Annotated in this window: 406 protein-coding genes, 3 tRNA genes and 8 pseudogenes (2 of these 417 running past the window's edge); 210 read left to right on the top strand and 207 right to left on the bottom strand. The window is 40.1% G+C overall.

The features are described from left to right. Positions 1–722 carry the 5' portion of a TIGR01777 family oxidoreductase gene (locus PSM_RS08435; RefSeq protein ID WP_013465096.1) on the bottom strand. 169 nt of this gene lie to the left of the window's left edge, so only the first 722 of its 891 coding nucleotides appear in the window; it begins with the start codon at positions 720–722; the stop codon falls past the left edge of the window. A gap of 168 nt (positions 723–890) precedes the next feature. Here PSM_RS08435 and PSM_RS08430 point away from each other — a divergent pair, with 168 nt between their 5' ends. After that, positions 891–1934, top strand: coding sequence for an AI-2E family transporter (locus PSM_RS08430; RefSeq protein ID WP_013465095.1), 1044 nt, complete (start codon positions 891–893; stop codon positions 1932–1934). A 39-nt stretch (positions 1935–1973) separates the two neighbouring features. Here PSM_RS08430 and PSM_RS08425 read toward each other — a convergent pair whose 3' ends face one another. Then, positions 1974–3056: a flavin monoamine oxidase family protein gene (locus PSM_RS08425; RefSeq protein WP_013465094.1), complete on the bottom strand. Its 1083-nt coding sequence runs from the start codon at positions 3054–3056 to the stop codon at positions 1974–1976. Between the two features lie 297 nt (positions 3057–3353). Here PSM_RS08425 and PSM_RS08420 point away from each other — a divergent pair, with 297 nt between their 5' ends. Both PSM_RS08420 and PSM_RS08410 read left to right on the top strand, forming a co-directional pair. Beyond that, positions 3354–3698 carry a lactoylglutathione lyase gene (locus PSM_RS08420; RefSeq protein ID WP_036954510.1) on the top strand — a complete coding sequence of 115 codons (345 nt, stop codon included), beginning with the start codon at positions 3354–3356 and terminating at the stop codon, positions 3696–3698. Between the two features lie 1447 nt (positions 3699–5145). Continuing rightward, a complete protein-coding gene (locus PSM_RS08410) occupies positions 5146–5496 on the top strand; it encodes a VOC family protein (protein ID WP_013465093.1) in 351 nt (116 codons plus the stop codon). 121 nt (positions 5497–5617) lie between these two features. Here PSM_RS08410 and PSM_RS08405 read toward each other — a convergent pair whose 3' ends face one another. The 5 genes from PSM_RS08405 to PSM_RS08385 form a co-directional block, all read right to left on the bottom strand. Beyond that, positions 5618–6031, bottom strand: coding sequence for a hypothetical protein (locus PSM_RS08405; protein ID WP_013465092.1), 414 nt, complete (start codon positions 6029–6031; stop codon positions 5618–5620). Next, positions 6018–7355: an ATP-binding protein gene (locus PSM_RS08400; protein WP_013465091.1), complete on the bottom strand. Its 1338-nt coding sequence runs from the start codon at positions 7353–7355 to the stop codon at positions 6018–6020. Before PSM_RS08400 ends, PSM_RS08405 begins: the two co-directional genes overlap by 14 nt. Then, positions 7349–8023, bottom strand: coding sequence for a response regulator transcription factor (locus PSM_RS08395; RefSeq protein ID WP_008109187.1), 675 nt, complete (start codon positions 8021–8023; stop codon positions 7349–7351). The genes PSM_RS08400 and PSM_RS08395 overlap by 7 nt, the downstream gene beginning before the upstream one ends. Before the next feature lie 3 nt (positions 8024–8026). Beyond that, entirely contained in the window at positions 8027–8287 is a 261-nt protein-coding gene (locus PSM_RS08390) for a PepSY domain-containing protein (protein WP_013465090.1), read from the bottom strand. A gap of 163 nt (positions 8288–8450) precedes the next feature. Then, positions 8451–8753, bottom strand: coding sequence for a YciI family protein (locus tag PSM_RS08385; RefSeq protein WP_036954522.1), 303 nt, complete (start codon positions 8751–8753; stop codon positions 8451–8453). Positions 8754–8941: 188 nt separating this feature from the next. On the opposite strand from PSM_RS08385, the gene PSM_RS08380 reads away from it, so the two are divergent. After that, entirely contained in the window at positions 8942–10366 is a 1425-nt protein-coding gene (locus PSM_RS08380; RefSeq protein WP_013465088.1) for a sodium-dependent transporter, read from the top strand. Positions 10367–10420: 54 nt separating this feature from the next. On the opposite strand, the gene PSM_RS08375 is transcribed toward PSM_RS08380, so the two are convergent. Further along, positions 10421–11062, bottom strand: coding sequence for a CPBP family intramembrane glutamic endopeptidase (locus PSM_RS08375; RefSeq protein ID WP_013465087.1), 642 nt, complete (start codon positions 11060–11062; stop codon positions 10421–10423). A gap of 231 nt (positions 11063–11293) precedes the next feature. Between PSM_RS08375 and PSM_RS08370 the strand changes: the two genes are divergently transcribed. After that, positions 11294–11563: an HU family DNA-binding protein gene (locus PSM_RS08370; RefSeq protein ID WP_013465086.1), complete on the top strand. Its 270-nt coding sequence runs from the start codon at positions 11294–11296 to the stop codon at positions 11561–11563. Between the two features lie 222 nt (positions 11564–11785). Then, positions 11786–12364, top strand: a complete 579-nt coding sequence (locus PSM_RS08365; protein ID WP_013465085.1) for a type 1 glutamine amidotransferase domain-containing protein — start codon at positions 11786–11788, stop codon at positions 12362–12364. A gap of 73 nt (positions 12365–12437) precedes the next feature. Here the strand turns inward: PSM_RS08365 and trpA are convergent, their stop codons facing one another. From trpA to PSM_RS08335, 6 genes are read right to left on the bottom strand one after another with little or no spacing between them, the layout of a single operon-like run. Next, positions 12438–13259, bottom strand: a complete 822-nt coding sequence (trpA, locus tag PSM_RS08360; RefSeq protein WP_013465084.1) for a tryptophan synthase subunit alpha — start codon at positions 13257–13259, stop codon at positions 12438–12440. Next, the gene (trpB, locus tag PSM_RS08355; protein ID WP_010390233.1) at positions 13256–14440 is read right to left on the bottom strand and encodes a tryptophan synthase subunit beta; all 1185 of its coding nucleotides are present in this window, start codon (positions 14438–14440) and stop codon (positions 13256–13258) included. Before trpB ends, trpA begins: the two co-directional genes overlap by 4 nt. A gap of 7 nt (positions 14441–14447) precedes the next feature. Beyond that, on the bottom strand, positions 14448–15812 hold the full coding sequence (gene trpCF, locus PSM_RS08350) for a bifunctional indole-3-glycerol-phosphate synthase TrpC/phosphoribosylanthranilate isomerase TrpF (RefSeq protein ID WP_013465083.1): 1365 nt from the start codon (positions 15810–15812) through the stop codon (positions 14448–14450). Beyond that, positions 15805–16842, bottom strand: a complete 1038-nt coding sequence (gene trpD, locus PSM_RS08345) for an anthranilate phosphoribosyltransferase (RefSeq protein WP_013465082.1) — start codon at positions 16840–16842, stop codon at positions 15805–15807. Before trpD ends, trpCF begins: the two co-directional genes overlap by 8 nt. 10 nt (positions 16843–16852) lie before the next feature. Then, positions 16853–17455 carry an aminodeoxychorismate/anthranilate synthase component II gene (locus tag PSM_RS08340; protein WP_013465081.1) on the bottom strand — a complete coding sequence of 201 codons (603 nt, stop codon included), beginning with the start codon at positions 17453–17455 and terminating at the stop codon, positions 16853–16855. A gap of 1 nt (position 17456) precedes the next feature. After that, complete coding sequence (locus PSM_RS08335; protein ID WP_013465080.1) at positions 17457–19025, bottom strand: anthranilate synthase component 1; 1569 nt, start codon at positions 19023–19025, stop codon at positions 17457–17459. 445 nt (positions 19026–19470) lie between these two features. Between PSM_RS08335 and rnm the strand changes: the two genes are divergently transcribed. The 5 genes from rnm (at position 19471) to PSM_RS08310 (ending at position 23069) form a co-directional block, all read left to right on the top strand. Beyond that, positions 19471–20325 carry an RNase RNM gene (rnm, locus tag PSM_RS08330; RefSeq protein WP_013465079.1) on the top strand — a complete coding sequence of 285 codons (855 nt, stop codon included), beginning with the start codon at positions 19471–19473 and terminating at the stop codon, positions 20323–20325. Continuing rightward, on the top strand, positions 20322–20942 hold the full coding sequence (locus PSM_RS08325; RefSeq protein WP_013465078.1) for an L-threonylcarbamoyladenylate synthase: 621 nt from the start codon (positions 20322–20324) through the stop codon (positions 20940–20942). The genes rnm and PSM_RS08325 overlap by 4 nt, the downstream gene beginning before the upstream one ends. Positions 20943–20944: 2 nt before the next feature. Beyond that, positions 20945–21787 carry a segregation and condensation protein A gene (locus PSM_RS08320; protein ID WP_013465077.1) on the top strand — a complete coding sequence of 281 codons (843 nt, stop codon included), beginning with the start codon at positions 20945–20947 and terminating at the stop codon, positions 21785–21787. A gap of 147 nt (positions 21788–21934) precedes the next feature. Continuing rightward, the gene (locus PSM_RS08315) at positions 21935–22486 is read left to right on the top strand and encodes a cytochrome b (protein WP_013465076.1); all 552 of its coding nucleotides are present in this window, start codon (positions 21935–21937) and stop codon (positions 22484–22486) included. A 1-nt stretch (position 22487) separates the two neighbouring features. Beyond that, a complete protein-coding gene (locus tag PSM_RS08310) occupies positions 22488–23069 on the top strand; it encodes a YceI family protein (RefSeq protein WP_013465075.1) in 582 nt (193 codons plus the stop codon). A gap of 50 nt (positions 23070–23119) precedes the next feature. Here the strand turns inward: PSM_RS08310 and PSM_RS08305 are convergent, their stop codons facing one another. Both PSM_RS08305 and PSM_RS18605 read right to left on the bottom strand, forming a co-directional pair. Further along, positions 23120–23953 (bottom strand): transporter substrate-binding domain-containing protein, encoded by an 834-nt coding sequence (locus tag PSM_RS08305; RefSeq protein ID WP_013465074.1) that lies wholly within the window; start codon positions 23951–23953, stop codon positions 23120–23122. A 122-nt stretch (positions 23954–24075) separates the two neighbouring features. Continuing rightward, the gene (locus PSM_RS18605; protein WP_007375427.1) at positions 24076–24243 is read right to left on the bottom strand and encodes a hypothetical protein; all 168 of its coding nucleotides are present in this window, start codon (positions 24241–24243) and stop codon (positions 24076–24078) included. A 413-nt stretch (positions 24244–24656) separates the two neighbouring features. Between PSM_RS18605 and PSM_RS08300 the strand changes: the two genes are divergently transcribed. The 6 genes from PSM_RS08300 (at position 24657) to icd (ending at position 35271) form a co-directional block, all read left to right on the top strand. Next, on the top strand, positions 24657–25592 hold the full coding sequence (locus PSM_RS08300) for an acetoacetate decarboxylase (RefSeq protein ID WP_029610008.1): 936 nt from the start codon (positions 24657–24659) through the stop codon (positions 25590–25592). Positions 25593–25612: 20 nt separating this feature from the next. Next, positions 25613–27862: an NAD(P)-binding protein gene (locus PSM_RS08295; RefSeq protein WP_029610007.1), complete on the top strand. Its 2250-nt coding sequence runs from the start codon at positions 25613–25615 to the stop codon at positions 27860–27862. 87 nt (positions 27863–27949) lie between these two features. Then, positions 27950–30220 carry a TonB-dependent receptor gene (locus PSM_RS08290; RefSeq protein WP_013465072.1) on the top strand — a complete coding sequence of 757 codons (2271 nt, stop codon included), beginning with the start codon at positions 27950–27952 and terminating at the stop codon, positions 30218–30220. A 15-nt stretch (positions 30221–30235) separates the two neighbouring features. Further along, positions 30236–32920, top strand: a complete 2685-nt coding sequence (locus PSM_RS08285) for a 7TM diverse intracellular signaling domain-containing protein (RefSeq protein WP_013465071.1) — start codon at positions 30236–30238, stop codon at positions 32918–32920. A 97-nt stretch (positions 32921–33017) separates the two neighbouring features. Further along, entirely contained in the window at positions 33018–33758 is a 741-nt protein-coding gene (locus PSM_RS08280; protein WP_013465070.1) for a glycosyltransferase family 2 protein, read from the top strand. A 262-nt stretch (positions 33759–34020) separates the two neighbouring features. Further along, positions 34021–35271: an NADP-dependent isocitrate dehydrogenase gene (icd, locus tag PSM_RS08275; protein ID WP_029610006.1), complete on the top strand. Its 1251-nt coding sequence runs from the start codon at positions 34021–34023 to the stop codon at positions 35269–35271. 11 nt (positions 35272–35282) lie between these two features. Here icd and PSM_RS08270 read toward each other — a convergent pair whose 3' ends face one another. Next, positions 35283–35729 (bottom strand): hypothetical protein, encoded by a 447-nt coding sequence (locus tag PSM_RS08270; RefSeq protein ID WP_013465068.1) that lies wholly within the window; start codon positions 35727–35729, stop codon positions 35283–35285. 109 nt (positions 35730–35838) lie between these two features. Next, positions 35839–36786, bottom strand: a complete 948-nt coding sequence (locus tag PSM_RS08265; RefSeq protein WP_013465067.1) for a LysR family transcriptional regulator — start codon at positions 36784–36786, stop codon at positions 35839–35841. Positions 36787–36903: 117 nt separating this feature from the next. On the opposite strand from PSM_RS08265, the gene aceK reads away from it, so the two are divergent. The 4 genes from aceK to lepB all read left to right on the top strand — a co-directional run bounded on the left by aceK (position 36904) and on the right by lepB (position 41425). Continuing rightward, positions 36904–38685, top strand: a complete 1782-nt coding sequence (gene aceK, locus PSM_RS08260) for a bifunctional isocitrate dehydrogenase kinase/phosphatase (RefSeq protein WP_013465066.1) — start codon at positions 36904–36906, stop codon at positions 38683–38685. Positions 38686–39082: 397 nt separating this feature from the next. Then, entirely contained in the window at positions 39083–40045 is a 963-nt protein-coding gene (locus PSM_RS08255) for a zinc-binding dehydrogenase (protein ID WP_013465064.1), read from the top strand. Between the two features lie 86 nt (positions 40046–40131). Continuing rightward, a complete protein-coding gene (locus PSM_RS08250) occupies positions 40132–40386 on the top strand; it encodes a DUF2999 family protein (protein WP_008113615.1) in 255 nt (84 codons plus the stop codon). Between the two features lie 448 nt (positions 40387–40834). Beyond that, the gene (lepB, locus tag PSM_RS08245) at positions 40835–41425 is read left to right on the top strand and encodes a signal peptidase I (RefSeq protein WP_013465063.1); all 591 of its coding nucleotides are present in this window, start codon (positions 40835–40837) and stop codon (positions 41423–41425) included. A 74-nt stretch (positions 41426–41499) separates the two neighbouring features. Here lepB and PSM_RS08240 read toward each other — a convergent pair whose 3' ends face one another. Beyond that, positions 41500–42213 (bottom strand): flagellar brake domain-containing protein, encoded by a 714-nt coding sequence (locus tag PSM_RS08240; RefSeq protein ID WP_013465062.1) that lies wholly within the window; start codon positions 42211–42213, stop codon positions 41500–41502. A 155-nt stretch (positions 42214–42368) separates the two neighbouring features. Next, positions 42369–42869 carry a fasciclin domain-containing protein gene (locus tag PSM_RS08235; RefSeq protein WP_013465061.1) on the bottom strand — a complete coding sequence of 167 codons (501 nt, stop codon included), beginning with the start codon at positions 42867–42869 and terminating at the stop codon, positions 42369–42371. Between the two features lie 240 nt (positions 42870–43109). On the opposite strand from PSM_RS08235, the gene PSM_RS08230 reads away from it, so the two are divergent. The 3 genes from PSM_RS08230 to PSM_RS08220 all read left to right on the top strand — a co-directional run bounded on the left by PSM_RS08230 (position 43110) and on the right by PSM_RS08220 (position 44788). Beyond that, the gene (locus PSM_RS08230) at positions 43110–43640 is read left to right on the top strand and encodes a GlcG/HbpS family heme-binding protein (protein ID WP_013465060.1); all 531 of its coding nucleotides are present in this window, start codon (positions 43110–43112) and stop codon (positions 43638–43640) included. Positions 43641–43698: 58 nt separating this feature from the next. Continuing rightward, positions 43699–44175 carry a nucleoside deaminase gene (locus tag PSM_RS08225; RefSeq protein WP_013465059.1) on the top strand — a complete coding sequence of 159 codons (477 nt, stop codon included), beginning with the start codon at positions 43699–43701 and terminating at the stop codon, positions 44173–44175. A 91-nt stretch (positions 44176–44266) separates the two neighbouring features. Further along, positions 44267–44788, top strand: coding sequence for a DUF2937 family protein (locus PSM_RS08220; protein ID WP_013465058.1), 522 nt, complete (start codon positions 44267–44269; stop codon positions 44786–44788). Positions 44789–44802: 14 nt separating this feature from the next. Here the strand turns inward: PSM_RS08220 and PSM_RS08215 are convergent, their stop codons facing one another. Next, positions 44803–45345 (bottom strand): Tll0287-like domain-containing protein, encoded by a 543-nt coding sequence (locus PSM_RS08215; RefSeq protein ID WP_013465057.1) that lies wholly within the window; start codon positions 45343–45345, stop codon positions 44803–44805. 135 nt (positions 45346–45480) lie between these two features. Here PSM_RS08215 and PSM_RS18600 point away from each other — a divergent pair, with 135 nt between their 5' ends. Beyond that, positions 45481–45654, top strand: coding sequence for a hypothetical protein (locus PSM_RS18600; RefSeq protein WP_013465056.1), 174 nt, complete (start codon positions 45481–45483; stop codon positions 45652–45654). A gap of 224 nt (positions 45655–45878) precedes the next feature. Further along, on the top strand, positions 45879–46520 hold the full coding sequence (locus PSM_RS08210; protein WP_236613508.1) for a hypothetical protein: 642 nt from the start codon (positions 45879–45881) through the stop codon (positions 46518–46520). A 113-nt stretch (positions 46521–46633) separates the two neighbouring features. On the opposite strand, the gene metG is transcribed toward PSM_RS08210, so the two are convergent. Next, a complete protein-coding gene (metG, locus tag PSM_RS08205) occupies positions 46634–48658 on the bottom strand; it encodes a methionine--tRNA ligase (protein WP_013465054.1) in 2025 nt (674 codons plus the stop codon). A 177-nt stretch (positions 48659–48835) separates the two neighbouring features. Here metG and apbC point away from each other — a divergent pair, with 177 nt between their 5' ends. Both apbC and dcd read left to right on the top strand, forming a co-directional pair. Next, positions 48836–49912 carry an iron-sulfur cluster carrier protein ApbC gene (gene apbC / locus PSM_RS08200; protein WP_013465053.1) on the top strand — a complete coding sequence of 359 codons (1077 nt, stop codon included), beginning with the start codon at positions 48836–48838 and terminating at the stop codon, positions 49910–49912. Between the two features lie 2 nt (positions 49913–49914). Continuing rightward, positions 49915–50499, top strand: a complete 585-nt coding sequence (gene dcd, locus PSM_RS08195; protein WP_013465052.1) for a dCTP deaminase — start codon at positions 49915–49917, stop codon at positions 50497–50499. 17 nt (positions 50500–50516) lie between these two features. On the opposite strand, the gene PSM_RS08190 is transcribed toward dcd, so the two are convergent. Continuing rightward, positions 50517–51302, bottom strand: coding sequence for a CLCA_X family protein (locus PSM_RS08190; RefSeq protein WP_013465051.1), 786 nt, complete (start codon positions 51300–51302; stop codon positions 50517–50519). A gap of 25 nt (positions 51303–51327) precedes the next feature. Next, positions 51328–51921 carry a tRNA-uridine aminocarboxypropyltransferase gene (locus tag PSM_RS08185; RefSeq protein ID WP_041695864.1) on the bottom strand — a complete coding sequence of 198 codons (594 nt, stop codon included), beginning with the start codon at positions 51919–51921 and terminating at the stop codon, positions 51328–51330. A gap of 132 nt (positions 51922–52053) precedes the next feature. On the opposite strand from PSM_RS08185, the gene PSM_RS08180 reads away from it, so the two are divergent. Continuing rightward, positions 52054–52398 carry an Hpt domain-containing protein gene (locus PSM_RS08180; RefSeq protein ID WP_013465049.1) on the top strand — a complete coding sequence of 115 codons (345 nt, stop codon included), beginning with the start codon at positions 52054–52056 and terminating at the stop codon, positions 52396–52398. A gap of 128 nt (positions 52399–52526) precedes the next feature. After that, positions 52527–53744 (top strand): pyridoxal phosphate-dependent aminotransferase, encoded by a 1218-nt coding sequence (locus PSM_RS08175; RefSeq protein WP_041695718.1) that lies wholly within the window; start codon positions 52527–52529, stop codon positions 53742–53744. Between the two features lie 33 nt (positions 53745–53777). On the opposite strand, the gene PSM_RS08170 is transcribed toward PSM_RS08175, so the two are convergent. From PSM_RS08170 to mnmA, 5 genes are all read right to left on the bottom strand, one after another. Then, positions 53778–54236: a GNAT family N-acetyltransferase gene (locus PSM_RS08170; RefSeq protein ID WP_013465047.1), complete on the bottom strand. Its 459-nt coding sequence runs from the start codon at positions 54234–54236 to the stop codon at positions 53778–53780. 9 nt (positions 54237–54245) lie between these two features. Next, on the bottom strand, positions 54246–55388 hold the full coding sequence (locus tag PSM_RS08165) for a ribosomal protein uL16 3-hydroxylase (RefSeq protein WP_013465046.1): 1143 nt from the start codon (positions 55386–55388) through the stop codon (positions 54246–54248). Positions 55389–55468: 80 nt separating this feature from the next. Continuing rightward, positions 55469–56839: an adenylosuccinate lyase gene (purB, locus tag PSM_RS08160; RefSeq protein ID WP_013465045.1), complete on the bottom strand. Its 1371-nt coding sequence runs from the start codon at positions 56837–56839 to the stop codon at positions 55469–55471. Positions 56840–56870: 31 nt separating this feature from the next. Further along, complete coding sequence (gene hflD / locus PSM_RS08155) at positions 56871–57473, bottom strand: high frequency lysogenization protein HflD (RefSeq protein WP_008113587.1); 603 nt, start codon at positions 57471–57473, stop codon at positions 56871–56873. Then, positions 57473–58573, bottom strand: a complete 1101-nt coding sequence (gene mnmA, locus PSM_RS08150) for a tRNA 2-thiouridine(34) synthase MnmA (RefSeq protein ID WP_013465044.1) — start codon at positions 58571–58573, stop codon at positions 57473–57475. The genes hflD and mnmA overlap by 1 nt, the downstream gene beginning before the upstream one ends. Positions 58574–59040: 467 nt before the next feature. Between mnmA and PSM_RS08145 the strand changes: the two genes are divergently transcribed. Beyond that, entirely contained in the window at positions 59041–60315 is a 1275-nt protein-coding gene (locus PSM_RS08145) for a sensor domain-containing diguanylate cyclase (protein WP_013465043.1), read from the top strand. A gap of 57 nt (positions 60316–60372) precedes the next feature. Here the strand turns inward: PSM_RS08145 and PSM_RS08140 are convergent, their stop codons facing one another. The 6 genes from PSM_RS08140 to PSM_RS08115 are packed head-to-tail and all read right to left on the bottom strand — an operon-like array spanning position 60373 to position 63073. Next, positions 60373–61050 carry an rRNA large subunit pseudouridine synthase E gene (locus tag PSM_RS08140; protein WP_013465042.1) on the bottom strand — a complete coding sequence of 226 codons (678 nt, stop codon included), beginning with the start codon at positions 61048–61050 and terminating at the stop codon, positions 60373–60375. Further along, entirely contained in the window at positions 61050–61379 is a 330-nt protein-coding gene (locus PSM_RS08135) for a TusE/DsrC/DsvC family sulfur relay protein (RefSeq protein WP_008112024.1), read from the bottom strand. Before PSM_RS08135 ends, PSM_RS08140 begins: the two co-directional genes overlap by 1 nt. Before the next feature lie 3 nt (positions 61380–61382). Continuing rightward, positions 61383–61649 carry a DsrH/TusB family sulfur metabolism protein gene (locus PSM_RS08130; protein ID WP_016900381.1) on the bottom strand — a complete coding sequence of 89 codons (267 nt, stop codon included), beginning with the start codon at positions 61647–61649 and terminating at the stop codon, positions 61383–61385. Further along, positions 61646–62002 (bottom strand): sulfurtransferase complex subunit TusC, encoded by a 357-nt coding sequence (gene tusC, locus PSM_RS08125; RefSeq protein ID WP_008112028.1) that lies wholly within the window; start codon positions 62000–62002, stop codon positions 61646–61648. Before tusC ends, PSM_RS08130 begins: the two co-directional genes overlap by 4 nt. After that, on the bottom strand, positions 61999–62352 hold the full coding sequence (gene tusD / locus PSM_RS08120; RefSeq protein WP_013465040.1) for a sulfurtransferase complex subunit TusD: 354 nt from the start codon (positions 62350–62352) through the stop codon (positions 61999–62001). The genes tusC and tusD overlap by 4 nt, the downstream gene beginning before the upstream one ends. Before the next feature lie 55 nt (positions 62353–62407). After that, positions 62408–63073: a Bax inhibitor-1/YccA family protein gene (locus tag PSM_RS08115; protein WP_008112034.1), complete on the bottom strand. Its 666-nt coding sequence runs from the start codon at positions 63071–63073 to the stop codon at positions 62408–62410. Positions 63074–63325: 252 nt separating this feature from the next. Here PSM_RS08115 and PSM_RS08110 point away from each other — a divergent pair. The 20 genes from PSM_RS08110 (at position 63326) to PSM_RS08020 (ending at position 92174) form a co-directional block, all read left to right on the top strand. Next, a tRNA-Ser gene (locus tag PSM_RS08110) sits at positions 63326–63416 on the top strand. Positions 63417–63590: 174 nt separating this feature from the next. Further along, entirely contained in the window at positions 63591–63971 is a 381-nt protein-coding gene (locus PSM_RS08105) for a hypothetical protein (protein ID WP_008112036.1), read from the top strand. 127 nt (positions 63972–64098) lie between these two features. Then, a complete protein-coding gene (locus tag PSM_RS08100; protein WP_013465039.1) occupies positions 64099–64557 on the top strand; it encodes a GAF domain-containing protein in 459 nt (152 codons plus the stop codon). Then, the gene (locus PSM_RS08095; RefSeq protein WP_008112039.1) at positions 64557–64835 is read left to right on the top strand and encodes a hypothetical protein; all 279 of its coding nucleotides are present in this window, start codon (positions 64557–64559) and stop codon (positions 64833–64835) included. Before PSM_RS08100 ends, PSM_RS08095 begins: the two co-directional genes overlap by 1 nt. Positions 64836–64851: 16 nt before the next feature. Continuing rightward, complete coding sequence (proQ, locus tag PSM_RS08090; RefSeq protein ID WP_008112041.1) at positions 64852–65490, top strand: RNA chaperone ProQ; 639 nt, start codon at positions 64852–64854, stop codon at positions 65488–65490. Between the two features lie 27 nt (positions 65491–65517). After that, positions 65518–67542, top strand: a complete 2025-nt coding sequence (gene prc, locus PSM_RS08085; protein ID WP_013465038.1) for a carboxy terminal-processing peptidase — start codon at positions 65518–65520, stop codon at positions 67540–67542. Positions 67543–67699: 157 nt separating this feature from the next. After that, positions 67700–69184 carry a Na+/H+ antiporter NhaC gene (nhaC, locus tag PSM_RS08080; RefSeq protein ID WP_013465037.1) on the top strand — a complete coding sequence of 495 codons (1485 nt, stop codon included), beginning with the start codon at positions 67700–67702 and terminating at the stop codon, positions 69182–69184. Between the two features lie 50 nt (positions 69185–69234). Beyond that, entirely contained in the window at positions 69235–71829 is a 2595-nt protein-coding gene (gene pepN / locus PSM_RS08075) for an aminopeptidase N (protein ID WP_013465036.1), read from the top strand. A gap of 3 nt (positions 71830–71832) precedes the next feature. Continuing rightward, positions 71833–72054, top strand: a complete 222-nt coding sequence (locus PSM_RS18385) for a DUF2835 family protein (RefSeq protein WP_016900377.1) — start codon at positions 71833–71835, stop codon at positions 72052–72054. A 253-nt stretch (positions 72055–72307) separates the two neighbouring features. Further along, entirely contained in the window at positions 72308–74404 is a 2097-nt protein-coding gene (locus PSM_RS08070; RefSeq protein WP_013465034.1) for a DUF1302 domain-containing protein, read from the top strand. A gap of 13 nt (positions 74405–74417) precedes the next feature. Continuing rightward, positions 74418–75782, top strand: coding sequence for a DUF1329 domain-containing protein (locus tag PSM_RS08065; protein ID WP_013465033.1), 1365 nt, complete (start codon positions 74418–74420; stop codon positions 75780–75782). A 124-nt stretch (positions 75783–75906) separates the two neighbouring features. Continuing rightward, positions 75907–76902: a WD40/YVTN/BNR-like repeat-containing protein gene (locus PSM_RS08060; RefSeq protein ID WP_013465032.1), complete on the top strand. Its 996-nt coding sequence runs from the start codon at positions 75907–75909 to the stop codon at positions 76900–76902. Next, positions 76902–79223, top strand: coding sequence for an efflux RND transporter permease subunit (locus tag PSM_RS08055; RefSeq protein WP_013465031.1), 2322 nt, complete (start codon positions 76902–76904; stop codon positions 79221–79223). The genes PSM_RS08060 and PSM_RS08055 overlap by 1 nt, the downstream gene beginning before the upstream one ends. A gap of 210 nt (positions 79224–79433) precedes the next feature. Beyond that, entirely contained in the window at positions 79434–84275 is a 4842-nt protein-coding gene (locus PSM_RS08050) for an NAD-glutamate dehydrogenase (protein ID WP_013465030.1), read from the top strand. Positions 84276–84381: 106 nt separating this feature from the next. Further along, positions 84382–85392: a quinone-dependent dihydroorotate dehydrogenase gene (pyrD, locus tag PSM_RS08045; RefSeq protein ID WP_013465029.1), complete on the top strand. Its 1011-nt coding sequence runs from the start codon at positions 84382–84384 to the stop codon at positions 85390–85392. 131 nt (positions 85393–85523) lie between these two features. Beyond that, a complete protein-coding gene (locus tag PSM_RS08040) occupies positions 85524–86054 on the top strand; it encodes a cell division protein ZapC (RefSeq protein ID WP_013465028.1) in 531 nt (176 codons plus the stop codon). A 90-nt stretch (positions 86055–86144) separates the two neighbouring features. Further along, entirely contained in the window at positions 86145–88262 is a 2118-nt protein-coding gene (gene rlmKL, locus PSM_RS08035; RefSeq protein WP_013465027.1) for a bifunctional 23S rRNA (guanine(2069)-N(7))-methyltransferase RlmK/23S rRNA (guanine(2445)-N(2))-methyltransferase RlmL, read from the top strand. Further along, positions 88255–88494 carry a glutaredoxin family protein gene (locus PSM_RS08030; protein WP_016900376.1) on the top strand — a complete coding sequence of 80 codons (240 nt, stop codon included), beginning with the start codon at positions 88255–88257 and terminating at the stop codon, positions 88492–88494. The genes rlmKL and PSM_RS08030 overlap by 8 nt, the downstream gene beginning before the upstream one ends. Before the next feature lie 15 nt (positions 88495–88509). Then, the gene (uup, locus tag PSM_RS08025; protein ID WP_013465025.1) at positions 88510–90423 is read left to right on the top strand and encodes an ATP-binding cassette ATPase Uup; all 1914 of its coding nucleotides are present in this window, start codon (positions 88510–88512) and stop codon (positions 90421–90423) included. Positions 90424–90434: 11 nt separating this feature from the next. Continuing rightward, positions 90435–92174: a DUF3466 family protein gene (locus PSM_RS08020; RefSeq protein ID WP_013465024.1), complete on the top strand. Its 1740-nt coding sequence runs from the start codon at positions 90435–90437 to the stop codon at positions 92172–92174. A gap of 97 nt (positions 92175–92271) precedes the next feature. Here the strand turns inward: PSM_RS08020 and PSM_RS08015 are convergent, their stop codons facing one another. Then, the gene (locus PSM_RS08015; protein WP_013465022.1) at positions 92272–92778 is read right to left on the bottom strand and encodes a DUF2062 domain-containing protein; all 507 of its coding nucleotides are present in this window, start codon (positions 92776–92778) and stop codon (positions 92272–92274) included. Here PSM_RS08015 and PSM_RS08010 point away from each other — a divergent pair. The 7 genes from PSM_RS08010 to tcdA are packed head-to-tail and all read left to right on the top strand — an operon-like array spanning position 92758 to position 100218. Then, on the top strand, positions 92758–95025 hold the full coding sequence (locus PSM_RS08010; RefSeq protein ID WP_013465023.1) for a DNA internalization-related competence protein ComEC/Rec2: 2268 nt from the start codon (positions 92758–92760) through the stop codon (positions 95023–95025). The genes PSM_RS08015 and PSM_RS08010 overlap by 21 nt on opposite strands. A gap of 60 nt (positions 95026–95085) precedes the next feature. Then, positions 95086–96831, top strand: a complete 1746-nt coding sequence (gene msbA / locus PSM_RS08005) for a lipid A export permease/ATP-binding protein MsbA (RefSeq protein WP_013465021.1) — start codon at positions 95086–95088, stop codon at positions 96829–96831. Further along, positions 96828–97808 (top strand): tetraacyldisaccharide 4'-kinase, encoded by a 981-nt coding sequence (gene lpxK, locus PSM_RS08000; RefSeq protein WP_013465020.1) that lies wholly within the window; start codon positions 96828–96830, stop codon positions 97806–97808. Before msbA ends, lpxK begins: the two co-directional genes overlap by 4 nt. Then, complete coding sequence (locus PSM_RS07995; RefSeq protein ID WP_008112074.1) at positions 97798–97995, top strand: Trm112 family protein; 198 nt, start codon at positions 97798–97800, stop codon at positions 97993–97995. The genes lpxK and PSM_RS07995 overlap by 11 nt, the downstream gene beginning before the upstream one ends. After that, the gene (gene kdsB, locus PSM_RS07990; RefSeq protein ID WP_013465019.1) at positions 97983–98747 is read left to right on the top strand and encodes a 3-deoxy-manno-octulosonate cytidylyltransferase; all 765 of its coding nucleotides are present in this window, start codon (positions 97983–97985) and stop codon (positions 98745–98747) included. The genes PSM_RS07995 and kdsB overlap by 13 nt, the downstream gene beginning before the upstream one ends. Then, entirely contained in the window at positions 98740–99420 is a 681-nt protein-coding gene (locus tag PSM_RS07985; RefSeq protein WP_016900375.1) for a TIGR01621 family pseudouridine synthase, read from the top strand. The genes kdsB and PSM_RS07985 overlap by 8 nt, the downstream gene beginning before the upstream one ends. After that, positions 99421–100218, top strand: coding sequence for a tRNA cyclic N6-threonylcarbamoyladenosine(37) synthase TcdA (gene tcdA / locus PSM_RS07980; RefSeq protein WP_013465017.1), 798 nt, complete (start codon positions 99421–99423; stop codon positions 100216–100218). 36 nt (positions 100219–100254) lie between these two features. Here the strand turns inward: tcdA and PSM_RS07975 are convergent, their stop codons facing one another. The 3 genes from PSM_RS07975 to PSM_RS07965 all read right to left on the bottom strand — a co-directional run bounded on the left by PSM_RS07975 (position 100255) and on the right by PSM_RS07965 (position 103308). Beyond that, a complete protein-coding gene (locus tag PSM_RS07975; RefSeq protein WP_013465016.1) occupies positions 100255–100671 on the bottom strand; it encodes a SufE family protein in 417 nt (138 codons plus the stop codon). Between the two features lie 12 nt (positions 100672–100683). Beyond that, positions 100684–101910, bottom strand: coding sequence for an aminotransferase class V-fold PLP-dependent enzyme (locus tag PSM_RS07970; protein WP_013465015.1), 1227 nt, complete (start codon positions 101908–101910; stop codon positions 100684–100686). Positions 101911–102021: 111 nt separating this feature from the next. After that, positions 102022–103308 (bottom strand): citrate synthase, encoded by a 1287-nt coding sequence (locus PSM_RS07965; RefSeq protein ID WP_013465014.1) that lies wholly within the window; start codon positions 103306–103308, stop codon positions 102022–102024. A 406-nt stretch (positions 103309–103714) separates the two neighbouring features. On the opposite strand from PSM_RS07965, the gene sdhC reads away from it, so the two are divergent. From sdhC to sucD, 8 genes are all read left to right on the top strand, one after another. After that, on the top strand, positions 103715–104092 hold the full coding sequence (gene sdhC, locus PSM_RS07960) for a succinate dehydrogenase, cytochrome b556 subunit (protein WP_076916082.1): 378 nt from the start codon (positions 103715–103717) through the stop codon (positions 104090–104092). After that, positions 104083–104430: a succinate dehydrogenase, hydrophobic membrane anchor protein gene (gene sdhD / locus PSM_RS07955; RefSeq protein ID WP_013465012.1), complete on the top strand. Its 348-nt coding sequence runs from the start codon at positions 104083–104085 to the stop codon at positions 104428–104430. The genes sdhC and sdhD overlap by 10 nt, the downstream gene beginning before the upstream one ends. Further along, complete coding sequence (gene sdhA, locus PSM_RS07950; protein WP_013465011.1) at positions 104431–106203, top strand: succinate dehydrogenase flavoprotein subunit; 1773 nt, start codon at positions 104431–104433, stop codon at positions 106201–106203. It abuts the gene before it with no gap. A gap of 10 nt (positions 106204–106213) precedes the next feature. Beyond that, positions 106214–106930: a succinate dehydrogenase iron-sulfur subunit gene (locus PSM_RS07945; protein WP_008112091.1), complete on the top strand. Its 717-nt coding sequence runs from the start codon at positions 106214–106216 to the stop codon at positions 106928–106930. 88 nt (positions 106931–107018) lie between these two features. Then, positions 107019–109838 carry a 2-oxoglutarate dehydrogenase E1 component gene (gene sucA / locus PSM_RS07940; RefSeq protein WP_013465010.1) on the top strand — a complete coding sequence of 940 codons (2820 nt, stop codon included), beginning with the start codon at positions 107019–107021 and terminating at the stop codon, positions 109836–109838. Positions 109839–109841: 3 nt separating this feature from the next. Then, the gene (odhB, locus tag PSM_RS07935; protein ID WP_013465009.1) at positions 109842–111359 is read left to right on the top strand and encodes a 2-oxoglutarate dehydrogenase complex dihydrolipoyllysine-residue succinyltransferase; all 1518 of its coding nucleotides are present in this window, start codon (positions 109842–109844) and stop codon (positions 111357–111359) included. Between the two features lie 177 nt (positions 111360–111536). Then, positions 111537–112703 (top strand): ADP-forming succinate--CoA ligase subunit beta, encoded by a 1167-nt coding sequence (sucC, locus tag PSM_RS07930; RefSeq protein WP_013465008.1) that lies wholly within the window; start codon positions 111537–111539, stop codon positions 112701–112703. After that, positions 112703–113575 (top strand): succinate--CoA ligase subunit alpha, encoded by an 873-nt coding sequence (sucD, locus tag PSM_RS07925; RefSeq protein WP_013465007.1) that lies wholly within the window; start codon positions 112703–112705, stop codon positions 113573–113575. Before sucC ends, sucD begins: the two co-directional genes overlap by 1 nt. A 78-nt stretch (positions 113576–113653) precedes the next feature. On the opposite strand, the gene PSM_RS07920 is transcribed toward sucD, so the two are convergent. Continuing rightward, positions 113654–114724 carry a DUF3083 family protein gene (locus PSM_RS07920; protein WP_013465006.1) on the bottom strand — a complete coding sequence of 357 codons (1071 nt, stop codon included), beginning with the start codon at positions 114722–114724 and terminating at the stop codon, positions 113654–113656. A gap of 214 nt (positions 114725–114938) precedes the next feature. On the opposite strand from PSM_RS07920, the gene glnS reads away from it, so the two are divergent. After that, a complete protein-coding gene (glnS, locus tag PSM_RS07915) occupies positions 114939–116603 on the top strand; it encodes a glutamine--tRNA ligase (protein ID WP_013465005.1) in 1665 nt (554 codons plus the stop codon). Between the two features lie 71 nt (positions 116604–116674). On the opposite strand, the gene fur is transcribed toward glnS, so the two are convergent. The 5 genes from fur to PSM_RS07890 all read right to left on the bottom strand — a co-directional run bounded on the left by fur (position 116675) and on the right by PSM_RS07890 (position 119208). Beyond that, positions 116675–117118 carry a ferric iron uptake transcriptional regulator gene (gene fur / locus PSM_RS07910; protein ID WP_013465004.1) on the bottom strand — a complete coding sequence of 148 codons (444 nt, stop codon included), beginning with the start codon at positions 117116–117118 and terminating at the stop codon, positions 116675–116677. A 183-nt stretch (positions 117119–117301) separates the two neighbouring features. Then, the gene (gene fldA, locus PSM_RS07905) at positions 117302–117829 is read right to left on the bottom strand and encodes a flavodoxin FldA (RefSeq protein ID WP_008113772.1); all 528 of its coding nucleotides are present in this window, start codon (positions 117827–117829) and stop codon (positions 117302–117304) included. Between the two features lie 13 nt (positions 117830–117842). After that, positions 117843–118121: a LexA regulated protein gene (ybfE, locus tag PSM_RS07900; RefSeq protein WP_008113775.1), complete on the bottom strand. Its 279-nt coding sequence runs from the start codon at positions 118119–118121 to the stop codon at positions 117843–117845. A 2-nt stretch (positions 118122–118123) separates the two neighbouring features. Then, positions 118124–118345: a DUF2788 domain-containing protein gene (locus tag PSM_RS07895; RefSeq protein WP_008113777.1), complete on the bottom strand. Its 222-nt coding sequence runs from the start codon at positions 118343–118345 to the stop codon at positions 118124–118126. 95 nt (positions 118346–118440) lie between these two features. Further along, positions 118441–119208 carry an alpha/beta fold hydrolase gene (locus PSM_RS07890; protein ID WP_013465003.1) on the bottom strand — a complete coding sequence of 256 codons (768 nt, stop codon included), beginning with the start codon at positions 119206–119208 and terminating at the stop codon, positions 118441–118443. 489 nt (positions 119209–119697) lie between these two features. On the opposite strand from PSM_RS07890, the gene seqA reads away from it, so the two are divergent. The 6 genes from seqA (at position 119698) to PSM_RS07860 (ending at position 127094) form a co-directional block, all read left to right on the top strand. Continuing rightward, on the top strand, positions 119698–120282 hold the full coding sequence (gene seqA, locus PSM_RS07885) for a replication initiation negative regulator SeqA (RefSeq protein ID WP_008113782.1): 585 nt from the start codon (positions 119698–119700) through the stop codon (positions 120280–120282). 9 nt (positions 120283–120291) lie between these two features. After that, positions 120292–121929 (top strand): phosphoglucomutase (alpha-D-glucose-1,6-bisphosphate-dependent), encoded by a 1638-nt coding sequence (gene pgm / locus PSM_RS07880; RefSeq protein ID WP_013465002.1) that lies wholly within the window; start codon positions 120292–120294, stop codon positions 121927–121929. Between the two features lie 78 nt (positions 121930–122007). Beyond that, positions 122008–123060 (top strand): succinylglutamate desuccinylase, encoded by a 1053-nt coding sequence (astE, locus tag PSM_RS07875; RefSeq protein ID WP_013465001.1) that lies wholly within the window; start codon positions 122008–122010, stop codon positions 123058–123060. 265 nt (positions 123061–123325) lie between these two features. Then, complete coding sequence (locus PSM_RS07870; protein WP_013465000.1) at positions 123326–124540, top strand: thiamine pyrophosphate-dependent dehydrogenase E1 component subunit alpha; 1215 nt, start codon at positions 123326–123328, stop codon at positions 124538–124540. Then, positions 124540–125517, top strand: coding sequence for an alpha-ketoacid dehydrogenase subunit beta (locus PSM_RS07865; protein WP_013464999.1), 978 nt, complete (start codon positions 124540–124542; stop codon positions 125515–125517). The genes PSM_RS07870 and PSM_RS07865 overlap by 1 nt, the downstream gene beginning before the upstream one ends. Positions 125518–125525: 8 nt before the next feature. Next, entirely contained in the window at positions 125526–127094 is a 1569-nt protein-coding gene (locus tag PSM_RS07860) for a dihydrolipoyllysine-residue acetyltransferase (protein ID WP_013464998.1), read from the top strand. A gap of 80 nt (positions 127095–127174) precedes the next feature. On the opposite strand, the gene PSM_RS07855 is transcribed toward PSM_RS07860, so the two are convergent. Together PSM_RS07855 and PSM_RS07850 are read right to left on the bottom strand one after the other, a co-directional pair. Then, positions 127175–128344 (bottom strand): putative manganese transporter, encoded by a 1170-nt coding sequence (locus PSM_RS07855; RefSeq protein WP_013464997.1) that lies wholly within the window; start codon positions 128342–128344, stop codon positions 127175–127177. Between the two features lie 85 nt (positions 128345–128429). After that, entirely contained in the window at positions 128430–130058 is a 1629-nt protein-coding gene (locus tag PSM_RS07850; RefSeq protein ID WP_013464996.1) for a M28 family metallopeptidase, read from the bottom strand. Positions 130059–130165: 107 nt separating this feature from the next. Between PSM_RS07850 and PSM_RS07845 the strand changes: the two genes are divergently transcribed. From PSM_RS07845 to PSM_RS07835, 3 genes are read left to right on the top strand one after another with little or no spacing between them, the layout of a single operon-like run. After that, on the top strand, positions 130166–130978 hold the full coding sequence (locus PSM_RS07845) for a DUF3025 domain-containing protein (RefSeq protein ID WP_013464995.1): 813 nt from the start codon (positions 130166–130168) through the stop codon (positions 130976–130978). Then, positions 130975–131763, top strand: coding sequence for an ABC transporter ATP-binding protein (locus PSM_RS07840; protein WP_013464994.1), 789 nt, complete (start codon positions 130975–130977; stop codon positions 131761–131763). Before PSM_RS07845 ends, PSM_RS07840 begins: the two co-directional genes overlap by 4 nt. After that, positions 131756–132964: an ABC transporter permease gene (locus PSM_RS07835; RefSeq protein WP_013464993.1), complete on the top strand. Its 1209-nt coding sequence runs from the start codon at positions 131756–131758 to the stop codon at positions 132962–132964. Before PSM_RS07840 ends, PSM_RS07835 begins: the two co-directional genes overlap by 8 nt. Positions 132965–133126: 162 nt before the next feature. Here PSM_RS07835 and PSM_RS07830 read toward each other — a convergent pair whose 3' ends face one another. The 5 genes from PSM_RS07830 to PSM_RS07810 all read right to left on the bottom strand — a co-directional run bounded on the left by PSM_RS07830 (position 133127) and on the right by PSM_RS07810 (position 138890). Then, positions 133127–134851 carry a proline--tRNA ligase gene (locus PSM_RS07830; RefSeq protein ID WP_013464992.1) on the bottom strand — a complete coding sequence of 575 codons (1725 nt, stop codon included), beginning with the start codon at positions 134849–134851 and terminating at the stop codon, positions 133127–133129. 129 nt (positions 134852–134980) lie between these two features. Continuing rightward, entirely contained in the window at positions 134981–135685 is a 705-nt protein-coding gene (gene tsaA, locus PSM_RS07825) for a tRNA (N6-threonylcarbamoyladenosine(37)-N6)-methyltransferase TrmO (RefSeq protein ID WP_013464991.1), read from the bottom strand. A gap of 172 nt (positions 135686–135857) precedes the next feature. Continuing rightward, on the bottom strand, positions 135858–136427 hold the full coding sequence (locus tag PSM_RS07820) for an outer membrane beta-barrel protein (RefSeq protein WP_013464990.1): 570 nt from the start codon (positions 136425–136427) through the stop codon (positions 135858–135860). A 250-nt stretch (positions 136428–136677) separates the two neighbouring features. Next, positions 136678–137142, bottom strand: coding sequence for an acyl-CoA thioesterase (locus PSM_RS07815; protein ID WP_013464988.1), 465 nt, complete (start codon positions 137140–137142; stop codon positions 136678–136680). A 101-nt stretch (positions 137143–137243) separates the two neighbouring features. Further along, entirely contained in the window at positions 137244–138890 is a 1647-nt protein-coding gene (locus tag PSM_RS07810) for an electron transfer flavoprotein-ubiquinone oxidoreductase (RefSeq protein WP_013464987.1), read from the bottom strand. Between the two features lie 219 nt (positions 138891–139109). On the opposite strand from PSM_RS07810, the gene PSM_RS07805 reads away from it, so the two are divergent. The 3 genes from PSM_RS07805 to PSM_RS07795 all read left to right on the top strand — a co-directional run bounded on the left by PSM_RS07805 (position 139110) and on the right by PSM_RS07795 (position 142052). Next, positions 139110–139859, top strand: a complete 750-nt coding sequence (locus PSM_RS07805) for an electron transfer flavoprotein subunit beta/FixA family protein (RefSeq protein ID WP_013464986.1) — start codon at positions 139110–139112, stop codon at positions 139857–139859. Continuing rightward, complete coding sequence (locus PSM_RS07800; RefSeq protein WP_013464985.1) at positions 139860–140786, top strand: electron transfer flavoprotein subunit alpha/FixB family protein; 927 nt, start codon at positions 139860–139862, stop codon at positions 140784–140786. It abuts the gene before it with no gap. A gap of 342 nt (positions 140787–141128) precedes the next feature. Continuing rightward, positions 141129–142052 carry an acyltransferase family protein gene (locus tag PSM_RS07795; RefSeq protein WP_013464984.1) on the top strand — a complete coding sequence of 308 codons (924 nt, stop codon included), beginning with the start codon at positions 141129–141131 and terminating at the stop codon, positions 142050–142052. A 55-nt stretch (positions 142053–142107) separates the two neighbouring features. Here the strand turns inward: PSM_RS07795 and asnS are convergent, their stop codons facing one another. Then, the gene (asnS, locus tag PSM_RS07790) at positions 142108–143505 is read right to left on the bottom strand and encodes an asparagine--tRNA ligase (protein WP_013464983.1); all 1398 of its coding nucleotides are present in this window, start codon (positions 143503–143505) and stop codon (positions 142108–142110) included. Positions 143506–143796: 291 nt separating this feature from the next. Here asnS and PSM_RS07785 point away from each other — a divergent pair, with 291 nt between their 5' ends. After that, a complete protein-coding gene (locus tag PSM_RS07785; protein WP_013464982.1) occupies positions 143797–144231 on the top strand; it encodes an AAA family ATPase in 435 nt (144 codons plus the stop codon). A 3-nt stretch (positions 144232–144234) separates the two neighbouring features. Here PSM_RS07785 and PSM_RS07780 read toward each other — a convergent pair whose 3' ends face one another. From PSM_RS07780 to bioA, 6 genes are all read right to left on the bottom strand, one after another. Then, on the bottom strand, positions 144235–144864 hold the full coding sequence (locus tag PSM_RS07780) for a Vat family streptogramin A O-acetyltransferase (protein ID WP_013464981.1): 630 nt from the start codon (positions 144862–144864) through the stop codon (positions 144235–144237). 30 nt (positions 144865–144894) lie between these two features. Next, complete coding sequence (locus PSM_RS07775; protein WP_013464980.1) at positions 144895–145905, bottom strand: ABC transporter ATP-binding protein; 1011 nt, start codon at positions 145903–145905, stop codon at positions 144895–144897. Between the two features lie 13 nt (positions 145906–145918). Then, complete coding sequence (locus PSM_RS07770; protein WP_013464979.1) at positions 145919–147418, bottom strand: ABC transporter permease; 1500 nt, start codon at positions 147416–147418, stop codon at positions 145919–145921. Then, entirely contained in the window at positions 147418–148464 is a 1047-nt protein-coding gene (locus PSM_RS07765) for an extracellular solute-binding protein (protein ID WP_013464978.1), read from the bottom strand. Before PSM_RS07765 ends, PSM_RS07770 begins: the two co-directional genes overlap by 1 nt. Next, positions 148465–149277 (bottom strand): hypothetical protein, encoded by an 813-nt coding sequence (locus tag PSM_RS07760; RefSeq protein ID WP_013464977.1) that lies wholly within the window; start codon positions 149275–149277, stop codon positions 148465–148467. Positions 149278–149457: 180 nt separating this feature from the next. Continuing rightward, positions 149458–150759 (bottom strand): adenosylmethionine--8-amino-7-oxononanoate transaminase, encoded by a 1302-nt coding sequence (gene bioA, locus PSM_RS07755; protein ID WP_013464976.1) that lies wholly within the window; start codon positions 150757–150759, stop codon positions 149458–149460. 95 nt (positions 150760–150854) lie between these two features. Here bioA and bioB point away from each other — a divergent pair, with 95 nt between their 5' ends. The 5 genes from bioB (at position 150855) to htpX (ending at position 155625) form a co-directional block, all read left to right on the top strand. Then, entirely contained in the window at positions 150855–151895 is a 1041-nt protein-coding gene (gene bioB / locus PSM_RS07750) for a biotin synthase BioB (RefSeq protein ID WP_013464975.1), read from the top strand. 55 nt (positions 151896–151950) lie between these two features. Then, on the top strand, positions 151951–153105 hold the full coding sequence (locus PSM_RS07745) for an aminotransferase class I/II-fold pyridoxal phosphate-dependent enzyme (protein WP_013464974.1): 1155 nt from the start codon (positions 151951–151953) through the stop codon (positions 153103–153105). Further along, entirely contained in the window at positions 153102–153920 is an 819-nt protein-coding gene (locus tag PSM_RS07740; protein ID WP_013464973.1) for a methyltransferase domain-containing protein, read from the top strand. The genes PSM_RS07745 and PSM_RS07740 overlap by 4 nt, the downstream gene beginning before the upstream one ends. A gap of 18 nt (positions 153921–153938) precedes the next feature. Beyond that, on the top strand, positions 153939–154622 hold the full coding sequence (bioD, locus tag PSM_RS07735) for a dethiobiotin synthase (RefSeq protein ID WP_013464972.1): 684 nt from the start codon (positions 153939–153941) through the stop codon (positions 154620–154622). Positions 154623–154761: 139 nt separating this feature from the next. Further along, the gene (gene htpX, locus PSM_RS07730; RefSeq protein ID WP_013464971.1) at positions 154762–155625 is read left to right on the top strand and encodes a protease HtpX; all 864 of its coding nucleotides are present in this window, start codon (positions 154762–154764) and stop codon (positions 155623–155625) included. Positions 155626–155697: 72 nt separating this feature from the next. On the opposite strand, the gene gloA is transcribed toward htpX, so the two are convergent. Then, positions 155698–156225 carry a lactoylglutathione lyase gene (gene gloA, locus PSM_RS07725; RefSeq protein WP_013464970.1) on the bottom strand — a complete coding sequence of 176 codons (528 nt, stop codon included), beginning with the start codon at positions 156223–156225 and terminating at the stop codon, positions 155698–155700. 368 nt (positions 156226–156593) lie between these two features. On the opposite strand from gloA, the gene PSM_RS07720 reads away from it, so the two are divergent. The 6 genes from PSM_RS07720 (at position 156594) to PSM_RS07690 (ending at position 160415) form a co-directional block, all read left to right on the top strand. After that, positions 156594–157328 carry a hypothetical protein gene (locus tag PSM_RS07720; protein ID WP_016900358.1) on the top strand — a complete coding sequence of 245 codons (735 nt, stop codon included), beginning with the start codon at positions 156594–156596 and terminating at the stop codon, positions 157326–157328. Positions 157329–157441: 113 nt separating this feature from the next. Then, positions 157442–157792: a hypothetical protein gene (locus PSM_RS07715; RefSeq protein WP_013464968.1), complete on the top strand. Its 351-nt coding sequence runs from the start codon at positions 157442–157444 to the stop codon at positions 157790–157792. Positions 157793–158364: 572 nt separating this feature from the next. Continuing rightward, complete coding sequence (locus PSM_RS07705; protein WP_020476990.1) at positions 158365–158817, top strand: GNAT family N-acetyltransferase; 453 nt, start codon at positions 158365–158367, stop codon at positions 158815–158817. A 199-nt stretch (positions 158818–159016) separates the two neighbouring features. Next, positions 159017–159250: a hypothetical protein gene (locus PSM_RS07700; protein WP_008113861.1), complete on the top strand. Its 234-nt coding sequence runs from the start codon at positions 159017–159019 to the stop codon at positions 159248–159250. A 113-nt stretch (positions 159251–159363) separates the two neighbouring features. After that, positions 159364–159942: a cold shock domain-containing protein gene (locus PSM_RS07695; protein ID WP_013464965.1), complete on the top strand. Its 579-nt coding sequence runs from the start codon at positions 159364–159366 to the stop codon at positions 159940–159942. Between the two features lie 164 nt (positions 159943–160106). Further along, positions 160107–160415, top strand: a complete 309-nt coding sequence (locus PSM_RS07690; RefSeq protein WP_016900355.1) for a DUF6419 family natural product biosynthesis protein — start codon at positions 160107–160109, stop codon at positions 160413–160415. Between the two features lie 239 nt (positions 160416–160654). Here PSM_RS07690 and bktB read toward each other — a convergent pair whose 3' ends face one another. The 3 genes from bktB to PSM_RS07675 all read right to left on the bottom strand — a co-directional run bounded on the left by bktB (position 160655) and on the right by PSM_RS07675 (position 164603). After that, positions 160655–161848, bottom strand: a complete 1194-nt coding sequence (gene bktB, locus PSM_RS07685) for a beta-ketothiolase BktB (protein WP_013464962.1) — start codon at positions 161846–161848, stop codon at positions 160655–160657. A gap of 232 nt (positions 161849–162080) precedes the next feature. Beyond that, complete coding sequence (locus PSM_RS07680) at positions 162081–163538, bottom strand: aerolysin family beta-barrel pore-forming toxin (RefSeq protein WP_013464961.1); 1458 nt, start codon at positions 163536–163538, stop codon at positions 162081–162083. 159 nt (positions 163539–163697) lie between these two features. Beyond that, on the bottom strand, positions 163698–164603 hold the full coding sequence (locus PSM_RS07675) for a LysR family transcriptional regulator (protein WP_013464960.1): 906 nt from the start codon (positions 164601–164603) through the stop codon (positions 163698–163700). Between the two features lie 394 nt (positions 164604–164997). Here PSM_RS07675 and PSM_RS07670 point away from each other — a divergent pair, with 394 nt between their 5' ends. Continuing rightward, positions 164998–165180: a hypothetical protein gene (locus PSM_RS07670; RefSeq protein ID WP_013464959.1), complete on the top strand. Its 183-nt coding sequence runs from the start codon at positions 164998–165000 to the stop codon at positions 165178–165180. Positions 165181–165306: 126 nt separating this feature from the next. Here PSM_RS07670 and msrA (PSM_RS07665) read toward each other — a convergent pair whose 3' ends face one another. After that, on the bottom strand, positions 165307–165903 hold the full coding sequence (gene msrA / locus PSM_RS07665; protein ID WP_013464958.1) for a peptide-methionine (S)-S-oxide reductase MsrA: 597 nt from the start codon (positions 165901–165903) through the stop codon (positions 165307–165309). A gap of 123 nt (positions 165904–166026) precedes the next feature. Between msrA (PSM_RS07665) and PSM_RS07660 the strand changes: the two genes are divergently transcribed. From PSM_RS07660 to PSM_RS07650, 3 genes and pseudogenes are all read left to right on the top strand, one after another. Then, positions 166027–166626 (top strand): MepB family protein, encoded by a 600-nt coding sequence (locus PSM_RS07660; RefSeq protein ID WP_013464957.1) that lies wholly within the window; start codon positions 166027–166029, stop codon positions 166624–166626. Between the two features lie 95 nt (positions 166627–166721). Beyond that, positions 166722–166916 (top strand): CPXCG motif-containing cysteine-rich protein, encoded by a 195-nt coding sequence (locus PSM_RS07655; RefSeq protein ID WP_013464956.1) that lies wholly within the window; start codon positions 166722–166724, stop codon positions 166914–166916. A 116-nt stretch (positions 166917–167032) separates the two neighbouring features. After that, positions 167033–167404: pseudogene (locus PSM_RS07650) on the top strand (GNAT family N-acetyltransferase); the annotation flags it as partial. 15 nt (positions 167405–167419) lie between these two features. Here PSM_RS07650 and PSM_RS07645 read toward each other — a convergent pair. After that, the gene (locus PSM_RS07645) at positions 167420–167623 is read right to left on the bottom strand and encodes a hypothetical protein (RefSeq protein ID WP_013464954.1); all 204 of its coding nucleotides are present in this window, start codon (positions 167621–167623) and stop codon (positions 167420–167422) included. Between the two features lie 99 nt (positions 167624–167722). Between PSM_RS07645 and PSM_RS07640 the strand changes: the two genes are divergently transcribed. Together PSM_RS07640 and PSM_RS07635 are read left to right on the top strand one after the other, a co-directional pair. Beyond that, the gene (locus PSM_RS07640) at positions 167723–168232 is read left to right on the top strand and encodes a GNAT family N-acetyltransferase (protein ID WP_013464953.1); all 510 of its coding nucleotides are present in this window, start codon (positions 167723–167725) and stop codon (positions 168230–168232) included. Then, positions 168229–169101: an alpha/beta hydrolase gene (locus PSM_RS07635; RefSeq protein WP_013464952.1), complete on the top strand. Its 873-nt coding sequence runs from the start codon at positions 168229–168231 to the stop codon at positions 169099–169101. The genes PSM_RS07640 and PSM_RS07635 overlap by 4 nt, the downstream gene beginning before the upstream one ends. A 333-nt stretch (positions 169102–169434) precedes the next feature. Here the strand turns inward: PSM_RS07635 and PSM_RS07630 are convergent, their stop codons facing one another. Further along, positions 169435–169956: a TetR/AcrR family transcriptional regulator gene (locus PSM_RS07630; protein WP_013464951.1), complete on the bottom strand. Its 522-nt coding sequence runs from the start codon at positions 169954–169956 to the stop codon at positions 169435–169437. Positions 169957–170067: 111 nt separating this feature from the next. Here PSM_RS07630 and PSM_RS07625 point away from each other — a divergent pair, with 111 nt between their 5' ends. Next, positions 170068–170250: a hypothetical protein gene (locus tag PSM_RS07625; protein ID WP_013464950.1), complete on the top strand. Its 183-nt coding sequence runs from the start codon at positions 170068–170070 to the stop codon at positions 170248–170250. Positions 170251–170345: 95 nt separating this feature from the next. On the opposite strand, the gene PSM_RS07620 is transcribed toward PSM_RS07625, so the two are convergent. Then, positions 170346–171554 (bottom strand): porin, encoded by a 1209-nt coding sequence (locus tag PSM_RS07620; RefSeq protein ID WP_013464949.1) that lies wholly within the window; start codon positions 171552–171554, stop codon positions 170346–170348. Positions 171555–172170: 616 nt separating this feature from the next. On the opposite strand from PSM_RS07620, the gene PSM_RS07615 reads away from it, so the two are divergent. The 7 genes from PSM_RS07615 to PSM_RS07585 all read left to right on the top strand — a co-directional run bounded on the left by PSM_RS07615 (position 172171) and on the right by PSM_RS07585 (position 180545). Further along, positions 172171–173757, top strand: a complete 1587-nt coding sequence (locus PSM_RS07615; protein ID WP_081485471.1) for an ABC-F family ATPase — start codon at positions 172171–172173, stop codon at positions 173755–173757. A 153-nt stretch (positions 173758–173910) separates the two neighbouring features. Further along, positions 173911–174393 carry a 5-(carboxyamino)imidazole ribonucleotide mutase gene (purE, locus tag PSM_RS07610; protein WP_013464946.1) on the top strand — a complete coding sequence of 161 codons (483 nt, stop codon included), beginning with the start codon at positions 173911–173913 and terminating at the stop codon, positions 174391–174393. 2 nt (positions 174394–174395) lie between these two features. Next, positions 174396–175541, top strand: coding sequence for a 5-(carboxyamino)imidazole ribonucleotide synthase (locus PSM_RS07605; RefSeq protein WP_013464945.1), 1146 nt, complete (start codon positions 174396–174398; stop codon positions 175539–175541). 69 nt (positions 175542–175610) lie between these two features. After that, the gene (locus tag PSM_RS07600) at positions 175611–175835 is read left to right on the top strand and encodes a DUF2798 domain-containing protein (protein ID WP_013464944.1); all 225 of its coding nucleotides are present in this window, start codon (positions 175611–175613) and stop codon (positions 175833–175835) included. A gap of 4 nt (positions 175836–175839) precedes the next feature. Beyond that, a complete protein-coding gene (locus tag PSM_RS07595) occupies positions 175840–176769 on the top strand; it encodes a YeiH family protein (protein WP_013464943.1) in 930 nt (309 codons plus the stop codon). Beyond that, positions 176769–177938 carry an endonuclease/exonuclease/phosphatase family protein gene (locus tag PSM_RS07590; RefSeq protein WP_013464942.1) on the top strand — a complete coding sequence of 390 codons (1170 nt, stop codon included), beginning with the start codon at positions 176769–176771 and terminating at the stop codon, positions 177936–177938. Before PSM_RS07595 ends, PSM_RS07590 begins: the two co-directional genes overlap by 1 nt. Positions 177939–178043: 105 nt before the next feature. Continuing rightward, a complete protein-coding gene (locus tag PSM_RS07585; RefSeq protein ID WP_013464941.1) occupies positions 178044–180545 on the top strand; it encodes a S9 family peptidase in 2502 nt (833 codons plus the stop codon). Positions 180546–180583: 38 nt separating this feature from the next. Here PSM_RS07585 and rrtA read toward each other — a convergent pair whose 3' ends face one another. Next, complete coding sequence (gene rrtA, locus PSM_RS07580) at positions 180584–181177, bottom strand: rhombosortase (protein ID WP_013464940.1); 594 nt, start codon at positions 181175–181177, stop codon at positions 180584–180586. A 96-nt stretch (positions 181178–181273) separates the two neighbouring features. Here rrtA and ggt point away from each other — a divergent pair, with 96 nt between their 5' ends. The 3 genes from ggt (at position 181274) to PSM_RS07560 (ending at position 185937) form a co-directional block, all read left to right on the top strand. After that, the gene (gene ggt, locus PSM_RS07575) at positions 181274–183052 is read left to right on the top strand and encodes a gamma-glutamyltransferase (RefSeq protein ID WP_013464939.1); all 1779 of its coding nucleotides are present in this window, start codon (positions 181274–181276) and stop codon (positions 183050–183052) included. A gap of 368 nt (positions 183053–183420) precedes the next feature. Further along, positions 183421–185115 (top strand): NAD-dependent malic enzyme, encoded by a 1695-nt coding sequence (locus tag PSM_RS07565; protein ID WP_013464938.1) that lies wholly within the window; start codon positions 183421–183423, stop codon positions 185113–185115. 111 nt (positions 185116–185226) lie between these two features. Beyond that, complete coding sequence (locus PSM_RS07560) at positions 185227–185937, top strand: SIMPL domain-containing protein (RefSeq protein WP_013464937.1); 711 nt, start codon at positions 185227–185229, stop codon at positions 185935–185937. 85 nt (positions 185938–186022) lie between these two features. Here PSM_RS07560 and PSM_RS07555 read toward each other — a convergent pair whose 3' ends face one another. Beyond that, positions 186023–187384, bottom strand: coding sequence for a DUF2254 domain-containing protein (locus PSM_RS07555; protein WP_013464936.1), 1362 nt, complete (start codon positions 187382–187384; stop codon positions 186023–186025). Positions 187385–187504: 120 nt separating this feature from the next. On the opposite strand from PSM_RS07555, the gene PSM_RS07550 reads away from it, so the two are divergent. The 11 genes from PSM_RS07550 to PSM_RS07500 all read left to right on the top strand — a co-directional run bounded on the left by PSM_RS07550 (position 187505) and on the right by PSM_RS07500 (position 197612). After that, positions 187505–187873 (top strand): MAPEG family protein, encoded by a 369-nt coding sequence (locus PSM_RS07550; RefSeq protein ID WP_020476989.1) that lies wholly within the window; start codon positions 187505–187507, stop codon positions 187871–187873. Positions 187874–187879: 6 nt separating this feature from the next. Then, positions 187880–188731, top strand: a complete 852-nt coding sequence (locus PSM_RS07545; RefSeq protein ID WP_013464934.1) for a transporter substrate-binding domain-containing protein — start codon at positions 187880–187882, stop codon at positions 188729–188731. A 53-nt stretch (positions 188732–188784) separates the two neighbouring features. Then, positions 188785–189417 carry a sulfotransferase gene (locus tag PSM_RS07540; RefSeq protein ID WP_013464933.1) on the top strand — a complete coding sequence of 211 codons (633 nt, stop codon included), beginning with the start codon at positions 188785–188787 and terminating at the stop codon, positions 189415–189417. A gap of 74 nt (positions 189418–189491) precedes the next feature. Continuing rightward, a complete protein-coding gene (locus PSM_RS07535) occupies positions 189492–190064 on the top strand; it encodes a tRNA-(ms[2]io[6]A)-hydroxylase (protein WP_013464932.1) in 573 nt (190 codons plus the stop codon). A gap of 191 nt (positions 190065–190255) precedes the next feature. Continuing rightward, positions 190256–191224 carry an ATP-dependent 6-phosphofructokinase gene (locus PSM_RS07530; protein ID WP_013464931.1) on the top strand — a complete coding sequence of 323 codons (969 nt, stop codon included), beginning with the start codon at positions 190256–190258 and terminating at the stop codon, positions 191222–191224. A 27-nt stretch (positions 191225–191251) separates the two neighbouring features. Further along, positions 191252–191656: a DUF1090 domain-containing protein gene (locus PSM_RS07525; RefSeq protein WP_013464930.1), complete on the top strand. Its 405-nt coding sequence runs from the start codon at positions 191252–191254 to the stop codon at positions 191654–191656. A 379-nt stretch (positions 191657–192035) separates the two neighbouring features. Next, positions 192036–192419, top strand: a complete 384-nt coding sequence (locus tag PSM_RS07520; protein ID WP_013464929.1) for a response regulator — start codon at positions 192036–192038, stop codon at positions 192417–192419. A gap of 8 nt (positions 192420–192427) precedes the next feature. Next, positions 192428–193333 (top strand): AAA family ATPase, encoded by a 906-nt coding sequence (locus PSM_RS07515; protein WP_013464928.1) that lies wholly within the window; start codon positions 192428–192430, stop codon positions 193331–193333. Positions 193334–193337: 4 nt separating this feature from the next. Then, positions 193338–194327, top strand: a complete 990-nt coding sequence (locus tag PSM_RS07510) for a DUF58 domain-containing protein (RefSeq protein ID WP_029610002.1) — start codon at positions 193338–193340, stop codon at positions 194325–194327. After that, positions 194320–196293, top strand: coding sequence for a transglutaminase TgpA family protein (locus PSM_RS07505; protein WP_013464926.1), 1974 nt, complete (start codon positions 194320–194322; stop codon positions 196291–196293). Before PSM_RS07510 ends, PSM_RS07505 begins: the two co-directional genes overlap by 8 nt. Further along, positions 196290–197612 carry a Na+/H+ antiporter family protein gene (locus PSM_RS07500; RefSeq protein ID WP_041695709.1) on the top strand — a complete coding sequence of 441 codons (1323 nt, stop codon included), beginning with the start codon at positions 196290–196292 and terminating at the stop codon, positions 197610–197612. The genes PSM_RS07505 and PSM_RS07500 overlap by 4 nt, the downstream gene beginning before the upstream one ends. A gap of 198 nt (positions 197613–197810) precedes the next feature. On the opposite strand, the gene PSM_RS07495 is transcribed toward PSM_RS07500, so the two are convergent. The 3 genes from PSM_RS07495 to PSM_RS07485 are packed head-to-tail and all read right to left on the bottom strand — an operon-like array spanning position 197811 to position 199919. Further along, positions 197811–198245, bottom strand: a complete 435-nt coding sequence (locus tag PSM_RS07495) for an acyl-CoA thioesterase (RefSeq protein WP_013464923.1) — start codon at positions 198243–198245, stop codon at positions 197811–197813. A 5-nt stretch (positions 198246–198250) separates the two neighbouring features. Beyond that, positions 198251–199069: a M23 family metallopeptidase gene (locus tag PSM_RS07490; RefSeq protein WP_013464922.1), complete on the bottom strand. Its 819-nt coding sequence runs from the start codon at positions 199067–199069 to the stop codon at positions 198251–198253. Then, positions 199062–199919, bottom strand: coding sequence for a 6-carboxytetrahydropterin synthase (locus PSM_RS07485; protein ID WP_013464921.1), 858 nt, complete (start codon positions 199917–199919; stop codon positions 199062–199064). Before PSM_RS07485 ends, PSM_RS07490 begins: the two co-directional genes overlap by 8 nt. Positions 199920–200114: 195 nt before the next feature. Here PSM_RS07485 and fabA point away from each other — a divergent pair, with 195 nt between their 5' ends. Further along, positions 200115–200630: a bifunctional 3-hydroxydecanoyl-ACP dehydratase/trans-2-decenoyl-ACP isomerase gene (gene fabA / locus PSM_RS07480; protein WP_008114654.1), complete on the top strand. Its 516-nt coding sequence runs from the start codon at positions 200115–200117 to the stop codon at positions 200628–200630. Positions 200631–200694: 64 nt separating this feature from the next. Here the strand turns inward: fabA and rmf are convergent, their stop codons facing one another. After that, the gene (gene rmf / locus PSM_RS07475; RefSeq protein ID WP_008114656.1) at positions 200695–200865 is read right to left on the bottom strand and encodes a ribosome modulation factor; all 171 of its coding nucleotides are present in this window, start codon (positions 200863–200865) and stop codon (positions 200695–200697) included. Between the two features lie 363 nt (positions 200866–201228). On the opposite strand from rmf, the gene acuR reads away from it, so the two are divergent. The 3 genes from acuR to PSM_RS07460 all read left to right on the top strand — a co-directional run bounded on the left by acuR (position 201229) and on the right by PSM_RS07460 (position 203395). Then, complete coding sequence (gene acuR, locus PSM_RS07470; protein ID WP_013464920.1) at positions 201229–201864, top strand: acrylate utilization transcriptional regulator AcuR; 636 nt, start codon at positions 201229–201231, stop codon at positions 201862–201864. A gap of 49 nt (positions 201865–201913) precedes the next feature. Beyond that, positions 201914–202906, top strand: coding sequence for an acrylyl-CoA reductase (NADPH) (acuI, locus tag PSM_RS07465; protein WP_013464919.1), 993 nt, complete (start codon positions 201914–201916; stop codon positions 202904–202906). 72 nt (positions 202907–202978) lie between these two features. Then, positions 202979–203395 (top strand): VF530 family DNA-binding protein, encoded by a 417-nt coding sequence (locus PSM_RS07460; protein WP_008114664.1) that lies wholly within the window; start codon positions 202979–202981, stop codon positions 203393–203395. Positions 203396–203458: 63 nt separating this feature from the next. Here the strand turns inward: PSM_RS07460 and PSM_RS07455 are convergent, their stop codons facing one another. Both PSM_RS07455 and PSM_RS07450 read right to left on the bottom strand, forming a co-directional pair. Beyond that, positions 203459–203890, bottom strand: a complete 432-nt coding sequence (locus tag PSM_RS07455) for a DUF3859 domain-containing protein (protein ID WP_013464918.1) — start codon at positions 203888–203890, stop codon at positions 203459–203461. 58 nt (positions 203891–203948) lie between these two features. Further along, positions 203949–205766: a protein kinase domain-containing protein gene (locus tag PSM_RS07450; protein ID WP_013464917.1), complete on the bottom strand. Its 1818-nt coding sequence runs from the start codon at positions 205764–205766 to the stop codon at positions 203949–203951. 240 nt (positions 205767–206006) lie between these two features. Here PSM_RS07450 and PSM_RS07445 point away from each other — a divergent pair, with 240 nt between their 5' ends. Both PSM_RS07445 and PSM_RS07440 read left to right on the top strand, forming a co-directional pair. After that, complete coding sequence (locus PSM_RS07445) at positions 206007–207524, top strand: leucyl aminopeptidase (protein ID WP_013464916.1); 1518 nt, start codon at positions 206007–206009, stop codon at positions 207522–207524. A gap of 183 nt (positions 207525–207707) precedes the next feature. Then, a complete protein-coding gene (locus tag PSM_RS07440) occupies positions 207708–209255 on the top strand; it encodes a methyl-accepting chemotaxis protein (RefSeq protein ID WP_013464915.1) in 1548 nt (515 codons plus the stop codon). A 49-nt stretch (positions 209256–209304) separates the two neighbouring features. Here PSM_RS07440 and PSM_RS07435 read toward each other — a convergent pair whose 3' ends face one another. From PSM_RS07435 to PSM_RS07410, 5 genes and pseudogenes are all read right to left on the bottom strand, one after another. Next, positions 209305–209856: a cytochrome b gene (locus tag PSM_RS07435; protein WP_013464914.1), complete on the bottom strand. Its 552-nt coding sequence runs from the start codon at positions 209854–209856 to the stop codon at positions 209305–209307. Positions 209857–210308: 452 nt separating this feature from the next. Beyond that, positions 210309–210824, bottom strand: a complete 516-nt coding sequence (locus PSM_RS07430) for a hypothetical protein (RefSeq protein ID WP_013464913.1) — start codon at positions 210822–210824, stop codon at positions 210309–210311. A gap of 252 nt (positions 210825–211076) precedes the next feature. Then, positions 211077–211300: pseudogene (locus tag PSM_RS18380) on the bottom strand (IS3 family transposase); the annotation flags it as partial. A 211-nt stretch (positions 211301–211511) separates the two neighbouring features. Then, positions 211512–212627, bottom strand: a pseudogene (locus tag PSM_RS18595) (transposase). A 190-nt stretch (positions 212628–212817) separates the two neighbouring features. Next, positions 212818–213093, bottom strand: a complete 276-nt coding sequence (locus PSM_RS07410; protein WP_013464909.1) for a hypothetical protein — start codon at positions 213091–213093, stop codon at positions 212818–212820. 252 nt (positions 213094–213345) lie between these two features. Between PSM_RS07410 and PSM_RS18845 the strand changes: the two are divergent. Continuing rightward, positions 213346–213782 (top strand): annotated as a pseudogene (locus PSM_RS18845) (phage integrase N-terminal SAM-like domain-containing protein); the annotation flags it as partial. Between the two features lie 102 nt (positions 213783–213884). On the opposite strand, the gene PSM_RS07405 reads toward PSM_RS18845, so the two are convergent. The 7 genes from PSM_RS07405 to PSM_RS07375 form a co-directional block, all read right to left on the bottom strand. After that, positions 213885–214655 (bottom strand): SDR family oxidoreductase, encoded by a 771-nt coding sequence (locus tag PSM_RS07405; protein WP_013464908.1) that lies wholly within the window; start codon positions 214653–214655, stop codon positions 213885–213887. Between the two features lie 9 nt (positions 214656–214664). After that, a complete protein-coding gene (gene mmsB / locus PSM_RS07400; protein ID WP_013464907.1) occupies positions 214665–215564 on the bottom strand; it encodes a 3-hydroxyisobutyrate dehydrogenase in 900 nt (299 codons plus the stop codon). Positions 215565–215568: 4 nt separating this feature from the next. After that, a complete protein-coding gene (locus PSM_RS07395) occupies positions 215569–216726 on the bottom strand; it encodes an enoyl-CoA hydratase/isomerase family protein (RefSeq protein WP_013464906.1) in 1158 nt (385 codons plus the stop codon). Next, positions 216726–217505 (bottom strand): enoyl-CoA hydratase, encoded by a 780-nt coding sequence (locus PSM_RS07390; protein WP_013464905.1) that lies wholly within the window; start codon positions 217503–217505, stop codon positions 216726–216728. Before PSM_RS07390 ends, PSM_RS07395 begins: the two co-directional genes overlap by 1 nt. Positions 217506–217515: 10 nt before the next feature. Then, entirely contained in the window at positions 217516–218673 is a 1158-nt protein-coding gene (locus PSM_RS07385) for an acyl-CoA dehydrogenase family protein (protein WP_013464904.1), read from the bottom strand. A gap of 120 nt (positions 218674–218793) precedes the next feature. Then, on the bottom strand, positions 218794–220284 hold the full coding sequence (locus tag PSM_RS07380; protein WP_013464903.1) for a CoA-acylating methylmalonate-semialdehyde dehydrogenase: 1491 nt from the start codon (positions 220282–220284) through the stop codon (positions 218794–218796). 70 nt (positions 220285–220354) lie between these two features. Beyond that, entirely contained in the window at positions 220355–221536 is a 1182-nt protein-coding gene (locus PSM_RS07375; protein ID WP_013464902.1) for a thiolase family protein, read from the bottom strand. 329 nt (positions 221537–221865) lie between these two features. On the opposite strand from PSM_RS07375, the gene PSM_RS07370 reads away from it, so the two are divergent. The 9 genes from PSM_RS07370 (at position 221866) to PSM_RS07325 (ending at position 231336) form a co-directional block, all read left to right on the top strand. After that, complete coding sequence (locus tag PSM_RS07370; RefSeq protein ID WP_008114692.1) at positions 221866–222300, top strand: MerR family transcriptional regulator; 435 nt, start codon at positions 221866–221868, stop codon at positions 222298–222300. Positions 222301–222337: 37 nt separating this feature from the next. Continuing rightward, the gene (locus PSM_RS07365; protein WP_013464901.1) at positions 222338–223513 is read left to right on the top strand and encodes an isovaleryl-CoA dehydrogenase; all 1176 of its coding nucleotides are present in this window, start codon (positions 222338–222340) and stop codon (positions 223511–223513) included. 10 nt (positions 223514–223523) lie between these two features. Beyond that, entirely contained in the window at positions 223524–225131 is a 1608-nt protein-coding gene (locus PSM_RS07360) for a carboxyl transferase domain-containing protein (RefSeq protein WP_013464900.1), read from the top strand. Positions 225132–225143: 12 nt separating this feature from the next. Further along, the gene (locus tag PSM_RS07355; RefSeq protein WP_013464899.1) at positions 225144–225914 is read left to right on the top strand and encodes an enoyl-CoA hydratase/isomerase family protein; all 771 of its coding nucleotides are present in this window, start codon (positions 225144–225146) and stop codon (positions 225912–225914) included. An 8-nt stretch (positions 225915–225922) separates the two neighbouring features. Then, positions 225923–227914, top strand: a complete 1992-nt coding sequence (locus PSM_RS07350; RefSeq protein ID WP_013464898.1) for an acetyl/propionyl/methylcrotonyl-CoA carboxylase subunit alpha — start codon at positions 225923–225925, stop codon at positions 227912–227914. Further along, positions 227914–228810 carry a hydroxymethylglutaryl-CoA lyase gene (locus PSM_RS07345; protein WP_013464897.1) on the top strand — a complete coding sequence of 299 codons (897 nt, stop codon included), beginning with the start codon at positions 227914–227916 and terminating at the stop codon, positions 228808–228810. The genes PSM_RS07350 and PSM_RS07345 overlap by 1 nt, the downstream gene beginning before the upstream one ends. 29 nt (positions 228811–228839) lie before the next feature. Beyond that, positions 228840–229538 carry a CoA transferase subunit A gene (locus PSM_RS07340; protein WP_013464896.1) on the top strand — a complete coding sequence of 233 codons (699 nt, stop codon included), beginning with the start codon at positions 228840–228842 and terminating at the stop codon, positions 229536–229538. Between the two features lie 15 nt (positions 229539–229553). After that, positions 229554–230210: a 3-oxoacid CoA-transferase subunit B gene (locus tag PSM_RS07335; RefSeq protein WP_013464895.1), complete on the top strand. Its 657-nt coding sequence runs from the start codon at positions 229554–229556 to the stop codon at positions 230208–230210. Between the two features lie 247 nt (positions 230211–230457). Continuing rightward, complete coding sequence (locus tag PSM_RS07325; RefSeq protein ID WP_013464894.1) at positions 230458–231336, top strand: LysR family transcriptional regulator; 879 nt, start codon at positions 230458–230460, stop codon at positions 231334–231336. A 643-nt stretch (positions 231337–231979) separates the two neighbouring features. Here PSM_RS07325 and msrA (PSM_RS07320) read toward each other — a convergent pair. Further along, a complete protein-coding gene (msrA, locus tag PSM_RS07320) occupies positions 231980–233266 on the bottom strand; it encodes a peptide-methionine (S)-S-oxide reductase MsrA (protein WP_013464892.1) in 1287 nt (428 codons plus the stop codon). 360 nt (positions 233267–233626) lie between these two features. Between msrA (PSM_RS07320) and pxpB the strand changes: the two genes are divergently transcribed. The 4 genes from pxpB to PSM_RS07300 all read left to right on the top strand — a co-directional run bounded on the left by pxpB (position 233627) and on the right by PSM_RS07300 (position 239562). After that, positions 233627–234283, top strand: a complete 657-nt coding sequence (pxpB, locus tag PSM_RS07315; protein ID WP_013464891.1) for a 5-oxoprolinase subunit PxpB — start codon at positions 233627–233629, stop codon at positions 234281–234283. Continuing rightward, entirely contained in the window at positions 234280–235221 is a 942-nt protein-coding gene (locus tag PSM_RS07310) for a biotin-dependent carboxyltransferase family protein (protein WP_013464890.1), read from the top strand. Before pxpB ends, PSM_RS07310 begins: the two co-directional genes overlap by 4 nt. Positions 235222–235516: 295 nt before the next feature. Next, a complete protein-coding gene (gene asnB / locus PSM_RS07305) occupies positions 235517–237181 on the top strand; it encodes an asparagine synthase B (protein WP_013464888.1) in 1665 nt (554 codons plus the stop codon). 800 nt (positions 237182–237981) lie between these two features. Beyond that, entirely contained in the window at positions 237982–239562 is a 1581-nt protein-coding gene (locus PSM_RS07300) for a BCCT family transporter (protein WP_013464887.1), read from the top strand. 73 nt (positions 239563–239635) lie between these two features. Here PSM_RS07300 and PSM_RS07295 read toward each other — a convergent pair whose 3' ends face one another. From PSM_RS07295 to PSM_RS07280, 4 genes are all read right to left on the bottom strand, one after another. Continuing rightward, positions 239636–240337: a 3'-5' exonuclease gene (locus tag PSM_RS07295; RefSeq protein WP_013464886.1), complete on the bottom strand. Its 702-nt coding sequence runs from the start codon at positions 240335–240337 to the stop codon at positions 239636–239638. A 3-nt stretch (positions 240338–240340) separates the two neighbouring features. Beyond that, positions 240341–242236, bottom strand: a complete 1896-nt coding sequence (locus PSM_RS07290; RefSeq protein ID WP_013464885.1) for a DUF294 nucleotidyltransferase-like domain-containing protein — start codon at positions 242234–242236, stop codon at positions 240341–240343. Positions 242237–242322: 86 nt separating this feature from the next. After that, positions 242323–245403 (bottom strand): efflux RND transporter permease subunit, encoded by a 3081-nt coding sequence (locus PSM_RS07285; protein ID WP_013464884.1) that lies wholly within the window; start codon positions 245401–245403, stop codon positions 242323–242325. Positions 245404–245405: 2 nt separating this feature from the next. Further along, positions 245406–246422 carry an efflux RND transporter periplasmic adaptor subunit gene (locus PSM_RS07280; RefSeq protein ID WP_013464883.1) on the bottom strand — a complete coding sequence of 339 codons (1017 nt, stop codon included), beginning with the start codon at positions 246420–246422 and terminating at the stop codon, positions 245406–245408. Positions 246423–246643: 221 nt separating this feature from the next. Between PSM_RS07280 and PSM_RS07275 the strand changes: the two genes are divergently transcribed. After that, positions 246644–247081: a hypothetical protein gene (locus PSM_RS07275; RefSeq protein ID WP_013464882.1), complete on the top strand. Its 438-nt coding sequence runs from the start codon at positions 246644–246646 to the stop codon at positions 247079–247081. 58 nt (positions 247082–247139) lie between these two features. On the opposite strand, the gene trhO is transcribed toward PSM_RS07275, so the two are convergent. Then, positions 247140–248147 (bottom strand): oxygen-dependent tRNA uridine(34) hydroxylase TrhO, encoded by a 1008-nt coding sequence (trhO, locus tag PSM_RS07270; RefSeq protein WP_013464881.1) that lies wholly within the window; start codon positions 248145–248147, stop codon positions 247140–247142. A gap of 206 nt (positions 248148–248353) precedes the next feature. Here trhO and PSM_RS07265 point away from each other — a divergent pair, with 206 nt between their 5' ends. Both PSM_RS07265 and PSM_RS07260 read left to right on the top strand, forming a co-directional pair. Further along, entirely contained in the window at positions 248354–249676 is a 1323-nt protein-coding gene (locus tag PSM_RS07265; protein ID WP_013464880.1) for a DEAD/DEAH box helicase, read from the top strand. A 2-nt stretch (positions 249677–249678) separates the two neighbouring features. Further along, the gene (locus tag PSM_RS07260; protein WP_008114734.1) at positions 249679–250509 is read left to right on the top strand and encodes a CvfB family protein; all 831 of its coding nucleotides are present in this window, start codon (positions 249679–249681) and stop codon (positions 250507–250509) included. 55 nt (positions 250510–250564) lie between these two features. On the opposite strand, the gene PSM_RS07255 is transcribed toward PSM_RS07260, so the two are convergent. The 10 genes from PSM_RS07255 to gyrA form a co-directional block, all read right to left on the bottom strand. Next, on the bottom strand, positions 250565–250909 hold the full coding sequence (locus PSM_RS07255) for a hypothetical protein (protein ID WP_008114737.1): 345 nt from the start codon (positions 250907–250909) through the stop codon (positions 250565–250567). A 120-nt stretch (positions 250910–251029) separates the two neighbouring features. Beyond that, positions 251030–251734: an orotidine-5'-phosphate decarboxylase gene (gene pyrF, locus PSM_RS07250; protein ID WP_008114739.1), complete on the bottom strand. Its 705-nt coding sequence runs from the start codon at positions 251732–251734 to the stop codon at positions 251030–251032. A gap of 33 nt (positions 251735–251767) precedes the next feature. After that, the gene (gene lapB, locus PSM_RS07245; protein ID WP_013464879.1) at positions 251768–252904 is read right to left on the bottom strand and encodes a lipopolysaccharide assembly protein LapB; all 1137 of its coding nucleotides are present in this window, start codon (positions 252902–252904) and stop codon (positions 251768–251770) included. Positions 252905–252906: 2 nt separating this feature from the next. Continuing rightward, on the bottom strand, positions 252907–253188 hold the full coding sequence (locus PSM_RS07240) for a lipopolysaccharide assembly protein LapA domain-containing protein (protein ID WP_008114742.1): 282 nt from the start codon (positions 253186–253188) through the stop codon (positions 252907–252909). A 21-nt stretch (positions 253189–253209) separates the two neighbouring features. Next, a complete protein-coding gene (ihfB, locus tag PSM_RS07235) occupies positions 253210–253497 on the bottom strand; it encodes an integration host factor subunit beta (RefSeq protein WP_008114744.1) in 288 nt (95 codons plus the stop codon). A 67-nt stretch (positions 253498–253564) separates the two neighbouring features. Beyond that, positions 253565–255232: a 30S ribosomal protein S1 gene (rpsA, locus tag PSM_RS07230; RefSeq protein WP_002961176.1), complete on the bottom strand. Its 1668-nt coding sequence runs from the start codon at positions 255230–255232 to the stop codon at positions 253565–253567. Between the two features lie 95 nt (positions 255233–255327). Further along, complete coding sequence (gene cmk / locus PSM_RS07225) at positions 255328–256038, bottom strand: (d)CMP kinase (RefSeq protein ID WP_008465692.1); 711 nt, start codon at positions 256036–256038, stop codon at positions 255328–255330. A 107-nt stretch (positions 256039–256145) separates the two neighbouring features. After that, the gene (gene aroA / locus PSM_RS07220) at positions 256146–257423 is read right to left on the bottom strand and encodes a 3-phosphoshikimate 1-carboxyvinyltransferase (protein WP_013464878.1); all 1278 of its coding nucleotides are present in this window, start codon (positions 257421–257423) and stop codon (positions 256146–256148) included. Beyond that, positions 257423–258505 (bottom strand): 3-phosphoserine/phosphohydroxythreonine transaminase, encoded by a 1083-nt coding sequence (gene serC, locus PSM_RS07215; RefSeq protein WP_013464877.1) that lies wholly within the window; start codon positions 258503–258505, stop codon positions 257423–257425. Before serC ends, aroA begins: the two co-directional genes overlap by 1 nt. A gap of 98 nt (positions 258506–258603) precedes the next feature. Then, positions 258604–261303, bottom strand: a complete 2700-nt coding sequence (gyrA, locus tag PSM_RS07210; RefSeq protein ID WP_008465686.1) for a DNA topoisomerase (ATP-hydrolyzing) subunit A — start codon at positions 261301–261303, stop codon at positions 258604–258606. A gap of 178 nt (positions 261304–261481) precedes the next feature. Here gyrA and ubiG point away from each other — a divergent pair, with 178 nt between their 5' ends. The 5 genes from ubiG (at position 261482) to yfaE (ending at position 267042) form a co-directional block, all read left to right on the top strand. Next, on the top strand, positions 261482–262192 hold the full coding sequence (ubiG, locus tag PSM_RS07205; RefSeq protein ID WP_013464876.1) for a bifunctional 2-polyprenyl-6-hydroxyphenol methylase/3-demethylubiquinol 3-O-methyltransferase UbiG: 711 nt from the start codon (positions 261482–261484) through the stop codon (positions 262190–262192). Continuing rightward, positions 262192–262872: an HAD family hydrolase gene (locus PSM_RS07200; protein WP_013464875.1), complete on the top strand. Its 681-nt coding sequence runs from the start codon at positions 262192–262194 to the stop codon at positions 262870–262872. Before ubiG ends, PSM_RS07200 begins: the two co-directional genes overlap by 1 nt. A 411-nt stretch (positions 262873–263283) precedes the next feature. Next, positions 263284–265566: a class 1a ribonucleoside-diphosphate reductase subunit alpha gene (gene nrdA / locus PSM_RS07195; protein ID WP_013464874.1), complete on the top strand. Its 2283-nt coding sequence runs from the start codon at positions 263284–263286 to the stop codon at positions 265564–265566. A 73-nt stretch (positions 265567–265639) separates the two neighbouring features. Continuing rightward, positions 265640–266770 carry a class Ia ribonucleoside-diphosphate reductase subunit beta gene (gene nrdB / locus PSM_RS07190; RefSeq protein WP_013464873.1) on the top strand — a complete coding sequence of 377 codons (1131 nt, stop codon included), beginning with the start codon at positions 265640–265642 and terminating at the stop codon, positions 266768–266770. Next, entirely contained in the window at positions 266770–267042 is a 273-nt protein-coding gene (gene yfaE, locus PSM_RS07185) for a class I ribonucleotide reductase maintenance protein YfaE (RefSeq protein WP_013464872.1), read from the top strand. The genes nrdB and yfaE overlap by 1 nt, the downstream gene beginning before the upstream one ends. Positions 267043–267139: 97 nt before the next feature. Here yfaE and PSM_RS07180 read toward each other — a convergent pair whose 3' ends face one another. From PSM_RS07180 to PSM_RS07170, 3 genes are all read right to left on the bottom strand, one after another. Next, a complete protein-coding gene (locus tag PSM_RS07180) occupies positions 267140–267736 on the bottom strand; it encodes a DUF1287 domain-containing protein (RefSeq protein WP_013464871.1) in 597 nt (198 codons plus the stop codon). Between the two features lie 27 nt (positions 267737–267763). Further along, complete coding sequence (locus PSM_RS07175; RefSeq protein ID WP_013464870.1) at positions 267764–268237, bottom strand: hypothetical protein; 474 nt, start codon at positions 268235–268237, stop codon at positions 267764–267766. A gap of 142 nt (positions 268238–268379) precedes the next feature. Continuing rightward, positions 268380–268805, bottom strand: coding sequence for a tetratricopeptide repeat protein (locus PSM_RS07170; protein ID WP_008112472.1), 426 nt, complete (start codon positions 268803–268805; stop codon positions 268380–268382). 208 nt (positions 268806–269013) lie between these two features. On the opposite strand from PSM_RS07170, the gene PSM_RS07165 reads away from it, so the two are divergent. Next, on the top strand, positions 269014–269403 hold the full coding sequence (locus PSM_RS07165; RefSeq protein ID WP_008465669.1) for a YkgJ family cysteine cluster protein: 390 nt from the start codon (positions 269014–269016) through the stop codon (positions 269401–269403). Between the two features lie 173 nt (positions 269404–269576). Then, complete coding sequence (locus PSM_RS07160; protein ID WP_013464869.1) at positions 269577–271967, top strand: TonB-dependent receptor; 2391 nt, start codon at positions 269577–269579, stop codon at positions 271965–271967. Positions 271968–272045: 78 nt separating this feature from the next. On the opposite strand, the gene PSM_RS07155 is transcribed toward PSM_RS07160, so the two are convergent. The 6 genes from PSM_RS07155 to PSM_RS07130 all read right to left on the bottom strand — a co-directional run bounded on the left by PSM_RS07155 (position 272046) and on the right by PSM_RS07130 (position 276845). Beyond that, complete coding sequence (locus PSM_RS07155) at positions 272046–272663, bottom strand: FKBP-type peptidyl-prolyl cis-trans isomerase (RefSeq protein WP_008112467.1); 618 nt, start codon at positions 272661–272663, stop codon at positions 272046–272048. Positions 272664–272732: 69 nt separating this feature from the next. Continuing rightward, positions 272733–273056: a hypothetical protein gene (locus PSM_RS07150; protein WP_013464868.1), complete on the bottom strand. Its 324-nt coding sequence runs from the start codon at positions 273054–273056 to the stop codon at positions 272733–272735. Between the two features lie 114 nt (positions 273057–273170). After that, positions 273171–273261, bottom strand: a tRNA-Ser gene (locus tag PSM_RS07145). Positions 273262–273359: 98 nt separating this feature from the next. Continuing rightward, positions 273360–273737: a hypothetical protein gene (locus PSM_RS07140; protein ID WP_029609974.1), complete on the bottom strand. Its 378-nt coding sequence runs from the start codon at positions 273735–273737 to the stop codon at positions 273360–273362. A gap of 203 nt (positions 273738–273940) precedes the next feature. Further along, positions 273941–274489, bottom strand: coding sequence for an NAD(P)H nitroreductase (locus PSM_RS07135; protein ID WP_013464866.1), 549 nt, complete (start codon positions 274487–274489; stop codon positions 273941–273943). Positions 274490–274883: 394 nt separating this feature from the next. Then, on the bottom strand, positions 274884–276845 hold the full coding sequence (locus PSM_RS07130) for an oxidoreductase (protein ID WP_029609975.1): 1962 nt from the start codon (positions 276843–276845) through the stop codon (positions 274884–274886). A 322-nt stretch (positions 276846–277167) separates the two neighbouring features. Here PSM_RS07130 and sppA point away from each other — a divergent pair, with 322 nt between their 5' ends. Both sppA and ansA read left to right on the top strand, forming a co-directional pair. Then, positions 277168–279033 (top strand): signal peptide peptidase SppA, encoded by a 1866-nt coding sequence (gene sppA / locus PSM_RS07125; protein ID WP_008112457.1) that lies wholly within the window; start codon positions 277168–277170, stop codon positions 279031–279033. Between the two features lie 70 nt (positions 279034–279103). Beyond that, positions 279104–280114, top strand: coding sequence for an asparaginase (gene ansA / locus PSM_RS07120; protein ID WP_008112456.1), 1011 nt, complete (start codon positions 279104–279106; stop codon positions 280112–280114). Between the two features lie 66 nt (positions 280115–280180). On the opposite strand, the gene gndA is transcribed toward ansA, so the two are convergent. After that, positions 280181–281554, bottom strand: coding sequence for an NADP-dependent phosphogluconate dehydrogenase (gene gndA, locus PSM_RS07115; RefSeq protein WP_013464864.1), 1374 nt, complete (start codon positions 281552–281554; stop codon positions 280181–280183). Positions 281555–281905: 351 nt separating this feature from the next. On the opposite strand from gndA, the gene pyk reads away from it, so the two are divergent. Continuing rightward, positions 281906–283342 carry a pyruvate kinase gene (pyk, locus tag PSM_RS07110; protein WP_008112452.1) on the top strand — a complete coding sequence of 479 codons (1437 nt, stop codon included), beginning with the start codon at positions 281906–281908 and terminating at the stop codon, positions 283340–283342. A 60-nt stretch (positions 283343–283402) separates the two neighbouring features. Here pyk and PSM_RS07105 read toward each other — a convergent pair whose 3' ends face one another. The 10 genes from PSM_RS07105 to thrS form a co-directional block, all read right to left on the bottom strand. Next, entirely contained in the window at positions 283403–284227 is an 825-nt protein-coding gene (locus tag PSM_RS07105; protein WP_008110464.1) for a LytR/AlgR family response regulator transcription factor, read from the bottom strand. After that, complete coding sequence (locus PSM_RS07100; RefSeq protein ID WP_008110465.1) at positions 284224–285297, bottom strand: sensor histidine kinase; 1074 nt, start codon at positions 285295–285297, stop codon at positions 284224–284226. The genes PSM_RS07105 and PSM_RS07100 overlap by 4 nt, the downstream gene beginning before the upstream one ends. Positions 285298–285555: 258 nt before the next feature. Beyond that, positions 285556–287112 (bottom strand): SulP family inorganic anion transporter, encoded by a 1557-nt coding sequence (locus PSM_RS07095; RefSeq protein ID WP_008110467.1) that lies wholly within the window; start codon positions 287110–287112, stop codon positions 285556–285558. A 114-nt stretch (positions 287113–287226) separates the two neighbouring features. Further along, positions 287227–287685 carry an Lrp/AsnC family transcriptional regulator gene (locus PSM_RS07090; RefSeq protein ID WP_008110469.1) on the bottom strand — a complete coding sequence of 153 codons (459 nt, stop codon included), beginning with the start codon at positions 287683–287685 and terminating at the stop codon, positions 287227–287229. Between the two features lie 84 nt (positions 287686–287769). Further along, positions 287770–288411, bottom strand: a complete 642-nt coding sequence (locus tag PSM_RS07085) for an MBL fold metallo-hydrolase (protein WP_013464862.1) — start codon at positions 288409–288411, stop codon at positions 287770–287772. 1 nt (position 288412) lies between these two features. Then, positions 288413–290230 carry a M14 family metallopeptidase gene (locus PSM_RS07080; RefSeq protein ID WP_013464861.1) on the bottom strand — a complete coding sequence of 606 codons (1818 nt, stop codon included), beginning with the start codon at positions 290228–290230 and terminating at the stop codon, positions 288413–288415. 286 nt (positions 290231–290516) lie between these two features. Then, positions 290517–290879, bottom strand: coding sequence for a 50S ribosomal protein L20 (gene rplT / locus PSM_RS07075; RefSeq protein ID WP_008110477.1), 363 nt, complete (start codon positions 290877–290879; stop codon positions 290517–290519). A 15-nt stretch (positions 290880–290894) separates the two neighbouring features. After that, positions 290895–291095 (bottom strand): 50S ribosomal protein L35, encoded by a 201-nt coding sequence (gene rpmI / locus PSM_RS07070; protein ID WP_004587840.1) that lies wholly within the window; start codon positions 291093–291095, stop codon positions 290895–290897. Between the two features lie 212 nt (positions 291096–291307). Then, positions 291308–291868, bottom strand: a complete 561-nt coding sequence (gene infC / locus PSM_RS07065) for a translation initiation factor IF-3 (RefSeq protein ID WP_008110479.1) — start codon at positions 291866–291868, stop codon at positions 291308–291310. 59 nt (positions 291869–291927) lie between these two features. Further along, positions 291928–293838: a threonine--tRNA ligase gene (gene thrS / locus PSM_RS07060; protein ID WP_013464859.1), complete on the bottom strand. Its 1911-nt coding sequence runs from the start codon at positions 293836–293838 to the stop codon at positions 291928–291930. 374 nt (positions 293839–294212) lie between these two features. On the opposite strand from thrS, the gene PSM_RS07055 reads away from it, so the two are divergent. Continuing rightward, positions 294213–294659 carry a DUF3010 family protein gene (locus PSM_RS07055; protein ID WP_010389888.1) on the top strand — a complete coding sequence of 149 codons (447 nt, stop codon included), beginning with the start codon at positions 294213–294215 and terminating at the stop codon, positions 294657–294659. A gap of 332 nt (positions 294660–294991) precedes the next feature. Further along, the gene (locus PSM_RS07050) at positions 294992–296725 is read left to right on the top strand and encodes an AMP-binding protein (RefSeq protein WP_013464858.1); all 1734 of its coding nucleotides are present in this window, start codon (positions 294992–294994) and stop codon (positions 296723–296725) included. A gap of 45 nt (positions 296726–296770) precedes the next feature. On the opposite strand, the gene PSM_RS07045 is transcribed toward PSM_RS07050, so the two are convergent. The 7 genes from PSM_RS07045 to PSM_RS07015 all read right to left on the bottom strand — a co-directional run bounded on the left by PSM_RS07045 (position 296771) and on the right by PSM_RS07015 (position 304521). Next, complete coding sequence (locus tag PSM_RS07045; protein ID WP_013464857.1) at positions 296771–297877, bottom strand: GGDEF domain-containing protein; 1107 nt, start codon at positions 297875–297877, stop codon at positions 296771–296773. 180 nt (positions 297878–298057) lie between these two features. Next, the gene (gdhA, locus tag PSM_RS07040; RefSeq protein WP_013464856.1) at positions 298058–299410 is read right to left on the bottom strand and encodes an NADP-specific glutamate dehydrogenase; all 1353 of its coding nucleotides are present in this window, start codon (positions 299408–299410) and stop codon (positions 298058–298060) included. A gap of 387 nt (positions 299411–299797) precedes the next feature. Continuing rightward, the gene (locus PSM_RS07035; protein WP_024601041.1) at positions 299798–300271 is read right to left on the bottom strand and encodes a DUF1456 family protein; all 474 of its coding nucleotides are present in this window, start codon (positions 300269–300271) and stop codon (positions 299798–299800) included. A 98-nt stretch (positions 300272–300369) separates the two neighbouring features. Further along, positions 300370–301614 carry a lipoprotein-releasing ABC transporter permease subunit gene (locus PSM_RS07030; RefSeq protein ID WP_013464854.1) on the bottom strand — a complete coding sequence of 415 codons (1245 nt, stop codon included), beginning with the start codon at positions 301612–301614 and terminating at the stop codon, positions 300370–300372. Further along, positions 301604–302302 carry a lipoprotein-releasing ABC transporter ATP-binding protein LolD gene (gene lolD, locus PSM_RS07025; protein WP_013464853.1) on the bottom strand — a complete coding sequence of 233 codons (699 nt, stop codon included), beginning with the start codon at positions 302300–302302 and terminating at the stop codon, positions 301604–301606. The genes PSM_RS07030 and lolD overlap by 11 nt, the downstream gene beginning before the upstream one ends. Next, on the bottom strand, positions 302295–303512 hold the full coding sequence (locus tag PSM_RS07020; protein WP_013464852.1) for a lipoprotein-releasing ABC transporter permease subunit: 1218 nt from the start codon (positions 303510–303512) through the stop codon (positions 302295–302297). The genes lolD and PSM_RS07020 overlap by 8 nt, the downstream gene beginning before the upstream one ends. 136 nt (positions 303513–303648) lie before the next feature. Then, the gene (locus tag PSM_RS07015) at positions 303649–304521 is read right to left on the bottom strand and encodes a LysR family transcriptional regulator (protein WP_029609976.1); all 873 of its coding nucleotides are present in this window, start codon (positions 304519–304521) and stop codon (positions 303649–303651) included. A 130-nt stretch (positions 304522–304651) separates the two neighbouring features. Between PSM_RS07015 and PSM_RS07010 the strand changes: the two genes are divergently transcribed. Together PSM_RS07010 and fghA are read left to right on the top strand one after the other, a co-directional pair. Next, a complete protein-coding gene (locus PSM_RS07010) occupies positions 304652–305773 on the top strand; it encodes an S-(hydroxymethyl)glutathione dehydrogenase/class III alcohol dehydrogenase (protein WP_013464850.1) in 1122 nt (373 codons plus the stop codon). A gap of 66 nt (positions 305774–305839) precedes the next feature. Continuing rightward, positions 305840–306682, top strand: a complete 843-nt coding sequence (fghA, locus tag PSM_RS07005) for an S-formylglutathione hydrolase (RefSeq protein ID WP_013464849.1) — start codon at positions 305840–305842, stop codon at positions 306680–306682. On the opposite strand, the gene PSM_RS07000 is transcribed toward fghA, so the two are convergent. Then, the gene (locus tag PSM_RS07000) at positions 306636–306968 is read right to left on the bottom strand and encodes a hypothetical protein (protein ID WP_013464848.1); all 333 of its coding nucleotides are present in this window, start codon (positions 306966–306968) and stop codon (positions 306636–306638) included. The genes fghA and PSM_RS07000 overlap by 47 nt on opposite strands. Before the next feature lie 271 nt (positions 306969–307239). Between PSM_RS07000 and PSM_RS06995 the strand changes: the two genes are divergently transcribed. Both PSM_RS06995 and PSM_RS06990 read left to right on the top strand, forming a co-directional pair. Further along, the gene (locus tag PSM_RS06995; RefSeq protein WP_013464847.1) at positions 307240–307656 is read left to right on the top strand and encodes an MgtC/SapB family protein; all 417 of its coding nucleotides are present in this window, start codon (positions 307240–307242) and stop codon (positions 307654–307656) included. Between the two features lie 126 nt (positions 307657–307782). Next, positions 307783–308967, top strand: a complete 1185-nt coding sequence (locus PSM_RS06990) for a DUF1624 domain-containing protein (protein ID WP_020476964.1) — start codon at positions 307783–307785, stop codon at positions 308965–308967. Between the two features lie 148 nt (positions 308968–309115). Here the strand turns inward: PSM_RS06990 and PSM_RS06985 are convergent, their stop codons facing one another. Next, positions 309116–310930, bottom strand: a complete 1815-nt coding sequence (locus tag PSM_RS06985; protein ID WP_013464845.1) for a CBM96 family carbohydrate-binding protein — start codon at positions 310928–310930, stop codon at positions 309116–309118. 353 nt (positions 310931–311283) lie between these two features. Then, a complete protein-coding gene (locus PSM_RS06980; protein WP_013464844.1) occupies positions 311284–313191 on the bottom strand; it encodes a beta-ketoacyl synthase in 1908 nt (635 codons plus the stop codon). A 127-nt stretch (positions 313192–313318) separates the two neighbouring features. On the opposite strand from PSM_RS06980, the gene PSM_RS06975 reads away from it, so the two are divergent. Beyond that, positions 313319–314329 (top strand): GlxA family transcriptional regulator, encoded by a 1011-nt coding sequence (locus tag PSM_RS06975; protein WP_013464843.1) that lies wholly within the window; start codon positions 313319–313321, stop codon positions 314327–314329. Here the strand turns inward: PSM_RS06975 and PSM_RS18360 are convergent. Both PSM_RS18360 and PSM_RS06965 read right to left on the bottom strand, forming a co-directional pair. Then, positions 314318–314869 carry a GGDEF domain-containing protein gene (locus PSM_RS18360; protein WP_081485450.1) on the bottom strand — a complete coding sequence of 184 codons (552 nt, stop codon included), beginning with the start codon at positions 314867–314869 and terminating at the stop codon, positions 314318–314320. The two genes, PSM_RS06975 and PSM_RS18360, sit on opposite strands and share 12 nt — an antisense overlap. A 39-nt stretch (positions 314870–314908) precedes the next feature. Next, a pseudogene (locus PSM_RS06965) lies at positions 314909–315363 on the bottom strand (GGDEF domain-containing protein); the annotation flags it as partial. Positions 315364–315595: 232 nt separating this feature from the next. Between PSM_RS06965 and PSM_RS06960 the strand changes: the two are divergent. Further along, positions 315596–316825, top strand: a complete 1230-nt coding sequence (locus tag PSM_RS06960; RefSeq protein ID WP_013464840.1) for a sensor domain-containing phosphodiesterase — start codon at positions 315596–315598, stop codon at positions 316823–316825. A gap of 12 nt (positions 316826–316837) precedes the next feature. Here the strand turns inward: PSM_RS06960 and PSM_RS06955 are convergent, their stop codons facing one another. The 3 genes from PSM_RS06955 to PSM_RS06945 are packed head-to-tail and all read right to left on the bottom strand — an operon-like array spanning position 316838 to position 319905. Next, positions 316838–317350, bottom strand: coding sequence for an MgtC/SapB family protein (locus PSM_RS06955; RefSeq protein ID WP_013464839.1), 513 nt, complete (start codon positions 317348–317350; stop codon positions 316838–316840). Beyond that, entirely contained in the window at positions 317351–318511 is a 1161-nt protein-coding gene (locus PSM_RS06950) for a GNAT family N-acetyltransferase/peptidase C39 family protein (protein ID WP_013464838.1), read from the bottom strand. Further along, positions 318511–319905, bottom strand: a complete 1395-nt coding sequence (locus tag PSM_RS06945) for a RimK family protein (protein ID WP_013464837.1) — start codon at positions 319903–319905, stop codon at positions 318511–318513. Before PSM_RS06945 ends, PSM_RS06950 begins: the two co-directional genes overlap by 1 nt. 315 nt (positions 319906–320220) lie before the next feature. Here PSM_RS06945 and PSM_RS06940 point away from each other — a divergent pair, with 315 nt between their 5' ends. Then, entirely contained in the window at positions 320221–320556 is a 336-nt protein-coding gene (locus tag PSM_RS06940; RefSeq protein ID WP_013464836.1) for a zinc ribbon domain-containing protein YjdM, read from the top strand. A gap of 149 nt (positions 320557–320705) precedes the next feature. Here the strand turns inward: PSM_RS06940 and PSM_RS18740 are convergent, their stop codons facing one another. The 6 genes from PSM_RS18740 to PSM_RS06910 all read right to left on the bottom strand — a co-directional run bounded on the left by PSM_RS18740 (position 320706) and on the right by PSM_RS06910 (position 325763). Then, positions 320706–321047 carry a hypothetical protein gene (locus PSM_RS18740; protein ID WP_231485830.1) on the bottom strand — a complete coding sequence of 114 codons (342 nt, stop codon included), beginning with the start codon at positions 321045–321047 and terminating at the stop codon, positions 320706–320708. A 154-nt stretch (positions 321048–321201) separates the two neighbouring features. Continuing rightward, positions 321202–321750 (bottom strand): hypothetical protein, encoded by a 549-nt coding sequence (locus PSM_RS06930; RefSeq protein ID WP_013464834.1) that lies wholly within the window; start codon positions 321748–321750, stop codon positions 321202–321204. A gap of 104 nt (positions 321751–321854) precedes the next feature. Then, entirely contained in the window at positions 321855–322331 is a 477-nt protein-coding gene (locus tag PSM_RS06925; RefSeq protein WP_013464833.1) for a GreA/GreB family elongation factor, read from the bottom strand. A gap of 101 nt (positions 322332–322432) precedes the next feature. Next, complete coding sequence (secF, locus tag PSM_RS06920; protein ID WP_013464832.1) at positions 322433–323362, bottom strand: protein translocase subunit SecF; 930 nt, start codon at positions 323360–323362, stop codon at positions 322433–322435. Beyond that, complete coding sequence (gene secD, locus PSM_RS06915) at positions 323355–325193, bottom strand: protein translocase subunit SecD (RefSeq protein ID WP_013464831.1); 1839 nt, start codon at positions 325191–325193, stop codon at positions 323355–323357. The genes secF and secD overlap by 8 nt, the downstream gene beginning before the upstream one ends. A 108-nt stretch (positions 325194–325301) precedes the next feature. After that, a complete protein-coding gene (locus PSM_RS06910; protein ID WP_013464830.1) occupies positions 325302–325763 on the bottom strand; it encodes a hypothetical protein in 462 nt (153 codons plus the stop codon). Positions 325764–325875: 112 nt separating this feature from the next. Between PSM_RS06910 and PSM_RS06905 the strand changes: the two genes are divergently transcribed. The 4 genes from PSM_RS06905 to PSM_RS06890 all read left to right on the top strand — a co-directional run bounded on the left by PSM_RS06905 (position 325876) and on the right by PSM_RS06890 (position 332203). Beyond that, positions 325876–327666, top strand: a complete 1791-nt coding sequence (locus PSM_RS06905) for an ABCB family ABC transporter ATP-binding protein/permease (protein WP_024601058.1) — start codon at positions 325876–325878, stop codon at positions 327664–327666. A 195-nt stretch (positions 327667–327861) separates the two neighbouring features. Then, positions 327862–329940, top strand: a complete 2079-nt coding sequence (locus PSM_RS06900) for a M13 family metallopeptidase (protein ID WP_013464828.1) — start codon at positions 327862–327864, stop codon at positions 329938–329940. A gap of 198 nt (positions 329941–330138) precedes the next feature. Then, positions 330139–330852, top strand: a complete 714-nt coding sequence (locus PSM_RS06895) for a YebC/PmpR family DNA-binding transcriptional regulator (protein WP_013464827.1) — start codon at positions 330139–330141, stop codon at positions 330850–330852. 73 nt (positions 330853–330925) lie between these two features. After that, the gene (locus tag PSM_RS06890) at positions 330926–332203 is read left to right on the top strand and encodes a protein kinase (RefSeq protein ID WP_013464826.1); all 1278 of its coding nucleotides are present in this window, start codon (positions 330926–330928) and stop codon (positions 332201–332203) included. Positions 332204–332249: 46 nt separating this feature from the next. Here PSM_RS06890 and PSM_RS06885 read toward each other — a convergent pair whose 3' ends face one another. The 6 genes from PSM_RS06885 to glk form a co-directional block, all read right to left on the bottom strand. Beyond that, positions 332250–333374, bottom strand: coding sequence for a sterol desaturase family protein (locus tag PSM_RS06885; protein WP_013464825.1), 1125 nt, complete (start codon positions 333372–333374; stop codon positions 332250–332252). Positions 333375–333508: 134 nt separating this feature from the next. Then, a complete protein-coding gene (gene gap, locus PSM_RS06880) occupies positions 333509–334513 on the bottom strand; it encodes a type I glyceraldehyde-3-phosphate dehydrogenase (RefSeq protein WP_013464824.1) in 1005 nt (334 codons plus the stop codon). Continuing rightward, entirely contained in the window at positions 334510–335142 is a 633-nt protein-coding gene (gene eda, locus PSM_RS06875) for a bifunctional 4-hydroxy-2-oxoglutarate aldolase/2-dehydro-3-deoxy-phosphogluconate aldolase (RefSeq protein ID WP_013464823.1), read from the bottom strand. Before eda ends, gap begins: the two co-directional genes overlap by 4 nt. A 33-nt stretch (positions 335143–335175) precedes the next feature. Next, positions 335176–337026 (bottom strand): phosphogluconate dehydratase, encoded by a 1851-nt coding sequence (gene edd, locus PSM_RS06870; protein WP_013464822.1) that lies wholly within the window; start codon positions 337024–337026, stop codon positions 335176–335178. A 340-nt stretch (positions 337027–337366) separates the two neighbouring features. Beyond that, positions 337367–338380, bottom strand: coding sequence for a LacI family DNA-binding transcriptional regulator (locus PSM_RS06865; protein WP_008110549.1), 1014 nt, complete (start codon positions 338378–338380; stop codon positions 337367–337369). 29 nt (positions 338381–338409) lie between these two features. Then, positions 338410–339408, bottom strand: coding sequence for a glucokinase (gene glk, locus PSM_RS06860; protein WP_013464821.1), 999 nt, complete (start codon positions 339406–339408; stop codon positions 338410–338412). 291 nt (positions 339409–339699) lie between these two features. On the opposite strand from glk, the gene PSM_RS06855 reads away from it, so the two are divergent. Then, entirely contained in the window at positions 339700–340716 is a 1017-nt protein-coding gene (locus PSM_RS06855; RefSeq protein ID WP_013464820.1) for a LacI family DNA-binding transcriptional regulator, read from the top strand. A 291-nt stretch (positions 340717–341007) separates the two neighbouring features. Continuing rightward, on the top strand, positions 341008–341637 hold the full coding sequence (locus PSM_RS06850; RefSeq protein WP_013464819.1) for a trimeric intracellular cation channel family protein: 630 nt from the start codon (positions 341008–341010) through the stop codon (positions 341635–341637). A gap of 12 nt (positions 341638–341649) precedes the next feature. On the opposite strand, the gene PSM_RS06845 is transcribed toward PSM_RS06850, so the two are convergent. The 3 genes from PSM_RS06845 to PSM_RS06835 form a co-directional block, all read right to left on the bottom strand. Next, the gene (locus tag PSM_RS06845) at positions 341650–341889 is read right to left on the bottom strand and encodes a DUF3955 domain-containing protein (RefSeq protein WP_013464818.1); all 240 of its coding nucleotides are present in this window, start codon (positions 341887–341889) and stop codon (positions 341650–341652) included. Between the two features lie 109 nt (positions 341890–341998). Next, positions 341999–342424, bottom strand: a complete 426-nt coding sequence (locus tag PSM_RS06840; RefSeq protein WP_013464817.1) for a GNAT family N-acetyltransferase — start codon at positions 342422–342424, stop codon at positions 341999–342001. Positions 342425–342451: 27 nt separating this feature from the next. Beyond that, the gene (locus PSM_RS06835) at positions 342452–343102 is read right to left on the bottom strand and encodes a YidC/Oxa1 family membrane protein insertase (protein WP_013464816.1); all 651 of its coding nucleotides are present in this window, start codon (positions 343100–343102) and stop codon (positions 342452–342454) included. 405 nt (positions 343103–343507) lie between these two features. Here PSM_RS06835 and PSM_RS06830 point away from each other — a divergent pair. Next, a pseudogene (locus PSM_RS06830) lies at positions 343508–344461 on the top strand (IS110 family transposase). A gap of 37 nt (positions 344462–344498) precedes the next feature. Here the strand turns inward: PSM_RS06830 and PSM_RS06825 are convergent. The 8 genes from PSM_RS06825 to PSM_RS06790 form a co-directional block, all read right to left on the bottom strand. Further along, positions 344499–344765 carry a DUF4177 domain-containing protein gene (locus PSM_RS06825; RefSeq protein ID WP_013464815.1) on the bottom strand — a complete coding sequence of 89 codons (267 nt, stop codon included), beginning with the start codon at positions 344763–344765 and terminating at the stop codon, positions 344499–344501. Positions 344766–344878: 113 nt separating this feature from the next. Next, positions 344879–345115, bottom strand: a complete 237-nt coding sequence (locus PSM_RS06820; RefSeq protein ID WP_013464814.1) for a hypothetical protein — start codon at positions 345113–345115, stop codon at positions 344879–344881. A 495-nt stretch (positions 345116–345610) separates the two neighbouring features. After that, on the bottom strand, positions 345611–347323 hold the full coding sequence (locus tag PSM_RS06815) for an alpha-amylase family glycosyl hydrolase (RefSeq protein ID WP_013464813.1): 1713 nt from the start codon (positions 347321–347323) through the stop codon (positions 345611–345613). An 86-nt stretch (positions 347324–347409) separates the two neighbouring features. Further along, complete coding sequence (locus tag PSM_RS06810; protein ID WP_013464812.1) at positions 347410–349815, bottom strand: glycoside hydrolase family 15 protein; 2406 nt, start codon at positions 349813–349815, stop codon at positions 347410–347412. Positions 349816–349829: 14 nt separating this feature from the next. Next, positions 349830–351320, bottom strand: a complete 1491-nt coding sequence (locus PSM_RS06805; RefSeq protein WP_013464811.1) for an MFS transporter — start codon at positions 351318–351320, stop codon at positions 349830–349832. Beyond that, positions 351317–353173, bottom strand: a complete 1857-nt coding sequence (locus PSM_RS06800; RefSeq protein ID WP_041695696.1) for an alpha-amylase family protein — start codon at positions 353171–353173, stop codon at positions 351317–351319. Before PSM_RS06800 ends, PSM_RS06805 begins: the two co-directional genes overlap by 4 nt. A 148-nt stretch (positions 353174–353321) precedes the next feature. Further along, complete coding sequence (locus tag PSM_RS06795) at positions 353322–354815, bottom strand: tryptophan halogenase family protein (RefSeq protein ID WP_013464809.1); 1494 nt, start codon at positions 354813–354815, stop codon at positions 353322–353324. Positions 354816–354933: 118 nt separating this feature from the next. Beyond that, positions 354934–357735 (bottom strand): TonB-dependent receptor, encoded by a 2802-nt coding sequence (locus PSM_RS06790; protein ID WP_013464808.1) that lies wholly within the window; start codon positions 357733–357735, stop codon positions 354934–354936. A 658-nt stretch (positions 357736–358393) separates the two neighbouring features. Between PSM_RS06790 and PSM_RS06785 the strand changes: the two genes are divergently transcribed. Further along, positions 358394–360034, top strand: a complete 1641-nt coding sequence (locus tag PSM_RS06785) for an alpha-glucosidase family protein (protein ID WP_013464806.1) — start codon at positions 358394–358396, stop codon at positions 360032–360034. Between the two features lie 60 nt (positions 360035–360094). Here the strand turns inward: PSM_RS06785 and PSM_RS06780 are convergent, their stop codons facing one another. After that, positions 360095–360649, bottom strand: coding sequence for a TIGR00645 family protein (locus PSM_RS06780; protein ID WP_013464805.1), 555 nt, complete (start codon positions 360647–360649; stop codon positions 360095–360097). Between the two features lie 243 nt (positions 360650–360892). Between PSM_RS06780 and PSM_RS06775 the strand changes: the two genes are divergently transcribed. Next, the gene (locus PSM_RS06775) at positions 360893–361135 is read left to right on the top strand and encodes a hypothetical protein (RefSeq protein ID WP_010389786.1); all 243 of its coding nucleotides are present in this window, start codon (positions 360893–360895) and stop codon (positions 361133–361135) included. A 162-nt stretch (positions 361136–361297) separates the two neighbouring features. Here PSM_RS06775 and topA read toward each other — a convergent pair whose 3' ends face one another. Together topA and PSM_RS06765 are read right to left on the bottom strand one after the other, a co-directional pair. Continuing rightward, positions 361298–364006: a type I DNA topoisomerase gene (topA, locus tag PSM_RS06770; RefSeq protein WP_013464804.1), complete on the bottom strand. Its 2709-nt coding sequence runs from the start codon at positions 364004–364006 to the stop codon at positions 361298–361300. Positions 364007–364259: 253 nt separating this feature from the next. After that, the gene (locus PSM_RS06765; protein ID WP_013464803.1) at positions 364260–366962 is read right to left on the bottom strand and encodes an Ig-like domain-containing protein; all 2703 of its coding nucleotides are present in this window, start codon (positions 366960–366962) and stop codon (positions 364260–364262) included. Positions 366963–367147: 185 nt separating this feature from the next. Here PSM_RS06765 and PSM_RS06760 point away from each other — a divergent pair, with 185 nt between their 5' ends. Next, positions 367148–368479, top strand: coding sequence for a dicarboxylate/amino acid:cation symporter (locus PSM_RS06760; protein ID WP_013464802.1), 1332 nt, complete (start codon positions 367148–367150; stop codon positions 368477–368479). Positions 368480–368551: 72 nt separating this feature from the next. On the opposite strand, the gene sohB is transcribed toward PSM_RS06760, so the two are convergent. Both sohB and PSM_RS06750 read right to left on the bottom strand, forming a co-directional pair. Beyond that, positions 368552–369568 (bottom strand): protease SohB, encoded by a 1017-nt coding sequence (gene sohB / locus PSM_RS06755; protein ID WP_013464801.1) that lies wholly within the window; start codon positions 369566–369568, stop codon positions 368552–368554. A 100-nt stretch (positions 369569–369668) separates the two neighbouring features. Further along, positions 369669–372104 carry a VolA/Pla-1 family phospholipase gene (locus PSM_RS06750; protein WP_013464800.1) on the bottom strand — a complete coding sequence of 812 codons (2436 nt, stop codon included), beginning with the start codon at positions 372102–372104 and terminating at the stop codon, positions 369669–369671. Between the two features lie 207 nt (positions 372105–372311). Between PSM_RS06750 and PSM_RS06745 the strand changes: the two genes are divergently transcribed. Then, the gene (locus PSM_RS06745; protein ID WP_013464799.1) at positions 372312–373058 is read left to right on the top strand and encodes a YciK family oxidoreductase; all 747 of its coding nucleotides are present in this window, start codon (positions 372312–372314) and stop codon (positions 373056–373058) included. Between the two features lie 61 nt (positions 373059–373119). Here the strand turns inward: PSM_RS06745 and rluB are convergent, their stop codons facing one another. The 4 genes from rluB to PSM_RS06725 all read right to left on the bottom strand — a co-directional run bounded on the left by rluB (position 373120) and on the right by PSM_RS06725 (position 375881). Continuing rightward, a complete protein-coding gene (rluB, locus tag PSM_RS06740; protein ID WP_008110001.1) occupies positions 373120–373989 on the bottom strand; it encodes a 23S rRNA pseudouridine(2605) synthase RluB in 870 nt (289 codons plus the stop codon). Beyond that, positions 373986–374576 (bottom strand): SMC-Scp complex subunit ScpB, encoded by a 591-nt coding sequence (gene scpB / locus PSM_RS06735; protein WP_013464798.1) that lies wholly within the window; start codon positions 374574–374576, stop codon positions 373986–373988. Before scpB ends, rluB begins: the two co-directional genes overlap by 4 nt. 151 nt (positions 374577–374727) lie before the next feature. Then, the gene (locus tag PSM_RS06730; RefSeq protein WP_013464797.1) at positions 374728–375249 is read right to left on the bottom strand and encodes an EF-hand domain-containing protein; all 522 of its coding nucleotides are present in this window, start codon (positions 375247–375249) and stop codon (positions 374728–374730) included. Positions 375250–375449: 200 nt separating this feature from the next. Continuing rightward, positions 375450–375881 carry a hypothetical protein gene (locus tag PSM_RS06725; protein WP_013464796.1) on the bottom strand — a complete coding sequence of 144 codons (432 nt, stop codon included), beginning with the start codon at positions 375879–375881 and terminating at the stop codon, positions 375450–375452. Between the two features lie 240 nt (positions 375882–376121). Between PSM_RS06725 and xthA the strand changes: the two genes are divergently transcribed. From xthA to rlmA, 3 genes are read left to right on the top strand one after another with little or no spacing between them, the layout of a single operon-like run. Next, entirely contained in the window at positions 376122–376928 is an 807-nt protein-coding gene (gene xthA, locus PSM_RS06720) for an exodeoxyribonuclease III (RefSeq protein ID WP_013464795.1), read from the top strand. A gap of 5 nt (positions 376929–376933) precedes the next feature. After that, positions 376934–377581, top strand: coding sequence for an energy-coupling factor ABC transporter permease (locus PSM_RS06715; RefSeq protein ID WP_013464794.1), 648 nt, complete (start codon positions 376934–376936; stop codon positions 377579–377581). Beyond that, positions 377578–378381 (top strand): 23S rRNA (guanine(745)-N(1))-methyltransferase, encoded by an 804-nt coding sequence (gene rlmA / locus PSM_RS06710; RefSeq protein ID WP_013464793.1) that lies wholly within the window; start codon positions 377578–377580, stop codon positions 378379–378381. The genes PSM_RS06715 and rlmA overlap by 4 nt, the downstream gene beginning before the upstream one ends. On the opposite strand, the gene yfbV is transcribed toward rlmA, so the two are convergent. After that, complete coding sequence (gene yfbV / locus PSM_RS06705; protein ID WP_013464792.1) at positions 378365–378811, bottom strand: terminus macrodomain insulation protein YfbV; 447 nt, start codon at positions 378809–378811, stop codon at positions 378365–378367. The two genes, rlmA and yfbV, sit on opposite strands and share 17 nt — an antisense overlap. A 253-nt stretch (positions 378812–379064) precedes the next feature. On the opposite strand from yfbV, the gene PSM_RS06700 reads away from it, so the two are divergent. The 7 genes and pseudogenes from PSM_RS06700 (at position 379065) to PSM_RS06670 (ending at position 385716) form a co-directional block, all read left to right on the top strand. Next, positions 379065–380279 (top strand): acetate kinase, encoded by a 1215-nt coding sequence (locus PSM_RS06700; protein WP_013464791.1) that lies wholly within the window; start codon positions 379065–379067, stop codon positions 380277–380279. Between the two features lies 1 nt (position 380280). After that, positions 380281–382434, top strand: a complete 2154-nt coding sequence (gene pta, locus PSM_RS06695; RefSeq protein WP_013464790.1) for a phosphate acetyltransferase — start codon at positions 380281–380283, stop codon at positions 382432–382434. A 221-nt stretch (positions 382435–382655) separates the two neighbouring features. Next, positions 382656–383041, top strand: a pseudogene (locus tag PSM_RS06690) (ACT domain-containing protein). A 3-nt stretch (positions 383042–383044) separates the two neighbouring features. Next, entirely contained in the window at positions 383045–383542 is a 498-nt protein-coding gene (locus PSM_RS06685) for a PTS glucose transporter subunit IIA (protein WP_013464788.1), read from the top strand. A 4-nt stretch (positions 383543–383546) separates the two neighbouring features. Then, positions 383547–383891: an ArsC family reductase gene (locus PSM_RS06680; RefSeq protein ID WP_013464787.1), complete on the top strand. Its 345-nt coding sequence runs from the start codon at positions 383547–383549 to the stop codon at positions 383889–383891. Beyond that, on the top strand, positions 383891–385021 hold the full coding sequence (dapE, locus tag PSM_RS06675; RefSeq protein WP_013464786.1) for a succinyl-diaminopimelate desuccinylase: 1131 nt from the start codon (positions 383891–383893) through the stop codon (positions 385019–385021). Before PSM_RS06680 ends, dapE begins: the two co-directional genes overlap by 1 nt. Then, the gene (locus PSM_RS06670; RefSeq protein WP_013464785.1) at positions 385021–385716 is read left to right on the top strand and encodes a M15 family metallopeptidase; all 696 of its coding nucleotides are present in this window, start codon (positions 385021–385023) and stop codon (positions 385714–385716) included. Before dapE ends, PSM_RS06670 begins: the two co-directional genes overlap by 1 nt. On the opposite strand, the gene PSM_RS06665 is transcribed toward PSM_RS06670, so the two are convergent. After that, the gene (locus tag PSM_RS06665) at positions 385703–386578 is read right to left on the bottom strand and encodes a DMT family transporter (RefSeq protein ID WP_013464784.1); all 876 of its coding nucleotides are present in this window, start codon (positions 386576–386578) and stop codon (positions 385703–385705) included. The two genes, PSM_RS06670 and PSM_RS06665, sit on opposite strands and share 14 nt — an antisense overlap. A gap of 216 nt (positions 386579–386794) precedes the next feature. On the opposite strand from PSM_RS06665, the gene PSM_RS06660 reads away from it, so the two are divergent. Genes PSM_RS06660 through PSM_RS06645 form a run of 4 tightly spaced genes read left to right on the top strand, consistent with a single transcriptional unit; the run spans position 386795 to position 389705 of the window. Next, positions 386795–388159 (top strand): COG3014 family protein, encoded by a 1365-nt coding sequence (locus PSM_RS06660; protein ID WP_013464783.1) that lies wholly within the window; start codon positions 386795–386797, stop codon positions 388157–388159. 8 nt (positions 388160–388167) lie between these two features. After that, complete coding sequence (locus PSM_RS06655) at positions 388168–388593, top strand: YcfL family protein (protein ID WP_013464782.1); 426 nt, start codon at positions 388168–388170, stop codon at positions 388591–388593. Positions 388594–388603: 10 nt separating this feature from the next. After that, positions 388604–389221: a penicillin-binding protein activator LpoB gene (lpoB, locus tag PSM_RS06650; protein ID WP_051894383.1), complete on the top strand. Its 618-nt coding sequence runs from the start codon at positions 388604–388606 to the stop codon at positions 389219–389221. Positions 389222–389237: 16 nt separating this feature from the next. Continuing rightward, positions 389238–389705, top strand: coding sequence for a glycine zipper 2TM domain-containing protein (locus PSM_RS06645; protein ID WP_013464780.1), 468 nt, complete (start codon positions 389238–389240; stop codon positions 389703–389705). Between the two features lie 98 nt (positions 389706–389803). On the opposite strand, the gene PSM_RS06640 is transcribed toward PSM_RS06645, so the two are convergent. Both PSM_RS06640 and PSM_RS06635 read right to left on the bottom strand, forming a co-directional pair. Then, entirely contained in the window at positions 389804–390250 is a 447-nt protein-coding gene (locus PSM_RS06640; RefSeq protein ID WP_008110031.1) for a DUF4826 family protein, read from the bottom strand. A 119-nt stretch (positions 390251–390369) separates the two neighbouring features. After that, positions 390370–391764 (bottom strand): M28 family peptidase, encoded by a 1395-nt coding sequence (locus PSM_RS06635; RefSeq protein WP_013464779.1) that lies wholly within the window; start codon positions 391762–391764, stop codon positions 390370–390372. A gap of 280 nt (positions 391765–392044) precedes the next feature. Here PSM_RS06635 and PSM_RS06630 point away from each other — a divergent pair, with 280 nt between their 5' ends. From PSM_RS06630 to yddG, 3 genes and pseudogenes are all read left to right on the top strand, one after another. Further along, a complete protein-coding gene (locus tag PSM_RS06630) occupies positions 392045–392500 on the top strand; it encodes a phosphate-starvation-inducible PsiE family protein (RefSeq protein ID WP_013464778.1) in 456 nt (151 codons plus the stop codon). 110 nt (positions 392501–392610) lie between these two features. Further along, positions 392611–394457 (top strand): annotated as a pseudogene (locus PSM_RS06625) (ABC transporter ATP-binding protein). Positions 394458–394638: 181 nt separating this feature from the next. Further along, positions 394639–395541, top strand: a complete 903-nt coding sequence (gene yddG, locus PSM_RS06620; RefSeq protein ID WP_013464777.1) for an aromatic amino acid DMT transporter YddG — start codon at positions 394639–394641, stop codon at positions 395539–395541. Positions 395542–395593: 52 nt separating this feature from the next. Here the strand turns inward: yddG and PSM_RS06615 are convergent, their stop codons facing one another. Further along, on the bottom strand, positions 395594–396013 hold the full coding sequence (locus tag PSM_RS06615; protein ID WP_013464776.1) for an MAPEG family protein: 420 nt from the start codon (positions 396011–396013) through the stop codon (positions 395594–395596). 279 nt (positions 396014–396292) lie between these two features. Between PSM_RS06615 and PSM_RS06610 the strand changes: the two genes are divergently transcribed. Further along, a complete protein-coding gene (locus PSM_RS06610) occupies positions 396293–397459 on the top strand; it encodes a DUF3103 family protein (RefSeq protein ID WP_041695860.1) in 1167 nt (388 codons plus the stop codon). A 142-nt stretch (positions 397460–397601) separates the two neighbouring features. Here PSM_RS06610 and PSM_RS06605 read toward each other — a convergent pair whose 3' ends face one another. The 4 genes from PSM_RS06605 to PSM_RS06590 form a co-directional block, all read right to left on the bottom strand. Beyond that, positions 397602–398723, bottom strand: coding sequence for an ABC transporter permease (locus tag PSM_RS06605; RefSeq protein ID WP_013464774.1), 1122 nt, complete (start codon positions 398721–398723; stop codon positions 397602–397604). A gap of 2 nt (positions 398724–398725) precedes the next feature. After that, positions 398726–401515, bottom strand: a complete 2790-nt coding sequence (rbbA, locus tag PSM_RS06600; RefSeq protein WP_013464773.1) for a ribosome-associated ATPase/putative transporter RbbA — start codon at positions 401513–401515, stop codon at positions 398726–398728. Then, a complete protein-coding gene (locus PSM_RS06595; protein WP_013464772.1) occupies positions 401515–402519 on the bottom strand; it encodes an HlyD family secretion protein in 1005 nt (334 codons plus the stop codon). The genes rbbA and PSM_RS06595 overlap by 1 nt, the downstream gene beginning before the upstream one ends. A gap of 355 nt (positions 402520–402874) precedes the next feature. Next, positions 402875–403888, bottom strand: coding sequence for an endonuclease/exonuclease/phosphatase family protein (locus PSM_RS06590; RefSeq protein ID WP_013464771.1), 1014 nt, complete (start codon positions 403886–403888; stop codon positions 402875–402877). Between the two features lie 234 nt (positions 403889–404122). Here PSM_RS06590 and PSM_RS06585 point away from each other — a divergent pair, with 234 nt between their 5' ends. Then, positions 404123–405385, top strand: coding sequence for a valine--pyruvate transaminase (locus tag PSM_RS06585; RefSeq protein WP_013464770.1), 1263 nt, complete (start codon positions 404123–404125; stop codon positions 405383–405385). Positions 405386–405789: 404 nt separating this feature from the next. Continuing rightward, complete coding sequence (locus tag PSM_RS06580) at positions 405790–406989, top strand: Nramp family divalent metal transporter (protein ID WP_013464769.1); 1200 nt, start codon at positions 405790–405792, stop codon at positions 406987–406989. Between the two features lie 74 nt (positions 406990–407063). Here PSM_RS06580 and PSM_RS06575 read toward each other — a convergent pair whose 3' ends face one another. Beyond that, the gene (locus tag PSM_RS06575; RefSeq protein WP_013464767.1) at positions 407064–407525 is read right to left on the bottom strand and encodes a hypothetical protein; all 462 of its coding nucleotides are present in this window, start codon (positions 407523–407525) and stop codon (positions 407064–407066) included. Here PSM_RS06575 and PSM_RS06570 point away from each other — a divergent pair. Then, positions 407510–408691, top strand: coding sequence for a PQQ-dependent sugar dehydrogenase (locus PSM_RS06570; protein ID WP_013464768.1), 1182 nt, complete (start codon positions 407510–407512; stop codon positions 408689–408691). The genes PSM_RS06575 and PSM_RS06570 overlap by 16 nt on opposite strands. Positions 408692–409007: 316 nt before the next feature. On the opposite strand, the gene PSM_RS06565 is transcribed toward PSM_RS06570, so the two are convergent. The 8 genes from PSM_RS06565 to lrp all read right to left on the bottom strand — a co-directional run bounded on the left by PSM_RS06565 (position 409008) and on the right by lrp (position 417819). Further along, entirely contained in the window at positions 409008–409334 is a 327-nt protein-coding gene (locus tag PSM_RS06565; RefSeq protein ID WP_036956359.1) for a YggL family protein, read from the bottom strand. Positions 409335–410088: 754 nt separating this feature from the next. Beyond that, positions 410089–410673 carry a hypothetical protein gene (locus PSM_RS06555; RefSeq protein ID WP_013464765.1) on the bottom strand — a complete coding sequence of 195 codons (585 nt, stop codon included), beginning with the start codon at positions 410671–410673 and terminating at the stop codon, positions 410089–410091. A gap of 331 nt (positions 410674–411004) precedes the next feature. Continuing rightward, complete coding sequence (gene serS, locus PSM_RS06550; protein WP_013464764.1) at positions 411005–412309, bottom strand: serine--tRNA ligase; 1305 nt, start codon at positions 412307–412309, stop codon at positions 411005–411007. A gap of 9 nt (positions 412310–412318) precedes the next feature. Then, the gene (gene crcB / locus PSM_RS06545) at positions 412319–412699 is read right to left on the bottom strand and encodes a fluoride efflux transporter CrcB (RefSeq protein WP_010389726.1); all 381 of its coding nucleotides are present in this window, start codon (positions 412697–412699) and stop codon (positions 412319–412321) included. Continuing rightward, entirely contained in the window at positions 412692–414035 is a 1344-nt protein-coding gene (locus PSM_RS06540; protein WP_013464762.1) for a replication-associated recombination protein A, read from the bottom strand. The genes crcB and PSM_RS06540 overlap by 8 nt, the downstream gene beginning before the upstream one ends. Continuing rightward, a complete protein-coding gene (gene lolA / locus PSM_RS06535) occupies positions 414028–414654 on the bottom strand; it encodes an outer membrane lipoprotein chaperone LolA (protein WP_013464761.1) in 627 nt (208 codons plus the stop codon). Before lolA ends, PSM_RS06540 begins: the two co-directional genes overlap by 8 nt. Further along, positions 414654–417143 carry a DNA translocase FtsK gene (locus PSM_RS06530; RefSeq protein ID WP_013464760.1) on the bottom strand — a complete coding sequence of 830 codons (2490 nt, stop codon included), beginning with the start codon at positions 417141–417143 and terminating at the stop codon, positions 414654–414656. Before PSM_RS06530 ends, lolA begins: the two co-directional genes overlap by 1 nt. A 196-nt stretch (positions 417144–417339) precedes the next feature. After that, positions 417340–417819, bottom strand: a complete 480-nt coding sequence (gene lrp, locus PSM_RS06525) for a leucine-responsive transcriptional regulator Lrp (protein ID WP_008110073.1) — start codon at positions 417817–417819, stop codon at positions 417340–417342. A 139-nt stretch (positions 417820–417958) separates the two neighbouring features. On the opposite strand from lrp, the gene ald reads away from it, so the two are divergent. Next, on the top strand, positions 417959–419080 hold the full coding sequence (ald, locus tag PSM_RS06520) for an alanine dehydrogenase (protein ID WP_013464758.1): 1122 nt from the start codon (positions 417959–417961) through the stop codon (positions 419078–419080). A gap of 118 nt (positions 419081–419198) precedes the next feature. Here ald and pssA read toward each other — a convergent pair whose 3' ends face one another. Then, positions 419199–420524, bottom strand: coding sequence for a CDP-diacylglycerol--serine O-phosphatidyltransferase (gene pssA, locus PSM_RS06515; protein ID WP_013464757.1), 1326 nt, complete (start codon positions 420522–420524; stop codon positions 419199–419201). Between the two features lie 276 nt (positions 420525–420800). Here pssA and trxB point away from each other — a divergent pair, with 276 nt between their 5' ends. From trxB to infA, 5 genes are all read left to right on the top strand, one after another. Continuing rightward, complete coding sequence (gene trxB / locus PSM_RS06510) at positions 420801–421751, top strand: thioredoxin-disulfide reductase (protein ID WP_008110078.1); 951 nt, start codon at positions 420801–420803, stop codon at positions 421749–421751. Between the two features lie 326 nt (positions 421752–422077). After that, positions 422078–424891, top strand: coding sequence for a bifunctional aconitate hydratase 2/2-methylisocitrate dehydratase (locus tag PSM_RS06505; protein ID WP_024601691.1), 2814 nt, complete (start codon positions 422078–422080; stop codon positions 424889–424891). 180 nt (positions 424892–425071) lie between these two features. Next, positions 425072–425788 carry a leucyl/phenylalanyl-tRNA--protein transferase gene (gene aat, locus PSM_RS06500; RefSeq protein WP_013464755.1) on the top strand — a complete coding sequence of 239 codons (717 nt, stop codon included), beginning with the start codon at positions 425072–425074 and terminating at the stop codon, positions 425786–425788. Beyond that, entirely contained in the window at positions 425781–426485 is a 705-nt protein-coding gene (locus PSM_RS06495; protein WP_013464754.1) for an arginyltransferase, read from the top strand. Before aat ends, PSM_RS06495 begins: the two co-directional genes overlap by 8 nt. 90 nt (positions 426486–426575) lie before the next feature. After that, the gene (infA, locus tag PSM_RS06490; RefSeq protein ID WP_002962494.1) at positions 426576–426794 is read left to right on the top strand and encodes a translation initiation factor IF-1; all 219 of its coding nucleotides are present in this window, start codon (positions 426576–426578) and stop codon (positions 426792–426794) included. A 204-nt stretch (positions 426795–426998) separates the two neighbouring features. Here infA and clpA read toward each other — a convergent pair whose 3' ends face one another. After that, positions 426999–429260, bottom strand: a complete 2262-nt coding sequence (gene clpA, locus PSM_RS06485) for an ATP-dependent Clp protease ATP-binding subunit ClpA (protein WP_013464752.1) — start codon at positions 429258–429260, stop codon at positions 426999–427001. A 68-nt stretch (positions 429261–429328) separates the two neighbouring features. After that, entirely contained in the window at positions 429329–429637 is a 309-nt protein-coding gene (gene clpS / locus PSM_RS06480) for an ATP-dependent Clp protease adapter ClpS (protein ID WP_008110102.1), read from the bottom strand. Positions 429638–429846: 209 nt separating this feature from the next. Here clpS and cspD point away from each other — a divergent pair, with 209 nt between their 5' ends. After that, the gene (gene cspD / locus PSM_RS06475) at positions 429847–430065 is read left to right on the top strand and encodes a cold shock domain-containing protein CspD (protein ID WP_013464751.1); all 219 of its coding nucleotides are present in this window, start codon (positions 429847–429849) and stop codon (positions 430063–430065) included. Between the two features lie 453 nt (positions 430066–430518). After that, positions 430519–432741: an NADP-dependent isocitrate dehydrogenase gene (locus tag PSM_RS06470; RefSeq protein ID WP_013464750.1), complete on the top strand. Its 2223-nt coding sequence runs from the start codon at positions 430519–430521 to the stop codon at positions 432739–432741. A 158-nt stretch (positions 432742–432899) separates the two neighbouring features. On the opposite strand, the gene PSM_RS06465 is transcribed toward PSM_RS06470, so the two are convergent. The 3 genes from PSM_RS06465 to PSM_RS06455 all read right to left on the bottom strand — a co-directional run bounded on the left by PSM_RS06465 (position 432900) and on the right by PSM_RS06455 (position 436422). Further along, positions 432900–434141 (bottom strand): amidohydrolase family protein, encoded by a 1242-nt coding sequence (locus tag PSM_RS06465; RefSeq protein WP_013464749.1) that lies wholly within the window; start codon positions 434139–434141, stop codon positions 432900–432902. Positions 434142–434153: 12 nt separating this feature from the next. Beyond that, positions 434154–435536 (bottom strand): amidohydrolase, encoded by a 1383-nt coding sequence (locus PSM_RS06460; protein WP_013464748.1) that lies wholly within the window; start codon positions 435534–435536, stop codon positions 434154–434156. Between the two features lie 100 nt (positions 435537–435636). Continuing rightward, complete coding sequence (locus tag PSM_RS06455) at positions 435637–436422, bottom strand: hypothetical protein (RefSeq protein WP_013464747.1); 786 nt, start codon at positions 436420–436422, stop codon at positions 435637–435639. 443 nt (positions 436423–436865) lie between these two features. On the opposite strand from PSM_RS06455, the gene PSM_RS06450 reads away from it, so the two are divergent. Beyond that, entirely contained in the window at positions 436866–437228 is a 363-nt protein-coding gene (locus PSM_RS06450; protein WP_008465151.1) for a DUF3718 domain-containing protein, read from the top strand. Positions 437229–437325: 97 nt separating this feature from the next. On the opposite strand, the gene PSM_RS06445 is transcribed toward PSM_RS06450, so the two are convergent. Beyond that, the gene (locus PSM_RS06445; RefSeq protein WP_013464744.1) at positions 437326–438018 is read right to left on the bottom strand and encodes a hypothetical protein; all 693 of its coding nucleotides are present in this window, start codon (positions 438016–438018) and stop codon (positions 437326–437328) included. 122 nt (positions 438019–438140) lie between these two features. Between PSM_RS06445 and PSM_RS06440 the strand changes: the two genes are divergently transcribed. Next, entirely contained in the window at positions 438141–439010 is an 870-nt protein-coding gene (locus tag PSM_RS06440) for a fructosamine kinase family protein (RefSeq protein ID WP_013464743.1), read from the top strand. Between the two features lie 213 nt (positions 439011–439223). After that, a complete protein-coding gene (locus PSM_RS06435) occupies positions 439224–439427 on the top strand; it encodes a CPXCG motif-containing cysteine-rich protein (RefSeq protein ID WP_008464077.1) in 204 nt (67 codons plus the stop codon). Here PSM_RS06435 and PSM_RS06430 read toward each other — a convergent pair. After that, positions 439424–440050 (bottom strand): riboflavin synthase, encoded by a 627-nt coding sequence (locus tag PSM_RS06430; RefSeq protein ID WP_013464742.1) that lies wholly within the window; start codon positions 440048–440050, stop codon positions 439424–439426. The genes PSM_RS06435 and PSM_RS06430 overlap by 4 nt on opposite strands. A gap of 192 nt (positions 440051–440242) precedes the next feature. On the opposite strand from PSM_RS06430, the gene PSM_RS06425 reads away from it, so the two are divergent. The 3 genes from PSM_RS06425 (at position 440243) to PSM_RS06415 (ending at position 442937) form a co-directional block, all read left to right on the top strand. Continuing rightward, entirely contained in the window at positions 440243–441598 is a 1356-nt protein-coding gene (locus tag PSM_RS06425; protein WP_013464741.1) for an MATE family efflux transporter, read from the top strand. Beyond that, on the top strand, positions 441576–442625 hold the full coding sequence (locus tag PSM_RS06420) for a DUF3080 family protein (protein WP_013464740.1): 1050 nt from the start codon (positions 441576–441578) through the stop codon (positions 442623–442625). The genes PSM_RS06425 and PSM_RS06420 overlap by 23 nt, the downstream gene beginning before the upstream one ends. Positions 442626–442860: 235 nt before the next feature. After that, a tRNA-Val gene (locus PSM_RS06415) sits at positions 442861–442937 on the top strand. A gap of 436 nt (positions 442938–443373) precedes the next feature. On the opposite strand, the gene PSM_RS06410 is transcribed toward PSM_RS06415, so the two are convergent. Then, positions 443374–443871, bottom strand: a complete 498-nt coding sequence (locus PSM_RS06410) for an REP-associated tyrosine transposase (protein WP_013464739.1) — start codon at positions 443869–443871, stop codon at positions 443374–443376. Positions 443872–444282: 411 nt separating this feature from the next. Here PSM_RS06410 and PSM_RS06405 point away from each other — a divergent pair, with 411 nt between their 5' ends. Then, complete coding sequence (locus PSM_RS06405; RefSeq protein ID WP_013464738.1) at positions 444283–445056, top strand: transporter substrate-binding domain-containing protein; 774 nt, start codon at positions 444283–444285, stop codon at positions 445054–445056. 37 nt (positions 445057–445093) lie between these two features. On the opposite strand, the gene PSM_RS06400 is transcribed toward PSM_RS06405, so the two are convergent. Beyond that, positions 445094–446017 (bottom strand): hypothetical protein, encoded by a 924-nt coding sequence (locus PSM_RS06400; protein ID WP_013464737.1) that lies wholly within the window; start codon positions 446015–446017, stop codon positions 445094–445096. A gap of 196 nt (positions 446018–446213) precedes the next feature. Here PSM_RS06400 and PSM_RS06395 point away from each other — a divergent pair, with 196 nt between their 5' ends. Further along, positions 446214–447113: a substrate-binding periplasmic protein gene (locus tag PSM_RS06395; protein WP_041695689.1), complete on the top strand. Its 900-nt coding sequence runs from the start codon at positions 446214–446216 to the stop codon at positions 447111–447113. A 43-nt stretch (positions 447114–447156) separates the two neighbouring features. On the opposite strand, the gene PSM_RS06390 is transcribed toward PSM_RS06395, so the two are convergent. From PSM_RS06390 to PSM_RS06365, 6 genes are all read right to left on the bottom strand, one after another. Next, positions 447157–448455, bottom strand: a complete 1299-nt coding sequence (locus PSM_RS06390; RefSeq protein WP_013464735.1) for a sensor domain-containing diguanylate cyclase — start codon at positions 448453–448455, stop codon at positions 447157–447159. Positions 448456–448675: 220 nt separating this feature from the next. After that, a complete protein-coding gene (gene prpF / locus PSM_RS06385; protein ID WP_013464734.1) occupies positions 448676–449851 on the bottom strand; it encodes a 2-methylaconitate cis-trans isomerase PrpF in 1176 nt (391 codons plus the stop codon). A 12-nt stretch (positions 449852–449863) separates the two neighbouring features. Further along, positions 449864–452473, bottom strand: a complete 2610-nt coding sequence (acnD, locus tag PSM_RS06380) for a Fe/S-dependent 2-methylisocitrate dehydratase AcnD (RefSeq protein ID WP_013464733.1) — start codon at positions 452471–452473, stop codon at positions 449864–449866. A 113-nt stretch (positions 452474–452586) separates the two neighbouring features. Beyond that, a complete protein-coding gene (prpC, locus tag PSM_RS06375; protein WP_013464732.1) occupies positions 452587–453714 on the bottom strand; it encodes a bifunctional 2-methylcitrate synthase/citrate synthase in 1128 nt (375 codons plus the stop codon). 25 nt (positions 453715–453739) lie between these two features. After that, complete coding sequence (prpB, locus tag PSM_RS06370; protein WP_013464731.1) at positions 453740–454618, bottom strand: methylisocitrate lyase; 879 nt, start codon at positions 454616–454618, stop codon at positions 453740–453742. A gap of 336 nt (positions 454619–454954) precedes the next feature. Then, entirely contained in the window at positions 454955–455671 is a 717-nt protein-coding gene (locus PSM_RS06365; RefSeq protein WP_013464730.1) for a GntR family transcriptional regulator, read from the bottom strand. 263 nt (positions 455672–455934) lie between these two features. Here PSM_RS06365 and rsmF point away from each other — a divergent pair, with 263 nt between their 5' ends. Further along, positions 455935–457374, top strand: a complete 1440-nt coding sequence (gene rsmF, locus PSM_RS06360; protein WP_036956313.1) for a 16S rRNA (cytosine(1407)-C(5))-methyltransferase RsmF — start codon at positions 455935–455937, stop codon at positions 457372–457374. Positions 457375–457877: 503 nt separating this feature from the next. Here rsmF and PSM_RS06355 read toward each other — a convergent pair. The 3 genes in view from PSM_RS06355 to PSM_RS06345 are tightly spaced (at most 12 nt apart) and all read right to left on the bottom strand, a layout consistent with a single transcriptional unit that may run on beyond the window. Next, positions 457878–458591 carry a VpsP family polysaccharide biosynthesis protein gene (locus PSM_RS06355; protein WP_013464728.1) on the bottom strand — a complete coding sequence of 238 codons (714 nt, stop codon included), beginning with the start codon at positions 458589–458591 and terminating at the stop codon, positions 457878–457880. Then, on the bottom strand, positions 458584–459312 hold the full coding sequence (locus tag PSM_RS06350; RefSeq protein ID WP_013464727.1) for a tyrosine-protein phosphatase: 729 nt from the start codon (positions 459310–459312) through the stop codon (positions 458584–458586). The genes PSM_RS06355 and PSM_RS06350 overlap by 8 nt, the downstream gene beginning before the upstream one ends. Positions 459313–459324: 12 nt before the next feature. Next, positions 459325–461373: the 3' portion of a GumC family protein gene (locus PSM_RS06345; protein WP_013464726.1), read on the bottom strand. 159 nt of this gene lie beyond the right edge of the window; 2049 of the gene's 2208 nt are visible here — the last part of the coding sequence; its start codon lies off the right edge, out of view — the gene reads right to left on this strand; the stop codon is at positions 459325–459327.

The raw sequence follows: 461373 nt of genomic DNA, 5'->3' as shown, positions 1-461373 counted from the left end.
AATGCTTTGCCCAATGATTGGCTAAATTGTTTATTGCTCACCGGATGCGGGGCAGTGGCATTTACAGCACCAGAGATATCTTGATTACGAATCAAAAATAAAATGAGCTGCACCATGTCATCAATGTGGATCCACGACATACCTTGCTCGCCATTGCCAATTGGCCCGCCTAAACAAAACTTAAATGCAGGCAACATTTTTCCAAGTGCGCCGCCTTTTTTAGCCAGTACAATACCTGTGCGAAGTAAGCAAACACGGGTATCGTCAGACTCAGCTTTTAATGCAGCGAGTTCCCAATCCTTACAAAGTTGGTGACTAAATTCATCGTGCGGTTCTGTGTTGTTTTCATCAACTTGGGTTTTACCTTGGCGACCATAATAGCCTATTGCACTGCCTGAAATAAACGTATGTGGTGGTGTATGACACTGATTAATTGCATCACTTATGGCTTGGGTAGTAATAATTCGGCTATCACGTATTTTTGCTTTTTGTTTATCACTCCAGCGTTTATTAACGATAGGTTCGCCGGCTAAATTAATGACAATATCGACCGTATTTAAATCGACATCGTCTAAGCTGCTAACAGCATTTACTCTGTGGCCTAACAACACTTTAGCTTTGGTTGGATTTCTACTTAGTACCGTAATGTCGTGGTGGTGCAACAAGAAAGGGCAAAGGTGCCTACCAATTAAGCCCGTGGCGCCTGTAAAAAATATATGCATTGCAACTCCAAAATTATAAATAAAGCGGGATGTTTAAAATTTATACTCCCCAGCTCAACGATTTGCAAATTTATACGTACTAATCATTATTATGATCACCCATAAATATTTCATTCTATTGGGTTTTGCCTTACACTGAAGCCAAATAACAGCAATAGGATAAGAGTATTGGCAAGTTTAACTGGGGTAAATAAAAGCTTAATTATTTTTGCAGCGTTGGTCATTGTATTGGCGGGCATTAAAGCCGCAAGTGCTATTGTTATTCCGTTTATTTTGGCAGCATTCATCGCCATTATTTGTAGCCCACTCATTAATTTTTTTGCTCGCTACCGTATTCCAAAAGGCATAGCGGTGGTGCTTGTGGTGCTTATTATTATGGGCTTAGGTGTTAGCTTAGGCGGTTTAGTGGGGCAGTCGGTTAATGACTTTTCAAAGCAGTTACCTGAATACAAAGCACAGTTAAAAGAAGAATTTGTATGGCTGGTTGATATGGCGTCGCAATACAATATATTAATTAATAAAGAACAAATTTTGTCTATGTTCGACCCCGGTAAAATGGTTGATGTTGCCACCAATATGTTAACCGGCTTAGGTAGCGTAATGGCCAATATGTTTTTAATTATTTTAACGGTTGTTTTTATGCTGTTTGAAGGGCCCATACTTGGTAAAAAAATACATTTAGCACTAGACGACCCCGACAGCAAAATTAAGCAAATTGACCGCTTTTTAGACTCTATCAACTCTTATTTGGCTATTAAAACCCTAGTAAGTTTAGCCACCGGTGTAATTGCTGGTTTTTACTTATGGATACTCGATGTTGATTACTTTGTACTTTGGGGCGTACTGGCATTTATGCTTAATTACATTCCTAACATTGGTTCAATCATAGCGGCTGTGCCAGCACTGTTACTGGCGCTTATTACTCAAGGTCCTTTAGTGGCAGGCCTCGTTGGTGCGGGTTATTTAACTATAAATACCGTAATGGGTAATATTGTAGAGCCTAAATACATGGGTAAAGGGTTAGGGCTCTCTACGTTAGTGGTATTTTTATCGTTAATATTTTGGGGTTGGCTATTAGGCTCTGTGGGAATGTTGTTATCGGTGCCGTTAACTATGATTGTAAAAATAGCGCTAGAAGCCAGTGACGAAGGGCGTTGGTTAGCCACTATGCTTGGCACAGGTGAAGAAACCGTCATTAAATCAGAAGACTAATACCTTACAAAGGCGTGCCTAAGCACGCCTTTAACATTATTAAGTATTTATTAAATTAGCTAAGGCGCTATCTACGGCGTTTATAGCCCCCTCTAAATAGCCTGCTTCTTGCTTAGCAAACTCACTGCCCACAAAATGCACTTTTAACTGTTTGAGCTGCTCGCTAAGCCCTGAAAAATTAAATTCAGGATGCTGCGATACACCTAGTTGGTCATCCTTGTTGGCCACAAATTCATCCTCAGCCCAATCTTTTATCGTGCAATCAGTGGCAGTATAAGCCTGCTCACCATAAAAATAGCCAAGCTGATCAAGGCAGGCTTGGGTTAATTGCTCGCGAGTTACTTGACTTCGCTGTAAGTAAGGCACGCCAATAAAGCCAAATAGAGCAGGGTGAGCATGATCACTTGCTGACGCATCATGTATTTCTACTAACGGGCCAACACGGCTAAAACATTGCCCAGATAAGTTTTTATCTCGCCAAAAAGCGTGCTCAAAGGTGGCAACAAATTTTGCTTGGCCAGCCATCCACGTCGGCACCGACGTTAAACGCTGAGTTAAAACATTATCAGCCCATAAATGCGGGGTTAAATGCTGGCCGATCATTCTAGGGGGTAACGCAAACAGTAACTGATCGCAAGTAAAGTGCTGCGTACTCCCTTGGTAATTAGCGCTTATATGCCAGCCATCGGAGAGCTTTTTTACTTCGCTAACAGCGTGCTCTAATTTAACGGTGTTTGGGTCAAGCTGCTGATAAAGCGCATTAATAAGCTCGTTCATACCGTTTTGAATTCTAAATAGCTGCATTTCACCCGCCCCTGCAATTTGCTGAGCAGGGGCAGTATGCGATGCTTGATACAACACATCACCTTGGGTGTATTGCTCAAACACAGGGATGTTTAAAGCAGCAACTAACTGTTGAATATTAGGCTGGTGCGGAAATATCCAGGTAGGGCCCAAATCGTGGCCAATGCTGTTGTTAGTCGCTAAAAAGTGAGAGGCAATCCTGCCACCCAAATTGGCTTTGGCCTCTAATAATAAAAACGGAATATTTCGTTTTTTTAGGCTGTAAGCGGCATATAAGCCCGCTAAGCCACCACCAATAATAACCACAGGTTTATGCATTTTAAAATCACTTTAGCTAAGTCAATCTACTAGTAGGTAGTTTGTGGTTTTTATGCAGATTTGTCAAAACGTTTTATGGGCTAAGTGAGTAAGCTTTAGTGTGCACTCATACTCAGGAAAATGAGCGACGCGCGTATAGTATGCTAATTAGCACTGCTTAAAAGAATAAAACTTAATGATAGCAATGTGTTAGCTAATTTGTTAAAACTATATGTAGTAGAAAAAATAAGCGCAGCGCTGGTAGAGATATACGCGAGTCGCGCAATATAAAATTGTTAGCTGCTTTTGGAAAGAATCATGGATGTAATAGATATAAAAACATTTATCCCAAGTAAGGACTTCGAAATTTCAAAGTCTTTCTACTTGGAAATTGGATTTAAATCAGAGTACGTAACCGACGATCTCACACTTTTTGAAAACGGTGATTGTCTTTTCTTTTTGCAGCGCTTTTACAATGAAGATTTTGCCAAAAATTTTATGTTGCAAATCTGCGTTTCAGACATCTACGAAGCATATGAGTTATGCTCTAAATCCGAACACAAAACAAAGATTACCCCAATCCAACAAGAAGCTTGGGGTAAGATCTTTTATTTATGGGGGCCAGTGGGTGAACTGTTGCATATCACGCAGCTGAGCAGCTAACAAAACGCTGTTGTGGCTCCATTTGGTCGCTGGGACGCTAACACGTGGGTTGACTCGCTTCGCTCGGATTTTAGCCCATGAGCTTATTATTCAATAAAAATAATGTAGACACCCAATTTAAAACAAAAAATAGAAAACACCCATTAAAAGTGTTGATATTTTATAGACTTAAACAATCTTTGTTAATCTTTCTATGCAGTGCGGCAAGACATTACAAACAGCAACCGTCCCCATGATCGTTTATGATGCAAATCAAATTTAAGTACAAGTAGTTCTGTTTCAATGGAGATGAAGAGTGATATTAGTTTTGTTTTTTATGTTTATATCTTTTTTTAGATGTTGTTATCTTTACTTCATCTTAGTTAAGTTAAAAAGAAATAGAGCAACGGCTATCAGGATCGATATTGTAATATTATTGGTGCAAGTATACGTGGCAGTCTGTATTGAAAACTCGACTTATTTTTTATCGGATTCTGGGTTTGTTTTTGTTCTCATCGCAATGGTTGAAAGTATGGTGCTCAGGAAGAAATCATTAGATTAGTAGCAAGATCGTTCCTAATTTTTCAGAAGCTGAAGTAATTTCACTTAAGTCTCAGACGACTAAGGCAATATTTAAACATAGTGTGGTTGGCAGTAATTAAATTTCCGCACTTGTTCTGTTAACTTAAAACGACATTGATGCCACTAAAGTTAACCAAGAAAATTAAACTATAAAACTTTTTAAAAGATAAAAATGACAGGACTAATTTATCAGTGAGAATGATTGATAGAGTTTATGTCTGAAAATAATCCTTTTATGAAGAACAATTAACAACAGAGTAAAGTTGATGCATGTTTCGCTAAAGCCAGTATTCGTTAATAGGATAAGATGAGTGAGGGAATATACATTCAGTTAGTTGCTATTCTGGCAGCTTTAGGCTGGACCTTTTTACAGGTTTGTTGCCTGTTTATCGCTACACAATGTGTTTTTGGAATTGTGAATTTGGGATCTAATAGCTCAAGTATTCGTGAGAAAATATTACTGCATGCTGTTACGGGAGCTTTTTACTCTTTGTTTATTCTGCCATTTATTTCGTTAGGGATGTTTTACTTTGCCACGATTAATATTCAAGGCTGGTATGAGCTCAAACCGTCAATTTGGGTTTTTGTAACTTGGTGCGTCGGGTTGTTTATGTTCTTTTTTTTCATATCCTTAACGGAATGGTTGTGCGATCTAGTGAAAATAAACAAAAGAAACGTATGAATAACGATAATTAATATTAAATCAGCCCTTAATTTTGTACTTTCAAATGCTTTCTAAGTGGGTTTTATTCAGTATAAATTATAAATAGTGTCTAAGCGCATTCTTATTAAACTTTATCAGCTGTTTATGCTTTTGCTGCTATCTTTATTTATTACTAGTTCAAGTCGCAAATAATACAAACTAGAATAAGGGTAAAAAACTAAAATGACTCAAAATAATAAAATTAACTATATTGAAATTCCTGCACAAAATATTGCAGCTACAAAGGCTTTCTTCAGTACGGTGTTTGGCTGGTCATTTGTAGATTATGGCCCAGAATATTGTAGTTTTACCGCGCAAGGGGTTGATGGTGGTTTCTTTAAATCTGATTTAGTTGTTTCTACTAAAAACGGAAGCCCGTTAATTGTGTTATACAGTAATGACCTTGAAGCGACTCAAAATAAAATTGAAAAAGCTGGAGGCAAAATAATTAAGCCTACATTTTCATTTCCCGGTGGTAGACGATTTCACTTTAGCGACCCTAATGGAAATGAATTTGCGGTATGGTCAGAGTAATCACATAACAAAGTATAAAAACTAACAAAAATGCAGCCTTTGAGGCTGCACTTTTTAAAACACTAATAAACTGAACTCTAAATTACCAAGCCACAGCACACATCGCTTACCTATGAGCTAATTAAAGAGCCGTTTTAAGCTGCTGAATAAATTGCTCGGTCATGGCTATTTCACATTCTTTGTAGGTAACAACGGCTTGTTGTGCATTAGGTTGTTTTAGCATGTAGCGCCATTGGCAACTTCTTTGAATGTAATTGTCTTTAGCGTTAATGCTTAGCTTAAATAATGACAAAATTTGGGTGTTGCCGGTTTCGCTTTCTAATGCAGATAGTTCAAAGGTACGCTTTTGGATCCAGCTATCTTGTTCTTGCTGTACTCTATTTAATTTGGCATCTAAACATTGTGTATATGCTTTGATTTGTTCGGGTAGGGCGTTCTTTTCAAGTGTGCATTCAAGCGGCGCTGCAACGCTTGGAACAGCCCAAGCAAATAATAGGGCTAGAGTAAAACAAAGGATATACTTACTTTTTTTCATGGTAATTAAACTCGAGAATAAATTTTGCGCCGCCCAAACGTTGCGACTGAGAAATAGTTAACAACCCGTGATACGACTTCACCAAGTCAGACACAATCGCCATGCCAACACCATGACCACTCTCGTAAGTATCAAGGCGCGTACCGCGTTGAAGCAATGACTCGCGTTTATCGGGTTGAATACCCGGGCCGTCATCACAAATACTAATGCTGAGTTTTTTAGCTTGTGAAACGTCAATACTGACTTGGGAGCGACAGGCTTTGCAGGCATTATCTATTAAGTTACCTAATAACTCCATTAAATCGGTTTTATCGCCTAAAAAGTAATCTTTATCACTCACTTTGCAATTAAATATGATGTCTTTATCGCGATAAACTTTACCCATCGCACTTAAAATAGAGTCGATAACCGGTTTGATGGGGGTTTGCTTTTTCCATGTATCGGAAGCCCCAGTAGCAGCACGTTTTAATTGGTGCTCGATCATCACATTAATTCGGTCGAGTTGTTCTTGTGCGTCGGCATCGTTGGCCAGTGGGCTTGATTTTAATACAGCTAACGGCGTTTTAAGTGCATGTGCTAAATCACTGAGTGAGGCTCTGTAGCGTTCTTTTTGGCGCTGCTGCGACTCTAACAATAGGTTGAGGTCGGCTTTTATTGTTTGTAGTTCAACGGGGTATAAGCCTTTAATTTCTTGAATATCGCCTGATTCAATAGCTTTTATTTCTTTATCTAGGCGCTGCAGCGGCCTTGCACTCCAAATAAAACCAATAGCCATTAACCCTGCTATAGCAATCCCCATTATAAACATCCAATCGACTAAGGTTTGTTTAAACCCGTCCATTAAACGCAGTAGGGCATCGTTGCGTTTTAATAAAATAAATCGTGCTTGCTCTGATTGGTCAATATTATTAAGAATGACCGTTAAGCTTAACTGCCAATAGGCGGTGTTGTTATAAACCACGCGTCTAAAGTCTGCAGCACCGGCTTTGGGCTCTATATATTGGGGAACAAAGTTAACGTTAACCGCCGACTCAGAATGCCAAATAGGCACATCGTCACGGTAAATCATGGCGTAGGTGTCTGAGTTTAGGTTATTGAGTTCGGGCGTTAAGATAGAGCTGGGCATGATAATACCGCGCTCTGTAAAATCAACCTCGGAGATGAGTGAATACAGGTGCGCTTCGAGGTTTTTTTCGGTGGCATCAACAAGTGACGCGTAATACGCCTTACCTATGGAGTAAAACAAAATAGGTAAGGCGACTAATAAAACAAAGACAAGGATAAATCCTTGCCTTATTTTTAACGAAATTTGCGGTGCTACCACTGGCTTTTAAGCCTGTAACCACGCCCACGTAGTGTTTCGACTGGGTTAAGCACACCGTCAGGGTCGAGCTTTTTACGTAAACGCAATACAAACACTTCAATGACGTTTGAATCAAGATCGAAATCTTGGTCATAAATATGTTCTGTTAACTCAGACTTTGAAATTACTTTTTGCGGGTTAACCATTAAGTATTCAAGTACTTTATATTCGTATGCGGTTAAGCTTAGCTCTTTGTCGTTTACCCACACTTGTTGTGAACGCGTATGAATTTTGATAGGGCCGGCTGTCATTTCTGGGTTTGCTTTACCTGCACTTCGACGAATAAGCGCATTACAGCGAGCAATGAGTTCTTCAACATGAAATGGCTTAGTTAGGTAGTCGTCAGCGCCCGCATCGAGGCCTTCAACTTTGTCTTGCCAGCGATCGCGCGCCGTTAAAATTAAAATAGGGATAGTGATCCCTTGGGCGCGGGCTTTGTTTATAAGCTCTATGCCATCTATTTTAGGCAGGCCTAAATCAACCACTGCCATGTCTAAAGGGTATTCTGTTATATGAAAAAGGCCCGCTTCGCCATCGTGACATAAATCAACACTGTAACGCTCTTTTTCTAATGCATTGCGCAGATTATCTGCCAAATGTAAATCATCTTCTATTACTAAAATTCGCATTGGTTAATCCTTTTTCACTTCGCCAGTTTTTTTGTTTATCTTCAAATCGACGACGTGGCCGTCAGCTTTTAAAATTCGTACTGTATAAAATTGTGTTTCTTCTGAAATTTTTAATGTTGTACCGTCTGTAGTTTGTTTTGCAAGTATTACTGCTTTCTTTTTGCTTATCTCAACTTTATCGGGTGTGCTGTTAGTATTATTTGCATGGGCAACATTAGCCAAACAAAAAACAGCAATTAAATTGAGTGTTAATAATACACGCATTACGAAACTCCTAGAACATACCTGCTTAGCCTAAAAAACTAAGCCACTAAAATTTAAGTACTCTATTGGGTATTTAAATTTTTATAAGACAAAGTCTAATTAAAAATGAGTGAACAAACCCTGAATTACTGGTTGCAGTTAAACAGGGGAACTCACGTTAATGTTAAGCAGGGAACACTTTTTTGAATGGTTTAACGATTGAGTTTTCATATACGCCACCCGCAACATAAGGATCATCTGCGGCCCATTCTCTGGCATCTTCTAAAGAGTTAAATTCAGCAATTACTAAAGAGCCAGTAAAGCCAGCATCTTGAGAGTCTTCACTATCAACCGCTGGAAGGGGGCCGGCTGTTAATAGTCGACCTTCGTTTTCTAGCGTTTGTAAACGTGCTAAATGAGCAGGGCGAGCGGCTTTTCTGTGCTCTAAGCTGTTCTGGACGTCCGTTGAATAAATCATATACAACATAAAAATACTCTCAAAACTTGTTAAATTTAATTAACTGCATACTAGCATAGCGTTGATAAATGGTGAATTAAAAGTGTTTATGGCGATGTTTACAGCAAGAATGTTTTTTTACGCGGTAATTGCTTGAAAAGCGCTGCGTAACACTGGTAGAGTCCCTTGGATAAGATAAATAATAACAAGGTTATTACATGAGTGAAAATAGAGAGCACTTTAGCTCCCGCTTAGGATTTATATTAGCAGCGGCGGGTTCTGCTGTGGGCATTGGTAACTTAGTAGGCTTTCCAGTTTCTGCGACTAAGAATGGCGGTGGTGCATTTTTGCTCGTCTATGCTTTGTTCGTCGCATTCATTTGTTTACCCGTCATGATGGCCGAAATGGCTATGGGTCGCCACGCACAAAAAGATCCTCTTGGTGCATACAAGGCGTTAGCCAATAACGATAAGAAATGGAAGTTTGCTGGCTTTTTAGCCGTGTTAACGCCATTTATGATTGCCGTTTTTTACATGGTGATCACGGTGTGGATTTTTGGTTACTTAAGCCAAACCGCATTTGGTAATTTGGATAAGTTGGCAAACCCTGGGCACTTTGATGAGTTTATTAACAGCTACACGGTGTTCGGCTACATGGCACTGGTTGTGGTGATTGTTAACTTAATATTGGTCGGTGGCGTAAAAGATGGCATAGAAAAAGCGGCTAAATTTTTGATGCCGGCGTTATTTGTCATGCTTATTATATTAGTGGGTTACGTACTCACCCTTGATAACGCAATGGCGGGTGTGAAGTACTATATTATTCCTGATTTTAGTAAAATGAATGCCAGTGTTCTTAATGGCGCATTGAGCCAAGCGTTTTTCTCATTGTCGTTAGGTATGGGTATTTTAATTACGTATGCCTCTTACATTTCTAAAAAAGATGACATTGTGGGCAGTGCGAAAATGGTTGCCATTACCGACTCATTAGTTGCCTTTGTTGCAGGCTTGATGGTGTTACCGGCTATTTTTAGCTTTGACCCAAATACCGATCCGACAAAGTTATCTGACTCGTCAGTTTCAATGATTTTTGTGTACTTACCAAAAATCTTATTAGCGTTACAACACGATATTGGCTACTTTGGCGCATCAGCCGTGGCATTTATTTTCTTCTTATTGGTATTTTTTGCTGCGATCACATCATTGGTATCTATTGTTGAAGTTCCAACTGCCACACTCAGCGACCGTAAAGGCATTAGCCGTAAAAAAGCGCTAGGCATACTTACCTTATCAACCGGTGTGTTAACCATTATGTGTATTATGTCGTTTGGTATGATTGACAGCCTAACTACCTTTACTAGCTACGGCAGTGGTAACAAGAGCTTTTTTGATATTGTATATGACGTATTCTACGACACTATTTTACCACTCAATGGTTTAATGGTATGTTTGTTTGTAATGTATAAATGGAAGAAAGTTCGTTTAAGTGAAGAGCTAAGACAAGGTTCGCCTAATTATGCGAATAGCTTTATGGAAAAGTACGTTAACTTTTCATTACAAACATTTATCCCAGCGATTTTACTGCTTATTTTTGTAAACACCGTTGCGACCAAGTTTTTTAATATCAGTATTTTTGGTTTTTAATTAAAACTTAATTTAATAAAGCCGCGCTTATCGCGGCTTTTTTGTTGCGGTTAGTTAATTCAGTGCACCCGAATCTAAGTAGTCACCAATCCCTAGGGTAAACATCCAAATGCCCCATAAGCTGTGCTCAATAACACAGGCAAAAGTTGAGCGGCTTTGCGCGTAGGTATAGGCAAACAGTAAGCCACCGACAAACGCTAAACTAACAGCTATCCAATTGGCGTAAATAATATGTGCCAATGCAAATACACTGGCGCTAATAATAATGCGCAACCATTTACTGGGCATAATGCGCTTATAGCGATGAAAAAAATACGTTCTAAATATTAACTCTTGCGGGATCACCGACAATAAAGGATAAAGCAGCAATAGCATCAGCCAATCGGAGAGGTTTTCACGCGGTAAAGTAAACCAGTGTCCTTGGTAGAGTAGGTTATAAAACACCCCTGAAAATAATGCGCCAATAAAGAAAAAGCTAAACATACGGCGCTTCACAGCAGAAAACTGCCCCATACTGGTTAATCTAAAGCGCTTAAAGTGAATGTCGTTTAGCAGCAGCATACAGCACACACTCATTAAAATGATCAGTGCTGGAATAAGCCAGTTAGATAAATACTGGCGAATATTAAAGCCAATTAAAGGCAGGATGATAAAAATAAAGGTAAATTCAAACCAGCGGTATTGATTAGCGTTCACGTTTGCTCACGGTGATTTTTATTTCACCTTAGCAAGCGATTAAGTCATCTTTATGACTATAAAACAGCCAAGCTGATTATATTTAAACCCAATGACTCTCACTAAGGCCCTTAGCCCTTGGTTAAGGTTGACTTACCCCCTTGCAACCCTTAGCCTGCCTGCTTTTATTTTTACATCATTGTATTGCCACGCTAGTTGGCTAAAGCCAGCGCGTGTATTTAGGAGCAAAAAATGAATAAGGCAGAACTTGTTACAGCCATGGCACACACGAGCGAGTTAACAAAAAAAGAGGCGCAATTAGCGTTAACCAGCTTACAAAAGGTGATTACCAAATCATTGTCTGAAGGCGATCAGGTACAAATATATGGTTTTGGCACTTTTGCATTAAGTTATTACCCAGCCCGTACGGGTCGTAATCCACAAACAGGCGAAGCAATAGAAATAGAAGGGGCTAATAAAGCCGTATTTAAGCCAGCCAAAGCGTTAAAAGACAGTCTTTAATTGTCAGTGCTTGTAAGGGAGTTTTGTTATTCAAACAAAGCATGTACCTTGCAGGCTATTTTTATTTTTAAAAAATGGCTGTGTAGTATCTGCAACCACTGTAAATAATTTACATAGCACTCTCATCTCTTTAAATAAAACGCCAATATTATCAATATGTTATTTTTGGTATGTGATATGCAAACCTCTCTGTGTATCAAAAAATAAGATAAGGAGTATTTAATGAGTAATTTACATAGCAGCACCCGTTTACAAGGTAAAAAAATTGCCATTTTAGCCACCGATGGATTTGAACAAAGCGAGCTACTTTCGCCGCAAAGCGCATTACTAGAGGCGGGCGCAGATATAGAGGTGGTGTCTATTAAAGAAGGGCAGATCACTGGTTGGAATAAAGATAATTGGGGTGAAAAAGTAACCGTTGATAAATTAGCTGCCGATGCCAATGCCGCTGACTACGATGCACTTTTACTGCCGGGTGGTTTGTTTAATCCCGATAGCTTACGTCAAAATACAGATGCCAAAGCGTTTGTTGATGGCTTTTTTGGAGCTAAGAAAAACAAACCTGTGGCCGCTATATGTCATGCACCGTGGTTATTAGCTGAAATTAATAAGCTCAGAGATAAAAAAGTGACTTCTTTCCCTAGTATTAAAAGCGATTTAATTAACGCCGGAGCTCATTGGGTAGATCAAGAAGTGTGTGTTGATAACGGCTTAGTCACTAGCCGCAGCCCTGCAGATTTAGATGCATTTAATGCAAAATTTATTGAAGAAATACTCGAAGGTAAGCACCAAGCGCACTAGTTCTGGGCTTTTAAATAGAAAAGGGCATATTACATGCCCTTTTTTATTGATAATGATAAAACACAGCTCGCTATTAAAGCGCAGTAGCGGCTTTCATATCGCTTACAAATGTTTTTAGCTGCGAGGTCATCGCATCTAAATCATCTAAGTTTGCTTCAATAATTTTTACCACAGCAGAGCCCGAAATAGCACCCGCAGCACCGGCTTTAAGTGCCGCTTTTACATCTTCAGGCGTTGAAATACCAAAGCCTAATAATGCAGGTGCACTGTGGTACTCTTGTAAGCGCGTAACCACATGGGTTGCTGGCATTTGTGCTTTGGTGTCTGTACCTGTTACCCCAGCACGAGAAAGCAAGTAGGTGTAGCCACGGCCGTATGATGCACATTCACGCAGGGTATCGTCACTGGCGTTCGGTGTAGCGATAAAAATCGGGTCTATACCATTGGCCATGGCGGCTTTTCTAAACATTTTAGACTCATGTAATGGCACATCAGCCACTAAAATAGAGTCAACACCCACTGCTTTTGCATCGGTGTAAAACTTTTCTAAGCCACGTTTAAATATTAAGTTTGAATACAATAACAAACCAATTGGAATGTCGGCGTTATATTCACGGATCTCTTTAATAATATCAAAGCAGTCTTGCGTATTAATATGCACGTTTAAGGCACGAATATTGGCTTTTTGAATGACAGGGCCATCGGCAATCGGGTCGGAAAACGGAATACCTAATTCAAGCCCGTCAGCGCCGCCATCAATTAAGCTTTTAATAATTTCGATGCTTTGCGCTTTACCTGGATCGCCAATGGTTACAAACGGTACAAAAGCACCCTGGTTTTGCTCTTTAAGCGCGGCAAACATTTGTCCATAACGGTCAGTTTTTACGTGGCTCATAGTTGACCTTCCTCTGATAATACCTTGTGTACGTGGGCTAAGTCTTTGTCTCCACGACCACTTAAATTAATAACAATGATACTGTCTTGCGTTTGCTCTTCTGCATATTCGAGGGCATAGGCTAGCGCATGACTTGATTCAAGCGCAGGAATAATCCCTTCGTGTTTAGCTAATGCTTGAAAGGCATCAAGTGCTTTGGTGTCGGTAATACCGACATATTGAGCACGGCCAGTTTCGTGCAAAAAGGCATGTTGAGGGCCAACTGCGGGGTAATCTAGTCCCGCCGATACAGAGTAAGACTCTTCAATTTGGCCATCTGTATTTTGCATAATATAAGTGTAAGTACCGTGCAAAATACCTTTTGTTCCTTTACAGATAGTTGCGCCATGTTCGTGCGTGTCTAACCCTTTACCTGCAGGTTCAACGCCAATGAGTTTAACGCTTGGCTCATCAATAAAATCGGTAAACATACCAATTGCGTTAGACCCACCGCCTACACACGCAATAACCGCATCAGGCAAACGGCCTTCGGCTTTAAGTACTTGTTGTTTTGCTTCTTCACCAATAATTTTTTGATATTCACGTACAATAGTCGGGAATGGGTGAGGACCTGCTGCAGTACCTAAAAGGTAATGAGCCTCTTGATAATTGGCAGACCAATCACGCAATGCCTCGTTAACCGCATCTTTTAATGTACCCGAGCCTGCGGTTACCGGAATAACTTCAGCGCCCATGAGTTTCATTCTAAATACATTTGGTTGTTGGCGTTCAACATCTTTTGCACCCATATAAATGCGGCATTTTAGTCCAAGTAACGCACAGGCAAGTGCCGTTGCAACGCCGTGCTGGCCGGCGCCTGTTTCAGCTATGACTTCTTTTTTACCCATACGTTTGGTAAGCAGAGCTTGGCCTAAAACTTGGTTTGTTTTGTGCGCACCACCGTGGAGTAAATCTTCACGCTTTAAGTACAGTTTTACTTTTGGGTTTTTAACTAAGTTACGCGTTAAAGTAAGCGGGGTAGGACGACCTGCATACTCGTTAAGTAATTTACTTAGTTCTGCCTGAAATTCAGGATCTTTTTGTGCTTTATTAAATTCGTTTTCTAACTGCTTAAGCGCAGGGACAAGCAGTTCGGGTACAAACATACCGCCAAACTCGCCAAAATAAGCTGGATTTTGCATTTTAACCTCAATAATTTCTGATACTTGTAAAAGCATGATGTAGTTTGTTTGCACACTTTTTACCTGGAGACTCTTCAACACCTGAATTTAAATCAAGCCCAAGAGCACCTTGAAAAAGTGCATCGCTAATATTGTCTGGGTTTAAGCCGCCAGCAAGCATAAATGGGGTCGTGGTATCGCGAAGTACCGACCAATCAAATGTTTTGCCTGTGCCGCCAGCCTGTGAATCACTGTGAGTGTCGTATAAATGGCGATCGGCTCCTATAATCGGTTGAGGCAAAGCATCTTTGATGGCCTGTGCTTTCCATATTTCACAATGACGTGGTAGTTCATTACGTAACGATGCAATGTAATGTTCATCTTCTTGTCCATGTAATTGAACAGCAGACAGTTTTAGTTGTTTAGCGTGCTCAGTAACCTCTGCTATGGCGGCATTAACAAACACCCCAACAAATTTTAAAGGGGCACTTTGGCTGATTTCTTTGGCGCAATCTAAATCGACAAAGCGCGGTGATTTTGGATAAAAAATTAATCCGCCATAAAGGGCACCGTTGTTGTAAGCCGCAATGGCATCTTGATTACGGGTTAATCCACAGACTTTGTTTTCGCCTAGGATTACGTGGCGACACGCTTGTAATAAATCAGCCTCAGCCATTAATGAGCTGCCAATTAAGAATCCATTACATAAAGGCGCTAAACGCTTTACATCTTGATGGGTATAAATACCTGACTCTGAAATAACCACTTTATCGTTAGGAATAAGCTTACGTAGTCGCTCGGTTGTGGCTAAGTCAGTGCTTAAATCGCGCAAGTCACGATTATTAATCCCAATTATTTGTGCATTGAGTGCTAGTGCACGATGCACTTCTTCTTCGTTACTCACCTCAGTTAGTACCGACATATTTAACGAGTCGGCGACGGCATGCAGCGCTTTATACTGCTCATCGTCAAGCACTGATAGCATCAGTAAAATAGCGTCACCACCATAAATACGTGCCATGTAAACTTGGTATTCATCAATAAAAAAGTCTTTACAAATAAGTGGCTGCTCTACTTGGCTGCGCACAAACGCAAGGTAATCAAAGCTACCCTGAAAGTACTTTTCGTCAGTTAATACACTCATACAAGTGGCATACTGCTTATACGCTTGGGTGATTTCTGTTAAATCAAACGGCTGACGAATTAACCCTTTAGAAGGCGATGCCTTTTTGCACTCTAAAATAAACTGCGTGCCAGGTGCCGCTAACGCTTGATAAAAGCTACGTGTGGTGGGTTTAGCTTGATGCTTAAAGCTCTCAAGTGGGCGCGCTGCTTTGCGTTCAATGAGTTCTATTTTTTTATCGGCAATAATTTTATCTAATACATTAGCCATGACTTACCTCAATAATTGCATTTAGTGTGTCCATGGCCTTGCCTGAACGTAATAATGAGTGTGTTATTTGTGCACCTTGTTTTAACGATTGTGCTTGGCCAGTTAAGTACAGCAATGCAGCAACGTTAACAATAATAGCGGCGTTATGTGCCTCGCTACCTTTGCCCTGTAAAATGGCAAGGCTGGCGTTAGCATTGTATTGTGGGCCTTCACCGGCTAATTGTTCAAGTGAATAGTTTGCAAAGTCAAAATCACTAGGGTTGAGCGTGTATTGGGTGATTTTGCCGTTATTCAGCTCAACAACCTGTGTTGGGCCATGCAAGGCAATTTCGTCGGTGCCAGACCCGTGAACTATCATAGCGCGTTTAGTGCCCAGAGTATGAAGAGTTTGCGCCATAGGTAGGCACAAAGATTCATCGTATACCCCCAGTAATTGAACATCTGGAGCAGCGGGATTAGCTAGCGGCCCAAGAATATTAAAAATAGTACGGGTTTTTAAAGTGGTTCGTACGTTCATCGCATGGCGCACGCCGCTGTGATAGTGCGGTGCAAATAAAAAGGTAAAATTTGTATGTTCAAGGCATTTAGCCGCTTGTGTGGGAGTCATATCAATATTGATCCCCAAGGCTTTGAGTAAATCAGCAGACCCTGAGTTACTCGATACACTGCGATTGCCATGTTTTACCATATTAACACCGGCAGCGGCTGCCACAATTGCCGCGGTTGTACTGATATTGATAGTGTTTGAACCATCGCCACCGGTACCACAGCTATCGGCAAGTTGAGTTTTAATGGTTGTAAATGCCACGGCGTTTTCACGCATTGAGGCCGCAGCACCAGCGATTTCATCGCTTATTTCACCTTTCATTTTAAGGCTAATTAACAGTGCAGAGAGCTCAATATCGCTCATATTCCCTTGCATTATTTGATCAAAAAGTGTTTTTGCTTGTGCATAGCTCAATGATTGCTTGGCAATAACGTGCTCAATAGCCTGTTGAACATTAAGCGAGTTTTGTAATTGTGTAGTCATAATGTTCCCTTTATTTGGCACGCGTTAAATAGGCAACGCTTTGCTGCAGCAGCATAGCGCCATTGGGCGTTAAAATAGATTCTGGGTGGAATTGATAACCCAGCGCAGTATCTTGATGATGATAAATAGCCATTGGAATATCTTGATACTTTGCAATAACCGCTAAGTTATCAGGTACTTTTGTGGCCATTAATGAGTGATAACGCGCCACTGGCATAGTGCTACCCATCCCATTAAACACCGGATGATCGTCTAACTCAATAATTGATGATTTACCATGTACGGTTTCACCAGCATGACCGATTACTCCGCCGTAACTTTGTGTCAGTGCTTGTTGGCCTAAACAAATGCCTAGCATTGGAAATTTACCTTTGCACAAGCTAATTAATTCCATTAGGCAGCCCGCATCACTCGGTGCCCCTGGGCCTGGAGATAAAACCAGTAATACCTGCTTGTGCTCTGCCTGCATTTTATTGAATATTACTTCAGCGCTAATGTTATTTCTGTAAACAACTAACTCAGCACCTAGCATTGTTAGTTCATCAACAAGGTTGTAGCTAAATGAGTCAAAGTTATCTAAAAAGTAAATTTTAATAGGGTGTGCTTCACTCATTTTATACAGCCTCATATGTCGATTTAATCGCGGTGATCACCGCCTGTGCTTTAGCGCGGGTTTCGTTAGCCTCTGACATTGGGTCTGAATCAAATACAACCCCAGCGCCAGCTTGCACATAAGCAATATTATTTTTAACAAAGGCTGCACGAATAACAATACAGCTGTCCATTGCACCATCACCAGTTAAATAGCCAACTGCACCGCCATAACTGCCGCGGCGTTTTCCTTCGGTTTGGCGCACAAGCTCTGCAGCTCTTACCTTTGGCGCGCCCACTAATGTGCCCATGTTCATGCAGGCTTGATAAGCATGTAGGGCATCTAGTTCGGGTTTTAATTTCCCCACCACGCGCGACACTAAGTGCATTACTTGTGAGTAACGGTCTACTTTTAATAGCTCTTTGGCATGGCGCGTACCCGGCACGCTAATGCGGGCCACATCATTACGCGCTAAATCAACCAGCATTAAATGCTCTGCACGTTCTTTTTGATCGTTTCTAAGCTCAAGCTCAATACGGCTATCTAAATCAGGGTTGATTTGTCCATTAGCAAATTTGCCGCGAGGGCGTGTGCCGGCAATCGGATAAACCTCGACCTGTTGAGATTGAACTTCGTATTTAAGCGCGGACTCAGGAGATGCGCCAAATAATGAGAAATCTTCATCGCGCATATAAAACATGTACGGACTAGGGTTTTGTTTTTTTAGCTGGCTGTAGGCATGTAAAGAGTCAGGACAGGGTAGTGAGAAGGTACGAGAAGGCACCACTTGAAAAATATCGCCATCGACTATGTGTTGCTTGAGCTTAATTACTTGCTGGCAGTATTGCTCATCACTAATATCAACACTCACTGGGCAGTCGCCAGTTTGGCTTGGTGCGTTAAAGTCAGCAGCATGGTCGCATAATGTATTCAAACGCTCTAATTGTTTGCCTACTTCAAAGCAGTTTGCATGTACATCAGGGCCATTAAATACGTTACCAATTAATTCCGTTGTTTGTTTTTGATGATCAATAACAACCAGTGTTTCTGCTAAATAAAAAACATAGTCTGGACAGGTGTTTTCCCCGTCGGGTACATCGGTGAGTTGTTCAAAATTAGCCACCATGTCGTAGGCAAATACGCCGCCTAAAAACACCGAGAATGGATTGTTGGTGGTACTTTTAATGCTATTTAAACAGCTGCGTAATGCACTAAAAGCGTTATCTGCAATCAGCTTACTGGCTTGGTCAATGGTGTCATCTACTGGGTGATACTCCAGTGTTAATGTGGTATCGGATAACTGTGATGCGCAGTTTTTTACATTAGCTTGTAAATAACTGAGTAACTGCTGACCATTATTTGATTGTGCTGTTACGCTCACTTGATTGCCTTGGCAGACAATACGCAGTGCACAATCAACGAGTATTAAGCTTTTTACGCTATCTTTAGAATCTATCTCTGCAGATTCAAGTAATAGTGAGTTAGGTTTATCAAGTGCGGCATACAATGCAAGTGGGCTACTTATGTAGTCTCGTACTTGCGTTATGCTGGTCACTTCACCTGGTGTTGTTGTTATATGACTAAAAATCAAACCTCATCCCCTAAAAAAAGTAAAACCCCGCAATGCTAAGCAGTGCGGGGTTTGAATAACGATGTCTAAATTATAGATAGACCATTACCGTCCCGCTATGCCAGGCGCCACCACCAATGATGTGTAAGAGTATTTACGTTATTCATGTTTTTAATTCCTGTTAATCTTGTATTGCAAAATTTAGTGATAAAAAAACCCGCATGGTAGCGGGTTAGAATTTTTTGTTTAGACACGACAATTCATCACCCTTGATTTTAAGAGTGCCACCACCAAATGATGTTGTGAATTGTATTTTTCATTGTTGTTAATTCTTTAATGTCTAAAAGTGGCTACAGTAAAACGTATCAACTGCTTTTGTGTCAAGTGTTTATTTAAAACAATTTAGTTAAAAAACTTGTTATACTGGGTGAAACACCGTTAAACCCTAAATTTAAGTAGTTTTCATTTGATAAAATACGACCTACATAGTCACACCACGCACTCAGACGGCCACTTAACCGTTGAGGAATTATTAGCGCGAGCAGTCGATAAAAATATTGATGTATTTGCTATTACCGATCACGATACGGTGGCTGCTATTGAACCTGCACAGGCTTTTATCAAACGTGAAAACTTGCCGCTTAGACTTATTAATGGGGTTGAAATATCAACCAAGTGGGAAAGTTTTGAAATTCATATTGTTGGACTAAATATTGATACCAACGATAGTACCTTGCATACATTACTGAGCGAGCAGCAGCAAAAACGTGAAACTCGCGCAATAGAGATTGGCCATCGACTAAATAAAAACGGATTCGATGGTATTTACCAACAAGCTCGCGAGCTGGCCGAAAATGCACAAATTACTCGCGCTCACTTTGCCAGAGCATTGATTGAGCGTGGTGTAGCTAAAAACTTTCCTGGGGTATTTAAAAAGTATTTAGGGCGAGGTAAAACCGGTTACGTGCCAAGTAATTGGTGTGATATGCAAACAGCTATTGCGGCGATTCATGCCGCAGGTGGGGTGGCCGTTTTAGCGCACCCAAGTAGCTATAAAATGTCGAACAAGTGGCTACGTAAATTGTTAGTGGAATTTAAATCAGTAGGCGGAGATGCAATGGAAGTTGCTCAGCCGCAGCAGGCGCCAAGTGAACGTCAGTTTTTAGGGCTATTGAGCCAAGAATACGAGCTACTTTGCTCACAAGGCTCTGATTTTCATTTTCCGACTAGCTATTTAGAACTTGGAAAAAATTTATACTTACCTAAAGATTGCCAAGGGGTTTGGCAAACATGGGAAAAGCACGAAGGAGTTGCATTATGAGTCAATTATTTCATATACATCCAGATAATCCACAGCCTAGATTAATTTCTCAAGCTGTTGATATTATTAAACAAGGCGGCGTAGTTGTGTATCCTACAGATTCAGGATACGCGATAGGCTGTAATTTAGGTAATAAGCAAGCTAAAGAGCGCATTGAACGTATTCGTGGTATTGAAAAACATCACAATTTTACTTTGGTATGCCGTGATTTATCTGAGCTGTCTACTTATGCGCGTGTTGATAACCAAATGTTTAGGCTTATTAAAAATAATACCCCAGGGCCTTACACGTTTATTTTTAAAGGTACAAAAGAAGTGCCTAAGCGGTTATTAAACGACAAGAAAAAAACCATAGGCATACGTGTTATAGAGCACCCAATAGCGTGTGCTTTATTAGCTGAGCTGGGTGAGCCCTTAATGTCGTGCTCACTTATTTTACCGGGCGAAGAGTTTACTCAAGCTGATCCCGATGACATTTTAGAGCGCCTTGATAAACATGTGGATTTAATTATTCATGGTGGGTATTTACCTGAGCAGGCGACCACAGTGATTGATTTATCAGAAGATGATATTCAAATTCTTCGTGTTGGTTGCGGTGATACAACGCCATTTGAATAACAATGAAACAGTCTGAGACGCTATCATCAACGCCAACACCTGATATGCCAGTGCAGCAAAAGCTGCCTCTGGCTTTTTTACATGGTAAAGCCGTTGTTGATAAACCCGAAGATTTATATATCCCGCCTGATGCGCTTGAAGTTATTTTAGAGACCTTTGAAGGGCCTTTGGATCTGCTGCTTTATTTAATTAAAAAGCATAAGCTAGATGTTCTTGAGTTGTCTATTTTTAGCATTACTGAGCAGTATGTAAAATATGTAGAAATGATGAGCGAGTTTCAGCTAGAACTCGCGGGTGAATATTTAGTAATGGCGGCATTGCTGGCACAAATTAAATCTAGGCTGTTACTGCCTGTTCATGAAGAGTTAGAAGAAGAAGATGATCCCCGCGCCGAGCTTATAAAACGTCTACAAGAGTACGAACAATTTAAAAAAGCGGCCGAAAATATAGACAGCCTACCTCGTGTTGGCCGCGATATCTTTATAGCGCAGGCAAGCGTGCCAGAACTAGCAGAAAAAAACCAGCTATTACCTGAACTGGCAATCAAAGATTTATTGTTAGCGCTAAGCGATGTCATGGCGCGTGCAAAAACATTCGAGCATCATTTAATTAGCGCTGAAACCCTTTCAACGCGTGAGCGCATGAGCTTGATTTTAAATACCTTATCCCAATCAAAAGCGCCTGTTGCGTTTACTCAATTATTTACCTTTGAAGAGGGACGCAGTGGGGTTGTTGTTAGTTTTATCGCTATGTTAGAACTAATAAAAGAGGGCCTGATTGCCTGCTTACAGGTTGAACCTGATAGCCAAATATACGTGTCTCTTAACGAGTCAGCTGCTAGCTAATCCCTTCTCAACGTCATTTGCAATTATATTAACCTTATACATTTTACTGTGCGTATACGCACGATGAGTGTTTGCATATGCTATTTTAATCACCACTTAATCATTATATCGTAGTGTTATTACTAAATAAGAGATTGGCAGTAGGGAATGTTTAAAAACTCAAAAACCAGCTATGGCGTGGTGGCTATATTTTTACACTGGCTAATGGCGCTGACCGTGTTTGGTCTGTTTGGTTTAGGTTTATATATGGTTGAGCTGACTTATTATGATAGTTGGTATAAAGGATCATTAGACCTACACAAAAGCATTGGCCTTAGCTTAGCAGCGGTTTTTGTTTTTAGGCTGTTATGGCGACACTTTAGTGTTAAACCCAGTCCGATTGGCAGTAACAAGCAGTTAAATCAATTAGCCCAAACAGCACATATTTTAATGTATCTGTTTTTACTGATCATTATGGTGTCAGGGTATTTAATTTCGACGGCTGATGGACGACCCATAGAAGTATTTGGCTTTTTTTATGTAAAAGCTATCGACTTTGCGTTTGATTCTCAGGCTGATATAGCCGGGCAAATCCATTTCTATAGCGCATGCTTATTAATTGGATTTGCAGTATTGCACGTGTTAGGTGCGCTAAAACATCACTTTATCGATAAAGATAAAACATTAATTAGAATGATCACATTACAAAAGGATGATTAAAATGAAAAAATTATTTTTAACTTCAGCGTTATCAGCAGCGATGTTTATGACAGCGACCACTGCGAATGCCGCAGATTATGTTATTGACACAAAAGGTGCGCATGCTTTTGTAAACTTTAAGATTAAACATTTAGGCTACAGCTGGCTGCACGGTCGTTTTAATACCTTTGATGGCAAATTTAACTACGATGCTAAAAATCCAAATGCGTCTCAAATTAGTGTAAATATTGATACGGCAAGCCTAGATTCAAATCACGCAGAACGTGATAAACACTTACGTGGTAGTGACTTTTTAAACGTAAGCAAATACCCACAGGCAAGCTTTAAGAGTACAGCGATTAAGTTTGACGAAGACGGTGAAGAAGCCACTGTAACCGGTGACTTTACTCTACACGGTGTTACGAAGACAATTACCTTTGAAATAGATAAAATTGGTGAAGGTAAAGATCCATGGGGTGGTTACCGTGTTGGTTTTGAAGGAGAAACTAGCTTAAAACTGGCCGACTACGGTATTGACTATAACTTAGGCCCAGCGTCTACCCATGTTGATATTGGTTTATTTATTGAAGGTATTCGCCAGTAAGACTATTTTAAAAAAGCTAAGCGCTAATTAGTAACACGCTTAGCTTTTTATTATTGTAAATGTGCTCCTAATTTGGGTTTTAAATGACTTGGTAACCACCGAGTTAATATCTGTTTATAGTCTTCAGTCTGCTTAATCAGTTTGAGTTGTTGATTAAGCGTAGCAATATCCTCTGCACCTTGCTCGTTTTTAGTACAGCCAATGTAACCGTAACTTATTTCTGGTGCTTCGGTGAGCATCCGCTGGGTTAAATTATCAGTAAAGCCCATTGTTTTTGCTAAATAATAATGTTCACTTGGGTAACCTAATAAAATATCAATTCTTTTAAGGTTAAGCATATATGTTAACGTACTGAGGGTATCGCGAGTTGGTCGAATGACCAGATTTATACCGGGTGTGGTGTTGATTATTTTATCAATTTCACTGCCATAGGAGCGATTCATAGATACACCTAAGGTAAGCTTTTTATTAACTAATAAATTGGTTAATGACACCGGTTTAGCGTCTTCAATCTCTAGCGCACTACTTAGCTTGGTATGCATGGCAATTGATGGCGAAAGCCCTGCTGTAGAGCTTTGATGTGTGAAATAAACACGCTCTTCGCGGTATTTATTCCTATAGAGCGACAAAGCACAGGCATTAGACTGCAGGTTTGCGAGTTCCTGAATCACTTTACCTGAGGGGATGATCACTCTTTCAAAGGTAATATGCGGCAGCTGCTGTTCTAAAAGCGAAATAATACTTTCGTCACGACCTTGGGATTTGTTCGGCCCGCTTATAATGTAGTAGGGCGCAAAATCATGTGTTAACCATTTTATTGTTCTGGCATTACACTTTGTGCTTAAAAATACACAGACTAACAGTATTAACCACGAAAACCGCATTTGCACTACAACGAATAAATAAACAAGGATTTAAGTGTAGTCAATAATACACCAAAAAGTAAAATGCCAGCTTCACGCTGGCATTTAGATTTATTTATAAGTGTTTAACTTATCAATGATAATTAGCTGGCTTTGAGCCACTTTACAAATTGACGTGCATCACTTGCTTTTTGAAACAATGCATTTTTCAAACCTTGTGTATCGCTAAAGATTACACGATGTTTGTTAACCGAAATTGATTGCACTGGATGTGCTATTTGGATCATAGATCCGTTATATTTGTATGACATAATAAAACTCACTTTATTTTTGTTATTTATTCTGGGCTTTTTCTTAAAGCACATTACAGATGATAAATAATCTAATTGTGTTTAGCTTCATTACAGTGTTGACGATCTTTATGACACTTTTACGATGATATTAAAAATAAATCATCAAGGTATTAATAGGGGTTCTCGCCGTACAATAACTTAGCTTTTGAATATACGTTTTGCGGGACTTACTGGATCAGGGTAAAGAGGTTAACCGCGAGGGCTTTTTATAGCCAAGAAGCGATACTACTTCACAACATTTTACTTTGCAAGCAATTTATTAAAATACTTTGAATCGAGTGGAATTCACATATAGCCATAAATATTAATTCGCAAAGGTCAACAGACCCGAATATATCTGACTATACTCAGTTTTTAACTGAGGGGGTCAAATGAGCTCACTATCTACGCCATACCAACATTTTTTATCTAATCCAATAGCAAAGCCGCCTTGTCGTATGCACAATGCGAATATGTATGGCTTTTTTGCTGAGATAGAATTAGCTAAATCACAAAGATATATTGATTCAACGCTAAACGTAGGCGTTAAAGGGAATATTCGTTTTAAAATACTTGGCGAGTTTGCGCTTATTACATTTACAGATATTGAAAAAATAGCCTCAATGACACCGCCTTTCGATCAGCATGGTTGGATGCAAGAAACAGATATTATCATCTGGTTGCCTGTCGCTAAAGTTGAAAATGAGGATATAAGCTACTTATATTGGTATCCAGCATTTATCTGCGTTAATAACATTTATGCACTCATAAATGGTCGCGAAACGTGGGGCTATAATAAATATTTATGTGATTACATTATGCCCGAGTGTGTAACTGAGCTTTCGAATTTTTCACTATCTTTAGAATGCTTTGATCATTTTTCGCCTGAATCAAAGCTGCAAATGCATGAGTTATTTACAATTACAATAAACTCTCAGGGGCACGAAAATGACTTTTTCTCTGTCCTAGATGATTTTGGCGAGCAAGTAGCAAATTTGTTTTCTCGTAAACATTTAGGCATTGATTTGTCATTATTAAAGCAGCTATTGAGTGGGTTTGTTAATCCACAAATGGATCAAATATTGTTTAAGCAATTTCCCGATGGCAGTAGTGATTCAGCGGTATACCAAAGCGTAATGCACTCACCCTCTATGATTAAAAAAATACATCGCTTTAAATTTCTGAAACCTGAGTTTACGTTACATCTTAATAAATTAGATAGTTTCCCCCTTGCCGATATGTTTGGTCTGAAGTTAGGTAGTCAAGCGCTGCACTTACCATTTTATGTTCAAATGGATTTTGACCAGTTAGCCGCAACTAAAATTTAAATTACTTAGAAGGATTTATCATGGGCCAAGAAAAAATTGTGATAATTGGTGGCGGTGTATCGGCTATGACTGCTGCACTGTATTTAACCGAGCAGCGTGATTGGCAACAGCATCGAACTATTACTGTATACCAACAAGGTTGGCGTTTAGGTGGTAAAGGCGCAAGTGGCCGCAATGCGGCTCGTGGGCAGCGTATTGAAGAGCATGGCTTGCATGTATGGTTTGGTGCTTATGTAAATAGCTTTAAAACAATAGAAACGGTTTACACTCAGTTACAACGCCCAGTCGATTCACCTTTATCTACATGGCAGCAAGCTTTAAAGCCGCATAGTTTTATAGCACTAGAAGAATATATTAATGATCAATGGCAAACATGGCCAATAGATTTCCCCTTATTACCTGGAAATCCTGCGGAGGGTAGTTTGGATATTACGCCATGGGACTTTATTAAAATGACCCTAGCTTGGCTAAAAAAGTGGATACTGGATTTACAATTAGCCGCAAAAAAAGCCAATAAAAATATAAAACTGAGCACAAAAAAATCTCGTGATCAGTCTTTATTACGCCATTTACATCAACAAATAGCGGACTTGGTTGATGATACAGAGGAAACTTGGCAACACTTTGCTGATGATATAAAACAATACTCGAGTGAAATAGCCTCTACTCCCAGCTTATTAATAAGTAAATTAAATCAGTTTGCTCACGCTGACAATACATTAAAACCCCAAGTACAAGAGAAAAAAGATGGCCTTGTCATTTGGTATATAGTTAGAAAACTAAAGCGTTGGCTAAATAGCGAAATGATTGAGTTATTAGACAATAATGCGCAGCTTAGACGATTATATATTTGTGCAGACCTTGCTATTGCAATGTTGGTTGGCCTGGTCAAAGACAAAGTATATCGAGATGGGTTTGGGGTCATAAACAAATTTGATTTTAGACAGTGGCTGATAAGAAATGGGGCAAATGAGCAGTACAGTGCTAACTCTGCGCCAATACGGGGATTTTATGATTTAGTATTTGCTTACGCTGATGGAGACATCAGTAAGCCTAATGTTGAAGCCGGTGTTGCATCACTTGCTATGTTACGTATTGCGCTGTGTTATCGCGGTGGCGTCATGTGGAAAATGCAAGCGGGGATGGGCGATGTCATTTTTGCTCCACTGTATGAGCTACTAAAAAAAAGAGGGGTTAAGTTTGAATATTTCCATCAATTGCAAAACCTGGAACCCAGCCTAAATGAGCAGGGTGAACGTTTTGTTGAGGTAATTAAGTTACAGCAACAAGTTACTTTGCTCTCAGATGCTGAATATCAACCACTTGTTGATGTGAAAAAACTACCTTGTTGGCCAAGTGAGCCGCTTTATGCGCAAATTAATAGTGAACAAGCCGCACTATTAAAACAGCATAATATTAATTTAGAATCTTTTTGGTCTGACTGGCCAGCTCAATATGAAAACCATTTTGGGCAGCCCCTGCCAATAAAAGAATTACGCTACAAAGATGACTTTGACAGGATGATTCTTGGCGTATCTGTTGCCTCACTTGAGCATGTATGCCCTTCGTTATTAGTATGGGATACAAATTTTGCAGCTCAAGCAAAACAAGTCAAAACGGTGACAACGCAGGCAGCCCAATTATGGCTTAGTAAGACTGACGAGCAATTAGGTTGGCAATATAGGCCACCTAGCAAAGAAGGCCCCATTCTCAGTGGCTTTAGCGAACCATTTGATACATGGGCTGCGATGATGAATTTAATCGACAAAGAGCAATGGCCTATCGATTGTCCTCCTAAAAACATTGCTTACTTTTGCAGTGTTTTTCCTTGTGACTATTACCCGTCACAAAGTGAACATCAATTTGTTATTCAAGCAAAATCGCAAGTAAAAGCTAATCTTAAAGGTATGCTAGAAAATAATATGCAGTCTTTATGGCCGCTTGCGTTTCAAAATAATCAATTTGACTGGTCTGTTTTGCATGGCTCTCAGTTATCAGGGGATGAACGATTAAATGCTCAATACTGGCGAGTAAATGTGGATCCCAGTGAGCGCTATGTTTTGTCAGTTGCGGGCTCAAGTCAATATCGTCTGGCAACTGATGAAACACAATTTACCAATCTTTTTATTACCGGTGACTGGATAAAAACAGGCGTTAATGCCGGTTGTGTTGAAGCGGCTGTCATGGCTGGTATGCAAACAGCAAGAGCAATGGTGGGTTACCCACAACACATTAGTGGCGAAGATGCATTTGCAGCCCTCAAACATTAAAATATTATTCATATAACCGTATTATCGATTGATTAGTATATAATTAAACATGCTGTTTACATTTGTCTAGCGTAAAGGTCACAAGAAATGAAAAATAAAGGCAAGCTTCTCAATAAGAAAATAGGGTTGATATGCTTACCAGGCTTTTTACTGCCACTGCAGGCGAAAGTACTTGTAGATGATGAAAGTGCGAATGCGCGTAATATGGAAATCATAGAAGTTTATGCGCAAAAAAGAGCGCAAAAAATTGAAGAAGTTGGCATTTCTGTAAGCACCATTAAAGGTAATGATCTTCAAGTGCAACACGTTAAAGATTCGACAGAGTTGTCTGTATTTGCGCCTAATCTAAAAATTAGTCAAAACGCAGCGGAAGGCACACCGCCAGCGGTTAACATTCGTGGTGTAGGGCTAGTTGATTACAATACGGCGAATACATCCCCTGTGGCGATGTATGTTGATGACATTGCTGTTGGCTCTGCAAGTAACCAAATTGTTAATTTATTTGATATTGAACAAATTGATATTTTGCGTGGTCCTCAAGGCACTTTATTTGGTCGCAACTCTACTGGGGGCGCTATTTTAATCCGCTCTAAACGCCCTGAGTTTGAACAAAGTGGTTATTTAAGCACTGGCATTGCTAATAACAATGCGACCAGTGTTGATGCTATGTTTAATTCAGGACTTAGTGAAAACACTGCCGTTCGTATAGCGCTTAATCATCAAGATTATGATTATTCCACTAACAATATTTTTGCCGACTCACCGAAAGCTGGCATGCGACAAACGAATGGCCGAGTTTCCTTTTTAGCTGATTTTGACACGGTACAGCTATTGATAAAAGGGCATATTGCCGATTGGGATGGCATAGTACAGCCGGTTGGCAGTATTGGAATTGTTGCTAATCCACTAACAGGAGAGCGATGCTCGCCAGCACAAGCGGGTTCAACCAGCTGTTTTGATAATTTTGGCTTTAATGATGCCAGTGATGATTTTTATACAGTCAGCGTAAATAATAATTCGCCTCATAAAACAGATGGTAAGGGCATTAGCGCCCATGCTAATTGGCAATTAGACACACACAATGAGCTTGTTTTTTTAAGCAGTTATAACAAATTAAAACGGGACCATGCTTTTAATTGTGATGGCTCTCCCGCACAGTTATGTGAGGGCAACTTAGGGTTAAATACTGATTTGGTGACGCAAGAATTGCGATTGCAATCTCAGTTGGGTGAGCATTTTTTAACGACGGGAATATATTATGCTGATGAGTCTATTGTTCAAGATAATGTAAATGATATTTTACGCGACTATCGGGGAGTTTTATCGACAGATTTAACCGCTACTTTTTTTTATAATAATAAAATAAACACAAAGAGTATGGCTGCGTTTACGCAACTCGATTATCAATTAAACCAAGATTGGTTGATCACTGCAGGGCTTCGTTACTCTTATGAATCGTTAGACTACGACTCAGTATCTCAGCTTAACGTTTTAATAGATGCTGACGATTTAACAGGGGTTAAGGTTCCATTTTATCGTGTTCAAGGAGAGCAGTCAGATAATGGCATTTCAGGGCAGTTAGGAGTGAACTTTAAAGTCGATGATTCAACTTACGCCTATTATCGTTTTGCTAATGGCGCCAAAAGCGGAGGCTATAACGGTGGATTTTTATCATCGGTTGAACAGGCCCAACTCGCTGACTATCAAAAAGAGCGGTTAAACTCACATGAAATCGGATCAAAGTCCTGGTGGCCACAGCAGGGTATTCGATTTAACTGGGCTGCATTTTATTATGATTATAATGATCAACAAGTCTTTATGAATCAGCCTTCAACATCTGAGCAGAGCCCGCCAATTCAATTATTAGAAAATGTGGCTGACTCCATTATTTACGGCTTAGAAGCTGATCTTGAGTATTGGCTGACCGATAATTTGAATGTTAAGTTTGCTATGGGTTATATACCTCATGCAGAGTTTGAAGAATATGTTGATCCACTAGGGAATGCGTTAACTAATAATCGTTTGCCGTTTACCTCAAAATGGAATCTCAGTGCGGGTATTGAATACACTTTTGAGGTGGCTAATCACCCACTAACTACTCAATTATTAGTTGATTATCAATCCGATTACTATTTTGATCAGAATCAAAACCCCTATGCGATGCAAGACAGCTATAGTATTTTTAACGCCAATATACACTATCAACACGATAACTGGGGGGTTGCCATTTGGGGTAAAAACCTGTTTGGTACTCAATACAGTCACTTAAAATTTGATTTAAGTTCTTTTCTTGGCATGCTTGAAGATTTTAAGGGTGAAGGCCGGCGTTTTGGCTTGGATATTAGTTATCAGTTTTAATTTAAGGTGCAAAGTATGCCAATAAAGGCAGCTCTAAAGCTATTTATATATTGTGTATTTATATGCTTTAGCAATTTAGCAGTGGCAAATGCACTTGAGCCTTTTGCTTATACTTTGAAACAACAAGATACTGATTTGCTTAATCAAGGCAGTGTATTTCAAGTCACTGATGGCGCTTTTCCCCGAGACCATAGCGATATAGAAACGTGGCTTGAAAAAAAGCAACCACAATCGAGAACATCGTTTTTTGGTGGTAGTTTTTGGTTTGTGATTAAGCTGGAAAACAAAACTGATTTAAATGAACTTGTGTTATATCCCTATAACACGCTGCTTTCAAAAATTGAGACGCGTATTTATGATATGTCGAATTTTGATGAGCCAATAAATCGTTATACAACGGGTGGCATTTACCCTAATGAGTTTGCATTTCATTATGGTAATAGAATTGAGCTGACGCCTAATCGTCCCTATATGTTAATTGCAAAATTTCAAAGTGAATACTTTTACACCCCACCTAAATTAGTGCTTTCACCTTATGATGATTTTTTTGTGAAAAAAACATCATATAACATGATTATGCTGCTGTGCTTTGGGGTTGGTATTGCATTAGGTTTATACAATTTTCTTATTTACTTGGGTGATAGAGATAAAACCCATTTGCATTACGCCCTGTTTACCGCGTGCTGGGTATTAGCTTGGAGTCAGTTTTTTCATATACCAGATCAAATTTTTGGTTTTTACAACGCCCATTTTCATTGGCTAGGTTTTACCTTAATTCCCATCACAAATATCCTATTTTTTAACAGCTTACTTAAATTAAAGGAAACGTCTCCTCAATTATCACGGTTTTCAATTTACTTGGGCATTATTGCTACCGCAGGTACTCCATTTGCAATCATTTGGCCAGGTTTTGGCTTTATATGGGCTACTTTAGTAACGGGGGCTACTTTGTGCCTGGGTATGATTGTTGGTATACGAAGTTGGTTAAGTGGCTTTAAGCCCGCTCGCTATTTTGTTTTAGCGTATTTGGCGATGGCCATTCCTAATATGGTCGGCAATTTAACTAATTTAGGGCTAATTGAACCTATAAAGATAGATCTCTATTTACTTGGGCTCATTGGTACCGCACTCGATGCAGTGCTACTTGCTTTTGCCGTGGCAAATAAATTTAGCATTTTACACCATGAGAATGTTGAATTGACTAAAAATTTAGAACACAAAGTACAGTTGCGTACTCAAGAGTTACAACAATTAGCTGAAGAACTTCGTGATGCAAGTGAAGCTAAAAGTCGATTTTTAGCCAATATGAGCCACGAAATTCGCACCCCAATGACATCAATCATTGGTTATGCTGATGGTATTATTTTAGGTGATATACAGCCTCATGAGAGAAACCATGGCATTCGGGTGATTTTGCAAAATAGTCGTCATGTTCTTGGCTTAATTAATGACATTTTGGATATGTCAAAAATTGAGGCTAATCGTCTAGAGATAGAGCTAGTTGAAACGGACTTGTTTGCCACTATTGCTGAAATCGAATCGTTATTAGGAAAACAAATTCGTGATAAAGGCTTAAAATTTAAAGTTGATTATCAATTTCCGCTACCTGATTGGATAGTCTCAGATCCAACTCGATTGCGACAAATATTATTAAATTTAGCAACCAATGCGCTTAAATTTACCAGCCAAGGTTATATAAAGCTAACGGTTAGCTGTAATAAAAAACAACTAATTATTAAAGTGAAAGATACGGGAATTGGTATGACCGACAGTGAGCAAAAAGATCTATTTACTCCCTTTCATCAAGCTGACTCGTCGATTTCTCGTAAATACGGTGGCACTGGACTTGGATTAAACATATCAAAAAGCTTAGCAACTAAACTAGATGGGGATATTACGGTTTATTCTGTACTCGGTAGCGGCAGTGAGTTTTGTTTTACTATGGCACTGCATACAACGGAACATACAAAATGGGTTTACGCATTTGACGATATCTGTAAGTCACAAAACAAAGAGCTCCCTTTAAATAGTAACCAGCGAAATTTGATTGGTAGGGTACTCGTGGCTGAAGATCACCCAGAAAACCGACAGCTGATTAAGCGGATTTTAGAGCGAATGGGTTTAACTGTGGTGGCAGTAGAAAATGGCCGAGATGCTGCACAAGCGACACTTGATGAACAATTTGATTTAATTTTATTAGATATTCAAATGCCAATTATGGATGGTGAACAAGCAATTAATATTATGCAAGCCACGGGTGTAACAACACCGATTGTGGCGCTTACTGCGAACACGATGAAGCATGAAGTCGATCGTTATTTAAAACAAGGTTTTACCGATCATATTGCCAAACCCATCGATAGACGGTGTTTTAGTAGTAAAATCGCAAGTTATCTTGATATTGATATATGCGAAAATATTAAGCTGCCTGATGATGAGTTTGCACTGCTCAAGCAAGAATACATTAAAGGATTAAAAAAACAAAAACACACATTACAGTCGCAATTTAAGCAGGGTGATATAACCGGTTTTGCACGCAGCGTACATATGATTAAGGGAACGGCAGGGATGTTTGAATGCCAAGCACTGTATCAACAAGCTGTTGAGTTTGAAAAACGATTAAAATCCGCTAACGCCGTGCTTGATAGACATCAAGTAGAGGCTTTACTCAATACAATTGACGTTATTTTAGAAGCTTAAAACCATACTTTTTAAAGCCTTGTTTCCTGTGTTGTTATGATCTGTTTATAATAGTAAGATAATTTTTAAAATACAGTGTTATTAAAAAGGAAATTTTGTGAAGCTATCTGTTTGTATTATATGTAAAAATGAAAAGGATAAAATTGAGCGTTGTTTAGAGTCAGTAAAGTGGGCAGATGAAATTATTGTACTTGATTCAGGCAGCACTGATGAAACACGTGCTATTGCAAATAAATACACAGATAAAGTATTTGTGCGTGATGACTGGCAAGGGTTTGGTGAGCAAAGACGTAGAGCAGAAGCATTAGCAACTAACGATTGGATTTTTGCAATTGACTGTGATGAAGTTGTCAGTGAGCGTTTAAAGGAAGAAATAATAACGACATTGGCAAAATGCAATGAGAAAAATATTTTAAAGCTTAACCGTTTAACGTATTTTTGTGGCCAATTTATTCGACACAGCGGCTGGTATCCTGATCGTATTGCGCGTATTTACAATAAAAAAATAACAGGTTATAACCAAAACTTAGTGCATGAGTCTGTTGTAATGCTTGATTGTAAACCAATTGAGCTGAAAGAAAATATATTACATTTTCAGCATGAAGATATTTTTGGCTATATGAATAAAAGAAACCATTATGCGCACATAGGTGCAGAGCAAATGGAAAAAAAGGGTAAAAAACCATCACTCTTGAAGGCAAGTAGTTCCGCTTTTTTTGCTTTTATCCGCCATTATTTTTTAAGACGTGGCTTTTTAGATGGTAAGGCAGGATTTGTTATTGCGGTCATACAAAGTCAATATAGCTTTAATAAATACTTATTTGCCTATTATAAATAATCTCACTTAGCAGGTTAATTTTATAATCATCCGGTGGTTAAAATTAATCTGCAGTTATGCTCTACTCAGTAATGTTCTATTTGGTCGGGCGTTAAATAAAATGCCTGATGCCACCTTTATTAAAAAACCGTTCCCTCATTTTTACTAATAGTGAATACCGTGCAGTTATTCGCTGCGGTGATATCAATTATAAAAATGCAATTACAGACACCTATTAACGAACATGCTTTAATGGAAAGAGGATGTTTTTTAGGTGTTAACAATGCAATATCAACATATTACTGTGCCAGAAAATGGTGAACATATACTTATTGATGAACAAGGACAGTGGCATATACCCGAACACCCTATTATTGCTTATATTGATGGTGATGGCGTCGGCCTCGATGTGATGCCAGTGATGCGAAAAGTAGTGGATGCCGCCATAGAGCATAGTTATGGCCCAAGACGCAAAATTCATTGGATGCAAGTTTATAATGGTGAGCAAGCTGCCAAACTTTATGACGGTGATTGGTTCCCTCAAGAAACGATTAATGCAGTACGAGATTGTAAAATCGCGATTAAAGGCCCTTTAACAACACCGCTTGGAGGCGGATTTCGCTCGCTAAATGTCGCGCTTCGCCATGAAATGGATTTGTATGTAAATATGCGAACCATTAAAGGATTTAGTGCATTACCGTCACCATTAAAAAACCCATTTACCACGCATATTACCGTGCTGCGTGATAGCAGTGAAGATGTGTACTCAGGAATTGAGTGGCAAGCGGGCAGTGTTGAAAGTGAAAAAATGCTCGATTTTTTATGTGAAGAAATGGGCGTAACTCGGCTTCGTTTTACCCAAGAGTGTGGTTTAGGTATTAAAAATATCTCTAAAGAGGGATCAGAGCGATTAATACGCTATGCAATTAATTATGCCCTAAAAAATAATAGTGAATCACTCACTTTAGTTCACAAAGGCAATGTACTTAAGTTTACCGATGGCGCATTTAAGCGCTGGGGATTTGCGCTGGCCAAACGTGAATATGCTGCCATTGAGCATCAAAACGGGCGCTGGCTTGAAATACAACGTGCTGATTTACCGCCGCTGGTTATTAAAGAAGTGATTGCCGATAATATGCTTCAGCAGTGTTTAATGGATCCTGCTCAATTTGATGTGGTGGCCACCACTAATCAAAACGGAGACTTTTTAGCCGATATGCTCAGTGCACAAGTCGGTGGAGTAGGGATTATGCCGGCGGCAAACTTAAATACCGAAGTTGCGTTTTTTGAACCCACACATGGTACATTTGAGCGCATAGCAGGACAAGATAAGGCAAATCCGAGCAGTAGCTTATTGAGTGCGGTGTTAATGCTTAAGTTTATGGGATGGAGTGAGGCTGCTTGTTTAATTGAAAACGCGCTTGAAAGCACATTTGCCAGTGGACAGGTTACATTTGATTTAGCTCAATCAAATCATAACTCGACAACCTTAAGTTGCAAACAATTTGCCAACAAGGTTATCGAGCACTTTTAAAGGGCAGCATTTTACGCTGCAGAGGCGTTAGCTGTTTGCTCGCGATGAACGCATGGACGCTCTGTCAGCTCTGCAGCTCTGTGGTAAAGTTTATGGGCGCTTGGCTCATCACAGAGTGTGCCACTAAGCGTATCCATTAAAGCAACCACAATAATTGCAGGCACTTGGCAACAGTATTCATCTAGAACGGCTGCGGTTGTTTGTGCATCTACATGACAATGTGGATGACTTTTACGTTGATATGCATTTAATAAAGTATTCACGTCGAGAATGTCGTTTTCTTGGTGTTTTGTTTTACGACATGCACACCCAAACTCATCAACTAGCGTGGCTAACGCTTGGTAAACGTGTTGCGTTTGAAGTGTTGTTTTACGACACAATTGTTGTTCAATGAATTGATGTAAATTTGCATCAATGAATAATCCGTCTTGTTGTGTGAAGCTTGCTGATGTTTGCATAATTATTACTCTTAGTTTGTTGGCTTAACTTCACTGTAGCGCTAAGTGTAATATTAATGAAATTATTGTTTTCAATAACTGATATTGATTTGATCAATATTTTAAATCTTTACCTATCAATCACTGTATTTGCAAACGCCAACAACTCGCGCCTAAGCCATTGGTGCGCTGGTGTATGGTGTAATAACGGGCTCCATATCATTTTTACTTCTATGGGGACGATTTGAAATGGCACAGGGCTAATCACTAAATTAGTATGGCTAGTTAAAAGCTTTGCTTGACGACGCGGAAGGGTTGCAATGAGTTGCTCAGATTGACACAGTAAACTGGCAATCATGTAATGACGAGTAAATACGCGTATTTTACGTGTTTGTTCTAATTGCCATAATGCCTCGTCGACCCAGCCTAATTTTTGTTTACCTGATTTATTTGTTACAGCGGGTTCGGGGCCCCAGCCGGCTCGATTAACCCAAATATGTTCACTTTTTAAGTATTGGTCTAAGTTTGCATCGTTTAAAAATGGATTATGTGGATGGGTTAAACAACAGTAGTTATCTCGCCATACAGTAGCTTGATGAAAAGAGCGCGGCAGACCATTAAAACGGTTTATTGCCAAATCGATAGTGCCTTTTTCCATATCCTGTAGGTTCACGTCGCTGGGGCTAAGTACATCGAAGTCAATGCCCGGATTTTTAGCTAGCTGCTCGCAAATAAAGGGGGCAATTAGCGTCGATTCTAAATAATCGTTTGCCATAATACGAAACGTAACCTGTGCAGTAGCGGGATTAAATTGCTCACTGGGCTGCGTGATCTCTTCTGCCATTTTTAACAGCGCTTCAATCTCGGGCTTAAGGGCAAGTGCTTTAGCCGTGGGAGTCATAGAGCCCGCAGCTCGTACCAGCAAAGGATCGTCAAATAAGTCTCTTAGGCGTTTTAACGCATTGCTCATAGCAGGTTGTGTTAATGCGAGTTTATTGGCCGCTTTAGACACACTTTTTTCATCTATTAATACATTTAAATAGACGAGTAGGTTGAGATCGACATTTCTTATATTCATATGATCAATTTTATTTATTTGCTGTATTAATTATCTAAATTAAAGCGTGCTTGCTAAGGTGTAAACCTCTAATAAAAAATAATCAGCATAATTGCTAAAAATAGAAGCGCCTATACTATGCCTAGCACGTCGTTAACGTCTACCCACAATCCTATACAAGAACTCATAGCCACTAAGTTAGCACGCGCTGTATTTGCAGGCTTTGAAGCTATGTTTGCACAGTTCTTAAATATTACCTTAGGGGCACAAAGTCGCTTTGAACAACGCCAATATCATGAGGTGCAAGCGGCAATGCGAGCGCGCTTGCAAGTGTATGAGCGTCAAGTAAAGCAGGTGAGTGAGGCCGTTAAAGTGATTGCCTATGATGAACTAAACTGTCCACAAACATGGCAACGTGCAAAAAATATTTATGGCGAAATGGTTAAAGAGCATGAAAACCAGCCAATTGCACATACGTTTTTTAATTCTACTTTTGGCGCTATTTGGGATGATAAAAAAATTCGTACGGTGCATTTATTTGTCTTAAAAGCAAAGTACCGTGGGCAACCACGTTCTTATGAAGGATTAGTGAGTCGTATTTCCTTAAAAGAAGGGTTTGATAGCGCAGTTAAAACTTTAGTCAATGAACAAGTGTTTAGAGTGCCATTTAAAAATTTAAACGAGGACTTAGCTAAACTACAAGCAACGTTAACCCAAGGGGCGCAGCAACAATGTAGACAAGTGTATGAGCTAATAAGTTTAAATGACGGCTATATTGAGTACGCCAATTCACACTTTTACCGAAATAAAGCGTGTTATGTAATAGGACGTTGTATTGCTAAAAATGGCGATAATATGCCCTTTGCAATAGCCATTTTAAATACCCCTGACGGGCTTACAATTGATGCTGTGATGATGGGCGCTGATCAGCTGAGCTTGTTATTTGGCTTTGCGCGCACGTACTTTATGGTAGATACCGACCAACCTGCAAGGTATGTAGATTACTTAAGTGTGTTAATGCCTCACAAACAACGGTTTGAATTGTTTAATGCGATAGGTTTTATTAAACATGCGAAAACAGAATTCTATCGCTATAAGGTGGACACGACTAAAAGTAGCCCCGAGCAATATAAATATCATTTAGCGCCAGGTACACCAGGTATGGTGATGCTTGTTTTTACAATTGATGGCCTAGACTATGTGTACAAAGTAATAAAAGATAAATTTAGTGCACCAAAAACGGCGACAAAACAGCAGGTAAAAGATAAATATAACTTTGTAAAACAGGCTGATAGAGTAGGGCGATTAGTTGATACTCATGAATTTAGATACCTAGCCTTTGATTTAAGTCGTTTTAGTGATGAACTGCTTACACAAATGAAAAAACACATTGGTGATAGCTTAATTATTTCGGGCAAAGCGTTAATACTCAAACATGTCTATGTTGAGCGAAAAATGACACCGCTTAATTTATATATCGGTCAATGTAGCAGTAAATCACTGCAGCAGGTGATGGTTGATTATGGTAAAGCGATTAAAGAGCTTGCCAGTGCAAATATTTTTGCCGGTGACATGCTAATGAAAAACTTTGGCGTGACACGTTGGGGGCGAGTGGTATTTTATGATTACGATGAAATTTGCCCTCTTACTGATTGTAATTTTAGAGAAGTGCCAAATACTGACAACGCGTTAGAGGAAATAAGCTCACATTCTTATTTTGATATAGACCAAAATGATATATTCCCGAGTCAATTTAAGGTGTTTTTTAGTGCCAGTAGCAGTGCCTTTAGCCATTTTAATCATTATCATAGTGATTTATTTACGGCAAAGTACTGGCAAATGACCCAGCAAGGTATTGAGCAAGGTCAGCTTCCTGATGTATATCCTTATAAACAAAGCTGGCGTTTTAATAATTTATAGTTTTGTTTATCTTTCAAGGTTAAATTTGAAGTCGTGTTTTTAGGCAATGCTTCCCCAGCAATTGCTGATAACGCAGCATAAATGCAGAACATGCACTGCCCAACGAGTTCGGCCTAAATTGAACAAAGGTTAGTCGACAAAGGCCAATAAACTGATTAAATCAGCACTGAATTTTTGTGCTTAAGGCGCTGTTAACTCCAAAAGGAGTATTATGAGGTTTATATTAGTTGGCTTCGCTTTTTTTGTCAGGCTTTGTGTTTGCCAGTGCTAAAACCCCGAGGTTACATCAATAAAATTACTAACCACTACACACTTTAAATATATTACACAGAAAATAACGAGTTAGTTGAAGCCGAAGTATGGCGAAAATCAAATAGAATAAAATACGAGGAGATTTATGCAGTACATTTCACATCAAGATCAGCAATTAACGTTTGAACAAACCGACAAGCCGAAGATTAGCAGTAATGAAGTATTGGTAAAAGTAGCAGCGATTGGCGTTAACCGCGCCGATTGTATGCAGCGCCAAGGTAAGTATCCTGCTCCTGAAGGGGATAGCCCTATTCTAGGACTCGAATGTGCAGGTACCGTGTGTGAGCTTGGCAGTGAGGTAGACCTTAAATGGCAAGATAAGCGTATTTTTACTCTATGTGCCGGTGGTGCGTACAGTGAATATGTCGCGGTAGATGCGCAGCAATTAATGGAATTGCCAGATAATATTTCTATGGCACAAGGTGCTGCTATTAGTGAAGTGTATTTAACTGCCTTTGGCGCACTCTTTGAGTTAGGAAAACTACAATCAGGGCAAACGGCGCTTATTCATGCCGGTGCCAGTGGCGTAGGCGGAGCGGCTATTCAAATGGCAAAAAGTGCCGGTGCACAGGTGGTAATAACAGCAGGGTCTGATGAAAAATGTGAACACGCTAAAAGCTTGGGTGCTGACCATGTGATTAATTATAAAACCACTGATTTTGTTGAATATATGAAGGCACATAACTTAAGTGCAAACGCCATAGTCGATCCGGTTTCTGGCCGCTATTTGAATAAAAATGCCAAAGTGGCCGCAATGGATTGTCAGATTGTGATGCTCGCATTTTTAGATAGTCGCTTTGCCGAAGTCGATTTTGCACGCTTATTACAAAAACGTATTTCGTTTCATGCCTCCACATTACGTAATCGCAGTATTGCGTTTAAACGTGCGTTAAGAGATGCATTTGTAGCGCGCTTTTATGATGATATTGCCAATCAGAAATATGACTTTAATATTTATAAAACCATGCCATGGCAACAAGCTAGTGAGGCACATGCCATTTTAGAGGGTAATGAAAACTCAGGTAAAGTTGTATTGTTGGTAGAGTGAAACAAGTAATGCCACAGGGGTTAATATTGTTAATCCCTGTATGAGGCCATATACTTTAAAAAACTATTTCGATTTTAAGGTTAATAATGAATCCAATTATTGCAATATTAAAAGAGCACAATGTCAGCGATGAAAAAGTAGCGGCATTATTTGAAGCATTTACCCAAAACCCAATGATGGCTATGGCATTAGTACAAGAGCTGGGCATACCACCTGAAAAACTTCAGCAATTGATGGCGGTAGTAATGACCCAACCTCATTTAATTAAAGAAGCAACGGATGAGTTAGGTTTAGATTTTGCAAAAGTACAAGAAGCGAAAGACAAGTTAAACCAGCAGTAAACTATCTTTAGAGACATGTTTTATGCATGTCTCTATCTCTAAACATGTTTTGTTACACACTCATTTGAACGGCTCTGCATTTATACAGTCAAATAAATACTTAACCTATAGCAGAGACAAAACATGAAGCGACTTTATAAATTTTGGAAAAATAACCGTTCTTAAGGGCCTGTTAACCTTTCAAGGTTGAATTTGCAGTAGTCTGTTTGGTATTTAAGCAAGGCAGAGCCTATGTGGTGTGGTTATTCCCCATAAATAGGCGATAACGTAGCATCAATGCCAAACAGGTATTGCCCAAAGGGTTCTTCCAAGGGGCGATTAACTCTTTGTTACTCGGTTTTTACTTAGCCCACTAGGTTACAAACCTCGCGCCGCGATTAAATCGCCCCTTGTTTGAACAAATTCCAATCCGCAAAGGTCAACAGGCCCTATTGTTTTTATTATTTTAATGAGTGTGTTTCGTAGTGCCGTCGCCGATTGGTACGAAGTACCAACAGGTTCAATGAAACCGACTATTGAAGAAGGCGACCGAATCCTTACCGATAAAATGGCGTATGATTTACGTATACCATTTACGCATGTATCCCTGTTAAGACTGGCAGAACCACAAACCGGCGATATTATTGTATTTGATTCTAAAGTGGCGGATAACCGTTTAATAAAACGCGTTATTGGCACACCAGGTGATATAGTTTCATTGCAAAATAACGAATTGACCATTAATGGCGAGAAAGTAAGTTATAGCACTTTAAACGAGAGTATTCGGTGGCTAGATAAAACTGAGCACTTAAAGGGGCATGCTCATACCATACGGCTTACCAAATCGGCAGCAAGCTTAGTGCAGTTTCCGGCAACACCAATAGCAGCAGATCATTATCTGGTTATGGGTGATAACCGCGATAACAGTGCGGACTCACGGGTTATTGGATTAATTCCACGTGATGAGTTGCTTGGTCGGGCAAAGCGAGTGATTGTCTCGCTTGATTATGATGATTACTACTTGCCAAGAAGTGACCGATTTTTGAAGCGTTTAGAATAAAAAACTAACTATTATAATGGCTAAGCAAGATTGGTTAGCCATTGCTGTTTTTGCAGGTAGGATTATTTAAGGCATTAATCAATATCAATCGAGTAAGCTTCTAATAGCTTGTTAAGCTTAACTTGCTCTGAAGCATCAAACTCTATACCAACGCTAAGGCGGTTGCCTTTCATTTGGTTATTCCTAATGTAAGACGTAATAATAACAGGCTCGTTGTCTAATGGAGAAAGTATATGCACAAAAACTTGACGTTTTTTTAGTGCAACAAATCCAGAGCTTACGTGAATAGCAAAGCGACAACCACTCGGAGAAATATCAATAATTAAACCGTGCAATAAGCTTTTATTATCAGCATCAATATCGCCTTTATGTAAACTAATTTTAGCCGGAATGTGTGTAGGCAACCTGCTAGTTTCACGTAATTGGCGGCTTTCAATTTTTTTAGGGTAAGCTAAATAAATTAATCGTTCAGGGCGAAATGAAATCGCTAATATGCTGGTTGAAAAAGCAACACATTCGCCCCGTTCGTCTTCAATGATATACCGTACAATAGCCCCATTACCTTCAACTAAAATGTCGCTGTAATCATTTTTACCTGCTTGAGCAGGGTATTTTAATATTAAATATTTACCGGTGTCGTAGCCGATTAAAGTGAGTTTAAAGCGAACCTGAATGGGATTGTTAAATTGTATATCAATTAGCTTTCCCGGGAGTAAATCGAGGAAAAACTTCTTTTGATCTTCAGTTGGTTTATCTTCAACAGTAGTATTATTTTTATTTGTTTCCACAAACACTTTCTCAATATTAACAGACGCTTAATTATCTTTTAATATAGTGTAAAAATCACTAGTATAAAAGAGGGCATTTAGTAAAAGAAAATAATACTTTGTGCTTGTAATAGTGAGCGGAGTTAGTATTTTACTCCGCTGTGGAGATTAGATTGTTACTCTTTTGGCAACAAAACAGTATCAATGACATGAATCACGCCGTTGCTGGCTTTTACATCTGCCATTACTACGTTTGCATTGTTGATCATGACAGAGCCATCATTGGTGGTTACATTCACAGACTGGCCTTGCACGGTCGTTGCACTGTCTAATTTTACAACGTCTGCAGCCATTACTTTACCTGATACCACATGGTAGGTAAGAATTGCAGTTAACTTGTCTTTATTTTCGCTCTTAAGAAGGTTTTCAACGGTACCTGCTGGTAGTTTAGCAAATGCCTCATCAGTTGGCGCAAATACAGTAAAAGGACCATCTCCTTTTAACGTATCAACAAGGCCTGCTGCTTTGACGGCAGCAACGAGTGTTGAAAACGATCCATTGGCAGCAGCTACATCAACGATATCTTTTTTCATACCATGGTGATCGGCATGAGCTGCTGTAGATAGGGTTAAACTTGCTAATACAAAAGTCAGAACAGACGCTATTTTCTTAAACATGTTACTTTCCTTTAAATTGATTAGATATCGGTTAAATATTACGCAGGCTTGCTAACTTACGATCATTTTAAAAAAGGGTGAGTCATTGCCTTATCACAATAAAGGTATTTAATAAAAAGCAAAGCCAGCGATTAACCCTCCTAGTGAAAGCTTTTATGAGTAAACACGGTCTGTTTATTTTCAATTTTTTATATCCAGTTCAGCGATATAACGACATTAATTAACAATAGGAAATAAACCATGAAAAAACGGGCTATTTTTACAGCGCTCATTGCATCACTTTCTTCATTAGCGTCTGTTGCTGGACAAACTGAAATGCAGATAAATACTTATAATCAACAGCTTGAAAATGTGGCTATGGTGGCACAATTAACGGGTGAAATGGCACAGCGTATAGTCAATGCAGCGTCTGTAGCGGCACTCAAGGACAATTTAGCTGTATCAATAACCGTTGTGGATGCATCTGGACAAACGCTGGCGGTACTTCGCGATCATCGTGCCGGTGTTCATACTATTCGTGCCAGTTATAAAAAAGCATATACCGCCAATTCGCAAAAGCGAGAAACCGCAGTTATAGCAAAAGGCATAAAAGAGGGCACTATTCCAGCAGACCTTCGTTATTTAGATGAAAACATTTTAATATTGGATGGCGGGGTGCCTATTTATATAAACGATACTGTGGTGGGGGCTGTGGGAGTTGGCGGTGCTCATGGCAGTGAGGATGTACGTGTTGCAAAAGCAGGGATCAAAGCGTTATGGTTAGCGCAGTAGAAAAACAGATCACGTTACTAAATATCCCCAAAAGTGATAGTAAAGGAGTTTACAGATTATGAACGAGACTGATTTAGCGCACTTAAAACGCACCGTAGTACTAGCTAAAGAGGCGTTAGAAGCAGGAGATGAACCGTTTGGCTCTGTGCTTGTTGATGCTGAAGGAAATGTATGTATGGAAGATCGTAACCGTGTTGCCGGTGGCGATCATACACGTCATCCTGAGTTTGAAATTGCTCGTTGGGCAGCCAACAATATGACCCCTGAGCAACGCGCTGGGGCTACTGTGTATACCTCCGGGGAACATTGCCCTATGTGCGCCGCAGCACACGCATGGGTAGGTTTAGGTCGAATTATGTATGTCAGTTCATCTGCGCAATTAACTAGCTGGCATAGCGAGCTCAAAATGACTAAGTCGCCCGTTAACCCGTTACCTATTGAAGCGGTTGCTCCTAATGTCGCTGTTTATGGGCCCGTACCAGCACTTGTTGAGCAAGTTCACGCCCTACATCGTCAATTCCACCAAGCAGATTAACAGCGCAGCAGCGCATGGTATTTAGACTAAAGCGACTACCTGTTATAGTTAACGGTAGTCACTTTTATTAAACGCAGCACAAGGGATTATTATGATCGTTAACCTGTTCGATAAGTTAATATTTGCTTGCGCTTTTATTGTTTCATTGCAACTACCGCAGCTGAGTGATCATTACCAACAACATTTAGCGGGCTTATACCATGCAACAAAATGGCAAGTCGACGGCTATGCAAAAACGGCCAAGCAATATAACTTTTCTAGCACGCAAGCGATGATAAACCGCCACTTAGCTAACGCTGAACCTAGCGTTAGAGCCGATGCAAATCAAAAACAGCAAACATTACTGCAATTTGCCGATTTAAAAAAAGGGATGGCTATTTTTGAACAAGGTAATTTAGTGCAAAAAATGCTGTATATGTTCTCCCCTGAGCGCGTTGACAGATTACAAAGTACACTTGATAACTTTAAGTTAGGTATTCCTTTAACCACGAGTGCAGTGTTGTTTGCATTGGTATTAGCTATTTTATTAAATCAATTACTTATGCTGCCACATACTTTATATGTTAGGCGTAAAAAGCGTATTGCATCCGATGCGGTAAAATTTAATAGCTGATCGTCAATGTATTATCATTGGTGATTTTCACTGGCCTTTTTAACAACAAATGCGCCACGAATGTCACCCAGTTTAAAATCAGTTGCCTGATCATTAGGGTATAAAGTCGCTATTTTTTTAGAAACTGTGGGGTCAATCTGACTGCCATGACACGCTAAACACGCTTTTTGAGTAGGAATCGCTTTTACAAAATACCAGCCATCGGGTCTTTGCTCTTGATATTCTATGCTTGCTAACGGCTCGCCATTGAGCTTACGTTGTTCAAAGTTTAATAAAACATTTTTGAGCCATGCATCGGGTTGATTATCTGAGTTACGAGTTTTCAAAGCACTGCGACTAATTTGCCAAGGACTATTGCTGTGTTGTGAAGCGATAGCGGGTGCAGCTGTATTACATACACTTATTGCCGCTAGTGGGCCGCTTTGTTTCATAGTACTAACCAGTACCTGTTTTAAATCACTTGAAAATGCCTTAATGGTTTGTCGTGCCTCGTCGGTATTGCTAGCAAAAGCAGCGGATGAAATAAATAAACTGGAAAAAAGTAAAATAATGCGCATAATACACCTCCAAACATTAGAAGGTTCTAATATACAGGGTGTCAGGTGTTTTTCAAGTAAATCGTTTAGCGTTTAAGCAGTTTTTTACTTAAGGTACCGCGCCTAAAATCGATAAACAGTTTCAAGAGAAAAGATATGCACAATAAGCACGATGAGAATAAAATAATAAACCAACAAAATAACCATGATGCTGGTGGACTTAATGTACAAGATCCATTAGCCGCTATTAAAGCAATTCGACTCGAACAGTTAGCGCAATGTCTGCTTAAAACACAAAAAGAAATACAGCACATGCAAAACAAAAAATAGCCTTGGGCGATAAAAACTTGCTAAGTTAACGTTATTGATTTTAAAGGCTGGATAGTGCAATTAATCCGTTATCTATAAAACATCCGCATCAAATTATTACTTTTATAGCTTGGCTGTGCGCTTTAGCTGTGATGTTAATAGGGCTACTTGCGCCTGAAAATAAACGTGTTTTAATGCTATTGACACTGAGTTCGCTCTGCTTACTTGTGTTTAATAGTGTAACGATGTCAGCTTGGGTATTTAAACGTTTTAAAGACCAACAATTACGCTTTATTGCTCTTTTAGGCAGTGGCGCTTTTATGTTGTGTATCGCGGGTGATGTGGTTAATTTTAATTTACCCCAACACTATTATCGCTATAGTACCTTGATAAAACATGATTACTTAGTGGATTCAATCTTATTTTTTGCACCTGGTTACAGCCTTTTATTTATAGCCTGTGTGTTAGCTTTTAATATAAAACGCCGGGTGTCGCTTATAAAAAGTGCACTTTTTTTTGTTGTTGTGTTGGTGCTAAGTAGTGCGTCGTTCTCTTCTATGTATCTTGAGGGGGCAGGAGATACTATTTTAGCTATGACAGGGGTTTATAGCTTAGTGATAACGGCTGTTGGACTTATGGGTCTGGTATTAGTTGTTGGCTATGGTGGGATTAACGCACCCAAATCAATAGTGTGGGTGAGCTTAGGGCTTTTCCTTGCTGCATTGGCTGATGCCATTATTGGTGCTTTTTGGATTTATGGTAATCAGGGGCAAGGCTTTTACCCTCAAGTGCGCTATATAAACTGGTTTGTGTATATTAGCTCGCAAAGCTTGGTGATTCACTTAGCAAAAGTTGTTGCAGTAATACCAAATCGCAATAATGCTTAATTATTTTTCAGGGAGCAAACCAGAGAATAGCGGCGTTAAAAATCCTCATTAGAATAGCTAAATAACAGGTGAAAAAAAAGCCGCTAAATATTAGCGGCTTTAAGCGATAATAATTACATTACGCGCATACCCGGCTCAGAGCCGTCGTCTGGGTTAAGAATGTAAATTTCTTTACCACCAGGGCCTGCCGCAAGTACCATGCCTTCAGACATTCCAAAACGCATTTTACGTGGTTTAAGGTTAGCAACCATTACCGTTAATTTACCTTCAATGTCTTCTGGTGCGTAAGCCGATTTAATTCCAGCAAACACTTGGCGAGTTTCACCGCCTAAATCAAGGGTTAATTTAAGCAGCTTGTCAGCGCCTTCTACGTGCTCTGCTTTGGCAATTTTAGCAACACGCAGGTCTACCTTTGCAAAGTCATCAAACTCAATCTCTTCGCTAATAGGCTCTTTTGCAAGTGGGCTATTAGGATCGATTTTATCTTTTTCAGCAACTAAGCTTTCTTTTGATTCTTCAACCATTTTATTCACTTTATCCATTTCTACACGTTGCATTAACGGCTTAAATTTATTGATAGGGTGGTTTACTAACGCTGTTTGCGCACCCTGCCAAGATAATTCATCATTTAAAAAGGCTTCAACATTACTTGCCATGCCAGGTAGCACTGGTTTTAAGTAAGTGATCAACACGCGAAATAGGTTAAGTCCTAGTGAACAAACCTGATGCGCTTCTTCTTGCTTTGACTCATCTTTAATAAGCACCCAAGGCGCGGCATTATCAATAAACTGGTTTGCTTTATCAGCAAGTGCCATGATTTCACGAATTGCACGGCTGTATTCACGATTCTCGTAATATTCGGTGATTGTCGCTGATGCGTTCTGGAATTCTGCAAGCAATTGAGGTTGCATAACTGTATTGCTCAGCTTACCGTCGAACTTTTTAGTAATAAAACCAGCACAACGACTGGCAATATTCACTACTTTACCCACTAAGTCTGAGTTTACACGTTGTGCAAAATCTTCAAGGTTTAAATCTAAATCGGTAATGCCACTATTAAGTTTAGCTGCGTAGTAGTAACGTAAAAATTCTGGGTCTAGGTTATCTAAATAAGTACGCGCTTTAATAAACGTGCCTTTTGATTTAGACATTTTTGCGCCATTGACCGTAACAAAACCATGGGCGAATACATTAGTTGGCTTTCTAAATTGAGCGCCTTCTAACATAGCAGGCCAAAATAGGCTGTGGAAATAGATGATGTCTTTACCAATAAAGTGATAAAGCTCAGCGTCTGAACCTTCTTGCCAAAATGCATCAAAGTCGATGCCCTGTTTATCACATAAGTTTTTAAAGCTCGCCATATAACCAATAGGCGCATCTAGCCATACGTAAAAGTATTTACCCGGTGCGTTTGGAATTTCAAAACCAAAATAAGGTGCATCACGGCTGATGTCCCATTGCTGGAGACCATCGGCAAACCACTCATCTAACTTGTTGGCCATTTCTTGTTGAATTGTGCCTGAATGTAGCCACTCTTTAAGCATGTCTTCAAAGGCGGGTAAATCAAAAAAGTAATGCTCAGAATCTTTTAAGATAGGCTCAGCACCCGACATAACAGAGCGTGGGTTGATTAGCTCGGTTGGGCTGTAGGTTGCGCCACAGGCATCACAGCTATCCCCGTTCTGATCTTCTGATTTACATGTAGGACACGTGCCAGTAACAAAGCGATCTGGCAGAAAAATGCCTTTTTCTGGATCGAATAACTGTGAAATAGTGTGCTTTTTGATATGACCGGCATCGTTAAGGCGGTTATAAATAAGCTCACTAAATTCTTTATTCTCTTGGCTATGGGTACTGTGGTAATTATCAAATTTGATATTAAAATCAGCAAAGTCGCGTTGGCGCTCGATACTAACGTTTTTTACCATTTCCTCAGGCGTGATCCCTTGCTTTTGCGCATTAAGCATAATAGGTGTGCCATGAGCATCATCGGCGCATACATAGTATGCTTCGTGGCCTTGTAGTTTTTGAAAACGCGACCAAATATCAGTTTGAATATACTCTAATAAATGCCCTAAATGGGTAGGGCCATTGGCATAAGGTAATGCGCTAGTAATCAGGATCTTTCGCTGTGCCATAATCATTCCGAATTAAGCGTTCCTAGTCAGGAACAGATGAAAATTATTACATTATCGATAAGCAAAGTGATAACAGAGCACACTGCTTATCGATATTTACTAATTGACTGGTGTTAATGCCCTGAATGTTACATAATTCCGTGGCACTTTTCATCAAAGAAACGCTATTTTATTGCTATGTTTGGACTGTCGAAACTATTCTCTGCAAAATCGGTGCAAAAACAACCGATTATTTCTGCTCTAGCGGCCTATCGCAGTGCCGCTTTCGCTGTGGGTATTGAGCAAGATTTCATTGCTGATATCACTCAAAACACCGATAAATCAATTACGGTTAAACTCATTCTCCCTTTTGCGGCGCAATCTGAAATGCCGCACGTGGCTCAATTTTTGACTGAGCGTTTAAAGGTTGATGTAAACGTAACGGCTAATGTTCACCTCAAAGAAGCTGCGAAGTTTAAAGCCATTAAACATATTGTTTTAGTCGCCTCAGGCAAAGGCGGGGTAGGCAAATCTACTACGGCTGTAAATCTTGCGGGCTCGCTTAAAAATGAAGGCGCAAAAGTAGGCATATTGGATGCCGACATTTATGGTCCGTCAATTCCTATGTTGTTAGGATTAGTTGGCAGTGAGCCGGTTACAAAAGACAATAAACAATTACAACCGTTTGATGCCAATGGTATTAAAGCGCAATCTATCGGTTTTTTAGTCCCCAGCGATGATGCCACCGTATGGCGCGGCCCAATGGCCTCAGGCGCGCTTAGTCAGCTTTTAAATGAAACCGATTGGGGTGAACTTGATTATTTAATTGTAGATATGCCGCCAGGTACCGGTGATATTCAATTAACCATGAGCCAAAAAGTGCCAGCCAGTGGCACCGTGATTGTCACGACGCCACAAGACTTAGCGCTTGCTGATGCGCAAAAGGGTATTGCTATGTTTAATAAAGTAAATGTGCCAGTGCTCGGTTTGATTGAAAATATGAGCCATTACATTTGTGGGCATTGCGGCGAGGCCAACCATGTATTTGGTAAAGACGGTGCACAAAAATTAGCCCTTAAGCATGGTGTGCCTGTGCTTTCGCATATTCCGCTTGCGATTGATATCAGAGAATCCTCTGAGCAAGGTAAGTTGATTGCCGATGATACAGATGCGGTTATTAGCAAAACTTACAGCGCGGCCGCACGATTGATTGCCAGCACGCTTTACTATCAACAACATCACAACGCGATTGACGTTGTGATTACGGAAGATTAAAAATGAGACTTTCAGATACACATATTAAAGAATACTTAAACGATGGGCGCATTGTTATCGAGCCCGCGCCAACGAGTGAAATGATTTCAGGGGTTACCGCTGATCTTCGCTTAGGTAATAAGTTTAGAACATTTCATGCCCATAATGCCGCTTATGTTGATTTAAGTGGTCCAAAAGATCAGCTTAATAAAGCGTTAGAATCAATCATGAGCGACGAAATTGTATTAGCTGAAGGCGAAGCGTTTTTTCTACATCCTGGCGAGCTTGCGTTGGCAATAACCTATGAAAAAGTAACCCTACCTGCAGACATTGTTGGTTGGTTAGACGGGCGTTCATCGCTGGCACGTTTAGGTTTAATGGTGCATGTTACAGCACACAGAATCGATCCTGGTTGGAGTGGTAATATTGTTTTAGAGTTTTATAACTCGGGTAAGCTGCCGCTTGCGCTCAGACCTATGATGAAAATTGGCGCAATGAGTTTTGAAACACTTACCGGTCCGTGTGAAAGCCCTTATAACACCCGCATTGATGCAAAATATAAAGATCAGAATAGTGCGGTAGCAAGCCGTATCAGTGACGATAAATAACTAAGCTAAACAATAGCTTATTTTTCTAGTTGATGAAGCGCATAACCTAATAGTTGAAAATAATGGTTAAGCGCTTCATTGGCGTGTAACGTGTGATTTAGCTCAGGATAAATTAAGTTATTATTACTCAAACCGCCGACTAAAAAACTGTTTTTGATTGTTTGATGCTCGTTGATACAGGCTTCAAAACACCGAGCAGCAAGCTCCTCTGGCATACTCATATACTGCTGATTATGCGCTTTATCAAACGCAATGCATTTATTTACAAATTCATTGGCATGTTCACCGCTTTGCTCTAAAAACACCTGTTTATAAAATTGATTAAGTGCATCATTAAGTGGATGGCTTAAGTCGGGAGAGTGTGATAACCATAACTTAGAAGCGAAACCAAAGCGGGTTTTTGATTTAAACAAATGCTCACTAATATGATGATCAAAAGCATGAAACCATTCATGGGCTAAAGCGCCACCGCCTGCATTTTTAGCCAGTGCTAAGGTTTGGTCATACGCATTATAATGTGCTTGCACGCCTTTTTGTCCACCGTGACCAAAAGCGAAATTAAGTTTGCCACGCAGGCCAATGGCTGTGGGTGGTAAATGCAAAATCTGCGCTAAATCAGCCAGCGCATCATAAATTAAGTTGGCACTAATAAAGCGCTCTTCTTTAGTAACCCATTTACCAACCACCATAGAACGAAAACCAAAAGTGGTTCTTATATCATTAAAATCGACTTGATCGTCAAAACGATAGTCGGGGCCTTGGCGAGAAAATCCGCGTTTTAATCGAGATGTGGTATTACGCATCGGTTATTTTATTTCAGCTCATACATTACAAGTAACGTGCTTTTACGTGAGCGGGCATGTGTTGGGTTTGTTTTTTTATTAATTCCTCTAATAAACCATACAAGGGCGCAGGGTTTAGTGCTTCTATGAGCCATAAACTATGTGCTACTGCTTCTAGTGTCGATAAACTATCTGCTCTAGGGGCTTTACGAATAGCATAACGGTTGGTGGGAATATGGTTAAAGCTTACCGTTTTAAACTGTTGTAATAACGGGGTTAATTGCAAAATTTTAAAGGCTTTATTCCATGTACCATCAATCACAATTAAATGCGTAATCTCTTGTAGATTTTCTTTACTATTCGGTCGGTCTAATTTTACGGCGCTCTCGCTTGGGTAGAGTAATACGCTCGATTCTATAGGCAGGTTTTGTAAACAGGCGAAGTCCTGATTATTTTCGCCTCTAATCATTTTACAGTGGGTTAAACCCAAAGCTAATAGCTGCGCCGTATTTTTGCTAACTTTTGCTTCACTGGGGTGCTGCAAAATAATAACCTGTGTTTGGTTATTAACACGGGTAATTGCGCTGCAAATACAAGTGCTTAGCGAAAAGTTACACTGTTTACAAAGAGGACGTGCCATTGAATACACTATTTCGTTGGTACATTTGCCGTAATTATACATTTTTGCACTAATAAAGTTGGTTTTTTTTGTGCTTAGATATAGAGTAAGAGATAAGAAGAAAATCGATGGACCGTATTGAAGGGCATGAATATGACAGAGATCAATATTGACGAATCCGCTTTAGAAAGTATGGAATCGCTATTAGGTGAACAATTTCCAGATACGTTGGAATTTTGTTGTGCGGAATTTGAGCGATTGGGGAACGAAGCAATTGCTGCGCTTGGGCAAGATAAAGAGGCTGCTATTCGCCACTCTCATAGCCTTAAATCAAACGCCGCTCAATTTGGTGCGGCAAGTTTAGCCGAAGTTGCTCGTTTAATTGAATATAATTTAAATAACGGGAATGACGAGCAGGCTGTTAATGCAGCCGATGGATTAATGGCGCAAGTTACTGGTTCACAAGCAAAACTAAATGCATGGTTAGCTGGGCGCTAAACGCGTTTCAATAGTAATAAAAAAGAGTGTTAACGTGAATTTTTTTCAGTTTTAAGCGCTTAATTTTCCTAGTAATTCACGGCTTTACTGCGTTAGTCTAATGGCTAACTTGCTCTTTAGAGGTAACAATGTCAGAAATAAAAAAGAGTCATAAATTAGACGGCGTCTGTTATGACATCCGAGGTCCCGTTTTAGTGCAAGCTAAAAAAATGGAGGATGAGGGCCAAAAGGTATTAAAGCTTAATATAGGCAACCCCGCCGCATTTGGCTTTGATATGCCAGAAGATATGCATCGCGATATCATTCGTAATTTATATTCAGCTCAAGGATACTGTGACTCTAAAGGTCTTTATTCTGCGCGTGTTGCTATTTATCAGCACTACCAACAGCGTGGCTTACACAATTTAGACGTTGATAATATTTACATTGGCAACGGCGTGAGTGAGCTTATCCAAATGGTTACTCAAGCACTGTTGAATAATGATGATGAAGTGTTAATTCCCGCTCCAGATTATCCGCTTTGGACTGCCTCGGTAAAATTAGCAGGTGGTAATCCGGTTCACTACTTGTGTGATGAAGAGCAAGATTGGTTTCCTGACATTGATGATATTAAAAGTAAAATCACCTCTAAAACCAAAGCATTGGTGCTGATTAATCCCAACAACCCAACCGGGGCTGTGTACAGTGACGCTTTACTTGAAGAATTGATCAATATTGCTCGAGAGCACAAGCTTTTGCTGTTAAGCGATGAAATATACGAGAAAATTCTATACGACGGCGTTACCCATACTTCTATTGGTTCATTATGCGATGATCTCCCTATCATCACCTTTAATGGCTTAGCTAAAACATACCGTGCTGCTGGGCTGAGAATGGGCTGGATGGTGCTAAGTGGTCGCACCGCATTAATGACAGATTTAATTAAAGGCTTAGATATTCTTGCCTCAATGCGTCTTTGTGCCAATGTGCCCGCACAATATGCAATTCAGCAAGCATTGGGTGGCGTTCAGTCGATTGATAGCTTAATTGACCCCGGTGGGCGTTTATATGTGCAACGTGATATTGCTTGGCGCGGCTTAAATGCGATTGATGGAATTAGTTGTAAAAAGCCTAAAGGGGCGCTTTATGCTTTCCCTAAAGTGGATACCGCTAAATTCAATATTAAAAGCGATGAACAAATGATGTTTGATTTGTTAAAAACAGAAAAAATATTGTTAGTACATGGGCGCGCCTTTAACTGGCCAGAGCCTGATCATTTTAGATTGGTGTTCTTACCTAATAAAGATGATTTATCGAGTGCAATGATGAAAATGCAGCGTTTTTTCAAAGATTACCGACAAGAATAAAGAAAAAAACGAGCCAAGTGGCTCGTTTTTTCGTTAATGCACTAAAGTAAATGGTCGTGTTTCAAAGCATGCAATAGGGCACTGCATACGTTGCCTTGGGATACCTGCTTCCATAAAGACGTGGCCTTGCACAGTAAACCCATTATTTTTGAATCGCTCTACTTCGTTTAAAATACAATTAATACTGATTGCTTCAATACCTTGCTCCGCTGCTAATTTAACAATGAAATTAAGCAGTGACTTATAAACATTGCGGTTGCGATGCTGCGGCAATACGGCGATTCTACCAATTAAACCATCATTACATAATCGACCTGTGGCAACAGGTGAGTGCATATTATCGGTGACCAGAATATGTTGAGCGAGTGCATCTAAGTTATCAAACTCAATACGTTTAGGAATATGTAACTCATATACAAACACTCGCTCCCTTATATGTTGCAGTTGACTTTTTTCACTTTGCCAATCAACTTTGTCAACGGTATAAACCATGACCTCCTCCTAGCTAAACCAAATACCCTCATTAACCAGTGTAGTAAAAGTTTCGATAAAATCTAGGCTAGGTGTGGTTGCATTAAGCACGCTGCTATCAAATTCAATAAAATCAGTAAGCTGTTTTACCGCTTCTAAATCTGATAAGGGTAAATCGTAGTTTTCGCCATTGATACTTAGAAGTAACTCTGCATCCATACATTGATAAATAGCACGTGTGCCCCCTAAACGCTCAAATGTTACTTGGTTTTCAAGCAGTTGTTGTATTTGTTCGACACTAAATGGGTCTTCTTCAGGGGCTAAGTCCATATCATGCTTAGGTTGGCTAAGGGTATTACCTAGCCAGTGTTTAAATAAACTCTCGTCTTCTAGCAATGCTTGCATTAACGTTTTTACTTTATCGACTTCGCTTTGGGTTAGCTCACCTTTGGAATCACGTAGGGCGAGGGTATGGTCGGTATACCTTTTTTGGCCGCTTTCTGTGTCGATAATATGATCAGCAAAACTTGAAAGTAAATCTTGTTGATTAGGTGCTCTAAAACCGACTGAATAGTTGAGTGCATTTTCAACCGCATAGCCTTCATGAGGACAACCGGGTGGTATATATAAAATATCACCGGGCTCCAAAATACAATCAATTACTGCACTAAAAGCTTCAACTTGCAGTAATGTTTTATTTTGAGCAAATTGTTTTAGTGTTGGGTCGGGTAATCCTACCCGCCAATGGCGCTTACCTTCACCTTGAATAATAAATACATCGTATTGGTCTAGGTGTGGGCCAACACCGCCACCTGGGGTTGAGTAGCTGATCATCAAATCATCTATTCGCCAATTAGGTATAAAGCGAAAAGGTTCAAGTAACTGAGCAGCTTCTGGGTGCCAATGATCCACTGCTTGCACGAGTAGTGTCGAGTGCTGATCAGTGAGTATTTCAAAATCGTCAAATGGTCCCTGATGCGATTGCCATTGTTGATTGTGGTTAGTAATAATGCGCGATTCTATGCTGTCTTCCATAGCAAGGCCTGCGAGTTCATTCGCATCAAGTGGGTCTTGAAAATCTTTAAAACCAGCTTTGATCAACAGTGGTTTTTTTTGCCAATATTGACTTAAAAACGCTTGCTCTGATAATTCATTTATTTTTAATTGATACATAGAATGCCTATAACGTTAAGACCTAAATGAAAAAAGCGAAAGGCAGGTACCTTTCGCTTTTTATTAGTAGATTTGAGTGATTAAACTAAATCATCAATAAACTCAACAGCGCGACCAATGTAGTTAGCCGGCGTTAGTTTTTTCATTTCAATTTTTGCAGCTTCTGGTAGGTCTAAACCATCGATGAAATCAGCCATAATTTCTTGATTTACACGTTTACCACGGGTTAAATCTTTTAGCTTTTCATATGGTTTTTCAATACCGTATTTACGCATAACGGTTTGAATTGGCTCAGCGAGCAGCTCCCAGTTTTGGTCAAGCTCATCTGCCAAACGTTGCTCGTTTACTTCAAGTTTGCTTACACCTTTAAGGGTTGATTGGTATGCAATTACCGCATAACCCATACCTACACCTAAGTTACGTAATACGGTTGAGTCAGTTAAATCACGTTGCCAGCGAGACACAGGTAGTTTTTGTGCTAAATGACCAAAGATAGCATTGGCTAAGCCTAAATTACCTTCTGAGTTTTCAAAATCAATCGGGTTCACTTTGTGTGGCATAGTTGATGAGCCAATTTCACCGGCAATGGTTTTTTGCTTAAAGTGATTAAGTGCAATGTAGCCCCACATGTCGCGGTCAAAATCGAGCAAAATGGTATTAAAGCGTGCAATTGCATCAAAAAGCTCTGCTATGTAATCATGCGGTTCAATTTGCGTGGTAAACGGGTTGAGTGTTAAACCTAGGCTAGTTACAAACTTATCGGCGTGGGTATGCCAATCGTAGTCAGGGTACGCACTTAGATGTGCATTGTAGTTACCCACAGCACCGTTTACTTTACCTAGCATTTCTACTTGTGCAATTTGGTCACGTTGACGCTTTAAACGCATGTAAACATTTGCAAACTCTTTACCCATAGTCGAAGGCGTTGCAGGCTGTCCATGTGTACGAGTCATCATTGGAATGGCTTTGTACTCAATTGCTTTTTCTTTAATGGCGCTTAATAACTCATCACAATAAGGTAAAACGACGTGGTTACGCGCTTCAGTTAACATTAAACCATGAGATAGGTTATTAATATCTTCAGAAGTACAGGCAAAGTGAATAAATTCGTTAATTGCGTGTAGCTCAGCATTATCAGCAACTTTTTCTTTTAGTAAATACTCTACGGCTTTAACATCATGGTTTGTCGTGCGTTCGATGTCTTTAACCCGCTGAGCATCAGCTTCACAGAAGTTATCTACAATTGCATTCAACAGCGCATTTGCTTCGTCGCTAAAAGCGGGGACTTCTTTAATCTCGCTTGCTGCAGCTAACGCTTGCAACCAACGCACTTCAACGGTTACGCGGTATTTGATTAATCCAAATTCGCTAAAAATACTGCGTAGTTCAGTGGTTTTGCTGCCGTAGCGACCATCAACCGGAGAGATAGCCGTTAACGCTGAAAGCTCCATAATAACTCCTAAATTTTAGTTTGAACGATAATTAAATTTTTGTTTTAGCTATGGCGAGAATTTTTCTTTTCGCAAAAAAGAAATGACGACGTTTGCCGCCCATTTGTCGCCATAATACTGCACTGCGAATTCCGGCTAAAAGTAATGCGCGGATTTTATTTTGCGTGAGCTGCTGTTTTAATAACTCGGGTTTACCATAAACCTGAATTCGGTGCCCAAGGGGGCTTAGCACCGACGAGTATATATCTGCTAAACCGGCGACAACACTGTCATCGGTAATAGCAAAATGATCTAAACGACGATGAATATCATCAATACGTTTACCTAATTCATTGAGGCTTTTACTGTTAGCACTAAGCGCACGCTCTAACTGCATTAAACCACCTACATATTTGACTATTTCTACATCTTTTTGAGCACCGGCACTCAGTTGTGCCATCAATGTTTTATAGCCGTCACGTAAGTTATGTTCACCTTGATATACATCTTCTGGGGAAGCTGGCGAGGTTTGCACAATACTTGATAATAAAATCGATAAATCTTGTTCATCAGCGCGACCATATTGGGCAACCTTCTGAACTTGCTTAGCCACTTGACACATGGCTGCAAGCGCCATGACTTGATGTTGATTCATTATTTGATCACCGAGTCAATAATACCACCACCTAAACACACTTCATTAGCGTAAAATACGGCAGATTGTCCTGGGGTTACCGCTTTTTGTGGCTCATCAAATAATACGCGTGCCATACCATCTTCACCAACTAACAAGGTACAGCTTAGGTCTTCTTGACGGTAGCGTGTTTTTACGGTGCAACGAGTAGTACCTTGAGGACCGACACGATCTACCCAGTGTAATTGGTTGGCATTTAGGCCATTACTGTAAAGGCGAGGGTGATTTTTACCTTGGCCCACAATCAATACATTGCGTTCAACATCTTTGTCTACAACATACCAAGGTTCGCCTGAGCCTTCTTTCATACCACCAATTAACAAGCCTTTGCGCTGACCTAAGGTGTGGTACATTAAACCTTCATGTTCACCAACGTTGTTACCATCTGTGTCTTCAATAACACCAGGTTGAGCAGGTAAGAATTTTTGTAAGAAATCTTTAAATTTACGCTCACCGATAAAACAAATACCAGTACTGTCTTTTTTATCGTGGGTAATTAAATCTTGCTCTTCAGCAATACGGCGCACTTCTGGCTTGGCAATATCTCCGACAGGGAACAGCGTTTGCGCGATGTGTTCATGACCCAATGTGTACAAAAAGTAGCTTTGATCTTTATTATCATCTAGGCCACGGCACATAACATATTTATCATCTCTGAGCTCACGACGCACGTAGTGGCCCGTTGCTATAAAGTCAGCACCAAGTGCTTGAGCCGCAAATTCTAAAAAGGCTTTAAATTTAATTTCTTTGTTACACATGATGTCTGGGTTAGGTGTGCGACCAGCTTTGTACTCAGCTAAAAAGTATTCGAATACGTTGTCCCAGTATTCTGCTGCAAAGTTAACGGTATGAAGTTCAATACCTAATTTGTCACAGACAGCTTGGGCATCTTTTAAATCTTCAGCGGCAGCGCAATATTCATCATTGTCATCTTCTTCCCAGTTCTTCATAAACAAGCCTTCTACTTGGTAGCCTTGTTGTTTTAATAAATATGCAGATACAGAAGAATCAACACCGCCGGACATACCAACGATGACTTTAATGTGACTATTTTCGCTCATGAATAATTTCGCTTATACAGATTACTGTTAACTTGGAAAGGCCGCGATTATAGCATGTATTTTGTAAGTGCTTAAAGAGAGGAAGGGCTATTGAATAGATTTTGTTGCTTTTTTTTATGTTGGTTAGGGATGATTTACTCCTTGTTAGTCGATTTTTACTTAGTCGATTAGATTACACATTTTGCGGTGCTATTATAGCCCCTTTGTTTGAACACATTTTAATTTGCAAAGAACAACAGGTCCAAGATGTCAGGCCATTAAATTATAAACACTCATTTAAGTTATAAATGATGAGTAAATGTTGTTTATTTAAGGTGTTAGTACTGTTTATATAATATCAAAGAATATATTTATTATTGTTCATTAACAAACCTTTACAACCAAATGATTATGCAATACCTTTAGATGAGTTTAAATTGAATAAACACTCAAATAAGTATTTATAATATAGTCAATGGAATGAATATATGAATTATGCTTCTCAAGCACAAAAGGTAAAATCTTACGTTGTTGAGTTATCAACAAAGTTACAACGCGATGATTGCTTAGTAGCAGAACAATTACCACATAACGTTAAAGAATCAGCTTACCAACTGTTTTATCAAACCATTAGGGTTCCTCGTCCTTACCGCTTTGAAGAACCCAACCCTATTTCAGCGCTATTTAGACTCATTGAACATTCTTTAGACTTTATTAATCCCTTTCAACAAGTCATTTTAAAGCAGCTAGAAAAGTGGTGGTTAGAATGGCATTTTGTTGCCACTATGAATGCTTCTCTTGAAATGAAACACGTTGAACAGCAGCGTTTTGTTAGTAGTGCAACTGAACATCCAATGCGAAAACATGAGCTGAGCCATTATGCAAAATTATTTACTATTTTGCCTTTGCCCGTGTGTAATGTTTGTATGGTAACCGGCGATATTTTAAAGCTTAATCAACGCTTTGTAGATGTATTTGGCTATACAATTGATGATATCCCTAATTTAAAACAGTGGTGGAAGGTCGCGTATCCTGAGCCTAGTTATAGAGAGTCTGCTCAAACGATGTGGGGTGAGTCTTTAGCGCAGGCAAATAAAAATAATGACGATATTCCTGCTAATGACTATCAAATTGTATGTAAAGATGGCTCAAAAGTGATAATGCAAGTGTCAGGTATTAGTGTAGAAAGTGAATTTATTGCTGTATTTAACGATGCGACGGAGCGTTTGAAAACTCAAGAGATACTCAGCGATATGGCCTTTTTAGACTCATTGACTAAAATTGCCAACAGACGCCGTTTTGACGAAAAATTACATGCTGAATTTAAAAAACTGATAAAAGTAAATACTCAACTTTCTATGATCATTATTGATATAGATAATTTCAAAAAATTTAATGATAGGTATGGTCATATTGCCGGGGATAAGTGTTTACATAGCGTAGCGCAAAAGCTAGCAGAAACAGTCAGTCGTCCTGAGGACTTTGTAGCGCGCTATGGCGGAGAAGAGTTTGTTGTTTTACTCCCACAAACAGATAATCAAGGTGCACTCTTTATTGCAGAACAAATACAAAAATCTATTGAAGATTTAGCGATAGCTCATGAAGATAGTTTTACTGGCTTTCTCTCTGTGAGTATGGGAGTTCATACGGTAAAACATGGCGAAAAAACTAACCATGTCGATTTCTTTAAAGCAACGGATAGTGCGCTGTATTATGCAAAAAGGCAGGGCAGAAATTGTATTGCCTTAGGAAGGCATGAATAACACAGCATGTTTAACCTTTGCTTTTAATACCAGATAAGCAAAGGCTAACGTAAAGTATTAACTGTTGGTTGGTGGCCCACTGATTTTATATTGACCTGTTTCAATTCCATCGAGTGTGTATTTACCAATACTATAGCGAATTAACCGTAACGTTGGGTGGCCAATGTGTGCGGTCATTCGTCGAACTTGACGGTTCTTCCCCTCGTTTATAGTGATACTCAACCAAGATGTTGGAATTGATTTACGTTCTCTCACTGGGGGAGTGCGTGGCCAAAGCGCTGGTTCATCGATTAACTTTACCTGTGCAGGTAAGGTTAATCCATCTTTGAGTTCGACCCCTTGACTGAGCGCATCAATAGATGCTTCTGTAGGCACCCCCTCAACTTGTACCCAGTACGTTTTGTTGGTTTTTTTACCAGGAGCGGTTAAGGTATTTTGTAATTTCCCGCAATTGGTCAATAATAACAAGCCTTCACTGTCTCTGTCTAAGCGACCCGCAGCATAAACATCTTTAATAGGAATAAAATTAGCCAGTGTTTGTCTATTTTGCTCGTCTGTGAATTGGCAAAGGACATCATAAGGTTTGTTAAATAAAATAACTTTTTTATCGCTTTGGGCTATCTGCGGCTTAATTGCTCTTTTTATCGGGCTCTTTTTTACAGCACTGCGCGAATATGTACGACCTGTATTGCGTTTACTTGTTGAAGATGACGTGTTTGTAGCTTTGTGTTTCATTAAATACACCGTGCAGGTTTAGGTAAGCCCGCAATTTTAGTGGCTTGTTTGGCCGGTCCCTTCGGAAAAAGCTTATACAGGTACATGCTATTACCTTTATCCTCACCGAGCGCTTTAGCCATCGCTTTGACTAACATTCTAATAGCTGGACTGGTGTTGTATTCTAGATAAAATGCGCGCACAAAGTTAACAACTTCCCAATGCTGTTCGGTTAATATAATGCTTTCATGTTGTGCAATAACATCGGCCAATTCTTTAGACCAATCAGTATGATCTAGCAGGTAACCTTGCTTATCTGTGTCTATTGTTTGATTATTAAATTCCAGCATGGATCACCAAGTAATTGATTGTTTAGTTGATAAGCTAAGCGTAACGAACTCATCATAGCTAATCGCTTTATCATTCAAATTTAAAGAGATACCACGCGCCGCTGCATCGTCCTTTAAAATATAAAGCGAATCGGCAAATTGTCTGTATTGCCCTTTAGCAAAACAGGCATCACCCACTAATAAAACCGAGTCTGTTAGCATAATCAGATTATCGAGACTGTTTGCACTGTAGTAATTCAGCGGTTTTGAAAATATATGTAAAGTGCTCATAGCGTTACCACGTGCTGCTGATTTTGAATTAACTGTTTTTGGGCATTAAAGTTAACGGTTTTTACTTCAATAAGTAGCTCATTTTTACTTAAACCGTAGTCAATGAGTGACTTCTCACACACGTAGATATTGTCAACATCATATATTTCTAGGGTTTTAATATTTTTAAAAAAATCTTTAAGCCCCAAACTATTCGGGCTTTGATTTTTTTTAAGAGCTAGCACCGCAGGACCGCTAAACAACCAACTTATATTTTGATCAACTGCGGCAAAAATAAGCGTCATATCGAGTGCATCGCGAATATGCATGTCATCAAATGGGCTTGATTGACTAATAACGAGTACATTAATCATTTAAATTGTATCCATTTATCTGCTTCACTGGCTAACATAGCAAATTCAGCGAGGCCTGCGACAGCAAATACACCAGTATTTTGCATATCTAAGCCACGCTTTTCAGCTGCGGTAACGCACAGCATTAAACTAATATTTTTGTCGGCTAGCTGTTGCCAAAGAGAGGATAAATTTAACTCATCAGAGGCAAGCTCAAAATGAGTAGAAGCATGATAGATACCATCTTGGTATAAAAATATTGCATCAATAGTATGCCCTTGTGCTAAACAGGCGTGAGCAAATTTAACAATACGCTGTGTGGTATCGTGATCCGATGGTGGAGTATGTAAAGAAAGTACAAAGCGTGCCAAAACTATTCCAATAAAAAAGCCCCAATAAAGGGGCTATTTTAACAGAACTATTTAATTAGTCATTATTTGCGCCAAGTAACGCAAGTAAAGACGTAAATAAGTTATAAACGCTCAGGTATAAAGAAACCGTTGCGCGGATATAATTCGTTTCGCCGCCATTAATGATTCTGCTCGTATCGAACAAAATTAGGCCAGACATGATTAGTACCACAGCTGCGTTTAGTACCATAAACATTAAAGAGCTACCTAGGAAAATATTTACAATACTTGCCACGATAACCACAATTAAGCCCACAGTTAAAAAACCACCCATAAACGAGAAATCTTTTTTAGTGTTAAGTGCATAAGCAGATAAACCAAAGAAGATTAACGCCGTAGAACCTAGCGCTTGCATAATTAGCATAGGGCCATTAGGTAATTGTGCATAGTGATTAAGGAGTGGGCCTAAACCAGCGCCCATTAATCCTGTAAACGCAAACACCCAAAATACACCAGATGCTGTGTCGGCTTTTTTGTTTACAACAAAAAGAAGGCCAAACGAAACCAGAGTGAACACTAGTCCCATGAAATAAGGTAATTGCAGTGCCATTGAAATGCCGGCGGTGACGGCACTAAATGCAAGTGTCATTGCAAGTAGAAAATAAGTGTTTTTAAGCACTTTGTTTGTTTCAATGGTCGACATTACCGGCTTTGCAGTATTGTACGATTGATTAAATGCCATTGTAGAGCTCCTGTAAGTGAAACTAAGTAGTTCCTGTAATTTAACTAAAATTAGATTACCAACTCTTATATGTTTGGGCAAACCTTTGTAGATCAATAGACAATTAAATTTAAATAAAAGTTCACTCGGCGTATAGGAATCGATCTTTTTGCTTTATGTTTAAACAAATTAGTTGTTTTTTAATCACTTGAACAAATAATTGAAAAAAAAGCTTCACAAAGCCCATGGGTTTCCCTATTATTCAGGCCGTGCGGAGAGATGGCAGAGTGGTCGAATGCACCGGTCTTGAAAACCGGCAGGGGTTTATAGCCCCTCTAGGGTTCAAATCCCTATCTCTCCACCATTATATTAAAGCCCGCTTATTAGCGGGCTTTTTTGTGTCTAATTTTCGCTATACCTAACCTCAAAACCAAGTATATTTAGTTAAAAAATACGACCATAGTCTCTATTTATAAGCTACAGCTCTTAGGGCATGCTAAGAAATAAGATTTATGCTTGTGTATTTAAGGTTCTTACTATGAAACATCAACTTGCTAAAAGCGTCGCACTTTCATTATTATCTCCTGTTATTATCGGCAGTATGCTAGGAATATATTACGCATTGACTATGCGTGGTGACGCGGTGTCTATCTTTTTAGGACTATTGATGACGGCCATTGCTAATGCCCACATAGTAGGGTTAACAATGGCTGCGTTTGTGGTGCCAGGCTACTTACTTATGTTTAAGTATTCTAAGGTGAATTATTCTGGGGTATTAACTCTTGGCTTACTGGGTGGCGCTATTTTTAGCTATCTGCTTAGTGCGACTACTGGCGAGATATTTTTAATCAATAGTGTGATGTCGGGATTTGCTGCAGGACTGTTTTTATTTGGCTTGCGTAAATCGGTACAAAGCTAATTGCAGAATATTTAATCAAGTGTGTCGTAAAACCATGTAATTTCCTTTTTTTACCCGCAAAAGGTTTCAATTTTTAGTGACAAAGAGTACCTTTAGCTACTGTATGTTTAATAAGAAGTAGTTTGGTATGCAAAAGCACGATTTTTACCAGTCATTAGTTAAGCAAACTGAATCGCTGATAGGCGGTGAATCAAACATAATTGCCAATATGGCAAATATTAGCGCGCTGTTATTTACTTCTTTAGAAGATGTGAATTGGGCGGGCTTTTATTTTATGGATTCACCGACAGAATTGGTACTTGGTCCATTTCAAGGCAATCCAGCTTGTATTCGTATTCCGGTAGGGAAAGGGGTATGTGGCACTGCTGCGGCAACCGAGCAAACCCAGTTAATTTCAGATGTGCATGCGTTTGACGGTCATATAGCCTGTGATGCGGCGTCAAATTCTGAGATAGTTGTACCTATCATGAAAAACGGCCATGTATTTGCGGTACTTGATATAGATAGCCCAAGTATTGGCCGATTTGATACTGATGACCAAGCAGGGCTTGAAGCACTTGTAAAATGCTTAGAGGCTAGCCTGTAATGAAAGATTTGCTAAATGTTCAAGATTACCTATTCGCCGTTCAAGATGTAGGTGATTGGGAAGGTGAAGAAGAACATGTAGCGGAAACGCTCAATGATTTGATTCACATGGCCTGGGATCGTCTACCTGATGATTTAGACTGTGATTCAATTGATGAAATTATAAATGGTATTTGGGAACATTTACGTGGTGATATGGCTGTGATTGAAACTGACTTTGAAGAGTTAGTTGATTGGAGCATCCACTATGTTGATTCTGCCCTTGATGAAAAGATGTGATTAAATAGGTTCTAAAATGGAAACCACAAACAAGCTAAAAGATATTAATGAAGTATTGGAGTTCTTATACCAAGAATTTCCACAATGTTTTAAACAAAAAGAAGGCATTCAGCCGCTTAAAGTAGGTATCTTTAAAGATATCGCTGAGCGTATTGAAGGGTCTGAAAAAGTTAGTAAAACACAAGTACGCCAAGCACTTAGAAAATACACATCTAACTGGCGCTATCTTGAAGCGGTTACTAAATCTGAGTTCCGTATTGATCTTGACGGAAATCAAGGCGAGAAAGTTGAGCAAGAGCATATCGACCACGCACAAAAAGCGTTGGAAGAAAGCCGTGCTAAAATGGCAAAGCGCAAAAAGCAGCAACGCCCACGTCAAGACTCAGATGCAAAATCTTTTAAGAAGAAGCCAGCGCATTCAGCTAAAAATCCATCAGCTGCAGCAAAACCTGCCAAAGCCGCTGCGCCTAAGCGTTCAGGAAAAGTTGAACCTTTACCTGCAGGCGAGGTCAAGGTTAATAACAAGGTTAAAGTTAAACTTGGCCAAGCACTTGTTAATGCAGTAATCACTGAAGTAAACAAAGACGATGTTCACGTTGAACTAGTGACAGGTATGCAAGTAAAAACCAAAGCCGACAGCTTATACATTATTTAAGTTGCGAAAAAAATTAAGGAGTTGTGTATGAGTAAAAAGTTTACGCTCATTCCGTTAGTTGCTGCGCTGTTTTCAGGTTCGTTATTTGCTGCAGTAGAGCCGGTAACATTAGAAGACTTACCCTTGTTAAAACAAGAAAGTCAGCACGGTACAGCCAGCAAACGAGTGGCTAATCTATTTACTCGTTCACATTACACACCCGTTCGATTTAACGATGAGCTTTCGAGTAAAGTATTTGATCGTTACATCGAATCCCTTGATTTTAATAAAAGCGTGTTTTTAAAAAGCGATGTAGACTCATTTGAGCAATATCGTAACCGTTTTGATAACGCGCTGCTTAGCGGTCAGTTAGGGTTTACGTTTGATATTTTCAACTTAAGCCTTAAACGCCGTTTTGAACGTTATGAATTTTCACTGTCGCTACTTGAAAACGAAATGACGTTTGACGAAGAAGATGAATATTTTTATGACCGCGAAGATGCACCGTGGGCAACTACCCAAGCTGAGCTTGATGAAATTTGGCGCGAACGGGTAAAATATGATGCACTGCGTTTAAAAATGACTGGCAAAGATTGGCCAGGCATTAAAGAGGTGTTGACTAAGCGCTATAAAAACGCAGAAAAACGCCTTGTTCAGTCAAAATCTGAAGACGCATTTCAAATTGTAATGAACTCGCTAGCACGCAGTATTGAAGCGCATACTTCATACTTGTCACCTCGTCGTGCTGAACAATTTAAAATGGACATGGACTTAGAGCTTGAGGGGATTGGCGCAGTATTAACGCCTGATGAAGACTACACGGTTATTCGTAGTCTAGTTCCAGGAGGCCCTGCAGACAAATCTGAGCAAATTAAAGCCGATGATCGCATTATTGGTGTGGCTCAAGAGGGCGAAGAGTTTGTTGATGTTATTGGTTGGCGTTTAGATGACGTGGTTGATCTTATAAAAGGTCCTAAAGGCACGAAAGTACGTTTACAATATTTAAAGGGTGCAGATGCTCACGGTACGCCAAAGGTAGTTGAGATAACCCGTGATAAAATTCGTCTGGAAGACCGAGCAGCAAAATCAGAAGTATTTGAAGCCAGCTATTCAGATCTGACTAGTAAAATAGGGGTAATCGAAATCCCTGGCTTTTACAACAACCTTTCTAAAGATGTAAAAGTAGAACTTGCTAAATTAAAAGAGCAAAAAGTTGACGGTATTATTATAGACCTACGTCAAAATGGCGGTGGTTCGCTATATGAAGCGACGCAATTGTCAGGCTTGTTTTTTGATCAAGGCCCAGTGGTACAAATTCATACATTAAATAATCGCATTGAAGAGCAAAAAGATCGTGATGGCATTACCTACTATGATGGTCCACTGACGGTACTTGTTGATAGATACAGCGCGTCTGCATCTGAAATATTTGCAGCGGCAATGCAAGACTATGGCCGCGCAGTTATCATAGGTGAACAAACCTTTGGTAAAGGCACTGTGCAGCAGCATAAAGGTTTAGCGCGTGCTTATGACTTATACGATAATCCATTAGGTAGTGTGCAATATACAATTGCAAAGTTTTACCGCATTAATGGTGGTAGTACACAGCATAAAGGGGTGATCCCAGATATTACGTTCCCATCGGCTATTGACCCTGCTGAGTGGGGGGAAAGTAAGCAAGATAATGCACTACCATGGGATAGCATAGTACAAGCGAAGTATAAGCAAATAGGGCGTTTAAATCCTGTTATAAATGTGCTTGAAAAACAGCACAATGAGCGAATTAAAACTGAACCTGAATTTAATTATGTGTTTGAGGATATCGCTCGTTACAACGAAGAAAAAGATCGTAAAACAATTTCTTTAGTCGAGAAAAAGCGCATTAAAGAAAAAGAAGAAAATGAAGCGCGAGCACTAGCACGCACTAACGAGCGTTTAAAGCGTTTAGGCAAACAACCTGTAGAAAACTTGGATGATGTGCCTGAGGTAATTGAAGAGCTTGACCCATTTCTTGAAGAAGCTGCTCTTATTACGCAAGATTATATCAAATATGGTCGCGTAGCTAAGCGCTAAATTCAGCTTCACTTTGTAAAAAAAGGCGCCTAGGCGCCTTTTTTACTATCGATAATTTGCTAAATTGTTATAATCGCGGATTACCAAAAGTTGAGCTAGAGCAATAGTGCTCAATAAATGCGCGTACGTGCTAATAAAAATAATCAACATGCATCGAATGTGTGTAGGAGTCTATATTTTGAAGCCCATTGAAGAAAAACCACTAAAAAGTGCCTCGTTTTTTGATGCACTCATTCCAATTGCTGTATTAATTTGTTTATTAGGTGCCGCTGTGTACTTATTTGGTGATGACTCATCGTCAGGTCCCAATCAAATTGCCTTGTTGTTTGCAACATTCGCTGCAGCACTAATTGGTTTAAAAAATGGCTACACATGGAAAAAATTAGAAGATGCAATGATTGAGGGAATTACCTTATCTCTTAGCGCTATTTTAATTCTACTCATGGTGGGGGCACTTATCGGAACTTGGTTATTATCAGGAACGGTTCCGACCTTAATTTATTACGGCTTACAAATTATCAACCCTAGCTGGTTTTACGCCGCGAGTTGTTTAATTTGTGGCATTGTAGCAATGAGTATTGGTAGTTCGTGGACCACGGCAGCGACCATAGGTGTCGCATTACTTGGCGTTGCTTCTGGACTTGGCCTAGAGCCGACAGTTACCGCCGGTGCAGTTATATCAGGCGCTTACTTTGGCGACAAGCTTAGCCCATTGTCAGAAACAACCAATTTAGCACCGGCTGTTGCTGGTGCTGATTTATTTGAACACATTCACCATATGTTATGGACAACTGTTCCAAGCTTTGTGATTGCATTAATCATTTTTGTATTTATGGGGTTCAATGCCACCGCGGCAGGCGAGTCGGGTCAAATTGATGAAATAACATCAATTCTTCAACAAAACTTTAATATTGGTTTAGAAATGTTGGTGCCTTTAATCGTGTTACTAGTTTTAGCAATAAGAAAAATGCCAGCGTTTCCGGCTATTTCTATTGGTGCTGTAATAGGGGCTGTATGGGCATTGTTATTTCAATCTGATTTGATTGCTAACCAAATAGATATGACTCAAGGTGAGTTTGTTGGTTACTTTAAACTGGTTTGGACCACCTTTTTTGACGGTTTTACTATTAGTACCGGTGATGAAAAAATGGACTCTTTGCTCAGTGGCGGTGGCATGTCAGGCATGCTAACAACCACATGGTTGATCATGACGGCACTTATGTTTGGTGCGATTATGGAAAAAACGGGTCTACTTGATATATTTGTTAAAAGTATTCTTAAAATCGCAAAAAGTACCGGTTCATTAATTGCTTCAACTATTGCTACCTGTATTGGTACCAATATTATCGCAGCCGATCAGTATATTGCTATTGTTGTACCCGGGCGTATGTTTAAAGAAGAATATAAAAAGCGCGGGTTAAAGCCGGTTAATTTGTCACGCACACTAGAAGATGGTGGCACAATTACCAGCCCGCTCATACCATGGAATACCTGTGGTGCGTATATGCAAAGTGTCCTATTAATCAATCCGTTTGATTATGCACTTTATGCATTTTTCAACCTTATAAATCCTTTCTTAGCCGTTATTTATGCTTACTTAGGTATTAAGATACTGCGTATCAAGCCTAAGCAAACGGCTTAATTTAAGTAGCTCCTTTTATCACTAAAAGGGGCTATTTTTTTGGAGTGATCATGACTGAACTACAAAAACCTCAAGCAGAATATTTAAAAGACTATAAAGCCCCCGATTTTTCAATCGAGCATACTGAGCTTACTTTCGACTTACAGCCATTAACGACTCAAGTAAATGCTTTATTAACGCTTAAACGCGTGGGTGATTCAAATGCCCCCCTGGTATTAGATGGCATTGACTTAACTTTGATCTCTTTATCGATTGACGGTGCAGAGCTCACAGATTATAAAATTATAAATCAGCAATTAATCATTAATAATCTGCCTGATGAATGTCAGTTAAGCATAGTGACGCAAACTTCACCGCAAACAAACACATCACTTGAGGGATTGTACTTATCGGGAGGCGCTTATTGTACTCAATGTGAAGCGCAAGGGTTTAGAAAAATAACCTACTACATGGATCGTCCTGATGTACTTTCAACTTTTGATGTCACTATTATTGCCGATACGGCATTTCCGCATTTGCTCTCTAATGGTAACCAAGTGGACAGTGGTGAAACGCAAGATGGACGCCATTTTGTAAAATGGCAAGATCCGTTCAAAAAGCCGAGTTATTTGTTTGCTCTAGTGGCAGGGGACTTTGATGTTTTACACGATAAATACACTACCCGCAGTGGTAAGGATGTCACCCTAGCGTTATTTGTCGATAAAGGAAACTTACCTAAAACAGAGCATGCTATGACGTCGCTTAAAAAAGCGATGGCTTGGGATGAGTCACGTTTTAATTTAGAGTATGACCTTGATATTTATATGATTGTTGCCGTTGATTTCTTCAATATGGGAGCAATGGAAAATAAAGGGTTAAACATTTTCAACAGCAAATGTGTGCTGGCAAATCAAGAAACGGCAACCGATAAAGATTACCACACCATTGAGTCTATAGTTGGCCACGAGTACTTTCATAACTGGACCGGAAATCGTGTAACTTGTCGTGATTGGTTTCAGCTGTCTTTAAAAGAAGGTTTAACGGTATTTAGAGATCAAGAGTTTAGCAGTGATTTAGGCTCTCGTGCGCTAAATAGAATTGACGCGGTAAAAGTGATGCGCACTCATCAATTTAGCGAAGATGCCGGCCCAATGGCACACCCAATACGCCCAGAAAAAGTCATCGAAATGAATAACTTTTACACCGTTACAGTGTATGACAAAGGGGCTGAAGTTATTCGTATGATGCATACATTGTTGGGTGAGGAAAATTTTCAAAAAGGCATGACACTGTATTTTCAGCGTCATGATGGCCAAGCGGTTACCTGCGATGATTTTGTTACGGCAATGAGTGATGCATCATCAATTGATTTATCACAATTTAAGCGTTGGTATAATCAGTGTGGGACACCACGTTTAAACGTTACCAAAGCGTATGATGAAAGTGCACAAATCTTCACGCTCACTATAGAGCAACTTGCGCCCCTGAATCAGCCTGATAATGCGATGTTACATATTCCTTTTGCGATTGAACTTTTAGATCAGCAAGGCCAAAGTATTGCATTGCAATACCAAGGTAAAAAGGTTGATAGCGTATTAAATGTTACTCAAGCTAAACAAACATTTCATTTTGATAATATTGAACACAGTCCAACCGCCGTATTGCTAGAAGATTTTTCAGCACCGTGTATTTTGAATCAACAGATCACTGAAGCTGATTTATTACATATTATGCGTTTTGCACGCAGTGACTTTTCACGCTGGGATGCACAACAACAATTGTTTATTAATGCACTCAAGGCAAACGTTATTTCAGCTAGTAATACACCACTAAGCGATGCCGTTATTGATGCACTTAGGGTGCTAATATCGCAACGAGAGGGTGATTTAGCGCTGATTGCTGAACTCTTAAAACTGCCTAGTTTTGATACTTTAGCTGCGGAGTTTGACGTTATTCCGGTTGATGACATTATTGCCAATATTGAGCTATTCGAACAACAAATTGCCAAACAACTACATACTGAGTTTTTAAGTTGTTATCAGGCAATCACCGATGATGGTAGTGTGAGTGCCAAAGCGGTGGCTATTCGCGCTTTAAAACAACTTTGCTTGCACTATTTAGCAAAAACAGACAGTGCTAAGGCGGCAAGCTTAATTGAGCAGGCAGCAGCATCAACAAATATGACTAATGTGCTTGGTGCTTTGAGCAGTGTAGTTAAAGCTGCGCACCCATTATCAAATCAATTACTTGCGCATTTTGACAGCCAATGGCGCCATGATGTGCTAGTAATGGATAAATGGTTTGCTTTACAAGCAATGAACAGCGCTGATGATGCCATTGAGAAAATTAAGGCCTTGTATACACATCCATGTTTTGATTTTTCAAATCCGAATCGAGTTCGTGCATTAGTGGGAAGTTTTTCGCACTTTAATACCGCACAATTTCATCGCTTAGATGGTCAAGGTTATACATTACTTGGCGATTTATTAATTAAGCTTAATGCGATTAACCCGCAAAATGCATCACGTATGTTAACGCCGTTTATGTCATGGCGCCGCTATGATGAAACCCGTGCAATTGCAATGAAAGCGCAATTAGAGCGCCTTTCGAATTTAGAAGGTTTAAGCGATGATTTATTTGAAAAGGTTGAAAAAGCTTTACAATAAATCATGATAGAACATTATTTTTATATAAATTTGAGCTATAACGAGTGCATGGATTATTACCATGGCCGGTATAGCTCAATTCAAGTAACAGCTGATAGCGGCAAAACAATTCGTTTTGCTGCGCATTATCTTCGGCCCTTCATGTCTAGTTTAGGTATTCGTGGTCGGTTTAGACTTATTTTAAGTAATGAAAACAAGTTCATCCGTCTCGAACGAGTAGCCTAGCTGTTGTTTTTTGTGATATAGATATACACAAATATTGCCTTTTTGTTAATTTCGATTTGTTCTATTGTTAATTTACGTGTATAAATTATCTGGTATGACGTCTTACCAATACGTAAACGTTAAACAAATAAAAAACTTATAACTGATTGAAGGCGACCATTTGTAATTTGTTTAATTCGCTTCTATCGTTACGATTACACTAAAAACAATAACTTGATCACACAAAAAATACCCGCGACAGGGGGGAACCAAAATGATAAGAAGATCGCTTTTTGTTAAAAATAAAATAGTACTCGGCTTAACAGCTGCGGCTATCGGTTTATCAGCAGCACAGACACAGGCTGCAACATTTGAGGTAGGCGGTTTTGATATCGCTTTCGACTCTACTTTTTCTTATGGGCAAAGTATTCGCGTAGAAGACCGTGACTTTAACCTCATTGGTAAAAGTAATAACCCATCATTTGATTGGACAGGTTATAACCCAGCAATCAATACAATTTATTCATCTCAAGATGTCTGGGCTCAACCGGGCTCTTACTCAAATAATGGTGATGCAGGCGATTTAAACTTTGATAGCGGCGAAACTTTTTCAAAGCTATTAAAAGGCACGCATGATCTATCAATAAGTAAAGATAACTACGGCTTATTTACTCGTTTTATGTACTTTTATGATTTTGAATTAATGGACGGCGATCGTGCCTACGTTAATCCAACATCAGGTCAGGGTGTAGATCCGTGTGATGATGATGATACTAAAGAGCAAAGCTGTGCTGACATTCGTTTACTTGATGCGTATGTGTGGGCAAACTTTGATTTAAATGAAGGCAAAAACCCGCTTTCTATTCGAGTTGGTCAACAAGTGGTTAACTGGGGGGAAAGTACATTAATCTCTCATGGTATTAACGTAAACCCGGTTGATATTGACCGATTAAAAGCACCAGGTGCTGAACTAAAAGAAGCGTTTATTCCGGTTGGTATGTTGTGGGCCTCATTAGGGCTTACAGAAAACATGACCTTAGAGGGCTTTTATCAATACCAATGGCATGAAACACGTTTACCAGCAGCAGGGACTTATTTTTCTACCAATGATTTTGCGGCTGAAAACGGTTATCAACAAAATGTACAGCTTGGTTTTACCTCAAATCCTGATATTGACTTAGCGTTTTTAACAGATAACTTGAATAACCTGATGGCAACTTATGGCCAAGTGGCTGCAAGCCAAGGTATTGACCCATCAAGCTCAGCTGGCCAAGAGCTATTGGCAAATATGTACTTAGCGTACCCGACCAAGGTCGCGCTAAAAGGCAAAGGCTACGATGGCAAAACAGAGCCAGATGATGGCGGCCAATATGGTTTACGCTTAGGCATGTTCTTACCCGAGTGGAACGATACAGAAGTGGCACTTTACCATGTAAATTACCATAGCCGTCGTCCACTTATTTCAGGTCGCGTATCTAATTTCACGCAAGCATCAATACAACAAGATTTAGCGATGATTGCCACCACAGAAATTACCTCTGATAACGTATCTGATTTAAAAGCATTTGCTAAAGCGACAAACGAATACCCTGAAGATATTAAACTTTACGGTTTAAGCTTTAACACTTCACTTGGTGAAACAGCGTTTGCTGGTGAGTTTACTTTTCGTGAAGACGAACCATTACAAATCGATGACGTAGAATTACTTTATGCAGCTATGCCTGAGCAATTAGCGATTGCCGGCTTACGCCCTGAATTTGCGGGTATTTCGCAAATGAGTAAAGGTGATGCTGCAAGTGTTGTAGGTCCAGGCGAGCTGGCTAAAGGTTACATTGAACGTAATACTTCACAGCTACAGTTTACGGCAACGCATTTATTCGGCCCTTCATTAGGTGCTGATAGCTGGGCAGTTGTCGGTGAAATTGGTGGTGTTCGCATCAACAATATGCCTGAATACGATGAAATGCGCTTGAATGTGTCTGGTACTGGTCGAAGCGGTATCATGCAAGGCCCTGGTAGTTCAGATTACTCTTCACTACATATGGCATTATCTAATGGACCTGAGCAAAAATCGTTTGCTACGGCGTCGTCTTGGGGTTATCGCTTAATTGCCAAAGGTGATTACTTTAATATTTACAATGGTATTAACTTCTCACCTCGTTTTGTGTTCTCGCATGATGTAAATGGTAACACGCCAGATCCAATGTTCTTATTCATTGAAGATCGTAAGTCATTAGGTGCAACTATGAGCTTTAATTACCAAAATGCATGGTCTTTGGATGTAAGTTACAACTCATTTTGGGGTGGTGGCGACACCAACACTTTCTCTGACCGAGATTACATTTCTTTTAACTTAAAATATTCTATCTAGGGGTAACATTATTATGATTAAAAAACCTACCCTCCTTGCTACAGCGTTTTGTAGTTTGTTTGCAAGCCACGCAGCGCTGGCTAAAATTAGCCCAGAAGAGGCTGCGCGCCTTGGTAAAGACTTAAGCCCAATTGGTGCGGAAAAAGCAGCGAATGCTGATGGCTCAATCCCAGCATGGAATGGCGGTATTACTGCTGCTCCAGCAGGTTATGAACCGGGTATGCACCACTTAGACCCTTATGCAACCGATAAAGTATTGTTTACTATAGATAAAAGCAATATTGATAAGTACAAAGAAAATTTAAGCCCTGGGCAAATAGCATTATTTGAAGCGTACCCAGATACGTTTAAAATGCCTATTTACAAAACACGTCGTTCAGCATCATACCCACAGTTTGTATACGATGCGACAAAGAAATTTGCTACTACAGCTGAATTAGTTGAAGGCGGTAACGGCATTAAGAACACAGCAATTGGTATTCCATTTCCAATTCCTAAAACGGGTTTAGAAGCAATTTGGAACCATTTACTTCGCTATCGTGGTCAATCAATTGAGCGCTTTGGTGGTCAAGCAGCGCCAACGGCATCGGGGTCGTACAACTATGTTGGCTTTGATGAGCAACTATTAGTTAAATATTCTGATCCAAGTGCAACGCCTGCTGAGCTGCAAGACTCTAATATTTTGTTTAAGTTTAAACAGCAAGTGACAGAGCCAGCACGTTTGGCAGGTACGGCATTGTTAGTACATGAAACCATGGATCAAATATTAACACCACGTCAAGCGTGGACGTATAATTCAGGTCAGCGTCGTGTTCGTCGTGCACCTAATGTAGCGTATGATGCTCCGGGTACAGCAGCAGATAGCTTACGTACTACCGATGATTTTGACATGTTTAACGGCTCACCAAATCGTTATAACTGGACGCTAAAAGGCAAGCAAGAGCTTTACATCCCATACAATAGCTACAAGCTTCATAGTGATAAGCTAACCTATGATGATATTTTAAAGCCGGGCCACATCAACCCAGAGCATACACGTTATGAAAAACACCGTGTGTGGGTTGTTGAAGCAAACTTAAAAGATGACACGCGCCATATTTATAAAAAACGTGTGTTCTACATTGATGAAGACAGCTGGCAAGTACATGTTACCGATATTTACGATAATCGCGACCAACTGTATCGTGTAGCAATGGCTTATGGCCTTAACTACTACGAAGTACCGACTCAGTGGAGTACGCTTGAGGTTTACCACGACCTTAACTCACGTCGCTACTTAGCCATTGGTTTAGATAACCAAGAAAAGATGTATGATTTTTCTCAGTCATTTAATGATAATGAGTTCACATCGAGCGCTTTACGTCGCGCTGGCAGATAGTATAAAAGCAGGCACCTAGTTTCCTAGGTGCCTTTTTTCTTTCACATCGCGTTTGTCTATTAACGCACAGGTTTTCCTCTTTATAACAGACAAACAAATCCTCAGTTCAAGGCGAATTTAATTTATGAAGTATTTGGTTTATGCCAGCCTGATCCTAAGCGGTGCGAGTTTTGCACAAGACGCACCTTTAAGTGCGATTAGCGCGATTAATGCAGATAAAGCACTCCTTACCGATATCACACAAACCTCAGCAGGGCTCATTGCTGTGGGTAAGCACGGTACGGTCATTAAAAGTGTTGATGGTAACAATTGGCAACAAGCACAATCAGTGCCTACACAAGTATTACTAACGGCGGTTGAATTTACTAATGATTCTCACGGCTGGGCATGTGGACATGACGCCACAATTATAAATACCACCGACGGTGGTGAAAACTGGCAGTTACAACAAGCAAAGCCCTCACTTGATAAACCCTGTTTAGATATTTATTTTAAAGACGATTTACATGGTTATGCCGTGGGCGCCTACGGTATGTTTTATCAAACCAGTGATGGCGGCGAACATTGGCAAAAACGTTTTTTAGATTCACTGTTATTTAGTGAAGATAGAGCGTACTTAAACGATTTAAAACAAACCGATCCCGAAGGGTATGAAATAGAAACTTCGTCTATTTTGCCACATTTTAACCGCATAGAACCGACTAGCACGGGTTTAATGCTGGTCGGTGAGATGGGCTTAATGGCAAAAAGTGATGACGATGGCCAAACTTGGCAACGTTTAGATGAAATTTACCCTGGCTCGTTTTTTGGTTTTGCTTCTGATTCATCGCAACAAATCGTCGCAGGGCTACGCGGTAATATTTTCGTAAATAAAACCGACAGTGGACAATGGCAGCATTTAGAAAATGACAAAACCGCCACTATTAATAGCATTATCAACTACAACAATAAACAATGGCTATTACTGGCTAATAGCGGTGTTATTTTTCATCTAAAAGATGATGAGTTGTCATACGAGCAATTGGCCGATGGTAAGGCAATACTTGATGGTGTAATTGTTAAAGATAGACTTATTCTGGCGACAGAAAATGGCATTAAAGTGAAGGAGTTGACCCCTTAATGCAAGCAATTTTAGATTTTTTAGAAAAAGCGATTTTTAGACACCGCTTAGTGGTGCTCATAAGTTTTGTGTTGATCACCTGTTTATTGGTTTTTAAAGCAACACAGATTCAACTTGATGCGTCATTTAATAAAAATATTCCGCTCAATCATGAATACATGAAGGTATACACTAAACATGAGAAACAGTTTGGTGGTGCAAATAGTATTTTAATTTCCGTATGTGACGACAGCGGAGATATTTTCAATCCTGAATTTTTTACCCAATTAAAAGCAGTGCACGATCAGCTTTATTTTATTCCTGGGGTAAATCGTCCTTTAGTAAATTCTATCTTTTCACCCAGTGCCCGTTTTGTTGAAGTCGTTGAAGACGGTTTTGCCGGTGGCCCTATCATTCCAGCTAACTTTAAAGCAGACAAGCAAGGGTTAGGCGTTGTAAAAGAAAATATTGAAAAGGCAAAAGTAGTTGGTCGTATGATAGCAAGCGATTATTCGTGTGCCATGGTCACCGCCCAACTGTTAGAGACTGATCCGCAAACACAAGAAAAATTAGACACTCTCGCTTTTGCAAAAAAATTAGAAACCGAAATTCGTGAACCTTTAAGTACTGATAATATCAGTATTCATATTATCGGTTTTGCAAAAATGGCTGGCGATATCGCTGAAGGTGCAAAAGGGGTTGTTTTATTTTTTGCCATCGCGATTGCGTTTACATTCGTCATGGTATGGCTATTTTGTGGCAGCTTGAAACTCACTATTTTACCGATTGTGTGTTCTATTATTGCCGTTATTTGGCAGTTAGGATTGCTTTCTAGCTTAGGCTTCGGTCTTGATCCTATGTCTATCTTAGTGCCATTTTTAGTCTTCGCTATTGGCGTAAGTCACGGTGTGCAGATGATCAACGCCATTGGTAAAAAAGTCACTGAGGGCAAAACGACCGCCGTATGTTGTCAATCTAGCTTTAGAGCTTTGCTGGTACCAGGTGGGATTGCGTTGTTATCAGATACGGTTGGCTTTTTAACACTTTTAACTATAGATATCGGCATCATTCGTGAACTGGCTATTACAGCAAGTTTAGGGGTGGCTGTTATTATATTTACTAATCTTATTTTATTGCCTGTATGGGCATCGTATATGCGTTTTGAAAACAGCATCCATATTCAATCGGGTGATGCCAACAAACCGAATATACTCGATGCAATGCGCGATTTATTAGTTAAAGCAACTGACCCAAAAACAGCAAAAATGATCATAGGTTTTACCTTGGTTTTATTTGCACTGGGCTATTGGCAAGCGGATAAAATGCGAATCGGTGATTTACACGCAGGTGCGCCATCGTTGCACCAAGATGCACGTTACAACCAAGATACCTTTTTAATATCGGACAAATACACCATTTCGTCTGATATTTTAAAAGTGATTGTGGAAGCATACCCTGCGGCCTGTACAGAGCACGATGTAATGGAACGTATATCGCGTTTTCAATATAAAGTTGAAAACTTAGCAGGTGTGCAGTCAGCAGTGAGCTTAAGTTCAGTGGCACAATCAGTCAATGCCGGTTACAACGAGGGCAATTTAAAGTGGCAAAGTTTGCCGCGCAATTCTGCCAGCTTAGTGCAATCAACGTCACGTGTGGAAACAAGCACAGGGTTATTAAACGGTGATTGCTCGGTAATGCCGGTGATTATTTTTTTAGACGATCACAAAGCACAAACAATTGATAACGTGATTGCAAAAGTAAAACAATTTGCTGATGAAGAGGGCACAGACAAGCTTGCTTTCAAATTGGCATCAGGGCCAGTTGGTGTTATGGCTGCAACGAATGAATCTGTTTCAGCAGCACAAATACCCATGATGCTCTATGTTTACGGTGCGGTTATTATTTTATGCTTACTTAGTTTTAAGAGTGTAAAAGCAACAATTGCGGTGGTATTACCCTTGTACATAGTATCAACCCTTGCACAAGCACTGATGGTACAGCTTGAGATTGGTCTGACTGTTTCAACGTTACCAGTGATTGCTCTGGGTGTAGGTATTGGTGTTGATTACGGTATTTATATTTTGTCATCGATGATGGGGCAGTTAAAACAAAACGTACCATTGAGTATTGCTTATCGTAATGCATTAGTTGAACGTGGTAGTGCGGTGTTATTTACCGGTATTACATTAGCGATTGGTGTAAGTACGTGGATTTTTTCTGATTTGAAGTTCCAAGTTGATATGGGAATTCTGCTTACCTTCATGTTTTTAGTAAATATGTTGGGCGCAGTGTTACTTTTACCTGCAATTGGCAGCTTGCTCTGGACTGACCAGAAAAAATAAGGTGAATAAATTTGCTCCAAAATGGCCAGTAATGGCCATTTATATCTATATTTTGTGAATAGATGACCAAATAGCTGAAATGCTTAAAATGTTTTCATCGAAAAGGCTGTTTATTAGTTTCAAAAGGGTTAGAATTTAACTGACTCCACGCTAATAAATGGCTGTACAAATACTCTGCTAAACTAGCAGTGATAGATTAAGGAACATACAATGACACGAAATGAAGGCCAAGCCTCGGTTATTTTAGATAACGTCTGTAAGCTTATCCAGAAAAAAGTTCGCGCTGATAATGTGTTACTCGTTGAGAAATTCGCCAAAGCCTTGTACAGCAATATGTCTAAAGAGGATTTGGCAAATCGCAACGACAGTGACTTATATGGTGCTGCACTTAGCCTTTGGAATTCGCTAGAAAAAAATACATCAGATGACGCAGTTATTCGCGTTTTCAACCCTGAAGTGGCAAAAGATGGCTGGCAGTCATCGCATACCATTGTAGAGATCATTGCTAAAGATATGCCATTTTTAGTTGACTCTGTGCGTATGGCCATGACACGAGAAAACATTGCCTCTCACTTACTTCTACATAGCCCACTGAAAATTCAACGTGATAAAAACGATAAAATATCAGGGTTATCAAGCTTAAAAGCAGAGCAAGAATCAACATCAACAAAAACAGTATTCTTCATAGAAATTGACCGTCAAACAGATGCTACTGTTATTGAGTCTTTCAAAAAAGAACTTGAATCTGTACTCGTTGATGTATCGGTTGCGGTTGAAGATTGGCAGCCTATTCGCGAAAAACTAATCGCAGTTAGCAAAAGCTTACCTAAAAGCCACAAAGATAAAAATGATAACGAAATAAATGAAACCGTTGAGTTCTTAGATTGGCTAGTAAAAGACAACTTTACATTAATGGGTTACCGCCAATATGAGCTTTCGCCAGTCCAAGGTGATTATCAATTAAAAGGTAAAATGGATACCAGCTTAGGGTTAATGAAAAACTCAGATGCTGAGCATACACGTTTGCTTTCTGAGTTACCTGAAGTGGCTCGTCAAGAAGCACGTAGTAGTAACTTATTAATTTTAACAAAAACCAATTCATTATCTCGAGTTCATCGCCCAGCCTATATTGATTATGTGGGTGTTAAGCGTTTTGATGACAAAGGTAATGTGATTGGTGAAGACCGTTTTATAGGTTTATTCTCATCTAACTTTTATAATAACAGCGCTGCTGATGTCCCAGTTCTTAAAAGCAAGATTAATCGCATTATGGATATGTGTGATTTTGCTAAGGGTACACATGCATACAAAGCGGTATTAAACATCTTAGAAACCTACCCACGTGACGAATTAGTGCAAGCTCGCGAACATGAGCTACTTGAAGTTGCTATGGGCGTGTTACAAATTCAAGAACGCGATATGTGTCGTTTATTTGTTCGCAAAGATGCATACGGTCGCTTCCTATCTTGTATGGTGTATGTACCACGTGAACGTTATAACACGGCGCTGCGCCGCGAAACGCAGGCTATTTTAGCAAATGCATTTAATTCTGACGTTAAAGTCGAATTTACTACCTATTTCTCAGAGTCAACACTGGCGCGTACTCATTACACCGTTCGTGTGACCGATAACAATATTGAATATAACGTGAAAGACATAGAAAATAATCTAATAGAAGCCGCTCGTACCTGGGAAGATAAACTCCAATCAGCCTTACTAGAATCTGCTGGTGAAGCACGTGGTAACGAATTAAACCGTAAATACTGCAACGCTTTTGCACGTTCATACAAAGAAGAAGTACTTCCAAGTGCCGCTGTTGTTGATATTGAAAAGCTAGAAATGCTAAACGATGACAACAAACTTGAGATGTTGTTTTATCGTCCACAAGAAGAGGCGAGCAGCAATATTGTTCGTTTAAGCTTATTCCACAAAGATGAGCCAATTCACTTATCAGATGTGATGCCAATGCTGGAAAACTTTGGTTTACGTGTTGTAGGTGAAACACCTTACTCAGTTAAAACCAGTGATGGTGGCATTAATTGGATCATGGACTTCTCAATGCTGATTGATAGCAAAGGGATGGCCGATTTTGATAAAATTTCCGCACGTTTTCGTGCCGCACTAACCAGTGTGTGGGCAAATCGTTTAGAAAACGATGGTTTTAACCGTTTAGTGTTAATGGGTGGGTTAACCGGTCGCGAAGCATCAATTTTACGTGCGTACGCTAAATACATGCGCCAAATTGGGGTTACTTTCTCGCAAACGTACATCGAAAGTACCTTTGCTAATTACCCACACATCGCGGCTAAAATCGTTAATTTATTTGCTAAAAAATTCTCAGTTAAAAGTCCTGCAAGTGCTAAAACACTTGAAAAACTAGGCTTAGAAATTTATGCAGAGTTAGAAAACGTAGCGAATCTTGATGATGACCGTATTATCCGTTTATACGTTGATATGATTGTTGCAACGCTGCGTACAAACTACTTCCAAAAAGATGCTGAAGGTAAGTTTAAGTCATACATTTCACTTAAAATTCAACCAAGTTTAATTCCAGAAGTACCACTGCCTGTGCCTGCGTTTGAGATTTTCGTTTACTCGCCGCGTGTTGAAGGTGTGCATTTACGCTTTGGTAAAGTTGCGCGTGGTGGCCTACGTTGGTCAGACCGTCGTGAAGACTTCCGTACTGAAGTTTTGGGCTTGGTAAAAGCGCAGCAGGTTAAAAACACCGTAATTGTACCGGTTGGTTCAAAAGGTGGCTTTGTATGTAAACAACTGCCTAGTGAGCGCGAAGCGTTTATCAAAGAAGGCCAAGAATGTTACAAAATCTTCATTCGTGGCTTATTAGATATCACAGATAATATTGAGCGCGGCGAAGTTGTACCTGCTGTTGATGTTACTCGTCATGATGAAGACGATGCATACCTAGTGGTTGCAGCGGACAAAGGAACTGCGACTTTCTCTGATATTGCGAACGGTATCGCAATCGAATATAACTTCTGGCTAGGTGATGCGTTTGCATCAGGTGGTTCAGTAGGTTACGACCATAAGAAAATGGGTATTACTGCGCGTGGTGCATGGGAGTCTGTTAAGCGTCATTTCCGTGAAATGGATATTAACTGTCAAACCACAGACTTTACTGCCGTTGCCATTGGTGACATGGCCGGTGATGTATTTGGTAATGGTATGTTGTTATCAAAGCACATTCGTTTGCAAGTGGCGTTTAACCACTTACATATTTTTGTGGATCCAAACCCTAATGCAGCTGCTTCTTACCCAGAGCGCGAGCGTTTATTTAATTTGCCACGTTCATCATGGGAAGATTACAACAAAGAGTTAATTTCAAGCGGCGGTGGTGTGTTCTCTCGTGCAGCCAAGTCGATTACGCTAAGCCCAGAAATGAAAAAAATGTTGGGCACTAAAAAAGCCAGCATGACGCCTAATGAATTGATCAAAGCCTCACTTATGATGGAGTTTGATTTATTGTGGAATGGCGGTATTGGTACATACATTAAGCACTCTAAAGAAACAGATGCGGATGTAGGGGACCGTGCAAACGATGCACTGCGCATTAATGGTAAAGACCTTGGCGCTAAAGTCTTTGGCGAAGGCGGTAACTTAGGGGCAACCCAGTTAGGTCGTATTGAATTTGCAGCTAAAGGTGGCCGTGTTAATACTGACTTTATCGATAACGTAGGCGGTGTTGCGTGTTCAGATAACGAAGTAAACATTAAAATCTTACTTAATGGTTTAGTTGCCGAAGGTGATTTAACACGTAAGCAACGTGATGAGTTACTTTACTCAATGACCGACGAAGTATCTGAATTAGTGCTTAAAGACTGTTATCGTCAAACACACACTTTATCGATTACCCAATCAAAAGGGACTTCAACGCTTAAAGAAAAAATTCGTTTTATTCATGCGCTTGAAAAAGAGGGCAAATTAGACCGTACGATTGAGTTTATTCCGACGGATGAGGAGTTAGCAGAGCGTGCTGCCGCAGGCAGAGATTTAACACGTCCTGAGCTTTCAGTGTTGGTCTCTTATGCGAAAATGGTTCTTAAAGAGTCATTAGTAACCGACGAAATTACCGAAAACCCTTACTATCGTCAGTTATTGGTTAAATCATTCCCACGTCCATTACGTGAGAAGTTTAACGATGCTATGAATAATCACCCACTACGCAAAGAGATCATTGCCACTAAGTTAGCAAATAATATTGTTAACGATATGGGCTTAAACTTTATGGTGCGTATGAATGAAGAAACAGGTGCAAACGAAGCTGAGATTGCATTATGTTATTCAATCGCAAGTGAAATATTCCAAATGCGTGACACTTGGTTATCGATTAGTGATTTAGATAACAAGATACCGTCTAACGTACAAACAGAAATGTTGTACCAGTTACGTCGTACTGTTCGTCGTGCAACTCGTTGGTTCTTACGTCATCGTACGAAAGCACAAACCATTGAGCAATCAATTGAAGCATTTGCACCAACGTTTGCCGATTTAAGTGAAAACTTAACTAAATACATCGTGAAAACAGAAAGCGATCGTATAGAAAGTGCACGTGAAGAGCTAACGCAAAGCGGTGTTCCGGTTGAGATTGCTCAGCGTATTGTATCGTTATCAAGCTTGTTCTCTGTAATGGACTTGACACAAATTGCGCAAAACTCTAATCGTAAAATCGATATGGTATCGCACACTTACTTCAAACTTGGTGCGCAAATGGGGCTACATTGGTTCTTAGACCAAATTACTAATCAACCTGTTTCAAACCATTGGCAAGCACTTGCGCGTGCTTCATATCGTGAAGAGTTAGATTGGCAACAACGTACATTATCTGAAGTAGTGTTAAACAGCTTTGAAGGTGATAGTAGTGATGTTGATGGCCAAATTGAACAGTGGATGGATAGCCAAGATCTGTTGTTACAGCGCTGGAAACAAATGCTAACTGAATTTAAAACATCGCAAAGTCATGACTTTGCAAAATTCTCAGTTGCACTTAGAGAGCTTATGTTACTAGGCCACAACTGTGATACCTCTGCAAAGTAATAAACTGCAACTGATTAAAATTAATCGTTAAACAGTTTTTTGTTATATAATACCTCAGCCTTGTCTGAGGTATTTTTTTGTCTACAACTTTAAGAGGATTATATTCATGTTTTACGATTTAGCTCGCCGTTTTATGTTTACCCGTGATGCGGAGTGGGCCCATGATTTTGCTCTTAATAACTTACGTCGCTTTGCTAATACACCGTTAAGTGCCGCGTGGTCACAAAGCGTGGCAAATAAGCCTGTGAACTTTTTAGGCCTCGAATTTAAAAATCCCGTAGGGCTTGCCGCTGGTCTTGATAAAAATGCCGAGTGTATTGATGCATTCGCCCAAATGGGGTTTGGTTTTGTCGAAGTAGGCACAGTAACACCGCGTCCACAAGCAGGTAACGATAAGCCTCGTATGTTTAGATTGCCACAGTCGAATGCAATTATTAATCGCATGGGCTTTAATAATAAAGGCGTTGATAATCTAGTAAATAACGTAAAAGCAGCAAAGTATGATGGCATTTTAGGTATTAATATTGGTAAAAATAAAGATACGCTGAATGAACAAGGCAAAGATGATTACATTCACTGTATGCGAAAAGTGTTTGAGTATGCATCTTACATAACCGTCAATATTTCATCGCCGAATACACCAGGATTGCGTGACTTACAATATGGCGCAGCATTAGATGACCTATTGCAAAGTTTAAAAAATGAGCAGTTAGATTTAATTGCCAAGCATAATAAAAATGTACCTATGCTGGTTAAAATTGCGCCAGACTTAGATCCTATTCAAATTGAACAAGTGAGCGAATCACTATTAACGAATAAAATTGATGGTGTGATTGCCACAAATACCACCCTTGAGCGTAGCCTAGTGCAAGGTCAGCAGTATGCTGATGAAGCAGGAGGGTTATCGGGTGCTCCGGTTAGAGAGCGTTCAACTCATATTGTTTCTGAACTAAAACGTTTAACTAATAATCAATTACCTATCATTGGTGTAGGCGGTATTGATGACGTTCAATCGGCTAAAGAGAAGATGAACGCAGGGGCTGATTTGATTCAAGTTTACACTGGATTTATTTATAAAGGACCACAATTGGTCAAGTCGATCATTAACGACTTATAAGGATCAGTTATGTAAGCTTTTGATCGTTCGATAAATGTTCTAAAAAGACGTTTTAAAAATGGTCAAAAGCAGCTATACTCTAAGCTTATTGTCTTATTTTATTTTTTTAAGTACTAAGTAGGGAGGAGCAAATGTTACAAGCGTCAAAGCAATGGCAGTGGATAGCGTGTGCTGAAAAAAACCGCTTACTGCTTGATTTAAATGACGATATGCAACTATGCACCCCTTATAAACTAAGGCAATTAACAGATTGCACCTTTAAAAACCCTTACTTTAGTTTAGAAGACGCCGCTTTTTATGAGCAGGTATATTATTACCTCGAGCAGTTTAACTTATGGAATCCTGCGCAATTATGTCAAATAGCGCTCAATGCCACCGCGGTTAAGTTTCAATTAAAGCCCGTTTTAGCTAAGAGTTGGTTTTTTAAACCCTACACGGGTACAACACCTAGTACTGAAGCCGTTATCAACTTGAGCTCTGAATCTCAAACTGGCGAGTTTTTAATTGTGGAGCATTGCCCTGATGCTTCTGTGTGTATTAATTTAAGCGAAACCTTTGCGCTTGACGATAATTTATCACTCTCACAGTTTGAAGTGATCCGCGTATTAAACAACCGTGTTCACCCGCTTATTATCTCACAGTACGATAGTCAAACCGCTTAATCTAATTTAGTTTTCCCACCGTGTTTATGGCGTATTTGTACGCAAACCTATGTTATAATCCCGCGCAATTAGCTATTAAGGGTTTTTACTTTGCAATTTATCGCACTTACTTCTATCGGAATCGAAAATTTATTGGTTGATGAACTTACAGAGCTTGGCGCTACGGTGTCAAAACAAACTGTGGGTTCTGTTCGCTTTGAGGCTGACTCATTGCTAGCGCAAAAGGTGTGTTTATCAACACGCTTTGCTACGCGTGTACTTATGCTTATTGAAGAAAAAGAAGGCGTAAATGACAAAGACAGCTTGTATAAATTTGCACGCTTACAACCTTGGCAAGAGTGGTTTGGGCCTACGCAAACCTTTGCTGTTGACTTTAATGGCACAAACGACTCGCTTAAAAATACCCAGTTTTCAGGGTTAGTGATTAAAGATGCGATTGTTGATTATTTTAATGATCTGTATGAACAGCGCCCAAATGTTGATAAGCAAGATGCCAATGTGCGAGTGGTTGCACGTTTAAATCGCCATGGTGTTTCTCTTTATATTGATTACTCAGGCCCGCGTTTATCAGAGCGTGGTTACCGTCAAGGTCAAGGTAAAGCACCAATTAAAGAACATTTAGCTGCAGCGATTATTAAGCGCAGTGGCTGGCTTGAAAATGTTAATCAGCCTTTATTTGATCCATGTTGTGGTGCTGGTACTATTTTAATTGAAGCCGCTGGAATGGCGCGTAATGAAGCGCCAGGTCTATTTCGTGAAGGCTTTGCGTTTGAACGTTTACCAAGCTTTAGAGTGGCAAAATTCAAAGAACTTAAAGAGCAGCTTTTAGCGAATATTACTGTTCCTAAATTATGGCTAATTGGCCATGATTACGACGCAAATGTCCTTGATAAAGCCATTGCCAATGCGCAGCGCGCAGAACTTGATACGGTAATTAAGTTTAAACAAAGCGATGCAACTAAATTGACTGCGGTTGCTAAATTGCCGGGTGTTGTTATTTCTAACTTACCTTATGGTGAGCGAATTGGCTCTATGGCTGAGCTGGTTAACTTACATCGTAGTTTAGGTGTTGGCTTTAAAAAACACTTCAACCACTGGAAACTAGCTTTATTAGGCATGGATGAAAGCTTGTTTAAACTGCTTAAATTGGTGAAGCAAAAACGTTATAAATTTAAAAATGGTCCACTTGATGTTGAATTAAACTTGTATCAACTTGATGACAAGCAAGTGAGTCTTACCACGGATGACAAACCGGCTTTAAACTTTGAAGGCTCAATGGCTTTTGCTAATCGCTTGAAAAAGAATAAGCAAGGCTTAAAAAATTGGCTTAAGCAAAATCAAGTACATGCCTATCGCGTGTATGATGCAGATATTCCTGAATATAACGTTGCGGTTGATATTTATGGTGATTCAGCGGTTATTTTTGAATACGCAGCACCAAAAGAAATTGATGAAAAAACCTCAGAAAAACGCTTGCAAGATGTTATTAGCTTAACAGCGCAACAACTGGATATTGCACCTGAAAACATTGCGGTAAAAGTACGTAAAAAGCAAAAAGGTGAAGAACAATATACCCCGATGGCTAAGCAAAACAGAACCATGGTGGTAGAGGAGTTTGGTGCTAAGTTTAAAGTTAACTTATTTGATTACTTAGACACCGGACTATTTTTAGATCACCGTCTTGCGCGTCGTTACATTCAAGAAAATGCAAAAGATAAACGCTTTTTAAATTTGTTTGCCTACACGGGAACAGCGTCGGTTCATGCTGCATTAGGCGGTGCAAAAGCAATTACTACCGTTGATTTATCTAAAACCTACCTAAAATGGGGGCAAGATAACTTTGCGCTTAACGATATTAGCAATACGCGTTATCGGTTTGAGCAAGCCGACTGTTTAAAATGGCTAGAGCATGCACAAGGACAATACGACTTGATCTTTTTAGACCCTCCAACATTCTCTAACTCTAAGCGAATGAAAGATGCGTTTGATGTACAAAATGATCACATTAAGCTGTTAACTTGGGTTAAAAAAATATTGAGCCCATCGGGTACGCTTATATTTTCTAACAATAAACGCGGCTTTGTGATGGACGAAGTAGGGTTAATGGGCTTAGGCTTAAAAGCGGAAAATATTTCAGAAAAAACCTTATCTCCCGATTTTAAACGTAATAAAAAAATTCATAATAGCTGGTTAATTAAACATGGCTAAGTGGGTTTTATATCACACAGACGGTTGCCACTTGTGTGAGCAAGCAGAGCAACTGTTAAAGCCGTTACTTTCATCAGCTGATGAATTACAACTTATTGATATTATGAGCGATGACTCATTAATTTTAGAGTATCAAATCAGTATTCCGGTTTTAAAAAATCAACAAGGTCAGCAATTGTTTTGGCCATTTACTGCACCTCAGGCGCAGCAGTTTTTAGCGCAAGCAGAATAAGAGTAAAGATTAATTATGGATTTAATTAGAATTTCAAAAGCACAATTAGCCTACGGTACGCACCCATTATTAGATAATGCCGATGCGGTTATAGAAAGCGGTGAACGTGTGTGTATTGTAGGGCGTAACGGTGCAGGAAAATCAACGCTTCTGAAAGTCTTAGATGGCCAAGTAATACTCGATGACGGCGAAATAAACCAAGTCGGTAGTTTAAAAATATCGCGTTTAGAACAAGATCCGCCTAAAGGCGCAAGCGGCACTGTATTTGATTATGTTGCCCAAGGTATGCCTGAAATTGCTAACTTACTGATTGATTTTCATCATGTAAGTACACAATTGCAAACAGATTGTACTGATCAGTTACTCAACAAACTAGAGCGCTTATCAAATAAGTTAGAAGCAGCTGATGGCTGGCGTTTTGATAGCCGTATTCAACTGGTTTTAACCCAACTAGAATTAACCCCCGATGCAAAACTAGAATCACTTTCTGGTGGTTGGTTACGTAAAGTTGCACTTGCGCGTGCGCTAGTGAGCGAGCCTGATTTATTATTACTCGATGAGCCTACCAACCACTTAGATATGACAAGTGTAATGTGGTTAGAGCAATTTTTAAAAGAGTTTAAAGGCGGGATTGTATTTATATCGCATGACCGTGCTTTTATTCGCGCCGTTGCAACACGTATTTTAGATTTAGATCGCGGTAAACTAATTTCTTATCCAGGTGATTATGCCACTTACTTAGAACAAAAAGCGCATGATTTAAAAGTGGAAGAAACGCAAAATGCATTGTTCGATAAGCGTTTAGCGGAAGAAGAAGCGTGGATCCGCCAAGGTGTTAAAGCGCGTCGTACGCGTAACGAAGGGCGTGTTCGTGAGCTTAAACAATTACGTAATGAGCGTAAAAAGCGTGTTGATCAAGTAGGCAAAACCGATTTCAATATTGAAACGGCTGATCGTTCAGGTAAATTAGTGTTTGAAGCGAAACACTTACACCATGCATTTAAAGATAAAATCATTGCTGATGACTTCTCTACTTTGGTTATGCGTGGTGACCGTATTGGGTTAGTCGGCCCTAACGGCATTGGTAAAACAACACTATTAAAATTACTATTTGGTGATTTAAAAGCTGACAGTGGCGAAATAAAGCAAGGTGTTAATTTAGAATTTGCTTATTTTGATCAATACCGTGAAAAGCTCGATGAAGAAGCGACCGTTCAAGATAACGTAGCTGAGGGTAAGCAAGAGGTCATGATGGGCGGGCGTTCTCGCCATGTATTAGGTTATTTACAAGACTTTTTGTTCCCGCCAGCACGTGCTCGTACCCCCGTAAAAGCGCTCTCAGGTGGTGAAAAAAATAGATTACTTCTGGCTAAGTTATTCTTAAAGCCATCCAATATATTGGTTCTTGATGAGCCTACCAACGACTTAGACATAGAAACGTTAGAGTTACTAGAAGATATCATCAATCAATACCAAGGTACTGTGCTGATAGTTAGCCATGACCGTGAGTTTATTGATAATACGTGTTCGAGTGTATGGGCATTTGAAGGTAACGGCAAAGTCACTGATATAGTTGGTGGCTACAGTGATTATGAAGCGTATACCAACTATTTGGCGGAGCAGCACAAAGAGTTGCAAAAGCAGCCAGTCAAAAAAGTTGAAAAAACAGAGCCAACGCCAGTTAAAAGTAATAACAAAGCAAATAAACTCTCTTACAAATTAAAACTTGAACTAGAGCAACTACCTAATAAAATGGAACAACTTGAAGCTGAGCTTGAAAAACAACAAGAACGAGTAAGTCACGAAGACTTTTTCAAGCAAGACAGTGATGTAACAGCTAAGGAATTGAACCATTTAGCCCAACTTGAGTCTGACCTTGAAGCCGCTTTTGAGCGTTGGGAAGAACTTGAAGAATTAAAGAATCAGTAGTAAGGAATAAAATGAAATATAAATTACTCGCGGCCAGTGTTTTAGCAACACTGAGTACATCGGCATTAAGTGCTACCTATGCGTTAACGGAGTTAGGTAACTTTGAAAACGCAAAACATACTTATGTTACCGATGTGAGTGAAAACGGACATGTCATTGGGCTTGCTAATGGCTTATACAATATCCCAATTGATATTAGTTATATTGATTTTACCGATAGTTTAATTAAGAACGCTTATACTAATGAAGTAAATTCATTTGAACTAAGTGACAAAGAAATTACGTTTACACTTGATGACATCGAAAACAACGACGCTATTTATACCAATGCTGATGCGCATACTTTTATGGTTCGTTTCTTGTCAAACTTATCTGCTAACTTTGAATATCAAAAAATTAGCTCAATTGTTGCTACAAATTACAACAGTGGTGTAATTACAGAGCAATCTTTGTTTGATGTGGCTTCGGTTGATTATGATGGATTAACGCGATCGACCAGCAACTTTTATAATGCTGTTGCACAGGACGGTACGACCGTAGGTTGGGGCAGTGCACCGTTTGATAAAATCACTTTTACACCAGATGGTGAAACTGAAGAAGAAACTTGGTTTACCCGAGAGTTTATAGAACGTGGTATTTTAATTTCTGAAGGCGGTGTAGAAGTGCCGCTTGTTCCAGAATTTACTGAACATGGTGGGACGAGTAAAGCGTCTGATATTGTTGCCACTGACACGGGTTACGTTGTTGTTGGTAATGTATCAGTGAGTATCCCTACAGAGAGACAAACCTTAATTGCTGATAATTGTGATGGTCTTGATGAACCTGTAATGACGTGTATTGAATCAATTAATAGTCGTAACACACGTGGTTTATTTAATAAAACAGCGGTTAAGTGGACATTAGATAGTGCCTATAATGTAACCTCAACAGAATTGTTAGGTTTAGCGCTGACACCAAAAGAAGATGAAGACAGTAACCCATTTATTAGTAATGCATTAGCGGTTAATAAAAATGGCGTTGCGGCCGGTTTTTCTAATACCCGTTACTTTGATAGAGATTCCACAATTTTAACGATGCCAGTTTACTTTAAAGATGGTGAAGTGGTTGATTTTATTGAACAAAGAGATGACTGGCAAAGTGGTAAAGCATTTGCTATCAACGATAACGATATTGTTGTAGGTTATGCGACCAAGCGAATAGAAGGCACGCTAAGAAACAAACTTTTTTACCATGATATAAATACAAACACGACCGTGTTTCCTGAAGGTTACTTTATAAGCTCAAGCTCATATGCAAATGACATTAATAATCAAGGTTACATTGTTGGTGAAGGTGAAATTGGTGAATCTGAGAACACTCGTCGTTCAGAAGCCTTCATTTATAAAATTGGCGATGACAAGATCACTAACCTAAATAAATTGCTGCCTTGTTATGACAGTGATGGTGAAACCAGTTTCAGCTATAAAATGGTAGAAGCTAAATCGATTAATGAAAACAACGAAGTATTTGGTGTTGCAACTAAAACAGTTGAAAAACGAAATTCATTGGGCGGAGTTGTTACCGATGTAAATGGTAATATTGAGTATGAAAGTGTAGCCGTTGCGGTAAAACTTTCGCCTATCCCTAATGGTGAAGTTGAGAATTGTAAAGCCCCAGATGCTGAATTTTACGAACGCAGTTCTGCGAGCTTTTCTTGGTTTGGTTTATTATTACTACCACTTGTTGGTTTAAGACGTGTATTTAGATTTTAAATGAGCTTAAATCGTTAAACAGAACGACTAAAAAACCCAACTTGTTAAGTTGGGTTTTTTTTGTCTATAGTAATGTAAGCATTTAAAGGAAGAGAGGCTAATTATTTCTCATTCCCCATGCCCGCCTTACAGAGCGGCGCCAAATTAGATCTATTCCAAAGTAGCCAATGACACTGGCGATAGAGGCGCATACCAAAGAACCGACTAAGAATGCAGGGCCAATTGTCGTTAAGCTTTCTATAAACCATGCCCAACTGGCTTCGAACGCAAAGTGTTGTTCTGGTTGATTAAGTACTAATGTACCAACAAGGTAGGAGCCGTAAAAAATTGGCGGCATAGTCAGTGGATTAGTGATCCAAACTAGCGCAACAGAAATGGGTAAATTAACTCTCAAAATTATCGCTGCGGCAGCCGCGAGCACCATTTGAAAAGGAACAGGGATGAAAGCAAAAAAGAGCCCAACAGCAAAAGCACCTCGTGCCGAACGTCTATTTAAATGCCAAAGGTTAGCATCATGTAAAAGACGGCCAAATATTCTTAGCGATTTGTGATGTCTAATTTTATTTGGATCGGGTAAAAACCGTTGGATCGTTTTTTTAGCCATTTAAAGCAACCATTTACTTCTGTGTGGATGAGTCTTGGGTTTGTTATCGGAGTTGTTGTTACCGTATTTTATTACCAAACCCTTGAATTTACAGTTATCACAATTTCAATCCTCATTGTGAGCACGTATTTTAAGCCGTTTTTAACTGTATTGTTAGGCTTTATTTTCGGTATTTGCTGTGTAGCAGCACATTTTATCTTGTTTTATTCATTTGAATTACCTAATCAGCACGAAAAATACGCATATTCTGTCAATGTTGTTGTCGAAGAGGTCATTTCTTCAACCCCTCCACAATACGTAAAAGTGAAAATAACCCGTTTGGAAGATAGCGAATATAGTCAGTTTAGAGCACCTAATGCCTTATTAAGTATTAATTCAACACAACCTATTCAGCCAGGTGATGCTTTTACTGCTCAAGTTAGGTTAAAAAATTTTAGGGGGATTAAAAATTTTACTGTGTTCGACAGTCAACTCTATGCCTTTACACAAAAAATAGCGTTTAAAGGTACAGTATTAAATAAGCAGTTAGCGATTTACAACCGTCCACAAAATAATCATATCGCGGCTTACCGGACTTATGTCAAAAAGCTCGTAAGTAGTGCTGAACTTAATTGGCTATATTATGTGCTCTTAACTGGAGACAAGTCGTTAATGACCTTTGAGCATAAACAATTAATGCAAAGTCTTGGGTTAAGTCATTTACTGGCTATTTCTGGATTGCATATCTCTTTGGTTTTCGGCTTTTGTTATTTTGCAGTGCGCTGTTTACTTAAGTTGATTAAGCCTGAACTAAATCAATCATTAAATATTGCTATTTTTTATAGCGCTGCTGGCTTTGTTGCCGCTTTTATTTATGTTTACTTGAGTGATTTCATTATTTCGGCAACCCGCGCCTTAATTATGTTGGGTTGTTATTTGTTGCTTTATTATTTAGCGAAGCAAGCGCTTAGATGGCGAAGTATTTTATATGCGTTGGTTATTATTCTAGCGGTTAATCCATTTAGTTTGCTTAATCCTGGCCTGTATTTTTCCTTTTTAGCGGTATGTATTATTTTTATGGTTTTAAAACAGTTTCCGCTGCGAGGTCATTCATTGTTAGCCAATATTCGCACTCTTTTTATTATTCAACTGGGATTATTTATTGGCTTATTACCGCTGTCATTATACTTTTTTAATGGCGTGAGTTTAGCAGGTTTAGTTTTAAATCTTGTCGCTATTCCCATTTTATCTTTTGTATTAATGCCTGCTTTATTTTTAAGTGTGTTGCTGGGGTTATTAACCGACTGGCATGCGTTTATTGTGTTGTATGATTTTCCACTGACCTATATTTATCAAATGTTGCTGGCAATACCGCAGCACATACGTTGGCTTAATGTTGGTCAGGTAAGTATAACCACTGTGGTGCTGCTTTATAGTGTCGTTCCTTTACTTTATTTTATTGAGCTTCGCGTACTGGCGTGTATTCCGCTTTTGACTTTACTGTCTAATTATTATTTTACGCAATCTAGTCTTTGGCAGTTGAACGTATTTGATGTAGGCCATGGCCTAATGGTACTGATAAAAAAAGACAAACATGCGTTTATTTATGATTTTGGCCCGAGTTACTTTAATCGCTTTAGTCGTGTGCCTAGTGTATTACTACCCTATATTGACGCCCATAATCTAACGGTAAGTACCGCGATTGTCAGTCATCAAGATAACGATCATGCCGGAGGTGTTGCGCATTTTAAAGCGGCCGGTTATGCATGGAGTTTTGATTATTTTCATCCAAATGGTGTATATAACGACTGTATAGCAACAACACGCGATTTTCATGGGTTGAGTATTAAAACCTTTACTAAAGAGGAATTTAATAATAGTAATGATAATTCCTGTATCGTTAAAATCTCAGCTGCAAACTATAGTGTGCTACTTACCGGTGACATATCAAAGACGCGAGAGTCTCAATTAATTAAAAAGGAAGATGATTTACAAAGTACCGTTTTGATAAGCCCACACCACGGCAGTGACAGCTCCTCGAGTGACGAGTTTATTAAGGCAGTAAACCCAACGATTGTGATTCATTCAAGTGCCTATCAAGGTCAGTGGCAATTTCCAAGTAAAGCGGTAGTTGAGCGTTACAATAAAATAAACGCCAAACAATATAGCACCGGTGATGTAGGACAAGTTAGAGTTGATTTTTATGCTAAGCACCTTGAGCTTACTACAGCGAGGGCGCAGGAAAGTTATTGGTTTATCAAAGATTGACGTTTTGTTTTGCTGTTGCTAAGGATACAATAGAGGCTGTCAGTGGTTTTAGAGAGTGTTATGGATCAAAGTACTACACAAATTTATAAACGGCTTGTTTCTTACGTTGGTGCCTATAAGTCGGTTGCCATCGTCGCAATTATTGGAATGATAGGTTATTCAGGTATGGATGCATTATTTATCCAACTGATGAAGCCGTTTATCGATGAAGGTTTAAATGAGCGTAATAGTCAGGTACTTACTTATGCGCCATTTGTGGTTATTGCGTTGGTGATCGGGCGTGGCGTATTTAATTTTATGTCATCGTACTGTTTAAGCTATGTTGGTTCGCAGGTAGTGCGTGCGCTTCGCCAAGAACTATTTGAGCATATATTACATTTGCCAGTATCGTTTCATGATAAAAACTCGACTGGCGACCTTATTTCAAAAATTACCTTTGATACAGAGCAAGTACAGCAAGCGATTACCAAAGCATTGCTTATTGTAGTTCGTGAAGGCGCTTTTGTGGTGTTTTTACTTGCAGTTATGTTTTATACCAGCTGGCAATTATCGTTAATCTTTTTAGTTATTATTCCATTAGTGGCTATTATAGTGGCGGTGGTATCTAAACGTTTTCGTCATATATCTAAAAATATTCAGTCTGCGATGGGGCAAGTTACCCGCAGCTCAGAGCAAATGCTCAGTGGTCACAAAGTGATCCACGGCTTTGGTGGTCAAACTCAAGAAATCGATCAATTTTCTAAAATTAATAATCATAATCGCCAGCAACGTATCAAAATGGATGCGACTAAGGCGTTAAGTGTCTCTATCATTCAAATTTTAGCCGCCAGTGCAATGGCCGTTATTTTATGGGTGGTGTCTATGCCCTCAATGATAGACAGTATTAGCTCTGGGGATTTTGTAGTGCTCATTTCTTCGATGATGATGTTACTACGCCCGTTAAAACAGCTTGCCAATGTGAACAGCGATTTACAACGCGGTATTTCAGCTGCGCAGAGTGTATTTTTAGTGCTAGATGAAGAAATAGAAAAAGACACGGGCACCTTATCGGTTGATAAAGTTAAAGGTCATATTGAGGTAAAAAATGTCACCTTTAAATACCCAACCAAAGACGAGCCGGTATTAAATAATTTGTCTATGACTATTAAAGCGGGCGAGAGCATTGCGCTTGTTGGCCGCTCAGGCTCGGGTAAATCCACCATATCAAACTTATTACCTCGCTATTATGATTTAGAAGCGCCCAGTGAAATATTACTGGATGGTATTGCTTTAAATGAATATAAGCTCACCGATTTACGTCGTCAATTTGCTTTAGTATCGCAGCAAGTGGTGCTTTTTAATGACACGATTGCAAATAATATTTGTTATGGCCTCCAACGCGATGTATCGATGGAAGAGCTTCATGCTGTGGCTAAACAAGCTCATGTGTGGGAGTTTGTTAAAGATTTACCGGAGCAACTTAACACTATGGTTGGTGAAAATGGGGTGATGCTTTCAGGTGGTCAGCGTCAACGTATCGCGATTGCTCGCGCAATATTAAAAGATGCACCAATTTTAATTTTAGATGAAGCGACCTCGGCGCTGGATACTGAATCAGAAAAACTCATTCAACATGCCCTCGATACATTAATGAAAGACAAAACGTCTATTGTAATTGCGCATAGGTTATCGACTATTGAAAATAGTGACCGCATTTATGTAATAGACAGTGGTCAAGTTATTGAAAGTGGTACCCATACAGATTTACTTGCTAACGATGGCACTTATTCTGCGTTATGCAAAATGCAGTTTGGTGAGCAAGGGTGAGTAAAATAGAGCAAAGCTGGTATAAACCTTTTAGCTTAATTACGTTATTGCTATTACCACTGTCCGCTATTTTTGGCTGTATTTCTTTGCTGCGTAGATATTGCTATAAGTTTGGCATTTTTAAATCGTTTATCAGCAAAACACCGGTTATTGTGGTTGGTAATATAAGCGTTGGCGGTAATGGTAAAACCCCATTTGTATTATGGCTGCATGATCACTTAATCGCCCAAGGTTTATCCGTTGGTTTAATTAGTCGAGGTTACGGCGGGCAAGCAACTCATTACCCGTTATTGGTTACTGCACAAACGACTACACGAGAGGCTGGTGATGAGCCGGTGCTTTTATTTAACCGTTTACAGTGCCCATTAGTGGTTGGCCCTAATAGGCAACACAATATAGAAAAGCTCAACGCAAACTTTAAGCTTGATGTGATCATTTCTGATGATGGCATGCAGCATTACAAAATGGCACGCAGCATAGAATGTTGTATTGTTGATAGCGAAAGAAAATTTGGTAATGGTTTGCTAATGCCCGCAGGGCCACTGCGCGAAACCGTCTCTCGATTAAAGAGCGTAGACGTAGTAATTGAAAATGGCTCTGAGGGTGAGTTTAGTTATCGCTTGCAGCCATCGGTTATTAAACGCGTTGCCGATAACACGGATATAACGACGCCTTTAAAGGCTGCGCATGCGGTGAGTGCTATTGGTAACCCAGGTCGTTTTGAGGCTTCACTGCAAGCACAAGGTATTAAATTACTGTCTACACATCATTTTCGCGATCATTATGCTTATAGCGCTGATGATTTCGCTCAATTTGGCGATGACTGTGTATTAATGACAGAAAAAGATGCGGTTAAATGCCGTGATTTTGCAAAGCCTAATTGGTATTACCTGCCTGTTGATGCTCAACCAACAGCGGCGGTAATAAACACATTAAATTTACTATTAAAAGAAAAAGGGATCCATCATGGCCTTTGATACGAAGTTACTCGAAATTATTGCTTGCCCCGTGTGTAAAGGTAAGTTGCGCTTTGATAAAGAAAACCAAGAGCTGATAAGTACAGCTGCAAAGCTTGCTTATCCTGTACGCGATGATATTCCAGTATTACTTGAAAATGAAGCCCGAGAATTGTCTCTTGAAGAGGTAGAAAAGTGGAATTCGTAGTAGTTATTCCTGCGCGTTACGCTTCTACTCGTTTGCCAGGTAAGCCACTTGCTGATATTTGTGGCAAGCCAATGATCCAACATGTCTATGAAAAAGCGTGTTTGTCGGGAGCGAGTAAAGTGGTTATTGCCACCGATCATCAAAAAGTATTTGATGCGGCTAAACACTTTACCAATGATGTATTGATGACTCGAGAGGATCATCAATCAGGGACTGAACGGTTAGCAGAAGTCGTTGATTTACTAAATTTATCAGAAGATACTATCGTAGTTAATGTGCAGGGCGATGAACCATTATTATCCCCTGATAACGTGTCACAAGTGGCTACATTATTAGCGCAATCAACCGCGCCTATGGCAACCCTAAGTGTTGCCATTGAAGAGCGTGATGAGGTGTTTAACCCTAACGCGGTTAAAGTGGTCAGCGATATTAATAAAAATGCTTTGTACTTTTCAAGAGCCAGCATTCCATTTGATAGAAGTGCTATGATGGCAGAGCAGCAACCACTTAATTTAGCGCCTTTTCAACGCCATGTGGGTATTTACGCGTATCGCGCAGGGTTTATAAAGCAATATATTCAATTATCGGTATCACCATTAGAAGTTTTAGAATCACTAGAGCAGCTAAGGGTGCTTTACCATGGCTATGCGATTAAAATAGAGCAAACGCTGGTGACCCCTCATGCTGGGGTTGATACACCAGAGGATTTAGCTAAAGTCGTTGCGCATATTCAAAGTAAAGCGCGTGAATAAAGCAGATACGCCTGTGTTAAAGGTGCAATACACGCACGATGATTTTTATATTATAACTAAACCTGCAGGGCTTAATTTTCATTCAGAAGAAAGCCCTGGTTTTGTGTTTCTTGCTGAGCAACAACTAAACGAAAAATTGTTTGCGGTTCATCGTCTAGACAAAGTGACTTCAGGGCTGATCATATTAGCGCGGCATAAAGACGCTGCGGCAAAGTTTACCCAGATGTTTACTGAGCATACTATTAATAAATTTTATTTAGCTGTAAGTGATTCTAAGCCTAAAAAAAAGCAAGGCTGGGTTAAAGGTGATATGGCTAAGTCTCGCCGTGGCACGTATAAATTATTAAACTCACAGAGTAACCCCGCTATTACACGTTTTTATTCGTTTAGCTTTAAAAGCGGTTTTAGAGCTTACCTATTAAAACCCTATTCGGGAAAAACCCATCAGCTTAGGGTGGCATTAAAGAGTATAGGTGCCGCTATATTAGGCGATGCTAGTTATTCTGGGAGTGCCGCTGATCGCACCTATTTGCATGCATTTGCGTTGGACTTTGAGTGGGCTGGGGAACAAATACAACACACTCTGTTGCCAGAGTGTGGAGTGGAATATGCGCAATTAATTAAACATCAAGATTTTGATTCTTGGCAAACGCCTTGGAAATTGGATTGGTAAATGAGTGAACAAGTAACTGATATCCGCTTTGGTGGTATTAAACGACTATATGGTCAACAGCAATTTGAATGGTTACAACAGGCACATTTCTGTGTTGTTGGTATAGGTGGCGTAGGCAGCTGGACTGCAGAAGCATTAGCGCGCACCGGCGTGGGCAAAATTACTCTAATAGATTTAGATGATATATGCGCAACCAATGTTAATCGTCAAATTCATGCGTTAACAGGCACTATTGGGGAAGCAAAAGTGGACGCCATGAAGGCACGCTGCGAGCTTATCAACCCTGAGTGTATAGTTAATGTTATTGATGACTTTATTACCCTTGATAATATTCAAGAACATATTCAAGGTTTTGATTATTTAATAGATTGTATAGATGCTGTAAAAGAAAAAGCGGCGTTAATCGCGCACTGTAAGCGTAATAAAATGCCTATAATTACCACGGGCGGTGCAGGTGGGCAAACTGATCCAAGTCAAATTACATTTGGAGATGTGGCAAAAACGACTCAAGATCCATTGCTTGCAAAGGTGCGCTATATTTTGCGTAAGCAGTATAATTTCAGCTCTAATCCAAAACGTAAATTTAATATTGACTGTGTGTATTCAACAGAGCAGCTTGTTTATCCTGGCAGTGATGGCAGTGTGTGCCATGCGAAACAAAATGCAGATGGCAGTATGAATATGGATTGTAATAATGGCTTTGGCTCAGTGACGATGATCACCGGTAGTTTTGGTTTTTTTGTTGCCGCTAAAGCGGTTCGAAAATACTTAGACAAGCGTGCGCGTCTAAATACTTAGATAAAGTGTTTTGGTTTAATAGTATTTAAAAAGCGCTTAAAGCGCTTTTTGTTTGGCCATGGTTTGTATTGTTTCAACCATGGCTTTTACTCCATTACCCCTTGACGCACTCAAATGACTGATTAAGCCAAGCTTTTCAAATTCATCATAAGCATTTACTGCTAACACTTCTTCGGGTGTTAAACCGTTATACAGGGCTAAAATTAACGCTAATAATCCTTTTACTATGCGAGTATCAGAGTCTCCAATTACAACCAGTGCATTCTCGGTTAGGTCAAACTCGACAAACATCCATACTTTACTCTCACAGCCTGGCACTAACGCATCATCTGTTTTTAATATATTGGCTAAAGGTGGCAGCGTTTTACCGAGTAACATAATTTCACGGTACTTTTGTTGCCAGCTACTACTGCTTTGAATACTTTTAGTTACGAGTTGATATGTGTGTGTCATTATTTATCCAAATTAGTCTAATAAAGCAATGCATTCTTTGAGTGCGGCAATAAATTGGTCTACATCTTTAGTCGTATTATAAAAAGCAAAACTCGCTCTCAGTGAGCCATTTAGGTCTAAATGACTCATTAAAGGTTGGGTACAATGATGACCACTTCGTACAGCAACACCATAGCCGTCAAGTAAAGTTGACAGATCATAAGGATGTTCATTTTTATAATTAAAGCAAAGTGTGCCAATATTCGATTTGAGATTGCTGTAGATAATAATACCGTCTATTTTGCTCAATGCGTTCGCTGCATAAATAAACAACTGCTGTTCATAGTGCTGTAATGTTTGCAGATCAAGCGCCATTAAATACTCAAGTGCAGCGCCAAAACCTAAAACGCCGGCTATATTTGGCGTTCCTGCTTCAAATTTAGCAGGAGCGTCACGATAAGTACTGTGCGTTAAGGTTACTTTCTCAATCATTTCACCGCCTGTTTGATAAGGCGATAGTGCATTTAGGGTTGTATAACGGCCATATAAACCGCCTAGCCCTGTTGGCCCCACCATTTTATGAGCAGAAAACACGTAAAAATCACAATCGAGCTTTTTTAAATCCGGTCTTAAATGCAGCGCCCCTTGTGCGCCATCCACTAAGGTTAGCGCACCTACCGCCTTCGCTGAGGCTATTAAGGGGGCTAAATCAGTAATATTGCCTAGTGCATTAGAGGCGTGAGTAATAGCCAGTAGTGCAGGGTTGGTGCGCTTAATCACTTCACAACACTGTGCTATATCAAATGTAGCATCTGCGTTAAGTGGTAAAGTTTTTAATGTTGCCCCGGTTTGCGCTGCCAGTTCTTGCCACGGCACGATATTAGCGTGGTGTTCGATTGGGCTAATTAAAATAGTGTCAGCAGCTGTTAATGTATTTCTTAAACCATGAGCAACTAAGTTAATCGCTTCAGTGGCACCTTTGGTCCAGACAATTTCGCTACTGGTTACCTGAAAATAATCGGCAACGCGTTGACGTACTTGCTCATAAGCCGCTGTAGCTTGCTCACTCAGCGTATGACGTCCGCGATGAACATTTGCATTCTGTAAGGTGTAAAACTCTGTGGTAGCGTCAATCACGCATTGTGGTTTTTGTGTTGTTGCTGCTGAGTCTAAATAAACCAAAGGGTAGCCATTGATTGTCTGATTTAGAGTAGGAAAGTCATTACGGATTTTTTTAGGATCAAACGAGGACACAGACATAGGCTCATAAAGTTAATCAAGTGGGCAGGAATTGTAATCTGTTTAAGATAATTCTCAAGTAACATGTAATAAAAAAGGCCGCAGAGGCGGCCTTTTAAACTAACTTAATGCTTAGCGCTTGTCAGTTGCTTTATAATCACGGTGTGTTTCACCTGTGTAAAGCTGACGTGGACGGCTGATCTTGTGGCCAGGTTGAGAAAGCATCTCGTCCCAGTGTGAGATCCAACCTACAGTACGTGCCATTGCAAAGATTACAGTGAACATGCTGGTAGGGATGCCGATTGCTTTTAAGATAATACCTGAGTAGAAATCTACATTAGGGTAAAGTTTCTTCTCAACAAAGTACGGGTCTTCAAGTGCAATTTGCTCTAGTTTCATTGCGATATCAAGTAATGGATCTTGAATGTTTAGCTCTGCTAACACTTCATGACATGTTTGACGCATTACTGTTGCACGAGGATCGAAGTTTTTGTAAACACGGTGTCCAAAGCCCATAAGACGGAACGGGTCCGCTTTATCTTTTGCTTTTGCTACGTATTCGTCAATGCGATCAACTGAGCCAATTTCTTCTAACATGTTTAAACATGCTTCGTTAGCACCGCCGTGAGCAGGGCCCCAAAGTGATGCAATACCAGCAGCAATACATGCATAAGGGTTAGCACCAGAAGAACCTGCTAAACGTACTGTAGACGTTGATGCATTTTGCTCATGGTCAGCATGAAGCATGAAGATTTTATCCATTGCTTTAGCTGTGACAGGGTTTACTTTGTATTCTTCAGCAGGCACAGAGAACATCATGTGTAAGAAGTTTTCTGCATAGCTTAAGTCATTGCGTGGGTATACAAATGGTTGACCGATGTTTGTTTTGTACGCCATTGCTGCAATTGTTGGTAACTTAGCAACTAATTTAATAGCGCTTGTTTTACGTTGAACTGCATCAGTGATATCCAGATCTTCATGGTAGAAAGAAGATAAAGCACCAACCACACCACATAGCATCGCCATAGGGTGAGCGTCAAAACGGAAACCTTGGAAGAAGTTTGCGATTTTTTCATCTAGCATAGTGCTACGAGTGATTTTTGTAGCGAAATCATCGTATTGCTCTTTAGTTGGTAACTCACCATTTAATAGTAAGTAGCATAACTCAACGTAGTTAGAGCTTTCTGCTAACTGTTCGATTGGGTAACCACGGTGTAATAAAACACCCTTGCCACCATCGATGTAAGTGATGGTAGATTCACAAGAACCAGTCGACATGAAACCTGGGTCATAAGTAAAGTGACCATGTGAGCCGAGTGTACGTACGTCAATTACATCTTGGCCAGCAGTACCTTGATAAATTGGAAGTTCGATTGGATCTAGCCCATCAATATGGACTGTGGCTTTCTTATCTGCCATCTATGTATCTCCTATTAAGATAACTATTCTGATTTTTATATTCTAAAATCTATTCTAAGCACATCTTTACATTTTAACGTGAAAGAGGGGTATAAAGTCAATTTTTATAAGTATTATGCACATATGTATAATAAATATTCGGTATAGATTGAATATTATACCATTGGCTAATTCGCAAACGACTCAAAGTAAACAAGAATTGTAAAAGAGTCTCCGGCTATATATACTAACGGAGGTTTTTAACCAATTTGTATTTGGGTAAACTTTTTTTTACATAATAATTTTCATAAAAAGTGAACTTTATTAGTATCAATACGTTTATTTTGATAGTTCCACCAGAAACATTTGGTGGGTTTTAGAAAAACAAGTAGATGAGCCCCACTGCGGGCAAGATGGGCAAGTAACTGTGAAAAAGCAAAGACCTGTAAATCTAGATCTAACAACTATATCTATGCCGGCAACGGCTAAAGCTTCAATTTTTCACCGCGTCACCGGTGTTGCATTATTTTTTGCTTTAACGTTTGTCATTTGGGCTTGGTCAGAGTCTCTTTCTTCAGCTGAAGGTTTTGAATTCGTCAAGAGTCTGTTTAACGGATTCATTGCCAAATTTATAGCTTGGGGCACCCTTTCTGTATTGGGTTATCACCTTATCGGTGGTATCCGTCACATTATTATGGATATGGGGCATTGGGAAGAACTTGAATCAGGCAATACTAGCGCTAAAATTGCGATGGCACTTGGCGTTGTGTTTGCTGTATTGGCAGGGGTGTGGATATGGTCTTAAATCAAGCAACTCTTAAACGTGATGGCGTACAAGATTTTGTATCTTTACGCACAACGGCATTAATAATCAGCGCGTATGCAATCTTTATTATTGGCTATTTTTTAGCAATGCCAGAAGTCACATATGAAGCCTGGACAGGCCTATTCTCAAACCTAGCAATGAAAGGGGCAACGTTAATCACCCTAGTTTGCATTATGGTTCATACCCGTATCGGCCTTTGGCAGGTTCTTACCGACTATGTAAAGAACGCTAAATTGCGTGCTTTTTTAGGCTTTGTACTAAACCTAATGGCTGTTGCTTACGTAGCTGTGGGTTTAATCGTTTTATGGGGTGTTTAAGTGAAATATTCTGTTCGTGAATTTGACGCCGTAGTAATTGGTGCCGGTGGTGCAGGTATGCGCGCTGCTCTTGCTATTACTGAATCTGGCAAAACATGTGCGCTAATCTCTAAAGTTTTCCCGACACGCTCACACACTGTATCTGCTCAAGGCGGTATTACAGTAGCGTTAGGTAACTCGCATGAAGATAACTGGGAATGGCATATGTATGATACCGTTAAAGGTTCTGATTTTATCGGTGACCAAGACGCTATCGAATACATGTGTCAAACTGGCCCAGAAGCTATTACTGAATTAGAAAACATGGGCTTACCATTTTCGCGTTTTGAAAATGGCCGTGTTTACCAACGTCCTTTCGGTGGTCAATCGAAAAACTTTGGTGGTGAACAGGCTGCGCGTACTGCAGCAGCAGCTGACCGTACGGGTCATGCATTATTACACCTTCTTTATCAACAAAACGTTAAAAACAAAACCAATGTATTCTCAGAATGGTATGCACTTGATTTAGTTAAAAACGATAATGGCGATGTAGTAGGCTGTACAGCGATTGAAATTGAAACAGGTGAAATCACTTTCTTCAAATCAAAAGCAGTTGTGTTAGCGACAGGTGGTGCAGGTCGTATTTTCGCATCAACAACCAATGCTCACATCAATACCGGTGACGGTGTTGGTATGGCTGCACGTGCTGGTATTTCTATGCAAGACATGGAAATGTGGCAGTTCCACCCGACAGGTATAGCTGGCGCTGGTACGCTAGTAACTGAAGGTTGTCGTGGTGAAGGTGGTTATCTTTTAAATAAAGATGGCGAACGCTTCATGGAACGTTATGCACCAAATGCTAAAGATTTAGCGTCTCGTGACGTTGTTGCTCGTTCAATGATGACAGAAATTCGTGAAGGTCGTGGTTGTGATGGTCCTTGGGGTCCTCACCTTAAGTTGAAACTTGACCACTTAGGCGAAGAAACGCTTAACTTACGTCTTCCAGGTGTATGTGATCTTGCTAAAACATTTGCTCACGTTGACCCTGCAAAAGAACCGATTCCAGTTATCCCAACATGTCACTACATGATGGGTGGTGTGCCAACAAACGTAAATGGTCAAGTACTTAATATCGATGCTGCTGGCAACGAAAAAGTAGTACAAGGTTTATTTGCTGTTGGTGAGATTGCCTGTGTATCTGTACATGGTGCTAACCGCTTAGGTGGTAACTCATTACTTGACTTAGTTGTATTTGGCCGTGCAGCAGGTAACTTCTTAGGTAAATACCTAAATGACGTTGAAATTTCTAAAGCAGCTTCAGAGTCTGACCTAGAAGCGTCTCTTGCGCGCTTTAACCGTTGGGAAAACTCAACAGCTGGTCAAGGCGAAGACCCAGTTCAAATCAAGAAAGACCTACAACAATGTATGCAGCTTAACTTCTCGGTATTCCGTGAAGGTGACTCAATGGCTACAGGTCTTACTGAACTTAAAGAAATCCGTGAACGTTTACAGCACGCGCGTCTTGATGACAAATCATCAGACTTTAACACCATGCGTATTGAATGTTTAGAACTAGACAACTTAATGGAAACAGCTTACTCAACTGCAGTAGCTGCAAACTTCCGTACTGAAAGCCGTGGCGCACACTCTCGCTTTGACTTCCCAGATCGTGATGACGAAAACTGGTTATGTCACTCAGTATTTAATCCGGTAACGGATGAAATGAGCAAGCGTAAAGTAAACTACGAGCCTAAAACACGTGAAGCTTTCCCACCTAAAGCACGTACCTACTAGGAGCGAGACGATGGCACAAGTACAATTTTCAGTTTATCGTTACAATCCGGATGTTGATAACGCACCTCGTATGCAAGATTACACTTTGCAAACTGAGGAAGGCCAAGACATGATGGTATTGGATGCACTTTTACTATTAAAAGAGCAAGATCCTACACTATCGTTTCGTCGTTCATGCCGTGAAGGCGTGTGTGGTTCAGACGGCGTAAACATGAATGGTAAGAACGGTTTAGCATGTATTACTCCTTTATCTACGCTGCAAAAAAATGGCAAAGGTAAAATCGTAGTGCGTCCATTACCTGGACTTCCTGTTGTTCGAGACCTTGTTATTGACATGAGTCAGTTCTACACTCAATACGAAAAAGTAAAACCGTATCTAATTAATGATGAGCCTGCTGCAGGTGAACGTCTTCAATCTATCGAAGAACGTGATAAATTAGATGGGCTTTACGAGTGTATTTTATGTGCATGTTGTTCTACATCGTGTCCTTCTTTCTGGTGGAATCCAGATAAGTTTATAGGTCCAGCAGGCCTTCTTCATGCTTACCGTTTCTTAGCTGATAGCCGAGACACAGCAACAGAAGAGCGTTTAGCTGACTTAGACGATGCATTCAGTGTGTTCCGTTGCCACAGTATCATGAACTGTGTTAGCGTTTGTCCTAAGGGTCTTAATCCGACCAAAGCAATTGGACAAATAAAATCTATGTTATTAAACCGCTCGGTTTAATTTCTAGTAGACGAAAGATGGCTAATAATTTATTAGCCATCTTGTTATATAACTATTAATTTCTGCGCTAAAAAAAAAGGGCTTATAAATGCACGAAGGTGTGATGAAGGCATGGCTAGAATCTTCACATTTAAACGGCGGTAACGTTGCTTATGTTGAAGAGCTTTATGAAGCGTATTTAGACGATGCGACTTCGGTGCCAGAAGAATGGCGAGAAGTGTTCGAACAGTTACCAAAAGTAGATGGTGTGGATGTTGAAGTAAAACATTCAGAAGTTCGTTCACAATTTGCGGCGCTTGCTAAAAACAAGCATAGAGAAGTAGTGGTAGCAGAGGGCAGTGGTGGCGACCTTAAACAGGTTAAAGTACTGCAACTTATTAATGCTTTCCGTTTTCGTGGACACCAAAATGCAAACCTAGATCCACTAGGTATTTGGCAACGAGAACGTGTACGAGATTTAGAGCTAGAGTACCACGACTTATCGGATGCTGACTTTGACCGCGAATTTAACGTAGGATCGTTTGCCGTTGGCCGCGATACTATGCCTTTAGGTGAGTTATACCAAGCACTAAAAACCACTTACTGTGGTTCTATTGGCGCCGAGTATATGCACATCACATCAACAGAAGAAAAGCGTTGGTTACAACAGCGTTTAGAGTCTGTTCAGTCTAGGCCAAAATTTGATAAAAATGAAAAGCTACGAATCCTCAAGGGATTAACAGCGGCTGATGGTCTTGAAAAATATTTAGGGGCTAAGTTCCCGGGTGCTAAGCGTTTCTCACTTGAAGGTGGCGATGCGTTAGTGCCTATGTTAAAAGAGCTTATTCACCGTGCCGGTGAAAGTGGCCAAAAAGAAGCCGTTATTGGTATGGCCCACCGTGGTCGCTTAAATGTTCTCGTTAATGTGCTAGGCAAAAATCCATCAGAACTTTTTGATGAGTTTGCTGGCAAGCACAAAGAAACGTTAAGCTCAGGTGATGTTAAATACCACATGGGTTATTCATCAGATTTCGAGACTAAAGGTGGCAACGTGCACATGGCACTTGCGTTTAACCCGTCGCATTTAGAAATCGTAAATCCGGTGGTTATGGGCTCTGTGCGTGCACGTCTTGATCGTCTTAATGACAAAACAGGCAGCAAAGCACTTCCAATCACTATCCACGGCGACTCAGCAATTGCAGGTCAGGGTGTTGTTCAAGAAACGTTTAACTTATCGCAAACTAATGCATTTAGTTGTGGCGGTAGTATCCGTATTGTTGTTAATAACCAAGTTGGTTTTACAACAAGTAAAAAAGACGATGTACGCTCAACTGATTACTGTACTGATATCGCAAAAATGGTTCAATCGCCAATTTTCCACGTAAATTCTGATGATCCTGAAGCGGTTGCTTTTGTAACTCAACTCGCGCTTGATTTTAGAAATCAGTTTAAACGTGACGTTGTGATTGACCTTGTTTGTTACCGTCGCCATGGTCATAACGAGGCTGATGAGCCTAACGCTACACAGCCAATCATGTACCAAAAAATTAAAAAACACCCAGTACCTCGTTTAATCTACGCGGATCAGCTGATTTCTGAAGGTTCTTTCACAGAAGATGAAGTGAAAGCGCTTGCTGATGATTACCGTAATGGTTTAGACGATGGCAACTGTGTTGTTGAAGAAATACAGCCAGAAACATCACACTCTTCAGATTGGGCTAAGTATGTAGGCCATGAATGGAGTGTTGATTACGATGCTAGCGTTTCGGTAGAAAAGCTTAAAGAACTTGGTAACATAGTTGCAAGTTACCCAGAAGAGTACAAAGCACAATCTCGTGTTAAAAAAATATACGATGATCGTAAAGCAATGGCTGCTGGCGAAAAACCACTTGATTGGGGTATGGCAGAAACTTTAGCGTATGCAACTATTGCAGCTGAAGGCACTGATATTCGTCTAACTGGACAAGATTCAGGCCGTGGTACCTTCTTCCACCGTCATGCGGTTGTTCATAGTCAAAAAGATGGTGCAACGTATTTACCATTACAGAACCTTAGTGAAGACCAAGGTACGTTTGAAGTTTTTGATTCGGTACTGTCTGAAGAAGCGGTATTAGCATTTGAATATGGTTATGCAACTGCAGAGCCGACTTCATTAGTATTGTGGGAAGCACAATTTGGTGATTTCGCTAATGGTGCACAAGTGGTATTTGACCAGTTCTTAAGTTCAGGTGAGCAAAAGTGGGGTCGCTTATGTGGCTTAACGTGTTTGTTACCTCATGGCTATGAAGGTCAGGGTCCAGAGCACAGCTCGGCTCGTCTAGAACGCTTTTTACAGCTTTGTGCTGATCACAACATGCAAGTATGTGTGCCATCAACACCGGCGCAAGTGTACGCAATGTTACGTCGTCAATCAGTTAGACCACTGCGTCGTCCACTGATTGTAATGACACCTAAATCATTGCTACGTCATCCACTTGCAACGTCATCGCTAGAAGAGCTTTCTGAGGGTGTATTCCACAACATCATTGATGAAATTGATGAGATTGATGCTAAGAAAGTAGAACGTGTTGTATTTTGTAGCGGCAAAGTTTACTACGAACTATTACAAGAGCGTCGTAAACTTGAGCAAGACAATATTGCAATTGTTCGTGTTGAGCAGCTTTACCCGTTCCCACATGACGAAATGAAAGCAATTATTGAACGTTACCAACACGTTACTGATTTTGTGTGGTGTCAGGAAGAGCCGCAAAACCAAGGCGCTTGGTACTGTTCACAACATCACTTTGTTGATGCAATTCCACAAGGTGCAAAATTGAAATATGCAGGCCGTAAGGCATCAGCATCTCCTGCATGTGGATATATGTCAGTACATACTAAAGAACAACAAGCGCTCGTTGCCGACGCGCTTACTATAGAAAAGAAAGGATAAGCAATGAGCACAGAAATTAAAGTTCCTGTTCTTCCTGAGTCGGTTGCAGATGCTTCCGTTGCTACATGGCATGTAAGTGTTGGCGACAAAGTAAGCCGTGACCAAAACTTAGTAGATATTGAAACAGACAAAGTGGTTTTAGAAGTGGTTGCACAAAATGACGGTGTGATCACTGAAATTTCACAAGAAGAAGGTGCTACGGTACTTGGTGACCAAGTGATCGGTTTAATTGGTGATGCGCAAGAAGCATCACCAAGTAAAGAGCCAAAAGAAGATAGCTCAGCATCAGAAAAATCAGAAGACGCGCCGGCGGCGCAATCAGCACCAGCATCAGAAGGTAAAGAAGTGGATATTAAAGTACCTGTACTTCCAGAATCAGTTGCAGATGCAACAATTGCTACTTGGCATGTTCAACCAGGTGACGCGGTAACACGCGACCAAAACTTGGTTGATATTGAAACAGATAAAGTTGTACTTGAAGTGGTTGCCCAAGAAGACGGCGTTATGGGTGAAATCATTCATGACGAAGGCGATACTGTTCTTGGTGAGCAAGTAATTGGTAAAGTAAAAGCAGGCGCTGCACCCGCTAAATCTGACGCAAAAGCGGATGCACCAGCAGCCAAAGAAGAAAGCTCAAGCGACAGTTCAGATGTGTTAACGCCATCAGTTCGTCGTTTAATTGCTGAGAAAGGCCTTGATGCATCAAAAATCAAAGGTTCAGGTAAAAATGGTCGTGTGACTAAAGAAGATGTTGATCAATTCTTGAAATCACCTGCGCCAGCAGCAAAAGCAGAAGCAGCGCCAGCAGCACCTATGGGTGACCGCACGCAAAAACGTGTGCCTATGACACGTTTACGTAAAACCATTGCGAATCGTCTTCTTGAAGCGAAAAACTCAACTGCAATGTTAACTACATTTAACGAAGTTAACATGAAGCCAATCATGGATCTTCGTAAGCAGTACCAAGAAGTATTTGAAAAGCGCCACGGTATCCGTTTAGGTTTCATGTCTTTCTACGTGAAAGCAGTGACTGAAGCGTTAAAGCGTTTCCCAGATGTAAATGCATCAATTGACGGCGATGATATTGTTTACCACAACTATTTCGACATCAGCATTGCTGTTTCTACACCTCGTGGCTTAGTAACACCTGTACTTAAAGACTGTGACAAGCTATCTGTTGCAGAAATCGAAAAGGGTATTCGTGAGCTAGCGCTTAAAGGTCGTGATGGTAAGCTAACGCTTGACGATATGACCGGCGGTAACTTCACTATCACCAACGGTGGTGTATTCGGTTCGTTACTATCTACTCCAATTATTAACTTACCGCAGTCTTCAATTTTGGGTATGCACAAAATCCAAGATCGTCCAATGGCTGTAAACGGTAAAGTTGAAATCTTACCTATGATGTACTTAGCGTTATCTTACGATCACCGCCAAATCGATGGTAAAGAATCAGTTGGTTTCTTAGTAACAATTAAAGAGTTACTTGAAGATCCAACACGTTTACTGCTGGATGTTTAATTAAGTAGTATGAAATATAAGCTGTGAGTTAAAATCACAGCTTTTTTTTTGTGCCTATGGTCATACTGGGGTTTTCATGTAGCGCCATGAGATCTATACTAGGCACGCAATTTGGGATAGTTGTTTATTTGCATAAATATTCAACTCTTTTAATATAAAAAAATTGGATAAAGCATCATGAATTTGCATGAGTATCAGGCAAAACAACTTTTTGCCGAATATGGTTTACCAGTTTCTCAAGGTTTCGCTTGCGATACACCTGAAGAAGCTGCAGCAGCTGCTGAAAAGATTGGCGGCGATATGTGGGTTGTTAAAACTCAGGTTCACGCAGGTGGACGTGGTAAAGCTGGCGGTGTAAAGCTAGTTAAAACTATCGACGAAGTTAAAGCGTTTGCAGCTAACTGGTTAGGTAAAAACCTAGTTACTTACCAAACAGACGAGAAAGGCCAGCCAGTTGCTAAAATTTTAGTAGAAAGCTGTACTGACATCGCTAACGAACTGTACCTAGGTGCTGTTGTTGACCGTGCTTCTCGTAAAGTTGTGTTCATGGCGTCTACTGAAGGCGGCGTTGAAATTGAAACTGTTGCTGAAGAAACACCAGAACTTATCCACAAAGCTGAGATCGATCCATTAGTAGGTCCTCAAGCTTACCAAGCACGTGAGCTTGGTTTTAAATTGGGTCTTAACCCAACGCAAATGAAACAGTTTGTTAAGATCTTCATGGGTCTTGGTAATATGTTCAACGATTTCGATTTCGCATTACTTGAAATCAACCCGCTAGTAATCACAGATGAAGGTAACCTTCACTGTCTAGATGGTAAAATCGGTATCGATGGTAATGCACTTTACCGTCAACCTAAAATCCGTGAAATGCACGATCCATCTCAAGAAGATGCGCGTGAAGCTCACGCAGCAAGCTTCGAGCTTAACTACGTAGCCCTTGATGGTAACGTAGGTTGTATGGTTAACGGTGCAGGCCTAGCAATGGGTACTATGGACATCGTAAACCTACACGGTGGCAAGCCAGCTAACTTCCTAGATGTTGGTGGCGGCGCAACGAAAGAACGTGTATCTGAAGCATTCAAAATTATCCTTTCAGATGACAACGTTAAAGCTGTTTTAGTTAACATCTTCGGCGGTATCGTTCGTTGTGACATGATTGCAGAAGGCATCATTGGTGCAGTTAAAGAAGTTGGCGTAAACGTACCAGTAGTTGTACGTTTAGAAGGTACTAACGCTGAGCTGGGTCGTGAAGTACTTGCTAAGTCTGATCTAAACATCATCGCTGCTGAATCATTAACAGACGCGGCTGAAAAAGTTGTTGCTGCTGCGGAGGGCAAATAATGTCTGTATTAATCAATAAAGATACAAAAGTTATCTGTCAAGGTTTCACTGGTGGTCAAGGTACTTTCCACTCAGAGCAAGCGCTTGAGTACGGTACACAAATGGTTGGTGGTGTAAGCCCAGGTAAAGGCGGTCAAACGCACCTTGGTCTTCCAGTATTTAACACAGTACGTGACGCTGTAGAAGCAACTGGCGCAACTGCATCAGTTATCTACGTACCAGCACCTTTTTGTAAAGATGCAATCTTAGAAGCAATCGACGCGGGCATCGACCTAATTGTTTGTATCACTGAAGGTATTCCTACACTTGATATGGTTGACGTTAAAGTTAAACTAGATCAAACAGGTACACGTATGATCGGTCCTAACTGTCCAGGTGTTATCACTCCTGGTGAGACTAAGATTGGTATCATGCCTGGTCACATCCACAAGCCTGGTAAAGTAGGTATTGTTTCTCGCTCTGGTACTTTAACGTACGAAGCGGTTAAGCAAACTACAGATGCTGGTTTTGGTCAGTCTACGTGTGTTGGTATTGGTGGCGACCCAATCCCAGGTACTAACTTTATCGACGTTTTAGAAATGTTCGAAAAAGACGACCAAACTGAAGCAATCGTAATGATTGGTGAAATTGGTGGTACTGCAGAAGAAGAAGCTGCAGAGTACATCAAAGCTAACGTAACTAAACCTGTTGTTTCTTACATTGCTGGTGTTACTGCACCAGAAGGTAAACGTATGGGTCACGCTGGCGCAATCATCGCAGGCGGTAAAGGTACTGCTGATGAGAAATTTGCTGCATTAGAAGCTGCGGGCGTAAAAACTGTACGTTCACTGGCTGATATTGGTAAAGCACTTAAAGAAAAAACAGGCTGGTAATCAGCGGTTATTCTTTAAAAAAGGCTCGCAATTGCGAGCCTTTTTGTTATCTATGACTAGAGCGTATTACCCTTAATCTTAAAACGGGTAACTAATATGTTGAAAAAATCGCAGAGATAAATCTTGGCGCTGCTTATTAATAGCTAATTCATCACAGAATGCATGAACGGTTTTCTCTACTTGGTTCATAAAGCGACCATAGCCAATCTCATGTTTGTTATGTGCGGCGGCAACAATCACAAAATGTAGCGTCTCTACGAGTTTATTTTCATCAAAAAATACTTTAATTTGCGGCGCTGAATCTTCTATATCAAAACTAATTTTTTGTAACTCACCATTTCCCTCATTTCTATCTACTTCACTATTACGAATTATTGGCATTGCCCCATTGGCAACCATCGCTGCATGGGTGAGTTTATTATCTTCACAAAGTTGAGTAAATAACTGCGAAAAGTGGTTATAAAACGGCTTATAAGTTTGGCTATTAATTTGTGTTTGAAATTGCGTCTTAATATTACGTGACACGGGAATAGAGAAGGTGACGTAAGTCATTTCAGCATGGCTACTAGGTATTGCGCATTGTCTGGATTGATAACGAGGGTACAAACTTCTTAGTTTATAACCATAGCTTTCTTTATTACCTTTTTCTTTAGCGAATAAGTCATAGGTTAAATGTTGATGATCGCGCAGTTTAAAGCTTGGCTGGTCTAAAAATAACTGATCTTGTAAATGACTCAATACTTTTTGTACATTGGTATGAAATTGCGCTGAGTGGGCACGTATATCTTCGCCAGTAGCTAAAAACAATAGGCGTATTTTTTTACTTTGCTGATTTTCTGTGTGATGAAGTTTATGCGCTTCATGGTAACGAGGGTTATAAAAAAACAACATTTGCTTATCGGTTTCAAGTTGGTAAGACTCATCATGAAATCTCACCACGGGGAGTTTATCATTTGCGAGTAAATGGACATTATGCAGTTCATATTCATCACATGATGCAAATAACTGACGCGCAATTCGTTCATAGCAAGCATTAATATTACTGAAGTTTTTATAAAAATCTTCATTAGGTGTAATTTCGGCTAATAAGTAATGATTTGCACGTGCATTACTTGGAATATATATGCGGTGTTGATTTAATGAGGCCATCTTCGTTCCTTTAAGTTGGGGTTATTCGTTTACTATAAATCGCTTTAATGACTTTAATATTGCGCTAAAACAAATTTTGCTCATAAACTATCCCTTATCTAACAAACTTTGGTAATAACTGCATAAACCCGCATCTATTACTGTATGTTAAGGTTGGTTTTTGTAATAATGCAGTAGTTTTGTTATCACGCAATATACAGAGGTTTATAATCCTATGGCGGAAATCGAGAATCGCCCAAATAACTTTATTAGAACCCGAATTGATGAAGATTTAGCAAGTGGAAAACATGCCACAACGCATACCCGTTTCCCACCTGAACCTAATGGCTTTTTACATATTGGCCATGCAAAATCAATTTGCTTAAATTTTGGTATCGCCAAAGACTATAACGGTTTATGTAACCTTCGTTTTGACGATACAAACCCAGAAAAAGAAGATATTAACTACGTTAATTCAATTAAAGAAGACGTACAGTGGTTAGGGTTTAATTGGGATGGTGAGATTAAGTATTCGTCAAACTATTTTGATCTACTTTATGGTTATGCGGTAGAGCTTATTAATAAAGGCTTAGCGTATGTTTGTTTCTTAACTGCAGATCAAGCTCGCGAATACCGTGGTACATTAAAAGAGCCTGGTAAAAACAGCCCATACCGCGAAACATCACCTGAAGAAAACCTCGCATTATTTGAAAAAATGCGTAACGGTGAATTTAAAGAAGGTGAATGTGTCCTTCGCGCTAAAATAGATATGGCCAGCTCATTTATGGTGCTGCGCGATCCAATTATATACCGTATACGTTTTGCTAATCATCATCAAACAGCGGATAAGTGGTGCATTTACCCAATGTACGACTTCACGCATTGTATTTCTGATGCACTTGAAGGCATTACTCATTCATTATGTACGCTAGAGTTCCAAGATAACCGTCGTTTATATGACTGGGTATTGGATAACATCAGCCTTGAATGTCACCCGCAACAAATTGAGTTTTCACGTTTAAACCTTGAATACACAATTATGTCAAAGCGTAAGCTTAATGACTTAGTGGTTAATAAGCACGTAGAAGGGTGGGATGATCCGCGTATGCCAACCATTGCGGGTCTGCGTCGTCGTGGTTATACACCGGCATCTGTGCGTGAATTCTGTCAGCGTATCGGTATTACTAAGCAGGAAAATATGGTTGAAATGGGCATGCTTGAAGCGTGTATCCGTGATGACTTAAACGAAAATGCTCCGCGTGCAATGGCTGTACTTGATCCAGTGAAAATTGTGATTGAGAATTATGAAGCCGATAAAGTAGAAACGCTTTCTGTGGCTAATCACCCAAATAAAGAAGAAATGGGTCGCCGTGAAGTGCCTTTCACGCGTGAAATTTTTATCGAACGCGAAGATTTCCGTGAAGAAGCGAACAATAAGTTTAAACGTTTAGTGCTTGATAAAGAAGTACGCTTACGTGGTGCTTATGTGATTAAGGCAGAGCGTGTTGAAAAAGACGACAATGGTGAAATTACCACTATTTACTGTACTTACGATCCTGAAACATTGGGTAAAAATCCAAGCGATGGTCGTAAAGTAAAAGGGGTTATTCATTGGGTATCAGCGCCTGAGTCAGTGACAGCTGAAGTACGTTTATATGACCGTTTATTCAGTGTGCCTAACCCTGCAGCCGCAGAGGACTTTGAAAGCACGTTAAACCCAGACTCATTAGTGGTTATTTCTAATGCTAAACTTGAACCTTCATTGGCTAATTCTGTACCTGCACAAGGTTTTCAGTTTGAGCGTACCGGTTATTTCTCACGTGATACTAAATCAGAAAACCTGGTATTTAACCAAACGGTAGGCTTACGTGATTCGTGGGCTAAAATAGAGCACAAATAATACTGCTCTATTTTCTAGTTATAAAAAAACCTGCTTAATAGCAGGTTTTTTTTATTAAACTAAATAGGCTTTTAACTATTGCTTTGCGCAAACGCTTTACACGCGTCTTTATCTTCACATTCGCCATATAGGTAAAGAGAGTGATTGGTCAGCTTAATACCGTTTTCTTCAGCTATTTCGAGTTGACGACGTTCAATTAAATCATCTTCAAACTCAACAACCTTGCCACATTTTAAACACACTAAGTGGTCATGGTGAGTGCTGCCAGAAAGTTCAAATACTGACTTACCGCCTTCAAAGTGGTGACGGCTTACAATTCCTGCATCATCAAATTGGTTTAAAACACGGTAAACAGTCGCAAGACCAATTTCTTCGCCTAGATCTAATAAAACCTTGTAAACATCTTCAGCGCTTATGTGTTGGTTATCTGGAGATTGAAGAATCTCTAAAATTTTAATACGCGGTAAAGTTACCTTTAGCCCGGCTTTTTTAAGTTCCAAGTTATGATCAGTCATTAAATCTGTCTCAATTTTATTTAGTTATACTAGACATCTTGCAAGATGTACTCGTCACAATAACAGTTAGGATAACGTGCCTTAGCAGGAAGTGCAAAGAACAATTGATCTATATCAATATTAACGCGGAAAATGCTAACTGTTTGATAATATTTTAAACAGTTAGCATTTAAAAGGGGGGGATTAATCTGCTAACTCACTTAAGCACATTTCATCATATACCTGAGCACACCACTGCTTAACACGCTGCTCAGTCAATTCTGGCTGACGGTCTTCATCAATACCTAAACCAACAAAATGTTTGTCATCAGCCATGCCTTTTGATGCTTCAAAATCATAACTGTCTGTTGGCCAATGGCCAACAACAATAGCGCCACGTTCTGTTACGATATCGTTGATCATGCCCATAGCATCTAAGAAGTATTCTGCATAGTCTTCTTGGTCGCCACAGCCAAAAATAGCCACTAGTTTACCTTCAAAGCTTACTTCTTCAAGCTCAGGAAAGAAATCATCCCAATCACATTGTGCTTCACCATAATACCAAGTTGGAATACCGAATAAGATCAGATCAAACTCAGCAATCTCTTCTTTAGAGCTTTTTGCAATGTCATGCACAGCAACGAGCTTTTTACCCAATTCTTTTTGGATCATTTTTGCTACGTGTTCTGTGTTACCTGTGTCACTTCCGAAAAAAATGCCTACACTTGCCATGGATTTAAACCTTTTATCTATCAATAGCCAATCTTTCTTGTAAAATTGTTTCGATCAACGCACTGCGGCTAATATTTTGTGCATCTGCCATATCACTCAGTGCCTGATACAGCTGTGACGAAACTTTAAATTCAACACGCTTTAAACCACGTGCCTTATCTCTTTTTATTTGATTACGTTTATTAACCTTTAACTGCATATCCCGAGGAAGGGGATTAGTTTTAGGTCTACCTGGACGTTTCTCGTATTCAAATAAATCAAGCGTTGTTCTATCTGTTTCTGACTTGGCCATGCTTAACCTACACCCGCACCTTGCCAAAATACCTGAATAAGTCCTTTGGCAATAAAGCCAGAGCAACCTAAAAAGAGTACCAGCCACACAATATAACGACCAAATTTAGGCACATTGCCGCTTTTCAGTACGTCTTTAATTGCCAAGCCGATAAAAATAAAAATACCTGCTAAGCCAAAATACAACCCTAAGGTATCAAATTCGTTAATAAACTGACTGACCATCGACGTATAACCTTTAAATTAAACGGCGCGTACTATAGCACATAAATCTTTAATTATTTAGTGTGATAAATCAAAAACACGCCATAAAAATAACATTAAACTGCAGTTAAAAAATCATTGATTGCTTTGTTTACAGCCTGTGGTTTTTGGGCATGTAACCAATGACCCGCACCATGAATGATTTTTGCACTGACGTTTTTAAACAGCGCATTAATCGCTTCGCGATGCTCGGTTAAAATGTAGTCAGAGTCATTACCTTTAATAAACAGAGTTTCGCACAAACAAGAATTATTTGCATTAATGTTTGCGGTAATAGTTGAATATTTATTATCGAGCACAGGTAAATTAAAGCGCCAAACAAAGTGCCCATCATCATTTTTATATAAGCTTTTTAATAAAAACTGACGTACACCTAACTCCTCTATATACGGTTGCATTACTAAATCAGCTTGCTTTCTATCACTAATATCTGCATTTTTAACTGCATTTAAAGCCTCAAGTATTTGAGTATGGCGCGCAGGGTAGCTCACAGGCGCAATATCAAGAACCACTAGTTTATCGACTAAATCAGTATGGCTCAGTGCTATTTGCATCGCCACTTTGCCGCCCATAGAGTGCCCAACCAGATGCGCTTTTTGTATGTTTAATGCCGTCATTAATTCAACAACATCATTAGCCATTGCAGTATAATCCATTTCATCGCTGTGGGGCGAAAGGCCATGATTACGTAAATCAACGTTGGTTACACAAAAATGCTCGCTTAATGGTTTTGCAATCACATTAAGGTTTTCTAAAGAGCCAAACAGTCCATGGATCAAAATAACATTTGGACCTTGACCAATTTGTTTGTAATTTAATTGCATAGACGCCTCCTTCAATTTTGCGCATAGTTTGCCGAGCATTACCCTAAAAAGCAAAAAATACAGATATTATTTGTATGTTGGACTCAAAAATACCTAGCTTCCTGATTATTTAGTAATTATTAATTACAACTATGTTTAGGGTCGCGTTGGTTGTAACTCGCATTTCTAACTGGATTGGGTATATACCCAAACCATCACAAGATACAGAATTCAGCGTTTCACCGGGGCTTAATATCAAGGCGTTAGTTTGCAACAATGGTGATCCCTTTTAAAAATTAACAACGATGAGAGTAAGTTCCTGTGAAACGCCCAGAGGGTTGGTTTAAAAGCGATTTATACTGCGTTATTGGTTTTAGCAATAGAACGACTATTGTTTGCAATCAATGCCTTGCCTAAATCGCTTTTAATTCCAACTGAAACTCGCATCTTGAGGTGATTTGGGTATAATCATATCGAAAGAAAAATGTGACCCGTAATGACAGGAAGAACATGAAACAAATCGACATAGACGACGAGTTATATCAGTACATTGCAAGCAATACACAGAGTATTGGTGAGAGTGCATCCACTATTTTACGTCGTTTATTAAATCTCAACGGCGAAAAAATTAACACCACTAAACTAGACACTGATCATAAAAATGAAACCGTTAGTGTGTCTAATTCATCACTTGAACAACCTATAGCAGACGTTGAACAGCCAACCCAAGTGGCAAAACCGCCGGTAAATAAAAAAAATGCAAACGTATTTAATATTTTAAATAAAGAAGAATTGGCGATGCAAAAAGGCGTTGTAGGTCGTTTTTTATTTATTTTAAGTGCATTTTATCGAACGCATAAAACAGACTTCTCTGCGGTGCTAGATATTAAAGGTCGAGATCGTGTTTACTTCGCGACCAGTAAAGAAGACTTAGTGAATAGCGGTAGTAGTATGAACCCAAAAAATATCACTGACAGTGAATATTGGGTGATGACCAATTCTAATACCACGCGTAAAAAAATGATGCTGCATGAAGTTGCACTTAGTTTAGGCTACAGCAACGAGCAAGCTGAAAAAATTCGTGATTATCTTTAAGGAAAGACCATGGCAATTCATTCCGGCGCAGGTAAAACTGCACCACAATCGGCTTTAGTGAATGTACCAAAGTTAGTGTCTGCGTATTATTTAAATGAGCCTGACTTAGAGCAAAACCCCGAGCACTGTGTTGCATTTGGCACCTCAGGGCATCGAGGCTGTGCCTACGATGTAAAATTTAACGAATCGCACATATTATCAATTACCCAAGCTATTTGTGATTACAGAAAACAGAACGATATATTTGGTCCGTTATTTTTAGGTAAAGATACCCACGCACTGAGCGAGGCGGCCTTTAACTCAGCAATTGAAGTGTTGGTTGCTAATGAAGTCCAAGTTATCACCCAAGAAAATGGTGACTTTACTCCAACGCCAGTTATTAGCCATGCTATTGTTAGTTATAATAAAAATCATCCTAATGAGCTTGCCGATGGCATTGTAGTGACTCCATCTCATAATCCACCAGAAGATGGCGGTTTTAAATATAACCCGCCCAATGGCGGTCCTGCAGACACAGACGTTACAAAATGGATTGAAGACAGAGCCAATCAATTATTATTAGAAGACTTAGTTGAAGTAGAACTGTTTCCTTTTGCTAAAGCTTCACGTTCTGGTTTTATTCGCTACGAAGATTTAATGACGCCTTATATTGATGATTTAAAAAACATTATTAATTTAAAAGCGATTAGCGATGCAGGCATCAAGATTGGTATTGATCCATTAGGTGGCTCAGGCATTAACTTTTGGCCAGTGATTGCGCAAAAATATAATTTAGATTTAACGGTCGTTAATGACAGTGTTGATCCACGTTTTGCATTTATGCCGCTTGATAAAGATGGCAAAATTCGTATGGATTGCTCATCACCTTATTCAATGGCTAATTTAATTGCGCTTAAAGATGATTTTGATTTATCGATTGGTAATGACCCTGATTATGACCGTCACGGCATAGTAACACCAGATGGGTTAATGAATCCTAATCACTTTTTAGCCGTAGCGATTGACTATTTACTAACGCATCGTGATTGGGATGCCAGTGTTGAAATCGGTAAAACCCTTGTTTCTAGCTCAATGATTGACAAGGTAACTGAGCGCAACAAGCGTAAAGTAAAAGAAGTACCCGTTGGCTTTAAATGGTTTGTTGAGGGTTTAAACAAAGGCAAATTGGCCTTTGGTGGTGAAGAAAGCGCTGGTGCGGCTTTCTTACGTTTTGATGGCACGGTTTGGTGTACAGATAAAGATGGCTTTATCATGGGCTTACTCGCCGCTGAAATTCTTGCAGTTACAGGTAAAACACCGTCTGCGCTGTATAAAGAACTAGAGCAAGAATTTGGTGCGCCACTTTATAAACGCCTAGATGCGCCAGCAACGCCTGAGCAAAAGTCGCGATTAAAAGCACTCAGTGCTGATGACGTAAAAGCAGATACCTTAGCGGGTGAGCCTATTTTACAAAAGCTAACTCATGCGCCAGGTAATAATGCAGCTATTGGTGGGCTAAAAGTGGTAACTGAAAGCGGCTGGTTTGCGGCGCGTCCGTCAGGTACGGAAGATATTTATAAAATTTACTTAGAATCATTTAAAGGCGAAGAGCACTTAGCTTTATTAGAAAAAGAAGCTAAAAAACTGGTTGATTCAGTGATTAGCTAATATGCAATTACAACTAAAAACGGCTGATTTTATCAGCCGTTTTTGTATCTATAATTTTAAAAAAGGGCTTTTATCGTTATGTCAGCCACTGCAGAATATATTAATCAATTAAAACAAGATGGTGATTTTTTAACGCTTTCGCGTAACCATGAATGGCATTTAGAGGCAGGTCAATTTACGCTTAATAACAATACTCAGGTTACCATACACGATACCGGAGTAATTGAGTTTGAACCAGATTGTATAACTTCAAAAAATGTGGTGCTATCCAGTGCCATTCATGGCAATGAAACAGCCCCCATTGAAATTTGCGATGAACTCATTAAACACATTATTAGTGGGCAACTTGAATTACAACAACGTGTTTTATTTATTTTTGGTAATCCTCAGTCAATTAATATTGGTAAACGATTTGTAGAAGAGAACTTAAACCGCTTGTTTAACGGCCACCACACTGTTGATGGCATTGCGATGAACGACGAACGCGTTCGCGCTGATAAACTTGAGCAATATGTTAGCGATTTTTATGCGCGTTCAGAGCAGGGTACGTATCGCTGTCATTATGATTTACATACCGCTATTCGCGGTTCTAAAAACGAAAAATTTGCTGTTTACCCATTCTTACATGGCAAGCCTTGGAAAAAGTCGCAACTGCAGTTCTTATTAAGCTGTGGTGTAAATACAGTATTGATGATGAAGTCGCCTGCTACCACGTTTAGCTACTATTCGTCGTTTGTGCATGGGGCTGACTCATTTACTGTAGAGCTTGGGCAAGTGAAACCCTTTGGTGAAAACGACATGTCACGCTTTGCAAAAACAAAACAAACTCTAACTGCATTAATTAGCCAAAAAGAAGTAAAATACCCAGAATTTAATGCAAGCGACTTTGAGTTGTTTTCTGTTCATCGAACTATTAACCGCACAGAGCAAAACTTTAGTTTTCCGTTTTCTGACGATGCCGAGAATTTTACAGGGTTTGCAAAGGGTGAGCTTTTAGCCACCGATGGCGATAATGCCATATATGCCGACGTAGAAGGGGAAGCAATTATTTTTCCTAACGCACAGGTTGCCATTGGGCAACGTGCATTACTCACGGTAGTCCCTATGCAAGTGGATAGCCGCTTTAGCTAAATCAACACATCAGACCACTTGTTATGAAAGTTTAACCAACTGATTAATAAGTGGTTAATTTTATGTATAGTTAACTTGCCAGTTTTTTGCTCATTATTTACTTTTCTTTGGTCACAGTTTTGTTGAATAACACTTTACGTTAACGTAAAGTGTTGGCAGCTTTAATTAAATACAGTGCAGATGTTGCAAAGTTTATTCAGCAACTATCACCCATAATAATAATCCAAAGGGGCGCTGTGATACCGACAACAAAAGAAGGTAGGTTATGAGTAATCCCAATAACGTATCGCTGAATATTAATCATGAGCTTGAGTTTATTGACGGCCACGCACTTAATATTCCAACCCTGAGTATTTTAACTGAGGACGGCGACATTCATCCTAGTGCTCCTGCACCTGATATTTCTAAACACACCGCTATTAAATTATACGAAACCATGCGTTTTATTCGTTTATTGGATGAACGTATGCAGGGTGCTCAACGCCAAGGCCGCGTCAGCTTTTACATGCAATGTTTAGGGGAAGAAGCGGCGGTAACAGCCTCTGCTGCAGCCCTTGAACAAGATGACATGATCATGGCGCAATACCGTGAACAAGCAGCCTTGCACTACCGTGGATTTACCCTTGATCAATTTATGAACCAAATGTTTTCTAATGAATTAGATTTAGGTAAAGGCCGTCAAATGCCGATCCATTATGGCTCTAAAGCACTTAACTACATGACCATTTCATCACCTTTGGGAACACAAATTCCACAGGCTACGGGTTACGCATATGGTCAAAAAGTAAAACACATTGATGCTAAAACAGGTGAACTAGCAAGTACTATTGATAACGTTACTATTTGTTATTTTGGTGAAGGGGCTGCTTCAGAAGGTGATTTTCATGCAGGCTTAAATATGGCTGCAGTACATAAAGCACCGGTTATCTTTTTTGCACGTAACAATGGTTATGCTATTTCAACCCCAGCCGATGAGCAATTTAAAGGCGATGGGATTGCATCGCGTGGTGTGGGTTATGGTATTAAAACTATTCGTGTTGATGGCAGTGATGCGCTCGCCGTTTACGCGGCTACTAAAAAAGCCCGCAAAATTGCTGCAACACAAGGTGAACCGGTATTAATTGAATCGATAGCGTATCGTTTAGGTGCGCATTCAACATCAGATGATCCAAGCGGTTACCGTTCAAAAGATGAAGAAGCAAACTATAAAACATGCCCAATTGAGCGCTTTAGAAAATGGTTAGTAAAACAAAATTGGTTAGATGACGCAGAAGATATCAAAGCGAAAGAAACAATTCGTGATGATATTTTAGCGGCACTAAAACGCGCTGAAGTAATTGATAAGCCGGCGTTAGAAGAGCTAATTTCAGATGTTTACGATACGCCAATTCCATCTTTACAACGTCAATATGATGAACTTAAAACGCATATAAAAGCACATCCAGACGCCTACCCAACAACAGCAGGGAGAATTAAGTAATGGCTAAAATGAACATGCTACATGCAATTAATTCTGCTTTAGATATCACCATGAATGAACATCCTCAAGCGTGTATTTTTGGTGAAGACGTGGGTTATTTTGGCGGTGTTTTTAGAGCAACATCAGGGTTACAAGAAAAGTACGGTAAGCATCGCGTATTCAATACCCCGCTCACAGAGCAAGGTATTTTAGGCTTTGCAAATGGTTTGGCAGCCTTTGGTGCACCTGCATTGGCAGAGATTCAATTTGCTGATTACATCTTTCCTGCGTTTGATCAAATTGTGAATGAATCGGCTAAGTTTCGTTATCGTAGTGGTAATGAGTTTAATGTGGGTAATCTAACGATTCGTACACCTTACGGTGGCGGTATTGCTGGTGGTTTGTATCACTCGCAATCGCCAGAAGCGTACTTTGCTCACACGCCAGGGTTAAAAATTGTCGTGCCGCGTAACCCGTACCAAGCTAAAGGCTTACTGCGTGCGTGTATTAAAGACGACAACCCAGTGCTATTTTTTGAGCCCAAACGTTTATACCGTGCTTCAACTGGTGAAGTGCCTGAGGAAGATTACAGCATTGAACTTGGTAAAGCTGAAGTGGTTCAAGAGGGTACTGACGTTACTTTATTAGCGTGGGGTGCACAAATGGAAATTATAGAAGCAGCGGCAAAGCAAGCCAGTGAACAGGGCATTAGCTGTGAAGTGATTGACCTTCGCAGTATTTTACCATGGGATGTTGAAACGATTGCTAAATCAGTGACTAAAACAGGCCGTCTTATTGTTAGTCATGAAGCACCTATTACTAACGGTTTTGGCGCAGAAATAGCCGCAACCATCGCTCAAGAGTGTTTTCTGCATTTAGAGTCGCCTATTTTACGTGTTTGTGGCCTAGATACGCCATACCCGCTGGCGCTCGAAAAAGAATATGTTCCAGATGCATTAAAAGTAATGGCCGCAATTAAACAATCAGTGAACTTTTAGGGGTTTCCATGGCTAAAGATTTTATATTACCTGACATTGGTGAAGGCATAGTTGAATGCGAAGTAGTCGAATGGCTGGTACAAGAGGGCGACACTGTAAAAGAAGATCAGCCTATTTGTGATGTGATGACAGATAAAGCCTTAGTGCAAATTCCAGCGGTACACGATGGGGTGATCACTAAGCTGCATTGTAAAAAAGGCGATATTGCTAAAGTACATGCGCCGTTATTTGCAATGGATGTTGCCGGTGAAGCGCCTAGTGAAGAGACTCAAACAGCTTCTTCACCAACAAGTACTCGTGAACACTTAGAAGACTTTATTTTACCCGACATTGGTGAAGGTATTGTTGAGTGTGAAATTGTTGAATGGTTAGTTGCAGAGGGCGATGAAATAGAAGAAGATCAAGCCGTTTGTGATGTAATGACCGATAAAGCATTAGTACAAATACCAGCTAAATACACCGGTACAGTGCAAAAGCTGTATTATCAAAAAGGTGAAATTGCGAAGGTGCATAGCCCATTATTTCAAATGACGGTTGCAGGGCAAGTCGCAAAAGAAGACGTTGATGTTAACCAAGCAGTTGTAAAAGCACAAAGTAACGCAACGTCAGACGCACCTGCTAAGCAAACGCAAACTGCAATAGTTAACGAAAAAGCGGTTGCATCACCGGCGGTTAGGCGTAAAGCGCGTGAGCTTGACGTTGATTTAACCTGCGTACCAGGTAGTGGTAAAAATGGCCGTATTTATAAACAAGATATTGAAGCGTTTATAAAAAATGAAGTGCCATCTGGCATGGATACCTCTGAGCTTAACAAGCCACAAACTACCCAGAGTAAAAACACTCTTAGTACTGAACACGCAACTAGCGCGGGTGGAACGCGAACAGAAGTAATTAAAGGCATTAAAGCGGCCATGGCAAAACAAATGGTGGCTTCAGTTTCAACGATTCCGCACTTTACTTACAGTGACGAAATTGATCTAACTGATTTAATTGCACTTCGAACTGATCTTAAAGAGCAATATAAAGCACAGGGCGTTAAACTTACGATGATGCCGTTTTTTATTAAGGCATTATCTTTGGCAATGACTGAATTCCCGGTACTTAACTCAAAAGTAAATGATGATTGCAGTGAAATTACCTACTATGATGATCACAATATTGGGGTTGCAGTGGACTCTAAAGTGGGCTTATTAGTACCAAATATTAAAGCCTGCCAAACTAAGAGTATTGTAGAGGTGGCTAATAATTTAACGCAATTAACTGACTCAGCTCGAGAAGGCCGCGTAGCACCAGATGATTTAAAAGGCGGTACTATTAGTATTTCTAATATTGGTGCAATTGGTGGCACTATAGCTACACCAATTATTAATAAGCCAGAAGTGGCGATTGTTGCCTTAGGTAAATTACAGCACCTTCCGCGCTTTGACGAGCAAGGGCAAGTGGTATCGCGTGCAATTATGCAAGTAAGTTGGTCAGGGGATCACCGTGTAATTGATGGCGGCACTATCGCGCGCTTTAATAATTTATGGAAAGAATACTTAGAGCAGCCAGCTAAAATGATGATGGCTATGCGCTAAGTCTTTATATTCATTTATAAATTAAAAAACCAGCAACTAGCTGGTTTTTTTATAACTAAATAAATAAAAGCTAGACTGATTTAGCTCAGAAAATACAGGCCATAACCAACCATTAATGCCGGTATGGCGGTATAAATTGTAGCAATAATAGCCGCTTTAGGTGTCATGGCAATGGCTGGGAAAAGCGCATCGCCATCGTTGGAAATGGCATTGGCCGCTAATGCGCTAAACGGAATAACCCCTTGAATATATAAAGTGGTAACAATTATTTGCGGGCCACAGCCAGGTAAAAAACCAATTAATACCGCTATGAGCGGGGCCATATAAGCATAATTTAAAAACCATGTTTTTAAGTCAAGGCCAAACACTGTTACCAGTAGTTCAAATAATATAAAGGAGGCAACCACCCACGCGGTTACAAAATGAGTATCTTGCAGTACTTTTGTGAGTTTTGAAGGTGGACTGCATATATCATCTTCTGAGGTTACTTCTTTATAGCTTTCACCTTTTGAAGATAACGCCCACATAAATACGACAAACAACGCCATTAATGCGCCAAAATGAGTAACAGTGAATGTGGTGTACTGCCCAAATTGGCTCAAATCAATATTAAAAGCGAGTAAAAAGGCAATGAGTAACCCCGGAATAATAGCGATGTACCAAATAGGCTTACTGAGCGTAATTATCTTCGTCGGTAAAAGGGTAATCTGTGGTGTGTGCTTTTGATCAGTTGGGCATAAGTAGCCTGTTTTATGAAGTGTGTTGACGATTAAACCCGTTACAGAACCAACCACAAACCCTATTGCCATGATGGTTAAACCCTCGGTAGGGCGAGTCGCTAATAATAAAAACGCGGCATCACCCATAGTCGCCGTTAATACAGCCACAATTGCGCCAAAGCTAGCTTGGCCTTTTGTAAATTGAGTCACCACAATAATCGCGCCACCACAGCCTGGTAACATGCCTAAAAAAGCAGCAAAGCTGACCTCTAATACCGGTGACTTAGCATTTAGGTAACGAAGCTCTAGTTGGGGTAAATGATCAATCGCGTAGTAGTAAATAAATAAGGTCGCAGCAACAAACACACTCACTTGAAAAAAAGCATCACTGAGTGCAGTAATTGTTATGGTGCGTAAATCGGGCAGGGCTAAACAGACTAAAATTAACAGAGGTAAAATTAGGCGTTTATTTTGATGAAAAACACGTTTTGCAGCTGGCGAAATAACTCCTAAATGGGATGTTAAAAACATACAGTACGACCTAATTAAAGAATGAGATCGCACTGTACTATTTTATTAAATGATAATCAATATCATTTAAGTGTTGCCGCAGTAGTTACTTTTTACGTTGAAACTCTGAGTTTTCATTCCACGTAGGCCACTGAGTTTGTTGTGAAATATCAAAACCTACTTTATAAAATAATTGTAAATCTTGAACCGCACCTGATAAATCCCACTCATCGCGGTATCTATCACAAGGTTGATGGTAACAACCACGCAGTACTAAGCTCATACGCTTACGGTAATTTGCAGTTTCATCGTCAAACGCTTGTGTACCGCCACCGGCATACATGGCAGGAACACCCATATTAGCAAAGGCAAAGTGATCTGAGCGGTAGTAGCCACCTGAAGATGGTTTAGGGTCGCCCGATACTGTTCTGCCTTGCTCTTTGGCCGCAGTTGCTAATAGCTCATCCATTTGTGATTTACCAATACCCACCACACTAATATCTTTTACTTTACCTAATAGGTTTAAGCTGTCCATATTAATATTTGCAACGGTTTTATTAGCTGGAATAACTGGATTCGCGGCATAATATTTCGAGCCTAATAAACCTTGCTCTTCAGCGGTTACCGCTAAAAAGGTCATTGAACGGTCAGGGCGTTTACCTAGTTTGGTAAAGGCTTCGGCAACTTCTATCATACCGGCTGTACCTGTCGCATTATCGTGGGCACCATTATAAATTTGATCGCCTTTACGATTTTTATCCGTTCCTAAATGATCCCAATGCGCAGAGTAAATAATATGCTCATCGGGTGTTTTACTACCAGGAAGAGTGGCAATGAAGTTATAAGATACCGATTTTTTGATGGTGTTTTTTACATTCACAGTGGCTGTTAAATCGCCCATATCAACATGGTAAGCACCTTTGGCAGCGTTTGCTTTGGCGGTTTCAAAATTAAGGCCTGCTTTAGAAAAAAGCTCTTTTGCAACATCAACAGTAACCCAACCTTCAACAGCAACACGGTCCATATTATTGTTTTCTTTTACGAAACCAAATTGCTCGCCACTCCATGAGTTCTCAACCACAGACCAAGGGTAAGACGCTGGAGCAGTTTCATGAATAATAATAGCACCAGCAGCACCTTGACGGCTTGCTTCTTCGTATTTGTAAGTCCAACGCCCGTAATAGGTCATTGCATCGCCGGTGAATAAAGCAGGATCTTTAGTTGCAAAACCCGGATCGTTTACCAGCATAACAACGGTTTTACCTTTAACATCTAGGCCTTCGTAATCATTCCAGTTATATTCAGGTGCGTTAACACCGTAGCCCACAAATACAAGCTCCGAGTTTTCAATTCCTTCTTGCGCACTAATACGGCTACTACCCATAACCATGTCTTTTTTGTATTGGTAGTCTTTACCGCCAATATTAAGCACCATATCAGAGTCTGCTTCTAACGATACAAGCGGCACTTCTTGGAAAAAGCTGTCGCCATTACCCGGCTCAAAGCCTAAAGCAGTAAATTCTTTTGTTAAGTAATCAAGCGTAAGCTTTTCACCTTCAGATGAAGGAGCACGTCCACCAAATTCATCAGAAGCTAACACTTTTACATGCTTAGCAATTTCATCCGCTTGAATGCTGTTGTAGCCTTTAGCGACATCATCAGATGTAATACTTGTTGTTGCACAGCCGGCTAAAATTGCCGTTGTTATTAGGGTCAAAGAAAAATAACGTTTCATATTGGCTCTTTTTTTGTTCTAAGTGGCATTAGTATATGAACTTCTGTTAATTAGAACCAGTTTTTGCGGTAAACTGTTGCTGATAAAAATGTACAGTAAAGGTAACAATGAAGCGTTTTACTCCCCCAGAACAATTTCAAGTAACGAGTATAAATGGAGGTGCATTTGAGCACCTTCGTCAGCTGTTTAAAATAGATCAGCAAACAGACTGGCCTGAGCCTGCGTACTTTACCCCGTATTTAAACGCCATCAATGCTAATAATCTGCCAATTCGTTTTGTCGATGATGCCAAGGTTGATTTTGCTGAGCGCTATTATGAACAAGTCATTTTTGAAACAGGGGACGTGCCCACCCGACAACAAAACTGGCATGATCTGTTTGGTGGTTTTATTTGGTGCTTATTTCCAAAAACAAAAGCCCTTATTAATCAGCGTCATGTTGATGAAATAGCGTTGCATGGATTAAAACAACGAAGTAAACACCGTAACGCACTGACCTTGTTTGACGAGTGTGGGGTTGTGCTAGCTGTCAGCGAATCACAGTGGAAAGAGTGGTTAAGAGATCATCAATGGAAGACTGCATTTGTAGAGCACAAAGTACAGTGGGGTAAAACCATTGCGCCTTTCATGTTTGGCCATGCTAATTATGAAATGTTAACCAAACCTTATATTGGACTGACTGGCAAAGCCTTATTTGTAAATGTACCGGATGAAATATTTTGTAAAGATTTAGTAACTCAATACCAGTACCTAGATCAGCGCCTTTATGAGATGATTAAAACTGATGATTGTTTAGCCGATAACAAACAGCTTTCACCTTTACCTTTATTAGGTGTTCCTGGTTGGTTTGATGAGAATAACAATCCATCATTTTACGATAACACGGACTATTTTAGACCGAAACGAAGGACACGAAAATGATAGAAGTTACCGCGCTTAAAAAGAAGTTTAAGCTCACTAAAGATCATAAAAAAAATAAAATAGATGATATAGACCCCCGTGAAGATAAAGATTATTTTCACTCGGTTAAAAATGTCAGCTTTAGCTGTGCAAAAGGCGAAGTACTAGGGCTATTAGGACCGAATGGCGCGGGCAAAACCACGACGTTAAGAATGATCTCTACCGCTTTAAAACCGGATGATGGCAGTATTACTATTGCAGGAAACGACATAATTAAAAAGCCACTCATTGGGCGCAAGTGTATTGGTTTTTTATCTGGCTCTACTGGTTTATATGGTCGTTTAACGGTAAAAGAAAACATAGAGTACTTTGCAAAACTGCACGGCATGAGCAAGCAGGCTATTAAGGCACGCTGTGAAGAATTATTTACCTTACTTGATATGCATAAATTTATTGATAAACGCGCTGAGAACCTATCAACCGGCATGAAGCAAAAAGCCAATATAGCGCGTGCTGTGGTACACCACCCAGACGTTGTTATTCTCGATGAGCCAACTACCGGCCTCGATATTATGACCACCCAAACGGTGATCAACTTTATTAAAGGCTTAAAAGCACAAGGTATTCCTGTTATTTTTTCTACGCATCATTTAGATGAAGTAGCACTTTTATGTGACCGCGTTGCGGTAATTAATGAAGGCGTTAGTTGTTTTGATGGCACGCTTGCTGAATTTAAACAGGCAGGCAACAGTGAAGAATTAAATCAAGCGTTTATGAACATATTAACGGAGAAACATGATGTTTGAAGTATTTAAAAAGGAATTAACAGAGCTACTACGCGATAAAAAAACCTTATTGTTCGTGGTGGTATTTCCTATTGTGGTTTTCCCGTTGTTATTTGCTGTGGTTGCGTTTATATCCTCGCAAGCTGCGCTTGATGCTGAACAAAAAGTAAATACCTATGTGATTATCAATGGCGACTATGCACCAGAATTTACTGATAAAGTGTTTTATCACAAAAGCTTTGAGTTATATAAAGGTGATAAAACCTTCAACAGTATTGAGGAGCTAAAAGCTGGTGTAAACGCCGGCGATATCGACATGGGAATATACCTGCCAAGTGATGCAGTGCAAACATTAAATGAGCAAAAGCAAAGCGAATGGCAAGTTGTATTTAATGATTCAAAATCAATTAACTTCTTATTTGAGCGTGTCAAAGAGCTTGCTAAAGAGTACAGCGATACTTTACAAGAAAGTAAATTATTGAGCTTTGGTATAGATAAAAGCGCACAAGAATCTATTTTAAAGCCAGTTAATGTAGTTAAAGTAGACACTGCCGATAAGCGTGAAAACCTAGGTGAAAAAGTGGGTGGGTTTTTACCTTATCTACTTATTCCGTTAGTACTGGTAGGCGCAACGTATCCTGCTATTGATTTAGGGGCCGGTGAAAAAGAACGAGGTACCTTAGAAACCTTATTACTTACACCTATTACTCGTACCGAGCTAGTATTGGGTAAATTCATTACTCTACTAACCACGTCAATTGCATCAACCACTATAACCGTAATTAGTATGGGGTGTTGGATAGCCTTAGCGCTGGCTTTTGCTGATCTTGAATTTATTAAAGCCGCTTTTAGTACATTGGCTATCACAGACTTACTAATGATTTTTGTCTTATTATTGCCTATAGCTGCAACCTTTTCTGCATTAGCTCTGGCAATATCAATCTATGCACGCTCGTTTAAAGAAGCGCAAAATTACATGACGCCATTAAGCATGGTCGTGTTTTTCCCGATTATTATTTCAATAATGCCTAACATGGAACTGACTTCTAAAACGGCGTTTATTCCCGTGACTAACGTCGCCTTAGCGATTAAAGAAATTGTTAAAGGCACCGTTGATTACACGCTAGTGGGATTGATATTCCTAGCAACAGCAATCATCGCTGGGGCACTCCTGGCATTTTGTGTGAAATGGTTTAATCGTGAAGATGTGTTGTTTAGATAATTCATAAGTATAAAAAAGGTCGCAGAGCGACCTTTTTTATTAATTATTACTAGGTTTTAGTGCTGAAATGAGTACTTAAAAAATCGAGCTTGGCTTACAGAAATTAAATAAAAACCGCTGTATAGAAAAAACCATACAGCGGTTTTTTAATTAATTTTAAGCTTATGCATTAAATTGATTTTTGATTGTTTCAATCGCGCTATCAATATCTATCATTAGCTTTTCACCAGTGCGGCGGTTTTTAAGTTCTACCTTGTTTTCATCAAGGTTACGCTCACCAATTACAAGTGTGTAAGGTACACCGAGTAATTCCATGTCGTTAAACATAACACCAGGGCGCTCTTTACGGTCATCAAATAGCACATCTAAACCTGCATCTTTCAAACCTTGATATAGATTATTAGCAATATCAGGGATGCGATGCGATTTATGCATATTCATTGGCACAATTGCTAAATCGAAAGGGGCGATGGCTTTAGGCCAGGTAATACCGTATTGGTCATTATTTTGCTCAATGGCAGCGGCAACTACGCGCGATACACCAATACCATAACAACCCATAGTCATTGTTTGGTTTTTACCCGATTCGCTTAATACACCTGCTTTCATTGCTTCTGAGTACTTAGTACCTAGTTGGAAAATATGACCAACTTCAATACCGCGCTTAATTTGCAACGTGCCTTGACCACACGGGCTAGGATCGCCCTCAACAATATTACGGATATCAGCAACCTCGTAGTCTGTTACGTCGCGATCCCAGTTAATACCACTAAAGTGCTCATCGTCTTTGTTGGCACCAGCTACAAAATCAGCCATTACATTCGCGGTTCTATCAACAATAATTGGCATGTTTAAGCCAACAGGGCCTAAAGAACCCGGTTTTGCGCCAATGGCAGCCACAATATCTGCCTCGGTTGCCATTTCTAATGGTGCAGCAACCAGTGGGTGTTTTTCAGCTTTAAGTTCATTAAGCTCGTGATCGCCACGCAGTACTAGTGCAACTAAGCCACGTTTTCCGTCTTCATCAGGGGCGCCATAAACAATCAGTGTTTTAACACCGCGATGTGGTTTTACACCATAGTGTTTTTTCAGCTCATTAATTGTTTTAGCATCAGGCGTTGGGAATGCTTTTAGCTCTTTGCTTGCTTGTGGGCGCGATTCAGTTGGCGCTAGCGCTTCTGCTTTTTCAATATTAGCGGCGTAGTCACTAGCATCACTAAAGGCAATAGCGTCTTCGCCAGATTCAGCAAGTACGTGAAACTCATGCGATACACTACCGCCTATAGAGCCGGTATCAGCAATAACAGGGCGGAAATCAAGGCCTAAACGTTCAAAAATATTACAGTAGGCTTTGTGCATAACTTGATAAGTTGCATCTAAACATTCATCGGTTAAATGGAATGAGTAGGCATCTTTCATAGTAAATTCACGAGCACGCATAACACCAAAGCGCGGACGACGTTCGTCACGTACTTTAGTTTGTACTTGGTACAAAGTAATAGGCAGTTGCTTGTAGCTGTTAATTTCTTTGCGGACAAAATCGGTGATCACTTCTTCATGGGTAGGACCCATAGCAAATTCACGATTGTGACGATCGGTAAAGCGCATAAGCTCTGGACCAAACTCACTCCAGCGGCCCGATTCTTCCCATAAGTCAGCCGGTTGAATTACTGGCATTAGCATTTCAATTGCGCCTGCTTTATCCATTTCTTCGCGTACAATGTTTTCTACTTTTCTAAGCACACGTAAACCAGAGGGTAGCCAAGTGTATAAACCCGAAGCGACGCGACGGATCATTCCGGCTCTAAGCATTAATTGATGCGATACAATTTCCGCATCTGATGGCGTTTCTTTAAGTGTAGCGAGTATATATTGACTAGTACGCATGTTTTTTCCGAAATAGAGTAATATGTTCTTTTAATTAAGGCGCTCAGTTTACCAGCGGATGCATTGACACTAAAGCGCTAAGTGATTTTTTATCGCATTTTATAGCCATAGCAGGGTTTTAAAGTTAGTTTAACTGGGCTCTATATGAGTAACCAGATGATGAGAGTCAGTCACTTGCCAGGTAATGTTGTATTCATACAAATTCATACCATAACTTTGCATGCCTTGTTTTTGCTTTTTATACGCTGGGCGAGGATCTTGTTTTAGCACATTGCTGATAAATGCTTGTAGCTCAGGATAGTGGCTTTGTTTATTTATAAATTCCAAAGCTTGCTCACTAAATTCAACACTCATTTGAGTTTCTGGACGCGTATCGGCAAATCCAGCGCTTGCATCAGGTAAAGCGTCTGAATAGGGCAAATAAGGCTTAATATCAACAATAGGTGTACCATCAAGTAAATCAATACCGGCGAGCAATAACGCTAACTGCCCATTTTTGTATTCAATTCCCTCTAACTTAACAGCACTCATCCCTATAGCGTTAGGTCTGAATGTAGCGCGTGTGGCAAAAACGCCTTTACGTTCATTGCCACCAAGGCGCGGCGGGCGCACCATTGCTGAATAGCCTTTATCCGCGGTTTCATGAAAACGAAATAACAGCCAAATGTGGCTAAATTCATCTAAACCACGAACAAATTCTTCACGATTAAAATCTGGAGCAAAAATAAGTTTAGCTTTTGCTTCTGGCACTAATCGAGGTTGTCTAGGAATGGCAAACTTTTGTTTATACGGTGATTGAATATGGCCAATAGCCGAAATCTGATAATCGCTCATAATGCTCGCTAACAAATAAAATAGGGGGGTATTCTACCTGTAATTACCATTGGTGGCATTAGCTTAATATAATCAGCATAAAGAGAGTTTAGACTGATTGGTTTAAATGTGGAATAAAAAAGGGCAAGGCTAAACCTAGCCTTACCCTTACATTGCAACTATTGAGTTGTTATTAAAACATATATTGGAAAGATACTGACGCAACGTCCATTTCTGGATCAATATCATCATCTAATTCGTAACGCTCATACTCTAAACGCACTTGCATATTGGTTGTGAAAGCATATTCAATACCTGCACCATAAAATACGTCACCACCGTCTTGTGATACGCTAACGCTGCCTACTGGTAGTTCTTGAGTTAAATCAGCATCCCATTCAAACCAACCGCCTTTTGCATAAACAGAAAAATCTTCAGTGATTGGCGCTGCAAAACGCGCTGCTAGTGATACCCCATCAATTTCTGCTTTACTGTCTATGTCACTCACTTCATCAAAATTTTGATAGGCAAGTTCAAGGCTTAAATGTTCATTAAATTGAGTGCCGATATAACCTTTTAACATTTGCGCGTCGTCATCGAAATCGGTGTCGTTTTCGCTATCTTCAAACTGAAATGAATATTGGCCGTAACCAATACCCGTATAAATACGTGGAGAGTCCATGTCGGTAACATCAGCCTGTGCTGCTGAATTAAAACCCAGTGTTGCTAAAGCAAGTGCAGAAAGAGAAAGTGTTTTAATCATTGTATAGCTCCTTTAAAAAATAAAATCTAATGTTCGATAGATTCATCAAACGTCGATTTACTAATTGCAGTGAACATGCCAATAATTTTTTTGTTTAATATTTGCTCTTAAAGTGTGTTTATTGAACTTTTTTGGTGGTTTTAGTACGCAAAACATTCAACTGTTAAGCGTACTGTTAATTTGTAAAAAAATAAAAATTGTAGAATTTACAGCTTGTTGTAGTTTATACATACCTGCAAAAGGTACCGAATTAGACTTGATAAAGTAAGTTTTCTGTTTCTATCGCTATTTGTTTCATTTTAATGGCGTAATTTTCTAGCTTTTTATCTTCGTCAGTAACAGATGTGAATTCAGGAACGGCAACAGGGTAACCCGTCTCATCCATAGCAACAAAACTTATTACACAATGATTAGTTTCAACTAAGTTTTGGGTTTTAGGGTCGCCACAGCGTACTTGAATGAAAATTTGCATACTGGTTTTACCAGTGTGTGCAATTTTGGCTTCCACTTCAACAATTTGGCCAACCAAAATAGGACGGCTAAACTTAACGCCCGCAACCGATACGGTTACGCAGTAATGACCGCTCCAACCTGCAGCACAGGCATAGCCTGCTTGGTCAATCCACTTCATGACCACACCACCATGCACCTTTCCACCAAAATTTACATCGGTAGGCTCTGCTAAAAAACGAAAAATTACATTCGACGACGCCATAACACACTCTCATTTATTCATATTACTTAACAGCATAGCGCAAAAAAGGGGCCGAAGCCCCTGCAATTTAGGATAAGTTTATAATTTCTTTAGAAAGGTTGTTACATATTGGGGTAGTTAGGACCGCCAGCACCTTCAGGAGTGACCCAGGTGATATTTTGGCTTGGATCTTTAATATCACAGGTTTTACAATGCACACAGTTTTGCGCATTGATCACAAAGGCTTGCTCGCCTTCGACTTCTTGTACTTCATAAACGCCGGCAGGGCAGTATCGCTGTGCAGGTTCATCAAATTTAACTAAATTTACCTTAATCGGAATTGATGCATCTTTGAGTTTTAAATGACACGGCTGCGATTCTTCATGATTAGTGTTTGATAAAAATACCGAAGAAAGCTTATCAAAGCTGAGTTTGCCATCAGGCTTCGGATAGGCAATCTTTTCAGCTTGATCAGCGTCTTTTAAAGTGGCGTGATCGGGTACGTTATCTTTAAAACTAAACGGTAGGGCACCCTTAAATATGTTTTGATCAAGGGTGTTGTATGCACCGCCTGCAAATTTACCTAATGTATGCATTGCAGGGCCAAAGTTACAAGATTGATACAGCTCTTTATACGCCCATGATTTTTTAAACTCAGCAGTGTACTGGGTTAAATCAGTGTTAGCTAAATTGTTTTGTAGCGCATTAAAAATGACCTCAGCGGCTATCATGCCTGACTTCATAGCCGTATGATTACCTTTAATTTTTGCAAAATTAAGCGTGCCTGCATCACAGCCCACTAACAAGCCACCCGGGAAATGCATTTTAGGCAAAGAGTGTAAACCGCCTTTGGCAATGGCGCGCGCACCATAAGCAATACGCTCACCCCCTTCGAGGGTGTTTTTAAATACCGGGTGGTGTTTTAAGCGCTGAAACTCATCAAATGGGCTTAAATGTGGATTTGAATAATTTAAATCAACAATTAAACCAACCACCACTTGGTTGTTTTCGCTATGATACATAAAAGCACCACCGCCAGTATCGCCACTCAATGGCCAACCGGTTCCGTGAACTACTTTACCAAGCTGGTGTTTAGATTCATCCACTTGCCAAATTTCTTTAAAGCCTAAACCGTAATGCTGTGGCGAGCTTTCATCGTCTAAAGCAAACTGATTGATCAGTTGCTTACCTAAATGGCCGCGACAGCCCTCAGCAAATACCGTGTATTTAGCACGTAACTCCATACCCGGCATGTAACCGTCTTTTTCGTCGCCGTTTTTATCCAGCCCCATATCACCGGTAATAATGCCTTTAACAACATCATCTTCAATAATAAGTGAATGAGCACTAAAGCCTGGAAAAATTTCAACGCCTAAGCTTTCTGCTTGTTCAGCAAGCCAACGACATACATTCCCCATAGAAACAATGTAGTTACCGTTATTATGAAATGTGTTTGGGGTTGCAAAATGAGGGATAGAGGTTGCTTTTTGTCCGTTATTAAACCAATAAATTTCATCGCTTTGGACTTTAGTCGTAACAGGCGCGCCCAATTCTTGCCAGTTTGGCAGTAGCTCATCCAATGCTTTGGTTTCAAAAACAGCACCCGATAATACATGCGCGCCCACTTCAGAGCCTTTTTCAACCACACAAATCATGCACTCTTGTTGTTTTTCTTGTGCTTGCTGTGCGAGTTTAATTGCTGTTGAAAGCCCAGCAGGGCCTGCCCCTACAACAACAACATCAAATTCCATGGTTTCGCGTTCAATCATAATAACCTCTTTATCTATGACGGACTCACTTTTGCCCTGTAGGCAAAAAGTAAGCTAAGCAACCTGTTATTTTGTGATGCAAATTAAACGTTACAGGTTGTGAATAGTTTAAGGTTATTTTAGGTTGACGTTTACGTCAACAGGAAGTAGTCTGATTTCATAAAATAAATAGGTTGACGTATACGTTAGCTTATAGGTTTAAATAATTATGGAGTCCCTATGAAAGTTCTCGTACCAATAAAAAGAGTGATTGATTACAACGTAAAAGCTCGCGTTAAACCTGATAACAGCGGTGTTGATTTAACAAACGTAAAAATGGCAATGAACCCATTTTGTGAAATTGCGGTAGAAGAAGCAATTCGTTTAAAAGAAGCGGGTACTGCAAGCGAAGTAGTTGTTGTGACTATTGGCGCTAAAGCATCACAAGAGCAATTACGCACAGCACTTGCCCTTGGCGCTGATAAAGCGATTCATGTTGAAACCGAGCAAAACCTAGAATCTCTCCATATTGCAAAGTTACTTGCTAAAGTGGTTGAGCAAGAATCTCCTGAGCTGGTTATTTTAGGCAAGCAATCTATCGATTCTGATAATAATCAAACGGGCCAAATGCTAGCAGCATTAACTAATCGCGGCCAAGGTACATTTGCTTCAAAAGTTGTTATTGAAAATGGCAAAGTGAATGTAACCCGCGAAGTTGATGGCGGTTTGCAAACTGTTGCACTTAATTTACCCGCGATTGTAACCACCGATTTACGTTTAAACGAGCCTCGTTATGCGTCGCTACCTAATATTATGAAAGCTAAACGTAAACCGCTAGAAGTTATTGCGGCTGATTCGTTAGGTGTCGATTTAACACCGCGTATTGAAGTCGTTCGTGTAGAAGAACCAGCAAAACGCAGCGGCGGCATTATTGTTGAAGACGTTGCACAGCTTGTAGAAAAACTTAAAACAGAGGCAAAGGTGATTTAAATGAAAACTCTTGTAATTGCAGAGCACGATAACGGTGCCTTAAAACCAGAAACCTCAAAAACCATTAATGCCGCTAAAAAATTAGGTCTTGATGTCGATGTATTGTTAGCTGGCATAAATTTAGGTGCGATGAGTGAGTCACTTGCGAGCATTGAGGGTGTTGCAAGTGTATTACTTGCAGATAACGCGGTGTACGAACATCAACTCGCTGAGAGCATGACAGATTTAGTGTTATCACTTGCAGATAACTACAGCCATATTGTGGCAAGTGCCACAACGACAGGTAAAAACTTTATGCCGCGTGTTGCCGCATTATTAGATGTTGCACAAATTTCAGAAATTATTGATGTTATTGACGCAGACACGTTTAAACGCCCAATCTATGCGGGAAATGCCATAGCAACGGTTAAATCACTCGATAATAAAAAAGTGATCACCGTGCGTGCAAGTAGCTTTGATTTACAAGGCGAACAAGCACCAGCTAATGTCACAACCTTAGATACGGTCTCTGATTCACAGTTAAGTAGCTTTGTAAGTGTTGAGCAAACTGAATCTGAACGCCCAGAGCTCACCGCAGCTGATGTGGTTATTTCAGGTGGTCGAGGCATGCAAAATGGTGAAAACTTTGCGCTACTTAATGGTATTGCCGATAAACTGGGAGCTGCAATTGGCGCTTCACGTGCAGCGGTTGACGCAGGCTTTGTTCCTAACGACATGCAGGTAGGTCAAACAGGTAAAATTGTAGCGCCTAATTTATATATTGCCGTAGGTATAAGTGGTGCCATTCAGCATTTAGCAGGCATGAAAGACTCAAAAATTATTGTGGCCATTAATAAAGACCCAGATGCGCCTATTTTCCAAGTGGCTGATTACGGTTTAGTTGCTGATTTATTTGATGTATTACCTGAACTTGAACAAGCTTTATAAAGTTTAATAACCACAGCATTATATAAAGTTAAATATTCTGATTTAAAGCCGCCGTTTCATTCTTGATTCTGCGGCTTTTTTAATTCAATAACGCCACTTATCTAAATTACTTGCGCTTGGCTTTTTTTTATAACAAAGTGACAGCGTTGTCATTTGTAGTCATACAAATTATTAAATAGGAGCCAAAATGACAAGGTATAAAGCGCTTGATGCTATGCGAGGGTTAACCATCGCATTAATGATACTGGTAAATACACCGGGTTCGTGGTCCCACGTGTATGCCCCTTTACTTCATGCCGATTGGCATGGGTGTACACCAACGGATGTAATTTTTCCGTTTTCATGTTTATTATTGGCTCTGCGATGTTTTTTTCATTTAAAAAAACCAACAGCACAGCTAATGCAAGCCAAGTGTTACGGCTGATAAAACGAGGAGCAATTATTTTTGCTATTGGCTTAGCGTTAAATATGTATCCCTTTACCACGAGCATTGAAAACTTAAGAATACTGGGCGTATTACAGCGAATAGGCATTGCCTATATTTTAGCGTCTATCTGTGTATTGTTACTCAACAGGCGAGGGGTGATCAGCTTATCGGTTGTTATTTTAATTGCATATTGGTTACTGCTTTTAAGTGTTGGTCCTAATAATGCGTATACACTAGAGAATAACTTAGTTAGAACGGTTGATATAGCGGTATTAGGTGAATCGCATTTGTGGCAAGGTAAAGGATTAGCGTTTGATCCAGAAGGGCTTTTGAGCACCTTACCAAGTGTAGTAAGTGTTTTATTTGGCTTTGAGGTTACCCGTTTACTTACCAGCTCTAGCAGTCAATGGACAAGTATTAAGCGTTTGTTGGTCATTGGGGTTGTTGGTATCGCTTTAGGGCAATTAGGCTCGCTGATTATGCCAATTAATAAATCGCTTTGGACCAGCACCTTTGTTATTTACACCTCAGGGATTGCCTGTATTGTACTGGCCTTTTTTGTGTGGCTTTGCGACATAGTAAAACCCGAACGTCTTGTTAATCCATTAATTGTATATGGCTCGAATCCGTTGTTTATTTATGTGTTATCGGGTGTGTGGGTACTGAGCTATTCACTGGTTAATATTGGCGAGCTAAACTTGGGGGATTGGATGTATGAGCAACTCGCTTTAGTTATGAGTGCTAAATTGGCATCGTTCACCTTTGCTTTATTACATGTTATTGGCTTTTGGTTAATTTCAAATATGCTTTATAAGCGAAAGATATTTATAAAGATTTAGGACAATAAAAACCAACCCTTAGGTTGGTTTTTTATTTAACGTTACAAAGCGTGGCTTAGTACGTTGCGCTGCCTTTAGTACGAGGGAATGCAATTACATCACGTACGTTACCCATACCGGTAACATAAGCAACTAAGCGCTCAAACCCTAAACCAAAGCCAGAGTGTGGCACGCTACCGTATTTACGTAGGTCGCGGTACCAGCTGTAGTCTTCTTTATTTAAGCCCATTTCGTCAAGGCGTGCATCTAATACATCAAGACGCTCTTCACGTTGTGAACCACCAATGATCTCACCAATGCCAGGTGCTACTACGTCCATAGCCGCAACAGTTTTGCCGTCTTCGTTTTGACGCATGTAAAATGCTTTAATATCGCGCGGGTAGTTTTTAATAACAACCGGTGCTTTAAAGTGTTCTTCTGCTAGGTAGCGCTCGTGCTCAGACTGTAAATCTACACCCCATTCAACAGCGTACTCAAATTTCTTGCCACACGCTTTTAGAATCTCTACAGCGTCTGTGTAATCAACTTGTGCGAAGTCTTTTTCAACAAATTCTTCTAAACGGCTAATGGCTGTTTTTTCGATACGTTGAGCAAAAAACTCCATGTCGTCACGGCGTTCTTCAAGTACGGCTTTAAACACGTACTTAAGCATGTTTTCAGCCAATTTTGCGATATCTTCTAAATCAGCAAACGCAACTTCTGGCTCTACCATCCAAAATTCAGCTAAGTGGCGAGATGTATTTGAATTCTCTGCACGGAACGTAGGACCAAAGGTGTAAATTTTTGACATAGCAGATGCATATGTTTCACCGTTTAGCTGGCCAGATACCGTTAGGAATGCTTCTTTACCAAAAAAGTCTTCGCTGTAATCAATTTCGCCTTTATCTGTCATTGGCAGGTTTTGCATATCAAGGGTTGATACGCGGAACATTTCACCCGCACCTTCACAGTCACTGGCTGTGATGATTGGTGTACTGATCCAGTAAAAGCCTTGCTCATGATAAAAACGATGAATCGCTTGTGCTAAGCAGTTACGTACACGCGTTACTGCGCCAATCATGTTGGTGCGCGGGCGAAGGTGAGCGTGCTCACGTAAATACTCAATGCTGTGGCGCTTAGCCGACATTGGGTAAGTATCTGGATTTTCAACCCAACCTAACACAGTCACTGAGTTAGCTTGAATTTCGAAAGATTGCCCTTGTCCTGCTGATTGTACTAATACACCGGTAACCGACACAGAACAGCCTGCTGTTAAGCTTGTAACTTCATCATAATTATTCAGTGAATTAGGAACTACCGCTTGAATAGGATCAAAACACGAACCGTCATGAACGGCTAAAAATGATATTCCTGCTTTTGAATCGCGGCGTGTACGGATCCAGCCTTTAATGGTTACTTGGCTGTCTACCGCAACATTGCCTTTTAATAGCTCTGAAATCGCTAAATGGCTCATCTTCACTCCAATGATATAAGTTGCCTAACTATATAAATTAATTGTGCGTTACTCATGCATTTATGTATGTAAGGTCACTGCACTTGAACCTTGTATAATACCTAGTAAAGTAAAATAAAAAAACTGTTGTGGGCAACTCTTTAAAAGTTTTTAGTCATGCGCGGTTTTTTTAACCAGTTTTTAGTGTTAAATGGCCACTATTACCATTTGTTACTCTGAAAATTCATCAATTTGTGGCATTATTAGTAAACAAACCAAATTTACGTTTACCATTAATAAAAAATGGATGCTATGAAACAAGTTTTTATTTTACGAGGACTGCCAGGCAGTGGTAAGTCATATTATGCGCAAAATCTCGCTGACGAATTATCGGGCGCAGATGAAAGCAATTATTTTATTTGCTCAACAGATGATTACTTTGTAAACGAGCAGGGTGAATATCATTTCGATAAGTTTAAATTATCGCAATATCATAACCTAAACCTAGCACGTTTTATTAACGCGTTAGCACAAGGTATTGAACTGGTTATTGTTGATAACACTAACATTAAAAAATGGGAATTCATTGCCTATTCGCAAGCAGCGATAGCTTTAGGGTATCAAGTAAAAGAAGTGATTGTTGGTGAAGTAAAAGACAAATCAATGCAGCACTTATATGCCAAGCGCAACAGCCATAACATACCGCTTAAAACCATTAGTAAAATGGCCTACATGTTTGAGTGGTAATTATTAAATGTTAGCTAATACGTCTATATCAGCGTGGGTAATGGCATCTAAATGTGCGGTGATTTTTTCACTGCTCCAATCCCACCATGCAATCGCTAAAAGTTGATTGATAGTTGTTTCATTAAAACGCTTTTTTATTACTTTTGCAGGATTACCGCCTACAATGCTATAGGCAGGTACATCATTGGTTACCACAGATTTACTCGCTATGATGGCGCCGCTGCCAATTTTTACCCCCGGCATAATAGTGGCGTTGTAACCAATCCATACATCATTACCTATTTCAGTATTGCCCTTGAAAGGTAAGTCACCTTGTTGAGGAGCAGACTGTTCCCAACCGTTGCCAAATATAAAAAATGGATAAGTAGAAAAGCCGGAGGTTTGATGGTTAGCCCCATTCATTATAAAAGTAACGTCTTTAGCTATGGCGCAAAACTTACCAATAATGAGACGGTCTCCGATAAAATCGAAATGGTAGAGCACATTTTTTTCAAAATGTTCAGGCCCATCAGGGTCGTCGTAATACGTGTAATCACCTACTTCTATATTAGGTGACTTAATAAAGTTTTTTAAATAACCTACTTGAGGAAAACCGTCCATAGGTGATGGATTGTTTGGATTTGGTCCGTTCATGGTTTCCTCTCAAGTAAGATAAATAGGCTACTAGCTTTTAAATGCCGCCAATGGGTGAGATGTACTGAGCGAAACATGTACCTTGTCACCTGGGTGTACAACAACCTCATGGCTTACTCGGCTAGTTACCACGGTTTCGCATGCAAGTTTAACCGCGCATAAACGGCTACCGCCTTCAAAGCGTACCCAAATTACTTCACCATTATTACCAATACTGCTTTGTACTAGTAACACATCGTCTGGACGAAGCAAAACTTCTACCTCACCAGTGTCACAATCAACGCCGTTTGCAGGTACATTACCAATATCGGTAAGCGCTTGGCCGTTATTTAGGGTTCCTTTTATAAAGCTGGCTTCACCTAAAAAGCGGGCCACAAAGCGGTTGTTTGGGGTACTAAAACACTGCTCTGGGGTGTCAATTTGTTGTATTTTACCGCCTTTTAAAACACCCACACGATCGCCCACCGAAAGCGCTTCTTCTTGATCGTGCGTTACCCAAATTGCCGGTACACCAGCTTCTTTTAATGCGTTGCGTATATCCCAACGCAACATATCTTTTAAGGCAGCATCAAGGTTAGATAACGGCTCATCAAGTAATACAAAGTCAGGTTGGTGGGCAAGGGTACGCGCTAATGCTACGCGTTGCTTTTGCCCGCCTGACAGTGTGGCTGGTTTTTTATGCCTAAATGCATCTAAACCAAGAAGTTTTAGCCAGTGCTCGGCAGGGCTGGTGTCTTTAAGTTTAAAACATACGTTTTGTTCAACTGTTAAATGAGGGAACAACGCAAAGTCTTGAAACACCATACCTACGCTGCGTTTTTCAGGCGCCACAGTATGCTTTGGTGTCGCTGTCCATTTAGCCACTTTAATTTCACCCTCGCTAATCGGTAAAAGCCCCGCTAACGCTTGTAAAATAGTACTTTTTCCGCAACCTGTTGGACCAACAAGCATTAATATTTCGCTTTCACCTAAGGTGAAATTTAAATCGCTAACAACACGATTACTGCCATAATCTATAGACAACTGACTTACAGATAGCATTTTTTATAAATCCTTAATGTTCAAACTGGTTGCGTTTTTCGCCAGACATCATAATAGCTAAAGCACCCGCAGAAATCACCACCAACAATAAGCCAGGAATAGCAGCACGACCAAAATAACCGGCTTCGTAAACACGCCATAAGTAGGTAGATAGCGTTTCAAAGCCAGTGGGGCCTAATAAAAGTGTGGCTTCTAATTCACGCATTGACTCTAAAAAGACCAAGGCCCCACCTGCAATAATACCACGCATAGTCAGGGGTAAAGTAATACGCGTAAAGGCTTCGCGCGGGCTTGCGCCTAATACCCGCGCTGATTTTACCAAGCTTGGGTCAAGATGCTCGGTGCTGGTACGCACAGAACCTACCGCAAGTGGTAAAAAACGTAGCATATAAGCAATAATCAATAAGCCCAGCGTTTGATATAAAAAGGGAAGTTGTAAGCCGCCGTACACAAGCGCTGTGCCCATAACAATACCCGGAATACCAAAACCAAAGTAAGTAACACGTTCCATTACTTTACCAGCCTTACCACTTAAAGCCGCATGGGCAACCGGAATGGCAACAATAACCGTAACAATAGCGGCAATGGCTGAAGCGTAAGTTGAATGCCACGCAATACTAAAATCAAACGAGCTAAAGCCATCACGCACTAACCACAAAGTAAATACTGCTAAAGGTAGGCCAATAGCGAGTAATAAAATAGGCGCAAAGGTGGCAAACATAGCGCCTAGTTGCCATTTTTTAGGGAATAAAATAAGCGAACGACCTTGACGCTCTGAGGCGGTTTTTATTTGTGATTCAATCATTAATAAAAAGCCAACAATCACCATCAGTTGCAGTGACAACATAGCCGCACGGCTTAAGGCAAAGGCATTGTATTCCACATAAATAACACGGGTAAACGTATCTAAGCGCATCATTGCGGGGGTACCAAAGTCAGATAAGGTATACAGCGCAACCAATAATGACCCTGCAGCAATGCCATTTATTACGCGGGGTAAAATAACTTTAAATACGCTTTGCGTCATCGACATACCCAGTGTGCGAGCAGCGTTGACCATACTGGCATCTAAACTAAGTAAAGACGAACGGGTAGTCATCATAACAAACGGAAAAGTATACAAGGTCATGACAATGGCGGCTCCCGTTAACCCATACATAGAAGGGGTTTCAAAACCAAGTAAGTTGTTTATTTCACCGCCGGGACCAAATGCAGCATAAAGCGTAAAAGCGCCAATGTAACTAGGAATAGCAAGCGGGGCTGCAAACACCACCAGCCAAAACTTTTTAAACGGTAACTGCACATAGGCGCTAATGAATGCCAAGGGCACACCAATTAAAATTGAACCTAATACAGTTAATCCCATTAACGACAGGGTATTGCCTAAAATAGTTAAATTGTGGCTATCAAAAAAAGAGCTTGCGTCAGAGGCAAGCGTAATTAAAACAAAAATAGGAGTCAGGGTCACTAGCGCTGCAAGCAGCGCCATTGGGTAAGATGTAGGAATTCGCATTATAAAACGCCGCTGCTGCGCATTAAATCTATAGTTGGGCGTAAATCAGCCAACTGGGTTAAATCAATTTTAGGTGGCGAAATACTGGTTAACTTTGGCAATCCATCGGGTTGAGTAATGCCATTAACCAGTGGGATTTCATAGGCTTCGCTTGCTAAATAACTTTGCACTTCAATGCTAAGTAAATAGCGCATAAAGTTGATTGCCAGTGGGTCGTCAGATAACGATAAAATACCTGAAGCGTTAACTAAACAGCCAGCATCATTTTGCGTAAAGGCTAAATCAAGTTTTGCATCTGGCTTACCCGATTTTAAGCGCAGCGTGTAGTAATGATTAGCAAAACCAATGTCTACTTCACCACGTTCAACGCCCATTACCACACCGAGTTCACCGGCGTAGGTTTTAGAACGTTTTTTAACTTTTTTAAGCCACTTAGCTGTTTTATCATCACCTTCTAAAAGTCGCATAGCGGTAATGAACGATTGAAAAGAAGCATAAGCAGGCGCCCAACCAATACTTAAATCACTGTCGGCAATGTCCATAATGCTTGTTGGAATTTGCTCTTTGGTTAAACGCTCAGTATTAAAAGGCAAAGTACGTATACGACCAGTTACAGGTGCCCATTCATCGTATCTAAATTGTGGCTGTAATTGCGCTGATAAATCACTCGGCATGGGCTTGGCAAGGCCGGCATCGGTAACTAAACCAATTGCCCCAGAGTCGACTGCCCAAAATAAGTCGGCACGTTTAACCCCTGCATTTGCTTCGGCAACAATGGTGTTGGCAAGCGCTGCGGTAGGGCCGCGACGAATGGCAAGGTCAAGATCAGGGTTCTTTTTTTGAATGGCTTGTAATACGTTTTCGTATAAGCCACCTTCACCACGGCCTAAATAAAGCGTCAATGCACCTTTTAATTTAGGCAATGTATCAACAGACACGGGGTTTGCAATAGCAATATCAGCGGCAAAAGCGCGTGAAAGCGATAGCGGTAAAGCACCCGCTACCCCTAACGCAGCTAAGCCTTGAATAAAGGTTCTGCGTTTCACTTAAAATACATCCTTACGTGCTTTTTCTGCTTTTTCAATCAGCGTTTGAGCGCGGCTTAGTTTGGTTTGCATATCAACAACCACATCACGAACTTCATCAACACTTTTATTATTAGAAATTGCTTGTGGAAGTGTTACGTTAAAGTCTTTTTCTAGAACTTCTACTAACTTCGCGTCTTGCTCAATTAGTGTACCTTCAACACCTTCAAATAAATGTAGGTAAGTGTCGTGCACTATGTTGGTGGCTTCATCGCTTAAACGTTCTGCGTATTTAGCGACCACTCGGTCTAATTTATGTTTAATTTCGTCGATAGTCGCGCTTTGAGTCATTTCTTTGGTTGCTGTTGCTTTAACGCTATCTAATAACCCTTTTTGTTGAAACTTAGCCGCCAGTTTAACTGCGCCTAATCCTTGCCATAGGGCATTATTCATTGCTTGTTGTTGTTTGCGTACTTCTAGCGCTGGTTTTTTATTATCGATAGCCATTTTTATGCCATACAAACCTTGCCAAATAGAGGCATAGACAGGCACGTAATTAGTTTCTATTGCGCTGTGGAATTTAACTGATTCCCAGTACTCAACCAAATCATCACTATTAACTGCTTTTGCGCCTTTTTTCTCGTAATCGCTTACCATGGTATCGACTTTAGAGATCATCCATTCAACGTCTTCATTGTAAGTTTTTAAATTAGCTTGAAGGTGATTAACATGCTCACCAATAGGGCCATTAGCAAATACAGGTTGTGCAAAAATCGCAGAGGCGAGTAAAAAACTTGCACTTAATGTCTTGGCAGGCTTAAGTAATATTTTCATAGCAAGTGAGTCCATAAATGTTATTGTAAATGATAGGCATTATCATATCCCTAAAGATCACTCAGATCAACACACTAAATGACAGGTCAGGGCTAAAAATACCAATGTTTTGGGACGAATAGGCAGCAAACTAATTATTTGCATAAATTTTAACGTAACCCTTAATAATAGTTAACCTATCTATACGTAATGTTTACCTTTTATGGCGTTATAAATAGCATCACATAAAGCGCGAATACTGTTTTTGTCACTTATATACGGTGGCATTAGATAAATTAGCTTACCAAAGGGGCGTATCCATACTCCTTGAGATACAAAATAAGCCTGAATTTTAGCGACATCAATGCTACCAGCCTCTTCTGTAAGCTCTACTACGCCAATAGCTCCTAAAGTACGTACATTCACCACGGCGCTGAGCGCTTGGCATTTATGCAGCTGCTGTAATTGAGTATTTATTTCGCTGATACGGTGTTGCCAGTTTTGGCTTAGTAATAAATCAATACTGGCGCAAGCAACAGCGCAGGCCAGCGGATTTCCCATAAATGTAGGCCCGTGCATCAAAACCCCAGCTTCTCCTTCGCTGATTCCTGTGGCTATTTTGTCGCTAGTTATGGTTGCCGAAAGGGTCATTGCTCCACCAGTCAGCGCTTTACCTATACACAGTATATCGGGCTCTATATTGGCATGCTCTACAGCAAACAATTTGCCGGTGCGGCCAAATCCGGTGGCAATTTCATCGCAAATAAGCAGAACATCATATTGAGTGCAGAGCTTACGCACACTGGCTAAATACTCAGGATGATAAAAATTCATCCCCCCGGCGTTTTGCACAATAGGTTCAATAATAAACGCGGCGACTTGCTTGTGGTACTTTAAAAAATAGCTTTCGAGTTCATCGGCCTCAGCTTGATTAAACGCACTATTAAATTGGCTAATAGGGGCAGGCACAAAAATATGCTCAGGCAAAAAACCAGCGTACAAACTATGCATAGAATTAATAGGATCGCACACACTCATCGCTGCAAACGTATCGCCATGGTAGCCTTTGAACGGGGTCATTAATTTTTGTTTTGTTGTAACCCCTTGGCTTAACCAATATTGCAGCGCCATTTTTATCGCTACTTCCACACTTACTGAGCCACTGTCGGCTAAAAACACCTTTGTTAATCCCTCTGGCGTTATCGCTACCAGCTTTTTACAGAGCTCTACTGCCGGCTGGTGGATTATGCCACCAAACATTACATGGCTCATTTTATTTATTTGGGCGTGCATCGCTTCATTTAAAACCGGATGGTTATAGCCGTGAATAGCACTCCACCATGAGGCCATACCGTCAATAAGTTGTTCGCCCGTTTCTAAGTGAATAAGGTTGTGACTTGCATGCGTTACGGGGTAAACCGGAATAGGTTGAGTCATTGAGGTGTAGGGATGCCAAATGTGCTGACGATCAAAATCAAGGTCTATCGTTTGTTTATTAATCATATGTAAACTTTAACTAAGTGGACTTCGTTGACAATGGTACGGCAATACGTATTCTAAGCCAATAACACCAAGAGCAAAAAATAAAAGAGAGTATTATGGAGCTTGCAACAGTTCGACACGATTGGACCCATCAGGAAGTAAAAGCCTTATTTGAAATGCCATTTAACGATTTATTATTTAAAGCCGCCTCTGTGCATCGCGCTAATTTTAATCCAAACGAAGTACAAATTTCTACGTTGTTATCTATTAAAACCGGTGCCTGCCCAGAAGACTGTAAATATTGCCCGCAATCGGGTCATTACAAAACTGATTTAGAACGCGAGCGCCTAATAGAAGTAGAAAAAGTGGTAGAGCAAGCGCGGTTAGCAAAACAAAAAGGCGCTACCCGTTTTTGTATGGGGGCTGCATGGTCAGATCCAAAAGACAGAGACATGCCATACATTTCGCAAATGGTAAAAGAAGTAAAAGCCCTTGGCCTTGAAACCTGTATGACTTTAGGCATGTTAAATAACGAAAAAGCCCATGAACTGCGCAGTGCAGGGCTTGATTACTATAACCACAACCTCGACACTTCACCTGAATACTATGAGCAAATTATATCAACTCGTACCTTTCAAGACCGCCTTGATACTATAGGCAATGTGCGAGACGCTGGTATGAAAGTATGCTCCGGCGGTATTGTCGGTATGGGTGAGCAAGCAAGCGACCGCTATGGCTTATTAATGCAGTTGGCTAATTTACCCCAGCAGCCCGAAAGCGTGCCAATTAATATGCTAGTAAAGGTAAAAGGGACACCGCTTGAAAACGTTGATGACTTAGATCAGTTTGAGTTTATTCGTACCATAGCCACAGCACGTATTATGATGCCCCATAGCTACGTACGTTTATCAGCAGGGCGCACAGCAATGAACGAACAAATGCAGTCAATGTGCTTTTTTGCCGGTGCTAACTCTATATTTTATGGTGATAAACTTCTTACTACCGAAAACCCAGAAGCCGATGCCGACATGCAATTAATTAAAAAGCTCGGGATGAACCCAGAAACAGCCGAAGACTATTCTGATGAAGCCGTTGCTGCGTCTTTGTCATCGCAAGTGGCCGATAAAGCAACCTCAGAATTGTTTTACGAAGCGTAAAGTGCTCAGTACTATGCTAATGGTTTAAAGTATCGCGTTGAAGGTTAAAGCATTTATGTCATTTGAATTTATAAACACCCATTTAGATGAACGCAAAGCACGGCAGCTCTTGCGTAAACGCTATGTAGTGCAAAGCGCAACGGCGCGCACTATTACGGTTAATGATAAAACCTACCTCAACTTTGCGAGTAACGATTATTTAGGGTTTGGCGATTCGCCGGTGGAATTAACCAGCGCGCCATTACTCGGTAGCCACAGTTCAGCATTAGTGACGGGTTATCAACAACCACAGCAAGCGCTTGAGCAAGCTTTATGTAGTGCTTTGGGTTATGAAGCAGGCATGTTGTTTAATTCGGGCTTTAGCGCAAATAGCAGTGTGATTAAAGCCTTGTTTCAAGATAAAGCGACAGCGCAACACAGTGCGATTTTTCAAGATAAACTCAATCACGCCAGTTTAATTGATGGCGCATTACACGCCAACGCCGCGTTAATACGCTTTAACCATAACGATATAAACCATTTACGCTCACGGCTAGAAAAATCAAAAGCGCGCAATAAGCTCATCGTGTCTGAAGGTGTGTTCTCCATGGATGGTGATACCGCGCCAATTAAAGCGCTATTTGCCTTAGCAAAGCAGCATAACGCGTGGTTAATGATAGACGATGCCCATGGTTTTGGTGTTTTAGGAAAATCGGGGCTTGGCAGTTGTGAAGCCTTAATTGCAGCCGACACCTTGCCCGATATTTTAGTGATCACCTTTGGTAAAGCGGTTGCTAGTAGTGGTGCGTGCGTATTAGGTTCGCAGCATTTTATAGATTACATGCTGCAGTTTAATCGTGATTATACCTACTCAACCGCTATGTCGCCGTTTATTGCCTCTCATACTTTGGCGCGTATCAAAAGCATAAGAGATGCCAACGACAGGCGAGCTAAATTAAACGCTAATATTGCGCTGTTTAAAAGCCGAGCTAAAGAGCAGCACATTGCGCTAATGGACTCTAACACCGCGATTCAACCAATTGTTTTAGGCTGCGCCGAGCAAACGTTAAAAGCCAGTGAGCAACTAAAGCAGCAGGGCATTTGGCTAACGGCTATTCGCCCGCCAACTGTTTTACACAATACCTCGCGTTTGCGTATTACCTTAAGTGCAGCCCACACCCATGACGATATAAAACAACTCGTTGGTAGCTTACAAAAGGTCATTTCATGATAAGCCCGCAGGCAATTAAAACTAAGCCACTTAGCCCTACAACTGTGTGTATAGCTGCTCAGGTTTTAAAAAAAACCACAGCGCATAACTTTTCAAAGGCAGCAAACAGTTACAGCCAGCATGCCAATGTGCAAAAACAAGCGGCAAATGATTTATTTAAACTCATTAGTGCAAACCCTAATAAGCTCTGTGTTGACCTAGGCGCAGGGCCGCTTGTTAATACTCAGGCTTTAAGGACATTATTTGGCCAAGTTGTTGCCATAGATTTGAGTTTTAACATGCTAAAAAGCAGTAATTTAAACACCCCAAAACTGTGCGCCGACATGGATAACTTACCGCTGCAAGCTAACAGTATTGACGTGCTATTTAGTAATTTTGCGCTGCAGTGGTCTGCTAATTTAGAAGCCTTAATGCACTCGCTTTACCAAGCATTAAAACCAGGCGGGCAAGCCTATATTAGTACGGTTGTTGCAGGGTCATTAAACGAGATCAAAACCGCCTTTGAAGTGCTTGATTCACATAATCATATTAATCAGTTTGCAAGCCATAATAATATAAACCAATCGGTCGAAAAGGCCGGGTTTAAGATCAACGCATCAAAAAAAATCATCTATACCGATCAGCACAGCAGTGCATTAGCGGCTATAAAATCGATTAAAGCCATTGGTGCCACCACACAAAATCATGCAACAAGTCGTCGTGGTTTATTAACCAAATCAGCGCTGCAAAAAGTATGTGATGCCTATCCGATTATAAACAATAAAGCCCATGTATCTTACCATGTGGTATTGTTATCATTAGAAAAAGCCCAGTAAAAATAATAAGGCCATGCCATGAACCAGTTTTTTATTACCGGTACAGATACCGATGCCGGTAAAACTCATGTAACCAGTTTGCTGTTAAAGTTACTCGCCCAACATAAAAAGCGTGCAATAGGTTTTAAACCGATTGCATCAGGGTGTGAACTTGCGTTTGATCAGCTCGTGAATGCCGATGCCTTAATGCTAATGGAAAGTGCAACTGTAAGTGCAAAATACGACATTATTAATCCGTTTGCTTTTGAGCCCGCCATAGCTCCGCACATTGCAGCAGAGCAAGTGGGAGTAACCCTAAGTGTTGAAAAGCTACGTACCGCTTATAAAAATGTGAAGCAACAAGGCGCCGATTACCTGTTAACCGAAGGTGCGGGCGGCTGGGCATTACCAATTAATAATAACGAGTATTTATACGACTGGGTAAAAGCAGAGCAACTGCCAGTAATATTAGTGGTCGGGATGAAACTAGGCTGTATAAATCATGCATTACTAACTGCAGCACATATGCAAAGTATGGGTGTTAATTGCATTGGCTGGATTGCAAACCAAGTTGATGCCACTATGGATGAATACCAAGCAAACCTAGATTCACTCAAAACACGTTTACCATTTCCACTGCTTGCCATTAGCCCATACACAGAGCAAACCCCTAAATTACAAATTTATAAAACCCTGCTTGAAAAATTATCCATAAATCCATAAATAACCCTTGTGTTGTGACATAGTTTGTCACAGAATAGCGCTGACGTTATGACATAGTGTGTCATAATGCAGTGATTGCTCAAAGCCGATCAAACATAGTAAATCGCTCAGCAATAAATGTTATTTTTGGAGAACTCGTATGAAACGTGTATTTTTGTTTTTATTAACTAACCTCGCGGTTATGTTGGTATTAGGTGTGGTGCTTTCAATCATAATGAGTGCGCTGGGCTTAAGCCATCGTAGCCTTGGCGGAATTTTACTAATTGCGACTGTATTTGGCTTTGGTGGATCGTTTATTTCGTTATTTATGTCGAAATGGATCGCCAAAAAATCAACCGGTGCGCAAGTGATCACCCAACCTCGTACCGAAACCGAACAATGGCTGGTAAGCACTGTGGCTGATCAAGCTAAAAAAGCCGGTATTAAAATGCCAGAAGTGGCTATTTACGACAGCCCAGAAATGAACGCGTTTGCAACCGGCCCAAGTAAAAATAATTCGCTGGTGGCGGTAAGCACGGGTTTATTACATAACATGAGCCAAGATCAAGCCGAAGCCGTATTGGCGCACGAGGTATCGCATGTGGCTAATGGCGACATGGTAACGCTAACGCTTATTCAAGGTGTGGTTAATACCTTTGTTATTTTTGCCGCTAAAGTACTGGCGGGCATTGTTGACAACTTTATCAATAGCGATGAAGAAGAGGGCGGCAGCAGCTGGACTTACTTCTTATTCGATATGTTATTCCAAATATTATTTGGCGTACTGGCAAGCATAGTGGTTGCTCATTATAGCCGTAAGCGTGAATTTGCAGCCGATAACGGCGCAGCTCAGTTGGTAGGCGCAGACAAAATGCGTTCAGCCCTTGAGCGATTAAAGCAAAACCACCCATCGCAATTAGAAGGCTCAATGATGGCCTTTGGTATCGCCAGTGGTAAAGGCATGGCTGAGTTGTTTTCATCTCACCCACCGCTTGATGCACGTATAGACGCACTACGTCGTTAAAAAATTCAAGTTTTTCACAGTACTTGTAAACAAAAAGCCTGCATTTGCAGGCTTTTTTATGTTTAATGGTTTTTATTGCGATTGAATTATGTCAGTAATGCCCTCTGGCGAGAGTATTTCAATCCAGTAACCGTCTGGGTCTTTAATAAAGGCAAGGCCTTTCATTGAGCCGCCATCTGGCTGTTTTACAAACTCCACATCGTACTTAGCAAAGCGCTCGCAGGCAGCGTATACATCGGGCACACTAATACCAATATGGCCAAAGCCTTTTGGTTCTTCATTACCACTATGATAACCGTTAAAGCTTTCGTCGTTTCCAGTACCCCAGTTATGGGTAAGTTCAATCAGCGCAGGGCGGCGAAACACCCATTGAGTTTTTTCTTTATCATCGCCTTTAGGCATATCTTGCTCATAGCCTAAAAAGTACAAAGTAAACTCCATACCAGGAAAGTCGTACTTTCCTAACAGCTTCATACCCAATACATTTTCATAAAATGCCAGCGACAGTTTTGGATCTTTAATACGCAACATGGTTTGCTGCATCACATAGCCCTCAGTGGCCTGTGCAATTTGCTCTGGAGATTCGTTATAGCTAGACATGAGATAATCCTTAATAAAATGACTGAAAAAACCTTAATGGATTTAAAAAGGCAGGGCATACGCTCATCATAATAAACAGCAGCAAAAATTAAAACCACCTTGCTAAATTGTTGGGTGCTTTGTAAGCAGAAAATGGCATATTTATGGGTGCTGTATATTTATACAGTTTGTGGCATTTTGTACAATATTACTGATCTCTACCATTTTGGTATATTTGTGCATTTATGAAGTATGAGCCGAAGTTAACTAGTTGTTTACAGGTGTTTATTTGAGGGCTAAGATAAATTCTATGTAATGTATGGACATTTGTCGGTTTATAAAACGACAAATGTCGTAGACAAAGTTGTTAAGTTTCTAAGTAGGTGAACGTGGATAGTTGTCCAAATAAAGAAATATTCAATTCCTTATCATCCTCATTCGATAGAATTGATGAAGCTGCATGGTTCATTCGATTAATGGAAGAAAACTACCATGAAGCTGATAAATTTAGGTGGTCTTTAAACTCTTTTTTGAGAGCATTAAAAGAAATCATGCAATTGGTCACCATGGAAGTTCAAGGTGATAAAGGGCTTAAAAAAGTGGTCACTGCTAAGAAGGCAGAATTATCCAAAGATCCTTTAATATCTTTCCTTTATAAACAGCGTGACATAATTGTACATAAATCTATGTTAAAGCCTGCAAGCAAGGCTGGTGTTGGATTTACTCGTGGTAGAGGTATGAAATTGGGTTTAGGTTTTCCTATTGACCCGCTCAGTGATAGCGAAATAGGAATTAAAAAGTATATTAATTACGCAGCTAAAGATGTTGATTTCCTCGGTATTTTATATACCGAAGAAGATGGAGGTGGCGAATATACATGTGTGCAGCGAGAATGGAAATTGGAGCAATTTCCTGACGATGAAATCACTGCACTAGCAGCATCTGCTTGGGAGAAAGTCACACAAGCATTTTTTGATGTAGCTGGGGAAATGGGAGCCAAATTAGTAAAACCAACTTTTACACTAGGCAACCCAAACCATGTGCAATTTGAAATATATACTCCTGAATGGGTGAAAAATGAATTAGAACATGCAAAAAAATGGCATGCTGAAAACGAAACTTAACAAGTTGCTTAAACGGACAAAAAACAGTTGGCTTTTGCTCGTTCCTCGCTAATTTTAGCCAACTATTTTATTGCCGCTTAGCAAAGCGTTATGTTTACAAGGAAATTCGGCGTATGTTTAAAAAGCTATTTATATTATCGATATTGGTGTCATTATTCGGTTGTCAAAGTACCAATAATTCGAGTGGAGATAATGTAAATATTTACGGAGTTATATTTGCAGTTAAAGTAGATAAAGACGGTAAATTATCAAATCTACGCTTTTCAAAAGCAACTAACCCAATAAAAAATATCGATATTAATTTTCAGCCACCTTCTAACTATGTTAAAAAAGTGGAAGCTAAATTAGCTAAGCGCCAATTCGAAGTACCTAAAGATGGTGCGGATTTAAATAAAGAATCATTTATCCCATGTTTCTACGTTAAATCAAATCCATCTGACATAAAGTGCTACGGTGATGAGTAAACATAACAAGAAAATAAACAAGGACTTAAAACAGTTGGCTTTTGCTCCTTCGTCGCTTATTTTAGCCAACAATATTTAGCCCATTAATGGGGCGTTATATGCCTAAGAGAGTTATGTGAATATTGCTATTTTTGTAGTTTCATTTGTGGTCTATGTTTGGCTCTGCTTGAGTATCGTAAAGTTCCATAAACATTTAGCAGATAAACTTAAACTGGTTAATCGTCGTAGTTTGTTAAACGTGTTTAGCCAATATATTTGGTTTCTGTTGTTTATCGTTACCTACATCCCATTTAGTATATTCTTCCCTGCATGGTTAAATGGAAATCTTGGCATTGTGCAAGAGTCCCCAAATGTAACAGCTATTTTCATTTTGTTGGGATGTTTAACGCTAGCAATTACTATGTGGCTAGGTTATAAAAAAAACTAAGCAGGCGAATTGGTAATCGGCATATAACAAAGCAAATTAAAAAGTGCGGACAAAAACTAGTTGGCTTTGTTCGTACCTCACAAATTTTAGCCAACTAATTTTTGCCGTTTATTTGTGGCGTTAGTGCTCTATGAGAGGAAATAGTTTGAATATACGAAAAGCAGAGTTACGAGATTTGTCATTTTTAGTCGAGTTCACTTCCGAAGAAGCTCGTGAAGCTGAGAATGCTGTCAAGATACCCGAAACTCTAAAGCGTGGTATAGAAGTCGCACTTTGTGACCGAGATGTTGCAAGTTATTGGGTTATGACTGATGAAAATGATATTCCGATAGGTAGTGTTTCCTCGATAAGAGAATGGAGTGATTGGAATGCTGGCTATTATTGGTGGATTCAAAGCATGTACCTAAGACCCGAGTATAGAGGCAAAGGTTTAATGAGCGAGTTGATCACATGTGTAGAGTCAGAAATGTATCGCGAAGGCGGTATAGAGCTGAGGCTATACGTACATAAAGACAATGCTGTTGCCAAGCGAGCTTACGAAAAGTCGGGTTTTTCTTTGTCTGATTATCAGATTATGGCCCTGGGTAAAGAGCATTAACAAGCAATTGAAGCAGACCCTCAACGCTCGGCGATTTTGGTTTGCGTTAATTTTGGAGTTGCCGAGTAAAAACCAAATGGGGTCAAATCTTGACTTCAGACATCAAACTCATGTGGCAACCTTATAAGCGGCTTTTAAAATGCTGGTAGCTTATAAGCTAATTAATCTCTAAGTTGAATTTAAAATAAAAGGATTTTTTATGAAAGGTATTAAACGTATTTGGTTTTGGTTTACGCTGGTTGTGTGCCCATTATTAATTATTTTAGGTGTGGCTACCTTTGCACAGTTATTTGGGCAGTACATGTATTCTCAGCAATTTAGTTTCTCGTCACTATCTAGTTTTCAAATTGCATTTATGGGTGGCGGAATTTGTGCGTTTTCTGTATTTTTAAGCACATTAAAAGAAGCAAAAATACGCTTTTTTGCAAAATGAGTTAGTTAATAAGGAAAACTATGGTTGTTGGTGGGCTACCCAAGATGTGCTTGGTTTTAAGCCTCTTTTAAAACGGATGTAAAATTAACAGTTATTAAATGGATGATTCAAGGATGAATAAAGGATTATTAAAATCGTGGAATGACGAGAAAGGTTTTGGCTTTATTAAATCAACTACACTGCAACACGATACCTTTATACACATATCGTCGCTCAAACACATGAGCCGTAAACCTAAAGTGGGCGACATTATTTACTTTGAGGTAGCGACTGATCCCAACGGTAAAACTAAAGCTGTAAATTGCCGTATTGAGGGCGTATTAGCACAACCACACATAAACACTTCAACAAGGTCGGTTAGAATAAGTAAAACCGCACGTAAAAACTCACCATTAATGAAACTTATAACGCTTGGTATTATTTTTAGTATTGGTTTTAGTGTGTATAAAACCGGTTATTTAAATACCAAGCAAACACCTGTAGTGACTAATGCTAATTTAGAGTCATTTATGCCCGCTAGTTCAAACTCACCTACTAAAACACCACCAACATTTCGTTGTGATGGCCGCCAACATTGTAGCCAAATGACCTCCTATGCAGAGGCGTTATTTTTTATTCAACATTGCCCCAATACCAAAATGGACGGTGATAGAGATGGTGAGCCTTGTGAACGGCAGTTTGGGAATAAGTAGTTTTTATATTGGGGTTATTAATAAACCAAAAATTTTGTTGAAGCCTGTTAGGTGGAATACGATTTTTGATAATACAGCTATAAATAGCTGGTGGAATAAAGGCACGATAAGGTGCTTTAAATTAAGCTATATTGAATTAACTGTTAAACACCATGGAGGATGTTATGTTTAAAATAATAATTGATTGTGCTGTTATATTTTCGTTTGTTTGCATGTTACTCGCAGCCGCACCTTTTACGCCTGCAATATCAGGATCATTTATTATGCTTTTATTTGCTGGGGCTATTGGATACAAGGGCTACCTGCAATCAAGTTTGATACTGCTGTTAATTAATACGCTTGCGGTTATTGGCAGCCCAGCTATAAATATAGAAAACACAGAAACATTACTGTTTTTGCCAATATTATTTTTAATCTCATTTGGTGGTGTTTTAGTAGGCGTAAGAAAGTTAACTATAAAACACGTTTTGTAGACGAGAGTTTTTTCATGTTTGATAGTTAACCTATAAGTTGACGCAACTTTTATCTCCCTAAGTGAAAAAAGCCTTAAAATCGATTTTCACAAAGAGAAACTCAAGAGGGGGAGTACGAAAGAATATAACTTCCACGTTTTTATTTCCTCTAAAAGCAAAGCGTCTCTTAGTACTCCTTGTGTATAAAGCCTTTATGTTTAAACCTAATGTGATATTAAATAGTTGTTATGAACTTAGAATCAAAGCGCTTCAAAAATGGCTGCAATGCCTTGCCCGCCGCCAATACACATTGTGACTAACCCAAACTTGCCATTAATTCGTTTGAGTTCGTACAAGCATTTAGTTGATAAAATTGCACCTGTTGCGCCTACAGGGTGCCCTAACGCAATGGCGCCGCCATTCGGGTTTACTTTATGGGCAGGGAAATTTAACTCGTTTGCAACGCACAGAGCTTGTACTGCAAAGGCCTCGTTAGACTCAATTACATCCATATCGTCAATGGTTAAGCCGGTTTTTTCAAATACCTGTTGTACTGCAGGAATAGGGCCGATACCCATTAAAGTAGGATCAACGCCTGCTCTGGCATAACCCACTAAACGAGCCAGCGGTTTTAAGCCTTGTTCATTGGCTTTTTGCTCTGACATAAGTACCAACATGGCTGCACCATCGTTTATACCGGATGAGCTTGCTGCGGTAACGGTGCCATCTTTTTTAAAGTAAGGCTTTAAAGTGGCAAGTTTATCGGCTGTGGTATCGGCGCGAACGTGTTCGTCGGTGTCAAAAACGTTCGTGCCTTTACGTGATTTAATCTCGATAGGCACAATCTGCTGTTTAAAATGACCTGCAGCAATCGCTTTTGCGGCTTTATGATGGCTTTTTGCTGCGTACTCGTCTTGCTGCTGACGGCTAATTGAATATTTTTCTGCGATGTTTTCAGCAGTTATTCCCATCGGGTTATTATCCCATGGGTCTTGTAAGGTCGTGGTGAGCTCATCGACCATAGTGCTATTGCCCATTTTTTGCCCCCAGCGGTTACTTTCAAGGGTATAGGCAGAGCTACTCATGCTTTCTGCTCCGCCAGCAATGGCTGCATCTACATCACCTAATTGAATTTGTTGTGCCGCTTGTATGATTGCTTCAAGCCCTGAACCACATAAGCGATTAAGCGTTACAGCGTGGCTGCTTATAGGCAACCCAGCATCGAGACCAATGACTCTTGAAAGGTATGCGTCTTTAGGGCCGTTATGAATAACTTTGCCTACCACACATGAACCTACTTGGTTAGGAGATAGTTTAGACCGATTTAGGGCTTCTTTTGCGCACAAAGTGCCAAGCTCAGCTGGGCTAAAATCTTTGAGGCTGCCACCAAAGCTGCCGATAGCGGTACGAACCGCACTGAGTATTACTACGCTGTTGTTTGTATTTTGTGCCATTGTTGTTCTCTTATTATTTTTATAATCACTTTGTGCTGGTGTATGTTTAATAGACTAATGCGATTAATAGTTTTATTAATGCATCAAAGCATAATTTCTCAATAAACTAAAGGCGAGGTTGGTTCAGCTGTATATGTATTTTAATAAAGGGAATAGTAAAGTAGGTGAGTAGTAATAATATTTTTGTTTAAATTTATGAAATAGGGCTCTCATTATGAGAGCCCACAGGTGTTTATAAATCAATCATTTCAATATTAACAACAACATTTTTAAAACCCGCATCTTCAAACTCTTTTTTTAACTTTTCTGCACTAGAGTACTCACTAGATGAAACACTTCGCTTACTTCTTTGGTTAGTGACAATTGGGGTTTCGTCACCAAAGTAAACACTGCCCGCAAATTGGCTTTGTGCATAAAAGTGGCCTGTTAGGGTTGTTTTTTTAGGTCTTAAAACATGGCTTAAATAGTATTGCATTGTTGATAAGCTTGTTTGTTGTATCATCCAAGGCCAATCCCATTTTTTATTCTCACCTGGTATATAGCGGTGTTCCCATTGATACTCAATGCTTTTATCTTGACCTGCCCAACGGCCAATTACAAAATTAGCAGTGTCGTTAGGTCTGTTTTCTGGGTGGGTTAATAAAGCATTGCCTCCCCATCGCATAAAGCCATTTATAGATAGATCATAGGTAATATCAGCATCGAATGCATAAGGATACGATATTGATGATTTAAACAAATCGACCTTTGCATTAAGCTGTGTGTATGCTGGTACATTGGTTCTTGCCTGTACAACTACTCGCTCAGCTTCTGAGCCGCCATTACTTGTTCCCCATGCTTGCTCCGCTGCGATTGTGACTGATAACGAAGTGTCTGATCCGCCAGTAACAGAGGGAGACTTCCATGTATTAGATAATGTAACAGACTCAGAAATACTGTAATCATTGGTTTTAGACCAGTTGGTTGCCGCATCGTATTCAATTGTAACCACTGACATTTGAGCTGCTGACGTGTCATTCACTGCAGGGACTGTTAACGTTTTTATTAGTTCTTTGTCGGCAGCAACAATATCACCTGTTATTTTATATGACTCGTTATCCATCACATATTGAAAGTTAGATACGGTAATAGCTGACTTTTCATCACATCGATAACCATCACAACTGCCACCGTTGTAACCTTGTATTTTCCATCCTGAGCCCGCTTTAGATACCTCCATGTCATCACCAACATAGCTTGAGCGATTGCCACCAACCCACGCAAATCCCATTGTATGAGCAAGGTATGAAAGGGGTTTTATAAACACCTCTTTTTGATTTACTAAGTCCCATTCAATTTGGCTTTGACTGCCTGGCGATACTTTTACGGGACTTAATGTAGGGATCTCATTAATAGGATCGTTAGGGTAGCACCAAGAATTTGCAGCAGTCCCTTGTTTTATTTCACCTGCGTAGCCAGAACCCATAATAACCCAGCCATTAGCTAATCCCGTTATTTGCCACTTACCCATTTTGTTAGTAAGTTCATTTCTGTAGGTTTGCGCTTCAGCCTTTGTAATTAGTCTATTATCAGCTGAGCAAACTCCAGCACCTAAGCTTTCATTTTTAAGTTGATCTGGATAAATTGCAGTTGTATTAGCACTTACAAAACTTGTATGCGACAACAGCAATAGGGGTAATATTTTTTTCATTAAGTTACATCCTTTAAAATTATATTTAAATGAGGTCCTAATTAAATAATCTAATTTTGGACCAATTTTGATTCTAAAGAACTCGCTTTATTTTTATAGAGTGTTATATGAAAGTTGATTTTTCAAAAATATTAGTTGCTTAAACATTACAAAAATTAATTAAATTATTAATGCTGCGGTAGCTACATTTTGATTCCTTTGAGAGAGTGCTCTAAAAAAATCAATTAAATAGCGTGTGCTTTTTGGAATTAATTTATCAGGCCATAAAAGGTTTACATCTCGCTTTATGGGTTTGAACTGAGTTAATACTTCAACTAAGCTTTCGTCTTTTATATGCGGTAATAAACAATATTTAGGGCCATAATATACACCTCTTCCTTCAATAGCAGCTAAGGCACACATTTCTATATCGTTAGAAATAAAGTTAGGTTGAGGTTTAAAAATTACCTGTTCATTTTTATTTGTTTTAAAGGACCAGTTTTCGAATGGCGAGCACGATATGTGGGGTAGTTTAGCTAAATCGTCAAAATTACTTGGTATGCCATATTGCTCAATTAAACTCGATGAACAAGCTAAAGCAAAACTCATTTGGTTAATGACTTTACATATATTTTGTGAGCTATCTAGTTTTCCAATTCTAATGGCTAAATCAAACTCGGTGGCTTTTAAATCAAGGCGTTCATCCGATAGCATCATATGAATCTTAATATTTGGATAAAGTAATGTGAATTGATTTATAACGCCTGAGAAGTACACACTCTTTATAAAGTTTTGCGGCGCTATTAGTTTAATTTTACTCACTTTATTTTCACTGAAATTCTTAAAATTGCACAGCGTAGTTTGTAAACCTTCTACATGGGCTAGGCAGTGGCTATAAAAACTCTTTCCAGGTTCTGTTAATCGCAAACTTCCTTTTTCACGATAAAACAACGCTAACGATAAGTCTTCTTCAAGTTTTTTTATTTTTCTTTGTAAAGTGGGTAAAGGAATATTTAACTTTACTGACGCTTCATTAAATGTTTTGTAATGATTTACTTTTATAAAAAGCGCTATGATATCAAGCAAGGTAAATCTCCTGTATTAATTTAAGACATGAAATTGTATTTAGTACTTAATAATTAGTTAAAGTTATAAAACTAATTATTTAATTAAAGTACTCATTAGTCCCTTTTGTGGCAACAAGAAATTTACCTTTGTATTAGAATATTTAATAAATTATTGTGAGCGAAGGTGTACTTACTTGAGGTATTAGTAATTAAAGATTCTGCAAATAACGCGTTTTTTAAAATAAAAACTCAGTAGAAACAATGCGTAACATTTTACGATACGTTTTAATAGACAAACAATAAACGAGTAATTACGCTAGACACACTTTTTTGGTGAATAATCATGATGCATAGGATCTGATTACCTAAATGGAATTTGCCACGATAAATCAACAGAACCGAAGGTATTAAAGATGAATGTGTTTATAAAATGGTTGATTTTAGCTGCATTAATTATTGCCGCTATTTCATGTTATTCATACGGTAGCACTACCGGCTTATTTATTTTTATTATTGCGGGCTTTGTTTTTGAAATGGCATTTTGGTTTAAGGTATTTCCTATAAAAAGAAATCACCATGATAGGAAGCCTATTTAACCGTCTTAAAAAATGAATTTTTAAGTGGGCCTGCAGCTTTGAGAATAGAATAAATAATTAGTCTGCTATTACTTTGCTTAAATATTAGAAAGGCTGCATTTTTTGCAGCCTTTTGGTTTTTTAAACTCAGTGGGTAACTCGATCGCCCCAAATGTCTTCTAGGCGACTATCACGGCCACAACGCCAGCGATAGGTGTTATAACGAATAGGATTATTTTTGTAGTAATCTTGGTGATAACTTTCATCGCCCTTTATAGGGTAAAAGGTTTTAGCATCGAGAATAGGGGTTACTACTGTTTGGTTAGTAAACTCATTCATAACGGCTTGTTTAGATTGCTTAGCTAATTGTCGCTGTTGCTCATTAGCAACAAAAATCGCACTACGGTAGCTTGGGCCTTTATCACAAAACTGACCTTTTGCGTCAAAAGGATCAATATTCACCCAGTAATGGTTTAAAATATCTTGATAGCTTAATACATTAGTGTTGTAGGTAACCAGAACAGCTTCGTAGTGGCCTTGGTGATTACCATTGTAGGTTGGATTTTTAAGTTCACCACCAGTAAACCCTGAGATCACATCGGTTACACCTTCGAGTTTTTCAAAGTCACTTTCTATACACCAAAAACAGCCACCGGCTAAAATAGCTTGTTCGGTTTTAGCGTATGTTAATGAGCTAAACAAAATCCCCATAGAGGTCAATGCTAGCGCTAATGTGTGTTTCATAAAAATGTTCACCTTTAGTTATGTATAAATACTTGTATAGTAAGACCCGCTAACTTTAAAAACTCTTTCATTACAAAGTTGCTTAAGGGTTTGAACTAACTTTATATAAAACGGATGCGAGATATGAAAAGTTTAATGACGAATGATCATTTGCATGATGAATTATTAATCATTTTACAAAACAACTTTGCTCCCTCAGGGTATAAACTACCAAACGCTGATGAGTTGATACCTCATAATCAAAATGCCCAATACCATGGCTATGCATTTACTTTAAACCAAAAACGTATAATTTACAGAAAAGCTAAAATTACACCCGACAGACCTGGCGCTTTTTTAGCACTATGGAAACGCCCAGCGGATTTGAGTAATTTTAAACCAATTCCATTTGCCAATGAGTTTGACTATTTATTAGTAGCGGTTTCAAGTGATGGATTAACCACTATTAATAACCAAGTAGCAAATATACAAAAAGGTTTCTTTTTATTTCCAGTTGAGTTGTTAGTTAAAAAAGGCATCGTCACAGGTAGAAACCATAAAGGTAAAACGGCTTTTAGAGTATTTCCGCCTTGGAGCGAAAGTAGGGCATTAAAAGGGACTGGCGCATTTAGTAATTCTGCTAAAGTTACTCAGCGTTGGCAATGCGATTATTTTTTAAATCAGAACCAACATGGCTTAGTTGATTTAATTAAGTTAAACAATATTTTAGCTAACGCTGTTTAAATTTGAATTATTAAGTCACTTTACGAGCATTGTTTTATATAGGGTTGTTTACTAAAGTGAAATTATAACCTTATGTAAATTTGAAAGGGGAAATCATGAACCAGTTAACCGAAAAGTCAATTAGTTGTCCTTACTGCGGTGAAACCATAGAAGTATTAATTGATGTGGCTGATATTGATGAGCAATACATAGAAGATTGTCAAGTATGCTGTAAGCCCATTACGTTTGTGGTGTTTGATGATGAAGACGAGCTTGGCGTAAATGTGTATAGCGAAGATGATGCGTTTTGAAGGAATCAACAAGGCGAATGACATTACAACCACTTAATAATACGCATATTATCGAGCTAATGAGTTGGTTTAATGATCAACATGACATAACTTAATGGGCTGGCCCTTACTTTAGGTACCCATTTACGGCGCAGACTTTTATTGAAAACTTAAACCTTGATGTCTCGACTTCTTTTGTATTGGTTGGACAACAAAACGTATTACTCGCTTTTGGGCAATATTATCAACAAAAAAACAAATGTCATTTGGCGCGTTTAATAGTAAACCCTATACGAAGGGGGGAGGGAATTGCAGCCACCCTAATTAAAGCATTATGTAAACATGGGCAATTAAACTTAAATGTTAATGATTGCTCATTGTTTATTTATAAATACAACCTAGCAGCAGTATCGGCTTATAAAAAGCTAGGCTTTAAAGTTGCTGCTAATACCCCAGAAAATCATGACTTAAGCCCATTACCAGAAAACTGTGTACATATGGTTAAGTGATAAATTTTGTTTAATTTAGCTATTTTGCTGTTCACGCGCTAATTGGTTAGGCAGCAACTGCTCTACAATTTCTCTCGCTGGTAAGGTGTAACGCACACCATCAAACATAACCGACGTAAACTCGTTAATATTAGTAATGCCGGTAAGGGTCCAACCTTCACCACGTTTTGGGCAGTAAACAGTAGTAGTTGGTTGTATTACTTTAAAATTGTCACTCATAGTTTATCTCAATTAATGCTTGTGAATACGGTATGGTAAGTTAATAATGACGCTCTATAAAGTGCTATTTAAAGCGCGTTTACTTTATTTGGCGTAGGCATGTTTAAAACTATAAAATTACCCCGCGTTACCTTACGTTTAATTACCCACAAACACGGCGCAGCGCTATTAACAATTTTAAATAATCCACTCGTTTATGAGTTTAACGATTATAAAACCCCGCTAAATAAACAGCATATTAAGCAGTTAATTCAAGATGATATCTCGAGTTATTACCAAGGTGAAGGTGTTCGGCTTGCGATTGAACATAATATATCTGGTGACCTAATTGGTACCTGTGGTTTATATAACATAAATAGCCAAACCCAAAGTGCTTATTTGGGCTTCGAACTCGATCCTTTTTATTGGCAGCAAGGCTTAATGCAAGAAGTACTTAAAGGCTTTGTCAGTGAAGTGCATAGCTCTATAAACATTGAGCACTTATATGCAGAAATTCATGGTAAAAACGTACGCTGTTATAACTTGCTTACTAAACTTGGCTTTGTATTTAAGCAGCAACTTAATAACGGTGTATGGCATAAGCAATTAACTAAAATGGGTGACGCATGAGAATTAAAAAAGCGATTATTTTAAATGTGTTGCTTGCTGTTAGTGTATTTGGGTTTGCAATAACTGGGTTTAGTTATTATCAAAATAATGTTTCAGACTTTGTTGATGTAACCTTAGATTCGAAAGTGCTTAATGAGTCTCGTAAGGTATTTATAAGGTTCCCCGATGATTTTGATAAAAATAAAGCGTATCCACTTATTATAAAAACAGATGGTAATTTTAATTTAGCTAATTGGGATAAAGCGCTAAAAGCATTAAATCCTGAAAGTATATTAAATGAGGCTATTTTAGTTGCTATACCTAATCAGTTTTTTACTGATACCCGAAATCGTGATCTTGTACCACCTTATGCAAGGAAGGACGTAAATACAAATCCTCGACCTAAACATGAAACTTCGCCAGAAATTTTTGGTAAAGCTGATTTGTTTTTAGCTTTTATAGAGCAAGAGCTACTTACTTATTTAGAGGCTAACTACAGGTTAACTGAAAACCGTATATTAACGGGATTTTCGGCAGGGGGCAGTTTTACTTTATATACGCTGCATACCAAACCAATGCTATTTAATGGTTACTTTGCATTTAGCCCTGCGGCTTGGTATGACGATATGACCGTAGTAAATCATTTTAATAGCTTTTTACAAGTTAAAACACAGAGCTACTATAGACCCGCCTTATTATATTTTACTGTTGGCGGGGCTGAGCATAAATTAATGCTTGAGGCGTATAATAACTTGGAGCAAAGTTTAGTAAGCCATACTAGTAACTGGTTAGTGTGGGGCAGTAAAGTAAACCCTGATGCAAAGCATAATGATAATCCAGCATTGAGTATTACGGGGGCTTTAATGGCCTATGATGAATTTATTAATTAATAATATTGTTAAACTTTAATTAAGAGTAGTACTAGCAAAACGGCTTAACTGTATATATGTACAGTTAAGCCGTTTTGCTATAAATTATTTTATGGTGTAAATGGCTGGTGGATGTAAGGTAACACATGCAAGAACACATCATACTTAATTGTGTTTAAATGTAATCTTAGCAATGGCGTAATATAAATTATCGATTTACTCATAAGTGGAGTGGTGGGTTTATAACGCTTATTGAGTTTGGCTATCTGGATCGTTAAATAAAGAATTTAAATAACAAAAAAGGTGGGCGGTGCTTTATTTATATCAGCACCGATCTATACGTTTAGGACTTAATTACAAAAGCGCTATTTTATTACTTAACTGTCTAAGCATATTTTCAGCATTTGGTAAGGGATCGTTTAACCCATCGATTAAGGTCATAAAATAACAGTCCATCATTACGCTTGCTTTTGTTTCATCAAACTTCGTTTGTTCACTAAAAAGCAGTTGTTTAAATTCATCCATCTGCGCTTTAAAAAAAGACGTTCTCCAAATGATGTCGCTAATTAATAGCTTACTAAATTCACTATTTTCACAATAAAAAGAATAAAGCGGATGAGCGTAATGACGTAACTTTAAGCGAGGGGAGTGCTGCGTATCTAACTGCTTTGCTTGGTTAATAATAACGGCTATTTGTTGTTGCATACCGGCCATCAATAAATCAATTTTATTTTCAAAATGACTAAACACTGTACCTACAGCAACATTGGCTGCAACCGCTATTTCTCTTGTTGATGTGTGATCGTAACCTTGCAGCAAAAATAATTCCCATGCTGAAGCTAAAATTTTATCGCGTGTCTTTTCTTTTTTACTCATTATATTTCAATGCTTTACTTGTTTGTTAAATAAAAGGGCTAAATCATTATTTGATTAATTGAGCGCGCTCAATTAATATTGTGAGCGCGCTCATTTTTATAAGGATGTTACATGAAGTTTATCAAACGTGTTATTGGTTATGTACTTTTTATTCCACTAATTTATTTTTATTCTTATTTGCTAGGGCCAATATTAAAAGTAGTTTTAGTCCCAGGAGGGGTTGCTTTTTTATGGCTTATTCTAGGGCCAACAGAGGGGACGCGTGCGTTAAAAAAAGCATTTAAGAAAAAATAGCTCAAGCTTCAACTAAACAAATCGAAAAAAGCCCTGCTATTTTGCAGGGCTTTAAGTTTAGCTTTGTGATTTTAAGCTTGAAAGCTCAACTGATATTAAAGAACGTATCTAAAACCAAAAGCAATACCGTCATCTTCAGATTGCTCCATTAGCGCTTGCTGCTGTTTATTATTACTTTCAAAATCACCAAAGTCTTTACGTGCTTCTACATAAAGTTGTGTGTCTTGGTCAATTAAGTAATGCACACCAATAACTGCAAACTGACGCTTAAATACATCGTTAGGATCGGCATTAAAGTTTGGTTGAATTACGTAGTCATCACCTGCATCAAATAAGTTATAGGCAATAAATGGTCTAAAATCGTTATCAAAGCGATACGACACAAATGTTTCAATACCAATCGCATCTTTAATTAAACGACCTATGTTATCTGTATCGTGGTTTTCGTTTTTGTTGATATTAGCGGCTACATACAAGCCTGGCGCATCAATATTGCCCCAAATAACACCTGCACCATAAATTAAATCGTCAACAGAGCGGGTTGTTCCGTCGCCATACGTTAATTCAAACTCGCCGCGGTTAATACCCGCAGTCAGTTTTAGCTTATCAGTCACGTTATAGGTTACTGCACCGCCAAACGTATAGTTAAATTCAACTTGTTGTGCAGCAGCATCTCCAGACTCAAAATTTGCTTGGCATTGTGATTCTGTAATATTACTTACATCACAAGTATAAAAAGCGCTGTTTTTTAACTGAGTTTGAACACTAAAGTCAAAGTCGTTGTAGCTATTACGGTATTGCAGTGTTTTATCACCACGACCAGTACCATTTACTGCACCATCGTCTTTGTTGTAAGTGTAAACACCGGCAGCGTTACCATCCCATACATAGCTGTAGTTTGTAGCATACACAACATCAAACCACGCACCCCATTGTTTACCAATCGTAATTTGGCCGTATTTATCGTGTTTAAGTCCTGCATAACCTAAACGATTATATAAAAACTCATCTTGAATAGATTCAAAACGGTTGTTGTATACAATATCGCTACTGCCAACAGGGTTGACACCCCATTCAACACGCGCCATTGCTTCCCAGCCGTTTTTTATTTGGCGTTTAAAATCAAAATTAATTCGTGAGGCACCATTGACGATTTCGTTTTGACCTTGAGTATTTATCACTCGTGCATCAATATATCCGCCTACTGCGACTATATTTTTTTCATCCTTAAACACTTCTACTGCTGAAACACTTGGAGCAGCTAAAATACCCGCAATTGCTAGCGATACTAATTTTCTTTTCATTGTGTGTGCCTTGCCTAAATTAAAGGCGTTTTTATAATTACTAAATTCGAAGTCGTGCAGACTAGCAAAGCAATAAAAGGCTCAAAAGTGAAAAATTATCAATGACAATTAGCACAAAACACGCAGCTTGTTCATTTTAAGTTAATGCTGTTTTTATTTTGTAGCCGTATAAACTGCCATTTAATTTTGGAATAAGACATTAGGCTTAAATGCAGGAGAGGGGATATTGAATTTTTTTCATAGTTGCGCCTGTCGGCATGGGTAGAGCTAAAACTCTTATACTATAAAAGGAGTTAATATAGCCGTATTAATTGTTAATAAAAGTAAAATGCGACCAAGTCGCCTGTAAACGCGATTAAATAATTTATAAAGGTTTTATGCTAGTTGTTTTTTAATAAACATTTTTTTACTGCATCAACAGTACAATAATGAGTTTTACCCACCTTTTCAGCACATTTACTCGCCCAGTACTTTGGCTATTTAATTGCTTTTATAGTTAATAAACAGCCACCGTTTACTTTGAGTTTGGTGCTATAAACTTTCATAGAAAAAAACGGTGATTTGGTTTAAACTGCGCGCAATTTAAATACTTCAGTCTCCCTTGGAGGGTAGCGCTATTATTAGTACAGCTAACATCACCATGCAATTTGGTGCTAAACCGTTATTTGAAAATATCTCAGCTAAATTTGGCGAATCAAACCGTTATGGTTTAATTGGTGCTAATGGTTGCGGTAAGTCGACCTTTATGAAAATCCTTAGTGGTGAATTAGAACCATCTTCGGGTAACGTAAGTACTGATCCAAATGAGCGCGTTGCTAAACTAAACCAAGATCAATTCGCCTACGAAGAATATTCTGTTATTGATACCGTGATTATGGGTCATAAAGAATTGTGGGATATCAAACAAGAACGTGACCGTATATATAGCCTACCTGAAATGAGTGAAGAAGACGGCATGAAAGTAGCCGATCTTGAAACTGAATTTGCTGAAATGGACGGTTACTCGGCTGAATCTAAAGCGGGTGAGTTACTATTAGGTGTGGGTATTGCTACAGAGCAGCACTACGGACCTATGTCAGAAATTGCACCAGGTTTTAAACTTCGTGTGCTTCTAGCTCAAGTTTTGTTTTCAGACCCTGATATCATGCTGCTCGATGAGCCTACCAATAACTTGGACATTTATACAATTAAGTGGCTTGAAGATGTATTGAATCAACGTGACTGTACCATGATCATCATCTCGCATGACCGTCACTTTTTAAATTCGGTATGTACGCACATGGCCGATATTGACTACGGTGAACTACGTATTTACCCGGGTAACTACGATGAATACATGTTTGCAGCTACTCAAGCACGCGAACGTTTATTAAGTGAAAACGCCAAAAAGAAAAGCCAAATAGCAGAGCTTCAACAATTTGTATCGCGCTTTTCTGCCAACGCATCAAAGGCAAAGCAAGCCACTTCACGTGCAAAACGAATTGATAAAATTCAATTAGACGAAGTAAAAGCGTCGTCACGTCAAACACCGTTTATTCGTTTTGAACAAGAAAAGCAGTTATTTCGTAACGCACTAGAAATGACTAGCTTATCGCAAGGTTTTGAAGAAACTTTATTCTCAGGCCTTGAGGGTTTGGTTGAAGTAGGTGAACGCATTGCTATTATTGGTGAAAATGGTGTGGGTAAAACAACATTATTAAACACTTTAGCAGGACGTTTAGCGCCTAAAAGCGGTGAGTTTAAATGGTCTGAAAATGCAAACATTGGCTACTATGCACAAGATCATGCCGATGAGTTTGAAAAAGACATGAATTTGTTTGAGTGGATGGAGCAATGGCAACAAGAGGGCGACGATGAGCAAGTTGTTCGTAGTTTCTTAGGTCGTATGTTGTTTTCACAAAACGATATCAAAAAATCTGTAAAAGTTATCTCAGGTGGTGAGCAAGGTCGTATGCTGTTTGGTAAAATCATGATGCATAAACCAAATATCTTATTAATGGATGAACCGACTAACCACATGGATATGGAATCTATAGAAGCGCTTAACTTAGCACTTGAAGCATATGAAGGTACCTTGATGTTTGTGTCACACGACCGTCAGTTTGTATCATCAGTTGCTACCCGTATTTGGGAAATTAAAGACGGTAAAATAATCGACTTTAGGGGAAACTACAGCGAATATTTAGCGAGTAAAGAAGCTTAATTACTGATTGTTTCGCTGTTTAAAAAAAGCCATGTTTAACATGGCTTTTTTATTGCCTGTTGGTCGCATTAGTGCAGCATTTAAGTATATAATACCCGCCATAAAACCGGACATAAGTCCGCTATTTTTAAAATACATTACTGAGGAGTATTTATGACTGTTGGCATTATTATGGGTTCTAAATCAGATTGGCCAACCATGGAACACGCCGCCCTTATGCTAGAAAAATTTGGCATTGAGTATGAAACTAAAGTGGTTTCTGCCCACCGCACTCCTCAATTACTTGCCGATTACGCAAGTTCAGCCGCAGAACGCGGTATTAAAGTTATTATTGCAGGCGCAGGTGGCGCGGCGCACTTACCGGGAATGGCGGCAGCGTTTACATCTCTGCCAGTTTTAGGCGTACCCGTTAAATCTAAAGCGCTAAACGGTGTAGACTCTCTGTTATCTATTTGCCAAATGCCAAAAGGTGTTGCGGTAGGTACTCTTGCTATTGGTGAGCCCGGTGCTGCAAACGCAGGTTTATTAGCAGCACAAATTTTAGGATGTCAAAATCCAGAAATATTCGCAAAAATCGAAGCGTTCCGTAAAGAACAAACTGAGACTGTTTTAGCTAACCCAAATCCTGCAGAGTGATCATGAATATTTTAATTTTAGGGGCAGGGCAGCTAGCACGAATGATGAGTTTAGCTGGTGCACCGCTTAATTTAAATGTGGTTGCTTATGATGTAGGCAGCAAAAAGATTGTACATCCGCTTACAAACGAAGTGTACCCAACAACGCTCGAACAAGCGATAGAAAACGCTGATGCTATTACGGCCGAGTTTGAACATATTCCAGATGATGTACTTACACAGTGTTGTAATAGCAATAAGTTTTATCCGGGCAAACAAGCCATTAAAACCGGTGGCGACCGTGCGCTTGAAAAAGCGCTCCTAGATAAAACCGCGGTCGCATGCGCGCCATATCAATTAATTACAGAAAAAGCGCATCTTGAACTCGCGGTTCAAACACTTGGTAAGCCATTAGTCATTAAAACATGCCAAGCGGGTTACGATGGTAAAGGCCAATGGCGTTTAAAATCAGACGATCAAATTGAGCAAATTTGGGCTGAAATGGCTGATTTTATTGCATCAGGCACTGAGCACGCTCCGCACACCATAATTGCAGAAAAAATGATCCCGTTTGATCGTGAAGTCTCTATTATTGGTGCGCGCGATAAACACGGCCATGTTGCTATTTATCCATTAACTGAAAACGAGCACACCGAGGGTGTGTTAACGCTTTCGGTTGCAGGTATAAACAATAATAGCCAACTAGAGCAACAAGCAATAACGGCATTTACCCGAATTGCGAATGAGCTTAACTATGTTGGTGTACTCGCCATTGAGTTTTTTGATGTGCAAGGTACATTACTGGTTAATGAAATTGCGCCGCGAGTTCATAACTCAGGCCATTGGACGCAACAAGGTGCTCATTGTTCGCAATTTGAAAACCATATGCGCGCTGTTGCCGGCCTACCTTTAGGTAGTACGCAACTTAAGCAGCCTACTGCTATGATAAATGTATTAGGCCAAGCACAAATCCCTACTGATGTGTTAAAAACAGCAGATGTTACCAGCCATTGGTACGGTAAAAGTGTAAAACCTGGTCGCAAAATGGGCCACATTAATGTATCTGCTGATAATTTACAGCAATTAGGTGAACGCCTTGGTGAACTCGCAATGTGTTTACCAGAGCAAGATTACCCCGGTGTATTAGCTACCAGCAAATCGCTATTATAAGTTAAAAAACAAAGCGATAAATTGAACTTAACTTCAATATATCGCTTTACCTTCTAAAGGTTCTTTTCAATGATCCATCCAAAGTTTCGTACTATTGTGTTTGCCTTTTTTATGGCACTTTTCATGTCAGGTTTTATGTCGTTAGTTATTTCTCTATTTAATGTTGGTATGGTCGATAACATCGTATCTATCTGGCTTAAAGCGTGGTTATTTGCCTTTTGTATTGCCTTTCCAACGGTTATATTTGTTGCCCCCGTTGTCCATAAACTGACTAATAAACTGATTCGCGCTTAACGTTATGATTATCGCTAAATTACATAAACCTGTATTTATAATATTACTGGCTTTGTGCATCACTCCATTTATTGGCGCTGGTAGTGCCTTGGTTATAGGGGCGTTATTTGCGATTACCTTGGGTAACCCGTTTGCTGAGTTATCACAAAAGGCCAGTAAATGGATGCTAAAGTTGGCGGTTGTGGGGTTGGGGTTTGCTGTTGATTTTAATCAGGTAATTGAGGTTGGTCGCAGCTCTTTAGTGTTAACAATTGTCAGTATTACTGCCATAATTGGGCTTGGCGAAATTTTAACTCAAGTGTTTAAACTTAATCGTAACACAGGCGTGTTAATTTCCTTTGGAACCGCTATTTGTGGTGGTAGCGCTATTGCGGCCATGGCACCGGTTATAAAAGCTAAAGATCATGAAGTGGCTGTGGCGCTGGGTATCGTATTTTTACTCAATGGTGTAGGGTTATTATTATTCCCTGCAATTGGGCATTATTTTGAATTAACCCAAGAGCAGTTTGGATTATGGGCTGCACTTGCAATTCATGATACCAGCAGCGTGGTAGGTGCATCGGCTACTTATGGTGCAGTGGCACTGAGCATAGCAACAACAGTGAAGCTTACTCGTGCTATGTGGATTATTCCATACACTACGCTTGCGGGTGTGTTTATGCGCTCAGATGAAAAGGCGAGTATTCCATTATTTATTGTAGGCTTTTTATTAGCCGCATTAATTAATACCTATGTGCCGTCGCTTTCATCTTATTGGGAGTTGATAAACATTGCAGCGAAGCAAATACTAGTGATGACACTGTTTTTAATTGGCAGTGGTTTGTCGTTATCGGTACTAAAGCAAGCGGGAATTAAACCGTTTTTAATGGCTGTGATTCTTTGGATCGTGGTTAGCAGTGTTATTTTATTATTAATTATAGATGGATTCATATAATGAGACATGATCTCGGTATTAAAATTATTGGTGGCTTTTTATTGTCACTGGTTTCAGCAAGCTATGTTCACGCAGAGTCATTACGGGTCGCAACGTTTAATGTCAGTATGGATGCAACCAATTACACCGCTAAAAATGAAAAAGTAAAAAGCGATGCCTTAGTTAACGCGCTGCGCTCTGACCACCAGCAAATTAAAAATATTGCTGAAATAATTCAACGCGTTCGTCCAGATGTGGTGCTTTTAAATGAATTTGACTACGTCCCTAAATCACAAGGGATAGAATACTTTAAAACCCATTACTTAAATGTAGGGCAAAATGATCAAGCGGCTATCGATTATCCTTATGTTTACATTGCACCAGTTAACACCGGCTTAGCCACAGAGTTTGATTTAGACAACGATGGCAAAAAAAATGGTGTGATGGGCGATGCGCAAGGTTTTGGATTTTTTGAAGGCCACTACGCAATGGTGTTTTTGTCTCGTTACCCCATTGATTTTGACAACATCAGAACCCTGCAAACGTTTAAGCACAAAGATTTACCGAATGTGAAAATGCCGGTAGATCCAAAAACCAATACAAATTGGTATAACGAAGAAGAATGGAATGCTTTACGTTTAAGCTCTAAATCGTTTTGGGATATACCGGTAAAAGTAAATGATAAAGTAGTTCATATGTTAGCCTCGCATCCTACGCCGCCTGTGTTTGATGGTGATGAAGACAGAAACGGCATTCGTAATCATGATGAAATTAGATTAATTGCTGATTACGTTAATAACGAAAGTTACCTGTATGACGATAACGGTAAAAAGGGCGGCCTTGCAGCAAAATCACGCTTTGTGATTTTAGGTGACCTAAATGCCGCCCCTGAGGGCGATAAAAAGCGCACAAATACAACAGATCAGTTACTTAAAAGCCCGATGATTAATGCCGGTTTTATTCCAACCAGTGAGGGCGCTAAAGAGCAATACCCACAAGCTTATGCTAAAAATTACACTGCTAACTGGCAGGCACGCGTTGATTACGTTCTGCCTTCAAATTATGGACTAACCATTAAAGATGGTGGCGTATTTTGGCCGAAAAAACAAAGCGAATTGTACCGTTTAATCAAAGATAGAAACGCATCAAGTGACCACCGTTTGGTATGGCTTGATTTAACGGTTGAATAAACGGGTTACTCACCCCGATATCAGCGTTGTTTATCTTAAATAATTGCAATTATAAAGGTGCTTCTGCTTAAATACGGTTAATTATAATAACCGTCAAGAAGCACTATGATTTTTAAATTTTCATCTTCTAAAACACTTGTTGCAATGGCTGTTGCGTCAAGTGTTATGTTAGCGGGCTGTACAGCAACCGCCACAACTTCTAATGACTCAGCTATTCAAACAAATACCAAGGTTGCAAGTGTTGTTAACACACCTGCAGACATGGGTGTCTCAAGAATTACGCTTGAACAAGCGATGGCTCACCCTGATTGGATTGGACGCCAACCGCAAAGTGCATTTTGGAGTGCTGACTCAAGTACCGTTATTTACGCGCGTAAACAACAAGGTAGTGAGCTAAGAGATTTATTCACTCAAGCTGTAAACGCTCAAACAGCAGAGCAAGTGGCTTTAAATCAGCTTCACAGCGTAGGCTCAAGTAAAGCTGTTTTTTCTAACGATAAATCACTTCAAGCTTATGTGTTTGAAGGCAACATATTTATTAAAAACGTAAAGTCAGGTGTAATTAAGCAAATTACGCAAAGCTCAGCCACCGAGTCAAAACCACAATTTTTAAACGATGGTAATTTAGCGTATCGCCAAGGTAATATCTTTTTTAAAGTAGATTTAACCACAGGTTTAACCCGTGAAATTGCTAATTTAAAGCTGGCTGACAAACCACAAGGTGTTAAAGAGCCAACAACTTACATTGCCAAAGAGCAACATAAGCTGATTGAGTACATTGCACTGCAGCATAAAAACAAACAAGATAAGTATGCGCGAAATGAGCAAGTTAAAACCCAAAATAGCTCAATTGCCAACACGCATTACTATTTAGGCGATGGCAACACGGTTGATGAAGCCCAGCTTTCTCCAAATGGCGACGCGTTAATTGTGGTTGTTCAAGAAAAAAGTTCATGGCGTGGTGAAGGCGATATTATGCCTAACTACATCACTGATGATGCGACTATAGAGCCTAAAAAAGTTCGCCGTCGTGTGGCTGACGCTAAAGAGCAAACTTCTGAAATTGTTTATATTAACCTTGCAGATCAAAGCCAAACTACTTTAGGGTTTAATACCTTGCCTGGTTTTGATGAAGATGTACTCGCTGAGGTTAAAAAAGAAAACTATGCCCGTGAAGGCAAAACGTATAAGTCTAAGAAGCAACCGCGTGGCATTAATGTAATTTCAGACTGGGGATGGGATCAATCGCCTATCAGCTGGAACGATGATGGCAGCCAAGTGGCGATTATGCTTGAAGCATGGGATAACAAAGATCGTTGGTTGGCCACCGTTGATTTTGAAAATAATAAACTCGTATCTCAACACCGTTTACATGACGATGCGTGGATTGCGTATGCGTTTAACGACTTTGGTTGGTTAAATGACTCAACTACGCTGTATTATTTATCGGAAGAGTCGGGGTACAGTCAGCTTTATAAAAAGCCTTTAAATGGCAAGGCTACGGCTTTAACACAAGGTCAATTTGAAGTGTCTGACTTAACGCTTACTGATGACAATAGTGCTATTTATTATAAAGCGAATATTGAGCATCCGGGTCTTTACGAAATATACCGCGTTAATCCACAAACAGGTGTTAGTGAGCAAGTAACCGACTTAAACGGTATGACGGATTACACCTTAAGCCCTGATCAATCTAAGTTATTACTTAGACATTCTAAAATCACTATGCCGACTGAACTTTATGTGGCAGAGGCTAAAGCAAACACAACCGCGACTCGTTTAACCAATACGGTATCTGATGCGTTTTTAGCAAAAAAACTCACAGCGCCTAAAATTGTTGCTGTGCCATCAAGTCATACAGATCAGCCCATATACGCCAAAGTCTATTACCCCGCTGATTACCAAGAGGGTGAAACAGGCAAAACCCGCAAAGCGGTTATTTTTAACCACGGTGCAGGGTACTTGCAAAATTCACATATGGGTTGGTCTGGCTACTTCCGTGAATTTATGTTCCATTCATTACTAGCAGATGAAGGTTATGTAGTAATGGATATGGATTACCGCGCATCTAAAGGCTATGGCCGTGATTGGCGAACGGCTATTTATCGCCAAATGGGAACACCTGAAACACAAGATCTAGCCGATGGCGTAAAATGGATGGCGGATAATGCCAATGTTAATACCCAAGCGGTAGGGACTTACGGTGGCTCTTATGGTGGGTTTATGACCTTCATGGCGTTATTTACCGCACCAGACTTGTTTCAATCAGGCGCAGCGCTTCGTCCAGTGACTGATTGGGCTCATTACAACACAGGTTATACGGCTAACATTTTGAATCACCCTGATGTTGACCCGATTGCCTATGAGCGTAGTTCACCTATTTATTATGCAGAAGGGCTTAAAAAGCATTTATTAATAAATGCGCCTATGGTTGATGATAACGTGTTCTTTCAAGATTCAGTGCGTTTAGTACAGCGTTTAATAGAACTTGAAAAAGAAAACTTTGAAACAGCAATCTTCCCAGTTGAACCGCATGGTTTTGTTCAGCCTTCGAGCTGGTTAGATGAATACCGTCGGATTTATAAACTGTTTAAAGAAACGCTTTAATCGACTAAAAATAAAAACGCCACTTATGTGGCGTTTTTTTAACTGTGTTTATTATCGTTTTTGATGTGTTTTACAACCAACGGCACAGCTAATAAAACCCCACCAATTGCGCCAATTAAATGCGCATCAACGGCCACCGTTGATTGAATAAGTTGACCAATTTCTGCGCTTGGACCATTAACTTGCTCAAGAATAAGTTTTATCCATACGCCAATAAACAAGATATAACCTGATTTTAGCCCAACAGTGACATCTTTTATCGCCCCCCACACGATCACGCCATGCAATAGCGCACTCAGCCCTGTATAAATAATGATTGTTGGACAAAACCAATAAACCCCCAAGCCACACCAAAGCGCAAGGAGTGCGATATTAAAGCTGTATTGCTTAGGTGTAGTGTATTCACCGTGCAATAACCAAATAAGCGCGATACCAGCACAATTTAAACCTAGGTGTACCCAGTTAGCATGTACAAATTGACTCGTAAATAAACGCCATAGTTGGCCTTGTTCAATTAATGGGCGATTAAACTCAAGCTCATTGTTCATACCAAGCCATGCTAAGAGCGTACTTAATACAATTAAACACAAGGGGGGTAAAACATAACGCGCCTGAAGAGGTAAATTAAGCATTTAATGATCATTTTTTATATTTATTTTTGCATATTGTGCCTGTTTAACTTTAAGATGCCAATTATCTTCCATGCAATTTAAGTTTAATCAGTAATTATGAATTTTAAGCTCAACTCTTTATTTGCTCTCTCTTTAAGTGCACTGTCTTTACCTTTATTTGCACAGCAAGCAAGCCAAATTGAAACCCGTGAACCAGAAGCCGCCACAGGGGTAGTACAAAAGCAATTAGTACCAGGCGATAAATACATGGTTGCGGCTGCAAATCCTTATGCCTCACAAGCGGGAAAGGCCATTTTAGCCCAAGGCGGAAGCGCCGTTGATGCCGCAATTGCCACTCAATTAGTGCTTACATTAGTTGAGCCGCAATCATCAGGCATTGGTGGTGGTACGTTTATGATGTATTACAACAAAGCTAACAATAAACTCACCAGTTTTGATGGTCGCGAAACAGCCCCAAGTAATGCCGATGAAAACCTGTTTTTAAATGAACATGGCAAAGCTGTTAAATGGATTGAAGCAGTTGTAGGTGGTCGCTCTGTAGGTGTACCAGGTATTTTACATGCGTTTGCCAGTGCCCATAAACAATATGGTAATTTGCCATGGGCAACGTTATTTAAGCCAGCTATTGCGCTTGCTGAACAAGGGTTTGAAGTATCTCCACGATTACATGGCTTACTCGTTAGGCAGTTAAACCCTGGTGTTATGAGTATGCCGGTCATAAATGAGTATTTTTTTCCCAATGGTGAAGTGATCAAAGTAGGCAGTATTAAAAAAAATCAGCCGCTTGCTAATTTATACAAAGACATTGCCTCACAAGGGATTGATGCTTTTTATAAAGGTGATAATGCAAAAGCCATGGTAAAAGCAGTACAACAGTCAAAAATTGCGCCTGGTAAATTATCTGAGCAAGATCTTGCTAATTACAGCAGTAAAGAGCGTGCACCCGTTTGTATAAAATACCGAGTTTATAATGTCTGCTCGATGGCGCCGCCAAGTAGTGGCGGTGTAGCGGTGCTACAAATTTTAGGCTTGCTTGAACACAAAGACATGGCAAACATTAAAGCCAATAGTGCCGAGGCAATTCATTACTTTAGCCAAGCGTCACGTATTGCGTTTGCCGATCGTAATAAATACATAGGTGATCCTGACTTTACCCAAGTACCTACTCAAGAGTTATTAAATAAAGACTATATTGCCACCCGCGCAAAATTAATTACTGAAAAAGATCAAAAAGCATTTCCTGGTGATCCAGTTGATTACTTAAGCTACGCAAATGATGACTCTTTTGAATTGCCCTCTACCTCGCATGTATCAATTGTGGATAGCAAAGGCAATGCTGTTTCAATGACCAGCTCTATTGAAATGGCGTTTGGATCAACAGTGATGGTTAATGGTTATATTTTAAATAATCAGCTGACTGATTTTTCACTCTCGCCGCGTAAAAATGGCAAGTTAGTGGCTAACAGAGTAGAAGCCCATAAACGTCCGCGCAGCTCAATGTCACCCGTGATGGTATTTAATCAAGATGGGAGCTTACGTTTAGTGGTCGGCTCTCCTGGTGGCAGTCGTATTATTGATTATGTTGCACAAGTTGTTATTGGCGTTTTAGATTGGGATTTGAACGCGCAACAAGCCATTAATTTACCGCGTACCACTAATCGCAACGACTACACCAGCGTAGAAAAAGGCACTGCACTTGAAGCGGTGGTACCAAAGCTTAAAAAGCGCGGCCATGATGTGCGCGTGATTGACTTAAACTCTGGGCTGCATGCGGTAGAAGTTAAAAACAACCGTTTGTATGGCGCCGCCGATCCTCGCAGGGAAGGGATGGCATTATCGGATTTAAGTAATAATAAAGCCTCATTTAAATTCTAAAACATGTATAATCAATAGCAGGTTTGCAGGTAATGTATTACCTGCTGTTATTTATGTAACAGCTTAATAGTTAATGATTATTTGATTGAAAATAGTATGTTAACTAACGTAAAAAATTAGCAAATCTAAAAATAACTGACACTGTTGTAATCATTGCACACAGCAAACGCTGGTCTAATGCCCGTTTTAATTTTTATAAACTCACAACAGCCAGCTAACATATTCACCAAATATGAGTGGCTTTATACTAAAGTAGCGCTTGTATTTGTAAATTTTCAATGGTCTGACAAGCTTAAATGTCATTGCAATTTAGCCTTTAACAATGATAATGGCAGATCATTACTTAAGATTCAGTAAAGCTTGGAAATATGACTACAAATACCGATCCAAATTATCTTTATATTCCTTATTCTGGCCCAGGCCTAATTGAAACCCCACTATTGAATAAAGGAAGTGCTTTTAGCCAAAAAGAACGTGAACACTTTAATCTTGCTGGTTTACTTCCTCCTCGTTACGAAACAATAGAAGAGCAAGTTGAGCGTTGTTACCAACAATACTCAAGTTTTAACGACAACTTAAATAAGCACATTTATTTACGCGCCATTCAAGATAATAACGAAACGCTTTATTACCGTTTAGTGCGCGATCATATCGAAGAAATGATGCCTATTATCTACACCCCAACAGTGGGTGATGCCTGTGAAAAGTTTTCTGATATTTATCGCAGTGCCCGTGGTTTATTTATTTCCTATGAAGATCGCTTTCACATTGACGATATTTTACGTAATGCCACAAAAGGCAAAGTAAAAGTGATTGTTGTTACCGACGGTGAGCGTATTTTAGGCCTTGGCGACCAAGGTATTGGTGGCATGGGGATTCCAATTGGTAAACTTTCTTTGTATACCGCGTGTGGCGGTATTAGCCCAGCTTATACGTTACCGGTTATGCTCGATGTGGGAACCAATAACGAAAAATTATTAAACGACCCAATGTACATGGGTGCTCGCCATAAACGTATTGCACAAGACGAATACGATGAGTTTTTAGACTTATTCATTAAAGCAGTTAAACGTCGCTGGCCAAATGTGTTACTGCAGTTTGAAGATTTTGCTCAGCCTAATGCAATGCCATTATTAAAGCGTTACCGTAATGAAATTTGTAGCTTTAATGATGACATTCAAGGTACTGCGTCGGTTACTGTGGGGTCTTTATTAGCAGCATGTCGTGTTAAAGGTGCTAAATTATCAACTCAAAAAGTTGTTTTTGTAGGCGCAGGCTCTGCAGGCTGTGGTATTGCTGAACAAATTGTTAGCACTATGGTTGCTGAGGGCATCAGTGAAGCACAGGCACGCAGCCAAGTATTTATGGTTGACCGTTTTGGCTTATTAACAGATGGTATGCAAGGCTTACGCGACTTCCAACAAATGTTAGCGCAACCAACGAGCTGCCTAGCAGATTGGACCTACAGCGGCGAATACGCGTCATTATTAGATGTAATGCACTGTGCTGAACCAGATATTTTAATTGGTGTATCTGGCCAACCTGGTTTATTTACCGAACAAGTCATTCGCGCTATGCATGCTAAATGTGAATCGCCAATTATTTTCCCGTTAAGTAACCCATCTAAACAAGTAGAAGCCTACCCAGAAGATGTAATTAAATGGACCGATGGCAAAGCAATTGTTGCAACTGGCAGCCCATTCGACCCAGTTGTTTATAACGGCGTGACTTACCCAATTCCTCAATGTAACAACAGCTATATTTTCCCAGGTATTGGTTTAGGTGTAATTGCCGCTAAAGCAACGAGTATTACCGATGCGATGCTAATTATGTCGAGCGAAATGTTGGCTGAGTCGTCACCTTTAGCTAATACAGGTAAAGGCAGCTTACTACCGGCACTGACTGAAATTGAAACGCTTAGTAAACGTATTGCGTTTGCAGTGGCTAAAAAGGCAATTGAAGAGGGCGTTGCCCTTGAAATTTCAGACGATGCGCTGTGGGCAGCCATCGACAAAAACTACTGGTTACCAAAATACCGTAACTACAAACGTTGCAGCATTTAATTACAGTAGAGATTAAAAAAACAGGCTTTTGCCTGTTTTTTTATGCTTGTTCATCTTTAATTAACCGCATAAGGTGTTAACTGAGGCAATCAAATTTAAAAGGATAGACTTATGAAAACGCTTTCGATTTTAACCGCCGCATTACTCAGTACATCAGCTTATGCGAGCAACGCCCCAGAAGAGCCGCATATTTATGTTAAAGGTGAAGCTTCACTAACGACGATGCCGGATCATGTTTTATTAACGGTGGGCATTACTGAAATAGATAAAGACTTAATTGCAGCAAAAAAACAAACCGATACCACTATGGCCAGTGCAATAAGTTTAGTAAAAAAACTAGGGGTAGATGATGCGGATATTAATGCCGGTCAAATTTCTATATACCGTGATAACCAATATAATCGTGAAACAGGTAAACAAGAGTTTACTGGCTTTAAGGTATCAAGAACGCTCACCATTAAACTTTCTGCAATTAATAAATACCCTGAATTATTACAGAGCTTAGTTAATAATGGCATTAATGAAATTAGACAAACGCAATTTTTAGCTAGCAACTACGATGAGCTGCATAAAAAAGCACAAAAAATGGCAATTAAACAAGCCAAAGTCGCGGCAAAAGAGCTAAGTGACGACTTTGATGTAGAGTTAAAAGGCTTATATAGCGCGTCGTTAACCCCGCTTGATATGCCATCTACACCGTACATGCGCAGTGAAAAAGTAATGATGGCAGACAGTGCACCTGGTAATTATGTCCCTGATGCCTATCATGCGGGTGAAATTACAATTAGCGCGTCAAGCTATGCAATTTATTATATAGATTAGGGTTTGATGATCTTTCAATGCCAAATAGGCGCTGCCGAGGGCGATAACTCTTAGTCCCTCGGCAGAATAAATAGCTCTACAGAGCTTACTCGCTAATAGGTCGGTGCTGCTCAAAACGTGCCACCAACTGCTTACCTTGTAACTCACTAATTCGCACTATTGCTTGTAGCATATTTCTAATTTCTCGTCGGTCATACTCATTACAAATGTGCTGATTAATATCATCAACAATGGCACCTAAATAATTAAACACACTGTTTCGAGCTTCAACATCCTCGTTGGCAATAAACAAAATATTTTTAAATGCTTCAATAACATTGGTCATTACATAGGCATCTGCTTTGGCATAATTGCGCAAAGGAGTGAAGTTATCGTGCAGTAATTCATCAAAACTGGTTTCATGAAAATAGAGTAAAGGGGCTTCTTCTGGTTGATAACACGCGTAGTTAATCGCATTAATCTTTAGGCGAGCAATCAATAAAATACTCAGCATATCAATAGCTTTAACCGCTGTCCCCGGATCGTTAATCCCTGGGCTCATTGCTTTTACAGCAATTTCAGAAATTTGGGTTAATCCATAACGGTAATGATCGCTAATGTATTCTTCTATATAAAAAATAAAGCAGTCTAAAATTTTCTCTATTAACTCTTCGTTTTCACAAATGTCTTTATTACACTTTAAGAACGGGTAGCCTTTAACGGTAAAGTAACCTTGCTTAACGGTAATAAAAAGTTCTATTTTTTCTTCAGCCAAAATAGCACACAGCTTATTTGTGTGAACCCCTTTGTAGTAACCCTCAGTAGTACTTTTTATTGAATGCCAATTTGAAAATTCAGGAAAGTTATCAACGGGGTTATCGCCTTGTTTGTTGATGATGTCTTGGAGCTCTTGTTTGGTTTGTCTAAATAAACCATTTAATACGTTATCAACCTGAATTGCTTTTGAAATAGAGTGAATAAAAAAAACGAACAAGCCCAAAGAAATCAAACCAAAAATTAACGCAAAGAGTACCCCTAATGAGGGTATTGCCGTATTTCCGTTATCTAACTTATTAATATTAATGAGCATTATAATAGAATAAATAATACTGCCTAAATAAAACCCTAATACCATTTGATGCGATTTACGGGTAATAAGCCCAGGAACGACTCTGGGTGACAAGCTAGCGCTGGCTGAATTTAAAACCACCATCACCATAGAAAAACTAAATACGGTTAACGAAATAATACTGCCAGCTAAGGTGCTTAATATGGTTCGTGCGTTTTCTGCACTGTCTACTAATACAAATGAGATTAATGATTTAAATTGCTCAATAGGGGCTAAATACTCAACAGACATAGTGAGTACAGCAAAAATTAAAAACGCAACAGACAGGAGTGAGGGATAAAAGCCAATACTGTTTATTATTTCACGATAGTGATTGGTGATTTTTGTTCTTAAATACATATTATCCTTACTTGTTACTATTCCAATGTATAAATTACTCTAGCATAGTTCATGATAAAGCTTCTGATTTACCGCTTAACTTATGTGTTATTATTGCTGAAAAATTAAATGGACTATACTGTGATCATATCTAGCTATGCGGCCTTATTGGCCCTTTATTATATTTATTTGAGTGTTAATGTTATAAAAATACGTAAAGCCGATGGGATTTCGTTAGGTAATGGCAGTAATACCGCGCTTGAACGTGCAACCCGAGCGCATGGTAATTTTATTGAGTACGTGCCCATTAGCTTAATTTTAGTTTTTTTATTGGAGTATCAAGGGTTAGCTAGTCATTATGTGCATGCACTAGGCGGTTTATTATTTATCAGCCGTGTTGTTCATGGTTCTGCCATTATTAACAATAATTTAAAGGCACGTGGATTGAGCATGATGAGCACCTTTGCTATTGTGATAATAAGCGCGGTGTTATTACTTTTAAGTAGATAAACGATTATGCGGTTAGTTATTGTTTTTACATGTGTTTATTTTTTCAGTTCGCTGACATCATTTGCATGGGCAATAGAAAATAATAGCAAAAACACCGTTTCTAGTTTGCATGTTGTATACCCCAAAACAATGCGCAGTGGTGAAGATGAAATATTATATCCGTTAGTACTATTAAGAACAGCTCTGCAATTCAGCGGAGAAAATTTTACATTACAACCCTCAAGTATTTCGATGCCACAGAGCCGCGCGTTAAAGCAAATTCTTCATAATGATGAAATAAACGTAGCTTGGACCATGACCTCTAAACAGCGTGAGCAACAATTACTACCCGTTAGAGTGCCTATATTTAAGGGGTTATATGGGTGGCGTGTTTTGGTAACTACACAGGATAAAGTGAATACCTTATTAAACATCAATACCCTTAGCGACTTTAAAAGCATACACTTTATTCAAGGGCATGATTGGCCTGACACACAAATACTGCAGGATAACGGTTTAACTGTATCGACATCAATCGAATATAGTTCGTTATTTAATATGTTGATAAAAGGCCGAGGTGATGTATTTCCTCGTTCTGTGTTAGAGGTTGAAACTGAGCTCAATACCTTTAAAGATGAAGCCGTTGCTAACCTCACGATAGTGCCGCACTTATTGTTGCAATACCCAAGTGCAATCTACTTCTTTTTTAGTAAAGAAAAGCCCGAAATAGCGCAAGCGGTTGAGAAAGGCTTAGCTATTATGCGTAAAAACGGTGAGTTTGATCGTTTGTTTAAGGCTTATCATAGCAGTGCGATTGAGCATGCAGATATAAAAAATAAAATTATCATTAAATTAAAAACAATCAGTTACCCGCATTAACACCCCTTAATGATGCATCACTTTGGTTTTCAGAAAAAGACATTTAAAACGCCATGACACAAAAAATATTTATTATTGGTTTACCACGCACTGGGACGACTAGCGTATGTAATGCATTTTTAGATTTTGGTATACGTACTGCCCATACTGCTTACACTAACGCTTGTTTTGAAAATGCGGTGGCTATCGCAGACACACCTGTATTTAACGATTATCAAACATTAGATAAATATTACCCAGGTTCTAAATTTGTATATTTAAAGCGAGAACTTAGCGCGTGGCTGCCTTCAATCAAACAGCTTTTAGTGCGTATGCATACTAATTTAACGCGTGCTGATGGGGGCTTTAATATTCATTTAAAGCGCTGTTACTTAAATACGTTTAGTGATTTTTCACTCGAAAACATTAATCAGGATGAATATTTAACTAATTGTTATAACACTCATTTTAATAGTGCTAATGCTTATTTTGCTGACCGGCCTAATGATTTTTTAGCCATTGACATAGCAAATCCCGAGAGTTTTAATAAGCTATGTGAGTTTTTAAATATTACCAGCAGCTTAGCTGGCTTTGAAAAAATGAACATGGGCGGTAAAGTCACTGCATGGAATGATATAAAGCACCCATTAAAAATTGAGTCAACGTCGAAAGGGCGGATTGATAAGTTTTTGCCTTATGAAAGTTAAATTTAAATCGCGATCAAAGATTTTTATTTTTAAATACGCTAAAATCCACGCATTATTTTATAAGTTGTATCCCTATGTTTGAATTAAAATACCACACGCCATTTGAATGGACCGAAGTTGTTTTAGCTGACTTCGAAACCTTTTTACAAGACCACGCTGCTGCTGAGAAAAAAGCATCTGGCATGGCTATGTCAATGCTTTCACATTATCCGGATAAGCGTAAATTAGTTAAAGCCATGACTGACTTAGCTCTTGAAGAGTTAATTCATTTTAAACAAGTGCTTAAACTATTAATTGAACGCGATACTAATTTGGGTGATGATAAAAAAGATCCATACATTAAACAAATTCGTGCACACTTTAGGCATGGTCGTGACGGTTTTTTAATGGACAGACTATTAGTTGGTGGGGTAATTGAGGCGAGGGGACATGAACGTTTTTCTTTAGTTGCCGAGGCACTACCTGAAGGAAAAGAAAAAGATTTTTATGTCGCAATTGCTAAATCAGAAGAAAAACATAAAAATTTATTTGTGGAACTCGCCTACGAATACTTTGATAAGCAAGAAGTTGACGAACGCTTAGACGAGCTACTAACAATAGAAGCCGAAATTTGTAAAAACATTCCTTTTACAGCGGCTCTACATTAAAAATTACGGTATGTTGTTTTAAAAGCAAAAGTAACATACCAACTTTTCAATTTATAACTGCTCCCTTCATACTAATTAAACAATCAAATAAACCCTAAGTAGATCAACTTTACTGCGCTTACTTTACACAGCCTACTCATAAACAGCTATTATGAATTATTAAAGTTTAGCTTGTCGAAGGATGTGAACCGATGCAACCAATTAAACACATTGCCGTATTAACCTCAGGGGGCGATGCGCCTGGGATGAACACCGCATTATTTTCCATAGTAAAAACCGCTCAACAACATGGAATAAAAGTGTCGGGCGTTCGAAAAGGGTTTGAGGGTTTAATTGATAATGATTTAGTGACACTTGATTGCAAAAGCCTACAACAAACCATGCACTTAGGTGGTACTGTGTTAAAAACAGCGCGTAGTGAAAGATTTAGAGGTGACGCCGGTAGAAATCTAGCACTAGCTACAATTGAACATAATAATATTGACGCTTTAATTGTGATAGGTGGAGATGGCTCATTTAGAGGGTGTTTATGGTTATCACAAATTACTAACATACCGTATATAGGCATTCCAGGCACTATTGATAATGATATTGCGGGTACAGATTACACCTTAGGGTTTGATACAGCAGTAAACACATCAATGCAATGTATTGATAATATTAGAGATACTGCAGAATCACATAATAGGGTGTTTGTTATTGAAGTAATGGGACGTGATTCTGGTTATATTGGCACTTATGCCGGTTTAACCTCTGGCGCCGATTCGATATTAATACCTGAAAGTGATGAAGACATAACTTATTTAGTGAATAAAATTAGTGATTATCACAGTGAGCATGCTTTTATTGTGGTGGTATCTGAAGGTGATGAAATTGGCGTTGAGCATATATGTGAGAAAATAAGTACCGTTAATCCCAGTATAGATTTGCGCGTAACTAAGCTAGGGCACTTACAACGCGGCGGTAATCCATCTGCAGCGGATCGTATGTTAGCAATAAGATTAGGCGTACACAGTGTTAAGGCTTTATGTGCTGGAGAAAGCGCTAAAATGGTGGGTATTTTAAATAACAAAGTATCAAATACTCCTATGCAAGATGTTGCAAAACAACATGTTATAAATGAAGAGCTACAAGGGCTGTTATCTGTATTTTGCCGCTAACGACTAATTAAAGAGGAATAATGACCAATGCGAGATAATAAAAACTCTAAAATGACGATTATTAAAGGTATTACAATAAGTTTTTTATTTGCCGGTTCAACAGTCGTATTGGCCAAAGATGATTGTGCAAATTTAACGGGGTGTGCGAAAAAAGCCTGTGAAGTTAACCACCAGTTATTAACTGCAAAACGCCAAGGTAATTCACACCAAGTTACAGGTCTTAATAAAGCACTCAATAATACAAACGAATACTTCACCCAGGATGGATTAAAAGTAGAGTTACAACAAAAAATAGATGATACCAATAGCGAAATTGAAGAATATAAAACCGGTCTTAAAAAAGCTAAGCGCCAAGGTAAGCATGACAAAGTTAAAAAGTATCAGCAAAAGCTAAACGACGAAACTAAACAGCTTAAGCAATTAATTGATTAGCTAAATAGTTTGGTTGATTAAAATGTCATTACAACGTTTTTATATTTAATAAAGTAGAGCATATTACTATAAATAAATAATGTGCGAATAAAAGGGCTAAAATATCATGTTTATAAGTGACGTAATTGCCGACAGTTAGATTGCTTAAGTAGATACTTATGCTATTTAACATAATATAAATTATAGGTAATTATATATCTATATATAAGTAGCGGTCTATTTTAAATAGCTTCAAGCTCACTAAGTCCAATACTAGACGGTATCGGACATTAAATGTATTTAAACAACTATTATGGTTATTCATAGTTATCACCTTGAGGTTCCTTAATGCTTAGCTTAATATTAAAGCACAAGCCGTAAAAAACATTGAAGTATTCATATGGAATTTGTACGCCCACTCGAACCAATTTTAATTATTGATGATGTTAAACAGATCCGCGCTGATTTAAGCCAAGTATTAGCCGGTTTAGGTTTTGATGACATTATTGAGTGCGATAATTTTAATTGTGCTAAACCTCTGCTTATTGAAAAATCACCCAACGTTATATTCTTAGATGTTGATTTACCTGATTCTGAAAGCATTGAAATTTTAGAGTCGATTAACAACGAACACCCTCATGCACATGTTGTTATGTGTTCAGGCCACAATAGCTTTGAAACAGTGCAAAATACCTGGGAGCTAGGCGCAAAAGAATTTATAGCTAAGCCCTTTAACGCGCAAAAAGTTGATGCGGTAATGAAACGTTTAGAACTCATAGATTAAAGGAAATTATGCAGCACATTGTTACGACAATAATTGATGACCTATCTACCGTTATATTTGGTAAACAACAACAAATAAAATTAGCGTTAGCCTGTTTATTTAGTGAAGGCCATTTACTAATTGAAGACTTACCCGGCATGGGAAAAACCACTTTGTCGCATGCATTAGCTGCAGTACTGGGGTTATCGTATCAGCGTATACAATTTACCAGCGATTTATTGCCCGCTGATATTATTGGCACCAATATATTTAATAATAATGAACATAGTTTTTCATTTCATAAAGGCCCAATTTTCAGCCAAGTGGTGCTCGCTGATGAAATAAATCGCGCGGGTCCTAAAACACAAAGTGCTTTATTGGAGGCGATGGAAGAACACCAAGTAACAGTAGATGGAGACAAGTACCCGCTCCCTACTCCATTTTTTGTAATTGCGACTCAAAATCCATTATATCAGGCAGGTACATACCCGTTACCAGAATCACAACTAGATCGTTTTTTAATGCGAATAAGTTTAGGGTTTCCACCTAAAGATGCAGAAAAACGGTTACTGTTAAATAATCTAAAACGTGATTATTCGCAGTTACCGCAGCGAATTGAACAACATCAACTTAAGCAAATTCAAGATGCAATATCAAATATCACGCTAAGTTCGCCGGTGGTTGATTATATAATTGAGTTAGTGACTTATACTCGTGAATCTCAAACATTAACGACTTCGCTTTCCCCAAGAGCCAGTATGGCACTGGCTAAATCGGCCAAAGCGTGGGCCTATATTGAAGGCCGTGACTACGTATTACCCGAAGATGTACAGGCTGTTTTTTCAAGTGTGTGTCAGCATCGATTAGGCTTACATAGTGATGCGGGCGATACACAAATAGTTGCCATTTTAAAACATGTTTTAGTGCCCGTTTAGGTAAATTCGTATTTATAAATTTAAGCGCCCTACTTTTATTCTCGATATAAAAAGCGCGATTTTAACTGCCTTATTAAAAAATAAGCACAAAAAAAATAGCATCACCTTAAAACATAATACTATTTATGTTTTACCATCCACGCTTGGCGTTTACTTTAGCGTTGTTGCATCATTAAATTTTGTAATGGGGATTAATTATCAAAATAATTTAATTCTGTTTATGGCTTATTTAATGTTTGTGATTATTATTTTTGCCTTGTTGTTAGGTTATAGCAACGCTAAAGGCTTAACTGTCAGCTTTAAGAATACTATTGAGAGTTATGCGCCACAGCCACCTCTATTAGTGTGGCAAATAAAATCAAACGACACATGTCAGTCAATCACCTTAAGTTATCCCAATAATTTTGAACAAGACTGCTATATAGAGAGTGTAAAAGCCGATACCATACAATGCCAGTTACCATTGCCTTATTTAAAGCGCGGTCGCTATTTACTAAAGCCAATAAAAATTGCCAGTAATTATCCATTTGGTTTGGTGAGTGTATGGAGCTATATTCAACCAGATCATACCGTTTATGTTTACCCTTCAATTATTAAAACACCAAATCAAAAACATTTAAGCCAAATGACTGCCAATGATGATGAAGGAACTGAAAAACATCTAGGCGATGACGAATTTGAAAGTTTAATTACCCATTTGCCAGAAATGGGGTTGCAGCGAGTTTCGTGGAAACACTACGCAAAAACTCAGCAATTATTAGTAAAACAATTTAGTGATTTTAAATCAGCCGATACACAATTTGACTTTAATTTAATGACAGGCGATACCGAGCAACGCTTAGGGCAATTGTGTTACCTAGTATGCCAAGCGTTTGAAAGCGACATTAATTACTCGATGAAATTGCCCAATAAATCCATAGAAAATGGATCAGGTAAGCTTCATCTGCAACGCTGCTTACAAGCCTTAAGTAATGTAGGCACTGATTATGAATGAGATAAAAAATCAACGCGTTATAAATTTTTCTCTGTCATTTATTTACTTAGGTTTAGTGAGCTTTTTTATAGAACACTTGCCCCTACCCTTTATTATTATGCTTAGCGTGTTATGTGGTTGGAATATTTATTTAACTCTTAAACACAAACAAAAGCCCAATGCGTGGTTAGCAAACGGACTCGCTGTAGTAGCATTAATTATTATGCTAAGCAGTATTGGCTTTAAAGATACCGTGGTGCTGTTTGTTGCCATGCTTTTGCTGTCATGCGTTTTTAAATTACTACAGGCAAAAACAAAGCAGCATTATCAATTGATCATCACCCTCACATTCTTCTCACTTTCAGCAGTGTATTTGTTTAGCCAAACTATTTTTACCACTTTAATTATTAGTACACTGTATATTTTAAATTTTGCTGTACTTGGGTTACTTGAATCTAGTCATAGTTTAAAACTGTCATCAAAACAAAGTGCTAAAATAATATTTCTGGCTTTTCCTTTGGCAGTTGTACTCTTAATATTTTTACCAAAACTCCCTGCATTTTGGCAATTACCTGGGCCAAAAATGGCGCAAACAGGCCTATCTGAGCAAGTAGACCCATTTGATATAGCTAAATTATCAAACTCCGATGAATTGGTTTTTAGAGCGAAGTTTGATAATAATTCAACCACGCCTCCTTATTACTGGCGCGCTATTGTACATGATGAATTTGACGGTAAAGCTTGGAAAACATCTTCATTTTTAAAGCAAGCAATGATGTTACCAAGCCAAAATAACAGCAATGGAAACACCACTCAATACTCAATAATTGCTGAGCCAGCAATGGCTGATTGGTTATATGGGCTTGGCTATGCCAGTAGTAACAATGAAAATGTAGTTTCCAACTCATTCGGCTTGCTGCGTAAAAAACAATATAAATCCAAAGTGTTAAAATATTCTGTTAGTACTAAACCATTATCGACTAAGAAGCTTAATAGCGTAGAGCAGCGTTTTTATAAAACGCTTACTGTGAGTAATAACCAAAAAAGTTATCAACTGGCGCAACAGTTAAAAAACAGAAGTGCTAACGCTGATGAGCTTTTTAATAAACTGCTAGATTATTTTTCGCAAAATAGTTTCAGTTACACTCTTACGCCAACACCTATGCGCGATGATGATACGCTTGATCAATTTATGTTTAATAATAAACGTGGCTTTTGTGGTCATTATGCCAGTGCAGCTGCCTTTATTTTTAGAAGTGCTGGCGTTCCAGCGCGGGTAGTAAGCGGATATTTAGGCGGAGAGCATAATCAAAACAATGACTATATTACCGTTCGTCAATACGATGCGCATGCTTGGGTTGAGGTATATACTAATGCAGGCTGGAGAATATTTGATGCAACAGCGGTTGTTGCGCCCGAACGATTAAATGGTTCTTTATCACAGAGTGCTGCATTAAATGATGAATTTAAAAATAATATTAATTTTGGTTTAGTTAGCTTAAGTAATTATGCTGCCATAAACTGGCTTAGACTTGAATTAGAAAACTTAGATTATCAATGGTCTAGTTGGGTACTTGGGTTTGATAAAGACAAACAACAATATTTGTTTGCTACCTTATTTGGTAATAAGTTTATTTGGCTGGTGCCACTTGGGGTTATTATTATTTTAATTTTGAGTTTTACGGCTTACTTTATTTATTTAAACAGACCTAAAGCCTCAACAAAACAACCTCCGCTGGTAAAAGAGTATTATCAAATACTCAGTTGGGCTAATAAGCACACTATAAACTACCCTGAAAATGCTACGCCTATTCAAACATTACAACACATTAGTCAACAAGCCCCCTATGCAGAGCAACAAATAACCGCCTTTTGTCACTTATTTGAGCAAGTGCGCTATGCGAGACAACCATTTACCAAAGAACGTAAAAATCAGGCTAAAGATCTGATAAAATTAATTAAATCTATAAAACAGAGAAATCTATGAACGCAGTTATTATAGGCGTTATTTTAATGCTGGGACTCACTTTGGTCCGCGTAAATGTGATTGTTGCAATGACAATAAGTGCGCTTGTTGCCGGATTAACCGCAGGCATGGGCTTAAAAGAAAGTATTGATGCTTTTAATTCTGGCTTATCATCAGGCGCCGAAATTGCTTTAAGCTATGCGATGCTAGGTGCATTTGCCGTCGCTATCTCTAAGTCAGGCTTAACGCGTATTTTGGCCGCGAAGTTATTGGCAAAAGTTAACGCACAAACTGGCTCAAGCGAAACCCTGCTCAGCTATTTTATCCTGTTTATTATTTTGATTTGTGCTATCTCTTCTCAAAACTTGGTGCCGGTGCATATCGCTTTTATTCCCATTTTGATCCCGCCGCTGCTTGTTGTGTTTAATAAACTGCGATTAGATAGACGTGCCATTGCTTGTATTTTAACCTTTGGTTTAGCCACCTCGTATATGGTGCTCCCGTATGGTTTTGGGGGTATTTATTTATACTCAATATTACATAAAAATCTAGTTGATAATGGCCTTGAGATTGTTAATACCAGTGTCCCTTTAGCAATGATAATTCCAGCTATTGGTATGTTTGTCGGCTTGTTGATTGCCCTATTTATTAGTTATCGAAAACGCCGCGAATACACAAGCACAGCATTAACAGTTCAAAGCCAACAAGCTGATGTTGAAAACCCAAAAAAGGTAATGCTGGTTGGTTTATTTGCCGTGCTTGCTTCTCTGATCGCTCAAAATGCCAGTGGCTCAATGATATTAGGTGGCCTAGTCGGGGTGGTTATATTTAGTGTATTTGGTGTGGTTAAGTGGGAAGAAAACGGCGACGTATTTAGTAAGGGTGTTGCCATGATGGCAATGATTGGTTTTATTATGATTTCTGCGCAAGGTTTTGCTGCTGTAATGAAAGAAACCGGACACGTTGCTAGCCTAGTCCATAGCAGCGCCGCCATTTTTGACGGTAATAAACCCATAGCAGCTGCAGTAATTTTATTAGTCGGCTTATTTATAACCATGGGCATTGGTAGTTCATTTTCGACTGTGCCTATAATTGCAACCTTATTTGTGCCTTTATGTTTAGAGCTAAACTTTTCTGTAATGGCAACCGCTGCACTTGTTGGTACGGCTGGCGCATTAGGTGATGCCGGCTCCCCTGCCTCTGACTCTACTCTAGGGCCGACATCAGGACTTAATGCTGACGGACAACACGACCACATTTGGGATTCGGTTGTGCCAACCTTTATTCACTTTAATATTCCGTTATTGGTGTTTGGCTGGATAGCCGCTATGGTTTTATAGTTATTTAAAGGCGTGCATTGCACGCCTTTTTATTAGTCTCATTTATTACTTTAATACGCCCTGCTCATTGAAAAACCAATACTTTTTATCTTGTTTAATTGCTAAGTTGGCCATTAGATAAATAAAGTATGATGTGTTCTTTATGGTTAATAATATAAGCACCATAATTGGTGCTTATATTATTTTTACTGTTAGGTGTTATAACTCAAAACCATGCAGCATTTTGTCACACACGACAGGTGTTGGCCTGTGGTTATCATCAACAGCAACAAAGGTAAAGCTGCCGGTTATAGCAGAGTGCTTGTTATCTTTCTGCATAGTTTCTAGGAATATTTCAACATCTACCTTTAGGCTGGTATTCCCTACATGCGACACTTTTGAGATTAATTCGGCAAATGAACCTGCCGGAATAGCCTCTTTAAAATCTACCCTATCAGATGAAATAGTCACTAATGGCTTACGGCAAAAACGGGTAGCTGCTATAAAAGCAACCTCATCCATCCACGCTAATGCATCACCACCAAATAGCGTATTGTGGTGATTAGTACGCCCAGGAAATACCGCTTTTGTAACCGATGTGGTCGAATCTTTTATACGCTGCGCAATAATTGCTTCGCGCTCTACTTGAGTCATAATCTCTACTTTTTGTTTGCTAATGTGTCTTGCATCAATAATGCAGGGTCAAGGCGTTCACCTTGCCAATTAAATCGCCAATCTAAATGTGGGCCAGTTACTCGCCCTGTCGCCCCTATTTCAGCCACTTTCATACCTTGTGTAATTTTATCCCCCACTTTTACATCTAGCTTGCTTAAATGAATATAAGTCGAGGTAACACCGTGGCCATGATCTAAAATTAATGTGCCACCTGAGTAATATAAATCTGGTTCAGCAAATACCACGGTACCGCTGATCGGCGCATACACAGGAGAACCTGTTTTATTTGCTATGTCTAAACCAAAGTGTGGTCTGCGTGGTTCACCATTAAAGTAACGCTGGCTTCCATAAACACCTGAAATACGGCCCTCGGCAGGCCTAAGCACAGGCTGTAAAAAGTACTCTAGGTCAGAGTTAACAGCGCGCGCTTTTCTTACCGCGACCGCTTCACGGCTAATACGTTCACTGACCGCTTTTGGTGGCGATACATATTTTTTTGCAACACCGGTTATTTTATCGATGTTGTAGTCACGAAGGGTTATAACTAAATCTTGGCTGTGGTTTTTTCCACTTTTATCAACCCATGATAAAGTGTGGTTTGGTTTTGCATCACGACCAAAACCAAATACAAATAAGCCAGTATCAGATAGCTTTAATGGCTTACCATTTAAGCTAACCGATTTTGCGTTATTCAATTGCCCTGTAACCAAGCCGCCTTGAGTTAAATGTCCTTTTAGTTCAACTGCCAAAGCACTAAAACTAAATGATGCAATTAACGCTGACACTAATAAGGATTTAAGCATAACTAATTGACCCCTTGCCGACGCCTTCATAAGCGGTAATTTTTACGTCTTTTTCTGGATGCTGCAGTTTTACTTGGCCGGCAATATACTCAGCAATACATTCTACTGTGGTATCTATTGGTAAAATGTCGCAACGCGATTCGCTAATAGCCATTTCAAAATAACCTTGCGCGGCTGTGTATGCAAAACACACGTCATCTTCTTTGGCGATAATGTGTTTTAATTCAGAGGCGCTGATTTGATCTTCGCTGGTAGCTAAGTAAATATCTTGCCATTTATCAGCCCACTGTTTTTGTAAACGAGGCATAGAGATACCACCTAAGCTGATCCCTATTTGTGAACGATGGCCATGAATAATGCGCTGGCAATTACCATCATGCTTTTTAAGGCCATGGCTGTAGTGGTAGTAAAAACTTTGGTTGTGCTCAGGCTTTAATACCAGTTCAATTTTTTCAATATTATCAGGAAGCTGTGGCAGTATTGTGGCAACTAAATACTCTGTAACCGACTCAATGGTTATTTCGTCGGTATCTATTAGGCAAAAAGCTTGATGAGGCGCACTCATTGCAAGGTGCTTATTCTCACCAAATGTACAATCTAATGTTTTATGATCAGCAAATTCATTAATGCTACCGTTTATGTTATTTGGAACAGCTAAACGGTGATCAATACACTCATCAATAATGCCTTTTATTTGCTTTTTAACTAAGCCAAAGTCTAAAACCATAGACTCTTCATTTAGTTTGCCATGTAAAGTCAAATCAACAATCCAACTTTCGCCAACTGCACCGCGTTTATTGCATAAGTAAGAAAAATCAATCACAGTGAGTGAGTTAACAAAAAGGGTCATAAATTTCCTTTAAACTGATTAAAAGTCAGCCCTAATTATAATGATTTCTGTTAGTAATTGCGCGGTTTAATCATACTAAAATCAGTTGCATTGACTGATTGGCTATATTTAAACCATTTTTTAACTGCTCCGAGTTGTTTAGCGTACAAGTGTACGCTAAAGTACGGGGCAATTTCTAAGCAAAGATTAAGTGTTATGGAACCTAAAAATAGCTATACAAAAGAAGATTTGATCCTTTGTGGTCAAGGTGAAATGTTTGGTGAAGGAAATTGTCGTTTACCAAGTGACAATATGTTAATGATGGATCGTATCATCTCTATCACCGATGATGGTGGTGAGCACGGTAAAGGCCAAATTATTGCTGAGCTAGATATTGACCCTAGCCTTTGGTTTTTTGACTGCCACTTTAAAGGCGACCCTGTAATGCCGGGTTGTTTAGGCTTAGATGCAATGTGGCAACTGGTTGGGTTTTTCTTAGGCTGGTCTGGTGGCCCTGGTCTTGGCCGCGCATTAGGTGTAGGCGAAGTGAAATTTACTGGCCAAATTCTACCAACGGCAAAAAAAGTAACTTACCGTCTCGATATGAAACGCGTTATTAAACGTAAGTTGTTTATGGGTATGGCTGATGGCACTGTTGAAGTAGACGGCCGCGTTATATACGAAGCAAAAGATTTAAAAGTGGGCTTATTCCAAGACACTAGCGCGTTTTAATTTTAACGCACGCAACAAAAAAGCCTCTAACTAGAGGCTTTTTTTGCTTAAATTCGTTGTGAGTTTATGTTTTATACATATTGCGATTTTCTATTGCCTCGCGCCAACCACCAAGCCACTCAGACTTAGGATCAACTTGTTGATAAGGGCAGTGCTCTTTTGAGCGACCAGCTAAACCAGCTTTAAAACCTTGAGAATGAGCTCTTTCTAAACGATCTCTTTTCTGTCTCTTCATCGGTAAAATCCTCACCTTTATATTTATATTTTTGTAGCATTAAGTTCATCTACATTTAATAAATAGCCAACAAAAATGTTTAATTCAAACACAAAATACAATTAATTTGTTTGACTTTAACTAAGCTGCTGATGCAATGATAAATTAATTTAAAAATAATTTTATTGCTCAACATTAACCAATTTAACTTTATTAAAATGTTCCGATACATCGGTTCAAAACACATAAGTGTCATATTTGTGACTAACAATATACCCTTAAGTTCCCAATTAATTTGTAATCAAAAAATGAACGTCAGAGCTGTTTTAAAAACATCCCAAATAAAAGCTTGATTAATTAAAACCGATCGGTCTAATATAAAACATGAACAAAACACCAGCAGTTGCAACTAGGCGTGGCCGCCCACCCAAAATAGCCAGAGACAGCGCAGATACAAAAGCGCTGCTCATTCGTGTGGGCTTAGAAACCTTAACTGAGTTTGGCTTTAGTGCCACCGGGCTCGACACCATATTAAAAAAAGCAAAAGTACCAAAAGGCTCTTTTTATCATTACTTTAAAAGTAAAGAAGCCTATGGTTTGGCTCTTGTTGATGCCTACGACGTTTTTTTTATAAATAAACTTAAATTTTACCTAGAGCAATCTGAAGTCCCCGCACTTGAGCGCATTGTTAATTTCACACAAAGCGCAATTGCTGGAATGCAAAAGTATGATTACAAACGCGGGTGCTTGGTGGGTAACTTAAATCAAGAGCTTAATCATTTAAGTGACGACTTTAAAACTCGTTTAATGCAAAGCTACATCGCTTGGCAACAACAATTAAAACGATGTTTAGATTTAGCCCAGCAGCAACAAACTATTAATCCACACATTAATACCGAACAAATGAGTGAATATTTTTGGGTGGGTTGGGAAGGCGCAGTAATGCGAGCTAAACTAACCCAATCAAGTAAGCCACTTACTTTATACACAGAAATGTTTTTACGCGCATTACTCAGTTAATGCATTTTTTATTACTAATTTAAAGACGATCGGTCTAAAAGGAAATCTAATGAGCAATTCTATCAAAGCTATTGTTATAGATAAGCAAGACGACAACTACACTGCAGTCCTAAGCACCATAAACAGTGACGATCTACCAAACGAAAATGTATTAATTGATGTGCTTTACAGTACCTTAAATTATAAAGATGGCTTAGCCATCACGGGTAAAGGGCCTGTTGTACGTAGCTTTCCTATGGTGCCGGGGATTGATTTAGTGGGTACAGTGACTAGCAGCGACAGTGCTGAATTTAAAAGTGGCGACCACGTTATTTTAAATGGTTTTGGTGTTGGCGAAAAGCACTGGGGTGGCTTATCTCAAAAAGCGGCACTGAGCAGTGATTGGTTAATTCCCCTACCCGCTAACTTATCACCTAAACAAGCTATGCAAATTGGTACTGCCGGTTATACGGCAATGCTCAGTGTTATTGCACTAGAAAAGCAAGGCGTTACTCCCGAGTCAGGTGAAATTTTAGTGACCGGTGCTAATGGTGGCGTAGGCAGTTTTGCTATTTATTTACTAAGCCAGCTAGGATATCAAGTCACCGCTGCAACAGGTCGTATGGAGCAAGCAGACTATTTAAAATCATTAGGAGCAACTAATGTAATTGATAGAAATGAGTTTTCTAACCCTGGTAAACCTCTGCAAAAAGAACGCTTTGCTGCAGCTATTGATTCTGTGGGTAGCCATACACTTGCAAATATTTGTGCATCACTTAAATATGGGGGGGTTGTTACTGCTTGCGGGCTTGCTCAAGGTATGGACTTACCGGCCTCGGTTGCACCATTTATTTTACGTGGGGTTTCATTAATGGGTATTGATAGCGTTATGCGCCCTAAAGCGGATCGTGTTGAAGCTTGGGAACGTTTAGCTTCATTAGTTAATGCCGATTACTTGGATAAAATTTCAACTGAAATAAATCTTGATCAAGTCATTGAAAGCGCCGAGCAACTAATGCAGGGCCAAATTCGTGGACGTGTAGTGGTTAATTGTCAAAGTTAAGCATTTTTGCTACTAAACTCTCGTTATTAAATTTATAATGTTCGCTGATTTTTTAATAACGAGAGAACACCTATGAGCAACCAAGAACTTTTCAGTAATAACCCACTGCAAGGCGTTAAATTAGAGCAAGTGGTTGAAGAACTGGTTGAGCAATATGGGTGGGAACTCCTGCATGCCTACTTACAACTTAACTGCTTTAAAAATAACCCTGACATTAAATCTGCAGTTAAATTTTTGCGTAAAACCGAGTGGGCACAACAAAAAGTAGATAATTTCTATTTGTACCGCCTTAAAAACTTACCTCGCCCAGATGACGTACAATACGAACTGCCTCCACGCGACCGCATTATTCCTGAAGGCGATAAACCAGGGGAGCCTTGCGAGTTAAGCTTTTCTGATGCAAAACGTATTCAAGAAAAAAAAGCAGCAAAACAACGTGCGCGTACCCGTAAGCAACGTTCAAATTCAAGTAACCCGTGGGGTAACTAATACGTATTTTAGGCAAGAGTTAACAATAAACGTTAGCTCTTGCGTTACTGCAAACTGAAGTAATTAATAACCGCGGTATTTCCAAAAGTCGTCTTCAGTTTTAGTTTTTTCATTAATAAGATTAAATGTTTTATCCGCAATCACTTTCCCCGCTAAAGATAAGGTCATACGCCAGTCACCTATTTTATCCTCAATAGGCTCCCATACCGTATCGCCTAAATAAAACGACCAGTCGTTGTCTTTAACATATACAGTCCCCTCAAAAGGCAGCATCACTTCGCCATTGGTATCTATAATACCTGGGTGGTAAATACAAAAATGTAGTTTTTCGCCTTTAGCTTTTTTAATATTAACTATCAGACCAAATTCTACATCAAGTTCTGCTTTGACTTGCGTAGTGAATTGAGTAATTTGCGGTAGCGATTTACTGTCTTTGTCCCAGTGACTATATATGCCGAAACTTTGTAATGTAATTTGTGGTTTAGATTTTGCCATTGAACTTTCTATTTTTGTACTTTCAATTTTAAAACCACCAGCTTAAGCGAGCGGTTTATTAATTAAGTAGTTGTTTTGGATTTTTAGGGTAGTAATTGCTGGGTTGCTGCTCGCATAAACTAAACTCGCGAGTATTTTTATACGGCAACTTCATAAACCCAGCCACCCCCACGTCGGTAATATTTACCGCGTATTGCATAAGCTTATTTAGTAAACGTTTAAATTCTACTTCTTTGCTGGCATCAAGTAATCTGTAGTAATGATGAATTTTCATCCTATCTGGCAGCGCTTCAAAAATAATACAGCCGGTATGATGTATCTGGTTTAGCTCAAATACACATTTAATCACTTTTTTAGGCAGTTGCAATTGCTCATCGGGGTCTTTACCATCTTCAAAATATGAATGCGGACGCGTTACATCGCTGGCTTTTACATTAACCACTTCATAATCAAGCTCAGGTAACTGGTTAAATTTAAACGCGCCAGTGCCATCACGTTCTAACTGAATCGTTTTGCGGGCATCAAATAAACAACACTTAAATAAGCCTTTTTGGCTAATAGCCTGGGCTAACATTACTGTGTTGTTTACTGCATCGGTGAATGCGGTTGCGAGGGTCTCGTCATGCATAATGAGTGACGATTCAACATACAAAGATTCATCTTTCCAATGAAAGCTGAGCCCTCCTACTACAGGATATTTAGCTAAGCGGCTAATAGAGGCTAAAAACGCTTTTTCGGTATCCCCAGTATCAAATAAAAACTCTTTATAATACCTATCAAGCTGAGCATCGTTAACATCTAAAAGTTGTTGTTTATGATCGGCTTGGCGTAAAAATTGTTTTCTAGAGCTATAAACTACGGTTTCGGGTTCGGGGTCTTGGCTAAACCAAAACGGAATTGCCGCTTTAGTTTCTGTTTTTGGTAGTTGTGGTAAATACGCTTTTGCCATGGTTTCTATGTTACGCATAAAATAGTCGCCGGCTCTATCCCTTACACTACGCTCTTTTGAAAGCATGCCATCAATTACATTCGCCAGCTCTTTAGGTAGCATTAAACTACTGGCCGGTATAGCCTGAGCACCAAATCGGCAAGACTGCGCCGAGGCAAGTGCATATAGGGTTGATGCAACCCCCTGCTCATCAAAACGAGGGGATGACTTTTCACCCGACATTTGCGCATCACCTATAAAATACACATCGCCCATACGTGCGTTAGTGGTACTTAAGTCACCTGACATTAAATCCATAAAATTACTGGCAATTGGGTTTCCTTGTTCATCTACTTGGGCATAAACAGAGCTTCCCCAGTCAACCAATGAAAGCTGCTTTTCATTTTCATCCCACACCAAGTTAGAGGGTTTAATATCACCATGTACAATAGGCTGCGGGATTAAACCATTTTTATGACGACGTAAATCAAGCAACACATTTCTTAATTTAACCGCTAAGCTCATTATTTTGGCGGCCGGTAAGCGCCCTTGCTTTAGTGATACTTTTTCAAGGTCTTCACCAATAGCGCGCGCCATCATCAAAATGCCTTGTTTTTTTATTCGCTCAAAGCCATAAAATGTTGGCACTAAGGGATTTTTGATTTGCGAAAGCATATACGCTTCATCTTCAAGGCGATCACGTACACTTTGTGCGAGCGTAATTCTAGAAAACTTAAACACCCAAGGCAGGCCATGTTCATCATCCCCTGCAAATACAAACCCAAATGCCCCTGAGCCAATCATTTCTACCTTTTTATACCCAAGCAAAGTGAGCTGTTTAATACAAATATTAAGCCACTGACGATGTTTTTTTGCATCACGGTGTGACAGCAAATAAACCGACTGCTCTTCGTTGATATAAAAATTGCGAATTTCTTTAGCTTTCAATGCGGGTTCTCTAGGTTAGTTGTTAAAAGCGCAGTGTTACCTTTATATTTGATAGTAACGCGAGCATTGTGTGAATTAAACCTTTAAGCATGACAATATGTTTATCAAGCCGTTATGTCATGATATTTAGTAATGGTTAAGACATATATCGCTGTTATTTGCTATTTCGCCGTATCCTACTTAACCACAGCATCGTAAATAGGGTAAAACACACCTTTATATTATTCTTAGGTTAAAAAAATGAAACGTATTATAAAAGCCTCTTCAATCGCGCTTGCTCTGAGTATGTGCATGAATGCCCAAGCCGCAGACTTTAATTTTTCTTCAAAAGTGAACAGCGATGCAAATACGCTGGTTGTATTTTATAGCCAAGATGGAAATAACAGCCAATTTAAAGCGCTCGACAAGCAGTTCGATGGCCAATTGCAACGCGTTATTGATATAGAAAATTTTACCGGCGATTACGCTAAAGTGGCACAACTTGTTGCGCCAAGTAAAAGTAACTACAGCCGCGTTTTAGTCGTAGGTACTGGTAAAACTAGCGAGTTTGATAAAGCAAAAGCAGCTAAGTTAGGCGGTAATATTCACGCTCAACTAGTTAAAGCCAAAGTAGGCACTGCCAGCGTTGTATTTGAAGATGTAACCGGTGTAAGTGACAATGCATTACTTGCTGCTAACTTTGCCCATGGTGCAAACTTACGCGATCATCGTTTTGAAAACTATAAAAAAGAACCAAACACTGAAACAGTTAGCTATACATTTGATGTTGATAACACTAAGCAAACTCGCAAGCTTTACACCCAATTAGAAAGTATTCAAGCCGGTGTGTTTTTAGCCCGCGATTTAACATCTGAAGTCGCTACCGAAATGACACCTGTTGACTTTGCTAATGCGGCAAAAGAATTAGCATCTTTGGGCGTAACCATCAAAGTATTGGAGCCTAAAGAAATAAAAGAACTGGGTATGGGTGCATTAGAAGCTGTTGGTCGAGGTAGCCAGCAAGGTGCCCGTTTAGTGGTTGCCCATTATAAAGGGTCTGACGATGCCCCTATAGCCCTTGTTGGTAAAGGCATTACGTTTGACTCAGGTGGTTACAGCATTAAAACCGGTGCATCTATTGCACGTATGAAGTCAGACATGGCCGGTGCTGCTGCAGTGCTTGGTACAGTTAAAGCAATGGCGTTAGCTAAAGCTGACAAAAACGTGGTAGCCGTTATGGGTATGGCTGCGAATATGGTATCGCAGTTCGCTGTAGCCCCAGGTGATGTTGTTCGCACCGCTGAGGGCTTAAGTGTTGAAATTTTAAATACCGACGCCGAAGGACGCTTAGTATTAAGTGATGCTATGTGGTATGCACGTGAGCACTACAAACCAGAAATTATGATTGATGTTGCAACACTCACCGGTTCAAAAATCCGTGCTGTAGGCAATGAATACGCGGCAGTGTTCTCAGATGACGATACGCTAGTATCTCAACTAACGGTAGCCGGTAAACAAGTAAACGAAAACCTATGGCGCCTACCTTTAGGGTATAAAGATATGTTGGAGTCTGACATAGCTGATTTAACAAATGTGGGTTCAGGTGGCCCAGGTGCAACCACTGCTGCCACTTTCTTAGAGCATTTTGCTGGCGATACCCGTTGGGTGCATATCGATATTGCAGGTAATGCCTTAGTGAAAAAAGGTAAAGATGAACTTTCACCAGGGGGAACGGGGTTTGGTGTTCGCTTATTAAGCGAATGGTTATTAGCTAACTAATTGTTTATTAATACTAATAAAAGCGCCAAAGTAGGTTTACTACTTTGGCGCTTTTTGTACGAAAACAGTTTTATAGAGCTCAATACATCACTATTAATAAATCCTTAAAAGTGTGTTTATTATTTGATTTTGTTTGATTTATAGTCAAAGATAGAAGGAACAATTAGTAACGAGGTCAAAGGAATGAAAATAACCTACCTGCTCTACAGCATTTTTTATTTAAGCATTTGTTTTCTTTTCTATTTTGAACAGCTCTCCACCATTACTGCAGCAATTATAGTGATGTTATCTGCAATTTTTTATATAAAACCAGCAAAATCTGAATCAGCAAATAACAATTCGTCACTAGGTGCCGTGCAGTCGTTCAATAACAAAATTGCACAAAACATTACCAAAGCCACCTCAAAAAATGCCATAGGCGCAGCTGAAGTGTCATTTTATGTTGATAGCTTATCTAAAGAAATAGACGCTTGTTATAACGAGAGTGAAACTGTCGGGCGTGCCACACACGAGCTTTCACAAAATAGTACTGAACTCAGTGACAGCATGACCACTATTAATCAAGCAATGGTACAAACAGCGCAAGCCTCAAGCTCTGCCGATAGCCGCTTACAAACGGCCACCAGCCAAATTGATTCGTTATCAGGCTCTATAGATAAAGTGGCCCAGCAATTAGATTTATTATTAAAAAGTGCCAGTGATATACAAAGCATTACCCAAGTTATTCAAAACATTGCAGAGCAAACCAATCTACTTGCTTTAAATGCAGCCATAGAGGCCGCTCGTGCAGGTGAGCAAGGTCGTGGTTTTGCGGTTGTTGCCGACGAAGTGCGTAACCTTGCAAATAAAACCAATGAAGCAACCAAACAAATTGCAGACATGCTCACAGACATTAACGCCAACAGTATAAAAACCAATGAAGATATGAAGCAGGTTTCACAGCAAAGTATTTCTGTAAAATCAGAGCTAGAAAACGTGACTCAATCCTTTTTAACGATTAACCAAGATATTGGTGCCTCATCTACCGCGCTTGATAGTATGCATCAGTCTGTTTCGGCATTTCAGCATGCAACCACCCAAATAAATAGCTCAGTCACTAGCATCAGTAGTTTATTGGGCGAAGTTACTAAAAAAGGCAGTACAATTTCTCAGCAAGCGTCTTCTTTATCGCTGGGATCAGAATCAATATTTAGAGAGCTTGAAAACATAGAGTATGACGCATTCTTTAAACCAATCCTGATGTCGGCTAAACACGCCAGTAAAGCAATTGGCGAATGTTTTGAGGGTTGGATCCAAAGCGGAAAAATAACCCAGCAACAACTTTTTTCGCAAAACTATAAACCCATCGAGAATACTAATCCAACCAAGTACACAACCGATTACGATAAACTTACAGATCAATCACTGCCGGCTATTCAAGAACCAATACTGGAAAATAAAGACATTATTTTTGCAGGTGCCGTTGATACAAAGGGCTACTTTCCTACTCATAACAAACGCTATAGCCAAGCCCTAACCGGTAACTTTGAAAAAGATTTAGTAAACAACCGTACTAAACGTATTTTTAATGACCCGACAGGAATTCGCTGTGGTAGCCACACCGAAAGCTTTTTATTACAAACCTATAAACGTGATACCGGTGAAATACTGCATGACCTCTCGGTGCCAATTTATGTAAACGGTAAACATTGGGGCGGGTTTAGAATTGGGTTTAAGAGTACACATCATTAATTAATATAAAAAGGGAGACACATGGTCTCCCTTTTTATAGGTGATGTGTTTATTTTTTAGAAAACAGCATACGTTTAAAGGTGTTATCAGCCAAAATGTAATGATGAAATAATGCAGCCGCCGCATGTAAGCCTATTACGTAATAACCAACTTCGCCCGCTGTTTCGTGTATTTCTTTAATGGTTTTACCCAGCTCTTTGTTTTCACTTACCAATGGAGGCAGCTCTAAACCAAAAAATGGCACAGGTTTACCTGCCATACTTAATATTAACCAACCCGCAATTGGCATAGCAAACATAAACACATACAGCGCAAGGTGTACAAATTTAGCTAACTTATCTTGCCATTTTACAGGCTCAGGTTGTATAGCAGGTGCTGCACCACCCACTACACGCGCAACTACCCTCACGCTTACTAAAGCTAAAACCGATAAACCCAACATAAAGTGCCACATTTTAAAGGCATCACGGGTTTCAGTGCCTTTATCAAATAATTCGCGAAGTTCAATACTACCGTACACAGTCACAATTAAAATAAACATCAACCAATGCAAAGCAACAGAGAGTGTATTGTAATGAGTATCTGTATTTTTAAAATTCATAATACCTCCTAATAAACGCATTAAAGTTAAAAGCTCACTTATGCATATGAGTACATGTATACAGGCTAACCTTTAATCACTCACAGTTTAATGATCTGAAACATAGAATGAGTTAATAAGTCAGTTCAATAGTTTAATGATTCTGGAATCTAAGTATTAGTTATAATAACTGAGCAAGCTTAAAATAAACTTAAATAATAGGCATAAAAAAACGGCAACCTTAAGTTACCGTTTTTTAAATTATCACGCGTTTAAACATTAATAAACCGCAGAGTATTGAGTGCGAGTGGTTTTGACTAACCAACACTTGCAGCATTGGCTCTTTTGATGTCTGAAGTCAAGATTTACCCCCTTTTGTTTCGAGGGGGTGATAATTGTTTCTAAAACTGTGTCGGCGCACGAAACCGAGTAAACTGTTAGCAGTACCGCTTTAAATTATTGTTTACTAGCGTTTATTGTAGAAATGTTTGCTTATTGTCGGCAATACAAGCTTCCACTGATTTTGGACGGTTTTCTCTATCAATAACCCAACATTCTTTGTAAATAGAGCAATAACAAAGTTCTATACTTATTAAATCATCGGCTTTGACAAGAGCTTTTGCATTCTCTCCTTTGTAAGAAACTGGGGTAATGTTGCTTTGAGGTGACAATGTGCGATTGCTAAGGTGTGATTGTCTGATATTCTGAAATGCCTCTATTTCAATCCATTTTTTTATGTATTTAGAATCATCCTTCACTTTTGCATATTTTATCAATGCAGGGCCAGTTCCATTATTACTTACACCGTAACCAAATGAATCTTCGCTAAAACTTCTGAATATTTCCAACCTTGGCCAAACTGATGCTCTTGCATATTCACGATCAACATAGGCTGAATAAATTGACGTAAAAGCAGTAACTAACCCTATAAGAAGAGCAGATAAAGCAACTATCATCTCAGGGTTTTTATACCACTTATTATTATCCATTCTTTATTATTCCTTAACTAAAATGATGGCAAATACGAAGCCATTTAAAGCCTTAAACACCGATTTGGTGAGATAGCGTTTTTTTGAAACAAAAAAGACGATAGCTTTCACAAGTGATCTTCACCCGATAAAGTTGACACCGTCCACGTTTCAATTAACTGCCGATTCAAACTCAGCAGACAATTTATATCCTAAACTTGAATGCAATCGCTGTCTATTATAAAAATAGTCTAGATAACCCTTTAATTTTGACACCTCTTTATAAAAGAACTTCACCTTCGCCGGTTTACTGTAATTATTAAATGCTTTGGCTCTTAAACCGTTTTCTAGCATTAAGCAGGCAACACGCTTTTGGCTTATGTTCACACCTTCTTTTTTAGCGAATGAAATACGCGCGGGCTACCATAGGTTTGATAATTGACATTGAACACGTACTTTATTATCAACAACAAATTAGCATCTGACAGCGCTCTAACTAACATGATGAACTAACATGACACCCACTTTAATTTAACAAGCAAAAGCTAAGTTCTTATATTTATTTTATAGGTTAATAATTTATGCTTTACGACTACGTTACTTTCGTTTCATCTAGCAAATAAGCCATTATTACACTTGAATCTAAATTCCACGCATAAAAATAACTGCATGATGCAGTTTCAACTTTTCTACTGAGTAATTTATAGTTTATGCTAATAGCCTTTCACAATTACTTGTATTAGCTCGCCGTTTTCGATTCAAATTTTCACAATAACTTGCTTGTGAGGTCGGCCTGCCAACTGCGCCGTGAAATACGAGTGTAAATTGTGTAGTGAGTTTTAACCAGTTTTCAGGAGATATATTGAGTCTTTCCAGTAAAGGAAGTTGAGTGTTATCAATATGGCCGAGTTTATCCTTTCGCATTATTCTCCCTGTTAATTCAACTAATTCAAGATACGACTTAAGCTTAAACGGCAGCCCTTTTGGCATAATTTGACTCGGCATACCTGCAAAGCGAAGTAGTTGTTTTGGCTGCTTGCCTTCTTTTGCGTATATTAAGCGTTTTTGTAAACTGGTATGGTGAGACTCTTCTGGAGTGATAGCCATCTTAGCCCTAATAGGGTTTAAATCGACGTATGCAATACACGCGGCAAGCGCCGCTTCATCAAGGAGTGCTTGTGATTTAAAGCGACCTTCCCATAAATTTATAGGGAATAAATTTGAATGCCGTTAGGCAGCCCGAAGGGTGAGCGCCATGGATGGCAGCGAATAAAACCTGCCAGTGCAGTTATCTTCTTTATTTGCTCTGCGCGCAATGTCTTCATTTAACGACCGCATAAACCAGCTAATACTTGATAAGCGCTCTCGGTATTCCTTTACTGTTTGATTAAAAAAGAAAAGTTCGGCTTTGCTTAGCTTTTCGCCTTGTATGTACTTTTGCGTAAGTACGGTGCCTTTGCACAGCTTGTGCCAGCGAATAACAATCGCTTTATCATTTAACCTATTAGCTTTCTTATCATCTACATACAACACTAAATGCGTGTACTTCAGGCATCCTGCCTTCCGCCCTCCGGGCCAGCTGCGCTGTTGTAAAATGTTCCGACATTTTGCTGGTTACTCATAACAGCATAAGCACATACGTCAATACAAAATACCTTGGTTAGTGCGAGTAACTTATCTTCAACCCACCCTTCTGCGATGCTCATACGATTGACCAATAAAATGGTCTTCACCGCACAAGAAAGCACGACGAACGCAACGTGAAATACAGTGATAATACTTTGTATCAACCAAGCTTACTTGACGCTTTCTTGCGATTGCCATAAGACACCCAGCTTTTTTCACACTGATTAAAGCCTAGTACTTAGTTCGCCAAACTGCAAAAATTAGAGTGGGTGTCAGTTTATTTATTTACTCAACGCCGCAAACACTGGCGGCGTGCTGGCGCATTTTTTGCGCCTTTGGTTTTTAGCAAAAAATGCGACAGCTTTAGCCCTCCGCGTGATTTGCCTTGTTAAGTTGCTCCATCAGTGAGCCAATTACTAAATAATCTAACTCCTAATGATCCCAACACTGCTAAACCAAATAACGAAGCAATATGTTCTGTAGGGTTAATACCAACGCTAACTAACGAAATAGCATTACCAAGTGCTATTACAATTAAAATACAGCCAACACCCGCCCAACTAGATTTCGTATTTGAGAAAAATCTAGTTAATGCTATTAGTACAAGTGCAATTACGTCAATCCAAAGTGCCCATTCTAAAACTACATCTTTCAAAACTTCCAATTTTACTACTCCATATGTGTGTGCAACTTAACAATTTTGTCTACGACATTTGTCGCTTTATAAACCAACAAATGTCCATATATTACAATGCATTTATCTTAACCATCTAATAAACACCTGTAAATAATTAGTTAACTTTAAGTTTTTTTCTTTAATTTAGAAATACACCAAAATGGTGGAGATCAGTAATATTGGACAAGACGATAAACACTGTCCATATATACAGTTGCTTTTTTACTAAAGATTCATGTCATGAAATCACCTTTTTTAACTATGATAGCCGAACAAATGTATCTAAAGCGTTATGCTAAAAGTACCGTTAAAGCTTATTTATACTGGATAGCTTCGTTTATTCGTTTTAACTCTATGAGGCACCCTACAACGATGTGAGATAATGAGGTCGAACTTTTTTAAATCATTTAGTCAACCAACAAAATGTTGCTTCTAATACTCAATCACAAGCCTTAAATGCGTTTAACTTTTTATTTAAAGAAGTGATTAAAAAGCCACTCTCATTATCATTAGGTTTTATTAAGGGTAAACGAGCAACTAAACTACCGGTAGTTTTAACGCAACAAGAAATAAACAATTTTTTAAAGTGTGCTCTGCGAAGCATTATTTACCCTGTGGATTACTTTATGGCAGTGGTATGCGATTAATGGAGGTACTACGTTTACGGATACATCAGCCCTTTTTCAAAATTATAAATGTCCGACTTAAAACAAAAAAAGCACAACCCAAAAGGCTGTGCTTTTTAATCAACTAACACTCATACGTTTATAAACATTAGTTTACAAACGAATACCGCCGTCTATCTCTACTACACGGCCAGTAAAAAAGTCGTTTTCGATAATATACTGTGCGGTATGGGCTATTTCAGCGGTTTCACCTAAGCGCCCTACGGGCGTTACAGCAAGCATGCGTTGTTTTGCTTCGGGCTTCATTACATCGGTCATTGCGGTGCTAATAACACCTGGGGCAATGGCGCCAACGCGAATACCAAAACGGCCAAGCTCTTTAGCCCATGTAGTGGTTAGTGCCACAACACCGGCTTTTGAGGCAGCATAGTTAGTTTGGCCAATATTACCCGCACGCGCTACGCTCGACATATTTACAATTACGCCACCTTTGCCTGATTCAATCATGTGGCTTGCAGCTTCGCGCCCTGCTAAAAATACACCTGTTAGGTTAACGTCAATCACTGATTGAAATTGTTCAAGCGACATTTTTTTAACCACTTTGCCGTCTTTGGCTTTTATAAACATACCATCGCGTAAAATGCCGGCGTTATTAATTAATACCCCAATGTGGCCAAAGTCACTGTTAATAGTATTAAAAACGTCTTCAACTTCGCTCTCAACGGTTACATTGGCGCTGTAGCCTTTAATAGTGCCTGTTACGCCTGCTAATGCAGATAGTTGCTCGGTTGCTTCATTTAATTGGGCTTGCGCCATATCAATTAAGGCAATATTAGCGCCCATTAAGGCAAACTTTTGCGCCATTGCAAAACCTAAGCCTTGTGCGCCACCGGTAATAACTACGGTATTATTTTTTATTTCCACAATACTTTCCTACTTCGAAAACAATTTAAAAATGGCACTAAAATCATCACTGCCTGCACCTTGGTGCTGCATCATAGTGTATAAATTTTTAGCCATTGAGCCCATTGGCGTCAGTGAATTACTTTGTTGCGCCGCTTCCATAGCAAGGCCTAAATCTTTAGCCATTAAATCAACCATAAAGCCGGGTTTATAGTCGTTACTAGCTGGTGCGGTTTCCATAACACCTGGGCAGGGGTTATAAAGTTCTAACGTCCAGTTACGACCCGAACTTGCGCTCATTATGTCGCTGAGTACTTTTGCGTCGAGGCCGTTATTAATGCCCATTTGAATGGCTTCACTGGTGCCTGCCATTAAAATACTCAACAGCATATTGTTACATATTTTGGCAACTTGCCCAGCACCAATATCACCAGCATGGAATATGTTTTTACCCATATCGACTAATACAGTATTGGCTTTATCGAATGCAGCTTGCTCACCACCAACGATAAACGTAAGCGTTCCTGCTGTTGCACCTGCTACACCACCCGATACCGGTGCATCAACAAACGCAATACCTTGCTCACTTAGGGCATGGCCAACGTCACGTGCTGATTGTGCATCTATAGTTGAACAATCAATCACTAAGGTACTTTTACTCAGTACTTTAATTAAACCCGATTGCTCGTCTGTGCCTAAATAAAGTGATTTAACATGTTTGCTTGCCGGTAGCATGCTAATTAGCACATCAGCCTCGTGAGCACAGTCACTGGCGCTTTGCGCCGCACTAGCCCCATGATTCACAAGCTCTTTCACGGCCTCTGCACTTAAGTCAAACACGCGCACACTGTGGCCTGCTTTAACTAAGTTTGCTGCCATTGGGCCGCCCATGTTTCCTAAACCAATAAATCCTATATTAAGTTTACTCATCGCTTTACCCTTGTAAATTTAGTTGTGAAAAGTACGGCTCTAGCGGATGTTGCTCGCCAAAGCGGTTTGCAAAAAAGCTCTCTACTACTTCTTTTGGTACATCAGCTAACGATTTAAACTGCCACTGTGGCGCACCATCTTTATCGATTAGTAAGGCACGTACACCTTCTTGAAACTCGCCCACTTCACCGGCACGAACCGACATGCCCAATTCCATTTTAAAACACTCAGCTAAGTTTTTACCTTTGCTATGTTTGAGCTGCTCACTTACTAAGGCACAACTTAAAGGGCAACCATGCGCCAACGATTTTTGTGCACGTTGTAGCCATTTGTCATCTGTGGTTAGGTTTAAAATGTAATCTACCTGCTGCTGTAAGGTGTCAAAGTCGCCTAACTTTTGAATTAGCGATAAGTTGGCTTTTAAATTGCCTTTAGGCATACGGCTAGAGTTGTTATCTAACTCAATAAGCAAGTTACTTAGCTTGTCGTGGTTTAAACTTGCTGTTTTACCCCATTTAGTATTGAGTAACGCTTCAACAAGCTCTGGGTATTTATCGGCATTTACAAAGTGATCGGCAAGCGATACAAGCTTAGCGTCTTCACAATTTATTGATGCCGAGGTCAGCCCTAAAAACAAACCAACATGCGCAGGCATTTTATGTAAAAAATAACTGCCACCTACATCAGGGTAAAGACCAATGGTTTGCTCTGGCATAGCAATGCGTGATGTTTCAGTCACTACGCGATGACTGGCACCGGCCATTAAACCTAAACCGCCGCCCATTACAATCCCGTTACCCCACACTAAAATGGGTTTGTTGTAACAGTGAATTAGGTAATCGAGCTGATACTCTTGAGTAAAAAATTCTTCAACCAGTGAGCTCGGTTTTCCCTCACTCATTGCTTTGTGTAAGCTCACTACATCGCCACCGGCACAAAATGCTTTTTCACCAGTGCCTTTAAGAACCACTAATGCAATGTTATCGTCTTTGTCCCATTGCTGTAGTTGCGGCTCGAGTAAGCTGATCATTTCAAAATTAAGGGCATTTAACGATTTAGGCGCATTTAAGGTTGCAAAACCAATGAGTCGGCCATTGTCTGTGGTTGCTGTTTCAAATACCACGGCAGCATCAGCTGAATTTAAACGAGTAAGTTCTGTCATTAGCCATTCACCCAAATAGCTTTACGTTTTTCTAAAAAGGCGTTCACGCCCTCTTGCTGATCTTCGGTATCAAATAAACCAACAAACAGTTCACGCTCCAGTGGCAATGTATTCGCCATTGGTTGATGACGCCCTTTTTGAATCAAGGTTTTACATGCAGCAACCGACGATGGACTTTGCTCTGCTACTTGGTTTGCCAGTTTTAATGCTGCGGCAAAGCTTTCACCTTGTGCAACCACTTCTTCCACTAAGCCAATTTGTAGGGCTTTATCGGCTTTTAAGCGCTCACCGCATAAAATCATGCGTTTTGCCCAGCCCTCGCCAACAAGCCATGCTAAGTTTTGCGTTCCACCAGCACACGGTAATAAACCCACTTTTGCTTCAGGTAACGCCATTTGTGCTTGCTCTTCTGCAATACGAATATCACAAGCAAGCGCTACTTCAAGGCCGCCACCCATTGCATAGCCATTAATGGCTGCAACCGACACACCTCTAAAATTAGTTAGCGCTTCAAACGCTTCACCAAATACACGTGACATATCTGCAGCTACACCTTTATCGCCACTGGCAAATACATTTAGGTCGGCACCGGCGCTAAAGAACTTCTCGCCTTCACCAGTCAGTACTAACGCATAAATATTTTTATTGGTATTTAATTGGTTAACCGTGTCTTTAAGCGCCACTAAGGTGTCTTTCGTCCAGGTATTCGCTGGCGGATTCGACATGGTTAAAATAGCTACATGGCCTTCAATAGTTAACTCAATGCTAGGATTTGACATACTAATCTCCTTATAAAACTTCGCTGGCTGATTCGGCTAAAATACGACGCGCAATAATCACACGCATAATTTCGTTAGTGCCCTCAAGAATTTGATGAACACGTACATCTCTAACATGGCGCTCAAGCGGGTATTCTTTTATGTAACCGTAGCCACCGTGAATTTGCAGCGCGTCATTACACACGGTAAAACCAACATCGGTGGCAAAACGTTTAGCCATGGCGCAATAAGTGGTTTTTTCACTGTCGTTAGTATCGAGTTTAAACGCCGCTAAGCGCACCATTTGGCGTGCTGCTACAAGCTCGGTATTCATATCGGCAATTTTAAACTGTAGCGCTTGAAACGCAGCCAATGGCTTACCAAATTGGGTACGCTCTTTTAAATACTCACGGGCCGTATTAAGTGCCGCTTGGGCTGTACCAATAGAGCAAGTGGCAATATTAATACGGCCGCCGTCTAAACCTTGCATGGCGAATTTAAAGCCTTCACCTTCTTGGCCTAATAAGTTTGCGGCTGGAATACGCACATCTTCAAAGCTAATTAAACGTGTGGGCTGTGCATTCCACCCCATTTTTTCTTCTGCTTTACCGTATTCAACACCTGATGCATCTGCAGGTACAACAAAAGCCGAAATACCACCAGGGCCATCGGCTCCCGTACGCGCCATGACCACTAGAATTTCTGTTTCACCGGCGCCTGAAATAAACATTTTTGAGCCGTTAATAACATACTCATCACCGTCACGCACTGCTTTAGTTTTTAATGACGCAGCATCAGAACCCGAGCCTGGCTCAGTTAAACAGTACGATGCAAGTAATTCACCCATTACTAATTGTTCAACGTATTGCTCTTTTACGATATCGGTCGCAAAACTGGCTATCATCCAGGTTGCCATATTATGAATAGTTAACATAGCCGTTGTTGCGGTACAGCCCATCGCCAGCTGTTCAAAAATAATGCTTGAATCTAAGCGAGATAAACCTAAGCCACCGGCTTCTTCTGGGGTGTATAAACCACAAAAACCTAGCTCACCAGCGGCTTTTATTGTGTCTTTAGGAAAAATATGTTCGCGATCCCACTTGGCAGCGTGTGGTGCTAGTTCAGACTCTGCGAATTGGCGAGCGGTTTGCGCAAAGGCTTGTTGATCTTCAGATAAGTTAAAGTCCATGGTAGACCTCTTTAAGTGTGTTTTGTTTGTTGTCAAAGCATCCCATAACGGGAGTAATTAGTGAGGAGCGACAACACTGTGTGTTGTGCCCCTCTTTTTTATTAATTATTCAGTGCAATATTATTTAAGATTAATACTCATGTTTGGACCTGAGGCAATGTCATCCTCAAACCAACGAGAGGTAATAGTTTTAGTTTCTGTGTAAAAACGAATACCTTGTTTACCATAGGTGTGAGTATCGCCGTAGAATGAGCCTTTCCAACCCGTGAACGAGAAAAATGGCAGTGGCACAGGAATAGGCACATTAATACCCACTTGACCCACTTCAATTTCGTGTTGGAACTTACGTGCAGCTGCACCACTTGATGTAAATAATGAGGTACCGTTACCGTAAGGGCTTTCGTTAATAAGGGCGATGGCTTCTTCAAGCGTATCTACAAACATACACGCCAGTACTGGGCCAAAAATCTCTTCTTTGTACAAGTTCATCTCTTTGGTTACATCAGTAAATAACGTTGGGCCTATCCAGTTACCTTGCTCAAACCCTTCAACAGTAAAGTCAGAGCCATCAATTAAACAGGTTGCGCCTTGCGCTTTACCATCGGCAATCAATGATAAAATACGCGCTTTTGCAGCTGGTGATGTTTGCGGACCATATGCAGCGTCTGCATCATCCCATACACCTGGGCGTACACCTTCAAAGCCAGCTTTAATTTCATCAACCCAGTCTTTTGCTTGGCCAACAAATACCGCCACTGAAATACCCATACAACGCTGGCCTGCCGCACCAACCGATGCGCCTACTAAGTTATTAACTACGTGAGACTTGCTTGCATCAGGCATAATTACCATGTGGTTTTTAGCGCCCACACAGGCTTGCACACGTTTTAGATGTTGTGTGCCTTTAGAATAAATGTATGCACCTACGCCACATGAACCTACAAATGAAATAGCGCGAACCGCTTTGTCTTCTAATAAACGGTCTACTTGTGGTTTTGTACCGTGCACAACTTGTAAAACACCCTTTGGTGCACCCGCTTCAATAAATAGCTCAGCTAAACGCATTGGCGTAAGTGGGTCTTGCTCAGACGGTTTTAAAATAAAGGTGTTACCACACACAATTGCCAGTGGGAACATCCAAAGTGGGATCATGGCCGGAAAATTAAATGGGGTAATACCTGCACATACACCTAGTGGCTGCATATATGAATAGGTATCGATTTTACGCGCTACGTTTTCCATCGTCTCGCCCATCATTAATGATGGTGCATTAGCAGCTTGCTCGACTACTTCAATACCACGCCACACATCGCCTTTTGCATCTTCAAATGTTTTACCTAATTCATGACAAATAATAGTGGCTAGTTCGTCATGGTTTTCTTTTAACAGCGCCGCGTATTTCATCATAATGCGCGCACGTTCTGTAATTGGTACGTCTTTCCACGTTTTAAACGTTTCGCTGGCAGAGGCAATAGCCGCGTCCATTTCAGCGTCTGTAGCACAAGGTACTTGCGCTAACACTTCTTGATTAGCAGGATTTACAACATCAATTAATTCATTTGAAGTTGATTGAATAAATTCGCCGTTAATGAGTAAGGGTACTTGGTGCATAATTAAAATCCTATTGATTAAATTGGGTACCGCAGCGTTTTTGTTATAGTTGCTGCGGCTTTATTATTAGTTAAAGTGCTTCTACGGCCATGGCAACGGCTTCACCGCCACCAATACATAAAGAGGCTACGCCCTTTTTAAGACCCCGGTTTTTAAGTGCATGGATAAGTGTTACTAAAATACGCGCACCGCTGGCACCAATAGGATGACCCAATGCACAGGCTCCACCGTTAACATTAACTTTGTTCTCATCAAGCTTTAACTCGTTAATAGCTAGCATGGTAACCATGGCAAACGCTTCGTTAATTTCCCATAGGTCAACATCGGCGGTTGTCCACCCTGCTTTTTCAAGTACGCTGTTCATTGCACCAACAGGCGCTACGGTAAATTCACTGGGTTTTTGAGAATGCGTGCTGTGAGCCACAATTTTGCACAGTGGCGTTAAACCCTCTGCTTTTGCTTTTGATTCGCTCATTAAAATCAGTGCTGCGCCACCATCTGAAATAGACGATGAGTTAGCGGCAGTAATGGTGCCGTCTTTTTTAAATGCAGCTCTTAAGCTTGGAATTTTTTCAGGTCGTGCGTTGCCAGGTTGCTCATCGATTGAAACGGTGATGTCACCCTTACGCGTTTTTATAGTGTGCGGAGTAATCTCGTTCTCAAAGCTACCATTTTCAATTGCAGCTTTTGCTTTAGTCAGTGAGCTTAATGCAAAATTATCCATTTGCTCACGACCAATACCGTATTCATCGGCTGTGTCTTGAGCAAAACAACCCATTGCTTTATTGTCGTAAGCATCTTCAAGGCCATCGCTCATCATATGATCTTTTATTTCACCATGTCCCATACGCATACCGCCACGGGCTTTAGGAATAAAGTAAGGCGCATTGGTCATGCTTTCCATACCACCAGCGATTGCTGATTCAATAGAACCCGCCTTAATTAAATCATTCGCTAACATCGCTGCTTTTAAACCCGAGCCACATACTTTATTAATAGTGGTAGCACCGGTGCTAAGTGCAAGCCCCGCTTTAAGCATTGCTTGACGTGCAGGCGCTTGGCCTAAGCCAGCTGGTAATACACAGCCCATAATCACTTCATCAATTGCATCATTGCTTAAACCCGTTTGAGCAAGTGCACCTGCAATAGCTGTAGCACCTAGTTCAGTAGACTGCGCATCACTTAGTGCGCCCATAAATCCACCCATTGGGGTGCGTTTTGCTGCTACAATTACAACGCTTTCGAAAGACATAAAAGGCTCCATTTTCTATTAACGCAAACATGTTTTATTATGTTTAGCTTAATGTTTAAACTAATCTGATAAATACGAGCATACATAAAATTTACGTTTACGCCAACGTAAATCTAAAATCAACTTTCTAATTAGTGTGAAAACTGTAAAGCAAGCTTGCTAAAAATGTATGACAACCTCCACAAATGGCTTATAACGTTTATAAACACTCAACTTCTACTGTAAATCCGCATTTATTTTGTACGTCTAAAGTATAACAACCAGATCGCACTTTACCTTTACGTAAACTTCACTTATATTGGTGATATTCGAATGAGGTAAACATTACAATGAAATCAGATAATCAAACAAACTTTGCAAATTCAGCCAATGAGCCGGCTAAAAACGAACAAACTTTTAGTATCAGCGAATTAGCGAAAGAATTTGATATTACCACTCGCTCTATTCGCTTTTACGAAGACCAAGGGCTTATATCACCAGAGCGCAACGGCCAAACTCGTATTTACTCAAAGCGCGATAAAGTGCGCCTAAAGTTAATACTACGTGGTAAACGTTTAGGGTTTACCTTGGCTGAAACCGGTCGTTTGTTTGAACTTTATGATGCAGACAAATCAAGCGCTAAACAGTTAGTTACTATGCTTGACCTCATCAGCGAAAAAAAGGCCGACCTATCTCAACAAATGGACGACATTAAAGTTGTACTAATGGAGTTGGTTACCGCAGAACGTCGTTGTCGCGACACGCTTAGTAAAATAGATGAATAAAATATAATAAACATCATCAAACACACAGGAATGAATCATGAGCACTATTTCACTATATAAAGAAATGAATTTTGGTCTTGGCGAAACAGCGGACATGATCCGCAGTCATGTTAATAGCTTCGCAAGTCAAGAAATTGCCCCACTAGCTGAAAAAACAGACCTTGATAATGCGTTTCCCAATCAACTTTGGCCGCAAATGGGTGAAATGGGCGTTTTAGGCATGACCGTCGATGAAGAATTTGGTGGTGCGGGTTTAGGTTATTTAGAGCACGTTATTGCCATGGAAGAAATTAGCCGTGCAAGTGCCTCTATTGGCTTAAGCTACGGTGCGCATTCAAACCTGTGTGTTAATCAAATAAACCGTAATGGCTCACAAGCACAAAAAGAAAAATACTTACCTAAATTAATTAGCGGTGAACACATTGGTGCCTTGGCCATGAGTGAGCCTAACGCGGGCTCTGATGTTGTATCAATGAAACTTAAAGCCGAGAAAAAAGGCGATAAGTACATTTTAAACGGCAATAAAATGTGGATCACCAATGGCCCTGATGCCGATACCTTGGTTATTTACGCAAAAACAGATTTAAATGCCGGTGCTAAAGGTATTACCGCCTTTATTGTTGAGAAAACATTCCCGGGGTTTTCTACCGCACAAAAACTCGACAAACTCGGTATGCGCGGATCAAACACCTGTGAACTGGTATTTGATAACTGCGAAGTACCCGAAGAAAACATTTTAGGTAACTTAAACGAAGGCGTTAAGGTACTTATGAGCGGCCTTGATTACGAGCGAGTTGTTTTAGCTGCAGGCCCGTTAGGAATTATGCAAGCATGTATGGACATTGTGGTGCCTTACATTCATGAGCGTAAGCAGTTTGACAGTCCTATTGGTCAATTTCAGTTAATTCAAGGCAAAATTGCCGATATGTATACACAAATGAATGCAGCCCGCTCTTATGTGTACACAGTAGCAAAAGCCTGTGATCGCGGCGAAACCACCCGTAAAGACGCAGCTGGCGCAATTTTATACGCTGCAGAGCTTGCAACTAAAATGGCCCTTGATGCAATCCAAATTTTAGGCGGCAATGGCTACATAAACGAATACGCAACAGGGCGTTTACTTCGTGACGCTAAACTCTACGAAATTGGCGCAGGCACCTCAGAAATACGCCGCATGTTGATTGGCCGTGAATTATTTACTGAAAGCCGTTAAGGATTAATTTATGACGATTTTAAAATCGAGCGTTAATCCCCACGATCCTAGTTTTGTGCAAAACCACAAAAAAATGTCGGCGCTGGTGGATGATTTACGCGATAAAGTTGCCAATATTAGCTTAGGTGGTGGCGCTGCACTTAAAGAGCGCCATGAAAGCAGAGGAAAGCTGTTTGTTCGCGACCGTATCAGTACTTTATTAGATGAAGGCTCACCCTTTTTAGAAATATCGCAATTTGCTGCATTTGGTGTGTATGAACAAGAGATACCTTGTGCCGGTGTGGTTGCAGGTATTGGTCGCGTGAAAGGCGTTGAATGTATGGTGATTGCAAACGACGCGACAGTTAAAGGTGGCACCTATTTCCCCCTTACTGTTAAAAAGCATTTACGCGCACAAGATATTGCTGAGCGTTGCCACTTACCGTGTATTTACTTAGTTGATTCTGGCGGTGCTAATTTGCCAGAGCAAGACGATGTATTTCCAGATAAACTGCATTTTGGGCGTATTTTTTACAATCAAGCACGTATGTCGGGTAAAGGCATTCCACAAATTGCAGTGGTTATGGGCTTATGTACCGCAGGTGGTGCGTATGTTCCTGCTATGGCCGATGAAAGTATTATTGTTAAAGAGCAAGGCACTATATTTTTAGCAGGCCCACCACTGGTAAAAGCGGCAACCGGTGAAGAAGTTACCGCAGAAGAGCTTGGCGGCGCCGATGTTCATTGTAAAACATCGGGTGTGGCCGATCATTACGCTGAAAATGATGCGCATGCATTATCAATTGCACGCCAATGCATAGAGCGAATTAATTACACACGCCCTACCGCCCCATTATTAGATGACGTAAAAGCTCCCCGTTACGATATTAACGAGCTTTACGGCATTGTTGGTACTGATCTTAAAAAGCCATTTGATGTGCGTGAAGTAATAGCCCGCACTGTCGATGACTCGTCTTTTGATGAATTTAAACGTTACTTTGGCGAAACATTGGTGACAGGCTTTGCCAGCATTTATGGCAACCCTGTGGGCATAGTGGCTAATAACGGTATTTTATTTAGTGAGTCGGCGCAAAAAGGCGCGCACTTTATTCAGCTGTGTGCTCAGCGCAACATTCCATTGGTATTTTTACAAAATATTACTGGCTTTATGGTCGGTAAAAAATACGAAGCCGAAGGCATTGCTAAACATGGCGCTAAAATGGTGATGGCGGTGTCGTGTGCTGATGTACCAAAATTCACCGTGCTTATTGGTGGCTCTTATGGCGCCGGCAATTATGGAATGTGTGGCCGTGCATTTGAACCGACCATGATGTGGATGTGGCCAAATGCCCGTATTTCAGTCATGGGTGGTGAGCAAGCTGCAGGTGTTATGGCACAAGTTAAACAAGATGGATTAGCCCGTAAAGGCGAAAGCATGAGCGAGCAAGAAGTTAGCGATTTTAAAAAGCCAATTATTAGTCAATACGAACAACAAGGTCATCCTTATTATGCCAGTGCCCGCTTATGGGACGATGGCATTATAGACCCTGTCGATACACGTAATGTGTTAGGGCTTGCATTAACAGCAGCTAAAAATGCACCACAGCGTGAGTCTAAGTTTGGCGTATTTAGAATGTAACCGGAGCGCACAATGTCAGTAACACTACAAATAACAAAATCTAATGTGGCTGTACTCGTTTTAAGCCGCCCAGAAAAACGTAATGCGTTTAATAGCGACGTTATCCATGAGCTTATTCAATGTATTGAACATGCTAATACACTCGATATTCGTGCCTTAGTACTCAAAACCGAAGGTAAACATTTTTCAGCCGGTGCCGACTTAGCCTGGATGAAATCGATGGCAGATAATAACTATAACGATAACTTAGCTGATTCAATGCAACTGGCTAAACTTATGCAAGTATTAGCACAGAGCCCGCATCCTACAATTTGTGCGGTACAAGGTGCCGCCTTTGGTGGGGCATTAGGCTTAATTGCCTGCTGTGATATTGCGCTTAGTAAAGACGATGCACAATTTTGTTTAAGTGAAGTTAAACTTGGGCTAATACCTGCCGTGATCAGCCCTTATGTGATTAAGGCCATTGGTGAGCGTTCTGCACGCAGATATTTTTTAACTGCAGAAGTGTTTGATGCCCACACAGCAAAGCAACTGGGTTTAGTGCATCAAATTACTGGGAACTTAGAGACAGCCCTCGATAATTTGCTGCAAACCTTGATTGATAACGGCCCTATTGCCGTTAAAGCCGCAAAAGCACTTATTAACGATGTTGCCAATAAAGAGATAAACGAGGAGCTAATTGCACTGACTGCAGAGCGTATAGCTAAAATTCGTGTATCAACTGAAGGCCAAGAAGGACTGAGCGCCTTTTTTGATAAACGCCCTCCCCAATGGCAACTCTAGGACGCATTATGAACACAGTACAATTACAAAAAATTCTGATTGCTAACCGTGGCGAAATTGCCTGTCGTATTATGCGCACCGCAAAGCAAATGGGCTTAACCACGGTTGCGGTGTATTCAGATGCAGATAAAAACGCGCAACATGTAAAAATGGCCGACGAAGCCTACCATATTGGTGCTGCGCCAAGTAAAGATTCATACCTAGTCGCAGATAAAATTTTGCAGGTTGCTAAAGCCAGTGGCGCTGATTGCATTCATCCAGGCTACGGCTTTTTATCAGAAAACAGTGAATTTGCTAAAGCCTGTGAAGCAAATAACATTGCTTTTATTGGCCCACCAGCAACGAGTATTGAAGCAATGGGCTCAAAAACCCGTGCTAAAGAAATAATGGCCGCGGCAAACGTTCCTTTGGTACCTGGTTACTATGGTGATAAACAAGACCCTGTTTTTTTGCAATCTGAGGCTGAAAAAATTGGTTACCCTGTTCTTATCAAAGCGGCCTTTGGCGGTGGCGGTAAAGGGATGCGAGTGGTAGAAAAGCCGAAAGACTTTATAGCTGCACTTGAAGGCGCCCAACGTGAAGCCATTGCCGGTTTTGGTAACGATTTAGTGCTATTAGAGCGCTACGTTAATCAACCTCGCCATGTTGAAGTACAAGTATTTGCAGATAATCACGGTAACTGTGTTTATTTGGGTGATCGTGACTGTTCGTTGCAACGCCGACACCAAAAAGTGATTGAAGAAGCCCCTGCTCCAGGTTTATCTGACGCGCTGCGTAAAGAAATGGGCGAAGCGGCTGTACGCTGTGCATTAGCCATTAATTACCGTGGTGCGGGTACTGTTGAGTTTTTACTTTGCGGTAATGAATTTTTCTTTATGGAAATGAACACTCGCCTGCAAGTAGAGCACCCAGTGACCGAAATGGTGACCGGTGTTGATTTAGTGAACTGGCAAATTAATATTGCGGGCGGGCAAACACTGCCGTTAAAGCAATCTGATATTCAACTGCAAGGCCATAGCTTTGAAGCGCGTATTTACGCCGAAGACCCTGCAAATGACTTTATTCCGTGCTCAGGCACCATTGAAGCGCTACATGTCCCCGTTAATAGTGAATTTGTACGCATAGATACCGGGATTGCCCAAGGTGATGAAATAAGCCCCTACTACGACCCAATGATTGCAAAGTTAATTGTTCATGATGATAATCGCGAACAAGCGCTTTCTCGTTTGCAACAGGCGCTTGAGCAATTTCATTTAGCAGGCTTTAGTACCAATATTGGCTTTTTACATAACTTAGCTTGCCACGCAAGTTTTAAACAAGGCGCGCCAAGTACACACTTTATTGCTGAGCAAGGTGATTCACTCGCTGCAGTTGATGAGTCATTATTGCTATCAAGCCAGCTTATTGCCGCTTTTGCCTATTTAGAGTCGTTAAACACGCACCAAGCACAAAACAATAGTGCCAGCCCTTGGCAACAACTGAGTGGGTTTACTTTAAATGCACCGCAGGCAATTAAAATCCCATTTGTAGATTTACCGCTAAGCGCTATCAAAACTGCGCAGGGTTACAATGTGACACACAGTACGGGCGTATACAGTGTTCAAGGGACGTTAAATAATGGTGTGTGCAACGTATTTATTAACGGTGAAAAGCACAGCGCACATGTCAGCATAACTGACAATGCAATTACTGTAATGAATAAAGCACTGCAAACTAAGTTTGAATATGTTGATAAACATTATATTAGTTCACACGAAAATGACGCGCTGCCGCTCGCTGCGCCACTCAATGGCACGGTAGTAAAACATTTAATTGAAGTAGGTAGCACTATCACTAAAGGTGATGCCGTTGTTATTATCGAAGCCATGAAAATGGAATATACACTTAATGCACCGCATGACGGCATATTACAGAGTTACTGCTTTGGTGAAGGTGAACTAGTTTCACACGGCGCACTGTTAGCCATTGTTGAAGATACGACTGTTCAGGAAGGTGCTTAATGAGTGCCTTTGCAAACAAAGTTCGTATTGTTGAAGTGGGCGCACGTGATGGTTTACAAAATGAAAAAACCGTCAGCACTGAAGATAAAGTAACACTTATTAATGCCCTCGCCGCCGCGGGATTAAAAGACATAGAAGCTGGTGCATTTGTATCTCCCAAATGGGTGCCACAAATGGCAGACTCAAGCGAGGTGATCAGTGCGCTTGACCTTCCAGAGATTAATTTAAGTGCCTTAACGCCAAATTTAAAAGGCGCACAAGCTGCGCATGCTGTTGGTATTAAAGAATTTGCTATATTTACGGCGGCCAGCGAAGCGTTTTGTCAAAAAAATATAAATTGTTCAATAGCGCAAAGTATTGATCGTTTTAGCGAGGTAATGACTTTTGCTAAAGCCAATAATATACGCGTTCGTGGTTATGTAAGCTGTGTTTTAGGCTGCCCTTATGAGGGAGACGTTGACCCTCAGGTTGTTTTAAACGTGGCACAAAAGTTATTAGCGCTTGGCTGCTATGAAGTGAGCCTTGGCGATACTATTGGTGTCGGCACCGCAGGTAAAGTGACTGAGCTGCTTACATTGCTGCTCAAGCATATTGATAAAAGTAAGCTTGCAGTACACTTTCATGATACCTATGGACAGGCGCTCACAAATATTTACGCTGCCTTAAGCCTAGGTATTTCAACGGTTGACGCTGCCGTTGCTGGCCTTGGTGGCTGCCCTTACGCTAAGGGTGCGTCAGGAAATGTTGCCACCGAAGATGTTGTTTACTTACTGCAAGGGCTTGGCATTGAACATGGAATTGATTTAAAAAGGCTCGCACAAGCAGGTTGGCAAATTACTAATGCGCTTAATAAACAGCCTGTTAGTAAAGTTTCAGTGGCATTACACACACAATAATTGCAATAGCATAGAATGAGGAGTCACTCATGGCCGGTTTTGATAAAGTAGTTTCGAGTTACGAAGCTGCAATGGAAGGTTTAAAAGACGGCGATACTATCATCGCTGGTGGTTTTGGTTTATGCGGTATTCCCGAGGGATTAATAGCACAAATTAAAAAAATGCAAACCAAAGAGTTAACGGTCGTATCGAACAATTGCGGCGTTGATGACTTTGGTTTAGGGCTTTTATTACAAGACAAACAAATTAAAAAAGTGGTTGCCTCTTATGTGGGCGAAAATGCTCTTTTTGAACAACAACTACTTAATGGCGAAATTGATGTAGAGCTAACACCGCAAGGGACTCTAGCAGAAAAAATGCGTGCTGGTGGTGCCGGTATTCCTGCTTTTTATACCGCCACAGGTTACGGTACGCCAGTAGCTGAGGGTAAAGAAGTAAAAGAATTTAATGGTCGCCCTTATATTTTAGAAGAGTCAATCACGGGCGAATTTGCCATTGTAAAAGCATGGAAAGCAGACCGTTACGGTAATTTAGTATTTCGCCATACCGCAATGAACTTTAATCCAATGGCCGCAACCGCAGGTAAAATTACCGTTGCCGAAGTGGAAGAGATTGTTGAACCCGGTGAGCTAGAGCCAAGTCAAATTCATACCCCTGGCATTTTTGTAAATCGCGTGATCAAGGGCAACTTTGAAAAACGCATTGAACGTGTTACCACACGAGATTAAGCAGGAGCACTTAAAATGGCATTATCACGTGAACAAGTCGCAATGCGCGTCGCTCAAGAGCTACAAGATGGGTACTATGTTAATTTAGGCATAGGTATTCCGACACTCGTCGCAAACTATGTACCCGATGGCATAGAAGTTATGCTACAGTCCGAAAATGGCCTATTAGGTATGGGTGAATACCCAACTAAAGACACTGTAGATGCCGATATGATCAACGCGGGTAAAGAAACCGTGACGGCAGCTACCGGTGCAGCTATATTTAATAGTGCAGATAGTTTTGCCATGATACGGGGTGGTCATGTAGACTTAACGGTTCTGGGCGCATTTGAGGTAGACCAAAACGGGTCTATAGCCTCATGGATGATCCCTAAAAAATTAATAAAAGGCATGGGCGGAGCAATGGATTTAGTTGCTGGTGCAAAAAACATTATTGTTACTATGACCCATGCCAGTAAACACGGCGATTCTAAATTATTAGAAAGCTGTACGTTACCGCTGACGGGCGTTAACTGTGTTAAAAAAATAGTAACCGATTTAGCCGTATTAGAAGTTAAAGACGGCGCATTTCATTTGCTAGAACGCGCACCAGGCGTATCAGTTGATGAAATTATTAGTAAAACGGCAGGTAAATTGCTTGTTGACGGTGATATTCCTGAGATGGTGTTTTAAACTACTCACAATTTCACCCTGTACCGACCTCATTCCCAGTGCCAATGGCGCTGAGTTACCCAAAATCCCTCGCAAGAGGGATTTTTTTTGCCTTTATTTTAGCTTTTGCACTATAGTGAGAATTTAACGCACCACTTAGGTGAATTCGCCCTAATAAAAAAATTAAATAACTGATATAGTTAACTTTTATTTTTGGTTTAATAATTGCCTGTAATAAGGTGATTGAAATAACTTTATATTGGATACCATGCAAACACCTATTCGCGGCCTTCGCTCTTTTTGTTTTGCCGCAAAAAGCTTAAGTTTTAAACATGCCGCCAAAGAGCTGTATTTAACGCCATCGGCGGTCAGCCATCAAATAAAGCAGCTAGAAGAGCAGCTGGGCATTGATTTATTTCAAAGGCAAACCCGTTCCATAAGCTTAACGCCAGCTGGAAAAAACTTTTTTGAAGCGATTTACCCCATTATAAATATGCTGGAAAGCACCATTACCGAATTTAGTCAGTTACAACAAAATGTAAATTTAACCATTACCCTGCCCGAGTTTTTTGCCAGTGAATTGCTAATGCCAAAACTGAGTGAGTGGACGAGTGAGCATCCTAATATTAATTTACACATGGACACCCTTAAAACGCGCAAAGAGCTGACTCGCCAAAGTGATTTATCAATCATTTTATCTTCAAGTAAACCGCTTGATGGGCTGGCTACTGAGTTATTTAATTTAGAATATATTCCAGCGTGTAATAAAAAGCTGCTCGATCAGTGGCAAAACGATCACTGCCAGGCGCTCAATCAAGTGCCGCTTATTGTGCATAAAGCACGGCCTTGGGCATGGCATCAATGGGCTGAAAAAGTCGGTATTGATGACTTTTCCCCTGCACAAATTATTCAAATAGATAGTATGTTTGGCGTTGCACGCGCTGCACAGCAAGGTATGGGCATCGCGCTTATTCCTTTACCAATAAGCCAAAGCTGGCTGGATGAGCAATGGCTTTACAAACTGTTTGAGCAACCACTAACAACAAAAGACAAATATTATTTAGTTCAGCATGGCTCAAGTACCGCTAATCACCCTCTCGATTTGTTTGCAAAATGGGTGATTAACACCTTTAGGCAAACTAAATAGCACATTCAATTAAGCGCTCCTTGTTGAGCGCTTTTTAGCTAATTTTAAAGTGTGCAACTTTTATTTTTAAAATCCCCCTACCGAAAAACAAAAAAAGCGCTTATTTATCAGCGCTTTATTTATTGAAAAAATCTAAAACCCCATAAGTTAGTTTTTTTCACTTATTAGTTTTGTTTTTATCGCTTGTCGAAATTGAGTAAAAGCTCTAAAGTTAACTCAACCAAACGGCAACACGCTAAAAAATATAAAACGTGTTACCAAAATCAGATTTCATTAGTTTGTAACAACGAGCTAGTAAAAAAGAATCTTTATTGTGTGTGAAGATGTTGTCAGTGTAAAAAACAGCTCAAGTTCGGTGGTGACTTAGCTTGAGTTGTTTTTATTTTTACCCTTACACCCGCCAATAAACTTAAGAATCTTTATTGTGTGTGAAGATGTTGTCAGTGTAAAAAACAACTCAAGTCCGGTGGTGACTGAGCTTGGGTTGTTTTTATTTTCATTCTCATCAACAACAATAAGCCAGAGTTAGTTTTGTACTAATACAACCCCCCCGAATCTTTATTGTGTGTGAAGATGTTGTCAATTGAAATGCAGCGACCGTTAAGTATCTACTTAATCATCGCTGCTTTTTTTTGCTTAAAATTTACTGTTTTCTGGCTACAAATTCTAAAACAGTCGCATTAATACAATATCTATCTTGCCCTCTAGGCCCCTCACCCGGAAATAAATGCCCTAAGTGAATACCGGTACTTTTAGACTTAAGCTCAATGCGCTGCATTCCCCAGCTATTATCTTCATGTTGGGTTACACTGTCTTTTATTGGGTGGGTAAATGAAAGCCAACCGGTGCCTGAGTTAAATCTATCGCGGGTATCAAATAATGGCTCACCGCTTAGTTTATCAATAAAGATGCCATCGGGCGTGTTTTTAAAAATAGCATATTCTTTGCAGTAAGGGCTGTCGGTTTTAGCATTAAAAGCCACCTTATAAGCTTCACTGTTGCCAAGCTTAAACGCACCTAATGCTTTATAAAATTGCTCTGGGTTCATGTAGCCTTGGCGAGAATAGACCTCAACCCCATTTTCTAAAAATAATATGGTAGGTGTAGCCCATGTCGCCGATTTAATCGTTAACCCATCAAGCTGATCAGCATGGCGGAAAGTCATTGGAATTGTGCCTTTATAATCATTGGCAACGGCCGCTTTAAACTTTTCGCAGTAAGGGCAATAACTTTGCGAGTCTAAAATAACAATCTGTTTGCCATTTAATAATGCAGTATTATCTACCTTCGGTTTATCACTTTGAGTAAATACAACACCGGTTGAATGATCAGGGCAATAGCCGTTTGGATTTTTTTCAAGGTAATTTTGATGATACTCTTCAGCCGAATAAAAGCGCTCAAGTGGCTTTATTTGCGTCACTATTTTTCCATAATCGGCTTTACTTAATAATTGCTGATACTCACTCGTGACCGCTTTTGCGATGCTCGCTTGCTGATCGGTAGTGGTTAAAATAATAGAGCGATATTGCGTGCCTACATCATTACCTTGACGATTCTTTTGCGTTGGATCGTGGCTCTCATAGTAATTTTGCAACAACTCTCTTGCTGAAATAATATTACTATTAAAAGTAACCTGCACCACTTCGGCGTAATTATCTTCATCAAAGCGACGGGATAACTTAGTGATATTTCTATAGGTTGGCTTAAACCCCCGGCCATCGGCGTAACCCGATTCAGCGTCTAACACACCATTAAGTGCTTCGTAGCGTTTTTCTGCACCCCAAAAACAGCCCGAACCCAGCACTATTTTTTCAACATGCATGGTTGCATCTAAATCAGTTGGTTTGATTATTTCATCTGACGATATAGCACTCATTGCACTTAGTAAGCCCACAATGGCAAACGCCGATAGTATTACCCGCTTAAACATACGATGACCTCTTAGTTTTAGTTACTCTAGGGTCTGTTGACCTTTCAAGGTTAAATTTGCAGCAGTTTGTTTGGTGTTTAGGCAAGGCAGAGCCTATGTGGTGTGGTTATTCCCCATAAATAGGCGATAACGGAGCATCAATGCCAAACAGGCGCTGCCCTTCGGGTTCTGCCTAGGAGCGATTTTAATCCGCAAAGGTCAACAGACCCTAAAGCAGACCTGTAAACTCAAGAATAAATTTCACACGCAATAAAACTTTACGAAGACGGGAATTTAATCGATCCGAGTTTGTCTATTAATATCGTAATAGCACAACGACTGTGATAGCTTAAATACAAACAATATTAATAAGTTATCTGTATGAGCACTTTGCCAAGTATAAAAATATTAACAAATTCTAGTCTGCTTTTTGATGTTTCTCACTACAGCGAACAACACATACTTGCGACGCAAAAAAAACTCTGGGCGCTGTCACAGTATTGTAAAAACACCAATGAGTTTATAGATTTAGTCCCCGGGATGAACTCATTAACCTTGTATTTAAAATCAGCCAGTAATTTACATCAATGGCAAAACACCTTAACAAAACTATGGGATGAGGTTGATGATTACGCCTTTGAAAGTCAGCATCATAAAATAGACACCTATTACCAAGGTGAGGATTTAAACTATGTGGCTAATTATCACAAGCTAACAATAGATGAGGTAATTAATTTACACAGTAAAGAAATTTACCATGTGTTGTTTTTAGGTTTTGTGCCCGGTTTTCCTTATTTACATGGGCTCAATTCTCAACTGTTTACCCCAAGGCGTGATAACCCACGAGTCAGTGTTCCTAAAGGCGCGATTGCGATTGGGGCAGACCAAACAGGCATTTATCCTGAAAACTCACCTGGTGGCTGGCATATTATTGCTCATACTGATGCCTGTTTATTTGATGCAACCGCCTCAAACCCTTGTTTATTTAAACCCGGTGACACCCTTGAATTTGTGCCTGTTAAAAGGAGTAAACAATGATTAAAGTAATCAAACCCGGTATACAGCTTACAATCCAAGATTTAGGCCGTGTGGGTTTTCGTCATTTAGGGGTTAGCCGCTCGGGTAGCTTAGACGCCTATGCGCACATTATTGCCAATCGCTTAGTAAATAATCACGATAACGATGCCGTACTTGAACTCACCGTTGGGTTATGTGAATTGCAATTTGAGTGCGATACCGTCATTGCTCTGCATGGAGCCGACTTAAACGCTAAACTTGACGCTCAAGCCGTTTACCCCGGGTGGAGTTATCCGGTAAAAGCAAAACAAACACTTAAATTTGATACAGGACGCGGTGGCTCCAGAGCTTACATTGCTGTAAAAGGTGGAATTGAATGCCCTGAAGTTATGGGTTCTAAATCAACCGACTTAGGGGCAGCCATTGGTGGTTTTAATGGCCGAGCATTACAAAGCGACGATATTATAAAAATAACCCCATATACTCAGCCTTGGCTATGCAATAAAGGTGCATTAACACCGCCTAAACGAAAAGTTATTCGGCTACATCAAGGCCCACATCATGAACTACTTACACCTGAGTGTATAAACGCTTTCTGTACCACCTCATTTACTATTAACCCGAATAGTAATCGAATGGGAGTACGCTTAGATCATAATAATAGCCAAATAATGCAACACTCGCTCTCACTGCACTCACTCGCGGTAGCACCGGGAAGCGTGCAACTCCCACCTGATGGCAACCCAATTGTGCTGTTAAATGATGCACAAACAACGGGGGGCTACCCATTGATAGGCCATGTAATAGAGGCGGATTTACATCAGTTTGCTCAGTTTAGAACCGCCGATTCTATTACTTTTGAGTTTGTAACGCTTGAACAAGCAACCGCGGCAAAAAGTAAACTCGATGCGCATCTATCTCAGCTTAAACTGAGTTTAAATCGCTATTGGGCTAATTAACATAGTACGATAACGCTGTTTTCTTAATGATTATATTTGCACCCACTTGGTGCAAATATAAATTTACATCAGCATGAAACGCTAAACCCTGCCGGTTTTAAATCAAAAATTGTACAATCCGTTGCTATCATACTATTAACCTCACCATATTGGTGCACCAGCAACATGTTTGGTGCATAAATTATTCTTATTAATTTAAAAAAGCCGTGTGACTTAGTTATTTATTTCTGATAAAACAAGGTTAGTCTTTAGCAAACTCGCTATCGTAGGCACTTAATAGGAATGAGGAAAAATTATGTGTTCAATTTTTGGTGTACTCGATATTAAATCGGATCCCAGCCAGTTACGCACTCAGGCAATCGAAATGTCTAAACTGTTACGTCATCGTGGGCCAGATTGGTCTGGTGTGTATTCATCTGATAAAGCAATTTTAGTGCATGAGCGCTTAGCCATTGTTGGCGTATCAAGCGGTGCTCAACCCCTTTACAACCCAGAAAAAACCCATATTTTAGCGGTTAATGGCGAAATTTATAACCACAAAGAGCTGGCCGCTAACTTAGAGATCGACTTTGATTTTCAAACCCAGTCAGATTGTGAAGTGATTTTAGCCCTGTATAAACAAAAAGGGCCGGCATTTTTAGATGACTTAAATGGTATTTTTGCTTTTTGTTTATATGATGAAGAGCAAGACGCATACTTAATTGGTCGCGATCACATTGGTATTATTCCACTGTACACAGGTCACGATGAGCACGGTAACTTTTATGTAGCGTCAGAGCTCAAAGCGCTCTCACCTATTTGTAAGCACATTGAAGAGTTTCCGCCGGGGCATTACCTTTACAGCAAAGACGGCAAATTAACCCCTTACTATCAACGTGATTGGCAAAGCTTCGACGCTGTTAAAAACAACGATGCCAAAGCAGAAGATGTAAAAGATGCATTGGAAGCGGCGGTTAAGCGCCAGCTTATGTGTGACGTACCCTATGGCGTATTGCTATCGGGTGGCTTAGATTCATCGGTTATTTCCGCTATTACCCAGCGCTTTGCTGCAAAACGTATTGAAGATAACGATGAAAGTGATGCTTGGTGGCCTAAACTGCATTCCTTTTCGGTGGGTTTAGAAGGCTCCCCCGATTTAGCCGCAGCGCAAAAAGTAGCTGATATGATTGGAACAATTCACCACCCTATTATCTTTACTATTCAACAAGGTATTGATGCACTTAAAGAAGTGATTTACCACATTGAAACTTACGATGTAACCACCATTCGTGCATCAACCCCAATGTACTTAATGGCCCGTCAAATTAAAGCCATGGGTATAAAAATGGTGCTCTCAGGTGAAGGTGCAGATGAATTATTTGGCGGTTATTTATATTTTCATAAAGCGCCTAATGCACAAGAGTTTCATGAAGAGCTGAACCGTAAAGTTTCAAAGCTCCATATGTTTGACTGTTTACGTGCCAATAAATCAATGGCGGCTTGGGGTGTGGAAGCACGCGTACCATTTTTAGATAAAGAGTTTGTTGATGTGGCAATGCGCATTAACCCTGAAGCTAAAATGTGTAAAGACGGCAAAATTGAAAAACACATTTTACGTGCAGGCTTCGACGGCTACCTCCCAGATGAAGTGTTATGGCGTCAAAAAGAGCAATTCTCTGATGGCGTTGGCTACAGCTGGATAGATACCTTAAAAGAGTTTGTTAATGAGCAAGTAACGGATCAAGAATTGGCGAATGCCAAATTTAAATACCCAATTAACACGCCAGACTCTAAAGAAGCGTATTTTTACCGCAGTATTTTTGAGTCGCACTTCCCAGGCGATGCCTCGGCTAAGTGTGTACCACATGGTAAATCAGTTGCGTGTTCAACCCCAGAAGCACTTGCATGGGATGCATCATTTCAAAATAATGCCGATCCATCAGGGCGCGCTGCGGGCGTTCATAACGAAGCGTACAAATAAAAATTTAACCATCCTAAGCTGCAGTGTTAAAGCTGCAGCTTTTTTTGGTGTCTTTGTGCGTAATTTTCTTAAAATGCTTATTGCACTGAGAGAAGTGAATGAGAAGAAAATGAGAAAGTAAAAGCCATTCTGCCTCATCATTTTTGTTTAATTATGTGGTTTTGTTACTTCTCTAAAGGCTCAGCGTCACTTTATCCTCTTTGTGAGTTAAGCTGTTAATCGTCAAAATAAACGAGGAAGCCAAATTAGTTTAAACCGCAAAATAAATAAGCCACTTTTTTATAAAAACTACTTTAACATCGCTATTTTCATTGCTGATTCTATTAACCTCCCCTTGGCTAAAAATCCAAAGCTATAAAAATGTAATTAAAAAGTCATAAAAAAGCCCATTTAACAAATTACTCTTAGTTTTAAAAATCAGAGTACGCTTTTAGCGTATCCAATTAAGTGATTTATCTGTTTATACGCCCTATTAATATGAACATTCATTAACTTAGCTTTTGCATTCATTGCTATTTACGACTATAAAATAAAGTGCTAACGCGTTAGTTTTCATTTTCTTAGCGACCAGACATGTACAATAAAAAGACAAAGTCAGCTCAAAATTTTAGCAAAGTGTTAATTCTTTCGTATTTAATATTTAACTCCCCTAGCAGTAAAGGTATGATGGGCAATTAAATTAGTTAGTCTTCTAATTATTCGTGTTATTAGCTTTGGCAAAGAATCTAATAAGACGAATACAGTGAACTATAAAAAACTGGCATTAAGCCAGCCTGTTTCATTAACCAATGAGGTATTGCATGAGCGAGAATCATGACAAGTACAGTATTGACAATACGGACTACACCGTAGGTCAAGACAACGTGCAAAAATGGGGGTTTGATATACATAACCCTGTATTCGGAATAAGTGCAGGGTTAATAGCGCTGTTTTTAATTGCCGTATTAGTATCTGATGCCGAAGTAGCTAAAACGACGCTAGATGGTATTAAAACCGATATTATTAATAATTTTGACGGCCTGTTTATGTGGGCTGCTAACTTCTTTGTTATTTTTTGTTTAGTTTTAATTTTTTCGCCTTACGGCAATATCCGTTTAGGCGGCGACGATGCTAAACCATCTCACTCTCGTATTTCTTGGCTGGCAATGTTATTTGCAGCAGGTATGGGTATTGGCTTAATGTTTTGGGGAGTTGCTGAACCGGTGGCTTATTACACCGGCTGGTATGAAACACCGCTTAATGTGGCTGCCAACACCCCAGAAGCAGCAAAGCTTGCAATGGGCGCAACTATGTTCCACTGGGGTCTTCATCCTTGGGCCATTTATGCAGTTGTCGCGCTTTCTTTAGCGTTTTTCACATACAATAAAGGCTTACCGCTTTCTATACGCTCAATTTTTTACCCTATTTTAGGTGATAAAGCATGGGGCTGGCCGGGGCATATAATCGATATTTTAGCTGTGCTTGCGACCTTATTTGGTTTGGCAACGTCTTTAGGATTAGGTGCTCAACAAGCTTCAGCGGGTATTAACCACGTATTTGGCCTTGAAGGTGGCGTAGGTTCACAAATTCTGGTTATTACAGGGGTGACGTTATTAGCCATTGTCTCAGTTATTCGAGGCATTGATGGTGGCGTTAAGCTACTAAGTAATGTCAATATGCTTATTGCTTTAGTGCTACTGGTATTTGTATGTTTAGTTGGTTTTGCTGTATCTATGGGTAATATACCAAACACGGTAATGGGCTATGTAGAAAACATTATTCCGTTAAGTAACCCACATGGTCGTGAAGATGAAACATGGATGCATGGATGGACAGTATTTTATTGGGCTTGGTGGATTTCGTGGTCACCGTTTGTAGGTATGTTTATTGCCCGTGTTTCACGTGGTCGTACAATTCGTGAGTTTTTAACCGCTGTACTACTTATTCCTACAGCAGTCACTATCTTATGGATGTCTATTTATGGCGGCATCGCAATTGACCAAGTAGTTAATGGAATTGGTGCCCTAGGAACTGACGGTTTAACAAGTGTGCCTATGGCGATGTTCCAAATGCTTGATGAAATGCCAATGGCAAACGTTTTATCTTTCATTGCTATTGTTTTAGTACTGGTATTCTTTATTACTTCTTCTGATTCAGGGTCACTTGTAATCGATTCAATCACAGCAGGTGGTAAGATTGATGCGCCGGTACCACAGCGTATTTTTTGGGCGTCTGTTGAGGGTGCTATCGCTGCTGCATTACTTTGGATTGGTGGCACTCAAGCGATTGAAGCACTGCAAGCGGGGGCTATATCAACCGGTCTGCCATTTACCATTGTATTGTTATTGATGTGTGTAAGCTTAATTTTAGGTTTACGAACTGAGCCTCGCCCAGTTAAATAACACATTCCATAATAAAAAAGCCGCAAATTGCGGCTTTTTTTGTGCTCTATTTTTAACAGTAATGCTTCAATAGCTAAAGCCAAATTTCACTCACTGGCGTGTCTGATCTATAGTGGTAACTCAGCTGCGCTTGCAGCAGCTCGGCAGTGGCTAGTGCATCAGTAAGCGCATTATGGTTTTGATACAGTGGCAATGAATAACGCTCCCGTGTATCACTTAACCTAAGTGATCCTAGCTTTGAATTAAACAGCCTGCCTAATAACCCCTGCCGCGCTTTAAGCGCCCGCCTTTCTATTTCCATCGTATCAACTAGTGCAAACTCTATGCCCTCTTTTATACGCATAAGTAGCGCGTTATAAAAAAAATGACGTTCTATTGCAGCATAATGTACCACCACCACTTTGCCTTTAAGGGCATCAAGCAGTGGCGCTAAAATTCGATTAAGATCAGGGGCTTCATCCACTTCTGAATGAGTAATTCCATGAATAACGATTGACTCTTCACTTAAATCTCGTCGTGGTTGCACCACCCAGTGACGGCTCTCTTTACAATAAATACGATTTACATTAAAAGGCACCAGCCCCACACTAACAATATCATCGCTATTCGCATCAAGGCCGGTTGTTTCAAAGTCGAGCGCCACAAAAGGGACATCTTTAAGTGGAGCAGCCTGATTGGTAAACGCTTGTTGATAAAAGTCTTTAAGTAACGGGTTTTGCGCAGTTTGCAATAACTGCTCGTAGCGCTGTGACCAATCTAACGGTGATTTAGCCATAACTTATTTCACACCCGGGTGCGCAGAATAGCTAAATTTTAAAAAGCTTTGCGCTTTTTCTAAAATAGCAAAGGCTTCTTTTAAATTACTTTGCTCAAAGGGTGAAAGTAAATGGGGGTCTAGATCGTTATCTGGGGCTTCACCCTGCTCTATTTGCCACGCCTGATGACGAATACGTACTGTGGCAATATACTCAAACGCATCACGTAAATCTTGTGCTTTACCTTTAGGCAGTAAATTTGCCTCTATAATATCTTCTAAGCGCTCAAAGGAGTTTTGTTTACGTGAGCCAACCGCTAAGGCGTGCACGCGCACCACATCAGATAGCGGCGCCGTACCACGGCATTTTAAGTTCATTGACCGCTTATGCTGGCCATTATGCTCAAGCACAAAACCGTTAAAGAATCCTAGTGGCGGCGTTCTATTGCGGGCATTGGCAGCAAGGTTCGCTAAAAAGCGTTTGTTTACTTTGCTTTCTTTGGCCACCAGCGTTTTAAGCTCATCGGCCCATTTTAGCTTGCCCCATACACCATCTAAGTCAAAAAATATCGAACTATTAAGTAGTGCTTGCGGTTTCGGCTCGGCCATCCAACTAGCAAATTTTTCTTTCCATTGTGTACGGGTCATACGCCATTTTTTAAACGACGCCATAATTTCACCGTCACAATAGGTATAGCCACATTTAGCTAAACCATCACACACAAAATCTGATAGGTTTTGAAAATACTCATCGTGCAGTGCCTCATCAAAACTATTATCCAAAATGAGAGCATTATCTTGATCAGTCACAATTAGCTGCTCGTCGCGGGCCATTGAGCCTAAGGCTATAAAACAATAAGGAATAGGCGGCTCGCCAAATTTTTCTTCGGCCAGTGCTAACAAACGCTGTTTAAAGGTACGGCCTATGACCGCCATAGCGGTTCCTATCATATGCGAATTTGCATCTTCATTAACCATACGTACAAATACATTAGGTAATTGGCGCGCGTAATGAACTAAGTCATCAACTGATTGCTGCGCTAAAATACCGCGTACTAACAGTAAGCTACTTTGTGATTCATAACGTAAAATGTCAGACAGCGATATTACCCCAATAGGTCGTTTTTTATGTACCACAGGTAAATGATGTAAGTTATCTCTTAGCATGGCTAATACGGCTTCAAACACATAGGCGTTGCTATCAAGTAGTACTAAGCTTGATGTCATTACTTCTTTGGCGGGTGTATCATATGTTAACCCTTGGGCAACCACCTTAGTGCGAATATCTCTGTCGGTTATGATCCCAACAACTTGACCGTCGTCTTCTTCTGGATCGTCGCTTATTTGTTTTTCTATGTCGGTAACTAACACTGAAGAGACCGATTCTTGCGTCATTAAAAATGCGACGTCTTGAATAGCAGTTTGCATTGTTACTGTGACCACATCACGGTGTAATAATGACTTTACTTTCGCGGTGGTTAAATCATTGCTGTCGGCTTGCTCTACAATGGCTTGGTGCAAACGTACGTTACCATCCACTTCAAAAAAATCGGCAAAGGTTTCGTATTTATCGCAATATTCGTTGAAGGTATTAACGTTAATACAATAGGTTAAGGTGTCTTCTAGGGCACGAGCCGGAAAGCGCACTTTGCGGTTCATCAATAGGCCCATTTGGCCAAAAATGCCGCCTGTGGCTAAACGATTATAGAGCTCGCCATTACGACGTGAAATTTCAACCGAGCCACTACGAATAATATATAAGTCACTAATATCTTGGCCTAAATGTAAAATATCAGTTTGCGCACGAAAATAAGCAACTTCAATTTGCATTGCTAGTTCGTTTAGTGCCTCGCTCTCAAGCGTATCAAAAGGGGGGTGTTCAACTAAAAATTGGGCTATTTCAACTTGCTCGGCCTGCATAGGTGATCCTTGTGGCTTTAATCTAGTTGAATTGTGGGCTTAATTGGCTATTTTTTCAAAGAAAAATAGCCAATTAGCGTAATTAGTTAGTCAAGTTGCTCCAGCTCTTGGGCTAATTGCTTTGACTCATCGCCACGAGGACTGGTAAAGCGGGCTAATCCTAAATAAATCACCGGTGTTAAGTAAAGCGTAAACAATACCGCTAAGGCTAGTCCACCAAATACCACCCAACCAATGGCATTACGTGCTTCTGCTCCGGCACCTGTTGACATAATTAGGGGTAACGCACCTAGTAAGGTCGATATTAAGGTCATGGTGATTGGTCTTAAACGTACCAATGCAGCTTGTTCAACCGCTTTTCGAACACTCAGCCCCTGATCTCTTAATTGATCAGCAAACTCGACTAATAAAATCGCATTTTTAGCGATTAACCCAATTAACATCACTAGGCCTATTTGCGAGTAAATATTCAGTGAGGTACCGGTTAAATACAGCGCTAAAATGGCCGATGTAATCCCAAATGGTACAGTGATCATTACCACGATTGCACTGTTAACATTTTCAAATTGCGCCGCAAGTACTAAAAACACAATTAAAAATGCCAATACGTAGGTCATTAATACTTCGTTGGAGGTTTCTTCAAATGTCAGTGCTTCCCCTTTAAACGCAAGGGTAATACCTGCTGGTAATGATTGCTCAGACACTTGCTTTATTTGCTCCACTAAGGTGGCAATTGTTAAGCCTTCAGGCAGCTCCATACTGAGCTCTATGGCACGGCGCTGAGCATGACGCTCAAGCTCGGCAGCAACCCCTTCCTCTGAAATGTTAGCGACACTACTGAGCGGTACCAATTGATTATTACGAGCTCTAATAAACAAGTTTGCTAAATCACTTGGGTCGTTAATAGTTTGATTTTGTGCCTGTAGCATAATAGGAATAGATTGATCGCCAATGTTTAAATCAGCGATATCGTCACCATTAATAGCGGCTCTTAACGTAATTGCGATATCACTTAAAGACACGCCAAGTTCTTCTGCGCGTCGTCTGTCAATATTAACACGCAATTGCGGCTGCGATGGCTGATACGATACTCTTACCGGCGCAACCTCTGGCACGGCTTTTTCAAGATCAGCTGAAAACTGCTGTGCAGCCTTAAATATTTCAAGGTAATCTTGTCCCAGTAAAGCGATTTCTATGCCGCCACCTTGGCCACGTAAATTTAAGCTATTTGCACCACCAGGGTAAGCAGGTGCACCAGGGATGTTACCTAAAGGCTGGCGAATTTTATTAATAATTTCTTGTTGGCTAAAGTTACGTTCATCCCAATGCTTTAATGGCACAGTAATAAACACAATATTGGGATCCCATTGCCCAACCACAGTGTAAATAGACTCAATTTCACCACTTTCAACGAAAGGCAGTAAGGTATCTTCCATTTTAATGGCTTGTCTATCCATAAAATTTAAGCCTACGCCATCAGGTCCGCGGGCAAATATTCTAATTTTACCGCGGTCTTCAGTAGGGAGCAGTTCGTTATCTAAACTCATATACAAAGCACCCGAACCGCCTGCAACTAATAAACAAACAATAAAGGTAACCCACGCATGATCCAGTACTTTATGAATTGTTTTGGTATAAATATTGGCAAGCACGTTACCAAATTTCGCAAAGGGATGAAAACCACCTTGCTTAAGCTTTAGTTTAGAGGTGAGCGCCGGCACTAACGATAACGCAACAAAGCTAGATATAATTACCGCACCAGCTAGTACGCCACCAAACTCCCTAAATAAACGCCCTGCTGTAGAGGGTAAAAATGCGATGGGTACAAACACAGCCGCTAATACTGCAGTGGTGGCAATAACGGCAAAAAATACTTCACGGGTACCAACAACCGCTGCGGCACGCCTTCCAAGGCCTAACCCTCGCTGGCGTTGAATATTTTCACTCACTACAATTGCATCATCAACAATTAATCCTGTCGCTAATACCAGTGCTAATAAGGTTAAAATATTAATTGAAAACCCAAGTGCCCATATCAGAGCTAATGAACCTATAAGCGCAACAGGAATGGCAAATGCTGGGACTAATGTTGCACGCCATGAACCAATAAACACCCATAAGGTGATGATCACTAGCAGTACCGTTAGAACCAATGAGTTAATCACTTCATCTACTGAGCTTCTAATAAACTGCGCATCATCTGATGTTAGCGTAAACTCCATCTCAGGAAAGCGCTCACGCATTCCCTCTATAAGGTTGAGTACTTCATCAGAAATTTCGATGGTGTTGGACTGTGCTTGGCGAATAATTTCCATACCAATAACAGGTTTACCATTAAGTCTTACCATAGAGCGCGGATCGGCTGGGCCAAAATATACCGCGGCGATATCGCTAATACGGGTATCGCCCTGAATTATAATATCGCCCACCTGTGCGGGGGTAACAGACGTTGCATCAGCGCGCACTATTATTTGCTGATCGTTTGATTTTAAACTCCCTGCAGGCACATCAAAGGGGGCTTGTCTGAGTACATCGGCAACATCTGGAATCGTTAAGTTAAAACTGCTGAGCTTTAATGGATCAATGCGAACCCTGAGCACACGTTCTCTATCGCCGTTTAATCGTACGTCGGCAACGCCAGGAATAGTTAAAAACTGCGGCGCTAAGTCAACATCAACCCGCTCTGTTAAAGCCTCTAACGATAAGCTTTCACTTGATACTGTTAATGAAACCACCGCTTCAGCGTCGTTATCAGCCTTAATAATAGAAACGCGCTCTACCTCTTCAGGGAGCTCTCTTTGCACTCGAGCAACGGACTCACGCGTTTCATTCGCGGCGTCGTCAAGATTAACACCCGGTCTAAATTCAACCACAATGCGTGAATTACCTTCTTCACTTTGTGCACGAATCGATTTAACACCGCTCACGCGGGCCACGGCACCTTCAAGTTTACTGGTAACTTCGGTATCAACGGTTTCAGGTGAACCACCAGGGAACGAGGCTGATACAGTAATACGGGGTCTGTCTACATCTGGAAGCTCTCGAACTTCTACGCCAGCTATGGCGGCAATTCCGGCAATAATAATCAGTAAATTCAGTACCACAATAAGCACTGGGCGGCGAATAGCCATTGATGGCAAGTCTTGCATCATAGGTTGCTGTTTCATGGCTACTCCTGCGTATTAGCGATTGGCGCTGAGAAGCTTAGCTCTTGGTTAGCTCGTAAGCGCTGTACGCCCTCTACCACTAAGTTATCTTGTTCTTTTAAAGCCCCCGAAACTAATAAACGACCTGCAAGGCGCTGTTCAATTTTAACATCAATTCGAGTGGCTTTTTTATCAACACTTGTCCATACGTAAGGGCCTGTTGCTCCCCACAGTAATGCCGCCTCAGGTACAGCAGCAAAACGTTGCCCTTCTACTTCAATATGAACACGAAAACTCATGCCAGGTAAGAACTTTTGCTGCGGGTTTTCAAGCTGCGCTTTTACACGTAAGGTGCGGGTTTGTGGGTCTATTCGTGAATCTAGATAAGCAATTTTTGCGTTTACAGCATTTTGTGACTGCCAAGGGAATACTTTTACATTGCCTTTATTGCGCAGCATATAAACGGCCGATTCTGGGGCGTTAAAGTTTATATATAAAGCACGCGTATCATCAATACTTGCAATCGCCGTTTGGGGAGTAATTCTGTCACCCACTTCAACGTCGGTAAGTCCCATAGTGCCGTTAAAAGGCGCACGAACTTGGCGGTCTTCAAATTCTGTTTCTGCTTGGGTAAGGGTCACTTTTGCTAATTCAACAACTGTTTTTGCATCATCCACATCACTTTGTGGCACAGCCCCTTTTGCTTGGCTTTGCTTTAAACGTGCGAGGGTTCTTTGGGTGTCAGCAAGTTTTATTTTTGCCTCTTCAAGTGCCGCTTTTTGTCTGCGTGAATCAAGTTCGAGTAACACATCACTGGCCTTTACGCTATCACCCGGTTTAAAATGCACCGCAGTTACTTTATCGCCCACAGCCGGATATAAAATAACCGAATGAATTGCTTCGGCGTTACCGACAGCCTGAACTTGCTCTTTAGCATGTTCCATCGCTACCTGCTCCACCACGACATTGGCACTCTTTACAGATAAACTTAACGACATTAAAGAAAAAAACACGCTGGTAAAAAAAATTCGCGATTTCAAAGGTTCACCCTAATTAATTATTATTTGCATTATGTTACGTAGTTTAACAGCTCTATGATCAATAAATAGCTAAGTACGATAAATTAGCAAAACAGTAAGCTGAAATTAAGCATGCTAGCCACTCTTACATATTTTTACAGCTGCATACAAAATCCACACATATTTAAATTACATTTATAACTATGATTTAGCTCATCAATATTTTTATTAAAGGCACATTTATGAAAAAGAGTTTAATTATGGTGATCTTGCTATCAGGCTGTGCATCACCAGGGATTGATCGGGCAGATCAAAATCAAGTTGTTAAACGTTATTATGCGTCTGTTGAATCAATACAAAAAGTAACACTCTCCTCAGAAGTGGGAACTGGAATAGCTGCTGGTGCGGGGTTTGGCTTTGTAGATAGCTTGGATGGCAACAAAGAAGAAATGATTGGCGGCGCCATTGTTGGTGGACTAGTCGGTGGATTATTTACTGCTTTATTTGAAGGGGGCAACACCGCGTATCAGTATAATCTATATGCTGCTGATGAAGGTGAATTTACCGTTATTCAAAAGAAAAAGCTCGATAAAAACACAAAATGTGTGCTCGTCAATGCTGCCAACAAGGTCACGCTCTCTACTACAGATACAAGCAATTGTGAAAAGAGTATAAAATAAAAAACCTCAGTTAAAACTGAGGTTTTTTTATTAATAACGTACAAACAAAAAGTACCGCTTATTTATTTCGCTGTGCTTCTTTTTGCGCTTTTTTAGCTTCTTTACGTTGTTGTAAAACAGCTTGTGCTTCGTTACCAATGTGGCCTTCACCGCGCGCTTGAGCAAGCTCTATTTGCTTTTGGCGCTCTGCAAAGCGAGCGCGTTGTTCATCGGTTACATTGTCAATACAGTGGTGACACGACACCCCTTCCATGTATTCTGGCTTTTGCTTTTCTTCTTCTGTGATAGGCATGCGACATGCGTGACATTGATCGTATGAGCCTTTTTGTAAGTCATGATTTACCGCTACACGGTTATCAAATACAAAACACTCGCCTTCCCACATGGTTTCTTCTTTTGGCACTTCTTCTAGGTATTTTAATATGCCGCCTTCAAGGTGATATACCTCATCAAAACCTTGCTCTTTCATATAGGCTGTTGATTTTTCACAGCGAATACCACCAGTACAAAACATGGCTACTTTTTTATGTTTTGATGGGTCTAGGTTTTCTTTGGCCCACTGAGGAAATTCACGGAACGTTTTAGTGTTTGGATCTACTGCGTTTTGAAACGTACCAATTTCAATTTCGTAATCATTACGGGTATCAACAAGGATCACCTCTGGATCAGAAATAAGGGCATTCCATTCATGTGGCTTAACATAACTGCCCACTACTTTTAATGGGTCTACGCCTTCAACACCCATAGTCACAATTTCTTTTTTCAGCTTAACTTTTGTGCGATAAAACGGGCATTCGTCATCAAATGATTCTTTGGTAACAATGTTGTCTAAATTTGGTTGGGTGTCTAACCAGGCAAGTAAATTATCTATGCCTTCACGTTTTGCAGAGACAGTACCGTTAATCCCCTCTGCGGCAATTAATAAAGTGCCTCGTACTTCGTTTTGCTCCATTACATTAAGTAAAGGTTGGCGAAGTGCTTCAAAATCCGGCAGAGAAACAAATTTATACAGAGCGCATACAACAAAGTGTTCGCTGGTTACATTATCTTTATGGACAGCAGTCATGGTATTCCTATTTTGCTTTTAAAACCCGCAAGGGGCGGTTTACCGAATCGTAAATCCGGCGCATATGGGGCGCGTATTTTACGCTTTTTTTATTTAAATGCAAAAAAATGGATGATAATGCGCTTTTTACTGTTAGCGCAGTAGCTCAGTGGGCTATAATGCGCGGATAAATTTATACAGACTTGCTCATATTGGAGAAACATACATTGCACTTTACTGATCTTGGGATTGATACTCGCCTAGAAACACAATTAGCGCACCAAGGGATCACCCAGCCTACCGATATTCAAGCTCATGCTGTGCCAACGGCACTGGCGGGACATGACATTTTCGCTCAGTCAAAAACTGGGTCAGGCAAAACTTTAGCGTTTTTATTACCGGCTGTGCAGCGTGTAATGAAACAAAAAGCACTCAGTAAACGTGATCCTCGTGTACTTATTGTTGCTCCAACTCGTGAGCTTGCGACCCAAGTTTTTACTCAACTTCGATTACTTATTGCCGGTACCAACATAAAGGCCGTTAAAATCCTCGGTGGCGAAAATTTTAACGACCAAATTAAAGCACTGCGTAACGACCCTCACTTTGTGGTCGCCACACCGGGTCGTTTAGCCGATCATTTAAAGCAACGTTCATTACAATTAAGTGGCCTAGAGTTACTTATATTTGATGAAGCTGACCGTATTTTAGATTTAGGTTTTACCGATCAACTTAAATTAATTAATGAACTGGCCGATCATCGTCTTCGTCAAACTTTGTTGTTTTCGGCGACATTAGATCATGCTCAAGTTGATGCGTTATCGCGTAATTTATTAAAAAAACCAAAACAAATTATGCTCAGTGCAGCCAATGAGCAACACAGTGATATTAAACAAACATTGTATTTAGCTGACCACCTTGATCATAAAGAAGCACTGCTTGAGCACTTTTTAAACCAAGATAACGTCGGCCAGTGCATTATATTTACTGCCACACGAGCTGATACCAGCCGTTTAAGTGAATCATTAAATAGTAAAGGCTTTAAATCTGTCGCATTAGCTGGGGATTTAACTCAAAGTAAGCGCCTTGATATTATGGATGCGTTTAGCCGTGAAAACTTTAAAATATTAATTACTACAGATGTTGCTTCGCGCGGTTTAGATTTACTCAGTGTTACCCATGTTATTAACTTTGATTTACCAAAACACGCAGAAGAATACGTTCATCGTATTGGTAGAACTGGTCGTGCTGGTTTTAAAGGTAACGCATTATCACTTGTGGGCCCTAAAGATTGGGCAAGTTACTTGGCAATAAAATCATTTTTAAATGATGAATTATCGTTTGCTGCTGTTGAGGGTTTCAAAGCGAAATTTAAAGGTATTAAAGAGAAAAAAGTAGCGCCAATTAAACCGACTAAAAAAGCAGTGACCGCGAATAAGCCACAGCCAAAACGAAAAGCAAAACCGAAAAAGCCAGCGGCCCCAATTAAAGCACCTCTTAATATTGATGGTGATACCCCGATGCGTCGTAAAAAAAAGCCTGAGCAGGAATAATTATGAGTTACCTAGGAACCACCCAAACCCTTTTTGTTAAAGAAGTCAGCAACGAAGGTGCCTATTTAGATGGGCATGACTTAGGTGAAGTTTTTTTACCTAAACATGAAATAAAACATGAGCTTGAAGCCGGCGATAGCATCAGTGTATTCACATTTTTAGATAATGCAAACCTGCCAACAGCCACAACTAAAAAGCCGCATGCTCAAGTGGGTGAATATGCCCTACTGCGTGTAAAAGAAATAAACAGCATAGGCGCGTTTTTAGATTGGGGCTTAGAAAAAGACGTACTCGCACCGTTTAATGAACAAAAACCACGTATGCAAGAAGGCTACTCATATTTAGTGCGTTTATATCTTGATAACGCCAGTCAGCGTATTTGTGCCTCAACTAACTTTAACCGTTTTTTATCAAAAGATGAGCCTCAGTATAGTCACTTACAAGAAGTTGACTTAATTGTTGCAGGCAAAACTGATATTGGTTACAAGGTGCTTATTGAAGAATCCCATTTTGGCGTCGTGTTTTACAACATGGTGTTTAAAAACCTGTTTGTTGGTCAAAAGCTAAAAGGATTTATTCAAAAAGTACGTGAAGACGGAAAAATTGACGTCATACTTGAAAAACCAGGCATGGGTAAAGTAAGCGAGCTTGGTGAAAAAATAATGGAAAAACTAAAGGATGAGGGTGGCATATTAGCCATAGGCGATAAGTCTGATCCTGAATTAATTAAAAAAGTCTTTTCGACCAGCAAAGCAAATTACAAAAAAGCCATTGGCGGTTTATTTAAACAAGGCTTAATTGATATTGAAGCTAAGTCTATTCGTTTAAAATAATTAAATAAAAAGCCACTTAAGTTTTAAACCTAAGTGGCTTTTTAGTATCTGAAATTTATAACCTAATATTTTTATAAGGTAAGGTACAGCGAGAATATTCATTTGAGTATTCAATTAATTCTTTTTTAGAATCTAGATTTAACGGCGCTAGCCTAAAAACTTTTTCTGTACACTCATTTTGCATTTCATCATGTGTCGCAACACAGTCTCTGCTGCTAACATCTATTCCTGCTAACACACCTTCATTGGTGTAACACAGATGCTGGGCATAATTTTGAGCAATTTTTTTAAACTTGAATAAATCAACGGGGTAACCAGATACCAAGTCAGTAACATTTGAAACATCATCATACATTTTAGTTGAAAAAACATATTTATTTACAGCAAAGCCACTAATCATAATTACAACTAAAAATATTATTATACGCAAAGCAGATCCCTCACTGCACACCCATAATTTAAATGTAGCACAAAGAAAAGCAGTTGTAAGGAACTGCTCTCAATTATGCTAATTTTTAATTTAAGCTATTGATTCATTTACATCATTTAGTACTTTTACAGGGTTTTGTGCCTGAGTGATCGGACGCCCAATCACTAAATAGTCACTACCCGCTTCAATCGCTTCTTTAGGTGTCATAATACGTTTTTGATCGCCTGCATCACTGCCCGCTGGGCGAATACCTGGCGTAACTAATTTAAACTCTTTCCCTAAAGCAGCCTTTAAACTTTGCGCTTCTTGCGCGGAACAAACAACACCGTCTAGTCCTGCTTGCTTTGTTAATTTAGCTAAATGCATAACTTGCTCTTGGGGTGATTTAGTTATATCTAAACGCTCAAGTTCAGCTTCGTCCATGCTGGTTAATACAGTTACCGCAATAAGTAATGGCGCTTTGTCGCCAAACTGCTCGAGTGCTTGTTTAGCTTTATGCATCATTTCATAACCGCCCGATGCATGTACATTGACCATCCATACACCCATTTTAGCCGCAGCAGTCACCGCTTTAGCAACGGTGTTTGGAATATCGTGAAACTTTAAATCTAAAAATACATCAAAACCTAAATCGACCAATTCTTTAACAAATGCAGGACCAAAATAAGTAAACATTTCTTTGCCCACTTTTAATCGACAGGTATCTGGTGATAACTGTTTTACAAATGCTAAAGCAGTTTGCTGATCATCATAATCAAGCGCGATAAGAATTTTTTTTGATTTTTCGAAAGACATAACTATCCTACTAGTGAGCGAAAAGTATAAAGATTAAAATCCGTCTAAGCCTCTGCTAGGCACAATGGTTTCCCAGTGTTTACATGAAGGGCAATTCCAATAAATGGTGTAGCTAGTAAAGCCACAATGCTGACATTGAAAGTCAGGTTTAGTGGCAATGTAAGAAGTAACAAGTTTATCGATTTGATTAAGCACGTCTTTTGTATTTTTATTTTCTGTACTCATTAACTGTAATAAAAAACTAAAGCCACGAATAGTGGGTTGACGTTTTAAATTATCAGTCAAAAATTCAAAGGCTTGTTCAGTGTGTCCTTGCTCAAGCAAGGCTTGGCAATGCTGTATTTTTATCATCACCCCACCCTTTTCTAGTAACTCAGTAATGAGTTCATGAAATTGGTGAGTTAATTTTAATTGCTTATAGCTGTGAGCTAACTTTTCAATAAACAATGGCGCAAAAAAAGTAAATTGGCAGATTAATTCTCGCCAATAGTAAATTGCTTTTACGTAATCTTCTTTGGTGTAAGCTGACAGTCCAAACTCATATAAAGGCCTAATTGTTTTAAAGTTTAAGCTAATGGCTTTACGCATAAGTTGTGGGTTATTACTGGCAATGGCATGCTCACAGTAAAAATTAGCGATGGCTTTAAAGTGTTGTTCTTTTGAAAAAAGCTCAGTATGCGCTTCAAACATATTAATGCCTTTTTGCCATTCACGGGTTTGTGAATATAAAGAAATTATCGGTTCGAGTGCATCTGCATGGCTATTTTTTACCAGCCATATTAAATGTTCTTCTGCGCTGTCTAATAAGCCAGCCATAATATAATCTTCGGCTAGTTCTAAACGGCTATTAGCGGCTTGTTTTTCGTTAAGACTTGGGTGTTTTAGCAGCAGTTCGTGAATTTTTATTGCGCGGTCAAGCTCACCACGACGGCGAAACATGGTGGCTAAAGTAGAATAATGTTCAACAGAGTCAGCAGCTACTTCGAGCAAATTAATTAAATGCTCAAGCCCCTGATCTTCTTCTCTGTCCAGTAAAAACTTTAAGCCTTTACTGTATTCAGAAGTAATTTGACGATTAAACTGATGAGCCTGATTTTTTGCACTGTTTTTCCCCATGATCCAACCATAACCGGCAGCAACGGGAAGCAGTAAAAACAACAGCTCAATCATAATTAGGTGTCTTTGTTGGCAATACGCTTTTTATTATCTTTTTCAGGCGTTAATTGCTTTTTTAAACGGTAATTTTGCCACTTTAATTGCGTGAACAATTTAAAACTCACAAAACAACCCACTACAACACCTAGCAAAAAGCAGATACTTATTATAACGGCTAAAGGTAATGTATTACTGGCTATTATGTAGTTAATTTGTGTTAATTGTGGGTTTTGAGAACCCAATACAAATGCACCAATTAAAAAAAGTGCCGCCAGAATAATTTTTAATACCTTGAACAAGTAACTACTCCAATAAGTTTACTAAGCAATGCTCTCGTTTACACGGTCACGTAGTTCTTTGCCTGGCTTAAAATGAGGTACATGCTTACCATCTAACTCTACAGTTTCACCTGTTTTAGGATTGCGACCTGTACGAGGCGCACGGTAATGCAAAGAGAAACTTCCAAAACCTCGGATCTCAATACGATCTGAAGAAGATAATGAGCCGGCCATTTGTTCAAGAATTTCTTTAACAGCGTTCTCAACATCTTTCACAGGAATATGTGAATGTTGTTCGGCAAGTGTTTCTATCAGTTCTGACTTAGTCATAGCGTTTCCTTAAAAAGAAATAGTGGAAGGGCATAAACTGCCCTTCCAATTAAAAGACTATAATTAATTAGTCTTTTTGTGCATTTGCGAAAGCAGCTGCCATTGCGTTTTCAAACACTGGCTCTTCTTTCTTAAGCTTCTCTAGTACTTCTTTCTCTTCTGCTTCGAAAAGAGCTTTAACAGATAAGCTTAAAGTGCGGTTCTTACGATCAACACCAACGTATTTAACTTCAATCTCGTCGCCTACAGAAACAACAGTAGTTGCATCTTCAACGCGCTCTTGAGCGATATCAGCTACACGGATGTAACCTTCAACGCCTTCGATAAGTTCAACAGTTGCGCCTTTCGCATCAACTTCAGTCACTTTACCTTTAACAATAGCACCTTTTTTGTTTGCATCAAGGTAGTTATTGAATGGGTCAGCTTCGATTTGCTTAACACCTAGAGAGATACGTTCACGCTCTGGGTCAACTTGCAATACGATAGCAGTGATTTCGTCGCCTTTCTTGAATTCACGTACAGCTTCTTCGCCAGGTGTATTCCAAGAAATGTCTGAAAGGTGTACAAGACCATCAATACCACCGTCAAGACCGATAAAGATACCGAAGTCAGTGATTGATTTGATCTTACCAGTAACTTGGTCGCCTTTGTTTTGTAGACGAGCAAATTCCTGCCAAGGATTAGCAATACATTGCTTAAGACCAAGAGAAATACGACGACGTTCTTCGTCGATTTCAAGAACCATAACTTCAACAGTGTCACCAAGTGAAACAACTTTTGAAGGGTGGATGTTCTTGTTAGTCCAATCCATTTCAGAAACGTGTACTAGACCTTCAACGCCTTCTTCGATTTCTACGAAGCAACCGTAATCAGTAAGGTTAGTTACACGACCAGAAAGTTTAGAACCTTCTGGGTAACGACCAGCGATAGCTGCCCATGGATCTTCGCCAAGCTGTTTAAGACCTAGAGATACACGAGTTTTATCTTTGTCGAATTTAAGAACTTTAACTGCGATTTCGTCGCCAACATTAACGATTTCTGAAGGGTGTTTAACACGCTTCCACGCCATATCAGTAATGTGTAGTAGACCATCAACACCACCAAGGTCAACGAATGCACCGTAGTCAGTAAGGTTCTTAACGATACCTTTAACTTCTTGACCTTCAACAAGGTTAGCAAGAAGCTCTTCACGTTCTTGTGAGTTTTCTGATTCGATAACTGCACGACGTGAAACAACAACGTTGTTACGTTTTTGATCAAGCTTGATTACTTTAAATTCAAGCTCTTTGCCTTCAAGGTGAGTTGTGTCACGTACTGGACGAACATCAACAAGTGAACCAGGTAGGAAAGCACGGATTGAATCAACTTCAACAGTGAAACCGCCTTTAACTTTACCGTTGATAACACCAGTAACAGTCTCTTGCTCTTCACATGCTTTCTCAAGACGGATCCACGCTTCGTGACGCTTCGCTTTCTCACGAGAAAGGATAGTTTCACCGAAACCGTCTTCGATTGCATCTAGTGCAACATCTACTTCGTCGCCAACAGCAACTTCTAGTTCACCAGCAGCATTTTTGAACTGCTCTGCAGGGATAGCACTTTCTGATTTAAGACCAGCATCTACAAGTACAATGTTGTTCTCGATTGAGATTACTGTACCTTTAACGATAGAGCCTTGCTCTGCTTCAAAACCCTTTAAGCTTTCTTCAAATAACTGCGCAAAATTTTCTGACATACGAATATACGTCTCATATATTAATACCAATAAGCAACCATGCTGCATGGGGTTGTTAAAATAGCACTGGCGTCCTGCTGGTGCATAAAATGTGTTTAGCTTCGTTTAGGAAGCTTACCTTCAGAGATGCTTGAATCTAATAAAATTATAACTTTATCAAAGACTTGCTGTGCGTTGAGTTCGCTAGTATCAAGCTCAATCGCATCCTCTGCAGGTACAAGCGGCGCAACGGCGCGATTCATATCGCGATCATCACGAGCCCGAATGTCCTGTAATAGACCACTTAGTGTAACATCAAGCCCGCGCTCATTCAACTCAACAAAACGTCTGCGAGCACGTTCTTCTGCACTTGCGGTTAGAAATATCTTTAATGGCGCATCAGGAAACACAACAGTGCCCATATCGCGACCATCAGCAATTAAGCCATTTTCAGTTCTAAACGCACGCTGGCGACGAAGTAACGCTTCACGAACTCGTGGCAATGCCGCCACTTTAGACGCTGCAGCTCCCACTTCTTCATTTCGAATAGTGGTTGTTACGTCTTCGCCTTCTAAAATAATCTTTCCTGCATTAGTGTCACTGTCTATCAAAAACTGCACATCAAGATTTGCAGCTAATGGAACCAGTGCTTCTTCGTTATCTAACGCAATTTGGTGATGAAGTGCTGCAAGTGAAAGTACGCGATAAATTGCACCGCTATCTAACACATCCCAGCCTAATTTTTCAGCCAATAAGCGACAAACAGTTCCTTTACCAGAACCACTTGGGCCATCTACGGTGATTACGGGCATTAATAACGCCGGCATTTAAAACCTCCTTCAATGCACACCAAAATAAACCGCCACATTATACGTCAATTATTAAAGATTATCCGCTTTTAGTATGTAACTTTTTATAAATACTTATAAATAGCCTATTTACTGACAGATGCTAACACGTTGAAAAATGTTGGGAATGTCTTGTAAGTACAGGCTGGATCGTTAATCGTTATGGGCTTACCCCCTACTGCAACCATTGCAAAGCACATGGCAATACGGTGATCGTCGTAGGTATCTACAGCCACATTATTAAAATGTTTTGGCGGTGTGATCTCAATAAAGTCGTGCCCTTCAACCACGTCAGCCCCTACTTTTTTAAGCTCGGTGGCCATAGCGTGTAAACGGTCAGTTTCTTTTACTCGCCAGTTATAAATGTTGCGAATTGCCGTTGGCCCTTTTGCAAACAAGGCAACTGTAGCCAGGGTCATTGCAGCATCAGGTATTGCATTAGCATCAATATCAATACCGTTAAGCTCACCTTTACGAACAACTAAACGTTCGTCATACCAATCAATTTTGGCACCCACTTGCTCCATAACGTTAGCAAAACCAATATCACCTTGAACTGATTTAGCACCGACGCCTTTAATTTCTATTTCGCCACCGGCAATTGCTGCAGCAGCAATAAAATAAGAAGCCGATGAAGCATCACCTTCAACCATTATGCGCTCAACCGCTTGGTATTGCTGGGCACCTTTAACGAAGAACGTGGTGTAATTATCATGCTCAACAGTTACACCAAAGCGCGCCATCACATCCAGCGTAATATCAATATAAGGCTTAGAGACTAAGGTACCTTTAATTTTAATGTGTGTATCGCCTTTAAATAACGGCGCAGCCATGAGCAGCGCCGTTAAAAATTGACTTGAAATACTGCCGTCAATTTCGACTTCACCGCCGGCTATTTGCCCACCGATAATTTTAAGTGGCGGGTAATCTTTATTTTTTAAATAACTTACATTACCACCCAAGGCTTGTAATGCATCAACTAAATGCCCTATAGGGCGCTCTTCCATGCGCGGCTCACCAATTAACTCATACTCACCAGCAATCGCACTCAGTACTGCCGTTAATGGCCGATACGCTGTACCTGCATTACCTAAAAACAACGGCTCAGTTGGCGTATTAAACACGCCACTTACGCCCTCTACGGTTGCTACGGTGCGTTCAGTATTAAGCGTTACATTAACGCCCAAGTGCTTTAACGCACCCAGCATATGGCGAATATCGTCGCTGTCGAGTAAATTTTCAACAACCGTGGTGCCGTTAGATAATGCTGCTAATAATAAAATTCGGTTTGATAAACTCTTTGAACCCGGTAATGTCACACTGCCATTCACTTGTGAAATAGGGGCTAAGAAAAGTTGCTCCATTAACTATTCTCCTTGGCGAAGTTAGCCATAAAGTCAACTAAGGCTTGTACACCTCCCAATGGCATCGCGTTATAAATACTGGCGCGCATCCCGCCAACAATACGATGACCTTCAAGCGCTAACAAGCCCGCTTCTTTTGACTCTTTAACAAACTTATCATTAAAGCTTTCATCAACCAGCCAAAAAGGCACATTCATACGTGAACGGCAATGCTTCGCTACTTTATTGGTATAAAAATCTGAACCATCAATAAAATCATAAAGCAGCTGCGCTTTGGCAATATTTTGAGCTTCCATGGCTTTTACACCCCCGGTTTGCTCAAGCCATGCAAATACTTCAGCCGCTAAATACCAAGCAAAAGTCGGTGGGGTGTTAAACATGCTGCCTTGTTTTGCTTCAAGGGCGTAATCTAAAATACCCGGCTTGGCGAGCCCTTCACGCTCAAGTAGCGTTTTGCGAACAATCACAATAGCAATGCCCGATGGACCGATATTTTTTTGTGCACCCGCGTAGATTAAATCAAATTTATTAACGTCAATTTCGCGCGATAAAATAGTCGATGACATATCGGCCACAATCGGCGCCGTTGGATGACTGGGTACGTCAAATATTTCAAGGCCGTCTACGGTTTCATTCGGGCAATAGTGAATGTAAGACGCATCAGCAGGTAAAACCCAATCGGCTACCTGCTTAATAGAAAACAGGCCGTTATCATCATTGCGCACATCAACAGCGTGTGTATTTGTAAACTTATCGGCTTCGCTGGTTGCACTTTTTGACCAAACGCCATTTTCACAATAAACTGCTTTTTTACCGTTAACATGAAGGTTTAAAGGTACGGCACTGAATTGACCTCGACCACCACCGTGCATAAATAGCACTTCAAACTCGTCACTGATATTCATTAAACGACGCAGGCTGGCTTCACATTTAGCGGTTAATGCTAAAAATTCATGACTACGATGACTTATTTCCATCACCGATACACCAAGACCTTGCCAGTTTAAAAACTCTTTTTGCGCTTTTTGCATAACAGCCGGTGGTAACATTGCAGGGCCTGCACAAAAATTATATATACTCATTACCTTTTCCTCATTCCAGTAATTTAACTTGAATTAAACTAATTTAATTTTTTTCAACCACATAAAAAAAGCGGCCAAGGCCGCTTTTTTCAATCTAATTATTCTGAAGGAGGATTGTCATCCGCCACTTCATCAATAACTGTATCTACTGTTTCAACGTCTTCGATATCAACCAAGTCACTTTCAGTCACTTCAATTTCTTCTATACGTTGTAAACCAACTACTTGCTCTTCGTCAATAGTTCTGATCAAAATAACACCTTGGGTGTTACGTCCAACCGTAGAAACTTCATTAACGCGAGTACGTACTAAGGTACCACGATTCGAAATAATCATTATTTCGTCGTTGTCATCAACCTGTACAGCACCAACAACAGCACCGTTACGCTCACTCACTTTGATTGATACAACACCTTGAGTTGCACGACTCTTAGATGGGTAATCTTCAAGTTGGGTACGCTTGCCGTAGCCATTTTCTGTCACTGTTAATATTGCACCATCATTCTTTGGTACAATAAGTGATACAACACGCTGATCGTCTGGCATCTTAATACCACGAACACCCGTTGCAGTACGGCCCATAGGACGTACACCTTTGAAACGGATTTCAGGTTTGCCTTCTTCGTCTAGTACTGGGTTACCATTTTCATCAACAACAGCTGTTTCTTCAGCTTCTTTAAAGCGAACAACTTTACCCGCATCAGTGAACAACATAATTTCGTTGCTGCCATCGGTAATATCAACACCGATTAAGCTATCACCTTCGTTTAAGTTAACCGCAATAATACCGCTTGCACGTTGACGACTGTATGCCGTTAATGGCGTCTTCTTAACCGTACCGAACGCCGTCGCCATAAAGATGTATTTATCATCTTCATAATCGCGTACTGGCAGGATTGCAGTAATACGTTCATCTGCTTCAAGTGGTAATAAGTTAACAATTGGCTTACCGCGCGCTGCACGACTGGCAAGTGGCAACTGGTATACTTTAAGCCAATATAAACGACCCGCTGTAGAGAAACAAAGAATAGTATCGTGCGTATTGGCAACCAATAAACGTTCAATGAAATCTTCATCTTTCATCTTAGTTGCTGATTTACCTTTACCACCACGACGCTGCGCTTCGTAATCAGTTAATGCTTGATACTTAACGTACCCTTCATGTGAAAGCGTAACAACTACGTTTTCTTCGTTGATTAAATCTTCAAGGCTAATATCATGTGCTGCAGCATTTATTTCAGTGCGGCGCTCATCACCATATTGCTCTTTAATTTCAACGAGCTCATCACGAATAACTTCCATTAAACGCTCTGGATTTGCCAAAATGAATAATAACTCAGCAATCAACTCAAGTAATGATTGATATTCGGTAAGAATTTTTTCGTGTTCAAGACCAGTAAGTTTATGTAAACGTAAGTCTAATATTGCTTGAGCTTGTTGCTCAGAAATATAGTACTGACCATCACGAATACCAAGCTCGCTTGCTAACCAATCTGGGCGTGCTACGTTGTCTTCGCCTGCTTTATCAAGCATGGCTTTAACATTACCTAATTCCCATGGACGCGCTGTTAATGCAACTTTTGCTTCAGCAGGTGTTGGCGACTTACGAATAAGTTCGATAATTGGGTCAATGTTAGCCAGTGCAATCGCTAAACCTTCTAGCGTATGCGCACGGTCGCGGGCTTTGCGTAAATCAAATACCGTACGACGGGTAACAACTTCACGGCGGTGAATAATAAATTCTTCAAGCATTTCTTTTAAGTTGAAACACTTAGGTTGGTTATTAATTAACGCAACCATATTCATACCAAACACAGTTTGTAACTGAGTTTGTGAATAAAGGTTGTTTAAAATAACTTCACCTACGTCACCACGTTTGATCTCGATAACGATACGCATACCATCTTTATCTGATTCATCACGTAATGCGCTGATCCCTTCAATTTTTTTATCTTTAACTAGCTCGGCGATTTTTTCAATCAAACGTGCTTTGTTAACTTGGTAAGGGATTTCATGAACAATAATGGTTTCGCGACCCGTCTTTTCATCGGTTTCGATGTCAGCACGCGCACGCATGTACACTTTACCACGACCGGTTTGATAAGCTTGTTCAATGCCTTTTTTACCGTTAATAATCGCCGCAGTTGGGAAATCAGGCCCAGGAATGTAATCCATTAACTCAGTAATGGTCAATTCAGGGTTTTGAATAAGCGCTAAACAGCCATTCACGACTTCTGTTAAGTTATGTGGCGGAATATTTGTTGCCATACCAACCGCAATACCCGATGAACCATTAACTAACAGGTTAGGTATTTTAGTGGGTAACACATCAGGAATTTGCTCTGTGCCATCGTAGTTAGGCACAAAATCAACCGTTTCTTTTTCAAGATCGGCTAATAATTCGTGCGACATTTTTGCCATACGTACTTCTGTATAACGCATTGCCGCTGCTGAATCACCATCAACCGAACCAAAGTTACCCTGACCATCTACTAGCATGTAACGCAGTGAGAATGGCTGAGCCATACGTACGATGGTGTCATAAACTGCACTGTCGCCGTGTGGGTGGTATTTACCGATTACGTCACCGACCACACGGGCCGATTTTTTGTAAGGCTTGTTCCAGTCATTACTAAGCTCGTTCATTGCAAACAAAACGCGGCGGTGAACAGGTTTTAAACCGTCACGTACGTCTGGTAATGCACGTCCTACAATTACACTCATGGCGTAATCTAAGTAGGAGTTTTTTAACTCGTCTTCAATATTGACTGGCAGAATTTCATTGGCGAGATCAGTCATTTGATATCACATTCCTTCAGTATCAGCTCTTAACAACCCAGTATTAGGTATTAAGAGTGTTTGTTATTATTTCTAAGTAACCATGCTATCACAATTAATTTTAATTTACAGGCGCAAAACTTTGCGATTTATCAATTTAGGCCTATATAATGGCCTCAGATTGACGAGGAAGTATTTTATGACCGAACATCAAAATGTAGATAACGCAGAAATAGCAAAGTTTGAAGCCATCGCAGAACGTTGGTGGGATTTAGAAGGCGAATTTAAGCCGCTTCACGAAATTAATCCATTACGATTAGATTTCATCGCAGACAAAACCAAAGGATTATTTGATAAAGAAACCCTCGATGTAGGATGTGGTGGTGGCATTTTAAGTCACAGCATGGCGCGAATGGGCGCAAACGTAACAGGTATCGATATGGGCCAAGAGCCTTTAACTATCGCCAAGTTACACAGCTTAGAAACAAGTGTCCCCGTTGAGTATATAAAAGTACCTGCAGAGCAGTTTGCAGATGAGCACCCTGAGCGCTTTGATGTGATCACTTGTATGGAAATGTTAGAGCACGTCCCCGACCCTGCATCTATTATTCATGCGGTGGCTAAATTGGCAAAACCGGGGGCTGATGTTTTTTTCTCTACTCTTAATAAAACCCCAAAAGCTTACTTATACGCTATTGTCGGGGCAGAAAAACTGTTAAAAATGGTCCCCGAAGGTACGCACGACCATAAAAAATTTATTAAACCTGCACAATTAATTGCATGGGCAGAGCAAGCTGGCTTAAAAGTACGTGCCAGTGCTGGTTTAAGTTACAACCCGCTTTCTAAGCAATACACAATGAATGATGATGTAAGCGTAAATTATATGCTGCATTTTGAGAAGTTAGCGTGATGGCAAGCTCTCAAACCCCCATTGCCCCAATGGAATATCAAGCATTGCTGTTTGACTTAGATGGCACTTTACTCGATACCGCTGATGATTTAGGCGCCGCACTAAACACCGTGCTGCAAAATCATCAACAACCCCAAGTGGGCAGTGATATATATCGCCCCGCGGCTTCAAACGGTGCTGCCGCTTTATTGGCTGCTGGTTTTAAAGAAAGCTGGGCACAACAGCCGCAAGAGCAACTTTTACATGAGCTAGTCACGCAATATGCTGCCAATATTGCTACCCATACTCGATGTTTTGTAGGAATAGAGCAATTATTAATCGCACTTGATAACAAAGCAATACCCTGGGGAATTATGACTAATAAGCCCGGATTTTTAACTGATCCTTTAGTCAAGGCGATTCCTGCATTAAAAAATGCACGTATTGTGGTGAGCGGCGATACTTTAGCGCAATCCAAACCCTCACCCCTTCCTTTACTGTATTGCGCTGAGCAAATGAGTGTAGATCCTTCGCGTTGCTTATATATAGGTGATGCGCAGCGTGACATTCAAGCAGGTAAAGCAGCCAATATGCACACCGCAACCGCACTATGGGGATATGTACCGAGTGTTGACGAGGCATTGGCTTGGAATGCGGATTTTAATTGGCACAGTCCTATAGATGCATTTAACCACATATAGTGCCATGTTAATTAATAAACACTACATATTGTGATTGTGTTAGTTTTTACGCAAAGCTTGATGATAAAAAAAGCAGACAAAATTTATTTTAAAAAAGCGTAAATTTAATCTTTCCTTAGTTGATTTTTACAAATTTCAACTTAACCGAATGATCAAAGGTTAATGCCTACTAACACAATTGCGTTATCCCAACGTTATCCACAATGAGAGCGGTTTCTGTCCCTTGCAAAAGATCCCAGACCACACTATCTTGTGATCTCTAATTTGAACAACACCAGATATTGTGGCTAAATGTTATTCAATTAAATTCACCAAACCGGTGAAAATAACAATAAACGAATAGGCACTGTGCTTTTTTAGGTGCACGCATTGGTCAAAAATATTTAATTCCCAAGGAATACAGGCAAAGCTATGAACCAACAGTTATCTGTAAGCAAACGTGACGGTCGTAAAGAGCCACTCGATCTTGATAAGATCCATCGCGTTATTGAATGGGCCGCCGAAGGTTTAAATAACGTTTCGGTTTCACAAGTTGAACTTAAATCGCATATTCAATTTTATGACGGTATTCGTACTAAAGACATCCACGAAACGATTATTAAAGCCGCTGCGGATCAGATCTCAAAAGAATCACCTGATTATCAGTATCTTGCTGCTCGTTTAGCTGTATTCCATTTACGTAAAAAAGCCTATGGCCAGTTTGAGCCACCGCGTCTTTTTGACCATGTTACTAACATGGTTGAACAAAAACGCTACGATGCACATTTACTCGTTGATTACACAGAGCAAGAATTAGATGAGCTAGATGCGTACTTAGATCATTCTCGCGATCTTAACTTTAGCTACGCAGCGGTAAAGCAACTTGAAGGTAAATACCTTGTCCAAAACCGTGTAACGGGTGAGATTTATGAAAGCGCGCAGTTTTTATATATTTTAGTGGCCGCAAGCTTATTCTCTGATTACCCTCGTGACACGCGCATTGATTATATTAAACGTTTTTATGATGCGGTTTCATTATTTAAAATTTCTTTACCTACGCCAATTATGTCGGGCGTACGTACACCAACACGCCAGTTTAGCTCATGTGTACTTATTGAGTGTGGCGATAGCCTAGACTCAATTAATGCTACATCATCAGCAATTGTTAAATACGTTTCTCAACGTGCTGGTATTGGTATTAATGCAGGTCGTATTCGTGCATTAGGTAGCCCTATTCGTAACGGTGAAGCGTATCACACTGGCTGTATTCCGTTTTATAAGCACTTTCAAACAGCGGTTAAAAGCTGTTCGCAAGGCGGTGTACGTGGTGGCGCAGCAACCCTTTTCTACCCGCTTTGGCATTTAGAAGTTGAAAACTTATTAGTGCTTAAAAACAACCGTGGCGTTGATGATAACCGCGTACGTCACTTAGATTACGGCGTACAGTTTAATAAACTCATGTACTCACGTTTAATTAAAGATGATTACATTACGTTATTCAGCCCCTCTGATGTGCCTGGCCTTTACGATGCATTTTTTGAAGATCAAGACGAGTTTGACGCGCTATATGTAAAATATGAGCAAGACGAGTCAATTCGTAAAAAACGAATTAAAGCAATTGAGCTGTTCTCTATGTTTGCTCAAGAACGTGCTAGCACGGGTCGTATTTACTTACAAAACGTTGACCACTGTAATACACACAGTCCGTTTATCTCAAAAGTGGCTCCGATCCGTCAATCTAACTTATGTTTAGAAATTGCGTTACCAACTAAGCCTCTTAGCAACGTGAATGATGAAGAAGGTGAAATTGCACTTTGTACATTATCTGCGTTTAACTTAGGTGCCATTGAGTCTTTAGATGAACTAGAAGAGTTAGCTGAGCTTGCGGTACGCGCACTTGATAACCTACTTGATTTCCAAGACTACCCAGTACCTGCAGCTAAAAATGCAACTATGGGACGTCGTACGCTAGGCATAGGCGTTATTAACTACGCATACTACCTAGCTAAAAACGGTAAGCGTTATTCAGATGGCAGCGCAAATGCGCTTACGCACAGAACATTTGAAGCGATTCAGTACTACCTAATGAAAGCATCTAATGAGCTGGCAAAAGAGCGTGGTGCCTGTCCTAAATTTAACGAAACAACGTACTCACAAGGTATTATGCCAACTGATACGTACAAGCGTGATTTAGATAAAATTTGTGATGAACCACTTCATCTTGATTGGGACGCGTTACGTGCCAGCATTAAAGAGCACGGTATGCGTAACTCAACACTGAGCGCATTAATGCCATCAGAAACATCATCGCAAATATCTAATGCAACCAATGGCATTGAGCCACCGCGTGGCCATATTAGTGTTAAAGCAAGTAAAGACGGTATTTTAAAACAAGTTGTCCCTGAGTACGAACGCCTCAAAGATAGCTATGAGTTACTGTGGGATATCCCATCTAACGATGGTTACTTACAATTAGTAGGCATAATGCAGAAATTTATCGACCAAACGATTTCAGCAAATACTAATTATGATCCAAATAAATACGAAGGCGGTAGAGTACCTATGAAAGTCTTATTAAAAGACTTACTTGGTGCCTACAAGCTAGGTGTTAAAACGCTGTACTACCATAACACCCGTGATGGCGCATCAGATGCACAAGAAGACGCTCCAGAAGTGGAAGATGACGATTGTGCAGGCGGCGCGTGTAAAATTTAATAGTTAAACTTAAAGCGGGCGCCTTGCCCGCTTTGTCCTGATAGTTTTAGTGATAGTTTTTTGAGTGATAAACATGTCTTATACTACTTTTAGCAGAAATCATAATAACCAAATGCAAGAGCCAATGTTTTTTGGTCAAACCGTTAACGTGTCACGTTACGATCAACAAAAATACCCTATTTTTGAAAAGCTGATTGAAAAACAATTGTCTTTCTTTTGGCGTCCTGAAGAAGTTGACGTAAGTAAAGACCGTTTAGACTTTCAAGCGCTTCCTGATCACGAAAAGCATATCTTTTTAAGTAACTTAAAATACCAAACTTTGCTTGATAGTGTTCAAGGCCGTTCGCCTAACGTTGCACTATTGCCAATTGTGTCAATTCCTGAGCTTGAAACATGGATTGAAACATGGGCGTTTAGTGAAACCATTCACAGCCGCTCATACACACATATTATTCGTAACGTAACCCAAGCGCCTGAACTCATCTTTGACGACATTGTTAGCAATGACAAAATTAGTGAACGTGCCGATGCCGTAACCACTTATTACGACGATTTAATTAACTCAGTGTCGCTTTACAACCTGTACGGTGAAGGCAAACATGACATTAATGGTGAAACCGTGGTGGTTAATTTATTTGAGCTGAAAAAGAAATTGTACCTGGCGATGATGTCAGTGAACATTCTTGAAGCTATTCGCTTTTATGTCAGCTTTGCGTGTTCATTTGCGTTTGCAGAGCGTGAGCTAATGGAAGGCAATGCAAAAATTATTAAGCTTATTGCCCGTGATGAAGCGCTTCACCTTTCAGGCACTCAGCATATTTTAAATATTATGCAGGATGGCAAAGACGACCCTGAAATGGCAATTGTTGCTGCACAGTGCCGTGAAGAAGCAATCAAAATGTTTGTAGACGCTGCAGAGCAAGAAAAAGAATGGGCAGAGTACCTGTTTAAAGATGGTTCAATGATTGGCTTAAATAAACATATTTTATGTCAGTATGTTGAATACATTACCAATGCACGCATGACTGCTATTGGTTTACCAGCACAGTTTGATAATAACAGTAATCCGATTCCATGGATCAACTCATGGCTTGTTTCTGATAACGTGCAAGTTGCTCCACAAGAAGCGGAAATTAGCTCATACCTTGTAGGTCAAATTGATTCACAGGTTGATGCAGCTGAATTTGGTGACTTTGATTTATAATGACTGATAGAACCACTGCAAGTGTTACGCTTGCAGATAACAGCCAGTGTTTAGATTTTACCGCTGGCTGCCCTTCTCTTTTACACTGCTTAGAATCGAATAAAATTGATGCTGCTTACCAGTGCCGTGAGGGATATTGTGGTGCGTGTCGTGCTACGCTTGTCTCTGGTGAAGTCAATTACAATGAAGAACCGTTAGCCTTTGTGCGTGATGGTGAAATACTATTGTGTTGCTGCAAGCCCAATGGTGATATCAGTATTAATTTAAAGTAACTAGCAAACCACACAGTATAATGCCTAACAGCTCGCTTTATTCACTTACCTGTTTCTGCAATTATTACTCAAGTAATCGCGATTATAGCCGTGTTATTTACTCTGAATAAGCAGCAGGTACAAATCGGTAATGACCCGTAATTGTATAAGCAAAAAGCATATCGCTCATTTCAGGTCCGCGACCAATATTGTGCACAATAAGCGGGTGACCACTGTCCTGCGCTATTTGATTAACGACCATACCTATGTGCGGTAAATTGCCTGGCAGCATCCAAGTGACTATGTCACCGGTTTTATAATCTGCTGCATTAAGCGATTTAGTTAACACTTGAGCATGGCGCTCAAAGTAAACCTGTAAGTTAGGTACACGTCGATGATCAATGTTTTTATCTGGCTTGGTTAATCCCCAAATACGCTTAGAAGGATATGCGCGAAAATTGGCCTGCATGTCTTCATGTACTAACTTTTGCAAATCAATACCAAGCTGTCGATAGGATCGAATTATAACATCGGTACATACACCAATATTAGCGGGTACATCGCCACCAGGGTATTCAAGCCTATGATAGGCGCCATCGTAAGTTACTTGTTGCGTTGTTCTGTGTATCAATGCGTTGACAATATCATGATTAAAATCGGCTGCCTTTACATCAAGGGCAGATAAAGCTAGTAAATAGAGCACAAAGCGCGACATATAAATTCCTTTTATAATATTTATTAACTAAAGCTGTTGAGTAATATAGTCAGGAATATTAAATTTATTTCCATTGCTGGTAAAGTGCGCATCAAGTGCATAGGCCATTTTTTCAAGCGGAGCATCATCATAACCACAGGTTTGGATTTCATTGATGTAGCGCATAATAAAAGCGTGAGCACCGAGCTCGCGCCATTGAACGACATGAGCCAGCTCATGAAAATGCACTCTTAAATTACGCGCAACATGAGGTAATATGTAATAAGTGTTTTTATAGGTGATCCCTGCTACATCCATGTCAATAAAATCGCTTAAACCAATTTCACGTAAACCAGTAAAGTCAGGCTTGGGAATGTGTTCAACAACCACATAAAATGCAGTTTTCAAAAAATCATGCGGGTAAAAGCCAGCAAATTCGCTAACAAATGTATCACAACATATTCTTTGATCAACATACTCGCTATTCGTTTTATCAATCCATTGTTCTATTTGCGCTAGCATGTTTTCTCCAAAAAATTTGCTTAGTGACTTAATTTAAGCATAAACATTTAATGACGCAGAATTTGCTTTTATCAATAAAAAAGCGCCAATGGTATTATTACTGACGCTTATTAGAATGATAAATACAAAGTAACGCTTTAAACTAACCTTCTTCTTCAACCAATGATTCTAATAACTCATGGATCTCTGATTTTAATTCTTTGTCTTCAATTTTATTTGCACTGATTTTAGCATCTTGCAGATTTTTAATTGCCGCTTCTTTATCACCCAGCTCAAGCTGTAAAGTAGCCATAGAAAAGGCAACAGACGACATATGATCTTTGTTATTAATTTCTATCGACTTCTGTAACGCTTTTTCGTAAGTCTCGATAGCTTCTTCTAGCTCTTCGGTGAAATCAGCCAATGTTTCCCACTGAACAGGGTGATCTTTCGCTGTATTTTCGTTTTCAATACAAATAGCTTTTAGCTCAGCATATAAAGATTCAAACTGTTTAGTATCATTTTTATTAGCCGCTGCCATCAGCTTTTCCGCCAAATCGTGAACCGCTTTGTATACTTTAGTATTCATAATTACTCGCTACCTTATTAACGCGCCTTTTTTGACTTATTAAAGGCATCGTATTCGAAATATATTCCCTAATAGTACATTATTATTAAGCGCTGCGTTGTTACAAAAGTATTATAAGCGATAAAAACAGAGGTTTAATTTAAAAACCTGGATATTACAGTGCTACACTTAACGCTTAATTTAAGTCGCAATAGTAAATACCTACCCTATGCAAAATTGCAATCAATGCGGTAAATGCTGCACTAAATATGGTGCGGCAGATTTAGATACAAATCAGGATGAAATTGAAATGTGGGCGTTATTCAACCCAGAAATATTTCAATATGTTAAAAACGATCAGTTATGGTTTGATCCCAAAACAGGCGAGCAATTAACGCAATGCCCATTTTTAGTACTTAGCAGTAAAAAATATCCACAAGAAAAAGATAAATATACATGCAGTATTTACCATGACCGTCCTCAAGATTGCCGACACTACCCAAGTTTAATTTCAGAAATGATAAACGATGACTGTGAAATGCTTGAACCAATCGATAAACAAAATCCTTTCAAAGCACAAAAAAAATTAGACATACTAATGATAGACAGCCGCTCTTAAGCGAATAAATATAACAAATGCACTAAACTGTAATAATGAGCTGGTAATGTAAATTTAACGCGATTATTTTGCCATTCAACGCAAAATTAAAAGTTATAGTATAACATTGTTGATGATGCCATTTTGTAGTGTTATATTATATCACAACATAACAACCACGATTCGAAGTAATTATGACAAAGTTAACACTCATATCCTCAGCGCTACTGTCTGTTTTGTGTTCTCACTCTGCCCTAGCAGCAACGATTAACGGCACAGTAACAGATTCAAAAAAACAACCTATTGCTAATGCAACTATCCATGTTCATGGAAAGTCACAAAGCGTGAAAAGCAGTGAACAAGGTCAGTTTAGCATCGACATAGATGCTAAAAGCCAATTACATATTAGTAAAGATAACTACATCGATTCACGTATATCGCTTGAGAATGTAGACGATACAATTACTGTTACATTAAAGCCGTCTTCGGTTGAAACTGTGGTTGTGTATGCCTCGGCACTGCATAAAAATAGCTTAGAAATGATTTCACCTGTAAGCGTACTATCAGGGGATGAACTAAAAAATAAAGCGAAACCGACCCTAGGTGAAACACTTAAAGGAATACCAGGAGTAAACGCTAGCTACTTCGGTCCTGTGTCTTCAAGTCCGATTATTCGTGGCCTAGGTGGTCCTCGTGTTAAAATTACTCAAAACGGTTTAGATAGCAGTGATGCATCACGTATCGGTCCAGATCACGCGACATCAAGTGATAGCTTAGCCGCTGAACAAATTGAAGTACTACGAGGCCCAAGCACCCTACTATATGGCTCTGGTGCTATTGGCGGTGTAGTAAATGTGGTTGATAACCGTATTCCAACCAATAATATTGACGCACTCTCGGGAGCGGCACAATACACACACGATACCGTTTCAAATGCGAACACCTATGCGGCAAAATTAGAAACAGGCAGCAATAACTTTAATTTTCATTTTGATGGCACCAAACGCAGTGGTGATGACTATCAAACGCCTCGCTTTAACCTACCAGATGAACATGAAGAAGGTGAAGTACACATTGAGGGCGATGAAGAAACAGCCACTTCAGTTGAAAATACTTTTATCGACAGTGAAACAGTGAACTTTGGTACCAGCTATGTCGGTGAGCATTTAACCGTTGGCTTTTCATACGGCAATATTGAAACAGACTATGGCATTCCAGGGCATTCACATGATCACGGTCATGCCCATGAAGAAGAAGGCGATCATGAAGATCATGCGGATGAAGAACATATAGAAACTCCCGTTTATGCTCATTTAGAGCAAGATCGTTGGCAAGGACTGGTAAGCTATGCATTTCATGATAACTGGATTGAATCGATTAATCTTCGTCTTGGCTACACCGACTACACTCACAGTGAAATTGAAGATGGCGCGATTGGCACCACGTTTAGTAACGAAACCACTGAAGCACGTTTAAATGTAGAGCATCAGTTAGGCCAATGGCATGGCATGATTGGCTATCACTATAGTGAATCTGATTACGATGCAATTGGCGAAGAAGCGTTTACACCTGCAAGTGTCACTACCACTCATGCGTTATATTTACTTGAAGAACGCACATTTGGCGATGTCACCGTAGAGCTTGGCGCCCGCCTAGAAGATTATGATATCAAAAGTGATGTAGATACACATCAGCACAGCCATGATGAACAACCTGTATCGGCAGATGAGACCATTAACTACACCCAAAGCTTTACTAATGTAAGTGCCTCAGCAGGTGCGATTTGGGAGTATATGCCAAGTCACAATCTAGCCGTTAGCTTGTCACATTCAGAGCGTGCGCCACTTTCAGCTGAGTTACTCTCTAATGGTGTGCATGTTGCCACAGGTACTTATGAGCTTGGTTTGGGCTATCATATTGAAGGGGCAGAAGCGCATTTTGAACCTGAAGAAATTAAACAAGAGACCTCAACCAATCTTGATATTAGTTTACGTCGTTTTAGCGGTGACTTTGGCTACACCGTCAACTTTTTCTATAACGATATTAAAAACTTTTATTATCAACAAAACACCGGATTAGTGTTTGATGAGATGGATGGCTTTGAGTCTGCTGCCAATGGACACAGCGATGCAATTGATGTTTATCAATTTACCAGTAAAGATGCGCAGCTTTATGGTTTTGAATTTGATGCACATTATCAAATAAACCCCAGCGCCATGGTAAAAGTATTTGGTGACTCTACTCGCGCCAAACTAAAAGATAATGAAGGTAATTTACCACGTATCCCTGCCAATAAATTGGGCTCAGAACTACAATATACCCTAGGTAATGCGCAATTTACCTTAACAGGAACCCATTACTTTGAGCAAAATGATATTAGTGCTTACGAAACGGCAACGGATGGCTATACATTAATTGATTTACAAGCCAATTATCAACTTGATTTAGGCGCAGTTGACACGCAGCTATACCTAAGTGTTGATAACATTACTGATGAACTTGGTTTTGTACATAGTTCATTTATTAAAGATACGGCACCTCTTCCTGGACGTAACTTCCAATTTGGCGTTAGAGGCTACTTTTAAAACGCGCTCATTTTTAATCAGACAATAAAAAACCGCATTCGTAATAATGAATGCGGTTTTTTTACAACTAAATTCTAATTAAAGAATTGCGTGTAACTCAACGTCAAATACTAGAGTTGAGTAAGGTGCGATTGCAGCACCGGCACCACGTTCACCATAAGCAAGCTCATGAGGAACGTATAAACGCCATTTAGTACCTACTGGCATCATTTGTAATGCTTCAGTCCAACCTTTGATCACGCCACCTACTGGGAATTCAGCAGGTTGACCGCGCTCGTATGAGCTATCAAAAACAGTACCGTTTACTAAAGTACCGTGGTAATCAACACGTACTGTAGACTCTGCAGTTGGCTTTTCGCCTTCACCTGTTGCAAGTACTTCGTACTGAAGACCTGACTCAGTAACTGTAATTTCAGGACGTTTTGCGTTTTCTTCTAAAAATGCAATACCTTCAGCAGCCAATACTTTAGCTTCTTCTTCACGACGAGCTTGGATCTCTTCGTTGATTTTCTCAAATGCAGCTTGGATCTCAGGGATCTCTACTTGAAAAGCACTGCCTGCATACGCATCTTTCATGCCTTCAAATACTGAATTTAAGTTTAAACCTTCAAAAGGGTTAGCCTTAAGTTGCTCACCCATTTGTAAGCCAATACCGTAACTTGCTTTTTCAGCATCTGTAGTAAAATTATCTGACATAATGTGTTATTCACGTTTTGTTAGTTAAAAGACCCGTATATGCTATCACAAAATAAAAGCCGTTTGGGGCTAGTTTTTATTGAGTTTTTCTTTAATTAAACCAATAGCAAAGGTACATACAGGTAAACTGAGCAAAATTCCAACAAGTAAGCTCATCGGCAACAATCCGACCACGCCGATCAACAAAAGAGGCACAGCCACCAAACCGATAATGCCAATGTAAAACGCGCCCCACACTGGCCAAAAATGATCGTATTTTGTGATTAAATGCCCGGATAAAAGATTAAACCCGATGCCATATAAGAAAGTCATCATCAGCGCATTATCTGGGTATGCATCAATGGCCATTTTTTGTAATAACGATATGGCACTTTGGTAACAATAACCAAACACAGTCCATAGCAGGATGTGCTTGAGTAAACGTTTAGAAAAGGATAACTCCGGGGACTGTGACATAATAAAGCTCCAGATAGCAAAAAACCGCCAATAAGGCGGTTTTTTAAATAATGGTGGAGAGATAGGGATTTGAACCCTAGAGGGGCTATAAACCCCTGCCGGTTTTCAAGACCGGTGCATTCGACCACTCTGCCATCTCTCCGTACGGCGCGCATAATAATATCATACGCTTAGCTTGTAAAGCCCTATTTTACTAAAACTGATTAAATAGTTAAATATTAACCAAGATAGTCATAAACCCTAGTAATATTGTTTAGGTCTGCGGGCAATCCAAGAACATACTAAACACAACAGTAAGCTGGCAGTTAAAAATGCAATACTTTGAAATATTAAATCGAAGCGGTTTAAATCATCACTTGGGATCACAACTAACACAAACGAAGGCAGTACGGTGAATAATAGAACATAGCAGCATATTTTAAAGGCTCTGCCAAAATCAAATCGTCGAGACTGTTGCATCCACCACGTTAGCAGTACTAGCACACCCATCGCAGTTGCAGCAATAAAGTGAGCTGCTTGTGTATTCATTGCAACATAAAATGTCGCAAGCGCGCCAACAACACCCCAGATTGACCAAGCAAACCAGTTTTCTTTTTCACGTAAAAATAAATTTCCCATCATTTTCGTCTTCTTTATCGTTATTATTGGTAAGACTTTCCATACATTACCAAAAAACAACCGATTAAAAAACAAACTGAAGAAGATTTATTGCGTATGGTGCTTCCGTGCGCTTCTCGCAGCTACAATATTAACCGCGGTAGTGTAACACGATTAACTTAATGAATTATGACTATATTGAATATAAAAAGTTCATCCTATTGCTACAAAAAACTAAAATAGTTTTCTGGTTTATGGCGCGGTGACTTTTTACACTCAACTGCTGGCGTCCCTAAATACAAATAACCCACTATTTCATCATCATTGTTTAAGTTAAGCGCGTGTTTAACACTGGGGCTTTGTGCAAAGTAACCTGTGCGCCAAATACCGCCAAGCCCTTGTGCAAATGCGGCTTGTTGCATAGCCAGCACGCCACAGCCTGCACTTTGAACTTGTTCTATTCTTGGTACTTTTGGATGTTGTTGATATTTTGCAATGGCAATAATGATCATGGGTGCTCTAAGGGGTAACTCTTTAGCACGATTAATTACTTTTTCAGCTTGCTGCTCGGCCAAAGCGCTTTGATAATAAATTTCACCCAACTTATGACGTGCATCCCCTTGAACAATGATATATTGCCAAGGCGCAATACAGCCATGATCGGGAACTCTGAGCCCAGCCTGCTGAATAATGTTTAGTTGTTCTTCATTAGGGCCTGGCTCTGTCAGTTTTGCATCTGACTGGCGGGTTAATAAAAGCTCAATAGCATCCATTATAATTACTCAAAAGACAAAACAATAGCATACCATTGAAACCCTTAGGTTAAAATATAATGGGCACCCCGCTGTTATTATTTGCTTATCAAGAAAGCACCTAGGTTAAAAAGTAGACAAATAATATCGCAATCCAAATAGCCGTGTATTTGTGCCATTACAAAGTGGCGCTCGCCTTTTGCGTGTAAATAATTAGGTCGAACTAATGAGAGGCTTTATAGATTTAATTTTGCCAGTTAAGCGTTGTAGCCGAGGCACCATTAAAAATCGTAATAGCGTATTTATTAGCTATACAAGGAATGGGGGAAGGTAAAAAACAACAATATAAGGGTCTGATTATAAGTTAACTATCTTTAAAAAATAATCAGACCCGTGTACTTACTTAAATTGCATATTAGATACTGCGTGCAACTTGTAAGGCTTCGAATATAGCGCGCTTGGCATCAATAGCCGCTGCTAGTTTAGCGCCACCAATAACATGAACCTTGGCATTCTCTGCTTGCGCCTTAAATAGTTCGTCATTAGACACTTGGCCAATACAAGCAATCACAGTATCAACTGGCAATACTTGTGTTTCGCCAGCAACACTGATAGTTAAGCCGTTTTTATCAAAACGATGGTACTGGCAATTGGCAATTTGCTTAACGCCATGTTGTTTAGCAACTTGACGATGTATCCAACCGGTTGTTTTGCCTAAATCACCACCAAAGCGCCCTTCACTGCGTTTAAGCATATAAAGTTGACGATCATCTTTGTGAGGCTGAGCCTCGCACTCTATTCCCCACTGGGTTTTAAAGTCGCTGATACTTTGTGATTTATGTTCACTTAAAAATGCCACCATATCAAAACCGATACCGCCTGCGCCTAAAATCGCAATCGAATTACCAAGTTCAACCTCACCGCGAATGACTTCATCGTAGGCAAAAACACGTTTGTCATCACTACATTCTATAGAGGCTTCACGTGGCCTTACACCCGTGGCAAAAACCACATCGTCAAACTGGCTCAGCATACTATCATCAAATGCTTTGCCTAATTCAATGGTGACGTTTAAACGCTTAAGTTCATTGGTAAAGTAAGCCAATGTATGGTTAAAGTCTTCTTTACCTGGTATTTGCATGGCCAAATTAAACTGCCCACCCATATGCTGCTTTTGGTCAATAAGCGTTACATTGTGACCTTTTTGCGCTAAGTAACAACTTGAAGAAAGCCCAGCAGGACCCGCTCCAACCACTAATACATTTTTAGCTGTTGCGGCTTTTTCTAGAGGGTAATCAAGTTCAAAACCCGCTTGTGGATTAACTAAGCACGTGGCACGTTTACCTTTAAATACGTGGTCTAAACAGCCCTGATTACACCCAATACAAATATTAATATGGTCAGAGCGCTTCGCTTGGTATTTATTAAAAAACTCAGGATCGGCAAGTAAAGGACGCGCCATAGAGATTAAATCAGCTTCACCCGCCGTTAAAATATCATTGGCAATTTCTGGTGTATTAATGCGGTTTACGGCAATAACAGGCACGCTAATGACATCTTTCAACCGCTTTGACGCTTCTTTAAATGCGCCTGGGGGTACCATGCTTGCAATTGTCGGTACTCGAGCTTCATGCCAACCAATGCCAGTATTAAAAATATCAACACCTGCTTTTTCAAGTGCAATAGCTTGTTGTGTTACTTCCTCAGGAGTTGAGCCATTCGGAATTAAATCGATAACAGACAGTCTAAAAATAATTAGAAATTTATCTGAAACTTTAGCTCTTACTGCTTTTACAATCTCAACAGCTAAACGCATTCTGTTTTCAAGACTGCCACCAAACTCATCGTCTCGTTTGTTTGTATGCGGTGCCATAAATTCATTAATTAAGTAACCTTCAGAGCCCATCACCTCAACGCCATCGTAACCTGCTTTTTCTGCTAAATATGCAGAGTGAGCAAAATCTTTAATGGTTTTTTTAATTGAACTTAAAGACATAGCCTTAGGTTTATAAGGGTTGATCGGTGCTTTTATCGCACTTGGGGCTTGATTGAATGGATGATAGGCATAGCGCCCAGCATGCAATAACTGCAGGCAAATTTTACCACCATGTTGATGAACAGCTTGCGTATAAGCACGGTGTTTAAAAACATCATAATAACTATTAAATGATGATGAAATAGGCGTTAACTTGCCGCGAAGATTAGGGCTATATCCCCCCGTAATGAGCATTGCTGTGCCACCTTTAGCACGTGCTTCATAAAAAGCACGTAGGCGTTTACGATTATGCCATCCCTCTTCGAGGCCGGTATGCATTGATCCCATTACTAAACGGTTGCGTAATTGTGTGTGTTTTAGTTCTAATTTTTGTTCTAACATCCTGTGCCCCAATAACTGGTCTAACCTGTGTGCATTTAGTCAATTCTGCTTTAATGACCAACAATAAGCAATATATGAGCAGATTAAACTTAATAATTTTTTAACTTAAAACCTGTTGACTGCGTTTATCTTGACCAATAGCGTGAGTTAAAAGTAGTGACTACAGCCATAATTTCAGTAATTATTTATTAAATAAACACGTGTTTAATCTCAAGTGTAATTGAATTTATAAATGTTTCGTTACGATTTAGCAGTTAAATTTATTTATATTCTACGCTAAGATGGCAATAACGTTTTAGCTGTACCAATTTAAGGAGCTATTTTGATAGCAAAGGTATTTAAAGGTATATGGACGGGGATCAACTTCTCACGTCGTTTAATACTCAACGTATTGTTTTTATTTTTGGTCGTCATTTTTATCGTATCGGTATCAAGTGACGGTGATAAAATTATTGTCGAAGAGGGCTCTGTTCTTAGACTTAACCTTAATGGCCCTATTGTCGAAGAAAAAACCTATATAGACCCTGTTGAAGCCGCTATTAATGATGCAACGGCCAGTGCTGACTCACCCAGTGAAATATTGCTCGACGATGTAGTTGAAGTAATTAATGAAGCAGCACAAGACTCGCGTATAAGCGCTATTTTGCTTGATTTACAAGAAATGCCAAAAGCACATTTAAATAAGCTCAAACAAATTACACAGGCACTTGAAACATTTAAAGCAACTGGTAAAAAAGTGATTGCCTCAGGGTATTACTACACCCAAGCACAATATTACATTGCCGCGCATGCAGACGAAATTGCGATGCATCCTTATGGTAGTGTGCTTATTGAAGGCTACGGTATGTACCCGCTTTACTTCAAAGACGCATTAGAAAAATTAGAAGTCACTCAGCATATATTCCGTGTAGGTACCTTTAAATCGGCCGTTGAACCGTTTATCAGAAACGATATGTCAGAGGCAGCTAAAGAAGCAAACCGTGTATGGCTTGGTGCTTTATGGAATGAATATAAGCAAGACGTTAGTGCTGTACGTCCTTTTGATGAGTCAAACTTTGATGAAACAATGGATGTTTATTTAGCTAAAATGCAAGCCGCTAATGGTGATGCCGGTAAATATGCACTGGATAACCAATGGGTTGATTCATTAAAAACCAATCAGCAAATTCGCCAACAATTAATTGAATTGGTTGGAGAAAATGAAGATGGAAAAACATTTAAACAAGTCTCTTTTGGTGAATACTTAAGTTTAGTAAAACCGCCTATTGAGTTTGATAACCCTATGACTGAAAAAGTCGCTGTTGTGGTTGCTAAAGGCACTATTGTTGATGGTGAGCGCCGTGCTGGTGAAATTGGTGGTGATTCAACTGCAGCCCTACTTCGCAAAGCGCGACTTGATGACAAGGTTAAAGCGGTGGTTTTACGAATAGATTCAGGCGGTGGCAGCATGTTTGCCTCAGAAGTAATTCGTGCTGAAGTACTTGCACTTAAAGCTGCTGGTAAACCCGTTATTGCATCAATGAGCTCAGTAGCTGCATCAGGCGGTTATTGGATTGCATCGGCGGCCAATGAAATTTGGGCAGCGCCGAGTACAATTACCGGTTCAATTGGCGTATTTGGTACCTTTATGACATTTGAAGATACCCTCGCTAAAATAGGCGTGTATTCAGATGGCGTAGCGACCACCGAATTGGCAGGTTTTTCAATCACTCGCCCACTTAACGAGAAAATGGCTAAAGTTATTCAAATGAGTGTTGAAGAAGCGTATGGACGCTTTTTAGATGTGGTTGCTGAGGCACGTAATATGACCCCAGAGCAAGTTGATAAAATTGCCCAAGGTCGGGTATGGATTGCCTCTCAAGCTCAAGAGCTTGGTTTAGTTGATAAACTTGGTAATAAACAAGATGCGATTAAAGCAGCTGCAGAGCTTGCAAAGCTTAACTACTATGACGTTAAAACAATTAAGCAATCGCTTAGCCCACAAGAAAAAATGCTTCAAGATATTTTCGGCAGTGCCGCCGTTAAATCAGTACTTGGGCTTGAAACACAAAAAACAGCAGTATTAGCCAGCCAAGCTAATCTGCAAAGTGTTATTAAACAATTAAGCAGTGAAGTAGAAAACCTAAAAGATTATAACGATCCACAAGGTGTTTATGCCCGCTGTTTAGAGTGTACAGTTGCACAATAGTGCCTTAACAGGCTGTATTGATTAGCAGTTAGCGTTATACTAAGCCCAGTTTTTTTACTGGGCTTTTTTTATGAAACGTAAACGCATTTATATCGCTTACACTGGCGGTACCATAGGAATGAAAAAATCAATTCGCGGCTATATTCCTGCTGAAGGGTTTTTAACCGAAACCGTGGTTAATAACGCAGAGTTTAATCGTGAAGAAATGCCATTATTTGATATTCATGAATACTGCCCGCTTATAGATTCTTCAGATATGTCACCTGCTCATTGGCAACTCATCGCCGATGACATAAAAAGTAAATACCAAGATTACGATGGCTTTGTGGTACTGCATGGTACTGACACTATGGCCTATACTGCATCAGCTCTGTCGTTTATGTTTGAAAACTTAACTAAACCTATTATTGTGACCGGCTCACAAATTCCGCTGTCTCAATTACGCTCTGATGGTCAAGTTAACCTACTTAATGCCATGTATTTAGCGGCTAACTACCCAATTGCAGAAGTCAGCTTATTTTTTAATAATCAGTTGTTCAGAGGTAATCGTGCCACCAAAGCCCATGCAGATGGGTTTGATGCATTCGCCTCACCTAACTTAGAGCCGCTTGCGCTTTCAGGTATTAATATTCAGCTGATCAAAGGGCAATTAAGCCCGTATGTAGAAAATGAACTCCAAGTTACCCCTATTACACCGCAAGCTATTGGCGTGCTGTATTTATACCCAGGGATCAGCAAAGAAGTAGTAAAAAGCTTAGTTAATGGCAATATTAAAGCCCTCGTACTGCTAAGCTTTGGCGTAGGCAATGCGCCACAAGACCCTGAGTTTTTAGATATTCTGGATGAAGCAAGTAAACGGGGTGTTATTATTACTAATTTAACCCAATGTTTAAAAGGCCAAGTGAACATGGGCGGTTATGCCACGGGTAATGCGCTGTTAAACATAGGCGTGATCAGCGGTTACGATATGACCTTAGAAGCATGCTTAACTAAGCTGCATTACTTGTTTAGTCAAAACCTAGAAATTGAAACAATTCGCCATTTAATGCAAGATAACCTGCGTGGTGAGCTGACCCGTTAAGTAATCAGTTAAGCGAATAACAAAAAAGGACGCTACTTAGCGTCCTTTTTGATTACTTAGATTTTATTAACGAACTTTTGCGTCAATATCAACTAAGTCAGTTAAATGACACGTTTCACCACTGTGGGTTTTAATGCCATGCTCACCAAAGTAATCACGCTGGGCTTGAACTAAGTGCCCATTACTTGGTGTTGTTAACGTTGCTAAGTAGGTTTGTGTTGCACTAAGCACAGGAAACGCCAGACCCGTCATAACGGCTTGGCCAGTCACTTTACGCATCGCTAATGACTCTTTTTCAAGCGTATCAATAAACTCAACGCCTTGCGCTACACTATCTAGATAATCAGCACGGATAATACACCCTGCACGCCATGTTTGTAGCGTTTTCGCTAAATCAACTTTCCATTGATGAGTTCGTGAAGCGCCTTTAATTAATGCAAGTCCTTGACGGTATGCCAATAGGCTCGCAAGGGTAAACGCATCTTTTAATTCATCTAAATCAATATCAACTTGCGTGGTATTTTGTGCGCTGTATGTCATTTCTTGTGCGGCAGTGGTATTACACGCATTGGTTAAATGACGAGCTTGTACAGCAGCCACTAGCGACGGTACCGCAATACCTAATTCAAGGGCGTTTTGTGCTGTCCATAAACCGGTGCCTTTTGCGCCTACTTTATTGTCAATTAAATCTACAAGCGGCACATTATGCGAATTTTCAAGTGATAAAATATGGCTTGAGATTGACAGTAAATAGCTATTTAGCTGCCCTTGAGACCATTCGTTAAATATCTCTGCAATTTCTTTAGGTGAGCGATTAGTGCCGTGACGCAATAGCTGATACATTTCTGCAATCAGTTGCATGAGTGCGTATTCAATTCCATTATGAACCATTTTTACAAAATGGCCGCTAGCTGACTGGCCCACACGCGCAAAACACGACTCACCTTTATAGCTTGCAGCAACCTTTGTAAACCATGGCTCGACACGCTCCCAGCCACCTTCAGAACCACTGGCCATCATAGCTGGACCGTGACGTGCACCCTCGGCACCGCCTGAAATACCCATAGTGGCAAATTCAAACTTATCTTGGTATTTGAGCTTACGGTTAATACCGTCTTTATAATTACTGTTACCACAATCAACAATAATATCACTACACTGAACACCCGCTTCAATAAGCTCGTTGCAAACCGCATCAACTAACTCGCCAGCAGGCACAAGTAATAAAATAGAACGCGGTGCTTCTAAACGCCTAACCATATCCCCTAGATCAGAGACAATGTGAAGTTTATCAGCCATGCCTTGTGATTTAGCACAACTTAGTAATTCTTCACCCGCATTTGGGTTTTTGTCATAAGCGACAAGCGTTATCCCTTTTTCAATCAAGTTCAGGGCAAGATTTTTCCCCATAACGCCTAACCCTACTAATGCAACTTGCATTTAGTGCCCTCCTCGGTAACAACTATTTGGTTAGTAAATTAAAATAATACCGCGTGCATTATACTCAGACCGCAGCCATGAGCAAAGCTACATGCATTTATTACAGCTAAAATAAACGCCGCAATTATATCAAACAACCGCCCTCTCAGGGGAAGAAATAGCAGTGCTATTTAAATTTTTAGATCATTGACGCCCTGTGACACCGGTGTCATAATGATGACATATTCATTTTGTATATAATAGTCGCAATGTTATAAAAATTGCATAAAACTAAAGATTGCTCTTTATTAGTAATCGCTAAAAACAAAATAACCGTCAACTTGCTTAAAAAAAAGCACACAGGAGAATTTAATGTTAAGACGTACAAAAATAGTCGCGACACTTGGACCTGCAACAGATAGAGATAATAACTTAGAAAAAATTATTCGTGCAGGCGCAAATGTCGTTCGATTAAATTTCTCACACGGTGTTGCACAAGATCATAAAGACCGTGCACAAGCTGTTCGAGATATTGCAACTAAACTTGGTAAGCACATCGCGATTCTCGCTGACTTACAAGGCCCAAAAATTCGCGTTTCAACCTTCAAAGAAGGCAAAGTGACCTTATCTGTTGGTGCAAAATTTATTCTTGATGCCAAAATGGAAAAAGGCCAAGGCGATATTAACGCCGTCGGTATTGACTACAAAGAGCTACCACAAGATGTTGCCCCTGGTGATTTATTGCTATTAAACGATGGCTTAATTCAACTCACCGTAGAAAGTGTTGAAGGTCACTTAGTTCATACCATTGTGACTGTTGGCGGCGTACTTTCTAATAATAAAGGGATTAACCGTTTAGGTGGAGGCTTAACGGCACCTGCATTTACGGAAAAAGATAAGGAAGATTTAATCACTGCTGCTGAAATTGGCGTTGATTACATTGCGGTTTCTTTTCCTCGCAGTGGCGATGATATGCGTTATGTGCGTTCACTTGCGGAAGCTGCAGGCTCTAATGCACAGCTTTTAGCTAAAATTGAGCGTGCTGAAGCAGTAGAAACACAAGAGGCAGTTGATGACATTATTTTAGCGTCTGACGCTGTTATGGTTGCCCGTGGCGACTTAGGTGTTGAAATTGGTGATGCTGCACTAATGGGTAAACAAAAACTCATTATTCGTCGTGCTCGTTCATTGAACCGTACCGTTGTAACCGCTACGCAGATGATGGAATCGATGATCGATAACCCTATGCCAACACGTGCAGAAGTTATGGATGTTGCCAATGCAGTACTTGATGGCACAGATGCAGTGATGCTTTCTGCTGAAACAGCCGCTGGTGATTACCCGGAAGAAACCGTTGCTACTATGGCGCGTGTTTGTCTAGGTGCTGAATCACAAAAAGAAACACACGTTTCTAAACATCGTTTAGACAGCCGTTTTTCTTCTAATGCCGAATCAATTGCCTTATCAGCTATGTATGCAGCTAACCACTTAGACTCTGTTAAAGCGATTATCACCTTGACTGAGTCAGGTAGCACGGCAAAATTGATGTCGCGTATTAGCTCTGGACTGCCTATTTATTCACTTTCACGTCATGCAAGTACATTAGGTCAAACAGCGCTGTATCGTGGTGTTTACCCTGTATTTTTTGACTCTACAAAATGTGAAAAAGATAGCATGGTTAAAGATGCACTAAGCACACTCGTAGCCGCAGGCTCATTACAAGCAGGCGATACCGTGATTATTACCCACGGTGATGCGATGGAAACGATTGGTGCAACCAACACGATGAAAATAGTCACAGTTTCGTAACTGTAACGCGCATAAAAAACGCGAGCTAAAAGCTCGCGTTTTTTATGCTATTTATTAAAGTTAGCTAGCTAATGCTGCTTTTACTTTATCACGGTAACTTCTACTTACTTTAAGCTCTTGTCCGTTATCTAACACTAATAAATATTCACCACTAACCTGAGTTACCAGCTTGCTAATTTGTTTGGTGTTAACAATCGCGCTGCGATGAACACGTACAAATAAGCTTGGATCCAATTCTTGTTCAAGCTCTTTCATGGTTTTACGTAATATATGCGTTTGCCCATCTTGGCAATGCAGACACATGTAATCACCTGCCGCATCTACCCACTGTATTGTAGCAACGGGTACTCTGACAATTTCGCCCTGCTCTTTTACGGCCAATGACTCAGGATAACGACGATCTGTAAGGGTATCGCCTGTGGCTAATTTCTTTAAAATTTCTTCGCAGTTATTGCCTGTTATCCCTGCTACGAAACTCGCTAGTTTTTTCTTATGGGCGTTATCCTGCTGAGTTTTTAAATAGGTATGCACTTTTTCTACCGCCTGTTTTAATCTGTTATCATCAACGGGTTTTAAAATGTAATCTAAAGCATGAATTTCAAATGCTTTAACAGCAAAGTGATCAAACGCCGTAACAAACACAATGGCAGGTAAATCTTTACTGCTTTCACTTAAAGCACGTGCGACTTCAAAACCGTTCATACCAGGCATTTGAATATCAAGAAAGACAAGATCAATTTTTTCGTTTTTACAACTTTCAATCGCATCAAAACCTGAGCTACACAGTTTGATCACTTCAATATCAGAAAACTCTTCAAGCCTGACGGCTAAACCTTTACGTGCTAATGGTTCATCATCAACAATAAGCGTTTTTATTCTTGTCATTTCTTCACAGCCTTCTCAAACGGGACTCGCAGATTAACTTTTAACCCACTTGGCGTATTATGTGATAATACAAACGAGTAATTATTTTCGTAGAGCGTTTTTAATCTGTCTCGGGTGTTTGCCACCCCTACGCCTTGTGCATTAACTAACTGACCATTTTCAATATCAGTGCCAGGCCCATTATCGCCCACTTCAAGTAATAATTCATTAGCAAAAACTTGCGCTTTTATATCAATAACACCACCTTCTGACATATGGGCAATGGCGTACTTAATGGCATTTTCGATGATCGGTTGTAATATTAAGCTTGGCACTAGCGCTTGTTTGGCCTGCTCACTCACGTCCACATTAACTTGTAAGCGCTCATCAAAACGTACACGTTCAATTTCTAAATAGAGCATTAATGCATGTAACTCTTGCTCCAGCGGCACTTTTTTAATTGGATCAGTATTAAGCGTATAGCGTAAAAAGTCACTCAATTTAGATACCATCAAGTTAGCATCTTTATTTTCTTTTACCAAAACTAAGGTTGATATTGCATTGAGCGTATTAAACAAAAAATGAGGATTTAGCTGGTATCTAAGCATTTTTAACTGCGCTTCGTGCGCCATTGTGGTTGCTTTTAAGGCTTTTTGACGTTCACTTTGTAATAACTGGTAATACTTAACACCAAAGTACAAACCACTCCAACACAAAATAATATAAACAGAATCAAGTCCTTGTTGTAAATAATAAAACCATTCTTCAGGACGGTATCCGTGGCGATAAATTTCCCACAGGTTAAACTTTTGCACCACGGCCCATAATGTACCGGTTATATAAGAGGCGCCAAATACAACAATAATTAATACCCAAGGTGAGGCATTCCAAATTTTGCGATAAATATAACGCAGAGGCACAGTCATTAAACAGCCCGCATAGGCGTTTAGTAAAATAACGAATACGTAAATATCACGCATTTCGAATACTTTAGAACCAATATAGTTAACTAACGCATAACCTATCCAGCCTGCAATTTGCAAAAGCCAGAAAAAACGTTGTCTGTTATCAATTAAAGACTGCCAATTCAAAATTAATTATTACCTTGTAAATTTGTCACTATTATATCGATTTATCGTCAGGTATAGCACTACCAACTGTCTTACTTTTTAATAGCCCTATCGCAAACAATAAATTAAATAAACACTGGATGGATGCTCAGTTCTGGTTTAGTTGTTACGTTAAACAAATTAAAACTCGTGTTGCAATTACCCCTTGCGGATGGTTTAAAACGCATAAAAAAAGCGAAAGGCATCCACCTTTCGCTTATCAATGTTTACTTTTATTTTTTAAGCAAGCTTATCTGAAGCAACTTTATAAGTCGGATCTTCAATTACATTCACTTCAACTAAGTCACGTGCTTTATGAAGTAGTTCAGTACAGTCTTTACTTAAGTGACGCAAGTGCAGCTTTTTACCCGCTTTATTGTATTTGTCAGCTAAGCTGTCGATGGCCTCAATCGCACTATGATCCGCAACGCGACTGTATTTAAACTCAACAATCACATCTTTAGGGTCATTCTTAACATCAAATAAATCAGCAAAGTTTTTAACCGAACCAAAAAATAAAGGCCCATGTAGCTCGTACACTTTTGAACCTTCTTTATCAATATAGTTAGTTGTGTAAATATGTTTTGCATGCTGCCATGCAAACACTAACGCAGAGACAATAACACCTACACACACCGCAATCGCAAGGTCGGTAATAACCGTTACACCCGAAACTAATACAATTACAAAAGCATCAGATAAAGGGACGCGTTTCATCATTTTGAAACTCGCCCATTCAAACGTACCCAGCACCACCATAAACATAACCCCAACTAATGCCGCCAGTGGAATCATTTCGATTAAGCTTGAAGCGAAGATAATAAATGCAAGTAACATCAATGCGGCACTAATACCTGATAAACGCGAACGTCCACCTGAATTAATGTTGATCATAGATTGGCCAATCATGGCACAGCCACCCATTGCACCAAAGAAACCACATGTGACATTGGCCGCACCTTGGCCAATACATTCTTTATTAGAATGGCCACGGGTTTCTGTAATTTCGTCAATCAAGCTTAGCGTTAACAGCGATTCAATTAAGCCAATTGCTGCAAGAATAAGCGCATATGGAAAGATAATTTGTAGTGTTTCTAGGTTAAAAGGGACCATAGGAATATGAAACTGTGGTAAGCCACCGGCAATGGTTGCAGCTTCATTTCCTGTCATGCCTTTTAAGAAATCAAGTACCGTACGTGCTTCTAAATCAAGACCAATCACTAAACCCGTTACAGTAACAATAGCAACCAGTGATGAAGGCACCGCGGTAGTTAATTTTGGTAAAAAGTGAATAATTGCCATCGTTAGCGCCACTAAACCTAACATGATGTAAAGCGCACTGCCCGTCATCCACATTTGGCCGCCAGCACCATCAGGCACTTTAAACTGTCCAAGCTGGGCTAAAAATATAACAATCGCTAAACCGTTAACGAAACCGAGCATAACAGGATGCGGAACCATACGAATAAATTTACCGAGCTTAAATACCCCAGCCAATATTTGTAGTAGTCCCATCAGCAACACAGTGGCAAATAGGTATTCCACTCCGTGATCAAGTACTAAACTTACCATCACAACCGCTAATGCACCGGTTGCACCCGAAATCATACCCGGACGACCACCAAAAATAGCCGTAATTAAGCCCACAATAAATGCGGCGTATAAACCAACAAGAGGTTCTACATTTGCAACAAAGGCAAATGCAACAGCTTCTGGGATCAAGGCAAGTGCCACTGTCAATCCAGAGAGAATATCGTTTTTAGCAGAGCTTGGCGCTCTGCTGAGTAAGTTAAACATTGAGTTCCTCAGTTTTATTTCGCTAACAAAAAAAGCGCTAGATTTTATCAAATTAGCGCTCATTTCACAATTATAGTTAATTCAGCCTGTGTGTTTTTAGCTGCTTAGTAAAGTTTAAAGTGGCAGTGCCGTGCTTCGTTTAACACACGTCATGGTCACATTAGAATGAACCTCTTGTACATATTCTAAGCTAAGCAAGTTATCGCGTACAAAGTGCTCATAACCTTCTATGCCTTGAGAAATAATACGCAACATAAAGTCCATAGTGCCAGCCATGGTGTAACATTCAGTCACTTCATCATAGCTAAGTATTAATTTTTCAAACTCAGCTAAATTCTTTTTACCATGGTTTGATAAACGTACATGGGCGTAAACCAACATATCAAAGCCCAGCTTTTTTTCATCAAGCAATGCGACTTTACTTTTGATGTAGCCATCTTGTTCTAATTTAGCAATACGACGCCAACAAGGAGACTGAGAAAGTCCGACTTTGTCTGCAATCTCAGCAGTTGATAAACTTGCATCTTGTTGTAAAAGTGCCAATATTTGGCGATCTACGTGATTTAGAGACATTTTATTTCTTATTTATCTAATAAATTGGTTAAATTATACAGCCTTTTTAAAAAGCAGTCTGCTTATTTTTAACAAATATGCACATCAACCAAACTGGCCACTTACAAATGGGTTAGTAGCCTGTTCATGAGCAACATGGGTGTTGTCACCATGGCCACTTAAAATTGCAGTGTTCGGTGGTAATGTCATGATATGTTGCATTATAGATTCGATTAGCTGCTTGCTGTCGCCTTTAGGAAAGTCGGTACGCCCTATTGAACCTTTGAAAATAACATCCCCGACGATAACCGTATTGTGTGCTTGTTGATAAAACACAACATGCCCTGGCGCATGCCCTGGGCAATGAAGTACTTTAAATTCAAGCTGCCCAACCTTGATACTATCACCATGGGCTAACCATTCATCAGGATAGAAGGAGTTGATCGGTTTAAAGCCAAACATAGTGGCTTGCATCGGTAAATTGTCGAACCAAAAACGTTCATTCTCATGAGGCCCAATCATCTTTACCTTGTGTTGCTCGCGTAAATTATGCGCAGCGCCTACATGATCTAAATGCCCATGGGTTAACCAAATCGCTGCTAATGATAAATTATGCTGCTTAAGTGATGCATTAATTTTTTCAGCATCACCGCCAGGGTCGACCGCGACAGCTTGCTGGGTTTGTTCACATACTATAATGCGGCAATTTTGCATAAACGGGGTTACGGGAATAGTGATTATTTTCATCTTATATTTCTTTATCTTTTTGTGCTGGAATAACTATATTCTCTTCGTATGACATTAAAACTGGGTATTTCAAATAAGCTTGATCATAAAATGGGCTATGCTCATATAACCAATTTAAACGTGCATCAGCGTTCTTAGCAAAGTCTTTATCCTGGTTTACTTTTTTATCAAATTCTTGGGCTAATTTGGGGTCATCAGCAAGCATTTTTTCAGCAAACGGTATCAAAGCATAATTTTCCATATATTCAGTGCGCTGAAAAATAGTATTAAACTCTCCCCAAGCAAAAAATGAATCTGGTGCTTCAGGATGTAGCAAGTGGACAGCTAACTCTCCTGCCTTTTGCTGCGTACTCACTTCAAACCAACCATCTAAATCCACATTTGTAGCTGGTACATAATCAAAACTAGCCGACACTCTAAAACGCCCTTCAAATGGCGCTTTATCAAAACTATATTGCGCTACTTTTGCCATTTTTAATGGCTGAGTGTTGGCACCACTGAGCTTATTAACTGACACCCCATGCAGGGCTAATTTCTCAATAATATCGGTGTAAACAGGTGGAATAAAAAATGATTTTGGTACTTCAACCGTGTGCTGCACCTCTTTTTGCCAAAAAATAGGCAGCTTGTCATAATCCTGTTTTTTACCCAAATAGCTTACTTCTTGTTGATTTGACAATGGGCTCAGGCTTTTAGAATAAGCAATACCTTTAAACGCGATATGATCAGGCTGCTCAGAATAACCACGCTTAACAATTAATTGCTTAGGAACAAATTCTTGTTCTTTTTTTACTGCATTAGCGAGTTTATCTTTATGCGCTGATAATGCTTCAATAGCACCATCTATAAACACATAAGTCCCTAACACGCGTTGTTTGTATGGCTTTAAAGAATGGTTTTCAACTAAAATGGTAGGCAATGACTTTAAATCACCCCACCCGTTTGAAAACCGCGGTGTGGCAACCCAACCTGCTAAACCTGATTTAAATTCTTGCTTATCCATAACAAACACTAAAGGGCCCGGAACATGGCCTTGCTCAGTGAGGGTTTGATCAATCATTGGTTTAAAATAACGGTTAAGCGCATCTGAAATGGCAGGCGACTCGCTAGCAAATACTGGGTTATAGCCATAGGTTACATCGTATTGGTAATCAGCCCCATCAGTCACGTGTACGTCAATATACAAATTCGGATTATAATCATTAATTACTTGAAGGACGCTTTTAACCTCTGGCGTATCAAGCTTAGTGTAATCACGATTTAAATTAAGATTATTTGCGTTTGTTCTAAAACCCATTTTGACAGGGCCACGCTGATTAATACGATTAAACGCACTACTACGCTCGTGACCATCAACGTTTAATATTGGGATAAATAAAATGTTTACCTTTTTTAATATATCGCGTCGTTTACCCGTAGCAATGTCTCTAAGCAGCATAAACATCGCATCTTTACCATCAATCTCACCAGCGTGAATACCAGCCTGAATAAGCACGGTTGGTTTGGTGCTATTGGCCATTTGCCCCGCATTAAAAAAACCTTGTTCGCTGGCAATCAACATTTTTATTGCTCGTTTACTATTACTATAGCCAATCGTTTTTGATTTAAATTGAGTGGGATTCGCAGCCACTAATCTATCAACAAATGCCATGGTATTAGCATAATTGGGAGACGAGACTCCAGCAGAAATTTCAAAGTCTGTGGTTAAGGGTCCCTGTTGTTGCAATAGTGAGGTACTACTACCTTCCCATGGTAATAATGGCGGTAAATGATTGCTATTTGCCATACTTGCAGATAAAACCAATAAACTTATAAACATATACTTCTCTAACAAACCCATTAATTAAGAAAAATTATAGCAATTAAACTTTTCTAGTTGCCAAAACTGCGGTGGTTCAACAAAAAAATACAGCCAACGGCATTTTTAGTTGCAGCCCAGCCACGCTATCAACATCTACTGAATAAAAAGGGCTAATAAGTAACTAAAAAACGAACACACAACGGTAATAAATAAAGGAAAAAGCCTACAAGCGCATAAAAAAGATAATAAATTACAGGCACAAAAAAAGGAGCCATGGGCTCCTTTTCATTACTTATACAAAAACTTAAGCTGCCGCTAGGCCTTCTTTTGCTTTTGCTACAAGCGCTGCGAATGCAACTTGGTCGTAAACAGCGATATCTGCAAGGATCTTACGATCGATTTCTACAGATGTCTTTTTAAGACCATTGATAAAACGGCTGTAAGACAGACCATTTTGACGTGAAGCAGCATTGATACGTGCAATCCATAGTTGACGGAAAGTACGTTTCTTAGCACGGCGGTCACGGTAAGCGTATTGACCCGCTTTAGTAACAGCCTGGAAAGCTACGCGGTAAACACGTGAACGTGCTCCGTAGTAACCTTTCGCTTGTTTTAAAACTTTTTTGTGACGTGCACGTGCGACAACGCCGCGTTTAACTCTTGCCATTTCTAAAAACCCCTATTAAGCGAATGGTAACATACGTGAAACTAGACCATGGTCATTTTTATGAACCATCATCTTAGGACGTAGGTGTAACTTACGCTTAGAAGTTTTCTTAGTCAGAATGTGACGAAGATGCGCTTGTTTACGCTTGAAACCGCCAGAAGCAGTCTTTTTGAAACGCTTAGCTGCGCCTCTGTGACTTTTTAGCTTGTAAGCCATTGCAATAACTCCAATTGTATTGCTTTAAATTTAGTAAGAAGGCGTGAGATATATTGCTATAGCTCCACTTTAAAGGCCTAACTTACTGCTATGTTCCGGTGAAAACCCGATATAAATACCGCAATTTTACTTTAAAACCGGTTAACTCAGGTGGACATTTTCACATCACTTGCAAACCTGAGCTAAATTCGGTGCGTATTATCGCCTAATTATTACTTTTTAGCAACCGGTGCCATCATCATAACCATTTGACGACCTTCAACACGATTTGGGAAAGACTCAACAACTGCTAACTCTTCTAAATCGGTTTTAATACGGTTTAATAATTCGATACCAATTTCTTGGTGAGCCATTTCACGACCACGGAAGCGGATAGTTATCTTAGCTTTATCGCCAGCTTCTAAGAACTTACGTAAGTTGCGCAGCTTAACCTGATAATCGCCTTCATCCGTTCCCGGACGGAATTTGATTTCTTTAATCTGGATTTGCTTTTGCTTCTTCTTCTGCTCTTTTAGTTCTTTGCTTTTTTCAAAGATGAACTTACCGTAGTCCATAACCTTACAAACAGGCGGCTCAGCGTTTGGACTGATCTCTACAAGATCAACACCCGCTGCATCAGCCATAGCTTGCGCGTCTTTTAATGACTGAATTCCAGCTTGTTCGCCGTCGATGTCGATTAAACGAACTTCTAGCGCTGTAATTTCTTCGTTAATACGATTTTTTTGAGCTGTTTGTTGCCCTTTCTTGCCGCCTCTAATGGTACGTTCCTCCAAGAATATCAATAATATAAGCGTGTAGTTGGCCGTTTGTGATTGCCCTACACGCTCGATTTTTACTGTCGATTTTTGATTTCTTCACTGATTTTAGCGATAAAATCATCGACATTAAATTTGCCTAGGTCTTCACCTGTGCGAGTTCGTACTGCTACTTCTTGTTGTTCAACTTCTTTATCGCCAACAACCAGTAAGTAAGGAATACGCTTAAGTGTATGTTCTCGGATTTTAAAGCCAATCTTCTCATTTCTCAAGTCAGCAGCGGCTCTAATTCCAAGTTTATTTAATTTTTGTACAATTTCCTGCACATAAGGTGCTTGTTTATCGGTGATATTCATAATCACCACTTGCTTAGGCGCAAGCCACGTTGGGAATAAACCAGCGTACTCTTCTGTTAAGATACCGATAAAGCGCTCAATAGACCCTAAAATAGCGCGGTGTATCATAACAGGTGTGCGACGTTCGTTATTTTCAGCTACATAAGTAGCGCCCAAACGACCCGGTAATGCAAAATCTAGTTGCACTGTACCACACTGCCACGCTCTGTCTAAGCAATCGTACAAAGTAAATTCAATTTTAGGGCCATAAAACGCCCCTTCACCTGGTAAATAATCAAATTCAATGTCATTTGCTTTAAGTGCGTCAGCAAGTGCAAGCTCTGCTTTGTCCCACATTTCATCTTCGCCAATACGTTGCTCTGGGCGAGTTGAAAGTTTAACTACAATTTTTTCAAAGCCGAATGTTTCATACGTATCGTAAACCATTTTAATACAGGCCGATACTTCATCCATGATTTGCTCTTCAGTACAGAATACATGCGCATCATCTTGGGTAAAGCCACGCACACGCATTAAACCGTGAAGTGCGCCTGATGGCTCGTTACGGTGACAACAACCAAACTCAGCCATACGCAGTGGTAAATCACGGTATGATTTTAAACCTTGGTTAAATATTTGTACGTGACCTGGACAGTTCATTGGCTTGATTGCGTATTCACGCTTTTCAGACTCCGTGGTAAACATGGCTTCTGAATATTTTTCCCAGTGACCTGATTTTTCCCATAACGAACGATCCATCATCATTGGACCTTTTACTTCTTCGTATTGGTACTCACGTAATTTTTCACGCACAAATTCTTCTAATTCACGGTAAATGCTCCAACCATCGTTGTGCCAAAATACCATGCCTGGCGCTTCTTCTTGCCAGTGCCATAAATCAAGTGCTTTACCGATACGACGGTGATCGCGCTTCTCAGCTTCTTCTAAACGCTTTAAGTACGCTTTAAGTTGCTTTTTATCGCCCCACGCTGTGCCGTAAATACGCTGCAGCATTTTATTTTCAGAATCACCACGCCAGTATGCACCTGCTACCTTCATAATTTTGAAGTTTTGACAGAATTTCATGTTAGGAACATGTGGTCCACGACACATATCTACGTATTCTTCGTGGTGGTATAAACCTGGGCGATCATCTTGAGCAATATTTTCGTCAAGAATTTCTATTTTGTATGTTTCGCCACGCGCCGCAAACGTATCGCGTGCTTCTTGCCAGCTAACGGTTTTTTTCACTACATCGTAGTTTGTTTTTGCAAGCTGTAACATACGCTTTTCAATAGCATCAAGATCATCTTGAGATAACGAATGTTCCATATCAATATCGTAGTAAAAACCGTTATCAATTGTTGGACCAATCGCCATTTTTGCATCAGGAAAAAGTTGTTTAACAGCATGACCAATTAAGTGCGCACACGAGTGGCGAATAATTTCTAAACCATCGTCATCTTTTGCTGTAATAATTTCAAGACGAGAGTCGGCTGAAATTAAATCACATGCATCCACACGTTCGCCATTAACACGGCCGGCGATGGTTGCTTTAGCAAGACCAGGGCCAATATCGTTTGCAACATCAAGCGTGCTTACAGGGTTTTCAAAACTACGCTGACTACCGTCAGGGAGAGTAATAACTGGCATTATAAATCCTTACATACAGTGGTGACACCTACAATGTATCACGTGTATTTTTTAATTAATTAAATGAGAATGACTCGACAACGCTTTTACGAATAAGCATTGACTATTTTTCGCCCTCAAAGGCTAATGTAGATGCTGAGTCTGCTCAACTACAAAAAAGATATTGTCGCGTGCTGCAGCGTTAATTACAAGTTTTAAGCTACTAAAAACCACGCATTTTTAACATAAATGTGCAATTAATAATTTTTCTTCAGTCACGCCGCATCAAATTAACGTAAAGCACTATATTAAAGCAGCACACAAAGTGCTTAAACTCGCATTTTAATGCGTGTTGCGTATAATAACCGGTAATTAAGTTATAGTAGAGATTAACAATGAGAACATGTGGTGTAGAAATTACCGGTAGCGATGTACTACTTTGTATTTTAAGTAAAGATAACGACGTTTTTGATATTCGTGACGTGCGCCAAACACGCTTTACCTTAGGTAACGGTAACGACACTGAAATAATGCGTAAATTTCAATTTGATTTTGCCAAGTTAATGCAAGATTATCAAATTGATTCGGTTGCCATTCGCGAACGCCAACCTAAAGGTAAGTTTGCTGGCAGCGCTAAAGGATTCAAAATGGAAACCGCTATTCAGTTAATCGATAATCTCGATGTACGCGTGTTTTCAACCACCGAAATAAAAGAACAAGTAAAACGTAATCCGATACCTATCGCGTTTGAAGACACCGGTCTTAAAAAGTATCAAGAAAATGCATTTGTTAATGCTTACGTTTACATCATGAAAAAAACGTATCGCAGCGACGAAATGTAAATTAATTACATCCTTATAAAAACGCGTATTCGCTAGAGAGTACGCGTTTTTTTGTCTTTAAATTCTACATAAAAACAGCAATACCAATTCGCTTAACTAAGTGATCTAATTTTGAGGGAGGAAAATCGTGTCGATATCAAAGCAAAAATTTCGTTAGGTAGTTGTTCTAAATGAGAAATTTTTTACACAGCTAGCGTCTGATTTGCCCCCTCAAAATGATTTAGTATTATTGCCGATTGGTATAATACATTAGTCTAACCCTCTTCCTTTTGTCGACAATTCGTGTTTATTTAAACAGCAGGCCTCTCAAAAATAAAAACATGGAGTATGTCATGAAAGCGACACAAAAAGTGATAAAAGAAGTAGAGCAAATAAACACTATACCGCTATCAAACAGCTATTTTAAAGGAATTCAGAGCACACCACTAGTAGAACAAACCATAGGCGATTACTTTGACGGCATTGTCGACAATAACCCAGACGCTCTGGCCGTAGTCGTTGCCCATCAAAATATACGTTTGAGCTATAAGCAATTTCAACAGCAGATTAATCAACTTGCTATGGGGTTACTGGCTTTAGGGGTAAAACCTGGTGAACGGGTCGGTATTTGGTCACCGAACAATATACAGTGGTGCTTAACACAATTTGCCACCGCTAAAATAGGTGCCATTATGGTATGCATTAACCCAGCGTATCGTCCCAGTGAACTGCAATATGCACTAAACAGTGTGGAGTGTTCTACGCTTATTACCGCCACTGAATTTAAAGGCAGCCACTATATTAATATGCTGCAAAGTTTAGCTCCTGAGCTTAGCGGTTGTAACAAAGGTGAGTTAACCGCAGTCAAATTACCCACTTTAAAAAATGTAATTTGTATTGGTGATGAACCCGTCGATGGGATGTTTTCCTTTAATGAGGTTATGAGCATGCCCACCGATGCACATAAATTAGAACTGCAAGCGGTGGCCAAAACCCTCGATTGCAATCAAGATATCAATATTCAATTTACCTCTGGCACAACAGGAAACCCTAAAGGGGCTACGTTGACGCATAAAAATATATTGAATAATGCGCTTTTAGTCGCACAAGCTATGCACTTTACTGAGCGCGATAAGCTCTGTATTCCTGTTCCGCTATATCACTGCTTTGGCATGGTATTAGGCAGTTTATTGTGTGTCAGTAAAGGGGCCGCTGCAATTTATCCAAGTGATTCTTTTGATCCAAAAACTACATTAGAGGTGGTACAACAAGAAAAATGCACCGGCCTTCATGGTGTACCCACTATGTTTATAAGCGAGTTAGAGCTTAATAACTTTAACGAGTATGACTTAAGTACACTGCGAACGGGTGTTATGGCAGGCTCAACTTGTCCTGAACAGGTGATGCGTAAAGTACAAACACTCATGAATATGAATCAGGTGGTAATTGCCTATGGGCAAACAGAATGCAGCCCAATTAATAACATTACCGAAACCGACTCTTCTATTGAGCGTCAAGTCACTACGGTTGGCCGAGCACTTGCACACACCGAAGTAAAAATTATTGATGAGGTTGGTGACATTCAAAAAATCGGGCAGCCTGGTGAAGTATGTAGCCGTGGGGCCGGCATTATGCGTTGCTACTGGAATGATGAAGAGAAAACCAAAGCTACTATCGACAATGACGGCTGGCTGCACTCGGGCGATTTAGGGGTAATGGACAGTGAGGGCTTTGTCAGCATTGTTGGCAGAATTAAAGACATGATTATTCGTGGTGGTGAAAACATTTATCCGCGTGAAATTGAAGAAGTGCTTTACACCTATCCGGGTATACAAGACGCCGCTATTTTTGGCATTAGTGATGAAAAATTCGGTGAAGAAGTCTGTGCTTGGATCCAGCCTAAAGAAGGTGAAGTGCTTGATGAGCAGGCAATTCGTCTGTTTTTAAAGGACAAACTCGCCTACTTTAAACAACCTAAATACATTCGCTTTGTTGAAAATTACCCGATGACGGTAACCGGCAAATTGCAAAAATTTAAAATGCGTGAACAAATGCAAGAAGAGCTCGCCGAGTCTGCATTTTCGTAATCCGATTCAATGCGAAGCACTATCGGCTTAGTGCTTTGCATTGTCTTACTCAATTTCAGGTTGTTTAGGGTCAACAAAATCGGTAATACTGATATTTCGTCCTGCATTTTTAGCTTTATAAACCCCTACATCAGCTGTTGCTAACAATGATTTTATTGAAGGTCTGTATGTCGTGTATTGATCAATTGCAATACCGGCAGAGACAGTAATACGGTTAAAAGGTGAATATTGGTGTGCAATGGGGTCGTCTGCGAAGCACTTAGGTAAGTCACTTAACCAATCTAGCTCATTCGCTAGCAATGTTTTTACTAATATGAATTCTTCACCACCAAAGCGCACCACAATATCAGCGTCACAATGTTTTAATCGGTTTGCTACTGCTATTAGTACGTTATCTCCCTCTAAGTGGCCGTAGTTATCGTTATATTTTTTAAAATAGTCGATATCAATCATGGCTAACCCTAAATATTGTGATGGCGCTAACTTGTTAATTAATGCTTTACAGCGCCGATCAAAACTATGCCGATTATGCATACCTGTTAACTGATCGGTGTTAGCTTTTTCCGTTTCAAATAACTCCGCTTTATATTGCTTTCTTAATAAGGTATCTAGTTGATATTGCACAATAGCCAATACAATCACCATGCTAAAATAAAAATAAAGTGTCCATACAATCGAAGTAGAAGAAAAAAGCTCAATAAATATCAAGGCAATGCCGATTATTGACCATAAAACCAGTTTATGTCCTAAGTGCAGCATCGGTATGGCTATAAATGCAGCCGCTACAAGCATAGGCCCTCCCTCTTTCAACTCACCGTAACGCTGAACATATACCCAGAAGAAATAACTAAATAAAAAACAAAATAAAACCGCATAAATAAAAAAGCGCGAATGTAAGTACTCTGAACTTAGTGTTTTATTTATAATAATCAGAACTATCGATAGCAATACCATAACTACACGTAAAATTGTTATTGTTGAATTAGCAGGCTCTTGTTGATTAAACCAAGCCATAAAAATAAAAGACAATAAAAAAAGTGTTACAAGGTAGAGTGATGCATCAGCAAGGCGCATTGAGCTTTTATTAAGTTGATTTTGGAAGTCGTGCTCTGTCGCACTTGAAAAATAAAAAATTGCGGGAATAAGTCGCACCTGCACTCTCCTTAATAAGCTCACTGATCCTTATCCAAAGTATAGTTTATTGTTATTAATTAGCGAGTTAAATTTACCTTATTAAATAATATTATACATTATTTTTGCTATATCCTGAACAATTCTTATTCAGGATATAACGAATAAAAGTAGAGAGTTAATTAAATAGCCGAGGCGCTACTATACAACGCCTTGTTCAATCATTGCATCGGCTACACGTCTAAAACCAGCGATGTTAGCGCCTAGTAATAGATTACCAGGCTGATCAAATTCTTTTGCGGTATCGCTTGCTGTTATGAAAATATCTTTCATTATTTGCTTGAGCTTTTCATCAACTTCTTCAAACGTCCAGCTTTGCATACTGGCATTTTGCGCCATTTCTAGTTGGCTGGTTGCCACGCCACCGGCATTAGCCGCTTTGCCAGGGCCATAAGCAATTTTTGCTTCAATAAAGCAATCAATCGCTTCTTTGGTTGAGGGCATATTGGCACCTTCACATACTAATTTACAGCCATTATGAAGAAGCGCTTTTGCATCAGCTTGAGTTAACTCGTTTTGCGTGGCACAAGGGAATGCCGCATCCGCACTGTAGCGCCATACCGTATGACCATCTTGAGGATATTCGTCACGCGGTGTGTAATTAGCTTGAGGATGAGTGTCTAAGTAGTCACTTAAACACCCTCTTGATTGCTCTTTGAGCTGTTTTATCAGCTTTAAATCAATACCATTCTCATCGTATAAAGTGCCTTTAGAGTCACTACAGGTAATTGGCGTTGCATTAAGTTGATATAACTTTTCCATGGCATAGATAGCCACATTACCAGAGCCTGAAATTAAACAGCGCTTACCCGATAAGCTATCGTTACGCTCTTCAAGCATATTATTAGCAAAATAGGCAGCGCCATAGCCAGTGGCCTCTTTACGGGCAAGCGATCCACCCCAAAGTAAACTCTTACCCGTTAGCACCCCTTCATAACGCCCTGTTAAGCGTTTGTATTGACCAAACATATAGCCAATCTCTCTGGCACCTACGCCAATATCGCCGGCAGGTACATCGGTAGTCGGGCCAATATGGCGGTATAGCTCGTTCATAAAGGATTGGCAAAAACGCATAATTTCGCCATCAGAGCGTCCTTTAGGATCAAAGTTCGCACCGCCTTTTCCCCCACCAATAGGCAAACCTGTTAGTGCATTTTTAAAAATTTGTTCAAAGCCTAAAAACTTTATAATGCTGGCATTTACACTCGGGTGAAAACGTAAGCCGCCTTTGTAAGGCCCTAACGCCGAATTAAATTCAATACGGTAGCCTTTATTCACTTGAATATTGCCCTCATCGTCAACCCAAGGCACACGAAACATTAGTTGGCGCTCTGGCTCTACCATTCTTTGAATAATTGCTTGTTGTTGGTAATGACTTGTTTGCGCAAATACAGGTTCAAGTGAGTCAAGCACTTCTTCCACTGCTTGATAAAACTCACATTGCGCAGGGCTCGTTTGTTTTAACTGCGCAATGGTTGTGTGTATATAATTCATATTTATTCTTCCATGTAGGTATTTTTTAATTTGAAATAGGAAAAATGATCAATGCTATTGTTAGTGAAGAAATTAATTATCCGATCATTATTTTCACACTTTAACATCATAGATAAACTGGATGCACGTGTTTGATGTTGAATTAAATTGTTGTTTCTTTTGTATAAAAACTCATTAAAAAAGAATTTATATGCTAAAAACACCCATTTGAATGAATAACACGTTAAAAGTATTAAAAAAATAGTAAAACAAAATACGACTCTACATTTTTACGAGAGCGACAAAATAAACTGCTTTATGAGACTGAAGTTGTAGAAGGATAGACTGATAATTGAGTAAATGTGGAGAGGTCAAAATGGAGGTTGTATTCAACCTCCATAAAATGCATTAAGCTTTTTCGCCATCTGGGCGAAAAGTACGCTGTACACCGGTTAAAAATAAACGCAATATTTGATCGTTACACACACGGTAATGCTTGTTTTCAACTTTACGTGAAAATGCGCTTAGCTCATGTTTACTTAAATCAAAATCAACCAACGCCAAGGTCGCGATCACGTCTTCTGCTTTCATATTTAAAGCAATACGTAGCTTCATAAAAATAATATTGTTGTTCAATTTACTTTCAGGCTCTGGCTGCTCACCTTCACGCTTGCCGCGCTTGGTATTTATAAAACCATTTAAAAATACCGCAAATTCAGTGTCACTTATTGGGGTATACCCAGGCTCGCCCTCTTTAGTTAACCATGCAATCACCTGCTCAGTGCTTACGCTCTGCGCTGCTGCGGCGAAAACATCAACCATAGCTGAATCAGTTAAATCAAAGGTGTAGCGAATACGGCGTAAAATATCGTTATTTGTCAAAGTAAATCCCAAGGTAAATAAGCGCTCAGCAAACAAAAGCTGTTTAGTAGCGGCGCAGTTTATCAGAGTTACACTAAGCACCCTATTAAATACTGTGTTTAATTACCCAATACCTTTGCCGGATCTACGCGTGTTGCTTGCCATGCTGGATATAGCGTAGCAAATATCGCAAGCACAAAGGTGGCTATAACGGTCAACACAATATCTTGCCAAACTAATTTACTGGGCAAAAATTCGATAAAGTACACACCTTCTAGCGGGTTTTCACCCAGTAATAAGCTCAGCCAAGTAAATAGCTCACTAATATTAATTGCTAAAATCACGCCAACAATTGAGCCTAAAAGTACACCCACAAATGCTTGGGTTAAGCCTTGCATGACAAAAGTAGCCAATATGGTACTGTCTTTGGCACCCATGGTTTTTAAAATAGCAATATTGCCTTCTTTTTCACGCACTTCCATTACCAGTGAAGACACAATATTGAAACTCGCCACCGCGATAATTAAAAACACCACAATATAAACAATCGTGCGCACCATTTGAATATCTTGATACAAGCTACCTTGCGTTCTGAGCCAACTCGAAATATACACATAATCGGTAATGGTCTGGCCAACACGAAGCGCTATTTGATGCGCCGAAAACACATCATCAACACGCAAGCGTAACCCTGTTACTTGGCTTTGATCATAGCCTAAGGTTTGTTGTGCTTTGTTAAGATGAATAAAAGCAGCGCTGCTGTCGATTGGTCCGCCCATTTCTATAATGCCGGCAAGCGTGAGGGTAACGCGTTTTGGGGCGAGTAATGACTGGCCTTTTTCACTAATTTGCGGGATTAACAAGGTCACATTATCACCTAATGCGATATTAAGTTGCTTAACAATTTGCTTGCCTAAAATAACATCATCACCTGTTAACTGGCTGACTAATTTACCTTGTGTAAATTGGTTTATGGCTGACACATCACCTTCCAACGAAGGCTCAACACCTCGGATCTCAACCGCTTTTAATTGGCTTTTAAATTGCGCCATCCCATTAACAGCAATAAATGGGGCTGCGCCCGTTACGTGTGGTTGCTGTTTTAACTTTTCGACTTTAGTGGGCCAATCGGCAATCGGCCTACTTGGGGCAACATATTCAACTTGCGGCACTACACTCAATAAGCGATGCACTAATTGCTGCTCAAAACCATTGATCACCGATAACGCCACAATTAACACGGCAACACCAAGTAAAATACCAATAGTGGATGCTTTGGCTATAAAACTTACGAAGGCATTTTTTTCATCTTTATGGCCTGAATAGGCTCTAAAGCGTTTACTAATAAAGGCACTAAGCAACATGGCTAGACTCTTTTATTGATAGTTTACCATCATCTAAGTACGCTATTTTACCCAGCTTATCTGCCAGTTCTAAATCATGAGTCACTACCACAAAGCTGGTGTTTAAACTTTTATTTAACTCATTAATTAAATCGTAAATTTTAATCGCATTTTGCTTATCTAAATTACCCGTTGGCTCATCAGCAAGCACCAGCGCAGGCTCTGTCACTAAAGCGCGTGCAATGGCAACACGCTGACGTTCACCACCAGAAAGAGCCGAAGGCTTATGGCTACTTCTATGTGCAAGGCCTACCTTATCTAGCATGTTAAGTGCTTTCTTTTTGGCTTCTTTCGCGCTCAACCCTTTTATGAGTAATGGCATGGCAACGTTTTCAACCGCACTAAATTCCATTAATAAATGGTGGAACTGATAAATAAACCCTAAGTTTTTATTTCTGAAAGCCGCTTGCTGCGAGCGAGATAACTTAGCAACGTCTTGGTTTTTTATTTTTGCACTACCCGCACTGGCCGTGTCTAAGGTGCCTAAAATATGTAACAAGGTGCTTTTACCTGAACCTGAGCTGCCTACAATTGCCAGCATTTCACCTTGCGTTAGGGCTAAATCAACGCCTTTTAATACCTCAACCTGATTTTGCCCGTCTTGGTACACTTTACTTATTTTTTCACAACTAATTACTAAATCATTCATAACGTAATACCTCTGCTGGGTTTACTTTAGCGGCTTGGCGTGCTGGATATAAAGTCGCTAAAAAGCTCATTGCTAAGCTTAAAACGGCAATAACACTTAAACTAACCACATCAAATTTGACGGGGAGTGAAATTCCCGATAGTAAATTTAAACCAACCAAAGCCAGCAGTTCATTTATATATAAACTTAATAAAAGACCTAAAAAAGCACCCACGGCCGTGCCAATTACTCCGTTATAGAGCCCTTGTACCATAAATACGGTTTGCACTTGGCTTGGTGTGAGTCCTAATGTTTGCAAAATTGCTACTTCGCTTTGTTTTTCACTGACCATCATGGTCAGTGCCGATACAATATTAAATACCGCCACCAGCACAATTAAGCCAAGGAGCATAGACATGATGCGTTTTTCCATCGCAACGGCGGCAAATAAAGTGCCTTGACTGCTTCGCCAGTCGGTGAGTTTAAAGTCATTGAGTATGTGTTGGCTGTCTTGCATAAATTGGTCAAGTGCAAACGGCTCATGCAGTGACACGCTTAAATTAGGTACCGTATTGTTGCTAAGTTTTAAAACCCGTTGTAGTGATACGCCACTGGTAAATGCCAGTCCCATGTCTATTTCAGAGCCAGTTTCATAGATAGCAGCAATTTTAAATAAACGTTGGCTTGGCATGCGCCCAAGTGGGGTGTACGTAGATGCGTTAGGCATAATTACACGTAACTTATCACCTAAACCAACGCCAAGTTTGCGGCTTAAATAACGACTTATTGCAATATTATAATTATTGTTTAGTACATTTTGCCAATTGCCTTGCACTATTTTGTCGGTGATTTTATATAGCGAGCCGTTGTTGTCGTAAAGGCCTTGTAATAACACCCCGTGAAGATCTTTATTGGTTTGCAATATGGCTTCACCGTGGCGATATAAACTAACATGATCAACATACGGTGATTGCTCAAGCGCAGGTTTTAGCGAATTCATTTGCGCTTTGGAGTGATCTTTGGCTTGTATTTCAACGTGAGGAATAAGCCCCAACATATTTGATTTTAAACTACTCTCAAAGCCGTTCATTACACTACTGACCGTAAAAAGCGCCATTAAACCAATCGCTATACCTGCAATAGAAAAAAACGAAATGAACGAAATAAACGCATTGCCTTTAGAGGAGCGGCTATATCTGAGTCCGATAAATAGGCTAACAGGTTGAAACATATTAATTAAAACATTAATGCCAAAAGTGTGGCGTTATAGTAGCACGAACTCAGCGCAATTGAATATCACCATAAATGTAAGAAATAATTTATAAATCTGACACTTGGCTATATTTTAAACAAGCCAGTAAACCCTGCTAAACTTTCAGCCCTGTTACTAAGTAATCAAGTAATACCCGCACATTAGTAGCCACAAATTGCCGTGGCGGATATAGACCCCACACGCCCTCTTGTTGTGGTTGGTATGCAGTTAATATAGGTACTAACTGACCGGATTTAATTTCATTTTCAATATAGTAATCAGGCAACTGAACAATACCCAAACCCTTTATAGCGCCGTCAACCAGTGCCCAGCCGCTATTACAATGCAATCGCCCTGCGACCTTAATATGTTTATCACGATTATTTTCATTTACTCGCCAATAACTACTATTGCCAATTAAACATTGATGATTGTTAAGCTCCCCCAAAGTGTGAGGCTCACCAAAACGCGCTAAATATGCAGGTGAAGCACACATAATAAATCGTCGCGAGCTCAAGCGCCGCGCTTTTAAGCTTGAATCTTTTAAATGGCCTAGTCGAATGGCTAAATCAAAGCCCCCCTCTAATAAGTTTTCTTGCTCGTTAGAGAGCGTTGCGATTACTTCTACCTCTGGGTGATCATGCATAAATGAATGCACAATGGGCATAATAAAACTTTCACCATACATAACCGGTGCTGTTAATTTAATTTTACCTTTAGGTGAGGTTTGTACCGATGCTAAGCCTTGAGTGGCCTCGTCCATTGCGTGCTGTAAATGTTTAACTTGGTGTAAAAACTGCTCGCCCTCTTTGGTTAACACAACCTTTCGAGTGGTACGTGTTAATAATTGCGTATTTAACCGTTGTTCTAGCTTTGTAACATGGCGGCTAATATGAGCAACCGATAAACCTAACGTCTGTGCAGCTTGGGTAAAACTCCCCTCTTCGCCAACAGCAATAAACTCATCAATACCTTCCCAACGCATAATTATTACCATACTGTAAAAGTGTTTTATTAAATTGAAGATTATCATTATCTGAGAAACAAATACAATAACCTCATCACCCAAACAGTATGGGTCTACAATTCATATTCAAACCACTACAAAGGATATACACATGTCTGAATTTATAAAATCAAAAGCAGCGATTGCCTGGGGCCCTAATCAGCCTTTAAGCGTTGAAGAAGTTGATGTGATGATGCCTAAAAAAGGCGAAGTAATGGTCAAAATCACTGCCACTGGTGTGTGCCATACAGACGCTTTTACTTTATCAGGTGAAGATCCTGAAGGTATTTTCCCCGCTATTTTAGGTCATGAAGGCGCTGGGGTGGTTTACGCTGTGGGCGAAGGCGTTTCAAGTGTAGAAGTTGGCGATCACGTTATTCCTTTATACACCGCAGAATGTGGTGAATGTAAAATGTGTACTTCAGGTAAAACAAACTTGTGTTCAGCAGTTCGCGAAACGCAAGGTAAAGGCTTAATGCCAGATGGCACCACTCGCTTTTTCAAAGATGGCGAGCCTATTTACCACTATATGGGTACATCTACATTTTCTGAATACACAGTATTGCCAGAAATCTCATTGGCTAAAGTAAACAAAGAAGCGTCGTTAGAAGAAATTTGTTTATTAGGCTGTGGTGTTACTACCGGTATGGGCGCTGTAACAAATACGGCTAAAGTAAAAGCGGGCGATACCGTGGCTATTTTTGGTTTAGGCGGTATTGGTTTATCTGCCATTATTGGCGCTAAAATGGCTGGTGCTAGCCGTATTATTGGTATTGATATTAATACCTCTAAATTTGACTTGGCGACCAAACTAGGTGCTACCGACTTAATTAATCCAAAAGACTTTGACAAGCCAATTCAAGAAGTCATTGTTGAGATGACCGATGGCGGTGTTGATTACTCATTTGAATGTATTGGTAATGTTGATGTGATGCGCTCTGCGCTTGAGTGTTGTCATAAGGGTTGGGGAGAGTCTGTGATTATTGGTGTAGCCGGTGCTGGCCAAGAAATTTCAACTCGTCCGTTCCAACTTGTTACTGGCCGTGTATGGCGTGGTAGCGCATTTGGTGGTGTTAAAGGCCGCTCACAACTTCCTGAAATTGTGGAGCGTTACATGGCGGGTGAATTTGCGCTAAACGACTTTATCACTCATACCATGAGCCTAGAAGAAATTAACGATGCCTTTGATTTAATGCATGAAGGTAAAAGTATTCGTACTGTAATTCATTACTAATACGCCCATTTCACTTAATTACCATCACAAGCCGTTGCTATTAAGTAACGGCTTTTAAGGATTGTTATGTTAGAAAATATTTCAACCGCTAAAGTAGCTGGCGGATGGCATAAGCAATACAGCCATAGCGCCTCAAGCACTCGTTGTACTATGCGTTTTGCAGTTTTTTTACCGCCAGGCGCCAGTGAAACCAATAAGGTGCCGGTACTGTACTGGTTATCAGGTTTAACCTGTACCGATGAAAACTTTATGCAAAAAGCAGGCGCATTTAAAAAAGCAGCGGAGCTGGGTATCGCCATTGTAGCGCCAGATACGAGCCCACGTGGTGATAACGTGCCAAACGAAGACAGCTATGATTTTGCACAAGGTGCTGGGTTTTACCTTAATGCCACAAAAGCGCCCTACAACACCCATTTTAATATGTATGATTACGTTGTTAATGAGTTACCGGCACTAATTGAGCAACACTTTCCTGTTACAGATAAAAAAGCAATTAGTGGTCATTCAATGGGCGGGCACGGCGCATTGATGATTGCACTTAAAAACCCACAATCGTACACCAGCTCTTCGGCATTTAGTCCTATTGTTAATCCTATGGCGTGTCCGTGGGGTGTAAAAGCATTTACAGGCTACTTAGGCGACGACAAAACAACGTGGGCACACTACGATACTTGCGAATTAATGCAACAAGCCGAGCAAGCTAACTATTTACCTATGCTGGTAAGCCAAGGTGATGCTGATAACTTTTTAGAAGAGCAGCTTAAGCCGCAAAATTTGGTCGATATCGCTAATAAAAAAGCGTATCCGCTGCAGCTCGAAATGCACGCTGGCTACGATCATAGTTACTTTTTTATTAATAGCTTTATAGACCAACACTTATTATTTCATCATCAGTTTTTATCGGCTTAGATTCATTACTGTGTAGAGTAGATTTATCTACTTCTACACATTCTTTTAAGACCTTAGTAACCTGCCTACACTTTTTAATCACACCGTTATCTTCTTTTATAAATTCAATTATGGCTTTATCAGTTTCGTAACCAAGTTTGCTAAAACTAAAACTATCTTTATCCTTTACAAAACTATTAGTGCTATTGATGTTTAACTTGGATCTCGCCGTTTCATCCAAAAATATACCCATTACTGTGCAACCACTTAATACATTTGAAAAGATAATAATTAATAAAATGCGCATGTAAACTCTCGTTGCAAATAAGCCAAATTATATACGACTTAAAAAGGGAGTGTTGTAAAAATATGTAAGCCCCACAATTTTACATAATAGAGTTTGCTTGTGTGGTACGCAGCTGAAATTCATTGCTGGGTAAAAACGCACTTTATTGTGTAAATATTGCTAACGCCACTCATCCCCCTCGATAAAACAAAGGTAACACAATGATTTTATTTAAATTAATACCTTGGTTCAATTTTTGCTACTTATTTAAAATTTATCCGTGGAAATAGCAATGGAAATTGATCTACAGTGGAGAGACATTATTGATAACTTGATTCATCTTGGCATGGCGTATTTACTTGCCCTGCCAATGGCATATGATAGAGAGCATAGCCATAATGGTGCAGGTCTAAGAACGTTTCCTTTAGTTGCCGTCGCATCATGTGGTTATGCACTGATTGCTATGTCAGTTTTGGAGGGCGCAGAGGCGCAATCTAAAATGTTACAAGGTATTATTACAGGTATTGGTTTTATTGGTGGCGGCGCTATTTTAAAAAATAACCAGTCTACATCTGGAACAGCAACAGCTGCGAGTATTTGGAATATGGGTTTAATTGGTATCGCTATTGCGTACAGCCGCTATGAAATAGCTATTTTGTTGGCAGTAATAAACTTCATAACGCTTAGGTATGTTAAAAAATTTAAATAATGAAAATTATAATTAATTGCTTAGCGCTGATGCGATCACCCTGTTAAATTCAATCTTCAAACTCGCCTTTTGATATAATATAACATATAATCAAGTTCATTTTTTTCATTCTTGTTAATTATATTTATGTCATTATCTTTATCGCAAAGTCGCTTGCATCATATTGATCTATTACGCGGCATTATCATCATATTTATGGTGATAGATCACGGCATGTATTATTGTCTAAATTATTCAGTAACTGATCCCATGACCATACCCGGAACAGATGCGCTTACTTTTTTCACACGCTTTATATCGCATTTCTGTGCGCCATTATTTGTATTTTTAGCAGGCCTCTCTGCCGCTATTACAGAGCATAAATACGCGTGTACTCGTCAGTTTGCTAACGCTTTAATAGTTCGAGGCTTAGTGCTTATTTTATTTGAGTTTACAATTGTGTCATGGTCATGGAGTTTTAATCCTCTTTTCCCGATGTTATATGCTCAAGTAATTTGGGCGATTGGCTGGGGCTTTGTGGTGCTTGGCTTGCTTCGCTTAACAGGTATATACCCTGTATTTATAGCTGGCTTATTACTGGTATTTGGTCATAACTTACTTGATGGCATTACCTTTGAAACTAATACAATAGCGCATACACTGTGGTCTATCGTTCATCAAAAAAATGTATTAGCACTGCCGTTTGGTTTTTCTATTAGAACGACCTACCCCGTTGCGCCTATTGTTGGACTCATGTGTTTGGCTTATTGTGCAGGTGTATATTATAAATCTCAGCATTATAGTAAAAAAGTGATGAATTACGCGTTTATTATGGGTATGAGCTGCCTAGCACTATATTCAATACTACGCGGCTTTAATTTATACGGTGATATGTCACAGTTTTCTACACATACAGATCCACTGCTGACTATTATGTCGTTTTTAAATCCGACTAAATATCCGTTGTCGTTACAATTTATGTTACTTACTGTAGGGCTTGGTTTAATTGCGTTAAAACTGTTGAGCCACTTAAAGGCTAGTTTTTCGCAAAATTTTCTGCAAGTACTAGGTAAAACCAGCATGTTTTCCTACCTCACTCACTTGTATTTGCTACATGCTATCAGTTGGCTTTTAATACCTGCTCTTGGTTTTAACTTTAGTGATATGACCTATGGTGAAACCCTTGTTGGCTTACCATCTGGGTATGGTATGAGTTATATTGCGACCATGGCGATGATAGCTGTAGTGGTTGTGCTTACCGCCTTACTCTCTAAGCGCTACTTAAACTGGAAATATCGTAATAAAAACAGCCTGATTGCTAAATATATTTAGTAATCGCCCCCACAATATATTGTGGGGGAAATACTCGATAAAATGTTTCGTCACTTTATCAGATAGATTAATTTAATTTTTTGAGTGCTTTTTTTAATGCATCATAATCGACATTTATAAATGATAACGCTTTGGTTCGCTCTTGTTGTTAATTGAACTCTGAATTACTCCAGACCCTAACGAAATCTACTAGCATGTTAGCCTCAAAATCATCACTGATATTCTTTTCATTACCATCCCAACCACCTACTTGTAACGATAAAATAATATAAGAAGGTAAACTTCCAACTCGGTCGTCATAGTGCTCCCAGACTTTTTCACCATCTATATACATACCGACATAACCAGGCTGCCAATGCATGCCATATATATGGAAACCATCTGAGGAATAATTATGATAAAGCTCGCCGGAATTTACTGACTTATGTTGGCTACCGTAACCATCCCAATGCAGAGCTGAGATACTGATGTCTTCCCCCCAGATACCTAAACTCTCCATAATATCAAACTCCATTCCCTGATCGAATGTAGGTGAGGTATCTCCCCAAGTGTCTTTAATTAAAAGAAATGGTTCTTGACCATAATTAGTATCTGCATAATTACCTCCACGCACAAAAGCATCTTCAGTCGGGAATAAACTTTCTTCATTTACAATTAAAGCGGGCCTATCAGAAATATTATTCGCTTCACTGCTAAAAATTTTTATAAGCTGGCTACGCATATAATTGTCAATCAATGCAAAGCTCGCCTCTTTACCAGAACTTTTTTGCTCTCTTATATAACTGGTAACATCCACTTCAATTATGTTTCCCGTAACCTCTCCATAGCTATGACTAAACCATAAGGGATCGACCTGCGGTTTAGTATTCCAAGTTACAGTATCTTGGGACCAATCTGCGGAAAGTGTTTTATGCACAGCTATGCTGCTTTGAGTGTTTGCTTCAGAGATCTTAAATCTTAATAATGCAGAAGAAATAGTAGTAGATACATCATCAAGATTAAATTTTAATAATGACTGCCTCCTATAAGTATCGTTACCATAAATGCCTTTGTCAGGTAGTAACCAAAATGCAGGCCAAGCACCATGTACTGAGTCATACTTAATTTTGGCTTCAAAGTAACCATATTTTTGTCTAAATTTACGAAAAGTACTTACCTCAGCGGCTTTATAAAAGTAACGATTGGTTCCTTGATTTAATGTGTTTTTTTCTGCTTCAAACCGTAACATTTCATTTTCAATGCGAATAGTTTCTCGCCCAGCATTACCTGCGATACCACTCATTCCTAGATATTGCTTTCCAACATGCCAATTATTAGGGTTTAATAAAGTTGAATTAAAAGTATCTTCAAAAGTCAGCTCCCAATTACCAGCTAACGGCGGAGAAATGTTATTATCTGGCTCTCCCTCAACAAAGGAAACCGAGTCCATGTAAAATCTACCTGTTCCAAGAGGGCCTTGAATACCAATAGCCAGGACTTTCTCATTTTCATCAAGATTAAAGCCATTGAGATTGATTCTAATCGTGTGCCATGTATCGTCTGAAAAATTATTATGGCCAGGCAAACCATCCAATGTCCAAAATTCGTTATTGGTTTCATCAAGATTTATTTTTAATGAATCGTTACCGCGACGAAACATTAAAGTGCCCTTATTTCCTGATTTTCTGTATATTTTTGCCTCAAGTATTGAATTTTTAAAAGGAGGTACTTGAGCAATACGTAATCCTGATTGAGTCCAGTAGTGTACCTGCATTAATATAGCTCTTTCGCCATCAGCTACAGGCTCACCAATTTTAGTTAAAGTCGATTCACTTGATGAGGTTGACCACAATGAAGTACCATTACGTGGTTTGTCATCAAATAAAATAATAGACGCAAAACTAAGTTTAGACAGAAAGAGTAAAGTACATAAAGTGAGACTTTTTTGCCCTATAAGCCAGCGTTTTAATGGTATTAATTTCATCACTACTCCTAAAGTAATTAATAAAATTGAGTATTTAACCTATCTGAGCAAAAATTATAGTAACTATTTATAAAGTTCTTGATGCATAATAAATAATACTTTTTAACTTAATAAAATAAATAACATACTACCAATTAATTATTATATTGTATGCAACAAACCTAATATTTTCAATTTATCAAGGTGCTTTATTTTTAATGCGGAAGAAGAGATTAGTAATTTGAAGTATTTGCAAAGAGGTGAAGTTTTAATATTTTTGTTAAGGAACTAATTAGCGCATTAGTTAAACTACAATATGGGTTCATACATTAAAAAAGGCGCTTAAAAAGCGCCTTGCTAACAAGTATGTGTGCTTAGAACATATCTTGATAGGAATGTGTTGTATTGAATATAATTGCTTTTTCAAAGCCTGGCAGCTGAATGCTGTGCTCATCAATAACAATGTCATTTTCATCAATCAGCCCATCACCAAAACGATAAACTAGCGTGTATTGACCTAAATCTGCTTGTTGTTGATAGTGCTGTTGTGCTTCTTTTACCGCTGCATGTTTGCTGGTATAGAGCCCCATCATTTCATCGCCATGACGCTTAGCAAGCATTTGCATCGTTACTTTTGCTGAAAGCACTGTGGCTGTTGCATTATTACCACCAAACCCTTTAGAATTTATAAATGCAATATCCATATCACCACAATCATAGTGACTGTTACGAATATCTAAATGATCTGCATAAACATCATCAGCCACTTTATCTATAGTGGTAATACCCGGCATAATATTATGACTAAATACACCTAAGGCAATGGCAAGCTGATCGCCACTGGCAGGTGCTATAGTATGGCCAACATACGCTTTAGGGGCGGTTACTTTCCAATTATCTATTGCAAATGTTTGCGCTACTTTATGATAAATTAACGACTCAGTTACGCGGTTTTGTGGTGTGCTTGAACCATGGGCTAAAATAAAGCTACGTTGCTGTAATGCCTCTTTACCTAGTAAGCTACTGGCAAGTGCAGCCGATTTTGCCATGGTAATGTAGTTACCAGGCCCAGGTGAAGTAATTGATTTTTTTACTCCATCGGCGTTAACAAATACATCAGGCACACAGCCCATAATGTCTGCACCTAGTTCAAGTGCCAGCGCATCATCCATTAATATAGCCACTTGTGCGCCTTCACCTAAAGTAAAGCCACAGTTTTCGCCAAATGGGCGGCTGCTTCTACGATAATCAGGTTCATCGTCATTACTTAAATCATCTAAGCGGCGCAAACCTTCAATATTAGCCAGCGCACTCATATTGCCAAAGCCTTCAACCACTTCAGGGGTAATCGCACATTCTACACTTGCCACAATTGCAACACGTGTGCGCCCTGCTTGTATATCATTTACTGCTGCGCGCAAGTTATATAAAAAAGTAGCACACGCACCCGATGTAGAAAAAGTAGTCCCTACATTGCCCGTAACATAGGCATTGATAAAATCGGTCGACATTGTATTTAAACCCAGTGCTAGCTGCTTAGTGCTGACGCGATCACCCTGCTGGCGCGCTTTGACTAACCCACCTAAACCTTTATCGTCCATTTGGCCAATAACCGATGCTGAATAGGTACCAATTTTATCAGGCTCAACACTATTCATAATGTATTGCCAATCAAGTCCGGTTGATTTTATTGCATCGGTGGCAGCAAAAATAGTAGCTTGTAAACCACGAGGTTGGTAGCGGCTATTGTACATAATTGACGGATCAAACCCTGTGGGTAGTTGCCCAGCAGATTTAATTGGATTATCGCGAGTAGAATCATGTTTAATATCAAATTGAGCCGCAATAGTTACTTTCACTTTTTTATTTTCAAGCTCTTCAACGTGCCAACTTTCAGGTACTGGCGAAGGTAAATCACGACGGCGTGTTTCAAACACAATCGCGTTTTCATCCGATGCGGTTAACGTCATTTTTTGCTGCCACGGCGTGGCATCTACATCAAAGTGTTGTTTTTCAATTTTGCGAATTAATGTACCTGCAATAATTTGCTCACCAAAACGTGCTTCTATGTCGCTTTGCTCAACATTATTGCCCTGCATGTCTTGTAGTTGTCCATTCACAACACTCACTAAATTCATTAATGTGGCGAGGCCTAAAAATGTTTCTTGGCGAGCTTGAGACTCTAAGCTATCTAACACGATACGACGATAACCTTGATGAAAAGAAGTACGGCCAGCGGCATTAATGCCTCCCATGCCGACAATGACGGGTAATGCGGTCATAATTTACCTTTAAAAAACGTGTTATAAGAATATGAAGTTAGTTTAAATGGATTACGCACACATCTTTGTGCTTTAATAGCCAAATATTAAGCACAAAAGGCCAAAAACAACTGGTCGGAGCATTTAAATGAGCAATAATCCAACAAATCCACCATTAAATATAGCCATTGCTGTTTACTCGCACCTACTGGTAACTAGTTTAACCTTGCCAATTGAAATGCTCAGAGCAGGTGAAGCGTTTGCCAAGGGACACACTAGTAAAAAAAACTTCAGAGCACTGAATATTCATTTAATTGCAAAAAATATGGCTCCTATTGCAACCAGAACAGGTTTAGCCATCGTGCCTGATTGCAGCAGTGATAACGCCCCCTATTGCGATTTAATCATTGTTCCGGGTATTTGGCGTAATCCACGCCCTGTTGTTAAAACGAATCAACCAATAGTTAATTGGCTCAATGAGAGTTTTACCATGGGAAGCCATATTATTGGTGTTGGTACCGGCAATTGTTTGCTCGCAGAAGCCGGTTTACTTGATGGTCACCCTGCAACCACTCACTGGCATTATGCCAAGCAATTTTCTCAAGATTATCCAAACGTTAGCTTAAAACCTGATTTTTTTATTACCCAATCAGAGCGCATGTATACGGTAGCCAGTTTAAATGCCTTAGCTGACGTTATTGTTCATATTATTAGCCAATACTATGGCAAAGAAGCGGCGCAGCATGTTGAGCGGAACTTTTCACATGAAATACGTAAACCCTACGAAGATCAACGCTATTTAGAAGGCGCCGTTAACCGACATGCTGATGAACTTATTGCACAAATACAATTTTGGTTAAAAACTAATTTATCTAGTGAGTTAGATTTACAAGAAGTCGCGGCACAATTTAGCTTAAGCTACCGCACGTTTACACGCAGGTTTCGACTTGCTACAAATCAAAGCCCTATAGAGTACTGGCAGCAGCTACGTGTTGAAGGTGCAAAAGAATTACTGGCCTCATCGAACTTATCAATTCAGGAAGTCGCGTTAGAAGTTGGTTATAACGATCAAGGCCATTTAACCCGTGTGTTTAAAAAGGTATTGAGCCAAACCCCGAGCGAATACAGAAAAGTAGTCAGACGAAAGTTATTTGGTTAATGTTTCTTTGCCCTTGTTTGATATTTTAGTCAGGCCGTTGACAACGCAGTTTCGACCGTTGTTTTTAGCTAAATATAAATAATTATCGGCTAATCTTAAAATTTCACTCAGGTGAGTATGCTCATGTGCATCAATACCGACCAAGCCAATACTAATAGTGATGTTTAACGTGCTCTGCATATAAGTAAATTGATGATTTTGTATGTCAGTTCTTAGCTTATCCATTGTGATTATAGCGACCTCTATGTCGTCATTTACCACCAATGTAAATTCTTCACCGCCAAAACGATAAACATGTTCATCGCCTAAATGTTTTTTAAATAACTGTGTTAATTGTACCAGCACTGCATCACCGGCATCGTGCCCATATTTATCGTTTACTTTTTTAAAAAAATCCAGATCAGCTAAGGCAAAACAATAGGGGTTAGAAAAGTCGATATGGTTATGAAAATGGCTTTTAAAAGCACGCCGGTTATAAGCCTGCGTTAAGCTGTCGCGTAATGCTAAATTAATAATTTCCTCTTGATTAGAGGCTCTCATCGATTCAAAAACATGTGAAACACCCCACACGATAATATACGTCAGAGAAAGATTAATGATGAGCTTAAAATTTATTTCAACTAACCGTTTGTCGATCACATAAAACAGCAGTAACAACGTAATCAAAAAGCTAAAGCTGCTTATAAAGCCATGCTTTTTCCAAACAATAAGTAAACCAATACAGGAAGAGTACACACCCAATGCGATATGCCAGTCTCTAAGTTAATTGCGGTGATAGCAAGCAACACAACTGCAAAGTAAGTATAAATAACAGCATAGCGATGCCATAATTTAGAGCGATTTGTTCTCGTTTGGTGATACGTATAAATACAAAAAAAAGCTAATGCAAGTTCAATAAAGCCCAAAACATAATTTTTACTCATAAACACATTAACGTAAGTGACAACTAAAGCAACTAATGTAATTATTAAGCTTATATTTTTGAATACGGTTAATCTGACTGATTCTGTTTTATCAAATGAATGCTGATGCATTAATATCCCTTTAAATAATTACCTCCCATAAACTTCAAGCATATCAGCCTAGGATTAAAAAATAGATAATAACTACAACATATATGTAAGCCTACTTACTATAACAGCTAAAATTAGCCTAAATTTAAATATGCGTGAACAAAGATTGATAGGCCTTGATTAGATCTTTTTATATATATAAATTATAGTATTACTCATTAGGTGTAGTGGTATTAACATAGGGAGATAGCCGATGGATGAATTAACCAATTTGCTTGTCGAACAACACAACAATGCATCCATTAAGGCTAAACTAGCTAACTTACTCACTTTGGTTCGTAAACATTTAGATATGGATGTTGCTTTTATATCTGAATTTATTAACGATGAGCGTGTTTTTAAAGTGGTCGATAACCCCTCTGAAAACCAAATTGTTAAAGTGGGTAATGCCGATCCGATTAATGAAACGTATTGCCAACAAATCACCGACAACAAGCTTAGCCCTATTATTACTAATACCAAAGCAAACCCAATAACCAAAGCGATGCCGGTTACAAAAAAATTAGGTATAGGGGCATATATAGGTGTACCTATCAACCTGTCGAACGGGAAATTATATGGTACGTTTTGTTGTTATAAATCACACCATGATGAGAGCTTAAATGAGCGCGATTTATCTTTTTTAAATATTATTTCAGAAATAGCGACCGGATTAATTGAAAAGAGTTTAGATAAAAGCGTATCGTACAACCACACAAAATCAACTATTGAGCAAATTATTAGCGATAATGATATTAGTATCTATTTTCAGCCTATGTATAGTCAACTAAATAATAAAGTTGTAGGTTTTGAATCGCTTGCACGTTTTTTTACCACCCCTTATAAAACCCCTGATATCTGGTTTAAAGAAGCGAGTAAGGTGGGTTTAAGTGAATCATTAGAAATGCTGGCCATTAAAAATGCAGTAGCCAATATGGCAAAGTTTAATAATACAACTTACATTGCCATTAATTGCTCGCCTTCGCACATTCTTAGCGGCGCACTTGAACGAACATTACAACAGATTGACTGCACTAGGGTGGTATTAGAAATTACTGAACATTCGCCAATTTCTAATTACGAAAAAATGCGAGCTGCACTTAGGCCTCTCAGAAACAAAGGTCTGCGCTTGGCCATTGACGATGTAGGCGCTGGCTTTTCCTCATTTCAGCACATACTAGAGCTTGAGGCCGATATTATAAAATTAGATATTAGCCTGACTCAAAATATAAACACAGACGATCGTAAATTTTTACTGGCAAAAGCACTGTGTGGATTTGCAAAAGCAATCGACTGCACCATTGTTGCCGAAGGGATCGAAACCGCAGAAGAACTAAACTCGTTAAGAATACTCAATGTAGACAGTGTACAAGGTTATTTTATTGGCCGCCCCGCACCAATTGAAGATGCGCTTAGCTTCCAAAACAAAGCACTACCCGCATAAAAACGCCACTAATTAGTGGCGCTCGGTATCAATACTGTCTTTTCGATAATAGCGTTTATGATAACTTTTCACTTTAGCATGCACGCCTTTACTTAAGCTTTTAAACTTAGCTTCTAGCACGTCAACGCCGTATAAAATACCCACCACAAGCACCGAGAGCTTAATAGCAGCCCCGAGGTTTTCGGTTGCTATCATCACGCCAATGGAGGCCAGTACCCAAATGGTGGCAGCAGAGGTAACCCCGACTACCGCACCGTCTTTTGCGAGCATTACGCCTGCGCCTAAAAAGCCGATGCCGGTAATTATTTGCCCGACTACGCGAGAATGATCAATCACATCCCCTTGTAAATTAAACGCAGTCGATAAAAACAAGTAAGTACCTAAGGTGATCAGTGCAGAAGTACGGATCCCTACAGGTTTGCCACGCAATTGCCGTTCTATACCAATAATAGCCCCACAAAAAGCCGCCGTACCAATAGCTGCCCACGAGTATGGGGCTACATCGATAAAATCTAAAAATGTCACTTAAAATCCTAATCTATTATTTTTACCAATAGCAACTGCCGTTCTAAGCCTTTGACTACCAAAAGCCGACATTTTACTAAAATCGCTGCGTGCAATTGGCACATATTGACAGTCAATCGCTAATTGATTGTCGTTACCTGGTTCGCAAAACGGGTCATGTACGTACACACAGTGCGCATCTAAATGAGTAACACATACCCAATGCGGTGATTTTTTTCCATCAAACCGATAAGTGCTTATTAACAGTAACACACTAAAACCTTGGTTTAACCACGTTTCTATATCAGTTAGTTCAACATCTTTATAGGTAACAGGAATATTAGCCGAGGCTATGCCTTCAACAAATTGCTGATGTACTGTCGCCAGCACCGTTTTTTTATTATCACTGCGTACCCCATCTAAAAATAATGGCTCTGAGGTATTAACAATGACCTCACTTTTAAATCCCCGTTTATTTGCAGCCAATGCCAATCCAAACGGATGACAACCGCCATGTCCCGAGGTCATAAAAATGGTGGTGCCTTCACGCCATAAAGCTAATTCATGTGACTGACTCAGCTCTGTGCTGTTATCAAGCGAGCCCATTGCCATTAATAATGCCGCAGGCCCACAGGTAAACTCGGTAGTTTGCTGATACCATGGCGTTAAACGCTCAACTTGCAACTCGCTGGTTTGGCGAATGTTTTTTTGCATGCGCAAGGCATCACTGTGATCATCGTAATAATCACTGTATTGACCAAAAACTCGATACCCTACACTTTTATAAAGCCCTATGGCGCTGTCGTTATTTACTGCCACTTCTAAACGCAAATAAATACGCCCACGCTCACTAGTGGCTTTTTCAAGGGCTTTAAGCAGCGTTTTAGCGATTCCTTTGCCCTGCATCGTCGGTAATACGGCTAACGAATACAAACGCGCTAACCGCGTGCCTTTGTGGCACCACACCAAACCGTAACCACATAATTGCGAATTATGCTCGGCGACTAATAAAATCCCATGTTTAGCACTAAGCCAACGCTTTAAACTTCGCGCACTAAGCTTATCGTTACTAAAGCAGGCATTTTCAAGCGCCACTAAGGCGTTTAAATCACTCGCGCTTGCAGGGCGAATACTAATACCCGCTCCTGCCAAAATCGTCATATCAGACAATGCGTTAAGCATTAGCCGCGACCTCGTGCTTCAAGGCGCTGTTTAAACTCATCCATAATGATCATGTATAACTCATCACCTAAGTAACCATCTTCTACTTTGTGATCAATACTTGGGTTATCGTTTACTTCCAACACATACGCACGGCCTTGATGCTCTTTTACATCCACACCGTATAAACCCTTACCCACGGTTTTACATGCTTTTAAAGCAGCATCCAGTACAGCTTTAGGTAATTCAAACGTAGGCAATGTTTCAAAGCCACCCGAGAAAAAGCGTTTTGCGTCATGGTTATATATTTGCCAATGGTTACGCGCCATTAAATAACGACACGCATAAATAGCACGGCCATTAAGTACCCCTACACGCCAATCGTATTCTGTGTACATGTACTCTTGCGCCAGAACTAGCGCACTTAAAGCAAATAACTCACTAAGCTTAGCTTCTAATTCATCACGATTAGCAACTTTATACACGCCTTTAGAAAACGACCCTTCTGGCATTTTTAATACCAGCGGATAAGTAAACGACGCTTCTAGTTGCTCAATTGTGTCTTTTGATTGATCTGCGACCACCACGGTTTTTAAGCTCGGTACTTTTTGATAATTGAATGCATCATGTAAGTACACTTTATTACAGCATCGTAAAATAGACTCCGCATCATCAATCACCACTAAACCTAGGCTTTGCGCTTTACTTGCAAGGCGGTACGTTGGGTGATCAATCGCTGTTGTTTGGCGAATAAACAACGCATCAAATTGGGCAATATTGTCTATTTCCTCAAAGCTGAGTGCTTTTGCGTTAATACCATGTTTCGCTGCTGCTTTTATAAAACGGGCTATTGCATCTTTATCACTTGGCGGTACTTTTTCGTTATGATCAACCAATATCGCCATATCCCAACGAAAACGGCGCTCTACTTTACCAATACGCCATTGCGTTTGGGTAAACTCATTTAGCTTTTCAATAAACGCAGCATACTGCTGCTCGCTTAGTGACGCTAATGATCCTTGTTGTAATAGGCCTTGCTCATCAACAAATAAAATAGGTGCCGGATATTGTTTAAATACCGATTTAGCGGCTTTAGCTTGTTGATCATTTCCCGCATGACCAAAATAAACAGCACCATCAATATGGCCAATATTTTGTAATGACGCTTGATTGCTTCGAAGCGCGTTAATTGTTTTTACACTCGGTAATACTTGATGCTTGCGCGCCTCAGCAAGTAACGAACAGTAATAGCCTTTACTTAAATACTGGCTAGCATCACATAGGTTTATTATGCGGGTTTTTGGTTCGTTGCGTTTTGGGTAGTCACGCAAATAGGTGTCAAATGTAATGACATTTTCAAATGAAAGAGCAAGCGTTTGCTCATTGTTATCAACCACAATTAAGGTTTTAAACACGACTTTTCCTAGTTAAGTCAAAATATACAAAGCAGCCTTGCTAATCAGTTAGCTCAGCGAATAAAACAGCAAATAGAAACACCTATCGCACTAAGTGCAGCATTTAGCAAATCACTTAATACGATAGGTGCTTTAACGAATATCTACTATAAACGTTAGCGCTTAAATTGCTTAAGCGACAGGTGATTTATATGCCCTTTTTTAGATGCACACAAACGAGATATTTTTAGCGTAAAGATAAAAATTTTTGATGAACTTTTTTATTGCTAATTTGTGTTTTAAAATAGCCAAAATTTAATACTAAAAGTGATCATCATGTCTCTTCCCGCTTGTCCTAAATGCCAATGTGAATACGTTTACGAAGACCAACAGCTGCTTATTTGTCCAGAATGTGCCTATGAGTGGAACCCGAATGTTACTAATGACGAAGACGCTATTTTAGTGAAAGACGCAAACGGCACTTTACTTGCTGATGGCGACAAAGTAACCGTAGCTAAAGATTTAAAAATTAAAGGTAGCTCACAAGTTATTAAAATTGGCACCAAAGCCTTAGTAAGACGTGTACTTGATAAAAAAGATCATGAGCTTGACTGTAAAGTAGATGGCATAGGTGAAATGATGGTGACGGCTAAATTTGTTAAAAAAGCCTAAACCCATTGAGATAAACAATTAAATACAGCAATAACCTGCGTAATCTTGGCGCTTTATTACATTAACAAACTGACATCCACTTTAACTAATCGATTTTCAGCGCCTTTTAAAAAATTTTAAAATCTATATTCAGTTCTCATAGTGGTGTGTTAGTTGTCTAGTATTACTACTTCTGCTTTGTGAAAGTGTGTTTTTGCGCTTTGCAAAACATCGGCAGTAAACTTTGAGTTTGGAACTGGTATATCAATAACATTGCCACTTTTACAAAATAAAGTAACGGTATTTGACGCTAGCTGTATTTTAATTATCGCCCCTTTAGGAATAAGCTGCATTCTACTTTTATTATTATTGAACCAGTGAGGTTTTTTGCAAAGTAGAACGTTTTCTCCAATATCAGAAAAAACACGCTCAGGCCTAAAGGTTAAGTACTTTATAATTAAAGCCGTGAGTAAAACACCCGTAATTGTGACGGTAAAAATCCCTATCTCCATAATATTCCCTTAAATTTATGTCCTTTATTTAACTGCTTATCCGTTAATGATTATCAGACTCAAGCAAATCTTATAAGTTCACGCTATAAATGCCTTAGTTGTGATTGAGTGAAACCGGCTAACATCGAGTTATAAACACTCCTTAACTAGTTTATTATATTAGCTTATTAGATAACACAGTTAATGTTTCATCGTAAGCGCGTTGATTAAAATTATTCGAATGCGAGTTCATAAAACCATGCAAATAATCAACACACTTAGCGGAAACATTAGGCTTTGTTGCCAACTTAGCCTGAAGTGCTTTTACATCAAAATGTTGCTCATAGTGAGGAAAAATTAACTCTATTTCAAATGCCGGGTTTAGCTCAGTATGGTGCCTAATTTGCGAGCTGTAAAAACAAATGCCCTTAGCTATCGTTTTAATCGCCGGATGTGCAGACATTGACCAAATTGCCGATGCGCCAACACTAAAATCAATCAATATGATGTTACCAGCGAGTGGTTTAATCGCTTTTTGTAAAATAGCGACATACTCATCAAGGCCAATATGCTGACTAAAATACTCATAGGCCTGCTGTTCACTGTTAAATGCCAAATCCACCCCGCCATAGGGATCGACAATAGACTGAGCGTTTAGTTCTTCAGCTAATGCTTTTAAAGCCGCTGTTTTACCAAATATATCACTAACCAAAACTAAGTTCATAAACGGCTCATCTCTAATTTTATTCTATAAGTTTCAGGCAATTATTTAACAAAGAGGCCTACGAGATGCTGCGTCTCAGCGTAAGAGACAAATAAATACTACATTCAAAGCACTTTAACCACATCGTAACTATGTTTTACATCACCGAGTGTTAAACTAACTTCATCATCGACTTGTTTACCTAATAACTGTTGGCCTAATGGTGCACCAGAGGTAAGTACTTGAATAGTTGTGCCTTTAATATCAACGGTTAATCCACCAGCTGCAGGGCCTAAATAAAACCATTTTTGTGTGCCTGCATCATCTTCTAAACACACCAATGAACTGACTGCTATTGTGCCTGTAACGACGTCGTTGTAGATGGCTTCAAATAGTTGTATTTCTTTATAACACTCATTCACCCGATCAGCGTGACCTTGCGCTAAATACGCAGCTTCAAGCCCGAGCGTATCATATTGAGTTTCTGCAATACTTTCTTCGTGGGTCGCGGTATCGTGGGCTGTTTGAGCTGCAATTTTCGCAGTATTAAGCTGCTCTTCTAAGGCAAAACGCAGGTGCTCTGTAACATGGGCTTTATTCATTTGGAAATTCACTAAATACGGTAAAATAATTTTGCCATTTTAGCATTGTTGCTACACCTAACACTATCCCTTTGCTGTGTAACAACAATGCTGATTTAAGCCTATGGCATATCCATTAATGCCTGCGTTTGCTGATCCACTTGCTTATCGTAGTTTTTAGCACTTAACCCAAGTAGCTCGGGTAATGTTGCAGCAATACAAATGGACGATAACGTGCCTACGACTATTCCTGCAAACAGAGCAATTGCAAATCCCTGAAGCGGCGCCCCTGCTAACAGCCAAACACTTGCCACCGTTGCGAGCGTAGTCCCGGAGGTAATAAGCGTACGAGTTAAGGTACTTTTAATAGCACTGTTGATAATACTGCTTGGTTTGAGTGTGATGTTTGTTGGTATGCGCAACAGCTCGCGCACCCTATCTCCAACTATTATTGAGTCATTTAATGAGTAGCCAATAATCGCCAACAAACTGGCTAAAACAGTTAGGTTAAACTCTATTTGTAACCATGCAAATAAGCCAACCACCAGCACTAAGTCATGAAATAAAGCCACCACAGAGCCTAATGCCAAACGCCATTCAAAACGAACAGCTAAATAAATCATTACCGCGACCATCGCAGCAAATAATGCTAAGCAGCCTTGTTCAAATAGTTCATCACCCACTTGAGAGCCAATATATGCCGATGATAAAACCTCAGCATTTATAGTTGGGTTTTGGCTAATAGCCGTTTTCCAGTCATCGTTATTGCTTGTATTATTGGGGCCTTGTGTTAGTTGAAAATGATTATTGCCCTGTGCTGTTAGCTCAAATTCACCCTGATGATTTTTTGCAATAAATTGCTCAAGCTGTTTTAGTTCAACACCTTGGCTGGTGGTAAACTCTGTTAAGTATCCACCCGTAAAATCAAGGCCAAAGTTTAGCCCTTTTTGTGCAATGGTGAATACCGACAACAACACAAATATGGCGCTGATCAGCATGCCTGTATAACGTATACGAGACCCTGCCTCACATTTTAAAAAAGAATTAAGCATGCGCGTTTACTCCTGCTTTTTTACCCAGCTTTAAATATAAGCTTTGGCTTAAATATTTCGATACATACACACCAGTAAATACCGATGTGATAAGTCCCAGCGCCAGCGTTATAGCAAAGCCTTTTACAGGGCCATAACCTATGCCATATAAAATAATCGCGGTGATCATCGTGGTAATATTGGCATCTAAAATCGTATTCGCAGCTTGTTTATAGCCCTCTTGTATCGCTTGATATGGAGGACGTCCTTTGCGGCGCTCTTCTTTAATGCGTTCAAATATAATCACGTTAGTATCAACTGCCATTCCTATGGTTAGCACCAAACCTGCAATACCAGGAAGTGTTAAAACCACCCCAGGTAATAATGACATTAACCCCACTAAAGACGTTAAATTTAAAACTAACGCAACATTTGCAATAAGCCCTAAACGACGATACCACAGCGCCATAAAGGCAAGCGTTAACCCCATGCCTAACATTAACGCCGCCAATCCATTGTTAATGTTGTCTTGGCCAAGGCTTGGACCAATAGTTTGTTCATGTACTATGGTTACTGGCGCCGTAAGCGATCCTGCACGGAGTAATAGCGCTAAATCGGCAGCCGCTTGCTGGCTTTGCATATTGGTTATACTAAAGCGTGAGCTTAAATGCTGGGCTATATTCGCCACATTAATGACTTCGCTTTTTTTAACCACTTCACCTTTAGCATTTTGTGAATACTCTGAATAGAGCGTTGCCATCGGCTTGCCTATATTCGCCTTAGAAAACGCCGACATAGCATCGCCACCTTGGCTATCTAGGCTCAGTTGTACTAAAGGTTTACCCCAGTCATCACGGCCAATATTGGCATTATTAATGTGCTCACCAGTAAAAATAGGCACAGGGTCGAGCTTAATAGTCCCACCCGATTGCAAATTAAATGTTTGTCCGCCAATCTCTTTAAGTTGATAAAACCCAAGTGACGCGGTAGCACCAATAATACGTTTTGCCTCGGCTGGGTCTTGGACGCCGGGTAGCTCAATGCGAATGCGCTGCTTACCTTGGCGCTGTGTAACCGCCTCGGTAATTCCTAACTCTTCAATGCGTGAGCGAAGCGTAGTGAGTGTTTGGCTCATGACTTGTTTATCAAATGCGCTGCGCCCTTGCTCAGAATAACTCACTTTAACGACCTGTAAGTTGCCATGAGTTGATGTGGTTAAAGTTAGATTTTCAAAGCGGCTTTTAAGGTCGCTAATAACTGAGGTTAGCTTTTCAGCTGCATTTTCTAATGCACTTATTTCAAAGCCTTGGTTAGTTTGCTTTGCTTTAACACCATAGGCTTTTTGTTTAACAATAATGGCTTTCGTTTGCTGGTAAGCACTGAGTAATTGCTCATCAATGGCTTTATCTAAATCAACATCAAGTACAAACAATACTCCGCCGTTTAAATCAAGACCCAGCTTTATGGGCGATAGACCAAACTCTTGTAACCAAATAGGGCTGGTTGCATGTTCTACAATTTTAACTTGTGTGTTTGGGTAATTCGATTTTATAGCCGCTTGAGCTTGGGCACTTTGCGTAGGTGTATTTAAAAGCACATTAATTGTTGCTTGGTTTTCTACCCCTTGGCTGACCTCAAACCCTTGGCTATTTAAAAAGCGCACTATGTTTTCAGTACTTGGTATTGCTTGTGTTTTAACCTCAGGTGCGGCACTAATATGCAACCACGATTTATTCGGGTATAAATTAGGTAAAGCGCTTATTGCCAGTAAAACCAATACAACCAACATGGCTACATAGCTTAATTTAAATTTAGCCATAAATGGCTTTTTTTGTTTTTTAAAACTTAACATAGTTGTTCCTTATTACTAGGCATAGCTCAGTAACGTACCTATTAGGCACAATTAAAATTAAGGTCAAAACGCGATGCGTTAAAACCAATTAACGATAATTAAGGAACTTTAAGCGTGGTAGGTGGTTACAGCGGTGTATAACAGATTCGCATCTTTCCAGCCGCTCAAGCGCGACTTTTTACTTTTAAAAACCCAAGTATACCAAGGCTGATTTATGGTGACTGCTTGCGGTCGCAAAAAAATATGCCTACACCCATTTAGCGCAAAAAACTCATGCACTACATCGTATTCAGGATCGCCCTGCGCACTGTGTAAAAATAAAAATGAGTTATTGGCTGTTAGCCTAGGTTGATGCGCAGCAAACTCAGAATGCTTTGAGTTTTTATGCTGTAAATTACCTAGCGATTTTAACGGTGTGGGAGCGTTAGTTAAATTTTCGACATTAACAACATGGCTATAACTGCTTTGGTTACTGTTTAATTCGTGCTTTACGCCCATAGCATGGCTTTGCACACTAAAGAGTGCAGCAAAAAACAAGCAAGTAGCTAAAAAAACGCGAAATTTTAACATCTGTCATTTAAAACTAAAATAAAGGATAGCTAGTATATAAGGGCAGCTAATTAAAATACAATAGCCAACATTAAGCTATTTCATTTATATAAAAACAATACTGAGATCCTCGATGCGCTCCAGACAAAGTTCAGTAAAACGCCCCGACGCTATGAATTTAAAACAAAGCATTCAAACTCTTTGGCCTTATATCACTAAATTTAAAGGTCGTGTGCTGATTGCCATATTAGCGCTAGTCGGTGCTAAAGGCGCGACATTGCTCATGCCATGGGCTTTAAAAGAAATAATTGATGCGGTTGATAAATCAATTAACCCGCTACTGCTCGTCCCAACCTTATTACTCGTTATGTACGGCGCACTGCGATTTGCCAGCGTGTTTTTAGGTGAAGTACGCGATGCTGTATTTTCTCGAGTCACCGAGCATGCCATGCGTGATATTGGCCTTAAAGTATTTAAACATTTGCATTCGTTAGATTTAGCCTTTCATTTAGACAGACAAACTGGCGGTATAAGTCGAGACATAGAGCGCGGCACCAGTGGTTTGAGCTTTTTAATGCGCTTTTTAATGTTTAATATTGTGCCCACGTTGTTTGAAATAATGACCGTGGCGATTATTTTTGGCACCTTATTTTCTATTTGGTTTGCGCTGATCACCCTACTTGCTGTGGCTATTTATATCTTTTTTACCGTGGCAGTTACCCAATGGCGAAACCGCTTTATTCGCGAGTCAAATGCTGCCGACAACCAAAGTAACACACGCGCCATCGACAGCTTATTAAATTACGAAACCGTTAAATACTTTAATAACGAAGAGTATGAAGCTAAAACTTACGATACGTTTTTAGCAACCTGGGAACAAGCACGATTAAAAAACAGACTCTCGTTACTGGCGCTAAATTCAGGGCAAGCACTCATAATTGCCTGTGCAATAACCGCATTAATGTGGCTTGGCGCAAGCGAAGTTGTCACGGGCGAGTTAACGATTGGTGAACTGGTGATGATCAATGCGTATATGATTCAACTCTTTTTACCGCTCAACTTTTTAGGGTTTGTGTATCGCGAAATACGCCGTGCCCTCACCGACCTTGAAAACATGCTCGGCCTGCTTAATACACAACCTAAAGTGGCGGATGCTCATGAGGCTAAAGAATTGGTCATTAAACAAGGTGAAATTAGCTTTGATAAAGTAAGCTTTCACTACGACAGTAAAAGGCCTATTTTAAAAAGCATTAGCTTTAATGTTGCTGCCGGCTCAAAAGTCGCGATTGTGGGTGCAAGTGGTGCAGGAAAAAGCTCATTAGCCCGATTACTGTATCGCTTTTATGAGCTGTCATCAGGCACTATTAGCATAGATAAACAAGCAATTAATACAGTTACTCTTGCAAGCTTGCGTAAAGCCATTGCGATAGTCCCCCAAGATACTGTGCTGTTTAATAGCACCATCCGTGAGAATATTGCCTATGGCAGACCCTCAGCAACTGAAGATGAAATAAATAAAGCAATTAACATGGCGCACTTAACCGACTTTATAAATAGCTTAGACAAAGGCGATAAAACCCTCGTGGGTGAGCGTGGGTTAAAAGTCTCAGGGGGTGAAAAACAACGGATTGCCATTGCCCGTGCTATTTTAAAGCAATCACCCATCTTAATCTTTGATGAAGCAACCTCTGCGCTCGACTCTCATGCAGAGCAAGCTATTTTAAAAGCAATGCGTGAAGTGGCAAATGATCACACCAGTATTGTTATTGCACACCGACTTTCGACCATAACCGACGCAGACTCAATTATTGTTTTAAAAGCTGGTGAAATTATTGAACAAGGCAAACACCAAGAACTACTAAATCAAAACGGTGAATATGCCCGTATGTGGGCATTACAGCAAAAGCAGTCAAAGGCGCAATAAACTAAGCCGCTCAAGAACGATTTAAGTAGTTGAGTGTTTTTTTGCTATTTTGATAGTATTTTATTCATCTTATCGACCGGTACGGTTATTCACCTCAAAAGGTTTGTTTGAAGTGAAGTTATCAATACAATCAAATAGCTATTTTTATAACAAAAATATAACGAATTAAATAACGTGAATTCATAGGGGAAAGTAATGAAAAAAAGTTTAATTGCAGCGGCACTCGCCGCTACATTTATTACCGGCTGTTCAGAGCCACAAACTACAAAAACTGAGCAAGTCGCAGCAGTCGCTGAAAAACCACAAGCAACTGAGCAAGCTGAATTAGGCACTTTTGGGGTTGATTTAACTGCCCGCAATGAAGCTGTAAAACCAGGCGATGACTTTTTTATGTATGCCAGCGGTTCATGGTACGACAACTACGAAATGCCAGCAGATAAAACACGCTATGGTGCGTTTTCTGCGTTAGCTGAACGCAGTGAAGAGCGTGTAAAAGAAATTATTGAAGATATTGCAGCACGTGACAATTTAAATGCAGAAGAGCAACTAGTTGCTGATTTTTATAATTCGTACATGGATACCGACACGCTAAATAAGCTCGGTGTGACTCCCATTAAGCCATTGCTTAACGATATTAACGCTGTCGACTCAACTGATGACTTAGCAAAAATCTTTGGTAATTCATGGCTCACTGGTGTTAGCGCCCCAATTGGTGGTGGTATGTGGTTTAACCGCTTAGATCCTAATAAATACGAAATGTCGTTAGGTGCTGGTGGTTTAGGCTTACCTGATCGTTCATATTACCTTGAAGATGCAGAGCGTTTTGTCAAAACTCGTGAAGCGTATGTTGCACATATTGCCGACATGCTTAAATTTGCTGGTGTTGAAAATACCACTGAACGTGCACAAGCAATTTTAGCGCTAGAGACAAAAATTGCAGAAGGTCATTGGCCACGTGAAAAACGCCGTAATCGTGACATAACGTTAAACCAAATAAAACGCGACGAGTTAAGTACCCAGTACCCTGGATTTAATTGGGATTTATACTTTGCGCAAACAGGTTACAAAGTACCGCAGCTAAACGTGTCGCAGCCTGAACCTGTAAAGGCCATGATTGATTTAATCAACAACGAAGATATAAGCGTATGGAAAGACTACCTAACATACCATGCAATTAATGGTAACGCTGGGCTGTTGTCAGAAGACATATTTAACACCAGCTTTGCTTTCTTTGGTAAAGAGTTAAATGGTCAGCAAGAGCCTCGTCCGCGCTGGAAACGTGCGATCAGCCAAATGTCAGGCACTAGTTCACTAGGCTTTGCGATTGGTAAAATTTATGTAGATCGTTACTTCCCTGAGTCATCGAAGCAACAAATGTCTGAGCTGGTTGAAAACTTACGCACAGCCCTTGGCGAGCGTATTGATAACCTAGATTGGATGGGCGCAGAAACAAAAGTGAATGCGCGTGCAAAATTAGCGGCGTTTGTGCCAAAAATTGGTTACCCAGATGAATGGCAATCTTACGAAGGCTTAAGCATTAGCAAAAATGATTTAATGGCTAATGTAAAAAATATGCGTGAGTTTTTCCAAGCCGATAGCGTTGAAAAAGAGCTTAAGAAAACCGACCGCAATCGCTGGGGTATGACACCACAACGTGTAAATGCTTATTACAATAGCTCATTTAATGAAATTGTATTCCCTGCCGCTATTTTACAACCGCCGTTTTTCGATCCAAATGCAGATCCTGCGGTAAACTACGGTGGTATTGGTGCCGTGATTGGCCACGAAATGGGCCATGGCTTTGATGACCAAGGGTCAAAATCAGATGCTAACGGCATACAACGTAACTGGTGGACTGACGAAGACCGTGCTGCTTTTGATGCTAAAGCCGACAAACTGGCGGCTCAGTACAGCAAATATGAGCCAATTCCAGGTAACTTTGTAAATGGCCGCAACAGCTTAGGTGAAAATATTGGTGATGTAGGTGGTTTAGCCATGGCTTATCATGCCTACAAACTAAGCCTAAATGGTAAAGAAGCCCCTGTGATTGATGGTGTAACCGGCGATCAACGTTTCTTCTTAGCGTGGGCACAGGTATGGAAAGAAAAACGTACTGAGCAAAGCATGTTAAATCAATTACGTGGCGGTACGCATGCGCCAGGTCGCTTTAGAGCACAAGCTCCTCGTAACCACGACGCATGGTACAAAGCATTTGATGTAAAACCAGGTGATGAGTTGTACTTACCAGAAGACGAACGTGTTCGTATTTGGTAATCCCCTGACAAACGTTCATCATTTGTAACGAATAAACAACCCGCTTCGGCGGGTTGTTTTATTTTCCATTCATAATAACTGTTCCCCCCGTTACTTAGTAATCAATCTCAATACTTACTAGCCCTGCCCGGCATTTACCTTTAGAATATGGGCTTGCAAATTTTTTCAATTATTTATACATATTAAGGCGAAACGCAGATGGGAAGAGCTTACCAAAACAAAAAAGATTCAATGGCTAAAACTGCGGGTGCTAAAACTAAAGTTTATTCAAAATACGGTAAAGAAATTTATATTTGTGCAAAAAACGGCGGTGTTGATCCAGACGGTAACCTAGCACTGCGTCGTTTAATTGAACGCGCTAAAAAAGACCAAGTACCGGCTCACGTAATTGAACGCGCCATTGATAAAGCCAAAGGCGGCGGCGGTGAAGACTATGCAGCTACGCGCTACGAAGGTTACGGCCCAGGTAATTGCATGATTATTGTTGACTGTTTAACCGACAACAACAAACGTACCTTTGCTGATGTACGTGTGTGTTTTACTAAAGCAAACGCTAAAATTGGCGCACAAAACTCGGTATCACACTTATTTGATCACCTTGCTATTTTTGTATTTGACGGTGACGACGATGAAACCGTACTTGAAGCGCTAATGATGGCTGACGTTGATGTAACCGATGTAGAAGTAGAAAATGGTAAAGTGACGGTATTTGCTCCACACACTGAATACAACAATACGCGTACCGCACTTGAAGAAATGGGTGTGACAGAATTTGACGAAGACTTAATTGCCTTTGTACCCCAAGTAGAAGCCCCTATTGAAGGCGAAGATGTAGAAGTGATGGAACGCTTTTTAGCCATGCTTGAAGATTGTGACGACGTACAAAACGTGTACCACAACGCACAATTTTAAACGTTAAAGCTTAATCGTGTTTAAAGGCCAACTTAGTTGGCCTTTTTATTGATTTTAAAATGGATTATTAATTTTGAATACCCTTTCACAACTTCGCAGCGGCCAATTACTTGGTGCAAAACACCTACAATTAGTTGAAGCGCTAAGCCACTTTCCAGAGGAAATTTTTACCCTCGCGGATACCCTTGAAGTCTTGGATTTATCTAATAACAATTTATCTGATTTACCTGATGAATTTGCCTGCCTAACAAAATTAAAACGACTGTTTTTATCGTTTAATCAGTTTAAACATATACCTAAAATACTCGCTAAGTGCCCTGCTCTGACAATGGTTGCATTTAAAGGTAATCACATCACTGAATTTGCAGATCACTGCCTACCTAAAACGATTGAATGGCTTATTCTTACAGATAATAAAATAGCTAAGCTGCCTGCAACATTTGGCCAATACACTGCGCTTAAAAAGCTGGCATTGGCAGGTAATCAGCTCAGTGAGCTACCAATAAGCATGGCAAACTGCCATAACCTAGAACTAGTTAGGCTCTCTGCAAATCAGTTAACTCAAATTGATGATTGGCTATTTGAACTACCAAAACTGACTTGGCTTGCATTTGCAGGTAATTGCTTTAATAAATCACAGTGCCTTACCCAATCAAATTTAGCCAATAAACCACTGGCAGATTACTCGCTCAGTAAAGTAATAGGCCAAGGCGCATCAGGGATTATCCATCTTGCTTATTCAACGAATAAAGAGCCGGTTGCTGTTAAGTTATTTAAAGGGACTATTACAAGCGATGGTTACCCGCTGGATGAAGTTAATTGTTGCTTGCAAGCGCTTGAGCATCCAAACTTAATTAAAGTACTGGCTTACATTGAACAACAGCAACAGCTTGGTTTAGTGATGGAGTTAATTGATACAAGCTATACAAATCTAGGCTTACCGCCCAGCCTTGATACCTGTACTAGAGATACATTTGAAAGCGATTGCCACTACTCTACCCACGCAATTTATGCCATAGCGCAGCAAATGGTTAGCACTGTGGCCCACTTGCACCAGCACAATATAAGCCATGGTGATATATATGCGCACAATACCATGGTTGACCCGCACGCGCGTGTGCTGTTTGGGGATTTTGGCGCGGCCACTGATCTTACTATGCTCAGTGACTATCAACGTCAACAAATGCAGTTAATAGAAGTGCGTGCTTTAGGGTGTTTAATCGAGGATTTACTCACAACCTGCCAAGAGCAAAACGCTGAAGTCATGCACTTAAAACATATTGCGCAGCAATGCATGAGCGAAAATATCACACAGCGGCCAACACTTAGCGCATTAGCTGACTTTTTATAGTGGTTATGCGGCCATTAATATTATGGCCACAAGCTAAAATTGAACACTATTTTTGTTTTTTAAACGGGTAAATTTGTTGCTTTAGCATACCTACAGGCATGTAATCACCCACAACCCCATATTCTTTAGGCCACTCTGCTTGCCCTTTTACTGCAGAGCCAAACAAGTAATCTAAAAACGAAAAATGGGCTGCATAATTTCTATCAATTGCGGCTTTATCGGATGCGTGATGCCAATGATGAAACTGCGGTGTAACTATAAAATACTTTAACCACCCAAATTTTACATTTACGTTGGCGTGATTAAATACCGCTTGAAAGCCTACAATAATCACGTACAAACTAATAATTTGCTGTGAAAAACCCAGCACAAATATAGGCGTTAACACTAAACTACGGGTAACCAGTATTTCTAAAATATGCTGACGAGAGCCTGCTAACCAGTCCATTTCTTTGGCACTGTGGTGCACACCATGAAATCGCCATAAAAAGGGGACTTCGTGATACGCACGATGTGTCCAATACTGCATTAAATCAGCCACCAAAATAATTAAAAATAGCTGCAGTATAAACGGCATTTGCGCTATGTAACCTTGTAATGTGCTCGACACCGCCCAACCAAAACCATAATGAACAAAATGATTAGTAACCAGTAATACAAAGCCCACTATTAGATGATTGACAAAGAAATGGTTTAAATCCCCGCGCCATTCACTACGCAGTATTTTTTGCTCTTTTCGATGCGGAAGCAGTTTTTCAATTAAAATAAAAATTAAGGTTGAGCCTAATAAGTCTAATATAAACCAGTCTAAGCCAATATATGGGGTGTTATCGGCAAAGTCATTCACTTCAACATTCGGGCCGCCAAAGCCAATTGCTAGTACAATAAAAAACCACGCAGTCGCCCCCAAGCGCTTATTGGTATTTCGTACAAAATTAAGTAAACCCAGGCTTCCTGAAATAATAAGGGCAACAAACATAAGTTGACGTAAAAACTCGACGCTATAACTTTTACGCAATTCTGGAGTCGTTAAATATTCAGGGAAGTGGAATGCAAGCACTCCCAAGCAACTTAATATCGCCAAAAAGCAAGCAATGTAACCGCTGATATTACCCTCACCAATTTGCAGGTGACTGGTGCGAAATATTTTTTTAGTGACGTGTTTTAGCATTATTTTCCTTAATATAATATGCAGTCCCTATTCTAGTGCGCATATTCTAGCAAATTTTGGGCTAACTAAAACACAAAAAAAGCCACGCAATGCGTGGCTTGGCTGGATAAAGCTAAATTAACTACACGGAAAATTTATAAATAGGCACCCAGCGCTTTAACTTGATCTAACATGCGGTTTGAGAAACCCCATTCGTTGTCGTACCACGCCATTACTTTAACTAATTTACCATCAGCACGCGTTTGCGTTGCATCAAAAATAGATGAAGCTGGGTTATGGTTAAAGTCGATAGAAACAAGCGGCAGCTCGTTGTACTCTAAAATACCTTTCATTGGCCCTTCTGAGGCTGCTTTAACCACTTGGTTAATTTCTTCAATGCTTGTGTCACGTTTAGCAATAAACGTTAAATCAACTAACGACACATTAATTGTAGGTACACGTACCGCCATGCCATCTAGTTTACCGGCAAGTTCAGGCAGTACTAAACCAACCGCTTTTGCAGCGCCCGTTTTAGTTGGGATCATAGATTGAGTCGCACTACGCGCGCGGTATAAATCTGGGTGGTATACGTCAGATAAGTTCTGATCGTTGGTATAAGCATGAATAGTAGTCATGCTACCTTGTTCAATCCCTACCGTATCGTTTATTGCTTTGGCTACTGGCGCTAAACAGTTAGTTGTACACGACGCGTTTGAGATGATATTGCTATCGGCATTAATTACATCGCTATTTACACCGTGCACTACGGTAGCATCCATATCTGTACCAGGTGCCGATACCACTACTTTTTTAGCACCGGCTTCAATATGCTTATTAGCCGCTTCGCGTGACGTAAATAACCCTGTACATTCAAGTACTATGTCAACGTTTAACGCTTTCCACGGTAAATTAGCAGGATCGCGTTCTTGCGTTAAGGTGATCACATCATCGCCAATTAACATGGTGTTGTCTTTAAGCGTTACTTGCTGTGAAAAACGACCATGTACTGAGTCAAACTGAGTCAGATGAGCATTTACATTGGCTGGGGCTAAATCGTTAATAGCCACAATTTTAATTTCATTATTTTGCGCTGATTCATACAGTGCACGTAATACATTACGACCAATTCGGCCGTAGCCATTAATTGCTACATTAATCATTTTTGACTCCTATTAACTTCACATGCTTGGCGAGCAAGCGTTTCAATAGCTTGCCAGTCTTTATTTTCAATAAGTTGCTTATCTAACATCCAGGTACCACCTACACAAATAACATTGTTAAGTGCTAAGTAATCAGGTGCGGTTGCTAAACTAATGCCACCGGTTGGACAAAAAGTAATATCAGGTAATGGGCCGCCAATAGATTTAAGCATGGCAGCACCGCCTGCAGCTTCTGCAGGAAAAAACTTTAAGAACTTAAAACCATGAGCAGCTAAGTTCATCACTTCGCTTGGGGTCGCTGCACCGGGTAAAAATGGGATAGTAGACTCTTTTGCCAGCGCTAATAACTCATCGCTAACACCTGGGCTTACCATAAAGTCAGCACCCGCCTCTACTGATGCGTTAAAGCTTGCTTTATCAACCACAGTACCTGTACCAACATAAGCTTCGGGCACTTCTGCTTTCATTAGTTTTACAGCCTCAGCTGCAATGGGTGTACGCAGTGTAATTTCAAGTGCTTTTAGGCCACCGTTATATAACGCTCTTGCAAGTGGTGCTGCATCTTCTAATTTTTCGATTACCACCACTGGCACTACCGGTGCCGATGCTAAGATTTTTTCAATACTCATTACTTGTTCCTCATTACCCAATATGGCTAATTATTATTCAAGTCCAAAAGCACTTGCACCTAAATCGGCACTGCTTACTATGTTTCTAAATCCAGTAAATAATTCACGACCTGTACCAAACGTTTGGCTTGCTTGGCTAATTTGCGGCTCTCGTTTAGCAAGCTCTTCATCGCTAACATGCAGTTTTAAAATACCATTTGGCGCATCTAGAGTAACAATATCGCCTTCATGAATTTTAGCAATAATCCCACCTTCAACCGCTTCAGGTGCTAAATGGATTGCCGCTGGTACTTTGCCTGATGCGCCCGACATACGACCGTCGGTAACAATAGCCACTTTATAGCCCTGATCTTGTAATGTTGCCATTACCGGTGTGAGCTTATGAAGCTCAGGCATGCCTTTGGCTTTTGGCCCTTGCTCTTTAAGTACAGCAATAAAATCTTGGTTAAGTTCGCCACGGCTGTAGGCATCTTGTAACTCACCTTGTGAGCTAAATACTTTAGCCGGTGCCGACACCACTTGATGAGACTCTGCAACCGCAGAGACTTTAATAACCGCTTTACCTAAGTTACCCGTTAGTAGCTGTAAACCACCTTGCTTACTAAATGGGTTACTTACTGGGCGAAGTACTTCTTCATCATGTGAGTTTTCTGGACACGCTACCCACTTAACTTTGCTTGGGCCGTTCGCATCACTCATAATTAGGTTATCGTCTTTATCGAGTAGTGGCTCACACATGTAAGGTGCAAGGCCTTCGCCTAAAATAGTGGTTACGTCTGTATGAAGGTAACCAGCACCTGCTAATTCACGCATTAAGAAGCCCATTCCACCGGCTGCTTGAAAGTGATTAACATCTGCAGAGCCATTAGGGTAAATACGCGTCAGTAATGGAACAACCGCTGATAAATCGGACATGTCTTTCCATGTAACTTGAATACCGGCCGCTTTAGCAATCGCCACAATATGGATTGCATGATTGGTTGAGCCACCTGTTGATAACAAGCCAACTAAGCCGTTAATAATGGTTTTTTCGCTGATCACATCCGCTAAACACGGGCCATCTTTGTTTTCAGTAAGCTGCTTAAGCATGGTTTCAACCGCATTACCGGTTAAGCCATCACGCAGTTCTGTGTATGGGTTTATAAACGAGCTACCTGGTAAGTGTAAGCCCATTATTTCCATCAGCATTTGATTTGAGTTAGCGGTACCATAAAACGTACAGGTACCCGCACTGTGGTAAGAAGCGCTTTCAGCTTCTAGTAGCTCTTCACGAGATACCAGTCCTTGTGCAAACTTTTGACGAACACGTGCTTTGTCTTTGTTTGGAATACCTGATTGCATAGGCCCTGCTGGTAAAAAATACACAGGTAAGTGACCAAATGATAAAGCACCAATTAATAGGCCTGGGACGATTTTGTCACATACGCCTAAACAAAACACACCATCAAACACGTCATGCGATAACGAAACCGCAGTAGACATAGCAATAACGTCACGAGAAAAAAGCGATAGCTCCATGCCATCACGCCCTTGCGTAACACCATCACACATCGCAGGTACACCGCCAGCAACTTGCGCGGTGGCGTCAAATTTAGTGGCAATGCTTTTAATTAAATCGGGGTATTCTTTGTAAGGCACATGTGCAGATAACATGTCGTTATATGAATTGATAATTGCAAGGTTTGGCACCTCGTCTGCTTTTAAACGCGCTTTGTCATCGCTGCTACACGCAGCCATTACATGAGCAATATTGCCACAGCCTAATCCAGCACGAACTCTTGTTTGTTTTTTTGCGTGCGAAATACGATCTAAATAGGCTTGACGGGTTTGTTTACTGCGCTCAATAACGCGTTCTGTGACTTCTTGAATTCGAGGGTGCAACATAATTTTACTCATCTCTATTCGTTAGAGGATAAAGGCTCAGTAACAATTATAGACTCCACGAAAATAACTGTACTGAGCATCTTTGACTTACCCGTTCAAAGGTACGCTACCAGGGAGCCTCTCACAACAACCCTGACACCGGTGTCAGGGTATTAACGCATGACATTGACACCGGTGTCAACCCTGAGTCATAAAAATAGCCAATTTTTTTAACATGTACAATAAATAAACGTGAATTTTTAGTGAAATACCAGCAAGCAAATAATGAAAATTAAAAGTACAGACAAAAAAAAGCCCGAGTAAGCGTCACTCATACTCGGGCTACTGTGAAAAAAGGGTTTTATTTTACGGCTGCAGTTGACTCTCGCGTGATTAATTTAGCTTCTAAAATCACTTTATATGGCGACTCTTGCGGCTCAATAATATGGGTGATCAATTGCGTAACGGCTTGTTTTGTCATTTCTTCTACAGGTTGCGCTATGGTGGTCAGCCCAGGCCAAATGTGGCGCGCTATTGGTGCATTATCAAACCCAGCGATAGAAATATCATCAGGTACACGTAAGTTACGCTGCGTAGCTAATTTGAGCACTGCCGCTGCCATGTAGTCGTTTGATGCAAATACAGCAGTAGGACGTGGCGATAAATCTAAAATACTACGCGCACTGTCTACTCCTGAATGGTAACTAAAGTTACCCTCTTCAACTAAGCGTTCGTTAAATTCAATGCCATGAGTTGTTAATGCGCGCCTGTAACCTTTAAAACGCTGCTCAGTGGCACTGTGATCTGGGTGACCTTTAATAAACGCTATGGAGGTATGTCCAAGATTTATTAAATGCTCGGTAATTTCAAACGCCCCCTGCTCGTCATTACTGGTCACAGAAATAGAATCATCATCTAAAATTGCAGAAGCGACTCGAGCATAAGGGATTTTTTTCGACTTTAAAAAATCTACCAACTCGCCAAAATCACAAAATGGCGGGGTTAATACTAAACCGTCAAGGCGTGATGACTGCAATAACTGCTCAATATTGTTAATGAGTGCATCGCCCCTGAGCTCACAAGGATGAATAAGCAAGTTATAGTTGTTCTCTTGGCAGGCAGCCAGTGCGCCTGTTTGCACACGGGTGATATAACTTTTACTAGGGTTATCGTAAATGCAACCAATGATAAAGCTGCGATTTTGTGCAAGGCCGCGTGCAATTGGGTTTGGGGTGTAATCTAGCTCTTTAAATACGGCTAACACTTTTTCGCGTGTAGCTGCACTGACATTAGGCTCATTATTGAGTACTCGCGATACGGTTTTTTTAGAAACACCTGCATGACTGGCAACGCTGTTTATAGTGACTTTTTTCATCTATTTATTTCCAAACCTATGCAAAGCGATTAATCCTGTTGGCTCGTATGCAAACACGCGGCAGCTCCAATTAATGGGATGTTGTCTTGTGTTACTAACGTCACCGGAATTTGACCTGTGTACTGCGACATAATACCTTTTTGCGAAAAGCGCTCAATAAAACGACTTTCAAGTAAACGAGCTTGCATGCGTGGTAAAATTCCACCGCCAATATAAAGGCCGCCTAAAGCGCCGTAGGCCAATGCTAAATCGCCCGCAACACTGCCAATCCAGTCACAAAATTGATTAAGCGTTGCATCACACACTTCACATTCACCGCTATTGGCTAAGCTGCTAATTTGTGCGGCATCTAAATTTTTTGCCGCCACCCCTTTAACCGCAGCCATGGCTTTATACAAATGAGCAATGCCAGGGCCCGAAAATACCGTTTCTACCGATACATGAGGGTGATCTTTTTTGAGTTCTTGAATAAGTTGACCGTCGAGTTGATTAACGGCTGCTAACGAAATATGCCCGCCTTCTGAACTCATCACCGCGCACGAATGTGCCGTTCTCACTAAGCACGCTGCACCAAAACCAGTGCCTGGGCCCATTACACCTATATTGGCAGACTCATCCGCTTGACCAGGTTTAACAGTGACATTTTGTGAAGGGTCTAAATACGGTGCTGCGTAGGCAAAAGCAGCAAAGTCATTTATAACGCTTAATTGAGCAAGGTCAAAGTGGTGTTTAAAATCATTAACGCTAAAGTGCCAACCTAAATTAGTTAAATGAACTTGCCCTGCATTTATAGGGCCTGCTACTGCAAGGCATGCGCGTTTAGGGGTTATATGAGACACTGTTGATAAGTAGTACTCGGTAGCACTTTCGAGCGATCCATAGTTAGCACTGGGAAACGTATGATTATGCTCAATGGTAAATTGATTACTTGATTCGTCGAAGCCAGTGATCAACGCAAAACGAGCATTTGTGCCGCCAATATCGGCAACCAGAATAGGATCAAAGTGTGTGCTAGAGTGTAAACCCATAGTGTTATCTCTTTTGTTTAAGTAATGAGTACTTATTATTTTAATGGGGTATCATTGATACTTATTTACTTTGAGCTATCACCTCAAAGCAGCTATCACTGTAAAAAAATGCTACCTTTAATAATAAAGGTAGCTAATACGTTTTGACAACAAAATGATAAAACGCCCTTATTGTGACACCGGTGTCATGAAAAAATCAATAAAAAAATGCCTTTATTGACAAATAAGCTTGAAAAAAATCACTAATAAACGAGAATATCCCCTTATTGTCCTCTTAAGTAAGTAATCGTGATGAAAGGTAAAGCCACCTCGTTTGATATAGCCCATTATGCTGGGGTGTCTCAATCTACAGTTTCCCGTGCTTTACGAAATAGTCCACTGGTAAATGACGAAACTCGAAGACGTGTTCACGATATTGCTAAAAAACTTAATTACAAAGTAGACAAAAACGCCAGTAACCTTCGCACTCAACAAAGCAGTACCCTAGCATTGCTGTTGTTTGAAGACCCGACCTCAGATGAATCACAAATCAATCCGTTTTTTTTAGCCATGCTGGGCAGTATTACCCGTGCCTGCGCAAAAGAAGGTTATGATCTACTTGTTTCATTTCAATCAGCCAGCGCTGATTGGCAAGCAGACTACGAAGACAGCCATCGAGCAGATGGAATAATCTTATTAGGCTATGGCGACTACATTGATTTTCAACCAAAATTTAATACCTTGCTTGAACAAAACACTAAATTTGTTTGCTGGGGAGCAAGCGTTGATAACCGCCCTGATTTAACCATAAGTTGCGATAATTATGGCGGTGGTAAACTTGCCGCTGAGCATTTACTGGCGCATAACCGAACTGATTGTGCATTTATTGGCGATGCCTCTGATCACAGCCCTGAGTTTTTTGCCCGTTTTAATGGCTTTAAAGACGAACTACAGCAAAACGGTGTCACCTTAAATGATCGTAAAATTGCCAATGCAATTTCTACCGAAGAATCTGGCTACCATGCTACTCGCTCTTTAATTGCTAATAACATTACTTTTAATGCACTTTTTGCTGCCAGCGATCTGATTGCTATAGGCGCAATACGGGCATTAAAAGAAGCCAATATTAACGTGCCAAAAGATGTAGCCGTAATAGGCTTTGATAATATTTCTATTGCCAGTTACATTAATCCGCCGCTGACAACCATAGAGCAAAACACCACTATAGCGGGGCAAATGTTAGTTGAAAACTTACTCAAATTAATTCGTGGTGAGCAAGTACAAAGCACCCTACTGCCCCCGCGTTTAATTGCGCGTGGCTCAAGTTAATACATTCAATAAAACCGCTTTTAAGAAGCAACAAAATTAAAGGCAACAGCGCTCTTTTACCTTAAATTAATTCAGGCTTTATTGCATTTTTACGGTCATTTGTCCTTTTTGCTTTCAATACTAAAGCCGGCGCTCTCGTTACATTAACAGGCTATTCACACCTCGCTATCACATTAGTTTTTTTAATCTGAAAGCAGCTGTTTTTAATGTAATTTTTCACTCGTCAATGCACTATTTTATCTCTACAATCGCACTTTTATTTTTGCTCTTAAAAGTTTAAGTGACTATTTCATGCTACTCACTATTGTTTACATCATCGGAATTACAGCAGAAGCCATGACCGGTGCACTCAGCGCTGGGCGCAGAAACATGGATTGGTTTGGGGTTATGCTAGTAGCCAGTGCCACAGCCATTGGGGGTGGCAGCGTACGCGATATTTTACTTGGCAATTACCCGTTAACGTGGGTTAAACACCCAGAATATTTACTGATCACATGCGTGGCGGGTATTGTAACCACTTGGTTGGCCAAATGGGTGGTTAAATTTAAAGGCATATTCATGCGTCTAGATGCCTTAGGGCTTGCAGCGTTTAGTATAATTGGCTGCCAAGTTGGGCTAAATATGGGTTTGCACTATGGAATTTGTGTTGTCGCAGCTATAGTAACAGGTGTATTTGGTGGACTGTTGCGTGATTTAATTTGTCGACAAGCGCCATTAGTACTTCATCATGAACTTTACGCAAGCGTAGCGCTTATTGTTGCTTGTTTATACTTAGCACTGCACCACTACAACATTGATGACAATATCAGCGTAGTTGCAAGTTTAGTAGTAGGCTATTTAATTCGTATGGCGTCGGTACGCTTTAAATGGCGCTTACCGACATTTAACTTATTAGAACCCGCTAACTTAAATAATGAGTAATAACAGCAGCGGTTAATGCCCATCTGCCCTAGCACTTTTAAATAGCCCGAATACTTTTCGGGCTAACAAACTAACCACAAAAAGAACTCCCACAGCAAAACACAGTATGCTCAAGGGCATAAACAAGCTTTCATGTAGAACACCATTATGATCAACATATTGATACACACTGTTTTCTATCAGCATAAAACCTGTGCCAAGCAATAAAAAGCAAACACTCAATGTGGCTGTTTTGTTTGTATAAAAGCGCATAATCTATCCATAACTATTTTATTAAATTGTCGGGATAGCAGTTTGAATGAGCGAATATTAATCTACAGTGACTGAGCAACATTGATTTTTAAAATAAAAGTCACAGTTATTAAACTAAGCTTTTAGACATATAATAAAATCTGTCGTCTTCTTTATCTATGCTGAAACCTGAACGTGTGTAAAGCTTGTGCGCAGGGCTTATTTTAAAAACCCGAAGCCTAAGTTGCATAGCACCTCGGAGCACTGCTAAACGAGCACACTCATTAATTGCTGCTGCACCAATACCCATATTTTGAAACGCAGCATCTACTTGTAAGTCACGTATATAGCAACCCTTATCATCGAAAGCCAAGCGCATTACACCCACTACATCGCCATTTACCACAATATCCCAATTTTCAAGGTTTACTATTTGTTCATATATTTTATGTTGCTGCCAATCAACGCCATACTGCTCATAATATTCACGCATGTTGGTGTAGGTTAACAATGCCGATGCCATCAAATCGGCTGTGGGCTGATAACACATATTCATTATCGTCATTCCTTTGTTTAGCGACCTTTATAAAGGATGCTGCGGCTGATGGTTTTTAAAATACTTATTTACTAATAATGACTGCAACAAGCTAGTACTACTGGATGTAGCCCAGTACAAACCAATTGCAGAAGGAAAATTAACGAGAGTAACCACACAAATAATTGCGGGAATTAGGAACAATAAGGTGCTGGTTTGTTCTGCGCTACCTGGCATCATCATCATAGATAAATATGTAATAGCCCCCACTAATAACGAAATCGCAATATCAGGCTTTGCAATACTGGTAATCCAAGCAAATTTACTATTCAATACAATTTGTTGCAGAGCTTGAAAAGTTCCAAGGCCAAATACCCCTTGGCTTGCCATATTAATCACACTTTTTTTATCAATAAACTTAATGTTGTGCTTTTTATACAGCGCCATAGTTAATTTTGCGATTTCACTGGGCTGGTCTTTATAGTTGCTCTTTATGCTATCTAGCTCAGGTTTTAGTGCGGCAATTGCTTTTTTATTTCTAACCATGTTAACCATAGCAACAAGGTTAATCGGCATTAAAACTAATCGTCCAATAACGGTAAACAAAATAATTGCAACCGCTTGGCTTACGCCCACTTCTTGAGTAAAAAAGGTGATTAATTGCACAATAAAAGCAGTAAATAAATTCCAAATTTCCATTTTAGTTTTCCTTTTAATATTATGTATTAAAAGTAACCACCATGACATATTATGTCAACAGTTTATTTTTAAACTAAAATCAACTCGCTATGTTTAAGGGCCAATTAGGCTGTGTTGCTCCTTAATGTTATGTGGAGTCGTTCACTAAAACGGGTGAGGAGCAGTGTCCTGCTTTAACGACTTGTATGGATAATAAACCCATAAATTAATACTTTAACCTAGTTCGGGTAATGTGAGGCCCAAGCTTTGGCTGCAACCAAAGCCTTTTATACAGTAGTTCGATTGAGCGTAGGCTCCTCTATTGAGAGACCAGTAACAAGTTAGAACGCTGTATAAACTCCAAGCATTAAACTCGGATAGTCAACGGGGCCTCGAGCCCGAATAGCAAGGCAGAGTCAGCTTATTATGAATACAATAAATAATCAAAATGAAATTAACGTCGGTGTCGATACAGGTAAAACACAACTCGATATTTATATCAGGCCTTTAGACATTTACTTTACTGTAGAAAATAATCAAAGTGGCATTAAACACGCCATTCAAATCTTAAAAAAACACCCAGTAACACGCGTTACTATTGAGGCAAGTGGACGTCTTGAACAGCCTTTTATCATAGCCTGCGCTGAGGCGATTATTCCATTCGTTATTGCTAATCCCGTGAACATAAAACGCTTCGCAGGCGCTATCGGCCAAAAAGCAAAAACGGATAAACTTGATGCACAACTTATTGCTCACTTTGGTGAAGCGATTAAACCGCCTTTATCATCTTTAAAGCCAGAGCAAATGCGCTTGATGAGCGATTTACTCTCGAGAAGACGTCAGTTAATGGATATGCAAACGATGGAGAAAAATCGCTCTCAAATAATGCCAAAAACACTATCGTCACTCATAAAACCTATCTTAACTGCACTGAAAAACCAAATAGATAAAGTCGATTTAAAACTTCAAAAACTGATTGAAGAATGAGACGAATACAAAGCAAAAAATGCCATTATCCAAAGTGTGCTAGGTGTTGGCAATGTGGTCGCATTTAACTTGCTTAGTGATATGCCTGAGTTAGGTTATGTGAACAACAAAGAGGCCGTTTCTTTAATGGGTGTAGCCCCATTTAATCGTGAAAGTGGCGTGTATCAAGGTAAGCGAATGATACGTGGCGGCCGACCTAAAATAAGAACTGCCATGTACATGGCGATGATGTCAGCCATTCAGTGCAACTCTAAATTTAAAGACCTTTATCAACGCATGGTCAAAGCAGGAAAGCCTAAAAAGGTAGCCATTATTGCGTGCATACGAAAACTGGTAGTGATCATAAATTCTATGGTGAGGGATGGTGCCATGTGGGATCCTAAAATGGTTTAAAATTAGGAATTGACACCATAGTCACTTGTTATGTTACTTAATTAACCTGAACTGGCCTTTTAAAAATATAGTTTTTACCCTCAATATGAACCAATTCCCAGCCATCTTCACCATATTTTGAAAGAAGCTCTTTTTGCGTATTAGAATATTCCTTTTCGATTTCTCTTAGCTCTCTACCAATAAGCCCATTTTTAAATGGATTTACATTTATAGTTTTGTATTCCCATTTCAACGGCTTAATTGATGTACTTGTACAGCCTGAGATTAGAAAGAGTGTTAATAAAGCTCCGATGCTTAATTTCATAAATATCCTTATCTAGTAACATAACGCCCATTTAAGGGGCTGTTAATTGTTTGCTAAAATGTGTAGCGTAGCGAAACCGAGCAAACTGTTAGCAGTCCCGCTTTAAATTCTTGTTAGGTGTTTTTATCACTTTTGTCTGGAATATCATTGCACAAAGCACACTCTACACCTTTACGTGATTGATATAGTCTTGAACATATAAACAATGCTGTTGTAATCAATGACCAAGTACAAGCAAAAATTAATGCTTCTTGAACTGAGTGCTGTTTAAGCAACTCAACTATAAAAAGTAAGGCTGCTACTCCAAGAAATACTTTTAATGCTCTAACGAACCAAAACTTAAATCCCATTTGAACTCCAAACCTGAGAAACACCTAACAATTTTATAGTGCGCTCGTCGCGTATATTTCTGCCAACGTCACGCTAATATATTTATTAATTACTTTTTTAACAAATAACTTAACTCATTGCCAGCTAAAATTTTTTCTTGCTACTAAATATAATAAGAAAGTGCGCTCAGCGCTCATTTTCTTGAATATGGGAGCAAAACAACTAGACTGTATATTTATACAGCCTTCAATATTGATGATGATATGAAAACGCGTTCCCCATTTTTAAATTACATTGCTGAATATATGTTGGTACATCAGTATTCATTACGTACCGTGGACACCTACCTGAGGTGGATTGCATCTCATATTCATTTTCATGATAAGTGCCATGACGCCAGAAGAAGTTAAGCGACTTATGATTCATTAAAATGCGCTATAACTTGGGGGTAATGCAATTAAAGCATGTACATAAAAGGGGCTAACGTATGTTAGCCCCTTTTATGTGTATTTTATTTATAGTGTGTTATTCAGTAACAACAAACCATAGCCAGCGAGTTGTTCGCCATTGAGGTCGTGTTGCCAGCTAGGCGTTAACCCCTGACGTTTTATACCGCTGATGCTTTGCGGGTTAGCGGTTAAGTTAAGTACAAACATACTTTTACTGCCGTTTAACTCGCGGGTTATTTCGACAAGGCCGTTGTTATGCTGTGTTAATTCATAACGACCTTTAATACCCAGTTCTGGGCGCTGTTTTTTTAGTGCGATTAAGTGCTGATATAAACGCCAAATTGAATTAGATTGCGCTTGTTGCGTTTTTACATTGCGATCAGCAGCATTAATTTGCTGTGCTAAAAATTCAGGCCACCACTGGGTGTAGTTGTCACCAAACAGTTCAGCCTGCTCAACCCAACTTGTTTGAGCTTGAGTAAAACCGGCTTGATTGCTGTTGTCCCATTGCATAGGCGCACGTTTATACACATCGTGACCTGTGCCACCTTGTGTTAAGCCTATCTCTTCACCGTAATAAATATACGGCGTGCCAGGAGAGCTAAATAACATAGCGGCAGCAAGTTTTGCTTTATCGTCGTGTTCAGCAAGTTGATAAGCCACACGCTCTTGGTCGTGGTTAGTTAAAAACGGTGCAAAAAAATCAAGCGGTGCGACTGAGTCAATACGTTGCTGTAAATTTTGTTTGAGCACATTGGCATCAACTGTATTCACTTGTTGATTAGATTGCATGGTGCCAAATTGCGCTTCACCACTGGCGTCGGGTTTTAATAAGCCCAGTATTTTATAGCCCACTTCAAAATCAAAGCCTTGATCAAGCCCTTTACCTTCGCCAAAGTATTTTGCCGCCACAGGAATATCTGCCCAGGCTTCACCGACTAAATAGGCCTCAGGGTTTACACTTTTTACATACTGATTAAAGTGCTGCCAGTAAGCTATGGTTTCGTCTGTGTCGGCCTGCGCATTGCCGCCGCTTTCCATGGCAAAGCGAACTGCGTCTAACCTAAAACCAGCAACGCCTTTATCAAGCCAAAACTTAGCCATTTTTTCCATTTCAGCAATAACATCTGGGTGGCGTAAATTTAAATCAGGTTGGCTTGCTCCAAACGCACCATAGTAATACTGCTGGCGTGTTTCATTCCAATGCCATACGACATCGGGTTGGTCGTTATTACTCCATGCATGCCCCCAACCACTTCCGGCTTTTGGCATATCGTCGCGCCAAATAAAGTAATCTGCATAAGGGGCTTCTTGTTTTGCTGAACGCTGAAACCATTCATGGTTACTTGATATATGGTTTATAACTAAATCAAGTATGACTTTCATGCCTTTATCATCAGCGGCTTTTATAAAGGCTTCAAACTCGGCCATGCTGCCGTAGTCGTTTTCTACTTGGTAAAATTCAGTAAAATCATAGCCATGATACGACGGTGCTTCAAACATGGGGGTTAACCACAGTGCATTTACGCCGAGCTCTTGTAAATACGGGAGCTTTTGGGTCATACCGTTAAAGTCGCCATGACCATCAGCATCGCTATCGTAAAAGCTGCGTGGCCAAATTTGGTAAAAAATGGCGCTTTCCCACCACGGGCTTGCTTGTTGTTTAGTATTTAATTGCGATGTTTCGGTGTTATTCGTGTTGTTATTTAATGATGGTGCGCTTTGGCAGCCTGTTAGCATGATTGCTAATGCTAATGCGCTCAAGGTAAATGTTTTCATTTCAGCCTCGTTATTATTGTAATAAATAACATAGCCGTATTTTACTACGGCTATGTTAATTAACCTGAACTGCGGATAGTTTGTGGTTATTTTAGTGCTTTAGTTACCACCGGATAATGATCCCATACTTGTTTGTCGCTTAGTGAGCGCACTAGCTTCACGTATTCAGCATGCGTCCACGCCAGTGGTGTGGCCGAGTTTGTACCCTCGCCTAACGTGTATCCTGCTTTATTTACGCCTACGCCATCCCATACTTGTTCTGGTAGCATCATACCTTCGTTAGCAAATTGCTCTAGCCCTTTTACATAGCTATTTTTAATAGCCTGCTGTTTTGTTGCATCTAAGGTATTATTAGCATTTGCGGCGGCAATTTCATAATGGCCCCGTTCACCGGTAAAAAATGGCCAAACTCGCCCACGTTGCCCTGGGCTATTTTTTCCACCTTGCGCATAGTTAGCGCCAGTTACTTCATCTTCACCGTACCCGTCGTTACCATAACGGCGGTAGCCTGCAAATGTGCCGCTGCCATCAGTAAACTCAAAGCTGTATTTAACTTGTAAGTTATCTGTTAGGGTTTCGTTATCATATTCTGGCAGTGTTTTTACTATGCTAGGCGCTAGCGCATCACGTACACCATAGCGAACGAGCTCTAAAAACCCACCATCGAGAATTTGCTTTTTATTAAACCCTTCACGGCCATTGTTGGCGTTAATTTTAGTATTTGAATTGGCGTCTTTGTCTTGGCCAATACGTATAAAATACTCGCCGTCTGTTGCGTTTGATTCTAAATTACCTTCGGTGGTAAACATCATGCTTTCTATATCGGCGTTGTAACTTTTTGCCGTTGCAAGGTAGCGTTTAGCATTCACCTCATCTCCTGCCATTTTTGCAATATCAGCGGCGGTAATTAAACCGGCAATAACAGCAGCGGTGGTTGATGGCGAATACCCTTCTTGCTCTTCCCAGCGTTCTTGCTGAGTGGCTGGCGGCGTTATTTGTGTGTCGTTCCATAGAATGTTTGCACGACCACCCTCAACTAAAAAGTCTGCCGCGGGCTTTAACATACGGCTATACCAATCGCTCAGCTCTGCATCTGTTAATACATCAGCTTGATGAAGCTTCCACGCTAGCATAATAGGCATAGCGGTTTGGTCTAGCTGTACGCCTACCCATTCAAGTTCGCCATCTACGTGTGTTTTTTGTAAAAACCACCCAGTATCACCTTTATTGCCCGGGGTTTTGCTGTTTACTTGAACTTTTTCAAGGTATTCGAATGCGGTTTTAGCGGTCGCATTATCGCCCATGGCCATAAACGCCATGGCAACTTGATAAAAGTCGCGCACCCATACCGCTTTATAACCAGTAGAACCTGTTTTAGCCGATACGGTTTCGCCCCATGGGTTAGATAGAGAGGCAATAAGTGCCCCGGCATGGGTTTTGTCTTCTTGGGCTTTTAACACCATAGCACTGGTATAAAGTAACTTGCCGTTATCAGCGGTTTGTTCGCTCATGTTATTTAGCGGTGCAAGGCTTTGCAGGTAGTCTTGCCAACCAAGTGCTTCGCCTTTACCGTTGTAATTATCAAGCACCGCTTGGTAACCTTTGGCTAACGTAGCTTGGCCTTGTTTAAAGCTGGTTTGTTCGCTATTGCCAAAGCTTAGGGTTAAATCGAACTGGCTGTTTTCACCAATTGCACCCAGCTCTGCAAGTAGGCTAACATTACCCGATTGTTCACCGGTATTTTTATAAACGCGGGTAAGCTGCTGAGTTGTTTTAAGCTGGCTTAAACCATCACTCACACCTGTAAAACCAACACTTGTTTGTTTAAATGGCTGTGCACCTTGCAATGACAAATAATTATCGCCCTGCCACGCTACCAACCCTTGCTCGGTGGTTTTTGCAAAGTCATCTAAGCCGTTGTTGTTTATATACGGGTTAACTGTTACATATGCTTTTACACCGTCAAGCTGGGTATTAAAAATACTGCGTACAAATAAGCTTTGACCGTCTGGATCGGTAAATATATGTTTTTCGAGGCTAAAGCGACCTTGCTTATCTTTGCTTACTACTTTGTATGCTAATGATAACGGGCGGCCTTTATCGTCTTTGTATAAGTAATCAATGGTAACGTCTAAATCGTCAGCTTCGGTGACTGTAAAATCTTTTCCGACTACAACAAATTGCATGTCTTTAATTTGCGCTTGATGAATAAGCCCGAACATGGTTTCGGTGATCATCCCTTTGGCAATCGAAAACCATACTTTTGACACTTTACCTGTAGGTGCTTCGTTACTGTAATGGCCATTTTGGTATTGCTCAAAAGACGTGCCTATCCCAGTTTTGCCTGCGTATGCCCAAAATGGGGCTTCGCCTGGTGCGCCTGGCGCACTCACTGATGTTTGCGCTACTGCACTGGTTTGCGTATTTTGCACACCACAACCTACAAGGCCTGCGGCCAATATTGTCGCGGTAATTAGGTTATATTTTTTCATTTTAGCCCCTTAAATTAAGACTGTTTAACACGCAGTACGGCAACCGCTGCAAGTACAAAAGACACAGCACCTAGCATCAATGCGTAAATAGGTTGATTTTGGAAAAAGTGACGGAGTATCAGGCCAAGGACACTAGCGGCTAATAATTGTGGGATCACAATAAAAAAGTTAAATATTCCCATATACACACCCATTTTATGACTCGGTACAGAGGTACTTAACATGGCGTAAGGCAACGACAAAATAGACGCCCACGCAAAACCAATACCTATCATTGGCCAAATAAGTAAGCTCGGATCTTGTATAAACATAAAGCTCGCTAAACCTAAGGCACCTAAAATAAGGTTAAGTGCATGCGCTAGTTTTAAACCAACACGCTTAACGATGATCGGGATACATAAAGCCGCCAATGCAGCAAAACCGTTGTAAGCCGCAAATAAAATACCCACCCAGTCTGCACCATTGTTATACGCCGCTGAACTTGTGTCACTGCTACCATAATGAAAACTGGTTACCGCTGAGGTGGTGTAAATCCACATGGCAAATAAGGCAAACCAGCTAAAAAACTGTACCCAAGCAAGTTGTTTCATCGCCTCTGGCATGGTGAATACATCGTTAACGACTTGATAAAAGCCACCGCTGGTGTGGTTTTTTGCCTGTAGTGCGGCTGCAATAAATTGAATAACGCCAAAACTCACTAAGCCAGCTGCTAAAAGGTACAGCTCTTTTTCTAGGTTTAATCCCGTGACTAAACCAAGTACGGCAAGCCCTAACACGGTAAATACACTGCCGCCTTTACTAAAGTTAATTTGTGCACAAACCGCCTGTTCAACTTCAGCTTGCTCTTGTTGATTAAATGCGGCCAATTCTTCAGGTGAATATTCTTTGGTGGTTATAATTGTCCAGCCCACTGCGACCAGCAATACAACTGCACCAAAGTAAAATGAGTACTTTACTGAATCAGGAATTTGCCCTGCAGCGGCGGTGTTGGCAATATCAAACCAGTTTGTCATCATCCAAGGGAGTGCAGAAGCAACCACGGCGCCTACGCCTATAAAAAAGCTTTGCATTGCATAGCCCGTAGCACGCTGTTTGTTTGGTAGGTTATCGCCTACAAGGGCGCGAAATGGTTCCATGGTGACGTTAATCGATGCATCCATGATCCATAACATGCCCGCTGCAATCCAAAGTGTTGGTGAGTTTGGCATAATAAATAACGATAATGTGGTTAAAATAGCGCCGTATAAAAAAAACGGACGACGGCGGCCTAATTTGCCCCAGGTTTTATCGCTCCAGTAACCAATAATTGGCTGTACAATTAAACCGGTAAGTGGTGCTGCCACCCACAAAATAGGAATGTCATCTACATTCGCTCCAAGGGTTTGAAATATTCGGCTTACATTACCGTTTTGCAGTGCAAAGCCAAATTGAATGCCTAAAAAGCCAAAGCACATGTTCCATATTTGCCAAAAACTTAAATCTGGTTTGTTTTTATTGTTATTCATTTTTCAGCCTTATTAATTAAAACCGCACTACTAAATGCATCAAGGGTCAGTGTAAAGGTGGCGTTTTGTTGATCGTGATTAACCAAAATACCGTTATGCGCCTCTAACAGGTCATTTAACGTTGAATTAGGTTTGAGAGTTAAAGCTTGGTGCGGGCTAAGTGTAACGGTAACCGTTTGCGTTTTTTGACTAAAGTTACTCAGCACCCATAATGATTGTTGGCCTAAGGTACGCACAAAACCAACCACGCTGTCACTCCCCGTGATCATCAGCTGCGCCATATCGCCGGCAACAATCGCTGGTAAATCGTTAAGTGCCATAATTGAAATATAATATTGGCGTAATTGCGCTTGTTCAGTTGTTAACTGACCGCCATCAAATTTACCGTTGTTCATCCACGCTTGGTGAGCAGGGACACCAATATAGTCAAAAATACTGGTGCGAGTCGGGCTACCAAACCCCGCGTTTTCTGAGCCATCTTCACCGACATCTTGACCAAAATAAAGCAAGCTTGGCGAGCGACTGATTAAGTGAGAGACCACCATTGCCGGCTTGCCCCATGCGGCATCGCCGGCAAAATCAGGACTTGCGATACGTTGTTCGTCATGGTTTTCTAAAAAGTGCAGCATATGTTGCTCTATGTCAGCCACTTTTTGCTGAGCATTAAAAATACTACTTGCGGCTTGCTTGCCTTGCATTATAACTTTTAAGGTGTCGTAAAAGCCTACTTTGTCATACAAGTAATCCATTTTACCTTGGTGAATATAAGTTCGGTACATCAATGGGTTGTACACTTCGGCAAGTAAAAATGCATCGGGTTTATGCATTTTTATCGATGAATTTAAAAAGCTCCAAAATTCAACCGGCACCATTTCAGCCATATCATAGCGAAAGCCATCCACGCCTTTATCTAACCAATAAAGCGCAATATTTCTAAATTTATACCAGCTATTAGGCAACTCTTTATCTTGCCAAAAGGCGTAATGAGCGCGATAGTCTTGGTTTTCTAGCGCCTTAGGTAAAGTTGGAAAATCTAGGCTACCATCGGGTTTAACACCGTAGTTAACTTTTACCGTTTCGTACCAGTCGTTTATATCAGGCTGTGGAGCACGTGCACCATTGCCAGTCCATTTTGCTGGGATTTCACTAAATTGACCATCGGCTAAAGGGTGTTTGTTGCCACCTAACACTTGGTAACTGTCGCTTGTTGGTACTTTAAATGATTCACCCGGTACATAGTAAAAGTTATTATTTTTAGCATATGCCTTGCTGGTATCATCGTCCTCACCAAAGTCTTTCACGCCGTTAGGTTTAGCCGTTGAGTGGTAATCTCGTGCTACATGATTAGGAACAATATCAATAATTACTTTCATGTCATGCTCATGAGTACGCTCAATTAGGGCACTGAACTCTTCGAGTCTATTGGTAACATTAATTGCTAAATCAGGATTTACATCGTAATAATCTTTAATTGCATAGGGCGAGCCTGCACGCCCTTTAACCACATCTGGATCATCCTGACTAATACCATATTCGGTGTAATCACCCACTAAGGCATGATGTAAAACGCCGGTATACCACACATGGGTCGTTCCTAATTCTTTAATGCCTTTAAGCGCTGCGTCGTTAAAGTCAGCAAACTTACCCACGCCATTTTGCTCTTTAGTACCCCATGGAATGTTTGCGGTTTGAGTATTACCAAATAAACGGGTAAACACTTGATAAACAACTGGCTTTACAGGCTCTGTCTTATTTACAATCGTTTTTGCTTGCGTGCTTTCATTATCATCACTGCAGCCTTGCACAACTAATGTGCTTGATAGCAGCAAGGGTATGTAAAATCTTTTTTTCATTGTGTGTGTCATTTTTATTTCAGTGTTGTCATTGGTTTATACTAAAGCTAACTGTAGTTTGGTTACAGTTGCTGCATACGTATTCACAGCTACATTCAGCACCTGTTAACCCAAAAATTAAACTGCCCGCATGAAAATTTTTGGGGGCTTACTTTGGTTTTAAACTACTTAAAAATACGGTGTGACTTGGCAGTTGCTCTACCGTTGAATTTATTAATGTTTTTAAATTACTAAATAACTCGGCTAATTGCTCATTGGTTAATGAATCTGCTAGCGCACCGTAATCATCGGGTAATAGGCCTTGACCTATCATGACTTGTTGCCACGCCACTTCGGCAAATAACTCGTCGTTTTCGCGCACTACTTTGCCCGTTTGTTTAAATAAATCCATTTTATGCGCTAACGATTGCGGAATTTCCATTTGCTTACATTGACGCCAAAATGGAGTATCTTTCCGCTCAGTTAGCTTATAGTGCAAAATAATGAAGTCACGAATATGCTCGATTTCGGTGATGCTTTGCTTATTAAATTCTGTTACTAACGCATCACTAACCCCATGGTGAGGAAATAACTTAATTAAACGCGTCACAGCACTTTGTATTAGATGAATACTGGTTGATTCAAGTGGCTCTAAAAACCCACTCGATAAGCCAATGGCGACGACGTTTTTATGCCACTGTTTTAAACGACGACCTGTTTTAAACTTAATTAATCGGGGTTCAGTAATAGGCTCTGCAGGAAGATTATTGAGTAATAATTGTTTTGCATCGTCATCAGATATATGGCGGCTACAATATACTAAGCCATTCCCCATTCTGTGCTGTAATGGAATTTGCCACTGCCAACCGGCACTGTGCGCAATTGAACGTGTATAAGGTTTTAATTCACCATTTGATGCTGTTTGTGCTGCAATGGCGCTATCGCAGGGTAAGTAGTGCGACCAATCTACAAACCCAGTATTGAGTGTTTGCTCAATCAATAAGGCACGCAAGCCCGTACAATCTAAAAATAAATCGCCACTGATACTGCTGCCATCATCAAGGGTTAGGCTCTGAATATTGCCACTGGTTGGGCACTGCATGACCTCATTAATTTTAGCATCTAGATGTTTTACCCCCCGCTCTGTGGCTAAGTGCTTTAAAAACTCAGCATACAAACTGGCGTCAAAATGATACGCGTAGCTTAATCCTGGCAACGACGTGTTAGAAATGGTATTCAGTGGAGCAAATTTATTGTTTTTCGCAGCCTGATAATTTAATGAAAAATCCCAAAAATCATCTTTGCACCCTTGCGTTTGGCCTTTAAGCCAAAAATTATAAAAGTCACAAAAAGGAAAGTTTTTACCCAAAGTGCCAAACGCATGCATATAACTGTGTGCTGAGCTTTTCCAGTTTTCAAACTCAATACCAAGCTTAATCGTCGCGTTAGTGGCATTTATAAAGTGTTGTTCATTGATACCCAATGCATTATTTAGCTGCATTATAGGGGGAATAGTGGCTTCCCCTACGCCCACTGTGCCAATGTGAGTTGATTCTATTAGGGTAATATTAATTACTTTACCTAATACTTTATTTAACAGTGCAGCGGCTATCCATCCAGCTGTACCACCGCCTGCAATGACGACGTGTTTTATTGGTTTCATATGTTTGTCCACTTTTTGCTGTGTATTAAAGCCGCTAAAATAATTTATTAGGTAAAGTCACTATAAAAAAGCCCTTGTAAAACTAATTACAAGGGCTAATATCTTAACTAAATTTCAGTTAAAGCTTGTAGCTAAATCCAAGAATAAAGTTACGCCCATAATCTTGGTAATCCCGCACTTGTAAGGCATTATCACCACTTAGTGTTGTAAATGGTTCTTCAGTGATATTTTGTACTTGGAATGTCACATTTAAGCCATCTAAGCTCTCAACACCTGCTTCGCCAAAATCGTAACCAACTTGTACGTCCCAAATTGTTTCACCTAAGATGTTTACTTGCTGTGTTTCATAACCTGCGTTGTAAATATCACCTTTAAAGTCGCTGCGTTTACGCATGCTAGTACGTGCTTGGAAGCCATAGTTTTCATAATAAAAAGTTAAACTTTCTATTTTGTCTGATAGACCAGGTAGCTCATATTCGTTGCCGTTTTGATCTTCAATATCTTGTTCAATTCCTGTATGGCTGGCAATTAAACCAAAACCTTCTAATGAATCACTAAAGACGTTAAACGGTAGAGCAAGAGACAATTCATAACCCCAAAGGTCTCCACCACCGCCATTCACTTTACCTGATGCAGTACCACTACTATTCTCTGGTATCTCACCCGTTGAAGGGTCAGCAACCCCTGACATATCAACTTCGTATACGCCATCAAATATCCATTGACTTAAGTCTTTATAAAATACAGCTGCTGAGAAGTAGCCTTCTGCACTAAAGTAGTTTTCATAAGTCAAATCAAAACCCGTTGCTTCTTTTGGTTCAAGTGTAGGGTTACCACCCGATACTGACCAATAGTTGCCATTCTCATCAGGACGCTCTGAATTATAGCTCGCATTAACAGAAGCATTCATTTCATCTAGGCGGGCTCGTGAGATAGTTTTAGCGGCACCAAAACGCACAGTTTGATTTTCATCTAGCGCTAAAGATAAATTAAGACTAGGTAAAACATGGCTATAATCGTGTGACACATTGTTAGGAACGGCTTCAACTAGACCAGTCACGTCATTCGGCACAGCCGCAAAACCTTGCGAAGATTGCTCAGTTCTAACATAGCGAACACCAAAGTTACCTGTTAGTGGTAGTTCACCTACTTCAGCATTAATATCAGCTTGTACAAAAAACGCCGTGACTTTTTCTTGCACTGTGTATGATTGCGTCGTGTGTTTTATATCCGTTAAACTTTCTTGGATTGAGCTATAATATCCATCGTCAACTAGTGCACGGGTATCATAGGCAATCATATCCCCCATACCGATAAAATCTAAACTAGCAGTTCCGAGACGGTATTGCTCTGGAACGACAAGCATACCTGGGTTATCTAATGAGAAGTCACTTAATGTTAAGTAGTACCCCTCAGACTTTTTGCTCTTCTCGCGGTCGCGATATGACATACCAAAACTAACTTTGCTTAAGTAATCGTTTTCTAATAGCTTGCTTGCTGCTAGTTTTAAAGTATGCAGTTCATCATTAACCTCAGGGGCATTAATAAAGCCATCTTGGGCTGTATCTTGATAAGGTGTGCCTGACAAACCGTATTGATCATTAAGCGCTGAGCTGGTTCCCCATGACAAAGGGCTACCTAACTGAATTAAAGCATAATCACTATAATCTAACTCGTGACTAAATTGTGCACCGGTATTGCCGCCATTAAGTGAATAGCCAATGTTGTCAGCAACACCATTCGCTTGACCGCGGCCTGTGCCAGAATAACTTTGTAAGCTCCAGTCCTTACGCTCAACTTCAGATAAGCTCGCATCAAACTCTACCGACCACGAATCGTCAATGTCATATTTAGTATTAAAACCAAATTGCGTTAATTCAGCATCACGTTCTTCAACATCATTACGAACTACAACGCGTTGACCTTGCGTTGTTGCACTGGTAATAAACCCAGATTCTTCATCTATAGCTAGGCTATTTGGATCAATATTGCCTTGCCCACCCCAATCAGGAAAAAATGGAATTTCAATACCACGTAGGATTTTTTCATCTGTAAAATCAACATACAACGCATCAAATGTCATGTTTAAACGGTCATTTGGTGCAGCTTCAACTACTAGCATCGCTGAATCACGTTCAAGTGTTGATGAACGTACAAAAGGTTTAGCGCCGCCTAAGATTGAATAATTCTGTCCATCAACGTCGAATTCAGGGTATCCCCAAGAATTCCAGCGTTTTTCTTGGTTAGGTGAGCTCATAGTATTGTAAGCAAATGCAACACCTATAGTGTCATCTGCAAACTGATCAATGTATGAAACCGTGCCACGAAAGCCTTTGTCATCACCATCTGGGTTTAGCTTATCAAAACCTGACTGCTCTAACTGACCATTAAACATGATCACGCGCTCGCCTTTACTTAAAGGTTTTACCGTTTGCATGTCGATAACACCGGCAATGCCTTCAGCTTCAATGCTAGCACTTGGCGTTTTATAAACGGTTACGCCGCTCATTATTTCTGATGGGTAAAGGTCAAACTCAACACCACGGTTGTCACCAATCGATACTTGCTCACGACCATTAAATGTGGTTGCGCTTTCGTTTTCGCTAAAACCACGAACACTTACACGACTAGCACGGCCATCAAGACGCTGGGCTGTTAAACCAGGTAAGCGTGCAATTGACTCAGCAATAGATGTATCTGGAAGTTTACCAATGTCTTCTGCAGAAATTGACTCAACCACCTGTGTTGAAAAACGCTTAGTATTAATTGATTCAACAACACTACCGCGAAAACCTTTTACTTCGATGATTTCTACATCATCATTTTTTATTGTTTCTTCTTGTGCCGCAGTGGTGGCAAAGCTTGATAGTCCGGCAGCAGTTAATGCTAGCGTTAGTATACTTGGTTTGAACATAGCCATAATGTTTTCCCGTTACCCATAATGTGATACCCGCTTACTTGCTTAAGTGATAGTTAAGCTTGCGAGCTTATTTTGTTGTCAGGATGAATACTAACGCTCGTATTATTTTATTAACAACTTTATGCATACGTATTCAAAGTAACGCAACACGTATAAAGTTAACATTAAATTTACACCTCAATTCATAAGTGACTGTTTTATTATGAGTTATTTTAGTGCAATTAGCATTTATAGCTTTAATGATAGTCATTATTTATTTTTTGATAAAATAAGCTCGTCATTAAACATAAATAAAGTGACACGACGCTATTTTATTTTCTAATTTATTATTATGGAGAACATTTATTTAAGTACAATTGGTAAGACCAATATTAATAATCACCAATTTAGTGCACCCCCTTATTTTTAAGCACCTAAATAACGCAAACAATAAATTAACAATTTAACAAACCAAATTGGTAAAGAGATATTCAATAAACCGGCGTTAAAATCGATGAAATAAGCGATTGATTTAACCTCTTTTAATTGCCTTAAAACGGTGCATACGTATGCAGACTTTTTACAGTATGACGGGCTTCAAGTATGCTTTTTCAAATAAACGAGGATTAACACCTCTAAAAAAGAACAACACAAAGACAATGTGAAAACGGAGAAAGGCATGGCCCAAAAGCAATGGTATAAAGGTGCGGTTATTTATCAGGTTTATCCGCGTAGCTTTCAAGATAGCAACAACGATGGCATTGGTGACTTAAAAGGGATAATTAATCGCATTGATTACATTAAAAGTTTAGGGGTGGATGCTATCTGGATCTCACCTTTCTTTAAATCACCTATGAGAGATTTTGGTTATGATATAAGCGACTATCGCGATATCGACCCCCTTTTTGGTAACTTAGATGATTTTGATGAGCTCATTGCGCAAGCACATCAACGCGATATTAAAATTATTATAGACCAAGTGCTTAGTCACACCTCAGATCAACACCAATGGTTTATTGATAGCCGTGAAGATTTAACCAACGATAAAGCTGATTGGTATGTATGGGCTGATGCTAAAGAAGACGGAACAGCACCAAACAACTGGTTGTCTATTTTTGGTGGCGGTGCATGGCAATGGGAGCCGCGTCGTGGACAATACTACTTACATAACTTTTTCACGGAACAGCCTGATCTTAACTTTCATAACCCTGATGTTCGCCAAGCTGTATTAGATAATGTTGAGTTTTGGCTTAAAAAAGGCGTTGATGGTTTTAGGTTAGATGCAATTAACTTTTGTTACCATGACGCACAGCTTCGTGATAATCCTGCAAAACCAAAAGAAAAGCGTCAGGGCCGTGGTTTTAGTGAAGACAATCCGTATGCTTTTCAGTATCACTACTACAACAACACACAGTCAGAAAACATTGAGTTTATGCGTGACATTCGCACCTTACTCAATAAATACCCTGGAACCGTGTCACTGGGTGAAATTTCATCTGAAGATTCATTAGCCACCATGGCAGAATACACCCAAGGCGGCGATAAATTGCACATGGGTTACAGCTTTGAGCTACTAACTGATGACTACTCGAGTGAATATATAAGAAACACCGTTACTACACTTGAACAACGTATGACTGAAGGCTGGCCTTGCTGGGCATTTAGTAACCATGACGTAGAGCGCGTTGCAAGCCGGTGGAGCGAAACGGGTGAAGTAAACCCTGCGCAATGTAAGATGTTAACCGCCCTATTGGCCTCGTTACGTGGTAGCGTGTGTATGTATCAAGGTGAAGAACTCGGGCTCGGTGAAGCAAGCGTTGCGTTTGAAGATTTACAAGACCCATACGGCATTACGTTTTGGCCAAACTTTAAAGGCCGTGATGGTTGTCGTACCCCAATGCCTTGGGAAAACCTTGATAGCTCACATGCCAATGCTCACAATGCGGGCTTTAGCGAGGTAAAACCGTGGTTACCTGTTGATCAACAACACAAGCTCCAAGCAGTTGCTGAACAAGAGAATGATGCAAACTCAATATTAAATGCATACCGTGAGTTTATGGCCTGGCGTAAAAACCAGCCAGTATTACTTGAAGGTGATATTGAGTTTATACAAACCGCCGAGCCAATTTTGGCTTTTTACCGCACGTTAAACGAAGAAAAGATGTTGTGTGTATTCAATTTAAGCGGGGCAAAAGCAGAGCTTGTTATTGATGTTAGTATTGAAAAAGAGCATAGCGCGCTTTCTCATTACAACGCGCAGCTTAATAATAAAACACTGACCGTTGAGCCATTTGGTAGTTATTACGCCAACTGCAGTTAATATTTAAAATTATTACAAATAAAAAACCCGAGCATTACTCGGGTTTTTTATAACAAATTTTTAGTGGCTAATTGTTTTACTATTTAAGTAATCAGTAAATGCAAACAGTACACCCGACACAACAAAGGTAACGTGTATCAGCACTTTCCAGAGTAATTCATCATTTGAATGAGATGCAGAGCTTATAAACACCTTTAGTAGCTCAACGGCTGAAATGGCGACTATTGCACTAATCAGTTTCATTTTTAAACCAGAAAACCCTACTTTTCCCATCCATACGGGACGGTCCTCATGATTTTCGATATTAAGCTTAGAGACAAAGTTTTCGTAACCGCTAAAAATAATAATCAACAGCAGACCTGCTAATAATGCAGTATCAACTAAAGTTAAAATACCAACCAACAGCTCTTGATTACTAGCAGTAAACGTCGCTATCCCCATCATATATAGTTGTTTAAAAAACTTTATAAGTAGTAAAACCACAGCAAATAATAAGCCGACAAAAAATGGGGCGAGTAACCAGCGTCCTTTAAATATAAACGACTCAAGGCCGTGTTCAACTTTATGAACAGGGTGTATTTTTTTATTTGTATTATTTGTGTGTGGCTCTGACATAGGGGCACCTAAAAATTAAAACGCGACATTAGCTTAAATTAAACGCTAACACAATCACTTCAGCCTAAAAGTAGGTACGCAATATGCTTATCCTGACGATAAAAATTTTTCGTTTTCCTTTGTGTGAATTGTGATTAAAAATCAGTTTACCAACAGAGATGTTCTGCCTTGGTTACACTTGTTTTATGTAGGCATTATTTGAATGCATAATTCGATTGTTACTCCATTTTTAGGAATAAAAAAATGAATAAAGCATTACTCGCGTTAATCGTTGCACCGTTTTTCGCTTTATCAGCTGCAAATGCAGTTGCAAGCGATACTACAGACGCTTCAGCCGAAACGATTCAAGAGTTCACAGAAATGTGTATTAGCTGGGCTAAAGAAGACGACGTAAGCGATGAAGCAATTTATAACTATGTTTTAAAGTGTGTGAATGATGAACTAACATCTGAAGGCTATAACAAAGTCACTGCTGTTAAGATTTAATGAATAATTGAGCAGTTCAAACCTAAATTGGTTACATTTTAACTCTGTAAAATAAAAAATCAGGTTAAAAATGCCATTGCGATAGGTTTGATAATGCAAAAAAACCGGAACTGTCACAGGCTGTGCGTTCCGGTTTTTATTATTAAAGCGATGAATAATTAATTATTCATCATCTTTTTTTGGTTTGGCTTTAGCTTTACTTTTAGCTGGCGCTTTTTTAGCTGCAGCTTTCTTTTTAGGCGCAGCTTTTTTCTTAGCCTCTTCTACCCATTTACCACCCTCGTAATGGGCCGTCCAACCAGTTGCTTTACCATCAACTTCAGTCATCACATATTGGACTTTGTTTTTACGACTGTAACGCACAACAGCAAGGTTGCCATCAGGATCTTTGGCTGGTGCATCAGCTAGGTAGTAAAACTTAGGCGAAATACGATCTCTAAAGCGTTGTAACTCTTCTACTTTAGGAGCACGTGTTTCTCGTGATTTAGGGAACGTATTTGCAGCTAAGAAAATACCGGCCGCGCCATCACGTAATACAAAATAGGCTTCAGACTTTTCACATTCTAATTCAGGAATATGAACTGGATCTTCTTTTGGTGGCGCAGCTTCGCCATTTTTTAACAACTTGCGTGTGTTTTTACATTCATCGTTGTTACAACCAAAATACTTACCGAATCGACCTGATTTTAACTCCATATCAGCGCCACATTTATCACATTCGATAATAGGGCCGTCGTAGCCTTTAATTTTAAAGGTACCCTCTTCAACAACATGCCCCTGACATGCTGGGTTATTACCACACACATGCAATTTACGGGTTTCGTCGATAAGGTATGAATCCATCGCTGTTTCACAAATAGGACAGCGCTTCATTTGCATTAATGTTTCTGTTTCAACGTCTTCAACATCAGCTGCAACCGCTTCATCACCCGACACTAAATTCATAGTGGTAGTACAGCGCTCTTTAGGTGGCAGGTTATAACCTGTACAGCCTAAGAATACGCCCGTTGAAGCAGTACGAATGCCCATTTTTCTGCCACAGGTTGGACAGTCAATATCGGTTTCTACCATTTGATTAAGACGCATGCCGCCTTCATCTGGTTCGCCTTTAGCAATGTTTAACTGGGTTGAGAAATCAGCATAAAACTTATCGAGAACTTGCGTCCAAACACGCTCGCCTTCAGCGATATCATCTAAACGACCTTCCATTTTAGCGGTAAAATCGAAGTTCATTAAATCAGTAAAGTTTTCAACTAGGCGATCGGTAACAATTTCACCCATTTTTTCAGCGAAAAAGCGACGATTTTCTACTCGAACATAGCCACGGTCTTGAATAGTCGAAATGATAGACGCGTAAGTTGAAGGACGGCCAATACCACGTTTTTCAAGTTCTTTAACTAAGCTCGCTTCACTAAAACGTGCTGGCGGCTTGGTAAAATGCTGCTTAGGATCAAGCTCAACTAAGGTGAGAACTTCACCTTGCTTAACAGCAGGAAGTGATTGATCTTCTTCGTTCTTTTTACGCACTGCTGGCTGTACTTTTGTCCAACCATCGAAGCGAAGCACACGGCCTTTTGCCTTTAATGTGAAATCATTGGCGGCAACGGTTAATGTGGTTAAGTCGTATTCAGCAGGCACCATTTGACAAGCCACGAACTGACGCCAAATAAGCTCATAAAGCTTTTTAGCATCTGCATCCACACCTTCAACATGCCCTGAAAGTACCGATACGCTGGAAGGACGAATCGCTTCGTGCGCCTCTTGTGCATTACCCTTTGAGCTGTAATTAATTGGATCAGCAGGTAAATATTTTGCACCAAACTCATTGGTTACATACTCACGACACATCTCAACCGCATCTTTCGATAAGTTAGTAGAATCGGTACGCATATAGGTAATGTAACCACCTTCATATAGGCGCTGCGCAAGCATCATGGTCTTTTTAACGCCATAACCGAGTCGAGTACTGGCGGCTTGCTGCATGGTTGAAGTAATAAATGGCGCACTTGGGCGACTCTTACTTGGTTTTTCTTCAACGCTTACAACTTTGTATTCGGCATTCTCAAGGCTTTTAACTGCTGCTGTAGCTTGTGCTTCATTTACAGGCTTAAATGGCTTGTCTGCTTGTTTAGTGACTTCTAAACGTAAGTCAGACTCGCTATTTTTAACATCTGCATGAATATCCCAGAACTCTTCAGGAATAAACGCTTTAATTTCACGTTCGCGTTCTACCAATAAACGCACTGCAACAGATTGTACTCGTCCTGCAGATAAACCTCGTGCAACTTTAGCCCACAACAAAGGCGAGACCATAAAACCAACCACGCGGTCTAGAAAACGACGGGTCTGCTGTGCAAAAACCATATCGGTGTTCAATTCACCCGGTGTTTCAAACGCTTGTTGTATTGCATTTTTAGTGATTTCGTTAAACACAACGCGCTTATACTTTTCAGGTTCGCCACCAATAATTTCTTGAAGGTGCCAAGCAATAGCTTCCCCTTCTCTATCCAAATCCGTTGCGAGATAGATTTGATCAGCATTTTGGGCAAGCTTTTGTAATTCTTGAACAACCTTTTCTTTACCCGGCAATACTTCGTAATGTGGTTCCCACCCTTTTTCGGGATCGATGCCCATACGCGCGACTAAGTTAGAGTAGTCACGTTGCTGTTTATACGCTGCTTTCTCATCAGGTGGCATTTTACGAACCTCAGCAGGTGTTTTGCTTGCTGGTACTTTGTTTTTGCCCGATCCTGATGTAGGTAAATCTCGTACGTGCCCAATACTGGACTTAACGATAAAATCATTACCTAAGTATTTATTAATTGTTTTAGCCTTAGCAGGTGACTCTACAATTACTAGCGATTTGCCCATAGTTGCCTATTTCTAACCTAGTTTTTTAAATGTGTTTAGCCGACTCATGCGGCGCGAATATTTATAGGTATATCTACAAACACTAGTTCTTACAAGCTTTTAATACAAACTTTTCAGTATTTACTGAATAAACAAACAATTTCTGTTGTTAATTTAAACAAACCAGCGTTTTTTGAATAATTGATGTGGAATATATAGAATAGAAACAAAAATGCCAACCTTATTGGTTGGCATTTTTTATCCTTCACATATTTTAAACCTTAGGTTCGTCTAAAATCGACATCACGGTATATTGGGTTTTTACACCTCCTGGCGTTTCAAACTCAATGTATAAAAACCCAGAATCAACATCATTTGGCTCAGCCTCTTTAGTAATATTAACTGAAACAGAGATTGGCGTTTTTTGTGCTGTATTAACCACGGTGTAATCTGTTAACCCTCTTAATACACCATTGTCGGCAGTGACGCTCACTGTAGTACCCGCAGGCAGTGGATTGTTATGAATATCGCTGAAGAAAATAGTCACTGAAATCGCGCTGTAAGGTGTGGAATTGCTAATATCAATAAGGTTTATGTCACACATACCCGCCATATCAGAAGCTTCTAAGCGAATACCGTCACTTAAACTACAGTCATTTAAAGCCGTTACAGCTCTAATGTAAGGTGTACTACCTGACATAACTAACTCTGAACGAGCGCGTACATTAACTGTTTCACGAGTACACGCATTTGCAGCAAGGGCCTCATCACTACATAACAAGCCATTGTATATACCATCACCACTATCATACAGGCCATTATTTAATGGGCCTGAGCGTTCCACATACCACTCATCTTCACCACCATTAGAATCAACAGGGTTTGCTGGCGCTGGTAAATTCCCATCAAACACTCCATTTTCATTAAAATCTATAAAGGCTTCAGGTAAATCTTGTAAAGTTGAGTCAAACTCGTTTTGATTAAATTCACCGTTGGCAGATACATCATTAAATGACTCTTCACCCACAGAATAAGCAAGTAAGCTAACACGTCCACCTAGTGGGTAATCAATTGGCGAGTCATTAGGCGCATCAGTAAGTGCAATTGGATCGCCATTGCTATCTAGATAATTAATTAAGTTACCATTTGCGTCTAGTTGTGACTCTCTAATACCTAAAGAACAAGGTGCAGATTGTCCAAAATAACGGTCGCATTTATCTGCAACAGAATTATTATAAATGCTGTAATGGTATGGAATTGGATTTTGGCTACGCCACTGCGCTTTACACACACCGTCTGTGGTGCGACAAAGTAATAAAGGTGTAAATTGTTCATCATCAATAGTGCCAACTGCACCACCTTCACTGGCAATATAAATTGCCGTGTTATCTGGTACAAAATTATTAAAGTGATCGGCTGCAAATACGGTTAAGTCTGTAGTCACTCCTGCTTCATTTAATGACTCGGTATTAAAGGTTTGCACTGCAAGCGTAAAACTATCCTGATCTGGCACACCTGTGGTAATTGTAATGTCATTAGAGACAATAGAAATCACACTATTTTGTGAGTTATCATTACCATCAATCTGATGCGAAGCAATAACAGATAAAATACCAGCAGCTTTTCCTGAGCGAACGTTTACAGTCACTAGCCCTTCATTGTTGGTAAATTGAAATGCGCTATCTAATAAAGCACCACCGGGGTTTTGTGAAAGTGCAAAATCAATTTGCTTTTGACCCACTGGATTTCCATTTACATCTAAAAGCTTAAAGGTGAGTTCTGAATTCTCGGTCAAGGTTTGACCACCCGCTCCTTTAATAGCTAACACTTGATTAGTCGCCCCCATAAACGCAATTGAGCCAGTTTGAGCCGCAGCTACATTTATGTTTATAGTTTTTGTTGCAACATTACCGCCAGTAACTACGGTCGCGGTAATCGTATCTATACCATTACAGCCATCAGCTTTATAAGTTGCACTTGCCGTACCACCAATACTCGTTACCACATTATCGATAGTGGCCCTAGGAGTGGATTCTTCTGCGCAAGCAGAAGTGAATTGCACTTCCAGCGGAGTAGTAAATACATTATTACTACCGTCTACAATCTGAGCTGTAATAATCGTGGTAGAACCTGCAGATAGCACATCTCCGGTAGCAATACCTGCGCTTAAATTAACATTTACTTGAACAGCATTAATTTCAAATAAAGCACTCGCAACTCCACCCTGTGCGGTTAATTCAACTTGGCCAACGCCTGAGCTACTGCCAGGCAATAAATTTAAAATAGCGACACCAAACGCATCAGTTTTAGCTGTTAAGCTTTCTGGTAGTAAAATTCCTAGCGTGGTTGTCGCTTGAACCAGTACATTACTGGCTGGCGTATTACTACCAGGTTTTGTGATTTTTGCATAAACAATCGCTTGTTGCCCAAGTAAGTTGCTATTTTGTGAACAATCAGATGGATCAAGTTCTGTAGAATCTCTATCAATATTTAACCAACTATCAGGACAGTTTTGTAAGATTTTAATGTCAATATTTGCAGCAGAGTCATTAGATTGCGGCTCATCACCTGCGGTATAAAAACCGAGCTTACTTGTGGAGCCTTCGTAGCTGGCAACAATAGTTCCTGCTCCTTCAACACTGCCTGCACTGAGCTCAATAGTTGCAACACCACTTGTATTTGTTAATGCGCTTGCTGTAGCAGGTATGAAAGAGCCAAGTGTTGTAGTAAAACTAACTTCTTGACGAACAACAGGCTGTCCATCACTGTCAGTTACAGTCGCAACGACCTCAAGCGGATTGTTAGCGGTAACGATTCGATCTTCAAAATTAAGTTCAACTTGGGTATCTAGTACGGCATTGTCGCCTCCAGTATCCCCACCAACGGTTCCTGTCTCTTTCTCAAGTGAGCCACCACCGCCACAAGCAATGAGTAATGAGCTGAGCAATATAATGCTAAGCAAACGGGTTAAAGGCATATGTTTCTCCAATGCGCTATTACTAAGTTAAACTTATTTACTTAATGTTAACCTATAACTTAGTCTAAAATCTCAGATTTTTACTTCTTTTTGCGATAAAAATTTTTAAAAAGTTGACGTTTTTCCTGTAAAAAAAATTACATGCTGTTAGTCTATGCCAAATTTATAAAAAATAGATTGGAAATATGTCTAAAATCCGTTCAATGAGTTTAACTACTCGCATCATGATTGGTATGGTGCTTGGTGTTGCAGTAGGCTTTATATTTCAGGCTATATTAGCTGGTGAAGACGATTACCTAATCCCTCTTGGGTTATTCTCTTTGCCAATTAAAGCCTTTTTTGTTGATGGCCTTTTTCATGTAGGTGGGCAAATATTTATAGCTAGTTTAAAAATGCTAGTTGTTCCCTTGGTATTTGTATCCCTTGTGTGTGGTACTTGTAGTTTAAGCGATCCTAAAAAATTAGGCCGTTTAGGTGGAAAGTCGATTGGCCTATATTTGGTTACCACAGCGATAGCTATTACAGTGGCAATTACACTGGCGTTACTATTTAATCCAGGTGAAGGGATTGGGCTTCCTTCTCAAGCAAGCTACGACGCAAAAGAAGCGCCAACTTTAGCTCGCGTTATTATTGATATGTTCCCTACCAATCCTTTTGAAGCAATGGCAAAAGGTAATATGCTACAAGTTATTGTATTTGCTTTATTATTTGGTATTGCAATGGCGCTTAGCGGAAAGGCAGGTAAACGTGTCGCTACTGTATTTGAAGACTTAAACACCGTTATCTTAAAACTGGTTACTTTGCTAATGAATATTGCTCCTTACGGCGTATTCTTCTTAATGGCTAAGTTATTTACTACTATCGAGCTTAACTTAATTGTAAGCTTAGCTAAGTACTTTGGCGTGGTTGTTTTAGCCCTGTTATTGCATGCATTCGTAAACTACACCCTACTGCTAAAAATACTTACAGGCCTAAACCCGCTCACTTTCTTAGCTAAAATGAAGCACACCTGTTTATTTGCTTTTAGCACCTCAAGTTCAAGCGCAACTATGCCTATCACACTTGAAACTGCAACTAAGAAGCTAGGCGCTAATAACTCAGTGGCTTCATTTACTATTCCATTAGGCGCAACCATTAATATGGATGGCACTGCAATTATGCAAGGTGTCGCTACGGTATTTATTGCTCAAGTATTTAGTGTTGATTTAACTATTTCTGATTACTTAATGGTGATATTAACAGCAACGCTTGCCTCGGTTGGTACAGCGGGTGTTCCTGGTGTTGGCTTAATTATGCTAGCTATGGTACTTAACCAAGTAGGCCTACCGGTTGAAGGCATCGCAATTATAATAGGTGTTGATAGACTACTTGATATGACCCGCACCGCAGTAAATGTAACAGGTGACTGTATGGTAACCTGTGTAGTTGCTAAAAGTGAGGGTGAATTAGATGAAAGTATCTTTAACGACCCTAATGCAGCTAAAGACTTAGAAGACTATCACAAGTCAATTGACTAACCGCTTCTCTTGTTAGTTATAAAAAAAGCCTTGCTACTTTAAGTAACAAGGCTTTTTTATTGAGTTTTGTTATTAGGGATTTAACGCCTTAAATTTTGACATTAAACTTACACCTGCTTTATTCACTCCATGGCTAAGCCCTATTGCAAGCTTATCACTTAAACCTTTTTTAATTTTGTATTGAACCTTGTATATTTGATTCTGATGTTGCTGCTCTAACAATGCATCATCACTGGTTTTAATAGTATCAACCAACCCTTTTTCAATTGCTTGGGTTGCAAACCAATGTTCACCCGTTGCCACTAAGTCCATGTTCAAACTGGGACGCTGTGTGCTTACAAACGTTTTAAACAATACATGAGTTTGCTCTATCTCTTCACGAAACTTTTCACGGGCTTTATCGGTATTTTCACCAAATAACGTTAGCGTACGTTTAAATTCGCCCGCCGTAATTTGTTCAAAATCAACATCGTTCTTCTTTAATATTTTATTAAAGTTTGGAATTTGTGCAATAACACCAATAGAGCCAACAATTGCGAACGGCGCTGCAATAATATGATCAGCCACACAAGCCATCATGTAGCCACCACTGGCAGCGACTTTGTCTATTGATACGGTTAACTCAATACCAGCTGACTTAAAACGTTGTAATTGTGATGCGGCTAAACCATAGCCATGTACCACGCCGCCACCACTTTCAAGACGAACTAACACTTTGTCCTTTTTAGGGTCCGCGATTGAAATAATCGCAGTCACTTCTTCGCGTAAACTCTCTACTTCATGTGCATCCATGCTGCCGTTAAAGTCAATAACATAGAGTCGTGATTTAGGCTCTTCTTTTTCAGCTTTTTTTTGCTCTATTTTTTGTTGCTTTTGATAGGCTTTTAGCTCTTTTTTACCTAGCGTATTATTTAAAAAGCTTTCTTTTATATTAGTAAGCTGCTCTGATAAGTCATCTATTTCTATCTCACCTTTTTTTGCTTTTGGCTTAACAGCCGAGCTTACAATTAAGGTTAAAATCACAGCGATAGCAATAACAAAGGTAATGGTTTTAGCAAAAAACAAACCGTACTCGTATAAAAATTCCAACTGTATTCTCCGTTTATAAATTTCAGCCAATTTAGCATGCTTTAAAATAAAAAAAAGCCACTATACAGTGGCTTTTTAGACTTAATTGGGTGGTTGATTATTAATTAGTCACAATATCAGTATCTGATACAGATAATAAACGTCCACGCGATGCTAGATAAGTTGCAATTTGCAATTGCATTTCTGCATTAGCTGCTGCGCTGCCCGCTGCTGTAGACGACTGTCTTTCATCTTGCGCCGGTGTTAATACCGAGCCATGATGACCTGTGTTAAATTTAACTAAATAGCTAGAGCCCATCTCTGTTGGTGCTTGAGATGTACTCACTGTTTCTAACCCCATGAAGTTAGCTAGAGGCAGTGTACCTGCAATTGGGTTGTTAGCAGTCATCGGCGGAATAACTTGGTCTGGCTTGTTACTATCAGTGCCATCACCAACAACAACATTCATATACACAGGTGTTTCTAGTGCTTTAACGGTTGCTGCGTAGTTAGTCGGATCGCCGCTATCTAATGCTGTTTGTGCTGCAAATACAAACTGCGTCATCACGCCCTTGATGTTAGCCAGTTTATCAGCTTCTCCCGCCATCGTTAGCGATGCTGCAAATTCATTAAAGCCACAGCTTAAGAAGTCCTGCATGTCTGGTAACAAGGCGCCACAGTTTGATAACGCACCAGCATTTAAGAATGCATTAAACTCGTCAGCTTCAGCAGTTCCAGCTTGAGAAAGTACAGAGCCTTGAATAAATGGACCAAACGCGGCTGACTCTAATAAGAAGCTAGCAATACCGCCACCGCCACTTGCCAATGCAACAGCATTAACTTTAAATAGTGGGTCTACTTGATCAGCCAATGGGCTATTCGCTTGTGCAATAAATGCAGGCGCTACAATTGAGCCCAGTGAATGGCCAATATAAGATACATCTCTAGAATTGAGTGAACTATCACCACTGAAGTTTAAGCCTAAACGTAAACCAAGTAAGTCAGCACTTGACTGGCGTAAGCTGTCTCTAGCGACCAATAACGAGCTTAGGTTCATGTAACTAAGTACAGAGCCTGATGTTGCGTTAAAGTCATCTGTGCCATCAACATCAACATCTATTCCACGCTCGCCATGACGAGGATGGTCAATTGCAACCGTTGCAAAGCCTTGAAGTGAAAGCTGTGCTGTTAGTGTCAACATGCTTTCTTTTTGTGTGGTAATACCGTGTTGCATAATAACCACTGGCCAGCCATTTTCTGGCATAGCAGCAAAAGGCTCTAAACCTAAGCCTGTTCGGTACGCATTAACAACCGGTAAAATAGGCTTAGTAATTTGTACTGGCACAGTCGCCATACTTTGCATTTTAGGAATAACGTTATACTTGGTTAAATGACGCGTGCTATCTAAACCTAAATCACGAAGCTGTCCATCACTTAACGCTGCACATGTTGCATCGTTAACGCTAATAGGATCAGTTGGGAACGCTTCACCCGCTTGCGCTTTATAACCCATGATAGCCACTGCGTTATCACACATACCTTGCCAGTAAGTATCATTTAAATCACTGATTTCTTTACCCTTCGGCGTACCTAAATACATAGGTAACTGAATACTGCCCTTTTGGTACTGTGCTACTTGGAATACGTCAGGCACCGTTACACCTTGTATTGCAAACGCTTGTTGTACATTAGCCATAGGCTGTGTTGGAATTTGCAACGCAGGCGTTGGAATTGTTGGCTCTGTTAAGCTTGCCGCTAAAATCTTTTTGATTGTGCCAAGCACAGGACCTGCTGATTGCATCGTCATCGCGGCTGAAAAAATAATATCGTCTTTGGTGATATCACCCGAGCTCACCACTACGTTTTCGTAGCTATTAACAGCCCCTTGCAGCGCAAGCTGTGATGGTGTTACTAACGGAGCTTCTTGTTTAACAGTCGCATACGTTGATGATGGCTCAATTGAGCGACCTTCTGAATCTTTAAGCCCAGTCGTTAATACATTAATGTACGAGCTACCAGCCTTAAATGGCTTAAGTGGAATAATTGCAACCCCGTCTCCAGAGCCTTGTGTAACAAAATCAACACCAAAGGTTAATTCGCCCACTAATTTACATGCAGCACCGGCTGGTGCTTGTGAGCATTCGGCATCTGTTAGGCTTGCACCCATGATCACTTCAAAAATACGTACTGAGCCTGGTGAAGCTGCAGACGTTTCATCTAGGCTAATGCCCGGTGGAAACGTTAAATCTATTTTAAAAGGAACTTGCGTAGACCAGCCATCAAGTGCCCCTAGTGCAAGTTGCGGATCCGCATACGCAGCGCGAGGGATAGAAACATTTTCGTCATTTAGCTCACCAGGAATGTTTAATGTGCCATCGCGCGTACCGCTCATCAATAAATCATTAGGAACCGAAATTACACCATTTGCAGGGTCAAATTTTACCGTAGCTTTTGGAATAACTGTAACTGAATCGTTTTTAACATCTTCTAACGTTTCTCCGCCGCCACAGCCTGCTAATGCAGCTGCAACTGAGAGCGAGAGTAGCATTTTTTTCATAGTGTTCTCCGCACAAATCTTATTTTTATAGTGTGTTTATAGTCAGTGTAATTAAGTTAAAATAATGTAGCTAGTATATTAATGAGACATTAGACCAGTTAAACTTAACGTAAACTTTCTAGTTTCGCCACCTAAATTTGTAATAAATTCGATTACTTGTCGATTTGCTATGTTAAAATCAAAAAAAATTTAAACATTGGTACTTTTATGCATACCTATCAAGCAACTGAAAACGCACTTAAAGACAAAGTAATTTTGATAACAGGCGCAGGTGATGGTATCGGCCGTGTTGCAGCAATTACTTATGCTAAACATGGTGCAACCGTTATTTTATTAGGAAAAACAACTAATAAACTAGAATGTGTGTATGACGAAATCGTCAATGCAGGCTACCCACAGCCAGCGATTGTGCCTATGGACTTAAAAGGTGCAACTAAACAAAACTACCGCGACCTTGCTGCAACTATCGAAAGTCAATTTGGCTGCCTTGATGGACTATTAAATAACGCTGGTATTTTAGGTACTTTAGGGCCGTTGGAGCACTTTTGTTCATCAACATTCGAAAATGTAATGAAAGTAAACGTAACTGCACAAGCGATGATCACCAAAGCGTTGTTCCCTGTAATGCGTAAGTCAAAAAGTGCTTCAGTGGTATTTACCTCATCGGGTGTAGGTCGTAAAGGAAGAGAATTTTGGGGACCTTACGCTATTTCTAAGTTTGCGGTAGAGGGTATGATGCAAACATGGGCGTGTGAAGTTGAAAAAACGCCAATCCGTGTTAACTGCATCAATCCAGGCGCAACACGTACATCAATGCGTGCAAGTGCATTTCCAGGTGAAGATCGTGATTTACTAGCAACACCTGAAGATTTAATGCCAACTTACCTGTATTTAATGAGTGATGACTCAAAAAATATCAATGGCCAATCGTTAGACGCACAAGCTAAAAAGTAATATTTAGTTTTAAACGTAAAAAAGCCGCTATAAAAAGCGGCTTTGTTGTTTTATGCTTTAATTACTTACGTTTAGTCGGTTTTACACGTTGATTGTGCTTTTTAACCGCCTTGCGAATTTGGTTTATTTTAGCGCGCTTGTCTTTACGCTTTTCAGGAATAACAGACAGCTTAGTTTGTGTTTCTTTGCCAAGCTTTACTGTTTTACGTAAATAGTTAACTGTATCTAAATCATACTCAATCCAGCCACCTTGCGGTACGCGCTTATCAAGCTCTAATTTACCGTAACGAATACGAATAAGACGTGATACTTCCACATCTTGTGATTGCCATAAACGACGCACTTCACGGTTACGACCTTCGTTAAGCGTTACATTATACCAACGATTAATACCTTCACCGCCCATAGGCTTGATACCAGTGAACTTTGCGGGGCCATCTTCAAGTTCTACGCCACGCAGTAAGTTTTTCATTGTTTCGTCAGTGACTTCACCAAATACACGTGCTGAATATTCGCGTTCAACTTCATAGCTTGGGTGCATTAAGCGGTTTGCCAATTCACCGTCATTGGTAAACAGCATTAGGCCTGAGGTATTCACGTCTAATCGGCCTACTGCTATCCAGCGATCGCCATCAATACGAGGTAAGCGGTCAAAAACGGTTCTACGGCCTTCAGGGTCTTTACGCGTACTTAACTCACCCTCTGGTTTGTTATACATAATTACACGACAAATTCTGTCTGCTTTTTCTTCTATTTTAACGGTATGGCCGTCAACACGAATTAAATCGGTTTCTTCAACCCTGTCGCCTAACTTAGCTACTTTACCGTTTACACTCACACGATTTGCATCAATGTATTTTTCCATTTCACGGCGTGAGCCTACGCCTGCACGGGCTAGGACTTTTTGTAACTTTTCACCTTGTATACTCATTCGGATGGTTCTCTCACAGAAGGATCACTTAATAACTGGGTAATTTTACTTTGCTGTTGCTCTGGCAATGCGGGTAAATCATGAAGTCCCGTTATCGAAAAATAATCTAAAAATTGTTTAGTCGTTGCATAAAGTGCCGGTTTACCGGGTACTTCTTTATGCCCAACTACTTTAATCCACTCTCTTTCAAGCAGAGTTTTAATAATATTTGAGCCAGTTGCTACACCCCGCACTTGCTCAATTTCACCACGGGTAATGGGTTGCTTGTATGCAATTAACGACAGGGTTTCGAGTAAAGCTCTCGAGTATTTAGGGGCACGTTCTTGCCATAAATTACTCAACCATGGGCTTAAACTACTGCACGCTTGAAAACGATAGCCACTGCCTACCTCAACCAAACGTATTCCACGCGTCTGATAGTGAACTTGAATGGCCTCTACAGCATCATTAATGCGCGCCATAGAAATTGCTAAGTCGTTTAAAACCGTGTCCTTAAGATGACGTTTTGATACGGGCTTGCCTGCCACAAAAATCGCCGCTTCAATGATTTCAATTAATTGTTCATCACTAATTCGCCGACCAACCATAATCACTCTAAAGTTAATAAAAACACACAGCCATCTATTATGACAGAACAACGGCAAACTAGGAAAACATATTAATAAAATAACATTTTATAGGTATAAAAAAGCCAGTGAAAAACACTGGCTTGGTATCAAATGTATTTAATAATGTAATTTAGCTATTTTTAAATTGCTCAAGTGCATCGTCCTCTGCAACAGAATCACCATGCTTTTGGATATAGCTATTAAACTCTTTTTTACTTACTCGTTTATCTTTATTGCTGTCCATGTAACCAAAATGATTTGAAATATCATCATCGTCAGCTTCAGAAACTGAAATAAAACCGTTGCTATCATTATCTAAGCTTTTAAAGTCATTTTCTATTTTATCAAACTTCGCAATATCAGCCTTAAATGCAGACTCACTCACTTCACTATCTGTAGCAACTTTCCCAGCATTTAGCTGCATATAAGCATCATATTCATTACGGCTTATTTGATTATCCATATTTGTATCTATATTTGAAAAGTGCTGCCAAATACTATCATCGTCGGCTTCTGTTTTAGAAATAAAGCCATCGCTGTCGTTATCTAAGCTTGCAAAATCACTGTCGATTTTTTCTAAACCTTGATTTGAAGAACAAGCGGCTAAACTCAATGCGGCTAAAACAGTAGAAGCTATCGTTAATTTTTTCATCAGACGTATCCTTGTATTAATAAATTTCAAATCTAGTAATACAAATACGATGCCAAAAAATAAACTATTAAAATCAAACAATTAACCAAGAACAACTTCTATAACGATATTTAATAATGCAATTTTTGCAAGCTACTCTGGTAATTTTTGCAAAAAAAAAGCTCGGTAAGAACCGAGCTATTTATATCTAATACGGTAATTTAGATTGCAGCGTTTTGGTAACGCTTAACAAAATCAGTAACGCTTTGGCCATTACACTTTAATGAATTTAAGTTACCAATTTGCTTACGTACTGGTTGTAAGCCTTGCTTTAATGCAGTCATACATAACTGTGTTTCTTGGTGTGAATCTTTTGCAAATACTTCTACTTTAGACACAACTGATTGCGTTGCTGCTTCTTTTTTTGCAATGTCACGGATGTCTTGACCGTTACATAGGATACTTTTTGAATAACGCGATAAATATACACCGTGCTTTGCTGCCATTTTACGAGCAGCCGAAAACCCCTCATTGGCGCTTACTACACATAAGTTAGACTCTAATTTGTTGTCTTGGCTGTAATACGTATTGCTTTGCGCAGTAGCAGTTACAGAAACAAAAAGAGAGGCGGCTAAAAGTAATTGAGTTTTCATCAGGTAGTCCTATTTGAACGAGTTAAACAAACGATTTTTGCGCATTATATAGACAACTTTTAACATATCAATTGAATATTTTATTTATTTTATTATTTAATATTGCATTTACAATGTTTAAACATTAAGCAAAAATTGATCAACATTTGTGCAGCTATTTTCTCGTTTCAGTCATGTTATGTCGCTCCAAATACTGATACAATTTAGCTAACAATGAAAATAAATTTGAAGGTAAACTTTATGAAAGTGATTTCTTTTAATATCAATGGCCTGCGTGCTCGCCTACATCAGTTACAAGCTATTATTGATAAACACCAGCCAGATATTATTGGTCTTCAAGAGATAAAAGTGCACGATGAAGCATTTCCGCTAGACGATGTACAAAAAATGGGTTATCACGTTTATTTTCATGGACAAAAAGCGCATTACGGTGTGGCAATGTTATGCAAAAAAGAGCCTAAGTCGGTATTAAAAGGCTTTTCCACCGACACAGATGAGTCGCAAAAGCGAATGATCAGCGTTACCGTAGAGCAAGAAAATGGCCGTGACCTGCATGTCATGAATGGCTACTTCCCGCAAGGCGATAATATCAACCACGAAACTAAATTCCCTTATAAACGTCAATTTTATCAAGACTTAATGACTCACCTAAATAGTCATTACACGCCTGATCAAGATGTAATTGTAATGGGCGATATTAATATCTCTCCAACCGATTTAGATATTGGTATTGGTGAGGTAAACGCAAAACGCTGGTTAAAAACCGGAAAATGTTCATTTCAACCCGTTGAGCGTGAATGGCTAGCAACGTTATTAAACTGGGGCTTTAAAGACACCTTTAGGGAGCAAAACCCAGAAACTAACGATCAATACTCATGGTTTGACTACCGCTCTAAGGGTTTTGTTGATAATCGTGGCCTAAGGATTGATGTGGTTCTGGCAACGCATGACTTAGCAGCTCGCTGTATCGACACCGGTATAGATTACGAATTACGTGCTATCGACAAGCCTTCAGATCATGCGCCTATTTGGTCTGAGTTTAATTAACGATTATGCTAAGTGTGCAATTACAGGCATTACTGTGGATTGGTGTTATTGTTATTGGCTTTTTAAGTGTTAATAAATCAACATACGCCAATTTATTTAATACGCCAGCTAGGCAAACTGGCGTGTTTGCCTGCGCGCTGGTGCTCGCTTTACTATGGCGTATAAAAGCCGGTATTTTACCTGGGCTTGATCTTCATATATTGGGCATTACTGCTGTTACGCTGATTTTAGGCTGGCGTCTGGCTATTTTAAGTTGTGTATTAGCAACAGCCCTGCTAACTGCTTTTGGACAAATAGCATTCGAGCTGATTGCGGTAAAATTACTAATAAGTGCGTTTATTCCAGTATTATTAAGCTACTTTGTATTTATGCTTTGTTACCACTACTTAGCGCGGCACTTTTTTATCTATATATTTGTTTGTAGCTTTTTAACGGCTGGTGTCGTTGCTTGCGTTAACATTATACTCGGGGGTGTTTTTTATTACGCAATTGGCGAATATAATTGGCATCAGCTAACAGAAAACTACATTTATCTCAGTCCTATTTTAGCGTTTCCTGAAGCAATGCTAAACGGTATGGCAATAACTGTTATGATCACCTATCGCCCGCACTGGGTAAAAACTTTTTTTGATAAGGACTATTTAGGCTCATGAGTCTTCATTACCATTGCCCTATTTGCAAACTTCCATTGGCACTTAATGAAAAAACATTACGTTGTGATAATAATCACAGCTTTGATTTTGCCAAAGAAGGCTATGTAAACTTACTCCCCGTGCAAAATAAAAACTCTAAACAGCCCGGTGACTCTTTAGAAATGGTACAAGCAAGGCGTTCTTTTTTAGAGCAAGGCCATTATGCATTTTTACAGACAGCCTTAGCTAATTTAGTCAAACCGCTCAATGCAAATATAGTGATTGATTTAGGGTGTGGCGAGGGATTTTACACCCATGCTATAGCAAATAACACGCAAGCTACTGTGTATGGTGTTGATATATCTAAGTCGGCGGTAAAATACGCAGCAAAACGATACAAACAATGTCAATTTAGCGTGGCATCAATAAGCCACGCGCCCTTTAATGATCACCTTGCTGATGTGTTAATTAGCGTGTTTGCCCCTTTGTTTGACGATGAACTTTCTCGCCTTGTTAAAGAGGATGGCTGTTTAGTGGTGGCAAGCCCTGGGCCTATGCACCTCAAAGAGTTGAAAAAATATATCTATAATACGGTAAATGAACATACTGAAGTTGCTACGCCAACAGGCTTTAAACAATCATCGCAACAGCTCATTACAGAGCAAGTGTCACTCACATTTAGCGACGTAAGAAATTTAATAATGATGACACCCTTTGCATGGAAGTTCAGACCCGAGCATTGGCAGGCACTTGAACAAAAACAGCATCATAAGGTTACCTTGTCATTTTATATTAGCCAGTTTGTTAAAACTGCTCTTTAGTAAAGTTTTTATCCATTTTATCAAACATGTCTTTTAACAATTCAGCAAGCTCCAAATAGCGGGGCTTGTTTTTCCCCATTTGTGCGTCGTAACCGTTGGCGATCATTTTTGCAAACAACTCGTTGTACCATTGCAGCATAGCGGGTTCTAATTCTGTTTGCGCACGTTTACCTAGCCATAAAAGCCCTTGTAACGGCAAGGAGATAAAAAATAGACTACTGGCAATAGCTTGAGGTAAAAAATCAGGGCCTAAATAATTAAGCTGAAAAAACAAAGTTAGCATGGCTAAAATAGGCATTACTGTAATCGCAAGCTCGGTTGCTCTGATCACTTTAAACTCGGCAAATAATGGCGCGACCTCTTTACGCATAGGCCATGTTTTAGCATAAGCGCGCCCTAATTGAACTTGTGATATCACACTTTTTTGCATTATAAATCCTCACAATCACGGAATTTAACACTTGTAAAAGCATCTTGCTTATAAAAGTGTAACACAACTCTCACTTTATCGGTAAAAATGCTTAATTTCATTAGTAAAACTCACAAAAAGCATAAATTATTAAAAGAATTCCACAAAGCCCTTTTAATAAAGTCAACTACACTTTAGTCTATACCCATTTAAGCCTACAATGCTTATATATCAACCAAGTGTACTGATTAATATTTAAATGGAAAATGAATCTATGCCAACTCTCCCAAAAAAACCAAACCATGTTTTGGTACTTAATTGTGGAAGCTCAAGTTTAAAGTTTGCAATTATTGATGCAAACACAGGAAAAGACATTATTTCAGGTTTAGCTGAGCGCCTAGGTGCAGATGCTCCCTCAATAAAATATAAATTTAAGGGAGAAAAGACCACCATTAAACTTGCTGCTAATCAGGCACACGCGCATGCCATTGATACGCTGGTTGATTTAATAAAAGATCACAATCTTGATGAGCAACTAGTTGCTGTTGGTCATCGTGTTGTGCATGGCGGTGAGCATTTTACCCAATCAGTATTAATTGACGAACGCGTTATTGCAGGTATCACGCAAGCAGCCACGCTAGCACCTTTGCATGGCCACGCTAACTTGCTGGGTATTTCATCAGCGCAAGCATCATTTAAAAACTTACCGCAAGTAGCCGTGTTCGATACGGCATTTCATCAAACAATGGATGAAGTCGCTTATCTTTATGCCCTTCCTTATCAGCTTTATAAAGACTTTGGTGTTAGGCGCTATGGTTTTCATGGCACCAGCCATTTTTATGTCGCAGGACAAACTGCGAAGTTATTAGCACTTCCCATTGAAAACAGTAACTTTATTAGCGCTCACTTAGGCAACGGCTGTTCAGTGTGTGCGATTAAAAATGGCAAAAGTGTTGATACCAGCATGGGGTTAACCCCGCTTGAAGGGCTTGTTATGGGTACGCGCTGTGGTGACATTGATCCGGGCCTATTTAACTTTTTAACCACGCAACTCGATTACACTGCTCAGCAAATTGATGACTTACTCAATCAAAAAAGTGGTTTATTAGGCATAAGCGAGTTGTCTAACGATTGTCGCACCATAGAAGAAGCAGCTATTGCAGGCAACCAGCAAGCTATGCTGGCACTTAATATGTTTTGTTACCGCCTCGCAAAACAAATAGCCGCTTACATGGTTCCGCTGCAACAGCTAGACGCAGTTATTTTTACCGGCGGTATTGGCGAAAATTCCGATATTATCCGTGATAAAGTACTTAAACAATTGGCCTTTTTAGGTATTAATTTAGACCCACAAGCAAACCTTGATGCACGTTTTGGCCAAGCTGGGTTAATTAGTACAGCTGATTCACGTAGCAAAGCGGTTGTTATGCCCACTAACGAAGAATGGGTGATCGCACTTGATGCCGCAAACATCACCAAGGAGTTATAATATGGCTCGTCGTATTATGTTGATCCCCGTTTCTACTGGGGTTGGTTTAACCTCAGTATCGGTGGGTTTGGTAAGGGCGCTGGAACAGAAAACTGTTAAAGTTAATTTTTTTAAACCTATAGCCCAACCACGCGCGGGTGAAACAGGCCCAGAAAAGTCAACACAAATTGTTACCCAAGGCTCACCTATTGATCCACCTACGTCATTTGCGCTGGATTACGCCGAGCAAATGATTGGCGATGGCAAAGGCGATGACCTGCTAGAAGAAATTGTAGAGCGTTTTCAAAGTAAAATTAACGATGATGAAGTGGCTATTATTGAAGGCATGGTGCCTACCCGTCGCCAACCATATGCGGGGAGAGTAAATCGCGAAATCGCACAAACTTTAGGGGCGGATATCGTTTTTGTACTTACCCCTGGCAATTACAACATTACTCAAATTGAAGACCGACTAGAAATAGCCGCTGGCAACTATGGTGGCATTGACCACCCTCGCGTGCTTGGCTGTATTTTTAATAAAGTGAACGCCCCCCTTGATGAGGAAGGTCGAGCTCGCGCCGATTTAGTCGATACCTATAAGCCAGAAGCGCTTGATAACGAATTAAACCGCTTAGCTTCTTTACCTATTTTTAGAAAAAACCCGTTTATGTTACTCGGCGCTATTCCGTGGGATTTTGAACTGGTTGCCCCACGTGTTAAAGATTTAAGTGCCTATTTAAAAGCCACTATTATCAACGAAGGCGATATGGTGCACCGCCGACTCAGACGAATTACATTTTGTGCCCGCACGGTATCCAATATTTTAAATTATTTTACGCCAGGTGCGTTATTGGTAACCCCAGGCGATCGCTCAGATATACTCGTTGCCGCTTGCTTATCGGCCATGAATGGCACAAAACTAGGTGCAATTTTACTTACCGGTGGTTTTGAGCCTGAGCCGCGCATTATGGCGCTATGCGAACAAGCTATGCAAACTGGTCTGCCAATTTTGGCAACCGAGGGCGATACCTGGCGCACTTCTTTATTGCTGCATAACTTTAACCTAGAAGTGCCTAGCGACGATGAACAACGCATAGAAAAAGTAAAAGACCACAACGCTGCACATATCGATTCTGATTGGCTGGACACATTAGCAAAAAGTGTGGGAAAAACCCGCAAATTATCCCCCCCGGCCTTTAGGTATTTATTAACCGATAAAGCACGTAAAGCGGATAAAACGATTGTACTGCCTGAGGGTAACGAGCCTCGTACCATTAAAGCCGCTGCTATTTGTGGCCAGCGCGGCATTGCTAAAACAATTTTACTTGGCGATCGCGATGAAATATTTCGAATCGCGGAGCAACAAGGGATTGAACTGAACGAGCATGTGACTGTAATAGAGCCAACTAGTATTATTAACGACTACGTGGCACCTATGGTCGAAATTCGTAAAAACAAAGGCTTAACTGACGTTATTGCAAAGGAACAACTGCAAGATAACGTGGTACTGGGCACCATGATGCTAGAGCAAGGAAAAGTAGATGGGCTGGTTTCAGGGGCAGTCAATACCACGGCCAATACCATTCGCCCGCCTTTACAGCTGATTAAAACCGCACCGGGTTCATCATTAGTCTCGTCGGTATTTTTTATGTTATTGCCTGATCAAGTGCTTGTTTATGGTGACTGTGCTATTAATCCTGATCCTAATGCTGAACAACTAGCCGATATTGCAATTCAATCTGCCGATTCTGCTGCCGCATTTGGCATAGAACCTCGTGTAGCAATGATAAGTTACAGCACGGGTAATTCGGGCAGTGGCGCTGATGTAGAAAAAGTCCGCGAAGCAACAAAAATTGCCCAACAAAAGCGCCCAGATCTCATTATCGATGGGCCATTGCAATACGATGCGGCCATTATGGAAAGTGTAGCTATTAAAAAAGCGCCAGATAGCCCGGTTGCCGGTAAAGCAACCGTGTTTATTTTCCCTGATTTAAATACGGGTAATACCACCTACAAAGCAGTGCAACGAAGTGCCGATTTGATCAGTATTGGTCCTATGTTACAAGGGATGCGCAAACCTGTTAACGACTTAAGCCGTGGCGCATTAGTTGACGATATTGTGTATACCATTGCTTTAACAGCCATTCAGGCGGCGCAAGTAGAAGCGCTTAATTAAGGCCTGTAATTAACATGCCCTTTTTATAGCCTAGCCATTTTTTATTTAGTAATTAACTGGTTAGGCTATTTATACCTCACAACCCCCAAGCTTATCCACAGAAATTGTGGACAATTATTTTTTAGCTAATAAAAATATAGCACTGCCTAAACTTGAGCCTTTAATTTAGCTTCAATACTCTATACTATAAAGCTATTATTTTGCTGCTGGCGATACGTTTAATGTCAAAACAAACATTACAATTACACAGCACCGTGTTATCTATTCATAGTTTAGCCCTTGATGCTGACATACCGCCTGCGCTGTTAAAACAACCGTTATTTTTTATCTCAAAAACGCATGATGAACTGTCAGTTGTTTGCCCTGTCGACTTTATTATTGATAGCCAAGATACTGAATCTAATTGGCAAGCACTGGAAGTGATAGGCCCTTTAGGATTTTCGTTAACTGGCATTATGGCAAATCTGTCAGGCGTATTAGCCAGAGCTGGCGTGTCCATTTTTTCGATATCGACCTACGATACCGACTATATTTTAGTAAAAAACAAACGGTCACCAAAGCAATTACAGCCCTTAAAGCCGATGGCTACAACGTGGTAACTGAATAAATAATGAAATCTGAAGACGTTAGCTATTTAACTAAAAATAAAATTGGCCGAAACGCGATACAAATCACGAGTCCGTTCAGTGGTAAAGTGATGCCAATGGAAGAGCATCCACAACCCTTTTTTCGTTTTGGCACACTCGGCCCAGGTATTGTTGTTAGCTTATCGAGTCATAAAGTATTAGCGCCCTTTAATGGCACCTTACTGCAAGTAAAAAGTGCCGGTTGTGAATTTATTTTAAAAGCCAACAACGGCTTAAAAGTATTAATAAATCTAGCGGTGCCCGATTCACAAACTCTTACGCATACTCATATTGCTCAGCTTAACGGCAGCAAAATAACCAAAGGCCAACGCCTTGCCTATTTTGATTTACGTGAGCTCGACTCGCCTATTTTAGCCAGCCTTATAATTCTCAATGGCCATAATTTAGGCACTTTTCATTATTCTCACCCGCAAGTTAATGCCGGTGTAGATACCTTATTAACTATTATTAAAAAGAAGTAGATTTATGATCACTCTCTATGGCATTAGCAACTGCGATACAATTAAAAAAGCAAAAAAATACTTAAGCGATAACGACATTGCATTCACTTTCCACGACTATCGCAAAGACGGCGTTAATAACGACATGGTAAGCGACTTTGCAGAACATATTGATTGGGAACAATTGGTTAATAAACGTGGCACAACGTACAGAGCGCTCACTGATGAGCAAAAACAAAGCTTAACTAAACAAACCGCTATAGATCTACTCGTTGAACAACCGGCGATGATCAAACGTCCTGTTCTTGTTAATAACGGGCAATATCACTTAGGCTTTAAAGCAGCACAATACGATGAGATTTTTAAATAATGACCCATCCAGTAATTACCCTAGCCCAAGCCTTAATTCAGCGAGAGTCGGTTACACCTGAAGATGCCGGGTGCCAACATATGATGAATGAACGCCTAAGCGCCATTGGCTTTGATATTGAATCGCTATTTTTTACCGATACCCTAAACACATGGGCACGAAAAGGCACGCAATCACCGCATTTTTGTTTTGCCGGTCATACTGATGTGGTGCCCACTGGGCCTGAAAAAAACTGGCAGCACCCACCTTTTGCAGGCCTAATTGAAGACGGCTTATTACATGGCCGTGGCGCTGCCGACATGAAAGGCTCATTAGCGGCGATGATTGTGGCAACCGAACGCTTTGTGACTAAGCATCCAGATCACAAAGGTTCCATTTCGTTTTTAATTACCTCAGATGAAGAAGGCCCGTTTATTAACGGCACCACGCGCGTGATAGATACTTTAGAGGAGCGCGGTGAAAAAATAGACATGTGCCTTGTAGGTGAACCCTCTTCTCGCGATGTACTCGGTGATGTGGTTAAAAATGGCCGCCGTGGTTCACTCACGGGGTTTTTAACTATAAAAGGCGTGCAAGGTCATGTGGCCTATCCACATTTAGCACAAAACCCAATTCATTTAGCCACGCCAGCTTTAACCGAGTTAAGCCAAACTGTGTGGGATATGGGTAATGACTTTTTTCCAGCCACCAGCTTTCAAATCTCTAATATTAATGGCGGTACGGGCGCAGGCAATGTGATCCCTGGGGAGCTAGAGGTACAATTTAATTTTAGATTTAGTACCGAAGTTACTCATCAACAACTACAACAAAAAGTAAATGCCATTTTACAAAAACACAATTTAAATTATGAACTCAATTGGATTGTGAATGGCTTGCCGTTTTTAACCGATCACGGCCCATTGGTTGATGCCACCGTAGCCGCCATTAAATCGGTAACGGGGTTAACCACTAACTTAGAAACAACAGGTGGCACCTCAGATGGTCGTTTTATCGCACAAACGGGTGCTAAAGTTATTGAATTAGGGCCACGTAATGCCACTATTCATAAAGTGGACGAGTGTGTTAGCACCGACGACCTAATCGCGCTGGCCGATATTTACGAACAAATATTAGAGCACCTGTTAACTTAATGACTGCAAATAAAGAACTCATACAATGCATCACTGGCCAAAGTGATGCACATTTAGTTGCCATACAAAATCACTTTTTGCATGCCGATATTGTAAATGACTTTATTGCACTGCAAACAGCGGCTTCATCAGCAGGCTTTGATTTATGTATTGCATCAAGTTTTCGGGATTTTAACCGTCAATCAGCTATTTGGAACGCTAAATTTTCCGCTAAGCGGCCGGTATTAAACAAAGCGCAGCAACACGTTGATATTAATTCGCTCAGTGATATTGATAAATGCATTGCCATTATGCTTTATTCTGCGCTACCGGGGGCGAGTCGCCATCATTTAGGGACTGATTTAGATATTTACGATAAAAGCGCAGTGAGTGACGATTATGTTTTGCAATTGAGCCCTAATGAATATCAGCAAGGTGGGCCTTTTGCTAAACTAAGCCAATGGCTAGACACTCATCTAGCAGAATTTGGATTTTATCGACCTTACCAGTACGACTTGGGCGGGGTAGCTCCTGAGCTTTGGCATATTAGCCACATAGCGCAATCAGCGCAGCTTATTGGTCACCTTACGCCAGAAGTGTTGCACGACTGCATTAAACACAGTGATTTATTAGGTAAAGACGCTATTTTAACCCACTTACCTGCGTTGTATGAACGCTTTGTGATCAATGTAAGTCCACCAGCTAAGCAGTTTTAGTCTTTTTATTTAAAGTAAAAACTAATACCGCTAGTAAAATGATACTGCTGGGGAGCATAAATTGTACAGTTAATGTCTCTGATAAAAACACTGCCCCTGCAATAGCCGCCAAAACGGGTACGCATAACTGCACTATGGCTGCATGCGTGCTCTTTAATAGTGGCATAGCCACATACCAAATACTGTACCCTACGCCAGATGCGATGGCACCTGAGGCTATTGCAAGTAACGCCCCTTCGATACGTATATTTTTAAGCTGGCTCATTCCCACCACAATTAAAATAGGTAGCACTAATAAACTACGAATAAAATTAAAGGCAGTGGCTCTTAGCGGCGACACACACGCCTTGCCACGAATACTGTAAATTCCCCACGCAATGCCACTTATACTCATTAATAATGCAGCCATCAACGGTGGTGCTGTCTGTGAGGGCACCATTAAGTAAACAAATGCCGCAAACGCCACTATAAATGCAAGCCATTGCACAGCACTTAAACGCTCTTGTTTATATATGCCCCAGCCAATCATTGTAAATTGCACCGCCGAGAATAAAATAAGCGCCCCCATGCCGGTATCAAGCTCGATATAAGCAACAGAAAAACACAGCGCATATATCAATAAGCTAGCACTGCTTCGCCAACTGCCAGTATCGTTAATAATAGGATTACTTAACTGCGCTTTTTTATTTAACTGCCTAGTATAGAGCAGCATAATAATGGTCAAACACACTGCCCCGCTCAGTAACCTAATAACGGTAAAATTCCACGCATCAATGTAGCCTTGCGCCAACGCTAACCGACATAATAACGAATTTGCAGCAAAGGCAACTAACGCGATAATAGTAAACAGTGTTGCTTTCAAATTAATTCCTAACGTATTGATAAATATGTACCGTACTTATATACCGATTAAATTAACGTCCAATGTTGTAAACGTTACCATGGTTATTTTTTAAATGATAAAGTTTTTATTAAGGGTTTTTGTTCTATGTTTATACACTACGCTTTTTTACAATCTTTCACACTTGTATTTATTGGCAGTATGTTAACCTTACAGAATAAATAAGAAGGAGTGCGCGTGCGTCACATTTTAATTTTTAGTCTTTGCTTTATCGTAAGTGGTTGCAGCACCATTGGCTTTGACGATCTCTTTAATGATTACGCCACTAATACCACCCCTATCAGACAAGCCATTACGAATAATAATATTGAGAGTGCACGCTCCTTAATAAGCAAAAACAGCAAAACACACAGTAATTATTTACTGAGCCAATTAGAACAAGGCCGTATCGCGGATTTAGCCAACAACCCCGATAACGCACAAGTTCATTTTGAAACTGTCTATCAACAAATGCAATCTAAGCGCCAAGCTGCAAAAATACAAGTAAGTGCTGGGCTTGAGCAAAGTAATGCGCTGTTAACCAACGACTCAGCTATTGGTTATACACCGCCCGCCTACGAAATGAGTATGTTGCATAGCTACAAAGCACTCAATTATGTTTATAAACATGATATTGAAAGCGCCTTAGTTGAAATACGCCGTGCTAATAAAGTACAAGTTGATGAACTATTAAATAATCAAAGCGAATTTGATAATGCGGTTGCCCAAGCACAGCAACACTATCCCGATATGGATAACTTAATTCGCTCGGTCAAAAATGGCTTTCAAAATGCGTACACGTTTTACTTATCAGGGTTGCTATATGAAACGGCAAAGCAAGGTGATGATGCCTACATAGACTATAAAAAAGCACTCGAAATACAACCTAACAATCCGTATTTACAACACGATGTACTGCGTCTTGCTAAGCAGCAAGGTTTTGCTGATGACTATAACCAATTTAAACGCCAGTTTGGTGAAGTTAACACCTTAGAAAAAAACCAAGGCGAAGTGGTTATATTATTCGAACAAGGCCTGATACCAAAACAACACGAATTTAAATTGCGACTACCCATTTATACTTCGCAGGGAGACGCCCGCTTTTATAGTCTCGCCATGCCCATTTATATAAATAATGCCTATGAAAGCACCGTTAACAACGTCAAAATTAATGACCACGTAATATCACTAAGCCCGCTAGTGCACTTAGAGGCACTGGCCGCTAAAACGTTAGAGCAGCAAGTTGCTGGGCGTGTATCGAGGCAAATATTGCGCTTAGTGGCGAAAGAAAAGCTGCGCGCTGAGCTTGCCCGCAGTGGCGGTGATGTGGGGAATATTTTAGCAAATTTATATAATCTTGCATCTGAGCAAGCCGATACCCGCAGCTGGCTTACCTTACCCAATCAAATTAGCCTTGCCCGCAGTGCAGTGGCTGCAGGAGAACATACCTTAAATGTTGGCTCACAACCGCCAATAAATTTTACCGTTAGTAAGCAAAGGTTAACGTTAATCTACCTAACCTCTGTTAATAACTATTTTAACTCCCATGTAGTGCAACTTTAGGAGCCATCATGAAATACATACTCCCCATTATTGCGTTGTTTATGCTTAGCGCATGTAGCAGCCGACCTGTAACCTCAGGCATTGGAGTTGAACAAACTACCAACGCCTACAAAGAGCAGCTCAATGTTAACAATCCACAGTTAGCAAAAAAGCTATTAATTAGTGATGTAAAAACTCGTCAAACAAATAACCTAACCGACGTGGTAGTCACCTTGGCAAGTACCTATAAAAAGTCACAATATTTACAGTATCAATTTAACTGGTTTGATAAAGATGGCTTTTTAATTAAAGGCAACCACTCGCCGTGGCAAGCCCTCACATTATTTGGCTTTGCTAAAACTCAGCTTGCAGGGCTCGCGCCTAGCCCTAATGCCGTTACTTTCTCTTTAGCTGTAAGAGAAGTGTCTACTGAAGCACAAGAATTTAAAGATTAAGGAAACCATGATGATCAATAAACAATTTAAATCACTCTCTGGCTATGCAATTTTAGGCTTAGCCGCACTCACACTAACCGGCTGTGCCAATAAAGCAGTCGTTAGTTATGGTGATGCACAAGCCGTAGAAACCACAGATATAAACTTTGGCTCTACCGACCTACAAAAAGTAGCCTCGCAAATGACCGACTCACTGCTCAGTTCGCCAGTGGTTGGTACTATGACTGCCAATACCCGCCCTGTGGTATTTGTTGAGCGTATTAAAAACAAAACCAGTGAACACATAGACACTGAGTCAATTACCGACTCAATTTCGACTCAATTACTTCGCAGTGGAAAATTTAGATTTGTTGATATGACTCGTGTAGAAGCGGTTCGTGAACAACTTACATTTCAAAATGAAGATGCACTGATCAATCCAAGCACTGCGGTGGCCTTTGGTAAACAAATTGGTGCGCAATATATGCTGTACGGTAACCTATCGAGCATTGTTAAATCCAATGCTGACAAAGCCGATGTGTACTACAAATTTACAATGCGCTTAATGGATATGCAAAGTGGCCTTGTTGAATGGGCTGACGAAACTGAAATTCGTAAAACCCGTGAAAAATCTACCTTTGGTTGGTAACTAACAGGAGCGAACCATGAAAACGCTTAGCTTATTTTTATGCACTTTATTAATATTTAGTGCCCCCACTTTTGCCAAGTATGAACGCAATAAAGCCGTTCCTGTGCAGCAAGTACTATTTGGTAAAGTGAAGTCGGTGCGCAACATTTCAGAGCAACAATTGGTTCACGATAAAAGCAACGGCTGGAAAACCTTTGGCGGTGCCTTACTAGGCGGTGTTATTGGTAACCAGTTTGGCGGCGGCAGTGGTCGCACGGTTGCAACTATTTTAGGATCAGTGATTGGTGGTAATGTTGCGCATAATCAGCAACAGACACAACGCTATGAAAACCTCCAATTAGTTGAACTACTTATACAAGTAGAAAATGGTGAACAATTTATGGTGGTACAAGACAACGATCCCGCTATGCGTTTTCACCAAGGTGATAATGTACGCCTTATTTATTTAACCAACAACACAGTGCGCGTAGATAGCGCTTATTAGAGTCTATTTATGTTTCGAGCTTAATTCTGAAAGTTCCAACAAAAAACCTAACTTAGGTCACTAAGTTAGGTTTTTTTAAATGTATTCACTTTTATTTATTAAGCGGGTTCTTTTGCCCACAGCTGCTCGTTTTCATGCATTTCATATAAACCATGTGCACGGTTAATCAGTAAATTTGCAAAATCAGCTTGGGTTTTATCTCGCGCACCCGCGGTAATAATTTGATCGGCCTTTAACTGCCACTGCAGTGAAAAATAACGCATAGCATCGCGTGCATCTTTTGCTGCAGATGCTTCAGCGTGATCGGTTGGTAAACGACCGGTGATCACCCAGTAGCTTTTACCGTTTTGCGCTTTAAATTTCCATAGCGCGCATAAAGGCGCTAAAAAACGGCTTTCTTTTTCAAGCAATGTTTTGGGCATAATGCCTTTTTCAGCTAAATGTTTTTGCGCATTTTGAAAACATTCGCGCTGCCATTGAATTTCTTGTTGCTGAAGTTCAGCTTGCTGCTCTGGTGTTAATGGTTTTTGTTCTTGTTGCTGCATTTTAATAACCTTTTTACTTCTTTGTTTACACTTTAAGGGCATAACAAATAAGGCGCAAGCATAAATAGCGTGCTTAACACCTTATTCGCAGCTGTTTGCTGGGTTTTTAAGCAAACCGATTATTTTATGTTGTGATCAAACGACCCCACATCACCGGGGAACACCACTGGCGATTCAACACCCTGTTTATTCACGCTAGCAACGCCAAAATAGTAGTTATCAATAACCACATTTTTAAGCGTAAACTCGCTAACATTATCAACCCATTGGCTGTATTGCCATTGTGGCTCACTCGTATAGCGCCAGTAAATTTTGTAACCGGCAATATTTTTATCATCCGATGGTTGCCAAGAAAGTGTGGTACTGGCGCGTACGGCACCACTAATTTTCACTTCTTTCGGTGGCGCTGGTGCCCATGCCATTGACGCTAGGCTCACCGCATTCAATGACGTGAGTTTTGCGGCGTAATCAAAATCAACCCCATCAATGGTATCACCGTACACTATGCCATTTTCGGTGCGTAGGTCTTGATGTTGACGGTCGTAATGCTCGTTAGTTTCCATTATACGTACAGCCGCAAAGCCCGCATCATTAAATGGGCGATGATGCCCTCCTCGAGCAAATCGGTCGAGTCTGTACACCAGCATAGTGTCTAAATTTTCAATGTATTTATCGGCAATGGTGTCTATATAACGCGCTAAATTACGACTCGCTGAGTCAACTTCGCCACCTGTAAAACGACGAGTACGTGCTTGCTCTTTGGTTTCAACCACTCGCGTCCCTTCAGAAAAAATACGTGCAGTGGTGTTATCGGTTACGCCATTAATACCGGTAATATTACCAATCATGTCGTTATTTAAAACACCATGAACCTGCCAATTATTTTTTTGCGCATAAGCGGTTAAAATTTTACCGCCAAATAAACCTTGCTCTTCACCTGAGAGCGCCGCGTAAACAACCGAGCCATTAAATGTATATTTCGATAAAACACGCGCTGTCTCAATAACACCGGCAACCCCTGAAGCGTTATCGTTTGCACCTGGCGCATCGCTGGTAAAATCCATTACATCACTAACGCGCGAGTCTATATCACCCGACATCATCACCATACGATTAGGCTCAGTAATGCCGCGCTGAATCGCAATTATGTTAACCACTTCAACAGGGTTAGGAATACGCTTTTCTCCCGAAATGGTTTGTTTTACTTCTATTATTTCTAAGCAGCCACCACATTGTGCCGAAATCGCTTCAAATTCTTTTTTAATCCAACGCCTTGCCGCGCCAATACCACGTGTATCAGACTTAGTCTCTGATAGCGTATGTCGCGTACCAAAACCCACCAGCGTTTGAATATCACTCTCAATACGCTGCGCCGAAATTTCTTGTGCAATTTTATGCAATGATGCTTGTTGTGTAGACTCGCCAGCAAAGCTTGTAAGCGTTACAGAACTTAATGATGCCAACACACCATACTTTATAAGTCGATTAACTAACTTTAAACCTAAATTAGACATAGCATTGTTATCCTCATAATGAATGCCACCAACATGACAGCAGAAACCAATAACCGCAAACCTTTTGAGATAGACACTAAAAATCACACGCTTAATTACATATTATTAACACCTTGAATTTTACTTAGAATTTAACCCACACCAAACAAGTCCCTTGTTCAAGCACACTATTTTAATAAAAATAATCACTTATACTGTTTTGACCGTATATAGTGCTAAACATAATTAATCAGCTATCATTTTATAAAGGCTAATTTAATCAATAAGGTGCTGAAATAACATGAAGAAACACGAAGAATTACCAGAGGATCATGTTGATCCCCTGATGCAGTATTTACATCATGCTATTCGCTTTGCAATTAAAATACTGGCAGTGCTCATGGTGCTGGTTATTTTTTGGAGTATTGCTGATGTAGTGTATGTTTTATACATGCGGTTAAGTTCTCCGCCTTATTTTTTATTAAATATTGAAGACATTCTGCAAACCTTTGGTGCCTTTATGGTGGTGCTAATTGCGGTAGAAATATTTACTAATATCCGGTTATATTTGGGCTCAAGCTCGCTGCCTGTTGAACTGGTTATTGCTACCGCATTGATGGCTGTGGCGCGTAAAATTATTGTCCTCGATTTAAAATTAGTGACCTCAGAGCAAATTGTTGGCCTTGCGTTAGTTACCTTAGCACTGGGTATATCGTATTGGCTGGTAAAAAATAAAACCGGCCACACTAAGCTATAAACGGTTAACTCAACTTGAGTTAACCGACGCACACCTCATTCCCACTGCGCCTTTGTGTTTTACAATGGTATAGTGGGACATCTTTATAAATATTTAATTAAGCAGTTAATATGTATCGACTATTTGAACGGATGACTAAACCGTTCCCAGAGCGTTCTCCATCTCAGCCTCCTAAAACCCTTTTTGCATTTTGTCGTCACTACACTAAAGGCATGGAACTGTCGTTAGTGCTTATGTCGCTCAGTGCCGCATTACTCGCTATTTTAGAGGTGTCTTTATTTAGTTATATGGGCCAACTGGTTGACTGGCTTGGCGAATACACACCTGAAGAGCTGTTTTCGCAGCAACAATCCGCGCTAATAAAAATGGGGTTAATGCTTTTAGTCGTCATGCCTGTAGTGGTGTTTTTTAGATCAGCTATTTTACATCAATCGCTATTGGGCAATTACCCTATGTCGATTCGTTGGTTGGCACACCGTTATTTACTGCGTCAAAGTGTCAGCTTTTATCAAAACGAATTTGCTGGGCGTATCGCTACAAAAGTATTACAAACCTCATTAGCAGTACGTGAGTCAGTCACTAAGTTACTTGATGTACTTATGTACATTGCTGTTTATTTTGGCTCAATGGTGTTTTTAGTGGCCGCCTCAGACTGGCGTTTAATGTTGCCATTATTAGTGTGGTTAGCATTGTATATTTGCGTGCAAATTTACTTTGTACCCCGATTAAAAAGTATTGCCAGTTCACAAGCTGATGCTCGCTCAGAAATGACCGGCCGTATCGTCGACAGCTACACAAATATTTCAACCATTAAGCTGTTTTCTTACACCCAACGCGAAGAACAATACGCCAAACAAAGTATGGATGATTTTTACAGCCTGTTTATAAACAAATGCGCTTGGTCACCAGCTTAAACGTGGTTATTCAAAGCTTAAACTATTTGTTAGTGTTTTCGGTAGCAGCAGTGTCTTTGTATTTATGGTCGTTAAGCGCCATTAGTGCAGGAGCGATTGCCGTGGCATTGAGTTTATCGTTAAGGCTTAATGGTATGGCCCAATGGATCATGTGGGAAATTAGCAGCTTGTTTGAAAACATTGGCACCGTGGCTGATGGCATGCGCACCCTTTCTAATCCTATTGCGGTTGCTGACAAACCAGAAGCCGAAACGTTACAGGTCACCCAAGGGGCAATCGACTTTAATAATGTACATTTTAACTACGGTAAAGCCGCGAATGAAAATAACCGTGGCCCCGTAATAAACGGATTAAACTTAAACATTAAACCCGGTGAAAAAATCGGCTTAGTGGGTCGCTCTGGCGCGGGTAAATCCACATTAGTTAACTTGTTGCTGCGCTTTTACGACACCGACAAAGGCAGCATTAGTATTGATGGCCAAAATATTACGGATGTAAGCCAAGAAAGCCTGCGCCGCTATATTGCTATGGTTACCCAAGATACATCCCTACTACATCGCTCAGTAAAAGATAACATTTTATACGGCAGGCCTGATGCCACAGAAGCCGAAATGCTCGATGCGACTAAGCAAGCAAAAGCCCTTGATTTTATAAACGACCTTGAAGATAGCAAAGGCAATAAAGGTTTTGATGCGCAAGTAGGCGAACGAGGGGTCACTCTGTCAGGCGGTCAACGCCAACGTATTGCCATTGCACGCGTACTACTTAAAAACGCACCAATCCTCATACTTGATGAAGCCACCAGCGCATTAGACTCAGAAGTCGAAGCGGCAATTCAAGCAAGCTTAGATGATTTAATGACAGGAAAAACAGTAATCGCCATTGCCCATCGATTATCAACCATTGCACAAATGGACAGACTCATCGTGCTTGATGAAGGCGGCGTTGTAGAGCAAGGCAGTCACGATGAATTAATTGCCCAAGGCGGCATTTACGCTGCTCTTTGGGCGCATCAAACCGGTGGTTTTATTGGCGTTGAGTAATTAGGTTAACAGGGCAAGCTGAATATTAAGCTTGCCCTGCTTAATGCTACATTCTGTCCTTAGCTATTGATCTTAAATATAATTTATAAGCATTTAGTCGGCATTTTGATACATATGCTTGTTCTTTAAATCATAAAATGCCACATTCCCCGTGTTTTATCATCACGCTTTGAATTTTATTATGTCTTTATTAAGTAAACACAAATACACCCTGTTTGGGGTGCTCGCAATTTTGCTCTGGAGCAGTTTAACTGCCTTTATTCGTGATTTATCAGAATTATTCAGCCCAATTGGCGGTGCTGCTTTAATTTACAGCATCAGTGCGATTTTTTTAATACTAGTCATGGGTGTACCAAGGCTAAGCAATTATCCAAAACGCTATTTAGTCTTTGGTGGCAGCTTATTTGTTATTTACGAAATGTGTTTAGCGTTATCCCTCGGCTTTGCAAATAGTCGCCAGCAAGCGTTAGAAATGGCAATTATTAACTACCTTTGGCCAGCGTTAACCATTTTATTTTCGATTATTATTAACCGCACTAAAGTAAGCGTATTAGTCTACCCGTGCATACTGATTGCGTTTTTAGGCGTTGCATGGTGTATTGCTGGCAACAGTGGTTTATCTATGGCTGTATTAACCGCTAATATTAGCGACAACCCATTACCCTACTCTATGGCGTTTGCAGCAGCGTTTATTTGGGCTGTGTATTGCAGTGTAACGGTTAAACTTAGCGAGGGTAAAAATGCCATTAATGTGTTTTTTGCAGCCACGGCAATTTCTTTATGGATAAGTTACGGACTGAGTAATGAACCCAGCTTTGAGTTTAACGTATATTCTAGTTTTACTTTATTGCTGGCAGGGGTGGTTATTGGTGGAGGTTACGCACTATGGAACCAAGCAATCATTGGCGGTGACCTAGTGTTTTTAGGCACCTTGTCTTACTTTATCCCTGTATTGTCTACGCTATTTGCCTCTATTTACTTATCACTATCGCTCACCAACGCATTTTGGCAAGGCGTAGTATTAGTTACATTAGGCTCATTAATGTGTTTTATTGTGACCCGAAAAACAAAGCCAGCCCAATAAAATAAGTAAGCGAAAAGCTAGGGACTGTCTGCTTTTCGCTTTAATCATTTAATTAGCTTGCTAATCGCAGTCCTAACAGCACTAACATCACAATGTTTGCAATCACACCAATCAAAAAGAAGTAGCTACGCGGGCTGGGGTTTTTCTCGGTGGCAATGGCGTAATACAGTGCCATATGAATTAAACGTGCAATGACGTAAACCCAAATACAGATTGCAAAAACCGAACTGTGGTAATTAATCACAAAGGCAAATAAAACCGTTCCTATAAATAACGCACTGTTTTCTAATGTGTTATGAAAGGTGCGATGTGCTCTAAATATAAAACTCTCATGAGATAGGTCTTTATCAATTTTTCCTGGTACAGCCCCAGGCTGTTTGGCTTTACTAAACGTTGCCACTGCCCACTGAACTAACATCATAATTAAATATAAATAAAATGCTATAAACGCTGAATGTGCTATATCGGTCATTGTTTAATCCTTTGTGTTGTTATTAGAGTAGTAGTTACAGCAACTATCAAGCCAAAGATAAGTCACTGATGTATATAGTAATTACTTTTTAGTAAAATAATTTTTTGTAATAGATTCATTCTTTATATAAAACTTACTCTATCACAGCGTCTTGGTATTTTTTTAGAGTCTGAGCGCAACTTAAAACCAGTACTAATTACGTATTTTATAATTTTTATTTGAGTATTTATTCTAAGTGTTGTTTTATAGTGTTACTGATAACGGAACGGTAAAATGAATATGATGAATAAAATAACCAAATGCTTGGTAACCTTAGCGCTATTGAACTGTGTATCAGCGCCCGCTTTTTCAGCTCAATATGAAATCGAAAAAGGTGAAAACTTGGCTAAGTTGGCGCAATACAAAGACGTAGCCACCATTAAACGCAATTTCGCAAAACAAATAGCGCTTAATTACAGTGTATTAAACGCTGATCTTAAACAAACACTAAGCCAATATAAACTGGTTTTGAATGCGGATCAGCTACCGTCTTTAGGTATGCACACACAACAAAATACTCGTTTAGCAAACAACGCGTTACAACAACTGAAAGGTTTACCACAAAACACCGGTAGTTTGTTACAAGTGCGTTTGGCAAGCGATAAAATGCTTAGCGCTTGGCAGCAAGGCGAACGCCCTTTATTTGCATTTGCACCCGCTGGTGACGATACGCAATGGAGCGAGATTGAAGCGTTCGATCAGTATGGTGACATTCATTATCTTAGTGTTGACCAAATGCCGACCCAACCTGTACTTATTGTCGAATTAGATCAACAAAAAGTACAAGATGCGGGTATTGCAGTAATGAGAGGAATTTTATCTGCTAACAAATTCAGTAAAACCACGGTTAGTCCACAAAACCAGCTAGGCAATGAACAACCTCTGCAAACCAGTGTATTGAAAAAAATACGCTTAGAAGATGACAAAGAACCTTGGATCTCAGGTGGTGCTGAAATTTATGCCATTGTAACGGGTATCGACCCGACCCGAGATGAAACAATATTAGATATCGTTGATTTACCGTATTTAGATCATGACAAAACCGATTACAGCCCTAATCAGGTACTCATTCATTGGCAGCGTTATCGTTGGCAGGCGGTTGATTTACTCTTAATGGAACAAGATGACAACACCAACTATAAAACTTTAGCAATAAAATTATTAGAAATATCAGAGCAAGTGATGGCGAGTATTCCTGATTTACAAGCGCAAGGTTATGCCATTATCCCTAAGCTGACCAATGAACTGCTAAAAGCAATGCCGGATGAATGGTTTACTAATAATGACGATTATGTTGATGTTTTTTACACGCTGTTTGAAAACAAAGACTATCAAGAATATAAAGGAGCAAGCAGTAATGCGACCATTACGCTATCTCCTTTAGAAATTAACCCAAGACTAAACTAAGTCATACCCATTCGCTTAATTATTATTGCGGATGGTATCACTCCCCCATACTTCAATAGCCACCCATTAGCGCTTTAACGTTAACGGCTGGCTTTATCTTAAACAGCCACTTTTTTGAACACACGCGTTATATTTTAATACCCTAACCTTGCGCCACTGATTTACGAAAGCGCATTAATGCAACAGTAAAAAACACACTGCCAATAACAACTAACGCTAAAAAGTAAGGCCAAACTACATCCCACCCAGCTCCTCGGTATAAAATTGCTTGAGCAAATTTGACAAAATGCGTTGTTGGCGCCAATAACATAATATTTTGCACTACCTCAGGCATACTTTCACGCGGCGTAACACCGCCAGAGAGCATTTGTAATGGTAATAAAATTAAGATCATCAATAACCCGAGTTGCGGCATGGTGCGCGCCTGTGTGCCTAACAATATACCCAGCGATGTGGTCGCAAATAAATGAATAGCAACGCCAAATAAAAATAAGCCTGCCGAGCCATGAACGGGCACTTGTAACAAACCTTCGATCACAATAAATAATGAAAACGCAGTTAGTAATAAAATCACTAACCCATTGGCCCAAATTTTCGCCATCACTATTTCAAAGGGGCTTAATGGCATCACTAATAAATGCTCTAATGTGCCGTGTTCGCGTTCACGGATCACCGCGGCGCCAGTTAAAATAATCGAAATCATTGTGATCACGTTCATTAATTCCATCACGCTACCAAACCATACACTTGTCATGTTTGGATTAAACATAATGTGCGCCGATTGCTTTATTGGCAGTGAATAAACGGTTCGATAACCTTGCACAAACTCATTTACTTCACCGTTAATAATAGTTTGAATATAGTTATCACCAATAAATGCTTGCGACATACGCGTAGCATCTATATTTACTTGAATCGTAGGTTGATTAGCTGCAAGTACATCACGCTCAAAATAAGGCGGGATATTAAGCACAAAAGTATAACGGCCATTATCCATAGCTGAGTCTACATCGCTCAATGAAATACTGTCTGGCGTTTTGAAGTAAGGCTCATAAAAGGCATTAATAATACGCTTGGATAATTGCGATTGGTCGTGATCAACAACTGCAATTGGTGCATTATTTAACTCTATCGACGTGGCTGAAGCCACTACATAAATCAGCCCAGTAAAAGCAAAAAAAACGAATAGCAGCAAAACCTTATCACGCCATAAACTACGCAACTCTTTAATACCTAAATTAATAATGTTTCCGCGACGTTGCATGGCTATTTGTCCTGCTTTGGAAGTAAAAATACACTGGCCAGCGTCAGCACGGGTATAAAAGCGAATAAAGGCAGTAGCTGGGCTGATAAATCAGAAAAATTAAGCGCTTTATTAAAGACCCCCCGACACGCCTCTAAAAAGTAGGTGGTCGGAAACAGTTTGCCAATAATCGCCCCAAACCCTTCCAAGGAAGAAACAGGGTCAATTAGCCCACAAAAGTTAACGGCAATCATTAACACCACCACCGTAGTGGCTGCCAGTGCTGAAATTTGTGTTTTTGTAAAAGCCGAAATTAACAGCCCCACTCCGGTAGTCGCTGTAACGTATAATAATGCAGCCAAACTAAGCGCCCAAAAGCTGCCTTTTAGCGCCACACCAAACACAGTAATAGCAAGTGCAACTAAGCCAAAAAAGCTAATCATACTCACTAAAATGTAAGGCAGCTGTTTGCCAATAATAAATTCCAGCCGATTAACCGGTGTTACATATAAGTTTATGATTGAACACAACTCTTTTTCGCGCACTACGCCAAGCGCCATCAATATTGCAGGAATAAATACCAATAGTAGTGGAATAACCGCCGGCACCATGGCCTCAATGCTTTTAAAATCTTGGTTATAACGATAGCGAGATTCAATATTAGCTGGCACTAAGTTTGGTACTTGTGCATAAGTGCGCAAAGATAAGTTGGTTAAATAGCTGTAATACACGCCGCTCATATAACCATTAATCGTTTCTGCCCTAAACGGCATAGAACCATCAATCCACACTACAATTTCAGGTTTACGGCCGCGTTTAAATTGCTGAGCAAAGTTAGGTGGAATTTCAACGGCCACGCTTAACTCACCACTGCGCATTCGTTTATCAAGTTCTTGCGGGCTTTTAATATCTGCTTTTTGAATAAAGTAACGCGAACCTGCCATATTTTGAATGTAGTTGCGGCTCTCGGGTGATTGGTCTTGATCTAGTACCGCAAAGCTTAAATCTTCAACATCAAATGTAATGCCATAACCTAAAATAAACAGCAAAATTATCGAGCCCAGCAAAGCAAACGTTAGGCGAATAGGATCGCGCCATAACTCTAGCGTTTCGCGATGCGCATAACCAAATAACCGCAACAAACTAAATGTGGGGTTAGTGTTATTCTTATGAGTAGCGGGCGCTGTAGCCAAAGCTTTGGGTTTATCAGTTATCGATGCTTGTATCGCCGAGCTTGCTCCGGCTGCATTTACCGCCTCTTCTAAATATGCAATAAAGGCAGCTTCTAGTGTGTCGGTATTACGCGCTTTGCACAGTGCAGCTGGCGTATCGCTGGCAAGTATTTTACCTGCATGCATTAACGAAATTCTATCGCAACGTGCCGCTTCATCCATAAAGTGAGTCGAAATAAAAATAGTCACGCCTTGTTCGCGCGAAAGCTCAATGAGTAACTGCCAAAAGTCATCCCTTGCAACGGGGTCTACACCCGATGTGGGCTCATCAAGTATGAGCATTTCAGGGCTATGTACTACCGCAACAGCAAGCGATAAACGCTGGCGAATACCTAGGGGCAAATCGGTAGGAAAATCGTCACTGTATTTTTTAAGGTTAAACCGAGTAATTAAATCTTTAACGCGCGGCTCTATTTTCTCTGCAGGTAAGTGAAATAAACGCGCATGCAATACCAAGTTTTGCTTCACTGTAAGCTCGTTATAAAGCGAAAACGCTTGTGACATAAAACCAACGCGCTTGCGGCTTTCTATGTTATTGGCATCGACCTTTTCACCAAACAATTTTGCTTCGCCACTGGTTGCCGGTTGTAACCCGGTAAGCATTTTCATTGTGGTAGTTTTTCCACAGCCATTTGAGCCTAAAAAGCCAAAAATTTCACCTTGTTCAATACTCAAGCTCACCTTGTTAACAGCGGTAAAATCACCAAATGTTTTACATAATCCATTTGCTTCTATAGCGAACTGAGTTGTGTTTAAGTCTTGTTTACGAGGTGGCACAACTAACCGCTGATGATCATGGCGCTTTTCTTCAGGAAGTAATGCTATAAAGGCTTCATCAAGCGATTCTTTATTAGTTTGCGCTTTCAGGTTTTGTGGGCTGCCCGTACCAATTACTTTTCCATCGTCCATAGCAACTAGCCAATCAAAATCATCGGCTTCTTCCATGTAGGCGGTCGCAACCAGTACGCTCATTTGTGTATTTTCAGCGCGAATACTGTTTATTAATTGCCAAAATTGACGACGCGATAGCGGATCAACTCCGGTTGTTGGCTCATCTAAAATTAATAATTGAGGGTCATGGATCAGTGCGCAGCACAAACCGAGTTTTTGTTTCATCCCGCCAGAGAGCTTTTCTGCGGGGCGATCGGCAAATGCCTCTAAGCCTGTACTTTTTAAAAGGTTATTAATTCGTTGTTTTCGCTCGGCTTTATTTTGAGAAAATAGACGACCAAAAAAATCTATATTTTCAAACACAGAAAGTGTTGGATACAAATTTTTGCCAAGTCCTTGAGGCATATAAGCAATGCGTGGCGACACCGTATTACGAAAACCACTGCTGCGCATATTGCCGTTTAATACCTCAACCTCCCCCTCTTGAATCGCCCTTGCCCCCGCTATAAGTGCCAGCAAGCTTGATTTTCCTACGCCATCAGGGCCTATAAACCCGACCATTTTCCCGGCAGGTAATGAAATACTAATGTTGTCCAGCACGCGATTATTAGCATAGCGATGACTCACCTTAGTAAGCGTAACCACACTTTCACGTGATAGCTGTTGAATGTTTTTATCGTCGTTATCCATTATTCAGGTACTCGTACCTGTAATGACGTAGGCCAATTTTTTTCAGGTGCTAGCAACACATAAGCAAGCCCTGGCACCCCTGTTTTTACTTGTTTGATATGGTCTTTTAATAACTGCGAGTCGAGCTTTACCTTAACCCTAAACATCAGTTTATCGCGCTCGTTTCGGGTTTCTACCGATTTAGGGGTAAATTGCGCCTGTGCAGATACAAACGTCACTTTAGCCGGCAATGTATACTCGGCAACAGCATCAATAACAATGCGCGCTTGTGAGCCTATTGTTACCTTGCTCGCTTGCGCTGTTGGTAAATATATACTCATATAAACATCGGTTAAATCCAATAACGATAAAACCTTACCACCACTACCAAGCACTTCGCCAGGCTCAGCTAATCGATACAATATGCGACCATTAATTGGTGCGGTGAGCGTGCTGTCGGCTATGTTGCTTTGTAATCGCTCAATACGTGCCTGCGCTGCTTCTATTTCAGCATCCGACTGCACAACTTTTACGTTTGCCGCGGTTAAAGCTGCTTGGGCAATAGCAGAGGTGGTTCGTTGTTGATCTACCACTTCTTTTGAAATATGGCCTTTTTCCAATAATTTTGCAGAGCGGCGCAATTCAGTTTGTGCAAAATTAAGCTCACTTTTATGCTGCTCTACAATCGCTAATGCGTATTTACGAGACTCATTGGCAACACGAAGCCCCGCCTCAGCTTCACGTAACTGTGCGTTTAAATCATCAGTATCAATAACCGCTAACGTTTGACCCGCTTTGACCATATCGCCTTCTTGCACCATAACGTCAACTAAGCGGCCCGGTAATTTTGTAGCAATATCGTACTCAGTCGCTTCAATTCGCCCATTTCCATAGGCAACGCTGTCAGGGAGTTGATCAGCAAATGATGTAGGCTGCAAGGTTTGCCAAGCATACCAGCCAGCCCCCCCCACAATGACCAATACAGCGAGCTTACTCAAAGATTTGAACGTTGATTTAATTGTCATGTGCTAAAACTCCATGTATGTATAAAGTAATGTAAGTGAGGGTAGTCAAGGTAAAAATTTTTAGGATACAGCACGCTATTTGTTATATAAAAGCAACCCTGCTTTGTAAGTACAACAAGGGTAGTTGTAATAAGCGATTTAAACGAACTTAAAAATCCATCGTCACTAATTTACCACTCTCACCGTTAATAAAGATGATGTGGATCAATATAAATTAGAGTTAATGCACTAATTATTAGTGATTTTTTAAAACAGCAGGATAAAAGAAAGGGAAAACATCAAGGCACCTACTGAGCGCCTTAATACTAATTATGTCAGCGGCAGATTAGCTTACAATTTATAGTAACAAAACCCGCTACGACCTTAATGCTAAGCTAATCAATACCACGCCATGATCGGTGCTTAAATCATCACGCTCAAATTCAGGGTTAATTAAATGACGATCGTAAGTATGGTACTGGCTCACCTCAAAAAAGCTGTCGTCGTAACTTGAGTCAAACTCGCAAGACAACAAAATGTAGTCAAGCACTGAGCTGCTCGCGCCAAAATAATGGGTAGGCTTTCGCTTTAAATCCACTGTATTTTCATTATTTTGATTAGCCAAATTTAATTGCGACCTTGTAAATAACTGCCATGCGTCGTTAAGGCAATATTTTGCAAGGTAAGTGTTACTGTCAAACGTGGGGGCAAAGCGCAGTGTATTTGTTAGTAAATGGCTTAAAACGCCATCAGCTAAGTCGTTGTTAAAATCGCCCATTAAAACCATTGGGTTTTGTGTAGATTCGCGGCGCGCAATGATGTCTATCATCAGTAATGTGGCTTCACTGCCGCGCTGAATAGTTGAGCCCCAACTCCCTGCTATATCGGCTTTTAATAGCTCGATAATATTTTTTTCGGGTGTGAGGTTTTTGTTTTGCTCATCGAGCTCTATCATTGAACGCTTAGACTTAAAATGCACCACATAACAATCCGTGTTGCCGATATGCGGTAAGGTTATTGTAGCTCTAAGCACCTTTCGGCTAAATGTAAAATCCTCAGTTAAACCAAGGGTATCAGCAAGCTCATGGTCTAGCTCAACAGTTGCCACTTCAACGATGGGGTATTTAGCAGCAAGCGCTACTACAGGGCGTTTGTAAATAAAGTCGTCGATTACCTGGGGCTCATCTACCACGCCAAAGTACGTATAGCCTTGATCTTTAACTAATTCTTTAAGCGACTCAATACTAAATACTTCCTGAAAGCCAATCACATCGGGCTGATACTCAGTTAAGTAATTAATAAGCCAACGCTGCTTTTTAGCCCACTGCTCTGCGGTGTATATGCGTTCAAATTCATAATAGGCATTAGGCGGCTCAAGGTAATTAAACAAGTTAAAAGTGGCAATTTTAAGAATCGTATCAGTAATAACCGAATCGTCTGCTGTGGTGTTTAAAGGTGTTTTAGTGTGTGATTCAAGGTTGCTGATAAGGCTGCCCTACTTAAAATATGAAAAACGATTATAGCGGGTTATCGCTATAGTAATCTAAGCGGTGAAAATTTTTCAATATCAAATTCATAGTGTTAATTTACACTAACTTATCATTTTTTAAGGCACACGGTCATTATGGATTACTCAAACTTCGGCACTAAATTTACTCAACCTAATGGTATTACTCAGTTAATGGAAGATTTAGGCGATGCTAAAAACAGTAACAATCCAAATATTGTTATGCTCGGTGGTGGTAATCCGGCCTTAGTGCCTGAGGTTAATAATATTTTTATCAATGAGTTACAAAAGCTTGTTGCTAATAATACACTTTCCAACGTATTTGGACTTTACGATGGCCCAACGGGTAATGATGCATTTCGAGCAGCTCTGGCCAAGCAACTAAAAAGTGAATACTCATGGGATTTAACCGCAAATAATATAGCGCTTGGTAATGGCAGCCAAGCCAATTTTTTTGTGTTATTTAATCTGTTAGCTGGAAGTATGCCTGATGGAAGCCATAAAAAGGTTTTATTTCCGCTGGCACCTGAGTATGTAGGCTATGCAGATCAAGGCTTAACTGACGATATGTTTGTAGCAATAAAGCCCGATATCGAAATTTTAAATACTGAAAGTGGCTCAAACCAATTTAAATATATCATTGATTTTAAAACTGTTGAGCAAGTATTAGCAAGCGACAGCAGCATTAGCGCACTGTGTGTATCGCGCCCGACTAACCCAACAGGCAATGTCATTACTGATGAAGAAGTACAGCATCTCGATTTATTGGCAAAGCAATATAATATCCCACTGATCATTGATAACGCCTACGGCGACCCATTCCCTGGGTGTATTTATACCGACGCAAACTTAACCTGGAACTCAAACATTATTTTATGCATGTCACTTTCAAAGCTTGGCCTACCGGGTTTGCGAACCGGTATTGTAGTGGCTAACAATGACATAATTAAAGCCATTGGCCGTGTAAATGGCAGTATGGTTTTGTCGCCGAACAGTTTTGGCCCAAGTTTAGTAACGCGCCTTATTAATGAAGATGAACTCCTTCCGCTGTGTAAAAATTCAGTGCTGCCTTTTTATCGAGAAAAAGCACAAACAGCAATGAACTTGTTTGATGAAATATTTGCCCACCTCCCCGTTTACTTACACAAAGTAGAAGGCGCATTTTTTATGTGGCTGTGGTTTAAAGAGGCAAAAATAACCAGCGAACAACTTTACCAAAAGCTCAAAGAGCAGGATGTTTATATTATTCCCGGGCATAATTTTTTTATTGGTATTGATGATGCTTGGGCACACAAACACCAGTGTATTCGCATTAATTATGCAACCGATGCCAGCACTTTGCGAAAAGGCTTAGAGGCCATTAAAGCAGTGATGGCATGAATTGGGTGATATTTAGGGTATTCAAACCCTCTGTTTGAATACAGTGCGTGCAAAGCGTTTATAGTGCCTATAGTTATTGGCATAAACCTGTGAACAATTTAAGGTTATTCAGTCATCCTCTAGCCGTTAAATAAGCCCTAAACTGAGGTAAGCGGTTATTACTTTTATTTGTTGATTGTATTAATTTTGTGCAAACGCGCCATACCCCCTTTAAATTTATATATAAGTTGGTATGCTACGCGACCTTTTTTAACATATGATTATCATCAAAAAAGGGTTTGCCAAGGGGCGGCTATCGCTGCAAGGCACTTAATATAAGTGGCAGCAATAATACAGGCATCGCGTTATAAAACGTTAGATGTAACTTTAAATAGCAATATACAAAAGTACTATTAAGGTCAATTATGCGATTAGGACCAGGACTACTCGTCACCGCTGCCTTCATTGGACCAGGGACTATTACGACTGCCAGTGTGGCAGGTGCAAACTTTGGTTTTGCACTAATATGGACATTACTGTTTTCAGTTATTGCCACCATATTATTACAATCTATGGCGGCGCGCCTTGGCGTAGCCACCGGGCAAGATTTAGCGCAAGCGCTAAGAGCTCACATTGAAACGCCCCTATTTAAATCTCTCGCTATATTTTTAGTGATCAGCGCCATTGGAGTAGGCAGTGCCGCCTACGAGGCTGGTAACCTTAGCGGTGCCAGTATGGGATTAATTGAAATATTCCCTCATGTTAATGCCCAGCTTTGGACGCCACTCATTGCATTTTTAAGTGCGGTGTTACTTTACAGCGGTAAACACAAAGTCGTTGAAAACGCGCTTATTTTATTAGTGATTTTAATGAGCCTAGTGTTTATCTCTACACTTGTTATGGCTGCTCCCTCGCTGAGTGATGTGTTAGCAGGCTTTATTCCTAGTATGCCAGAGGGTTCAATTACCACGGTATTGGCATTAGTTGGCACCACCATAGTGCCGTATAACTTATTTTTACACTCAGGTGTTTTAGCTGCAAGGCACGACAGCAAAAGTGATAAGCAAAAAGTCATTAAGCAAACTAATGTCGATACGGGTGTGTCTATCACCTTAGGTGGCGTGATCACGCTGGCAATTTTATCAACCGCGTCAGTGGCATTTTATGGCACAGATGCAGGGCAAATTAGCGCTGCCAACATGGCGGTACAACTTGAGCCATTACTTGGCGATGCCGCCCATTACTTTTTTGCTATTGGCTTATTTGCAGCAGGTTTAACCAGCGCAATAACAGCCCCCCTTGCCGGAGCATATGCAGTATGTGGCATGTTAGGTTGGTCAAATAAAATGGATAACACCCGCTTTAAAAGTGTCGCCATTGTTATTTTATTATTTGGTGCCGCCGTGGCGTCTCTGGGTTTAGACCCTGTTGCCGTGATAATTTTTGCTCAAGCCGCAAATGGCTTATTACTGCCTATTGTAACCACCTACCTAGTGTGGCTGGTTAACCAAAAAACAGTAATGGGCAAATACACCAACTCAATGTTGGTAAACTTACTTACTTTACCGGTGTTAGTGCTTATTTTTGGCTTAAGTGGTTACAAGCTGTTTAGTTTAATTTTTTAATATCACTAGGTAATTTATACACACAAAAGCCGCTATATTAATAGCGGCTTTTTACATTGCAGACCAATACTGACTTAAAAGCCGTGATGCGCTGCCTTGTGCTTATTTTCCTTAATGGGTTTTGCAAATACATAACCCCCTACTGCACCTGCACATAATTGCGCATAAAAACCCCAACCTCTTGCACCTGCAATAATAGTAATATTCATAATTGACTCAATCGCAATTAACGCGGTAGCAAATGCTACAATACCAGCAATAACAAATAGTTGTGTACCTTGCTTGTTCATTTTTTTAGCAATAAACCAAGTAACCAAAAACGCGATGGCGAGTGCAACAGCAATAATAGCGCCATAGGTCGGTAGCAAGCCAAGCCAATCTTCAAGGATTAAGTTAACACGGTCATTAAAGCCCACTACAACACCTACATTAACTAATTGATTGACAACGTATTGACTATGAAACAAGCTAGCAAGAGTGAATGTAAGTAACCAAGAAACTAAAAATGACGGGAGTATACGTGTTAAAAACTGCATGGTTATCTCAACTTAAAATGAAACTTTTTCCTTACACTAGCAAAGGCTTGCAGGGTAAACAATCTCTATATTGTATTACGCTACTGTCACTTTTAGCGTTTTCTTGTCACGCCAGTGCAAAGTTACCAACACAGCAATACACAGCTAGTACTTTAGCAACAGGGCTCAATTCACCATGGAGCATGGTTAAACTCCCAAACAATACCTGGTTAATCACCGAGCGTGATGGCCATGTTGTTATCATTAAAAACAACCAACAAACCCGAGTTAAAATAAACTTCGCGGGCTTATACGTTGCAGGGCAAGGTGGTTTACTTGATGTAGTGCTTTCGCCAAATTACAGTGAATCAAAAGAAATTATATTCACTTACGCCCAAGGTGAGCTTGATGCAAACAGGCTAGTAATAGCCAAAGCCACGTTTGATGGTGCGCAATTTTCAACGCCAAAAATTATTTATAAAGTCGCCACCGATAAAGGCACACCGCAGCATTATTCTGGCCGCGCGCTTGTGCTGCCTGATAATACCTTATTATTTTCAAGTGGTGATGGTTTTGACTACCGCGAGCAAGCACAGGTTATTACTAGTCAACTTGGCAAAACATTACGCATAAACTTAAACGGCACAATACCAAGCGATAACCCGTTTCTTAGTCACAAAAACGCTAACGCGCATGCCATTTATTCACTCGGGCACCGTAACTTGCAAGGCTTGGTTTATGATCACGATACACAGCAAATTATTAGCCACGAACACGGCCCCGCAGGAGGTGACGAGCTCAACTATTTAACAGCTGGCACCAATTACGGCTGGCCAGTAATCACCAACGGAGATGACTACTCGCAAGCACGTATTTCCCCCTTTAGAGATTACCCTGGAATGGCTAAACCAGCCGTAGATTGGACGCCCTCAATCGCCCCATCAGGCATGGCATATTATGGCTCTAACCATACAGCCTTCCCTTCACTGCAACGTCACGTGCTTATTACTACATTGGTCGATAAAAAGCTCTACAGTATTAATTTAGCGAATGGTGAATACACCCAGACTCATATTTTTCCAGAAGCCACAGGCAGGCTCAGAGATGTGTTTGTCACTGCTGAAGGTAATGTGGCGATATTAACGGATGGAAAAGAGGCAAAGCTGATGTTGTTTAAAGCAAATTAATTTACAAAGAGGATAAGAGACGCTGCGCTTTTAGAGGTAAGTAGCGGCTTGAATTAAGCCGCTTTAATAGCTTTAAGAACTCTGTTGGGTGGCGCCTTCGGCTTAACCAACCTACCTTTTAACGTAGGTCGGATAAGTGGAGAAGCCACGCCATCCGACAAAAATGATAAATTTACTTGAGACAACCCGACTTATCACGCTGTGCTTAATATGCAAAATAGCGGCTTAAATTAAGCCGCAATAAGATTTAAGTTCTGATATATGAAGTTAATATTTGCTCATTTTGGTCTTCAACCAAATAATTTTAGATAAATCATTACACTGCGTAGTTTGCATCAACTAGCTGACTAACAACAATATTTGAAATGTTTTCTTTAGACTTTAACCAAAGCTCAACGTCTTCTCTATCTTGGTTAGTCGCCGAACCATAACGATGAACAGAACAAATAAAGCCACTGAATGACTTATAGTCACCTCCACCAGCAATACAAAGTTTTCTTTTATCGATGAATTCTAAAAGCTCATCTAGCAATAAATCAAACTCTTCCTCTGTTACATTTAAATTACAAGTAAATTCAAAACCTGAAATAGCAAATTCATCTAAATACAATTTCTTTCGTAATCGTCTACTTTTAGTACTCATAAATACCCTTTGGCATATGACGCCAACTTATTAATCCGCCAATGAAGTAGCTTAGAATAAGTTATAAAGGAGCAAAAGCCAAAGATAACTTACTATTTAACATATAGTTAAAACTTAACTAACTTCGCTAAATTGTTACCCGAGTGCTTTTATTAATGAAGAACTTAATTCACAAAGAGGATAAGAGACGCTGCGCTTTTAGAGGAAAATAACAGGTTGAATTAAGGCGTTTGGAGAAATTTAAGTTCTGATGTCTGAAGTCAAGATTTGACCCCTTTGATATTCAACTGCTTTGGCATTTAACGTTTGAGTTGTGAGGATTTTTGCGAAGCGCAGCGTAGCGAAAATTCCCACACGAACGACTTGTTATGTTTAGATGCTAGGTTCATCATCAGAAAAATGAAGCCCCGTGTATGATATCTCGGCATTATCTAAGCGTATTGCTACTTGATCACTTATGAAAGACCAAGTATCACAGCCTTGAACAGCGCACGTAGTAACATCAATACAGAGATCCGTTAGATGTTCTAGCTCTTCTTCTTCTCCGTCTTCATCATAGTGATAGATTTCCAAAACAGATCTATAGTCATGGCCATCATATTGTGTGCGTATATATAGGTCATCGTACATTGTTAATCATCCTGATTGTTTTAAAACATAACGCCCTGTTAACAGGCAAAAAATAGTTGGTTAAAATTAGCGACGAAGGAGCAAAACCAACTGTTTTTTGTCCTTGTTTAACAGCTTGTTAGAGCTATTTTTTACCGAAACGACCAATTAATTTATTAGCTAGAATAAGATTGCCTTCATTTCCCAGAGATTCAGCTGATTTTTTTAATGCTTTTGCATCACTGATTAATAGATTTCGGGACTTATCAAAGTAATCTTTAGGAAGTTTTCTTTTTTGCTGAATGCTCCAGTACCTTAGCATTTCGTCTATCATCTCACTATCAAGGTGATACATATTTACAACACGATCCATTACTTCTTGATATTTTTTAGCTTTAAGGTCTTCTCTGTTGAATTGTCTCCAAAGTTTAAATAATTCTCGATAATGCCCTTTATATACTGAAGGGGGTTTAGTAGACATTATTAACAAAGACTCTGCTTCAGAAAATTTCTCTTCTTTTTTTAATTCCATAGCTTTTAAGTAATTGTTAAAAAGAGCTGTACCTTCAGGATCAATATCTGCCGACGTTAGCGTGTTTTTCTTACCATCAATAAAGTCTTGAGCCCCTTGTGATATGTTAGCAAGTGATTCGTCACTTTTCTTTTTGGAAAACCAGCCAAATATACTCACATAACCTCCGAATAGCTCTAACAACTTTGTATCCGACATTTGTCGCTTAATAAATCGACAAATGTCCAAATATTACGAAGCATCTAATTTAACCAGCGAATAAGCACATGTAAACAATTAGTTAGCTCTCACCTAAATTTACTGGATGCAGAAAAACACCAAAATGGTGGAGATCAGTAATATCAGACAAAAAGTGTTGTGCAAATAAACAATAGAGGCAGGTTTACTATTTTTAGTGACAAATAGCGTAACTTAGACTTTTACTTTCGCCTTTAACCTTTTCCCTTTAACCTTTTACCCACAAAAAAGCCGCTGTTCGTTAAAACAGCGGCTTTCTAAAGCTTATAGCTAAAAACTGACAGCTAGTACTTTAAGCTTTCCCAATCACTTCAAGTCCACCCATGTATGGGCGTAATACTTCTGGTACGACTACAGAGCCGTCGGCTTGTTGGTAGTTTTCTAGTATTGCTACAAGTGTACGGCCAACCGCTAAACCTGAGCCGTTTAGTGTGTGTAAAAGCTCTGGTTTTTTAGCACCTTCACGACGAAAACGTGCTTGCATACGGCGTGCTTGGAAATCGACCATGTTTGAACATGATGAAATTTCACGGTAGGTGTCTTGTGCTGGTAACCATACTTCTAAATCGTATGTTTTAGCTGCGCCAAAACCCATGTCGCCCATACATAAAATCACTTTACGGTATGGCAATTCTAGCGCTTGTAAAATTTGCTCAGCATGGCCTGTTAGCTCTTCGAGTGCTTGCATTGAATCTTCTGGTTTTACAAGCTGTACAAGCTCTACTTTATCAAACTGGTGCTGACGGATTAAACCGCGTGTATCGCGGCCGTAGCTGCCTGCTTCACTTCTAAAACATGGCGTGTGCGCTGTTAAGCGAATTGGTAAATCGCTTTCTTCGTAAATTTCATCACGTGCGCTGTTTGTAAGCGGTACTTCTGCCGTAGGAATTAAGCTAAAGCCCGGTTGTTGCTCGCCATCATCGTTCACTAGGCCTAATGTGTGGAATAAATCGCCGGCAAACTTAGGTAATTGACTTGTGCCGTATAGGCTTGCGCTATTAACTAAGTACGGTACATACATTTCTGTGTAGCCGTTTTTATCTGTGTGGGTGTCTAGCATGTATTGGGTAAGTGCACGGTGCATACGTGCTACTTGGCCGCGCATTACGGTAAAACGTGCGCCACTAATTTTAACGCCCATTTCAAAATCTAGACCGTTTAAGTCTTGCCCTACATCAACGTGATCTTTTACCTCAAAGTCGTATTTTTTAGGTGTACCCCACGTTAAAATTTCTACGTTGTCGTCTTCGTCAGCGCCAGCAGGTACTGATTCGTCCGGTAGGTTTGGAATTGCTAAGGCAATTTGTTTAATTGCTTCTAACACTTCGTCTTGTTCGGTTTTAGCGGCGTCTAGCTCACTGCCTAAGTTAGCAACTGCGTCTAGCAATGGCTGTGCGTCTTCGCCTTTTGCTTTTGCTTGGCCAATGGCTTTAGCACTGGCATTACGTTGACTTTGAAGCTCTTGCGTTTTTACTTGTAATGTTTTGCGTCTTTCTTCAAGTTCAGTTACTGCTGCTACATCAAGTTCATAACCACGTGCGGCTAATCGAGCGGCAGTTTGTTCGACATCTTGACGTAAATATTTAGAATCTAACATGTTAGTTTTTTAACCTTTTTGCATTACTAGCTGAAGGCCCAGCCAAGCCATAAAAATACACACCATCACGTTTAAGATGATATTGAGGGCCATTTTAATAAAGTGACCTTGTTGTAACAACAACAACGAATCCATTGAGAATGTTGAAAAGGTGGTTAACGCACCTAAAAAGCCAATTCCGATGAGGGTTTTAGCAGGACTGACGGCAATAACTTGTTTATCTATTAAACCGTATAAAATGCCCATCAACAATGAACCCAGAATATTAACCGTCAACGTGCCAAAAGGGAATCCCCTACCGAGGAGTTTTAGCATGGTTTCGCTAATAAAAAACCGTAAACAGGCTCCTGACGCTCCGCCAAGGGCTATCATCATGTAAAGTTTAATCATGCTCATAACGTTTTATTGGACTTTGCGCGTCGCGCTCTTTTAAATAATCGAGCTTTTGTTTAATTTTTTGCTCAAGTCCACGATCACTTGGCTGGTAGTATTGTTTGCCATCCATTTCTGGCGGTAGGTATTTTTCGCCAGCAGCAAATGCGCCTTCTTCATTATGCGCATATCGATACTCTGCGCCATAGCCTAAGTCTTTCATTAAATTAGTGGGGGCATTACGTAAATGTTCAGGTACGGGATAACTCGGCTCGTTTTTAGCATCTTGTTTGGCTTGATTAAACGCCATATAAACCGCATTGCTTTTAGGTGCACTGGCTAAATACAAGGTGGCCTGCGCAATAGCACGTTCGCCTTCACTTGGGCCAACACGTTGGAATATATCCCATGCGTTTAAAGCCACTTCCATCGCTCGTGGATCGGCGTTGCCGATGTCTTCTGTGGCAATCGCTAATAAGCGCCTTGCAACATACAGCGGATCGCCGCCACCGGCTAAAATACGGCAGTACCAATAAAGCGCGCCATCGGGCGAACTGCCCCGTACTGATTTATGAAACGCCGAAATTAAATCGTAAAATTCATCGCCGCCTTTATCGTATTTAGCTAAATGCGTAGGGAGTACTTGGCTCAGTACCTGTTCGTCTACGTTGTACTTGCCGTTTTGCTCAGTGGTTAAATCGACTGCTTGCTCGAGTAAATTAAGCACTTTACGAGCATCGCCACCGCTTGCTTGGCACAGCGCTTGTTTGGCGTTATCTGCAATCACGATTTGCTTTTGGCTAAGTTGTTCGTCTTGTTTGAGTGCGCGCTCTATTACTGTGTATAAATCGCTTTCCTGCAAGGATTTTAATACATACACCCTTGCGCGAGATAAAATCGCATTATTAAGCGCAAACGAGGGGTTTTCGGTAGTGGCGCCTACAAATATAAAAGTGCCATCTTCAATATGCGGTAAAAACGCATCTTGCTGAGACTTATTAAAGCGGTGTACTTCATCAACAAACATTAAAGTGCGCTGACCACGGCTTTGTAAGTTATCGCGAGCTTGGGTTACGCTATCGCGAATATCTTTTACGCCAGCGGTTACTGCCGACATTTGAATTAGTTCAGCGTCGGCATGGTTGGCAATAATTTGCGCCAGCGTAGTTTTACCTACCCCCGGCGGCCCCCATAAAATTAAACTATGGCAGCGCCCTGCTACTATCGCTTGATGAAGAGGTTTATCAGCGCTGAGTAAATGTTGCTGCCCTATATAATCGTTAAGCGATAAAGGGCGCATACGCGCAGCGAGTGGGCGCACATCGGGCCCAAAGTTAAATCCTAAATTACTCACCGTTACTCTGATCGTCTATTTCTACACCCGCTGGCGGGGTAAATTCAAAAGTTGTTTTATCAAGCTCAGTATTAACCTGTGCATTGCTAAATGTAAACGCAGACAGCTGGCCTGAGTTATCTTTAACTACCAGTTTTGCAAGCCCTTGCTCGTTATCAGCAAAAGTAATATCAAGCTGCTCTACTTGGCTTTCTACGCCTTTATTTGGGGTAATGCTAAAGCCTAAGTCAGTAGCGATCACGCTGTATTTTTCCCATTGCGCAGGGTCTTTAGAGGTGAGCAATATAAACGGCGTTGAGTCAATTAAACCGCTGGTTTTCATAATGGTTACTTGCTCAGCAAAGCTATCAAAGTAATAGGTTTTATCGCCGTTTGATACAAATAAAGTGTCGTCTGGGTTAGTTTGCTGCCAGCGGATCATTAATGGCTGTTGCAACGCAATATTGCCTTGACCTTGCATTACCAGTTGGCCTTCACCGTCGGTTACGTTCTGTTTAAATTGTGCTTTAAAGCTTTTTAAGGTCGATAACTTATCTTGTAATGCTTGGCTGTCGTCAGCAAAGCTTGGCATCGCCACTAAACTGCCCAATACCAATAATAAACTGTTTAATTTTTTCATTAATTTGCTCCATTAGGTACTAATACATCGCGCGCCCCGTTGTGTCCTGGTGCACTCACGATACCTGATGTTTCCATTTGTTCTACTAATCGTGCAGCACGGTTATAGCCTACACGTAATTTACGTTGCACTGACGATACCGATACTTTACCGGTTTCTATTACAAAGGCGACCGCTTCGTCGTATAACGGATCTGACTCTTCATCGCCATTTTCGCTGGCTTCCCCTGGTAATAGAATATCTTCCGTGGCATCACCATTTAAAATCTCGTCTATGTAGTTTGGTTTAGCACGGGCTTTCCAATCGTTTACTACAGCATGTACTTCATGGTCGTCTACAAACGCGCCATGCACACGCTCGGGTACACTGGTACCTGGCGGTAAATAAAGCATGTCACCCATGCCTAATAAATTTTCTGCGCCTTGTTGATCCAGTATGGTGCGCGAGTCTATTTTACTTGATACCTGAAACGCCATACGTGTAGGTATATTCGCTTTAATTAAACCGGTTATTACATCAACCGACGGACGCTGCGTTGCCAAAATTAAGTGAATACCCGCAGCACGGGCTTTTTGCGCTATACGGGCAATTAACTCTTCAACTTTTTTACCTACAATCATCATCATGTCGGCAAATTCGTCAATCACCACCACTATGCTAGGTAATTTATCTAGCTCATCAGGGCCGTCTTTCATGCCGTCGGTGTCTTTAAATAATGGATCCATAATTGGGTAGCCCGCTTCTTTGGCTTCCATTACTTTTTGGTTGTACCCTTTTAAGTTACGCACACCTAAAGCCGACATCAGCTTATAACGGCGTTCCATTTCACCTACACACCAACGCAGTGCGTTAGCGGCTTCTTTCATGTCGGTCACAACTTCACACAATAAATGCGGAATGCCTTCGTAAACAGAAAGCTCAAGCATTTTCGGGTCAATCATGATCATGCGAACATCTTCAGGGCCCGATTTATACAGTAAGCTTAATATCATTACATTAACGCCCACTGACTTACCTGAACCGGTTGTACCGGCCACTAATAAATGTGGCATTTTACCTAAGTCGGCACACACAGGTTGCCCTGCAATGTCTTTACCTAGCACCATGGTCAGTGGCGATGGGTTTTGCTCAAACTTAGGTGCGTTTATGACTTCTGATAAACGTACAATTTCACGGTATTTATTAGGCAGCTCAATACCGATATAGGTTTTACCAGGAATAACTTCAACCACGCGCACACTAATTGCCGAAAGTGAACGCGCTAAATCTTTTGACAGCCCTGTAATTTTAGACACCTTAATACCCGGTGCTAAATCAAGCTCAAAACGAGTAACAACAGGCCCTGGATATACTCCAACTACGGTTGCTTGCACGTTAAAGTCGAGTAGTTTTGTTTCTACAAGGCGTGATACGCTATCAAGCTCTTCTTGCGAAATTGGGTTTTTTGCTTTGTCGGGTCTGTCGAGTAAATCCAGTGACGGCAATGGCCCCGGAGGTGGCTCTTGCTCTAATAATTGTTCAAACTTTTCTTTTGCAGTTGGCGGCGGTTGAAACCCTGATTTTGGCTTGTTAATTGGCCTTGCTGGTGAAACCACGGTTGTTGCTGGTTTTTCAGGTTCAACCACAGGGCTTTGATCCAGCGCGTTAAGTGCTGCCTCGGTGTCCATAGGTTCATCGTCTATGGCGCTAAAGCTAATTTCTTGATCGAGTATTTGGTCAAGCTCGTCAAACGGCATAAATTCGTCGTCTTGAGGGGCGTTTACTTTAGTTGTTGGTTTGTCGAGTGCTTTTGGTCTGTCTGCTTTTTTATCAGCAAGTTCAGGTTCTTGTTGGCGTGTATCGTCTTCAAAATAAGCATCGGGTTGCTCGTCTTGTACTTTACCTGCAATGCGTTCACGTTGCATCCAGCCTCGGGCATAGGTCACCAAAAAGCGGTATAACCGAACAATTAAATCACCTAAGTAATCAACAAATTGTACCCACGACACACCCGTTAACAGCGTTAGCCCTGCAAAAAAGAAACACAGTAGTAAAATAGAGGTACCGGTAAAATTAAACGCTGGCATCATGGCTGATGCAATCACATCACCCACTACCCCACCGGATGAAAAGTTATAAATATCATCAAAATTAATACTGCTAATAGCGGTTGCTGAGGTAATAAACAGCGCAAAACCAATAATGCGTAATCCAAGTGTGGTGTAATCGAGTTGTAAAATACGGTGTGGCTGCTTAAACACCAAGTAACCTAGCAGCTGAATAGCCGCTGGCACAAAATAGGCAAGCCAGCCAAAGGTAAGTAGTAGTATGTCAGCCACCCACGCGCCCGCTGTACCCGTAATATTTTGTACGTTGGTAAATTCACCCGTTTGCGACCAAGCAGGATCGGCAGGATGAAAACTAATTAAAGCACATAAAATAAATACCGCTGCAAAGGTGCTGACGATGAGCCCCGTTTCTAATAGTCTTTGTACACCGTTTAGGCGCATAATTACCTATCCCTCATTATTATTTTTTACACTCACTTGGCAATAGAATACCTTAGCAGGAAATGTATTTTGATGCACTTTATCTTAACCATGATGGCCTGATTATGAACAAGTTTTTATTATTTAGTCGTACACTTATTAAAAAAGCAAAGTTGGCTGCAACAATAAAAGTATATTAAAGGCTGTTACTCTATCATTAAGCAACAAAAGGACGAATAACGACGCCCTCTTCACCTTTTACTTCTTCCATGACTACATAAGTGCGGCTTTCACTAACATTAGGCAGTTTTAATAATATATCACCGAGCACGCCTCGGTATTCTGACATATCGTTAACCCGGGTTTTTAATAAAAAGTCGAAATTACCCGAAACCAAATGACATTCTATAATTTCTTCGTGCTTTCTAACAGCGGCACTGAACTCTTCAAATACGTCGGGCGATGTTTTGGTAATGGTTACTTCCACATACACAGAAAGCCCTTGACCAAGCTTGGCAGGGTCAACCACAGCTTTGTAGCCTAAAATATACCCTTCTCGTTCGAGCTTTTTCACTCGCTCTAGACAGGGCGTGGCGCTTAGGCCAACTCGTCGGGCCAGTTCAACATTTGACAGGCGGCCATCGAGTTGTAATTCGACTAAAATCTTGCGATCAATACGGTCTAATAAGTTATGCATAGCTTTTTAGTTTTTTATTCTAATAAAATCGATTTAACAGATACTAACACTACAAATACCTTAAAAAAAGGTGAGACACACTACCCTAGCATGAATATAATAGTGAAAAATTTTTATCCCGTTCTAACAAGGCAAAATTATGATTATTGGTGTACCTAAAGAAATTAAAAACCATGAGTACCGTGTAGGTATGGTTCCTGCGAGTGTTCGCGAACTTGTAAATCACGGCCACCAAGTGATTGTTGAAACTAACGCTGGTATGGGCATTGGTTTTACAGATGATGATTATGTTCAAGCAGGTGCTGAAATTTTAGAAACAGCTGCTGACGTTTTTGCAAAAGCAGAAATGATCATCAAGGTAAAAGAGCCACAAGCTGTTGAACGTGCAATGTTACGTGAAGACCAAATTCTTTTCACTTACCTTCACCTTGCACCGGATCTTCCACAAACTGAAGACCTTGTTAAAAGTAAAGCAATCTGTATTGCTTATGAAACAGTGACTGACGCACGCGGCGGTTTACCACTACTTGCACCAATGAGTGAAGTAGCGGGTCGTATGTCTATTCAAGCAGGTGCACAAGCGCTAGAAAAAGCAAACCACGGTCGTGGTATGTTACTAGGTGGTGTACCAGGTGTTGAGCCAGCTAAAGTTGTTGTTATTGGCGGCGGCATGGTTGGTCGTAGCGCTGCACAAATGGCGGTTGGCTTAGGTGCTGAGGTTGTTGTACTTGACCGTAACATCGACGTACTACGTGCACTAGACGCACAGTTTGGTAACAAAGTTAAAGCTATTTACTCAACAGCTGACGCGCTTGAAAAGCACGTACTAGAAGCTGACCTAGTAATTGGTGGCGTACTTATCCCAGGTGCTGCTGCACCTAAACTAGTGACTGCTGAACACATTAAAGCAATGAAGCCAGGTGCTGCTATTGTTGATGTTGCGATTGACCAAGGTGGTTGTATTGCAACCTCTAAAGCAACTACGCACGCTGATCCTACTTTCATCGTTGATGAAGTTGTTCACTACTGTGTTGCTAACATGCCTGGTGCTGTTCCACGTACATCGACGTTTGCACTTAATAATGCAACATTACCGTTCATCATTAACCTTGCAAACAAAGGTTACAAAAAAGCACTACTAGATGACGCTCACTTCTTAAAAGGCTTAAACGTAATTAAAGGCCAAGTAACATACAAAGAAGTAGCTGAAGCGTTCAACATGGAATATGTTGACCCACGTACTGCAGTAGAAAACGCGTAACAATAATAGTTACCGCTTATACCTAAGTCATTATTTAGGTATAAGCATTAAAAAAGCAGCTAATTAGCTGCTTTTTTTGTATCTAAATTTTAGGGTCTGTGGTCAACAGACCCTCGTATTATATAAATCGTTTAATAATAAAATCGACTTTTACGCGCTTAGCTTGACCAAGCAGTTTTTTCACCGGCTGCGGGTAATCGTCCATGGTTTCTAAATCATCAGGGCCGGTTAAACGACGACAATGCTTTAAAATTTCTTGGCGTTCATTATCAATGTCGCGCATTATCGTTTGCTCAGGATCTTCTATCAGGATGCCATTTTCGATATCGAGCCCCCACGCGCGCGGATTTAGGTTATGCCCGCTAAGTAAATGCACTTTGCGGTCGCAGCAAATCCCTTTTAGATGGAACGAGTTACTCTCGTGTTTCCAAAGGTATACGTTTAGGTTGCCATTATCTATGTGACGTTTTTGCGATTTTACAAACTTGTGCAAAATAGTTTCGTATAAATACGGCAGTGCACCAATTTTACTAAATGGCTCGCTAGGTGGCAGATAAAAATCGTTTGCGGTTTTATCGCCCACCACAATAGTAACCTGCTTACCTTGCTTTAATAAGCGACGTAAAGAGCGCATTAAAGGCGCTGGAAAATTAAAATACGGCGTGTATAACACCAACTCTTGCTCGGTGGTATCAAATAACGCTTTAATTAAGCGATTGAGCTCGTTATTACGACGGCCTAACCCTAAAAATAAACGAATACCCATTGCATGGGTATTAAACTCTTGCGCATTTTTATAACTTGCCGATTTAAGCTCACGCATAAGTTGCTTTTGTTCAAGCTTAAAGTCAGCCATACGTTTAAGCGGTCGTTGATCAATTCTTGGTACCGCTTCAGAGCTTAATAAAGTTGATTCGATAAAATCGACTACTGAGTCACATAATTCGCTTTGCGATACTAAAAAGTAGCGATCGAGCCGGTATCGGTCGCTATATTGCAAATACACATTATTTAAACTGGCACCGCTGTAGAGCAGTGTGTCGTCAATAACAAAGCCTTTTAAATGTAACACCCCAAACAGTTCTTTTGCCTTTACGGGGACACCATACACTTGAACGTTTGAATTAAATTTTTCTAAATCGTCGCAATATAAGCTTGCATTGCCCTCTGACTTTTCAGCTCCTATTAAACCGCGTTGCGCACGATGAAAATCCACCAATACTTTTATCTCAAGCGCAGGATTAGCTAACGAAGCACTGTGTAGTGCAGCTAATATTTCACGACCCGCTTCATCATCTTGTAAGTAAAGTGTGGTGATATAAATTCGTTTTTTTGCGTTGGCAATTAAATCTAACAATTGCGTACGGTATTCTTGCGCATTGGTTAAGACGTTAACGTCTTTTGAAGTCAACCCAAATGCGGGTTTCTCTTGCCAAAATAACATAGTTGCCTATTCACTTAGGTCACATAATTAAGCAGTGACAAATCAAAATTAGTTAAAAGATAACAAAAAAAATCAGGCTGGTCATGAATTAACGTCGTTTTATTGGCTAACAGTCTATTTATTAGTCGAGCACTGCTTGTAAGTCATTTGCTAGTACACATTAATGAACAGCTTCGGAATTTACGAAAAAAAATAATCTCATCTTTTATTTACTTCCTGCTTGTTTTTCTTAGAATCGGGCGCATTAAAACCGTATTAAACGTTTAGGAAAAGATCATGACTGAAGCAAAACATTGTAAGTTACTTATTTTAGGTTCGGGCCCTGCAGGCTATACAGCTGCAGTTTACGCTGCACGTGCTAATTTAAACCCTGTTTTAATTACAGGTATTCAACAAGGTGGTCAGCTAACAACCACTACTGAAGTTGAAAACTGGCCTGGCGATGCACACGGTTTAACCGGCCCTGCATTAATGGATCGTATGAAAGAGCATGCAGAACGCTTTGAAACTGAAATTGTGTTCGACCACATCAACAAAGTTGACGTATCTAAGCGCCCTTTCACACTAACCGGTGACCAAGGTACTTACACCTGTGATGCTTTAATCATTGCAACAGGTGCTTCTGCGAAATATTTAGGCTTAGAGTCTGAGACTAATTTCCAAGGTCGCGGCGTTTCAGCTTGTGCAACCTGTGATGGCTTTTTCTATAAAGGTCAAAAAGTAGCGGTTGTTGGCGGTGGTAATACAGCGGTTGAAGAAGCGTTATACCTATCTAACATTGCTGATGAAGTTCATGTTATTCACCGTCGTGATAGTTTCCGTAGTGAAAAGATTCTTGCTGACCGCCTTGCTGAAAAAGCAGCAAACGGTAACGTTGTCATGCACTACAACCGTACACTCGATGAAGTGCTTGGTGACCAAATGGGCGTTACCGGCGTTCGCATTAAAGATGTGGCATCAGATGCTACTGAAGAACTTGATTTAGCGGGTGTGTTTATTGCCATTGGCCATAAGCCAAACACCGATATGTTTGAAGGTCAGCTAGAAATGAAAGACGGCTACTTAGTAGTTGAGTCTGGTCTTAACGGTAATGCAACACAAACGAGTGTGCCAGGCGTATTTGCTGCCGGTGATGTGTCTGATCATATCTACCGTCAAGCAATCACTTCTGCGGGTACTGGCTGTATGGCTGCACTTGATGCAGAACGCTTTTTAGATAACCTATAAGTTTTCATAACATATAGTAAGGGCTGAATTTTCAGCCCTTTTTTTGTGGCCAAAAATTATAAAGGCTCATCCAACACCGAAAAGTACTCATTGCAGCCGCATAAACATTCACAAAAATTATACTGGAAATCAATCGTATTTATACAATTAATGGCTTAGGTACGATAGGATCTAAGGGTGAGCAACGAATACCGTCAAATTATATAAGTAAAACTAGCTATAATTATCGTCAGGAATAAAAGCTTTATTCATTTAGGCATTACTAGAGACTGTAAAATCAGTTAAAATGCTTAACTTCATATCAAGTAAATTACCGAGAGTTTTCTATGAGTTTGTATACAAAATATATGGAAGAAATCCAAACCCGTAAAACGGAGCTTGGATTAAGCCCACAACCAATCGATAGCGCTGAACTAGTATCAGAAATAATTAATCAAATTAAAGATACTAATAACGAGCACCGTAAAGATTCACTGCATTTCTTTATTTATAATACTTTACCTGGAACAACTAGTGCTGCGGGCGTTAAAGCACAGTTTCTAAAAGAAATCATTTTAGGTGAAGAGCTCGTTGCAGAGATCACTCCAGAATTTGCATTTGAACTGCTTTCACACATGAAAGGCGGCCCGTCAATTGAAATACTAATTGATTTAGCATTTGGTGATGACGCAGCAATCGCAGCACAAGCGGCTGAAGTACTTAAAACTCAGGTATTCTTATACGATGCTGATATGGAGCGCATAAAAGCGGCCTACGAAGCAGGTAACGCAATTGCTAAAGAATTACTCGAGAGTTTCTCAAAAGCTGAATTCTTCACAAAACTACCTGACATCGAAGAAAAAATCGAAGTAGTAACTTACATTGCTGGTGAAGGCGACATCTCAACTGATTTACTGTCTCCAGGTAACCAAGCACACTCACGTGCTGACCGTGAATTACACGGTAAGTGTATGATCACTGAAGAAGCACAACAAGAAATCGTTGAACTTCAAAAGAAACACCCTAATGCTAAAGTAATGCTTATTGCTGAAAAAGGCACCATGGGCGTTGGTTCATCTCGTATGTCTGGTGTAAATAACGTTGCACTTTGGGCGGGTAAACAAGCAAGTCCATACGTTCCTTTCATCAACATTGCACCTGTTGTTGCAGGTACTAATGGTATCGCACCAATCTTCTTAACGACGGTTGATGTAACCGGCGGTATTGGTCTTGATCTTAAAAACTGGGTTAAGAAAGTAGATGCAGACGGCAATACTGTAACTGATGAAAATGGCGATGCAGTGCTTGAAGAAGCTTATTCAGTTGCCACAGGTACTGTATTAACAATCAATACAAAAGAGAAAAAGCTTTATAACGGTGATAAAGAACTGGTTGATGTATCATCAGCGTTCACACCGCAAAAAGTTGAATTCATGAAAGCTGGTGGTTCTTACGCTGTAGTATTTGGTAAGAAACTACAAACGTTTGCTGCTGAAACGCTCGGCATTGAAACTCCTCTTGTGTATGCACCTTCAAAAGAAATTTCACATGAAGGCCAAGGCTTAACAGCGGTTGAAAAAATCTTTAACCGTAATGCGGTAGGTGTTCTATCTGATACGCCACTTCACGCAGGCTCAAATGTTCGTGTTAAAGTGAACATCGTTGGTTCGCAAGATACAACCGGTCCAATGACAGCACAAGAATTAGAAGCGATGGCTGCTTCAACGATTTCACCTCTTGTTGATGGTGCTTATCAGTCTGGTTGTCACACTGCATCAGTATGGGATAGCAAAGCACAAGCTAACATTCCTAAACTAATGGCGTTTATGAATAAGTTTGGTTTGATCACTGCACGTGACCCGAAAGGCGTTTACCATGCAATGACTGACGTTATTCACAAAGTATTGAACGACATTACAATTGATGATCGCGCTATCATCATCGGTGGTGACTCGCATACTCGTATGTCTAAAGGCGTTGCCTTTGGTGCCGATTCAGGTACTGTTGCTGTTGCACTTGCAACCGGTGAATCAGCGATGCCGATTCCTGATTCAGTTAAAGTGACGTTTAAAGGCAAAATGGCTAAGCACATGGATTTCCGCGACGTTGTACATGCAACGCAAGCGCAAATGCTTAAGCAATTTGGTGGCGAAAACGTATTCCAAGGTCGTATCATTGAAGTACATATTGGTACCCTAATGGCTGACCAAGCGTTTACTTTCACTGACTGGACTGCAGAAATGAAAGCGAAAGCGTCAATCTGTATTTCAAATGATGAAACGCTAATTAAGTCAATTGAACTTGCTAAATCACGTATCCAAATCATGATCAACAAAGGTATGGATAACGAAGCGCAAACGCTACAAGGTCTAATCGACTTAGCTGACAAACGTATTGCAGGTATTCAATCTGGTGAAGAGCCAGCACTTTCTCCAGACGACAACGCTAAATACCACGCAGAAGTTGTGGTTGATTTGGACCAAATCGTTGAGCCAATGATTGCCGATCCAGACGTGAACAACGATGATGTTTCTAAGCGTTATACTCACGATGTGATCCGCCCTGTTTCTTTTTACAACGACAAACCTGTTGATTTAGGTTTCGTTGGTTCGTGTATGGTTCACAAAGGCGATATGAAAATTATTGCTCACATGCTGCGTAACCTAGAAAAGAAAAACGGTTCTATCTCATTCAAAGCACCATTAGTTGTTGCGCCACCAACATACAACATTGTTGATGAGCTTAAAGCGGAAGGCGACTGGGATATTCTTGCTAAATACGCAGGTTTTGAATTTGACGATGAAAAACCAAAAACAGCGGCACGTACTAAGTATGAAAATATCCTATACCTAGAACGCCCTGGTTGTAACTTATGTATGGGTAACCAAGAAAAAGCTGAACCTGGTGACACTGTTATCGCAACATCAACTCGTCTGTTCCAAGGCCGTGTAGTAGCCGATACATCTGAGAAAAAAGGTGAGTCACTACTAGGCTCTACGCCGGTTGTAGTACTTTCTACTGTACTTGGTCGTTTCCCGACTATCGAAGAGTATAAGTCTGCGGTTGAAGGTATTGACCTTACCTCGTTTACACCTGTTGAAGAAGCAATGACAACTAAGTTTAACGCTGGACAAGCAGTACCTGTAAAAGTGGTTAGCTAATTCGATTAGTTTACCATTTAATTAAGCGCGTTTTTTAACGCGCTTTTTTTATGTCTAAAATTTACCTAACAGGAATGTAAGCCCTGCTCAACCCTATGGACAACACAATAATTTGTGGTTTGTGATTTTAAAGCAACAGGTTACACTTTACCTTGACCATGCAGTTATTCAATCGGTGTTATGACTAAACAACTCTATCAACTCGCTCAAAGCCACTTTGCTTTTCCTGATCCCAACCATGCATTAGATGATCCCGATGGTTTACTTGCCATTGGTGGATGCTTGTCGGTAGCGCGATTAAAAAATGCCTACAGCCAAGGTATTTTTCCGTGGTTTAGTGAGCACGAGCCAATTATGTGGTGGTCGCCTAGTGAGCGGGGTATTGTTGAGCTCAATGACTTTCATGTTAGTAAAAGCCTACGTAAGCATTTAAAAAAGCACCCGGTCACCGTAACCATAAACCATGCCTTTGAAGAAGTGATAGAAGCATGTCGCGATCAACGTATTGATACCGATGGCACCTGGATCACTCCGCAAATGCAACAGGCGTACATTAATGCCCATCACCATGGAATTGCTCATAGTTTAGAGGTTTGGCGCGAGGGAGAGCTTGCAGGTGGCTTATATGGCATCATGCAAACCGGTGTTTTTTGTGGTGAATCAATGTTTCATCATCAAACAAATTGCTCCAAACTGGCTATGTGGGCGCTGGTTAATTGGCTTAAACGCCATAATGCGCATTTTATTGATTGCCAATTAGAAAACCCTTATTTAATGTCGTTAGGTGCTAGCGTGGTTTCGCGTGAAGAATTTTTAACTAAACTTAATAAAGCACAGTGTTACACCCCAGCTGCCAGCATGTGGCAGCCACAGGAGCTAATCGCGATATATGAATGAACAACTTCCAGCTCGTATAGGCCTAAGCCAACCGTTTGAATGCAGTTATTTACCTGATCGCCAAGAGCAACTGCTGGTGATACTCGACCCAAGTTGTTATAGCAGCAACAAGTTTGAGTCGTTATTAGGATTAGGCTTTCGTCGCAGTGGTAACCAAATTTACCGTCCGCACTGCCCTATTTGCAGCGCGTGTAGTTCTGTGCGCGTTTTAGCTGATGAGTTTATGCCGACAAAATCGCAAAAACGTAAACTTAACAAAGCAAAAAACCGCTTTGAGGTAAAATATTCTCAAGTTGAACGCGAACAATACTATCCACTTTACAGTAAATACATTAGCTTGCGCCACCAAGACGGTAGTATGTATCCACCTGATAAATCACAATTTCAAAGCTTTTTGTTTTGTAGTTGGTTAACCATTACTTTTATAGAGCTTTGGGATCAAGATAACTTAGTGGCTGTTGCTGTAACTGATTGTATGGACAATGCTATTTCGGCAATTTATACATTTTTTGACCCTGACTATGAGCACTTTAGTTTAGGCACTGTAATGATATTACAGCAACTTAAATTTGCTAAACTACAACAAAAACAATTTGTTTATTTAGGCTATCAAATAGATGAATGCGACAAAATGAACTATAAAACGCAGTTTTTACCTGCTCAAAAACAGTGCAATGACCAGTGGCTGGCTATTTAATTTACAAAAATAGCCCCTGCGCCTTTACTTATTGGCGTATTTTGGGCAAAATCTGCAGCGTTTAACTATTAAAGAGGTGTTACGCTAAACATGGCGAAAGAAGACGTAATCGAAATGCAAGGGACAGTCCTTGATACTTTACCAAATACAATGTTCCGAGTTGAGCTAGAAAATGGTCACGTAGTTGTGGCTCATATTTCAGGTAAAATGCGCAAAAACTATATCCGTATTTTAACCGGCGATAAAGTAACGGTAGAAATGACTCCTTACGATTTATCGAAAGGTCGTATCGTATTCCGTGCTCGCTAAGTAAGTGCGTAAACGAGATTTAGTTTTTGGCTAGTGAAAACTAGCTTTAAGCGTTTATTAAATGTAATTAATGGATACTCGCCAGTAATTACATTTAATAAACAAAAAACCCACGACCTTTCGCTGGGTTTTTTGTTGTCTATTTCTTTGGCAAATAAAAAAGCCTGCATAAAGCAGGCTTTTTAAATTGCTAACTTTTATAGGTTAGGCTGGCGTTAAGTCACTCTCGTAATCAAAACGCAGCTTTTTATCTTTAACCGATACTTTTACTGTACCGCCAGAGATTAGCTCGCCAAACAGTATTTCGTTTGCTAATTGCTTTTTAAGGTCTTCCTGAATAACACGTGCCATAGGGCGTGCGCCCATTGCTTTGTCATAGCCTTTGTCAGCCAACCATTCACGTGCTTTAGACGTCAGCTCAAGATTAACTGATTTCTTGTCTAGTTGCGCTTGAAGCTCCACAACAAACTTATCAACCACTTGTAAAATAACTTCTTTATCAAGGTGATTAAACCAAATAATGTTATCTAAGCGGTTTCTAAATTCTGGTGAAAATACTTTATTAATTTCACCCATTGCATCGTGCGTATGGTCTTGCTCACTAAAGCCAATCGACTTACGTGTGGTTTCTTGCACGCCGGCATTAGTGGTCATCACGACTACGACGTTTCTAAAGTCGGCTTTACGACCATTATTATCAGTTAGCGTACCGTGATCCATAACTTGCAATAAAATGTTGTAGATATCTGGATGGGCTTTTTCAATCTCATCCAAAAGTACAACAGCGTGTGGATTTTTAATGACCGCTTCTGTTAGTAAGCCGCCTTGTTCAAAACCAACATAACCCGGAGGCGCACCAATTAAACGGCTCACTGCATGGCGCTCAACATATTCAGACATATCAAAACGAATAAACTCAACGCCCATACACTTAGCTAGTTGCTTGGTAACCTCAGTTTTACCGACACCGGTTGGGCCTGCAAATAAGAACGAACCAACCGGTTTGTTCTCATTCGCTAAACCTGAACGCGACAAACGAATGGCAGAAGTTAATGCATCAATAGACTGATCTTGCCCAAACACTAACATTTTTAAGTTACGGTCTAAGTTTTTCAGCGTTTCTTTATCAGACGATGATACATTTTGTGGCGGGATACGCGCCATTTTTGACACAATCAGCTCGATATCAGAAACACCAATCGTTTTTTTACGTTTAGAGGTAGGTAACAAGCGTTGGCTTGCACCCGCTTCATCAATAACATCAATCGCTTTATCAGGCAGATGACGTTCGTTAATGTACTTAGCGCTAAGCTCGGCTGCCGCCTTCAACGCTTTTTGCGTGTAACGAATACCATGGTGTGCTTCATAACGCTCTTTTAAGCCGTTAAGAATTTTAGTGGTGTCTTCCACACTGGGCTCAAGCACATCAATTTTTTGAAAGCGACGTACCAAGGCACGGTCTTTCTCAAAAATATTTTTGTACTCACCATAGGTGGTAGAACCCATACACCGTAATTGTCCACTGGAAAGTAGCGGTTTAATTAAGTTTGAGGCATCCATTACCCCACCCGATGCAGCACCTGCACCGATAATGGTATGAATTTCATCTATAAATAAAATAGAGCCTGGTTTAGCTTGCAGCTCTTTTAATAAGCTTTTAAAGCGCTTCTCAAAATCGCCTCGGTATTTAGTACCGGCAAGCAAAGCGCCCATATCTAATGAGTAAACAACCGCATCAGCAATAACTTCAGGCACTTGTTCGTTAACAATTCGATACGCTAAACCCTCAGCGATGGCTGTTTTACCCACGCCGGCTTCACCAACCAATAATGGGTTATTCTTTTTACGACGACACAGCACTTGCACTGTGCGCTCTACTTCACTGTCACGGCCAACAAGCGGGTCAATATTACCCTCTTTAGCGTGTATATTAAGGTTAGTTGTAAAGCTGTCGAGCTTACTCGCTTCTTCACTGGCAACTTCTTGCACTTCTTCATGTATATCGTCAGTGTCATCGCCTAATTCGTCGTCACCTTTGGCAATCCCATGAGAAATAAAATTAACAATATCAAGGCGAGAAATATCATTCTTTTTAAGTAAATAAACTGCTTGGCTTTCTTGCTCAGAAAAAATAGCCACCAGCACATTTACACCAGTCACTTCATTTTTTCCCGAAGATTGCACATGAAATACTGCGCGCTGTAATACACGCTGAAAACCAAGCGTTGGTTGAGTTTCGCGTTCTTCTTCTAAATCAGGAATAACCGGTGTGGTTTCATCAATAAATTCAAGTAACTCTGTTTTTAATCCAGAAATGTCAACACCACACGCATTAAGCGCTTCTCCAGCTGATGGATTATCGAGTAGAGCTAATAAAAGATGCTCTACGGTCATAAACTCATGACGACGTGTACGCGCTTCACGAAACGCGGTGTTCAAAGTTAGTTCTAAGTCTTTATTTAGCATTGGCAACCCCTTACAGAGATAATAATTTTATACCGCACTTCAAAGATGAAAGTTCACCTTTGTGGTATTTATTCCTGCTCACAACTACATAGCAGTGGATGCTCGTTATCCCTTGAGTAGCGGTTAACTTGCTCAGCCTTGGTATGTGCTACATCGGCGCTGTAAACACCACAAATGCCCTTACCTTGCTGATGTATTTGCAGCATCACATCAGTTGCTCTATCGCTATCCATATTAAAAAACGTCATCAAGATCTCAATTACAAAATCCATCGGCGTGTAATCATCGTTGTTTAACACAACTTTATATTTTCGCGGTGGCTGCAACTTTTGCTTTTCACTATCGCGAACGGTGTCGATAACACCAGAATCTTTCATACCACTCATAATTAAATATAGTCTTGTCTTTGTAACTCAAGCAAACTTGAATAAAAAAATAAATAAAATGTTAAAAAATAACCCAAAACACTTGACTGGTTGCTTAAATAAACTACAGTCAAATGGTGATTGATTAAACCTTAGTCAGTCTAGCAAACAATACAGTTTAGGATAACTAAATTAGTCAACTTATAGAAGGATGTAGAAGTATGGCTTGTGGTAAAGTCAAATGGTTCAACAACGCCAAAGGTTTTGGTTTCATCGTAGAAGACGGTTGCGAGAACGACATTTTTGCTCATTACTCCACTATTGTAATGGACGGATACAAGACGCTTAAAGCTGGTCAAGATGTTACCTTCGAATTACAACAAGGCCCTAAAGGTCTACACGCTACTAATATAGCCCCTAACGGCGATATTTTAGAGTGATTGTAAATATGAGACTAAAGCGAGCGACCTATTTAGATCCTCGCTTAATTCCCTAAAACCCCTAACCACTTCTATATTAATTGCTTCATTGTTCGTTAATTCAACCCCACTCCTTGATTTTATTTTATCTACCCCAATAATTTCATTATTAGATGTTTAACTGCTGGCGTTTGGCGCGTAATCCTAGCCCTTTTTAGCCAAGCTTGTTACACTCTTTATCCTGTAAAACGTAATTACTTTAGCCTAATGGCTAGTTTAGATTTACATAAATTTTAGTTATAAAAGACACTAGTCCGTCAGGTGTGATTATTCTTACCTTGTTTAGGTTATACGAGTACCAACACCTAACAGACTACTCATTGCATACATTAATACTTTATTTATAAGGTATTAGGCGATGATTTCTTTGCATTGTTGAATTTGGCCAATGCGGCCTACTATCTAGGAATGATGATGACATCAAAAATTATCTATACAAAAACGGACGAAGCTCCGGCATTAGCAACGTATTCGTTGTTACCAATTATCCAAGCGTACACAAATGCGGCAGGTGTTGAAGTTGAAACACGCGACATCTCACTCGCTGGTCGTGTTATTGCGAGCTTCCCGGATTACCTAACAGAAGAACAACGCATTGGTGATGCACTTGCAGAACTTGGCGAAATGGCGAAAACACCAGAAGCTAATATCATTAAATTACCGAACATCAGTGCCTCAGTTCCACAACTTCGCGCTGTAATTAAAGAGCTTCAAGAAAAAGGTTATGCACTTCCAGAATACCCTGTAGAACCTAAAAACGATGAAGAAAAAGCGATTCAAGCCGCCTATGACAAAATTAAAGGCAGTGCAGTAAACCCTGTACTTCGTGAAGGTAACTCTGACCGTCGCGCACCAAGTTCAGTAAAAGAATATGCACGTAATAACCCACATTCAATGGGGGCATGGAGCAAAGATTCACAGTCTTATGTTGCAAGCATGGAAGAAGGTGACTTCTTTGGTTCAGAGCAATCACTAACTGTTGATGAAGCAACGGATGTTCGTATTGAACACGTAGCGGCTAATGGCGATATCACTGTACTTAAGCAAAGCACACCGCTACTTGCTGGTGAAGTTATTGATGCATCACGTATTAGTGCTGCAAAATTACAAGCATTCCTTGAAGCTGAAATTAATGCAGCTAAAGAAAAAGGCGTGTTATTTTCGCTTCATATGAAAGCGACCATGATGAAAGTATCTGATCCAATCATCTTTGGTCACGCTGTAAAAGTATTTTACAAAGACGTTTTTGCAAAACACGGTGCACTTTTTGAAGAGCTAGGTGTTGATGTAAATAACGGTTTAGGCGATGTGTACTCTAAAATTCAAACTTTAGATGACGCTAAGCGCGAAGAAATTGAAGCTGACATTCAAGCTGTTTACGCTGACCGCCCTGCTATCGCAATGGTTGATTCTCATCGTGGTATTACAAACTTACACGTACCAAGTGATGTGATCATCGATGCCTCTATGCCTGCTGCAATTCGTTCAAGCGGTCAAATGTGGAATAAAGACGATAAATTACAAGACACAAGCTTTGTAATTCCAGATCGTTGTTACTCTGGCGTTTACCAAGCAACGATTGATTTTTGTAAAGAGCACGGTGCATTTGATCCTACGACTATGGGTAGCGTACCAAACGTTGGCCTTATGGCTCAAAAAGCAGAAGAGTACGGCTCACACGATAAAACATTTGAAGCAAAAGCTGACGGTACTATCCGTGTTGTAGACACAAACGGTAATACGTTACTTGAGCACAGTGTTGAGAAAGGCGATATCTGGCGCATGTGTCAGGTTAAAGATGCACCTATTCAAGATTGGGTTAAACTTGCAGTAAACCGCGCTCGCGCAACAGGTAATCCGGCTATTTTCTGGTTAGATGCAGAACGTGCACACGATGCTGAGCTAATCAAAAAAGTAAATAAATACCTGCCAGATCACGACACTGCTGGCCTAGATATTCAAATTTTATCGCCAATGGATGCAACCTTGTTCTCACTAGCACGCATCAAAGAAGGTAAAGACACAATTTCTGTAACGGGTAACGTGTTACGTGATTACTTAACAGATTTATTCCCAATTTTAGAATTGGGTACTAGTGCTAAAATGCTTTCAATTGTGCCACTAATGAATGGCGGTGGTTTATTTGAAACTGGTGCGGGTGGCTCTGCTCCTAAGCACGTTCAACAATTTGAGAAAGAAAACCACTTACGTTGGGATTCTTTAGGTGAATTCTTAGCACTTGCTGCGTCACTTGAGCACCTAAGCACAACAACAGGTAACAAAAAAGCACAAGTACTTGCAGATACACTTGATAAAGCTACCGGCACATTCTTAGCTGAAAACAAGTCGCCTTCACGTAAAGTAAAAGAGATTGATAACCGTGGTTCTCATTTCTTCTTATCTTTATTCTGGGCACAAGAACTTGCTAAGCAAAATGATGACAGCGAGCTTAAAGCGCAGTTTACGCAAATTGCTAGCGACCTTGAAACTAACAAAGAGCAAATTGTTAGCGAGCTAAACGATGCACAGGGCCCAGCAATGGACATTGGCGGATACTTCCAGCCAAATGACGATGCAGCTTTTAAAGCAATGCGCCCAAGCACAACATTTAACGAGATTTTATCTAAACTGGTATAAATCCATTAAATGAATGAAAAGGCGCTCCAAAGAGCGCCTTTTTTTTGTGCCTAATACCAATTCGCTTATTTAAGTGGTTTACTTTGCAGATTGGTATAAGTAAAAGCTGTTCATAAAAAAGGCCGCTAATGCGGCCTTTTATATTCAACTAAACAAGTTTATTTAGTGTATGCACGTGGCATGTTTGATTCTGTTGTATAGCGCTCACGCAGTTTATCTTGACGAGATTCAGTACTTACCTCAACCCCATTAATAAACATTTTATTTACGTGGCTGCTCAGCTCAAACGGGTCATTACTCCACATTACAACATCAGCGGCTTTACCCACTTCTAAGCTACCAGCATTAATACCAAATACATCAGCCACATTTGAAGTCATCGCTTTTAATGCGCCTTGCTGGCTCATACCGTAAGACACTGCATTACCGGCATCATAGCGGAGCTGGTAAACATTATGACTGGCATCGCCACCCACAGTTAAAAGTACTTTAACACCGGCTTTTTCTAGTATGCCGGCATTATTTAGGCTTGCATGTAATGAATCAAAACTGCCTGGTAAGTTATCCATTGCACTGATGATCACAGGAATACCCGCTTTTGCGATTCGATCTTTAACTACAACGGCATCTTGCGCACCATTAAGAACAATATTTACCCCAAACTGCTGTTTCACTTTTATAAGTTCAACAATATCCGATGCACGCGACACACTAATTAGTAATGGCATATCGCCTTTTAGTACTTTAGCCATTATTTTATCTTCAGCACTTGGCTTAGCATCGTCTTTTTTAGCTTCTTTGCTTGCTTTAGTTTGGTGCTCATCTAACTTATTGATCAGTGTTTGCAATGTAAATGCACGAGAGCCTTTGCTTCGCTCACCCAAATGAACCACTAATGCCGCTTGCTTTTTGTTTACGCTTTCAAAGCTGCCGCTTAAATCCACCACACTGGCAAGGCCTGCAAATATGCTGTCACCGCCGTACGGGGTGATCAAATCGCGAGTAACACCGCCTTTACGTGCATAAGGGATTAGGCTTGAACGAGGGTTAAATGCCAAGCTTGCATCAAAATCAATACCTGCTTTTTCTTCTCCCGCATCGCGAGAGCCCGCAACCGCACCTACTTCAACTAAACCAAGTTGATTTACAGTGGCAATAAAACCAGGGGTCACGATTTGACCTTTGGCATCAATAATTTTATCTGCTTTAACATCGCTAGGATTAATTGCAGTGATTTTGCCATCATTCATTACGATGCTGGCAGACTCTAATACGCCTTGATCTGAGGATGTATGCAGTGTTGCGTTAATTATAGCAAGAGATTGAGCGCTCACCGCACCCGATGCTAGTAACCCTGCAGCAACCAGAGAAAGCGAAAACGAACGTGATAATTTTTTCATTCTGGGTGCTCCTTATTGTTGACCTAACATAAAATCACTTTGTGCTTGGAATGCGCTATCGTTTCTATCGTAAACTTTTGCGCCATCAACAAACACTTGCTCTGCTTTTGCGTAAACGCTAAATGGGCTTTGATTCCAAATAACCACATCAGCTTGTTTACCTGCTTCAAGTGAGCCTGTTTTATCTTCAATGCCGAGTGATTTAGCGGCATTAGCCGTGATCCACTTAATTGCATACTGCTCAGAAATATCAAAACCATTTTGGTTTGCACTGTACATTACTTTTGCGGCTTCTTGATTTAAGCGCTGAATGGTCGTGTCTGAGTCTGAATGCACAACGGCACATGAGTTTTTAACTGCATCAACAATCGCTACGTTCTCTTGTACCATATCGTAGGCTTCCATTTTAAAGCCCCACCAGTCTGGCCAAAGTGCTGCACACGAGCCATTTTCAGCCAGTAAATCTGCGATTTTATAGGCTTCAATACCGTGATGGAATGTACCCGCATGGTAATTAAACTCTTTAGAAAGGTCGATCATCATCGCCATTTCTTCAGCTTTATAACAGTGATTGTGAATACGAACCTCACCTTCTAAAACACCGCGAAGGGTATCGTATTTAATATCGCGGTGTGGAGCTTCTGGGTTTTTACCCGCAGCGTAATCAGCATCGTATTTGTCCCAAGCACGTTTGTACTCTTGAGCGCCAATCCAAGCTGTGCGATAGCCTGCCATATTACCCATACGTGTCATCGGTAATTCACCTTTACGGCCATAAACGCGTTTAGGGTTTTCACCACACGCCATTTTTAAACCGTATGGTGCATCAGGAAACTTCATCCCTTGCATGGTGTGAGCCGGTACATTTTTAAGGGTAACGCCACGTCCACCAAATAAATTAGCTGAACCTGGTAAAATTTGTAACGAGGTAATACCGCCTTCACGTGCGCGATTAAAACCTGGATCTTGTGGCCAAATTGAATGCTCAACCCATACTTCTGCTGTATTTGGGCTAGTCATTTCGTTGCCATCTTGGTGAGACTCAACCGACGGATTTGGATAAGCACCTAAATGAGAGTGAACATCAATAATACCTGGTGTTACCCATTTGCCTTGCGCATCGATAGTGGTGTCTGCGTTAGCGGTTAAATCTTTACCAACTTGCTGTACTTTACCATCAACAAGTAATACATCGGCTTCATCTAAACGCTCACCCGTGCCCGTTAATACAGTGGCATTGGTAATTAATGTGCTTGATGTAGCAACGGGTTGATAAGTACTTGGGTATGGGTTTTTATTAATGGTTACTTTTGCATCTTGCGGGCCGCTTTCTTGGCAACCAACAAGAGCCGCTGCTAAACCAACAGCTAACAATGAGGGAGCAAATTTTTGCATGTTTTTAGGTTCTCCTGTTTTTTTACTACTTTAGCGAAAGCAAACGCATAAAGCTAAAAAAACAGGTGAAAAGGCGGTTATTTAAGGTGAGTTTCTGTAATTATTTTTTTATATAATTGTTATAAAGCTTATCCAGTGCCCCTTCAGTGGTGAGCGATGGATCTTTACTAATAAAGTGTTTAACCGTTCGGGTTACAAAATCCGAATTTTGCTTATGTAATTTTGAAAAATCTTTAATTAATGTATTACCATCTTTTGCGGCAGTGACTTTATCATGACGATGCCTGTATTGGCTCAATGCCTTATTAAAATCGCCTTGATAATCCTCGACTAAAATTTTATAAAAATCACTTTTTTGTACTTTTAATACAGTAATGCAATAGTTAAGCGCTTCTTTAAAGTCGGTAAATACGGTGCCTTCTACATCAAACTCTTTGGTTTTTTCGCGCACCGTAACGCGCGCTTCTTCAGTGGCATAACTAAACCCTGTAAAGGCGAGTCGCTCAGCCGCTTCTTTACCGAGTTTCATGCCCGCTTGAATGCTGTGCGCAAATTCATCGCTCATGTCGCCAAGCTCGCTTTCTTCCCACATGTTGTACACACGTAAGGGCTTGGCGTATTTATTTGATAGTTTCTTTTTAAGCTTACTAAAACGCTCATCAATGGTCATTAAGCGTTCATTATGAAGTAATGCATGGCATTCATAACAAGCCGCAATAGCAACAAAATCTGCTTCTTCGCCTAAATCAATAATACTTTGTAACATGTGCAATGGTGGGCAATGATCGCGCTCTGTTGCCTCACACCCGCAATAAAAACATTGGTTAAAATGCTGTTGCTCACACGCATAAGCTTGCTGGTAGTAACTGGCTAACGTTTTATTCACAATTGCGCTCCAAAAATATAAAATGCCACAAATTTAGGGCGCGATAATAACAGTCTGAAAAAATATTTCAGTATGAAAACGCTAAAGTGTGTCAAAAATAAATTACTTAACCTGAACTTTGGTTAAGAGATTTAATAATATATTGAATTATATCAATAATTTAGTTCGTTTTCTCCAGCCAGAAATTTACAGTGAAAACAAGGCGAATTTTCGCGTCAATAGTGGGCCTATTTCAAGTAAATTCAACGCAGTTAGCGCTGAAAATAGCTGCTTGAGATAGATTTATTATCCATAGTTCAGGTTACTTATGAACAACTTTTCATACACCTACAAAATTGCACGATTTATATACACATCTTCTTACAGCTTGCCCCATTCAGTTAACAACATGCTGGCTACATTAAGCAATACTTAAGTTGCACATAAACAAAGAGGCAAATACTATGATTTCTTTCAAAGCAACTCTATATTCAACTGTATTATTGGGCGCAGCAACATTAACAGCGCCTGTAATGGCAACCACTTTTGTTGCCGCTGATTCATCACCCGGTACACAAGTTTGCATGGCCGTTGCATCTAACAAACAACTGACACTGCACAAAACAATTAAAGAGCTCCATACCAACAAGCATGTAATTGGCAAAAAATTACGCTGCAATGATTTATCAATGAATGATTTTGTAGCGCTTTATGATTTAGACAAATCTGCACGCTTTTTCAATATTGAGGCTACCACCAGCACATCAATAAGGGATTTGGCAAAGGTAAATAAACTGATGGTGGTTATTATGGCGGGATCTAAATAACCTAAATTATGACTAGGAAATCGGTTTTAATACGTTCAATTTACACGAATCAAACACGTTAAGCAGGGCTTAGTACCTGCTTAACGTGTATTTATTATTAAATAAGCGCTGCCAACAAACCAAACAAGCCACCAAATACCCCACCCCATACAACGAGCCAACCTAAATGCTCACGGATCATGGTTTGAATAATTTCTTTTACCATTTTAGGGGTGAGTTCATCTAGGCGTTCATCCACTAATTTAAGTACCGTATTATGTAAGCTTTCCGCGTTATTTCCTTGAGTAAGCATGTCGCTTAGTAGCATTTTAAAATCGTCGGTGTCGCTTATTTGTACCAGTGATAATTGCATTTTTTCGATAAATTTTTCTCGCATTGGCTCTACCGCCTCTGTACCGCCAAACATTGCCAGCATGCTGCCAAATTGTGATTGCTCTATCACCACTAATAAATTATCGAAAGCAGGATTTAAATCTACCTTTTCAATTACCGATTCAAAGTCTATCGTTGGCTGCGCCTTGCTTAGAAGCTTATCTATTTTATGCTCAGAAAAGAACTCCGTAAGTATTAAATTTCTTATAGCTACTTTAAAGCTTTCAAACTTGAGCGCAATCACCCCCGATCCATATAAAAACGGGACTTTTTCAAATAGCATATGAATAGCGAGTAAGTTTGTAACCGCACCAGAGAGTGCAAATAAGCCCACCGAAAGTACAATGGCTTGATCAAATACAAAACCAATAACAACACAACACGCTGCCAATAAGTTAGTGATAAAACTTTTATTCATTTTTATTCCGTTTCAGTGATTTGTATCAGAAATTGATAGTCTTAATTTTACACCGATTAATTTGTTTATTTAATCCCTTTTTGCCATAGTTTATTTATAGGTTTAAAAGGTGAGCAATTGTTATGTGGAAAACAATCAATCAACAGATCAGCCAAGCTATCCATTACGATTTTAAACACACCCATAAACGTCAGTTGCAAAACACATCAACCGATAAGCTTTTCCATATAAGTGATGGCAAGCACAATTATTTAGTTAAAATTGCGCAAAAAAATGAGCTTGATCGCTTTGAAGCACAAGCACAGGGCTTAAAACAACTCACTCAAAACAGTATATTTATGGTGCCCGACTGTATTACAACTGGCGCCAATATAGAATATGCGTTTATTGTATTAGAATGGCTTACACTTGATGACCTTCCCCACACGCATTGGTCAACGATGGGTGAACACCTTGCCATGTTGCATCAAAAACACGAGCAAGCGATGTTTGGTTTTGATACAGACAATTATTTAAGCTCTACGCCTCAACCAAATCAATGGCATAAAAAATGGGATGTATTTTTTGCAGAAGAACGTATTGGTTGGCAATTACAGCTATTAGCTGAAAAAGACATTGTGCTGGCAGACCCCGAACAACTGATAAATTTAGTAAAAGAGCAACTGCATAATCATCATGTTTTGCCCTCATTATTACATGGCGACTTTTGGCGCGGAAACATGGGATTTGTAAATAATATTCCGACCCTATTTGACCCTGCCTGCTATTACGGTGATCGAGAGGTCGATATTGCTATGAGTGAATTTTTTGCTCCATTACCCGATGAATTTTATAGCGCCTATGATCATCATTATCCACTCTCTCAGAACTACCAACATCGTAAGCTTATTTATCAGCTTTACCCTATTTTGAACCATGCCAATATTTATGCAGGCCATTACCTAAATCAGGCAAAAGAACACGTTGAAAAACTACTAAACTTAAATAAATGAGTAAACAAAATATAAGCACTATACTTATACTTGAACTCTACAAAATAAATCTATTCAAGCGTTATTTTTAGGGCTAATTGCATTGAATTTATTTGTAATAAATCACTGTTGATAGCTCAATATGAGTAAATCATTTAGTCAGAGTTCAAGCTACTTAGTATTAAGCCGTTATGTGCTATCTAGGTAAAATAACTTAATTTTTAAGGGGGTGTTATGAAAGACTTTTTATCACAACGTATCGCCTGCCCACATTGTGGACACCATATTCATTTAGACCTTGATGCCAGTATGGGCGACCAAGACTACTATGAAGAATGCAGTGCTTGCTGTAATCTAATTCACTTAAATATGCATATAGACTATGCACGTAATAAGTTAGAGTTACACGTGGACAGCGATGACGAACAAATATTTTAGCTATGTTGGCGCATGTAGTTTTCGACGGTGTTTATAATAGTGTATGTTTGCTGATCAACTTCTATATTAAATTCATCACCTACAACAGCTGCACCTAAATTAGTAATATCGAGTGTTTCTGGTATTAAGTGTAACCAAAAGCCATGCTCATCAATATTGCCAACCGTTAAACTGGCGCCATTAATAGATACAAACCCTTTGTATAACACATATCTTTGCCATTTTTGTGGCAGGCTAAGCTGTATTTTGTAGTTATTTTCTAGTTTAACTATTTGCACTATTTTGGCAGTACAATGAATATGACCAGAGACTATGTGCCCACCCAGCTCAGTACCAAACGACACCGAACGCTCGTAATTGACTAAACTACCCAATTCCAGTTGTCCAAGGTTAGTAAGCTGCAAAGTTTCGTCAATAACATCAAAATGCACTTGAGCCACCACATCTTGATTACTAAGCTCTACTTTAACTACCGTTAAGCAGCAACCATTTATAGCGATGCTAGCACCTAAGTCTAAATGCTTTACGTATTGCTCATTAACAGAAACGACTAAACGTAATACACCCTGCGTATGGGTTCTAGAGACTACTGTTGCTTGAGTTTGAATAATACCGGTAAACATAAAAATCGCTTCTCTTTCTAACAAAGTGCTAGTTTAACGTATCAATCGCTAAAATAATTCACTTAATAGCACTTTTATTCGCAACAAAAGTAAGCTTATGCAGCAATTTAATAGATTCGCTGATTGTCTACATAGATAGAGCAATCACAATAGATTACAATGCGCCCATGTTTTTCTGAATAGCTGTTTTTTATGACTTTTTGTAGTTGGGAAGCTAAACGTTTACTTTCCCTCGCCTTTCCCGTTTTTTTAGCACAAGTGACCTTAGTATTAATGTCAGTGGTTGATACCATTATGGCCGGACAAGTGAGTCCAACCGATCTCGCTGCCCTCTCAATTGCTACAGGAATATGGAACCCAATTTTATTAGCAATACAAGGTATTCTATTAGCCCTAACGGGAGTCATTGCTCAATTTGCGGGTGCTAAAGATCGCAACGGCATTAGCCATTATTTTCAGCAAGCGCTTTATTTAACGCTCCTTTTGAGTATTGCAGGTTTTTGTGCTGCCCAGCTTGCCAATACCGTTATTTTACAGCTTGATACTAGCCCGGCGATTGCGGGACTTGCTTTTGATTACATTCATTTTGTTAAATGGGGTGTATTTGGTTTTTTAATTTTTACCGTGTATAGAAATATGACCGAAGGCATGGGTATGACCAAGCCTGCATTTTATATCAGCCTACTCGGGCTTGCGGTAAATATTCCACTCAATTATATTTTTATTAAGGGCTTATTTGGTCTGCCAGCATTTGGGGGCGCTGGCTGTGGTATTGCCACCGCACTGGTATTTACTGTAATGGCTATTGCTCAAGTTACTTATTGCCAGCTGAGTAAAAAAATAGATGCCAAAGGCTTATTAACTGGCTTTGAAAAACCCAATTTTAAAACCATTGGTATTATTACCAAACTCGGTATTCCTATTTCACTCGCTACTTTTTTTGAAGTGACCTTGTTTGCCTGTATTCCCCTGTTTATTGCGCATTTGGGTGCGGTGGCTGTGTCTGGCCATCAAATTGCAGCCAGTGTGACTGCATTATTATTTATGATGCCTCTGAGCCTCTCAATTGCCATTAGCATACGAATTGGTAATTTATTTGGGCAAAATCATTTAGATCAATTAAAAGTAGCGGTATCGACAAGTTATATTATGGCGGCTATGGTTGCGTTGTTTATCGCTTTTATTACATTTATAGGGCGTGATGTGATTAGCCAGTTATATAGCGATAGCCCTGCGGTACTTGCGCTTGCTTCATCAATTATGATTTTAGCCTGTATTTACCAACTTCCTGATGCATTACAAGTAGCTGCAAACGGTATTTTACGTGGTTTAAAACACACAGCGCCGATTTCGTATATCACTTTTATTTCTTATTGGTTAATCGGCTTTAGTTTAGGCTACGTATTAGCAAGAACAGACATGATAGTGCCAGCAATGGGCCCGCATGGTTTTTGGATAGGCATTATCGTTGGCTTATCAGTTGCAGCTATACTACTGATGCTGACCGTTCATAGGCGATTTAAACGTGAACCATTTATTCTCACTTAAACAATCAATCTATACCAAACTGCCGCTTAATTGGTTATTGGCGGCGTGTTGTATGGTGCTTTTGGGCTGCTCAGAGCAGCCCAGTGAGGCAAATAAAACCTATTTGTCTCGCTTGAGTAATACCTTACAAACGCCTGAGCCACACACAAAGCCACTGCAACAATTAGCCTTAGTAGAGCCTGTTGAAGCGTTGCAACCTACCATTAAAATTGGCATAACTGAACTAGCTGGTATTAGCCAATGTAAACTTAACGTTCTGATAAGCGAGCATAATAATCAATTAGGCAAAACAGCCACCGCTGCTAGCCAATTGAAATACCAAATAGATTTTATTCAAAGCGCGCAAAACTGTTTAAACACCTTAGATAAACAAAGCAACGTTCACAGTAAAATTGCAGCGGCAAAAACCCAAAAACAAACTCAACTCGCTCATTATTTTAATAATGTTTTATATAGTGAACCTGAACTGAGCAGCACTTGGCAGCTTACTGGCCAAGAACTCAGCACCCAACCAGCTGGGTTTAGCGACACAGTTGAGGCGCTTAAAAAGCTAACTACCATAAAACACCAAATAGAAACGAAAAAGAGTATGGCAATAAACAGCGATGATATTTTGTCAGCGCTTGAACCGCTCAACAGATACAAATTTGACCAACAGCTTATTCAAGCTGCGCGAGAACAAATTAGCTTAAATCATACAGCAACCCAGTTTGTAAATTCATTAGTAGTAGAAGATATCTGCCCTAAAGGGAAAAACAAGCAGCAGGCTAAAATTGTCAGTAATATATTTAATAAATATTATTTAAAACAAATACAGCCTTATCAAGCACAGCTGAGCGGGTATTTAGAAACATTGCAGCCGCTTTATATGCAGCTATGGTTTAATCAAGCAGTGAGTAGTGAAGCGGTAAATGCCCTACTTGACCCAAATTCTAACAACTTACTCTCTCAGCTAAAAGCGTCAGCAAAAGAGCATGTTATCTGGTGGCAAAAATTTTATAAAACGTGCGAAATCAGTCCAATATGAATAAAAAAACGGCAAATAAACTTAAAAACCATAAACATGCTTGATTCACCACTCATCACGCTATATATTAGCGACCGTTGTTAAGCAATTAACAATTCTTAAATACAGAAGTACGACTGTAGCTCAGTTGGGCGAGATTGGACCGAAGCGAAGCTTCGCAGCCGAACGAGGTGAAGGCAGGACGCCGACAGGATAAAGCTTCATGGATGAATTAAATAGTACGTAAACTCATAGTACGACTGTAGCTCAGTTGGTTAGAGCACTACCTTGACATGGTAGGGGTCGGTGGTTCGAATCCACTCAGTCGTACCAATTACAAAAAACACCTCAAGAAAAAGCACTACCTACTCTTAATCACCCGCTCCAAAGGTTGGTGGTTCGAATCCACTCAGTCGTACCAATAAAAAAAGAACGTAGGTCGGTTAAGTGGCGAAGCCGCGCCACCCGACATTGATGAAACACCCGACATTAGGTTGCATTCCAACACCAAACGCCATCCAACATAAAGCAAAGCATGCACAGGTAATGACCAATACCAACATCGTCGGATGGCGCCTTTGAATTATCCAACATCGTCGGATGACGCCTCCGAATTATCCAACATCGTCGGATGACGCCTCTGAATTATCCAACATCGTCGGATGACGCTTCCGAATTATCCAACATCGTCGGATGACGCCTCCGGCTTATCCAACCTACGTTCATTATTGTTAACGTATGTGAAACACCCGACATAAAATATATTATATTATTCCCCACACCAATTACGGCTGTACATTCCTGATGCGACCGCTTTATGAAAGCTTGAATAAGGCCAATCAACCACCCGTTCAACCAAACCATGTTTAAGCGGATTAAAATGAACATAATTTACATGGTGCCAATAATCACGTTCATCAACAATGGTATGCTCCCAAAAACGGCGTTGCCAAATCCCTCGTTCATTTTTATTAATGCGTGCGAGTGATACATGTTCGTTTTTAGGCAAGCCTTTAGAAAAACGTTTTTTAATTTCGCGCCAACGACCAGAATAATCGCTATCACCTTCGGGTAAAGTTAACACTGCATGCATATGATCAGGCAACACCACCCACGCATCAATATAAAATGGTTTATGCATTTTTACCCAGCGCACAGCCCCACGCAATAAATCAATATGCTCAACCAATAATGACTCTTTACGATCCTGCAAATTAACCGTAAAAAAATACGTTCCTCCCGGTTGATAATTTCGACGATATCTCACAAAAAATCTCCTTATAATAAACGGCTAATACCTCTGGGTTATTCAATATCGTAGGATAACGCCTTTGAATTATCCAACATCGTCGGATGACGCCTCCGAATTATCCAACATCGTCGGATGACGCCTCCGGCTTATCCAACCTACGTTAATTGTTGGGAACGTAGGTCGGTTAAGTGGCGAAGCCGCGCCACCCGACATTGTGTAACCTACCACCATCAAGCAACGCCCAACATCAAAAAACATACCAAGAAAAAGCGCACACGCTCTAAACTTCCTTAATAAATATTAGGTAACATCCATTTAATCACGTTGCAAAGTCAGAATTTATTGCTTGAAAATTAATACTATGTTAACAAGTAGGCTATCTTATAAGATGAAATATCAGAAAGTATTCTAGGAAAGGATTTACCTGTGAAGTCTGCCGCACTCATTACATTACTATTGCTATTTATTTTTGCTGGGCAAGTTCAAGCTAAAACCCTAGTCAAAGTGGGTGGCTATGAATTTCCTCCCTACATAGAGATTGTTGACGGCCGTGCTTCAGGCCTTACCGTAGAGCTAATTAGCGAACTTAATAAAATACAATCTGACTATCATTTTGAGCTTGTGCTCACCACACCTATTCGGCGCTTTAAAGATTATCAGCAAGGTTTGTTCGATGCGGTATTTTTTGAAGATCCAAACTGGAGGTGGCTACAAGGCAACCATATAATCAGTAGCTCCCCTGTGATAGCAACAGACAGCGAAGTATTTATTGCTTTAAAGCAATTTGCAAAGTCACAAGCTTGGTTTGATAACTTAGACGATAAAACCCTCATTGGGATTTTAGGCTATCACTATCAGTTAGCAAACTTTGAAAACAATCCATCAATACTTGAAAACGAATATAAAATGACGTTACTGAGCAGTCATAAAAAAAGTATTGAATTAGTATTAAAAAAACGCAGCGATATGGCGATTGTTACCCGTTCTTACTTAAATCAATACCTCAATAAATACCCAGAAAGTAAAAAAAAGCTGCTTATCTCTGAACGCGTCGCGCAAACCTATAAACACCAATTATTAATTCGCCCTACACACCAACTTAATGTAAACACACTTTATAAAATAGTAAAAAAAACACTTGCACAAAATACCCTAGCAACCAAATTAAAGATACTTGGCCTACAACAACATGATATTTAGTGGTGCTGCTTTAATACTTAATAACATTACAAATAACTTAATGGCAATAACTAGAAAATTTGCTATTTTCATCGTGTGTCGCAAACTCAACCAGCGTCATCAATAAATCACTGTGTTTATGGGTAAAGCCAGTACTAGAAAGGCGTTTTTCTAAATAGGACGTAAAGTTTTTTCGTTGCAGGTGTTGGCTATGTAATTTTATTAACAGCTCTGATTGCTTTTGATTAATTAACCGCGTCTCGTAAATCGGGTCTTCATCTGGCCAATTCTCTACAGGCGAGCCCTTTTGCTTAAACACAAAATCACTAAGTGAACGCTCGATTTGATTATAATCGTGCTCCCCTAGCAGTTTTTCTATTTCCTTTAATAAGCTTGAGTACAAAACACGCGGGAAAAGCTTGTAAAAATCATGATTTTTAAAGGGCTCTCCTTGTGGAGTTTGCTGCCAATTTTCAAAACTTGCTCGCAAAGCCTGAACTAATATACGTCCTACATAATGGCTTTTTTGGAATGAGACACCTTGCGATTCTAGCCTTGAAAGTACGTGATTTAAACGTTGCTTTAAGCTACGTACTTCTAGCTGCAATTCGCTTTTTTCTGTCTCTAATAATTGTATTTCTTGAGCACTGGTTGTTATTTTTTGCTCTAGTTTATTTATTTTAACTTGCGCGCCATAAAACAAATCACGGGTATCATTGAGCTCAGCCATAACACTGGCATTTTTTAATTTAATACTCGAATTACCCTCAATAGCATAAGTAGTAAGCTGTTTGCTCTGAGAGAGCGCTTTATTTAAAGTACTTTCTAACTTGCTCTCAATAACTTGCCCAGACTTACTGCCTTTAAGTAAAGAATGTAAGGTTGAAGAAATATGCTTTTGGTACCAATTTTGGATCTGCTCACACTGCACATCAGATAAATTAGCAAATGGATTGTCTTCACTTATTGGCTTGTTAGCCATAAAAATTCCCTCTAGTAAAAAGACTTTTTGTTGTTATGTCGTATTAAAGTGAAATTACTTACCTTTGCATGTTAATAGCTATCGCTTTTTAAGGCTATATTTAATTGTTTGTATACTAGAAGAACCTCACTATTTAAGTTGTTTATTCCAAATAACGCACTAAACTTAAAATTAAAGATAAAAATGCATTATCCTTATGAGAATATTTTTAATCGCTGCCTTAGTACTATCATTTTTCACTTACGCACAACCGGCGCCAGTAACCTATACGGTCGACAATAAAAATATCACACTTCCCGGAGAGAAATACAAAAGCGGCTATGGCTATAATTTAAAAGCCGATACAGTTCTTCGCTTAGTTACACTTAATTGGCCCCCTTATATAGACGATCACTTATGCAATAAGGGCTGGCTATATCAACTTACAGTAAGCATGTTAGTAAAACGCGGCTATGGTGTACATATAGAGCTTTACCCTTGGGCGCGTGCCGTTCGTGAAGCTGAATTAGGTAAAGCTGATATTTTATTTCCTGAGTATTTTATTAATGACGATGTAATGTCAGAAAACATTTTAACCAAAACACGTAATCAGTTATTGGCGTTATCTGAGCCCATTCCTGGTGGTGACTTATCATTTGTAGCACTTAGAGATCACAGCATAAATTACGATGGCAGTATTGAGTCTGTAAAAAACAGGGTTATGGGGGTGGTACGTTCATATAAAAATAGTAAAGAATTAGATGAACTTATTGAACAAGGCGAAATAAAAACCATCGTTGCTAACAGTGAGTATCAGCTTATTCATTTGCTTTTAAATGGTCGGGTTGAGCTTATTGTTGCCGACTTAGAAGTGCTAAGAGCCAGTATTTATAAATCACTATTATCAGCTAGAGAAAAAAAGAGGATGCTTAGTGCGCTAGTTGCATTAACGCCAAGCATAGAATACAAAGCCCTGTATTATGAAATCAGTAAAAGTACGCCTAATTGGCAATTTATCTTAGATGATATCAACGCAGAAATAGCGATTATGCGTGCAAATAATGAATTTGAGCGCTTCATAAAAACTAAAAAACAGCAGTGTTATAACCTCGATTAAGCCGTAGACAGCTAAATTTGAGCGTGACTGTTTTCAGTTTTATCTACTCATAGTCTAAGCTTTGGTTAAACACCACCGTTTGGTTCCGTCCGGTTGTTTTTGCATTATAAAGTGCGGTATCGGCATTTCTTAATAGTCCCTGCAGCGAACACGACTCAGAAGTCAAACTTGATACACCACTGCTTATTGTATAACTCACCTGCCCGCCACTTGATAACTGCACTGGGTTATCTTTTAAATGATCTTGCAACTTTGCTAAGGTTTTAACAACGGTACTGACACATTTGGTAGGCGAAACAATGCAAAACTCTTCTCCTCCTAAACGCGCTATAATATCATCACTGTCACAAAATGATTTAAACGTAGCAGCTATGCTTTGCAACACACTATCTCCGCCTTCGTGGCCAAATTGATCGTTAATGCGCTTAAAGTGGTCTATATCTATCATCGTAAGGGTTAAGTGCTGGCTGTCTTTAATACACTCATCAAGTGCAAGTTTAGCTGTTTCCATAAACCCTCTTCGGTTGAGCAAATTAGTAAGCGGATCTTTAATGGTTAAATCTTTTAGTTGTGCTTGATACTGCTTCATTTTTGTAATATCGCGCTCAATCGCTGCATAGTAAGCCACCTCACCTAACGCATTTTTTAATGGAAAAATATTCATATCAATCCAATAAGGCTCACCTGATTTTTTATAATTTAGAATTTGCTCAGATACTTGCTGTTTATTTTCTAGCGCATGCCTAATTTTATCGCGTGTGGCTTGTTGAGTTTTAGCGCCTTGTAAAATGCGCGGCGTTTTACCTCTAACTTCATCTAAATGATAACCCGTTACTTTAGTAAACGATTGGTTTGCATAAACAATTTTAGGGCCATCATTAGTAATAGGGCTTGCCTCGGTAACTAAAATAACGTCGCTGGCTAATTCAACAATTTCTTTAAATGGAATAGCTTGTTTTTGATGAGTAATATCTATAAAAGTGACGACTATTTCAGCAATGTTATTCTGCTCGTCAAACTCTGGATAAGCGTTACATAGCACCCATGTAATTTCGTCGCTTGAGCTATCACATATACCTATTTCAAGATTCATCAGTGGTTTTTGGGTTTCAATAACAATGCTAACAGGATACTGAGAACTCTGCAGTGGTTGACGAAATTCATCCAGTAATTTCCATTTACTATCAAACGAGTCGCGCCCTAACGCTTGCTCTTTTGTTAAACGTAAAATATTTAAAGCCGCAGGATTTGCATACAAAATTCCTGTGTCTGGTGAATGCACCACCACACCGGTTTGTAAGTTTTGTATTAACCTTTCTGCATTTAGCCTTGATAAATCCATTAATGTACTCCGTACAAACTGTATTGAAAAAATACACGGGCTAGTGTTCATTTCAATATAAGTGAATATTTGCCGACATAACAGAAAAAATGTTGCTGTTTATTGAGCACCCCTCAACAAAGTACATTTTACAACCTACTGAATTGCTAAATAAAAAAGCCGCAAACTAAGTTAAGTTCGCGGCTTATTATTTTACTATAGTACGTATTTTGGGTGCTAGTTAGTCATAATCAAATGGCGCTCTTACCCAGCCTTCCATTAATACACGTGCGCTGCGGCTCATACTCGCTTTAGTCACTTGCCATTGGCCATTTGTAACAACCGCCTCGGCACCTACTTTAAGTGTGCCCGATGGATGACCAAAGTTAACCTGGTTAATAGCACCGCCACCAGCGGCCAAATTAACTAATGTTCCGTCAATTGCGGCTGCTGTGCCAATAGCGACAGCGGCTGTGCCCATCATTGCATGGTGTAACTTACCCATTGACATTGCACGTACTAACAAATCTATATCGCTTGCATTAACCTGCTTACCACTTGATGATTTGTAATTAAGCGGTGCAGCCACAAACGCCACTTTAGGTGTGTGTTGGCGTGCTTGCGCTTCATTAATAGTACTAATTAGTCCCATTTTTACCGCGCCATAGGCACGAATGGTTTCAAGCTTAGTGAGTGCGGCTTCATCAGCGTTTATATCATCTTGTAGCTCAGTACCGGTATAACCAATATCGCTGGCATTTACAAAAATAGTCGGGATACCTGCGTTGATCATAGTTGCTTTTAATGTCCCCACACCTGGTACTTCTAAATCATCAACCACATTGCCTGTTGGAAATAGCGCACCATCACCATCAGCAGGGTCAATAAATTCAAGCTTTACTTCAGCGGCAGGAAACGTCACACCATCTAACTCAAAGTCACCGGTTTCTTGTACTGCACCGTTAGTCATGGGTACATGCACTAAAATACTTTTTTTAATGTTCGCCTGCCATACGCGCACAATAGCAATGCCATTATCCGGTACGCGAGATTTATCAACTAAACCATTGCTGATGGCAAACGCGCCAACGGCAGAGGTTAAGTTTCCGCAGTTACCACTCCAATCAACAAACGCTTTATCAATGGCGACTTGACCAAATAAATAATCAACATCGTGATCGGGCTGTTCACTCTTACTCAAAATAACCGTTTTACTGGTACTTGAGGTTGCTCCGCCCATGCCGTCGGTTTGTTTACCGTATGCATCTGGGCTACCAATAACGCGTAATAATAAGCTATCGCGCGCCGCACCTGCCACTTGGGCTGGTGCGGGTAAATCGGTTAAATTAAAAAAAACCCCTTTACTCGTGCCACCACGCATATAGGTCGCAGGCACTTTAATTTGTGGTTTAAACATAAACGTGTGTCCTTATGATGCTTGCGTGGCTTCTAAAAAGTCTTGCGCAAAGCGTTGTAACACACCGCCTGCCGCATAAATAGAGAGCTCTTCTTGCGTATCTAGTCGACATTTCATTGGTACGTTTAATACCTCGCCATTTTTACGCGTAATAACAAGCTCTAGGGTTGCACCTGGTGTTGGTTCGCCCTTCACGTCGTAGCTTTCGCTACCATCTAGATTAAGTGTTTTACGCGTTGTGCCTGGTTTAAATTCAAGCGGCAATACGCCCATACCAATTAAATTAGTACGGTGAATACGTTCAAACCCTTCAGCTGCAATAACCTGAACACCAGCAAGCCTAACGCCTTTTGCTGCCCAATCGCGCGAAGAGCCTTGGCCGTAATCAGCGCCTGCCACAATAATGAGTGGCTGTTTACGCTGCATGTAGGTTTCGATTGCTTCCCACATACGCGTGTTTTCACCTTCAGGCTCTATGCGTGCATATGAGCCTTGCTTCACTTCTCCGTTTTCATCTAATACCATTTCGTTCAATAGTTTAGGGTTTGCAAATGTAGCTCGTTGTGCGGTTAAGTGATCGCCTCGGTGCGTTGCGTACGAGTTAAAGTCTTCTTCTGGTACGTTCATTTTAGTTAAGTATTCACCTGCTGCGCTGCTGGCCATAATCGCATTAGAAGGTGATAAATGATCGGTTGTAATGTTATCGCCAAGTACTGCTAACGCGCGCATACCTGTCATACTGCGCTCACCTGCCAAAGCTCCTTCCCAATAAGGTGGGCGGCGAATATACGTACTTTCTGGGCGCCAATCGTAAAGTGGGTCGTTATCTTCGCCGTAATCAACAGTTAAGTTAAACATTGGCTCGTATACTTTTCTAAACTGCTCTGGTTTTACGCTTTGTTTGATAACCGCATCTATCTCTTCATCAGATGGCCATAAATCTTTTAAGGTTACATCGTTACCTTGTTGATCTTTACCGAGTATATCTTTTTCTATATCAAAACGAATGGTGCCCGCAATTGCATAAGCAACTACTAAAGGTGGTGACGCTAAAAACGCTTGCTTAGCATACGGATGAATTCGGCCATCAAAGTTACGGTTGCCCGAAAGCACAGCCGTTGCGTATAAATCGCGGTCAATCACTTCTTGTTGAATTTTAGGGTCCAACGCACCACTCATGCCATTACAGGTAGTACAGGCAAAACCAACAATACCAAAACCGAGTTGCTCTAGTTCAGTGAGTAAGTTTGCATCTTCAAGGTACGACTGCACCGCTTTTGAACCCGGCGCCAATGAGGTTTTAACCCACGGTTTACGCATTAAGCCTTTAGCGTTTGCATTTCGCGCTAATAAACCTGCAGCAATTACATTGCGCGGGTTACTGGTATTAGTACAGCTGGTAATAGCGGCGATAATACAGGCGCCATCTGGCATTAAGCCTTCTTCGTTCTCAACAACACCCGAAATACCTTGCGCTGCTAAATCGCTGGTAGATACACGACGATGCGGATTTGAAGGCCCTGCAATGTTGCGCCCTACACTTGATAAATCAAACTTAAGTACACGGTCATAATGCGCTGTTTTTAAGCTATCACTCCATAAACCCGCTGTTCTAGCGTAGTTTTCTACCAGGGCAATTTGATCTTCATCACGGCCTGTTAAACGCAAGTAATCAATAGTTTTATCGTCAATGTAGAACATAGCAGCGGTGGCGCCAAATTCTGGGGTCATGTTCGAAATGGTCGCTCTATCACCCAGGGTTAGTGCATCAGCCCCTTCACCGTAAAACTCAAGGTAAGTCGATACCACACGTTGCTCACGTAAAAATTCGGTAATCGCCAGTACAATATCGGTTGCAGTTATGCCAGGCTGGCGTTTACCGGTAAGCTCTACGCCCACTATATCTGGTAAACGAATATATGATGCGCGCCCAAGCATTACGCTTTCGGCTTCAAGGCCACCTACGCCGACAGCAATAACACCTAATGCATCAACATGCGGGGTATGGCTGTCGGTACCTACTAAGGTATCTGGGAAGGCAATGCCATCGCGGTTTTGAATCACCGGCGACATTTTTTCAAGGTTAATTTGATGCATGATGCCATTACCCGGTGGGATCACATCAATATTTTTAAACGCTGTTTTGGTCCAGTTTATAAAATGAAAACGGTCATCGTTGCGTCTATCTTCAATGGCGCGGTTTTTTTCAAATGCATCGGGATCAAAACCTGCGTGCTCAACAGCTAATGAATGATCCACAATCAGTTGAGTCGGTACAACCGGATTTACTTTTGCAGGATCGCCGCCTTTTGCAGCAATAGCATCACGCAGGCCCGCTAAATCAACCAGTGCGGTTTGGCCTAAAATGTCATGACATACAACGCGTGCCGGATACCATGGAAAATCTAAGTCTTGTTTACGCTCAATTATTTGGCTAAGCGCATCGGTTAGCATATCTGGCTCACAGCGACGCACTAAGTTTTCGGCAAATACACGCGAACTGTAAGGTAGTGTAGCGTATGCGCCTGGCTTAATGGCATCGACGGCGGCTTGGGTATCGTAGTAATCAACATTTGAGCCTGGTAAAGGCTTACGGTATTGGGTGTTATTAATAATGGTCATAATAAATTCGCTAATTTGGTGACGGAGGAGAGTACGGTAAAGCGCTATAATGAGTAATCATCAGCGCTATAAACAATAAAAGGTGAGCTAGGCTCACCTTAAACGCTAACTAATTAGCCTCTTGATTCAATTGGCGTGTAGCTACGCGCATCTGGCCCGGTGTAATCAGCACTTGGGCGAATAATACGGTTATTTGCACGTTGCTCTTTTACATGCGCTGTCCAACCAGTTACGCGGCTCATTACGAAGATAGGCGTGAACAACTTGGTAGGAATACCCATAAAGTGGTACGCCGATGCATGGAAAAAGTCAGCATTACAGAATAACTTCTTCTCACGCCACATAACTTCTTCACAGCGAACTGATACTGGGTAAAGCACATCATCACCCACTTCTGCGGCTAATTTTTCAGACCACTTTTTAATAATAACATTACGTGGATCTGACTCGCGGTAAATAGCGTGGCCAAAGCCCATAATTTTATCTTTACGCTCAAGCATCCCCATCAGTGCATCTTCTGCTTGATCGGCGCTGGTAAAGCCTTCAATCATATCCATGGCGGCTTCGTTGGCACCACCATGCAGTGGACCACGTAAGGTACCAATTGCGCCAGTTACACATGAGTGAATATCAGAAAGCGTTGATGCACACACGCGACCGGTAAAGGTAGAGGCATTAAATTCATGCTCTGCGTACAAAATTAGTGATACATTCATTACTTGTGCAAATAATTCACTTGGCGCTTTATCGTGTAATAGCGTTAAAAAGTGTGCACCTACTGAATCGTCACCAGTTTGTGTTTCGATGCGAACACCGTCATGAGTAAAACGATACCAGTAACAAATAATACTTGGGAAAATTGCCACCATGCGGTCAATCGCATCGTTTGCTTCGCCAAAGTCATTTTCCATTTCAAGGTTACCTAGCATAGAACACCCTGTGCGCATTACATCCATTGGATGTGCGTCTTTTGGAATGTTCTCAAGCACTGTTTTTAGTGCCTCTGGTAAACCGCGCAAGCTTTTAAGTTTAGCTTTGTACTCTGCCAACTCGCTTGATGTTGGTAACTCACCGCGTGAAAGTAAAAACGACACTTCTTCAAACTGTGCTTTTTCAGCAAGTTCACTAATATCGTAACCACAGTAAGTTAAACCTGAGCCTGTTTGCCCTACTGTACATAATGCGGTTTGTCCTGCTACTTGGCCACGTAAGCCTGCGCCACCTAATGCTTTATCTACCATGATGTGTCTCCTGTTGAAATTTTTATTATTTGTCAGATTTTGCTGAAAAAAGGTTATCTAGCGTGTTTTCGTACGAGTGATAATCTAAAAAGTCGTAAAGCTCTGCACGCGTTTGCATGTTTTCAATTTGGCTTTGTTGCGACCCTTCATTCAAAATAGCCGAATACACATTGAGTGCGGCTTTGTTCATTGCTCTAAATGCACTTAATGGGTAAAGCACCATTTCTACGCCCACATCGCTTAATTGCTCTTTGGTGTAAATTGGGGTTTGGCCAAACTCGGTAATGTTGGCCAAAATAGGCACATTAATCGCTTTGGTAAATGCTTGGTAATCAGCAAGATCATGAACCGCTTCTGCAAAAATCGCATCGGCACCGGCTTCAACACAAGCTGCTGCACGGTCTATCGCCGCATTTAAGCCTTCTTTTTGAAACGCATCGGTACGCGCCATAATGTAAAAATCGCTATCGGTTTTTGCATCTACTGCCGCTTTAATACGGTCAACCATTTCAGCTTGGGTAACTATTTCTTTATTAGGGCGATGGCCACAACGCTTTTGCGCCACTTGATCTTCAATATGAAAACCGGCTGCACCTGCTTTAGTCATTTCTTTAACGGTACGGGCAATATTAAACGCCCCACCCCAACCTGTGTCGGCATCCACTAACAAAGGTAAATCGCTAGCACCGGTAATACGGCGAATATCTTCAAGCACGTTATCAAGGCTGGTCATACCTAGATCTGGCATACCAAATGAGGCATTAGCCACACCCGCACCCGATAAATAAATAGCCTGATGGCCCATTTTTTCAGCCATCATCGCGGTGTACGCGTTAATAGTACCTACCACTTGTAACGGGTGGTTATTTGCAATTGCCTGTTTAAATTTTAATCCTGCTGACATTACCTTCTCCTAACTTTGAACGGGGCTGCTCTTTGGCAACTTAGTATTTTTTAATATTGTGACATATGTATTAGGGTCTATTGACCTTTCAAAATTTAATTTGCAGCAGCCTGTTTGGTATTTAGGCAAGGCAGAGCCTATGTAGTGTGGTTATTCCACATAAATAGGCGATAACGCAGCATCAATACTAAACAGGCGCTGCCCTTCGGGTTCTGCCTAGGAGCGATTTACTCTTTGTTGCTCGGTTTTTACTTAGCCCACTAGGTTACAAACCTCGCGCCGTTATTAAACCGCTCCTAGTTTGAACAAATTATAATCCGCAAAGGTCAACAGACCCTAGTTAGCCATTTCATTTTGAGTGGCTTTTACTGATTGTTGATATCCATCAAATTTTGTTTGTATATTCGCTTGTGATGCACTGATATGGCGCTTCATTAACATTTCGGCCAGCTCACCATCATGATTTTCAATGGCGTTAATAATGGCTAAGTGTTCGTCAAATGCTTTCGATACCCGTGGCCCTACCATACCCATTTGTACACGGTACATTCTTATTAATTGGTACAGATCGTGGCATAACAAATGAATTAAGTGCGCGTTTTTACTGCCTTTGATTATTCGATAATGAAAATCTAAGTCGCCGGCCTCTTGATAGTACGACTCACCTTCTTTAACACGCTGAGTTTGCAAATGCTGATTAAGTAATTGTTTCAAGCCTTGTACTTCATCTGGTTCCATATTGTCGGCAGCTAGGCGACATGCAAGCCCTTCAAGTGCACTGCGCACTTGATACACCTCAATTAAACGCTCTGCGGTTAATGCCACAACGCGACAACCTATATTGGCTTTGCGCTCAACTAAGTAACAACTTTCTAAACGGTTTAATGCCTCTCTGAGGGTTGCACGGCTTACACCATAACGCTTTGCAAGCTCCGGCTCAGATATTTTACTGCCTTGTGCAATGCTGCCTTCTACAATTTCACGGCGCATATCTACAAACACTTTATCGGAAGCGGTTGTGATAGATGTTTCATTTAACAAGTGCTGTGTCATAAAGTATTTTTATATTGTCGACAATTTATGGGTTAACTATGTGCTTATTATTTATACCTGTCAACCCTAAAACCACTTAAACTGAGTGAAAAACCACCATATTGTCGACATTATTAGCCAAAAGTATAATGAAAAATGTATTTAAGCTGTTTTACTCAACAAGATGTCGACACCTTTTAAGGGTTACTATTTCGTTTTTAACACTGAAAAAAATCGTTAAAAATGCTATTATCCTGCTTTATTTTGACTGTATGAGCCAAATCGTGGACGCAAACACTTACATCCCTGAGCCATTTGTTAACGACGTAAAAACCTATTTACCCGAGCACCTAAACTTAGATGATTTTTTAAGTGCATGTCGTCGTCCACTGCGTAAATCTGTTCGCGTTAATACATTAAAAATGAGTGTTGAAGAGTTTAAGCAACAAGCGGCTAAAAAAAACTGGCAACTTACCGCTATTCCTTGGTGCGATGAAGGTTTTTGGTTAGAGCGCCCAAACGATGAAGAGCAAAACCTAGCGCTGGGTAATACCGACTTACACTTAAGCGGGGCTATGTACGTGCAAGAGGCAAGCTCAATGTTGCCGCCAATGGCACTAAAGCAAAGCCTACAAACCAGTAACACAGTGCTCGATATGGCCTCGGCACCGGGCTCTAAAACCTCACAACTTGCCGCGTTAATGAACAATCAAGGCGTGCTAGTAGCCAATGAGCTGTCGTCATCACGTTTAAAAGTACTCAGTGCCACGCTAAAGCGTATGGGTGTAGGTAACTGCGCGCTATCACATTTTGATGGTGTGGTATTTGGCAACTACATGTTTGAGTGCTTTGACAGCATTTTACTTGATGCGCCCTGCTCTGGCGAAGGCACGGTTCGTAAAGATAGTGACGCGCTAAAAAATTGGTCTATCGAGTCAAATATTACCATTGCCCAAGTGCAAAAAGATCTGATTAAAAGTGCGTTTTATGCACTTAAACCAGGTGGGACATTAGTGTATTCAACCTGTACGTTAACCCCACTCGAAAACCAGCAAGTATGTAGCGCATTATTAGATGAGTTTGGCGAATATATAAGCCCTGAGTCATTAAGCGACTTATTCCCAGGGGCTGATAAAGCCACCACCACAGAGGGCTACTTACATGTTTGGCCGCAAACGTTCGACAGCGAAGGTTTTTTTATTGCCAAATTTAAAAAGCACAGCAGCTGCGAAAACCAAACATTAAAAGTTAAAAAAGGCGCGTTCCCCTTTAGTGACTTTGATAGTAAACAAAGTGCTGCGTTTATGAGCTTCCTTAAAAAGCAATTTGGTTTAACGAGTCTGCAAGGTACGTTAAAACAACGCGACAAAGAGCTTTGGCTGTTTCCTGATGAATTTGAAGCAATACAAAATAAAATTAAATATGCGCGATTAGGGGTACAAGTAGGCGTTATTCATAAAAATGGCGTACGCCTAACGCACGAATTTGCCACCGTATTTGGTAAGCAGTGTAAAAGTAATGTACTGGCATTAACCAATGAACAGGCTAACGATTACTTTAATGGTAAAGATATACGCCTAGAAGAGGTAACCAAAGCCAGCGGTGAGGTGATCCTAACTTTATGTGGTTGCCCTATTGGTTTAGGGAAATGGCAAAAAAATAAAGTTAAAAACTCTTTACCAAGAGATTTAGTACAAAATACGCAGTTAATAAACTGGGCGTAAACTCTAATAAAGATGTGCATAACAAATGTAACTTACTGTAATTACGACAGTATAAAAAACGAACAAAAATGTGTATTTTTAGCACTTTTGACTATACTTAAATAACTTTCTTCTTCTCCCTAAGAATCTGAAAGTGTCTTTAGTTAGCGCAGGGCTCAAATACGAGCCCCTCTATAACCCAGAGTTCTTATAGCTCTGGGTCTTTTTTTGTCTAGGCGAAAGTTAACGGGCTGCGAGAGTCGGGTTACGAGCTTAATCCCTCACCCAGCCCTATTATTACAATAAGAACTTAGTGATTTATTTACCACAGAGGATAGGAGACACAGAGAAAGTAATTAAAGACAAAGATTAAAGAACTGTTGTTAGTTATTGATTTCCAAAATTGAAGCTTTTTCTCTGTGCAGCCGAAGCGCCTCGGTGTTCTCTGTGGTTCAAAAAAAAAAGTTCAGAGTAGACGAGCTGCGAGGTTCAAGGCCCGTTACTCGAAGCTCGTGGCTCGTGTTTTAACCACAGTATTTATTAAACATCCAACTGCCTCTAATAGCCTCATAATGAGAACCAAATTGCAGCGATAAACACACTATTGGCAAACGATTCATTTGCTCAGCCATACTAAACACATCATAAAATTTATAACCATATTTAGAGGCTAATTTAAGCTCATTCACATAAAGGGCTTTGTAGGTAGGTGGTAGTTCACTCCAGTGCATTAACGCAATTTGAATAATGCCTAAATGAATATCTAACTTATATGGGCCTACTTTTTTGGCTTGCTGAATATAATTGTATACCCGCTCTGTTGGCCCCTCTTGATAACTTACAACCTGCGCTAAGCTCATCCAAGTTTGTGCCCAAGTTTGTCTAAGCTCAACCGACTTTAATAGCGCCTGCTCAGCTTGTTGATATGTTTGCTTTACTTTATCTGATTGCTCACTTGATGTGGTATCTATACCACTGAGGCTTAGTAATTTTATATGGGCTAAAAAATGCCAATAATGAGGATGCTCGGGATCCATATTCGTAGCTAACGTAATCGCATTTTCTGCAGCTTGAAGCGATGAACCAGATAAAGCACCATCCGACTCTTGCACAATATTAAGTGCATGAAAGTACCATGCATTAGCGCGCATACTTTGCATGCTGCTATATGCAATTACAAGCACTATTAGAGCTAAAATAACAGCAGGCACTACCTTGATCATGTTTAATTTAGTCATTAAATAAGCTCTCGGTTAATTGCAGCGGGTTAGTTACAAAAAGCGCTGTTGCCTGCTCTTCACCTATTAACTGCGCTACTGTTTTTCTAGCTTGACTCAATATAGGAGGTCGGCGCTTTACTGAATGCGCATCAGAGGCAACATAGTTTACTAAACCATCTTTTAGCATTTGTAACGCTATAGTTTGTGCGTTTTCACCCCACTCACCTTCAATGCTCGATGCCGTTAGCTGAAAATCGCAACCTAATTGGTTTAAGTGTTGAATATAATAAAGATTTGACTGAATATCGCGATTACGCTCTGGGTGCGGAATAATAACGCGTATATTTTGTTTAGCGAGCCACTGAATAAACTTATCGTAACCTTGCGGCATGTGAGAGTGCGGTAACTCTAATAACAACACGCTTTTGTCTGCTATTTTACCAATAAAAGGCAGTTTATTAGCCATCACCATTGCCATCAGTTCTATGTCCAAACGTACTTCAGCAGCGGCAGCCAACTTTACATTTATACCTTCTTTTTTTGCCTCTTGCTTTAAACTCTCTAAATCGTTTTTTATTTGAGCCGTCGCATTATTAAAGCGCCCCACATGTATATGTGGCGTTGCCACCATATGAGTAATGCCATCGTTTTCGGCCAATTTTAAAAGCGCTAAAGATTCAGTTAAATCTTTAGCGCCATCATCAATACCCGGCAAAATATGCGTATGAATATCAATCATAAATTAACTTAATTACGCTTGAGGCTTTTCAGGTTGCTGTGAGTAATCGTAATAATCATAGTAGCCATGGCTATGCTCATCTTTAGATTTACTCATATCGACCTTATTCAGTACCACACCAGCAACGTGAGCTTTTACTTCAAATAAACGCTCAAGGCCGGCTGTAATAGGTTTAATACGGGTAATATCTGATTTAACAACATAAACAACTGAATCAACACTTTGCGCGATTACCAATGCATCGCTTACCGCTTGGGTAGGCGGTGTATCCACAATAATATGATCGTACTGCGCTTTTAACTCGCTAAGTAGCTCAGCAAAGCGTGGGCTTGACAACAACTCAAGTGGATTAGATGGTATTTGCCCACTTGGCATAATAGTGACACCCGATTGCGTATCAACATGTACACACTCAGCTAATTGCTCAGTACCTATCATTAAATTACTTAAGCCAGGATGAAATACAGGTATATCAAAACGTTTAGCTAACGTTGGTTTACGTAAATCGGCATCTATCAGTAATACCTTGCCCATTTGTGCCAACGACATCGCTAAATTAGCAGAGGTGGTGGTTTTACCCTCTCCTGGGGAGGTAGAGGTAACCGCAATAACCTGATGCGCACGGTCAAGATGAGTTAACAATAAACTAGTACGGAAGGTACGTACCGACTCAGCAAAACGGCGATAGGTATCTTCTAAATAAGCATGAATCGGAAAATAGCTCTTTTTAGGAACTGCAACGTGAGGCAACAAACCAAGCATACGCTGAGCAAGTTTATTTTCGACATCATTTTTATTTTTAACTGTATCGTTTAAGGCATCAAAAACAAAAGTCATTACTACTGCAAAACCAAAACTGGCTACAAAGGCTAAAATAACAATTAACTTTTTGTTAGGCTTGCTCGGTTCATTTGGTGCAAAAGCACGGTCTGTAAAACGCGCTGCTGCAGAGCTAAAATCACTGGTTACTTCGGTTTCTTTAGAGCGCGATAAAAAGGTATTAAAGATGTTACGATTTGTCTCAACTTCACGCTTTAGTTGATTATATTGGGTTTCTTTGCGGGTAATATCTTGATATTCAGCACGAATTTTAGCTAAGTCGCGTTCAAGCGCATTTACAGTGCGTGTGGTTCTGTTAAGCTCTTTTTCAATACCCGTAATTAACCCTTTTATTTGCTTGTTAAGGTTAGTTTTAACTGTAGCAAGCTCAGCTTTAGCTGAAATCATTTTAGGATGTTTAGGGCCGTAAACCTCACTAAGCTCACTCACCTTACGCTCAACCAATACTACTTCGCGTTTAACATCTTGTACTACACGGTGCGAAGTAATTTCAGGCATGCTTCCAAGTAACTCTATGTTATCGTTACCATATTCGTTAATAACACGGTTAATGCTTTCTAGGTTATTTTTAGTCGCTCGCGCATCTACTAGCTGTTTTGAGGTTTGCTCAAGCTCTTGGGTAACCAGCCCTGCTATACCTTCTATATCAACTAACTTTTGTTCTTCTCGGTAAGCTTGTAAACGCACTTCAGAGCTATCTAGTTGTATACGTAGCTCTGATAAACGCGTGTTTAACCAGCTCGATGCCTGCTGGGTAATGCCCATTTTAGCGCGCATTTGGCTTTCTATGTAAACCTCGCCTACTGTATTAGCTACTAAAGCTGCCAGCTTAGGGTCGCTCGACTCAAAACTTACACGCACTAATTGGGTATTACGAATTGGAGACACCGTTAAACGAGACTTAAACGCAGCAAGTAAGCCCAACATCTCACGTTCGGCTTGCTCCTCAACTGTAAGAACAGAGCTTTCTTTTTTATTTAAAAAAGGCAGTAATTGCTTAACCATACCTTTTAACTCACCAGTGAGTGAAGGCTTAGCAATAAAGTCGGTATGCTCTTTCAAATTAAGCTTAGTAATTACCTCACGAGCAATGCTGTTTGACTTAATAACTTCAAACTGGGTTAAGTAATACTCTTTTTTAGTTGAGTCTAAGCCATATACTTCCTCAAAGCTGACCGCTTTGGTTTGCTCCGACTCAATCAATAAAGTGGCTGTAGCTAC

Source organism: Pseudoalteromonas sp. SM9913 (assembly GCF_000184065.1).
Taxonomy (GTDB): domain Bacteria; phylum Pseudomonadota; class Gammaproteobacteria; order Enterobacterales; family Alteromonadaceae; genus Pseudoalteromonas; species Pseudoalteromonas tetraodonis.
The sequence above is the reverse complement of the archived record's forward strand: the minus strand, read 5'-3'. Positions and strand labels throughout refer to the sequence as shown.

Bases quoted from the DNA above. Each gene is read 5' to 3' on its own strand.
- PSM_RS08320 (WP_013465077.1), top strand. From the start codon at position 20,945: ATGAAACAGTCTGAGACGCTATCATCAACGCCAACACCTGATATGCCA.
- PSM_RS07595 (WP_013464943.1), top strand. From the start codon at position 175,840: ATGATTATCGCTAAATTACATAAACCTGTATTTATAATATTACTGGCT.
- secF (WP_013464832.1), bottom strand. From the start codon at position 323,362: ATGCTTAATTCTTTTTTAAAATGTGAGGCAGGGTCTCGTATACGTTAT.
- PSM_RS07805 (WP_013464986.1), top strand. From the start codon at position 139,110: ATGAAAGTTCTCGTACCAATAAAAAGAGTGATTGATTACAACGTAAAA.
- PSM_RS06940 (WP_013464836.1), top strand. From the start codon at position 320,221: ATGTCTCTTCCCGCTTGTCCTAAATGCCAATGTGAATACGTTTACGAA.
- PSM_RS07680 (WP_013464961.1), bottom strand. From the start codon at position 163,538: ATGAAAAAAATATTACCCCTATTGCTGTTGTCGCATACAAGTTTTGTA.
- PSM_RS08295 (WP_029610007.1), top strand. From the start codon at position 25,613: ATGGGCCAAGAAAAAATTGTGATAATTGGTGGCGGTGTATCGGCTATG.
- PSM_RS07335 (WP_013464895.1), top strand. From the start codon at position 229,554: ATGGCATTATCACGTGAACAAGTCGCAATGCGCGTCGCTCAAGAGCTA.
- msbA (WP_013465021.1), top strand. From the start codon at position 95,086: ATGGATCAAAGTACTACACAAATTTATAAACGGCTTGTTTCTTACGTT.
- uup (WP_013465025.1), top strand. From the start codon at position 88,510: ATGGATTTAATTAGAATTTCAAAAGCACAATTAGCCTACGGTACGCAC.
- PSM_RS06630 (WP_013464778.1), top strand. From the start codon at position 392,045: ATGAAGAAACACGAAGAATTACCAGAGGATCATGTTGATCCCCTGATG.
- bioD (WP_013464972.1), top strand. From the start codon at position 153,939: ATGAACCAGTTTTTTATTACCGGTACAGATACCGATGCCGGTAAAACT.
- rpsA (WP_002961176.1), bottom strand. From the start codon at position 255,232: ATGTCAGAAAATTTTGCGCAGTTATTTGAAGAAAGCTTAAAGGGTTTT.
- xthA (WP_013464795.1), top strand. From the start codon at position 376,122: ATGAAAGTGATTTCTTTTAATATCAATGGCCTGCGTGCTCGCCTACAT.
- PSM_RS07200 (WP_013464875.1), top strand. From the start codon at position 262,192: ATGGCAAGCTCTCAAACCCCCATTGCCCCAATGGAATATCAAGCATTG.
- msrA (WP_013464892.1), bottom strand. From the start codon at position 233,266: ATGTTTAAGCGGGTAATACTATCGGCGTTTGCCATTGTGGGCTTACTA.
- PSM_RS07555 (WP_013464936.1), bottom strand. From the start codon at position 187,384: ATGTATTTAAGAACAAAAATCACCAATCACTATCGTGAAATAATAAAC.
- PSM_RS06990 (WP_020476964.1), top strand. From the start codon at position 307,783: ATGTCATTATCTTTATCGCAAAGTCGCTTGCATCATATTGATCTATTA.
- PSM_RS07995 (WP_008112074.1), top strand. From the start codon at position 97,798: ATGGCCTTTGATACGAAGTTACTCGAAATTATTGCTTGCCCCGTGTGT.
- PSM_RS06960 (WP_013464840.1), top strand. From the start codon at position 315,596: ATGGATGAATTAACCAATTTGCTTGTCGAACAACACAACAATGCATCC.
- trpB (WP_010390233.1), bottom strand. From the start codon at position 14,440: ATGCAAAATCCAGCTTATTTTGGCGAGTTTGGCGGTATGTTTGTACCC.
- tcdA (WP_013465017.1), top strand. From the start codon at position 99,421: ATGAGTGAACAAGTAACTGATATCCGCTTTGGTGGTATTAAACGACTA.
- PSM_RS07565 (WP_013464938.1), top strand. From the start codon at position 183,421: ATGACTACAAATACCGATCCAAATTATCTTTATATTCCTTATTCTGGC.
- PSM_RS08325 (WP_013465078.1), top strand. From the start codon at position 20,322: ATGAGTCAATTATTTCATATACATCCAGATAATCCACAGCCTAGATTA.
- PSM_RS07395 (WP_013464906.1), bottom strand. From the start codon at position 216,726: ATGACAGAACTTACTCGTTTAAATTCAGCTGATGCTGCCGTGGTATTT.
- PSM_RS07850 (WP_013464996.1), bottom strand. From the start codon at position 130,058: ATGAAACGTTATTTTTCTTTGACCCTAATAACAACGGCAATTTTAGCC.
- PSM_RS18600 (WP_013465056.1), top strand. From the start codon at position 45,481: ATGCACAATAAGCACGATGAGAATAAAATAATAAACCAACAAAATAAC.
- PSM_RS06605 (WP_013464774.1), bottom strand. From the start codon at position 398,723: ATGCAACGTCGCGGAAACATTATTAATTTAGGTATTAAAGAGTTGCGT.
- PSM_RS08175 (WP_041695718.1), top strand. From the start codon at position 52,527: ATGTCAGAAATAAAAAAGAGTCATAAATTAGACGGCGTCTGTTATGAC.
- PSM_RS06470 (WP_013464750.1), top strand. From the start codon at position 430,519: ATGACATCAAAAATTATCTATACAAAAACGGACGAAGCTCCGGCATTA.
- PSM_RS08135 (WP_008112024.1), bottom strand. From the start codon at position 61,379: ATGCTGGAATTTAATAATCAAACAATAGACACAGATAAGCAAGGTTAC.
- PSM_RS06595 (WP_013464772.1), bottom strand. From the start codon at position 402,519: ATGACAATTAAATCAACGTTCAAATCTTTGAGTAAGCTCGCTGTATTG.
- rplT (WP_008110477.1), bottom strand. From the start codon at position 290,879: ATGGCAAGAGTTAAACGCGGCGTTGTCGCACGTGCACGTCACAAAAAA.
- tsaA (WP_013464991.1), bottom strand. From the start codon at position 135,685: ATGAGCGATTATCAGATTTCGGCTATTGGCCATATTCAATCACCGTAT.
- PSM_RS06530 (WP_013464760.1), bottom strand. From the start codon at position 417,143: ATGCGCCTAAACGGTGTACAAAGACTATTAGAAACGGGGCTCATCGTC.
- PSM_RS06845 (WP_013464818.1), bottom strand. From the start codon at position 341,889: ATGCGCTTTTATACAAACAAAACAGCCACATTGAGTGTTTGCTTTTTA.
- PSM_RS08370 (WP_013465086.1), top strand. From the start codon at position 11,294: ATGAATAAGGCAGAACTTGTTACAGCCATGGCACACACGAGCGAGTTA.
- ybfE (WP_008113775.1), bottom strand. From the start codon at position 118,121: ATGGCCAAGTCAGAAACAGATAGAACAACGCTTGATTTATTTGAATAC.
- PSM_RS08395 (WP_008109187.1), bottom strand. From the start codon at position 8,023: ATGCGAATTTTAGTAATAGAAGATGATTTACATTTGGCAGATAATCTG.
- secD (WP_013464831.1), bottom strand. From the start codon at position 325,193: ATGTTAAGTTTTAAAAAACAAAAAAAGCCATTTATGGCTAAATTTAAA.
- fabA (WP_008114654.1), top strand. From the start codon at position 200,115: ATGGAACCTAAAAATAGCTATACAAAAGAAGATTTGATCCTTTGTGGT.
- gloA (WP_013464970.1), bottom strand. From the start codon at position 156,225: ATGTCTAGCTATAACGAATCTCCAGAGCAAATTGCACAGGCCACTGAG.
- PSM_RS07495 (WP_013464923.1), bottom strand. From the start codon at position 198,245: ATGACTCAAGTAGAGCGCGAAGCAATTATTGCGCAGCGTATAAAAGAT.
- gdhA (WP_013464856.1), bottom strand. From the start codon at position 299,410: ATGAATTATATACACACAACCATTGCGCAGTTAAAACAAACGAGCCCT.
- PSM_RS06580 (WP_013464769.1), top strand. From the start codon at position 405,790: ATGCGATTAGGACCAGGACTACTCGTCACCGCTGCCTTCATTGGACCA.
- PSM_RS07965 (WP_013465014.1), bottom strand. From the start codon at position 103,308: ATGGCAGATAAGAAAGCCACAGTCCATATTGATGGGCTAGATCCAATC.
- ald (WP_013464758.1), top strand. From the start codon at position 417,959: ATGATTATTGGTGTACCTAAAGAAATTAAAAACCATGAGTACCGTGTA.
- PSM_RS07155 (WP_008112467.1), bottom strand. From the start codon at position 272,663: ATGTCAGATAATTTTACTACAGATGCTGAAAAAGCAAGTTACGGTATT.
- metG (WP_013465054.1), bottom strand. From the start codon at position 48,658: ATGGCACAGCGAAAGATCCTGATTACTAGCGCATTACCTTATGCCAAT.
- sucA (WP_013465010.1), top strand. From the start codon at position 107,019: ATGCACGAAGGTGTGATGAAGGCATGGCTAGAATCTTCACATTTAAAC.
- purE (WP_013464946.1), top strand. From the start codon at position 173,911: ATGACTGTTGGCATTATTATGGGTTCTAAATCAGATTGGCCAACCATG.
- PSM_RS07830 (WP_013464992.1), bottom strand. From the start codon at position 134,851: ATGCGTACTAGTCAATATATACTCGCTACACTTAAAGAAACGCCATCA.
- PSM_RS06495 (WP_013464754.1), top strand. From the start codon at position 425,781: ATGAATGAACAACTTCCAGCTCGTATAGGCCTAAGCCAACCGTTTGAA.
- nrdA (WP_013464874.1), top strand. From the start codon at position 263,284: ATGAACCAACAGTTATCTGTAAGCAAACGTGACGGTCGTAAAGAGCCA.
- crcB (WP_010389726.1), bottom strand. From the start codon at position 412,699: ATGATTAAACTTTACATGATGATAGCCCTTGGCGGAGCGTCAGGAGCC.
- PSM_RS06645 (WP_013464780.1), top strand. From the start codon at position 389,238: ATGAAAACGCTTAGCTTATTTTTATGCACTTTATTAATATTTAGTGCC.
- mmsB (WP_013464907.1), bottom strand. From the start codon at position 215,564: ATGAGTAAACTTAATATAGGATTTATTGGTTTAGGAAACATGGGCGGC.
- PSM_RS07670 (WP_013464959.1), top strand. From the start codon at position 164,998: ATGAATGTGTTTATAAAATGGTTGATTTTAGCTGCATTAATTATTGCC.
- PSM_RS07055 (WP_010389888.1), top strand. From the start codon at position 294,213: ATGAGAACATGTGGTGTAGAAATTACCGGTAGCGATGTACTACTTTGT.
- PSM_RS07490 (WP_013464922.1), bottom strand. From the start codon at position 199,069: ATGCTTAAATCCTTATTAGTGTCAGCGTTAATTGCATCATTTAGTTTT.
- odhB (WP_013465009.1), top strand. From the start codon at position 109,842: ATGAGCACAGAAATTAAAGTTCCTGTTCTTCCTGAGTCGGTTGCAGAT.
- PSM_RS06635 (WP_013464779.1), bottom strand. From the start codon at position 391,764: ATGTCTAATTTAGGTTTAAAGTTAGTTAATCGACTTATAAAGTATGGT.
- PSM_RS07800 (WP_013464985.1), top strand. From the start codon at position 139,860: ATGAAAACTCTTGTAATTGCAGAGCACGATAACGGTGCCTTAAAACCA.
- lolA (WP_013464761.1), bottom strand. From the start codon at position 414,654: ATGAAAAAATTAAACAGTTTATTATTGGTATTGGGCAGTTTAGTGGCG.
- PSM_RS08420 (WP_036954510.1), top strand. From the start codon at position 3,354: ATGGATGTAATAGATATAAAAACATTTATCCCAAGTAAGGACTTCGAA.
- bioA (WP_013464976.1), bottom strand. From the start codon at position 150,759: ATGATTAATAAACAAACGATAGACCTTGATTTTGATCGTCAGCACATT.
- glnS (WP_013465005.1), top strand. From the start codon at position 114,939: ATGGCGGAAATCGAGAATCGCCCAAATAACTTTATTAGAACCCGAATT.
- PSM_RS08020 (WP_013465024.1), top strand. From the start codon at position 90,435: ATGAAATATAAATTACTCGCGGCCAGTGTTTTAGCAACACTGAGTACA.
- PSM_RS07390 (WP_013464905.1), bottom strand. From the start codon at position 217,505: ATGTCAAATCCTAGCATTGAGTTAACTATTGAAGGCCATGTAGCTATT.
- PSM_RS07430 (WP_013464913.1), bottom strand. From the start codon at position 210,824: ATGGATAATAATAAGTGGTATAAAAACCCTGAGATGATAGTTGCTTTA.
- PSM_RS08185 (WP_041695864.1), bottom strand. From the start codon at position 51,921: ATGGCACGTCCTCTTTGTAAACAGTGTAACTTTTCGCTAAGCACTTGT.
- PSM_RS06390 (WP_013464735.1), bottom strand. From the start codon at position 448,455: ATGGATTTATCAAGGCTAAATGCAGAAAGGTTAATACAAAACTTACAA.
- PSM_RS08100 (WP_013465039.1), top strand. From the start codon at position 64,099: ATGCAAAAGCACGATTTTTACCAGTCATTAGTTAAGCAAACTGAATCG.
- PSM_RS06800 (WP_041695696.1), bottom strand. From the start codon at position 353,173: ATGAAAAAAAGATTTTACATACCCTTGCTGCTATCAAGCACATTAGTT.
- PSM_RS06355 (WP_013464728.1), bottom strand. From the start codon at position 458,591: ATGACTAAATTAAACATGATCAAGGTAGTGCCTGCTGTTATTTTAGCT.
- PSM_RS07520 (WP_013464929.1), top strand. From the start codon at position 192,036: ATGGAATTTGTACGCCCACTCGAACCAATTTTAATTATTGATGATGTT.
- aat (WP_013464755.1), top strand. From the start codon at position 425,072: ATGACTAAACAACTCTATCAACTCGCTCAAAGCCACTTTGCTTTTCCT.
- nrdB (WP_013464873.1), top strand. From the start codon at position 265,640: ATGTCTTATACTACTTTTAGCAGAAATCATAATAACCAAATGCAAGAG.
- prpF (WP_013464734.1), bottom strand. From the start codon at position 449,851: ATGTTTAAACCACAAATTAAAGTGCCTGCGACCTATATGCGTGGTGGC.
- seqA (WP_008113782.1), top strand. From the start codon at position 119,698: ATGAAACAAATCGACATAGACGACGAGTTATATCAGTACATTGCAAGC.
- yfbV (WP_013464792.1), bottom strand. From the start codon at position 378,811: ATGCAAAAAAGTGTGATATCACAAGTTCAATTAGGGCGCGCTTATGCT.
- PSM_RS07460 (WP_008114664.1), top strand. From the start codon at position 202,979: ATGAGCAACCAAGAACTTTTCAGTAATAACCCACTGCAAGGCGTTAAA.
- PSM_RS08255 (WP_013465064.1), top strand. From the start codon at position 39,083: ATGCAGTACATTTCACATCAAGATCAGCAATTAACGTTTGAACAAACC.
- PSM_RS06760 (WP_013464802.1), top strand. From the start codon at position 367,148: ATGTCTAAAATCCGTTCAATGAGTTTAACTACTCGCATCATGATTGGT.
- PSM_RS07140 (WP_029609974.1), bottom strand. From the start codon at position 273,737: ATGGGAAATTTATTTTTACGTGAAAAAGAAAACTGGTTTGCTTGGTCA.
- PSM_RS07845 (WP_013464995.1), top strand. From the start codon at position 130,166: ATGAAGCGTTTTACTCCCCCAGAACAATTTCAAGTAACGAGTATAAAT.
- PSM_RS07165 (WP_008465669.1), top strand. From the start codon at position 269,014: ATGCAAAATTGCAATCAATGCGGTAAATGCTGCACTAAATATGGTGCG.
- PSM_RS07780 (WP_013464981.1), bottom strand. From the start codon at position 144,864: ATGAACGGACCAAATCCAAACAATCCATCACCTATGGACGGTTTTCCT.
- PSM_RS07760 (WP_013464977.1), bottom strand. From the start codon at position 149,277: ATGAAAATATTACTTAAGCCTGCCAAGACATTAAGTGCAAGTTTTTTA.
- PSM_RS07050 (WP_013464858.1), top strand. From the start codon at position 294,992: ATGAAAGCGACACAAAAAGTGATAAAAGAAGTAGAGCAAATAAACACT.
- pxpB (WP_013464891.1), top strand. From the start codon at position 233,627: ATGAGCACTTTGCCAAGTATAAAAATATTAACAAATTCTAGTCTGCTT.
- prpC (WP_013464732.1), bottom strand. From the start codon at position 453,714: ATGGTAGATAAAGCATTAGGTGGCGCAGGCTTACGTGGCCAAGTAGCA.
- PSM_RS06610 (WP_041695860.1), top strand. From the start codon at position 396,293: ATGATGAATAAAATAACCAAATGCTTGGTAACCTTAGCGCTATTGAAC.
- PSM_RS06655 (WP_013464782.1), top strand. From the start codon at position 388,168: ATGAAATACATACTCCCCATTATTGCGTTGTTTATGCTTAGCGCATGT.
- PSM_RS06585 (WP_013464770.1), top strand. From the start codon at position 404,123: ATGGATTACTCAAACTTCGGCACTAAATTTACTCAACCTAATGGTATT.
- PSM_RS08190 (WP_013465051.1), bottom strand. From the start codon at position 51,302: ATGCGTAATACCACATCTCGATTAAAACGCGGATTTTCTCGCCAAGGC.
- PSM_RS06825 (WP_013464815.1), bottom strand. From the start codon at position 344,765: ATGAAATTAAGCATCGGAGCTTTATTAACACTCTTTCTAATCTCAGGC.
- PSM_RS08310 (WP_013465075.1), top strand. From the start codon at position 22,488: ATGAAAAAATTATTTTTAACTTCAGCGTTATCAGCAGCGATGTTTATG.
- PSM_RS07840 (WP_013464994.1), top strand. From the start codon at position 130,975: ATGATAGAAGTTACCGCGCTTAAAAAGAAGTTTAAGCTCACTAAAGAT.
- PSM_RS07350 (WP_013464898.1), top strand. From the start codon at position 225,923: ATGAACACAGTACAATTACAAAAAATTCTGATTGCTAACCGTGGCGAA.
- PSM_RS06985 (WP_013464845.1), bottom strand. From the start codon at position 310,930: ATGAAATTAATACCATTAAAACGCTGGCTTATAGGGCAAAAAAGTCTC.
- PSM_RS07655 (WP_013464956.1), top strand. From the start codon at position 166,722: ATGAACCAGTTAACCGAAAAGTCAATTAGTTGTCCTTACTGCGGTGAA.
- PSM_RS07030 (WP_013464854.1), bottom strand. From the start codon at position 301,614: ATGTTGCTTAGTGCCTTTATTAGTAAACGCTTTAGAGCCTATTCAGGC.
- PSM_RS07525 (WP_013464930.1), top strand. From the start codon at position 191,252: ATGCGAGATAATAAAAACTCTAAAATGACGATTATTAAAGGTATTACA.
- PSM_RS07505 (WP_013464926.1), top strand. From the start codon at position 194,320: ATGAATGAGATAAAAAATCAACGCGTTATAAATTTTTCTCTGTCATTT.
- PSM_RS06815 (WP_013464813.1), bottom strand. From the start codon at position 347,323: ATGAAAACATTTACCTTGAGCGCATTAGCATTAGCAATCATGCTAACA.
- msrA (WP_013464958.1), bottom strand. From the start codon at position 165,903: ATGAAACACACATTAGCGCTAGCATTGACCTCTATGGGGATTTTGTTT.
- PSM_RS06785 (WP_013464806.1), top strand. From the start codon at position 358,394: ATGGCCCAAAAGCAATGGTATAAAGGTGCGGTTATTTATCAGGTTTAT.
- PSM_RS08410 (WP_013465093.1), top strand. From the start codon at position 5,146: ATGACTCAAAATAATAAAATTAACTATATTGAAATTCCTGCACAAAAT.
- PSM_RS07530 (WP_013464931.1), top strand. From the start codon at position 190,256: ATGCAACCAATTAAACACATTGCCGTATTAACCTCAGGGGGCGATGCG.
- PSM_RS07355 (WP_013464899.1), top strand. From the start codon at position 225,144: ATGTCAGTAACACTACAAATAACAAAATCTAATGTGGCTGTACTCGTT.
- PSM_RS07255 (WP_008114737.1), bottom strand. From the start codon at position 250,909: ATGATTAGTGGCTTTGCTGTAAATAAATATGTTTTTTCAACTAAAATG.
- PSM_RS06850 (WP_013464819.1), top strand. From the start codon at position 341,008: ATGCTACTCACTATTGTTTACATCATCGGAATTACAGCAGAAGCCATG.
- PSM_RS07795 (WP_013464984.1), top strand. From the start codon at position 141,129: ATGTTTATTATTGGCTCTGCGATGTTTTTTTCATTTAAAAAAACCAAC.
- PSM_RS07775 (WP_013464980.1), bottom strand. From the start codon at position 145,905: ATGCTATCTGTAAGTCAGTTGTCTATAGATTATGGCAGTAATCGTGTT.
- clpA (WP_013464752.1), bottom strand. From the start codon at position 429,260: ATGCTAAATAAAGACTTAGAACTAACTTTGAACACCGCGTTTCGTGAA.
- rrtA (WP_013464940.1), bottom strand. From the start codon at position 181,177: ATGCTTAATTTACCTCTTCAGGCGCGTTATGTTTTACCCCCCTTGTGT.
- glk (WP_013464821.1), bottom strand. From the start codon at position 339,408: ATGGGTTTACACTCTAGCACACACTTTGATCCTATTCTGGTTGCCGAT.
- rmf (WP_008114656.1), bottom strand. From the start codon at position 200,865: ATGAAGAGACAGAAAAGAGATCGTTTAGAAAGAGCTCATTCTCAAGGT.
- PSM_RS06950 (WP_013464838.1), bottom strand. From the start codon at position 318,511: ATGCTTAACGCATTGTCTGATATGACGATTTTGGCAGGAGCGGGTATT.
- thrS (WP_013464859.1), bottom strand. From the start codon at position 293,838: ATGCCAGTTATTACTCTCCCTGACGGTAGTCAGCGTAGTTTTGAAAAC.
- pepN (WP_013465036.1), top strand. From the start codon at position 69,235: ATGACTGAACTACAAAAACCTCAAGCAGAATATTTAAAAGACTATAAA.
- asnB (WP_013464888.1), top strand. From the start codon at position 235,517: ATGTGTTCAATTTTTGGTGTACTCGATATTAAATCGGATCCCAGCCAG.
- gyrA (WP_008465686.1), bottom strand. From the start codon at position 261,303: ATGACTGATCTCGCCAATGAAATTCTGCCAGTCAATATTGAAGACGAG.
- PSM_RS06795 (WP_013464809.1), bottom strand. From the start codon at position 354,815: ATGAAACCAATAAAACACGTCGTCATTGCAGGCGGTGGTACAGCTGGA.
- mnmA (WP_013465044.1), bottom strand. From the start codon at position 58,573: ATGAGCGAAAATAGTCACATTAAAGTCATCGTTGGTATGTCCGGCGGT.
- PSM_RS07975 (WP_013465016.1), bottom strand. From the start codon at position 100,671: ATGACACACACATATCAACTCGTAACTAAAAGTATTCAAAGCAGTAGT.
- PSM_RS06450 (WP_008465151.1), top strand. From the start codon at position 436,866: ATGATTTCTTTCAAAGCAACTCTATATTCAACTGTATTATTGGGCGCA.
- PSM_RS06575 (WP_013464767.1), bottom strand. From the start codon at position 407,525: ATGCAGTTTTTAACACGTATACTCCCGTCATTTTTAGTTTCTTGGTTA.
- PSM_RS08365 (WP_013465085.1), top strand. From the start codon at position 11,786: ATGAGTAATTTACATAGCAGCACCCGTTTACAAGGTAAAAAAATTGCC.
- PSM_RS07160 (WP_013464869.1), top strand. From the start codon at position 269,577: ATGACAAAGTTAACACTCATATCCTCAGCGCTACTGTCTGTTTTGTGT.
- PSM_RS06505 (WP_024601691.1), top strand. From the start codon at position 422,078: ATGAGTTTGTATACAAAATATATGGAAGAAATCCAAACCCGTAAAACG.
- bktB (WP_013464962.1), bottom strand. From the start codon at position 161,848: ATGGCACAAAATACAAACAACAGCGTAGTAATACTCAGTGCGGTTCGT.
- gndA (WP_013464864.1), bottom strand. From the start codon at position 281,554: ATGCAAGTTGCATTAGTAGGGTTAGGCGTTATGGGGAAAAATCTTGCC.
- fghA (WP_013464849.1), top strand. From the start codon at position 305,840: ATGTTAGAAAATATTTCAACCGCTAAAGTAGCTGGCGGATGGCATAAG.
- PSM_RS07095 (WP_008110467.1), bottom strand. From the start codon at position 287,112: ATGTTTAACTTACTCAGCAGAGCGCCAAGCTCTGCTAAAAACGATATT.
- PSM_RS07540 (WP_013464933.1), top strand. From the start codon at position 188,785: ATGACACAAAAAATATTTATTATTGGTTTACCACGCACTGGGACGACT.
- PSM_RS08380 (WP_013465088.1), top strand. From the start codon at position 8,942: ATGAGTGAAAATAGAGAGCACTTTAGCTCCCGCTTAGGATTTATATTA.
- PSM_RS07920 (WP_013465006.1), bottom strand. From the start codon at position 114,724: ATGGCCTCATTAAATCAACACCGCATATATATTCCAAGTAATGCACGT.
- PSM_RS07585 (WP_013464941.1), top strand. From the start codon at position 178,044: ATGATTTTTAAATTTTCATCTTCTAAAACACTTGTTGCAATGGCTGTT.
- asnS (WP_013464983.1), bottom strand. From the start codon at position 143,505: ATGAGCCATTTAGCGATTTCAGAGCTATTAAAAGGCAATGTTGCGGTA.
- PSM_RS08340 (WP_013465081.1), bottom strand. From the start codon at position 17,455: ATGAGTGAAGCACACCCTATTAAAATTTACTTTTTAGATAACTTTGAC.
- PSM_RS07690 (WP_016900355.1), top strand. From the start codon at position 160,107: ATGTTTAAAATAATAATTGATTGTGCTGTTATATTTTCGTTTGTTTGC.
- rbbA (WP_013464773.1), bottom strand. From the start codon at position 401,515: ATGGATAACGACGATAAAAACATTCAACAGCTATCACGTGAAAGTGTG.
- PSM_RS08305 (WP_013465074.1), bottom strand. From the start codon at position 23,953: ATGCGGTTTTCGTGGTTAATACTGTTAGTCTGTGTATTTTTAAGCACA.
- PSM_RS07325 (WP_013464894.1), top strand. From the start codon at position 230,458: ATGCAAACACCTATTCGCGGCCTTCGCTCTTTTTGTTTTGCCGCAAAA.
- PSM_RS06565 (WP_036956359.1), bottom strand. From the start codon at position 409,334: ATGAGTACTAAAAGTAGACGATTACGAAAGAAATTGTATTTAGATGAA.
- PSM_RS07820 (WP_013464990.1), bottom strand. From the start codon at position 136,427: ATGATTAAAACACTTTCTCTTTCTGCACTTGCTTTAGCAACACTGGGT.
- prpB (WP_013464731.1), bottom strand. From the start codon at position 454,618: ATGTCAGCAGGATTAAAATTTAAACAGGCAATTGCAAATAACCACCCG.
- PSM_RS07340 (WP_013464896.1), top strand. From the start codon at position 228,840: ATGGCCGGTTTTGATAAAGTAGTTTCGAGTTACGAAGCTGCAATGGAA.
- PSM_RS06840 (WP_013464817.1), bottom strand. From the start codon at position 342,424: ATGAATATGTGTTATCAGCCCACAGCCGATTTGATGGCATCGGCATTG.
- PSM_RS06730 (WP_013464797.1), bottom strand. From the start codon at position 375,249: ATGAAAAAATTAACGATAGCTTCTACTGTTTTAGCCGCATTGAGTTTA.
- sdhD (WP_013465012.1), top strand. From the start codon at position 104,083: ATGGTCTTAAATCAAGCAACTCTTAAACGTGATGGCGTACAAGATTTT.
- PSM_RS08145 (WP_013465043.1), top strand. From the start codon at position 59,041: ATGAATTATGCTTCTCAAGCACAAAAGGTAAAATCTTACGTTGTTGAG.
- PSM_RS08250 (WP_008113615.1), top strand. From the start codon at position 40,132: ATGAATCCAATTATTGCAATATTAAAAGAGCACAATGTCAGCGATGAA.
- ubiG (WP_013464876.1), top strand. From the start codon at position 261,482: ATGACCGAACATCAAAATGTAGATAACGCAGAAATAGCAAAGTTTGAA.
- lepB (WP_013465063.1), top strand. From the start codon at position 40,835: ATGAGTGTGTTTCGTAGTGCCGTCGCCGATTGGTACGAAGTACCAACA.
- PSM_RS07740 (WP_013464973.1), top strand. From the start codon at position 153,102: ATGATAAGCCCGCAGGCAATTAAAACTAAGCCACTTAGCCCTACAACT.
- PSM_RS07815 (WP_013464988.1), bottom strand. From the start codon at position 137,142: ATGGCGTCGTCGAATGTAATTTTTCGTTTTTTAGCAGAGCCTACCGAT.
- PSM_RS07545 (WP_013464934.1), top strand. From the start codon at position 187,880: ATGCGGTTAGTTATTGTTTTTACATGTGTTTATTTTTTCAGTTCGCTG.
- PSM_RS08140 (WP_013465042.1), bottom strand. From the start codon at position 61,050: ATGAAACACAAAGCTACAAACACGTCATCTTCAACAAGTAAACGCAAT.
- PSM_RS07295 (WP_013464886.1), bottom strand. From the start codon at position 240,337: ATGGCTAAATCACCGTTAGATTGGTCACAGCGCTACGAGCAGTTATTG.
- PSM_RS07105 (WP_008110464.1), bottom strand. From the start codon at position 284,227: ATGACAAGAATAAAAACGCTTATTGTTGATGATGAACCATTAGCACGT.
- serS (WP_013464764.1), bottom strand. From the start codon at position 412,309: ATGTTAGATTCTAAATATTTACGTCAAGATGTCGAACAAACTGCCGCT.
- purB (WP_013465045.1), bottom strand. From the start codon at position 56,839: ATGGAGCTTTCAGCGTTAACGGCTATCTCTCCGGTTGATGGTCGCTAC.
- PSM_RS08095 (WP_008112039.1), top strand. From the start codon at position 64,557: ATGAAAGATTTGCTAAATGTTCAAGATTACCTATTCGCCGTTCAAGAT.
- PSM_RS07640 (WP_013464953.1), top strand. From the start codon at position 167,723: ATGTTTAAAACTATAAAATTACCCCGCGTTACCTTACGTTTAATTACC.
- PSM_RS08385 (WP_036954522.1), bottom strand. From the start codon at position 8,753: ATGTTGTATATGATTTATTCAACGGACGTCCAGAACAGCTTAGAGCAC.
- PSM_RS06430 (WP_013464742.1), bottom strand. From the start codon at position 440,050: ATGTTTACCGGTATTATTCAAACTCAAGCAACAGTAGTCTCTAGAACC.
- PSM_RS07745 (WP_013464974.1), top strand. From the start codon at position 151,951: ATGTCATTTGAATTTATAAACACCCATTTAGATGAACGCAAAGCACGG.
- PSM_RS07700 (WP_008113861.1), top strand. From the start codon at position 159,017: ATGAAAGGTATTAAACGTATTTGGTTTTGGTTTACGCTGGTTGTGTGC.
- yfaE (WP_013464872.1), top strand. From the start codon at position 266,770: ATGACTGATAGAACCACTGCAAGTGTTACGCTTGCAGATAACAGCCAG.
- PSM_RS06555 (WP_013464765.1), bottom strand. From the start codon at position 410,673: ATGTCGGATACAAAGTTGTTAGAGCTATTCGGAGGTTATGTGAGTATA.
- apbC (WP_013465053.1), top strand. From the start codon at position 48,836: ATGTTTGGACTGTCGAAACTATTCTCTGCAAAATCGGTGCAAAAACAA.
- yddG (WP_013464777.1), top strand. From the start codon at position 394,639: ATGTCTTTATTAAGTAAACACAAATACACCCTGTTTGGGGTGCTCGCA.
- PSM_RS07380 (WP_013464903.1), bottom strand. From the start codon at position 220,284: ATGCACCAAGTACCCTTACTCATTAACGGCGAATTTATTCAATCAACT.
- PSM_RS06975 (WP_013464843.1), top strand. From the start codon at position 313,319: ATGAGCAATAATCCAACAAATCCACCATTAAATATAGCCATTGCTGTT.
- PSM_RS18385 (WP_016900377.1), top strand. From the start codon at position 71,833: ATGATAGAACATTATTTTTATATAAATTTGAGCTATAACGAGTGCATG.
- lapB (WP_013464879.1), bottom strand. From the start codon at position 252,904: ATGATTGAGCTGTTGTTTTTACTGCTTCCCGTTGCTGCCGGTTATGGT.
- PSM_RS06445 (WP_013464744.1), bottom strand. From the start codon at position 438,018: ATGAATAAAAGTTTTATCACTAACTTATTGGCAGCGTGTTGTGTTGTT.
- PSM_RS08290 (WP_013465072.1), top strand. From the start codon at position 27,950: ATGAAAAATAAAGGCAAGCTTCTCAATAAGAAAATAGGGTTGATATGC.
- PSM_RS07560 (WP_013464937.1), top strand. From the start codon at position 185,227: ATGAAAACGCTTTCGATTTTAACCGCCGCATTACTCAGTACATCAGCT.
- rluB (WP_008110001.1), bottom strand. From the start codon at position 373,989: ATGAGTATACAAGGTGAAAAGTTACAAAAAGTCCTAGCCCGTGCAGGC.
- PSM_RS06790 (WP_013464808.1), bottom strand. From the start codon at position 357,735: ATGGCTATGTTCAAACCAAGTATACTAACGCTAGCATTAACTGCTGCC.
- PSM_RS07895 (WP_008113777.1), bottom strand. From the start codon at position 118,345: ATGGTCAGTCAGTTTATTAACGAATTTGATACCTTAGGGTTGTATTTT.
- PSM_RS06435 (WP_008464077.1), top strand. From the start codon at position 439,224: ATGAAAGACTTTTTATCACAACGTATCGCCTGCCCACATTGTGGACAC.
- PSM_RS07275 (WP_013464882.1), top strand. From the start codon at position 246,644: ATGAAAAAGAGTTTAATTATGGTGATCTTGCTATCAGGCTGTGCATCA.
- ggt (WP_013464939.1), top strand. From the start codon at position 181,274: ATGAATTTTAAGCTCAACTCTTTATTTGCTCTCTCTTTAAGTGCACTG.
- PSM_RS07890 (WP_013465003.1), bottom strand. From the start codon at position 119,208: ATGCAATTAAATTACAAACAAATTGGTCAAGGTCCAAATGTTATTTTG.
- PSM_RS06425 (WP_013464741.1), top strand. From the start codon at position 440,243: ATGACTTTTTGTAGTTGGGAAGCTAAACGTTTACTTTCCCTCGCCTTT.
- PSM_RS08105 (WP_008112036.1), top strand. From the start codon at position 63,591: ATGAAACATCAACTTGCTAAAAGCGTCGCACTTTCATTATTATCTCCT.
- pgm (WP_013465002.1), top strand. From the start codon at position 120,292: ATGGCAATTCATTCCGGCGCAGGTAAAACTGCACCACAATCGGCTTTA.
- PSM_RS07370 (WP_008114692.1), top strand. From the start codon at position 221,866: ATGAAATCAGATAATCAAACAAACTTTGCAAATTCAGCCAATGAGCCG.
- PSM_RS06700 (WP_013464791.1), top strand. From the start codon at position 379,065: ATGCCAACTCTCCCAAAAAAACCAAACCATGTTTTGGTACTTAATTGT.
- PSM_RS06750 (WP_013464800.1), bottom strand. From the start codon at position 372,104: ATGAAAAAAATGCTACTCTCGCTCTCAGTTGCAGCTGCATTAGCAGGC.
- PSM_RS08030 (WP_016900376.1), top strand. From the start codon at position 88,255: ATGGCTAAGTGGGTTTTATATCACACAGACGGTTGCCACTTGTGTGAG.
- PSM_RS06820 (WP_013464814.1), bottom strand. From the start codon at position 345,115: ATGGGATTTAAGTTTTGGTTCGTTAGAGCATTAAAAGTATTTCTTGGA.
- dapE (WP_013464786.1), top strand. From the start codon at position 383,891: ATGACCCATCCAGTAATTACCCTAGCCCAAGCCTTAATTCAGCGAGAG.
- PSM_RS07260 (WP_008114734.1), top strand. From the start codon at position 249,679: ATGAGTTACCTAGGAACCACCCAAACCCTTTTTGTTAAAGAAGTCAGC.
- PSM_RS08050 (WP_013465030.1), top strand. From the start codon at position 79,434: ATGACACGAAATGAAGGCCAAGCCTCGGTTATTTTAGATAACGTCTGT.
- PSM_RS06835 (WP_013464816.1), bottom strand. From the start codon at position 343,102: ATGGAAATTTGGAATTTATTTACTGCTTTTATTGTGCAATTAATCACC.
- PSM_RS06855 (WP_013464820.1), top strand. From the start codon at position 339,700: ATGAAAGGTAAAGCCACCTCGTTTGATATAGCCCATTATGCTGGGGTG.
- PSM_RS06670 (WP_013464785.1), top strand. From the start codon at position 385,021: ATGACTGCAAATAAAGAACTCATACAATGCATCACTGGCCAAAGTGAT.
- PSM_RS07090 (WP_008110469.1), bottom strand. From the start codon at position 287,685: ATGTCTCTAAATCACGTAGATCGCCAAATATTGGCACTTTTACAACAA.
- PSM_RS08405 (WP_013465092.1), bottom strand. From the start codon at position 6,031: ATGAAAAAAAGTAAGTATATCCTTTGTTTTACTCTAGCCCTATTATTT.
- scpB (WP_013464798.1), bottom strand. From the start codon at position 374,576: ATGGTTGGTCGGCGAATTAGTGATGAACAATTAATTGAAATCATTGAA.
- PSM_RS06725 (WP_013464796.1), bottom strand. From the start codon at position 375,881: ATGAAAACTCAATTACTTTTAGCCGCCTCTCTTTTTGTTTCTGTAACT.
- trpD (WP_013465082.1), bottom strand. From the start codon at position 16,842: ATGACTACACAATTACAAAACTCGCTTAATGTTCAACAGGCTATTGAG.
- PSM_RS07175 (WP_013464870.1), bottom strand. From the start codon at position 268,237: ATGCTAGCGCAAATAGAACAATGGATTGATAAAACGAATAGCGAGTAT.
- PSM_RS07630 (WP_013464951.1), bottom strand. From the start codon at position 169,956: ATGAGTAAAAAAGAAAAGACACGCGATAAAATTTTAGCTTCAGCATGG.
- PSM_RS18740 (WP_231485830.1), bottom strand. From the start codon at position 321,047: ATGGAGATAGGGATTTTTACCGTCACAATTACGGGTGTTTTACTCACG.
- PSM_RS08220 (WP_013465058.1), top strand. From the start codon at position 44,267: ATGATCGTTAACCTGTTCGATAAGTTAATATTTGCTTGCGCTTTTATT.
- acuR (WP_013464920.1), top strand. From the start codon at position 201,229: ATGAACAAAACACCAGCAGTTGCAACTAGGCGTGGCCGCCCACCCAAA.
- bioB (WP_013464975.1), top strand. From the start codon at position 150,855: ATGGAGCTTGCAACAGTTCGACACGATTGGACCCATCAGGAAGTAAAA.
- prc (WP_013465038.1), top strand. From the start codon at position 65,518: ATGAGTAAAAAGTTTACGCTCATTCCGTTAGTTGCTGCGCTGTTTTCA.
- PSM_RS07970 (WP_013465015.1), bottom strand. From the start codon at position 101,910: ATGTCTGTGTCCTCGTTTGATCCTAAAAAAATCCGTAATGACTTTCCT.
- PSM_RS07290 (WP_013464885.1), bottom strand. From the start codon at position 242,236: ATGCAGGCCGAGCAAGTTGAAATAGCCCAATTTTTAGTTGAACACCCC.
- PSM_RS07310 (WP_013464890.1), top strand. From the start codon at position 234,280: ATGATTAAAGTAATCAAACCCGGTATACAGCTTACAATCCAAGATTTA.
- PSM_RS08270 (WP_013465068.1), bottom strand. From the start codon at position 35,729: ATGCAAACATCAGCAAGCTTCACACAACAAGACGGATTATTCATTGAT.
- PSM_RS06680 (WP_013464787.1), top strand. From the start codon at position 383,547: ATGATCACTCTCTATGGCATTAGCAACTGCGATACAATTAAAAAAGCA.
- PSM_RS08215 (WP_013465057.1), bottom strand. From the start codon at position 45,345: ATGCGCATTATTTTACTTTTTTCCAGTTTATTTATTTCATCCGCTGCT.
- PSM_RS06930 (WP_013464834.1), bottom strand. From the start codon at position 321,750: ATGAACTTAGTTTTGGTTAGTGATATATTTGGTAAAACAGCGGCTTTA.
- gap (WP_013464824.1), bottom strand. From the start codon at position 334,513: ATGATTAATGTAGCAATTAATGGCTACGGCCGAATTGGTCGTAATGTA.
- PSM_RS08285 (WP_013465071.1), top strand. From the start codon at position 30,236: ATGCCAATAAAGGCAGCTCTAAAGCTATTTATATATTGTGTATTTATA.
- PSM_RS07625 (WP_013464950.1), top strand. From the start codon at position 170,068: ATGAAGTTTATCAAACGTGTTATTGGTTATGTACTTTTTATTCCACTA.
- PSM_RS06400 (WP_013464737.1), bottom strand. From the start codon at position 446,017: ATGGCTAACAAGCCAATAAGTGAAGACAATCCATTTGCTAATTTATCT.
- rlmA (WP_013464793.1), top strand. From the start codon at position 377,578: ATGAGTCTTCATTACCATTGCCCTATTTGCAAACTTCCATTGGCACTT.
- PSM_RS07855 (WP_013464997.1), bottom strand. From the start codon at position 128,344: ATGTTTTTAACATCCCATTTAGGAGTTATTTCGCCAGCTGCAAAACGT.
- PSM_RS07715 (WP_013464968.1), top strand. From the start codon at position 157,442: ATGTTTAAAAAGCTATTTATATTATCGATATTGGTGTCATTATTCGGT.
- clpS (WP_008110102.1), bottom strand. From the start codon at position 429,637: ATGAAAGATTCTGGTGTTATCGACACCGTTCGCGATAGTGAAAAGCAA.
- htpX (WP_013464971.1), top strand. From the start codon at position 154,762: ATGAAACGTGTATTTTTGTTTTTATTAACTAACCTCGCGGTTATGTTG.
- PSM_RS08065 (WP_013465033.1), top strand. From the start codon at position 74,418: ATGATTAAAAAACCTACCCTCCTTGCTACAGCGTTTTGTAGTTTGTTT.
- PSM_RS06640 (WP_008110031.1), bottom strand. From the start codon at position 390,250: ATGCAGCAACAAGAACAAAAACCATTAACACCAGAGCAGCAAGCTGAA.
- acuI (WP_013464919.1), top strand. From the start codon at position 201,914: ATGAGCAATTCTATCAAAGCTATTGTTATAGATAAGCAAGACGACAAC.
- icd (WP_029610006.1), top strand. From the start codon at position 34,021: ATGCAATATCAACATATTACTGTGCCAGAAAATGGTGAACATATACTT.
- cmk (WP_008465692.1), bottom strand. From the start codon at position 256,038: ATGCCGGCGTTATTAATGCCCGTAATCACCGTAGATGGCCCAAGTGGT.
- PSM_RS08115 (WP_008112034.1), bottom strand. From the start codon at position 63,073: ATGGCATTTAATCAATCGTACAATACTGCAAAGCCGGTAATGTCGACC.
- PSM_RS08180 (WP_013465049.1), top strand. From the start codon at position 52,054: ATGACAGAGATCAATATTGACGAATCCGCTTTAGAAAGTATGGAATCG.
- PSM_RS07365 (WP_013464901.1), top strand. From the start codon at position 222,338: ATGAGCACTATTTCACTATATAAAGAAATGAATTTTGGTCTTGGCGAA.
- PSM_RS07135 (WP_013464866.1), bottom strand. From the start codon at position 274,489: ATGGATGCTATTGAGCTTTTATTAACCCGCCAGTCAGATGCAAAACTG.
- PSM_RS07860 (WP_013464998.1), top strand. From the start codon at position 125,526: ATGGCTAAAGATTTTATATTACCTGACATTGGTGAAGGCATAGTTGAA.
- pyrD (WP_013465029.1), top strand. From the start codon at position 84,382: ATGTTTTACGATTTAGCTCGCCGTTTTATGTTTACCCGTGATGCGGAG.
- lrp (WP_008110073.1), bottom strand. From the start codon at position 417,819: ATGCATAACTTATTAGACCGTATTGATCGCAAGATTTTAGTCGAATTA.
- PSM_RS07445 (WP_013464916.1), top strand. From the start codon at position 206,007: ATGAAACGTATTATAAAAGCCTCTTCAATCGCGCTTGCTCTGAGTATG.
- PSM_RS08040 (WP_013465028.1), top strand. From the start codon at position 85,524: ATGTTACAAGCGTCAAAGCAATGGCAGTGGATAGCGTGTGCTGAAAAA.
- PSM_RS07385 (WP_013464904.1), bottom strand. From the start codon at position 218,673: ATGGACTTTAACTTATCTGAAGATCAACAAGCCTTTGCGCAAACCGCT.
- PSM_RS07605 (WP_013464945.1), top strand. From the start codon at position 174,396: ATGAATATTTTAATTTTAGGGGCAGGGCAGCTAGCACGAATGATGAGT.
- PSM_RS06350 (WP_013464727.1), bottom strand. From the start codon at position 459,312: ATGATTGATATTCATACGCATATTTTGCCGGGTATTGATGATGGCGCT.
- PSM_RS07645 (WP_013464954.1), bottom strand. From the start codon at position 167,623: ATGAGTGACAATTTTAAAGTAATACAACCAACTACTACTGTTTACTGC.
- fldA (WP_008113772.1), bottom strand. From the start codon at position 117,829: ATGGCAAGTGTAGGCATTTTTTTCGGAAGTGACACAGGTAACACAGAA.
- eda (WP_013464823.1), bottom strand. From the start codon at position 335,142: ATGAGTATTGAAAAAATCTTAGCATCGGCACCGGTAGTGCCAGTGGTG.
- hflD (WP_008113587.1), bottom strand. From the start codon at position 57,473: ATGAATCAACATCAAGTCATGGCGCTTGCAGCCATGTGTCAAGTGGCT.
- PSM_RS07130 (WP_029609975.1), bottom strand. From the start codon at position 276,845: ATGTTAGAACAAAAATTAGAACTAAAACACACACAATTACGCAACCGT.
- PSM_RS07085 (WP_013464862.1), bottom strand. From the start codon at position 288,411: ATGAAAATAATCACTATTCCCGTAACCCCGTTTATGCAAAATTGCCGC.
- serC (WP_013464877.1), bottom strand. From the start codon at position 258,505: ATGAGTATATATAATTTTTGTGCAGGCCCTGCAATGTTACCACCGGCT.
- PSM_RS06980 (WP_013464844.1), bottom strand. From the start codon at position 313,191: ATGACCGCATTACCCGTCATTGTCGGCATGGGAGGCATTAATGCCGCT.
- PSM_RS08170 (WP_013465047.1), bottom strand. From the start codon at position 54,236: ATGGTTTATACCGTTGACAAAGTTGATTGGCAAAGTGAAAAAAGTCAA.
- acnD (WP_013464733.1), bottom strand. From the start codon at position 452,473: ATGACCATTATTAATAACACCCAATACCGTAAGCCTTTACCAGGCTCA.
- PSM_RS07500 (WP_041695709.1), top strand. From the start codon at position 196,290: ATGAACGCAGTTATTATAGGCGTTATTTTAATGCTGGGACTCACTTTG.
- pyk (WP_008112452.1), top strand. From the start codon at position 281,906: ATGTTAAGACGTACAAAAATAGTCGCGACACTTGGACCTGCAACAGAT.
- topA (WP_013464804.1), bottom strand. From the start codon at position 364,006: ATGGGCAAATCGCTAGTAATTGTAGAGTCACCTGCTAAGGCTAAAACA.
- sucC (WP_013465008.1), top strand. From the start codon at position 111,537: ATGAATTTGCATGAGTATCAGGCAAAACAACTTTTTGCCGAATATGGT.
- tusC (WP_008112028.1), bottom strand. From the start codon at position 62,002: ATGATTAATGTACTCGTTATTAGTCAATCAAGCCCATTTGATGACATG.
- PSM_RS07945 (WP_008112091.1), top strand. From the start codon at position 106,214: ATGGCACAAGTACAATTTTCAGTTTATCGTTACAATCCGGATGTTGAT.
- PSM_RS07785 (WP_013464982.1), top strand. From the start codon at position 143,797: ATGAAACAAGTTTTTATTTTACGAGGACTGCCAGGCAGTGGTAAGTCA.
- PSM_RS07695 (WP_013464965.1), top strand. From the start codon at position 159,364: ATGAATAAAGGATTATTAAAATCGTGGAATGACGAGAAAGGTTTTGGC.
- PSM_RS08055 (WP_013465031.1), top strand. From the start codon at position 76,902: ATGCAAGCAATTTTAGATTTTTTAGAAAAAGCGATTTTTAGACACCGC.
- PSM_RS08265 (WP_013465067.1), bottom strand. From the start codon at position 36,786: ATGAATATAAGAAATGTCGATCTCAACCTACTCGTCTATTTAAATGTA.
- pyrF (WP_008114739.1), bottom strand. From the start codon at position 251,734: ATGTCTTTCGAAAAATCAAAAAAAATTCTTATCGCGCTTGATTATGAT.
- trhO (WP_013464881.1), bottom strand. From the start codon at position 248,147: ATGACTGCTGTCCATAAAGATAATGTAACCAGCGAACACTTTGTTGTA.
- PSM_RS07810 (WP_013464987.1), bottom strand. From the start codon at position 138,890: ATGATTGAACGCGAAACCATGGAATTTGATGTTGTTGTTGTAGGGGCA.
- PSM_RS07080 (WP_013464861.1), bottom strand. From the start codon at position 290,230: ATGTTTATAAGTTTATTGGTTTTATCTGCAAGTATGGCAAATAGCAAT.
- PSM_RS06780 (WP_013464805.1), bottom strand. From the start codon at position 360,649: ATGTCAGAGCCACACACAAATAATACAAATAAAAAAATACACCCTGTT.
- PSM_RS08165 (WP_013465046.1), bottom strand. From the start codon at position 55,388: ATGTATCAATTAAAAATAAATGAATTATCAGAGCAAGCGTTTTTAAGT.
- PSM_RS08060 (WP_013465032.1), top strand. From the start codon at position 75,907: ATGAAGTATTTGGTTTATGCCAGCCTGATCCTAAGCGGTGCGAGTTTT.
- PSM_RS06995 (WP_013464847.1), top strand. From the start codon at position 307,240: ATGGAAATTGATCTACAGTGGAGAGACATTATTGATAACTTGATTCAT.
- PSM_RS07360 (WP_013464900.1), top strand. From the start codon at position 223,524: ATGACGATTTTAAAATCGAGCGTTAATCCCCACGATCCTAGTTTTGTG.
- PSM_RS08300 (WP_029610008.1), top strand. From the start codon at position 24,657: ATGAGCTCACTATCTACGCCATACCAACATTTTTTATCTAATCCAATA.
- fur (WP_013465004.1), bottom strand. From the start codon at position 117,118: ATGACTGATCATAACTTGGAACTTAAAAAAGCCGGGCTAAAGGTAACT.
- PSM_RS07300 (WP_013464887.1), top strand. From the start codon at position 237,982: ATGAGCGAGAATCATGACAAGTACAGTATTGACAATACGGACTACACC.
- PSM_RS08225 (WP_013465059.1), top strand. From the start codon at position 43,699: ATGAACGAGACTGATTTAGCGCACTTAAAACGCACCGTAGTACTAGCT.
- PSM_RS08425 (WP_013465094.1), bottom strand. From the start codon at position 3,056: ATGCATAAACCTGTGGTTATTATTGGTGGTGGCTTAGCGGGCTTATAT.
- PSM_RS07435 (WP_013464914.1), bottom strand. From the start codon at position 209,856: ATGAATTTTAAAAATACAGATACTCATTACAATACACTCTCTGTTGCT.
- PSM_RS06900 (WP_013464828.1), top strand. From the start codon at position 327,862: ATGAAAAAAAGTTTAATTGCAGCGGCACTCGCCGCTACATTTATTACC.
- PSM_RS07000 (WP_013464848.1), bottom strand. From the start codon at position 306,968: ATGCGCATTTTATTAATTATTATCTTTTCAAATGTATTAAGTGGTTGC.
- PSM_RS07620 (WP_013464949.1), bottom strand. From the start codon at position 171,554: ATGAAAAGAAAATTAGTATCGCTAGCAATTGCGGGTATTTTAGCTGCT.
- PSM_RS07865 (WP_013464999.1), top strand. From the start codon at position 124,540: ATGGCTAAAATGAACATGCTACATGCAATTAATTCTGCTTTAGATATC.
- PSM_RS07515 (WP_013464928.1), top strand. From the start codon at position 192,428: ATGCAGCACATTGTTACGACAATAATTGATGACCTATCTACCGTTATA.
- PSM_RS07870 (WP_013465000.1), top strand. From the start codon at position 123,326: ATGAGTAATCCCAATAACGTATCGCTGAATATTAATCATGAGCTTGAG.
- PSM_RS07285 (WP_013464884.1), bottom strand. From the start codon at position 245,403: ATGAAACAGCAACCTATGATGCAAGACTTGCCATCAATGGCTATTCGC.
- PSM_RS07455 (WP_013464918.1), bottom strand. From the start codon at position 203,890: ATGGCAAAATCTAAACCACAAATTACATTACAAAGTTTCGGCATATAT.
- PSM_RS06365 (WP_013464730.1), bottom strand. From the start codon at position 455,671: ATGACACAGCACTTGTTAAATGAAACATCTATCACAACCGCTTCCGAT.
- PSM_RS07635 (WP_013464952.1), top strand. From the start codon at position 168,229: ATGAGAATTAAAAAAGCGATTATTTTAAATGTGTTGCTTGCTGTTAGT.
- infA (WP_002962494.1), top strand. From the start codon at position 426,576: ATGGCGAAAGAAGACGTAATCGAAATGCAAGGGACAGTCCTTGATACT.
- PSM_RS08230 (WP_013465060.1), top strand. From the start codon at position 43,110: ATGAAAAAACGGGCTATTTTTACAGCGCTCATTGCATCACTTTCTTCA.
- PSM_RS07485 (WP_013464921.1), bottom strand. From the start codon at position 199,919: ATGACCCTTTTTGTTAACTCACTCACTGTGATTGATTTTTCTTACTTA.
- PSM_RS06925 (WP_013464833.1), bottom strand. From the start codon at position 322,331: ATGAATAAAGCCCATGTTACAGAGCACCTGCGTTTTGCCTTAGAAGAG.
- PSM_RS06865 (WP_008110549.1), bottom strand. From the start codon at position 338,380: ATGAAAAAAGTCACTATAAACAGCGTTGCCAGTCATGCAGGTGTTTCT.
- PSM_RS07440 (WP_013464915.1), top strand. From the start codon at position 207,708: ATGAAAATAACCTACCTGCTCTACAGCATTTTTTATTTAAGCATTTGT.
- PSM_RS07345 (WP_013464897.1), top strand. From the start codon at position 227,914: ATGAGTGCCTTTGCAAACAAAGTTCGTATTGTTGAAGTGGGCGCACGT.
- ansA (WP_008112456.1), top strand. From the start codon at position 279,104: ATGAAACGTAAACGCATTTATATCGCTTACACTGGCGGTACCATAGGA.
- ihfB (WP_008114744.1), bottom strand. From the start codon at position 253,497: ATGACTAAGTCAGAACTGATAGAAACACTTGCCGAACAACATTCACAT.
- astE (WP_013465001.1), top strand. From the start codon at position 122,008: ATGTCAGCCACTGCAGAATATATTAATCAATTAAAACAAGATGGTGAT.
- lolD (WP_013464853.1), bottom strand. From the start codon at position 302,302: ATGAATGATTTAGTAATTAGTTGTGAAAAAATAAGTAAAGTGTACCAA.
- PSM_RS07010 (WP_013464850.1), top strand. From the start codon at position 304,652: ATGTCTGAATTTATAAAATCAAAAGCAGCGATTGCCTGGGGCCCTAAT.
- PSM_RS08210 (WP_236613508.1), top strand. From the start codon at position 45,879: ATGTCAGCTTGGGTATTTAAACGTTTTAAAGACCAACAATTACGCTTT.
- PSM_RS07180 (WP_013464871.1), bottom strand. From the start codon at position 267,736: ATGTCGCGCTTTGTGCTCTATTTACTAGCTTTATCTGCCCTTGATGTA.
- PSM_RS18360 (WP_081485450.1), bottom strand. From the start codon at position 314,869: ATGAGAGCCTCTAATCAAGAGGAAATTATTAATTTAGCATTACGCGAC.
- cspD (WP_013464751.1), top strand. From the start codon at position 429,847: ATGGCTTGTGGTAAAGTCAAATGGTTCAACAACGCCAAAGGTTTTGGT.
- PSM_RS06615 (WP_013464776.1), bottom strand. From the start codon at position 396,013: ATGACCGATATAGCACATTCAGCGTTTATAGCATTTTATTTATATTTA.
- proQ (WP_008112041.1), top strand. From the start codon at position 64,852: ATGGAAACCACAAACAAGCTAAAAGATATTAATGAAGTATTGGAGTTC.
- PSM_RS07770 (WP_013464979.1), bottom strand. From the start codon at position 147,418: ATGCGAATTCCTACATCTTACCCAATGGCGCTGCTTGCAGCGCTAGTG.
- PSM_RS07660 (WP_013464957.1), top strand. From the start codon at position 166,027: ATGAAAAGTTTAATGACGAATGATCATTTGCATGATGAATTATTAATC.
- PSM_RS07590 (WP_013464942.1), top strand. From the start codon at position 176,769: ATGAGACATGATCTCGGTATTAAAATTATTGGTGGCTTTTTATTGTCA.
- nhaC (WP_013465037.1), top strand. From the start codon at position 67,700: ATGTGTGTAGGAGTCTATATTTTGAAGCCCATTGAAGAAAAACCACTA.
- edd (WP_013464822.1), bottom strand. From the start codon at position 337,026: ATGTTGCACCCTCGAATTCAAGAAGTCACAGAACGCGTTATTGAGCGC.
- PSM_RS07170 (WP_008112472.1), bottom strand. From the start codon at position 268,805: ATGAATACTAAAGTATACAAAGCGGTTCACGATTTGGCGGAAAAGCTG.
- PSM_RS06895 (WP_013464827.1), top strand. From the start codon at position 330,139: ATGGGAAGAGCTTACCAAAACAAAAAAGATTCAATGGCTAAAACTGCG.
- PSM_RS06715 (WP_013464794.1), top strand. From the start codon at position 376,934: ATGCTAAGTGTGCAATTACAGGCATTACTGTGGATTGGTGTTATTGTT.
- rpmI (WP_004587840.1), bottom strand. From the start codon at position 291,095: ATGGCTTACAAGCTAAAAAGTCACAGAGGCGCAGCTAAGCGTTTCAAA.
- sucD (WP_013465007.1), top strand. From the start codon at position 112,703: ATGTCTGTATTAATCAATAAAGATACAAAAGTTATCTGTCAAGGTTTC.
- trxB (WP_008110078.1), top strand. From the start codon at position 420,801: ATGACTGAAGCAAAACATTGTAAGTTACTTATTTTAGGTTCGGGCCCT.
- PSM_RS08130 (WP_016900381.1), bottom strand. From the start codon at position 61,649: ATGAGCACTTTACATATATTTTCAAAACCGCTGAATTACTACAGTGCA.
- PSM_RS06765 (WP_013464803.1), bottom strand. From the start codon at position 366,962: ATGCCTTTAACCCGTTTGCTTAGCATTATATTGCTCAGCTCATTACTC.
- PSM_RS18605 (WP_007375427.1), bottom strand. From the start codon at position 24,243: ATGTCATACAAATATAACGGATCTATGATCCAAATAGCACATCCAGTG.
- PSM_RS06775 (WP_010389786.1), top strand. From the start codon at position 360,893: ATGAATAAAGCATTACTCGCGTTAATCGTTGCACCGTTTTTCGCTTTA.
- PSM_RS07600 (WP_013464944.1), top strand. From the start codon at position 175,611: ATGATCCATCCAAAGTTTCGTACTATTGTGTTTGCCTTTTTTATGGCA.
- trpCF (WP_013465083.1), bottom strand. From the start codon at position 15,812: ATGGCTAATGTATTAGATAAAATTATTGCCGATAAAAAAATAGAACTC.
- PSM_RS06885 (WP_013464825.1), bottom strand. From the start codon at position 333,374: ATGCTAAAACACGTCACTAAAAAAATATTTCGCACCAGTCACCTGCAA.
- PSM_RS08390 (WP_013465090.1), bottom strand. From the start codon at position 8,287: ATGCGTGTATTATTAACACTCAATTTAATTGCTGTTTTTTGTTTGGCT.
- trpA (WP_013465084.1), bottom strand. From the start codon at position 13,259: ATGAGCCACGTAAAAACTGACCGTTATGGACAAATGTTTGCCGCGCTT.
- aroA (WP_013464878.1), bottom strand. From the start codon at position 257,423: ATGGAGCAACTTTTCTTAGCCCCTATTTCACAAGTGAATGGCAGTGTG.
- PSM_RS07835 (WP_013464993.1), top strand. From the start codon at position 131,756: ATGTTTGAAGTATTTAAAAAGGAATTAACAGAGCTACTACGCGATAAA.
- PSM_RS06910 (WP_013464830.1), bottom strand. From the start codon at position 325,763: ATGTTAAAATTTCGCGTTTTTTTAGCTACTTGCTTGTTTTTTGCTGCA.
- PSM_RS08315 (WP_013465076.1), top strand. From the start codon at position 21,935: ATGTTTAAAAACTCAAAAACCAGCTATGGCGTGGTGGCTATATTTTTA.
- PSM_RS08235 (WP_013465061.1), bottom strand. From the start codon at position 42,869: ATGTTTAAGAAAATAGCGTCTGTTCTGACTTTTGTATTAGCAAGTTTA.
- PSM_RS07535 (WP_013464932.1), top strand. From the start codon at position 189,492: ATGTTTGAATTAAAATACCACACGCCATTTGAATGGACCGAAGTTGTT.
- PSM_RS08015 (WP_013465022.1), bottom strand. From the start codon at position 92,778: ATGGCTAAAAAAACGATCCAACGGTTTTTACCCGATCCAAATAAAATT.
- lpoB (WP_051894383.1), top strand. From the start codon at position 388,604: ATGATCAATAAACAATTTAAATCACTCTCTGGCTATGCAATTTTAGGC.
- dcd (WP_013465052.1), top strand. From the start codon at position 49,915: ATGAGACTTTCAGATACACATATTAAAGAATACTTAAACGATGGGCGC.
- PSM_RS06745 (WP_013464799.1), top strand. From the start codon at position 372,312: ATGCATACCTATCAAGCAACTGAAAACGCACTTAAAGACAAAGTAATT.
- PSM_RS06460 (WP_013464748.1), bottom strand. From the start codon at position 435,536: ATGCAAAAATTTGCTCCCTCATTGTTAGCTGTTGGTTTAGCAGCGGCT.
- PSM_RS06465 (WP_013464749.1), bottom strand. From the start codon at position 434,141: ATGAAAAAATTATCACGTTCGTTTTCGCTTTCTCTGGTTGCTGCAGGG.
- PSM_RS06810 (WP_013464812.1), bottom strand. From the start codon at position 349,815: ATGAAAAAATATAACCTAATTACCGCGACAATATTGGCCGCAGGCCTT.
- PSM_RS06905 (WP_024601058.1), top strand. From the start codon at position 325,876: ATGCGCTCCAGACAAAGTTCAGTAAAACGCCCCGACGCTATGAATTTA.
- PSM_RS06685 (WP_013464788.1), top strand. From the start codon at position 383,045: ATGAAATCTGAAGACGTTAGCTATTTAACTAAAAATAAAATTGGCCGA.
- PSM_RS07020 (WP_013464852.1), bottom strand. From the start codon at position 303,512: ATGTTTCAACCTGTTAGCCTATTTATCGGACTCAGATATAGCCGCTCC.
- PSM_RS07375 (WP_013464902.1), bottom strand. From the start codon at position 221,536: ATGTCTTTCGAAAGCGTTGTAATTGTAGCAGCAAAACGCACCCCAATG.
- PSM_RS08070 (WP_013465034.1), top strand. From the start codon at position 72,308: ATGATAAGAAGATCGCTTTTTGTTAAAAATAAAATAGTACTCGGCTTA.
- PSM_RS06805 (WP_013464811.1), bottom strand. From the start codon at position 351,320: ATGAATAACAATAAAAACAAACCAGATTTAAGTTTTTGGCAAATATGG.
- pssA (WP_013464757.1), bottom strand. From the start codon at position 420,524: ATGTTATTTTGGCAAGAGAAACCCGCATTTGGGTTGACTTCAAAAGAC.
- aceK (WP_013465066.1), top strand. From the start codon at position 36,904: ATGCCTAGCACGTCGTTAACGTCTACCCACAATCCTATACAAGAACTC.
- PSM_RS06395 (WP_041695689.1), top strand. From the start codon at position 446,214: ATGAGAATATTTTTAATCGCTGCCTTAGTACTATCATTTTTCACTTAC.
- PSM_RS06440 (WP_013464743.1), top strand. From the start codon at position 438,141: ATGTGGAAAACAATCAATCAACAGATCAGCCAAGCTATCCATTACGAT.
- pta (WP_013464790.1), top strand. From the start codon at position 380,281: ATGGCTCGTCGTATTATGTTGATCCCCGTTTCTACTGGGGTTGGTTTA.